At 66.6% G+C, this 459,671-nt stretch carries 413 protein-coding genes, 3 tRNA genes, 1 rRNA gene, 1 other RNA gene and 1 riboswitch (1 of these 419 running past the window's edge); of the genes, 174 read left to right on the top strand and 244 right to left on the bottom strand.

Annotation, left to right across the window (positions count from 1 at the left end; translation table 11 throughout):
• The 3 genes from CFB45_RS04640 to CFB45_RS04630 form a co-directional block, all read right to left on the bottom strand.
• On the bottom strand, positions 1-446 hold the 5' portion of the coding sequence (locus CFB45_RS04640) for an SIR2 family NAD-dependent protein deacylase (RefSeq protein WP_089424710.1). The gene continues 424 nt to the left of window position 1, outside the view; the window shows 446 of its 870 coding nt (coding positions 1-446); it begins with the start codon at positions 444-446; its stop codon lies beyond the left edge, outside the window.
• Between the two features lie 184 nt (positions 447-630).
• Positions 631-1,011: a DUF4406 domain-containing protein gene (locus CFB45_RS04635; RefSeq protein WP_089424709.1), complete on the bottom strand. Its 381-nt coding sequence runs from the start codon at positions 1,009-1,011 to the stop codon at positions 631-633.
• Positions 1,008-1,607, bottom strand: a complete 600-nt coding sequence (locus CFB45_RS04630) for an NUDIX domain-containing protein (RefSeq protein WP_089424708.1) — start codon at positions 1,605-1,607, stop codon at positions 1,008-1,010. Before CFB45_RS04630 ends, CFB45_RS04635 begins: the two co-directional genes overlap by 4 nt.
• Positions 1,608-1,688: 81 nt before the next feature.
• On the opposite strand from CFB45_RS04630, the gene CFB45_RS04625 reads away from it, so the two are divergent.
• The 3 genes from CFB45_RS04625 to CFB45_RS04615 all read left to right on the top strand — a co-directional run bounded on the left by CFB45_RS04625 (position 1,689) and on the right by CFB45_RS04615 (position 3,818).
• Positions 1,689-2,444, top strand: a complete 756-nt coding sequence (locus CFB45_RS04625; protein ID WP_089424707.1) for a DeoR/GlpR family DNA-binding transcription regulator — start codon at positions 1,689-1,691, stop codon at positions 2,442-2,444.
• A gap of 226 nt (positions 2,445-2,670) precedes the next feature.
• A complete protein-coding gene (locus tag CFB45_RS04620; RefSeq protein ID WP_089424706.1) occupies positions 2,671-3,282 on the top strand; it encodes a chromate transporter in 612 nt (203 codons plus the stop codon).
• Positions 3,279-3,818: a chromate transporter gene (locus tag CFB45_RS04615; protein ID WP_089424705.1), complete on the top strand. Its 540-nt coding sequence runs from the start codon at positions 3,279-3,281 to the stop codon at positions 3,816-3,818. The genes CFB45_RS04620 and CFB45_RS04615 overlap by 4 nt, the downstream gene beginning before the upstream one ends.
• A 119-nt stretch (positions 3,819-3,937) precedes the next feature.
• Here CFB45_RS04615 and scpB read toward each other — a convergent pair whose 3' ends face one another.
• The 3 genes from scpB to CFB45_RS04600 form a co-directional block, all read right to left on the bottom strand.
• Complete coding sequence (gene scpB, locus CFB45_RS04610) at positions 3,938-4,747, bottom strand: methylmalonyl-CoA decarboxylase (protein ID WP_089424704.1); 810 nt, start codon at positions 4,745-4,747, stop codon at positions 3,938-3,940.
• Positions 4,744-5,967 (bottom strand): CaiB/BaiF CoA transferase family protein, encoded by a 1,224-nt coding sequence (locus CFB45_RS04605; protein ID WP_089424703.1) that lies wholly within the window; start codon positions 5,965-5,967, stop codon positions 4,744-4,746. Before CFB45_RS04605 ends, scpB begins: the two co-directional genes overlap by 4 nt.
• Positions 5,968-6,028: 61 nt before the next feature.
• On the bottom strand, positions 6,029-7,351 hold the full coding sequence (locus CFB45_RS04600; RefSeq protein ID WP_089424702.1) for an MFS transporter: 1,323 nt from the start codon (positions 7,349-7,351) through the stop codon (positions 6,029-6,031).
• Positions 7,352-7,520: 169 nt separating this feature from the next.
• Between CFB45_RS04600 and CFB45_RS04595 the strand changes: the two genes are divergently transcribed.
• Entirely contained in the window at positions 7,521-8,453 is a 933-nt protein-coding gene (locus CFB45_RS04595) for a LysR substrate-binding domain-containing protein (protein WP_089425860.1), read from the top strand.
• 55 nt (positions 8,454-8,508) lie between these two features.
• Positions 8,509-9,162: a LysE/ArgO family amino acid transporter gene (locus CFB45_RS04590; protein ID WP_089424701.1), complete on the top strand. Its 654-nt coding sequence runs from the start codon at positions 8,509-8,511 to the stop codon at positions 9,160-9,162.
• Here the strand turns inward: CFB45_RS04590 and CFB45_RS04585 are convergent.
• The 3 genes from CFB45_RS04585 to CFB45_RS04575 all read right to left on the bottom strand — a co-directional run bounded on the left by CFB45_RS04585 (position 9,148) and on the right by CFB45_RS04575 (position 11,576).
• Complete coding sequence (locus tag CFB45_RS04585; protein WP_089424700.1) at positions 9,148-10,308, bottom strand: mandelate racemase/muconate lactonizing enzyme family protein; 1,161 nt, start codon at positions 10,306-10,308, stop codon at positions 9,148-9,150. The two genes, CFB45_RS04590 and CFB45_RS04585, sit on opposite strands and share 15 nt — an antisense overlap.
• Before the next feature lie 116 nt (positions 10,309-10,424).
• Positions 10,425-10,889, bottom strand: a complete 465-nt coding sequence (locus CFB45_RS04580) for a hypothetical protein (RefSeq protein WP_089424699.1) — start codon at positions 10,887-10,889, stop codon at positions 10,425-10,427.
• A 342-nt stretch (positions 10,890-11,231) separates the two neighbouring features.
• Positions 11,232-11,576: a cupin domain-containing protein gene (locus CFB45_RS04575; protein ID WP_006752094.1), complete on the bottom strand. Its 345-nt coding sequence runs from the start codon at positions 11,574-11,576 to the stop codon at positions 11,232-11,234.
• Between the two features lie 295 nt (positions 11,577-11,871).
• Here CFB45_RS04575 and CFB45_RS04570 point away from each other — a divergent pair.
• Positions 11,872-11,946, top strand: a tRNA-Gly gene (locus CFB45_RS04570).
• Between the two features lie 134 nt (positions 11,947-12,080).
• Positions 12,081-12,848 carry a tRNA (guanosine(46)-N7)-methyltransferase TrmB gene (gene trmB, locus CFB45_RS04565; RefSeq protein WP_089424698.1) on the top strand — a complete coding sequence of 256 codons (768 nt, stop codon included), beginning with the start codon at positions 12,081-12,083 and terminating at the stop codon, positions 12,846-12,848.
• Between the two features lie 111 nt (positions 12,849-12,959).
• On the opposite strand, the gene CFB45_RS04560 is transcribed toward trmB, so the two are convergent.
• The 3 genes from CFB45_RS04560 to CFB45_RS04550 all read right to left on the bottom strand — a co-directional run bounded on the left by CFB45_RS04560 (position 12,960) and on the right by CFB45_RS04550 (position 14,779).
• Entirely contained in the window at positions 12,960-13,790 is an 831-nt protein-coding gene (locus CFB45_RS04560; protein WP_039367732.1) for an undecaprenyl-diphosphate phosphatase, read from the bottom strand.
• Between the two features lie 81 nt (positions 13,791-13,871).
• On the bottom strand, positions 13,872-14,453 hold the full coding sequence (locus tag CFB45_RS04555) for a DUF1439 domain-containing protein (protein WP_071334060.1): 582 nt from the start codon (positions 14,451-14,453) through the stop codon (positions 13,872-13,874).
• Entirely contained in the window at positions 14,450-14,779 is a 330-nt protein-coding gene (locus tag CFB45_RS04550) for a YkgJ family cysteine cluster protein (RefSeq protein ID WP_254600200.1), read from the bottom strand. Before CFB45_RS04550 ends, CFB45_RS04555 begins: the two co-directional genes overlap by 4 nt.
• A gap of 161 nt (positions 14,780-14,940) precedes the next feature.
• Here CFB45_RS04550 and hemN point away from each other — a divergent pair, with 161 nt between their 5' ends.
• The 16 genes from hemN (at position 14,941) to ureG (ending at position 29,675) form a co-directional block, all read left to right on the top strand.
• Positions 14,941-16,332 carry an oxygen-independent coproporphyrinogen III oxidase gene (gene hemN, locus CFB45_RS04545; RefSeq protein ID WP_089424697.1) on the top strand — a complete coding sequence of 464 codons (1,392 nt, stop codon included), beginning with the start codon at positions 14,941-14,943 and terminating at the stop codon, positions 16,330-16,332.
• A 79-nt stretch (positions 16,333-16,411) separates the two neighbouring features.
• Positions 16,412-16,669, top strand: a complete 258-nt coding sequence (locus CFB45_RS04540; RefSeq protein WP_006488573.1) for a hypothetical protein — start codon at positions 16,412-16,414, stop codon at positions 16,667-16,669.
• 104 nt (positions 16,670-16,773) lie between these two features.
• Positions 16,774-17,430, top strand: coding sequence for a protein-L-isoaspartate O-methyltransferase family protein (locus CFB45_RS04535; RefSeq protein WP_089424696.1), 657 nt, complete (start codon positions 16,774-16,776; stop codon positions 17,428-17,430).
• Between the two features lie 14 nt (positions 17,431-17,444).
• Positions 17,445-17,768, top strand: coding sequence for a rhodanese-like domain-containing protein (locus tag CFB45_RS04530; RefSeq protein WP_089424695.1), 324 nt, complete (start codon positions 17,445-17,447; stop codon positions 17,766-17,768).
• Between the two features lie 428 nt (positions 17,769-18,196).
• On the top strand, positions 18,197-19,504 hold the full coding sequence (gene urtA, locus CFB45_RS04525; RefSeq protein WP_089424694.1) for an urea ABC transporter substrate-binding protein: 1,308 nt from the start codon (positions 18,197-18,199) through the stop codon (positions 19,502-19,504).
• 149 nt (positions 19,505-19,653) lie between these two features.
• Entirely contained in the window at positions 19,654-21,273 is a 1,620-nt protein-coding gene (urtB, locus tag CFB45_RS04520; RefSeq protein WP_089424693.1) for an urea ABC transporter permease subunit UrtB, read from the top strand.
• A 1-nt stretch (position 21,274) separates the two neighbouring features.
• Positions 21,275-22,462: an urea ABC transporter permease subunit UrtC gene (gene urtC, locus CFB45_RS04515; RefSeq protein WP_089424692.1), complete on the top strand. Its 1,188-nt coding sequence runs from the start codon at positions 21,275-21,277 to the stop codon at positions 22,460-22,462.
• Positions 22,459-23,316, top strand: a complete 858-nt coding sequence (gene urtD / locus CFB45_RS04510) for an urea ABC transporter ATP-binding protein UrtD (protein WP_089424691.1) — start codon at positions 22,459-22,461, stop codon at positions 23,314-23,316. Before urtC ends, urtD begins: the two co-directional genes overlap by 4 nt.
• 4 nt (positions 23,317-23,320) lie before the next feature.
• The gene (gene urtE / locus CFB45_RS04505) at positions 23,321-24,013 is read left to right on the top strand and encodes an urea ABC transporter ATP-binding subunit UrtE (RefSeq protein ID WP_047851116.1); all 693 of its coding nucleotides are present in this window, start codon (positions 23,321-23,323) and stop codon (positions 24,011-24,013) included.
• 208 nt (positions 24,014-24,221) lie between these two features.
• Complete coding sequence (locus CFB45_RS04500) at positions 24,222-25,097, top strand: urease accessory protein UreD (RefSeq protein WP_089424690.1); 876 nt, start codon at positions 24,222-24,224, stop codon at positions 25,095-25,097.
• Between the two features lie 236 nt (positions 25,098-25,333).
• Positions 25,334-25,636, top strand: a complete 303-nt coding sequence (gene ureA / locus CFB45_RS04495) for an urease subunit gamma (protein ID WP_006406310.1) — start codon at positions 25,334-25,336, stop codon at positions 25,634-25,636.
• Positions 25,637-25,644: 8 nt separating this feature from the next.
• Positions 25,645-25,950 carry an urease subunit beta gene (locus CFB45_RS04490; RefSeq protein ID WP_046545089.1) on the top strand — a complete coding sequence of 102 codons (306 nt, stop codon included), beginning with the start codon at positions 25,645-25,647 and terminating at the stop codon, positions 25,948-25,950.
• Between the two features lie 28 nt (positions 25,951-25,978).
• Positions 25,979-27,685, top strand: a complete 1,707-nt coding sequence (gene ureC, locus CFB45_RS04485; protein ID WP_089424689.1) for an urease subunit alpha — start codon at positions 25,979-25,981, stop codon at positions 27,683-27,685.
• A gap of 22 nt (positions 27,686-27,707) precedes the next feature.
• Positions 27,708-28,343, top strand: coding sequence for an urease accessory protein UreE (ureE, locus tag CFB45_RS04480; protein ID WP_089424688.1), 636 nt, complete (start codon positions 27,708-27,710; stop codon positions 28,341-28,343).
• On the top strand, positions 28,330-29,010 hold the full coding sequence (locus CFB45_RS04475; RefSeq protein ID WP_089424687.1) for an urease accessory protein UreF: 681 nt from the start codon (positions 28,330-28,332) through the stop codon (positions 29,008-29,010). Before ureE ends, CFB45_RS04475 begins: the two co-directional genes overlap by 14 nt.
• Positions 29,011-29,027: 17 nt before the next feature.
• A complete protein-coding gene (gene ureG / locus CFB45_RS04470; RefSeq protein ID WP_046196649.1) occupies positions 29,028-29,675 on the top strand; it encodes an urease accessory protein UreG in 648 nt (215 codons plus the stop codon).
• 66 nt (positions 29,676-29,741) lie between these two features.
• On the opposite strand, the gene waaA is transcribed toward ureG, so the two are convergent.
• The 4 genes from waaA to CFB45_RS04450 form a co-directional block, all read right to left on the bottom strand.
• On the bottom strand, positions 29,742-31,097 hold the full coding sequence (gene waaA, locus CFB45_RS04465) for a lipid IV(A) 3-deoxy-D-manno-octulosonic acid transferase (protein ID WP_089424686.1): 1,356 nt from the start codon (positions 31,095-31,097) through the stop codon (positions 29,742-29,744).
• A 37-nt stretch (positions 31,098-31,134) separates the two neighbouring features.
• Complete coding sequence (locus CFB45_RS04460) at positions 31,135-32,019, bottom strand: Kdo hydroxylase family protein (protein WP_089424685.1); 885 nt, start codon at positions 32,017-32,019, stop codon at positions 31,135-31,137.
• Positions 32,020-32,053: 34 nt separating this feature from the next.
• The gene (waaC, locus tag CFB45_RS04455) at positions 32,054-33,049 is read right to left on the bottom strand and encodes a lipopolysaccharide heptosyltransferase I (protein WP_089424684.1); all 996 of its coding nucleotides are present in this window, start codon (positions 33,047-33,049) and stop codon (positions 32,054-32,056) included.
• 174 nt (positions 33,050-33,223) lie between these two features.
• Complete coding sequence (locus CFB45_RS04450; RefSeq protein ID WP_089424683.1) at positions 33,224-34,618, bottom strand: phosphomannomutase/phosphoglucomutase; 1,395 nt, start codon at positions 34,616-34,618, stop codon at positions 33,224-33,226.
• 262 nt (positions 34,619-34,880) lie between these two features.
• On the opposite strand from CFB45_RS04450, the gene CFB45_RS04440 reads away from it, so the two are divergent.
• Genes CFB45_RS04440 through CFB45_RS04420 form a run of 5 tightly spaced genes read left to right on the top strand, consistent with a single transcriptional unit; the run spans position 34,881 to position 40,318 of the window.
• A complete protein-coding gene (locus CFB45_RS04440) occupies positions 34,881-36,137 on the top strand; it encodes a lipopolysaccharide biosynthesis protein (RefSeq protein WP_089424682.1) in 1,257 nt (418 codons plus the stop codon).
• Positions 36,134-36,958, top strand: a complete 825-nt coding sequence (locus CFB45_RS04435; protein ID WP_089424681.1) for a glycosyltransferase — start codon at positions 36,134-36,136, stop codon at positions 36,956-36,958. The genes CFB45_RS04440 and CFB45_RS04435 overlap by 4 nt, the downstream gene beginning before the upstream one ends.
• A gap of 51 nt (positions 36,959-37,009) precedes the next feature.
• Entirely contained in the window at positions 37,010-38,146 is a 1,137-nt protein-coding gene (locus tag CFB45_RS04430) for a glycosyltransferase family 4 protein (protein ID WP_089424680.1), read from the top strand.
• 15 nt (positions 38,147-38,161) lie between these two features.
• Positions 38,162-39,184, top strand: coding sequence for a UDP-glucose 4-epimerase GalE (gene galE / locus CFB45_RS04425; protein WP_089424679.1), 1,023 nt, complete (start codon positions 38,162-38,164; stop codon positions 39,182-39,184).
• A gap of 27 nt (positions 39,185-39,211) precedes the next feature.
• Positions 39,212-40,318 carry an MraY family glycosyltransferase gene (locus CFB45_RS04420; RefSeq protein ID WP_089424678.1) on the top strand — a complete coding sequence of 369 codons (1,107 nt, stop codon included), beginning with the start codon at positions 39,212-39,214 and terminating at the stop codon, positions 40,316-40,318.
• An 82-nt stretch (positions 40,319-40,400) separates the two neighbouring features.
• Here CFB45_RS04420 and CFB45_RS04415 read toward each other — a convergent pair whose 3' ends face one another.
• From CFB45_RS04415 to rfbB (CFB45_RS04335), 17 genes are all read right to left on the bottom strand, one after another.
• Entirely contained in the window at positions 40,401-42,284 is a 1,884-nt protein-coding gene (locus CFB45_RS04415; protein WP_089424677.1) for a polysaccharide biosynthesis protein, read from the bottom strand.
• Between the two features lie 12 nt (positions 42,285-42,296).
• The gene (locus tag CFB45_RS04410; protein ID WP_089424676.1) at positions 42,297-43,313 is read right to left on the bottom strand and encodes an MraY family glycosyltransferase; all 1,017 of its coding nucleotides are present in this window, start codon (positions 43,311-43,313) and stop codon (positions 42,297-42,299) included.
• Positions 43,314-43,319: 6 nt separating this feature from the next.
• The gene (locus CFB45_RS04405; protein WP_089425859.1) at positions 43,320-44,285 is read right to left on the bottom strand and encodes a UDP-glucose 4-epimerase family protein; all 966 of its coding nucleotides are present in this window, start codon (positions 44,283-44,285) and stop codon (positions 43,320-43,322) included.
• Between the two features lie 322 nt (positions 44,286-44,607).
• Positions 44,608-45,798, bottom strand: a complete 1,191-nt coding sequence (locus CFB45_RS04400; protein ID WP_089424675.1) for a glycosyltransferase — start codon at positions 45,796-45,798, stop codon at positions 44,608-44,610.
• Entirely contained in the window at positions 45,795-46,871 is a 1,077-nt protein-coding gene (locus CFB45_RS04395) for a glycosyltransferase family 4 protein (protein ID WP_089424674.1), read from the bottom strand. Before CFB45_RS04395 ends, CFB45_RS04400 begins: the two co-directional genes overlap by 4 nt.
• 25 nt (positions 46,872-46,896) lie before the next feature.
• Positions 46,897-48,048, bottom strand: a complete 1,152-nt coding sequence (locus CFB45_RS04390; RefSeq protein ID WP_089424673.1) for a glycosyltransferase family 4 protein — start codon at positions 48,046-48,048, stop codon at positions 46,897-46,899.
• Complete coding sequence (locus CFB45_RS04385) at positions 48,045-48,962, bottom strand: NAD-dependent epimerase/dehydratase family protein (protein WP_089424672.1); 918 nt, start codon at positions 48,960-48,962, stop codon at positions 48,045-48,047. Before CFB45_RS04385 ends, CFB45_RS04390 begins: the two co-directional genes overlap by 4 nt.
• A complete protein-coding gene (gene gmd, locus CFB45_RS04380; protein WP_089424671.1) occupies positions 48,940-49,974 on the bottom strand; it encodes a GDP-mannose 4,6-dehydratase in 1,035 nt (344 codons plus the stop codon). Before gmd ends, CFB45_RS04385 begins: the two co-directional genes overlap by 23 nt.
• A 15-nt stretch (positions 49,975-49,989) precedes the next feature.
• Positions 49,990-53,700 carry a glycosyltransferase gene (locus tag CFB45_RS04375; protein ID WP_089424670.1) on the bottom strand — a complete coding sequence of 1,237 codons (3,711 nt, stop codon included), beginning with the start codon at positions 53,698-53,700 and terminating at the stop codon, positions 49,990-49,992.
• Entirely contained in the window at positions 53,700-55,169 is a 1,470-nt protein-coding gene (locus CFB45_RS04370) for a methyltransferase domain-containing protein (RefSeq protein WP_254600199.1), read from the bottom strand. The genes CFB45_RS04375 and CFB45_RS04370 overlap by 1 nt, the downstream gene beginning before the upstream one ends.
• On the bottom strand, positions 55,136-56,356 hold the full coding sequence (locus CFB45_RS04365) for an ABC transporter ATP-binding protein (RefSeq protein ID WP_089424668.1): 1,221 nt from the start codon (positions 56,354-56,356) through the stop codon (positions 55,136-55,138). The genes CFB45_RS04370 and CFB45_RS04365 overlap by 34 nt, the downstream gene beginning before the upstream one ends.
• A complete protein-coding gene (locus tag CFB45_RS04360; protein WP_089424667.1) occupies positions 56,356-57,150 on the bottom strand; it encodes an ABC transporter permease in 795 nt (264 codons plus the stop codon). Before CFB45_RS04360 ends, CFB45_RS04365 begins: the two co-directional genes overlap by 1 nt.
• The gene (locus CFB45_RS04355) at positions 57,150-58,598 is read right to left on the bottom strand and encodes a mannose-1-phosphate guanylyltransferase/mannose-6-phosphate isomerase (RefSeq protein WP_089424666.1); all 1,449 of its coding nucleotides are present in this window, start codon (positions 58,596-58,598) and stop codon (positions 57,150-57,152) included. The genes CFB45_RS04360 and CFB45_RS04355 overlap by 1 nt, the downstream gene beginning before the upstream one ends.
• Before the next feature lie 402 nt (positions 58,599-59,000).
• The gene (rfbD, locus tag CFB45_RS04350; protein WP_089424665.1) at positions 59,001-59,900 is read right to left on the bottom strand and encodes a dTDP-4-dehydrorhamnose reductase; all 900 of its coding nucleotides are present in this window, start codon (positions 59,898-59,900) and stop codon (positions 59,001-59,003) included.
• Positions 59,893-60,444, bottom strand: a complete 552-nt coding sequence (rfbC, locus tag CFB45_RS04345) for a dTDP-4-dehydrorhamnose 3,5-epimerase (protein WP_089424664.1) — start codon at positions 60,442-60,444, stop codon at positions 59,893-59,895. Before rfbC (CFB45_RS04345) ends, rfbD (CFB45_RS04350) begins: the two co-directional genes overlap by 8 nt.
• Positions 60,429-61,322, bottom strand: coding sequence for a glucose-1-phosphate thymidylyltransferase RfbA (gene rfbA / locus CFB45_RS04340; protein ID WP_089424663.1), 894 nt, complete (start codon positions 61,320-61,322; stop codon positions 60,429-60,431). The genes rfbC (CFB45_RS04345) and rfbA (CFB45_RS04340) overlap by 16 nt, the downstream gene beginning before the upstream one ends.
• 11 nt (positions 61,323-61,333) lie before the next feature.
• A complete protein-coding gene (gene rfbB / locus CFB45_RS04335; RefSeq protein WP_089424662.1) occupies positions 61,334-62,395 on the bottom strand; it encodes a dTDP-glucose 4,6-dehydratase in 1,062 nt (353 codons plus the stop codon).
• 342 nt (positions 62,396-62,737) lie between these two features.
• On the opposite strand from rfbB (CFB45_RS04335), the gene CFB45_RS04330 reads away from it, so the two are divergent.
• The gene (locus tag CFB45_RS04330; RefSeq protein ID WP_089424661.1) at positions 62,738-63,577 is read left to right on the top strand and encodes a symmetrical bis(5'-nucleosyl)-tetraphosphatase; all 840 of its coding nucleotides are present in this window, start codon (positions 62,738-62,740) and stop codon (positions 63,575-63,577) included.
• A 32-nt stretch (positions 63,578-63,609) separates the two neighbouring features.
• Here CFB45_RS04330 and CFB45_RS04325 read toward each other — a convergent pair whose 3' ends face one another.
• The 8 genes from CFB45_RS04325 to CFB45_RS04290 all read right to left on the bottom strand — a co-directional run bounded on the left by CFB45_RS04325 (position 63,610) and on the right by CFB45_RS04290 (position 70,207).
• The gene (locus CFB45_RS04325; RefSeq protein WP_089424660.1) at positions 63,610-64,467 is read right to left on the bottom strand and encodes a lysophospholipid acyltransferase family protein; all 858 of its coding nucleotides are present in this window, start codon (positions 64,465-64,467) and stop codon (positions 63,610-63,612) included.
• Positions 64,468-64,486: 19 nt separating this feature from the next.
• Positions 64,487-65,767 carry a dihydroorotase gene (locus CFB45_RS04320; RefSeq protein WP_089424659.1) on the bottom strand — a complete coding sequence of 427 codons (1,281 nt, stop codon included), beginning with the start codon at positions 65,765-65,767 and terminating at the stop codon, positions 64,487-64,489.
• A 52-nt stretch (positions 65,768-65,819) separates the two neighbouring features.
• Positions 65,820-66,851: an aspartate carbamoyltransferase catalytic subunit gene (locus CFB45_RS04315; protein ID WP_006476735.1), complete on the bottom strand. Its 1,032-nt coding sequence runs from the start codon at positions 66,849-66,851 to the stop codon at positions 65,820-65,822.
• 73 nt (positions 66,852-66,924) lie between these two features.
• Positions 66,925-67,437: a bifunctional pyr operon transcriptional regulator/uracil phosphoribosyltransferase PyrR gene (gene pyrR, locus CFB45_RS04310; RefSeq protein ID WP_089424658.1), complete on the bottom strand. Its 513-nt coding sequence runs from the start codon at positions 67,435-67,437 to the stop codon at positions 66,925-66,927.
• A complete protein-coding gene (gene ruvX, locus CFB45_RS04305; protein ID WP_046545056.1) occupies positions 67,424-67,873 on the bottom strand; it encodes a Holliday junction resolvase RuvX in 450 nt (149 codons plus the stop codon). Before ruvX ends, pyrR begins: the two co-directional genes overlap by 14 nt.
• The gene (locus CFB45_RS04300) at positions 67,870-68,448 is read right to left on the bottom strand and encodes a YqgE/AlgH family protein (RefSeq protein ID WP_011351143.1); all 579 of its coding nucleotides are present in this window, start codon (positions 68,446-68,448) and stop codon (positions 67,870-67,872) included. Before CFB45_RS04300 ends, ruvX begins: the two co-directional genes overlap by 4 nt.
• A gap of 182 nt (positions 68,449-68,630) precedes the next feature.
• On the bottom strand, positions 68,631-69,932 hold the full coding sequence (locus tag CFB45_RS04295; RefSeq protein ID WP_089424657.1) for a hypothetical protein: 1,302 nt from the start codon (positions 69,930-69,932) through the stop codon (positions 68,631-68,633).
• A gap of 104 nt (positions 69,933-70,036) precedes the next feature.
• A complete protein-coding gene (locus tag CFB45_RS04290) occupies positions 70,037-70,207 on the bottom strand; it encodes a rubredoxin (RefSeq protein WP_004186709.1) in 171 nt (56 codons plus the stop codon).
• Positions 70,208-70,461: 254 nt separating this feature from the next.
• Between CFB45_RS04290 and CFB45_RS04285 the strand changes: the two genes are divergently transcribed.
• Complete coding sequence (locus tag CFB45_RS04285) at positions 70,462-71,328, top strand: hydroxymethylpyrimidine/phosphomethylpyrimidine kinase (protein WP_089424656.1); 867 nt, start codon at positions 70,462-70,464, stop codon at positions 71,326-71,328.
• 189 nt (positions 71,329-71,517) lie between these two features.
• Here CFB45_RS04285 and CFB45_RS04280 read toward each other — a convergent pair whose 3' ends face one another.
• A complete protein-coding gene (locus tag CFB45_RS04280; protein ID WP_144025162.1) occupies positions 71,518-71,844 on the bottom strand; it encodes a hypothetical protein in 327 nt (108 codons plus the stop codon).
• 227 nt (positions 71,845-72,071) lie between these two features.
• Here CFB45_RS04280 and CFB45_RS04275 point away from each other — a divergent pair, with 227 nt between their 5' ends.
• Genes CFB45_RS04275 through CFB45_RS04260 form a run of 4 tightly spaced genes read left to right on the top strand, consistent with a single transcriptional unit; the run spans position 72,072 to position 76,489 of the window.
• Entirely contained in the window at positions 72,072-73,106 is a 1,035-nt protein-coding gene (locus tag CFB45_RS04275) for a glycosyltransferase family 2 protein (protein ID WP_089424654.1), read from the top strand.
• Positions 73,103-73,747 (top strand): class I SAM-dependent methyltransferase, encoded by a 645-nt coding sequence (locus CFB45_RS04270; protein ID WP_089424653.1) that lies wholly within the window; start codon positions 73,103-73,105, stop codon positions 73,745-73,747. Before CFB45_RS04275 ends, CFB45_RS04270 begins: the two co-directional genes overlap by 4 nt.
• Complete coding sequence (locus tag CFB45_RS04265) at positions 73,705-74,625, top strand: hypothetical protein (RefSeq protein WP_179255039.1); 921 nt, start codon at positions 73,705-73,707, stop codon at positions 74,623-74,625. The genes CFB45_RS04270 and CFB45_RS04265 overlap by 43 nt, the downstream gene beginning before the upstream one ends.
• 49 nt (positions 74,626-74,674) lie before the next feature.
• Positions 74,675-76,489, top strand: a complete 1,815-nt coding sequence (locus CFB45_RS04260; protein WP_089424651.1) for a hypothetical protein — start codon at positions 74,675-74,677, stop codon at positions 76,487-76,489.
• A 155-nt stretch (positions 76,490-76,644) separates the two neighbouring features.
• On the opposite strand, the gene groL is transcribed toward CFB45_RS04260, so the two are convergent.
• A complete protein-coding gene (gene groL, locus CFB45_RS04255) occupies positions 76,645-78,285 on the bottom strand; it encodes a chaperonin GroEL (protein ID WP_039361154.1) in 1,641 nt (546 codons plus the stop codon).
• A 46-nt stretch (positions 78,286-78,331) separates the two neighbouring features.
• Positions 78,332-78,625 carry a co-chaperone GroES gene (gene groES, locus CFB45_RS04250; RefSeq protein WP_039361157.1) on the bottom strand — a complete coding sequence of 98 codons (294 nt, stop codon included), beginning with the start codon at positions 78,623-78,625 and terminating at the stop codon, positions 78,332-78,334.
• 680 nt (positions 78,626-79,305) lie between these two features.
• Here groES and CFB45_RS04245 point away from each other — a divergent pair.
• The 6 genes from CFB45_RS04245 to CFB45_RS04220 all read left to right on the top strand — a co-directional run bounded on the left by CFB45_RS04245 (position 79,306) and on the right by CFB45_RS04220 (position 87,068).
• Complete coding sequence (locus tag CFB45_RS04245) at positions 79,306-80,772, top strand: carbohydrate porin (RefSeq protein ID WP_089424650.1); 1,467 nt, start codon at positions 79,306-79,308, stop codon at positions 80,770-80,772.
• A 64-nt stretch (positions 80,773-80,836) separates the two neighbouring features.
• Complete coding sequence (locus CFB45_RS04240; RefSeq protein ID WP_089424649.1) at positions 80,837-81,970, top strand: hypothetical protein; 1,134 nt, start codon at positions 80,837-80,839, stop codon at positions 81,968-81,970.
• 11 nt (positions 81,971-81,981) lie between these two features.
• Complete coding sequence (efeB, locus tag CFB45_RS04235) at positions 81,982-83,289, top strand: iron uptake transporter deferrochelatase/peroxidase subunit (RefSeq protein ID WP_089424648.1); 1,308 nt, start codon at positions 81,982-81,984, stop codon at positions 83,287-83,289.
• A gap of 65 nt (positions 83,290-83,354) precedes the next feature.
• The gene (locus CFB45_RS04230; protein ID WP_089424647.1) at positions 83,355-84,389 is read left to right on the top strand and encodes an iron ABC transporter substrate-binding protein; all 1,035 of its coding nucleotides are present in this window, start codon (positions 83,355-83,357) and stop codon (positions 84,387-84,389) included.
• A gap of 2 nt (positions 84,390-84,391) precedes the next feature.
• Positions 84,392-85,990 (top strand): ABC transporter permease, encoded by a 1,599-nt coding sequence (locus CFB45_RS04225; RefSeq protein WP_089424646.1) that lies wholly within the window; start codon positions 84,392-84,394, stop codon positions 85,988-85,990.
• A 28-nt stretch (positions 85,991-86,018) separates the two neighbouring features.
• A complete protein-coding gene (locus tag CFB45_RS04220; RefSeq protein ID WP_089424645.1) occupies positions 86,019-87,068 on the top strand; it encodes an ABC transporter ATP-binding protein in 1,050 nt (349 codons plus the stop codon).
• A 56-nt stretch (positions 87,069-87,124) separates the two neighbouring features.
• Here the strand turns inward: CFB45_RS04220 and CFB45_RS04215 are convergent, their stop codons facing one another.
• The 9 genes from CFB45_RS04215 to CFB45_RS04170 all read right to left on the bottom strand — a co-directional run bounded on the left by CFB45_RS04215 (position 87,125) and on the right by CFB45_RS04170 (position 96,525).
• Positions 87,125-87,640 (bottom strand): SRPBCC family protein, encoded by a 516-nt coding sequence (locus CFB45_RS04215; RefSeq protein ID WP_089424644.1) that lies wholly within the window; start codon positions 87,638-87,640, stop codon positions 87,125-87,127.
• 44 nt (positions 87,641-87,684) lie between these two features.
• Entirely contained in the window at positions 87,685-88,317 is a 633-nt protein-coding gene (locus tag CFB45_RS04210) for a LolA family protein (RefSeq protein WP_089424643.1), read from the bottom strand.
• A complete protein-coding gene (locus CFB45_RS04205; protein ID WP_373452670.1) occupies positions 88,314-88,745 on the bottom strand; it encodes a quinol oxidase in 432 nt (143 codons plus the stop codon). The genes CFB45_RS04210 and CFB45_RS04205 overlap by 4 nt, the downstream gene beginning before the upstream one ends.
• A 31-nt stretch (positions 88,746-88,776) precedes the next feature.
• Positions 88,777-89,559 (bottom strand): anti-sigma factor family protein, encoded by a 783-nt coding sequence (locus CFB45_RS04200; protein WP_089424642.1) that lies wholly within the window; start codon positions 89,557-89,559, stop codon positions 88,777-88,779.
• Positions 89,556-90,071 carry a sigma-70 family RNA polymerase sigma factor gene (locus CFB45_RS04195; RefSeq protein WP_039361534.1) on the bottom strand — a complete coding sequence of 172 codons (516 nt, stop codon included), beginning with the start codon at positions 90,069-90,071 and terminating at the stop codon, positions 89,556-89,558. The genes CFB45_RS04200 and CFB45_RS04195 overlap by 4 nt, the downstream gene beginning before the upstream one ends.
• Positions 90,072-90,105: 34 nt before the next feature.
• Complete coding sequence (locus CFB45_RS04190) at positions 90,106-90,465, bottom strand: COG4315 family predicted lipoprotein (RefSeq protein ID WP_089424641.1); 360 nt, start codon at positions 90,463-90,465, stop codon at positions 90,106-90,108.
• Positions 90,466-90,760: 295 nt separating this feature from the next.
• On the bottom strand, positions 90,761-93,943 hold the full coding sequence (locus CFB45_RS04185; RefSeq protein ID WP_089424640.1) for a beta strand repeat-containing protein: 3,183 nt from the start codon (positions 93,941-93,943) through the stop codon (positions 90,761-90,763).
• 484 nt (positions 93,944-94,427) lie between these two features.
• Positions 94,428-95,672 (bottom strand): NAD(P)/FAD-dependent oxidoreductase, encoded by a 1,245-nt coding sequence (locus CFB45_RS04175; RefSeq protein ID WP_089424639.1) that lies wholly within the window; start codon positions 95,670-95,672, stop codon positions 94,428-94,430.
• 73 nt (positions 95,673-95,745) lie between these two features.
• The gene (locus CFB45_RS04170; protein ID WP_089424638.1) at positions 95,746-96,525 is read right to left on the bottom strand and encodes an ABC transporter substrate-binding protein; all 780 of its coding nucleotides are present in this window, start codon (positions 96,523-96,525) and stop codon (positions 95,746-95,748) included.
• Between the two features lie 380 nt (positions 96,526-96,905).
• Here CFB45_RS04170 and CFB45_RS04165 point away from each other — a divergent pair, with 380 nt between their 5' ends.
• From CFB45_RS04165 to CFB45_RS04145, 5 genes are all read left to right on the top strand, one after another.
• Positions 96,906-97,880, top strand: a complete 975-nt coding sequence (locus CFB45_RS04165; protein WP_089424637.1) for an ornithine cyclodeaminase family protein — start codon at positions 96,906-96,908, stop codon at positions 97,878-97,880.
• Complete coding sequence (locus CFB45_RS04160; protein ID WP_089424636.1) at positions 97,877-98,671, top strand: helix-turn-helix transcriptional regulator; 795 nt, start codon at positions 97,877-97,879, stop codon at positions 98,669-98,671. Before CFB45_RS04165 ends, CFB45_RS04160 begins: the two co-directional genes overlap by 4 nt.
• 207 nt (positions 98,672-98,878) lie before the next feature.
• Positions 98,879-99,610 (top strand): DsbA family oxidoreductase, encoded by a 732-nt coding sequence (locus tag CFB45_RS04155; protein ID WP_089424635.1) that lies wholly within the window; start codon positions 98,879-98,881, stop codon positions 99,608-99,610.
• Positions 99,611-99,746: 136 nt separating this feature from the next.
• On the top strand, positions 99,747-101,183 hold the full coding sequence (locus CFB45_RS04150; protein ID WP_089424634.1) for a DHA2 family efflux MFS transporter permease subunit: 1,437 nt from the start codon (positions 99,747-99,749) through the stop codon (positions 101,181-101,183).
• A 342-nt stretch (positions 101,184-101,525) separates the two neighbouring features.
• Positions 101,526-102,314 (top strand): sulfite exporter TauE/SafE family protein, encoded by a 789-nt coding sequence (locus CFB45_RS04145; protein ID WP_089424633.1) that lies wholly within the window; start codon positions 101,526-101,528, stop codon positions 102,312-102,314.
• 157 nt (positions 102,315-102,471) lie between these two features.
• Here the strand turns inward: CFB45_RS04145 and CFB45_RS04140 are convergent, their stop codons facing one another.
• The 3 genes from CFB45_RS04140 to CFB45_RS04125 all read right to left on the bottom strand — a co-directional run bounded on the left by CFB45_RS04140 (position 102,472) and on the right by CFB45_RS04125 (position 107,517).
• Positions 102,472-104,307, bottom strand: a complete 1,836-nt coding sequence (locus CFB45_RS04140; RefSeq protein ID WP_089424632.1) for a S10 family peptidase — start codon at positions 104,305-104,307, stop codon at positions 102,472-102,474.
• A 617-nt stretch (positions 104,308-104,924) separates the two neighbouring features.
• Positions 104,925-107,015, bottom strand: a complete 2,091-nt coding sequence (locus CFB45_RS04130) for a D-(-)-3-hydroxybutyrate oligomer hydrolase (RefSeq protein ID WP_089424631.1) — start codon at positions 107,013-107,015, stop codon at positions 104,925-104,927.
• 136 nt (positions 107,016-107,151) lie between these two features.
• Positions 107,152-107,517: a BON domain-containing protein gene (locus CFB45_RS04125; protein ID WP_089424630.1), complete on the bottom strand. Its 366-nt coding sequence runs from the start codon at positions 107,515-107,517 to the stop codon at positions 107,152-107,154.
• A gap of 438 nt (positions 107,518-107,955) precedes the next feature.
• Here CFB45_RS04125 and CFB45_RS04120 point away from each other — a divergent pair, with 438 nt between their 5' ends.
• From CFB45_RS04120 to CFB45_RS04110, 3 genes are all read left to right on the top strand, one after another.
• The gene (locus CFB45_RS04120) at positions 107,956-109,398 is read left to right on the top strand and encodes a TAXI family TRAP transporter solute-binding subunit (RefSeq protein WP_089424629.1); all 1,443 of its coding nucleotides are present in this window, start codon (positions 107,956-107,958) and stop codon (positions 109,396-109,398) included.
• A 94-nt stretch (positions 109,399-109,492) separates the two neighbouring features.
• A complete protein-coding gene (locus CFB45_RS04115; protein WP_089424628.1) occupies positions 109,493-110,131 on the top strand; it encodes a 2-hydroxychromene-2-carboxylate isomerase in 639 nt (212 codons plus the stop codon).
• A gap of 68 nt (positions 110,132-110,199) precedes the next feature.
• Positions 110,200-111,147: a LysR family transcriptional regulator gene (locus CFB45_RS04110; protein WP_089424627.1), complete on the top strand. Its 948-nt coding sequence runs from the start codon at positions 110,200-110,202 to the stop codon at positions 111,145-111,147.
• A gap of 34 nt (positions 111,148-111,181) precedes the next feature.
• Here the strand turns inward: CFB45_RS04110 and CFB45_RS04105 are convergent, their stop codons facing one another.
• The 4 genes from CFB45_RS04105 to xdhA all read right to left on the bottom strand — a co-directional run bounded on the left by CFB45_RS04105 (position 111,182) and on the right by xdhA (position 116,321).
• Positions 111,182-111,583, bottom strand: a complete 402-nt coding sequence (locus CFB45_RS04105; protein WP_089424626.1) for a polyketide cyclase — start codon at positions 111,581-111,583, stop codon at positions 111,182-111,184.
• An 88-nt stretch (positions 111,584-111,671) separates the two neighbouring features.
• Positions 111,672-112,289 carry a xanthine dehydrogenase accessory protein XdhC gene (gene xdhC, locus CFB45_RS04100; protein WP_089424625.1) on the bottom strand — a complete coding sequence of 206 codons (618 nt, stop codon included), beginning with the start codon at positions 112,287-112,289 and terminating at the stop codon, positions 111,672-111,674.
• An 84-nt stretch (positions 112,290-112,373) separates the two neighbouring features.
• Positions 112,374-114,737 (bottom strand): xanthine dehydrogenase molybdopterin binding subunit, encoded by a 2,364-nt coding sequence (gene xdhB, locus CFB45_RS04095; protein ID WP_089424624.1) that lies wholly within the window; start codon positions 114,735-114,737, stop codon positions 112,374-112,376.
• An 18-nt stretch (positions 114,738-114,755) separates the two neighbouring features.
• Entirely contained in the window at positions 114,756-116,321 is a 1,566-nt protein-coding gene (gene xdhA / locus CFB45_RS04090; RefSeq protein WP_089424623.1) for a xanthine dehydrogenase small subunit, read from the bottom strand.
• Between the two features lie 338 nt (positions 116,322-116,659).
• Between xdhA and CFB45_RS04085 the strand changes: the two genes are divergently transcribed.
• Entirely contained in the window at positions 116,660-117,874 is a 1,215-nt protein-coding gene (locus tag CFB45_RS04085; RefSeq protein ID WP_089424622.1) for an MFS transporter, read from the top strand.
• A gap of 37 nt (positions 117,875-117,911) precedes the next feature.
• On the opposite strand, the gene CFB45_RS04080 is transcribed toward CFB45_RS04085, so the two are convergent.
• The 3 genes from CFB45_RS04080 to CFB45_RS04070 all read right to left on the bottom strand — a co-directional run bounded on the left by CFB45_RS04080 (position 117,912) and on the right by CFB45_RS04070 (position 120,180).
• Complete coding sequence (locus CFB45_RS04080; protein WP_256978117.1) at positions 117,912-118,478, bottom strand: RES family NAD+ phosphorylase; 567 nt, start codon at positions 118,476-118,478, stop codon at positions 117,912-117,914.
• 36 nt (positions 118,479-118,514) lie between these two features.
• The gene (locus tag CFB45_RS04075) at positions 118,515-119,165 is read right to left on the bottom strand and encodes a hypothetical protein (RefSeq protein ID WP_089425856.1); all 651 of its coding nucleotides are present in this window, start codon (positions 119,163-119,165) and stop codon (positions 118,515-118,517) included.
• Between the two features lie 124 nt (positions 119,166-119,289).
• Complete coding sequence (locus tag CFB45_RS04070; RefSeq protein WP_089424621.1) at positions 119,290-120,180, bottom strand: DMT family transporter; 891 nt, start codon at positions 120,178-120,180, stop codon at positions 119,290-119,292.
• A gap of 135 nt (positions 120,181-120,315) precedes the next feature.
• On the opposite strand from CFB45_RS04070, the gene CFB45_RS04065 reads away from it, so the two are divergent.
• Positions 120,316-121,251, top strand: coding sequence for a helix-turn-helix domain-containing protein (locus tag CFB45_RS04065; RefSeq protein WP_069247267.1), 936 nt, complete (start codon positions 120,316-120,318; stop codon positions 121,249-121,251).
• 27 nt (positions 121,252-121,278) lie between these two features.
• On the opposite strand, the gene CFB45_RS04060 is transcribed toward CFB45_RS04065, so the two are convergent.
• Entirely contained in the window at positions 121,279-122,490 is a 1,212-nt protein-coding gene (locus CFB45_RS04060) for a pyridoxal-phosphate-dependent aminotransferase family protein (RefSeq protein ID WP_089424620.1), read from the bottom strand.
• Between the two features lie 753 nt (positions 122,491-123,243).
• On the opposite strand from CFB45_RS04060, the gene CFB45_RS04055 reads away from it, so the two are divergent.
• The 5 genes from CFB45_RS04055 (at position 123,244) to CFB45_RS04035 (ending at position 129,145) form a co-directional block, all read left to right on the top strand.
• A complete protein-coding gene (locus CFB45_RS04055) occupies positions 123,244-124,227 on the top strand; it encodes a LysR family transcriptional regulator (protein WP_089424619.1) in 984 nt (327 codons plus the stop codon).
• A gap of 30 nt (positions 124,228-124,257) precedes the next feature.
• Positions 124,258-125,256: a 2-hydroxyacid dehydrogenase gene (locus tag CFB45_RS04050; RefSeq protein ID WP_089424618.1), complete on the top strand. Its 999-nt coding sequence runs from the start codon at positions 124,258-124,260 to the stop codon at positions 125,254-125,256.
• A 180-nt stretch (positions 125,257-125,436) separates the two neighbouring features.
• On the top strand, positions 125,437-126,201 hold the full coding sequence (gene bluB / locus CFB45_RS04045) for a 5,6-dimethylbenzimidazole synthase (RefSeq protein WP_089424617.1): 765 nt from the start codon (positions 125,437-125,439) through the stop codon (positions 126,199-126,201).
• 235 nt (positions 126,202-126,436) lie between these two features.
• On the top strand, positions 126,437-127,606 hold the full coding sequence (locus tag CFB45_RS04040; protein ID WP_089424616.1) for an MFS transporter: 1,170 nt from the start codon (positions 126,437-126,439) through the stop codon (positions 127,604-127,606).
• A gap of 378 nt (positions 127,607-127,984) precedes the next feature.
• Positions 127,985-129,145, top strand: a complete 1,161-nt coding sequence (locus CFB45_RS04035; protein WP_089424615.1) for an MFS transporter — start codon at positions 127,985-127,987, stop codon at positions 129,143-129,145.
• Between the two features lie 151 nt (positions 129,146-129,296).
• Here CFB45_RS04035 and fahA read toward each other — a convergent pair whose 3' ends face one another.
• From fahA to CFB45_RS04010, 5 genes are read right to left on the bottom strand one after another with little or no spacing between them, the layout of a single operon-like run.
• Positions 129,297-130,601, bottom strand: coding sequence for a fumarylacetoacetase (gene fahA / locus CFB45_RS04030; protein WP_089424614.1), 1,305 nt, complete (start codon positions 130,599-130,601; stop codon positions 129,297-129,299).
• The gene (gene hmgA, locus CFB45_RS04025; protein ID WP_089424613.1) at positions 130,598-131,932 is read right to left on the bottom strand and encodes a homogentisate 1,2-dioxygenase; all 1,335 of its coding nucleotides are present in this window, start codon (positions 131,930-131,932) and stop codon (positions 130,598-130,600) included. Before hmgA ends, fahA begins: the two co-directional genes overlap by 4 nt.
• A 15-nt stretch (positions 131,933-131,947) precedes the next feature.
• Positions 131,948-133,309: an MFS transporter gene (locus tag CFB45_RS04020; protein ID WP_089424612.1), complete on the bottom strand. Its 1,362-nt coding sequence runs from the start codon at positions 133,307-133,309 to the stop codon at positions 131,948-131,950.
• Complete coding sequence (locus CFB45_RS04015; protein WP_069247256.1) at positions 133,306-133,536, bottom strand: DUF2783 domain-containing protein; 231 nt, start codon at positions 133,534-133,536, stop codon at positions 133,306-133,308. The genes CFB45_RS04020 and CFB45_RS04015 overlap by 4 nt, the downstream gene beginning before the upstream one ends.
• 28 nt (positions 133,537-133,564) lie before the next feature.
• Positions 133,565-135,226, bottom strand: a complete 1,662-nt coding sequence (locus CFB45_RS04010; protein WP_089424611.1) for an FAD-dependent oxidoreductase — start codon at positions 135,224-135,226, stop codon at positions 133,565-133,567.
• A 364-nt stretch (positions 135,227-135,590) separates the two neighbouring features.
• On the opposite strand from CFB45_RS04010, the gene CFB45_RS04000 reads away from it, so the two are divergent.
• Complete coding sequence (locus CFB45_RS04000) at positions 135,591-136,394, top strand: EAL domain-containing protein (RefSeq protein ID WP_089424610.1); 804 nt, start codon at positions 135,591-135,593, stop codon at positions 136,392-136,394.
• A gap of 205 nt (positions 136,395-136,599) precedes the next feature.
• Here CFB45_RS04000 and CFB45_RS03995 read toward each other — a convergent pair whose 3' ends face one another.
• Positions 136,600-137,010, bottom strand: coding sequence for a GFA family protein (locus CFB45_RS03995; protein WP_089424609.1), 411 nt, complete (start codon positions 137,008-137,010; stop codon positions 136,600-136,602).
• 131 nt (positions 137,011-137,141) lie between these two features.
• A complete protein-coding gene (locus CFB45_RS03990; protein ID WP_089424608.1) occupies positions 137,142-137,933 on the bottom strand; it encodes an IclR family transcriptional regulator in 792 nt (263 codons plus the stop codon).
• 213 nt (positions 137,934-138,146) lie between these two features.
• On the opposite strand from CFB45_RS03990, the gene CFB45_RS03985 reads away from it, so the two are divergent.
• Positions 138,147-139,334 (top strand): acyl-CoA dehydrogenase, encoded by a 1,188-nt coding sequence (locus tag CFB45_RS03985; protein ID WP_021157157.1) that lies wholly within the window; start codon positions 138,147-138,149, stop codon positions 139,332-139,334.
• A 150-nt stretch (positions 139,335-139,484) separates the two neighbouring features.
• On the opposite strand, the gene CFB45_RS03980 is transcribed toward CFB45_RS03985, so the two are convergent.
• A complete protein-coding gene (locus tag CFB45_RS03980; RefSeq protein WP_069247250.1) occupies positions 139,485-140,123 on the bottom strand; it encodes a peroxiredoxin in 639 nt (212 codons plus the stop codon).
• Positions 140,124-140,441: 318 nt separating this feature from the next.
• Here CFB45_RS03980 and CFB45_RS03975 point away from each other — a divergent pair, with 318 nt between their 5' ends.
• The 3 genes from CFB45_RS03975 (at position 140,442) to CFB45_RS03965 (ending at position 141,744) form a co-directional block, all read left to right on the top strand.
• The gene (locus CFB45_RS03975; RefSeq protein ID WP_006494044.1) at positions 140,442-140,744 is read left to right on the top strand and encodes a DUF883 family protein; all 303 of its coding nucleotides are present in this window, start codon (positions 140,442-140,444) and stop codon (positions 140,742-140,744) included.
• Positions 140,745-140,867: 123 nt separating this feature from the next.
• Positions 140,868-141,257, top strand: coding sequence for a phage holin family protein (locus tag CFB45_RS03970; RefSeq protein WP_011351086.1), 390 nt, complete (start codon positions 140,868-140,870; stop codon positions 141,255-141,257).
• A gap of 43 nt (positions 141,258-141,300) precedes the next feature.
• Positions 141,301-141,744 carry a DUF3318 domain-containing protein gene (locus CFB45_RS03965; RefSeq protein WP_089424607.1) on the top strand — a complete coding sequence of 148 codons (444 nt, stop codon included), beginning with the start codon at positions 141,301-141,303 and terminating at the stop codon, positions 141,742-141,744.
• Positions 141,745-141,801: 57 nt separating this feature from the next.
• Here the strand turns inward: CFB45_RS03965 and CFB45_RS03960 are convergent, their stop codons facing one another.
• From CFB45_RS03960 to glyA, 7 genes are all read right to left on the bottom strand, one after another.
• Positions 141,802-142,248: a type IV pilin protein gene (locus CFB45_RS03960; protein WP_089424606.1), complete on the bottom strand. Its 447-nt coding sequence runs from the start codon at positions 142,246-142,248 to the stop codon at positions 141,802-141,804.
• Entirely contained in the window at positions 142,245-142,706 is a 462-nt protein-coding gene (locus tag CFB45_RS03955) for a pilus assembly protein (RefSeq protein WP_256978216.1), read from the bottom strand. The genes CFB45_RS03960 and CFB45_RS03955 overlap by 4 nt, the downstream gene beginning before the upstream one ends.
• A 203-nt stretch (positions 142,707-142,909) precedes the next feature.
• On the bottom strand, positions 142,910-143,743 hold the full coding sequence (locus tag CFB45_RS03950; RefSeq protein ID WP_089424604.1) for a PilW family protein: 834 nt from the start codon (positions 143,741-143,743) through the stop codon (positions 142,910-142,912).
• Entirely contained in the window at positions 143,733-144,134 is a 402-nt protein-coding gene (locus CFB45_RS03945) for a type IV pilus modification PilV family protein (RefSeq protein WP_089425855.1), read from the bottom strand. The genes CFB45_RS03950 and CFB45_RS03945 overlap by 11 nt, the downstream gene beginning before the upstream one ends.
• 5 nt (positions 144,135-144,139) lie before the next feature.
• Positions 144,140-144,703 carry a GspH/FimT family pseudopilin gene (locus CFB45_RS03940; RefSeq protein WP_089424603.1) on the bottom strand — a complete coding sequence of 188 codons (564 nt, stop codon included), beginning with the start codon at positions 144,701-144,703 and terminating at the stop codon, positions 144,140-144,142.
• A gap of 153 nt (positions 144,704-144,856) precedes the next feature.
• Positions 144,857-145,336, bottom strand: coding sequence for a transcriptional regulator NrdR (gene nrdR, locus CFB45_RS03935; RefSeq protein WP_089424602.1), 480 nt, complete (start codon positions 145,334-145,336; stop codon positions 144,857-144,859).
• Positions 145,337-145,342: 6 nt separating this feature from the next.
• Complete coding sequence (gene glyA / locus CFB45_RS03930) at positions 145,343-146,590, bottom strand: serine hydroxymethyltransferase (RefSeq protein WP_021157166.1); 1,248 nt, start codon at positions 146,588-146,590, stop codon at positions 145,343-145,345.
• A gap of 137 nt (positions 146,591-146,727) precedes the next feature.
• Positions 146,728-146,828, bottom strand: a riboswitch (ZMP/ZTP riboswitch).
• Positions 146,829-147,008: 180 nt separating this feature from the next.
• Here glyA and CFB45_RS03920 point away from each other — a divergent pair.
• The 9 genes from CFB45_RS03920 (at position 147,009) to CFB45_RS03880 (ending at position 153,552) form a co-directional block, all read left to right on the top strand.
• Complete coding sequence (locus CFB45_RS03920; protein WP_089424601.1) at positions 147,009-147,755, top strand: SDR family NAD(P)-dependent oxidoreductase; 747 nt, start codon at positions 147,009-147,011, stop codon at positions 147,753-147,755.
• 102 nt (positions 147,756-147,857) lie between these two features.
• The gene (ybgC, locus tag CFB45_RS03915) at positions 147,858-148,343 is read left to right on the top strand and encodes a tol-pal system-associated acyl-CoA thioesterase (RefSeq protein WP_089424600.1); all 486 of its coding nucleotides are present in this window, start codon (positions 147,858-147,860) and stop codon (positions 148,341-148,343) included.
• A gap of 130 nt (positions 148,344-148,473) precedes the next feature.
• A complete protein-coding gene (tolQ, locus tag CFB45_RS03910; protein ID WP_021157170.1) occupies positions 148,474-149,151 on the top strand; it encodes a protein TolQ in 678 nt (225 codons plus the stop codon).
• Positions 149,152-149,161: 10 nt separating this feature from the next.
• Positions 149,162-149,611 carry a protein TolR gene (tolR, locus tag CFB45_RS03905; protein ID WP_011351075.1) on the top strand — a complete coding sequence of 150 codons (450 nt, stop codon included), beginning with the start codon at positions 149,162-149,164 and terminating at the stop codon, positions 149,609-149,611.
• Positions 149,608-150,663: a cell envelope integrity protein TolA gene (tolA, locus tag CFB45_RS03900; RefSeq protein WP_089424599.1), complete on the top strand. Its 1,056-nt coding sequence runs from the start codon at positions 149,608-149,610 to the stop codon at positions 150,661-150,663. The genes tolR and tolA overlap by 4 nt, the downstream gene beginning before the upstream one ends.
• Before the next feature lie 109 nt (positions 150,664-150,772).
• Entirely contained in the window at positions 150,773-152,068 is a 1,296-nt protein-coding gene (tolB, locus tag CFB45_RS03895) for a Tol-Pal system beta propeller repeat protein TolB (protein WP_043189432.1), read from the top strand.
• Positions 152,069-152,085: 17 nt separating this feature from the next.
• The gene (pal, locus tag CFB45_RS03890; RefSeq protein ID WP_089424598.1) at positions 152,086-152,598 is read left to right on the top strand and encodes a peptidoglycan-associated lipoprotein Pal; all 513 of its coding nucleotides are present in this window, start codon (positions 152,086-152,088) and stop codon (positions 152,596-152,598) included.
• A 19-nt stretch (positions 152,599-152,617) separates the two neighbouring features.
• Positions 152,618-153,367: a tol-pal system protein YbgF gene (ybgF, locus tag CFB45_RS03885; RefSeq protein ID WP_011351071.1), complete on the top strand. Its 750-nt coding sequence runs from the start codon at positions 152,618-152,620 to the stop codon at positions 153,365-153,367.
• Positions 153,368-153,475: 108 nt separating this feature from the next.
• A tRNA-Lys gene (locus tag CFB45_RS03880) sits at positions 153,476-153,552 on the top strand.
• Between the two features lie 569 nt (positions 153,553-154,121).
• On the opposite strand, the gene CFB45_RS03875 is transcribed toward CFB45_RS03880, so the two are convergent.
• The 10 genes from CFB45_RS03875 to CFB45_RS03830 form a co-directional block, all read right to left on the bottom strand.
• On the bottom strand, positions 154,122-155,975 hold the full coding sequence (locus CFB45_RS03875) for a hypothetical protein (protein ID WP_144025161.1): 1,854 nt from the start codon (positions 155,973-155,975) through the stop codon (positions 154,122-154,124).
• A 405-nt stretch (positions 155,976-156,380) separates the two neighbouring features.
• A complete protein-coding gene (locus CFB45_RS03870; RefSeq protein WP_179255038.1) occupies positions 156,381-156,827 on the bottom strand; it encodes a hypothetical protein in 447 nt (148 codons plus the stop codon).
• A complete protein-coding gene (locus CFB45_RS03865) occupies positions 156,817-157,764 on the bottom strand; it encodes a fatty acid desaturase family protein (RefSeq protein ID WP_089424595.1) in 948 nt (315 codons plus the stop codon). The genes CFB45_RS03870 and CFB45_RS03865 overlap by 11 nt, the downstream gene beginning before the upstream one ends.
• On the bottom strand, positions 157,761-158,399 hold the full coding sequence (locus CFB45_RS03860; RefSeq protein WP_256978113.1) for a phosphatase PAP2 family protein: 639 nt from the start codon (positions 158,397-158,399) through the stop codon (positions 157,761-157,763). The genes CFB45_RS03865 and CFB45_RS03860 overlap by 4 nt, the downstream gene beginning before the upstream one ends.
• Positions 158,375-159,532, bottom strand: coding sequence for a hypothetical protein (locus CFB45_RS03855; RefSeq protein ID WP_089424594.1), 1,158 nt, complete (start codon positions 159,530-159,532; stop codon positions 158,375-158,377). Before CFB45_RS03855 ends, CFB45_RS03860 begins: the two co-directional genes overlap by 25 nt.
• Positions 159,529-160,278 carry a hypothetical protein gene (locus CFB45_RS03850; protein WP_089425853.1) on the bottom strand — a complete coding sequence of 250 codons (750 nt, stop codon included), beginning with the start codon at positions 160,276-160,278 and terminating at the stop codon, positions 159,529-159,531. The genes CFB45_RS03855 and CFB45_RS03850 overlap by 4 nt, the downstream gene beginning before the upstream one ends.
• Positions 160,275-161,291: a hypothetical protein gene (locus tag CFB45_RS03845; RefSeq protein WP_089424593.1), complete on the bottom strand. Its 1,017-nt coding sequence runs from the start codon at positions 161,289-161,291 to the stop codon at positions 160,275-160,277. Before CFB45_RS03845 ends, CFB45_RS03850 begins: the two co-directional genes overlap by 4 nt.
• Before the next feature lie 65 nt (positions 161,292-161,356).
• On the bottom strand, positions 161,357-162,421 hold the full coding sequence (locus tag CFB45_RS03840) for a glycosyltransferase (RefSeq protein ID WP_089425852.1): 1,065 nt from the start codon (positions 162,419-162,421) through the stop codon (positions 161,357-161,359).
• A 140-nt stretch (positions 162,422-162,561) separates the two neighbouring features.
• Positions 162,562-163,005, bottom strand: a complete 444-nt coding sequence (gene yiaA / locus CFB45_RS03835; RefSeq protein ID WP_069249222.1) for an inner membrane protein YiaA — start codon at positions 163,003-163,005, stop codon at positions 162,562-162,564.
• 103 nt (positions 163,006-163,108) lie between these two features.
• Positions 163,109-164,056, bottom strand: a complete 948-nt coding sequence (locus tag CFB45_RS03830) for a cupin domain-containing protein (RefSeq protein WP_089424592.1) — start codon at positions 164,054-164,056, stop codon at positions 163,109-163,111.
• Positions 164,057-164,185: 129 nt separating this feature from the next.
• Between CFB45_RS03830 and CFB45_RS03825 the strand changes: the two genes are divergently transcribed.
• The 3 genes from CFB45_RS03825 to cysC all read left to right on the top strand — a co-directional run bounded on the left by CFB45_RS03825 (position 164,186) and on the right by cysC (position 166,987).
• Entirely contained in the window at positions 164,186-164,515 is a 330-nt protein-coding gene (locus CFB45_RS03825; RefSeq protein ID WP_011351062.1) for a carboxymuconolactone decarboxylase family protein, read from the top strand.
• A 212-nt stretch (positions 164,516-164,727) separates the two neighbouring features.
• The gene (locus CFB45_RS03820) at positions 164,728-165,561 is read left to right on the top strand and encodes a class II glutamine amidotransferase (protein ID WP_089424591.1); all 834 of its coding nucleotides are present in this window, start codon (positions 164,728-164,730) and stop codon (positions 165,559-165,561) included.
• A gap of 829 nt (positions 165,562-166,390) precedes the next feature.
• Entirely contained in the window at positions 166,391-166,987 is a 597-nt protein-coding gene (cysC, locus tag CFB45_RS03815) for an adenylyl-sulfate kinase (RefSeq protein ID WP_089424590.1), read from the top strand.
• A 144-nt stretch (positions 166,988-167,131) separates the two neighbouring features.
• On the opposite strand, the gene CFB45_RS03810 is transcribed toward cysC, so the two are convergent.
• The 7 genes from CFB45_RS03810 to CFB45_RS03780 form a co-directional block, all read right to left on the bottom strand.
• Positions 167,132-167,806, bottom strand: a complete 675-nt coding sequence (locus CFB45_RS03810; RefSeq protein ID WP_089424589.1) for a GNAT family N-acetyltransferase — start codon at positions 167,804-167,806, stop codon at positions 167,132-167,134.
• Positions 167,803-169,131, bottom strand: a complete 1,329-nt coding sequence (locus CFB45_RS03805; protein ID WP_039361294.1) for an aminotransferase class I/II-fold pyridoxal phosphate-dependent enzyme — start codon at positions 169,129-169,131, stop codon at positions 167,803-167,805. Before CFB45_RS03805 ends, CFB45_RS03810 begins: the two co-directional genes overlap by 4 nt.
• Positions 169,132-169,195: 64 nt before the next feature.
• Entirely contained in the window at positions 169,196-170,113 is a 918-nt protein-coding gene (locus tag CFB45_RS03800) for a UDP-3-O-acyl N-acetylglycosamine deacetylase (protein ID WP_089424588.1), read from the bottom strand.
• Positions 170,110-177,747, bottom strand: coding sequence for a type I polyketide synthase (locus CFB45_RS03795; protein WP_089424587.1), 7,638 nt, complete (start codon positions 177,745-177,747; stop codon positions 170,110-170,112). The genes CFB45_RS03800 and CFB45_RS03795 overlap by 4 nt, the downstream gene beginning before the upstream one ends.
• Before the next feature lie 3 nt (positions 177,748-177,750).
• Entirely contained in the window at positions 177,751-179,280 is a 1,530-nt protein-coding gene (locus CFB45_RS03790) for an LTA synthase family protein (protein ID WP_089424586.1), read from the bottom strand.
• Positions 179,277-180,068: an SDR family NAD(P)-dependent oxidoreductase gene (locus tag CFB45_RS03785; protein ID WP_089424585.1), complete on the bottom strand. Its 792-nt coding sequence runs from the start codon at positions 180,066-180,068 to the stop codon at positions 179,277-179,279. Before CFB45_RS03785 ends, CFB45_RS03790 begins: the two co-directional genes overlap by 4 nt.
• Positions 180,061-181,266: a capsule biosynthesis protein gene (locus tag CFB45_RS03780; RefSeq protein WP_089424584.1), complete on the bottom strand. Its 1,206-nt coding sequence runs from the start codon at positions 181,264-181,266 to the stop codon at positions 180,061-180,063. The genes CFB45_RS03785 and CFB45_RS03780 overlap by 8 nt, the downstream gene beginning before the upstream one ends.
• A gap of 36 nt (positions 181,267-181,302) precedes the next feature.
• Here CFB45_RS03780 and CFB45_RS38160 point away from each other — a divergent pair, with 36 nt between their 5' ends.
• On the top strand, positions 181,303-181,545 hold the full coding sequence (locus CFB45_RS38160; protein ID WP_144025159.1) for a hypothetical protein: 243 nt from the start codon (positions 181,303-181,305) through the stop codon (positions 181,543-181,545).
• 229 nt (positions 181,546-181,774) lie between these two features.
• Here the strand turns inward: CFB45_RS38160 and CFB45_RS03775 are convergent, their stop codons facing one another.
• From CFB45_RS03775 to CFB45_RS03715, 13 genes are all read right to left on the bottom strand, one after another.
• Entirely contained in the window at positions 181,775-182,731 is a 957-nt protein-coding gene (locus CFB45_RS03775) for a phytanoyl-CoA dioxygenase family protein (RefSeq protein WP_218828866.1), read from the bottom strand.
• Between the two features lie 136 nt (positions 182,732-182,867).
• Entirely contained in the window at positions 182,868-185,309 is a 2,442-nt protein-coding gene (locus tag CFB45_RS03770) for a glycosyltransferase family 2 protein (RefSeq protein ID WP_256978110.1), read from the bottom strand.
• A 102-nt stretch (positions 185,310-185,411) separates the two neighbouring features.
• Positions 185,412-187,676 carry a glycosyltransferase family 2 protein gene (locus CFB45_RS03765; protein WP_089424582.1) on the bottom strand — a complete coding sequence of 755 codons (2,265 nt, stop codon included), beginning with the start codon at positions 187,674-187,676 and terminating at the stop codon, positions 185,412-185,414.
• A gap of 20 nt (positions 187,677-187,696) precedes the next feature.
• A complete protein-coding gene (rfbC, locus tag CFB45_RS03760; protein WP_089424581.1) occupies positions 187,697-188,239 on the bottom strand; it encodes a dTDP-4-dehydrorhamnose 3,5-epimerase in 543 nt (180 codons plus the stop codon).
• Positions 188,236-189,120 (bottom strand): glucose-1-phosphate thymidylyltransferase RfbA, encoded by an 885-nt coding sequence (rfbA, locus tag CFB45_RS03755; protein ID WP_089424580.1) that lies wholly within the window; start codon positions 189,118-189,120, stop codon positions 188,236-188,238. The genes rfbC (CFB45_RS03760) and rfbA (CFB45_RS03755) overlap by 4 nt, the downstream gene beginning before the upstream one ends.
• Positions 189,121-189,138: 18 nt before the next feature.
• Complete coding sequence (gene rfbD, locus CFB45_RS03750) at positions 189,139-190,029, bottom strand: dTDP-4-dehydrorhamnose reductase (protein WP_179255037.1); 891 nt, start codon at positions 190,027-190,029, stop codon at positions 189,139-189,141.
• Between the two features lie 2 nt (positions 190,030-190,031).
• On the bottom strand, positions 190,032-191,090 hold the full coding sequence (gene rfbB, locus CFB45_RS03745; RefSeq protein WP_089424578.1) for a dTDP-glucose 4,6-dehydratase: 1,059 nt from the start codon (positions 191,088-191,090) through the stop codon (positions 190,032-190,034).
• Between the two features lie 101 nt (positions 191,091-191,191).
• Positions 191,192-194,107 carry a rhamnan synthesis F family protein gene (locus CFB45_RS03740; protein WP_089424577.1) on the bottom strand — a complete coding sequence of 972 codons (2,916 nt, stop codon included), beginning with the start codon at positions 194,105-194,107 and terminating at the stop codon, positions 191,192-191,194.
• Positions 194,094-196,016, bottom strand: coding sequence for a methyltransferase domain-containing protein (locus tag CFB45_RS03735; protein ID WP_089424576.1), 1,923 nt, complete (start codon positions 196,014-196,016; stop codon positions 194,094-194,096). Before CFB45_RS03735 ends, CFB45_RS03740 begins: the two co-directional genes overlap by 14 nt.
• Before the next feature lie 42 nt (positions 196,017-196,058).
• Positions 196,059-196,712: an ABC transporter ATP-binding protein gene (locus CFB45_RS03730; RefSeq protein WP_089424575.1), complete on the bottom strand. Its 654-nt coding sequence runs from the start codon at positions 196,710-196,712 to the stop codon at positions 196,059-196,061.
• Positions 196,713-196,725: 13 nt separating this feature from the next.
• Positions 196,726-197,520 carry an ABC transporter permease gene (locus tag CFB45_RS03725; RefSeq protein ID WP_089424574.1) on the bottom strand — a complete coding sequence of 265 codons (795 nt, stop codon included), beginning with the start codon at positions 197,518-197,520 and terminating at the stop codon, positions 196,726-196,728.
• Positions 197,510-198,622 carry a hypothetical protein gene (locus CFB45_RS03720; RefSeq protein ID WP_256978107.1) on the bottom strand — a complete coding sequence of 371 codons (1,113 nt, stop codon included), beginning with the start codon at positions 198,620-198,622 and terminating at the stop codon, positions 197,510-197,512. Before CFB45_RS03720 ends, CFB45_RS03725 begins: the two co-directional genes overlap by 11 nt.
• The gene (locus CFB45_RS03715; protein ID WP_089424573.1) at positions 198,619-199,803 is read right to left on the bottom strand and encodes a polysaccharide biosynthesis/export family protein; all 1,185 of its coding nucleotides are present in this window, start codon (positions 199,801-199,803) and stop codon (positions 198,619-198,621) included. Before CFB45_RS03715 ends, CFB45_RS03720 begins: the two co-directional genes overlap by 4 nt.
• A 438-nt stretch (positions 199,804-200,241) precedes the next feature.
• Between CFB45_RS03715 and CFB45_RS03710 the strand changes: the two genes are divergently transcribed.
• From CFB45_RS03710 to CFB45_RS03700, 3 genes are all read left to right on the top strand, one after another.
• A complete protein-coding gene (locus CFB45_RS03710; protein WP_089424572.1) occupies positions 200,242-201,393 on the top strand; it encodes a glycosyltransferase family 4 protein in 1,152 nt (383 codons plus the stop codon).
• Between the two features lie 27 nt (positions 201,394-201,420).
• Complete coding sequence (locus CFB45_RS03705; protein WP_089425849.1) at positions 201,421-203,433, top strand: capsular polysaccharide biosynthesis protein; 2,013 nt, start codon at positions 201,421-201,423, stop codon at positions 203,431-203,433.
• Between the two features lie 254 nt (positions 203,434-203,687).
• A complete protein-coding gene (locus CFB45_RS03700) occupies positions 203,688-204,500 on the top strand; it encodes a mechanosensitive ion channel family protein (protein WP_089424571.1) in 813 nt (270 codons plus the stop codon).
• Positions 204,501-204,580: 80 nt separating this feature from the next.
• Here the strand turns inward: CFB45_RS03700 and CFB45_RS03695 are convergent, their stop codons facing one another.
• Positions 204,581-205,264 carry a DedA family protein gene (locus CFB45_RS03695; protein WP_179255036.1) on the bottom strand — a complete coding sequence of 228 codons (684 nt, stop codon included), beginning with the start codon at positions 205,262-205,264 and terminating at the stop codon, positions 204,581-204,583.
• A gap of 173 nt (positions 205,265-205,437) precedes the next feature.
• Between CFB45_RS03695 and mutL the strand changes: the two genes are divergently transcribed.
• The gene (mutL, locus tag CFB45_RS03690) at positions 205,438-207,429 is read left to right on the top strand and encodes a DNA mismatch repair endonuclease MutL (RefSeq protein ID WP_089424569.1); all 1,992 of its coding nucleotides are present in this window, start codon (positions 205,438-205,440) and stop codon (positions 207,427-207,429) included.
• Entirely contained in the window at positions 207,426-208,406 is a 981-nt protein-coding gene (gene miaA, locus CFB45_RS03685) for a tRNA (adenosine(37)-N6)-dimethylallyltransferase MiaA (RefSeq protein WP_089424568.1), read from the top strand. The genes mutL and miaA overlap by 4 nt, the downstream gene beginning before the upstream one ends.
• A gap of 5 nt (positions 208,407-208,411) precedes the next feature.
• Here miaA and tetR read toward each other — a convergent pair whose 3' ends face one another.
• On the bottom strand, positions 208,412-209,044 hold the full coding sequence (gene tetR / locus CFB45_RS03680; RefSeq protein WP_089424567.1) for a tetracycline resistance transcriptional repressor TetR: 633 nt from the start codon (positions 209,042-209,044) through the stop codon (positions 208,412-208,414).
• Positions 209,045-209,107: 63 nt separating this feature from the next.
• Here tetR and tet point away from each other — a divergent pair, with 63 nt between their 5' ends.
• A complete protein-coding gene (gene tet / locus CFB45_RS03675) occupies positions 209,108-210,301 on the top strand; it encodes a Tet(A)/Tet(B)/Tet(C) family tetracycline efflux MFS transporter (RefSeq protein ID WP_089424566.1) in 1,194 nt (397 codons plus the stop codon).
• 22 nt (positions 210,302-210,323) lie between these two features.
• Here tet and CFB45_RS03670 read toward each other — a convergent pair whose 3' ends face one another.
• Entirely contained in the window at positions 210,324-210,719 is a 396-nt protein-coding gene (locus CFB45_RS03670; protein WP_089424565.1) for a YybH family protein, read from the bottom strand.
• 112 nt (positions 210,720-210,831) lie between these two features.
• Positions 210,832-211,887, bottom strand: a complete 1,056-nt coding sequence (gene purM, locus CFB45_RS03665) for a phosphoribosylformylglycinamidine cyclo-ligase (RefSeq protein ID WP_006484927.1) — start codon at positions 211,885-211,887, stop codon at positions 210,832-210,834.
• 250 nt (positions 211,888-212,137) lie between these two features.
• On the opposite strand from purM, the gene hda reads away from it, so the two are divergent.
• The 8 genes from hda (at position 212,138) to CFB45_RS38155 (ending at position 218,241) form a co-directional block, all read left to right on the top strand.
• Positions 212,138-212,872: a DnaA regulatory inactivator Hda gene (gene hda / locus CFB45_RS03660; protein ID WP_006484992.1), complete on the top strand. Its 735-nt coding sequence runs from the start codon at positions 212,138-212,140 to the stop codon at positions 212,870-212,872.
• Positions 212,873-212,883: 11 nt separating this feature from the next.
• On the top strand, positions 212,884-213,561 hold the full coding sequence (locus CFB45_RS03655; protein ID WP_089424564.1) for an HAD family hydrolase: 678 nt from the start codon (positions 212,884-212,886) through the stop codon (positions 213,559-213,561).
• Positions 213,562-213,566: 5 nt separating this feature from the next.
• Positions 213,567-215,105, top strand: a complete 1,539-nt coding sequence (pcnB, locus tag CFB45_RS03650) for a polynucleotide adenylyltransferase PcnB (RefSeq protein WP_089424563.1) — start codon at positions 213,567-213,569, stop codon at positions 215,103-215,105.
• 35 nt (positions 215,106-215,140) lie between these two features.
• Positions 215,141-215,683 carry a 2-amino-4-hydroxy-6-hydroxymethyldihydropteridine diphosphokinase gene (gene folK / locus CFB45_RS03645; RefSeq protein ID WP_089424562.1) on the top strand — a complete coding sequence of 181 codons (543 nt, stop codon included), beginning with the start codon at positions 215,141-215,143 and terminating at the stop codon, positions 215,681-215,683.
• Complete coding sequence (locus tag CFB45_RS03640; protein ID WP_089424561.1) at positions 215,680-216,366, top strand: deoxynucleoside kinase; 687 nt, start codon at positions 215,680-215,682, stop codon at positions 216,364-216,366. Before folK ends, CFB45_RS03640 begins: the two co-directional genes overlap by 4 nt.
• A gap of 45 nt (positions 216,367-216,411) precedes the next feature.
• Positions 216,412-217,227 carry a 3-methyl-2-oxobutanoate hydroxymethyltransferase gene (gene panB, locus CFB45_RS03635; protein ID WP_089424560.1) on the top strand — a complete coding sequence of 272 codons (816 nt, stop codon included), beginning with the start codon at positions 216,412-216,414 and terminating at the stop codon, positions 217,225-217,227.
• Positions 217,228-217,414: 187 nt separating this feature from the next.
• Complete coding sequence (locus CFB45_RS03630) at positions 217,415-217,795, top strand: BPSL0067 family protein (protein WP_089424559.1); 381 nt, start codon at positions 217,415-217,417, stop codon at positions 217,793-217,795.
• Positions 217,795-218,241 (top strand): STY0301 family protein, encoded by a 447-nt coding sequence (locus CFB45_RS38155; RefSeq protein WP_144025158.1) that lies wholly within the window; start codon positions 217,795-217,797, stop codon positions 218,239-218,241. The genes CFB45_RS03630 and CFB45_RS38155 overlap by 1 nt, the downstream gene beginning before the upstream one ends.
• Positions 218,242-218,248: 7 nt before the next feature.
• Here the strand turns inward: CFB45_RS38155 and CFB45_RS03625 are convergent, their stop codons facing one another.
• The 5 genes from CFB45_RS03625 to grpE form a co-directional block, all read right to left on the bottom strand.
• Positions 218,249-220,168: a chorismate-binding protein gene (locus tag CFB45_RS03625; RefSeq protein WP_089424558.1), complete on the bottom strand. Its 1,920-nt coding sequence runs from the start codon at positions 220,166-220,168 to the stop codon at positions 218,249-218,251.
• 13 nt (positions 220,169-220,181) lie between these two features.
• A complete protein-coding gene (gene dnaJ / locus CFB45_RS03620; RefSeq protein WP_089424557.1) occupies positions 220,182-221,318 on the bottom strand; it encodes a molecular chaperone DnaJ in 1,137 nt (378 codons plus the stop codon).
• 265 nt (positions 221,319-221,583) lie between these two features.
• Complete coding sequence (dnaK, locus tag CFB45_RS03615; protein WP_089424556.1) at positions 221,584-223,536, bottom strand: molecular chaperone DnaK; 1,953 nt, start codon at positions 223,534-223,536, stop codon at positions 221,584-221,586.
• 162 nt (positions 223,537-223,698) lie between these two features.
• Positions 223,699-224,124, bottom strand: coding sequence for a thioredoxin family protein (locus tag CFB45_RS03610; RefSeq protein WP_089424555.1), 426 nt, complete (start codon positions 224,122-224,124; stop codon positions 223,699-223,701).
• 10 nt (positions 224,125-224,134) lie between these two features.
• Positions 224,135-224,680 carry a nucleotide exchange factor GrpE gene (gene grpE / locus CFB45_RS03605; protein ID WP_089424554.1) on the bottom strand — a complete coding sequence of 182 codons (546 nt, stop codon included), beginning with the start codon at positions 224,678-224,680 and terminating at the stop codon, positions 224,135-224,137.
• A 355-nt stretch (positions 224,681-225,035) separates the two neighbouring features.
• Here grpE and CFB45_RS38920 point away from each other — a divergent pair, with 355 nt between their 5' ends.
• Positions 225,036-225,197 (top strand): hypothetical protein, encoded by a 162-nt coding sequence (locus tag CFB45_RS38920; protein WP_006476841.1) that lies wholly within the window; start codon positions 225,036-225,038, stop codon positions 225,195-225,197.
• Here the strand turns inward: CFB45_RS38920 and CFB45_RS03595 are convergent.
• The 3 genes from CFB45_RS03595 to hrcA form a co-directional block, all read right to left on the bottom strand.
• Positions 225,169-225,576, bottom strand: a complete 408-nt coding sequence (locus tag CFB45_RS03595) for an RNA-binding S4 domain-containing protein (RefSeq protein WP_011351021.1) — start codon at positions 225,574-225,576, stop codon at positions 225,169-225,171. The two genes, CFB45_RS38920 and CFB45_RS03595, sit on opposite strands and share 29 nt — an antisense overlap.
• 5 nt (positions 225,577-225,581) lie before the next feature.
• Positions 225,582-226,646 carry a ferrochelatase gene (hemH, locus tag CFB45_RS03590; RefSeq protein WP_089424553.1) on the bottom strand — a complete coding sequence of 355 codons (1,065 nt, stop codon included), beginning with the start codon at positions 226,644-226,646 and terminating at the stop codon, positions 225,582-225,584.
• Positions 226,647-226,793: 147 nt separating this feature from the next.
• Entirely contained in the window at positions 226,794-227,816 is a 1,023-nt protein-coding gene (gene hrcA, locus CFB45_RS03585) for a heat-inducible transcriptional repressor HrcA (RefSeq protein ID WP_089424552.1), read from the bottom strand.
• 131 nt (positions 227,817-227,947) lie between these two features.
• On the opposite strand from hrcA, the gene CFB45_RS03580 reads away from it, so the two are divergent.
• Together CFB45_RS03580 and recN are read left to right on the top strand one after the other, a co-directional pair.
• Positions 227,948-228,850 carry an NAD kinase gene (locus CFB45_RS03580; RefSeq protein WP_089424551.1) on the top strand — a complete coding sequence of 301 codons (903 nt, stop codon included), beginning with the start codon at positions 227,948-227,950 and terminating at the stop codon, positions 228,848-228,850.
• 19 nt (positions 228,851-228,869) lie between these two features.
• The gene (gene recN, locus CFB45_RS03575; protein ID WP_089424550.1) at positions 228,870-230,519 is read left to right on the top strand and encodes a DNA repair protein RecN; all 1,650 of its coding nucleotides are present in this window, start codon (positions 228,870-228,872) and stop codon (positions 230,517-230,519) included.
• Positions 230,520-230,711: 192 nt separating this feature from the next.
• Here recN and CFB45_RS03570 read toward each other — a convergent pair whose 3' ends face one another.
• Positions 230,712-232,955 carry a carbohydrate-binding protein gene (locus CFB45_RS03570; RefSeq protein WP_256978101.1) on the bottom strand — a complete coding sequence of 748 codons (2,244 nt, stop codon included), beginning with the start codon at positions 232,953-232,955 and terminating at the stop codon, positions 230,712-230,714.
• 137 nt (positions 232,956-233,092) lie between these two features.
• The gene (gene glnE, locus CFB45_RS03565; protein ID WP_089425847.1) at positions 233,093-235,882 is read right to left on the bottom strand and encodes a bifunctional [glutamate--ammonia ligase]-adenylyl-L-tyrosine phosphorylase/[glutamate--ammonia-ligase] adenylyltransferase; all 2,790 of its coding nucleotides are present in this window, start codon (positions 235,880-235,882) and stop codon (positions 233,093-233,095) included.
• Between the two features lie 226 nt (positions 235,883-236,108).
• Here glnE and CFB45_RS03560 point away from each other — a divergent pair, with 226 nt between their 5' ends.
• The 3 genes from CFB45_RS03560 (at position 236,109) to tldD (ending at position 242,751) form a co-directional block, all read left to right on the top strand.
• Positions 236,109-240,308, top strand: coding sequence for a YhdP family protein (locus tag CFB45_RS03560; RefSeq protein ID WP_089424549.1), 4,200 nt, complete (start codon positions 236,109-236,111; stop codon positions 240,306-240,308).
• Positions 240,309-240,371: 63 nt separating this feature from the next.
• Positions 240,372-241,199 carry a carbon-nitrogen hydrolase family protein gene (locus tag CFB45_RS03555; protein WP_089424548.1) on the top strand — a complete coding sequence of 276 codons (828 nt, stop codon included), beginning with the start codon at positions 240,372-240,374 and terminating at the stop codon, positions 241,197-241,199.
• Between the two features lie 85 nt (positions 241,200-241,284).
• Positions 241,285-242,751: a metalloprotease TldD gene (tldD, locus tag CFB45_RS03550; protein ID WP_039361365.1), complete on the top strand. Its 1,467-nt coding sequence runs from the start codon at positions 241,285-241,287 to the stop codon at positions 242,749-242,751.
• A 110-nt stretch (positions 242,752-242,861) separates the two neighbouring features.
• On the opposite strand, the gene CFB45_RS38915 is transcribed toward tldD, so the two are convergent.
• Entirely contained in the window at positions 242,862-243,155 is a 294-nt protein-coding gene (locus tag CFB45_RS38915) for a hypothetical protein (protein WP_174973275.1), read from the bottom strand.
• On the opposite strand from CFB45_RS38915, the gene aroG reads away from it, so the two are divergent.
• From aroG to CFB45_RS03535, 3 genes are all read left to right on the top strand, one after another.
• Positions 243,154-244,227 carry a 3-deoxy-7-phosphoheptulonate synthase AroG gene (aroG, locus tag CFB45_RS03545; RefSeq protein ID WP_089424547.1) on the top strand — a complete coding sequence of 358 codons (1,074 nt, stop codon included), beginning with the start codon at positions 243,154-243,156 and terminating at the stop codon, positions 244,225-244,227. The two genes, CFB45_RS38915 and aroG, sit on opposite strands and share 2 nt — an antisense overlap.
• 124 nt (positions 244,228-244,351) lie before the next feature.
• Positions 244,352-244,621 (top strand): type II toxin-antitoxin system Phd/YefM family antitoxin, encoded by a 270-nt coding sequence (locus tag CFB45_RS03540; RefSeq protein WP_089424546.1) that lies wholly within the window; start codon positions 244,352-244,354, stop codon positions 244,619-244,621.
• A complete protein-coding gene (locus CFB45_RS03535) occupies positions 244,618-245,007 on the top strand; it encodes a type II toxin-antitoxin system VapC family toxin (protein WP_011351011.1) in 390 nt (129 codons plus the stop codon). The genes CFB45_RS03540 and CFB45_RS03535 overlap by 4 nt, the downstream gene beginning before the upstream one ends.
• 74 nt (positions 245,008-245,081) lie before the next feature.
• Here the strand turns inward: CFB45_RS03535 and hmpA are convergent, their stop codons facing one another.
• Both hmpA and CFB45_RS03525 read right to left on the bottom strand, forming a co-directional pair.
• Complete coding sequence (gene hmpA, locus CFB45_RS03530) at positions 245,082-246,290, bottom strand: NO-inducible flavohemoprotein (protein ID WP_089424545.1); 1,209 nt, start codon at positions 246,288-246,290, stop codon at positions 245,082-245,084.
• Between the two features lie 92 nt (positions 246,291-246,382).
• The gene (locus tag CFB45_RS03525) at positions 246,383-246,934 is read right to left on the bottom strand and encodes a cob(I)yrinic acid a,c-diamide adenosyltransferase (RefSeq protein ID WP_048022312.1); all 552 of its coding nucleotides are present in this window, start codon (positions 246,932-246,934) and stop codon (positions 246,383-246,385) included.
• A 173-nt stretch (positions 246,935-247,107) separates the two neighbouring features.
• Here CFB45_RS03525 and CFB45_RS03520 point away from each other — a divergent pair, with 173 nt between their 5' ends.
• The 6 genes from CFB45_RS03520 to proC all read left to right on the top strand — a co-directional run bounded on the left by CFB45_RS03520 (position 247,108) and on the right by proC (position 254,563).
• Positions 247,108-248,517, top strand: coding sequence for an FAD-binding oxidoreductase (locus CFB45_RS03520; protein ID WP_089424544.1), 1,410 nt, complete (start codon positions 247,108-247,110; stop codon positions 248,515-248,517).
• 40 nt (positions 248,518-248,557) lie between these two features.
• Positions 248,558-250,051 carry an FAD-linked oxidase C-terminal domain-containing protein gene (locus tag CFB45_RS03515; RefSeq protein WP_089424543.1) on the top strand — a complete coding sequence of 498 codons (1,494 nt, stop codon included), beginning with the start codon at positions 248,558-248,560 and terminating at the stop codon, positions 250,049-250,051.
• Between the two features lie 185 nt (positions 250,052-250,236).
• Positions 250,237-251,325 (top strand): glycolate oxidase subunit GlcE, encoded by a 1,089-nt coding sequence (gene glcE / locus CFB45_RS03510; protein ID WP_089424542.1) that lies wholly within the window; start codon positions 250,237-250,239, stop codon positions 251,323-251,325.
• A gap of 317 nt (positions 251,326-251,642) precedes the next feature.
• Entirely contained in the window at positions 251,643-252,869 is a 1,227-nt protein-coding gene (gene glcF, locus CFB45_RS03505) for a glycolate oxidase subunit GlcF (RefSeq protein ID WP_089424541.1), read from the top strand.
• 131 nt (positions 252,870-253,000) lie between these two features.
• Positions 253,001-253,699: a YggS family pyridoxal phosphate-dependent enzyme gene (locus tag CFB45_RS03500; RefSeq protein ID WP_089425846.1), complete on the top strand. Its 699-nt coding sequence runs from the start codon at positions 253,001-253,003 to the stop codon at positions 253,697-253,699.
• A 51-nt stretch (positions 253,700-253,750) separates the two neighbouring features.
• The gene (proC, locus tag CFB45_RS03495; protein WP_089424540.1) at positions 253,751-254,563 is read left to right on the top strand and encodes a pyrroline-5-carboxylate reductase; all 813 of its coding nucleotides are present in this window, start codon (positions 253,751-253,753) and stop codon (positions 254,561-254,563) included.
• A 154-nt stretch (positions 254,564-254,717) separates the two neighbouring features.
• On the opposite strand, the gene ubiA is transcribed toward proC, so the two are convergent.
• From ubiA to recG, 7 genes are all read right to left on the bottom strand, one after another.
• Complete coding sequence (gene ubiA, locus CFB45_RS03490; RefSeq protein ID WP_089424539.1) at positions 254,718-255,581, bottom strand: 4-hydroxybenzoate octaprenyltransferase; 864 nt, start codon at positions 255,579-255,581, stop codon at positions 254,718-254,720.
• A 275-nt stretch (positions 255,582-255,856) separates the two neighbouring features.
• Complete coding sequence (gene dpsA / locus CFB45_RS03485) at positions 255,857-256,345, bottom strand: non-specific DNA-binding protein DpsA (RefSeq protein WP_089424538.1); 489 nt, start codon at positions 256,343-256,345, stop codon at positions 255,857-255,859.
• Between the two features lie 105 nt (positions 256,346-256,450).
• Entirely contained in the window at positions 256,451-256,591 is a 141-nt protein-coding gene (locus CFB45_RS38910; RefSeq protein ID WP_174973271.1) for a hypothetical protein, read from the bottom strand.
• 102 nt (positions 256,592-256,693) lie between these two features.
• Positions 256,694-258,880 carry a catalase/peroxidase HPI gene (katG, locus tag CFB45_RS03480; protein ID WP_089424537.1) on the bottom strand — a complete coding sequence of 729 codons (2,187 nt, stop codon included), beginning with the start codon at positions 258,878-258,880 and terminating at the stop codon, positions 256,694-256,696.
• A 100-nt stretch (positions 258,881-258,980) separates the two neighbouring features.
• Positions 258,981-259,109, bottom strand: a complete 129-nt coding sequence (locus CFB45_RS39335; RefSeq protein ID WP_256978099.1) for a hypothetical protein — start codon at positions 259,107-259,109, stop codon at positions 258,981-258,983.
• Positions 259,110-259,502: 393 nt separating this feature from the next.
• Entirely contained in the window at positions 259,503-260,462 is a 960-nt protein-coding gene (locus tag CFB45_RS03475) for a hydrogen peroxide-inducible genes activator (RefSeq protein ID WP_043189592.1), read from the bottom strand.
• 125 nt (positions 260,463-260,587) lie between these two features.
• Entirely contained in the window at positions 260,588-262,909 is a 2,322-nt protein-coding gene (gene recG, locus CFB45_RS03470; protein WP_089424536.1) for an ATP-dependent DNA helicase RecG, read from the bottom strand.
• A 167-nt stretch (positions 262,910-263,076) separates the two neighbouring features.
• Here recG and queA point away from each other — a divergent pair, with 167 nt between their 5' ends.
• The 6 genes from queA (at position 263,077) to CFB45_RS03435 (ending at position 271,006) form a co-directional block, all read left to right on the top strand.
• The gene (gene queA / locus CFB45_RS03465) at positions 263,077-264,144 is read left to right on the top strand and encodes a tRNA preQ1(34) S-adenosylmethionine ribosyltransferase-isomerase QueA (RefSeq protein WP_089424535.1); all 1,068 of its coding nucleotides are present in this window, start codon (positions 263,077-263,079) and stop codon (positions 264,142-264,144) included.
• A gap of 163 nt (positions 264,145-264,307) precedes the next feature.
• Complete coding sequence (gene tgt / locus CFB45_RS03460) at positions 264,308-265,507, top strand: tRNA guanosine(34) transglycosylase Tgt (protein WP_089424534.1); 1,200 nt, start codon at positions 264,308-264,310, stop codon at positions 265,505-265,507.
• A 256-nt stretch (positions 265,508-265,763) separates the two neighbouring features.
• Positions 265,764-266,087: a preprotein translocase subunit YajC gene (gene yajC / locus CFB45_RS03455; protein WP_006476868.1), complete on the top strand. Its 324-nt coding sequence runs from the start codon at positions 265,764-265,766 to the stop codon at positions 266,085-266,087.
• Between the two features lie 106 nt (positions 266,088-266,193).
• Positions 266,194-268,215: a protein translocase subunit SecD gene (gene secD, locus CFB45_RS03450; RefSeq protein ID WP_089424533.1), complete on the top strand. Its 2,022-nt coding sequence runs from the start codon at positions 266,194-266,196 to the stop codon at positions 268,213-268,215.
• 16 nt (positions 268,216-268,231) lie between these two features.
• Entirely contained in the window at positions 268,232-269,182 is a 951-nt protein-coding gene (gene secF, locus CFB45_RS03445; RefSeq protein ID WP_089424532.1) for a protein translocase subunit SecF, read from the top strand.
• A 204-nt stretch (positions 269,183-269,386) separates the two neighbouring features.
• Positions 269,387-271,006 carry a S41 family peptidase gene (locus tag CFB45_RS03435; protein ID WP_179255035.1) on the top strand — a complete coding sequence of 540 codons (1,620 nt, stop codon included), beginning with the start codon at positions 269,387-269,389 and terminating at the stop codon, positions 271,004-271,006.
• An 18-nt stretch (positions 271,007-271,024) separates the two neighbouring features.
• Here the strand turns inward: CFB45_RS03435 and CFB45_RS03430 are convergent, their stop codons facing one another.
• From CFB45_RS03430 to CFB45_RS03410, 4 genes are all read right to left on the bottom strand, one after another.
• Positions 271,025-272,302: an MFS transporter gene (locus CFB45_RS03430; protein WP_089424530.1), complete on the bottom strand. Its 1,278-nt coding sequence runs from the start codon at positions 272,300-272,302 to the stop codon at positions 271,025-271,027.
• Between the two features lie 185 nt (positions 272,303-272,487).
• A complete protein-coding gene (locus tag CFB45_RS03420; protein ID WP_089424529.1) occupies positions 272,488-273,069 on the bottom strand; it encodes a YceI family protein in 582 nt (193 codons plus the stop codon).
• A 65-nt stretch (positions 273,070-273,134) separates the two neighbouring features.
• Entirely contained in the window at positions 273,135-273,695 is a 561-nt protein-coding gene (locus CFB45_RS03415) for a YceI family protein (RefSeq protein WP_089425844.1), read from the bottom strand.
• 8 nt (positions 273,696-273,703) lie between these two features.
• Positions 273,704-274,264 (bottom strand): cytochrome b, encoded by a 561-nt coding sequence (locus CFB45_RS03410; protein ID WP_089424528.1) that lies wholly within the window; start codon positions 274,262-274,264, stop codon positions 273,704-273,706.
• 258 nt (positions 274,265-274,522) lie between these two features.
• Between CFB45_RS03410 and CFB45_RS03405 the strand changes: the two genes are divergently transcribed.
• The 6 genes from CFB45_RS03405 to CFB45_RS03375 all read left to right on the top strand — a co-directional run bounded on the left by CFB45_RS03405 (position 274,523) and on the right by CFB45_RS03375 (position 282,215).
• Positions 274,523-275,188, top strand: coding sequence for a paraquat-inducible protein A (locus CFB45_RS03405; RefSeq protein ID WP_089424527.1), 666 nt, complete (start codon positions 274,523-274,525; stop codon positions 275,186-275,188).
• On the top strand, positions 275,185-275,814 hold the full coding sequence (locus CFB45_RS03400; protein WP_089424526.1) for a paraquat-inducible protein A: 630 nt from the start codon (positions 275,185-275,187) through the stop codon (positions 275,812-275,814). Before CFB45_RS03405 ends, CFB45_RS03400 begins: the two co-directional genes overlap by 4 nt.
• Positions 275,807-277,426: a PqiB family protein gene (locus CFB45_RS03395; protein ID WP_089424525.1), complete on the top strand. Its 1,620-nt coding sequence runs from the start codon at positions 275,807-275,809 to the stop codon at positions 277,424-277,426. Before CFB45_RS03400 ends, CFB45_RS03395 begins: the two co-directional genes overlap by 8 nt.
• Positions 277,423-278,151: a PqiC family protein gene (locus CFB45_RS03390; protein ID WP_089424524.1), complete on the top strand. Its 729-nt coding sequence runs from the start codon at positions 277,423-277,425 to the stop codon at positions 278,149-278,151. The genes CFB45_RS03395 and CFB45_RS03390 overlap by 4 nt, the downstream gene beginning before the upstream one ends.
• Positions 278,152-278,624: 473 nt before the next feature.
• Positions 278,625-280,748, top strand: a complete 2,124-nt coding sequence (locus CFB45_RS03380; protein ID WP_089424522.1) for a site-specific recombinase — start codon at positions 278,625-278,627, stop codon at positions 280,746-280,748.
• A 165-nt stretch (positions 280,749-280,913) separates the two neighbouring features.
• Positions 280,914-282,215 carry a THUMP domain-containing class I SAM-dependent RNA methyltransferase gene (locus CFB45_RS03375; protein WP_089424521.1) on the top strand — a complete coding sequence of 434 codons (1,302 nt, stop codon included), beginning with the start codon at positions 280,914-280,916 and terminating at the stop codon, positions 282,213-282,215.
• 96 nt (positions 282,216-282,311) lie between these two features.
• On the opposite strand, the gene CFB45_RS03370 is transcribed toward CFB45_RS03375, so the two are convergent.
• Both CFB45_RS03370 and CFB45_RS03365 read right to left on the bottom strand, forming a co-directional pair.
• Complete coding sequence (locus CFB45_RS03370) at positions 282,312-282,776, bottom strand: SRPBCC family protein (RefSeq protein WP_089424520.1); 465 nt, start codon at positions 282,774-282,776, stop codon at positions 282,312-282,314.
• Positions 282,769-283,101, bottom strand: coding sequence for an ArsR/SmtB family transcription factor (locus CFB45_RS03365; protein ID WP_089424519.1), 333 nt, complete (start codon positions 283,099-283,101; stop codon positions 282,769-282,771). Before CFB45_RS03365 ends, CFB45_RS03370 begins: the two co-directional genes overlap by 8 nt.
• 173 nt (positions 283,102-283,274) lie before the next feature.
• Between CFB45_RS03365 and CFB45_RS03360 the strand changes: the two genes are divergently transcribed.
• Both CFB45_RS03360 and CFB45_RS03355 read left to right on the top strand, forming a co-directional pair.
• The gene (locus CFB45_RS03360) at positions 283,275-283,679 is read left to right on the top strand and encodes a VOC family protein (RefSeq protein WP_089424518.1); all 405 of its coding nucleotides are present in this window, start codon (positions 283,275-283,277) and stop codon (positions 283,677-283,679) included.
• A 73-nt stretch (positions 283,680-283,752) separates the two neighbouring features.
• Positions 283,753-284,439 (top strand): helix-turn-helix transcriptional regulator, encoded by a 687-nt coding sequence (locus CFB45_RS03355; protein WP_069746174.1) that lies wholly within the window; start codon positions 283,753-283,755, stop codon positions 284,437-284,439.
• 78 nt (positions 284,440-284,517) lie between these two features.
• Here CFB45_RS03355 and CFB45_RS03350 read toward each other — a convergent pair whose 3' ends face one another.
• Positions 284,518-285,441 (bottom strand): carbon-nitrogen hydrolase family protein, encoded by a 924-nt coding sequence (locus tag CFB45_RS03350; RefSeq protein WP_089424517.1) that lies wholly within the window; start codon positions 285,439-285,441, stop codon positions 284,518-284,520.
• Positions 285,442-285,521: 80 nt separating this feature from the next.
• Here CFB45_RS03350 and CFB45_RS03345 point away from each other — a divergent pair, with 80 nt between their 5' ends.
• Complete coding sequence (locus CFB45_RS03345; protein WP_089424516.1) at positions 285,522-286,442, top strand: LysR family transcriptional regulator; 921 nt, start codon at positions 285,522-285,524, stop codon at positions 286,440-286,442.
• An 88-nt stretch (positions 286,443-286,530) separates the two neighbouring features.
• Here the strand turns inward: CFB45_RS03345 and CFB45_RS03340 are convergent, their stop codons facing one another.
• The 3 genes from CFB45_RS03340 to CFB45_RS03330 are packed head-to-tail and all read right to left on the bottom strand — an operon-like array spanning position 286,531 to position 289,465.
• The gene (locus CFB45_RS03340; RefSeq protein ID WP_089424515.1) at positions 286,531-287,985 is read right to left on the bottom strand and encodes an NAD(P)(+) transhydrogenase (Re/Si-specific) subunit beta; all 1,455 of its coding nucleotides are present in this window, start codon (positions 287,983-287,985) and stop codon (positions 286,531-286,533) included.
• Positions 287,982-288,308 (bottom strand): NAD(P) transhydrogenase subunit alpha, encoded by a 327-nt coding sequence (locus tag CFB45_RS03335; RefSeq protein ID WP_089424514.1) that lies wholly within the window; start codon positions 288,306-288,308, stop codon positions 287,982-287,984. The genes CFB45_RS03340 and CFB45_RS03335 overlap by 4 nt, the downstream gene beginning before the upstream one ends.
• Before the next feature lie 17 nt (positions 288,309-288,325).
• Positions 288,326-289,465: a Re/Si-specific NAD(P)(+) transhydrogenase subunit alpha gene (locus CFB45_RS03330; RefSeq protein ID WP_089425843.1), complete on the bottom strand. Its 1,140-nt coding sequence runs from the start codon at positions 289,463-289,465 to the stop codon at positions 288,326-288,328.
• Positions 289,466-289,739: 274 nt separating this feature from the next.
• Here CFB45_RS03330 and CFB45_RS03325 point away from each other — a divergent pair, with 274 nt between their 5' ends.
• A complete protein-coding gene (locus CFB45_RS03325) occupies positions 289,740-290,249 on the top strand; it encodes an NUDIX hydrolase (RefSeq protein ID WP_089424513.1) in 510 nt (169 codons plus the stop codon).
• Complete coding sequence (mnmA, locus tag CFB45_RS03320; protein WP_089424512.1) at positions 290,246-291,394, top strand: tRNA 2-thiouridine(34) synthase MnmA; 1,149 nt, start codon at positions 290,246-290,248, stop codon at positions 291,392-291,394. Before CFB45_RS03325 ends, mnmA begins: the two co-directional genes overlap by 4 nt.
• Before the next feature lie 63 nt (positions 291,395-291,457).
• Here mnmA and CFB45_RS03315 read toward each other — a convergent pair whose 3' ends face one another.
• Positions 291,458-291,832, bottom strand: a complete 375-nt coding sequence (locus CFB45_RS03315; protein ID WP_089424511.1) for a winged helix-turn-helix transcriptional regulator — start codon at positions 291,830-291,832, stop codon at positions 291,458-291,460.
• 74 nt (positions 291,833-291,906) lie between these two features.
• On the opposite strand from CFB45_RS03315, the gene CFB45_RS03310 reads away from it, so the two are divergent.
• Together CFB45_RS03310 and CFB45_RS03305 are read left to right on the top strand one after the other, a co-directional pair.
• Positions 291,907-292,677: an NAD(P)H-dependent oxidoreductase gene (locus CFB45_RS03310; RefSeq protein WP_089424510.1), complete on the top strand. Its 771-nt coding sequence runs from the start codon at positions 291,907-291,909 to the stop codon at positions 292,675-292,677.
• 190 nt (positions 292,678-292,867) lie between these two features.
• A complete protein-coding gene (locus CFB45_RS03305; protein ID WP_089424509.1) occupies positions 292,868-294,487 on the top strand; it encodes an FMN-binding glutamate synthase family protein in 1,620 nt (539 codons plus the stop codon).
• 122 nt (positions 294,488-294,609) lie between these two features.
• Here the strand turns inward: CFB45_RS03305 and CFB45_RS03300 are convergent, their stop codons facing one another.
• The gene (locus tag CFB45_RS03300; protein WP_089424508.1) at positions 294,610-295,224 is read right to left on the bottom strand and encodes a glutathione S-transferase family protein; all 615 of its coding nucleotides are present in this window, start codon (positions 295,222-295,224) and stop codon (positions 294,610-294,612) included.
• 184 nt (positions 295,225-295,408) lie between these two features.
• Between CFB45_RS03300 and CFB45_RS03295 the strand changes: the two genes are divergently transcribed.
• From CFB45_RS03295 to CFB45_RS03250, 10 genes are all read left to right on the top strand, one after another.
• On the top strand, positions 295,409-296,794 hold the full coding sequence (locus CFB45_RS03295; RefSeq protein WP_089424507.1) for an aminopeptidase P N-terminal domain-containing protein: 1,386 nt from the start codon (positions 295,409-295,411) through the stop codon (positions 296,792-296,794).
• A gap of 40 nt (positions 296,795-296,834) precedes the next feature.
• Positions 296,835-298,022, top strand: a complete 1,188-nt coding sequence (locus CFB45_RS03290; RefSeq protein ID WP_089424506.1) for a UbiH/UbiF/VisC/COQ6 family ubiquinone biosynthesis hydroxylase — start codon at positions 296,835-296,837, stop codon at positions 298,020-298,022.
• Between the two features lie 124 nt (positions 298,023-298,146).
• A complete protein-coding gene (dusB, locus tag CFB45_RS03285) occupies positions 298,147-299,214 on the top strand; it encodes a tRNA dihydrouridine synthase DusB (RefSeq protein WP_006497523.1) in 1,068 nt (355 codons plus the stop codon).
• A complete protein-coding gene (locus CFB45_RS03280; protein WP_006476892.1) occupies positions 299,211-299,444 on the top strand; it encodes a Fis family transcriptional regulator in 234 nt (77 codons plus the stop codon). The genes dusB and CFB45_RS03280 overlap by 4 nt, the downstream gene beginning before the upstream one ends.
• A 44-nt stretch (positions 299,445-299,488) precedes the next feature.
• The gene (purH, locus tag CFB45_RS03275; protein ID WP_071333925.1) at positions 299,489-301,054 is read left to right on the top strand and encodes a bifunctional phosphoribosylaminoimidazolecarboxamide formyltransferase/IMP cyclohydrolase; all 1,566 of its coding nucleotides are present in this window, start codon (positions 299,489-299,491) and stop codon (positions 301,052-301,054) included.
• Between the two features lie 150 nt (positions 301,055-301,204).
• Positions 301,205-301,747, top strand: coding sequence for a crossover junction endodeoxyribonuclease RuvC (ruvC, locus tag CFB45_RS03270; protein WP_089424505.1), 543 nt, complete (start codon positions 301,205-301,207; stop codon positions 301,745-301,747).
• 192 nt (positions 301,748-301,939) lie between these two features.
• Positions 301,940-302,521 carry a Holliday junction branch migration protein RuvA gene (gene ruvA, locus CFB45_RS03265; RefSeq protein ID WP_089424504.1) on the top strand — a complete coding sequence of 194 codons (582 nt, stop codon included), beginning with the start codon at positions 301,940-301,942 and terminating at the stop codon, positions 302,519-302,521.
• 119 nt (positions 302,522-302,640) lie between these two features.
• Positions 302,641-303,711, top strand: a complete 1,071-nt coding sequence (gene ruvB, locus CFB45_RS03260) for a Holliday junction branch migration DNA helicase RuvB (protein WP_089424503.1) — start codon at positions 302,641-302,643, stop codon at positions 303,709-303,711.
• Positions 303,712-303,734: 23 nt separating this feature from the next.
• The gene (locus CFB45_RS03255; RefSeq protein WP_089424502.1) at positions 303,735-304,688 is read left to right on the top strand and encodes an oxygenase MpaB family protein; all 954 of its coding nucleotides are present in this window, start codon (positions 303,735-303,737) and stop codon (positions 304,686-304,688) included.
• A gap of 143 nt (positions 304,689-304,831) precedes the next feature.
• Positions 304,832-305,968 (top strand): ParB/Srx family N-terminal domain-containing protein, encoded by a 1,137-nt coding sequence (locus CFB45_RS03250; RefSeq protein WP_373452669.1) that lies wholly within the window; start codon positions 304,832-304,834, stop codon positions 305,966-305,968.
• Positions 305,969-306,027: 59 nt separating this feature from the next.
• Here CFB45_RS03250 and CFB45_RS03245 read toward each other — a convergent pair whose 3' ends face one another.
• From CFB45_RS03245 to tyrS, 3 genes are read right to left on the bottom strand one after another with little or no spacing between them, the layout of a single operon-like run.
• Positions 306,028-306,690, bottom strand: a complete 663-nt coding sequence (locus CFB45_RS03245; RefSeq protein WP_089424501.1) for a histidine phosphatase family protein — start codon at positions 306,688-306,690, stop codon at positions 306,028-306,030.
• 23 nt (positions 306,691-306,713) lie between these two features.
• Positions 306,714-307,172 (bottom strand): D-aminoacyl-tRNA deacylase, encoded by a 459-nt coding sequence (dtd, locus tag CFB45_RS03240; protein WP_011350959.1) that lies wholly within the window; start codon positions 307,170-307,172, stop codon positions 306,714-306,716.
• Positions 307,169-308,410 carry a tyrosine--tRNA ligase gene (tyrS, locus tag CFB45_RS03235; protein WP_089424500.1) on the bottom strand — a complete coding sequence of 414 codons (1,242 nt, stop codon included), beginning with the start codon at positions 308,408-308,410 and terminating at the stop codon, positions 307,169-307,171. Before tyrS ends, dtd begins: the two co-directional genes overlap by 4 nt.
• A 142-nt stretch (positions 308,411-308,552) precedes the next feature.
• On the opposite strand from tyrS, the gene CFB45_RS03230 reads away from it, so the two are divergent.
• Positions 308,553-309,701, top strand: a complete 1,149-nt coding sequence (locus CFB45_RS03230) for an anhydro-N-acetylmuramic acid kinase (RefSeq protein ID WP_089424499.1) — start codon at positions 308,553-308,555, stop codon at positions 309,699-309,701.
• A gap of 113 nt (positions 309,702-309,814) precedes the next feature.
• Here CFB45_RS03230 and erpA read toward each other — a convergent pair whose 3' ends face one another.
• From erpA to rplM, 3 genes are all read right to left on the bottom strand, one after another.
• Positions 309,815-310,186 (bottom strand): iron-sulfur cluster insertion protein ErpA, encoded by a 372-nt coding sequence (gene erpA / locus CFB45_RS03225; RefSeq protein WP_011350956.1) that lies wholly within the window; start codon positions 310,184-310,186, stop codon positions 309,815-309,817.
• 218 nt (positions 310,187-310,404) lie between these two features.
• A complete protein-coding gene (gene rpsI / locus CFB45_RS03220) occupies positions 310,405-310,797 on the bottom strand; it encodes a 30S ribosomal protein S9 (RefSeq protein WP_011883283.1) in 393 nt (130 codons plus the stop codon).
• An 11-nt stretch (positions 310,798-310,808) separates the two neighbouring features.
• Entirely contained in the window at positions 310,809-311,237 is a 429-nt protein-coding gene (rplM, locus tag CFB45_RS03215) for a 50S ribosomal protein L13 (protein ID WP_009687896.1), read from the bottom strand.
• 311 nt (positions 311,238-311,548) lie between these two features.
• Between rplM and CFB45_RS03210 the strand changes: the two genes are divergently transcribed.
• The gene (locus CFB45_RS03210) at positions 311,549-311,857 is read left to right on the top strand and encodes a DUF1090 family protein (RefSeq protein ID WP_089424498.1); all 309 of its coding nucleotides are present in this window, start codon (positions 311,549-311,551) and stop codon (positions 311,855-311,857) included.
• 417 nt (positions 311,858-312,274) lie between these two features.
• Positions 312,275-312,739, top strand: coding sequence for an OsmC family protein (locus CFB45_RS03205; RefSeq protein WP_172625585.1), 465 nt, complete (start codon positions 312,275-312,277; stop codon positions 312,737-312,739).
• A 70-nt stretch (positions 312,740-312,809) separates the two neighbouring features.
• Here the strand turns inward: CFB45_RS03205 and rnpB are convergent.
• An RNA gene (gene rnpB / locus CFB45_RS03200) (RNase P RNA component class A) lies at positions 312,810-313,221 on the bottom strand.
• Positions 313,222-313,289: 68 nt separating this feature from the next.
• Positions 313,290-314,354, bottom strand: a complete 1,065-nt coding sequence (gene pyrC, locus CFB45_RS03195) for a dihydroorotase (protein ID WP_011350953.1) — start codon at positions 314,352-314,354, stop codon at positions 313,290-313,292.
• A 205-nt stretch (positions 314,355-314,559) separates the two neighbouring features.
• Here pyrC and CFB45_RS03190 point away from each other — a divergent pair, with 205 nt between their 5' ends.
• A complete protein-coding gene (locus CFB45_RS03190; RefSeq protein ID WP_089424497.1) occupies positions 314,560-315,471 on the top strand; it encodes a class II glutamine amidotransferase in 912 nt (303 codons plus the stop codon).
• A gap of 635 nt (positions 315,472-316,106) precedes the next feature.
• Positions 316,107-321,365, top strand: a complete 5,259-nt coding sequence (locus CFB45_RS03185; RefSeq protein WP_089424496.1) for an autotransporter outer membrane beta-barrel domain-containing protein — start codon at positions 316,107-316,109, stop codon at positions 321,363-321,365.
• 99 nt (positions 321,366-321,464) lie between these two features.
• Here CFB45_RS03185 and CFB45_RS03180 read toward each other — a convergent pair whose 3' ends face one another.
• From CFB45_RS03180 to CFB45_RS03155, 6 genes are all read right to left on the bottom strand, one after another.
• Positions 321,465-322,190: an amino acid ABC transporter ATP-binding protein gene (locus CFB45_RS03180; RefSeq protein WP_046544940.1), complete on the bottom strand. Its 726-nt coding sequence runs from the start codon at positions 322,188-322,190 to the stop codon at positions 321,465-321,467.
• Positions 322,187-322,864, bottom strand: a complete 678-nt coding sequence (gltK, locus tag CFB45_RS03175) for a glutamate/aspartate ABC transporter permease GltK (RefSeq protein WP_089424495.1) — start codon at positions 322,862-322,864, stop codon at positions 322,187-322,189. Before gltK ends, CFB45_RS03180 begins: the two co-directional genes overlap by 4 nt.
• Positions 322,864-323,604: an amino acid ABC transporter permease gene (locus CFB45_RS03170; RefSeq protein WP_089424494.1), complete on the bottom strand. Its 741-nt coding sequence runs from the start codon at positions 323,602-323,604 to the stop codon at positions 322,864-322,866. Before CFB45_RS03170 ends, gltK begins: the two co-directional genes overlap by 1 nt.
• Before the next feature lie 84 nt (positions 323,605-323,688).
• The gene (locus CFB45_RS03165; RefSeq protein WP_174973240.1) at positions 323,689-324,582 is read right to left on the bottom strand and encodes a glutamate/aspartate ABC transporter substrate-binding protein; all 894 of its coding nucleotides are present in this window, start codon (positions 324,580-324,582) and stop codon (positions 323,689-323,691) included.
• Between the two features lie 252 nt (positions 324,583-324,834).
• Positions 324,835-326,121, bottom strand: a complete 1,287-nt coding sequence (locus CFB45_RS03160) for a Glu/Leu/Phe/Val family dehydrogenase (protein WP_011350945.1) — start codon at positions 326,119-326,121, stop codon at positions 324,835-324,837.
• A 264-nt stretch (positions 326,122-326,385) separates the two neighbouring features.
• Positions 326,386-327,339 carry a LysR substrate-binding domain-containing protein gene (locus CFB45_RS03155; protein ID WP_089424492.1) on the bottom strand — a complete coding sequence of 318 codons (954 nt, stop codon included), beginning with the start codon at positions 327,337-327,339 and terminating at the stop codon, positions 326,386-326,388.
• A 231-nt stretch (positions 327,340-327,570) separates the two neighbouring features.
• Here CFB45_RS03155 and purB point away from each other — a divergent pair, with 231 nt between their 5' ends.
• Positions 327,571-328,959, top strand: coding sequence for an adenylosuccinate lyase (gene purB, locus CFB45_RS03150; protein WP_043191242.1), 1,389 nt, complete (start codon positions 327,571-327,573; stop codon positions 328,957-328,959).
• A gap of 78 nt (positions 328,960-329,037) precedes the next feature.
• Here the strand turns inward: purB and CFB45_RS03145 are convergent, their stop codons facing one another.
• Positions 329,038-330,459 carry an NAD(P)/FAD-dependent oxidoreductase gene (locus CFB45_RS03145; RefSeq protein WP_089424491.1) on the bottom strand — a complete coding sequence of 474 codons (1,422 nt, stop codon included), beginning with the start codon at positions 330,457-330,459 and terminating at the stop codon, positions 329,038-329,040.
• A 283-nt stretch (positions 330,460-330,742) separates the two neighbouring features.
• Here CFB45_RS03145 and CFB45_RS03140 point away from each other — a divergent pair, with 283 nt between their 5' ends.
• Positions 330,743-331,390 carry a TetR/AcrR family transcriptional regulator gene (locus CFB45_RS03140; protein WP_089424490.1) on the top strand — a complete coding sequence of 216 codons (648 nt, stop codon included), beginning with the start codon at positions 330,743-330,745 and terminating at the stop codon, positions 331,388-331,390.
• 77 nt (positions 331,391-331,467) lie between these two features.
• Here CFB45_RS03140 and CFB45_RS03135 read toward each other — a convergent pair whose 3' ends face one another.
• The 4 genes from CFB45_RS03135 to edd form a co-directional block, all read right to left on the bottom strand.
• The gene (locus CFB45_RS03135; protein WP_089424489.1) at positions 331,468-331,971 is read right to left on the bottom strand and encodes a gluconokinase; all 504 of its coding nucleotides are present in this window, start codon (positions 331,969-331,971) and stop codon (positions 331,468-331,470) included.
• Positions 331,972-331,984: 13 nt separating this feature from the next.
• On the bottom strand, positions 331,985-333,346 hold the full coding sequence (locus CFB45_RS03130; RefSeq protein WP_089424488.1) for a GntP family permease: 1,362 nt from the start codon (positions 333,344-333,346) through the stop codon (positions 331,985-331,987).
• 219 nt (positions 333,347-333,565) lie between these two features.
• Positions 333,566-334,192, bottom strand: a complete 627-nt coding sequence (eda, locus tag CFB45_RS03120; RefSeq protein WP_089424487.1) for a bifunctional 4-hydroxy-2-oxoglutarate aldolase/2-dehydro-3-deoxy-phosphogluconate aldolase — start codon at positions 334,190-334,192, stop codon at positions 333,566-333,568.
• A gap of 19 nt (positions 334,193-334,211) precedes the next feature.
• Positions 334,212-336,068: a phosphogluconate dehydratase gene (gene edd / locus CFB45_RS03115; protein WP_089424486.1), complete on the bottom strand. Its 1,857-nt coding sequence runs from the start codon at positions 336,066-336,068 to the stop codon at positions 334,212-334,214.
• A 282-nt stretch (positions 336,069-336,350) separates the two neighbouring features.
• On the opposite strand from edd, the gene CFB45_RS03110 reads away from it, so the two are divergent.
• Entirely contained in the window at positions 336,351-337,199 is an 849-nt protein-coding gene (locus tag CFB45_RS03110) for a MurR/RpiR family transcriptional regulator (protein WP_089424485.1), read from the top strand.
• Positions 337,200-337,305: 106 nt separating this feature from the next.
• On the opposite strand, the gene CFB45_RS03105 is transcribed toward CFB45_RS03110, so the two are convergent.
• From CFB45_RS03105 to bamE, 9 genes are all read right to left on the bottom strand, one after another.
• The gene (locus CFB45_RS03105; RefSeq protein WP_089424484.1) at positions 337,306-337,728 is read right to left on the bottom strand and encodes a CopD family protein; all 423 of its coding nucleotides are present in this window, start codon (positions 337,726-337,728) and stop codon (positions 337,306-337,308) included.
• A 19-nt stretch (positions 337,729-337,747) separates the two neighbouring features.
• Entirely contained in the window at positions 337,748-339,019 is a 1,272-nt protein-coding gene (locus tag CFB45_RS03100; RefSeq protein WP_089424483.1) for a glutamate-5-semialdehyde dehydrogenase, read from the bottom strand.
• Positions 339,020-339,157: 138 nt separating this feature from the next.
• Entirely contained in the window at positions 339,158-340,252 is a 1,095-nt protein-coding gene (holA, locus tag CFB45_RS03095) for a DNA polymerase III subunit delta (protein WP_089424482.1), read from the bottom strand.
• Between the two features lie 18 nt (positions 340,253-340,270).
• Positions 340,271-340,825, bottom strand: a complete 555-nt coding sequence (locus tag CFB45_RS03090) for an LPS-assembly lipoprotein LptE (RefSeq protein WP_069247123.1) — start codon at positions 340,823-340,825, stop codon at positions 340,271-340,273.
• Between the two features lie 38 nt (positions 340,826-340,863).
• Complete coding sequence (leuS, locus tag CFB45_RS03085; protein ID WP_089424481.1) at positions 340,864-343,458, bottom strand: leucine--tRNA ligase; 2,595 nt, start codon at positions 343,456-343,458, stop codon at positions 340,864-340,866.
• Between the two features lie 292 nt (positions 343,459-343,750).
• Positions 343,751-344,212 (bottom strand): ExbD/TolR family protein, encoded by a 462-nt coding sequence (locus tag CFB45_RS03080; RefSeq protein WP_069247121.1) that lies wholly within the window; start codon positions 344,210-344,212, stop codon positions 343,751-343,753.
• Between the two features lie 24 nt (positions 344,213-344,236).
• Positions 344,237-344,905: a MotA/TolQ/ExbB proton channel family protein gene (locus tag CFB45_RS03075; RefSeq protein ID WP_089424480.1), complete on the bottom strand. Its 669-nt coding sequence runs from the start codon at positions 344,903-344,905 to the stop codon at positions 344,237-344,239.
• A gap of 18 nt (positions 344,906-344,923) precedes the next feature.
• On the bottom strand, positions 344,924-345,721 hold the full coding sequence (gene dapB, locus CFB45_RS03070) for a 4-hydroxy-tetrahydrodipicolinate reductase (protein WP_089424479.1): 798 nt from the start codon (positions 345,719-345,721) through the stop codon (positions 344,924-344,926).
• Between the two features lie 65 nt (positions 345,722-345,786).
• On the bottom strand, positions 345,787-346,605 hold the full coding sequence (gene bamE, locus CFB45_RS03065; RefSeq protein ID WP_089424478.1) for an outer membrane protein assembly factor BamE: 819 nt from the start codon (positions 346,603-346,605) through the stop codon (positions 345,787-345,789).
• Positions 346,606-346,746: 141 nt separating this feature from the next.
• Here bamE and fur point away from each other — a divergent pair, with 141 nt between their 5' ends.
• On the top strand, positions 346,747-347,175 hold the full coding sequence (gene fur / locus CFB45_RS03060) for a ferric iron uptake transcriptional regulator (protein WP_011350926.1): 429 nt from the start codon (positions 346,747-346,749) through the stop codon (positions 347,173-347,175).
• A gap of 178 nt (positions 347,176-347,353) precedes the next feature.
• On the opposite strand, the gene CFB45_RS03055 is transcribed toward fur, so the two are convergent.
• From CFB45_RS03055 to CFB45_RS03045, 3 genes are all read right to left on the bottom strand, one after another.
• On the bottom strand, positions 347,354-347,872 hold the full coding sequence (locus CFB45_RS03055) for an ureidoglycolate lyase (protein ID WP_069247118.1): 519 nt from the start codon (positions 347,870-347,872) through the stop codon (positions 347,354-347,356).
• Positions 347,873-347,886: 14 nt separating this feature from the next.
• Positions 347,887-348,894 (bottom strand): allantoicase, encoded by a 1,008-nt coding sequence (gene alc, locus CFB45_RS03050; RefSeq protein WP_089424477.1) that lies wholly within the window; start codon positions 348,892-348,894, stop codon positions 347,887-347,889.
• A gap of 104 nt (positions 348,895-348,998) precedes the next feature.
• Entirely contained in the window at positions 348,999-350,321 is a 1,323-nt protein-coding gene (locus tag CFB45_RS03045) for a C4-dicarboxylate transporter DctA (protein ID WP_046546282.1), read from the bottom strand.
• Between the two features lie 212 nt (positions 350,322-350,533).
• Between CFB45_RS03045 and CFB45_RS03040 the strand changes: the two genes are divergently transcribed.
• Positions 350,534-351,256, top strand: a complete 723-nt coding sequence (locus tag CFB45_RS03040; protein ID WP_089424476.1) for a FadR/GntR family transcriptional regulator — start codon at positions 350,534-350,536, stop codon at positions 351,254-351,256.
• Between the two features lie 45 nt (positions 351,257-351,301).
• Here CFB45_RS03040 and cynR read toward each other — a convergent pair whose 3' ends face one another.
• Positions 351,302-352,192, bottom strand: coding sequence for a transcriptional regulator CynR (gene cynR / locus CFB45_RS03035; protein ID WP_089425841.1), 891 nt, complete (start codon positions 352,190-352,192; stop codon positions 351,302-351,304).
• A gap of 312 nt (positions 352,193-352,504) precedes the next feature.
• Between cynR and CFB45_RS03030 the strand changes: the two genes are divergently transcribed.
• Complete coding sequence (locus tag CFB45_RS03030) at positions 352,505-353,704, top strand: MFS transporter (protein ID WP_089424475.1); 1,200 nt, start codon at positions 352,505-352,507, stop codon at positions 353,702-353,704.
• A gap of 110 nt (positions 353,705-353,814) precedes the next feature.
• On the opposite strand, the gene CFB45_RS03025 is transcribed toward CFB45_RS03030, so the two are convergent.
• The 4 genes from CFB45_RS03025 to CFB45_RS03010 all read right to left on the bottom strand — a co-directional run bounded on the left by CFB45_RS03025 (position 353,815) and on the right by CFB45_RS03010 (position 358,277).
• Positions 353,815-354,873 carry an L-idonate 5-dehydrogenase gene (locus CFB45_RS03025; RefSeq protein WP_089424474.1) on the bottom strand — a complete coding sequence of 353 codons (1,059 nt, stop codon included), beginning with the start codon at positions 354,871-354,873 and terminating at the stop codon, positions 353,815-353,817.
• Between the two features lie 10 nt (positions 354,874-354,883).
• Positions 354,884-355,840 (bottom strand): 2-hydroxyacid dehydrogenase, encoded by a 957-nt coding sequence (locus CFB45_RS03020; RefSeq protein WP_089424473.1) that lies wholly within the window; start codon positions 355,838-355,840, stop codon positions 354,884-354,886.
• A 69-nt stretch (positions 355,841-355,909) separates the two neighbouring features.
• Positions 355,910-357,358, bottom strand: coding sequence for an MFS transporter (locus CFB45_RS03015; RefSeq protein ID WP_089424472.1), 1,449 nt, complete (start codon positions 357,356-357,358; stop codon positions 355,910-355,912).
• Between the two features lie 145 nt (positions 357,359-357,503).
• Positions 357,504-358,277, bottom strand: a complete 774-nt coding sequence (locus tag CFB45_RS03010; protein ID WP_089425840.1) for an SDR family NAD(P)-dependent oxidoreductase — start codon at positions 358,275-358,277, stop codon at positions 357,504-357,506.
• Positions 358,278-358,428: 151 nt separating this feature from the next.
• On the opposite strand from CFB45_RS03010, the gene CFB45_RS03005 reads away from it, so the two are divergent.
• Entirely contained in the window at positions 358,429-359,331 is a 903-nt protein-coding gene (locus CFB45_RS03005) for a LysR substrate-binding domain-containing protein (RefSeq protein WP_089424471.1), read from the top strand.
• A 76-nt stretch (positions 359,332-359,407) separates the two neighbouring features.
• Here CFB45_RS03005 and gap read toward each other — a convergent pair whose 3' ends face one another.
• Positions 359,408-360,418 carry a type I glyceraldehyde-3-phosphate dehydrogenase gene (gene gap / locus CFB45_RS03000; protein WP_059500962.1) on the bottom strand — a complete coding sequence of 337 codons (1,011 nt, stop codon included), beginning with the start codon at positions 360,416-360,418 and terminating at the stop codon, positions 359,408-359,410.
• An 89-nt stretch (positions 360,419-360,507) separates the two neighbouring features.
• Positions 360,508-362,580 (bottom strand): transketolase, encoded by a 2,073-nt coding sequence (gene tkt / locus CFB45_RS02995; RefSeq protein WP_089424470.1) that lies wholly within the window; start codon positions 362,578-362,580, stop codon positions 360,508-360,510.
• Positions 362,581-362,796: 216 nt separating this feature from the next.
• On the opposite strand from tkt, the gene speE reads away from it, so the two are divergent.
• The 3 genes from speE (at position 362,797) to CFB45_RS02980 (ending at position 365,018) form a co-directional block, all read left to right on the top strand.
• Positions 362,797-363,654 (top strand): polyamine aminopropyltransferase, encoded by an 858-nt coding sequence (speE, locus tag CFB45_RS02990; RefSeq protein WP_089424469.1) that lies wholly within the window; start codon positions 362,797-362,799, stop codon positions 363,652-363,654.
• 162 nt (positions 363,655-363,816) lie between these two features.
• A complete protein-coding gene (locus CFB45_RS02985; RefSeq protein ID WP_089424468.1) occupies positions 363,817-364,233 on the top strand; it encodes a VOC family protein in 417 nt (138 codons plus the stop codon).
• 17 nt (positions 364,234-364,250) lie between these two features.
• Positions 364,251-365,018 (top strand): 16S rRNA (uracil(1498)-N(3))-methyltransferase, encoded by a 768-nt coding sequence (locus CFB45_RS02980; protein ID WP_089424467.1) that lies wholly within the window; start codon positions 364,251-364,253, stop codon positions 365,016-365,018.
• 6 nt (positions 365,019-365,024) lie between these two features.
• Here CFB45_RS02980 and CFB45_RS02975 read toward each other — a convergent pair whose 3' ends face one another.
• The 5 genes from CFB45_RS02975 to CFB45_RS02955 all read right to left on the bottom strand — a co-directional run bounded on the left by CFB45_RS02975 (position 365,025) and on the right by CFB45_RS02955 (position 370,603).
• Positions 365,025-365,846: a hypothetical protein gene (locus tag CFB45_RS02975; protein ID WP_089424466.1), complete on the bottom strand. Its 822-nt coding sequence runs from the start codon at positions 365,844-365,846 to the stop codon at positions 365,025-365,027.
• Positions 365,847-365,912: 66 nt separating this feature from the next.
• Positions 365,913-366,656, bottom strand: a complete 744-nt coding sequence (locus CFB45_RS02970; protein ID WP_089424465.1) for a hypothetical protein — start codon at positions 366,654-366,656, stop codon at positions 365,913-365,915.
• Positions 366,657-366,870: 214 nt separating this feature from the next.
• On the bottom strand, positions 366,871-367,434 hold the full coding sequence (locus CFB45_RS02965) for a barstar family protein (protein WP_089424464.1): 564 nt from the start codon (positions 367,432-367,434) through the stop codon (positions 366,871-366,873).
• A gap of 16 nt (positions 367,435-367,450) precedes the next feature.
• On the bottom strand, positions 367,451-367,882 hold the full coding sequence (locus CFB45_RS02960; RefSeq protein WP_031398890.1) for a ribonuclease domain-containing protein: 432 nt from the start codon (positions 367,880-367,882) through the stop codon (positions 367,451-367,453).
• 378 nt (positions 367,883-368,260) lie between these two features.
• Positions 368,261-370,603 carry an NADP-dependent malic enzyme gene (locus tag CFB45_RS02955; protein ID WP_301777649.1) on the bottom strand — a complete coding sequence of 781 codons (2,343 nt, stop codon included), beginning with the start codon at positions 370,601-370,603 and terminating at the stop codon, positions 368,261-368,263.
• A gap of 135 nt (positions 370,604-370,738) precedes the next feature.
• Between CFB45_RS02955 and thiL the strand changes: the two genes are divergently transcribed.
• Genes thiL through CFB45_RS02940 form a run of 3 tightly spaced genes read left to right on the top strand, consistent with a single transcriptional unit; the run spans position 370,739 to position 372,810 of the window.
• Positions 370,739-371,737 carry a thiamine-phosphate kinase gene (gene thiL / locus CFB45_RS02950; RefSeq protein WP_089424462.1) on the top strand — a complete coding sequence of 333 codons (999 nt, stop codon included), beginning with the start codon at positions 370,739-370,741 and terminating at the stop codon, positions 371,735-371,737.
• A complete protein-coding gene (locus CFB45_RS02945) occupies positions 371,727-372,278 on the top strand; it encodes a phosphatidylglycerophosphatase A family protein (RefSeq protein WP_089424461.1) in 552 nt (183 codons plus the stop codon). The genes thiL and CFB45_RS02945 overlap by 11 nt, the downstream gene beginning before the upstream one ends.
• A 31-nt stretch (positions 372,279-372,309) precedes the next feature.
• The gene (locus CFB45_RS02940) at positions 372,310-372,810 is read left to right on the top strand and encodes a CinA family protein (RefSeq protein ID WP_034186407.1); all 501 of its coding nucleotides are present in this window, start codon (positions 372,310-372,312) and stop codon (positions 372,808-372,810) included.
• Between the two features lie 37 nt (positions 372,811-372,847).
• Here CFB45_RS02940 and CFB45_RS02935 read toward each other — a convergent pair whose 3' ends face one another.
• The 18 genes from CFB45_RS02935 to mpl all read right to left on the bottom strand — a co-directional run bounded on the left by CFB45_RS02935 (position 372,848) and on the right by mpl (position 392,730).
• Positions 372,848-373,906 carry a phosphorylcholine phosphatase gene (locus CFB45_RS02935; protein ID WP_089424460.1) on the bottom strand — a complete coding sequence of 353 codons (1,059 nt, stop codon included), beginning with the start codon at positions 373,904-373,906 and terminating at the stop codon, positions 372,848-372,850.
• Positions 373,907-374,127: 221 nt separating this feature from the next.
• On the bottom strand, positions 374,128-374,955 hold the full coding sequence (pyrF, locus tag CFB45_RS02930; protein ID WP_050013849.1) for an orotidine-5'-phosphate decarboxylase: 828 nt from the start codon (positions 374,953-374,955) through the stop codon (positions 374,128-374,130).
• 39 nt (positions 374,956-374,994) lie between these two features.
• Complete coding sequence (locus CFB45_RS02925) at positions 374,995-376,056, bottom strand: aldose 1-epimerase (RefSeq protein ID WP_089424459.1); 1,062 nt, start codon at positions 376,054-376,056, stop codon at positions 374,995-374,997.
• Between the two features lie 49 nt (positions 376,057-376,105).
• Positions 376,106-376,912 carry an SDR family NAD(P)-dependent oxidoreductase gene (locus CFB45_RS02920; protein ID WP_089424458.1) on the bottom strand — a complete coding sequence of 269 codons (807 nt, stop codon included), beginning with the start codon at positions 376,910-376,912 and terminating at the stop codon, positions 376,106-376,108.
• Positions 376,913-376,941: 29 nt separating this feature from the next.
• The gene (gene araH / locus CFB45_RS02915) at positions 376,942-377,958 is read right to left on the bottom strand and encodes an L-arabinose ABC transporter permease AraH (protein ID WP_011350896.1); all 1,017 of its coding nucleotides are present in this window, start codon (positions 377,956-377,958) and stop codon (positions 376,942-376,944) included.
• A gap of 70 nt (positions 377,959-378,028) precedes the next feature.
• Entirely contained in the window at positions 378,029-379,540 is a 1,512-nt protein-coding gene (gene araG / locus CFB45_RS02910; protein WP_089424457.1) for an L-arabinose ABC transporter ATP-binding protein AraG, read from the bottom strand.
• A gap of 69 nt (positions 379,541-379,609) precedes the next feature.
• Positions 379,610-380,605 carry an arabinose ABC transporter substrate-binding protein gene (locus tag CFB45_RS02905; protein ID WP_069247093.1) on the bottom strand — a complete coding sequence of 332 codons (996 nt, stop codon included), beginning with the start codon at positions 380,603-380,605 and terminating at the stop codon, positions 379,610-379,612.
• A gap of 111 nt (positions 380,606-380,716) precedes the next feature.
• Positions 380,717-381,496 carry an SDR family oxidoreductase gene (locus CFB45_RS02900; protein WP_089425838.1) on the bottom strand — a complete coding sequence of 260 codons (780 nt, stop codon included), beginning with the start codon at positions 381,494-381,496 and terminating at the stop codon, positions 380,717-380,719.
• Positions 381,496-382,173 carry a 2-dehydro-3-deoxy-6-phosphogalactonate aldolase gene (locus tag CFB45_RS02895; RefSeq protein WP_089425839.1) on the bottom strand — a complete coding sequence of 226 codons (678 nt, stop codon included), beginning with the start codon at positions 382,171-382,173 and terminating at the stop codon, positions 381,496-381,498. Before CFB45_RS02895 ends, CFB45_RS02900 begins: the two co-directional genes overlap by 1 nt.
• Before the next feature lie 22 nt (positions 382,174-382,195).
• A complete protein-coding gene (locus CFB45_RS02890) occupies positions 382,196-383,221 on the bottom strand; it encodes a 2-dehydro-3-deoxygalactonokinase (RefSeq protein WP_089424456.1) in 1,026 nt (341 codons plus the stop codon).
• Entirely contained in the window at positions 383,218-384,117 is a 900-nt protein-coding gene (locus CFB45_RS02885) for an IclR family transcriptional regulator (protein WP_089424455.1), read from the bottom strand. The genes CFB45_RS02890 and CFB45_RS02885 overlap by 4 nt, the downstream gene beginning before the upstream one ends.
• A 347-nt stretch (positions 384,118-384,464) precedes the next feature.
• Positions 384,465-384,866, bottom strand: a complete 402-nt coding sequence (locus CFB45_RS02875) for an EF-hand domain-containing protein (RefSeq protein ID WP_089424454.1) — start codon at positions 384,864-384,866, stop codon at positions 384,465-384,467.
• Between the two features lie 80 nt (positions 384,867-384,946).
• A complete protein-coding gene (locus CFB45_RS02870) occupies positions 384,947-386,557 on the bottom strand; it encodes a S10 family peptidase (RefSeq protein WP_179255034.1) in 1,611 nt (536 codons plus the stop codon).
• 438 nt (positions 386,558-386,995) lie between these two features.
• Entirely contained in the window at positions 386,996-387,733 is a 738-nt protein-coding gene (gene mtgA, locus CFB45_RS02865; protein ID WP_089424453.1) for a monofunctional biosynthetic peptidoglycan transglycosylase, read from the bottom strand.
• Positions 387,734-387,747: 14 nt separating this feature from the next.
• A complete protein-coding gene (aroE, locus tag CFB45_RS02860) occupies positions 387,748-388,614 on the bottom strand; it encodes a shikimate dehydrogenase (RefSeq protein WP_089424452.1) in 867 nt (288 codons plus the stop codon).
• On the bottom strand, positions 388,611-390,698 hold the full coding sequence (locus tag CFB45_RS02855) for a ribonuclease catalytic domain-containing protein (RefSeq protein WP_089424451.1): 2,088 nt from the start codon (positions 390,696-390,698) through the stop codon (positions 388,611-388,613). The genes aroE and CFB45_RS02855 overlap by 4 nt, the downstream gene beginning before the upstream one ends.
• An 80-nt stretch (positions 390,699-390,778) precedes the next feature.
• On the bottom strand, positions 390,779-391,348 hold the full coding sequence (locus tag CFB45_RS02850) for a YqiA/YcfP family alpha/beta fold hydrolase (RefSeq protein WP_089424450.1): 570 nt from the start codon (positions 391,346-391,348) through the stop codon (positions 390,779-390,781).
• A complete protein-coding gene (gene mpl, locus CFB45_RS02845) occupies positions 391,345-392,730 on the bottom strand; it encodes a UDP-N-acetylmuramate:L-alanyl-gamma-D-glutamyl-meso-diaminopimelate ligase (protein WP_089424449.1) in 1,386 nt (461 codons plus the stop codon). Before mpl ends, CFB45_RS02850 begins: the two co-directional genes overlap by 4 nt.
• Before the next feature lie 246 nt (positions 392,731-392,976).
• Here mpl and CFB45_RS02840 point away from each other — a divergent pair, with 246 nt between their 5' ends.
• The 10 genes from CFB45_RS02840 to CFB45_RS02795 all read left to right on the top strand — a co-directional run bounded on the left by CFB45_RS02840 (position 392,977) and on the right by CFB45_RS02795 (position 401,201).
• On the top strand, positions 392,977-393,621 hold the full coding sequence (locus CFB45_RS02840; protein ID WP_039353186.1) for a hypothetical protein: 645 nt from the start codon (positions 392,977-392,979) through the stop codon (positions 393,619-393,621).
• Between the two features lie 7 nt (positions 393,622-393,628).
• Entirely contained in the window at positions 393,629-394,180 is a 552-nt protein-coding gene (locus tag CFB45_RS02835) for a TlpA family protein disulfide reductase (RefSeq protein ID WP_089424448.1), read from the top strand.
• A gap of 194 nt (positions 394,181-394,374) precedes the next feature.
• Entirely contained in the window at positions 394,375-394,827 is a 453-nt protein-coding gene (aroQ, locus tag CFB45_RS02830) for a type II 3-dehydroquinate dehydratase (protein ID WP_011350880.1), read from the top strand.
• 66 nt (positions 394,828-394,893) lie between these two features.
• Complete coding sequence (gene accB / locus CFB45_RS02825; RefSeq protein ID WP_046544894.1) at positions 394,894-395,367, top strand: acetyl-CoA carboxylase biotin carboxyl carrier protein; 474 nt, start codon at positions 394,894-394,896, stop codon at positions 395,365-395,367.
• Between the two features lie 84 nt (positions 395,368-395,451).
• Positions 395,452-396,819 carry an acetyl-CoA carboxylase biotin carboxylase subunit gene (gene accC, locus CFB45_RS02820; RefSeq protein WP_021161890.1) on the top strand — a complete coding sequence of 456 codons (1,368 nt, stop codon included), beginning with the start codon at positions 395,452-395,454 and terminating at the stop codon, positions 396,817-396,819.
• A 2-nt stretch (positions 396,820-396,821) separates the two neighbouring features.
• Positions 396,822-397,724 (top strand): 50S ribosomal protein L11 methyltransferase, encoded by a 903-nt coding sequence (prmA, locus tag CFB45_RS02815; protein WP_089424447.1) that lies wholly within the window; start codon positions 396,822-396,824, stop codon positions 397,722-397,724.
• 45 nt (positions 397,725-397,769) lie between these two features.
• Positions 397,770-399,107, top strand: coding sequence for a zinc-ribbon and DUF3426 domain-containing protein (locus tag CFB45_RS02810; protein ID WP_089424446.1), 1,338 nt, complete (start codon positions 397,770-397,772; stop codon positions 399,105-399,107).
• 73 nt (positions 399,108-399,180) lie between these two features.
• Positions 399,181-399,684 (top strand): thiol peroxidase, encoded by a 504-nt coding sequence (gene tpx / locus CFB45_RS02805; RefSeq protein WP_027783488.1) that lies wholly within the window; start codon positions 399,181-399,183, stop codon positions 399,682-399,684.
• A gap of 85 nt (positions 399,685-399,769) precedes the next feature.
• Entirely contained in the window at positions 399,770-400,708 is a 939-nt protein-coding gene (locus tag CFB45_RS02800; protein WP_069247079.1) for a carbohydrate kinase family protein, read from the top strand.
• A gap of 19 nt (positions 400,709-400,727) precedes the next feature.
• On the top strand, positions 400,728-401,201 hold the full coding sequence (locus CFB45_RS02795; protein WP_021161893.1) for a glycine zipper 2TM domain-containing protein: 474 nt from the start codon (positions 400,728-400,730) through the stop codon (positions 401,199-401,201).
• A gap of 239 nt (positions 401,202-401,440) precedes the next feature.
• Here CFB45_RS02795 and CFB45_RS02790 read toward each other — a convergent pair whose 3' ends face one another.
• The 7 genes from CFB45_RS02790 to CFB45_RS02755 form a co-directional block, all read right to left on the bottom strand.
• Entirely contained in the window at positions 401,441-402,133 is a 693-nt protein-coding gene (locus tag CFB45_RS02790; RefSeq protein ID WP_089424445.1) for a histone H1-like DNA-binding protein, read from the bottom strand.
• A gap of 28 nt (positions 402,134-402,161) precedes the next feature.
• Entirely contained in the window at positions 402,162-402,488 is a 327-nt protein-coding gene (locus CFB45_RS02785) for a hypothetical protein (RefSeq protein ID WP_076841698.1), read from the bottom strand.
• A gap of 82 nt (positions 402,489-402,570) precedes the next feature.
• Positions 402,571-403,782 carry a ribonucleotide-diphosphate reductase subunit beta gene (locus CFB45_RS02780; RefSeq protein ID WP_039353057.1) on the bottom strand — a complete coding sequence of 404 codons (1,212 nt, stop codon included), beginning with the start codon at positions 403,780-403,782 and terminating at the stop codon, positions 402,571-402,573.
• A 365-nt stretch (positions 403,783-404,147) separates the two neighbouring features.
• On the bottom strand, positions 404,148-407,141 hold the full coding sequence (locus tag CFB45_RS02770; RefSeq protein ID WP_089424443.1) for a ribonucleoside-diphosphate reductase subunit alpha: 2,994 nt from the start codon (positions 407,139-407,141) through the stop codon (positions 404,148-404,150).
• A 461-nt stretch (positions 407,142-407,602) separates the two neighbouring features.
• Entirely contained in the window at positions 407,603-408,193 is a 591-nt protein-coding gene (ampD, locus tag CFB45_RS02765; RefSeq protein ID WP_089424442.1) for a 1,6-anhydro-N-acetylmuramyl-L-alanine amidase AmpD, read from the bottom strand.
• Positions 408,190-408,513, bottom strand: coding sequence for a PP0621 family protein (locus tag CFB45_RS02760; RefSeq protein ID WP_089424441.1), 324 nt, complete (start codon positions 408,511-408,513; stop codon positions 408,190-408,192). Before CFB45_RS02760 ends, ampD begins: the two co-directional genes overlap by 4 nt.
• Positions 408,514-408,526: 13 nt before the next feature.
• Positions 408,527-409,420 carry a cytochrome C assembly family protein gene (locus tag CFB45_RS02755; protein ID WP_085042265.1) on the bottom strand — a complete coding sequence of 298 codons (894 nt, stop codon included), beginning with the start codon at positions 409,418-409,420 and terminating at the stop codon, positions 408,527-408,529.
• Positions 409,421-409,509: 89 nt separating this feature from the next.
• On the opposite strand from CFB45_RS02755, the gene ffh reads away from it, so the two are divergent.
• Entirely contained in the window at positions 409,510-410,877 is a 1,368-nt protein-coding gene (gene ffh / locus CFB45_RS02750; protein WP_089424440.1) for a signal recognition particle protein, read from the top strand.
• Positions 410,878-410,971: 94 nt separating this feature from the next.
• On the top strand, positions 410,972-411,523 hold the full coding sequence (locus CFB45_RS02745) for a hypoxanthine-guanine phosphoribosyltransferase (protein WP_089424439.1): 552 nt from the start codon (positions 410,972-410,974) through the stop codon (positions 411,521-411,523).
• A 92-nt stretch (positions 411,524-411,615) separates the two neighbouring features.
• On the opposite strand, the gene CFB45_RS02740 is transcribed toward CFB45_RS02745, so the two are convergent.
• The gene (locus CFB45_RS02740; protein WP_011350864.1) at positions 411,616-412,218 is read right to left on the bottom strand and encodes a MarC family protein; all 603 of its coding nucleotides are present in this window, start codon (positions 412,216-412,218) and stop codon (positions 411,616-411,618) included.
• Between the two features lie 21 nt (positions 412,219-412,239).
• Complete coding sequence (locus tag CFB45_RS02735; protein ID WP_089424438.1) at positions 412,240-413,976, bottom strand: proline--tRNA ligase; 1,737 nt, start codon at positions 413,974-413,976, stop codon at positions 412,240-412,242.
• Positions 413,977-414,194: 218 nt separating this feature from the next.
• On the opposite strand from CFB45_RS02735, the gene CFB45_RS02725 reads away from it, so the two are divergent.
• The gene (locus CFB45_RS02725; protein ID WP_039353086.1) at positions 414,195-414,842 is read left to right on the top strand and encodes an RNA pyrophosphohydrolase; all 648 of its coding nucleotides are present in this window, start codon (positions 414,195-414,197) and stop codon (positions 414,840-414,842) included.
• A gap of 13 nt (positions 414,843-414,855) precedes the next feature.
• On the top strand, positions 414,856-415,464 hold the full coding sequence (locus CFB45_RS02720) for a CNP1-like family protein (protein ID WP_089424437.1): 609 nt from the start codon (positions 414,856-414,858) through the stop codon (positions 415,462-415,464).
• A gap of 96 nt (positions 415,465-415,560) precedes the next feature.
• Here the strand turns inward: CFB45_RS02720 and proB are convergent, their stop codons facing one another.
• The 4 genes from proB to rplU all read right to left on the bottom strand — a co-directional run bounded on the left by proB (position 415,561) and on the right by rplU (position 418,670).
• The gene (proB, locus tag CFB45_RS02715; RefSeq protein ID WP_039353092.1) at positions 415,561-416,679 is read right to left on the bottom strand and encodes a glutamate 5-kinase; all 1,119 of its coding nucleotides are present in this window, start codon (positions 416,677-416,679) and stop codon (positions 415,561-415,563) included.
• A 90-nt stretch (positions 416,680-416,769) separates the two neighbouring features.
• Complete coding sequence (gene obgE, locus CFB45_RS02710) at positions 416,770-417,882, bottom strand: GTPase ObgE (protein WP_089424436.1); 1,113 nt, start codon at positions 417,880-417,882, stop codon at positions 416,770-416,772.
• A 188-nt stretch (positions 417,883-418,070) separates the two neighbouring features.
• Positions 418,071-418,334, bottom strand: coding sequence for a 50S ribosomal protein L27 (gene rpmA / locus CFB45_RS02705; protein WP_006476999.1), 264 nt, complete (start codon positions 418,332-418,334; stop codon positions 418,071-418,073).
• Positions 418,335-418,358: 24 nt separating this feature from the next.
• Positions 418,359-418,670 carry a 50S ribosomal protein L21 gene (gene rplU, locus CFB45_RS02700; protein ID WP_006025184.1) on the bottom strand — a complete coding sequence of 104 codons (312 nt, stop codon included), beginning with the start codon at positions 418,668-418,670 and terminating at the stop codon, positions 418,359-418,361.
• Between the two features lie 210 nt (positions 418,671-418,880).
• Here rplU and CFB45_RS02695 point away from each other — a divergent pair, with 210 nt between their 5' ends.
• The 9 genes from CFB45_RS02695 (at position 418,881) to CFB45_RS02655 (ending at position 426,759) form a co-directional block, all read left to right on the top strand.
• On the top strand, positions 418,881-419,876 hold the full coding sequence (locus tag CFB45_RS02695) for a polyprenyl synthetase family protein (RefSeq protein ID WP_089424435.1): 996 nt from the start codon (positions 418,881-418,883) through the stop codon (positions 419,874-419,876).
• 149 nt (positions 419,877-420,025) lie between these two features.
• Positions 420,026-420,102 (top strand) — tRNA-Pro (locus tag CFB45_RS02690).
• Between the two features lie 140 nt (positions 420,103-420,242).
• Positions 420,243-421,535, top strand: coding sequence for an HlyC/CorC family transporter (locus CFB45_RS02685; protein WP_089424434.1), 1,293 nt, complete (start codon positions 420,243-420,245; stop codon positions 421,533-421,535).
• An 83-nt stretch (positions 421,536-421,618) separates the two neighbouring features.
• Positions 421,619-422,893, top strand: coding sequence for a GspE/PulE family protein (locus CFB45_RS02680; RefSeq protein ID WP_089424433.1), 1,275 nt, complete (start codon positions 421,619-421,621; stop codon positions 422,891-422,893).
• Positions 422,890-424,101 carry a type II secretion system F family protein gene (locus CFB45_RS02675; RefSeq protein ID WP_089424432.1) on the top strand — a complete coding sequence of 404 codons (1,212 nt, stop codon included), beginning with the start codon at positions 422,890-422,892 and terminating at the stop codon, positions 424,099-424,101. The genes CFB45_RS02680 and CFB45_RS02675 overlap by 4 nt, the downstream gene beginning before the upstream one ends.
• A gap of 45 nt (positions 424,102-424,146) precedes the next feature.
• The gene (locus CFB45_RS02670) at positions 424,147-425,058 is read left to right on the top strand and encodes a prepilin peptidase (RefSeq protein ID WP_089424431.1); all 912 of its coding nucleotides are present in this window, start codon (positions 424,147-424,149) and stop codon (positions 425,056-425,058) included.
• A gap of 1 nt (position 425,059) precedes the next feature.
• On the top strand, positions 425,060-425,668 hold the full coding sequence (gene coaE / locus CFB45_RS02665; RefSeq protein WP_089424430.1) for a dephospho-CoA kinase: 609 nt from the start codon (positions 425,060-425,062) through the stop codon (positions 425,666-425,668).
• A 109-nt stretch (positions 425,669-425,777) separates the two neighbouring features.
• Positions 425,778-426,533 carry a cell division protein ZapD gene (zapD, locus tag CFB45_RS02660; RefSeq protein ID WP_039353119.1) on the top strand — a complete coding sequence of 252 codons (756 nt, stop codon included), beginning with the start codon at positions 425,778-425,780 and terminating at the stop codon, positions 426,531-426,533.
• A 25-nt stretch (positions 426,534-426,558) separates the two neighbouring features.
• Positions 426,559-426,759: a DNA gyrase inhibitor YacG gene (locus tag CFB45_RS02655; RefSeq protein ID WP_027788444.1), complete on the top strand. Its 201-nt coding sequence runs from the start codon at positions 426,559-426,561 to the stop codon at positions 426,757-426,759.
• 60 nt (positions 426,760-426,819) lie between these two features.
• Here the strand turns inward: CFB45_RS02655 and CFB45_RS02650 are convergent, their stop codons facing one another.
• The 4 genes from CFB45_RS02650 to secA all read right to left on the bottom strand — a co-directional run bounded on the left by CFB45_RS02650 (position 426,820) and on the right by secA (position 432,333).
• Positions 426,820-427,263 (bottom strand): NUDIX domain-containing protein, encoded by a 444-nt coding sequence (locus tag CFB45_RS02650; RefSeq protein ID WP_089424429.1) that lies wholly within the window; start codon positions 427,261-427,263, stop codon positions 426,820-426,822.
• Entirely contained in the window at positions 427,260-428,129 is an 870-nt protein-coding gene (locus tag CFB45_RS02645) for an ATP-binding protein (RefSeq protein ID WP_089424428.1), read from the bottom strand. The genes CFB45_RS02650 and CFB45_RS02645 overlap by 4 nt, the downstream gene beginning before the upstream one ends.
• Before the next feature lie 19 nt (positions 428,130-428,148).
• Positions 428,149-429,390, bottom strand: coding sequence for a bifunctional glutamate N-acetyltransferase/amino-acid acetyltransferase ArgJ (gene argJ, locus CFB45_RS02640; RefSeq protein WP_089424427.1), 1,242 nt, complete (start codon positions 429,388-429,390; stop codon positions 428,149-428,151).
• Between the two features lie 144 nt (positions 429,391-429,534).
• Complete coding sequence (secA, locus tag CFB45_RS02630; protein WP_089424426.1) at positions 429,535-432,333, bottom strand: preprotein translocase subunit SecA; 2,799 nt, start codon at positions 432,331-432,333, stop codon at positions 429,535-429,537.
• 256 nt (positions 432,334-432,589) lie between these two features.
• On the opposite strand from secA, the gene CFB45_RS02625 reads away from it, so the two are divergent.
• Entirely contained in the window at positions 432,590-433,066 is a 477-nt protein-coding gene (locus CFB45_RS02625; RefSeq protein WP_039353137.1) for a DUF721 domain-containing protein, read from the top strand.
• A 73-nt stretch (positions 433,067-433,139) separates the two neighbouring features.
• Here the strand turns inward: CFB45_RS02625 and lpxC are convergent, their stop codons facing one another.
• From lpxC to coq7, 18 genes are all read right to left on the bottom strand, one after another.
• Positions 433,140-434,057 (bottom strand): UDP-3-O-acyl-N-acetylglucosamine deacetylase, encoded by a 918-nt coding sequence (gene lpxC, locus CFB45_RS02620; RefSeq protein WP_089424425.1) that lies wholly within the window; start codon positions 434,055-434,057, stop codon positions 433,140-433,142.
• A 240-nt stretch (positions 434,058-434,297) separates the two neighbouring features.
• Positions 434,298-434,804, bottom strand: a complete 507-nt coding sequence (locus tag CFB45_RS02615) for a peroxiredoxin (RefSeq protein WP_011350844.1) — start codon at positions 434,802-434,804, stop codon at positions 434,298-434,300.
• Between the two features lie 188 nt (positions 434,805-434,992).
• Entirely contained in the window at positions 434,993-436,189 is a 1,197-nt protein-coding gene (gene ftsZ, locus CFB45_RS02610) for a cell division protein FtsZ (protein ID WP_011350843.1), read from the bottom strand.
• A gap of 117 nt (positions 436,190-436,306) precedes the next feature.
• Positions 436,307-437,539: a cell division protein FtsA gene (gene ftsA, locus CFB45_RS02605; protein WP_006487138.1), complete on the bottom strand. Its 1,233-nt coding sequence runs from the start codon at positions 437,537-437,539 to the stop codon at positions 436,307-436,309.
• Between the two features lie 26 nt (positions 437,540-437,565).
• Positions 437,566-438,318 carry a cell division protein FtsQ/DivIB gene (locus CFB45_RS02600; RefSeq protein WP_011350842.1) on the bottom strand — a complete coding sequence of 251 codons (753 nt, stop codon included), beginning with the start codon at positions 438,316-438,318 and terminating at the stop codon, positions 437,566-437,568.
• Between the two features lie 19 nt (positions 438,319-438,337).
• Positions 438,338-439,279: a D-alanine--D-alanine ligase gene (locus CFB45_RS02595; RefSeq protein ID WP_089424424.1), complete on the bottom strand. Its 942-nt coding sequence runs from the start codon at positions 439,277-439,279 to the stop codon at positions 438,338-438,340.
• Between the two features lies 1 nt (position 439,280).
• Positions 439,281-440,678 (bottom strand): UDP-N-acetylmuramate--L-alanine ligase, encoded by a 1,398-nt coding sequence (gene murC / locus CFB45_RS02590; RefSeq protein ID WP_089424423.1) that lies wholly within the window; start codon positions 440,676-440,678, stop codon positions 439,281-439,283.
• A gap of 79 nt (positions 440,679-440,757) precedes the next feature.
• Positions 440,758-441,861, bottom strand: a complete 1,104-nt coding sequence (gene murG / locus CFB45_RS02585) for an undecaprenyldiphospho-muramoylpentapeptide beta-N-acetylglucosaminyltransferase (protein ID WP_089424422.1) — start codon at positions 441,859-441,861, stop codon at positions 440,758-440,760.
• Positions 441,862-441,982: 121 nt separating this feature from the next.
• Positions 441,983-443,266: a putative lipid II flippase FtsW gene (gene ftsW / locus CFB45_RS02580; RefSeq protein ID WP_069247050.1), complete on the bottom strand. Its 1,284-nt coding sequence runs from the start codon at positions 443,264-443,266 to the stop codon at positions 441,983-441,985.
• Entirely contained in the window at positions 443,263-444,777 is a 1,515-nt protein-coding gene (gene murD / locus CFB45_RS02575) for a UDP-N-acetylmuramoyl-L-alanine--D-glutamate ligase (protein ID WP_089424421.1), read from the bottom strand. Before murD ends, ftsW begins: the two co-directional genes overlap by 4 nt.
• Positions 444,778-444,805: 28 nt before the next feature.
• The gene (mraY, locus tag CFB45_RS02570; protein ID WP_006477019.1) at positions 444,806-445,975 is read right to left on the bottom strand and encodes a phospho-N-acetylmuramoyl-pentapeptide-transferase; all 1,170 of its coding nucleotides are present in this window, start codon (positions 445,973-445,975) and stop codon (positions 444,806-444,808) included.
• A 16-nt stretch (positions 445,976-445,991) separates the two neighbouring features.
• A complete protein-coding gene (locus CFB45_RS02565; RefSeq protein ID WP_089424420.1) occupies positions 445,992-447,401 on the bottom strand; it encodes a UDP-N-acetylmuramoyl-tripeptide--D-alanyl-D-alanine ligase in 1,410 nt (469 codons plus the stop codon).
• Complete coding sequence (locus tag CFB45_RS02560; RefSeq protein WP_089424419.1) at positions 447,398-448,936, bottom strand: UDP-N-acetylmuramoyl-L-alanyl-D-glutamate--2,6-diaminopimelate ligase; 1,539 nt, start codon at positions 448,934-448,936, stop codon at positions 447,398-447,400. The genes CFB45_RS02565 and CFB45_RS02560 overlap by 4 nt, the downstream gene beginning before the upstream one ends.
• Positions 448,933-450,780 carry a peptidoglycan D,D-transpeptidase FtsI family protein gene (locus CFB45_RS02555; RefSeq protein ID WP_089424418.1) on the bottom strand — a complete coding sequence of 616 codons (1,848 nt, stop codon included), beginning with the start codon at positions 450,778-450,780 and terminating at the stop codon, positions 448,933-448,935. Before CFB45_RS02555 ends, CFB45_RS02560 begins: the two co-directional genes overlap by 4 nt.
• Positions 450,777-451,118 (bottom strand): cell division protein FtsL, encoded by a 342-nt coding sequence (gene ftsL / locus CFB45_RS02550; protein ID WP_009694564.1) that lies wholly within the window; start codon positions 451,116-451,118, stop codon positions 450,777-450,779. Before ftsL ends, CFB45_RS02555 begins: the two co-directional genes overlap by 4 nt.
• Positions 451,115-452,056, bottom strand: a complete 942-nt coding sequence (gene rsmH / locus CFB45_RS02545) for a 16S rRNA (cytosine(1402)-N(4))-methyltransferase RsmH (RefSeq protein ID WP_089424417.1) — start codon at positions 452,054-452,056, stop codon at positions 451,115-451,117. Before rsmH ends, ftsL begins: the two co-directional genes overlap by 4 nt.
• Positions 452,057-452,079: 23 nt before the next feature.
• Entirely contained in the window at positions 452,080-452,508 is a 429-nt protein-coding gene (gene mraZ / locus CFB45_RS02540) for a division/cell wall cluster transcriptional repressor MraZ (RefSeq protein WP_006487094.1), read from the bottom strand.
• Between the two features lie 386 nt (positions 452,509-452,894).
• Positions 452,895-453,521, bottom strand: a complete 627-nt coding sequence (coq7, locus tag CFB45_RS02535; protein ID WP_089424416.1) for a 2-polyprenyl-3-methyl-6-methoxy-1,4-benzoquinone monooxygenase — start codon at positions 453,519-453,521, stop codon at positions 452,895-452,897.
• A gap of 276 nt (positions 453,522-453,797) precedes the next feature.
• On the opposite strand from coq7, the gene CFB45_RS02530 reads away from it, so the two are divergent.
• Entirely contained in the window at positions 453,798-454,949 is a 1,152-nt protein-coding gene (locus tag CFB45_RS02530) for a porin (protein ID WP_089424415.1), read from the top strand.
• A gap of 279 nt (positions 454,950-455,228) precedes the next feature.
• On the opposite strand, the gene CFB45_RS02525 is transcribed toward CFB45_RS02530, so the two are convergent.
• From CFB45_RS02525 to rrf, 3 genes are all read right to left on the bottom strand, one after another.
• Positions 455,229-456,902: a long-chain fatty acid--CoA ligase gene (locus tag CFB45_RS02525; RefSeq protein ID WP_089424414.1), complete on the bottom strand. Its 1,674-nt coding sequence runs from the start codon at positions 456,900-456,902 to the stop codon at positions 455,229-455,231.
• 136 nt (positions 456,903-457,038) lie between these two features.
• Positions 457,039-459,114: a molybdopterin-containing oxidoreductase family protein gene (locus tag CFB45_RS02520; protein WP_089424413.1), complete on the bottom strand. Its 2,076-nt coding sequence runs from the start codon at positions 459,112-459,114 to the stop codon at positions 457,039-457,041.
• 440 nt (positions 459,115-459,554) lie between these two features.
• A 5S ribosomal RNA gene (gene rrf, locus CFB45_RS02515) occupies positions 459,555-459,667 on the bottom strand.
• Positions 459,668-459,671 lie beyond the last annotated feature (4 nt).

The following is a 459,671-nucleotide window of genomic DNA, read 5'->3' as shown; positions in this document are numbered from 1 at the left end:
GAACCGTGGATCTCGACGATCCGCGCCGGATCGAAGCCGGCTTTCTGGAACTGGCCGTCGACGTTGCTCGTCAGCACGAAGCCGCCGTTCGGCATCGCGTCGATCCAGCGGCGCAGGATCGCGAAGCCCGCATGCGGCTCCGTCGCGCGGTAAAGCGCCAGACGGTGCCCGTAGAAGCCCCACGCGAGCGGCGCGCGTGCCCGGAATGCATGCGGCGAGGCGATCTCGTGGAATTCGAAACGCTCGTGGCGCAGCGCCGGATACGCACGCCAGAAGCCGTCCGTGCCGCGAAAATCGGGCAGCCCGGAATCGACGCCGATACCGGCGCCGGCCGTCACGAGCAACGCGTCGGCGCGCGCGAGCGCGGCGACGGCGGCAGCGACGAGATCGGCGGGCAGTTGCGCGGCAGCAGCAGCGGTGGCGTCAGCGGAATCGGAAAGCGGCATGATGGGACGGAGGTAGCGTCGGGCGGTGCGCGGGTGGCGTCGCGATCATACGCCGGTTCGCGCGCGGCGCGGCATGCGCAATGCAAAGGCTTGACCCGGTGCTCGCCCGGCTCAGAGTGATGCAGTCAGCCGGCCGATACCGAGGGCGGCCGGCGGCGCTCCGGCTGGCCGCCTCCCCGCCTGATCAGCTGTCCGGATCGTCCTGCGCGACCGGAATGTCGTCGGCCGCGAAATAGACCGGCTTGCCGAGCTGTCTTGCAAGACCGACGTCCGTGTCCGCCCCGCGCGACGCGCCGTCGATGCGCAGCACCACATCGCAGCGGCGCAGCAGCCGGTGCGCGGCCGGATACAGGAACGTCTCGCTGATCGCGTCGCCGACCTGTCGCGACCCGGCCGCAACGGCGAGCGGCAGCGAAACCCATTCGCCGATCATCGGCACGTGTCCGCGGCGATACACGGCAAGCGCCGCCGCCTCCAGCCGGTGCAGGTTCGCGGCGATGCGAGCAGGGTCGCCGTCCGTGCCGCTGCGATAGGGGCCGGCGACCAGCACGAGCAGCGGCGTCATGCCGTGCGCGCGCCGGCGGTTTCCCGCAGCGCGACGTACTGGAGCAGCATGATCGTCTTCGCATCGACGATCTCGCCGCGCTCGATCGCGTCGAGCGCTGCCTGCAGCGGCATCTCGACGACCTCGAGATCCTCGCCCTCTTCCGCGACGCCGCCGCCGTCGCCGGTGCGCAGCGACGCATCGTATTCGCCGACGAAGAAATGCAGCTTCTCCGTCACCGAGCCGGGGCTCATGAACGCCTCGAACACCTTGCGCACGCCGCGCACGCGATAGCCGGTCTCCTCCTCGGCCTCCGCGCGGATGCGCGCTTCGGGCGTCGCGTCGTCGAGCAGGCCGGCGGCGGCCTCGAGCAGCATGCCGTCGTGCCCGCTGACGAACGCCGGCATCCGGAACTGCCGCGTCAGCAGCACGTCGCCCGTCCCGGCGTTGCGCAGCAGGATGGTCGCGCCATGGCCGCGATCGTACGTCTCGCGGCTCAGGCGCTGCCACGTTCCGTCGCGGCGCAGGAAATCGAACGTCACCTTCTTCAGCACATACCAGTCATCGGACAGCACCGTCGTCTCGACGATGCGGACACGGTCTCGCGTTGCAGCCATCCCAGCCTCCGGTTCGACAAAAGACGGCGCCCATGGTAGCGTGCATATTCGTGCAACTTCAAGAAAATTCGTGCAACCACGATGCTGACGACACAACGCAAGAAAGCGATCCTCGACGCACTCGCGCGCGACGGCCAGGTGCTGGCAGTCGAACTGAGCGCGCAATTCGGCGTGTCCGAAGATACTGTCCGCCGCGACCTGCGTGAGCTCTCGGCCGAAGGCCTGCTGCAGCGCGTGCATGGCGGTGCGCTGCCGGCGTCGCCCGCCGTTGCGCCGTTCGCGCAGCGCGAGGCGCTCGAGACGGCGGAGAAGCGGCGCGTCGCGCGGCGGGCCGCGGAGATGATCGCACCCGGCCAGGTAGCGATCGTCGACGGCGGCACAACCTCGGCGCTGCTCGTCAGCCAGTTGCCGGCCGATCTGCGCGCGACGATCGTCACGCACAGCCCGAGTGTCGCGGTGGCGCTCGCCGCGCATCCGTCGATCGACGTGATCCTGATCGGCGGGCGGCTCTACAAGCATTCGATCGTGGCCGTCGGCGCGGCGGCGATGGAGGGCATTGCGCGCATTCATGCGGACCTGTACTTCATGGGCGTCACGGGCGTGCATCCGGTCGCGGGGCTCAGCACCGGCGATTTCGAGGAAGCGGCGATCAAGCGCGCGCTCGCCGAACGCGCGGCCGAGACGGTCGTGCTCGCGTCGCAGTCGAAGCTGCGCGCGGCGTCGCAGTTCGTGATCGGCGAGCTCACGCTGGCGCATACCGTCGTGGTCGAAAAGGAAACCGACGCCGCGCTGACGAAGCCGATCGAGGCGGCCGGGGTGACGGTCGTGCGCGCGTAGCGGCGAAGGGTTGCGTTCACGCGAATGCGCGGGATGCGCTGATGCGTTGATGCTTGATGTTTGATGTGCTGATGTGCTGGGCCGATGGATGAACTGAGTGCACCGGAATGCACTTGTCGACTCGGCCGAAGGCTTTCATCACATCGCCGCCGAGCCCCTGTCAGCGTGCTGACAGGGTCCGCTTGCTAACATGGGTGACCGCCCAACCGCCACGCACCGCCCACCGATGCCGCCGCCCTCCTCCGCCGCTTCACCTGCACCGCCAGCAGGCGACGCGCAGCCGCCCGGCGTCCTCGCGCTGTTCATCGCGTTCTCGCAGATCGGCCTGACCAGCTTCGGCGGCGGGCTCAGCGGGCGGATGATGCGCGACTTCGTCTACGAGCGGCGCTGGCTCGACGAGGAGGCGTTCCTCAACGGCCTCGCGCTGTCGCAGGCGCTGCCGGGCGTCAACGTGAAGAACCTCGCGATCTGGATCGGCTACCGGCTCGCCGGATGGCGCGGCGCGGTGGCCGGCTTCACCGGCATCATCGCGCCGCCCGCCGTGCTGATCGTGCTGTTCGGCATCGCATTCTCGACCCTCACGCGCTTTCCGCTCACGCACGTCGCGCTCGCCGGCGCGGCAGCCGCGGCGATCGGGCTGTCGATCTCGATGGCGATCACCGCCGTGCGCCGATTGCCGCGCCGCACGTTGCCGTTCGCGGTAATGGCGCTCACGTTCGTGTCGGTGGCCGTGCTGCACTGGCCGCTCGTGTGGACCGTGCTGGTGGGCGGCACGCTGAGCGTCGCGCTCGAATACCGCCGCGCGGCCGCAACGCCGGCCGGGAGCGACACGCGATGACCGCAATGCAACGCTACGCCGCGCTGTTCGGCGTGTTCGCGCCGCTGTCGATCGCGACGATCGGCGGCGGACAGGCAATCATCGCCGACATCCAGCGGCAGGTCGCCGACGTGCATCACTGGATGAGCGCCACGCAATTCGTGAACGACTTCGCGATCGCACGGATGGCGCCGGGCCCCGGCTCGCTGCTGGCCACGTTGATCGGCTGGCAGGTCGCCGGCTTCTGGGGCGCGGTGATCGCGACGCTCGCGCTGTTCGGCCCGACCGCGTTCCTGATCTACGGCGTCGCGCATCTGTGGCGGCGGCACCAGGACGCACGCTGGCAGATCGCGCTCGAGGCCGGCCTGCGCCCGGTCGCGGCGGGCATGATCCTCGCGTCGGTGTGGGTGCTGCTGCAGGCGCTCGACGGCGGCTGGGCCGCACGGGCAATCGCGGTTGCGTCGACGCTGTGCGTGATTTACACGCGCATTCACGCGCTGCTGCTGATCGCGATCGGCGCGCTGTTGCTCGTCGGCGTGCACGCGCTCGGCATGTGACGCGCGGCGACGCGGCACGCGACGGCGGCCGCGCATGACGCAACCGATACCTGCGCAACGACACGCGCGCGTCCGCATGCTTTTCACCGCTCGCGCGCCCCGCTCGCACACCCTATCGCCTAGACGCCGCGAAACACCGGCGCGCGACGTTCTGAAAACGCACGCAACCCTTCGTCGAAATCCGCGCCTTTGCACGCTTGCCGGCGAAGCTCGGCAATCCGTTCGACCGCATCGGCCGGCAACGGCCGCGCGTCCTGCAGCACGCGCAACTGCTCCTTCACGGCGTACACCGCGAGCGGCGCCTTCGCGGCGATCGTGCGCGCGACGTCGAGCGCCGCATCGTCGACGCCGCGCGCGTCGGCCAGCCGGTTCACGAGCCCGTGATGCGCGGCACGCTCCGCATCGAGCGGCTGCGCGCAGAAGAACATCTCCTTCAGCACGTGGATCGGCAGGTTGTCGTAGAAGCGCAGCAGCCCGCTCATCGAATACGGCAGGCCGATGTTCGCGGGCGTCATCGCGAAACGCGCGTCGCGCGCCGCGACCACCAGGTCGCAGCTCATCACGAGATCGACCGCCCCGCCCCACGCCGAACCCGACACCGCCGCGATCACCGCGCCCGGATAGGTCCGCACGCGCCGCAGCGCCCGTTCGAGCGGCTTGCCGTAGGCGAGCGGATCGCGATCGTCGGCCAGTTCGCGCAGGTCGTGCCCCGCGCTCCACACGTCGCCGTTGCCGTCGTTCGACAGGATCACGACGGGTGGCGGACGCTGTTCGGCCAGTGCATCGAGGTGCGCCACGAGTGCATCGAGCAACGGTGCATCGAGCGCATGCCGTCGCGCCGGATTCGCGAACCGCACGCGCGCGATCCGCTCGCCGACCCTGTCGACCGTCACGTTCGACGCCCCTTCGTGTTTCGTCGTGTCGCTCATTGCACGGCCTCCGCCACCGCTTCCGCCTGGAAGATCGCGCGCTCGGCCAGCAGCGCGTCGATTGCGTCGTCGCCGTAGCCGGCTTCGCGCAGCACGTCGACCGTATGCTCGCCGAGCAGCGGCGGCGCATGACGCGTGCGCGGCGCCGGCATCTCGTCGCCCATCCCGCCGAGCGGCGTGACGACCTGGCGCAGCGTGCCGAGCGTCGGATGCGCGACCGGCTCGACCAGCCCGCAATGCGCGAGCTGCGGATCGTCGAACACTTCGTCGAGCGTGTTGATCGGCCCGGCCGGCAGTCCGGCTTCGACGAAACGCTGCGTCCATTCGCGCTTGCCGCGCGTGCGCAGCCGGCTTTCGAGCAACGCTTTCAGTGCGTCGCGGTGTGCGACGCGCGCATCGTTGGTCGCGAAGCGCGGATCGTTCGGCAGCTCGGGCAGGTCCAGCAACTGGCACAGCCGCAGCCACATGTCGGTCGTGATCGGCGCGAGGTTGAGCGGCCCGTCGGCCGTCTCGAACACGCCGTACGGCGCGATCACCGCATGCGCATTGCCGGTGCGGCGCGGCACGTCGCCGAGGCTCAGGTAGCGTTGCCCGTGCACGCTCAGCAGCGAAACGAGGCTTTCGAGCAGCGACGTGCCGACATGCTGCCCGCGCCCGGTGCGCTCACGCTCGTAGAGCGCCGCCATCACGCCGGTCGCGACCCACATCCCCGAGCTGAGATCGCCGATCGCGGTGCCCGTGCGGGTCGGCTCGCCGTCGGGAAAACCGGTGAGGCTCATCAGCCCCGCATAGCCCTGCGCAATCTGGTCGAAGCCCGGCCAGTCACGCAACGGGCCACGCGGGCCGAACGCGGTGACGCTGCCCATCACGAGCCGCGGATCGCGCGCACTCAGCGCGGCATAGCCGAGCCCCATCGCGTCCATCGTGCCCGCCTTGAAATTCTCGATCACGACATCGGCCTGCGCGATCAGCCGACGCACGACGTCGAGGCCGGCCGGCTGCCGGAAATCCACGCAGATGCCGCGCTTGTTGCGATTGCAGGACAGGTAGTACGTGCTCACGCCGCGATCGAACGGCCCCCATGCGCGGCTCATGTCGCCGTGCGGCCCCGACTCGACCTTGATCACGTCGGCGCCGAGATCGGCGAGCACCATCGAGCAGAACGGCCCCGACAGCGCGCGGCTCAGATCGACGACCTTGATTCCTTGTAATGCCTGCATTCCGGACTCCTGATATTGATGACGAGGTGTGGCGTGTTGGCGGACGATCGCGGCGTGCCGCTCATTCGGGCAATGTCTGGTGACGCGTTTCGACCGCGAACGGCAGAATCAGGATGCCGAGCCCGAACACGGCCGCGGTCCATGCGACCGGCACGCCGAGCGATCCGTAGCCGTGTATCGCGGCGCCGAGCAGGAAGTTCACGCCCGCGCCGATGAAACGGCCGACCGACGCGTTGAACGCGAACGCGGTGGCTCGTACGCGCGTCGGGTACTGCTCGGGCAGCCATAGCGAGAAGATCGCGAAATTGCCGCCGAAGAAACCGAGGAACGCCAGCGACACCATGAACGCCGCGAGCCCGTTCGGCTGGTAAAACGCCCAGCCGAACGCGAACACGATCGATGCGGCCATGCCCGCGAAATACACGCCGAGCGCCGTGCGCCGGCCGAGCCGTTCGGACAGCCACGGCGCCACCAGGCAGCCGACGATCGTCGCGCACGACAGGATCGCCGCGCCGATCGATGCGAGCCGCATCGCGCCGATGTGGTCGATGCCCGCACGCGCCGCCAGCGTGCTGACCGCGCTCGCCTCGTACACGGAGCCGGCCCACAGCCCGACGATCGCGACGCCGACGAGGCTCGCGCTCGTCACCGTGCGGCGCAGGAAGGCCGGCGCGAAGATCTCGCGCAGCGGATGGGCGCGCCGTGCGTCGGCCACGTCGCCGTCGCGTGCGTCATGCCGGCGCCACTGGCCGGGCTCCTTCACGCGCATCACGGTGAACACCGCGAGCAGCGCGGGCGCGAGGCCGCACAGGAACATCGCGCGCCACCCGTAGGTCGCACCGATCGTGTAGTTCAGGCACGCCGCGATGAAGAAGCCGAAGTAGTAGCCCGTCTGCAGGTAGCCGGCGCCCATCTTGCGGCGGTCTTCCGGCCAGCTTTCGGCGACGTAGGTACCCGCGAGCGCCCATTCGCCGCCGACGCCGATCCCGGCGATCAGCCGGCACGCGGCCAGCGCCCACACGTCGTGCACGAACGCGGCCGCGCCGGTGAACACCGAGTAGATCAGGATGCTCGCGGCGAGCGTGCGGACGCGGCCGAAGCGGTCGGCGAGCGGCCCCCAGATGAACGACAGCCCCCAGCCGATCAGGAACAGCGCGAACAGGATCGAGCCGTACATCCCGAGATTTGCGGGCGTCGCCGCGATGCCGGACGCCGGCAGCAGCTCGGTCAGCGCCGGAATCAGCACCAGCGCGTAGATCACCGAATCCACGCCGTCGAGCACCCAGCCCGCATACACGGCCCAGAAGCCCTTGACCTGCTCGCGCGTGAGCGGCGTGCGCCGCGGCTTCGCGCCGGCCGCCGGCGCGTCGATCGCCTTGAACATCTTCGTCTCCTTGCCGGCGGGGCCGGCGCTTTTGCCGCGTCCGGTCCGGGATGGCCGGGAGGCTGGCTCTTTTGTGAGACGAGTATAGAAACACCATCGATCGGGGAAAAATATGATATTCATCTCGCTCGATCAGATTCGCTTATGGCTCGAATCGGGAGGGGCGACGATGGACTTGAGGCAGTTGCGCTATTTCGTGAAGGTCGTCGAATGCGGCAACGTCACGCATGCGAGCGAGGCGCTGCATGTCGCGCAGCCGGCGGTCAGCCAGCAGATGCGCAATCTCGAACAGGATCTCGGGATGCAGCTGCTCGAACGCAGCGTGCGCGGCGTCGCGCCGACCGCCGCCGGCCGCACGCTGTACCAGCACGCGCTCGAGCTGCTGCGCCAGGCCGACGGCACGCGCGAGCTGCTGCGCCGCGACGCCGACACGCCGCAGGGCCGCGTGACGGTCGGGATGCCGTCGAGCACCGCGCGCGTGCTGGCCATCCCGCTCGCCCGCGCGGTGCGCGACCGCTTTCCCGGCATCATGCTGGAGCTGATCGAGGCGCCGAGCGCCGATCTCGACACGCTGCTCGAACGCACGCGGCTCGATCTCGCGATCGTCGTCGACGCGGTCGACACGCGCGGCATCGCGGTTCACCGGCTGCTGACGGAAACGCTGTACCTGATCACGTGGCCCGGGTTCCCGGTGCCGGACGATCCGGTGCCGCTCGACGCGATCGCGCAGATGCCGCTCGTGCTGCCGAGCGCGCCGAACACGATCCGCAATCGCGTCGACTGGGCGATGCGCGAGGCCGGGCTGTCATACGAGATCAGCTTCGAGGCGAGCTCGACCGGCCTGCTGTTCGCGGCCGTGATGGCGCAGCTCGGCGTGACGATCCTGCCGTGGACGGCCGCGCACGTCGAGATCGAGGAGCGCAAGCTCAAGCTGTCGACGGTCGCGCACCGGCTGTTCGCGCGCGACCTGTCGCTGTGCTGGCACGATACGGCGCTCGTCAGCAACGCGGTGCAGAAGGTGAAGGCGGAGATCGTCCGGCTGTTCGACACGCTCGGGCAGCGGCCCGAGTGGGCATTGACAACGCCCCCGGGCGCCCCTTAACGTTTCGTTCATCGTAACCCTCACCGGTTCAGCTTAAGAGGTTGTCGGCCCACTCGTGCTCGACACCTCTGCCTTCACCGAAGGCCTGCTGCTTGGCGCCGCGCTGTTCACGTCCGTCGGCCCCAAGGACGCTTTCGTCATCAAGCGCTCGATCTCGAGCCCCCATCTGCTTTCCATCGCCCTCGTCTGCGCAGGCAGCGACGCACTGCTGATCGTGCTCGGTGCGCAGGGATTGTCGTCGTTGCTGTCGCGACATCCCGGCGTGGTATCGGCCGCGCTTTGGGCCGGCATCGCGTATCTCGCCGGCTATGGCCTGCTTGCGCTGCGCTCGGCGATCCTGCGACGACAGCCCGAGCACGTCGACGGTCCGGGCACGGACAGCGAATCCACGCGCTCGCGCACGGTACTCGCGACCGCCGCCGTCTCGCTGCTCAATCCGTATGCGTGGATCGACACCGTGCTGCTGCTCGGCACCGTGATCGTGAGCCACGCGTCCGCCGCACGCGCGCCGTTTGCGATCGGCGCGATGACGGCTTCGCTCGCCTGGTTCCTGATGCTCGCGTATGGCGCACGCGCATGCCGCGCATGCCGCGCGTGGTTCGCCCGCACGCTCGCATGGCGCATGCTCGATTGCTTCGTCGCGGCGATGATGCTCGGCTTCGCGGTGCGTTTCGCGATCGATGCACTGCGGGCGTCAGCGGCCCGATAACGTGCGAAACACGTCGTGCGCGCCGGCATGCAGCTCGAAGCCGATGCCCGGCGCTTGCGGCACGCGTGCGTATCCGGCGTCGACGCTTGCGCCATCGGCCAGTCCGCTGAACGGATGAAACGCGAACGGACTGACTTCCGCACCGCCGAGCCCGAGCGCCGCGACGACGTGCAGCGAGAACAGGTGGCCGCCATGCGGCCAGAACGCATCGCGCCGCCAGCCGCGCGATGCGAAGTGTTCGACGATCTGCAGATAGCCCGGCAGCCCGTAGCCATGCACCGGATCGAACACGAGCACGTCGCGCTCGGGCCGCAGGCCGCCGTAGCGGTCGAGCAGCTTCGCTTCCGCGAGCGAGAACAGCGCCTCGCCGGCCGCGATCGGCGGTGCGTAGCGCGTGGCGATGTCCGCCTGGAGCGGCAGGTCGAGCGGATCGCAGATATCCTCGAACCACCAGAGATCGAACGGCGCGAGCATCGCGGCGGCCGCATCGACCGTTGTCGCGTCATACGTGTTCATCGCGTCGACCGCGAGATGCGAACTGTCCGCTAATTGCCTTGCGGCTGCTTCGATGCGCCTGCGGTCCTGATCGAGATCCGCGCCGCCGATCTTGATCTTCGCGTGCGTGTAGCCGAGATCGGCAATGCGGCGCATTTCGTCCGACAGACGCGCGAGATCGTCATGCGGATAGCGGTAGCCGCCGCCGGCGTACACACGCACGCGTGGTGCGGCCGTCCGTTCAAGTCGGTCGGCGAGAAAGCGAGCGAGCGGCACATCGGCGATCTTCGCGGCGGCATCCCAGATCGCCATGTCGAGCGTGCCGACTGCGACACACCGTTCACCGTGCCCACCCGGCTTCTCGCCGGCCATCATCGCGCGCCATGCGCGGAACGGGTCGAGGTTCGTGCCGGCCTCGTCGGCAAGTGAGTCGGCGGCGGCCAGCAGGCGCGGCGCGAACCGTTCGCGAATCAGGTCGCCCTGCGCGAAACGGCCGATCGACGCGTAGCCGTAGCCCGTCACCGGGCGGCCATCGCGCACGACGTCGGTGATGACCGCGACAACGCTCGTCGTCAGGCCGCCGGACGGGATCGCCGGGTCGGCATAGCGGGACACGGGAATCGCTTGTTCGTGGATCGCGGTGATGCGCATGGCCGGGGTTCCGAAGGTGGCAGCCGAGACGCTGGCAAACGACGTACGCGATGCGGCCGCAACAGTGGGCGGACCGCTGCATCATAGGCGCTGTCGCCGCAGGCTGCAGGCGTGCGCTACCGGGGCGGACGATCGCGCTGCAGCCGCTGCGTGATCGCCGAGAAGTCGGCCTGGATCACGGCGAAGATGAACGCGGTCGACATCCCGAACAGCAGCACGCCGCACGACGATTCGATCGCGCCGAGCATTCGCCAGTTCGCGGCGGGCACGATGCCTGACGCGCCCCGCGTCGACATCGCGTCGATCGAGAAGAACAGCGCATCGCTGAATGAACCGATCGCACCGACCTGCACGAGCGTCGCGCCCCACACGATCGCCTCCAGCGTATGCAGCAGCCCGAGCGCGATGCAGATCAGCGCGATGATGCCCGTCACCTGGCGCAATTGTTGGTGGATGTCGTCGCGGCGCACGTCGAGCGCTTCGCGGAGCCGGCGCGCGACGACCGCCAGGCCGACCATCGCCGCGGTGTGCACGAGGATCGTGGTCATGCCGAGCAGGATGCCGATCGTCCAGCTTTCCATGGGAGGCCTTTGGGGTCGGGGGCGGCAGCGGGGATGGGCGGAAGATTAACACCGGCGCCGCGCAATGGCGCGGGCGGGTGGCAATGGGTTTCCGGCGGCCGCACCGGGCGCGACGTCGGGCCATGCAATCGGCACGCTCGGCACTTCCGGCCCTTTCGGGAACGACGCTTGATATGTGCGCGTGCTCAGCCTCGCTGAAAGAAACGCGGTCATGCTCGGCGAGCTGTTTCCGAACCGGAACGCGTTCTATTGAGCCGGAATCCTCCGCTTGCCCTCCCGGCTCCAGGAACCGGGAAGGGATCGAGCGACGCAGGGACGCGTCGATCGGGTCGACCGGCCCGCTCAGGCAAAGACGAAGTACTTGCGCACCGTTTCCACCACTTCCCACGTGCCTTTCATGCCGGGTTCGATCACGAACACGTCGCCGGCCTTCAGGTGCACCGCCTCCTCGCCTTCCGGCGTGATGATGCAGTAGCCGTCGAGAAAGTGGCAGTACTCCCATTTTTCGTAGTTCACCTCGAACTTGCCCGGCGTGCAGATCCAGGTCCCCATGATCTTGCTGCCGTCCTTCGAGAGGTAGGCGTTCAGGTTCACGGTGTGCGGATCGCCGCCGATACGCTTCCACTTGGTCGCATCGAGGACCGGGGTCGGGCAGGTTTCGCGCAGAACGGTGATGAAATCGGACATGTCGGCTCCAGACTAACGATCGTGTAAGAGGCCTGTCACGTTAGTTCGAAAGCTTCGCGGGGACTTGTATGCTTCCGACGCGGACTCGTCTATTTTCGACACCGGCCTGCGAGCCGGTGCGCCGCCGTTCGTTCGGCTCCGCGTTGCACCGACGAACCGCTTCCAGCCGATCCTTTTTGACGACCATTTCCGGCAGCGCCACCGCACCTCCCTCGCGTCGTGCGGGCCTTGAAGCCACCGCCCAAAACAGCCCACTTGCCACATCTCGGCCAAACCCTGTAGAATTGCGCGTTCTGCGGGCGTCGTATAATGGCCATTACCTCAGCTTCCCAAGCTGATGACGTGGGTTCGATTCCCATCGCCCGCTCCACTTTCCGGCTGCATCGCAGCCTGCGCATGAGCCGCCTCGTCGAAGGCGGCTTTTTTGTACCATGTGCCGGTTCCCCCGGCGCACTGCTGCGCGCAACGGGCCCTCGCCCGCAACCGAGCCTTTCTCTGTCACCGATGATGCACGACGATCCGAACGAAGCCGGCCTGCCGCCGCACGACGACGCCATTCCCGATGAAGCCGCCGAAGGCGCCGACGCAGTCAATCCGCTGCACCACCGCCGCATCCGCAGCTTCGTGACGCGCGCCGGCCGCGTGTCGACCGGCCAGCGCCGCGCGATGGACGAACTCGGCCCGCGCTTCGTGGTGCCGTATGCGCCGGAACTGCCCGACTGGAACGCGGTGTTCGGCCGCAGCGCACCGCGCATCCTCGAGATCGGCTTCGGCATGGGCGCATCGACCGCGGAAATCGCCGCGAACCGCCCCGGCGACGACTTCCTCGGCGTCGAGGTGCACGAACCGGGCGTCGGCGCGCTGCTGAAGCTGATCGGCGAGCAGGATCTGTCGAACATCCGCATCATCCAGCACGACGCGGTCGAAGTGCTCGAGCACATGCTCGCGCCGGAAAGCCTCGACGGCGTGCACATCTTCTTCCCCGACCCATGGCACAAGGCGCGCCACCACAAGCGCCGGCTGATCCAGCCGCCGCTCGTCGCGCATCTCGCGTCGCGCCTGAAGCCCGGCGCGTACATTCACTGCGCGACCGACTGGCAGAACTACGCGGAACAGATGCTCGACGTGCTCGGCGCGGAGCCGACGCTCGAAAACACGGCCTCCGACTACGCGCCGCGCCCCGACTACCGCCCGGTGACGAAGTTCGAACGGCGCGGGCTGCGGCTCGGCCACGGCGTGTGGGACCTGGTGTTCCGCAAGCGCGCAGGCTGAGCCCTCCCGCCGAGGCGGCGCACGCCGCCCTGCTCCGGACAAGAAAAAGCCCGACCGGCCTACGCCGATCGGGCTTTTTTCATGGAAGGCGTGCCCGCCTCCGTGTTCGCGTCACGCCCAGTTCAGCCAGCCGCTGTACCCGACCAGCAGCACGAACAGCCCGAACGCGATCCGGTACCACGCGAACACCGTGAAATCGTGCGACGCGACATAGCGCAGCAGCCAGCGCACGCATACGAACGCGCTGACGAATGCCGCGACGGCGCCCAGCACGAACAGGCCGAGCGAATCGACGGTGAACGCCTGCCAGTCCTTGACGGTTTCATAGAGCGTCGCGCCGAAGATGATCGGGATCGCGAGGAAGAACGAGAATTCGGTGGCGACGCGCCGGTCGAGGCCGAACAGCATCCCGCCGATGATCGTCGAGCCCGAGCGCGACATGCCGGGAATCAGCGCGAAGCACTGCGCGATGCCGACCTTGAGCGCGTCGAGCGGCGTCAGTGCATCGACCGACACCACGCGCGGCGGCTCGCTGCGCTCGCGCTGCCGCGCCTCGGCCCACAGGATGATCGCGCCGCCCACGACGAGCGCGAACGCAACGGGGACCGGCGAGAACAGCACGGCCTTGATCTTCTTCTCGAACAGGAGGCCGAGCGCAATGGCGGGAATCGTCGCGATCACGACGTTCAGCGTGAAGCGCCGTGCGTCGGGCCGGCTCGGCAGCCCGGACACGATGGACGCGATCCGTTGCCGGTATTCCCAGCAGACCGCGAGGATCGCGCCGAACTGGATCACGACGTCGAACGTCTTCGCGTGTGAATCGTTGAAATTCAGGAAGCTGCCCGCGACGATCAGGTGACCGGTGCTCGACACCGGCAGGAATTCCGTCAGCCCCTCGACGACGCCGAGGATCAAAGCCTTGCAGATCAGGATCCAGTCCATCCGTGGCCCAACTCCGAAATGGTCGAATGAATGGGCCACTCTTCCGCGCGCGGCCCCCCTCCGGCCGAGCGCGGTGCGTCGTCACTTTTCGACGATTGCCACGCGTATGCCGTTTGTAAGAATCGTAATTGTACCGGGTTCGTAGTTCACCCCGGCAAATTGCAGTTGTTCGGGCTTGAACGTGTAGATCGGATAGTTGGTCAGCAACTGCGTCGCGAGCAGGCCCGCGGCCGCGCCGACCTGCTGCGCGTACATCTGCGCGTCGCCGTCGAGCGCGAGGCTGTCGACGGCCGGCGACCTCAGCACGACCGAGCGGCTCGGCGCGTCGTAGGCCAGTTGGCCCGACACGGTGAACTTGCCGCTGACGGGCGCACGCAGGAACGGGCTCACGAAATGCGCGTCGAGCTGCACGGCCACGCGGTTCTGATCGGGCAGCAGGTTGACGGCCGGGTTCGCGAGCGACACGTCGACGACCTGCGCGACCGTCTTCTGGTACGGGAACTTGCGCGCGACGGCTTTCTGCACGTCACCGCGCGAGAAGGTGTAGTGATCGGGGATGAACGGGAACGTCGACGCACACGCGGCAAGCGAAAGCGTCACGCCGATGGCGCCGACGGTTGCGGCGAGAAAACGGCGCCGGCCGGGCGCGCAAGGTGCGGTCATGCTGAACACTCTCCTGGTTGCGACGGCCGCGTCGCGGCCTCGAGACGCGTGAGCCACGCGAGCGCATCGTCGCGCGACGCGCCGCACATGTCCGCGGCCGGCTGCAGCCCGGAGCAGCACGCGGGCCGCTCGGGGCGGCCGAAGATCCGGCAGCGCAGATCGTCGCCGAGCTGCACGCAGCGCACGCCGGCCGGCTTGCCGTCGGGCATGCCCGGAATCGGGCTGGAAATCGACGGCGCGATGCAGCACGCGCCGCAGCCCTCGCGGCACGCATGCGGCGGCGGGACATCGGCGGGTGCCGGGCGGACAGGCAATTCGACGGACACTCGGCTCTCTCGAACGAACAACAAAAAACGGTGCGGCAACCGGACGCGGTGCCGGCAGCCCTACCCCGCATTGTGCCATCGCCGGCTGCGACGTTATTACACAATGCAGCCCAATCGCGCGTTTATATACTCGAAAGCATCTAAAAAAGCGCGAGACCGTCATGCATTCTGGTTCTGCCGACACCTTGTTCCGTCCCGATTTGCTCACGAAATACGGCGCGAACGGGCCGCGCTATACGTCGTATCCCACCGCGCTGCAGTTCCGCGACGATTTCGACCCGGCCGACTACGTGCGTGCGGCAACCGACCCCGGTGCATCGTCGAGCGAGCTGTCGCTGTACTTCCACATCCCGTTCTGCAACACCGCGTGCTTCTACTGCGGCTGCAACAAGATCGCGACCAACAACCATCGCCGCGCGCGCCCGTATCTCGACCAGCTCAAGCGCGAGATGGCGCTGCAGGCCGCGCTGTTCGATCCCGCGCGCCCGGTCACGCAGCTGCACTGGGGCGGCGGCACGCCCACCTTCCTGTCCGACGACGAAACGGCCGAGCTGATGGCGGCCACCCGCGAGCACTTCATGCTCGCGCCGGATGCCGACGCCGAATTCTCGATCGAGATCGACCCGCGCACGGTCACGCCCGCGACGCTCGTCCATCTGCGCAACATCGGCTTCAACCGGCTGAGCCTGGGCGTGCAGGATTTCGATCCGGTCGTGCAGCGGGCGATCAACCGCATCCAGCCGCTGGCGATGACGGCCGACCTGCTCTCCGCCGCGCGCACGACGGGCTTTCATTCGGTAAGCGTCGACCTGATCTACGGGCTGCCGCACCAGACCGTGTCCGTGTTCGCGCGCACGCTGGAAACGATCATCGAACTCGCACCCGACCGGCTGTCGGTGTTCGGCTACGCGCACATGCCGCACCTGTTCAAGATGCAGCGACAGATCGACGACGCGACGCTGCCGCCGCCGGAAACGCGCATCGCCTTGCTCGGCCTCGCGATCGACATGCTGACGTCGGCCGGCTACGTGTATATCGGGATGGACCACTTCGCGCGGCCGTCCGACGAACTCGTGCGGGCGCAGAAGAACGGCACGCTGCAGCGCAATTTCCAGGGCTACAGCACGCGCGCGGATACCGACCTCGTCGGGTTCGGCGTGTCGTCGATCGGCAAGGTCGGCGACGTCTACGCGCAGAACGCGAAGGACCTGCCCGCGTACGGCACCGCGCTCGACGCGGGCCGGCTGCCGATCGCGCGCGGCGTGCGGCTCACCCCCGACGACCGGCTGCGCCGCGACGTGATCACGCAGCTGATGTGCAACCTCGACCTGCCGTTCTCGCACGTCGAGGCCGCGCACGGCATCCGCTTCGCCGATCATTTCGCGCGCGAACTCGACGCGTTGCGCCCGTTCGAGCGCGACGGGCTGCTGACGATCGCGGCCGACCGCCTGACGATCCATCCGGCCGGCCGGATGGTCGTGCGCAACATCGCGATGGCATTCGACGCGTATCTCGGCCAGACGCCGCAGCAGCGCTACTCGCGCACGGTCTGAGCCCGACGGGCCCGGCCGGCCGCACGCGGGCGGCCGGTTTGATACAGTGTGGGGCTTACGCCCCGCCAGATTCCGCACGATGCGCACCACCAAAGCGACCCACGCGGTCGAACGCCTGAAGACCCGCTCCGGCAATCCGCAATTCGCGGCCGTCGCGATGGCGGGCGGCCTGTTTTATCTCGTCGACCGCTCCGGCGGCACCGCCGAAAAGCGCTGCGAGCCGCTGCCGCTCGACGAGTTCGTCAAGTTCGTCGACGAATTCGGCCCCAAAAAACCGCGCAAGGCGAGCAAGCTCGACCTCGCGTTCGAGGCGCAGATCAAGAAGAGCAAGGGGTAAAGGTCTGTTGCAGGCCTCCTGAAGGCTTCGCGGCCGCCCCCTTTGGTACAATCACGAAGTTTCTCTATCCCCGCTGATGGCCGACGAGGCTGCGTGACCACACCATGAATATCGAAAACGCGCGTTTCAACATGATCGAACAACAGATCCGGCCGTGGGACGTGCTGGATCTCGACGTCCTGGGCCTGCTGTCGATCGTCAAGCGTGAAAACTACGTTCAGGCCGAATACCGCGATCTCGCGTTCGCCGACCTCGAACTGCCGCTGCCCGGCGGCAACGGCAAGATGCTGTTCCCGCGCGTCGAAGCGCGCGTGCTGCAGGAGCTGACGGTCAAGAAACACGAGAACGTGCTCGTGATCGGCGCCGGCTCCGGCTACCTGGCTGCGCTGTTCGCGCACCGCGCGCAGCACGTGACGGCCGTCGAGATCGATCCGACCAACGCGAAGTTCGCGGAAGACAACCTGCGCAACGACGGCGTGACCAACGCGGAAGTCGTCCTCGGCGACGGTTCGCGCGGCTGGGCCGGCAAGGCGCCGTACGACGTGATCTGCGTGGCGGGCGGCCTGCCCGTCGTGCCGCAGGAAATGCTCGAACAGCTGAAGGTCGGCGGCCGCCTCGCGGCATTCGTCGGCGGCCGTCCGGTGATGAAGGCGCAGATCATCACGCGCATCGACGACAAGCAGTACCGCGTCGCCGACGTGTTCGAAACGTACATCGACCACCTCGTCAACGCGATCGAGCCGTCGCGCTTCAAGTTCTGAGCGGCGGAGCCACCATGCAGATCCTGACGGCCGCGATGCTCGCGGAATGGCTCGGCGACAAGGCGCGCCCCGCGCCGGTCGTGCTCGACGTGCGCGAACCGTGGGAAATCGCGACCGCGCATATCGCCGGCAGCGTATCGATTCCGATGCAGCAGATTCCCGCGCGCAGCGAAGAGCTCGACGACGAAGCGGAAATCGTCTGCGTGTGCCATCACGGGATGCGCAGCGCGCAGGTCGCGATGTTCCTCGAATCGCGCGGCTTCACGAAGCTGTACAACCTGCAAGGCGGAATCGACGCGTGGTCGCGCGACGTCGATCCGGCCGTGCCGCGCTACTGATCCTGCCCGCAGCGCATCACGCGCCGCCGCGCCGATCGGCACCCTGCCGCCGGCCGCACTGATCCCCCCAACGGGCACGCATCGCGTGCCCGTTTCTCTTTTCCGCTCCGGTTCATCACTTCAACGGCACCGTGCTGCGCCCGCGCCCTGCCTGCGCGGTGCGAAGTCATGGTGCACGACGGTGCCCGCACCGCGTGCAGGTGCGGGCACCGGAACGGGGAACCCCGACCGTGCACCATTTGCGCCCGTGAACCTGCACCGCGACGGACCGCGCATGCTGCACGACGCGTCATGCGCACCGTCCCGACGCCCCGCACCGCCCCGCGCAGGCACGCCGGACGTGCATCCGCACGACTGGCACATGCCTTGCGTTACTCGTTGGCCGACGCCTTCACGGCGCGCATATCCAACACGACAAGGGGATCCCGATGAAACGTCGCAGTCTGTTGAAGTTCGGTTCGATGGCCGGCGCACTCGCGCTCGCGGGCAAGAGCCCGTTCGCTCATGCGGCTGACGCGGGCACCGGCCCGATCAAGGTCGGCATCCTGCACTCGCTGTCGGGCACGATGGCGATCTCGGAGACGTCGCTGAAGGACACCGCGTTGATGACGATCGCCGACATCAACAAGAGCGGCGGCGTGATGGGCCGCAAGCTCGAGCCCGTGGTGGTCGATCCCGCGTCGAACTGGCCGCTGTTCGCGGAGAAGGCGCGCCAGCTGCTCACGCAGGACAAGGTTGCCTGCGTGTTCGGCTGCTGGACGTCGGTGTCGCGCAAGTCGGTGCTACCGGTGTTCGAGGAACTGAACGGCCTCCTCTACTACCCGGTGCAGTACGAAGGCGAGGAAATGTCGCGCAACGTGTTCTATACGGGCGCCGCGCCGAACCAGCAGGCGATCCCGGCCGTCGAGTACCTGATGGGCGCGGAAGGCGGCGGCGCGAAGCGCTTCTTCCTGCTCGGCACCGACTACGTTTATCCGCGCACGACCAACAAGATCCTGCGCGCGTTCCTGAAATCGAAGGGCGTGAAGGACGCGGATATTCAGGAGGTCTACACGCCGTTCGGCCATAGCGACTATCAGACCATCGTCGCGAACATCAAGAACTTCTCGCAAGGCGGCAAGACGACCGTGATCTCGACGATCAACGGCGACTCGAACGTGCCGTTCTACAAGGAGCTCGGCAACCAGGGGATCAAGGCGACCGACGTGCCGGTCGTCGCGTTCTCGGTCGGCGAGGAAGAGCTGCGCGGGATCGACACGAAGCCGCTCGTCGGCCACCTCGCCGCGTGGAACTACTTCATGTCGGTGAAGAACCCGACCAACACGAAGTTCAAGGACCAGTTCGCCGCGTGGGTGAAGGCGAACAACCTGCCGGGCGGCGCGAAGCGCGTGACCAACGACCCGATGGAAGCGACCTACGTCGGCATCCACATGTGGAAGCAGGCCGTCGAGAAGGCGAAGAGCACCGACGTCGACAAGGTGCGCGTCGCGATGATCGGCCAGACGGTGGCCGCACCGTCGGGCTTCACGCTCGCGATGGACGGCAACCATCACCTGCACAAGCCGGTGATGATCGGCGAAATTCGCGGCGACGGGCAGTTCAACGTGGTGTGGAAGACCAAGACCGCGGTGCGCGCGCAACCGTGGAGCCCGTTCATCGCAGGCAACCAGGGCAAGCCGGACATCGTCAGCTCGATTCCGGCGTTCCTGCGCCGGCAGCGCGCGGCGCTCGCCTGATGCCGGGCGGCGCGTCGCGCTTCACGCGCGACGTGCCGCTCGCACGCCGATGCCGAACCCGATGCGCCGGCCCCACTTGCCGTGACGAACCGCACGCGCCCGCGCATCGCCGCACGCATCCGCTTCCCCACGCCCGACAGGATTTCCCGATGCCTACACGCTTTCGCCGAGCCGCCGTCGCGATCGTCGCGTGCGCTGCCCTCGCGGGCGGGTTGCCGCACGCCGCGTTCGCGCTGACGGCCACCGATACCGCCGCGCTCGCCGGCGACGACTTCGACGCGAAGACAGCCGCGATCGAACGGCTCGCCGCCGACGCCGATCCGCGCGCCGTCGCGCTGCTCAACGCGCTGTCGACCGGCGACGCGCTCGCCACCGGCGACGGCCGCCTGCTGATCCAGACCGGCGACACCGCACACGACGCGCTCACGCAGGCCGCGACGCCGGCCGGCGACGCGCAGCCCGTGATGCTGAACAACCTGCTGCGCACGAAGATCACGGGCGCGCTGTCGGGGCTCGCGCTCGCGTCGCCCGACGTCGCCGCACGCCGCGACGCGATCGATGCGTTGCTGAAATCGCCCGACCCGGCGCTCAAGCCGATGATCGACCGCGCCCGTGCGAAGGAAACCGATCCCGCGCTGAAGCGCCGCCTCGACGCACTATGGGCGATCGCCGCGCTGCACGATGCCGATCCGGCGAAGCGCCTCGAAGCCGTGCAGGTGGTGGCCGCGCGCCAGGACCTCGACATGATCGAGCAGTTGCGCCCGCTCGTCGCGAAGAACGCCGACGGCACCTACGCGGAGCCCGACGCGCGCGTACGCGACGCCGCGCAGCAAGGTCTCGACACGCTGCACGGGTTGCAGCGCCGCGGCGAGATCGTCGGCACGCTGTTCGCCGGGCTGTCGCTCGGCAGCGTGCTGCTGCTCGCCGCGCTCGGCCTCGCGATCACGTACGGGCTGATCGGCGTGATCAACATGGCGCACGGCGAATTCCTGATGATCGGTGCATACGCAACCTATGTTGTGCAGACGCTGATCCAGCGCTACGCGCCCGGCGCGTTCGACTGGTATCCGCTCGTCGCGGTGCCGGTGTCGTTCGTGACGGCCGCGCTCGTCGGCATCGTGCTCGAACGGCTCGTGCTGCGACACCTGTACGGGCGCCCGCTCGAGACGCTGCTCGCCACCTTCGGCGTGAGCCTGATCCTGATCCAGGCAACGCGGATGCTGTTCGGCGCGCAGAACGTGCAGGTCGTGAACCCGTCGTGGATGAGCGGCGGCGTGACCGTGATGCAGAACCTGATCCTGCCGTACAACCGGCTCGCGATCCTCGCCTTCGCGCTCGCCGTCGTATTCGTCGCGTGGGCCGTGCTGACGAAGACGCGGCTCGGCCTGTTCGTGCGCGCGGTCACGCAGAACCGCCGGATGGCCGCGTGCGTCGGCGTGAAGACCGCGCGCGTCGACGCGTATGCGTTCGCATTCGGCGCGGGCATCGCGGGCCTCGGCGGCTGCGCGCTGTCGCAGATCGGCAACGTGGGCCCCGACCTCGGCCAGAACTACATCATCGATTCGTTCATGGCGGTCGTGCTCGGCGGCGTCGGGCAGATCGCCGGCACCGTGCTCGGCGGCTTCGGGCTCGGCCTCGCGAGCAAGGCGATCGAGCCGTTCTGGGGCGCCGTGCTCGCGAAGATCGCGGTGCTCGTGATGATCGTGCTGTTCATCCAGAAACGTCCGCAGGGCATGTTCGCCCCGAAGGGCCGCAGTGCGGAGGCTTGACGTGACTTCATTCACTCACTCGTTGTCCAACCCGGCCGCCGATGCGCCGACGCCCGCCGCCGCCGCACGCGCGGAAGAGCGCTTCGCGCTCGGCCTGCCGCCCCGCCCCGCACTGCTGTCGCGGCGCGCGTGGCTCGCGCTGATCGCGCTGTGCGTCGCGATCGGCATCGGCGTGCCGCTCGCAGCGCTCGTCGCGCCCGAGTCGAGCGCGTTCCATCTGTCCGCGTACGCGATGACGCTCACCGACAAGCTGATGTGCTACGCGATCGCCGCGCTCGCACTCGATCTCGTGTGGGGCTACTGCGGGATCCTGAGCCTCGGCCACGGGCTGTTCTTCGCGCTCGGCGGCTATGCGATCGGCATGTACCTGATGCGCGAGATCGGCCGCGACGGCAAGTACGGCAGCGACCTGCCCGACTTCATGGTGTTCCTCGACTGGCACCAGTTGCCGTGGTACTGGAGCGGCACGCAACATCTCGCATGGGCGCTCGCGCTCGTCGTGCTCGTGCCGGCCGTGCTCGCGTGGGTGTTCGGCTTCTTCACGTTCCGCTCGCGCGTGAAGGGCGTGTACCTGTCGATCATCACGCAGGCCATGACGTTCGCCGCGATGCTGCTGTTCTATCGCAACGAGACCGGCTTCGGCGGCAACAACGGCTTCACCGACTTCAAGCGCATCGCGGGCTTCGCGATCACGTCGCCCGGCACGCGCACGGTGCTGTTGCTGCTGACGTTCGCGACGCTCGTGCTCGCGTTCATCGCCGCGCGTGCGATCGTCACCAGCAAGCTCGGGCGTGTCGTCACCGCGGTGCGCGACGGCGAGACGCGGCTGATGTTCCTCGGCTACAGCCCGCTCGCGTACAAGCTGTTCGTGTGGACGGTGTCGGCCGTGCTGTGCGGGATCGCGGGCGCGCTGTACGTGCCGCAGGTCGGCATCATCAACCCCGGCGAGATGTCGCCCGGCAACTCGATCGAGATGGCGATCTGGGTCGCGGTGGGCGGGCGCGGCACGCTGATCGGGCCGATCGTCGGCGCATTCGCGGTGAACGGCGCGAAGAGCCTGTTCACCGCATACTTCGCCGAATACTGGCTGTTCTTCCTCGGCCTGATCTTCGTGCTGGTGCCGCTGCTGCTGCCGCGCGGGATCATGGGCCTCGTCGAAACCGTGCTCGCGAAGGGGAAACGCGCATGAACGGAACGGCCCTCTACCAATTCACGCCGCCGCCCGAGGACGAAGGGCGGGCCGTCAGCGGCACCGCGTCGATGGGGCGCGTGGTGCCGCTCGGCATCGACACGTCGCACGGCACGATCCTCTACCTCGAGGATATCGAGGTGAGCTTCGACGGCTTCCGCGCGCTGAAGAAGCTGTCGCTCGCGATCGACGCGGGCGAGCTGCGCTGCGTGATCGGCCCGAACGGCGCGGGCAAGACGACGATGATGGACGTGATCACCGGCAAGACGCGCCCCGATGCGGGCAAGGTGTTTCTCGGCCAGACGATCGACCTCGCGCGGATGAACGAGCCCGAGATCGCGCGCGCGGGCATCGGCCGCAAGTTCCAGAAGCCGACCGTGTTCGAACAGCATCCGGTGTGGGAGAACCTCGAACTCGCGATGCAGACCGACAAGGGCTGGCTCGCGTCGCTGCGCGCAAAGCTCGATCGCCCCGCGCAGGCGAAGATCGAGGAGACGCTCGCGCTGATCGGCCTCGAGAGCCAGGCCTTTCGCGCGGCCGGCGAGCTGTCGCACGGGCAGAAGCAGCGGCTCGAGATCGGCATGCTGCTGATGCAGCGCCCCGCGCTGCTGCTGCTCGACGAGCCGGCGGCCGGGATGACCGATCACGAGACGATGGAGCTCGCCGAGCTGCTGAACACGCTGCGCGGCACCTGCTCGATGATGGTCGTCGAGCACGACATGGAATTCGTCGCGGCGCTCGCGGGCGACACGGGCCGCGTGACGGTGATGGCCGAAGGCGCGGTGCTCGCGCAAGGCACGCTCGACCAGGTCAAGCGCGACGATGCGGTGATCGAGTCTTACCTTGGACGATGATGCGATGCTGAAGATCGATGCACTGAACCAGTACTACGGCGGCAGCCATATCCTGCGCAACGTGAGCCTCGCCGCCGACGACGGCAAGCTCACCGTGCTGCTCGGCCGCAACGGCGTCGGCAAGAGCACGCTGCTGCGCTGCCTGATGGGCGTCGTCGCCGCGAAGAGCGGCAGCGTGTCGTGGCGCGGCACGGCGCTCGGCGCGATGCCGCCGTATGCGCGCGTCGCGGCCGGGCTCGCCTACGTGCCGCAGGGCCGCGACATCTTTCCGCGGCTGACCGTCGAGGAGAACCTGCTCGTCGGCGCCGCGAGCCGCAAGGCGCCGTCCAAGGTGCCCGACCGCATCTACGACCTGTTCCCGGTGCTGAAGGACATGCGCGCGCGACGCGGCGGCGACCTGTCGGGCGGCCAGCAGCAGCAGCTCGCGATCGGCCGCGCGCTGATGAGCGAGCCGCAGCTGCTGATCCTCGACGAGCCGACCGAAGGCATCCAGCCGTCGATCATCCAGGACATCGGCCGCACGCTGCGCCAGCTCGTCGACGAATCGAAGATGACCGTGCTGCTCGTCGAACAGTATTACGATTTCGCCCAATCGATCGCCGACCGCTACTGGGTGATGAGCCGCGGCGAGATCGTCGCGGGCGGCGACGCGCACGAGATGGAAGCGAACGGCGTGCGCGAGCTGATCGCGGTGTAACGGGAAAGGCGGCTCGGAGTGGCATCGCTTCCGTCCGTCGATTCCGGCCATCGCTTCGGCATCTCGTCGAACAGCGCATGTCAGGCGCACGCCGGCGAAGCGGCTCGGCGCGAGATCGCGCGTTACCCCGCGCTGCAGCGCGGGTACCGAAGCGTATATTGTTGCGGTAGCATCCTCGTTCTCCGCGCCCGTCCCCTGCTTCCCGCCGATGTCCGCCCCCGATTCCCACGCCCCGCTGTCCCGCCCCGCCGTCGCCAAGTCGTGGCGCGGCCGCCTCGAACTCGGCTTCGAGCGGCACGGCGCGCGCACGACGCTCGCGCACCGGCTGCACGACGGCCCGCTGCGCGTGCAGCGGCCGCTGTATCCGGAAGGCGATGCGATCTGCCACGCGGTGATCGTCCACCCGCCGGGCGGCGTCGCGGGCGGCGACCGGCTCGACATCGACATCACGCTCGGCGACGGCACGCACGCGGTGCTGACCACGCCCGGCGCGACCAAGTGGTACAAGTCGAACGGGCTGGACGCGACGCAGCGCATCGGCATCACGGTGGGCGAACACGCGAAGCTCGACTGGCTGCCGCAGAACAACCTGTTCTTCGACGCGGCGCATGCGTCGCTCGATTTCACGGTCAAGCTCGGCGCGCGCGCCAGCGCGATCGGCTGGGACGCGACGCAGCTCGGCCGGCAGGCGGCCGGCGAAACCTGGTCGGCGGGCCGCATCGCGTCGACTTCGGCGCTCGTCGATGCCGACGGCCGGCCGCTGTGGACCGAGCGCGCGCTGCTCGATGCGCACGACCCGCTGCGCGGCGCGCTGCAGGGTCTCGCCGGCTTTCCCGCGTACGGCACGCTGTGGGCCGCCGGCGCCGCGTGCGACGCCGCGCTCGCCGAATCGCTCGCCGCGCGGACGCCGTTCGATGCCACGCTGCGTGCGGGCGCGACTTGCGTGACGCCGGGTGTCGTGCTGATCCGCGCGCTGTCGACGTCGATGGAAGCGCTGCAACGCCACTTCACCGACTGCTGGCTGCACCTGCGGCCGATCGTGCACGGTGTCGACGCACGGCCGCTGCGTCTCTGGCAAACCTGAGCGCGGTCATACCACGCACCGTTTCGGCGCAGCGTCGCGGCGGATGCTGCACGTTGCCCATGCATCGCGCACCACAAGCGCGCATCGCACTGCGTTCCATGCACATGGCACGCGCCTTGCTCCTTACATAACCGATACACGACGCACGCAAAACAGCGCGGTGCTACGATGAACCGCGCGTTCGCCCCGTTGCGCACGCACCGATAACAATTACGTTTTCCTGAACGTTTGCCTTCATGAAACTGACTCCCCGCGAGAAGGACAAGCTGCTGATCTTCACGGCGGCGCTGCTGGCCGAGCGCCGTCGCGCACGCGGCCTGAAGCTCAACTATCCGGAGGCGGTCGCCTTCATCACCGCCGCGCTGATGGAAGCCGCGCGCGACGGCAAGACGGTCGCCGAGGTGATGCACTACGGCACGACGCTGCTCACGCGCGACGACGTGATGGACGGCGTGCCGGAGATGATTCCCGACATCCAGGTCGAGGCGACCTTCCCCGACGGCACGAAACTCGTGACCGTCCATCACCCGATTCCGTGAGGCCCCGCATGATCCCCGGCGAAATCCTCACCGACGACGGCGAACACGAACTGAACGCGGGCCGCGCGACGCTGACGCTCGTCGTCGCGAACACCGGCGACCGCCCGGTGCAGGTCGGCTCGCACTACCACTTCTTCGAAGTCAACGACGCACTGTCGTTCGATCGCGCGGCCGCGCGCGGCTTTCGCCTGAACATCGCGGCCGGCACCGCCGTGCGCTTCGAGCCGGGCCAGACGCGCACCGTCGAGCTGGTCGCGCTCGCGGGCGATCGTGCCGTCTACGGTTTTCAGGGCAAGGTGATGGGGCCGCTCTAAGCCGCGCCCCGCTCTTCAGGAACAGCACATGACACTACGCTTGAGCCGCCGCGCGTACGCGGAAATGTTCGGGCCGACGACGGGCGACCGCGTCCGGCTCGCCGATACCGAACTGCTGATCGAGATCGAACGCGACTTCACGACCTACGGCGAGGAAGTGAAATTCGGCGGCGGGAAAGTGATCCGCGACGGGATGGGCCAGTCGCAGCGCGTGGCCGCCGACGTGCCCGACACGATCATCACGAACGCGGTGATCCTCGATCACTGGGGCATCGTGAAGGCCGACATCGCGATCAAGCACGGCCGCATCGCCGCGATCGGCAAGGCCGGCAACCCGGACATCCAGCCGGGCGTGACGATCGCGATCGGCGCCGCGACCGAGGTGATCGCCGGCGAAGGGCTGATCGTGACGGCCGGCGGCATCGACACGCACATCCACTTCATCAGCCCGCAGCAGATCGACGAGGCGCTCGCGTCGGGCGTCACGACGATGCTCGGCGGCGGCACCGGGCCGGCCACCGGCACCAACGCGACGACCTGCACGCCGGGCCCGTGGCACATGGAGCGGATGCTGCAGGCCGCCGACGGCTGGCCGATCAACCTCGGCTTTCTCGGCAAGGGCAATGCGAGCCTGCCGCAGCCGCTCGTCGAGCAGATCGCCGCCGGCGCGATCGGGCTGAAGCTGCACGAGGACTGGGGCACGACGCCCGCCGCGATCGACAACTGCCTGTCCGTCGCCGACGACACCGACACGCAGGTCGCGATCCACACCGACACGCTGAACGAAGGCGGCTTCGTCGAATCGACGGTCGCCGCGTTCAAGGGCCGCACGATCCACACGTACCACACCGAAGGCGCGGGCGGCGGTCATGCGCCCGACATCCTGAAGGTGTGCGGCGAGTCGAACGTGCTGCCGTCGTCGACCAACCCGACGCGCCCGTACACGATCAACACGCTCGACGAGCATCTCGACATGCTGATGGTGTGCCACCACCTCGATCCGTCGATCGCCGAGGATCTCGCGTTCGCCGAATCGCGGATCCGCCGCGAGACGATCGCGGCCGAGGACATCCTGCACGATCTCGGCGCGCTGTCGATGCTGTCGTCCGATTCGCAGGCGATGGGCCGCGTCGGCGAAGTGATCATCCGCACCTGGCAGACCGCGCACAAGATGAAGGTGCAGCGCGGCGCGCTGCCGGAAGACGGCACGCGCAACGACAACTTCCGCGCGAAGCGCTACGTCGCGAAGTACACGATCAACCCGGCGCTCACGCACGGCATCGCGCATGAAGTTGGCTCGATCGAGCCCGGCAAGTGGGCCGACCTCGTGCTGTGGGAGCCGGCGTTCTTCGGGATCAAGCCGACGATGATCCTGAAGGGCGGGATGATCGCGATGGCGCAGATGGGCGACCCGAACGCGTCGATTCCCACGCCGCAGCCGGTCCACTATCGCGAGATGTTCGCCACCCGCGGCGGTGCGCTCGCGCGCACGTCGCTGACCTTCGTGTCGCAGATGGCCGCCGACGCGGGCATCGCGGAACGCTACGGGCTCGCGAAGCAGATCGTGCCGGTGCGCAACTGCCGCAACGTGACGAAAGCCGACATGATCCACAACGCGTGGCGCCCGTCGATCAGCGTCGACCCCGAAACCTACGACGTGATCGCCGACGGCCAGTTGCTCACCTGCGAGCCGGCCACGGTGCTGCCGATGGCGCAGCGCTATTTCCTGTTCTGACCTGATTGCCGGCTTTCGATTCATGCGCACCCTCGACAAACGCATTGCCCCGAACGTGAAACTCGCCGCGTCGCTCGTCGCGCGCGCGCCGACGCTCACGCTCGCCTATGACGCCCGCTGCAAGAGCCGCCTCGCGGCGACGCTCGACACCGGCGAGGACGTCGCGGTCCTGCTGCCGCGCGGCACGATCCTGCGCGACGGCGACGTGCTCGTCGCCGACGACGGCGCGCTCGTGCGCGTCGCCGCGGCGCCCGAGACCGTGCTGCGCGTGCGCGCGGCCGACCCGCTCACGCTGATGCGCGCCGCGTACCACCTCGGCAACCGTCACACGCCGGTCGAGATCGGCGACGGCTACCTGAAGCTCGAAGCCGACCCAGTGCTCACGGACATGCTGCGCCGGCTCGGCACGCAGGTCGAGGAGACCCTTGCGCCGTTCCAGCCGGAAGCCGGCGCGTACGGCGGCGGCCACAAGCACGGGCACGACGCGACCTTCGCCGAGGACTACGCGCTCGCGCAGCAGGTGTTCGGCGAGCATCACGGCCACGCGCATTCCCATTCGCACGACCACGACCACGACCACGACCACGACCACGACCACGACCACGACCATCAGCATGGTCCCGGTTGCGCGCACGGCCACGGCCATGACCACCACTGAACTCGTCGCGCTGCTGCACCTTGCATCGCCGGCGTTGCCGATCGGCGCGTTCAGCTATTCGCAGGGGCTCGAAGCGGCGCTCGACGCGAACCTGATTCACGACGCCGAAAGCGCGCGCGACTGGATCGCGAGCGGCCTGACCGACGTGCTCGCGCACGGCGAGCTGCCGTTCCTCGCGCATCAACTCGCGCGCTGGCACGCACACGACGCGCCGGCGCTCGCGGCCGAGAATGCGTGGTTCATCGCGAGCCGCGAATCGGCGGAACTGCGCCGTGAAACCGAACAGATGGGCTGGTCGCTCGCGCAGCTCTGCGCGTCGCTCGAATGGGGCGATGGCGCGCGCCGCGCGACGCTCGCGGCGATTGCGCCGATCGCGCTGCCCACCGCGTTCGCGTACGCGGCCGCCGCTCACGACGCGAGTGCCGACGCGGTACTCGCCGCGTACGCATTCGGCTGGGTCGAGAACCAGACGTCCGCCGCGCTGAAGGCCGTGCCGCTCGGCCAGCTCGCCGGGCAACGCATCATCGTCGCGCTGCGCGGCGCGATCGACGCGGCCGTGCGCCGCGCGCTCGCGACGCCGCCCGACGCCGTCAACACGTTCGCGCCGCAGCTCGGCATCCTGTCCGCGCGGCACGAAACCCAGTATTCGCGGTTGTTCCGCTCCTGAACCCGACGCTACCCGCCATGAACGCACCTGCTCCCTCCTCCGCCCGCCGCACGAAGAAACTGCCGCCGCTGCGCGTCGGCATCGGCGGCCCCGTCGGCTCCGGCAAGACCACGCTGCTCGAAATGCTGTGCAAGGCGATGCGCGACAAATACGACCTCGTCGCGATCACCAATGACATCTATACGAAGGAAGACCAGCGGCTGCTGACGGTCGCGGGCGCGCTGCCCGAGGAGCGCATCATGGGCGTCGAGACGGGCGGCTGCCCGCACACGGCGATCCGCGAGGATGCGTCGATCAACCTCGAGGCCGTCGACCGGATGCTGTCGCGCTTTCCCGACGCCGACATCGTGTTCATCGAATCGGGCGGCGACAATCTCGCGGCGACCTTCAGCCCCGAGCTGTCGGACCTGACGATCTACGTGATCGACGTCGCGGGCGGCGAGAAGATTCCGCGCAAGGGCGGCCCGGGCATCACGAAGTCCGACCTGCTCGTGATCAACAAGACGGATCTCGCGCCGCTGGTCGGCGCGAACCTCGACGTGATGGCGTCCGACACGAAGAAGATGCGCGGCGAGCGGCCTTACGTGATGACGAACCTGAAGGCGCTCGAAGGCGTCGCGGACGTGATCGCGTTCATCGAGAAGAAGGGTTTGCTGACGGTCTGAGCGACGCGGCGGCATCATCATCCGGTGCCGCCACGCCTGCTCATGGCGGCATTGCGCCGCCTTCGCCTAGTCGTCGGAAGGGTCCTGCGTGTCCTGCAGCGCGCGCCCGCCGCGTTCGGCGGGCGGCAACAGTGCCGCGAGCACGTCGACCGTGCGCGCGGTCGCGCCGCGGTGCCGCGATGCGAACGCCGCGCCCGCCGCGCCCATCGCGATGCGCCGCGCCTTGTCGGCGAACAGCGCATCGAGCACGTGCGCGAGATCGAGCGGATCCTCGACCTGCAGCGCCGCACCAGCCGCGACCGCGTCGGCGGTCGCCTGCGTGAAGTTGAACACGTGCTTGCCGATCAGCACCGGCACGCCGACCGCGCATGCCTCGATCAGGTTCTGGCCGCCGAGCGGCAGCAGGCTGCCGCCGATGAACGCGATGTCGGCCGCCGCGTAATACGCGCCGAGCTCACCCATCGAATCGCCGAGCAGCACCGCCACGTCGTCCGGCAACGGCTCGGCCGCCGGCCGGCCGGACGCGAGCGCGGCCTTGTCGGCCGCCCACACCGAGCGTCGCACGCACTTGAGGCCGCTGCGCTCGACGAGCGCCTCGACCTCGGCGAAACGCTGCGGATGACGCGGCACGAGCACCAGCAGCGCGCCGGGCGTGCGCATCGCCGCGAATGCGTCGAGCACCAGCGCTTCCTCGTTCTCGCGCGTGCTCGCGGCCACCCACACGGGCCGCGTGCCGATCGCCTCGCGCCACGCATGGCCGCGCGCCGCGAGCTCCGGGGGCGTCGTCATGTCGAACTTCAGGTTGCCGAGCACGGTCACGTTGCGCGCGCCGAGCGACGTCAGCCGCTCCGCATCGGCCGGGCTCTGCGCGAGCACGCGCGAGAAGCCGCCGAACACGTCGTGCGTCGCCGCGCCGAACTTCGATGCCCGCCGGAACGAACGCGCGGACATGCGCGCATTGGTCAGCACCAGCGGCACGTCCGCACGGCGGCACTCGTCGATCAGCGTCGGCCACACCTCGGTTTCCATCACGAGGCCGAGCGTCGGCCGCCACGCGTGCAGGAAACGTCGCACCGCGCCGGGCATGTCGTACGGCAGGTAGCAGCGCAGCACGCGATCGCCGAAGATCTGTTCGCCGGTCGCGCGGCCGCTCGGCGTCATGTGCGTGAGCAGGATGCGCGCATCGGGGCGCGCGTGCATCAGCGCGTCGATCAGCGGCTGCGCCGCGCGCGTCTCGCCGACCGATACCGCGTGCACCCAGATCAGCGGCGCACGGTCGTCGCGCGAGCGGCCGGCCACGTGGCCGAAGCGTTCGCCGATGTGTTCGCGATAGCCGCGCTCCTTGCGCGAGCGCACGTATAGCCGGATGACGGCGATCGGGGCGACGAGCCACCACAGCGCGCGATAGATCACCCTCAGCATGCCGCGTCCCTTGTCTTGCTTCGACGAAAATGCGCGCTCAAACCAGCGCCCTGCCCGTCAGGCGTTCGAGGATGCCGAGCGGCGCGCATTCGCGGCGCACCATCGCGTCGACCGGCAGGAAGAAGGTCTGTTCGAGCATGAACTGGCCGGACATCACAGCGTGCGAAGTCTGATCGGAGAAACATATCCACACGCAGCCCGGCGGAAACGGCATCGTCTCCTGCGGGCTCGTCTTCTGGTAGTCGAGATCGGCCTTCATGCTGTCGTGCAGGTTCAGCATCAGGTGGTCGTACGCGCTGCGCGGCGACTTCGTCACGTGCAGCAGGTTCAGCAGCCACGCGGCGCCCGGCAACTGCGGCTTGATGTGCGGCAGGAAGCGCTTCGCGACGTCCTCGAACGGCTCGCCGACGCGCCACACGCGCGGCACGCCGGCCGGGTTCACGTTCGTGAACACGCGCAGGATGCGCTCGCCGTAATTGGGCCGCGACGGGAACGCGTCGACGTGCAGCCGGCTGTCGTCCTTGCGCCACGACGTCTGGCGCGTCTCGACCTGCAGCAGCCGCAGGCTCGTCGGCGCGACGCGCAGCTTGCCGCGGTATTCGGGAAAGAGGCCGTCGACGAGGGTGCCGGCCTGCTGCTGGAAGCGCGCGACGAGCGCGCGCACCGCCGACTGCGTGACGCTGTCGCCGAGCACGCCGGCGAGCGCGCCGCCGTTCGGCGCGAGGCTGATGTTCTTGCGTTTCGGGTCGGCGAGCGCCGGATCGAGCAGCGCTTCCTCGCCGCCTTCGATCGCGAAGCGCAGGTGCGGAAAATACAGCACCTTGCCTTCCTCGACGGCGGCCAGCAGCTGCTCGCGCGGCGCCGACAGGTTGTGTCCGCTCCAGTCGGCGGACGGGACTTCGATGATCTGGGATTCGCTCATGTTCGGTTCGCGTGGGTTCGCGCGTGTGACTGCGTTACAGGAGACCGAAGCCCGCGAGCGCCGACTTCACCTGCGCGATCGACGGGGACTGCCCCGCCGTGCCGAGATTGACGACGTTCGGCGACCAGTAGCCGCCGGTCCGCCAGGCCGTCGCGAAATTGTACAGTTCGACCGTCGGACGCTTCAGCGCGGCCGCGATGTGAACCAGACCTGTATCAACCCCGACGATCGCATCCGCGCCGTCGATCAGGCCGACCACGGCCGGCAGCGACAGCTTCGGCGGCACGATCGCCGCCGCGCCGAACGCCTGCGCCAGGCGCTCGCTGGTCGCGCGCTCCGCGTCGTTGCCCCACGGCAGCACGAGCGACGCGCCGCGCCGCACGAGCGCCTGGCCGAGCTCGATCCACGCGGCGTCCGGCCACTGCTTGTCGGCACGCGACGTCGCATGAACGAATACCACGTACGGCACCGGCAGGTTCAGCCCGAGCCCGGCCACCGCGAGCGCCGCCGCGCGCGTATCGAGGCCGAACTCGACCGGATCGGCCGGCGTCGGCGCCGGGTCGCCCAGCGCGGCCGCGACGAGTTGCCGCGAGCGCTCGACGACGTGCGTGCGCGGCGCGATCGGCACGCGCTTGCGATAGAAGAAGCGCACGGGCCACTCGTAGCCGGCGCCATCGGTGCGGTTGCCGAGCCCGACGAGCGGGCCGCGCGCCCAGCTGGCGACCCAGGCCGTCTTGATGAGGCCCTGGCAGTCGATCACGAGGTCGTACTGCTCGGCCGCGAGGCGCTGGCGGAACGCGCGGATCTCGCGCCACGTGGCGCCCGAGAACGGCTTCTTGCGCCAGCGACGCAGCGAGAACGGCAGCACGTTGCGCACGCCGTCGACGAGCTTGACCAGGTCGACGAAGCTTTCCTCGACGAGCCAGTCGATCTGCGCATCGGGGTGGCGGCGCCGGATATCGGCGATCACCGGCATGTTGTGCACGACGTCGCCCAGCGACGACACGCGCACGATCAGGATCTTTTGCACGCTGAAAAAACGCCGGCAGGCAGCCGGCGACAAGCAGAAAGGGGGGATTTTATCTCGCCCGGGGGGCCAGACAGACAAAAAGCGGCCGCACGCGTGTGGCGTGCGCCGCTTTTCGGGGATGGCGCGACGATCGGACTCATCGCCGCGCCGGTGGCGGCCCGAGGCCGCCCACGCTCAGAACGGCAGCTTGACGTCCGGCTTCGCGGCCGTCAGCACGCGGCGGAAATCCTCCTGGATGCGCTTGAGCCCCTCCTGCGTCTCCGACTCGAAACGCATCACGACGACCGGCGTCGTGTTCGACGAACGCGCGAGGCCGAAGCCGTCCGGGTACTCGACACGCAGGCCGTCGATCGTCACGACTTCCTCGGCGCCATCGAACTTCGCCTCTTTCTGCAGCTTGTCGATCAGGCGGAAGTTCTCGCCTTCGTCGAGCCACAGCTGCAGTTCGGGCGTGCTCATCGCGTCCGGCAGCCCGTTCAGCAGCGCGCTCGGATCGGCCGTCTTCGCGAGGATCTCGAGCAGGCGCGCGCCCGTGTAGAGACCGTCGTCGAAGCCGTACCAGCGATCCTTGAAGAACACGTGGCCGCTCATTTCACCGGCGAGGGGCGCACCCGTCTCGCGCAGCTTCGCCTTCACGAGCGAGTGGCCCGTCTTCCACATCAGCGGCTCGCCGCCCTTCGACTTCACCCATTGCGCGAGGTGGCGCGTGCACTTCACGTCGTAGATGATCTGCGCGCCCGGGTTGCGCGACAGCACTTCTTCCGCGAACAGCATCAGCTGGCGGTCCGGATAGATGATCTGGCCGTCCTTCGTGACGACGCCGAGGCGGTCGCCGTCGCCGTCGAACGCGAAGCCGATCTCGGCGTCGGTGTCCTTCAGCGCCTGGATCACGTCCTGCAGGTTTTCCGGATGGGCGGGATCCGGGTGGTGGTTCGGGAACGTGCCGTCGATGTCGGTGAAGCGCTCGACGAGCTCGCAGCCGAGCGCCTTGAACAGGCGCGTCGCCAGCGGGCCGGCCACGCCGTTGCCGGCGTCGACGACGAGCTTCATCGGGCGGGCCGGCTTGATGTCGCCGACGATGCGCGCGATGTATTGATCGGCCACGTCGAACTGTTCGTACGAGCCGTTGCCCGTCTCGAAACGCTCGTCGACGATGCGCTGGTACAGCGCCTGGATCTGCTCGCCGTAGATCGCGGCGCCGCGCAGCACCATCTTGAAGCCGTTGTAGTCGGGCGGGTTGTGGCTGCCCGTGACGACGATGCACGAATCGACGCGGCGCTCGCCGCCCTTCAGCGCGAGCGGGACGTTCGCCGCGAAATAGCCGACCGGCGTGGGCACCATGCCGACGTCGACGACGTCGACGCCCGCCGCACGCAGGCCGTCGGCCAGCGCGCCGACGAGGTCCGGCCCGGACAGGCGGCCGTCGCGCGCGACGACGACCGCATCGCCGCCCTGCGCACGCACTTCGCTGCCGAATGCCCGGCCGATCCCGCGCGCGGTGTCGTTGTCGAGCGTCTTGCCGACCACGCCACGAATGTCATATGCCTTGAAGATGGATTGGGAGATCATCGATTCTCTTCTCTCAGTTGCGTGCATGGAAAAATGTCTGGCTTGCCTGGCCGCCGCTCGCCGGTGCCGCGCATGATACATGCGGCCCGGCACGGCGTGAAACCGCTGGCGCGGAACGGCGGGAGCGACCCCGATCCCACTTATAATCGCGGGTTTTGATGACGCGCATACCGCCCATTTTAATGCCTAGCCGCCCCGTCGCCGCCAACCTGCAGCCCCCGGGCGCCCTGCCGGCCGCCTCGCGCGCACGCCGCTGCCGCGCATGCTGAAGCGCTTCGGCAACCCGGACGTCGCGAAGGCCGTCGCGAATCTCGTCTGGCTGGGGCTCGAACGGCTCACGCAGATCGGCGTCGCGATCGCGATCAGCGGCCTGCTGGCCCGTTATTTCGGGCCAGATGTGTTCGGCAAATGGCAGTATGCGAATACGCTCCTCCTCGTACTGGCGCCGCTCACCTGGGTGTGCGGCGCGGAAATCCTCGTCCCGACCATCGTCCAGCGCCCGCCCGCCCAGCTCGGCGCGGTGCTCGGCAGCGCATTCGCGCTGCGCATCGCCGTCTCCGTCGCCGCGCTCGTCGCGACCTGGATCGCGATCGCCGCGGGCGCCTTCGATCCGCTGGTCGGCGCGATGCTCGCGGGCCTCGCGGTCACGATGGTGTTCCGCGAGCCGCTCGTCGGCGTCATCAACGCGTGGCTGCAGAGCATGACCTACAGCAAGCCGCAGCTCGTCACCAGCATGGTCACCGCGCTGGTGAAGGCGCTGCTCGTCTGGCTGCTGGTCCGCGCGGCCGCGGGCCCCGCCCGCTTCGCGTGGCTGTGGGCGCTCGAAGCGGCCGCCATCGGCTTCGCGCTGCTGCTGTACTACCGGCATCGTAACGGCGGCGCGCTCGGCTGGACGTTCGACAAACCGCTGTTCAGGCACTTTGCAACGGCCGGCACCGTGTTCTGGCTCGGCCTCATCTGCATGTACCTGTTCCTGAAGCTCGACCGCCTGATGCTCGAGCGTCACGTCTCGTTCGCCGATCTCGGCCGCTACTCGGCCGCGCAGCAGCTCAACGAGAACTGGATCACGCTCGCGCTGATGCTCGCGCAGACGATCGCGCCCGCCTTCGTCTACCGCGTGCAGGACATCGCGCGGCTGCGCCGCAACATCGTCCGGCTGATCGCGATGACGGCCGGCCTGATGACGGCCGGCGCGCTCGTGCTCGACGCCGCCGCCCCGCTGATCGTCGGCAAGGTGTTCGGCCACGGCTACGAAGCCTCGGTCGACATCTTCCGCTGGGCGGTCTGGCTGTCGGTGCCCGCCGGCATCGAGGCGATAGGCAATCTTATCGTTCTCAAATATCAAGCAAAATTCGTGTTGCTGTCGAAATGGCTGCTCGCGCTCGCGATCGCGGCGCTCGTCAACCTGTTCGCGATCCCGCGGCTCGGCCTGTACGGCGCGCTCGTCGGGCTGGCGGCCGGCTACCTGGCCGCCGCCGCCGTCAATTTTTATTACATCCGTTTCAAGCTGCGACCATGACGTCCCCTGATTGCCCGACCCCGCTCGACGACGTGGCCGTGCTGATGCCGGCCTACAACGGGCACGACGACGTCGTTCGGACCCTCGCATCGTTTCGCGAGGACACGCCCGTGCACGTGCTGATCGTCGATGACGGCAGCGCGCCGCCGATCGTCGCGCCCGACCTGCCCGGCCTCATGATCGACGTGCTGCGCATGCCGCAGAACGGCGGCATCGAGCGTGCGCTCGCGGCCGGCATCGACGCGCTCGCCGCGCGCGGCTTCCGCTATGCCGCGCGCATCGACGCGGGCGATCTCGCCGCGCCGCAGCGCCTCGCGAAGGAGCGCGCGTATCTCGGCGCCCACCCGCGCGTGGCCTGCGTCGGCATGTGGACGCAAGTCGTGTCCCGCGCCGGCGAGCCGCGCTTCATGCTGACCCCGCCCGCGGATCCGCGCACGCTGCGCCGCACGCGCTTCCTGCGCTCGCCGCTCGTGCATCCGTCGGTGATGCTGCGCATCGACGCCGTGCGGGAAGTGGGGAACTATCGGGCGAAATACCGTGCGGCCGAGGATCTCGATCTTTTTTTACGGTTAATGCAACGCTACGATTGCGCGAACCTGCCGGAACTCGGCCTCTATTACGAATTGAACGAGGGCGGGATCAGTGCGACCAAGCGCCGGCGCCAGCTGGTGTCGACGCTCACGCTGCTGCTGAGCCACTTCAACGCGCTGAACCCGTACGACTGGGCCGGCCTCGCCAAGAACCTGCTGCATTTCGTGACGCCGTATCGCACGTTGCAGCGGATCAAGCAGACGCTGTTCGCCGCGCGGCCGTCCGCCTGACGCGCATCCGGCCCTTTCGGCAATTTCGACGCTTTATTTATTCTTTTTTTCATGTCCGTCACCTCCCCGCTGCGCATCGCGCTCGTCTGCAACACGGCCTGGGCGATCTACACGTATCGCCACGGGCTGATCCGTGCGCTCGTCGCGCGCGGCGCCGAGGTCATCGTCATTGCGCCGCACGACCGCACGGTGCCCTTGCTCGAGCAGATGGGCTGCCGCTACGTGGCGCTCGCGGTCGCCTCGAAAGGCACGAGCCCGCGCGAGGATCTCGGCACGCTCGCAGCACTGGTGCGTCACTACCGTGCGCTGAAGCCCGATCTCGTGTTCCATTACACGATCAAGCCGAACATCTACGGCTCGGTCGCCGCGTGGCTCGCGCGCGTGCCGTCGATCGCGGTGACGACCGGGCTCGGCTACGTTTTCATCCAGAAGAGCCGAGCGGCAAGCGTCGCGAAGCGCCTGTACCGGTTTGCGTTCCGCTTCCCGCGTGAAGTGTGGTTCCTGAACCGCGACGATCTCGCGACCTTCACCGACGAACAGTTGCTTGCGCATCCCGATCGCGCGCGGCTGCTGCACGGCGAAGGCGTCGATCTCGAACAGTTCGCGCCCGTGCCGCTGCCCGCCGGCGACGCGCCCGTCTTCATCCTGATCGGGCGGCTGCTGTGGGACAAGGGCGTGCGCGAATACGTGGAGGCCGCGCGCATCGTGCGCGCGCGCTTCCCGAACGCGCGCTTCCAACTGCTCGGGCCGCTCGGCGTCGACAATCCAAGCGCGATCGGCCGCGCGGATGTCGATGCGTGGGCCGGCGAAGGCGTGATCGAGTATCTCGGCGAAGCGCACGACGTGCGCCCGCATATCGCGGCGGCCGACTGCGTCGTGCTGCCGTCGTACCGCGAAGGCGTGCCGCGCACGCTGATGGAAGCGTCGGCGATGGGCCGCCCGATCGTCGCGACCGACGTGCCGGGCTGCCGCGACGTCGTCGCCGACGGCGACACGGGCTTCCTGTGCCGCGTGCGCGACAGCGCGAGCCTCGCGGAGCAACTGAATCGCATGATCGCGCTCGGACCGGAAGGCCGGGCAGCGATGGGCGCACGCGGCCGGCAAAAGGTTGCGGCGGAGTTCGACGAGCAACAGGTCGTCGAGCGCTATCGGGAGACCATCCATTCGTTGACCGGATTCACACTCTGAAGGAGCGCATCTGCAATGACCGCTAAAGGCACCATCCTCGTCACCGGCGGCGCGGGCTACATCGGCTCGCACACGGCCGTCGAGCTGCTCGACAACGGCTACGACGTCGTGATCGTCGACAACCTCGTCAACAGCAAGGCCGAATCCGTGCGCCGCATCGAGCGGATCACGGGCAAGACGCCCGCGTTCCATCAGGTCGACGTGTGCGACGAAGCCGCGCTCGCCAAGGTATTCGATGCACACCCGATCACCGGCACGATCCATTTCGCGGCGCTCAAGGCCGTCGGCGAATCGGTCGCGAAGCCGCTCGAGTACTACCAGAACAACATCGGCGGCCTGCTCGCCGTGCTCAAGGTGATGCGCGAGCGCAACGTCAGGCAGTTCGTGTTCAGCTCGTCCGCGACCGTATACGGCGTGCCCGAGCGCTCGCCGATCGACGAATCGTTCCCGCTGTCCGCGACGAACCCGTATGGCCAGTCGAAGCTGATCGCCGAGCAGATCCTGCGCGATCTCGAAGTCTCGGACCCGACGTGGCGGATCGCGACGCTGCGCTACTTCAACCCGGTCGGCGCGCACGCGAGCGGGCTGATCGGCGAGGATCCGGCCGGCATCCCGAACAACCTGATGCCGTACGTCGCACAGGTTGCGGTCGGCAAGCTGGAAAAGCTGCGCGTGTTCGGCTCCGACTACCCGACGCCGGACGGCACCGGCGTGCGCGACTACATCCACGTCGTCGATCTCGCGAAGGGGCACATCGCCGCGCTCGACGCGCTCGCGAAGCGCGACGCGAGCTTCGTCGTGAACCTCGGCACGGGCCAGGGCTACAGCGTGCTGGAAGTCGTGCGTGCGTTCGAGAAGGCATCGGGCCGCCCGGTGCCGTACGAGCTCGTCGCGCGCCGCCCGGGAGACATCGCCGAGTGCTACGCGAACCCGCAGGCCGCGGCCGACATCATCGGCTGGCGCGCAACGCTCGGCATCGAAGAAATGTGTGCCGACCACTGGCGATGGCAGGAGGGCAACCCGCGCGGTTTTGTATAATCCGCTGTCCATTTTTCGAGCGATCCCATGCTCAGCTTCGCGTCCGGCTTCATCGTCTCCCTGCTCGTCACGCTGTTCATCGTGCGCTATGCGCACCTTCACGAGAAATTCTCGATCGACAGCGACCTGGCCGGCGTGCAGAAATTCCACGTGCGGCCCGTGCCGCGGGTCGGGGGCATCGGGATCCTCGCGGGCGTCGTCATTGCCGCGCTGATCCTGTCCCGGCGCTATCCGACGATCGCCGGCAGCATTCTCGGGATCGTTGCCTGCGGAATGCCGGCGTTCCTGTCAGGCCTCGTCGAGGATCTGACCAAGCGCGTGTCGCCGCGCGCGCGGCTGCTCTGCACGATGGGTGCGGCCGCGCTGGCGTTCTGGCTGCTGGGCATCGCGGTCAAGCGCATCAGCGTGCCGCCGCTCGACTTCCTGCTCGGCTACGTGGTCATTTCGGCGTTCATCACGGTGCTGGCGGTCGCGGCGCTCGCGAACGCGATCAACATCATCGACGGCTTCAACGGGCTCGCGTCGATGGTCAGCTTCATGATGTTCGCATCGCTCGCGTATGTCGCGTTCCATGTGAACGATCCGGTCGTGATGTCCGCTTCGATCATCATGATGGGCGCCGTGCTCGGCTTCTTCCTGTGGAATTTCCCGGCCGGGCTGATCTTCCTCGGCGACGGCGGCGCGTATTTCATCGGCTTTATGCTCGCCGAACTCGCGATCATGCTCGTGATGCGCAACCGCGAGGTGTCCGCGTGGTACCCGGTGCTGCTGTTCATGTACCCGATCTTCGAGACCTGCTTTTCGATCTACCGGAAGAAGTTCATCCGCGGGATGTCGCCCGGGATTCCGGACGGCGTGCACCTGCACATGCTCGTGTACAAGCGGCTGATGCGCTGGGCCGTCGGCACGAAGCACGCGCACGACCTGACGCGCCGCAATTCGCTGACGTCGCCGTACCTGTGGCTGCTGTGCCTCGTCGCGGTGATACCCGCGACGCTGTTCTGGCGGCACACGGTGCACCTGTTCGTGTTCGTCGTGCTGTTCGCGCTGACTTACGTGTGGTTGTACCTCAGCATCGTGCGGTTCCGCGCGCCGAGGTGGATGGTGGTGCGCAAGCACCGGCCCAGTCGCTGAGCCGTTCTCGGCCCGGCATGAAAAAAGCGCCCCGCGGGGCGCTTTTTTCGTCTTGCGGCTCTGTTCACTACCCGGGACGGTATCACCCGTTCGATGCGGCACGCACCGACGGGACACTCTGCAACACGGGAGCTACGGCCGTCTGGTATTCCGGCACCCAGCGCCGCAGGTCGCGCCGCACTTCGTCATCGGGCAGCACACGATGCTGCATCAGCCACGGCAGCAGCTCGTCGAGGAAATTGTCCGGCACTTCCCGCGCACGCGCGATCCGCAGCTTCGGATGCGGCGTGCGCGTCGTCGCCTCGTCGTCCGCCAGCAACTCCTCGTAGAGCTTCTCGCCGGGCCGCAGCCCGGTGAACTCGATCCGGATCTGCTCTTCCGAGAAACCGTACAGGCGGATCAGGTCGCACGCCAGATCGACGATCTTCACCGGCTCGCCCATGTCGAGAATGAAGATCTCGCCGCCATGCCCCATGCTCGACGCCTGCAGCACCAGCTGCGACGCTTCCGGAATCGTCATGAAGAAGCGCGTGATCTCCGGGTGCGTGACCGTGACCGGGCCGCCCTTCGCGATCTGCTGCTGGAACTTCGGGATCACACTGCCCGCGCTGCCGAGCACGTTACCGAAGCGCACCGTCTCGAACTGCGTGCGCCCGCTCGTCTGCTGCAACGCCTGGCAGGCCATTTCGGCCAAGCGCTTGCTCGCGCCCATCACGTTGGTCGGATTGACGGCCTTGTCGGTCGAGATCAGCACGAAGTGACGCACATCGTGGCGGATCGCCGCGCGGGCCACGCGATAGGTGCCGAGCACATTGTTGCGCAACGCCTGCCACGCGTTGTGCTCCTCCATCAGCGGCACGTGCTTGTAGGCGGCCGCGTGGAACACGATGTGCGGCGCATGACGCGACATCACCTGGTCGAGCAGCAGCGAATCCTTCGCATCGCCGATGATCGGCACGACCGGGAGATCCGGGAAGCGCTCGTGCAACTCCTCGGTCAGCCGGTACATCGCATACTCGGACAGGTCGAACGCGACGAGTTGCGCGGGCGCGAAGCGCAGGATCTGCCGGCAGAGCTCGGAGCCGATCGACCCGCCCGCGCCGGTCACCATCACGACGCGGCCGCGCAGCAGCGCCTCGACGTGCGGCGTGTCGATCGTCACGGCATCGCGGCCGAGCAGATCCTCGAGATCGATGTTTCGCACCTGCGACAGGAAGCCCTGCCCTGGCATCAGCGCGGTCAGCGACGGCAGCACCATCGCCTTCACGCCGGCCCGCACGCACAGCGTCGCGACGCGACGCTGCGTCTCGACGGACGCCGATGGAATCGCGATGATCGCGTATTCGACCTTCATTGCGTCGGTCCAGTGCTTGAGGTCGTTGAACGAGCCCAGCACCTTGTGGCCGTAGATTTCGCGGCCCTGTTTTACGACGTCGTCGTCGAGCAGGCCGACGAGGCGCCATTCGCCGGAACGCGACAGTTCGCGCGCGAGGCTCGCGCCGGCCGTACCGGCACCGAGCACCAGCACCGGCTTGCCCTTCCCGACGAGCCCGCCGTACAGGTAATACTCCTTCGTCGCGCGATACAGCGCGCGTGCGCCGCCCATCGCGAGGAACAGCATCAGGGGCGACACGAGCAGCACCGAGCGCGGAATGATTGGCTGCGGCTGGAACATCACGGCGCCGATCATCACGATCACACCGCCGCCGACCACCGCCTTCGCGATACGCATCAGGTCGGGCAGGCTCGCGAACACCCACAGCCCGCGATACAGGCCGAACCCGCGAAACATCAGCGCGTAGACGGGCAGCACCCACGTGAGCGCCATCAGCGCACCGCTCAGGAAATCATGCGGAACGCTGCCATTGAAACGAACGAGATAAGCGAACAGCCACGCGGCGATGACCGCCGTCAGGTCGAACAGGAAAGCACTCAGCGACAGCCACGATGCTTTGGATCGCAACATCGGCAGGAAACCTCAAGAGTTGTTTTCGGCGGCTGCCTGGAACCGGCGCCAACGCATGTCGATCAACCATCCGAAGCATGCCAGGACGCCGTACCAAGCGAAGAACGACAGCCACTGCTGCAGTTCGGGGCGGCCCTTTGCCCACACGGCGAGAATTATGCCCGCGAGCATGATGAGGTACCAATATAGAGCGGTCCGACCGTGACTGACGCCCGATCGAACCATCCTTTGATAATAGTGCTCACGGTGCGCTTGCCAGAACTTTTCTCCGCGTAACAGACGTCTCAAAAGTGTTACAGATGCGTCAACGATAAAGGGAGCGAACACCATCGCGGGAAACCAGATCGGCCAGGCGTTGGTACGCCAGCCCCAGTAGCCCAGCGCGCCAGCCAGGAATCCGAGCGGAATCGAGCCGGCATCGCCGAGAAACAGCCGTGCCGGATGAAAGTTGAGCAGCAGGAAACCCAACGCCGCACCGGCAACCGCCGCGCCAGCCACGACAAGATCGGGCGACGCATGGACGCCATCGAGCGCCGCGACCGCGTATCCGCCGAAGCCGAACAGCGCCATGCCGCCCGCAAGGCCGTCGGCGCCATCCATGAAGTTGTACAGGTTCGTCAGCCAGACCATCGCGAAACCCACGCCGGCGAGCAGCCACCAAGGCGCGTCGGCCGGAAACACGACGATCAGCGCGACGACTGCCGCAAGGTGCGCCGAGAACCGCACGCGGGCCGGCAGCCCGCGCCGGTCGTCGATCTGCGACATGGCGGCCAGCCCTGCGGCGGCGGCGGCAATCAGCCACAGTCGCGGCGTGAGCGCCAGCAATGCGACAACGCACACCGGCACGATGCCCCATCCGCCGACGCGTGGGGTCGGCAGCGTATGGAGCGAACGGTCGTTCGGAATATCGGTTGCGAGGCGCCAGGCCAGGCCGGTGGCAAGCAACGTACGAAGAATCGTCGTCGAAGCGAGTGCGGCGGCCAGGGCCACCGCAGCTGCGGTGAGCCAGGTGGGGTTCGCGAGAAGCATGTGGCCTTATTTTCGTGTATCGCGCGAACGATACCATGCGGCGGTCGCTTCGAGGCCCTGGCGGGTCGTATAGGGCGGCTGCCAGTCGAGCACGCGCCTGATCCGGCCCGTGTCGAGCTGCAGGCTGCCCGTCAGGCGATCGACGGCCGCACTGCGGCCGGTCAGCTTGCCAGCCACGCGCAGCAGGGCCGGCGGCACCGCAAGCAGGCGTGCCGGCTTGCCGAGCGCATCGCCGACGAGGCGCAACAGGTCCGCGACCGACGGCGCGTCGTCGTCGGCAACATGGAAGCATTCGCCGGCCGCGCGCGGATCGATGGCGCAGTGCAGCAGCGCGTCGGCAAGGTTTTCGACGAATACGATGCTGCGCCGCGCCGACACGGCTCCGAGCGGCAACGGCATCCCACGCGCGACCGCGTCCAGCATCCTCAGGAAATTGGCACGGACGGTCGGCCCGTAGACGAGCGGCGGTCGCACGACGACAACGTCGAGCCCTGCCGACGCACCGAACTGCACGAGTTGCCGCTCCGCGCGCAGTTTCGAACGGCCGTAAGCATCCTGCGGATCGGGTTCGGTCGCTTCCGACAATGGCACACCACCGTCGCCCTCGCCGACCGCCTTGATGCTGCTCGCGAACACGACGCGGCGTACGCCGTGATTGCGTGCCGCCTGCGCGAGACGCAAGGTACCAGCGACGTTAGTGGCGTCGAACGCGGCATCGGGGTCGGGCGACTCGTCGCGCATCACGTGCACGCGGGCGGCGAGATGGATCACGCAATCGGCGGCCAGACCTTCCGGCCAGCCTTCGTCCAGGCCGTCGAAATCGGCGGTGGCGTGCACCCACTCGTGCACGCCGTCGATGCAGCCACCGGGGCGCCGTACCAGTGCGGTCACCGTATGCCCGGCTGCCAGCGCGCGGCGGCAGACTGCCCGGCCGACGAAACCATTCGCGCCGGTGATGACGAGATGAGTCATCGCCATCTCCGGCCTTGCGGGCTGACGGCTCGGCGAAGCGGTGTGCAACCTCGGATGGCGCACGCAGGCAACGCCTGCCAATGCGCACGACTAACCGCGCACGACCGGCACGGGGGAACTGCAAGGGGGACGAAAACGAACACGTCAGGATCTCGAAGACAGGGAGAAGGCCGATCGCTGGCGCCGTCATCGATCGGCGCCGCCCGGCTGGCATCCGGGGGCATATCGTGCCTGCGCGGCCATTGTAACCTTGCCGCCGCGCCACAACCAAACCGGGGCCGCCCGTCTCGCGCGGTAGCGCGCAAAGCGGACGGGCCTTCCTTCAGGCCAGCAACGCACCGATGCGGTCAACGAGCGGCGCAATCATCCGCTCCCATCCGTGCTCGCGCTCGACGAAGGCGCGCGCGTGCTCAGCCATCTCGACCGCCGCGGGCTCGTCGGCGACGAGCCGCTCGATACGACTGACGAATTCTCCCGGCGTATCGGCGATCAGCAGATCCCGGCCACTTTCCGCGCCCAAGCCCTCGTACCCGAGCGACGTGGTGACGACAGGCAACCCGAGCGCCATGTACTCGAGAATCTTGTTCTGCACGCCGGCGCCGATGCGCATCGGGCACACGCCGATCGCGCCGTCGGCCGCGGCCTGCGCGACTGACTCGACCCGGCCGGTCACGTCGACGCCGTCGTACGCGCGAAACTGCTCGGCCAGCGCGGGGGCGATGGACCCCACGATCCGGAAGCGATAGTCGGCACGCTTGCGCAGCAACGGCAGCACCGCTTCGGCGAAAAAGTGGCACATGTCCTGGTTCTGGACGGTGCGCATGTCGCCGATGAAAACCAGGATGCGGCTCGCCATGCTGCGTGCGGTATACGGCAAGTTCGACAGATCAACGCCGTTCGAGCACACCATCACCTTCCCGGCGGACGCGCCGGGAAACAGGTAATCGCGGTCGGTCCTGGAAACCAGCACCGACAGGTCGAAATCGTCGACGATCGTGCGCTCGTAGTCGAGCAGGCGCCTCGCCTCGATGCCGAACACGCGCGACTTCAACCCGCGCGCTTTCTTCAACTGCTTCACGCGGCTGTAGTTGAGCGAGATCGCATCGGTCATTTCCAGGATGCGCGGCTTGTCCGACCGGCGGACATACTCCGCGCAGCGCACGAGATGCACGAATGCGCCGTCGTGCGACGGCAGCAATCGCGATACGGCCGCCGCAAATGCGCGACTCCGGTAGTACGCCACCTGCAGCGGCGTGCGCGTGGGCAGCGCGAGCAGCGTGTTGATGTAGGATCGCCGACGGGACAGCAAGACCCGTTCGACCCGGTCGAACACGCCATCGTCGGGTAACGCGGCGTGCATCTCTTCGTCGCTCTCGCACAGACTCAGCAGCGTCAGCGAGTAATGGCGGGACAATACGCGGCAGAGGTGATAGATCCGCAGCTTGTCGCCGCCGATTACCGGATACGGAAACCGGGGCGTCAGCACCAGCAGCTTCTTCCTGTTCTGGCTCATGACAGACGCGCCCAGAAATCCTGAATCGAAGGACGAACGGCCGATGCTGAGAAGGTGCGTGCGCGGTCCATCCCGGCACCGGCCGCCACGTCGAATCGCGTGCTGTCGTCCCACACCCTGCGGATCTGTTCCGCCATGTCTTCCACCGAATAGGGATCGAACTGCAGGCCGCACTCACCAGCGATCTCGGGCATCGACGTCGTGTTGCTGCACGCGACGGGCGTACCCGAGGCCATCGCCTCCAGCAACGGAATTCCGAACCCTTCGAACAACGACGCAAAAATGAATGCGCGGGCTCGGCGGTAATGCTCGCGCAACTCCTCCCGCGACACATAGCCAAGCAGTTCGACGACGCCCGTCAGCCCGAGTGCGTCCGCCCGTGCGAGGAAATGGGTGTGATGGTCGGACTTGATCCCTGCGATCCTCAGCCGTGCATCGTCACCGAGTGCGGGGCGCGCCACGGCAAAGGCCTGTAACAGCCGATCGACGTTCTTGCTCGGCGCCTCCCCCGCGACCGTGAACAAGTAAGGCTCGCGCGCAACCTGACTCACCGGCGGCGCGAACCAGTCATCCGCAATCATGCACGGAATGACGGGGACGTCCGCCTCACGCAACCCGAACCGCTCCATCAGCTCCCGCTGCGTGAACCGAGAGATCGTCAACACGGCGTCGGCCCGACGCACGAGCCTCGGCACCACCTGGCGACGATAGATGCGCCCGGCGGTCTGATACAGCGATCGCGCCGGCGGCAGCACATTCCAGGGCTTCAGGTAGATCAGGTCATGGACGACCGCGACGATCCGCGTGTTGCCGGTGGATTGCAACGGCCCCGTGTTGTACGGACACAGCAAATAGTCGAGCTTCTGTTCACGGCACCGGCGCGGCAACTCGACCTGCTCCCACCATGGGAAGAAGCCGCGCCCTGCGCTGACGCACGGCCAGTCGTCCGCATGCACGCCGCTGGGACCGAGGCCCAGCACCGACGCGCTGACCGGCTCCACCAGTTGTCGCGCGTAGCGCCCCATGCCGCGGTAATTGCCCACCATCCAGGTGATATCCACCCCCAACTTCACGCGACGCTCCTCGAAGCGAATTGACTCATGAATAACGCGTCCCGCGCAGAACGGCTTCGTACACGGCCACCGTCTTCTCGGCGCATGCCGACCAGTTCAGTTCCCGCGCACGCGCGAGTCCGGCTCCGCGGAGCATATCGGCCTTGCCCTCCTGCTCGACGATCATTCTCATGCCGTCCGCTATCTCGTCGGTACGAGACGGATCGACCAGAATCGCCGCATCGCCCGCGACTTCGGGAACGGATGTCGTGCTGGACGCCACGACCGGCAATCCCGACGCGAAGGCTTCCACGACAGGCAGCCCGAAACCTTCGCACAGCGACGCGAACACGAGCGCGCTGGCCGACTGCATCAGCGCGCGCACGTCGTGATCGGGCAGATACTGGAGCCAGCGAACGTTGCCGTCACCGCCCGCGCCCAAACGCGCGACGAGTTGCTCGCAGCCCCACCCGGCGCGTCCGACGATGACCAGCGGTATCGCACGGCGCAGGTCCGCCGGCAAGCCCGCGTGCGCGTCGAGTACCCGCTCGAGATTCTTCCGCGGTTGCAGCGTCCCCACACACAGGAAGAATTGCGCCGGCAAGCCAAGCCGCTTCAGTACTTCGGCGCGCTCGGCCTGATCGATCCGTTCGAAGAAACGAGGATGCACGCCCAGCGGAACGACGGAAATCCGTTCCGGCGCGATGCCGAAATGCTCGACGATTTCCCGCTTCGAATAATCGGAAATCGTGATCACATGATCAGCCCAGGTTCCCGAGCGGCGCAGTAACCAGCGGCGCAGCGCCGCCAGTCGGATCGTCGTCCATTCCGGATGCGACAGCGGAATTGCGTCCATCAGCGTCGCGATGACCGGTGCCGAAGACAGTTTGGGAATCAGGTGATCCGTCGCATGGAACACGTCCACGCTTTCTGCGCGCAGCGCCCTTTCGTCGATGGACGTCCAGGGTGTCACCGCGCCCAGCACCGTCGCGACCTCATGCCGACCGAGATTGACCGGCGGCCGAGCCCCCGGAAACACATCGTTGCCGACAACCGCACCGAAGCCCGCGGGAACGAGGCCGATCCCGCCCCGCGCCAGCAGCGCCCGCCCCAATTCGCGCGTATACGAACCGATGCCGTCAACACCGCCATGCGCACTGCTCCGGGCAAGCGCAGTCGTGCCGAAACCTACCTTCACCCACGCCCTCCGCCAAACATCCAGCGCAGCGTGCTTTCCAGCGGAATATCCTCGAGCGGCCCGACTGCGGCCTGCAACCGCGTGCCGTCGCCCTGCAATCGGCGCACTTCATTCGCGCGCACGAAAGCCGGATTGACGCGCACCTCGATCGAGTAGCCGGCGATCTGCTCCATCAGTGCGATCACCGACTTCAACGACACCGCCCGGCCGGAGCAGACGTTGAACACGCCGCCGGCAGGCGCGAGTTGCAGCAGGCGCCGGTACGCGTCCACCACGCGGCGCACATCGGAAAAATCGCGCTCGACATCGATGTTGCCGAGCTCGATCACGCGCTCGCCGCGCTGGAAATGGCCGACGATCTTCGGCAGCAGGAACTGCGGCGACTGGCCGACGCCCGTGTAGTTGAACGGGCGTGCAACGACGATCGGCAGTTTGTCGTGCCAGAGGCGCGCCATGTACTCCATCGCCAGCTTGCTGACCGCGTAGTCGTTCGCCGGATTCGGCTCGACGGATTCATCGATGACCTCGACCGCCGCGTTGCCATAGATGTTGGCGCTGCTGGCGAGCAAAACCGCTTTCGGACGGCTTTCCTGGTTAGCAAGCGCCTCCAGCAGGTTGCGCGTGCCGACCACGTTCGTGCGATAGATCGCGTCGGCATCACCGTGCGCGACGAACGCGATCGCGGCGAGATGCGCGACCACGTCCGGCCGTACGTCGGCGACGACTTTCGCCAGTTCCGCGCGGTCGCACAGATCCACCCGATACATGTCGGACCCGATCGCTTCGGCACCGTGCGCGGTGCCGAATACACGATAGCCAGCCGCCCTCAGCGACTGCGCCAGATAGTCGCCGGTAAAGCCGCCGAGCCCCGTGACCAGCGCGCGCGGCACGTCAGAACGAGAAGCCGAGTTCATTGCGTCGCAGATCCGCTTCAACCATCATCGCGCACAGCTGCTCGAGCGTTGTCTTCGGCTCCCAGCCCAGCTTCTGCTTCGCCTTCTCCGGATTGCCGATCAGCAGGTCGACCTCGGCCGGGCGATGGAACTTCGGATTGACGCGAACCACCGTCTTGCCGGTTGCGACATCGACGGCGATCTCGTTCACATCGCTGCCCTTGAATTCGAGGTCGACGCCGGTCGCCTTGAATGCCATGCGCACGAAGTCGCGCACGGTTTCGGTACGGTTCGTGGCCAGCACGAACGTATCCGGTTCGTCGGCCTGCAGCATGCGCCACATACCTTCGACATATTCCTTCGCAAAGCCCCAGTCGCGCTTCGCGTCCATGTTGCCCAGTTCGAGCACGTCGAGCTGGCCGAGCTTGATCTTGGCGACGGAATCGGTGATCTTGCGCGTGACGAATTCGCGGCCGCGCAGCGGCGATTCGTGATTGAACAGGATCCCGCTGCAACCAAAGATGTCGTAGCTCTCGCGGTAGTTCACCGTGATCCAGTGCGCATACAGCTTCGCCACGCCATACGGGCTGCGCGGATAGAACGGCGTCGATTCGATCTGCGGAATCGCCTGCACCTTGCCGAACATTTCGGACGTGCTTGCCTGGTAGAAGCGAACCTTCGGATTGACGATGCGGATCGCCTCGAGCAGGTTCAGCGGACCGACGCCGGTGATCTCGGCGGTCGTGACCGGCTGGTCGAACGACACGCCGACGAAGCTCTGCGCCGCGAGGTTGTACACCTCGGTCGCGCCGGTCGTCTGCAGCAGGCGAATGCTCGCCGACAGGTCGGTCAGGTCGTATTCGACCAGGTGCAGGTTCGGATGCTTGGCGATGCCCAGCTCTTCGATACGCCAGAAATTCACCGAGCTGGTGCGACGATAGGTACCGTAAACGGTGTAGCCCTTGTCGAGCAGGAGTTCGGCGAGATAGGCGCCGTCCTGGCCGGTGATGCCGGTGATGATGACTGTCTTCATAGTGATGCTCTTTCCTTACGAAAGTGATGCGCTTTTTGTAAAAAGCTTCGCCAGGTCGCGAGAACTTTGGGCCCAGGTCAAATAAGCCATGCCTTCGGACGAAGGCGCCTGCCCCCTGCTTTCAAGTTCCAGCCAGGCGTTGATTTCAACGGCCAGATCCTGCCCGGTCTCACTGGAGAAATAATAGGCGTGATCTCCCGCGACTTCCCGAAACACGGGGATATCCCGGGCAATGATGGAAATCCCGTGTTGAGCCGCCTCGATCAGCGGAAGGCCGAAGCCCTCTCCGTATGAGCCGGCGATCAAGCACGACGATGCGGCGTAAAGCGCTTCCAGATATTCGTCGCTGATACCCTCCAGCCAGAACAGGCGCCGGCCGAGTTCCGGATGCCTCTTCAGCCGCGGGACCAGATCCCCTACCAACCAGCCTTGCTTGCCCACCAGGACAAGGTTGACCTGCCGATTTTCCTGCCACAGCCGTTCGAATGCATCCAGGATCTGCGCATGCCCCTTGCGAGGCTCCAGCGTCCCGACCATCAGGAAGGACGGTGATTTCTTCAGCGTCGCCAGCAAGTTCCCGGCATCGGCAGGAAGCCCCGTCGATGCGACGGAATTTTGAATATCCGCACCCAGGTGGAACCAGTCGATCGCGAAGCGGGCTGCGCGCTCCGGCGCATGTTGCGCCATCCATCGAGCCAGATCGCCCGCGACGGCCTCCGAAATGCAGAACGCACCGTCGCTCTCCGCGACGACGTCCAGCCACTTGGCGAAATTCTCGGCAACGCCGGGACCGAAATATTGGGGCAGGAAAATACACAGCAGGTCGTACACGACAAACTTGACCTGCACGCCCTGGTGCCGGAGCTTCTGGTAGAACGCCCGCTGCGCAGGCACGAGCTCTGGCGCGAGGTCCAGGCCGAGAAAGATGTCGCCGGGCCCGTAATCGACAGGCGCGTCATGCAGCCACGCGTCTTCGAAACCCATCAGCTCGGCGGTGAATCGGCGGGCATAAGTATACGACTGCGCCGCCGTCGCATAAACCGGCTCCACCCTGAACCCGGCGGGGGGATGCTCCAGCCATTCCTTGACAAGACTCCTCACCACCCGCTGGATGCCACTTTTCGCATCGTGTTGAGCGAGCTCGGAGATATCCACCAGCAGTTGCCGCTTCGCATTGCGCGGCACGACGTTCCGGGCCATGGCCGCCGCGGCCTGCTGCAACTGGTTGTCCTCGGCTGTGCCGGCCTCTGCGACGACTGCGCGCGCCAGTATCGCGGGATGCGCCAACCCTGCAACATGGAAGCGCTCGATTGCATCGCGATACGCTTGCGCACACAGATCCGGAGCGTGGCGGCTCACGATGAGCTCCCGCGCGGTACGACCCAGTTTCGTCCGCAACTCGGTATCGGTGCGCAAGGTTTCCAGCGCCTCGACGAGTTGCGGCTCGGTAAATGCGTCTGGCAGTTTCCATACGGCGTCGTCGTCAAGGTCGGCCATGCTGCCATTCGCGTTGACGATGACGGCCTTGCCGTAATTCATGCAATCCAGCACAGTGCCGGACGTTTCACCTCTGGACAGGGTTCGCAACTGCACACCGACGTCGGCAGCCGCGAGATACTGGCGGAAAATCGAAATATCCGCCCAGCCCGTGATCCGCACGTTGGCGGTCGAACCGAGCTCGCGGATCAGGCGCGACACGTCCTGCCCGTATTGCCCCGGATTGTTCTCGCCGACAAACACCAGATGACAGGTCGCGTCCTTTGCCAGACACGATGCAGCCCATGCCTTCAGCAATTGCAGGTTCAGCTTCATCGGCCCCAGCAATCCGAACGCACAGACCAGATAGTCGCTTTCCGCAATACCGAGTGCGGCGCGCGCGCCAGCCCGGTCGAGGTCGACATCGTTGTCTCGCATGTGGGGAATTTCGACCCAGTCGCCAAGGTCGCCGCCATACCAGCGCATGGCCTGGCGCTTCGAATTCCCGGAATGGACGATCAGGCCCAGGCTCTTCTGAATCACCTCCAGGCTGCACGGATACTTCCAGACGACATCCGCCGGATCCGCTTTTTGATGGCGCTCGGCCAGGCTGGCGTAGCCGTGGCCCTCATACAACGCCTGCGACAGGCCACCCGGCCGCCATCCCTGGCCGTCCATTTCCGCAACGATGCCCGACAGGAAAAAGTCATGCAGGACCACCACTCCGGGAATGACATCCAGAAGCGGAAACATGTAGCGATGGAAGGACGAATTGCCGAAGTGATAGACCACACGGTCATACAAGCCGGCATGGTCAAGGAACCACTGAGCAGACCTTACCATCACGCCATCGAACTGCGGATTCCCGGCGGTATCCGGATCGACGATGACATCGATATCGTAGAAATGCGCAAGCTCAGGCAGCAGTTCGGCACTGTAGTCCGCTATGCCGGTGCGAGCAGGCGGCAGCGGAGAAACATAGGCGAGCTTCGGGCGCCGCGACTCCTGTCGATGCGCGGGCTGCTTGCCCCGAACATGCCACTGCTCCATGGCTGCAATGGTGCGGCGTGCGCTTTCATCCCACGAGAAGCGGCGCGACTGCTCTTTCCCGTGCCGAATCAATGCTTCGCGGAACGGCGCATCGGTCAGACCGCGACGTATTGCGTCGGCAATCGCCGCGTCGGAATGCGGATCGAACAATGCATCATCCCAACCGATGACTTCCGGCAAGCTGGACGTGTTGGCGCCGATGACGGGCGCCCCGCAGCGCATCGCCTCCAATGCGGGCAAACCGAAACCCTCGTGCCACGACGGGAACACAAACAGCGTGCACAGGTTGTAGAAATACAGCAAATCCTCGTCCGGCACGAAGCCTGTCAGCACCACCTCACCCTGGCTCAGGCCATGCTGCTGTGCCAAGCGCTCGAGTTCCTGCCGATTCGCGGGCTGCACCGAGCACACGATCGCCAATTGGTGATCACGTCGTACCGCTTCAGGCAAAAGCGCATAGGCCCGAATCAGGCCTTCGACGTTCTTGCGGTGATCGATGCCGCCGGTGTACAGGACAAACGGTTTCGTCAGCCCGTATTGCTTGCGCAACGTCGCTTCCCGTTCCGGGGAAACGTCGATGGACTGGAATGCATCGTCTGCGTCGGTGCCGATGTTGATCGAGCAGTCTGCGGGCAGCCCCAGGTACTTGATGCCCTCTTGACGCGAGGACTCCGAAATACCCAGCCACAAATCAGCCCGGCGCAAATGGTCGACCTTCTCCAGATACCAGGACTTGATGACCGGATTGTTCAGGTACGGATCGGGGTTGATATACGGAATCAGGTCGTAAAGCGTGACCGCGACCGGAATATCGTGCTGCAGTCGATGGACGCTCGTGACCGCATCGTCGCCAAGCCCCTCGAACAAACTCGTGACATAGATGAAATCCGGCTTCAATGTACACAGGAACGACTCGAATCCCAGTTCCGCCGCATGCCGCCGCCAATCGTTCGATTTTTCAACGTGCGAAACAGGGGCTGCGGCGTGCCAGACCCGAATGTTCTCGAGCGGCAGCACATGTGAAAACGCCTCGCGAATGGGCTCAATGGTCTCGGGAAACAGGTCGCTCAGCGCCAGAAAGATCTCGTGCTCTCCGCGATTGCGCACCAGGCCTTTTGCAATCGCCTGGGTGTAACGGCCGATGCCTCGATTGCGCGAACCGGTGCTCTGCGCACCTTGCATATCGATGACGATCCGCATTACGCCCCCTCCTTCTTGCTGTAGCTCTTCGCTGCAAATGCCAATGCAGCATGAATTTGTTGCGCGCGCGGACTCAGACTCTCCGGCGGCACGTCGGGTCGTGCGGAATAGGGACGCACCGTCCCGGAAACAACGGGAATCAGCCGTTGCTTGAGACCGGGAAAACGGTTGAGCACGGAAACGGCGAACCGCCTGAACGAAGGGTGCTCGTCGCCGAATCGTGCAGTCTGCTGAATGACGCGCTTGAGTCCGGCCTTGAAAACCGTCTTCCCTTGCCCCTTCAGCACGAGCGCGACGATCCGAAGCGGGCGGGTGATTTTCCACGACGTGCTGTGATACATCGCATGCAGTTGCGCATTCGCCTGATGCATCATGGCCTCGGCCTGTTCGAGGCGTGCCTGCAATTCGAGTACCTGGCGCTCGACATGCTGGCGCTCTCCGTCCACCAGTTGGTTTCGCTCCTCGACCAGTTGGTTTCGCTCCTCGACCAGTTGGCTGCGCTCGTCGACAAGCTGGCGTCGCTCGTCAGCCAGCCGGTTTCGCTCTTCGACGCGCTGATAGCGCTCCTCTGCGAACTTCAACTGCTCGGTCACCGTCTGCAGCCGGTCGACCAGCTCGCTCCACCGCTCTGCGGAAAGCCGCAGCGCCTCCTCCGCACGCTCCACCCTCGCGTCGACATGAGAAAGATTCGAGGCCAGCCGTGTTTCGTAGCGATCCGCAAGGACATCGATCGTCAGGCCGTAATCGGCATCGAATGCCGCGTCGAACGCGCCTTGCGCCGAACTGGCCGCCTTCTGCGCAACGATCGCGTAATCGGGACTCACGCTACCGAGGATGTTCAGGAGGTGAACCTTCGTTTTCGCGTCGCGCAATACCTCGGGCTCCTGAAGACGCACGACCTTGACGCGATCGAACCCAGCGTGTTCGGCAACGAACGAGAGCAGCATCGGAGGCACCGGCTTCTGGTGCGACGGATCGATATAGAAGTTGCACGTCGCCACAGCGATGTTTTCCGGATTGGGCGTCTCGAGAATGAGCAGGCCACCGGGCTTCAACACGCGCAGCGCTTCGCTCACGAGCGTCTTCAATTGCTCGAAGCTCACGTGTTCGACGACGTGAAAAGCCGAGATCAGCGCATGGCTGTCCGAGTCAAGCGTCGCGAGATGCTCGATCGCGTCGCCCTTCGATACCGGTAGATTTCGCTCACGGCACGCTTCAAGCATTTCGTCGTCGAGATCCACACCCGACGCGACAAAACCGGCTTCGATCATCAGTTCCAGCCACTCGCCGCGACCGCACCCGACATCGAACGTCATCGCGCCGGGGTGCAACGCCGCCAGCGGCTGAAAGAACGCCGCGTACTTCGCCAGCCGGCTTTTGATCAGATCTCGCGACCCGCGATGCCGGTCCTCGAACGCACGATAAAAACTGTCCACTACGGCAAACTCCTCACCGTCGTCGGCAGCCACGCCACACCGACGAAATCATCCATCTTTATGTTCACGACGTTGAACACCAGCGCGTGATCGCGCCACTGGTAGTTATTTGCAAGATGCGCATCGCCCGTATGCAGTGCAACGGCAACCGAGTAGCTGCCCACGCCGATGTTCGCCGTGAATTCGAAAAGCAATTCCACTATCTGGCCTTCGGCAAGATCGACCAGCACCTGCTTCAGGTGATAGGTGTTCGTTCCGAACACCGTTTGCCCGAGCCTGTCCTTGATCATGTACCCGACGACCAATTCGGGAATCGCCTTGACGCATTTGACCTTGACGCGCAACGCGACTGGCTGCGCGACGCCGATGATCTCGACGGGCTGGCCTGACCGATCGAGCAGCGTAACCTCGTCGATCAGTGCCTCGCCGGTTCCGGAAACGGTCTGCACCGCACCACTGTCCAGCTTTTCCTGCCTGACCTCACTGTTCTCACGATCGGCCAGCATCGCGTTGTAGTAGTCCATGACCGCTTCGGGCGGCCCCTCCATCTCCAGCCGCCCCGCATTCAGCAGGATCGCGCGGTCGCAGATTGCCTGAATCGCGGCTTTGTCGTGCGCAACGATCAACAGCGTCGTGCCCTTCTTGCCGAACTCGCGGATGCGGTCGAAGCTCTTGTGCTGAAAATACGCATCGCCGACCGATAGCGCTTCGTCGACGATCAACACGTCGGGCCGTCGAGCCGTCGCGACGCTGAACGCGAGACGCATCTGCATGCCGCTGGAGTACACGCGCACCGGCTGATCGATGTATTCGCCGATTTCGGCAAACGCTTCGATCTCGGGCATCATCGCGGTCAGTTCGTCGACGCTGTAGCCCAGCAACTGACCGGCCATCATCACGTTCTGGCGCCCGGTGAAGTCCGGATGAAACCCCATCCCGAGCTCCAGCAGTGCAGCGACGCGCCCGGTCATCGACACGCTGCCAACAGTCGGCTGCGTGGTCCCGACGATCATTTTCAGCAGCGTGCTCTTGCCCGCGCCGTTGATGCCGATGATGCCGATCGCCTCGCCGGCGCGCACCGAAAAATTCACGTCGCGCAGCACCCAGTGCAGCTTGTGATGCTCCTTGCGACGCGGGTCCATCCACTCGACGAGACGTGACCAGCGTGTCGGGTACTGCTTGTAGGCCTTGCCCAGATTGGTAACGGTAATGGTGCCCATCAGAGTTCATCCACCATTTCGCCCGCATGCTTGCGGAACAGGCCCAGGCCAAAAAGACACAGGACGATACCCAACACGGCCGGCAGCCAGAGCGCCTGCCAGTCCGGCCATACGCGCTGCACCAGTACGACCTGGAACGACTGGATCACCGGCGCCATCGGATTGAATCGCATCGCGGACTTCACGCTATCCGGCAGAATGTTGACCGAATAGACGATCGGCGTCAGCCAGAACCAGAAATTCAGCACGATTCCGAAGAACTGCCCGACATCACGGAAAAATACATTCAGCACGCCCAGCGTGACGCCAAGGCCGATCGCGAACAGCGTCATCACCAGCAGCACCGGAAAAATCGCGAGATACGAAATGCCGGGGAAATTCCCGGTGATCACCAGGAATGCAGTGAACAGCGCGAAGACGATCACGAAACTGACCAGCGCGTTGGCGACCACGATCACCGGCAGACACAGCCGCGGAAAGCTCAGCTTTTTCAGCAGGTTGGCGTTGTCGATGAAAGCAGTCTGCCCTCGGCTGACGACTTCCACGAACATGGCCCATGGCAGAACGCCGGCGCACAGGTGAACGCTGTACGCGAAGGTGCTGTCCACGCCGGGCAACCGGGCATGCATGACACGCGAGAAGATCACCGTATAAACGACGATCATCGCAAGCGGATTGAGGACGGTCCATGCTGCGCCCAGCAGGGAATTACGGTACTTGGACTGAAATTCCCGCTTGACGCTTCCCAGGATGAAGCCGCGATAGGCCCACAGGGCTCTCAGCATGCCCAGCATCAAGCCCGCCCGTATACATCTTGGAAACGAACGATGTCGTCCTCTCCCAGATACTCGCCGCTCTGCACCTCGATCATCACCAGGTCCAGCACACCCGGATTCTCGAGGCGGTGCTTGTGCCCCGCAGGAATATAGGTGGACTCGTTGGTCCGGACGAAAATCTCCTGATCGCCGTTGACGACCTTGGCCATCCCGCTCACGACGATCCAGTGCTCGCTGCGATGGTGGTGCATCTGAAGGCTCAGGCTCGCACCCGGCTTGACTTCGATCCGCTTGATCTTGAACCGCGGCCCCTCTTCCAGCACCGTGTAGGTACCCCACGGGCGGCTCACGGTGCGGTGCAGCTTGTACGCGTCGTGATTACGTTTCTTCAGCCGGGCGACCACCTGCTTCACATCCTGCGCGCGGTCAGGATGGGCGACCAGCAATGCGTCCGGTGTATCGATGATCATCAGGTCGGCCACGCCGACCGACGCCACGACGCGATCCTGCGTCTGCACGTACATGTTGCGGCTATCGACGAAGATCGCATCGCCGACGGCCCGATTGCTGTCCTGGTCAGGCTCGACCAGGTCGCGCACCGCGCCCCACGAGCCGATGTCGCTCCAACCGAAGCTGGCGGGCACCACCGCCACGTTCGACGAGCGCTCCATCACTGCATAGTCGATCGAGATGTCGGGCATCTTCTCGAACGATTCGGCGGGAATCTCGAGCATTTGCGTCGACGTCTTGTTGGCTTCCTGCAGCGCCGCCCAGCATGCTTCGGCGGCAGCGGCGACGTCCGGCGCATGACGCGCCATCTCGTCGAGAATGACGCCGGCCTTGAAACAGAACATGCCCGAGTTCCACAGGTAGTTGCCCGCTGCCAGGTACTCCGCCGCCTTCGCTGCATCCGGCTTCTCGACGAAGCGCAGCGCCGCTCGGCCGGCTCCGACAGGCTCGCCTGCCTCGATATAGCCGAAGCCGGTATCCGGGCTCGTCGGCACGATGCCGAACGTCACCAGCCGGCCCTGCTTCGCCAGTTCGGCTGCGCTCGCGACAGCGGCCACGAAACCCTTCTGGTCCTGCACCAGGTGATCGGCCGCGAGCACCAGCATCAGTGCGTCGCGCCCGTATTTTTCAGCGACATGATGCGCTGCCATTGCCACGGCGGGCGCCGTGTTGCGACCGGCCGGCTCGAGCATGAACACGCCGGGCCGCTGTTCGCCGAGCGCCGCGCTCACGAACTCGTCCTTGCTCATGAAGTAGTAGTCGCGGTTGGTGACCGTCAGCAATTCTCCGCCCTGGGCGTCGTCACCGCCGCCGACCGCCGCGGCAGCGCGACGGTAGGTTTTCAGCAGCAGACTCTCGCCATCGGCGAGCTTCATGAACGGTTTGGGATGCCCTTCGCGAGAGACGGGCCAAAGTCGCGTACCGGCACCACCGGACAGGATGACGGGGATTAACATCACATTCACTCCACATTTAGTATTCGCTGGCGAAGCCAACGCCTTCGCCACTTACATCCATACACCGGCCGGCATGGTTGCCAGCCGGTCATGCGAGACCCGGCCGGAACGGAATTATAGCCGGCACCACTCCCACCGAAAACGGCGGTTGACCCGGGACGGCCGCCAGACAAGGCCCGAACGCGCACGCAGCGCGACCGTCGTGCCCCTGCTCGATCCTGATCGGCAGCCAAACCACCGGGTCACGTACCCGAGCGTTACCAATCGGTCACTTAAAACTCGCCGAACGCACCAGAACGGTCGCTGCGTCAAGCCTGGCAACGCCCTCCGGGCCGAGAGCCGGCCTCCGCGACCGCCATCCGGGCTTCGCCCGCCAGACGATCAGCCCGCTCCGGGACAGGATCATTCGGCTAGACACAGCGCCAGCGCATCGCGCCAGTCAGGCATCCGCAGTCCGAACGTCGCGCCCAGCTTGTCCATCGCCAGTCTCGAATTCGCAGGCCGTTTTGCCGGCGTCGGATAGTCGCTCGACGCAATAGGCACGATTTTCGGTGCATGCGATGCCATGGCGACCGCGAAGATGGCTTCGGCGAAACCGCACCACGACGTCGCGCCGGCCGAGGTCAGGTGATAGACGCCGGAGCGGCGCGCCCACCAGTCGGTCCCGATCGATGCCGTGCCCTGCGCGACGATGTGCGACGTCGCGGCGGCGATCGTCTTCGACCACGTCGGTGCACCGACCTGGTCCGCGACAATCCGCAGTTCGGGGCGCTCGGCACCCAGCTTCAGCATCGTCAGCAGGAAGTTCCTGCCGCGCCGGCCGTACACCCAGCTCGTTCGCAGAATCAGATGCGCGCACCCGGTCGCCGCAATCGCCCGTTCGCCGTCACGCTTGGTCGCGCCATAAACGTTGGCGGGATTCGTCGCATCGGTTTCCGTATACGCCTCGGTGTTCGTACCGTCGAACACGTAGTCGGTCGAATAGTGAATGAGCGCACCGCCGCTGCGCGCCATCTCCTCCGCGAATACACGCGGCAGGTCGGCATTCAGGCGGCGTGCAGCATCGACGTCGGTCTCTGCCTGATCCACCGCGGTATACGCGGCAGGGTTGACGATCAGGGACGGCTTCACGTCCCGCACGAACGTGCGCACGCGCTCGAGATCGGACAGATCGAGTGTCGACCTGTCACACGGCACCACACGCCCGAGCCCCTGCAGCGTCCGCAACAGCTCGAAGCCAACCTGCCCGTTCACGCCCGTCACGAGGATCGTCGGTGAGGCGTTCGTGTCGCCTTTACGCATAGACGTCGGATTCGCTCAAACGCTTGCCGGCCGCGTCCTTCGATGCCAGGACCGGCTCGCCGTCGATCGGCCAAGCGATTCCAATCTCCGGGTCGTTCCAGATGATGCTGCGCTCGTGCTCGGGAAACCAGTAATCGGTGGTCTTGTAAAGGAATTGCGCGGCCGCCGACAACACGACGAAACCGTGCGCGAAACCGGGCGGCACCCAAAGCTGACGATGGTTGTCCGCCGACAGAACCATGCCGACCCACTTCCCGAAATTCGGCGAGCTGCGGCGAATGTCCACCGCCACATCGAATACCTCGCCTTCGATCACGCGCACGAGCTTGCCCTGCGCATGTTCGATCTGGTAATGCAGCCCGCGCAGCACGCCCTTCGTCGATCGCGAATGGTTGTCCTGGACGAATTCGACGTCGGCCCCGACGCCTTGCGCGAACTCGCGCCCGTTGAAGCTTTCGTAGAAATAACCGCGCGTGTCGCCGAAGACCTTCGGCTCGATGAGCTTGACTTCGGGCAGTGCCGTTGTCGTTACGTGGATTGCCATGCGACCTGGTGGGTGAGTAGGTTCCGGAGATACTGTCCGTAGGCGTTCTTCGCGAGCGGCTGTGCCAGCTTCAGCACCTGCTCCGCGTCGATCCAGTTGCGGCGGTACGCGATCTCCTCGGGACACGCGACCACGAGCCCTTGACGCTTCTGCAGCGTCGCGATGAACGTCGCCGCCTCGATCAGCGAATCGTGCGTGCCTGTATCGAGCCACGCATAGCCGCGCCCCATGATCTCGACATTCAATGCACCGTCCGCGAGATACCGTGAATTGACGTCGGTGATTTCCAGTTCGCCGCGCGCCGACGGCTTGATGTCTGCCGCGATGTCGCACACGCGGTTGTCATAGAAGTACAGCCCGGTAACCGCATACTGCGAACGCGGCTGCGCGGGCTTCTCCTCGATCGACAGCGCGCGGAAGTTCCGATCGAACTCCACCACGCCGTAACGCTCGGGGTCGTGCACGTGATAGGCGAACACGGTCGCGCCTGCATCGCGCTCGTTCGCGCGCTCGAGCTGCTTCGCGAGATCGTGCCCGTAGAAAATGTTGTCGCCGAGAATGAGCGCCGAAGGATCGTTGCCGACAAAGGTCCGGCCGATGACGAACGCCTGCGCAAGTCCGTCCGGCGACGGCTGCGTCGCATACGCGATATTCATCCCCCACTGGCTGCCATCACCGAGCATCGACTCGAAGCGCGGCGTGTCCTGCGGTGTCGAGATGATCAGCACGTCTCGAATGCCCGCGATCATCAGCGTCGACAGCGGGTAGTAGATCATCGGCTTGTCGTACACCGGCAGCAACTGCTTCGATACCGCGTGTGTAATCGGATACAGCCGTGTGCCTGAACCGCCGGCGAGAATGATGCCCTTGCGTGCCATCGCCACTCCTGTCAAACGCGCTCTGCGTAGTTGGTCTCGACCCACTTGCGGTATTCGCCCGAAGCCACCTCGTCAGACCACGCCTGGTTTTCGAGATACCAGGCGACGGTCTTTGCGAGGCCGGTCGCGAACGTCTCGGCCGGCTTCCAGCCCAGCTCACGCTCCAGCTTGCGCGCGTCGATCGCATAACGGCGATCGTGCCCCGGGCGATCCTTCACGTACGTGATCTGGTCGCGATACGAGCCTTGCGCCATGGGTCGCGCGTTGTCGAGCAGATCACACAGCGTATGCACGACGTCGAGGTTCGTCATTTCGTTCCAGCCGCCGACGTTGTAGGTCTCGCCGGGTGTGCCGCGCGCGAGCACTTCGCGAATCGCGCTGCAGTGATCGCCGACGTACAACCAGTCGCGCACGTTCTGGCCATCGCCGTAGACGGGCAACGGCTTCCCGGCGAGTGCATTCGCGATCATCAGCGGAATGAGCTTTTCGGGGAACTGATACGGACCATAGTTGTTCGAGCAATTCGTCGTGAGCGTCGGCAGGCCGTACGTATGATGATAGGCACGCACCAGGTGATCGGAGCCCGCTTTCGTCGCCGAGTACGGGCTGTTGGGCGCATAGGGTGTCGTTTCGGAGAACTGCGGGTCGGTGGCGGACAGCGAACCGAACACTTCGTCGGTCGACACGTGCAGGAAACGGAAGGCCGCTCGTTCCGCATCGGGCAACGCGCTCCAGTAATGACGCGCGGCCTCGAGCAGCGTAAACGTACCGACCACGTTGGTCTGAACGAACTCGGCCGGACCATGAATGGAGCGATCGACATGGCTTTCCGCCGCGAAATGCAGAATCGCGCGCGGCCGATGCGCGGCAAGCAGCGCGTCGAGCGCCGCACGGTCGCAGATGTCGACGCGGGCAAATACGTGCTTCGAGCTTCCGTTCAGCGATTGAAGCGTACGAAGGTTGCCTGCGTAGGTCAGTTTATCGACATTGAGTACGGCCTCGTCGGATTGACGCAGCCAGTCGATTACGAAATTGGCACCGATAAAACCCGCGCCGCCCGTCACCAGGATCATGAGGCCCCCTCTAGTCATACATGGCGGGCCTCAAGCCCGAGCCGCCACGAATTCTGAACGCGGCAACGTCACCGTGCGCGCCCCTAAGGCGGGCATTCTAACTGCTGACCGTAACCGTCAAAGTCATGAAATGCTAATTTTGTTGCGAAGCGGTCGATTATAAGAAGCGACACGGCCCAAAGGCCACGTCGCTAACAACTTGATACAGTGTGCCAGACCCGCAAAATCTTAAGATTTTCGATTCAAATCAATACGTTAAAATCCCACAAACACGCCCGGGCCACATTCCGGCAACCATCCCTTTTTCCGTCTCGCGCCAAGATTTGTAACAACTTGCCTCTCATGACCCACCCCCCCATCGCCATCGGCGACATCCAAGGCTGTCATTCCGCTTTCCAGTCTTTGCTCGAAAAGCTTTCAGCCCCCGCCGACACGCCGCTGTGGATCGCCGGCGACGTCGTCAACCGCGGACCGAACTCCCTCGCCTCGCTGCGCGCACTCGTCGATCTCGGCCCGCGCGCGACCGTCGTGCTCGGCAATCACGACCTGCACCTGCTCGCGGTCTCCGCCGGCCTGCGCACCGAGCGCCCGGGCGACACCATCGGCGAGATCCTCGACGCACCCGACGCCGATGCGCTGCTCGACTGGGTCCGCCACCGCCCGTTCGTGCATGCGGAGAACGGGATGCTGCTCGTGCATGCGGGCGTGCTGCCACAGTGGGATGCCACGCTCGTGCTCGAGCTCGCCGACGAACTCCAGCGCGCGCTGCGCGCGCCCGACTGGCGCGACACGCTGCAGAAGCTGTACGGCAACGAGCCGAACCAGTGGAGTCCGAACCTGAAAAAACGCGACCGGATGCGCGTCGCGTTCAACGCGTTCACGCGCGTGCGCTTCTGCACGCCCGACGGTGCGATGGAATTCAAGGCGAACGGCGGCCCCGACAGCGCGCCGCCCGGCTACCTGCCGTGGTTCGACGTACCGGGGCGCCGCACGGAGGACGTGACGGTCGTGTTCGGCCACTGGGCCGCGCTCGGCCTGATGGTGCGCGAGAACGTCGTCGCGCTCGATTCGGGGTGCGTGTGGGGTAATCAGCTGTCGGCCGTCCGGCTGACGGCCGATCCGGCGCAGCGCACGGTCACGCAGGTGCAGTGCGAAGCGTGCCGCGCGTCGGGCGGCGAGTGATTACAGACTGATTCGCGGGACCGGGAAGCGCGTCAACCCTCGCGCCCCGGCACCGGTGCGTCGGCCGCCTCATGCCCTGCCGCGCCGGCGCCAACCTCGGTCGCAGGATAGGCATGTTTGGCCAGCTCCGCGAGCGACTCGGCCGTCGGTTTGCCGACGTTCGCCTGCAGCTTCACGAGCGCAGCCCCGATCGCATCGCGCGCCGCCGCGGACGTCGCCCGCCGGTCGCCACCCGGCGCGATCGGTTCACACACGTAAAGGTGCGCGACGAGCGGGCCGCCGCGCAGCACCATGTCGAGCGACGTGCCAAGCGCCAGTTCGCCCGTGTAGGCCGGCGCGACAGATTGCCGCCCGTGCGCGTCCTCGTACATCAGGCAGATCGGCTGCACCGCGCAGCCGGCCGATACCGCGGCCTGGAACAGGTTCGCGTGGAACGGCAGCAGTTCCTGCCCGTCGGTCGTCGTCCCTTCCGGAAACACGCACATCAGCCCGCCGTTGCGCAGGCGCTCGGCCATCTCGTGCATGACGCGCATCGCCTCGGTGCGCTTCTCGCGCTGCAGGAACACGGTGTCGAGCTTCTCGGCGAGCCAGCCGACCACCGGCCACTGCCGCACCTCGGCCTTCGACACGAACGGCGTCGGCCGCCACGCGTTGACCGTGTAGATATCGAGCCACGACACGTGATTGCCGACCACGAGCGCGCTCGCGTCGAGCCGCGCGCTGTCGTTATGGACGACGAGGCGCATCCCGCAGATCCGCAGCAGCTTGAGCGACCAGCGGCGTATCAGCTCGGCGCGGCGCGCGGGCGTGACGTGCGAAAAACGCAGCGCGACGATCGCCATGCCGCGCAACAGGTGAAAGACGAGACACAGCTTGCGAATGGCAATCATGGCGATAGTCCGGCGTGGTTCAGTGGCGCTCGAACGCGACCTGCCCGGCCACGAGCGTCGCGCGCACGGTGGCCGGCAGTTCGTAGCCGAGGAACGGCGAGTTGTGGCCCTGGCTCTTCAGCGCACGCGGCTCGACGCGCCAGTGCGCGCGCGGGTCGAACACGCACAGGTCGGCCGCGCCGCCTTCGGTGAGGCGGCCAGCCGGCAGCTTCAGCACGTCCGCCGGCGCGGACGTGATGCGGCGCAGCGCCTGCGCGAGCGGCGTACGCGTCTCGTCGGCCCACTTCAGCGTCAGCGACAGCAGCAGCTCGAGCCCGGTCGCGCCCGGCGTCGCTTCGCCGAACGGCAGCAGCTTCTCGTCGTCGTCGACCGGCGTATGGTCGGAGCAGATCGCATCGATCGTGCCGTCGGCGAGCGCCACGCGAATCGCTTCGCGATCGCGCTCGCTGCGCAGCGGTGGATCGAGCCGGAACTGCGAATCGAAGTAGCCGATGTCGACGTCGATCAGGTGCAGGTGATTCACGCCGACGTCGCAGGTCACGGGCAGCCCCTCGGCCTTCGCCTCGCGCACGAGCGCGAGGCCGGCCGCCGACGACAGCCGCGCGAGGTGCACGCGTGCGCCCGTCACGCGCATCAGTTCGAAGATCGTGTGCAGCGCGATCGTCTCGGCCGCGACCGGCACGCCGGACAGCCCGAGCCGCGACGCCAGCGCACCGCTCGCGGCGACACCACCGCGGCCGATGAAGGCGTCTTGCGGGCGCAGCCACGTGGTGTAGCCGTAGGTGCTCGCGTACTGCAACGCACGCAGCAGCACCTGCGTGTCGCGCACCGGCACGTTGGCGTGCGTGAAGCCGACGCAGCCGGACTCGGTCAGCGCGACCATCTCGGTGATCACCTCACCCTTGAGGCCGACCGTCAGCGCGCCGAGCGGATGCACGTTCGCCTGGTGCAGGTTGCGCGCGCGGAACTTGAGCATCTCGACGAGGCCCGGCTCGTCGAGCACGGGGTCGGTATCCGGCGGGCACACGAGGGTCGTGACGCCCCCCGCGACGGCCGCGGCCATCTCGGACGCGAGCGTCGCCTTGTGCTCGTAGCCGGGCTCGCGCAGCCGCGCGCACAGGTCGACGAGGCCGGGCGCGACGATCAGGCCCGCCGCGTCGATCGTGTTGTCCGCGTTGAAACCGGCCGGCGCCGCCGTGCCGAGCGCGGCGATCTTGCCGTCCGCGACGAATACGTCGGCCTGCTGCTCGGTGCCGGCGACCGGGTCGATCAGCGTGCCGCCTTTGATATGAATCTTCATGCGCTGTCTGTGAATGCGTTGATTGCGTGAATAAGGAGGCGCGAAAGCGGGCTCAGTCGCTATTGCCGGCGACGATGCCCATCACCGCCATCCGCACGGCGATGCCGAACGTGACCTGGTTGAGGATCACCGACTGCGGGCCATCGGCGACCTGCGAATCGATCTCGACGCCGCGGTTCATCGGGCCGGGGTGCATCACGATCGCGTCGGGCGCGGCGAGCGCGAGGCGCTCGGGCGTCAGGCCCCAGGTCTTGAAGTATTCCTGCGCGGACGGCAGCAGCGCGCCGCTCATCCGCTCGTTCTGCAGGCGCAACATGATGATCACGTCGACGCCCTTCAGCCCTTCGTCGAGGTTGTGGAACACCTTCACGCCCATCTGTTCGAGCCCGCCCGGCAGCAGCGTGCGCGGGCCGATCGCGCGCACTTCCGGCACGCCGAGCGTGGTGAGCGCGTGGATGTCGGAGCGCGCGACGCGCGAATGCAGGATGTCGCCAACGATCGCCACGCGCAGCTTCGTGAAGTCGCGCTTGTAGTGACGGATCGTGTACATGTCGAGCAGGCCCTGCGTCGGGTGCGCATGGCGGCCGTCGCCGGCGTTGATCACGTGCACGTGCGGTGCGCAGTGCTCGGCGATCAGGTACGGTGCACCGCTCGACGCATGGCGCACGACGAACAGGTCGGCATGCATCGCCGACAGGTTGTTGATCGTGTCGAGCAGCGATTCGCCCTTGCTCGTCGACGACGCATTGATGTTCAGGTTCAGCACGTCGGCCGACAGGCGCGTCGCGGCAATCTCGAAGGTCGTGCGCGTACGCGTCGAGTTCTCGAAGAACAGGTTGAACACGGACTTGCCGCGCAGCAGCGGCACCTTCTTCACTTCACGGTCCGTCACGCTGACGAACTGCTCGGCCGTATCGAGGATGTGGTTGACGATCGAGCGCGGCAGGCCCTCGATCGACAGCAGGTGCTTCAGCTCGCCGTTTTTCGTGAGCTGCGGGTTGCCCTTCAGGAAGCCGTAGCGGAACCGGTCGGGGCTCGCGGCCGCAGCGGGATTGCCGGTGCGGCCAGTGGTGTCGGTGGTCATGGTGTGCGTGATTCCAACTATGCAAACGGGCCGCGGTGCAAACCAGCGGCCCGGGATACGGTTCGCGTGTCGTTCAGGCGCCGTGCGCCTCGACGCGCAGCGTGAACTGCGCATCGTCGCGTGCGAGCACGAGCGTCGCGCCGGCCGGCACGTCGAGCGCGCCGCCCGCGAAGCGCGCGGCGACCGGCAGCTCGCGGCCGCCGCGATCGGCGAGCACCGCGAGCTCGACCGCGGCCGGACGGCCGTAGTCGAACAGCTCGTTGAGTGCAGCGCGCACGGTGCGCCCGGTAAACAGCACGTCGTCGACGAGCACGATGCGCGCGCCGTCGACCTCGAACGGCAGCGACGTCGGGCTGGCCTGGCTGTGCAGCCCCTTCTTCGCGTAATCGTCGCGGTGCAGCGCGACGTTCACGACGCCGAACGCCGGCGCGCCGAGATCGCGCGCGAGGCGCTCGGCAAGCCATGCGCCACCGCTGTGAATGCCGGCGAGCCGCGGGCCGCCCGGTACGGCGAAAGCCGTGCCGTACGCGGCGCGGATCTGGTCGAGCAGGACGCGGTAAAGCGCCTCGGCGTCAATGGTGCTCATGGTCGGACAATTGATCGAGATACTGTTGAAGGATGACGCGCGCGGCCTCGGCATCGAGCATGTCGGCCCGTGCGCGGCCGCGCACGTTGCGCTCGCGCAGCCCGGCCTCGGCCTCGACCGACGAATAGCGCTCGTCGACCCACGTGACGGGCAGCCCGAAGCGGCCGTTCAGCTGGTTGCCGAAGCGCTTCGCCTGCTGCGTCATGTCGTGCGGCGTGCCGTCCGGATGCATCGGCAGGCCGACGACGAGCGCGTCCGGCCGCCATTCGGCCAGCAGGTCGCCGACCGCCTTGAAGCGGTGTTCGCGGTTCAGGTTCTGGATCACGACGAGCGCACGGGCCGAGCGCGTCAGCGCATTGCCGACCGCGACGCCGATACGTTTTTCGCCGTAGTCGAACGCGAGGAGCGTCGCATCGCGCGCGCTCGCGCCACTCATGCGTGCCCTGCTTCGCCGGACAGCATCGACGAGCTGACGCCGAGCAGGCCGAGTGCGGCTTCGAAGCGCTCTTCGGCCGGCGTGTCGAACACGATGCGCGGATCGGCGGCCACGGTCAGCCAGCCGTTGCGGGAAATTTCTTCCTCGAGCTGCCCTGCGCCCCAGCCCGCATGGCCGAGCGTCAGCAGGAAGCGTTTCGGGCCGGTGCCCGTCGCGACCGCCTCGAGCACGTCCTTCGACGTGGTCATCTCCAGCCCGCCCTCGACGGACATCGACGAGTTGTAGCTCGCGCCCTCCACCGGCTCGTGCAGCACGAAACCGCGCTCGGTCTGGACCGGGCCGCCGAAGTACACCGGGATGTGCAGCAACGGCTCGATGTCGAGCTTCAGGTCGATGCGGTTGAACAGCGATTCGAGGTCGATGTCGGTAGGACGATTGATGACGAGGCCGAGCGCACCGCGCTCGCTGTGATCGCAAAGATAGACCACCGTTCCCGAGAACGTCGGATCGGCCATGTTCGGCATGGCGATCAGGAACTGGTTGGTGAGATTGATGCGATCGGAAGGCTTTGACATGGTTTGAATTTTAGCAAAGACGCCGCGGCCTGACCGGGCCGCGATCAACAAGCAACGCCGCACCGCGCTGGCAACGGCGCGCACGGATCACACGGCACTCTAACACGCGCGCGGGCGCTGTCGGCAGCGTGTTGCGGGCCCGCGCGGCAAGGGCCGCCGGCGCGTGTTCGTCCCCTTCTTCGTCACGCCCGGCCGAGCGCCGCGCCGAGCGCGCCGGACGCCGCCGTGAGGTCCGGCGGCGCAACGCCGGCCGCAATCTTCAGCAGCGCCGCGCGCAGCATGTCGGACGCGTGGCCGTGCGCATCGAGGCCGCCGTCGGCGAGCGGCACGCCGTGCGCCGCACGCCGCCACGCGAGACCAAGCGTGTCGGCCAGGAGCGCCGCGTGGCCGAGCCCGAGCGCGCACGCGGCCGTGCCGACCCGGTAAGCGGCGCCGGACGCATGCCATGCGGCACCCGCGTCGGCTCTCGCCGGATCGGCCGCGAGGTCGACCATCGACGCATCGGCCGTCTGCAGGAAATCCTCATAGGCATGCGCATTGACCGTCACGACGCCGAGTGCGCGAGTCGGCGCGGCGGCAACCGCGTCGTGCTCGGCCCGGGCGGCGTCGGCCTCCCACAGCGCTTCGGACGCGGGCGTGCCGGCGACGTGCCAGTCGACCGTCAATCCGTAGTCGTGCAGCACGTCGACGAGCGCGACATCCTCGGCCGCGGCGCCGAATAGCGCGAAATCGCGCCACAGCAGCGCCACCGTCTCCCGCACGAGTTCGGGCGGCGCACTGGGCCGGCCCTGCGCGTGCTCGCCGAGCAGCAGGTTCGTGCGCGCGAGAAAGCGCTTCAGCTCGGGCGCGCCGCTGGCGCGCAGTGCGCGCACGCACGCGGCCGCGAGCCGCCAGAAATCGTAGGGATCGTCGCCGGCGAGCGCGGCCAGCATCGCGTCGAGTTCGTCGAGTGACGCATCGGGCGCGCCGTGTTCCGCACGCAGCACACCGAGCAGCGCCTGCTCGTAGCGGGCACGAATCCGGGTCGCGAACGCGTCGGGCAGCGCGCGCAACGTGGCGGGCGGCACCGCGCGGCCGACGAGCGCGAGCGCGTCGAGCGGCGCCTGCGCGCGCAGGTCGGCGGCGCTTTGCGCACGCAAGGCACGGAAATGTTCGAAGAGAACCGGCGAGCAGGCGAGCTCGCGCAGGTTGTGGCGTGCGACGGCCGCGCGGAAATCGCGCAGCGCGGCACGCCAGCCGGCCGAGGTCGGCTCGGCGGCGACGAGCGGCACGGCGGCCGACAGCTGCCCCGCGAAACGCGCGGCCGGCAGCCAGCCGGCTTCCGCCAGCACGGCCGCCGCTGCGGACAGCGGTGCGGCTGCGTCGTCGCGACGCTCGAAAGCGTCGGCGGCCGCCGCAAGCCATGCGTCGGCCGCGCGCACGGCCCCGCCGCGCGGGTTGGGCAGTGCGTCAGGGTGGGGAACGTTCGCCGGTTCTGGCCTCATGGACACGCGCGCCTGTCATCGTCAAGTCGCTCGCGCGAGCCTCGACGCATGAGCGCCGGGTCGATGCGAGGCCTGAGCGGTGTGTCCGTGGGCCAAGGGTCCGGTCAGATCTGGACCATCTCGAAGTCTTCCTTGCGGGCGCCGCATTCCGGACACGTCCAGTTGATCGGGACGTCTTCCCAGCGCGTGCCCGGAGCGATGCCCTCTTCCGGCAGCCCGGCTTCTTCGTCGTAAATCCAGCCACAAATCAGGCACATCCAGCTCTTGTATTCCATCTTAAGCCGCGTCGGGAAAGTCGGTAAATTCGGGAGCCATGATGGTACCGTGTCGGGGCCGGACTGCCTAGCAATCGCGCTGGAGTAACGCGACTACGTTGCGCTGCGCTAAAAAATCCGTCGTGCGGGCCGGATTCCGCCGCATAATGGCTGAAAAGTGCGGCCTGCCGGGCAACACAGGGCCGAAAACGCCCATTTCGCCTCGCCGTCCGCATGCCCGTCGCTTTCCCGTTTTTCTCTTGCCCCATTTTTACATGTCCAGCAACGCCCCTCCGATCGTCCTCACCTTTGGCCTGTCCGACCCCACCGGCGGCTCTGGCATTCAAGCCGATCTGTTGACCCTGGCGAGCATGGGCTGTCACGGCGTGTCCGTCCTGACGGGCTACACCGTGCGCGACTCGGCCGCCTGCGACGAAGTGACCGGCCTCGATCCCGACGTGGTCGCCGCCCAGGCGCGCATGCTGCTCGAAGACATGCCGGTTGCCGCGTTCAAGATCGGCGCGGCGACGCGCGCGGAGGTCGTGAGCGCGATCGCCGAGGTCGTCGCCGACTACGACGGCGTGCCGCTCGTGCTCGCGCCCGACTTCACGCTCGACGACGAGCACGTGCTCGCAGCCGACGACCTGCGCGAATCGATCGCCGACCTGCTGGCGCCGCAAACCACGCTGCTGGTCGCCGATTACGCGACGCTGATCGCGCTCGCGCAGCCGGACGGCGACGCCGAGGCGCCGAATCTCGACGCGGCCGTCTCGCACCTGCTGTCGCAGGGCTGCGAGTACATCCTGTCGTCCGAGACGGGCTCGCACCGGCTCGTCAACACGCTGTACGGCGAGGAAGGCCAGCTCCGCGAGGACATGTGGGATCGCTCGCCGCACCGGCTGATGGGCATCACCGACACGCTGGGCGCGGCCATCGCGGCGTTACTCGCGAACGGCCAGGAGCCGCCCGAAGCGGTTCGCGAAGCGCAGGAATACCTGTACCAGGCCGTGCGTGACGCGTTCCGGCCCGGCATGGGCGCGTACCTGCCCGACCGGTTCTTCTGGGCGCGCAGCAACGAGGACTCGGATACACCGCCGGCCGTGAAAGCCGATCCGGTGCCGCGGACGTCGCACCGGCATTGAGGCGGACGCGGCGGGGCACCCCGCCGTCGCACCTGCTGTGCCGGCTTGGGCGCAACCTCTCCAGCCACCCCGCTGACACGCCCAAATCCGCGCGCACATAAAAAAGACCCGCGTCGCTGAGCGCTCCAGATACCATCGACCGACGCCCATGTCCATGCGCCCGGCATCGATGCCTCTTCCTTCGGCAGTTCAGCAACGGCTGCGTCCGACGACGGAAAGCAGCAAAAGCGCGCCAAGAATTGCCCGACACTGAGCCAACGGCCGGATCTTCGTGCGTCGGCGCCCCTGCTCCGACACCGGAAGATCCGCCGGCCGCGCCTGCGCGCTCGCATCAACGCCCCTCCAATCCGCGACGCCCTTCGTCATCAGGTGCAGCGCAGCATCCAACGTGTCGCCTGCTTCCTTCCCTCTCTGCCCGGCGCTGCCGACTACGCGACGCCCGCCGCTCGGCCGCAGTTTTTGAAACATTTGATTACGATAGAAAAGACATACCGTATGCACCGCCACATCGACCAACGGGTCGATCCGCCCGTCGGCACTGACAATACCGCGAAGAACCGGCGTGCTTCCGATCCCGTCGGCACGGCGTTTAGCCGCCCACGATCGATCATGGAAAGTAATTTGTCGTAATTTTTTGCCATTTCATTTTGATTTATATTTCATCGACGTTCGCCAAACACGATATCGTTTTTTTCAAGATTTGAAATCCGGCGGCGTGGGGGCGAATTTATCTCTCACAGGCGATGAAATTAATTATTCAAATCCCCTGCTTCAACGAGGCCGCGACGTTGCCGATTGCGCTGGCGGCACTGCCTCGCCGAGTGCCGGGTTTTGATAGGGTCGAATGGTTGATCGTCGACGACGGTAGCACCGACTCGACAGTCGATGTAGCGCGCGCCGCCGGTGTCGACCACATTGTCCGACATCCACGCAACCAGGGCCTCGCGCGCGCGTTCACGACCGGACTCGAAGCCTGCCTGAAACGCGGCGCCGATGTCATCGTCAATACCGACGCCGACAACCAATACAATGCAGCCGATATTCCAGCGCTCATTCGGCCTATTTATGCGGGTGAAGCCGATATCGTCGTCGGGTCACGGCCGATCGACGAAATCGATCATTTCTCGCCGATCAAAAAATCGCTGCAGAAAATCGGTAGCTGGGTAGTTCGTGCAGTCAGCCGCACCGAGATTCCCGATACGACGAGCGGTTTCCGCGCCTACAGCCGCCATGCCGCCCAACGCCTGACAGTATTCAGCGATTACACCTACACCCTGGAGACGATCATCCAGGCAGGCCAGCGCAACATGTCGATCGTCTCGGTGCCCATCCGCGTCAACGGGTTCCTGCGGCCGTCGCGCCTAGTCAAAAGCATCCGCTCGTACGTGATGCAATCGGCCCAGACAATCTTCAGGATCTTCGTCATCTATCGGCCCGCCGCGTTTTTCGGCACGCTCGGCGCGATCCTGTTCGGCACGGGTGTACTGACCGGACTGCGCTTCGTCTACTTCTGGGCGACCGGCAACGGCACCGGGCACGTCCAGTCCCTCATCCTTGCATCGATCCTCGTCGGCGCCGGATTCCAGACGCTGTTGATCGCCATCGTTGCAGACCTCCTGTCCACCAACCGCAAGCTGCTCGAGGACGTACGTTTCGCGGTCAAGCAGATGCAAACGGACCGGGATCCTGCTGTCCCGGCCAAACAGACACAAGCGGACCGCAGCCAGGTCGCCACAGTCGAGAAGGAAACCACGCGCGCCTTCGGGGTCGTTCGATGAAGATGTCGGGCGGCATGGCCGAACAGGGCATCGTCGTTGGCAACAACTACGACAAGTACGGCTCGACGAATCCGATCGTGCGGCGCCTCATGCGAGGATTCGACGACGCGTTGACCGATTTCGTGACGCAGGCAGCGCCGTCGTCGATCCATGAAATCGGCTGTGGCGAGGGCTACTGGGTCCTGCGGTGGCGACAACAGGGCCTTCAGGCCACGGGAAGCGATTTTTCTGCTCGCGTGATCGAGCTGGCACAGGAGAACGCCGTGACGCAGTGCGTCGACCCGGCGCATTTCTCCCGTCAGGACGTCTATCGGGTCGGTGCTCAGGACATACAAGCGGATCTCGTCGTCTGTTGCGAAGTCCTGGAACATCTCGAGCAGCCGGAAGTCGCGCTGCGCAACATCGCGACGCTCGGCGCTCGCCACGTGATTTTCAGCGTTCCGCGCGAACCGGTCTGGAGCGCGATGAATCTCGCGCGAGGCAAATATATCTCCGCACTCGGGAACACGCCCGGCCACATACAGCGCTGGTCGAAACGGGCATTCATCGAATTCGTTTCCACGCGCTTCGACATCTTGTGCGTGCGCACCCCGTTGCCGTGGACGATGTTGCTTTGCCGCCCTCACAGCGCCGCACGGTAGTGAAGTTAGGCAAGCAGCAACGGCGCTGGATACACCTCGCCGGTAGCGCGCTGGGCGCACTCGGCACGATCTTCGTCGGAACGAAGCTTGTCGAGTACAGCCACCAGCTTTCGCTCGACACTTTCTCGGCCGTTACCTGGGGGGCCGTAGCGACACTCAGTGCCGGTTACGGGGCTTGCGGCCTGCTGCTTGCACTCGCCTGGCGGCAGTTGCTCACCCACCAAGGGGTCACGCCGTCGCGCCTCTGGGCGATCAGGACGTACGGCGTCTCGCAGCTTGCCAAATATACGCCGGGCAACATTTTCCATCTCGCTGGCCGACAAGCGATCTGCGTCGCTGCAGGCCTGCCTGCATGGCCCGTTGCCAAATCGATCGGATGGGAACTCGCGGTCATCGCGTCGACCGCCCTTCCGTTTGCACTGATGGCGGCACCGCTCAAATGGACGGCGATCGGTACGGCAACCGCCATCGCTGCGTTCGCGGGCGTGCTTGCCATTGCCGTGTCGGGCATCCGTGCCCGCTGGTCCCTTTGCGTTGCCCGGGCGGTATCGCTGTATGCAGTGTTTCTGCTCGTGTCCGGGCTGATCTTCAGCGCCCTGCTGGCGATCACGATGCAGCACGCGAAGATCGACACGCACGGTGCCGCATTCTGGTTGCCCGTATGCGGTGCCTACGTCATTGCCTGGCTCGCCGGGCTTGTCACGCCCGGCGCACCCGCGGGCGTGGGCGTTCGCGAAGCCGTCCTGTACTGGCTGATGCATGGTGTCGTCGGACAAGCGGACCTCATCACCGCTATCGTCCTCGGCCGCTTGGTGACGGTAGCCGGCGACTTGATGTTCTTTGTCGGCGCCGCCCTGGCGCCCAGGCCCCCGCACTGACCCGGATATGCGTACCACTCCAACAAGCCAGCGTCCGTTTGGATCAACCGTGCGCGAGTCGCTGCCGTTCGCAGTCGCACTATCGATTGTCGCCGTCATCTACGGGGCCGTGCCATTCATCGCCCTTCCGACACTCGGTCAGGCATTGTGGATTTCGTCGTTCGCCCAATCCTTCGTGAACAGCGGCTGGCCATCGATCTTCGCCCACAATTTCGGCCTCCCCGCCCCCGCGCCGATTGCGTTCGGCCTATCAGGCGCGCTGGTGGAAAGCGCCGTGCTTGCGGCCACGCCGCTGAACCCCGCCGACGCCTACAGCACGACCACGTTGCTGTTCTTGGCGCTCGCGATGTGGGGCTCGAAACGCTATGCATCGGCTCTGGGCGCCCCTGCGCGATATGCGCTGGCGTTGGCCGTGGTGTGGGCGACCATGCCGGTCATTTGGGCGCACTCCGGCTATTCGATGCTGTCGATCGGGATCGCGCTGTTGCCGCTTTATCTGTGGACGACGCACCGGCTTTGCGAAGCGATCGACGCACAACGCACACGGACGATCGCGATATCGGCGCTCGCCCTTGTGGCAGTCGCATGCCTAGCTGTCTTTACCGACGGTTATACGTTCGTCATGTTCGCCTTCGGCGCACTCGTCCAGTATGCGGGCGGCCTCAAGCGCTCGAGTGGCCGCAGGGTACGCCTGCTTGGCGTCGGCATGCCGATTTATGCTGCGGGCTTCGGACTCGCGTTCGTGCTTTACCGTCAATTCGTCGGCACGCAGAGCTTCACCGCAGATCCGCTGTCCGTATTCCGCGGCTTCGGCGTCGACATCACCATGCTCGTACGGCCAACCCAAGGACTGCTGGGGATATGGGATGTACTCCGCGTCAGCACCCCGAGAAGCGATTCGGCCTACTTCGGCGACGCCTCCGTGTGGGTCACGACGTTCATCGCCCCCATCGCCATGGCAGGCTTGGCCGGATTCGCGCTGTCGAACAACAAGACCCATGGCGTTCCGCTGCTGGTGCTTGGCATGCTTGCAACGTACCTCGCGCTCGGGCCGTCATTGAAAGTCCATTCCGTGCGGCCCGATGCCGACCGGGCTGCAGGCAACTTCCAGGCCACGATGCCGCCCGAGTATGCAGTCGCGCCCACCGGAACGGCCTATCTGTCCACGCACGTACCGGGCTTCAGGAACATGCGCGCGTCGTATCGATGGTCCGCCCTGACCGTTCTGGCATTCTGGGCATTGTTCGTCTTGCTGATCGCGGAGTTGTCGCGTCGCGACAGAAACAAGGCCGCGTGGTGGCTGTTGGGCCTGGTGATGGCGTCCAACCTCCCGAATCCGGAATCAGGGCTCGCGTATTCCGAAGTCCGCCATTACGAACATCAGGTGCTGCTGCATGCGCCGCTGCGCTTCCGCGATCAGTTCGCGCAGCTCGACCAGTCGATCGTCGCCGACTTCCGGCAGGATGCCCCGAAGGATGGCATCACCGCGTTTTTCCCCCAGGGCAACGACTTTCTCGCCGCCTATCTGGCCGCTGCATCCAATACACGCACCTACAACATCGGCGGCGACAAGAACGTTGCGCTGGCCCAGGCGCACTGGCCCGCATCCATCTCGACACTGTTCGTGTCCGACACGACGACGCTCGCCGGCAACATCGAACGCACCCTCGCGGATCGCAGCGCCCGCGCCGTGGTCATCAGCTACGTCGACCTGCTATGGAATGCACATCAATGGCCACCGTCATCGGCAGAGCTGGCCCAAGCTCGCGCACGCTACGCCCCGGCAGTGAATACGCTCTCCGCCAATCCCCGTTTCGTCGTGAAGGAGCGACCCTACTACGCGTTGGTCATCGCGCGCGAATAGCACAGGGGACGGGCTCACATCGAGTATCAGCCGCCCGCTTTCAGCCTGCATCGAAATCCACGCGCCCATAAAAAAAGACCCGCATCGCTGCGGGTCTTTTTCTTTGGCTGGAACGCGCATCGCTGCGCGCTCCGGACACCATCGACCGAAGTCGATTACATGTCCATGCCCATGCCGCCCATGCCGCCCGGCATGCCGCCCGGCATCGGTGCATCTTCCTTCGGCAGTTCAGCAACAGCTGCGTCCGTCGTCAGCAGCAGGCCTGCAACCGACGCTGCGTTCTGCAGTGCGGTACGCGTGACCTTGGTCGGGTCGACAACACCGGCTTCGACCATGTCGACGTACTCGCCCGTCGCTGCGTTGTAGCCGTAGTTGCCCTGGCCTGCAGCAACTGCCGCCACCACGACGCTGGCTTCTTCGCCGCCGTTCGTGACGATCTGGCGCAGCGGCTCTTCCATTGCGCGCAGCACGATCTTGATGCCGGCGTTTTGATCGGCGTTAGCGCCGGTCAGGCCTGCGATCGCGGTGCGAGCGCGGATCAGCGCAACGCCGCCACCTGCCACGATGCCTTCTTCCACAGCTGCGCGCGTTGCGTGCAGTGCGTCTTCGACACGTGCCTTCTTTTCCTTCATTTCGACTTCGGTCGCGGCACCAACCTTGATCACTGCAACACCGCCAGCCAGCTTGGCCACGCGCTCTTGCAGCTTTTCACGGTCGTAGTCCGACGTCGCTTCTTCGATTTGCGCGCGCACTTGCTTCACGCGTGCTTCGATGTTCACGGCTTCGCCTGCGCCGTCGATGATCGTCGTGTTTTCCTTGCCCACTTCGATGCGCTTCGCCTGGCCCAGTTCTGCCAGCGTTGCCTTCTCGAGCGTCAGGCCGGTTTCTTCCGCGATCACCTGGCCGCCGGTCAGGATCGCGATGTCTTCCAGCATCGCCTTGCGACGGTCGCCGAAGCCCGGCGCCTTGACCGCAACGGTCTTCAGGATGCCGCGGATGTTGTTGACGACCAGCGTTGCGAGCGCTTCGCCTTCGATGTCTTCAGCGATGATCAGCAGCGGACGGCCAGCCTTCGCGACTTGCTCGAGCACCGGCAGCAGATCACGGATGTTCGACACCTTCTTGTCGTGCAGCAGCACGAACGGGTTGTCGAGGACGGCGACTTGCTTTTCCGGGTTGTTGATGAAGTACGGCGACAGGTAGCCGCGGTCGAATTGCATGCCTTCGACGACGTCGAGTTCGTCAGCCAGCGACTTGCCGTCTTCGACGGTGATGACGCCTTCCTTGCCGACCTTGTCCATCGCTTCAGCGATGCGATCGCCGATCGACGTGTCGCTGTTCGCCGAGATCGAGCCGACCTGTGCGATTTCCTTGTTGGTCGTGCACGGCTTGCTGATCTTCTTCAGCTCTTCGACAGCCGCTGCGACTGCCTTGTCGATGCCGCGCTTCAGGTCCATCGGGTTCATGCCCGATGCGACGTACTTCATGCCTTCGCGAACGATCGATTGCGCGAGGACGGTTGCCGTCGTCGTGCCGTCGCCTGCGTTGTCGCTGGTCTTGGAAGCGACTTCCTTGACCATTTGCGCGCCCATGTTCTGGAGCTTGTCCTTCAGCTCGATTTCCTTCGCGACCGACACACCGTCCTTGGTGACCGTCGGGCCGCCGAAGCTGCGCTCGAGCACCACGTTGCGGCCCTTCGGACCCAGCGTGACCTTGACTGCGTTGGCGAGAATGTTCACGCCTTCGACCATCTTCGAACGGGCGGAATCGCCGAATACGACGTCTTTAGCTGCCATCTTCTAACTCCTTGAATTCTTGGGAATATGTACCGTCGGTGGACGCTTACTTGGCGTTGACCACGGCCATGATGTCTTCTTCGCGCATGACCAGCAGTTCGCTGCCGTCGACCTTCACGGTCTGGCCTGCGTACTTGCCGAACAGGACGCGATCGCCGACCTTCACGTCGAGCGCGATCGGGGCGCCCTTGTCGTCGCGCTTGCCCGGGCCGACGGCCAGGACTTCGCCCTGGTCCGGCTTTTCAGCAGCGGCGTCGGGGATCACGATGCCCGAGGCGGTCTTGGTTTCCTGATCCAGGCGCTTGACGATCACGCGATCGTGCAAAGGACGAAGGTTCATATTCACTCCTCTCTTGACTGAGATTGAAGAACGCTTAGGGAATCTGCCCGGCTTATCGCCCGGCAGAGAATTGTTAGCACTCTCGTGCAGCGAGTGCTAATTATATGGACGGGTTTTGACAAATTCAAGAAGGGAAACCGGACGAATTTTCGGGGCGGGGACGAGGCGCAAAAAGCACGTGGATCCGACAAAAAACCCTTTGAAAACAAACCCCGACAAGCGCCACCCGGCCTTGCCGGCGGGGCCGCGCGGCCCCGGAATCCCATCCAGCCCCGTTTGGACACCGGGAAAGCACGGAGTTCCTGCGATCGGCGGCATCACTCGATAAATTCCGTAGCGGCGTCGATTCCGTCCGCCGGCACACGCCATCCGGCGCCCGCCGGTTGCCGCCTGCGCCCCGCCCCGAGGATTCATCGATTCGCATCGAAGCATTCATTTTCATTACAGCGATATTTACGGTTTACCTCGGCACTAAACACGTGTCAGGCCCCATCCGTAAGGAGGTGGATTACATTCAGTAATATAGATGCGAATCATTCTCGTTTGCATTGACATTCCCATTCGACACTCCTACGATGCGCCGCGTTGCGTTCATCTTCATGCCCTGGCCGATCGGTGCCGAGCGTCCGGACAGCGACCGACAAGCAGGACTCCACACTAATTAGAACCAGGGATTTGATATGAAGTTTGCATCGTTCCAGGGAGACAGCGCCCGTGCCCGGATGCGCCCCGCCGCCTGCGCGGCCATCCTCGCGTGCGCATCGCTCGCGAGCGGCGCGGCGTTCGCCGACGTGCCGGTCGACGCACAACCGGAAGCCCCTGAGGCCGACCTGGCGATCCAGGCGAAGCCGACCAACATGTGGACCGGCATCTGGACGCGCCAGAGCCTGCTCGGCGACATGGGCGGCATCCGCCCGTGGCTCGGCAAGTACGGTGCGACGCTGCAGATCACCGAAACCAGCGAGTACCTCGCGAACCTGCGCGGCGGCCTGAACCGCGGCGGCGCCTACGACGGGCTGACGACGGCCACCCTGACGGTCGACACGCAGAAGGCGATCGGCCTGCCGGGCGGCACGTTCAACGTCAGCGCGCTGCAGATCCACGGCACCAACCTCAGCACGAGAAACCTCGGCACGCTCAACACCGCGAGCGGCATCGAGGCGCAGGGCACGACGCGCCTGTGGGAGCTGTGGTACCAGCAGTCGTTCCTCGACAAGCGCGTCGACGTGAAGATCGGCCAGCAGAGCCTGGACCAGGAATTCATGGTCAGCACGTATGCGAACACGTTCGTCAACACGATGTTCGGCTGGCCCGCGCTGCCGTCCTACGACCTGCCGAACGGCGGCCCCGCGTATCCGCTCGCGGGCCTCGGCGTGCGCGTACGCGCGCAGATCACGCCGAAACTCACCGCGCTCGCGGGCGTGTTCGACGGCGATCCGCTCGGCAACAACCCGAGCAACCTGAGCGGCACCAACTTCAACCTGCACAACGGCGCGCTCTATATCGGCGAGTTGCAGTACGCGCTGAATCAGCCGTCCGACGGCGAAATGGACACCGGCCGCTCGAACGGGCTGCCGGGTACCTACAAGATCGGCGTCTGGTATCACAACGGCCGCTTCGCGGACCAGAACGTCGGCACCGACGGGCTGTCGCTCGCGGATCCCGCGTCGAACGGTGACGCGCAGCAGCGTCACGGCAACTACAGCTTCTACGCGGTGGCCGACCAGATGATCTGGCGCCCCGACCCGACCGGCCCGCGCAGCCTCGGCGTGTTTGCGCGCGTGATGGGCGCGCCGGGCGACCGCAACCTGGTGAGCTTCTCCGCCAACGCGGGGATCGTGCTGAAGGCGCCGTTCGCAGGCCGCGACAACGACAGCGTCGGCCTCGGCGTCACGTACATCCAGGTCGGCAACCACGTGACCGACCTCGACCAGAGCGCGCGGACGTTCGCGACCGGCCCGTACGGCGTGCGCACGCGCGAGACGACGCTCGAGGCGACCTACCAGTACCAGGTCAACCCGTGGTGGATCGTCCAGGCCGATGCGCAGTACACGTTCAATGCCGGCGCCGGCCAGAACCCGAGCGACGCGACCCAGCCGCTGCGCAACACGTTCGTGCTCGGCGCGCGGACGACGATCACGTTCTGAGCGACGCGCCCACGCCGACCATTTTCGCGCGCCGCCCGGACGGCGCGCTCCCCAGGAGCCCCACATGAATCCATCCGCCCCGCTTCGCCGTCTCGCGACGGGCGCACTGGCCGCAGCCGCGCTGACGGCCGCCGCCGGCGCACTCGCCGAGCCGCAAGGTTTCCTCGAGACCGTGCATCGCCACACCACGCTCGTCAACACGGTGCCGGACAACGGCGACCAGAACCCGTACGCGATCGCGGTCGCGCCGGTGTCGGCCGGCACGATCCAGGCGGGCGACGTGCTCGTCGACAACTTCAACAACGCGGCGAACCTGCAGGGCACCGGCAGCACGATCGTCGACTACCGCCCGTCGACGAAGCAGCTGAGCCTGTTCGCGTCGATTCCGCGCGATCTGAAGGCCTGCCCGGGCGGCGTCGGCCTGTCGACGGCGATGACGATGCTGAAATCCGGCTGGGTGATCGTCGGCAGCACGCCGAGCAACGACGGCACGACCAACACCAAGGGCGCCGGCTGCCTGATCGTGCTCGATCCGCAAGGCAAGATCGCGTCGACGTGGTCGACCCCGAACATCAACGACCCGTGGGGCAACATGGCCGTGGTCGACCGCGGCGACAGCGCGACGCTGTTCGTCAGCATGGCCGGCTTCGGCGTCGGCGGCGCGGACGGCACTCCGCCCGTCTACAAGCAGGCGACGGTACTGCGTCTCGACCTCGACGTGCCGGCCGGCAAGCCGCCCGTGATCAAGCAGGAAACGGTCGTCGCGAGCGGCCTCGGCGCGCAGGCCGACAAGGGCGTGTTCCTGGTCGGCCCGACCGGCCTCGCGCTGTCGGGCGACCAGAAGAAGCTGTACGTGTCGGACGCGATCGGCAACCGCATCGTCGAGATCGACGACCCGCTCACGCGCGACACCAGCGCGGGCGTCGGCCGTCAAGTCACCGCCGACGGCTTCCTGCGCCGCCCGCTCGCACTCGCGACGGCGCCGAACGGCCACCTGCTCGCGACCAACGCGCAGAACGGCCAGGTCGTCGAGATCGATCCGGTCGCCGGCAAGCAGATCTACGCGCGCTGGATCAATACCGACAAGGCGCAATCGCCCCCCGGAAACGGCAACCTGTTCGGCATCGCCATGACGCCTGAAGGCGACGGCTTCTACTACGTCGCGGACGACGTCAACACGCTGCTGCTCGCGAAGTAAGGGAGCCCATCATGGCAGACGATTCCAACCAGCCACCACGCCCCGCGCGGCGCGGCTTCCTGAAGGCGGGCAGCGCCGCGGTGGCCGCCGGCCTCGCCGCGGCGTCGATCCCGGCCGCGCAGGCCGCGGGTGCGCCCGCCGCCGAACCCGCGCCCGCTTCCACGCATGACGGCGTCGAGCCGTTCTACGGCAAGCACCAGAGCGGCATCACGACGCCGCAGCAACGCCACGCGTATTTCGCGGCGCTCGACCTGACGACGGCCCAGCGCGCGGATGTCATCGCGCTGCTGAAGACCTGGACCGACGCCGCCGCGCGGATGGCGCGCGGTGATACCGCACAGCCGCTCGCCGCGACGGACAGCGACGACGAGGTCGCGCCGGCGGACGGGGGCGACGCGCTCGGCCTCGGCCCCGCGCGCCTGACGATCACGTTCGGCTTCGGCCCCGGCATGTTCGCGCTGGCGGGCAAGGACCGCTACGGCCTCGCGAAGCATCGGCCCGCCGCGCTCGTCGACCTGCCGCGCTTCAACGGCGACCAGTTGCTGCCGGAAAAGACCGGCGGCGACCTGTTCATCCAGGCGTGTGCGGACGACGCGCAGGTCGCGTTCCACGCGGTGCGCCAGCTCGTGCGCCTCGGCGCGAAAGCCGCGCAGATGCGCTGGGGCCAGGCCGGCTTCACGTCGGGCAAGCCCGGCGAGACGCCGCGCAACCTGATGGGCTTCAAGGACGGCACGATGAATCCGCCGATGTCCGACCCCGCCGCGATGGATGAATTCGTATGGGCCGGCAGCGAAGGCCCGGCATGGATGAACGGCGGCACCTACACGGTCGTGCGCCGGATCCGCATCACGCTCGAGCACTGGGACAACACGGAGCTCGGCTTCCAGGAGCAGGTGGTCGGACGTCACAAGTACAGCGGCGCGCCGCTCGGCCAGAAGCACGAGTTCGAGGCGCTCGATCTCGACGCGGCCGACAAGGACGGCAACCCGGTGATCCCCGACAACGCGCACGCGCGTCTCGCGTCGCCGCAGTTGAACAACGGCGCGCAGATCCTGCGCCGCGCGTACTCGTACAACGACAGCACGAACTTCTACATCGAGCGCTGGCCGCCGTGGCGCCAGCAGACCGAGTACGACGCGGGGCTGATGTTCGTCGCGCACCAGCGCGACCCGCGCAAGGGCTTCATTCCGATCAACGAGAAGCTCGCGAAGCTGGACATCATGAACCAGTTCACCACGCACGTCGGCAGCGCGATCTTCGCGTGCCCGCCGGGCGCGCAACCGGGTTCGTACATCGGCGCCGCGCTGTTCGAGGCATGACGACACGCCACGCAAGCCAACGCACACCTTCCCGGCCCGGCCGGATGCAACCTGCTGAAAACCACATGAACACTTCACCCGTTAGCCGCCCGCTGCGGCACCTGATTTCCGCGGCGGCCGCCGCGCTGATGCTGACCGGCGCGCTGCACGCCGCGCGTGCACATGCCGCGACGCTCACGCTGTACAACGCGCAGCACGAGCAGGTCGTCAACCAGCTCGTCAAGGACTTCGAAGCGCAGAGCGGCATCACCGTGAAGGTGCGCTCGGGCGAAGGCCCGGCGCTCGCCGCGCAGCTCGTCGCGGAAGGCGACCGCACGCCGGCCGACGTGTACTTCACCGAGAACTCGCCGGAGCTCGTGCTGCTCGATCGCAAGAGCCTGTTCGCGAAGACCGACGCCGCCACGCTGCAGTCGGTGCCCGCGCGCTTCAACCCGGCCGACGGCAACTGGGTCGGCGTGCTCGCGCGCGAGAACGTGCTCGTCTACAACACCGCGAAAATCCAGCCGCAGCAGCTGCCCGCTTCGCTGCTCGATCTCGCGAAGCCGGAATGGAAGGGCAAGGTCGGCGTCGCGCCGAGCGACGCGGACTTCCTGCCGCTCGTGAGCGCGGTGCTCGCGCTGCACGGCGAAGCCGCGACGCTGCAATGGCTGAAGGGCCTGAAGGCCAACGCGCAGATCTTCGACGACGACGAAGGCGTGACGGCGGCCGTCAACCGCGGCGGCGTGCTGACCGGCATCGTCAACAACTACTACTGGGACCGCCTGCACGCCGAGCTCGGCGACAAGTCTACCCGCAGCGCGATCCATCACTTCGGCAAGGGCGACGTCGGCGGGGCCGTCAACGTGTCGGGCGCCGCGGTGCTGAAGGCCTCGAAGCACCCGCCGGAAGCGCAGAAGTTCGTCGCGTATCTCGTCAGCGAGCGCGCGCAGAAACTGATGGCCGGCGGCCATATCAGCTTCGAGTATCCGCTGCATCCGGGCGTCGCGCCCGATCCGATCCTGAAGCCGTTCAACGAATTGAGCCCACCGGCACTGTCGTTCGAACAGCTCGGCGACGACAGCCAGGCCGGCAAGCTGCTGCGCCAGGCAGGCCTGCTCTGACCATGAGCGACGCCGTGTCGCGCACGGCGAGCACCGCACGCGACAGCGAGCCCACCGCGACACGGCGCCCCCCGTCACGCGCGCTCGTCGCCGCGGCCGCGTGCGGGCCGCTCGCGATCCTGCTGCCGCTCGGCTTCACGCTGTACCGCGCGGCCACCTTCGGCGTCGACGATGCGATCGCGCTGCTGTGGCGCCCGCTCGTCGGCGAACTGCTGGTCAACACGTTGTCGATCACGCTCGCCGCGACCCTCGCGTGCACGCTGCTCGGCACGGCGCTCGCGTGGTTCATCGAGCGCACCGACCTGCCCGCCCGGCCGCTGTGGACCGCGCTCGCGGCCGCGCCGCTCGCGGTGCCGCCGTTCATCACGGGCTATGCGTGGGTGTCGCTGAGCCTCGACCTGCAGGATTTCCTCGGCGCGCTGATCGTGCTGAGCTCCGCGTACTTCCCGCTCGTCTACCTGCCGGTGGCCGCCGCGCTGCGCGAACTCGACCCCGCGCTGGAGGAAAGCGCACGCACGCTCGGCTGCTCGCCGTGGCATACCTTCTTCCGCGTCGTGCTGCCGCAGCTGCGCCCCGCGCTGTGCGGCGGGATGCTGCTCGTCGCGCTCGGCGTGCTGTCCGAGTTCGGCGCATTCCAGTTGCTGCGCTTTCGCACCTTCACGACCGAGATCTATGCGGAATACCGCACCGCGTTCGACGGCGGCGGCGCATCGCTGCTCGGCTGCGTGCTGATCGCGCTGTGCCTGCTGTGCCTCGCGATCGAGGCTCGCGCTCGCGGCCATGCGCGCTACGGTCATACGCACCGCGCCGCGCGCCGCGTCGCGATGCGTTATCCGCTCGGCCGTCTGCGCGGCCCCGTCACGGTCGCGTTCGCCGCGCTCGCGGCGGCGACGCTCGGCGTGCCGCTCGCGATGATCGGCTACTGGCTCACGCAACAGGGCGCGGCCGCCGTCACGCCGGCCGACGTGTCGCCCGAACTGCTGTGGCAGGCCACGCTCGCGTCGTCCGGCTACGGCCTGATGGCGGCAGCCGTCACGTCGCTGCTCGCGCTGCCGCTCGCGTTCCTGCTGGTTCGCTATCCGGGCCGCGTCGCGACGCTCCTCGAGCGCACCGCGATGACCGTGCAGGGCGTGCCGGGCATCGTCGTCGCGCTGGCGATCGTGTCGATCACCGTGCGGCTGCTGCAGCCGCTCTACCAGAGCGCACCGGCGCTCGTCGCCGCGTACGCGATCCTGTTCCTGCCGCTCGCGGTCGTCAGCGTGCGCGCCGCGCTGTCGCACGTGCAGGTCCGGCTCGAGGAAACCTCCCGCTCGCTTGGGCTCGGCTGGCGCGCGACGCTCACGCGCGTGGTGCTGCCGCTCGCGGCGCCCGGCCTCGGCGCGGCCGCGACGATGGTGTTCATCTCGGTCGTGACGGAACTCAACGCGACGCTGCTGCTGTCGCCGATCGGCACCCGCACGCTCGCGACGCAGGTGTGGAGCGATACGGCGACGCTTGCGTTCGCCGCCGCGGCGCCCTACGCGGCACTGCTCGTCGCGCTGTCGCTCGGCGCGTCGGGACTGCTGTTCCTGCTGCTCGGCCGCGCGTCGGTGCGCGACTGAGCGCCGCCCTTTTTCCCCGGAACCGCCCATGAGCGAACTACGCATCCACGGCCTGTCGAAATCGTTCGGATCGCATACCGTCCTGCACGACGTCGATCTCACGGTGCGGCGTGGCTCGCGCCTCGCGCTGCTCGGCCCGTCCGGCAGCGGCAAGACCACCCTGCTGCGCGTGCTGTGCGGCTTCGAGCGCGCCGAGCGCGGCACCGTCGAAATCGATGGCCGCCGCGTGGCCGCGCCCGACGTGCACCTGCCGCCCGAACAGCGCCGGATCGGCTACGTGCCGCAGGAAGGCGCGCTGTTTCCGCATCTGTCGGTGGCCGACAACATCGCGTTCGGGCTGCCGCGCGCGGCGCGGCGGCGCCATCATCGCGTCGACGAACTGCTCGAGATGGTCGGGCTGCCCGCGTCGTATGCGAGCCGTGCGCCGCAGCAACTGTCCGGCGGACAGCAGCAGCGCGTCGCGCTCGCTCGTGCGCTCGCGCCCGAGCCGTCGCTCGTGATCCTCGACGAACCGTTCTCCGCGCTCGACACGTCGCTGCGCCACGAAACGCGTAGCGCGGTCGCCGATGCGCTCGCCGCGGCAGGCGCGACTTCGGTGCTCGTCACGCACGACCAGCCCGAGGCGATGACACTCGGCGACGAAGTGGCGGTGATGTGGCACGGCCGGCTCGTGCAGACGGCCGCGCCGCAGACGCTGTACCGGCAGCCGGTCACGCGCGACGTCGCGTCGTTCGTCGGGCAGGCGGTGCTGCTCGCCGGCCGCGTGAGCAACCTGCGCATCGCCTGCGCACTCGGCGACCTGCCGCTCGTCGCGCCGCTGCCCGACGGGCCGGCCGACGCAATGCTGCGTCCCGAGCAGATCGGCATCGTGCCGGTCACGCACGGCGACGCGGCGCGCGGCCATACGGCGCGTGTCGAAGCCGCGCAGTTCGCGGGCCAGGACGCCGACGTGCTCGTGCGCCTCGATGCCGATGGCGACGTACGCGTGCGCGCACGCGTGCCGGGACACCGGTGTCCGGCCGTCGGCGAACGTGTCGCGCTGGTGGTGGATGGCGCGGTGATGGCGTATGCGCGCTGAGCGGCGCGGGCCGTCGCTACGCGCGCTTACTCGCGTTCAGTCGCGTTCACCCACGTTCAGGCATCGGCGCAGCCCGCCTCCGACAACGGCCGGAAGATCCGGCCCTCCGTCTCGACCGTCGCGCCCAGCAGCCGCGCGAGCCCCTTCGCGCCTTCGCGCATCACGACGTCGTGGTTCCAGCGGAACAGCGGGCGACCGAGCGGCTCCAGCCGGTTCATCCAACGCACGTGCGTGCGGATGTGCCAGTCGTAGCGCACGATCGTCCGTGCGCCGTCGGCGACGAACGACCAGCATCCGTCGCCTTCGATCGCGCCGCTCGCACGGCCTTCGAGCACATGCGGCGGCTCGACGCGCCGCACGCGCATGTCGAAGGTCAACCGGTACGGCAGCGCCCCCTTCCATGTATAACGGTGCAGCGCGCCGACGCCACGCGCGTCGCCCGGTTCGATCTCGACGGTGCTCACGGCACCCTTCCACCAGGCGGGCCAGCGGTCGACCTGGTAGATCGCGTCCCACACCGCCGCGAGCGGCGCGTCCACGCGCCAGGTCGTCGAGAACCGGTATTCCGCCATGCAGCCTCCGGCATGCCCGTCACGGGCACGAGTCAGCACACCACTCAGGGCGCGAAGAAGCGTTCGGGAAACGCGACATCGATTTCGATATCGTCGAGCGTCACGGTTTCGAGCGGCACGTCGTCATCGTCCGCGAAGCTGACGACCTTCAGCGGAAAGCCGTCCTCGGTATCGAGCCACAGCCGGTAGCGATGCACGCCGTCGACCGCGTGCGCGGGCGCGCCCGTGACCGACACGCGCAGCGCGGTTCGGCCGCCGACGGCCTCCTCGCCTTCGGTCACCGTCGCGCCGCCTTCCTGCAGCGCATGAACGTTGCGCAGCAGCTCGCCGACGTCCGACCGGTCGACCCGGTGGCCGCTGCGGTCGCGCACGAGCGGATTGGACGGCGACAGCGTCAGCGCGGGCGGCGCATGCACGCCGAACGGGCGCAACCGCACCTTGCCGTCGCCGGGATCGTAGGCGAGCACCGCGCCGTGATGCGGCGACACGAAATCCATCCGGACGAAGCCCGGTTTCAGGTACGCGTAACGGATCTCGGTATGCTCGCCGCCGCGCGCGGACGAGCGGATCGTCGCGCGGTACGAGCGGACGTGGTCGAAATGCGCCTGCGCAACGGTCACGGGATCGGCGGTCATGCTCGCTCCTATCAGGCTCGCGGCCAGCAACGCGGCGATCACGGCGCCGCCTCGACATCGAGCACGCCTGCCATCCCGCGCTCGCGATGGCTGCTGAAAAACAGCAGCCGATGCGTGCAATAGTAGGCGAACCGGCCCGGCTGCGCCGGCGTGAACCGAAACGTCTTCGGCGTCGTGCCGAGTTCGGTGCGCACCGCGATGCCGGCCTGCGGCGCATCGATTTCGAAACTGTGCGGCACCAGGCCGGGCTCGGCCGACACGGTCAGCTCGACCGGCACGTGTGCCCGCACGATCACGTGGTTCGGTCGGAAGAAATAGCTGCCGCCGACGATCGCCACCCGTTGCACGCCGTCGGCGTCGACCGGCACGCGCAGCGGCGCATCGCCGTCCGCCTGAGCAAGCGCGGTGCCCGCGGCGAGCGCCGCCAGCACCAGCATCGGCACGCGCCGCTTCGTCATCGTCGTCTTCATCACCTGCTCCCTGCCGGCGGCGGCGCGCGCGTCACCCCTTCCACGCGTCGGTCGGGCCGCCGAGTTCGCCGCATGCGTCGATCGCGAGTTCGCGCAGGCGCCGTTCGTCGCCCTGGCCGGACAATGCGTAACCCATCCCGCGATCCGACCAGAAATACGTGTAGCGGTCGCCGGCCGACATCGCCTGCGGCGCGAGACGTCGTGTGTCGTAGGCCGTCATGTACAGCGTCACGCGCGCGCCGTCCGCGCGCTGGTACATGAGTTGCGCGGCCGGCCCCGCTTCGCCGGGAAGCAGCCGGCCGCCGAGCAACTGGTAACCGTATTCGTCGAGCGACGGCGCATGCACGGGCCGCCCGAGACGCGCGGACAGCCACGCGACGAGATGGTCAGGATCACCCGCACCGACCTCGACCGGATGGTCGCGGTCGGCCACGTACGTCGCATAGGCGACATCCGCGCGTGCGGCGAACGCCGGTTCACCGCCGAACGCCACCCAGCCCGCATGCAGTGCAACACCGATCAGCAGCCCGGCCGCGAGCCCCGCGAACGCATAGGCGATCCCGCGCCGGCGCGGCGCACGGCGTTGCACGAACAGCGCGGGCGCGGCGGCCGGCAGCGGGAACAGCGCCTGCAGCGCGTCGCGCTGCGCCCGATAGTGCGCGAATCGTTCGGCCTCCTCCGGATCGGCCAGCACGCGCTCGAGCACCTCGCGACGCTCGTGCCCGGACAGCTCGCCGTCCAGCAACGCGGACAGCAGCTGCGCCGACGCATCGTCGTCCCGCTCGTTCGAAGGCTTGTGCGGATCGTCCATCATGTCTTCCCGATCACCCGTAATGCAGCCGTGCCGTGCGCCGGCGGCTCGTCGGACAGCAGCGCGCGCATCTGCCCGCGCGCCCGTGCAAGCCGCGACATCACCGTTCCCACCGGGACGCCGAGCACCTCCGCGGCATCGCGATAGCTCAATTCCTCGAGCGCGACCAGCAACAGCACCTCGCGCTGTTCGACCGGCAGCCGGTACAGCGCGCGCTGCACGTCGCGCAGCACCAGCCCGCCGATTTCGCCGGCCGGTGCGGCCATCGTCTGCCACGGCGCCGTCGCATCGTCGACCGCGATCTCGTGCCGTGCGCGCAACTGGTCGATGAAGCGGTGCCGCAGCAGCGTCAGCAGCCATGCGCGCAGGTTGCCGCCGTCGCGCGGCGGGCGGTTCAGCGCACGCTCGAGTGTGTCTTGCACGAGATCGTCTGCCCAGGCCCGGTCACCCGTCAGCGCACGCGCATAACGCGTGAGATGCGGCAACCACACCAGCAGATCCGATTCGTAGCTCATCAGGATGCCTCGCGCACCACCCCACCGCCCGTCGTCACGGACGCGCGACGTGCCACATGCCGCCGACCCCGTCGCCACCCGCGTCGCCGGGCTTGTGATCCAGCTTCCAGCGATACAGCGGGCGCCCGCGGTATGCCCATTGCTTGCTGCCGTCGTCACGCGCGACGAGGCTCAGCGCGCCGGTTGCCTTGTCGTACGCGTCGGCAAGCGCAGGCGGCCAGTTCGCCGCGCACCCGCTGTCGCACGCGCTCTTGCCGGGCGCATCGCGATCGAACACGTACAGCGTCATGTGATCTTCGTCGACCAGCTTTCCGTCGCCGGCGCGCGGGGGTTCCGCGGCGGCCGGCCGCACGATTGACGCCGTCAGCGCGGCGGCGACGAGTATCCGTTTCATGCCCTTTCTCCTTGACACGGCATCGCGACACGGCGGCACCGGCCGGGATGATCGGCTTCGTCTCGACCATTATCCCGCCGGCCGGCGCTGCCGGGATTCGGTATGTAAACGGATGGAGGCGACCGGTTATTCCACGCCGGCCGGCGAGCGTCGTCTTCGGCGGCGGAAGCCATTCGTGCGACGAAAGAAAAAAGGGACGCCAAAAGACAACGCGGCATGACATCGCTGTCATGCCGCGTTGTGCGGCCCGTTGCGCACGGCGGCCGATCCGGCTCCGCCGTGCGTGCGCGGCCGGTTACTTCGGCAGTGCGCCCGTCAGCGACTGGAGCAGCGATGACACCGGCGCGAGCGGGTTGCCCGGCGCGCTGCTGCCCGAGTGCGGCGTGACCGACAGGCCCGGCGCGGAGCCGAGCGTCGTGCCCACCGTCGTGCCGACCGCGTTGACGACCGTCGCCGTCGCGTTGGCGCCCGTCGTCAGCAGCGAGCCGACTGCGCCCGCCGTGCCGCCGGCCGCGTTCGCGCCCGAGCCGAGCAGGCTGCCGCCCGCCGCTGCCGTCGAACCGGCCGCGCCCGACAGCGCGCCGGCCGCCTGCCCGAGGGCCGCCGGACCGCTCGCGAGTGCGCCCGTCACCGAACCGAGCGCACCGGTCAGTGCGCCGGCCGGGTTGCTGCCGCCCGTCAGGCCGCTCACGAGGTTCGTGATCGGTGCGATCGGGTTGCTGCCCGCCGCGCCCGACAGCGTGCCGATGACCTGGTTCACGACGCCTTGCACCGGCGCCAGCGGGTTCGAGCCGCCGAGGTTGCCGAGCGTACCGACCACCTGGTTCACGACGCCCTGTACCGGCGCCAGCGGGCTCGAGCCACCGAGGTTGCCGAGCGCGCCCACGACGGAGCCGACCGCGTTGCCCAGGGCATTCGTGGCCGTGCCGACCGCGTTGCTGTTGCCGAGCGTGCCGACGACCTGGTTCACGACGCCCTGCACCGGCGCCAGCGGGTTCGAGCCGCCGAGGTTGCCGAGTGCGCCCGTCACCGAGCCCAGTGCGCCGGTCAGCGCGCCGGCTGCGTTGCCGCCCGTCGGCAGCGCGTTCTGCAGGCCGTTGACGAGGTTCGTGATCGGCGTGATCGGGCTACCGCCACCGGCGCCGGACAGCGTGCCGACGACCTGGTTCACGACGCCTTGCACCGGCGCCAGCGGGCTTCCCGCGCCGCCGAGCGTGCCGGCGAGCTGCGTGACGACGCCCTGCACCGGAGCCAGCGGACTTCCCGCGCCGCCGACGTTGCCGAGCGTGCCCGTGATCGTGTTGACCGCGTTGCTCAGTGCGCCGGCCGGGTTGCCGCTGCCGAGCGTACCCGTGACCTGGTCGACGACGCTCTGGATCGGCGCCAGCGGGTTCGAGCCGCCGCCGATGCCGCCCAGTGCGCCAGTGACCGTGCCGAGTGCACCGGTCAGTGCGCCGGCCGGGTTGCCGCTACCGAGCGTGCCCGTGACCTGGTTCACGACGCCTTGTACCGGTGCCAGCGGGTTCGAGCCGCCGCCGATGCCGCCCAATGCGCCCGTCACCGTGCCGAGGGCGCCGGTCAGTGCGCCGGCCGGGTTGCCGCTACCGAGCGTGCCCGTGACCTGGTTCACGACACCTTGAACCGGCGCCAGCGGGTTCGAGCCGCCGCCGATACCGCCCAATGCACCCGTGACCGTACCGAGAGCGCCGGTCAATGCACCTGCCGGGTTGCCGCTACCGAGCGCACCCGTTGCCGTACCGAGTGCGTTGCTCAGTGCCCCGGTCGCCGTGTTCAGCGCACCGGTCAACGCACCTGCCGGGTTGCCGCCACTCAGCGCACCCGTCACTTGATTCACGACGCCCTGAACCGGCGCCAGCGGATTCGTGCCACCGCCGATGGAGCCCAGAGCACCCAGTGCCCCCGTCACGTTGCCGAGCGCACCGGTCAACGTGCCTGCCGGATTGCCGGCACCCAGTTCACCGGCTACCGTACCGAGTGCACCCGTCAACGCACCGGCCGGGTTGCCGTTATTGAGCGCCGTCGTCACTTGATTGACGACACCTTGAACCGCCCCCAGCGGGTACGAACCGCCGCCGACATTACCCAGCGCGCCGGTCACTGTGCCGAGTGCGCCGGTCAGTGCGCCTGCCGGGTTGCCGCTGCCAAGTGCGCCCGTCACTTGATTGACGACGCCTTGAACCGGCGCCAGCGGGTTCGAACCACCGCCGATACCGCCCAGTGCACCCGTCACCGTGCCGACGGCGCCGGTCAGTGCGCCTGCCGGGTTGCCGCCACCGAGCGCCCCCGTTACCTGATTGACGACGCCTTGAACCGGCGCCAGCGGATTCGAGCCGCCGCCGATACCGCCCAGTGCACCCGTCACCGTGCCGACGGCGCCGGTCAGTGCGCCTGCCGGGTTACCGCCACCGAGCGCGCCCGTTACCTGATTGACGACACCTTGAACCGGCGCCAGCGGGTTCGCACCACCGCCGATACCGCCCAGCGCACCCGTCACCGTGCCGAGAGCGCCGGTCAGTGCGCCTGCCGGGTTGCCGCCACCGAGCGCGCCCGTCACTTGATTGACGACACCTTGAACCGGCGCCAGCGGATTCGTGCCGCCGCCGATACCGCCCAGTGCGCCCGTCACCGTGCCAAGGGCACCGGTCAACGCGCCAGCCGGGTTGCCGCTACCCAGCGCGCCCGTCACTTGATTGACAACACCTTGTACCGGCGCCAGCGGATTCGAGCCGCCGCCGATACCGCCCAGTGCACCCGTCACCGTGCCGACGGCGCCGGTCAGTGCACCAGCCGGGTTGCCGCCACCGAGCGCACCCGTCACTTGATTGACAACACCTTGTACCGGCGCCAGCGGATTCGAGCCGCCGCCGATACCGCCCAGTGCCCCGGTCACCGTGCCAAGGGCACCGGTCAGTGCACCAGCCGGGTTGCCGCCACCCAGCGCACCTGTCACTTGATTCACGACGCCTTGAACCGGCGCCAGCGGGTTCGCCCCACCGCCGACATTACCCAGTGCCCCCGTTACCGTGCCAACCGCGTTGCTCAGCGTCCCCGTCGCCGTATTCAGCGCACCGGTCAACGCACCTGCCGGGTTGCCGCCGCTCAGCGCACCCGTCACCTGATTCAGCACACCCTGGACCGGCGCGAGCGGCTGCACCGTGCCGCCGCCACCGCCGAGTGCGCCCGTCACCGCCCCCACGGCGCCCGACAGCACCTGGCCGGGATCGCCCAGCGACGTCTGGATCGCGCCTGCCCCGCCTGCCGCCACCGTGACCGAGCCCAGCGGCGACGTCCCCGTCGCGACCAACCCGACCGACACGCTGTTCGTCGGCGGGTTGACGATCACTTGCGGAATCGGCAGCGCATCAAGGGCCCCCGCCATCGCCGAACCCGAAGCCAGTACCCCGAACACCGTCGCGACCGACAGCGCCACACCCGTCAATTTCAAATTGTGTCCCATCTTTATTTTCCCCATCTCGGTTGGCACAACGTTGATAAAGCATGGGGACGGATTGCACGAAGTGTGCCAATTCGAAAAACGGGATTGATTCGTCTGCCTATTGAAGGGCAATAACGCTTTTTTAATCGATTTCAGACGAAATTCACGGCCTTGGCGCCGCAATCATCCGACGAAAAAGGCCGACTGAACGCGGATGTAACGTAACGTTTGCGAGCCCCGTGGTAACGTGTTCCGGTACATTCCGCGTAACGCCGGAACATCCGCTGCAACGATGCGCCACACCGTCACGAGCGGCTGCCCATTACGCATTTCATCAATATGAAAATGCATTGATAAATCGCCGATTTGCTGATTTTCTTTATTTCGCGATTATCTTTCTTGCCGATTACGCAGATCATTTCCGATTGCGTGATTTCCGATAATTCGGATAGCAGATTGAAACATTGTGAAGGCCGGAGCGCGCGACGCAGCGCGCGCCGCCGGATCAGCCGAAGCGTGCGGGCCGGTACGGATGGGGATCGATATAGGTCGGCGCGCCCGTCATCATTTCGGCGAGCAGGCGGCCGCTTGCGGGGCCGAGCGTGAGCCCGTGATGGCAATGACCGAACGCGAACCACAGGTGGCGATGGCGCGGCGCGGGCCCGATCACCGGGCGCATGTCGGGCGTGCACGGCCGCATCCCGAGCCACGGCTCGGGATCGAGCCGCTCGCCGATGCCGAACGCGTCGCGCGCCAGCGGCTCGGCGCGCGCGAGCTGCACGCCGGTCGGCGGTGCGCCGCGCAGCGCGATCTCGACGCCGGTCGTGAGCCGCAGGCGGCCGCCTTCCATCGGCGCGACGACGAAACCTGCCTCGGTATCGCACACGGGCACGTTCAACGGCGCGCGCGTCGGCCGGTAATGCATGTGATAGCCGCGCTTCGCGCGCAGCGGAATCCGGTAGCCGAGCGGCTCGAAGACGTGATCGGACCACGGCCCGAGCGCCACCACGGCCGAGCGTGCCGAAATCGGCCCGTGCTCGGTACCGACCTGCCAGCCGTCATCCACCTGCACGAGCGTCCTGGCATCGCCGAGCGCGAACGTGCCGCCGTCGCGCTCGAACAGCCGCGCGTAGGCCTTGGTCAGCCCGCCCGGGCTCGACACGGTCTTCGGGTCCTGCCAGTGGAATGCGCCGCAGAACGCGTCGCCGATACCGGGCTCGCGCGCCCGCAACGCACGCGCATCGAGCACGGTCATCCGCAGCCCGTGCGCGTCGGCCACGCGCTGCTGCGCACGGGTTTCCGCATCGAACAGCGCGGGCGAACGGAACGCCTCGATCCACCCGCCGTCGTGCACGAGCGGCTGCGCATCGGTGCGCGCGAGCAGCGCGTCGTGCTCGACCACGCTCGCCGCGACGAGCGGCAACAGGTCGCGCGCGGCGGCCGCGAGCCGCTGCGGCGACGATTCGCGCCAGAAGCGCGCGAGCCAGCCCGCATACGCGGGCAGCGCGCGGTAGTCCCAGTAGAGATCGACCGAGCGGTTGCGCGCATAGCGCAGCAGCGTGCCGAGCCGGCGCGGAAACGCGTACGGCACGACCGACGAGCGCTCGATCAGCCCCGCATTGCCGTGGCTCGTTTCCTCGCCGGGCGCGCGCCGGTCGACGAGCGCGACGCGCAGCCCGCGATCCTGCAGATGCAGCGCCGACGACACGCCGACGATGCCGGCCCCCAGAACGATGACGTCGAAATCCATGGTTCCCCGTACTGCGTCGAGATTCGATGCGACACGCGCCGGCGCGGCGGCCGGCGCGCGGCGGTCATGACGATTACTTCGAGACGATGTCGCGCTTGAAGTACTTCTGCGACAGCGCGCTGAGCGTGCCGTCCTTCTTCAGCGCGTCGAGCGCGCCGACGATCTTCGCCTGCAGCGCCTTGTCGTTCTTGCGCATCCCGAAGCCCGTGCCTTCACCGAGCGTCGCCGGATCCTTCAGCGGCTCGCCGACGATCTGGTAGTCGCGGCCGGCCGGCTTGTCGAGGAACCCGTCCTGCGCGGTCTGCGCCTCCTGCACGGCCGCGTCGAGGCGACCCGCGACGAGATCCGCATAGATCTGGTCCTGATCCTGGTACGACACGACGGCCACGCCCGCGTTGGCCCAGTGCGCTTTCAGGAAATCCTCCTGCGACGAGCCCTGCAGCACGCCGACGTGCTTGCCGCGCAGGCTCGCGACGTCGGGCCGCAGCGGCGAGCCGTGCTTGGCGATCATCACGATCGGCACCACGTAGATCGCCGGCGTGAAGTCGATGCTCTGCCGGCGCTTCGACGTGATGTTCATCGCCGAGTTGATCGCGTCGAACTTGCGTGCCTGCAGCGCCGGGATCAGGCCGTCGAACGCGTTCTCGACCCACACGCATTTCATGTTCAGCTTCGCGCACACCGCGTTACCGATGTCGACGTCGAAGCCCTGCAGCTGGCCGGCCGGCGTCTTGCTCTCGAACGGCGGATAGGCGGCTTCGATCCCGAAGCGCAACGTGGTCTGTTCCGCATGGGCCGTGACGGCCGCGCAGGCAAGCGCCGCAGCGGCGCAAAGGGAGAGCTTCCAGTTCATGACGGTCCTTCCGTTCCGGATTGAGGCGATGAAGATCGGTGCACGACGCCCCCGGGCCGGGCGCCGGGTCGGCATTCGAAGCAGGCAGCCGCCACGCGGCGATGCGTCGAGTCCTGCACGCGAAATATAGACTCAAAGTCTACTATAGACTATAGGGGATACGAGAATCGTGCCCTGATACGCGACGTTGAAAATTCGCCACCCATCCTTAACCCCCTTGATTTACCTGCGATTTTTCCTAATCACGCGACGGCACGACATCTCGAAAAGAAAAATTCTCCCGATTTAGTTTGTCTATATTAGACTTTTCGTCCATAACGAACACTGCCGGACACCGTCGATCGAGACTGTCCTGTCCGGCCCCGACCGGAGATGTCCCCATGACGCAAACCGCCCCGACCCTGCCGCTGACCGTCGACGAAGCCGCGGTGCGCGCGGCCCTGCCGTCGCTCGACGTGCTCGGCACGCTGCGCAGCATGTTCGCGTCGCTCGCCGCGGCGCGCGCGGTGCAGCCGCCGCAAACGCTCACGCTGTTTCCCGACCAGGCCGGCGACTTCATCACGTATCTCGGCGCGCTCGCCGACGCGCAGGTATTCGGCGCGAAGCTGTCGCCGTATGTCGTGACGGGCGGCAAGCCCGACGGGAGACCAATCGTCACCGCCTGGACCGCGCTGATGTCGATGCACACGGGCCAGCCGCTGATGTGGTGCGACGCCGGCCTGCTGACCGTCGAGCGCACGGCCGGCACGACCGCGCTCGCGGTCGACTGCCTCGCGCCGCGCACCGCGCGCCATCTCGCGATCGTCGGCGCGGGCGCGGTCGGCCTCGCGCACCTGCGGCACACGGCGGGCTTGCGCGACTGGGAGACGATCCGCGTGTACTCGCCGTCGCTTGCCGGCGACGCGGCGCAGCAGGCGGCGCTCGCGCAGCTCGATCCGCGTGCGCGCGCCGCGGCGAGCGTCGAAGCCTGCGTGCGCGACGCGGACGTCGTGATGCTGTGCACGTCGTCCGGCACGCCCGTGCTCGGCGACGGGATGCTCACGCGCCCCGCGCTCGTCACGTCGATCAGCACAAACGTCGCGCGCGCCCACGAGATCCCGCCCGCCTGGCTGCCCGACATGGACGTGTACTGCGACTACCGGCATACAACGCCCGCGAGCGCCGGCGAGATGCAGATCGCGGCGGCCGAACACGGCTGGGACGCCGCGCGGATCGCCGGCGACCTGCCCGCGCTCGTCGCCGGCACCTGCCCGTCACCGTCGTATGCCCGTCACGCGTTCTTCCGCTCGATCGGCCTCGGGCTCGAGGACATCGCGATCGCGCACGCGCTGTACACGCACCTGGCACGCGCATGAGCGGCACGCGCGCGCGGGGCCGATACAATGGCGCAACCGCCGCGGCGGCCGCGCGCGGGCGCACGGGCATGCCGGTCAACGGTACGCCGGCACGCCGGCCCGATGCGCTGCCCGGCCCCCGCCCACCCGAGATGGCGAACCCGATGCGCAAGAAGAAATCCCCCGTCAAAGACCTGCTGCTCACCCGCTATGCGCCGATCGCCGACGGTATCGCCGCACTGTTCTTCCCGTACGCGGAAGTCGTGATCCACGACCTGCACGACCAGACCGTGCTGTATCTCGCGAACAACCTGTCGAAGCGCGAGGTCGGCGACGATTCCGCGCTCGAGGAAATCGATCATTCCGCGCGCGAGCGCGTGATCGGCCCGTACGAGAAGCTGAACTGGGACGGCCGGCGGATGCGCTGCGTGAGCAACGTGCTGTTCGACGACGAAGGCCGCCCGGCCGGGATGATGTGCATCAACTTCAACATCGCGGTGTTCGACGAGGTGCGCGCGACGCTCGACCTGTTCATCAAGGGCGCGGGCGTCGTCGCGCAGCCGGACGAGCTGTTCCGCGACGACTGGCAGGAGCGCATCAACACGTTCCTGCACGGCTGGCTGCGCGAGCGGCAGGTCGGGCTGAACGGGCTCACGCGCGAGCACCGGCGCGAGCTCGTCGAAGCGCTTTACGCGGAAGGCGCGTTCCGCGGCAAGAGCGCGGCGAACTATGTCGCGAACGTGCTCGGAATGGGCCGCGCGACGGTCTACAAGCACCTCAAGCACCTGAAGGAAACGCAGGGCGACGCGTAAGCGAACCACCCTTCGGGCAGATTCGCCGCCGCATGCGGCGACGGCCGGGCATCGGCATTCGCTATCGGGACGCCGCTTCCGTGTCTATGCTTCGTGATACGCCGGGCGCCCGTTTCATATGACCGCATGGCCGCCCGGCCAGGACGAAACGTCGAAGTACAAAATGATATAGTCCCGGTTACATTTTTTTGCTGCCCGGAATTGCCCATGACGACCGCTCCCGCCCCGACTGCCCGCCCGACCCTGACCGTCGAAATCTGGTCCGACCTGATCTGCCCGTGGTGCTGGATCGGCAAGCGCCGCTTCGACGAGGCGCTCGCCGCGTTCGCGCACGCCGACCGCGTCGACGTCGCGCTGCGCGCGTACCGGCTGTTGCCCGGCCAGCCCGTCGAGCCGGTCGAGGCGATGCTCGGCGGCAAGTACCGGATGTCGCCCGCGCAGGTCGACCAGATGCTGCGCCAGGTGACCGATGCGGCCGCGAGCGTCGGGCTGCGCTACGACCTGCCCGGCACGCTCGTCGGCGATACGCTCGACGGCCACCGGCTCGTGAAGCTCGCGGAAGCGACGGGCCGCGCGCACGCGCTGACCGAGCGGCTGTACCGCGCGTATTTCTGCGAGCACGGCTCGCTGTTCGATCACGCCGAGCTGACCGAATTCGCGGTCGAAGCGGGGCTCGAGCGCTCGGCCGTCGAAGCCGTGCTGCGCAGCGACCTGTACCGCGCCGAAGTCGAGGCCGATGCCGCCCGCGCCGCGCAGATCGGCGGCCGGGGCGTGCCGCTGTTCGTGTTCGGCGGCCGCTATGCGGTGTCGGGCGCGCAACCGGCCGACGCGTTCGCGCAGGCGCTCGACCAGGCATGGCGCGACGGCATCGTCGAACTCGACGGCGGCGACGCAGCCGCGTGCGGCCCCGATGGCTGCGAACTGCCGGCGCGCTCGTAACGCCCGTCGCCTCCATCGCGCGCGTCCCGCCCGGACGCGCGACTACGCATCGCTGCTGCCACAAACCGGCAGGAAGCCCGCGCCGAGGGGGTCTACAATGCAGCCTTTCAAATAACTATCAGAAGGCGGCAAGCCCATGACCCACGGGATTCACGGCGAGAAGCGCTGGTACGCGCTGATCGTCCTCTGCCTCGGCGTGCTGATGATCGTGCTCGACAGCACGATCGTGAACGTTGCACTGCCGTCGATCAGCACCGACCTCCATTTCACCGAGACGGCCCTCGTGTGGGTCGTCAACGCGTACCTGCTGACGTTCGGCGGCTGCCTGCTGCTCGGCGGACGGCTCGGCGACCTGTACGGCCAGCGGCGCATGTTCCTCGCCGGCCTCGTCGTCTTCACGCTCGCATCGCTCGCGTGCGGCCTCGCGCAATCGCAGGCGATGCTGATCGCCGCGCGCGCGGTGCAGGGAATCGGCGGCGCGGTCGTATCGGCGGTCGCGCTGTCGCTGATCATGAATCTCTTCACCGAGCCCGGCGAACGCGCCCGCGCGATGGGCGTGTACGGCTTCGTCTGCGCGGGCGGCGGCAGCATCGGCGTGCTGCTCGGCGGGCTGCTGACGAGCTCGCTGTCGTGGCACTGGATCTTCCTCGTCAACCTGCCGATCGGCATCGCGGTCTATGCGATGTGCGCCGCGCTGCTGCCGCGCCTGCGCGCGCCGGCCGGCAACGCGCGGCTCGACGTCGCGGGCGCGATCACCGTCACTGCTTCGTTGATGCTGGCCGTCTACGGGATCGTCGGCGGCAACGAAGCCGGCTGGCTGTCGACGCAGACCGTCGCGCTGATCGGCGCGGCCGCCGCGCTGCTCGCGCTGTTCATCGCGATCGAGGCGCGCGCCGCGCATCCGCTGATGCCGCTCTCGCTGTTCGCCTCGCGCAACGTCGCGCTCGCGAACGTGATCGCCGTGCTGTGGGCGGCCGCGATGTTCGCATGGTTCTTCCTGTCCGCGCTGTACATGCAGCGCGTGCTCGGCTACGGGCCGCTGCAGGTCGGCCTCGCGTTCCTGCCGGCGAACCTGATCATGGCCGCGTTCTCGCTCGGGCTGTCCGCGCGGATCGTGATGCGCTTCGGCATCCGCGGCCCGATCGCGGCCGGCCTGCTGATCGCGGCGTGCGGCCTCGCGTTGTTCTCGCGCGCACCGGTGGACGGCGGCTTCGTCTGGCACGTGCTGCCCGGCATGACGCTGCTCGGCATCGGCGCGGGCGTCGCGTTCAATCCGGTGCTGCTCGCCGCGATGAGCGACGTCGATCCGGCCGATTCCGGGCTCGCGTCGGGGATCGTCAACACCGCGTTCATGATGGGCGGCGCGCTCGGCCTCGCCGTGCTCGCCAGCCTCGCGGCCGCCCGCACCAACGCGCTCGCGGCGGCGAATGCCCCGCTCGACGCGCTGAACGGCGGCTACCATGCGGCCTTCGCGTTCGGCGCGGCATTCGCTGCCGTCGCCGCGCTGATCGGCCTCGCGCTGCGCATCCGGCAGCAGGGTGCGATCGAAGGCGTCGGCTCCGCGATGCACTGACCGGTGGCCGGCGGCGGGTGGCATCGACCGCCGCCCTCGAACCAGGGCGCGCACTGTCGCGCCCTTTTTTATGCGTGCCGGGCCTGGCACCCGCTCTCGCTTCACCGGGCGCTTCGGGCGGATCAGTCGCGAGGAGAACAGCCATCACGTCCCTCGCTCCGCTCAAACGCCTGTTTTACTTCGGGCCAGATGCCCGCCCCACGGGCTTCCCCCGCCGATTTTTAACGCAGTCGACCATCGACGCGCCACTTTTGCGACAATGGCGGACTTTGATGCGCGCGCCGCGGCCACGCGCCGCCGCCGAACATCGCATAACCGTCGCCGCATAACCGCCTGCTTCCGATGTCGCTTCCCCATATCGATCTGCTGTACTCGTTGTCCGGCCTGTTCGTCGGTATCCTCGTCGGCCTGACGGGCGTTGGCGGTGGTTCGTTGATGACGCCGATCCTCGTGCTGCTGTTCGGCGTCCACCCGGCAACGGCGGTCGGCACCGACCTGCTGTACGCGGCCGCGACCAAGGCCACCGGCACGCTCGTCCACGGCCTGAAAGGCTCGATCGACTGGCGCATCACGGGCCGGCTCGCGGTGGGCAGCGTCCCGGCCGCGGCCGTCACGCTGTGGTGGCTGCATACGCACGGGATGAACACGCCGGGCACCGCGCGGATGATCCAGCTCGTACTCGGCATCGCGCTGCTGCTCACGTCGCTCGCGCTGATCTTCCGGCCGCAGCTCACCGCGTTCGCCGCGCGCAACCCGCTCGCGCCGAGCCCCGCGCGCACGCTGTGGTCGACCGTGCTGACAGGCGCCGTGCTCGGCGTGCTCGTGTCGATGACGTCGGTCGGCGCCGGCGCGATCGGCGTGACCGTGCTCCTGCTGCTGTATCCGATGCTCGCGACCACCCGCATCGTCGGCTCCGACATCGCGCACGCGGTGCCGCTCACGCTCGTCGCGGGCATGGGCCACTGGCTGCTCGGCTCGGTCGACTGGTCGATGCTGCTGTCGCTGCTGCTCGGCTCACTGCCCGGCATCGTGATCGGCAGCCTGCTGTCGGCGCGCGCGCCCGAACGGCTGCTGCGCAACCTGCTCGCCTCGACGCTCGTCGCGGTCGGCGTGCGGCTCGTGCTGGCGTAACACGCGGCGCAACCGACCTGTCCTCGATGGTTTGATGCCGTTTCGCGGCCGGCGAACGACGCGCCGCCCCATCGCCCGTCGCACATAAAAACAGCCCGACCGGCCTGCGCCGATCGGGCTGTCGTCCATCCGGGGCGTCGCACGCCGCCCGCGGCGCTTACTGCCCTTGCTGCTGCAACTTCTGCTGCTTGAGCTGCTGCGTGCGCATCTGCAGCTTCAGCACGCGCTGCAGCGCAGTGCGGTTGGCGAGAATGCCGTCGTAGAAGTTGGCGAGATCGCCCTTCAGCGCGGTCCGCGACGCGTCGTTCAGGTAGATCATGTGGCCCGACGGGTAGTTCTTGATCGTCAGGTTCTGCGCCTTGAGCGTCGGGGCGAGCGGCATCTGCGCGAGCGTCAGCTCCGTCTGGTGGAACGGCGTGACGGCGTCGAAATAGCCGTTGGCCGACAGCACCTTCAGGTCCGGGTTCACGCTCATCGTCGACGCCAGGTCGCCGGCCGTGTACAGCGTATTGCCGCCGCCCTTGTTCGCGCCGGTCGGATCGGTGTGGCTGAAGTCCCAGTTGTTGAAGACCTGGTCGTTCAGGTCCACGAACGACGACGTCGACGTGTACTTGAGGTCGGTGTTGATGTAGCTGTTCCACAGCACCGTGTACGCGCCGCCCACGTTCGTGATCGACGGATCGTTGCTGCCCGAGTTCGGCAGGATGTACGGCGCGATGCCCTTGCCCGTGAAGTTCGCGCGACCGTCGTACTGGCCGATCTGCGTGCCCGGCACGAGCGTCAGGAAGAACGTGTACGGCGGGTTGTCGTTCGACGACGGCACGTTGCCGAGCGCGGCCGGGTTGCCGAACGTCTGGATCAGCGACGTCGGATCCGTGCCGATGTACGCGCCCATCTGCTGCGCGGTCTGCAGGTTCAGGTTCAGGCGCACGTTCACGAAGCCGCCGTCCTGCGGGTTCGGCTTCTGCGCGAGCGGCGCGAGCGTGTTGTCCGCGTAGTTGCGGGCCTGGACCATGTACGCGTCGAGGTCGGTCGGCGTCGGGTTGAGCGTCGTCTTCTTCCAGTAGAACGCATCGGCCGCGAGCGTCGGGAACGTGCCCGGCGCGGACAGCGCGTTCGCGTAGTCGAGGATCGACGACTGCAGCGTGATCCCGTTCAGGTCGATGCCGTCCTCATGCAGCACCCACGAAACGACCGCGCTGCGCGCGGTGCCGTACGACTCGCCGTACAGGAACTTCGGCGAATTCCAGCGCGAGTACTTGGTCAGGTAGCGCTGGATGAAGCGGTCGATCGAGCGGGCGTCCTGGTCGGTGCCCCAGAAGTCCTTGTTCTTCGCCGGGGCGATCGCCGCCGAGTAACCGGTGCCGACCGGGTTGATGAACACGAGGTCGGTACGGTCGAGCAGGCTGTCCGGGTTGTCGAGCAGCTTGTACGGCGCGGGCGGCGTGAAGTTCGGGAACGACGACTGCAGGCGCTTCGGCCCGTACGAGCCGAGCAGCAGGTAGACCGACGACGAGCCGGGGCCGCCGTTGTAGAAGAACGTGACCGGGCGCGGCTTCGACGGGTCCGGATTGTCCTGCGTGTACGCGACGTAGAACATCTTCGCGTTCGGCGCCGACGTGACCGGATCGATCGTCGTCAGGTGGCCCGTGGTGGCCGTGTACTTGATGGTCTTGCCGCCGATCGTGACCGTGCGGTGCACGACGGCCGCCCCTTCCGTGGAATCCGTGACCGCGTCGTTCGGCCCGGTGCCGTACACGTCGTTGTCGACGTACGGCTGGTCGGCCGCGGCGGCCGTTGCGGTGGTGTTGGCCGACGTGCTGGCGCCGGCCGACGTCGCGGCGGCGGCGGCGGCCGAAGCGGCCGGGCTCGACCCGTCGTCGCCGCCGCACCCCGTGACGAGCAGCGCAGCGGCCGCGGCCGCTGCGAGCGGCACGCTCAGTGTCGTTCCGAATAGCGCGAAACCGTCTTTCAAGGACTTCCGTGTCGTCATTATTGCCTCTCGAACAGAACGATAAATACCGCCGGTCGCAAAGGATCATTTGCGCCGGCGCTCCGCACCGGGAATGCATTCGTTATGCGACGCACTCCGAGTTTTTTACCGGCTCGGCGAATACCGACCGGCATGATTTACCCCACCCATATTTTTTTGCGACCGCACAATGAAATCAATTCCATTGCGAACGACAATTCGATAATCCGCAGCAATACATATTCATTCAGCGCATTTGCACACGCACAAAATCGACGGCAAAAACACGCCCTTGCCAGGCCAGCCACGGCAAGGGCACCTCGCTTCGAACAGACGAACAATCCCCCTCGGCGAGATGCCGATTAATCGCAAAATGACGATCAATCGCGACTCGAGCCGATTTAATAAAATCGAAAGGATCGATTAACCAAATGGAAAGGAATATCCTCGTATCTGGAATTTATTAAATTAAGTGAAAATACCGGCGCATATTAGGGTTCCGATTTATCGCCGTAAAGTAATAATTTGTTACGGCGCTCGCCATTCCGATAAAAGGCAGTTCGGGACCGATTCCAGAGCACCCAAAAGAAAAAGCCGGACGAGTGTCCGGCTTCGTGAGCGCGGCGCGGCGCGCGCCGTCAGAGCGGCACGTCGATCGCGCCGGCGCCGGTCGTGATCGCATTCGCGCCCGGCGCGGCCGAGATCGGCGGCAGGTTCGCGCTCGTCAGCGCGGGCGCGGCGCCCGGCGTGCCGCCGCGCGGCACCGTGCGGATCACCTGCGACGGCGGCAACGGCGCGCCGCTCTTCAGGTGCTTCCACATCAGGTTCAGCGCCTGCAGGTTGTAGTAATGAACCGGCACGAAGCGCGTGTCGAAGCCCGGCACCGGCAGGAACGCGTCGAAGTGCTGGCCGTTCGTCACCTCGTAGAACACGAGCTGGCTGCGCCCGCCTTCGCTGATGCCGTTCTGCGCGACGTACGCGCGCGACGCGTGGTTCACGGGCACGAGCGCGTCGCTGCGGCCCTGCACGATGATCGCCGGCTTGCCCTGCAGGTTCGCGTTCACGCGCACCGCGTCGACGTTCGCGGGCATCCCGAGCATCCCGTTCGTCCAGAGCTGGCGCAGGCACAGCGCGCCCGCGAAGCTCCCGTCGGGCGTCGCGAGCCGGTGGTCGACGCCCGCGCCCGTGTTGAACACGAGGTTGATGCCGGCCGTCGGCGGCACGCCATTGCCGACGCCGAACACGGCCGGCATCGGCGACGTGGCGGGCGCGGCGACGGCGCCCGTCGCCGGGTTCGTCGTCGCGAAGCTGAAATTGCACAGGTTGTCGGTGACGCGCGAGTGCGTGTACGCGTTCGCATACGTGACCGCGATCGCCGGAATCGCCTGCGAATCCCACATCGGCGCCTGCAGCAGGTCGGAATCGGCGAGGTAGCCGGCCGCGTGGAGCTGCGCGAGCGCGTCGGCGGCCTGACTTTGCGTATCGGCGCCCGACACGAGCCCGGCCGCGGCGAGCGTCGCGCAGCGCTGGGTGCGGATCGACTGCGTGGTCGCCGCCGGCAGCGCGCTCAGGGACGGCGCGTCGGCAAGCGACGCCGACGCGGCCGCGCACGGCTCCAGCAGGTTCGCGAGCGTCGCGTAGTCGGCCAGCGGCCGGCCGAACGACGGCACGGGCTGGCCGCCCGAGCGCACGACCGCGTTCGGCGCCACCCGCACGTTGATCTGCGGCTCGCCGACCACGACCGCGGTGATCCAGCCGCGGTTGTCCTGTTCGGCCGCCGCGAGCGACGCGCCGCCGCCGTTGCTGACCGACGCGGCGATCGTCGTGATGTCACCCGCGCGATAGCGCACGCCGTGATGCGAGCCGTCGACCAGCGGTCCGAACTGCTCGTTGAGCGCCCAGTACGCGAACTCGACCGACTGCAGCGTCACGCGCCCCCAGTCCTGCTCGGGATTCTGCTGCGAATGCGCGTGCTTGAACGCATAGCGGTTCGGGAAGCGGGAATTGAACGTGGCGAGATCGCCGCTGGTGACGTTCGCGGTGAACAGGCTCGCGGTGCCGGCCAGCACCGCGTTGGCGAGCGTGCCGTCGATCAGCGTGATGGTGTCCGACATCAGCTCGTGCGCGCCATTGCCGCCGCCCTTGTCGTTGTAGGCGACCGCGCAGCCGCGCTTGAGCGCCCATTCGCCGGCCGCGGAAATCGCGCCGTACACGCCGCGCGAGCCCGACGACGTCGCGGTGACGATGCACGGCTGCGCGGGATTGAAGCTGGCGGGCACCTGCACGAGCAGCGTGACGTTCTTGCTGCCGCTGCCGTCGTCGGCGTAGGCGAGATATTCGGTGCCGGGAATCTTGCCTTCGCCGAGCGTGTCGTTGCCGTCGAGGTCGACGTTCGGCCCCCAGAAGCGGCCGTAGCCGCCGTTGGCGCTCATGTCGACCAGCGCGCGGTAGTTCGACCAGATCGCGAGACGGCGCAGCTCGGCGCCCGTCGGCCGGGCGGCATTCGCAAAGCCGGGGGCGCTCGCCGAGCCGAGGCCCGTCTTGCCGAGGCCGGCCGTCAGCAGGTCGTCGCTCGCGCCGTCATAGGCCGTCGTGCGCACGCTGCCGGACACGAAACCGGGCAACCGGTTGCGCTCGGCCGACTCGTCGCCGTTACAGGCGCCGAGCATCGCGACCGCGGCCAGCGCCGCGCCGAAAACCATCCGCCTGCCCCACCCGAGTCTCGTCATCGCCGCCCTCTCGATATCGTTATCGGTCCGCCGCCGCTTCGTGCGGCTTGCGGCCTCTCAAGCGCAAACGGGCCCCGGCATGCCGGGGCCCGCCTGAAAACGGGCGCATGCGGCGCTCACGCGCCGTCGCCCGGCGTTACTGCTGCTGAACCGTCAGCTTGTTCGACACCGACGTCACGCCGCTCACGCCCTTCGCCGCCTCTTCCGCCTTGTCGATCTGGGCCTGGTCGGGCACCGTGCCCTCCAGCGTGATCGCGCCGCCCTTCGAGCGCACGACGATGTTCGCCACGTCGATGCCGCCCGCCTTCGTAATGGCCTTGCGCACCGCATAGCCAAGCTTGCGGTTCGCCTTCTTCGCGGTCTTCGCGGCGGCCTTCGGCGCGCTGGTCGCGGCCGCGGGCGCTTCCGTTGCCGCGGCATCGCTCGACTGCGCATACACGCTGCCCGACAGACAGGCCGCCACGGCGGCAACGCCCAACGCTCTCAACACGATCGACTTCATGCTATCTCCTTATCACTCCGGAACGGCCGTGCACAGTACGGCCGATTACCCCCAAAAACAGCCGGCCCGCGCGCGAACGGGCGGGACAGCCGGTGTTTTCCACGGCGATACGAGAGAGGCGAGACGGGCTGGCGGCCGGCGCACGCGAAAGCGGGCCGGCCGGGCCGGACAGCCGCCGGCCGAACGCGCCCGGTCTCATTGCGTGCCGGGTCGCGCGCAAATCGGGCGCGGCTGCGTCGCACAATGTAATCCAGCGCCCGCGGAAGCGCAAAGCTTTTGACGCGGGGCCGCCCGCCACTGTCGCCGCGGGGCCGCGCCAGGCCGCCCCACTCGCGCACGCCCGGTGAAACCGGGTACCATCGCCGCGAGCATCGGCGTCGTCCATGACAACCGTCCGATCGTCACCGATACGTCACGCCAGCGTCATCCGCCGCCCCCATGAAGCCAGCCCGCCCTCGCCCGCCTCGCCGCATCCTCGCCCGCTTCGTCGCGGTATCGTGGCGCGACCTCGCGCTGTCGATCGGCCCGACCGTGCTGCTCGCCGGCGCGGCCGTCTGGCTCGCGGTCAAGCTGATCCAGCCGGCCCCGCCGTCCACGCTCGTGATCTCGTCCGGGCCGCCCGGCAGCACGTACTGGAACGCCGCGCAGAAATACAAGACGATCCTCGCGAAGAACGGCGTCACGCTCGACGTCCAGTCGTCCGAAGGGTCTGCCCAGAACCTCGCGCGGCTGTCGAACCCGAACGCGCCGGTCGACGTCGGCTTCGTGCAGAGCGGCATCGGCCCGAAGGAGCGCGACGAACACCTCGTGTCGCTCGGCAGCATCGGCTACGTGCCGCTCGCGATCATGTATCGCGGCCCGGTCGTCGCGCGCCTGTCCGACTTCAAGGGCAAGCGGCTCGCGCTCGGCGCGGAGGGCAGCGGCGCGCGCGAGCTGAGCCTCGCGCTGCTGAAGATGAACGGCATCGTGCCGGGCGGCTCGACCGAGCTGCTGCCGACCGCCGGCGAGGACGCGGCCACCGCGCTGCTCGACGGCAAGATCGACGCGGCGTTCCTGTCCGGCGACTCGACGCAGATCCCGGTGATGGCGAAACTGTTCCGCGCGCCGGGCGTGCACGTGTATTCGTTCACGCAGGCCGAGGCGTACGCGCGGCGCTTTCCGTACCTGACCGCGATCACGCTGCCGATGGGGGTCTACGATCTCGGCCGGAACCTGCCGCCCGCCGACATCCACACGGTCGCGCCGACCATCGAACTCGTCGCGCGCGACTCGCTGCACCCCGCGTTGTCCGACCTGCTGATCGAGGCCGCGCGCGAGGTGCACGGCCACGCGACGATCCTGCAGCACGCGGGTGAATTCCCGTCGCCCGTCACGCGTGGCTTCCAGCTCTCCGACGACGCCGCGCGCTACTACAAATCAGGCAAGACCTTCCTGTACCGGCGGCTGCCGTTCTGGGTCGCGAGCCTCGTCGACCGGCTGCTCGTCGTGGTCGTGCCGCTGATCGTCGTGCTGATCCCCGGGCTGCGGCTCGTGCCGTCGCTGTACGGCTGGCGCGTGCGCTCGCGCATCTACCGCTGGTACGGCGCGCTGATCGCGCTCGAGCGCAGCGCGCTCGGCGAGCACACGGCCGAGGAGCGCGTGCAGTTGCTCGACGAGCTCGACGACATCGAGGAAGCCGTGAACCGGATGAAGATGCCGCTGGCCTATGCCGGGCAGTTCTACGTGCTGCGCGAGCACATCGGTTTCGTGCGCGAACGGCTCACCGCGCACGATCAGGACACGCCGGCCAGCCCGCCGGGCGCCGGCGGCCCGCCGCAGGCACGTGCCGAAGCCGCGCCGCCGGCCGGCACGCCCCCCCGGGCGACTCCCGGTTCCGCGTGAGCGGACGATCCGCGATCATTGCTGCATGCGCGCGCCGCCGCGTAACATGGAGGCCGCCGCCAGGCGCCGCACGCCCCACCTTCTGGAGATCGCCATGACAACCGGCCTCGACACCGCCCAACCCGCCTGGTTCTACGACTTCGTGTCGCCGTTCTCCTACCTGCTCCTCGAACAGCTCGACAAATGGCCGGACGTGCCGTTCGAGCCCGTCGCGGTGTCGCTGCCCGACCTGCAGCGCCACTGGGGGCAACGCTCGAGCGCGGACGTGCCCGCCAAGCGCGTGTTCACGTACCGTCACGCCCTGTTTCGCGCGGAGCAGCTCGGCATCCGCTTCAAGATGCCGCCCGCCCATCCGTTCGATTCCGACAAGGTGTTGCGCCTCGCGATCGCGCTGCGCGCCGACATCGCGACCGTGCTGGAAATGTTCCGCTTCATCTGGCACGACGGCAACGACCCGTCGACGCCGGAAGGCTTCGCGGCACTGTGCGAGCGCGTCGGCGTCGGCCACGGCGACGAGCTGATCGAATTCGAGGAGACGAGCGCGCAGTTGCGCCGCAACACCGACGACGCGATCGCGCTCGGCGTGTTCGGCGTGCCGACGTTCTGGATGAACCAGCAGCTGTTCTGGGGCGAGGACGCGCTGCCGATGGTGCTGTACTGCGCGCGCACGCCGAACTGGCTCGAATCGCGCGAGGTCAAGCGGATCAGCGCGCTGCCGAAGGGCCGTGTGTGATGGCCGGTATCACGCACGCCAATGCGCGGCTGCGGTAAGGTTACGCTTCCCCGCAATCCCCGCCTACGATGGAAGAAGACGACCGTACCGCCTCGCTCGATATCTGGCTCGTGCGCGTGTTGCGCACGCTGCTGCTCGAGCGCAGCGTCACGCAGGCCGCGCTGCGGCTGAACCAGACCCAGCCGGCGATCAGCACCGCGCTGCGCAAGCTGCGCGAGACGCTGAACGACCCGATCCTCGTGCGCGGCAAATCCGGCATGGTGCCGACCGAATACGGCGCGTCGCTGCTCGAGGCCGCGCAGCGCGCGCTGCGCGAGGTCGACTTCATCGCGACGCCGCACGGCGACTTCGATCCGTCGTCCGCACGGCGCACGTTCCGCGTCGCCGCACCCGATTACCTGAACGATTTCTTCATGCCGACGCTGATCGAGCGCTTTCGCGACGCGGCGCCGCATGCCCATCTGGAAATCGATTCGCTGAATCCCGCGCTCGACCACGCGGGCGCGCTCGAATCGGGCGCGCTCGATCTCGTGATCGGCAACTGGCCGAAGCCCGACCCGCAGTTCGCGCGCCAGGACCTGTTCTCCGACACGATCGTGTGCCTGATGCGCGATGCGCACCCGCTCGCACGCGTGCCGCTCACGCGTGAAGCGTACGCATCGGCCGCGCACGTCGCGCCGACGCCCTACACCGGCGACAAGCGCAACGCGATCGAGATCGGCCTGACACGCGCGCGCCTCACGCGGCGCATCGTGACGACGCTGCCCTACTTCGGCATCGTGCCGCAGGTGCTGCTGCAGTCGGACCTGATCTTCACGACGACGCGCCGCTTCGCGACGCACTATGCGCAGTTGCTGCCGCTCGTGGTCGTCACGCCGCCCGTGCCGTTCCCGCGCATCAAGAGCTACCTGCTCACGCATCCGCAGCCCGACCGCCCGACCGACATCGCGTGGCTGTGCGCGCTGATGCAGAGCGTGTCCGACGAGCTGACGGTTCCCCGCAGCCGCAAGCGCTGAGCCGCGGCACAAAGCGCGGCGCGGCCGCTCGAGTTCAGGCCGTGCAGAAGGTTTCCTGCAGATGGGTCCAGCGCACGACACCCGCCGCGTCGCGCTCGAACACGGCGGTTGAACGGCGCGCGGGCAGCTCGCCCGATGCTGCGTGCTGCGCTTCGAGATAGGTCACGGTCGCATGCGACGCATCGGCCGCGAGCACGCGGGTGTCCGACAGCGTAATGCGCAGCCCCGGTTTCGCGCCGGCGAGCTTTTCGAACAGCGCGCGCGTACCGTCGTGATCGACGACGCGGCCGTCGGTCAGGATCATCGTGAATTCGGCGGAAAACGCGGCGAGCAGCGCATCGAGCGCCTCGGGCGCGGCATCGACGCCGGACAGCCAGCGCTCGATGGCGACGAGGCTCGCATCGAGCGCGTCGAGATAAACCTGATGATCGGACATGGCACGTGCACGGTAAGGCGCGGCCGGATGCCGCGCGTCGTCGTGCAGTGTATGCAAAATCGCGCGGCCCCGCGCTGGCCGCGCGGCGCTACCGCGCGCAGGACACGTCGTCGCGCACACGCCCCGAAGCGGCGGCCTTCGCGTCGGCCACCGGCATGCCCGAGCGCGCCTGCAGCAGCTCCGCGCACACGGCCACCGCGATCGCGCCCGGCGCCTTGTCGACGATGCCCGCGACACCGATCGGGCACACCATCTCCACGAGCCGCGCCGGATCGACGCCGCGCGCGGCAAGCCGGCGCTCGAACTTCACGCGCTTGGTGCGCGAACCGATCATCCCGAAGTACGCGTAGTCGCGCCGCCGCATGATCTGCGCGGCGAGCGAGAAGTCGAGCGCGTGGTTGTGCGTCATCACGAGGAAGTACGCGCCGGGCGGCGCGGCGTCGACGACCGCCTCCGGCGTGTCGGTCGGCTCCGGCTGCACGTTCGGCGGACATTCGTCCGGGAACAGCTCGTCGCGCGTGTCGACCCACTGCACGACGCACGGCAGCGCGCCGAGCAGCGTGACGAGCGCGTGACCGACGTGCCCGGCGCCGAACAGCACGATGTGCATCGGCGCGGGCGTGCCGGTCGCGCGGTTGCGCTGGCCGGTGCCCGGCGCGAACGCCGGAGTCGACGCGGTGCGGAGCGAGCGGGCGGGGCCGTTCATGTCGGCCTCCGCCGGGCCGCACCAAGGAGGCTGACCACCCCCTCGGGGGACAGTGAACGAAGTGAGCGTGGGAGGCGTTTCATCTCAGCCTGCCTGACCGGCGCGTGCCGCACGCACCGCGCTGACCGCACGCAGGATCGACTCGCCGGTCGCCGGCGCATCGAGCGGCGGGTTCACCTTGTAATCGCCGACCGCGGCCACCGCATCGCGCACCGCGAAGAACACCGAGAACGGCAGCAGCAGCGGCGGCTCGCCGACGGCCTTCGACCGGTGGATGCTGTCCTCGACGTTGCGGTTCTTGAACAGCTTCACGTTGAATTCCGGCGGCGTGTCGTTCACCGTCGGGATCTTGTACGTGGACGGCGCATGCGTCATCAGCTTGCCGCCCTTGTTCCACCACAGCTCCTCGGTCGTGAGCCAGCCCATCCCCTGGATGAACGCGCCTTCGACCTGGCCGATGTCGAGCGCCGGGTTCAGCGACGCCCCCACGTCGTGCAGCGCATCGACGCGCAGCGTGCGCATCTCGCCCGTCAGCGTGTCGATCACGACTTCCGACACGGCCGCGCCGTACGAGTAGTAGTAGAACGGCCGGCCCTGCAGCTTCGACTGATCCCAGTACAGCTTCGGCGTCGCGTAGAAACCGTCGGACCACAGCTGCACGCGCGCGAGGTACGCCTTCGCGATCACTTCGCCGAACGGCACGCCGTTGCCGCCCACCCACACGAAGTCGTTGGCGAACTTCACGTCGGCCGCATCGACCTTGCCGTCGCCGAACTGCTTCGCCGCGAACACCGCGAGCCGCTCGCGCAACTGGCGCGCCGCATCCTGCGCGGCCTTGCCGTTCAGGTCCGAGCCCGTCGACGCAGCGGTCGCGGAGGTGTTCGCAACCTTGCTGGTGTCGGTCGCCGTCACGCGGATCCGGCCGAAGCGGATGCCGAGCTCGTGCGCGACGACCTGCGCGACCTTCGTGTTGAGCCCCTGCCCCATCTCCGTGCCGCCGTGGTTCACGAGCACCGAGCCGTCGGTGTAGATGTGCACCAGCGCGCCGGCCTGGTTGAAGTGCGTGACGTTGAACGCAATGCCGAACTTCACCGGCGTGATCGCGATGCCCTTCTTCAGCACCGTGTTGCGAGCGTTGAATTCGCGCACGCCCGCACGCCGCGCACGGTAGTCGCTCGTCGCTTCGAGTTCGCCGAGCAGCTCCTGCAGCACGTTGTCCTCGACCGTCTGCCCGTACGGCGTGACGTTGCGTTCGGTCTTGCCGTACAGGTTCGCATAGCGGACGTCGAGCGGATCGCGATCGAGCGCGCGCGCGACGTCGTCGAGGATGTACTCGATCGCGAACGCCCCCTGCGGGCCGCCGAATCCGCGGAACGCGGTGTTCGACTGCGTGTTGGTCTTGCCGCAGTAGCCGGCGATGTTCACGTCGCCCAGCCAGTACGCGTTGTCGAAGTGGCACACCGCGCGCGTCATCACCGGGCCCGACAGGTCGGCCGAGAAACCGCAGCGCGACGTCATGTCGAGCGCGACGCCGTCGATGCGGCCATCGTCGTCGTAGCCGACGTCGAAGCGGTAATGGAAGTCGTGCCGCTTGCCGGTGATCATCATGTCGTCGTCACGGTCCGGACGCAGCTTCACCGGGCACAGCAGCTTCCACGCGGCGAGCGCCGCACAGCACGCGAACAGGCCCGACTGCGATTCCTTGCCGCCGAACCCGCCGCCCATGCGGCGGCATTCGACGAGCACGTTGTGCGACGCGACGCCGAGTACGTGCGCGACGAGATGCTGCATCTCGCTCGGGTGCTGCGTCGAGCAGTACACGTGCATCCCGTCGTCGTCCTTCGGCACGGCGTACGCGATCTGCCCTTCGAGGTAGAACTGCTCCTGGCCGCCGAGCAGCATTTCGCCCGACTCGCGGTGCGGCGCGACGGCGAGCCGCGCGGCCGCGTCGCCGCGTGCGAGCTTCAGCGGCGGGATCACGTAGGTTTCGGCCGCGCGCGCTTCCTGCGCGGTGAGGATCGCCGGCAGCTCCTCGTAGTCGACCTGGGCGCGGCGCGCAGCGAGCCGCGCGGTTTCATGCGACGTCGCGACGACGATGAACATCGGCTGGCCGACGAACTGCACGATGCCCTTCGCGAGCACCGGGTCGTCGTGGATGATCGGGCCGCAATCGTTGACGCCCGGGATGTCGTCGGCCGTGAACACGGCGACCACGCCCGGCGTCGCGCGCACCGCATCGAAGTTCATCGACACGATCTTCGCGTGCGGCTTCGCCGACAGGCCGAGCGCCGCGTGCAGCGTGCCCGCGACGACCGGGATGTCGTCGGTGTAGGTGGCACGCCCGCTGACGTGCAGGTGCGCCGATTCGTGCGCGCGCGATACGTGGACCTGCGCGGCGTCGGCTTGCGGGTCGAGGGTGCTCAGGAACGGTTCTGCTTGCTGGTTCATGTTCGGTGTTCTCCGTCTTCAGACGCGCGCCGCGTCGGTGCCGAGTTCGGCGGCCACTTCACGCACATTCAGGGCTTGCGGCGGCAGCGGGTCGTGCGGGCGCGTCTCCAGCCAGAAGCGATACATCAGGTTCTTCGCGGTATCGAGGCGGTACGTACTCGTCGCGCGCATGTCGGACAGCGGCTGGTAGTCGCGCTCGAGCGCCTGCATCGCGGCCTGCGCGGTGGCTTCGTGCCACTGCGCGCCGTCGAGCACGGCTTCCGTCTGGGTCGCGCGCTTCGGCGTCGCGGCCATCCCGCCGAACGCGATGCGCGGCTCGCGGATCGTGTCGCCGTCCGCAATGAACGCGAACGCCGCGCACACGGCCGAGATGTCGGAGTCGAACCGCTTCGACAGCTTGTACGTGCGGAACTGCAGCTTCTCGCGTGCGCCGGTGCGGGTCGGCACCTTCAGGCCGACGACGAATTCGTGCGGCGCCATGTCCTTCTGCTGATAGCCCGTGTACAGCGCCTCGAGCGGCAGCTCGCGCACCGTGTCGCCGCCGCGCAGCACCACGCGCGCGCCGAGCGCGATCAGGCCCGGCATCGAATCGCCGATCGGCGAGCCGTTCGCGACGTTGCCGCCGATCGTGCCCGCGTTGCGGATCGGCAGCGACGCGAAGCGCTTCCACATCTCGGTCAGTTCCGGATACGGGCCGGCCAGCGCCGCATACCCTTTCTCGACCGTCACGCCAGCACCGATTTCGATCCAGTCGTCGCCGTGCACGATGTTCTGCAGTTCGGCGATCTGGCCGACGTAGATCAGGTCGTCGAGCCGGCGCATCTGCTTGGTGACCCACAGGCCGATGTCGGTGCTGCCCGCGAGAATGCGCGCGTCGGGCCGCTCGGCCTTCAGCGCGGCCAGCGCGTCGAGCGTGCGCGGCGCCGCGAAGCGCGCGCCGTTGATCGTCGTGTAGTCGAACGTATCGTCGCGCTTGAGCGACGCGAGCGTACGGGCCAGCGCGGCGGTGTCGACCGGCGCCGACGGTGCCGGTGCACCTTCGCCGGCCGCGTCGAACATCTGCACGGCCGCATCGACGATCGGGCGATAGCCGGTGCAGCGGCACAGGTTGCCCGTCAGCGCATCGGCGATCTCGGTGCGCGTCGGCACGTCCTTCGCCTTCGCGCACGTGCCGGCACGGCCGCAGCCTTCGTGGCCGTGCTTCTCGTACAGCGCCCACATCGACATCACGAAGCCGGGCGTGCAGAACCCGCATTGCGAACCATGGCAGTCGACCATCGCCTGCTGCACCGGATGCAGCGCACCGTCCGGCTGACGCAGGTCCTCGACCGTCAGCAGCGCCTTGCCGTCCAGCGTCGGCAGGAACTGGATGCATGCGTTGACGGCCTTGAACTCGACCGCGCCGGCGTCGGTCAGCTCGCCGACGACGACCGTGCACGCGCCGCAGTCGCCTTCCGCGCAGCCTTCCTTGGTGCCGGTGCAATGCGCGTCCTCGCGCAGGTATTGCAGCACGGTGCGGGTAACGTCCGCGCCGCTGACTTCGCGGATCGCGTGACGATGGTAGAAGCGGATCGGCTCACTCATGTCTCGATGGTTCTTCAAATGGGGGGCAAGGCGGCCCGCGCTGTGCGCTCGACCGACGTTTTTCTGACAGTTTGCACGCTATCACCATCAAATTTCGCAACCCATAGCCCATCACGCATGGGGCCCATATAACTGCCGCGATATGAGCGCCGGGCCGGCCCGACGGCCTTTCCACACGGTGCTCCCAGCCCCTTCCCTGCTTCCCCGCGACCGCCCGGGATCCTCGAAATCAGGTCGCGATTAACTAAATGGTACCTGCGTGAAAACCGGTTCCATGGGAAAATCCCGATTCCCTTTTTCGCCGTCCTCTGCCCGTTTCGTTCATTCGTTCCGACCCCATGTCAACCGATTCCGCCACACCGCCGCGCAGCGGGTTCGCGGTCACGCTGCAAATCGTGTCCGTCGTCTGCTTCACGTTCATCTGCTACCTGACTATCGGCCTGCCGCTCGCGGTGCTGCCGGGCTTCGTCCATGACGACCTCGGCTTTTCCGCGATCGTCGCGGGCGGCGCGATCAGCGTCCAGTATTTCGCGACGCTCGCGTCGCGGCCGCTGGCCGGGCGCCTGGCCGATACGCTCGGCCCGAAGCAGACGGTGTTGCGCGGGCTGGTCGGTTGCGGCGTGTCGGGCGTGCTGCTGCTCGTCGCGCTGCTGCTCGCGCACTGGCCGGTCGCGAGCCTCGTGCTGCTGGTCGCGAGCCGGCTCGTACTCGGCGTCGGCGAGAGCCTGTGCGGCACCGGCGCGATCCTGTGGGGCATCGGCCGGGTCGGCGTCACGCACAACGCGAAGGTGATCTCGTGGAACGGCATCGCGACCTACGGCGCGCTCGCGCTCGGCGCGCCGGTCGGCGTCGCGATCGCGAATACGCTGAATCCGGCGCTGATCGGCGTGCTCGTGATCGCGCTGGCCGCGATCGGCTTCTACCTCGCGCGCCTGATCGCTTCGGTGCCGCTCGTGCACGGCGAACGGATGTCGTATGCGAGCGTGTTTACGCGGGTACTGCCGCACGGCCTCGGCCTCGCGCTCGGCTCGGCCGGCTTCGGCTCGATCGCGACCTTCGTCACGCTGTACTACGCGGCGCGCCACTGGCCGAACGCCGCCCTGTCGCTGACCGTGTTCGGCACGCTGTTCATCGGCGCGCGCCTGCTGTTCGCGAACACGATCAAGACCTACGGCGGCTTCCGCGTCGCGATCGTGTCGTTTGCATTCGAATGTTCGGGCCTGCTGCTGCTGTGGCTCGCGCCGGTGCCGCACATCGCCCTCGTCGGCGCCGCGCTGACCGGCTTCGGCTTCGCGCTGATCTTCCCGGCGCTCGGCGTCGAGGCCGTCGCGCTCGTGCCGCCCGCGAGCCGCGGCGCGGCGCTGTCCGCGTACTCGGTGTTCCTCGACTTGTCGCTCGGCATCACGGGCCCGCTCGCCGGCTATGTCGCGGGCGCGTTCGGCTATCCGCAGGTGTTCCTGTTCGCGGCGGTGGCGGCTGCCGCGGGCGTCGCGCTGTCGATGGTGCTGTACCAGCGGCAGGCACGGGTCGAGGGAAGCGGCGCGGCGGCATGAGAAGCGGGAGGCGCGTTGCCGCCCGCGCCACGCGGTGTCAACGCAGAAGTACGTTGAAGTCCCGCAATACGCGGACCGCATCGGGATGACGCCTGAATGGAACGGCGCGCCCGAGCGAGAGCTTCGGTTTGGCACGATCGAACAGCACGAGCGCTTCCGACGTGCTGAGATGGCGCGACATATACAAAAACCCGTCGACGCGACGGGGATGCCGGTGGACGGTAAGCGACCACAATTGCGGAACGTCGTACGGTGCGATGGTCGACAACGCACCGTCACCACCGAGATTTTTCAGCGGCAAGCCGTGCAGGACGGCGACGGTCAGCGGCGCGCCGTCAAATGAAAGGACGTAGCGATCGAGTTCGGTCGTCACGAGCGGAAAACCGCCCAGCACCAGATCGGCGACTTCGTCGTGCAGCACCGTCTCGGCGAATGCGCAATGCAGATCGAAGCCGAAATAGCTCGTGCCGTACCGCCGCCGCTTGCGCGGATCGTCGAAGCGATTGCCGCCCGATTGTCCGAAGTAAGGCTCGCCGGTCGCATATCGCGAGATACGCACCAGCGCCGTCGGCGCAACTTCGCGAGTCACCAGCGTTGCGCTCACGAAATGTTCCCCCGGCGCCGTCAGCAAACCGACCACCTAGCGCTCGGCGAACGCCGTGGCGGCACGCTCGACTTCATCCACCTTCCCGCGCGACAGCGCGACGAGCGGCGTAACGTTGCCCAGGGACGCCTTCGGCGTCGTGAAGAACTGCCATTTGCTCCATCCCGGCAAACCGCCCAGACATTGGGTCACCTTGCCCAACGTCTTGCGATCGATGTCCCCCGCCAGGTAGAAGGCCGGGTAGTACTGTGCGGCGCCGACATCGACCGTGAAGATCCGGCCGGACGCTACGGCCTTGCTGAGCGCCTGCCGCGTCATGCCGAGGCCGACCCATGTCTGCGCGGCAGGCAGCAGCTTGCCGTCGGCGACCAGCATGCGCCGTTCCGCCTGCACCTGCCGCTCCGGATCGGCGACGACGCCCGCCGCCCGCTTCTTCCCGGCGGTCGGCTTCCTGTCGCGCGTCGCGGCCGCAGCGATGCCGAACGTGATCGTGCCGGCCAGATCGATGACCTGCGCGATGCCGACCTTGAACAGGTGTCCCAATTGCTCGTCAGACAGGCTGAGCAGCGCCCGCGCGCGATCCGGGCCGAGCATGGTCGCCGCGCCGACAGCGCTGCGCAGCGCTTCCTCCGTCTCGACGTCCAGAACGACGGCCGTCCCTTCCAGCGTATGAGCCCGCGCAATCATCATCACCTCCCGTCACGACCGGAATGATCAAGCGTAGCCCCGAATCGAAACCAAGTCAACCGTGTCAACCGTATTGCCCGTTCGTCCCTTTCCTCGATCGTGCGTTCGCGCAGCCCCGTACTTCTCAGGCCGTCCGCAGAAACAACCGCCGCGTCAGGTCGAACGCGACCAGGTTGCCGGCCACCACCAGCAGCAGCCCGACCACCGCGAGCGGCGACCACTGGTAGCCCTCGAACACCGTCGACACGGCCAGCGCGACGATCGGGAACAGCACCGTGCAGTACGCGGCGCGCTCCGGCCCGATCCGGCCGACGAGGGTCAGATAGGCGGTAAAGCCGATCACCGAGCCTGGCACGGCCAGGTAGACGAGCGCGCCGAGATAACGCGGGCTCGTGTCGAGCGTGAACGGCATCCCGGCCACCACGCTGCCGACGGTCAGGATTGCCGCGCCGATCAGCATCGCCCAGCCGTTGGTCGCGAGCGGGTGCAGCCCCATCGACTGCATCCGGCTCGACAGCAGGTTGCCGATCGAGAAACACATCGTGCCCGCGAACGCGATCGCGAGCCCCGTCCACGTCGCGTGGTCGTCGAGATGGCCGGCCATCTGCTGCCAGAACAGGCACGCGATGCCGGCCAGCCCGAGCAGCGCACCGGCGATCGCCGACGGCCGCAGCGGACGGCCCATGAACAGCCGGCCGTTGATCGAGTTCAGCAGCGGCGCGGTCGAGAAGATCACCGCGACGAGGCCGCTCGGCACGACCTGCTCCGCATAGTAGAAGCACAGGAAATTCAGGCAGAACAGCGCGAAGCCCTGCGCGAGGAGAAAGCGCCACGCTTCGCGCGGCGGGCGCACCGGCCGGCGCATCACGCGCAGCAACGCGAACAGCACGGCGGCCGCGAGCCAGAAGCGCCATGCGATCGACACGGGCGGCGGCACGGCGCCGAGCTGCCATTTGATCGCGATCCAGGTGGTGCCCCAGATCAGCACGGTGACGAAATAAAGCGACAGGTTCATGGCGGCAACGATCCCAAAAGCAGGTGAAACGGATCCCGACTATGCCGCCGCCCGGCGCGCGCCGATTGTCCGGAATTGCGGTCTTTTTCGGGCCGCCGCACGCGGCGCCGCGCGCCCGCTTATACTCGGCCCATCATGAGCCTCTCCCTTTCCGCGCCCCCCGTCGACCACCCCGCCGCCCTGGCTGGCGGCGATCTGCCGTTCGGCCTGCAGTCGGTCTGCCGCACGCTCGCGGACGCGAACGCGACGCTCGAGCGCTTCGCGTGGCTCGGCGACCATCTGGCGATCGCCGAATGGACGCGGATCACCGACGAAAGCGAGACGGTCTACGAGCAGCCGGGCCACCACACGCTGTCGTGCTACCTCGACGGCGGTTACCGGACCGAACGCCAGCGCGTGCCGCGCTACGGCGCGCCGAGCCTGCTGTGCGCGCTGCCGGGCGACCATGAATCGCGCTGGTGGGTGCGCGGCGAGATGCACTTCATCCACCTGTATTTCCTGCCCGAACACTTCACGCAGCGCGCGATCCGCGAACTCGACCGCGAGCCGCGCGAGCTGAAGCTCGCCGACCGCACTTACTTCGAGGATGCGCGCGTCGCCGCGCTGCTGCGCTCGCTCGCGCTGGACGGCTGGGACGATGCCGACGAACGGCTGCGCGTGAACGAGACCGCGCACGAGGTGCTGAGCCTGCTGCTGCGCGGACAGAGCACGACCCGCACCGACACGTCGTTCCGCGGCGGGCTCGCACCGGCCGTGCGCCGCCGCGTGCGCGACTACATCGACACGTACCTGACGCAACCGCTGACGCTCGGCGAACTCGCCGACGTCGCCGCGCTGTCCGAGTACCACTTCTCGCGGATGTTCCGGCTGTCGTTCGGCCGCGCGCCGCACGCGTGGGTGGCCGAACAGCGCCTCGCGCGGGCACGCGAGCTGCTGCGCACGACGGCGCTGCCGCTCGCGCAGATCGCGGCCGACTGCGGCTATGCGAACGCCGGCCACTTCAGCCATCGCTTTCGCGACGCACATGGCACGACGCCGAACACGTACCGGCGCGCGATGCAGGGCCGCTGAGCGCGGCCCCTTTCGTCGTTTCCCCGCTTACGCGCCGCGCCGCGACAGCTCCTGTTCGAGCGCCGCGACGCCGGCCGGCAGGTCGACCGGCACCTTCAGGTCGACCATCGTGCGGCCGAACGCATGCAGCGTGCGGAACAGGTTGTGTTCGCGGCACTGCTCGCCCATCTGCCCGATCCGTACGATCGGCAAGCCGAACGAGCCCGAGATCTCGACCTGATACTGCTTCGAGATATGGCCGCAGACCATTCCCGGCGTGAGCCCTTCCGGCGTCTCGATCCCGACCACTGAATTGAGCCGGCAGTCCTTCGGCGCGTAGAGCTTGAGCCCCATCGACTCGACGCCCGCCTGCAGCGCGAGCGAGCAGCGCAGGTGGCGCGCGAAGCGGCTTTCGAGCGTCTCCGCGCAGACGAGCCGCAGCGCTTCGTGCAGCGCGAGCACGCCGGACACGGGCGCCGTGTAGTGATAGCCCGCGTTGTGCCAGAAGTTTTCCGCGAGCGCCATGTCGAGGCACCAGTGCGCATTCGGTTCGGGGCGCTGCTTCATGCGGTCCCATGCGGCGTCGGAGAACGCGATCAGCGACACGCCCGGGATCGACGACAGCCCCTTCTGGCCGCCGGTGATCACCGCGTCGATGCCCCACGCGTCCATCTCGAGCGGCATCGTCGACAGCGTGCACACCGCGTCGACCACGACCAGCGCGCCGGCCGCCTTCGCGAGCGCCGCGATGTCGCGCAGGTCGCGGTTCCACACGGTGTTCGACGTCTCGCCCTGCACGATCGTGACGATCTCGGGCCGCTCGCGCGCGATGGCGTCCGCGATCTCGTCGAGGCTGGCGACCGCGCGGTCGGCCACTTCGAGCGTCGCGACGTCGGCGCCGACGCGCGTGGCCATCTCGGCCATCCGCGCGCTGAAGAAACCGTTGCGGATCGACAGCACGCGCGTGCCGCGCCACGCGAGGTTCGAGATCGCCATTTCCATCGCGGCCGAACCGGGGCCCGCGACGCCGAGCACCCACTTCGTGCGGGTCTGGAACACGTAGCGCGCCATCTCCTTCACCTGCTCGATGATCTTCGCCATCGTCGCGCCGAGGTGGTTGATCACGACCGTGTTCGCCTTCGCGACGGCGGCCGGGATCGGGACCGGGCCGGCCCCCATCATCAGCAGCGGTTCTTCGGGCAGGATCGCGTCGAGCGGCACGACGACGGGACAGGGAATCGGCGAGTAATCGATGGACATGGCTGGTAAAAGGTGAGGAAAGGAAGTGCACGGGCGCCCGCCGCGCTGCATGGCGAACTGATCGATCATTCCGCGTTCCGCCGCCTCGCGCAAGAGGCACGCGCGGCCGGACAGCGCGACGGTGGCCCGGTCGCCGAACCGGGCCAGCCGGCCGTGCGCGGGTCGCACGCCGGTCATCCGGATTGAAAACGGATTGCCGGCCAGGGTGTGAAACGGTTCCACTCGTGCGTCAAGCGCACGATTTTCTCCGTCAATAACATCGCGCTCCGTCGGCATCGACGCTTCAGCGCGACTTCCGTATCGATTGAAATAGACCCGATCCGTGATGAAAATCATCACCCAGAATCCGATACGCAAAACTCTCGCACAACCCAAAACACCCATTATTGCGGCATGAAATGGGGCGCGCTTCCTGGCAATACCTGAAAAAAACCACACAAATAGCCAACAACCCATTGAATTAAATAGACATTATTCGCACAAAAGATACCTATCCAATATCGTTCCACCTTTGAACGGCAGGCATGCCTGACAGCACTACGTTTAACGCGTTACTCCCGATTTCGATTTTCCGCAACCCGCCGCTTTTCTCAGGTTGACGGATATCGCTCTGTATTGAACAATCGTCAGCGGAATCGAAGAAAACGATTTTTCGATACGACGAAAAACTGAGGGCCGCGCGATGCGCTTTCGAGGTCGCGCGGCGTAAAGCCACAACCATAATCAATCAACCGGGCCAGAAATACGCAAGCCATGAACCAGATTCAGACCATGCGTGTATTCGTCTGCGTCGCCGAGCAACAGAGCTTCCGGCGCGCGGCGCACCATCTCGGCGTGTCCAATGCACTCGTCACGCGTTCGATCGCGATGCTCGAGGGCCACCTGAACACCCGGCTGATCCACCGCACCACGCGGAACCTGTCGCTCACCGAGGCCGGCGTGCGCTACCTCGACGGGTGCCGGGCGCTGCTCGAGGAATTCGATCACCTCGAATCGTCCGTCGCGCATGCCGTGCGCGAACCGGCCGGCACGCTGCGCGTCGTCGCGTCGGGCCTGCTGTCGCCGCTTGCGCTGACGCCGCTCGTCAGCAGCTTCCGGCGCCGCTACCCCGAGTTGCGCGTGCAGCTGACCGTCGCCGAGGGGCCGCTCGACGTGCTCGATTCCGGGTACGACGTCGGCATCGTCACGGGCAACCGGTTCGACGGCAACCCGACGCTGGTCGGCCATGCCCTTTCACCGAACCCGTTCGTTGCGGTAGCGGCACCGGCCTATCTCGAGCGACGCGGCGAGCCGCGCCTGCCCGACGACCTGCCGGGCCACGACTGGGTCACGCTCGCACCGCACCAGCATGCGCCCGCGTGGCAACTGGTCGGCCACGACGGCGTCGCGCATTCCGTCACGGTGCGCCCGACCTGCACGGTCAACCAGCTCGCGCTCGTCCACGCGGCCGCCGTGGCCGGTGCGGGCATCGCGGTGCTGCCCGAGCCGTGCGTCGCCAGCGCGCTCGCCAGCGGCGCGCTCGTGCGGCTCATGGCCGGCTACCGGATCGACGATCCCGACACGCAGTTGTCGCTCGTCTATCCGAACCGCCAGTACGTGCCGGCCCGCACGCGCAGCTTCGTCGAGCACGCGCTCGATCACTTCAGCGCGCAGCCCGCCCGCGAACGCACCGATTACGGCTTCCTGCGGCCGTCGCGCGGGCCCGACCGCTCCGACATCGTCACGGGGCTGCAGTAAACTGCGCGCGTCAGCCTTCGGAGGTGCAGCGTGCGCGTGATCCTGTTCAGCAGCCGGCAGTACGACGACGATTCGTTTGCTGCCGCCAACCGGCGGTTCGGCTATCGGCTGCACTTCCAGCCGTCGCACCTCGACGCGGAAACCGCGATCCTCGCGCATGGCTATGACGTCGTCTGCCCGTTCGTCAACGACACCGTCGACGCGGCCGTCCTCGAACGGCTGGCGGACGGCGGCACGCGCCTGATCGCGCTGCGCTCGGCGGGCTTCAACCACGTCGACCTGGCCGCCGCCGAGCGGCTAGGCATCACGGTCGTGCGCGTGCCCGCCTATTCACCGCACGCGGTTGCCGAGCACGCGGTCGCGCTGATCCTCGCCCTCAACCGCCGCCTGCCGCGCGCCGTCGCGCGCACCCGCGAGGGCGACTTCTCGCTGAACGGCCTGCTCGGCTTCGACCTGCACGGCAAGACCGTCGGCATGATCGGCACCGGCATCATCGGCAGCGTGTTCGCGAAGATCATGATGGGCTTCGGAATGCATGTGCTCGCGCACTCGGTGCCGCCGTACAACGACGAGCTGATCGCGTTCGGCGCGCGCTATGTCGCGCTCGACGAATTGCTGCACCACGCCGACATCGTCAGCCTGCACTGCCCGCTGCTGCCGGCGACGCACCATCTGATCAACGAACGGACGCTCGCGCGGATGAAGCACGGCGCGATGCTGATCAATACCGGGCGCGGCGGCCTCGTCGATGCGCAGGCGCTGGTCGACGCGCTCAAGAGCGGCCAGCTCGGCCATCTCGGGCTCGACGTGTACGAAGAGGAAAGCGGGCTCTTCTTCGAGGATCACTCCGACCTGCCGCTGCAGGACGACGTGCTCGCGCGGCTGCTGACGTTCCCGAACGTGATCGTCACGTCGCACCAGGCATTCTTCACGCGCGAGGCGCTCGCCGAGATCGCGCACACCACGCTGTTGAACATCGAGGCGTGGCATGCCGGCACGCCGCAGAACGTCGTAACCGCGAATCGCTGAGAAATCGACGAAACCGGCTCATTTCATGGCTGCAAGCGATACCGCAATCGTTTGCTTTTGATCGCCGCTGAAAACACGACCTTTTGCATCAACAATTTCGCGCTTTGTTTCAAATGATGTAACGCGGCGCGTGTGCCGTCTGCTATCGTTGCGCCGACGTTATCCCGCCCCCACCCGTCCATGCGTTTCGACGATTCCGACCTCGCCGCCGTCTACCGCGCCATTTTCGAACGGCGCGACATGCGCCACTTCACGCCGGCGCCCGTCGATCCCGCCGTGCTCGCGCGCCTGCTGCGCGCGGCGCATCACGCACCGAGCGTCGGCTTCATGCAGCCGTGGCGCTTCATCCGCATCACCGATCCGGCGCTGCGCACCGCGATCCACGCGCTGGTCGAGGCCGAGCGCCGTGCGACCGCCGACGCGCTCGGCGAGCGCCAGGACGAATTCATGCGGCTGAAGGTCGAAGGCGTGCGCGAATGCGGCGAACTGCTGGTCGTCGCGCTCGCCGACGGCCGCGAGCGCCACGTGTTCGGGCGTCGCACGCTGCCGGAGATGGATCTCGCGTCCGCGGCGTGCGCGATCCAGAACATGTGGCTCGCGGCCCGCGCCGAAGGGCTCGGGATGGGCTGGGTATCGCTGTTCGACGTCGATGCGCTGCGCGCGCTGCTGCGGATGCCCGACGGCGCGAAGCCGATCGCGGTGCTGTGTGTCGGGCACGTCGACGCGTTCTATGCGAAGCCGATGCTCGAGCAGGAACGTTGGGCCGCGCGGATGCCGATCGAAGCGTGCCTGTTCGAAAACGGCTGGGACGATCCGGCCGCGATCAATACCGCCGGCTCGCCTTCGTCCCCCGCCGACGCGGCGGACGCGGCCATGGAAACCGGGGCCGGCTCGGCAAGCGCTTCGACCACGAGCGTTGGCGGGTCCCCCGAACGCATCGCCTGACGAGCCCCCCGCCGTCATCGTTCCGGCCCCCGCAATTTCACCGCCGCAAAGCCCGCCGAATCCCACACTGTGAGCGCCACGCGGGCATTCCCGTCGCACGCCGGCAACAACCGTTTTGGCCCCAAGCATAGGGGTTTTCACTGAAGTAGAATCGCGGCTGTCGTTCGCCTTACCGCCCGCCCGTCCCGCGCATCCTGCGCCCGCCCGAGCGGCGGCTTTTCCCGAGCCCACCGCGATGCCCTTACCTCTTTTCGCCCTCGCCGTCGCCGCATTTGGAATCGGTACCACCGAGTTCGTGATCATGGGGCTGCTGCCCAATGTCGCGCGCGATCTTGGCGTGTCGATCCCGGCCGCCGGCATGCTCGTGTCGGGCTATGCGCTCGGCGTGACGATTGGTGCGCCGATCCTCGCGATCGTCACCGCGAAGATGCCGCGCAAGCGCGCGCTGATGGGCCTGATCGGCCTGTTCATCGCGGGCAACCTGTTCTGCGCGATCGCACCGGGCTATGCGGTGCTGATGGCCGCGCGCGTCGTCACGGCGTTCTGCCACGGCGCGTTCTTCGGGATCGGCTCGGTGGTCGCGAGCAACCTCGTCGCGCCGAACCGTCGCGCGCAGGCGATCGCACTGATGTTCATCGGCTTGACCCTCGCGAACGTGCTCGGCGTGCCGCTCGGCACCGCGCTCGGCCAGGCATACGGCTGGCGCGCGACGTTCTGGGCCGTCACCGGCATCGGCATCGCCGCGGCCGCCGCGCTCGCCGTCTGCCTGCCCAAGAATCTCGCGATGCCCGACACCAGCATCACGCGCGAATTCAGCGTGCTGAAACATCCGCAGGTGCTGATGGTGCTCGGCATCAGCGTGCTCGCCTCGGCCAGCCTGTTCAGCGTGTTCACGTACATCACGCCGATCCTCGAGGACGTGACGGGCTTCTCGCCGCGCCAGGTCACCTACGTGCTGCTGCTGTTCGGCCTCGGGCTGACGGTCGGCGGCACGCTCGGCGGCAAGCTCGCCGACTGGCGCCGGATGCCGTCGCTGATCGCAACGCTCGCGCTGATCGGCGTGGTCCTCGCGCTGTTCGCGGGCACGATGCACCTGCCGTTCGCCGCGCTCGCGACGATCTTCGTGTGGGGCATCCTCGCGTTCGCGATCGTGCCGCCGCTGCAGATCCTGATCGTCGACCGCGCCAGCGACGCGCCGAACCTCGCGTCGACGCTGAACCAGGGCGCGTTCAACCTCGGCAACGCGACGGGCGCTTGGCTCGGCGGGATGGCGATCGGCTCCGGCGTGTCGCTCGTGAACCTGCCGTGGGTCGGCGTCGCGATGGCCGTCGCGGCGCTCGCGCTCACGCTGTGGTCGGCGTCGCTCGAACGTCGACCGGTGGCCGTGCCGACCGAGTACGTCTGAAGCAACCCTGCTGAAATCGTTGCGAGCACAACTCCTATAGGGCCTGTTCCCGCTAATAACGGGCTTGCGCTGGCCGCCAGAAGGGCCGAGCGCAAGGATTGCGACGAAGCGAATACTCGACGTATTCGTGAGGAGCATGACGCCGCGATCGGCCCTTCTGGCGGCCAGCCCCACGAGTGATTTTTCCAAACAGGGGAACGTGCCTTGCCGGCCGTATTGCGGCGGCGATCGTCGCTTGTTTGGCTCGGCCAAACGGCGCTCCTCCTTTTGCGTTACGACCGGCAAGGCACGTTCGCAAGCCCGTTATTAGCGGGAACAGGCCCTATACCTGATGGCCTTCATGGACCTTTCAAGGTCCGCGGTGTAGCATCCCCGCCGATGAAAGCCATTCTTAATCGCGATTTCCTCGCACTCATTCTGAGCGTCGCGGTCGTCGGTCTCGGCACCGGCGCCACGCTGCCGCTCACCGCACTCGCGCTGACCGAAGCCGGACACGGCACCAACGTCGTCGGCATGCTGACGGCCGCGCAGGCCCTCGGCGGCCTCGCGATCGTCCCGTTCGTCACCGCGCTCGCGCGGCACATCGGCTCGCGCCGCGCGATTGTCGTGTCGGTCGTGCTGCTCGCGGCGGCCACCGCGCTGATGCAGTTCACGTCGAACCTGATCCTGTGGGGCGCGCTGCGCGTGCTGTGCGGTGCCGCGCTGATGCTGCTGTTCACGATCGGCGAGGCGTGGGTCAACCAGCTCGCCGACGATTCGACGCGCGGCCGCGTCGTCGCGATCTACGCGACCAATTTCACGCTGTTCCAGATGGCGGGCCCCGTGCTCGTGAGCCAGATCGCCGGGGCGACGAGCATCCGCTTCGCGCTGTGCGGCGCGCTGTTCCTGCTCGCGCTGCCGACGCTTGCGACGATCCGGCGCGCGCCGCTCGCCGGCGACGACGCGCATCACGAAGCGCACGGCCGCTGGCTCGACATCCTGCCGCGCATGCCCGCGCTGATCATCGGCACCGGCTTCTTCGCGCTGTTCGACACGCTCGCGCTGTCGCTGCTGCCGCTCTACGCGATGGATCACGGCGTCGCGAGCGCCACCGCCGTGCTGCTCGCGTCGATCATGCTGTTCGGCGATACCGCGATGCAGTTCCCGATCGGCTGGCTCGCGGACAAGCTCGGCCGCGAACGCGTGCACCTCGGCGCAGGCTGGATCGTGCTCGCCGGCCTGCCGCTGCTGCCGTTCGTGATCGCCAATCCGTGGCTGTGCTGGCCGTTGCTGTTCGTGCTCGGCGCGGCGGCCGGCAGCATCTACACGCTGTCGCTCGTCGCGTGCGGTGAACGCTTTCGCGGCGCGGCGCTCGTCACCGCGAGCTCGCTCGTGTCGGCGTCGTGGAGCGCCGCGAGCTTCGGCGGCCCGCTGGTCGCCGGCGCGTTGATGGAACAACTGGGCAGCCACGCGCTGGTCGGCGTGCTGGTCGTCTGTGTCGCGGCGTTCGTCGCGGCCGCGCTGTGGGAGCGCCGCGTCGCGCCGCAACGCGCGGTCTGACACCGGGGCGCGAGCACTCCGCTGCGCGCCGCCCAAACGACGACGGCACGAACACGCGCCGCCCGTCCACCGATACACCGGTCACACTGCGAAAACGACGACGGCCCGCGCAATGCGGGCCGTCATGCTCACGTGTGCGCCACGTTGCGCGTTACGCCTTCAACGCCGGCAGGATCTTGCCGACGCACGCGCCGAAGCCGACCCGATAACCGTCGCCCTGGCACCATCCGGCGAGCGTGAGCTCGTCGCCGTCCTCGATGAACGCGCGGCTGCCGCCACCGTTCAGCGCGACCGGCTCCTTGCCGTTCCACGTCAGTTCGAGCAGGCTGCCGAACGAATCCTTCGTCGGCCCGCTGATCGTGCCCGAACCCATCAGATCGCCCACGCGCGTGTTGCAGCCCGCGACCGTGTGATGCGCGAGCTGCTGCGCCATCGTCCAGTACATGTGCTTGAAGTTCGTGCGGCTGATCGACGTGGCTTCGGCCGCCCCTTCCTCACGTAGCGTCACTTCCAGCGCGATGTCGAACGCATGCTTGCCCGCGTGCTGCAGATACGCGAGCGGCTGCGGCGACTGCTCCGGCTGCGCGACGCGGAACGGTTCGAGCGCGTCGAGCGTGACGATCCACGGCGAGATCGTCGTCGCGAAGCCCTTCGAATTGAACGGCCCGAGCGGCACGTATTCCCACTGCTGGATGTCGCGCGCGCTCCAGTCGTTCAGCAGCACCATGCCGAAGATATGCGCTTCCGCGTCCTCGCACGCGATCGGCTCGCCAAGCGCGTTGCCCTTCCCGACGATGAAACCCGTCTCCAGTTCGATGTCGAGCTTGCGGCAGGCACCGAACACCGGGCGCTCCTGGTCGGGCAGCTTCAGTTGCCCGTTCGGGCGCCGCACCGGCGTGCCGCTCACGACCACCGACGACGCGCGGCCGTTGTAGCCGATCGGCATCTCCGACCAGTTCGGCAGCAGCGCATTCTTCGGATCACGGAACATCGAGCCGACGTTGGTCGCGTGCTCCTTCGACGAATAGAAATCGGTGTAGCCGGGAATCTCGACCGGCAGATGCAGCGTCGCGTCGCGCTGCGCGACGAGCACCTGTGCGCGCAGCGCCGTATCGTCACGCAGCCGTGCGTTGTCGCGCGAGAACAGGTCGGACAGCTGCACGCGCACGCTGCGCCATGCGTCGCGGCCGAGCGCGATGAATGCATTGAGCGTCGGCGCGGCGAACACGTCGGCGCCGGCCGGCAGCGTCACGAGGCCCGCACGCGCGAGCGCAGCGAGATCGACGATCTGGTCGCCGAGCGCCACGCCCGCACGGCGCGACGCTTGCTTCGCATCGCTGAAGATCCCGAACGGCAGGTTCTGGATCGGGAAATCGCAGGCGGGATCGTTCGCCGTCTCGACCCAGCTCTTGCGGGCCGGGTCGAGCGTCGCGCGCCAGTCTTGGGTATCGCTCATTTTTGCTCCGGATTGAAATGTTTCTTGATGCCTTGCCAGCATTCGAAGTAGTCGGCCTGCAGCTGCGCGGTGTCGAGCGCGTAGCGCGTCGGCCGGATCAGCGTGCGGGTTTCGAACATGAACGCCATCGTCGCGTCGACCTTGTGCGGCTTCGTCGTGTCGCTCGCGGACGCCTTCTCGAACGTGTCCGCGTCGGGCCCGTGGCCCGACATGCAGTTGTGCAGGCTCGCGCCGCCCGGCACGAAGCCTTCGGCCTTCGCGTCATAAGCGCCGTGCACGAGCCCCATGAATTCGCTCGCGACGTTGCGGTGGAACCAGGGCGGGCGAAACGTATCCTCGGCCGCGAGCCAGCGCGGCGGGAAGATCACGAAGTCGATCGTGTCGACGCCCGGCGTGTCGCTCTGCGACTGCAACACCAGGAAGATCGACGGATCGGGATGGTCGTAGCTGATCGAGCCGATCGTATTGAACAGGCGCAGGTCGTATTTGTACGGCGCGTAGTTGCCGTGCCACGCGACGACGTCGAGCGGCGAATGGCCGATGTCTGCGCGCCACAGGCGGCCGTTCAGCTTCGCGATCAGTTCGAACGCGCCTTCGCGGTCTTCGTACGCGGCTTGCGGCGTCAGGAAGTCGCGCGGATTCGCGAGACCGTTCGAGCCGATCGGGCCGAGGTCCGGCAGGCGCAGTTGCGCGCCGAAGTTCTCGCAGATATAGCCGCGCGCGTCGCCGTCCGGCAGCGTGACGGCAAAACGCACGCCGCGCGGGATCACCGCGATCTCGAACGGCTCGATGTCGACCCGGCCGAATTCGGTCGCGATGAACAGCCGCCCGTGCTGCGGCACGATCAGCAGTTCGCCGTCCGCGCTGTAGAAGAAGCGGTCCTGCATCGAGCGGTTCGCCGCGTACAGGTGGATCGCGCAGCCGTTCATCGCAGCGGCCGAGCCGTTGCCGGCCATCGTCACGAGCCCGTCGACGAAGTCGGTCGGCTCGACCGGCATCGGCAGCGGATCCCAGCGCAGCTGGTTCGGCGGTGTCGGCGGCACGTCGGCCGAATCAGCGAATTCCGACACGAGCCGCTGCGGGCCCGCATACGGCTCGAACGGCCGGTGCACGGCCGCCGGGCGGATACGGTACAGCCACGAGCGGCGGTTGTGGCCGCGCGGCGCGGTGAACGCCGTGCCCGACAGCTGCTCCGCGTACAGCCCGTACGGCGCGCGCTGCGGCGAGTTGCGGCCGTGCGGCAGCGCGCCGGGCAGTGCCTCGGTCGCGAATTCGTTCGCGAAACCGCTCTGGTAGCCGGCGGTTGCCGGTTTCGACAGGTCAAGCGTCATCGTTTCCTTTCTCCCTCAATTCATCGCGGCGTTCGGCGCCTGCGCGTCGTTGCGCCGCGTCACACCGGCCAGCCCGAGGACGAACAGCGCCGAGCACAGCACGGGCACCGCGGCCGCGTGGAACAGCGCACCGTTCGACCAGTTGAGCGCAATCAGTTGTCCGCCGACGAGCGGCCCAAGCACCGAGCCGATCCGGCCGATGCCGAGGCTCCAGCCGATGCCCGTCGAGCGCAGCGACGTCGGGTAATACTGGCCCGCGAGCGCGTTCACGGCCGGCTGCCCGCCGATCACGCAGAACCCGCCCGCGAACACCACCACCAGCAGCCACGGCAGCGCATGCGCGACCGAGCCGATCAGCCCCACCGACACGGCCGCGCACGCGAAGCAGGCGAACAGCACGCGCACGAAGCCGTAGCGTTCGATGAACCAGCCGAGCGACAGCGTGCCGATCACGCCGCCCGTCTGCAGCACCGTGCCGACGATCACCGCCGTGCCCTGCGCATAGCCCGCGTCGCGCATCACGGTCGGCAACCAGTTCGACAGGAAGTACAGATCGATCAGGTTCATGAAGCTGATCGCCCACAGCAGCAGCGTGACCGGCAGGCGGCCGTGGCTGAACAGCTCGGCGACCGGCGCGCCGGTCGCGGCGCGCTCGCGCACGACGATCCGCGTGTTCGCGTCGATGCCGGCCTGCGGCGCGAAATGCGCGAGCCACGCGCGTGCCTGCGCGACGCGCCCTTTCAGCACCAGGAACTGCAGCGACTCGGGCAGCCGCGCGACCATCGCGATCGTCAGCACGAGCGGCACCGCGCCGCCGACGAAGAACACCGACCGCCAGCCGAGCGCCGGAATCAGCGCGGCGCTGATGAAGCCGCCGAGCGCCGCGCCGAGCGTGAAGCCGCACGACACGATCATCATCCGCTTCACGCGATGCGCGGCCGGGCTGAACTCGCCGACCAGCGCCATCGCGTTCGGCATGATGCAGCCGAGGCCGAGGCCCGTGACGAAGCGCAGCGCCATCAGCACCGGGATCGAACCCGCGAACGGCGTCGCGAGCATCGTCACCGCGAAGAACAGCGTCGAGCCGATCAGCACCGGGCGCCGCCCGATCCGGTCGGCCAGCACCGACAGCCCGAGCGCGCCGAGCAGCATCCCGAACAGGCTCGCGCTGAACACGGGCCCCAGCGCCTGCTTCGGCACGCCCCATTCGGCGATCACGCTCGGTGCGACGTAGCCCATCGCCTGCGCATCGAACCCGTCGATCACGAGGCACAGCCCGCACAACACGAGCAGCATCCAGTGGAAGCCCGGGCGATGGGTCTCGTCGATCACGCGCTCGACTTCGAGCACGCGCGCGTCGGCCGGCGCCGCGCTCATTGCGTCACCTCGGCGGCCGGATGCACGGGCGGCGTCACGCCCTGGCGCGCGAGCGCCATCGCTTCGCGCAGCACGTCGGCGTCGCCGATCTGGTTCGCGAGCAGCAGGATCAGCTTCGCGTTGACGAGCTGGCTGTCGGCGTCGGACAGGTCGCGATGCATGTCGATCAGCGCTTCGTAGAACGCGTCCGGATCAGCCAGGCGCGGGCGGGTGTCGAGTGGGGGCATGACGGAGTCTCCGGTGTCTTTATCGTTTTCAGCGTGCGCAGGTCGCGCGCGCCAGTGCGTCGGCCAGCGCCTGACGGTCGAGCGTGCGCGTGCGCGCGCACACGTGCTGGTCGGGACGCAGCAGGTAGAACGTGCCGGGCTTCGCGTCGTAGCGTTGCGCGGCGAAGCCGTCGACATCCTCCACGACGACGACACCCGCGACCGCTTGCGCGTGACCGGCCGGCACGACGAGCACGGGCCGCACCGGCAGCGCGAGGCCGTCGAGCGCCTGCGCGAGCGCGGCCGCATCGCCCGGCAACCCGAACAGCACGCCGGTGAAGCCGCTGCCCAGATGCTGCAGCAGCCAGCCCGACGCGCCCTGCGCACGCACCGGCGCATCGGCCGCCGCCGCGCCCGGCCGCATCGCGCCCGCGAAGGCGTCGCCGTTGCGGTCCGGTGTGTTCAGCGGCGAATCGGCGAGCACCGCCGGCACCGACAGGCGGCCGCTGTTCACGAGCTTGCGCGCGAACTCGCAGTCGCGCGCAAGCTTCAGCGTCGCGTCGCGGAACACGCGCGATACCGGGCTCTTCGGCGTGATGAAGTCGGTCGAGCGCGTCGAGTTGCGGATGTTCTCGTCGGCCGCGAACTCGCGCTCGCTCGCATACGTGTCGAGCAGGCTGTCGGCCGAGCGGCCGTCGAGCACGAGTTTCAGTTTCCACGCGAGGTTGTCGGCGTCCTGCACGCCGCTGTTCGCGCCGCGCGCGCCGAACGGCGACACGCCGTGCGCGGAATCGCCCGCGAACAGCACGCGGCCGTGCCGGAACGATTCCATCCGCTGGCAGCGGAACGTATAGACACTCACCCATTCGAGCTCGAACTCGACGTCCGGCCCGAGCAGCGCACGCACGCGCGGGATCACGCGCTCCGGCTGCTTCTCGGCGACGGGATCGGCATCCCAGCCGAGCTGGAAGTCGATGCGCCATACGTTGTCGGGCTGGCGATGCAGCAGCACCGACTGATTCGGGTGAAACGGCGGGTCGAACCAGAACCAGCGCTCGGTCGGAAACTCCGCCTTCATCTTCACGTCGGCGATCAGGAAACGGTCCTTGAACGTGCGGCCGTGGCTTTCGAGACCCATCATCGTGCGCATCGGGCTGCGCGAGCCGTCGGCCGCGATCACGTACTGCGCGCGCAGCGTCGCGACGCCCTCCGGCGTTTCGATCGTCAGCACCGCGTGTTCGGCCGACTGGTCGATGCCCGTGACCTTGTGCTTCCAGCGGATGTCGATGTTCGGCAGCTCGAACGCGCGGTCGGCCAGGTAGCCTTCGACGTAGTACTGCTGCAGGTTGATGAACGCGGGGCGCGCATGCCCTTCCTCGGGCAGCAGGTCGAACGCGTACAGCTGCTCGTCCTGCAGGAACACCTTGCCGACGTGCCAGCTCACGCCCTTGTCGACGAAGCGCTCGCCGCAGCCGAGCCGGTCGAAGATCTCGAGCGTGCGCTTCGCGAAGCAGATCGCGCGCGAGCCGGTCGACAGCGTGTCGTCGTCGTCGAGCAGCACGACGCTCACGCCCTGCTGCGCGAGGTCGATCGCGGCCGCGAGGCCCACCGGGCCCGCGCCGACGACGATCACCGGGTGAACGGTCGTGTCCTGTGCACGCGGGCGGTATTCGAACTTCAGCGTCTGGTAATCGATGCTCATGGTCGCCATCCGCTCCTCAACCCTGCCGGGCGCGGGCCGGCACGCCCGTCTTCCCGTCCGTCGCCTGCCGGCGCGCCGCGCCGCTCTCCCGCGTGCCATTCCTGTCAACCGCCACGTCTCGCTCCTTGCTTCCTGTTGATTCGTGAACGGCGCCGTTTCGCGGCGCCCGCATGCCGCATTTCTTGATCGGCGACAAATCCTGGATTTACGAATAGTAAAACCAATTACGAATAGTGAAATCAACGTAAACCCTAGGCGAAGCGTCGACGACGGGATAACCATATGAACGAAACGCCGAGCCGAGCTTGGCCGGCACTGCTAATATCAAGCTACGAGGCGGCCCGTTCGGCCGCCGTTTTTCCTTCTTACGCCGATGATTCCGCCCACCATTCCCGAGCTGGTCGCCCGTGCCGGGCAACTGCCGTATCTGCGGGATCACCTCGCGCTCGCCGATGGCGGCACCGCAAGCGCGAACCTGCCCGAGCGCACGCTCGGCAGCGCCTACGAACCGATCTACGACGTGACGATGCCGGGCGCACCGCAATCGACGTCGTTCGCCGACGCGATCGAGCGCTACGGCGACGAGCTCGGCTTCCAGGCCGTGACGGTCGTCACGGGCGCACCGCACGATCCGGTCGACTCGGCCGTCGACGACCAGACGCTCGTCGCGATCGACCGCCTGTCGCGTGCGCTGCACGCGATCAATTTCTTTGGCGCGCAGCGCCATGGGCTGCTGTTCCTGCGCGTGCACGAACGGCTGCTGAAGAGCGTGAAGTACGACCACGGCAAGCATTTCTCATCGGTGCTGCAGCGCTTCGGGCTGCCGGCCGAGCGGATCGTGATCGAGCTGCCGGCGGTCGCGGTCGCGCACAAGACCTTCCTCGGCTACCTGACGCGCAGCTATCAGCATCACGGCTTCAAGGTCGCCGACAAGCTGCCGGACCCGGGCCGCATCCTCGCGGTCGAATCGGAGATGGCGCGCCCGGACTACATCAAGATGGATGCGGGCATCGCGTTGCGTGACGGGATGGTCAAGGCGCTCGTCGCGTATGCGCAGCGCGTGCGGATTCCGCTGATCTTCGACGGCGTCGTCGACGAAACGCAGTGCGAGCTGCTGCGCCAGTACGACGTCCGGTTCATGCAGGGGCCCGTGTTTGCGAAGGTCGTGACGGCCTGAGCCTCGGTGCATGAGGGGGTTCGCACACGCGCGGCGTCGCGTGCCGACAGTGGAATGCAGGTGATGTGACGTGGGGATCGGGCCGCCTGGCTCGCCCCGTCGTCCCAGGTCCGGCCGGCGGTTGCCGGCCTCGTGGAAAGACCGGCTTAGCGGGAACGCGCGCGCCTCGCTTCCGGCACGGTCGATGTCGGCGGTGACCTACCGCTTACGCCCTTCCACCGTCATCGTACTTGGGCAGATCGTCGTCGATCTCGATGCCCGGGAAGCGATCCCCATACCAGACATGCCAGGCCGGACGTAGCCGCAACGGCTCGTCGAGCGTCGCGTAATTGATCTCGACCGTCCTGGGCGCATCACTGAGCCGGTATTCGAGCTGCGCGCCGCAACGGCCGCAGAAGCGCCGCTCGCCCCACGCGCTCGACGCATACACCGTCGGCTCACCTTGCAGGTATTCGAACGCGTCGATCGGCACCGATGCCGACGCGACGACCGCCGCGCCGGTCGTGCGCTGACAGAGCCGGCAGTGGCAAAAACCGGCGTCGGCCGGAACATGGGTGATCCGGTACCGGATCGCGCCACATGCGCATCCGCCTTCCATCGATTCTGCGTGAGACATGGCAAGCCTCTTCGTCGGTGAGCTGGCGAACGATCATGCGCGCGGTTCGTCCGTGACACAACCGGCGGCGGTGTCACGCTCGGGCGCTGCCGACCGTACCGGCGACGCCCCCTACCGCGCGCGCCCGTCGCTCAGGCCGTCTGCCCGAGCCGCTGCGCGAGCGCCTTCAGCTTCGGCCCGACCTGCGTACGGAACACGTCCTCGTCCATCGACGATGCAGGGCCGCTGCAGCTCAGGATCAGCCAGCGCCCCTCGCGCGGCTCGCGAAACGGGGCGGCCGCCGCGTTGACGTCCATGTGCCACGCCCTGAACGAATAGCAGCAGCCACCCGCCGAGAACTCGGCCACCGCCTGCTGCGCGGCGGCGACGAGCGCATCGGCGTCGGCCGCGCCGCCGGCCGCACGATGCAGCTCCGCATAAAGCGCGCGGCGCACGTCTTCCGGCTGCACGGCCAGGTACGCGCGCCCCATCGAGCTCGTCAGCATCGACAGCCGCGAACCGGGCGCGAGCCCGAGCGTCAGCGCGGTCTCGCTGCGGATCGTCTCCAGGTAGATCATGTCGAGCCCGTCGCGGCAGCCGAGCGACACGGCCGCGCCGATGTCGCGCGCGAGCGCCTGCATGTGCGGCCGCGCGAGGTCGATCGTGCCCGAGCCCGACAGCAGCGCGTAGCCGAGCGACAGCACGCCGGCGTCGAGCGCATACTTTCCGAGCGTCTCGTCGTAACGCAGGTAGCCGAGCACGGTCAGCGTGTAGGCGAGCCGGTTCACCGTCGCCTTCGGCAGCCCCGTGCGCTCCGCGAAGTCGCGGTTGCCGAGCATCGTCTCCCCGGGCCGGAATGCGCGCAGCAGGTCGAGACCGCGCGCGAGCGCGACGACGAACTTGCGTTCGTCGATCGTGGTTTCGTCGATGGTTGAAAGTGTCATCTGGTGCTACACTGGGTTCGATTTGCAAAACATTGTTCCGCACAGCGGAACTTCCGTCAAGCAAACTCTCAGGCAACAAACCCGACTGAATCAGGGACTGACCGCAAAGCATGGGATCCGAGTACGCGCTAAAGCGCTAACTCGGGTCGACCGCGAAGCATGGGACCCGAGTTAGCGCTTTAGCGCTAACTCGGGTCGACAGGAGATGAGACGATGAGTGCTGCAACTTTTCATTGGGACGATCCGCTGCTGCTCGACCAGCAACTGACCGAAGAAGAGCGGATGGTGCGTGATGCCGCGCAGGCGTACGCGCAGGACAAGCTCGCACCGCGCGTCACCGAAGCGTTCCGCCACGAACGCACCGACGCCGAAATCTTCCGCGAGATGGGCGAAGTCGGCCTGCTCGGCCCGACGATTCCCGAGGAATACGGCGGCCCCGGCCTCAACTACGTGAGCTACGGCCTGATCGCCCGCGAAGTCGAGCGCGTCGATTCGGGCTACCGGTCGATGATGTCCGTGCAGTCGTCGCTCGTGATGGTCCCGATCTACGAATTCGGCTCCGACGCGCAGAAGCAGAAGTACCTGCCGAAACTCGCCACCGGCGAATGGATCGGCTGCTTCGGGCTGACCGAGCCGAACCACGGCTCCGATCCGGGCAGCATGGTCACCCGCGCGAAAAAAGTGCCCGGCGGCTACTCGCTGTCCGGCGCGAAGATGTGGATCACCAACTCGCCGATCGCCGACGTGTTCGTCGTGTGGGCGAAGCTCGAAGAGAACGGCAAGGACGCGATCCGCGGCTTCATCCTCGAGAAAGGCTGGAAAGGCCTGTCGGCGCCCGCGATCCACGGCAAGGTCGGGCTGCGCGCGTCGATCACCGGTGAGATCGTCCTCGACGAGGTGTTCGTACCGGAAGAGAACCTGATGCCGAACGTGAGCGGCCTGCGCGGCCCGTTCACGTGCCTGAACTCGGCGCGCTACGGGATCGCATGGGGCGCGCTCGGCGCCGCCGAGTCCTGCTGGCACACCGCGCGCCAGTACGTGCTCGACCGCCAGCAGTTCGGCCGGCCGCTCGCCGCGAACCAGCTGATCCAGAAGAAGCTCGCCGACATGCAGACCGAAATCACCCTCGGCCTGCAAGGCGTGCTGCGCCTCGGCCGGATGAAGGACGAAGGCACGGCGGCCGTCGAGATCACGTCGATCATGAAGCGCAACTCGTGCGGCAAGGCGCTCGACATCGCACGACTCGCGCGCGACATGCTCGGCGGCAACGGTATCTCCGACGAATTCGGCGTCGCGCGCCACCTCGTGAACCTCGAAGTGGTCAACACGTACGAAGGCACGCACGACATCCACGCACTGATCCTCGGCCGCGCGCAGACGGGCATCCAGGCATTCTTCTGATCGTCCGGATGCGGCGAGCGCGGCAAGCACGCCGCGCCATGCTCGCGCAAAAGACACGGCCCGCCCGGCAGTCATGCCGGGCGGGCCGTTTTTCATCGGATCCGCGCACCAGGCCGCCGGCCCGGTAGCGCGTTCCTCTGCAGCCGATGCTTACTTGTTCGGCTGCGGCGTGAGGCGCAGATACGGACGCACCGCGTTGAAGCCCTTCGGGAAGCGTTTCTTCAGCTCTTCCGGATCCTGCAGCGACGGGACGATCACGACGTCGTCGCCATCCTTCCAGTTGCCGGGCGTCGCGACCTTGTAGTTGTCGGTCAGTTGCAGCGAGTCGATCACGCGCAGCACTTCGTCGAAGTTGCGGCCCGTGCTGGCCGGATACGTGATGGTGAGCCGCACCTTCTTGTTCGGGTCGATCACGAACAGCGAACGCACCGTCAGCGTTTCGTTCGCGTTCGGATGGATCATGTCGTACAGCTGCGAAACCTTGCGGTCCGCATCGGCGATGATCGGGAAGCCGACGACCGTCGACTGCGTATCGTTGATGTCGTTGATCCAGCCCTTGTGCGACTCGACACCGTCGACCGACAGCGCGATCACTTTTACATTGCGTTTCTCGAATTCGCCCTTCAGCTTCGAGGTCAGCCCGAGTTCGGTCGTGCACACCGGCGTGTAGTCGGCCGGATGGGAGAACAGGACGCCCCAGCTGTTGCCGAGCCATTCGTGAAACTTGATCGGGCCCAGGCTCGATTCCTGCTCGAAATCCGGTGCGATGTCGCCAAGACGCAGACTCATGATGTTCCCTCCTCGAACGATGCTGGTTGAAACCGCGCCCGGATCGGCGCGGGAAAGTCTGTCAGCTTACGGGAAGCAATGGGGCATGCGAACGATTATTCCGTTTGATATTCATACTTTTTTGTCATTTTTGCCTGGTGTCGGGGCGGGACAACCGGCCAAAAGGGAAACTTTTCAACCCGTTTGTCGCTCTGTTCATGATTGCGAGTCGTTTACCATGCAGTCTTGCACCGCCACCGTGTGTCTTCCCGGCTCGCCAGCAGGCAGGCGTTTCGCTAGGATATGAACCTGCAGCATGACAGCACGAAGGGAGTTGCAATGTCGGAAATCAACAAGGAGAAACTGATGTCGGATATCAAAACCGTTCTCTCGGACGCCGAAGACCTGCTCAAGCAAGCTGCGAGCAGCACGGGCGACCGTGCGGCCGAGCTGCGCGAGAAAGCCATGTCGCGCCTCAAGCAGGCCAAGGAAAAGGCGGCCGACGTCCAGGTCGTGGTGGTCGAGAAAGGCAAGAAGGCCGCACGCGCGACCGACGACTACGTGCACGAGCATCCGTGGACGTCGATCGGCGTTGCCGCCGGCGTGGGCGTGCTGATCGGCCTGCTGATCAACCGCAAGTAACGCGCTCTGCGCCGTTTCGTGCCGTTGGCCGCGTCGCGCGGCCTGCGGGCGTCGAAGCCAGCCGGCGGTTTCCGCCGGCCGGCTTTGTCCTAGCTGCACACTGCACGCGCACGCACCTCACCCATGACGACAGACACCACCTCGCAGCCGTCCGGCCAAGGACCGCTGCGCCGCCTCGTCGGCTCCGCGATCGGCCTTCTGCAAACGCGCCTCGAACTGGTGGGCATCGAGCTCGCCGAGGAGAAGGAGCGCCTGATGGGCGTGCTGTTCCTCGGGCTCGCCGCGATGATGCTCGCCACGATGGCGCTCATCAGCCTGACCGTACTCATCGCGATCGCGTTCTGGGATACCTACCGCTGGCAGTCGCTCGCGGCGATCACCGCGCTGTATGCCGCGGGCGGGATCGCATGCGCACTGAAGGCCCGCTCGGGCCTGCGCGACGCGCCGACCGTATTCGAGGCGACGCTCGCCGAACTCGAGAAAGACCGCGAACTGTTCCGCGGCAAGCCGTGAACGCAGTCGCGCTCACCCCTCCCACCTACTTCGCCGACGCGCCATGAGCCAGAACGTCACGGGCAATTCACCCCGCTCCCATTCGTCGCGATCGAACTGGAGCGCGTCGCAGCATCGCGCGCTCCGCAAGGAACTGCTGATCCTGCGATCCGAAGTCGAGCGGCTCGAACTCGCGGAAGCCGCCGGCGACATGCGCCGCGCGGTGACGCGCTTCAGCTGGCTCAAGGTGTTCATTCCCGGCCTGTCCAGCAGCAAGTTCAGCCAGTCCGCCAAGAACCTGAACGCGAACCTCGGACAGCTCGTCAACCAGTATCCGATGCTGAGCTCGCTCGCATCGCTCGTCCTCGCCAAACCCGTTCGCTCGCTGCTGCGCGCGAGTGCGGGCCCCGCGCTGAAGTGGGGCACCCTCGGTTTCGCGGCATGGGAGGTCTACCGGATCTGGAAGCAGTCCCGCGACGAGCGCGGACTCGACACGCACGACGACTGACCGTCGTCGGCATCCCGCGCGCACGGCCAAGCGCCGTGGCGCGCCCTCCCGCCGCATTCAACGCACGCCCCAGCACGCCGCGACCTGTCCGTCGGCGCCGTCACTTCGCACATTGCCTTTCGTCCCGTCCGAACGCAGCGTGAATGCACCGCACGCGTCGTCGTGCATCGGGCCCGTGTCGAGCGGGATGGCCTCCAGGTCATAACTCGCCGGCGAATCGTCGCGGTCCGGCCGCCTGAGCGCCAGTCGATAGACCGCGCGCCCGTCCGGCGGCGCTTGTGTGAGCGCCGTCGGCAATGCCGAAGGCGGCACACCGTCCAGTGTTTCAAGATATTGGGCCGCACGGTACAACGCGGCGACCGCCGACGCGCGATGAACGCGCACGACATGCTCGCGATACGACGGGATGCCCCATCCGGCCAGCACCGCAACGATCGCGAGCACGATCATCAGTTCGATCAGCGTGAATCCCGCCGAGCGGTATACGGACGCGCGACCGTTCATCGAAGCACCGTCGCGACGCGACGCCAGTGCAGGGCGACGATGTGTCCATCGCGGATCGCGACCTGGTGCTGCAGCCAGACTGCGCTCGATGCATGCGCACCGACGCCACGGGCGGTGACGACGTATGCGCGGCCGCCGGCCGGCCCCGCCCCGCGCCACGCTTCGATCAGGCATCGCGGCGGTTGAACGGCCATCGGCCATCCGGCGAACGGCGCGAACGCTTCGGCGGCCACCAGCGCCGGCATGCGCCGCCACGCGTCGGGCTCCGCGCGCGACTCGCCTTCGCTCACGTACGGCGCCGCGCCCCGGCGCAATCGCGCGGTGCACGCTGCCAGCGCGGCATCGGCCGCGTGGAATGCAACCAGCCGATCGGATAACGCGCGCGTGCGGCGCGACTCCGTCAGTGCGGCTTCGAACCACGTGCCGGTCAGCGCCGCCACCACTGCGCCAACCGCGATCACCGCAGGCAATGCGAGGCCCGCGTCGCGACGCCAATCGCGGCTGGCTGACCGCAAGCGTATGTGCGGCGCTCGCTGGCTCGCTGTTTGGACTTTCGCATCTGCAGCCTGCCGCGGACCGTCACTGCGTGTTTCGATTCGCTCATGCGTGTTGCGTGTCGCAACACACCGCGACCTCTTGCGCGCATACTGCCTCGCTCCGTTCATCGCGGCACCTCGGGTTCATCCGTGACATCACGCGACGTATCGTCGAATGTGCGCGCGGCATTGCGCAACGCGACGATGCGATCGAGCGTCAGACGCACGCGGCCGTCTTGCGCAACGACAATGCGGCCGTCGCAGTCGACGTGCCGCACCGGCTCGCCCGTCGGTTCGCCGCGCGCCCGCACGCAGACATGCACGGCCACGACATCGCGCCAGTCGTCGCCGCGCAATGCGTCGGCCTCGACGAACTGCGTGCCGCCGCGGCGAAGATAGCGCACCCGCAACTGATCGATTCCCGACACGACCGGCTGCGGCGTGCCCGGACGGCCGCTTCCTTCGCAATACAGTTCAGGCTCGCCCGTCGACGGACTGGTGTGCACATCGAAGCGGTTCTCCACCGGCGCACGTTCGCCGGACACGCCGACACCCTGCCCGAGGCAATCCGACACCTGGCCGCTAACGGTGAGCCACGTCGACACGGCATCGCCAACATACCGGATCAGCAAAGCGTCCGACGCACCGCGCACCGGCTCGCACCGTACCTGCGCGCCCTCGCCCCTCACGCGCGCCATCGAACAGCCGAATACGGATGGCAACGACGAGACACCTTCCAAATCGAGCGGCCGAAATCCGGCCATCTGGATCTGCTGGCCGATCAGCATCAGTGCGGTGCCAGCCGCATCGCGCATCCGGAACCCGTCGTCCGCGCGCCGCTGTGCGACGCGCTGCGCGTGGTACAGCGCACCGGCCGCCGCGAGCACGAGCAGACCGACGGTCATCGCAATCAGCACTTCAAGCAACGTATGCGCACGCATGCGGCGATCAGCGTTCATCGGCTTCAGCCTCCCGATACGGAATCCGGACGCACGACGGCGGCTGCGCCGAGCTTCCCTCCGCTTCGCATCGCGGCCCGGTGGCCGCATTGGCGCCGCGCCAGCCGACAACCATGTAGCGAACGCCATCCGGCCCGTCACCGCGCGTCATCGTGCCGCCGGGCAGCGACGCTGCGGCTCGCGCCGCGAGGCCATCGTCGGCCACCGCAGCGACGTGCAAGCGCTCGATACGCGCATCGGCCAGCCACAGCGCGCGTTCACGCCAGATCGTCGCGCGCTGCGCACGCGCCATCGCAAGCTGGCTGCCCGCGACCGCCAGCATGACGGTCGCGAGCAGCGCGATGGCCAGCATCGCTTCGATCAGCGACGTGCCGCGCATGGCGTTGCGCATGACGCTCACGCCGCGTCGCAACGGCCGGCGACAACCCGCGCCCGGCCGCCTGCCGCGATCCGCACGCAACGCGATGCATGCGCGTCGTCCGCCCCCGGCACGTCGCGTCGCGGACGCAATTCGAAGCGCCGGATGCCACCGATTGCCTGTCCGACCGGCGGTGCGAACGCGAGATCGTGCGCGGCACCCGCGACGGCCACTTCGGCATCGCGCGGATAGCGCCGCAGCACGCGCGACTGCCCGTCGACCTGCCCGCTGACGATCCAGTCACACGACCATTCAGCCGGATCGCACCGCTCACCCGCTCGCAGACAGGTACCGGCGCTACCCGCCCGGCACAGCGTGACGCGCACGCCGAGACGCGTCGCCTCGTTACGTGCAAACGACAGCGCACCGAGCAACGCGCGCGAGCGTGCATCCACGCGTTCGCGCATGCGCCACTGGTCGAACGCAGGCGCAGCATAAAGCGCGAGCCCGGCCGCCAGCGAGATGGCGACCATCAATTCGACGAGCGTGAATCCGCCCGCGCGTCGCAATACATTTTTCAGGGGTTGAGCGTGCAGTCCCATCGCAGTCGTCCGTCGCCAAGGTGATGCGACGACTGTAGCGACACGTGCGGACACGCACCATTTGCCGAATGGCTGACTGGCGGCATGCGATCGCGCCCGACACAATCGGCGCGAACTGACCCAACGGAGAAGACGATGAACGAACGCAGCGCGTCAGCGCTTACGTGGAGTCTTGGCGGGAGAGGCGCGACGGAACTCTTCGATCACGTCGGCAAATTCGGAAACGTCCTCGAACCGGCGATACACCGATGCGAAGCGGACATAAGCGATCGTATCGAGCCCGCGCAACTCGTTCATCACGAGTTCGCCGAGTTTCTCGCTACGCACTTCGCGCTCGCCTGTCGCGAGCAGTTGATATTCGATGCGGGCGACCGCCGCGTCGATCGCGTCGGCAGCGACCGGCCGCTTGCGCAGCGCGAGTTGCATGCTGGCGACGAGCTTGCGACGGTCGAATTCCGTGCGGCTGCCGTCCTTCTTCACGACGAACGGCAGGGACAGCTCGACCCGCTCGTACGTCGTGAAGCGCTTGTCGCAAGCCGAGCAGCGACGGCGCCGCCGGATCGCGGCGCCATCTTCGGACACGCGGGAATCCACGACCTGCGTGTCGTCATGCCGGCAGAACGGGCAGCGCATCGTCGATCAGCGATAGACCGGGAAACGCTTGGTCAGCTCGGCGACCTGCGCGCGCACGCGCTCGATCGTCGCTGCATCTTCCGGATTGTCCAGCACGTCCGCAATCAGGTTGCCCACCTGCTCCGCTTCCGCCGGACCGAAGCCGCGCGTCGTCATCGCCGGCGAACCCAGGCGCACGCCGCTCGTCACGAACGGCTTTTCCGGGTCGTTCGGGATCGCGTTCTTGTTCACCGTGATGTGCGCCGCGCCCAGTGCCGCTTCCGCTGCCTTGCCCGTGATGTTCTTTGCGCGCAGGTCCACCAGCATCACGTGGCTTTCCGTGCGGCCCGACACGATCCGCAGGCCGCGCTTCACCAGCGTTTCAGCCAGCACGCGGGCGTTCTCGACCACCTTTTCCTGGTACGCCTTGAACTCCGGCGACAGCGCTTCCTTGAACGCCACCGCCTTGCCCGCGATCACGTGCATCAGCGGGCCGCCCTGGATCCCCGGGAAAATCGCCGAGTTGATCGGCTTCTCGTACTCGGCCTTCATCAGGATCACGCCGCCGCGCGGGCCGCGCAGGCTCTTGTGCGTCGTCGTCGTCACGAAGTCCGCGTGCGGCACCGGGTTCGGGTACACGCCCGCTGCGATCAGGCCCGCGTAGTGGGCCATGTCGACCATCAGGTACGCACCGACCGACTTCGCGATCTTCGCCAGACGTTCGAAATCGATCTTCAGCGAGAACGCCGACGCGCCCGCGACGATCAGCTTCGGCTTGTGCTCCTGAGCCAGCTTCTCGGCCGCTTCATAGTCGATGTCTTCGTTCTCGTTCAGGCCGTAGCTCACCACGTTGAACCACTTGCCCGACATGTTCACCGGCGAACCGTGCGTCAGGTGGCCGCCGTGCGCGAGGCTCATGCCCATGATCGTGTCGCCCGGCTTGAGCATCGCGAAGAACACGCCCTGGTTCGCCTGCGAGCCCGAGTTCGGCTGCACGTTCGCGGCTTCCGCGCCGAACAGCTGCTTCACGCGGTCGATCGCCAGCTGCTCGACCACATCGACGTATTCGCAACCGCCGTAGTAGCGCTTGCCCGGATAGCCTTCCGCGTACTTGTTCGTGAGTTGCGAACCCTGTGCGGCCATCACCGCCGGGCTCGTGTAGTTTTCCGACGCGATCAGCTCGATGTGATCTTCCTGGCGGCGGTTTTCCTGCTCGATCGCGGCAAAGATTTCGGGATCGACGTTCGCAATGGTGCTTTGGGCTCTGTCAAACATACGGTTTCCGTTAAGTGTGTACAGGTTGACCGGAGCGGCCGAGTACGGTGCGCTGCTGGCGGGACCAGCTCGACGTGGCGGAAGAATCCGTATGACGCGAGGCAGGACAGCCACCGGCGATGCACGCGACGGCGCACAACGGCTGCCCAGGCGAACGGCAAAAACGGCGCCCCGCGCTTCACGGTGGGATGCTCCACCTTGAACCCGAAGGGTTCTATCGCCAGTCACGCAGGGGTGATGAGCGCGTTAGTGTATTGGATGCGTCATGAATAGGCAACCGCACGGCGGTGCGCCGGAAGCAATTGGGGCCAGACTCTACGCGCCCGTGCGGGAACGCTGTGCCGCCTTGCCGCGGTGCGGCAATCTCAGTAGGCTTGCGGGATATCACTCGCTATTTTGTCATCCACCAGGAGCAGCAATGATCGTGTTCGTCACAGGCGCGTCCGCCGGCTTCGGCGCCGCCATCGCCCGTGCCTTCGTCAAGGGAGGCCACCGCGTCGTCGCGACCGCGCGCCGCAAGGATCGTCTCGATGCGCTCGCCGCCGAACTCGGCGATTCCCTTCTGCCGCTCGAGCTCGACGTACGCGATCGCGCGGCCGTCGAGGCCGTGCCGGCCGCCCTTCCCGCCGAATTCGCGGCGCTCGACGTGCTCGTCAACAACGCCGGCCTCGCGCTCGGCGTCGAGCCGGCCCAAAAGGCCAGTCTCGACGAATGGCACACGATGATCGACACGAACTGCACGGGCCTCGTCACGGTCACGCACGCGCTGCTGCCCGGCATGATCGACCGCGGCCGCGGCCACATCTTCAATATCGGCTCGGTCGCGGGCTCGTACCCTTATGCGGGCGGCAACGTCTACGGCGCGACCAAGGCTTTCGTCAGACAATTCAGCCTGAACCTGCGCACCGACCTGCTCGGCACGCCGCTGCGCGTCACCGACATCGAGCCTGGCCTGTGCGGCGGCACCGAATTCTCGAACATCCGCTATCGCGGCGACGACGCCAAGGCGGCGAACGTCTACAACAATGTCCAGCCGCTGATGCCCGAGGACATCGCCGACACGATCTACTGGATCGCGACGCGCCCGGCGCATGTCAACGTCAACACGATCGAGCTGATGCCGATCGCGCAAGCCCCCGGCGGCCCGACCGTCCACCGCGGCTGAAGCCACGCGGGCCCGGCCCCTCCGGGCCGGCCCGCGGTGTGCTACGGCATACTACATTCCGTTACGAATCGGTTACGAATCAGGCTCTTGCCTTCCGGTAGAATGCGCGCCATGACCCAGCCTACCCGCTCCCCGGAAGCGCCGTCCGGCTTCATCTGGCCGGTGCGCGTGTACTACGAGGATACCGACGCAGGCGGCATCGTCTTCTATGCCAACTACCTGAAGTTCTTCGAACGCGCCCGCACCGAGTGGCTGCGCGCATGCGGCATCGACCAGCGCCAGCTCGCCGACGACACCGACGCGATCTTCGTCGTCCGCAGCACGTCGCTCGACTACCGCGCCCCGGCGCGACTCGACGACACGCTGGCGATCACGAGCCGGCCCGGACGCATCGGCCGCGCGTCGGTGGAATTCGCGCAGGAAGCCTGGTGCGGAGACACGCTGCTCGTATCCGGGCACATCCGTCTCGGCTGCGTCGACCGTACCGGCATCCGGCCCGCGGCCATCCCGCCGGCCGTGCTCGACGCGCTGCAGCGCGGGCCCGTCATCGACGACGGGCAGACTGCACTGTCAACGAAGCTCGCATGAGCGCCGTTTAGACAAAGCCTATGAACTTGCCTTTCTGATTCGATACTAAGCAAGGTTCGGCGCCAGGCATGGCCGGCGCGCCGCGCCACACGCATACCGGGCGCCCCGAAGGGACGTTACTCAAACCTCTATGAACACTTCTCAAGACCTGTCGATCATTTCCCTCGTCCTCAACGCGAGCGTGCTGGCCCAGGCCGTGATGGGGCTGCTGCTGCTGCTGTCGCTGATGTCGTGGACCTTCATCTTCCGCAAGTGGTTTGCGATCCGCCGTGCGCGCGCGCAGACCGAACGCTTCGAGAAGGATTTCTGGTCGGGCGGCGACCTGCAGGCGCTGTACCAGAGCGCAGCCAACAACCGCCACACGATCGGCGCGCTCGAGCGAATCTTCGAGTCGGGCATGCGCGAATTCCTGAAGGCGAAGGAAAAGCGCATCAGCGATCCGGGCCTCGTGCTCGACGGTGCGCGCCGCGCGATGCGCGCGTCGTTCCAGCGTGAAATGGACGTGCTCGAAGCGAACCTCGCGTTCCTCGCATCGGTCGGCTCGGTCAGCCCGTACATCGGTCTGTTCGGCACGGTCTGGGGGATCATGAACTCGTTCCGCGGCCTCGCGAACGTGCAGCAGGCCACGCTCGCCAACGTCGCACCGGGCATCGCCGAGGCGCTCGTCGCCACCGCGATCGGCCTGTTCGCCGCGATTCCGGCGGTGGTCGCGTACAACCGCTACGCGCACGACATCGACCGCCTCGCGATCCGCTTCGAGACCTTCATCGAAGAGTTCTCGAACATCCTGCAGCGTCAGGCCCAGTAAGGAGCGCGCCATGGCAGGAAGCCCCATCCGATCCAGCATGCGCGGCGGCCGCTCGCGCCGCGCAATGGCCGACATCAACGTCGTGCCGTACATCGACGTGATGCTGGTGCTGCTCGTGATCTTCATGGTCACCGCACCGCTCGTCGCCCCGTCGATCATCAACCTGCCGACCGTCGGCAACGCCGCGCCGCAGGAGCAGACACCGCCCGTCGTCGTCAACATCAAGGCCGATCGCACGATGAGCGTCAAGTACAAGGGCGACTCGGGCGCGACCCAGGAAGACACGATGACGAAGGCCGAGCTCGACAGCTTCATCGTGGCCCGGCAGGCTGACCATCCCGACCAGCCGGTCGTGATCGCGGCCGACAAGACGGTGCAGTACGATGCCGTCATGACCGTGATGTCCGATCTGAAGGCGCGCGGCGTCAAGCGCGTCGGCCTCCTCGTCAAATCGCAATGAACCGGCAGCAATCCACGCGCAGCTCCGCCTACCCGCCTCAGCCTCCCCGCGAGCGCGGCACCTGGCGCGCATTCGCGCTCGCCGCGCTGATGCACGTGCTGCTCGCGCTGTTCCTGTATCACGGCGTGCAGTGGCAGAACAGCACGCCGGCCGGCGCCGAAGCCGAGCTGTGGACCGAGGTGCCCGATGTCCCCGCGCCGCGGCCCGTTGTCACACCCGCACCGCCCGTGAAGGTCGCGCCGCCCCCTCCCCCGGTGCGCGACGAGCAGGCCGACATCGCGCTGCAGCAGAAGAAGCGGCAGCAGGAAGCGGCCGCGCGTGAAGCACTGCTCGAGCAACAGCGTCGCGCGCAGCAATTGAAGGCCCAGCAGGAAGAGCAAGCCCGGCGCGCGCAGCTCGCGGCGCAGCAGGCAGCCGCACTCGCCGCGCAAAAGGCCGCGGAACGCGACAAGCAGAAGCAGGCCGACAAGCTCAAGCAACAGCAGCTCGCCGAGCAGCAGAAGCTCGAACAGCAGAAACTCCAGCAGCAAAAGCAGGCGCAGCTCGAAGCGCAGCAGGCGGCGAAGGCGAAGGCCGACGCGGCCGCGAAGGCAAAGGCGGAAGCCCAGGCCAAGGCGAAGGCCGAAGCCACGGCGCGCGCGAAGGCCAATGCGGCAGCGAACGCGAAGCTCGACCGCGAGCGCAGCGCACGCCTGGCACAGATGCAGGGCCTGTCCGGCGCCGGTGAAGGCGGCGGCGAAGGCCTCGCGAAAAGCGGCACGGGCACGGGCTCAGGCGGCAATGCCGCGACGCCCGGCTATGCCGACAAGGTGCGCCGCCGCGTCAAGCCGAACATCGTTTGGGGCGGCGAGCGAGCAGGCCTGACCACCGTCGTCAAGATTCGGTGCACGCCGTCCGGTGACGTCTTGAGCGCATCGGTTTCCCGCTCCAGCGGGAATTCGGGGTGGGATCAAGCCGTGGTGAGTGCAATCCACGCGTCGGTCCCGTTGCCGCCCGATTCTAACGGTCGTACCCCGTCTGACATTACGATTACCTTCAAGGCGGCGGAGTGAAAAGAATTGCGCTTACACTCCGGGCGTCGCTGTCGGACGGGAACGAATCGGGTATTTTTACTGTCTCTGCCGTTGCGCAGCGATCCAAGCCATACGGGAAGCAAGAAGCATGAGTTTGATGACAAAGCTAGGTTTCAGGGCACTCGTGGCCTCGTGTCTGATTACGGCGGGCAGCGCCGCTAACGCCCAGGTCAACGTGCTGATCACCGGTGTCGGGTCGACCCAGTTCCCCATCGCCACGGCGAATTTCGCGAATGAGGCGAACCTGCCGCAGCAGGTCACGTCGATCGTCCGCGCCGACCTCGCCCGCAGCGGCAAATTCACCAACATCGACGCCGGCAGCACGCCCGTGCCGGAGAGCGCATCGGTCGATCTCGGCGCATGGAAGGCCAAGGGCGCGAATGCGTTCGTCGCCGGCAGCGTGAACCGCGAGGCGAACGGCCAGTACAAGGTCAACTTCATCCTGTACGACACCGTGAAGCAGCAAAGCCTCGGCGGCCTGTCCCTGACGGCCACCGACACCACGCTGCGCACGGCCGGCCACAAAATCGCCGACTACATCTACCAGAAGCTGCTCGGCGTGCGCGGCGTGTTCGCCACGCGCCTGTCGTACGTGATCAAGACCGGCAACCGCTACCAGTTGCAGATCTCGGATTCGGACGGCCAGAACGCGCGCATCGCGCTGTCGAGCACCGAACCGATCATCTCGCCGTCCTGGTCGCCGAGCGGCACGAAGGTCGCGTATGTCTCGTTCGAGCGCAAGAAGCCGATCGTCTACATCCACGACCTGCCGACCGGCCGTCGCTACATCGTCTCCGACCAGAAGGGCAACAACAGCGCACCGGCCTGGTCGCCGGACAGCAACACGCTGGCCGTCGCGCTGTCGCTGACGGGCAATACGCAAATCTATACGGTCAACTCGACGGGCGGCGGCCTGCGCCGCCTCACGCAGAGCAGCTCGATCGACACCGAGCCGTTCTACTCGCCGGACGGCCGCTGGATCTACTTCACGAGCGACCGCGGCGGCGCGCCGCAGATCTACCGGATGCCGGCACAGGGTGAAAGCGCCGGTGCCGCGCAGCGCGTGACTTTCACCGGCAGCTACAACACGAGTCCGCGTATCAGCCCGGACGGCAAGCTGCTCGCTTACATCTCCCGCACGGGTGGGGGCTTCAAGCTGTACGTTCAGGATCTGCAGTCCGGCGCGGCGAACGCCATCACGAATACGAATCGCGACGAATCGCCGAGCTTCGCGGCAAACGGCCAGTACCTTCTGTACGCTACCCAGTCGGGTGGTCGCAATGTTCTGGCAGCAGTGCCCTCGGACGGCAGCGCGCCGCCGCAAATCCTGTCCGTCCAGGGCGGCTCCGTACGTGAGCCGTCGTGGGGGCCCTTCATGCAATGACCACAAGGAGAGTAAACATGATGTCGAATAAAGCTCGTCTGGCCCTGGCCGTGATGATGATCAGCGCGCTCGCAGCGTGCAAGTCGGGCGTGAAGCTCGACGACAAGGCGAATGCCGGCGGTGCGGTCAGCACGCAACCGAGCGCCGACAACGTCGCGCAAGTGAACGTCGATCCGCTGAACGACCCGAACAGCCCGCTCGCGAAGCGCAGCATCTACTTCGACTTCGACAGCTATTCGGTGAAGGACGAGTACCAGCCGCTGATGCAGCAGCACGCTCAGTACCTGAAGAGCCACCCGCAGCGCCACGTGCTGATCCAGGGCAACACCGACGAACGCGGCACGAGCGAGTACAACCTCGCGCTGGGCCAGAAGCGTGCGGAAGCCGTTCGTCGCGCGATGGCACTGCTCGGCGTGAACGATTCGCAAATGGAAGCCGTGAGCCTCGGCAAGGAAAAGCCGCAGGCAGCGGGTCACGACGAAGCATCGTGGGCGCAGAACCGTCGCGCCGACCTCGTCTACCAACAGTAAGTAACGGAAGAATCGCCGTATGACGCACCGTGTATCCCTGCTGCGCGTTGCCGCAGCATTCTGCGTCGCCGGCGCGGCGTGGTCGGCCGCGCCGGCGCACGCCGGCGTGTTCGACGACAACGAAGCGCGCCGCGCCGTGCTCGATCTGCGCAGCAAAACCGACAACCTGGCGAGCCAGTTGTCCGCCGCCCAGCGTACGATCCTCGATCAATCCGGCCGTCTCGACCAGCTGAACCAGCAGGTCGCGACGCTGCGCGGCGAGAACGAGGACCTGACGAACCGGCTGACGACGCTCGAGCGGCAGCAGAAGGAGTACTACCAGGATCTCGACACGCGGCTCAAGAAGTTCGAGCCGCAGCAGGCGACGATCGATGGTGTCGAAGGCACCGTGCAGCCGGGTGAAACGGATGCGCTCAGCGCGGCGCAGCAGCAGTTCCGCAACGGCAACTTCAAGGCGGCCGCGGCTTCGTTCCGCGCGTTCATCGCGAAGTATCCGCAGAGCCCCTACCAGCCGACCGCGCAGTACTGGTACGGCAATGCGCAATACGCGCTGCGCGACTACCGCGGTTCGACTGCAACGTGGCAAGGAATCGTCAGCAAGTTCCCTCAACATCCGCGCGCAGCCGACGCCCTGGTGGCAATCGGCACGAACCAGCTCGAACAAGGCCAGAAGGCGGCCGCGAAGAAGACGTTCGAGCAGGTCGTGTCGCAGTACGCCGGGTCGAACGCAGCGCAGACCGCGCAGGGCAAGCTCGAGACGATCAAATAATTATCGCGGCGGGTTGTTGACAGCCTGACAACCCGTCGCTATAATCTTTTGCTCTTTGGGTCGTTGCCCAAGTTGTTGAAGCAACGAACCAACAGGTTTCAAGAACGTGGGGTGGTAACTCAGTTGGTTAGAGTATCTGACTTTTAATCAGAGAGTCGAGGGTTCGAGTCCCTCCCACCCTACCAACTATCTTTGATAGTGCAAATTAAAGCCTCCCAAGCGGAGGCTTTTTTGCGTCTGTCGCATCCGTATCGAGTCCGAAAGTATGGCGTGTTCGAGGCACGCACGGCCCGTGAAGATATGAGAAGGGGCTTGGCAACCACGTCAGGCTCCTTCTCTATTTTTGAGCCGGCCAACGATGTGTCAACCGGTCGTTGCATTACGATTCGCGACTTGAGCATCGCGCCGCGCTTGGCGTGGCGAGCGTCTTGATCGAGCCGGACGCATCCTCCCTTCTACGCCAGCTTGCAACCCCTCAACACGGCTTTTCAGCCCGTCAAAGCAGGAACATCGACATCTCTCGATACGGTTCTACGCTTTTCGTCCAAGGCTATCGAGGTGCGGTCGGCCGCTTCGTCCTCGTGCAGCAACGACGAAGCGTTATAGCAGCGGCAATGCAGGAGCCACCCGGCCACGGCGTCGGAAGGGGTACGCCGCAGCAACCTGCGTTTGTCGAATAACTATCTGCCAGCGTCCTCCTCCCAGGTAGCATTATCGCCTCGATAGCAGGCCCGCAAGCCGCCTTGAGGCGCCGTCAACTACTCACACCAGGTAATGGGCCAGCACTCAATACCTCCGTCAATTCGCGGGCCGTTCGGCGCTCAAGTTCCGCGGTTCGACGTCGCAGCGACTCGATCTCACCACGCGATACTTCGAGTTGATTTCGCAGAGTTGAAAGCTCATTTTCAAGCAAGTTGGTCCGCATTGCAAACTCGTTCGTCGACGCCAGCTGCCCGTTGGCGGCGGCATCGACTAATGCGACGCGTTTCTCGTCCATACCTAAGCGCAACTGCGTCATTTGCTCTGCATGGGCGTGCGAGCGCTCCAGTTGCTGACGCAACAGCAATTCAATTTCCCGACGGGAATTATCCAACTGCCCCTGCGTGTCCATCAGGCGCTTCTCCAGCACACCAGCGTGCCTCGCATGTTCTTCAATCAGAGGCGCAAATTTTTTCTCGGCGACATCAATTGACGCAAGACGTTCCCGATCGATCCTCTTGTATGTATTGGCGATCTCCTCCGCATACTCTCGCTCCCTTTCCGCCTGTCGTCGCAACAATGACTCCACCTCACTGCGGGCATTCAATCTAGCGTTCGCGCTGTCTGCATCCAACTTGACGCGCTCGAGAGTCAGTTCTTCCTCGAGCTCATGCAATTCCCGCGTCTTCTCACGGAATTCCTCTTTCGCCCTCGCCCATCCGGCGTTCGATCCGGCCGTCCAGATCCGCCCCACCTCATATTGCCCATGGGAAATGAAGTGGGCATAGGGAGAAATGCCCGCCGTAATCAGATCGACATTGTTCAACAGATAGGCAATCGGATCAAAATCTTCCGGAATCGATGGATCATTTGCCAAATGCCAGTCGATATTCAGCAGGGCGTTTGCCACATTGACGGCGCCGGATTGCTGAGTCAGTGCAATTTTTTCCAACGCCCAATCTAGCACAAGATCTTGCACGCGCGCCTTATGACCAACCATGTTGCCAACTGCTTCCTGGGATGCGTGGATGGCATGCGCCTGGTGATCGACTTTTTTCGCTCCTCCGGAAAGAGAAACAACACCAGCCCCGCCAAAAAACTCTTTATTGATCCAGTCCAGATCGGCGCCGTAGCGCCGTTCAAGCTCGCTTTCGATCTCTGCACTTACCTCAACGGATTCTGATTTTGCATACGGGTCTGCATAAATCATGCGGTCCGAAACTTCTTCGGAAAAAGCGCCACCAAACTCCCGATTGATCCTGCGAAGAAAATCACGCTCGACACCAGTCAGTGAGCGATTAACGATTAAATCGCGATATTCGAGATCCTCAATTCCAATCAGATCAACAAAAGAATCAACCACCCTCTTGTTGATCGCTTCATAGCTGATTACGGTAATTTCCTCTCGCGATAGCGCATCGGCGATCGACTTGAGTGTAGAGGCATGAAGCCACTCTGCAGTGCTGATCCACACCTCAAAATCCTCACACATTCCATGACGCTTTATAAGCTGATCATAGACGGATTTCATGAACGGGATCACATTTCGCACATAGAAAACCACGCGCAACTCGATACCTTCCGCCCGGCAGACTTTTGCAAGAAATCGCCAATTTTCCGGCGAAAACTCACTAAAAAGTTCAGACGAACAAATCGCAGTCGAACTATTACCAAAGTAGGATTTTATGACTACTGCGACCGACGCGGCGTCTTCCTCACACGCGCAAACGGCTTCACGCAACATTTCACCGTTTCCGCTCGAAATCTGATGTTCAAATGATATTCCAGCCTTATTTAGGTATCCTACGCCGTACACACCAAGCTTATCGGAGTTAAACTCAAGAAAATTTTGCAGTGCGGATGACCCAGTTTTAGGACCGCCCGCATGTAAGAATAAAGTAGATTTCATGTTTTTTTGCAATCAACCCAGACTGACTTGAACCCTGCATTTTAAGTTAACTTCCAGAAAGAAGAAAACATCAATAATTTGACGATCATTTATTGAAATTTACGCATTGAACCATCCCCTCGGGGCAGACTGACGCACCCTTGCTGATATCGGCTTGCAGCAACCGGAAACTTCAAATGCTTGATTCAAATATTCGCACACTGGAGCCGCGACGTTAACTTACCGGAATATTACTGCTTTTCAATACAATTCACCACGGAATTCAATATTTCGACAGTCCCGATATAAGCTGACGAAAGCTTCATGCATCGCGGAAGAGGTAACTCCAGGAAATCGGACAAGGCGCAAGGTAGAACAGATCCGGGGCTGAATCGCTCGGGACGACCGACACGGACAGCCCACAGGTTAGGGCTGCGACTGAGCCGAACCCGCCATCACGTGGGTTTCCGGTTTCGCGGCCGTGACAGGCACCTGCACCGCCGCAGTTCCCGACGCGCAACCGCGTGCTGGACGATTCAGCGCCCCCCCGGGCAACGCGCCTAAACGATTGCCGCACGCCCCGAGCTGCCCGGCAATCACCGCCGCATCGCTCTTGATGTGGATCCGCAACACGGTATGGTTCCCGCAGTCGCTCACGTACACGTCGCCGCCCGCATCGGCCGAGATCCGGTCAGGTAGGCACCACGCCCAGTCGCAGCTGATCAGGCTGTTCGTCAGCCAGTCTTCTTCGTCATGTAACTTCGCGCTCGCTAGCGCGTCGTAGTACGCGTGCTCCGCGGCCGGCCACGGCCCGAGAAAGAGATTGATCCGGTGTGCGCCAGTCCCGGCGTCAAAAGATTCATTAGCGCACACTGACGTCCCGTAGCACCGCACCATATCCCGCGTACAGATTGCCATCAGGCAGCAACCGCCGCTCGGCAAGCTGCCGATGCACGACCGGCAGGTGATGGAACGGCATCCGCGCGAACAGGTGATGTTCGATATGAAAATGAATCGCGTGCGGGCCGAACAGGAACGTCTGCCACGAACGCCGGACGATCGTGCGCGCGTTGCGGCTCTGGTCGGCACCGGCCGGCAGCCCCGCATGCTCGAAGATCGCGCGCACCTGCCCGGCCAGCGGCAGCAGCGTGACGGACGGCACGATCCACAACGTGACGTACAGCAGCGGATGCCCGGCCCATGCGAGCGCGCCGAACAGCACACCGTTGCCGGCCAGCATCGACGCGACTTCCCACGCGGCGTACGCGCGCGACTTCCCGACCTTCGGCAACGCATGCGCGAACTCGCCGCGGGCGAGCTTCACGACACTCGTCACGTAGCCGATCCCGCATGCGTACGCGAGCAGGCGGCCGATCAGCCGCCGGCGCGTCACCGGATAGTCGTGCACGCCGAACAGCAGCGCGACGGGATCGTCCGCCGCCATCGGTGCGCGATGGTGCTTCAGATGGCCGGCACGATACGTCCGCAGCGACAGCCATAGCGGGCCGGCCGCGAACAGTTGGCCCAGCGCATCGTTGACGCGCCGGTTCCGCGCCAGCAGACCATGCGCGCCTTCGTGCATCATGACCGCGAGCGCAAGCTGGCTGCGCGCGATCACGATCGCGGCCAACGCGTACCCGAGCGGATGCGCAAACGCGATTGCAACCGCGAACGCGACGGCAATCATCAGCCAGTCGCCTGCCAACGCTGCGCCCACACGCAACGCGCTCACGCGAAACAGCGCGGGATCGGGCACGAACCGCGCAAGCTCGGCATCCGGCCCGGCATGATGAACATGGGCATCCGTCACGCGAGCCTCCCGCGCAGCGATCGCCGCTCGACCCAGAGCGCACTGACCATCGCGAGCGCCACGCCACCCAGCACGTCGACAACCGTATGCTGCTTGAGCGTCAGCGTCGACGCGCAGATCAGCAGGCCGACCGCCACGGTCACGAGCCGTCGCCGATCCACCAGCATCCGGCAGGCAAGGCACGTTACAGCGACATGCAGGCTCGGAAAGCCATTGGCCGCGAGATCGAGCTGCCACATGCGCGCGAGACGGTGGCGTACGAACGTATTGCCGATCTCCGCGACGTCGGGCCGCGGCACAGCTTCCGGAAACAGCAGGAAGCACACGACACCGAGCACGAACGCGATCAACACGGCCTCCTTGAACGCGGCGAACGCAAGCGGCCGCGCATACGCGGCAAGCGCAATCACGAACGGAAAGAAGCCGACATAGACGAACCACGACCATGCGATGAACGGAATCCGCGCATCGATCGACGTGGCAAACACGTAGCGCGGCGTGACGCTACGCTCCAGCAGAAAGAAGATCGCGAGGCCGGCTGCCATGCCGAACGTCGCGGCCAGCATCTGCCGGATATCGGGCCGGCGATCGTCACGAAACGACAGCGAACTCATCGTGGTGCCGGCGCCTCGCATCGCGTCTCCGCATCGGCCACCTTCGCATGCGGACGCAACGCGAGGAGGCGCGACGTCCATGCGTCGACGCGCGCACGCGCATGCTCGCGGCCGGCGATCGTTCCTGCCTGCGTACCGGGATGGCGCATCAATTCGGCTGCGGCCTGCCCGACTTCCTGCCGGAACGCGCCCGCATCGCCGCGCCAAGTGACGACGCGATGCACGAGCTGCAGCCGTGCAGCGCGAGCGGCGTTGCTCGCCTGCTCGGGCTGGTCGGACTGCACAAGCAGGATCGGGCGGTGATACACGCGTGCGATCGACAGCGCAGCCATGCCGGGTGCCGACACGATCAGCGGTGCATGGGCGGCGCGCGTCACCCAGTCGGCGTCGACACCGGTCCAGCCGTCGTGTCCGGCGTAGCCCTCGCCCACGCGATGGGTGGCGAGCCCCGCGTCGCGCATGCCAGCCGACAACGCATCGGCGAGCGCGATATCGCGGAAGTGCGGGTTCAGATAAATGGCGGCTACAGCCGGTTCCGAAGCGGGTTGCCCGGCGACGATCGGCACTGGCGTCGGCAGACGGTAATGCGCGCACGATCGCCGGACGTCATCGGCGGCATCGTACGCGAAGTCGTGTTCGATGCAGCACCGCGCCGAATCGATCTGCCAGTCGACGATCCGTGCAAATGCACGCGCCAGTGCGCGCGGCAGCCGTGCATCGAAATTCTCGGTCAACGCGCGGCGCAGGCTGCCGCCATACACGTGGACGATGCGGCGCCGCCAGCCCGGCATCGCCCCCATGAACAGCAGCGCCGGATGAAACGAGTCGTTGACCACGAGATCGGCATCGCGGACGATCGCACGCAGCCGCGCGATGTCTCGCAGCATGCGCGTCGGCCTGAACACGTAGTGCGCGACATTGCGATCGGTCGCGTCGCGCAGCATGTTCTGGCGTTCGTCGAACTGCACCGCGTAGTGACGGGACAGCACGGCCGCGTCGATGTCGAACGCAGCCAGGAACGCCTGCCCCGCATCGGACGTCGTCAGCACGTCGACCTGGGCGCCGGCCGCACGCAGCGCATGCACGAGCAGTTGCGCGCGCATCAGGTGGCCGCGTGCGTCGGCCGTCGCGAGATAGACGATGCGCGGCATCATGCGCGCGGACGAAGCGACTGGAACCAGCCGGCCGCGACCATCGCCAGCGCGCCCGTCACGCCGAAACCGGCCTCGATCGCGCGGATCTCGTTCAGCAACGCGGCGAGATGCGCTGCCTCGGACGGCGCAACCAGACGGCGCAGCGTGTCCGAGCAGAGCCGGACATGCCGCGTCTCGTCGGCGAGCACGCGCGAGAGCAGCGGGTACAACGGATGGGCATCGCCGATCGTCGCGCAGTGACGCGCGAGCACGCGCATCGCCATCTGTTCCGCGCACAGGCCCGTCGCATAGGCCGGCACGAGCACGCCTTGCGAGAAATGCGGCGCATGGCGCTGCGCAAGCCGGCGCCATCGCATGATCTTGCGCCGGCTCAACCAGTCGGGCTCATGCGGTGCAGTCGACGGCGCGACACCGCGCTCGCGCAGTGCATCGGCGAACGCGGCGGCGTGACGACGCTCGTCCGCGAGGTGCTGCTCGATCCGCGGTGCAAGCCAGTCCGGCGGCTGTCCGGTCCAGTCCTCGTGCAACGCGCACTCGGTCGCTTCCTCGCCGATCAGGTACATGCGCAACACCCAGCGCTCGCCATGCACGCTGCGATGCAACTGCCGGATCGCCGCCCGCTTGAGGCGATCGACGAGGTACGCGCGCACCCGCGCCGCCCCGCGCGGCACGGGCGCCTCGAGACAATCGAAGCGTGCATCGTGCGCTGCCTGCGGCGACGCCGGCAGTTCGCCTGCCGCGCTCATGCCGGCTCGCCTCGTGCAGACGCGGATTTCGTCGCAGCCGCCGCGGCGCCAGCCGGATCGCGACGCCATCCGAGGATCAGGCCGATGAAGCTTTCCTGCATGAACGCGTGCGCGGATGCGGCTGCACCCGCAAATGCTTCCTCGCGGCCGTTGACGCGCAGATAGCCATTACCGTCACGCGCACCGAACTCGATCCGGTCGTTCTTCCTGAAGCCGCGCGTAAGCATGTCCTTCACCAGCGCGCTGCCGTCCAGGCCGAACAGGAACAGCTCGCGCCGGGCGACCCACACCGGAATGTGATTGCTCAGTGCATCGAAGCGAATCGTCCACGTGCCGGATGCGAGTGCGCGATCGACGTCGGCATCGTGCGGCGCGTTCGATGTAAAGCTCGCACGCGCGACCGACTTCGTCAGGCCGCCGACGCCAAGCCCAATCGTGATGTCGTCCGCGAACGGCTGCTTCGGATCGGTCGCGCTCACCTTCACGAGATGCCGCGCGAGACGCGATGCCAGCGACGGATGCGCGAACAGTGCCAGCGTTTCGTCCGGCGTGAGCACGTCGCGCTCGCCCTCACCCTCCTTCACCCGCACGCGATACGGATCGATCCGGACCTCCGTGAACGTGCCGTGCACGGGGGCATGGACGTACACGTCGCGGTCCCATTTCGCGCCGTCGCGACGCAGCAGCACGTGCACGCTCAGCGGCACGCGCCGGCCTTCGCCGTCGACGCCCGTGCCCTGCAGCAGCACGTCGCCGAGCACGTCCTTCGTGCGGCGCGTCGCATCGCTCGAGAAGACGATCGCGTGCGCATCGGTATCGATGCTCGCGTGAACGTCCGGCGCATCGAGCGCGACGCGATTGCAGTCCGCGGCTGCCGCGTTCATGAACGGGCAGCCGCTTTGCGATGCGAAGTGGTAGATCCCGCGTCCCGCATGGTCGACCGGCGCGGCATGGGCGCCAACGCTGGCGGCAAACAGGGCGAGGCAGGCAACACGGGTGGCGAGCGTGGACATGGTCGTTGTCAGGATGGATGCTGGGTGTCGGCGTGTCGTGGCCGCGCGTGATGCGCGGCGCCGGTTCAATGACGGTGATAGGACAGCGCGTCGAGATCGCGCCGGGCCGATGCACGCCCGGCGAGACCGAAACCGCGTGCGAGTGCGCCGAGCGTATCGACGGCGGACGCCGCGATCGTGACGCCGACGGCCGCGAGATAGCGGGCGACGCCAAGCTGCGGCAACTGCTGATGATTCAGCGCGCGCAGGCTGTAGCCGAGCCGCATCGCCATCACGCAGAACGGGCCGAGCGGGCCGCTGCGACCGAGCCACTGCCAGCCGCGCGGCAGGTACGCGTTCACGAGATACGGCGTCAGCCCGACGCTGTCCTCGCCGCGCATCCAGCGCAGCTTCAGCGATTCGCGTTGCGTGTCCGGCAGCCGATGTTCGGTGTGCGCGGCCGGTGCGAACTCGACGGCCACGCCGGCTGCCTGCATCCGCAGCCCCATCACCTGGCAATGCGCGCGATAGACGCCGTCGAGCGGCTCGTAGCGGAATTGCGCGAACACGTCGCGCCGGAACGCGACGTTGTTCGCGTAGAAATTGCGTGTCGCACCGTCACGCAGCGGGCTCGGGAAATACATGAAATCGATCGACGTCAGCGCGATGCCGAGCACGTTCGGCGCATAGCTGGTGCGCCCCGCCACCGCGACGGGCGCATCGTCGGCTTCGCGCGCGAACGGTGCGAGCAGGTGCTCGAGCCAGTCGTCGGCCGGCCTGCAATCGGCATCGCCGAACACGACGATGTCGCAACGGGCCGCGTCGACGCGGTCGAACCCGTCGTTCTTCGCATCGTAGTAGCCGGTGCTTGCGCCGATCTCGAAGAAGTCGATCGGGCGGCCGGCCAGCGCGGCGATCTCCTGGCACGCATCGGCCGGCAGCCCGTCATGCGTGATGATCCATTGCGCGAGTGCCGCGGGTGGCACGGTCTGCTTCGACAGCGCCGAGACGAGGCGCTTCAGGCTGTCGACGGCCTGCACGAGCCCCGCGCCGCCGCGCAGGTTGTTCGTCTCCAGCACGAGCGCGGCCCGCGCCGCCACGGCACGGGCAGCCGCGCGGGCATGCCGCGTGGTTTCTGTGAAGTCTGGCATCCGGAATATCTCCATCGTCATGCGCACCGGCATGGATGAAACGAATGGGCGGGGAGCCCGCCGCGCATCGGCGAATGCGGGTTCGCCCATGACCGTCGTCGCAAAACGGGCGGCCTGGACGGCGCCCGCTTCGCGTGCCGTCACTCCTGGACGGACGGCGCCGATTCGGCGTCGGGATAGCGCGGCTTCGCGTTCTGCAAGTCACGCGTGTTCTTCTGCACGGCGACCGAGCCGAACAGCGCGAGCACGAACGACATCGCGTAGAAGCCCTTCTCGCTCAACTGCAGCGTCGCGTTGAAGAGGCCGACGACCAGCAGCGCGATCGACAGCAGCAGCGCGATCCAGCTGAGGCCGTAGTAGATGCCGGTGACGGGAATGCCTTCCGCGCGGTCGCGGACGCTCTTCTGCAGCGAGATGGCCGCATAGAGACCGAACACCAGCACGGTGAAGTAGTAGCCCTTCTCGTTGAGCTGCATGCCGGCGTTCCAGAGACCGATCAGGAATGCCGCGAAACCGGCGAGCAGCGCGGCCCACGATGCGGCCACGAACGCGAACGACGGCTGCTGGATGGTGGTCTGGTTCATTGCTTTGCCCTCTCTTTCTTTTTGTTCGAAATCGTTTTCGTTGAACTGCGTTTCGCGCATGGTAGCAGCTTTGGCGCGTGCCACGACAGCGTCGCTTGCAGTCTTACATGCCGCGCTGCGCCCGCCGCCAGCGTCCCGGCGTCGTGCCGAGCACAGCGCGAAACGCCTTGCCGAACGCAGCCTCGGACTGGTAGCCGACCGCCTGACCGATTTCCGCCTGCCCGCGCTGCGTATCCTGCAGCAGCGCGCACGCGTGCATCATCCGGATCTGCGCGACGAACGCGCCGACGCTCATCCCGGCCCGCTCGCGGAAATGGCGTGCGTACGTCGCGCGCGACATCGCGGAGGCGTCGCCGAGCGACTCGACCGTCCACGGTTTTTCCGGCGCCTGCAGCACGGCCTGGACCGACGGGCCGAGCCGCGCGTCGGCCGCCAGTGCCAGCCAGCCGGACGACACGCGCGCACCCCGCCCGTATGCGCGCAACGCGTACGCGAGCAGCGCCTGGCCGAGCGCGTTCACGATCGCGCCGGCGCCCGGCTGCCCGTTCGACGCCTCGGTGCGCAGCACGCTCGTCAGCAGTTGCAGCGGCGCGAACCCCGACGCCTCGCGCAACCCGACATGCAGCACGTGCGGCAGCGTGCGCATCAGCAATTCGCCCGCGCCGCGCGCATAGACGAACCGCCCGCACAGCAGGTCCACGCTCGCGCCGCCCGGTTCGGCCGGATCGAGATTCGACTTGACCGGCAGCACCGCGCCGCCGCCGGCGCCCTGTTCACGCAGCGCCGCAGCCGGCCGCGACCGGCCGGCCCCTGCATCGAGCAGGTCGTGCGCGCCCCCCGCGGGCAGCAGCACGAAATCGCCGTCGGCGAGCTGCAGCGTGCGCCCGTCCGCGGTACGCAGCCGGCAGGTTCCGGCCAGCACCAGGTGAAACGCCGCCTCGCCGGACGGCAGCGGGTCGTGCGGCATCGCGAACGGCCCGTCGAGCAGGCAGCGCACGTCGAGCTCGACATGGCTGCGGCCCAGAGACAGGAGTTGACTCAACGCATCCATGAGACGATCGCGCTAAAAATTGACACTCTAGCGTATCGAAACCCTCAGCGCGAGCGATCAGAATAGCCCTGCATCGCCCGAGATCGCGGCCCCCGCCGCCCTCCCCACCCCTACTCGAAAGGACGCATCATGCTGAACTGGAACGAATACCGGAAGGAACTCTCGACGCGCATCGGCGAGATCGCCAAGCTGTCGCCCGATACGCTGGCCGGCTACAAGGCGCTGTCGGGCGCCGGCGCCAAGACGGGCCATCTCGACGCGAAGACGCGCGAACTGATCGCGCTCGCGGTCGCCGTCACGACGCGCTGCGACGGCTGTATCGCCGTGCACACCGCGGAAGCGGCCAAGCATGGCGCGACCAAGGAGGAAGTGGCGGAAGCGCTCGGCGTCGCGATTGCGCTGAACGCGGGTGCGGCGCTCGTCTATTCGGCGCGGGTGATGGACGCGCTCGGCGAGTGAACCTGACGGCCGCGGCGTCGCCGTCAGGCGGTGGCGCCCGGCCGCATTGGCTGCATGGCCGCGCGGTTGCGCATCCCGCATCCGGAGAGGCACCCGATGTATGAAGATTGGCCAGCCTACCTGCCCGAATGACCGGCCGCGTGCGCCCAGGCACGGATGCGCCGCGAAGTCGGCTACCATGCTGCGAACGATCCATCGTGAAGGAGCGCTCCATGTGCCGCTGGCTCGCCTATACGGGTAATCCGCTTCATCTCGAGACCGTCCTGTTCCGCGCGAAGCACTCGCTGATCGACCAGAGCCTGCATTCGGAGCTGGGGGCGACGACCACCAACGGCGACGGCTTCGGCATCGGCTGGTACGGGCGCCCCGACGAACTCCCGTTCCGCTACCGCTCCGTGCATCCCGCGTGGAACGACCGCAACCTGCGCGAAGCCGCGCGCGCGATCCGCTCGCGGATGTTCATCGCGCACATCCGCGCGGCCACCGACACCCCCGTGCAGGAAACCAACTGCCACCCGTTCCGCCACGGCCGCTGGCTGTTCGCGCACAACGGGCTGATCCGCGATTTCCACAAGCTGCGCCGCGACCTGACGATGAAGGTCGATCCCGCGCTGTTCCCGACGCTCGAAGGCTCGACCGACTCCGAACTGATGTTCCGCCTCGCGCTGACCTACGGCCTCGAGCAGACGCCGCTGCCGGCGCTCGAGCGGATGGTCGGCGTGGTCGAGGAAAGCGCCGCGCGGCATCGCGTGGCCGACCCGCTCAACATGACGATCTGCGCGACCGACGGCGAACGGATCATCGCGGTGCGCTATTCGAGCGAACGGCAGTCGCGCTCGCTGTTCCACAGTACGTCGTTCAAGCACCTGCACGAGCTGTATCCGCATAACCCGCGCATCGCCGAAGCCGGCGACGACGCGTTCATGGTCGTGTCCGAGCCGCTCGTCGACTTGCGGGGCGCGTGGGAGGAAGTACCGGAGAGCACAGCGATCGTTGCGCAGGGGGCCGATGTGCAGCAGCGGCCGTTCGGGCCGCGGCACAAGTAGCCGGAAAGATTGTTGCCACCGCAACGCACATTTCGGGTGAATCGCGTTCGATGGACAAGTCGGCTGCGCCAGGCACCCGCCAGTACAGCGACACACCTCCGTTATACCGACCGGGGAAGATGAACAAGCCCATACACAGCCGAAACCTGCGCCACGCCACGTGCAGGTCACAACAATGATCGTCGCCCCTCCCCTAAAACACCAGGCATCGATCCGGCAGCAATCTCGACGCGAGCATGTATTCAAAACCAAGTCTTGGAATTACCGACGAATCGCATCCGGACTCCACTTCAACTACGACGGAATACTAATTTAATAATCTTTCGATTCGGATTCCGTTGCACTTGCGCGGACTAATGCCGTCACGATATTCGCCCCCATCCGACCGGGTTCGCGCCGCGCTCCTGAAACGTCAGATGAATATCATCTACTTTTCAGTGAATTCATGGCGAGTTCTTTAAATTGCACCTGATTCATTGTTCGCCCGCTCCGCTGGCGGCACTGCCTTCGAGTTCAGTCGGCGCTCTCGTGGCGCCGATATTTTCATCTAACCCTGAATAACGACTCCCGCTTCGTCGCCCCAGCTGGCCGGCACTCGGGCACGGCCATGCCCCGCCCTCCATTAATACATAGCGTCCCGGATGCCCGCCCGCGACTGCGACAGAGCAAAAATTTCCGATTGATAGTTGCGACTCCGCCCATGAAAAATTTCGTAACCCGACGCCTCGCAGGAATTTGGTTACAAATTCTAAAAAGTAAGTTACAATTTCCCGACATGCATATAAAGTTATAAAAAATACTCCACGATGTTCGGCACATTAAATCCGAGATGATTCAAGATTATAATAATGACCTGCCCGCTATATCATCTGGCAGTCAATCCATACTTCCTCGTGTGCAACAGAATCAAGCCTTCGTGGTGTGGTTGACTGGCGTCTCCGGCGCAGGCAAATCCACGCTGGCGAATCTGTTGAAGGAACAACTTGACGCCCGTGGTCTTCGTACGTATTTGCTCGACGGCGACGTCCTGCGCGAAGGGCTGAACCAAGATCTCGGATTCAGCGATGCTGATCGACACGAAAATATCCGACGCACAGCCGAAGTCGCTCGGCTGATGATGGACGCCGGACTCATCGTCATTGCTGCACTGATCTCGCCATTTCACGAGGCGCGCGCTAAAGCCCGTGAACGCTTTACTGCGGGCACGTTTATCGAGGTCTTCGTCGACGTGTCATTGGAAGTGGCAGAGGCTCGTGATCCGAAGGGCCTGTATGTATTGGCAAGGCAGGGAGCGATTCGGCAGTTCACGGGGATAGAGTCGAGCTACGAGAAGCCATTGTCCCCCGACGTACACGTCAGGACAGCCGAGACAGGTCCCCTGGAGTGCGTGGCCGCAATCATCAGAAAGCTCCCGCTGAACGGCTAAGGCCACTGCAACCGACTGATTTTCATTCCCCCCGGGGCGCATGAGTAGATGTGCCGGAAGGTCCAGCATTCGCCGTGCACTGCTCGCATGTCCAGCAACGGCCTTCGAACCGCAGCGCAAGTAGCCAGCACGGCCGGGTACTCGTCATGCATCGCGCGACAACCGCATCCGGATCGAATCGAGTTCGGCGGGCAGCCGACGCGACCGTGCACGCGGCCGCGGCAGCGCGGTGAACCCGAGCCGTTCATATAACGCGCGGGCCCGCACGTTGCGCGTCAGCACGTCGAGCACGACCTCGCGGCTGCCGTTGGCGGGCAATGCGCCGGTGTCCAGCGCATCGCGAAACAGTGCGCTGAAGATCCCCGTGCCGCGCTGACGCTCCTCGGTCGCGCAATGCGCGACGAGGATCTGCGAACGCTTCGGCGCCGGAATTTCCGTTTCGAGGATCAGCCCGCGCAGCAACTGGCCGATGGTGCGGCGCACGCCGAAAAAGCGCGAGAGTGCCCACACGACATGCAAATCGTCGAACATCGTCTGCTGTCCGTCGTGGATCGCCATCACGGCGAGCACGGTGCCGTCGTCGGCGACTGCGACGCGATGCCGGCGCCACGAGAAGCGCCCGTAACGCGACCGAAACGCCTGCTGCAAAAACGCAACGCCGCGTGCATCGCTTTCGCCGAGAAAGAACCCGAATTCGGCCACGCCGGACGCAAACACGAGCGGCCCGCACGCAGCCGCATCATCCGCATCCGCCGCGCGAAACCGCACGCGCTCACCGGCGCGCGGCACCGCGTGCGCGAACGCACCGGCCAGCGTCACGCGCTGCGCCCCGCGAGACGCGACAACACGGCGACCGTCCGGCTGATCTGCTCCGGCTCATGCGTCGAGCAGATGAAGAAGCGCAGGCGCGCGGCCTTTTCCTCGACGGCCGGATAGAAGATCGGCTGCACGTTGATCCCTTCGTCGAACATCGCATTGGCCCATTGCGCGGCCTTCAGCGAGCTCCCCGTGATCACCGGCACGACCGCGAACCCGGCGCTCGTGCCCGTGTTCAGCCCGGCGGCGCGCGCCTCGGTCAGGAACTGCCGTCCGCGCGCCTGCAGTTGCGCGACGCGCTCCGGCTCGGCCTGCAGGCGCTCGAGCGCGGCCAGCGACGCTTCGGCGAGCGTCGGCGCGAGCCCGACGCTGTACAGGAAGCCCGGCGCCAGGTGCCGCAGCATGTCGACCAGCGGCTGGCAGCCGGCGATGAAACCGCCGCAGCCGGCCAGCGTCTTGCTCATCGTGCCCATCCACATGTCGACCTGGTCGGGCGCGACACCGCAGTGCTCGCGGATGCCCTTGCCGGTCGCGCCGAGCACACCGAGCGAATGCGCCTCGTCGACCAGCAGGAATGCACCGTGGCGCGTCTTCACGTCGACGAAACGCTGCAGGTCGGGAAAATCGCCGTCCATGCTGTACAGCCCTTCGATCGCGATCAGCACGTGCCGGTATTCGCGGCGCACGCGCGACAGCAGTTCGTCGAGCGCCTGCCAGTCGTTGTGCGCGAAGCTCAGCCGCTTCGCGCCGCTCAGCTGCGCGCCCTGCACGATGCTGTTGTGCGCGAGCGAATCGTGGACGACCAGATCGCCGGGACCGAACAGCGCACCGATCACGGTCACGTTCGTTGCATGGCCGCTTACGAACGCGACACAGTCGTCGGTCTCGTAGAACGCGGCCAGCGCGCGCTCGAGATCGCGCTGCACCGGACGCTCGCCCGCGACCATCCGGCTCGCGGAGGCCGACGTGCCGTAACGGTCGATCGCGGCTTTCGCGCGCGACGACACGGCCGGATCGCCGGCCAGGCCGAGGTAGTTGTAGTTCGCGAAGTTCAGGTACTCGCGGCCGCCGATCTGCGTCGTCGCACCGGCCACGCCTTCATGCACGCGGAAAAACGGCGAGTCGACGCGCAGCTTCTCGCCCATCTCGCGCATGATCCGGACCTGCTGATACTGCGGCATCGATTCGAAGCGGCTGCGCGCCGATGCGGTCTGCGCGGCCAGCGTGCCCGGCACGCCCGGTGCCGCAGCCGCATCCGTTGCGCGCTCCAGTTGTCGCTTCAGCGCTTTCGCAGCCAGTTGCTGGCGAAGATGCTCTCCCAGTGCCATTGCTTCCTTCGCTATATCTCGAAAAGGCGCTATGTTACGCCGCGCATCATGAAAAAGCGTGGTGTCACGCGTCGGGAAACTCGGCCCACTGCCATGCGTCGGGTTGGGCCAGCAGCGCATCGACCAGCCGGAAATTCATCTCGTGGCTCGGTCGCAATGCGCTCACGCGCGCCAGCAGCGGCGCGCCGGCCAGCGCGAGATCGCCGACCAGGTCGAGCACGCGATGCCGGACGAACTCCTCCGGCAGCCGCATCCCGCCCAGCACGCGATTGCCGACGATGGACGCCGTGCACGACGGCCGCGCGCCGCGCAGGATCGGCACGCCGCGCAAATAACCGGCGACGATCGCGGGCACGGCCCACTTCACGCGGCCATACGAGCGCGACGGCGCAATTTCGGTCGCGAACGCGGCCGGTGTCAGCGCCCCGTCCCAGTGCATGTCGCCGAAGCCGCGCAGGTCGTTGCGCACGCTCAGTTCGTAACGCGGCGCCGGTTCGATCCGCATTTCGCGCCGCTGGTCACCGTCGCCATCCGTGACGACGACGGGCCGCAGCACGCGGATGAAGCGTTTCGGCGCATCGAGCGCGACACGGCCGCACGCGCGGATGGCGTCCACCCACGGCGCGGCGCTGCCATCGAGAATCGGCACTTCTTCCGCATCGATCTCGACGATCGCGTGATCGATCTCGCATGCAAGCAGCGACGCGAGCAGATGCTCGATCGTGCGAACGCCGACGCCGTCGGCGTTGCGCAGCATCGTGCACAGCGGCTGCGCGCGGCGCAGCGCGGGATCGACCGGCAGCGTCGCGAGCGTGCGCCCCTGCGCGACGCGACGGAACGCGATGCCCGTCACGCCCTCTTCCGGACGCCCGGGCAGGATCCGCACACCCACCCGGCGCCCCGTGTGCAGCCCGTGACCGTCGATCGCCAGCGGCCGTGCCAGCGTGCCCTGACGCGTCGCCCACCCGGACGGCGCGCTCATCGCGCGACCTCCAGCGTCGGCGACGCCTGGCCCGCCACGGGCGCCTGCCGCGCATCGAGCATCGCGCGCGCTTCGCCGTCGATCGCATGCTTCGCCGCGAGCGCCGCGACGGCCTCCTGCGCGGCATCCGTCGCGGAACCGGCATCCGCATCGGTCGACGCGCCGATCGAATCGACGATACGTCCGGCCAGCGTCGTCACCGACGCGCCTTCGGCAATCGCCATCACCGACAGCTTGACCTCGAACGCTTCCTCGACCGCGAGGCCGAGTTCCATCCCCATCAGCGAATCCATGCCCATGTCGAGCACTGACTTGTCGAGCGCGATGCGGTCCGGCGTCATGTGCAAAATCCGCGCGATCTGCGCCTGCAGCGTCCGCGCCACCAGCGCGATCGCTTCGTCGCGCGGCAACGCCAGCACTTCTTCCCGCAACTGCGTGCCGCCATCGCGCGCATCGCCGCCGCTCGCGTGCGATTGCAGCAGCGAATACCGGCGCGCCTTCGCGGCCGGCATCCCGCGCGCTACCGCGTGCCAGTCGAGCCGGACCACGGCCTCGCCGGCCGCGCCCGCGACCAGCGTGCGTTCAAGCGCGACCATCGCCTCGTCGGACGTGATCGACGCGCCGCCGATCCGCGACTGCAGCGCCTCGCGCGTATCCGCGTGGCGCGCGAGGAAGCCGACGTCCTCGAGCGGCCCCCAGGCCATGAACGTGCCCGGCAATCCCGCCGCGCGACGATGTTCGACGAGCGCCTCGAGGAAGGTGTTGGCCGCGACGTAGTTCGACTGCCCCGGATTGCCGAGATAGGTCGTCGCCGACGAATAGACCACGAACAGGTCGAGCGACAACGCGCGCGTCGCGCGATGCAGGTTCCACGCGCCGGCCACCTTCGGTGCGAGCACCGCGGCCATGCGCGCATCGTCGAGATTGCGCACGAGGCCGTCATCGATCGACATCGCGGAATGCAGCACGCCCTTGAGCGGACTGCCGCGCCGGACGATCGCATCGATCATCGCGTCGACCGCCGCGGCGTCGGTCACATCGCACGACACGGCATCGACCGTGACGCCGAGCGTCGTGCGCCAGCGCTCGACTTCCTCGCGTGCGGCCGCAGCGAGCTCGCCGGAACGGCTCGCCAGCGTCAGCCGGCGTGCGCCGCGCTCGACCATCCAGCGCGCGCTCGCGAAACCTAGCCCGCCCGTGCCGCCAACCACCAGGTACGTGCCAAGCGGATCGAGCGCGAGCGAACCCGCGCGCGTGACGCCGCGCGTCGGGGCCGGCGTGCCGGACGGATAGGTCACGAGCACCTTGCCGATCTGGCGCGCCTGCTGCATGTAGCGGAACGCATCTTCCGCCCGTTCGGCCGGAAACGCGCGATACGGCAGCGGATGCAGCACGCCTGCCTCGAACAGCGCCATCACTTCGCCGAACAGGCGCGCGGTCAGCTCCGGGAGCGCCCCCATCAGCTGGTCGGCGTCGATGCCGAAATAGCTGATGTTGTTGCGGAACGGCCGCAGCCCGATATGGCTGTTTTCGTAGAAATCGCGCTTGCCGAGCTCGAGGAAACGACCGAACGGCCGCAGCGTATCGATGCTGCGCACCATTGCTTCACCGGCGAGCGAATTCAGCACGATGTCGATGCCCTGGCCGCCCGTCAGCGCGCGAATCTCGTCCGCGAACGCGAGGCTGCGCGAATCGAGCACGTGGTCCGCGCCGAGCAGACGCACGAACTCGCGCTTCTCGTCGCTGCCGGCCGTCGCGAACACTTCCGCGCCGAAGTGGCGCGCGAGCTGGATCGCGGCGATCCCGACTCCACCCGCGCCGCCGTGCACGAGCATGCGCTCGCCGCGGCGCAGACGCGCGAGTTCGACGAGTGCGTAGTACGCGGTGAAGAACGTGGTCGGCACGGTCGCCGCTTCCTCGAACGACAGCCGTTCGGGTTTCAGTGCGATCGCTTGCGCGCGCGTCCTGACGCGCGTCGCGAACGAAGCCGGCGCGAAGCCGAGCATCGCATCGCCCGGCGCGAATGCCGTCACGGCGTTGCCCACCCGCACGACGCGGCCGGACAGTTCCATCCCGATCGTCGCGCCCGCGAAGCCGGTCTCGACTGCTTCATCGGACAAGAGCCCCATCGCATACATCACGTCGCGGAAATTGAGGCCGGTGGCAACGGGCTCGATCTCCACCTCGTCATCGCCCAGCGGGCTTTCCGGCAACGCGAACCATTCGAGATTGCGCAACGAACCCGGCGCGTCGAACGCGAGCACGGCCGCACGCGCGATCGCGCCATCGTTGCGGGCCGCGGCCTGCGCGGCCGTCAACATACGCGGCACCTGCCGCCCGTGTGCACCCAGGACGACTTCTTCCTCGACCGCCGCGCCGGTCAGCTCGCGAATCAGCGCGTCAGGGATCCGGTCCGCCGCTCGATCGACGTCGATCAGGCGGCACGCGAGTTCGGGATGCTCGTTCGCCAGCACGCGACCGAGACCCCACAGCGTGGCCTGTTCCGGATGCGCATTCGCGGTCCCGGCGAACGGCGCGCCGCCACGCGTGACGACGGTCAGCCGCGTGGCCGCGTTCGGCTGCGCACCGAGCGTGCGAACGAGTTCCGCAAGAGCGATCACGCCGTTACGCTGCGCGGCCATCAGGCCATCGCCCGTCGCCGATTCGGCGAGCGGCGTTTCCGGCGCGCAGAACACGACATGCGCCGGCCGCCCGGCCGGCAACGACGCGATCGCATCGGCCGCGTGCGTGACGTCGACGATATCGGCCGGATAGCCCGCGCGCGCCAGTGCATCGGCTAGCCGCCCGCCGAAACTGCCGGCGGCATCCGGTGCGTGCACGACGAGCCATTGCTCGCTGCGTGCAAGCGTATCGAGATCGCTCGGTTCCTCGCCGCGTTGCGCGACAACGGCGCTCGCGGGGTTGCGCGCGATGACGAACGTCGGCGTGCCGTCCAGATCGAGCGATTGCTCGACGTGCCGCACGACGTCGACGAAGCCCGCGCGTTCGAGTGCCGCATCGAGATCCGCCGGCGCCAGCGGCACGGGCGCATCGGCTTCCGTCGACGAAGCCTGCGCGCCGAATACGATGTCGGAGAAACGGCCGCGACGCGACTCGGCCAGCAGCAGCAATCCGCCCGGCGCCAGCCATGACCGCATTGCATTCAGCGCGTCGGCCACATCGTGCCGGCCGCTCAACGCGCGGTTCGCGACGATCAGGTCGTAGGGGCCGGCTTCGTCGGCCGCCAGCGACAACCGCTCGCCCGACTGCAACGCAACCGTGCGCACCGCCGCTTCCGCATCGGCGTCGAACCCGGCGAGTTGACCGGCAGTCGCCGCAATTGTGTGATCGCAGCGCGCGGCCGCGAGATGCATGCCGAGCGTCTGCAGCACGTCACCGTCCGTCGCGCCCAGCTCGAGCACACGCAACCGGCGTGCCGGTTGCCATGCGCCGACTGCCTGCTCGACGCTTGCGGTCAGCAACGCGTGCACGTGCTGCCACGTCGGCGATGCGGCAAGGAGTTGTTCGACCAGGCTGTGGCCGGTCGGCGACAGCAGGCGGGCGCCGTCCTTCGCGCCATTCAGCACGTCCGGCAACGCCGCGCCGCAATGCGCGAGCAGCGTCAGCTCGGCCACGTGACCCGGCGATTCGGCCAGCAGCCCGCGCCACAGCTCGTCGAGCGGCGGCAACGCCGCGCACGCCGCGTCGTCGCGCACGAGCAGCGCGCCATCGCGATGAGCGAGACCGTCTTCGACCAGCATATCGGCAAGACGTGCGGCCAATGCCTCACGCCCGGCCGCCGGCTGCCATGCCCCGCCGAACGCGCCGAGCGCATCGAACGCGCGGAGCGCGTAGAGGCTCGCCAGCACGTCGAGCAGCGGCAGGATTTCGGTCAGATGCTGCGTCCGGCGGCCGTCGTGCCCGGCTGCATCGAGCCGTGCGGCAGCAAGCGCGAGCAACGCGTCGGGGGCCGGCAAACCGGCTGCATTGACGTCACCCGGCAGCGGCACTTCTTCAAGGCGGTAGACGAAGCGCGCGGGCAGGTTCTGACGGCGGCCGACGAGGTCGACACGCCGGAACCGGCATGCGCCGAGCCGCGCGACGATCGCGCCGCGCGCGTCGAGGAATTCGAAATGCGCGACGATCGAATGCGGGCTGTGGCGGTCGATCCGCACCAGTACCCGCTCGACCGTGTCGCCGCGCAGATAGTCGACCCGGCCGATCTGCACCGGCACGTAAGCCGGATGCTCGCCTTCGCGCGCGTGCGCGGCAAGCAGTGCGAACAGCGGATGAAACCCGCTGTCCATCAGCGCCGGATGCAGCAGATAGGCAGACAATGCCCGCGCGTCGCCGCATGCTGCCGGCACCGCAACGTCGGCCAGCGCCGCGCCGTCATCCGCAGCGACCCGCACGGTGCGGACCCAGCGGAATGCCGGCCCGTAGCTGAGGCCGATGGCCGCCGTGTTTGCATACAGCGTGTCGCCGTCGGCCGCGGGCAACGCGAGCAGACGATCGAGCGCGTCGGACGGCACGACGCTCGCATCGCCGAGCGTGTTGCCGCTTTCCAGCATCCGCCCCGTCACGTTCAGCGTCCATGCACCATCGGACATCCGGTCGCGCGTCTCGATCGTGAAGGTCGCGGTACGCGGCTCGATCACGAGCCGGAACAGCTTCGCCTGCTGCGGCTGGAATACCACCGGCGTGCGGATCTCGACGTTTTCGAGCGCCGCATCCGGCGTATCAAAGAAGGTGCGTGCCGCGGCGAGCGCCATCTCCACGTACCCGGCCCCCGGGAACGCCACGCCGCCGTCGACGACGTGATCGGCCAGCATCGGCAGCTTCGCCGGATCGAGCTGGTTTTCCCACGCGAATGCGTGCTCGTGCAGGCGATAGCCGAGCAGCGGATGCTCGCGGCGACGATTGACGAGGCCGTAGCCTTCGACGGTCGGCGTCAGCCAGAAATGGTCGCGCTGCCACGGATAGGACGGCAATGCAGCACGCGCTTCGCCCGGCGCGAAGCGGTCGGGATCGACGCTCGCACCGTGCGCGATCGCCGCGAGAATCGCTTGCCGCAGCGTCGCCGCGCTGCCGTGATCGCGCTTGAGCGTCGGCAGCGCCACGCCGGTCGCGCCGGCGGCCGCGAATGCCTGCTTCACGTACGTGCGCAGGATCGAATGCGGCGAGACCTCGATGAACAGCCGGACGCCCTGCTCGATCAGATGCGCGATGCCGTCGCCGAAGCGCACCGGCTCGCGAATGTTGCGCCACCAGTAACGAGCATCGAGCTCGGTGCCGGCCAGCGCGCCACCGGTCACGGTCGACACGAACGTGCCGTTGCCCGGCTGCGGCCGCAGGCTCGCCAGCTCGGCCAGCACGACCGGCTCGATGCGGTCCATGTGGCTGCTGTGGAACGCGTAGTCGAGATCCAGCATCTGGAAGAACTTGCCGCTGCCGCGCAACGCGGCCTCCAATGCCTGCAGGCCCTGCAGCTCGCCCGCGAGCGTCACCGCGTCGGGGCTGTTGATGCCCGCGATCTCGACGCGCCGCGCCAGCCCGTGGCGCGCGATCAGTTCGCGCGCCGCCGCGTCGCCGATGCCGACCGCCGCCATCCGGCCGCTGCCGCGCGTCATCGCCTGCGCGCGGCTGCGGATCTTGATCACGCGAACCGCGTCGGCGAGCGACAGCGCGCCCGTCACCCACGCCGCGGCAATCTCGCCGACGCTATGGCCGATCGCCGCGTCGTAACGCATCCCGCGCGCGTCGATCACGCGAATCATGCCGACCTGGATCGCGAACAGCAGCGGCTGCGCGTTCTCCGTCGCGGCGAGCCATTCGGCGCCCGCGCCGGCCAGCCATTCCGCGCCCGGGCCGCCGCGCATCACGTCGACGAGCGACGGGCTGCCATCGGCGCACCACAGCGCGTCGACGTCGTCGAGCGCCGCGCGGAACACGGCGTTCTCCGCATAGAGTTCGTTGCCCATCCCGACCCACTGGCAGCCGTTGCCCGAGAGGACGAGCGCGGTGCGGACCGCGTCGGCCGGGGCCTGGCCGGTTGCCACGCAGGCCGGCAGGCCTTCCGCTGCCGGCTGGGCCAGTGCCGCAAGCGCCACGCGGCCTTCGGCCACGTCGGCCGGCGCAACGATTGCTCGATGTTCCAGCCACTGGCGACGACGTGCGGCCGCGGCGGCCAGTGCCTGCCAGTCGCCGCCGTTGTCGAGCATCGTCAGATAGCGGGCCGCAAGCGCGCCGAGCGCATTCGCGCTGCGCGCGGTCAGGACGAGCGGAGACAGTTTCGCTTGTGTCGGCTCGGGCTCACGCGCGGCCGCCGACGCCTCGTTTGCAGCCGGCGCCTCCGTCAGCACGACGTGTGCGTTCGTTCCGCCGAAGCCGAACGAGTTGACGCCGACCGTCAGCGGCGCGTCGCCCGCGTCGAGCGGCATGTAGCGATCGACGACGCGCAGACGCCCGCCGTCGAAATCGATCCCAGGATTGGGCGTGACGAAATGCAGCGAGCGCGGTACCGCGCGATGCTTCAGGCACAGCACGGCCTTCAGCAGCCCGGCCATGCCGGATGCGGTCTCGAGATGGCCGATGTTGGTCTTGACCGAACCGATGAGCAGCGGACGGTCCGCCGGGCGCTCGCCCGACACGACGTCGATCAGCGCACGCGCTTCGATCGGATCGCCGACCGCCGTGCCGGTGCCGTGCGCTTCGAGATACGCCAGCGACTGCGGATCGATGCCCGCGCGCGCGTACACGCTGCGCAGCAGCGACGCCTGCGCGGCCGCGCCCGGCACGCTGATGCCGCCCGGCGAGTGGCCGACCGAATTCACGCCGGAGCCGGCGATCACCGCGTGAATCGTGTCGCCGTCGGCGAGCGCGCGATCGAGCGGCTTGAGCAGCACGAACGCGCCGCCTTCCGAGCGGACATAGCCGTCGCCGGTTGCATCGAACGTGCGGCAACGGCCGCGCGGCGACAGCATCGACGCCTTGGAGAAGCTGACGAAGCCGAACGGGTGCAGCAGCAGGTTGACGCCGCCCGCGAGCGCCACGTCGGCTTCGCCGGACTGCAGCGCCTTGACGGCCTGGTGGAGCGCGACGAGCGACGACGAGCAGGCCGTGTCGACGGACATGCTCGGGCCGCGCAGGTCGAACAGGTAGGACACGCGGTTCGACGCGATGCTCAGGGTGTTGCCGGTCGCCGAATATGGATCGATCACGTTGAGATCGTCCATGTTGCGGTTGCCGTAATCCATGCTGGCGGCGCCGACGAAGACGCCGCAGTTGCTGCCGCGCATGTCGGCCGGGCGCACGCCCGCGTCCTCGAACGCTTCCCATGCGAGTTCGAGCAGCAGGCGCTGCTGGGGATCCATCTGGGCCGCTTCGCGCGGGGAAATGCCGAAGAACGCGGCATCGAAGCCGGCGATGTTGTCGACGACGCCGGCGGCGAACGTGTAGCTCTTGCCCGGCTCGCGCTTGGACGGGTGCTGGTAGAAATCGGTGCCGAAGCGGTCGGCGGGGATTTCGGTGACTGCGTCGCGTTCGTCGCGCAGCAGTTGCCAGAAGTCGCCGAGATTGTTAGCGCTCCCGGGAAACCGACAAGCCACCCCAATTATTGCAATCTTACTGTTCATCTTTTATGTCGCTTTCTCGGATGCGTGCGGCTGTTCCGCGCGATTTCCGTCATCTTGTACCACATGCAGCAGCGCCGCCCCAAGCTCTTCGGCCGCCAAATTCCGGCATTCGGGAACATCTGTGCCGTAATTTCGCCAAATGAAGTAGTCGCTGGTTTGTGGAGAAACGCCCAGCTTTTCGAATACGTGAGGTAACGCGGGAACATGGTCGCCGTAAAAGCAAACGACTGTTTCACGATCGCTGGCGCGCAAATGATCGAGCAAACGCCCGATCATAGCGTCGGCGTTTTCAATATGGCGAAGGTATGCAGTCAGGTCGCGCCAGGAAGTGCCCTCGCCCAGAGTATGCCTTGAAGACGATTCCCCAGGCAAAACCTGCTCCAGGTGCAGCGGGCCGTGATTTTCCATCGTCATCGCGAACACGAATTGCGGCTTGTCGCGTGCGGCTTCCAGCTCGGCAAGCACGGCGTCCAGCACAGCGGCGTCGGAGATATACGGGCCCGCTCGCGGCGCATCGGCGAAGTGTTCTATATCGAGAAACTTGTCGAATCCGAGTAACGGGAATACGCGGTTACGCCCGAAGAAATCAGCGTAGTACGGATGAATCGCAACCGTGTTGTAACCAGCCTGTCCGAACCACCGTGCAATCGATGCGCACGCGCGACGCACAAAAGCATAGGGATAAAAGCGCGCGTAGCCCAGCTGCTCATACGCCAGGCCGGTCAGCATCGCGAATTCGGTGCGCATTGTGTTTGCGCCCCACGCCGGCACCGAAAGCTCGCCGTAACAGACAGCCTCGTTCCTTGCCCGATCGAAATGAGAAAGCACGGTGGGGGTGATCGCTGGTGAAATACGTCGTACATCGAACAGCGATTCACTCTGGATCACGATGACGTCAGGGCGCAGCGCCGGCGTGCCGGTCGCGAACGGTCCCGCTTCGACCACGCGCCGGAACGCTTCGAACGTCGCGGGCCGCATGCCGTTCAGCAAGTATGCAATGAATACTGCGAAAAAACCGTGACGGCGCTGATCTTCCTCTGCGTCGAGCACCAATGGCAGGCGAGCTGCAATGTATCGCGCCAGTAAGAATGTGAACGCAACCACGACCGCCAGCGCGAGCACCGGACGCGGCGCGACGGGCGCCTCGGCGAGATAGCCGGCGACGACCAACACGATCCCTACGCCGATCGCAACTATCTTGCCGGCGCTCAGGAACGGCAGATAGAGCCGCGGATGCGAGAACAACTGGCTGAAGAGGCTGAGGTCGGTAAAAACGAACGGTTCGCGCAGGGATTCATATTTTGCGTTGCTCACGACCGCAACGAGCCCGACCAGCGCAACCGCGACGGACGACGAGAAGATTGGACGCGCAGTGACGAGCAATATCAGCGACGCAAGGAACACGACCGAAAGCACATGCAAAAGCAGCGCATCGGCGCGACGCCGCAATGACGCGCGCGGAACTGCGATCCGGTCCGGCAGAAACGACGCGCCGGCCGCAACGGCGAACGCGAGCCAGATCGCGCCCGTCAATTTACGTCTTCCTTGCCGGGCAGATACGAAAGCTTGTCGAGGATCGCATCGGCCAGCGTGATGGGCAGCACGGCCAGGATGCGCATGCCGAATGCAAGCAGGCTGGGGAACGCGATTTCCGCACGTCCGATATCGAGCTTTCTGCGAATATATGCGGCAGCCTGATCAGCAGTCCACATGAAAGGCTTGTCACCCGGAAACACGTCGCTCATCGACGTTTTGACGAAGCCGGGAAGAATAACCGAGACACCGACACCATCGCGCTTCAGAAGCGGGCGGACGGAATCGGCGTAGGCCTTGATCGCCGATTTGCTCGCGCAGTATGCGGGCGAGATAGCCATGCCGCGAAGGGCTGCCAGAGAGCTGACTGCGGCGATGCGGCCATGCTTGCGGATGCGCATGCGTTCGACAATCGGGAGGACGGTGTGCATCGCACCGTAGAAATTCGTGTCGACGACACTGGCAATACGGTCGAGATCTTCCCAGTCAGATGCGGAGGACAGCGTACTCGCGACGCCGGCGTTGGCGATGAGCAGGTCGATCGGATACTGATCGTCGAAGCGATGCAGCCAGGCGCGAATCGGGCCGGACTCCCGGACGTCGACGATACCGACGATCACGGTCGCACCGCGCGCCCTGCAAGCCGCGGCAGTCGATTCGAGCAGCGCCTCGTTCCGGCCAACGATGCCGAGTACGGCACCAGGCTGCGCGTATGCGAGCGCAAGAGCGCGACCGATACCCGCGCTCGCGCCGGTGACAACGACGTGCCGAACCGACGCCTTAGCCATCCGCACGCTCTAGCCGGGCGACCGCGCCGGCAATGGCCATCGCAATACCGGTTCGGGTGTAGAAATCGCCGTTGATCTGGGTGTGATGCATCACGTAGTCGAGGAACGCGTGATAGAGATCCATATCTGGCGGCACGCCTTCAAGCCAAAAATCATCGAGATCACCCTGCCAGGTCAGGCCGCTGAAATTGTAGATAGCCGAGCCAAGTGCAACCAGCGGCCGCTTGTGATGCAGCGCGGACAAGCCGACCGTGCTGTTGATCACCACGACCCCGCGCGCATGTTCAAGCAATGTCGGAAGATGCCCGGCATCGATGAAACGAAGCCGATTCTCCATGCCTGCGGCACGCGCAATTTTAAGCGAAAAATTCCGATACTCGATCAGCCCGGTATCCAGTGGGTGATTTTTGATCACCAACAACGCATCTTGCGGCGCGTATCGCGCGAAAGACTCCACAACATGGCTGATCGCTGCTCGAATTCCATCGAAAGACGAATGCACGACGATTTGCGCGTCTGAATTCAATTGCAGCGGAAACAGGTAGTAAGTCCGTCCGCTGTCGAGCAACTCGCGCGTAACGATCTCTGCTTCGCGTCGATGTTTGCGCTGCAGAAGCATCCGAACGGCCAGCCCTGAGTATTCGAAGAAGCCGTTTTTCGGTCGGTGGCTGCGATACTTCGGAAACCGGGGCCAGCATACCGTGTTCGCAAAACGATACGTAATGTCGTGGAAGGCACGCTCGTACAGGTTGTAGCCCGTGGCCTCCCACTGCTTGGCGGGGGGCGTTACGCCGCGTTGCTGCAGATACCATGCGGGGTCGCGCGGCAGCAACGAGCGCCCGTTAACACCGTGACTCTCCAACGTGATCCAGTGCGGTCGAACGTAGCCTTCCTCGAACACATGGACACGCAGGCCGTGCGCGGTCGAGACGGCCAGCATCTCGCGATGGATGTCGCGGCAGTCGCCGAACATGATGACGTCGGTGATTCCTTCTCGCCGCACAGTATCGTCATACCATTGCGGTAAATTCTCAACCCCGTCGCTATAATTCAAAACGGCCCCTACCCCACCATATAGCAAGTCGCCACCGCAGAAATTTACTCGATAGACGGCAAACCCCCTGTCTCGGAGCGCGCGCGCGAGTCGATAGAAAAAAAGCGAAGCAGTGCCTTGTAGCACGAGAAACGAGCGCGGCATCTAGGTTATTGAATGGAAGCCCGAAGAAGCACGAATATGTCCGCAACACCCAAGAAAGGCAAATGTAACGAACGCAAAATTTCGAGCCAGACTCAGTGGCTGAATGGGGCGGCGATGACCGCAGGAGGTGTGGAGGATACCGCATTGCAATACAAATGCGAAATGTATGTCGCTGTAAAAAAAACGACATATGTCGACCGCCAAAAACTGAATTCATCCGAGCGTCGCATTCGTGCCGGCGGCCCTGCTCGGCATCGCGGCACCTCTTCGTTGCGATAACCGGGCGTGTGCCGGGCATCCCGCCATCACAACGCACGCCGAACCACTCGAACCACTGCGCCACAAGCCCGCTACGTGGAGAGGTACGTGCTGGCGCTTCCGCCAGCGCATTAGCCGACGCGTGGACGCCGCTTCATGCGTCCATCGGGCGTCGTGACTTTCTCGTAAAGTCCACGGTCTTTCGCCAGCCGTGAGCCCCATCGCCACCATGGCAATCAAATAGGCAAGTTCAAGAGGAACCCATCCACTTGCGCAATCTTCCTGTCAGGGTTCGCGACTTGCGCGCACCCGCGGCAGACGGTACGACCTCTTCACCGAGATAGGAATTACGCTTTTGTGCACCGTCAACGATGCTGACCAGATTACGGAGTTGCAGGCGACCCAGGTATTCGTCGGAAAATGCAGGTGTGTAGTAGACACAATGGTCGAAGAAATAGTGCGTCACCTGTGACCAGCGGGACATAGCTGGATCGATTTGATGACTCCCGCCGTGCAGCAGATTCGCACACCAGATCAGCGCTTGTCCCTTACGCGCCTGGAATGTCTTAATGTCCGCCCCCTTCGCTTCCACCATGGCATCCCAGATTTTCTGATACGGTAATTGCGCCGATTCGCTGGGTACCCCGAATCCTCGCCGACCAACCATTGCATTATCGATCATCGGCCAATTGTGCGATCCGGGGACGAGCTGCAGCGGCCCCGCTTCCGCCGCGATATCTTCCAGTGCGACCCACACCCCGCACATGAATCGCTGCGGAATCGACGAGAAGTGTACCGCATCGGTATGCAGCTTTTGTTGCGTACCAACCCGAAAATTGAGCGTCTGGAATGGAAATGCAACTCGGCCATACAGGCGCCCGAGTAAATCCCGTATCTGAGGGTTGGTGGCAATCGCTTTCACATCCGGATCGCTTATCCACGCGTCCTGAATGCGACCAGCCTCGTGGAACACCCCATCCTCGCTCAATCCCGTGTCAGCAAACAACGGGGTCAGGCGCTCCCGAATACGCGCAATCCGTGCATCAAGGTCCGGATCCGGGAAATCGATCACCGCATAGCCGTTACGGTTCAGCGCAACGGCGATCTCACGCTCACCAGGCATCAACTCAGCTTGGACAATCTCGGTATCGAAAAGCGGCGACTCGATTATTGGAATGCCTGGAAGCAAGCGCTTTTTAACGTCCATGAATATTCCTTCTGTGTTACTTGATTCTCATAGGGACACCCGGAAGGATCACACAACAGCCAGATTCACCACAATTCTGAAACGCCGCATGCTTCTAGGCGGACACACTCAACCGGCATCAAATAATTCATGCCGCTCAAGCGCACCAAGGCTCATACAGCCTCGGGAAATCGGCAATAGTAAAATCCTCTCGATCGAGAGTCAAATTTTGATTGTAGTACGGATCATTTAACTGATCAGTACGCCACCGGGAAATCATAAACTTCTTTTCCCGATTAAATCTTGCGCGCTTCTCGGGAGACATTTGATCATCTCCTCGACTGTAGGATTCGTAATGGTACAATATTGCATAAGGCGTCCATACTATTCGGTAACCCGCCTCTCGTACACGAAGACACAGGTCCACATCATTAAACGCAACCGGCAGATTTTCTTCATCAAATTCACCAACAGCATGAAATACATCCCGGCGCATAACCAAGCACGCTGCCGTGACCGCCGAGAAGTTCTGGACGAGAACCGCTCTTCCTGCGTAGCCCGGGTGCATAGAAGGATATAGCCGGTGCCCATGGCTGGCGAACCCCCCGATCCCCATCACGACCCCCGCATGCTGAATGAATCCATCGGCATAGAGAAGCTTCGCCCCCACGGCGCCAATGTCTGGCCGCAACGAATGCGAGACCATCTCGTTGAGCCAATCCGACCGGATCGCTTCCACATCGTCATTCAGAAAGCACAGTACGTCTCCGGTAGCATGTTTCGCAGCAAAGTTGTTTATCGAAGAATAATTGAAAGGAAAATCATACCTTAGTACTGTCACATTGCTTCGTAGCGATAGCGATTGCAGATAATCGATCGTCTCCCGATTCTTACTTTGATTGTCGACGACAATTATTTCCAAATTCGCGTAGGCAGTCCCATGAATTACACTGTGGACGCACTTCTTTAGTACCTGGCCGCCATCCCGGGTCGGTATGATTACAGTGACCTTAGGCATGGGTTCAGGAACCGGATATTGCACCCGGCAGGTTCCAGTCAGATTTCCTCGGGAAACACGCACCCCGGGCTGATCCTTGAAAAAATCCATAAGCGCCCGTTCCTTCGCAGCATCGTCATGCTGCTCGGCATTCGAATCGACCGATTCTGAATTGTTACATCGACGGGAATGATAGAGCACACGTGGAATGTGACAAATTTGGGACGACGTGCTTTTCTTCACGCATCTGAGCGCGAGATCGTAGTCCTGTCCGCCCTCAAATTCGGCTCGAAGTCCACCTATCTTACGTACGAGAGAAGCTCTATAGGCGGCCAGATGAGAAATTATGTCATGGGAAAAAAATAAATCCGGATTCCATGAGCTCTTGAAGCACACATTTCCCCGGACGTTACTTTCGTCGATCTCATCCTTATCGGAGTACACAATATTCAGACCATCAATTTCATTGACTTTCAGGGCAACGAAATACAATGCATGAGGAGAAATAGCATCATTTTCACCGAGAATCGCAATAAATTCCCCGCTCGCCAATTCCAGAGCACCATTCGTTACGCTCGAAACACGTCCGGCCGCCGCCAGGAAAACGATATTTATCCGCTCGTCTTTTTCAGAAACCGCGTTCAAATACGAAGTGACTTTCGAATCAACACCTTCGTCAACGGCGACGCACAACTCCCAGTTTTCATAAATTTGCCCGAAAACCGACTCGATAGCGAATTCAAGAAATTCGACCGAAGCCCCACAAACCGGAATCAGAATTGAAATCAGTGGCTGCTTCGCGAACGAGCCGATATGCTGCCGGATGGAAGCAACATCGGATGGGAGCAGCGTATCGAATTTCCTCACGTACGAGTCGTAGCCCAACGGCACCGAATGAAATCGTAATCTCGCGCAATCCTCATACACCTTGCGCAGATCGGTCAGCAAGCGCCCCCAGGTGATATTGTGCTTTCTTGCCCGGCCGGTATTCCTGAATTTCAGCAAATCGCCAATGACCCACTCGGCCATCCTGGCGACTCTTTCTACACTAGATATTTCAGTTATCTGCAAGAACTCCAGTCGAACGACACCTTCGCCTCGCATGGGAACCAGACGCAAACGTCGCGCCTCAGACGGAATCTTGATGATGTGCTTGATATTCCCCGATCGAGTCGCGGGGATGAAAAAGGACTCCGTATCCGAAAAGCCCGCCCCTGCATCCACTTGGAGCCGAGCCACCAGATTCGCTCCACGCCGGATCATTCTGGACTCGACATATACCCAGCCTGTTGGAACAACTGCGTTCCTGCACTCCGATTCCAGATCAAAAGCGGGATTATCTCCCGTCGACGTCCAATCGAAGGACGTCGTCCCCGACAAGGCCAGATCCCGGACCGGATTGACCTTGAATCGAACGGTGCGACGAACTATCGACAGGGGGAAATCTTTCATATTGCTCGAAAAATGGATGAATCTGGATCGGTGGCGTGACAAGTTGTGGCAAGAGGCGGTTCCGGCCCCGCCGATATGATTGCCGGCCGAAAAGCGAGCGCGCTCACGGGCTGTCAGCGAGGTCTGAATCTCGCACGGCTCGCTCGACATACGGAAGCACTACTCGCCCGCCCACCCGGTACGAGAACGGTCGAACACGATGCGAACCAGCCCGAAGCAAGCTTCGACAAATCTCTGGCCAGCGATCCGCAGTCAGGATGACGTTGCGCCGGGCGCATGGAGCGCGAGACGCCGGAGCGAGATCACACGTGGCGGCCACGCCAGTTGACAATCGAATCGATCAAGAGACAAGTTCGGGTTATATGCCGGGTCGTTCACGATCACGTCGTGCCAATGATGCCGCATGTAATCAATCTCCCGAGCGGCCCGGGCGATCTTCTCGGCGGTATCGTCCCGGCCTCGCGTTGCGGATTCGTGGTGATACAGCACGGCGTGCGGCGTCCACAGCACCTTATACCCCGCCTGCCGAACGCGCAGGCAAAAATCGACGTCGTTGAATGCAACCGCGAGATCGCGCTCGTTCAATCCACCCAGTTGCCGATACAGGGATCGCCGGACGACGAGACATGCACCAGTTACCGCGGACAGGGACTGTGTCGTAACTGCGCGTGCCTGATATCCCGGCTCGTCGCGCCCCACCCCCCGAAGCAGATGATCGGCACAGCCGCTGAGCCCGACGATGACACCCGCATGCTGGACAGTTCCGTTCGAATAGAGCAGCTTGACGCCGACGGTACCGACCTCCGGACGCAGCGCGTGCCCCATTACTTCGTCGAGCCAGTCGTCATCGATGATTTCGACATCGTTGTTGACAAGCGCAACGAACTCCCCTCGCGCGATATCGACCGCGCGATTGTTGAGTGCGGAGTAATTGAACGGACGATCGTCCCGGAGGATGCGAACACGATGATCGATTGAAAGCCGCACCATATAGTCGAGCGTGTCCGGGTCATCCGACCCGTTGTCGACGATGATGATTTCAAAGGCAGGGTACTGTGTTTTCGCGAGAATCGAATCGACGCAACGGCTCAGCAGCGAGAATCCGTTACGGGTGGGAATGATGAGCGTGACGAGCGGCGCCTGTTCCGGAACGGGATACCGCACGTGATGGCCGTATTCCGTCGATGAGACCGTTGCCCGAACACCGGCCCGCTCGAGGTGACGTACGACCGCCAGCCTGCTCGCATCGCGTGCATCGCGTTCGGCGCCCGGATCCTGAATCGATTCGGGTTCGACACGAGCGTGATAAAGCACGCGCGGAATGTGCAGGATCTTGTCCCGACTGGTACGGGCAACGCAGCGCAGCGTCATGTCGTAACGCGACGCGGCCCCGTGGCGATGATCCCGCCCGCCGGAAGACGCAAATATGTCGGCCCGGTAAACGCCAAGACCGGTAAACAGATCCGATGAGAGCATCCAATCCTCGTCCCAGTCGCTCTTGAAGCACGGACTGTGTCGAACGCCTTCGACGTCGATGCAGTCTTCGTCCGAATAGAGCAGGTCGACATCGGGACGTCGCTTGATCGCATCGGCCACGACATAAAGACCGTGGAGCGGAAGTACGTCATGCTCCCCCAGGAACATGACCCAACTCCCGCTCTCCGCAAGCGCCCGATCAAGCGTCGAGTGAGCTTCGGTTGGAGAATGATTTCCAATTACCCGGATGCGCGTGTCGGCACGAAGATCCCGCGGAATTAATTCAGCGCGATCCGAGCCAGAGCGGCAATCGAGAATCAGGAGTTGCCAATGCGGGTAGATCTGCGTAACGACAGAACGGACGGCTATTTCCCAGTGCGACAATTGCGCGTCGGATACCTCCACGCCAATCGCGAATCTCGGGCCACCGGCAAAGTGGCGCAGATTGTCCTGCATGGCCTGGCATGTGTCGGCACTCGGCGTGTCGAAGTGACGAACCCAGTCCGGGTATCCGACCAGTAGGTCCGATTCGTCGAACAGTCGACAGTAATCGCGCCAAGCCTGCGCGATTTCGATTCGACTGCCGCGAACCTCAGTCAAATCGTAGTCGTCACCGCAAGGCTTGTACCTTGGGTGCAGCGCTTCGAGCTTGGTCATGAGGCGCGAACGCGCAAACCGCGTTGTGACCCTGGCAAGGCGAAACATCTCGATTCCGTCGACGGTTCTATCGTCGAGATCGATTTCGATTTCGATCTTTCCGCGCGCCGGGAGGTATACGAGCCGCTTGCTCACCTCCCGAGCGCCGAGCGCCATCGCGAGTGTTGCGGACGACGGTCCGGCGTGCAGCCTTAACCGGGCTGGCACCTGCGCGGCCTGGCCATTCGGACGGAGTTCGATCATATACCAACCTGGCAGCAACTCGACGTTGACTAGGTAAGCCCGGGATCTCGACCGATCGTCCGACGATCGCATTTCGGCATCGGGCTGATCAACCAGGAATGGCATCCCCCATGTCAGGCGCAGGGCATTGAGATCAAACATGGACTGGCGCGGGAAGCGACTCAAAAGTACTCAGCATCGCTGAAAGCAGGCGCCGCCCCGTCCTTGCCGGACACCAACGCTTCACCGGAGATGGGCCATTCGATCGCGAGCGTCGGATCGTCCCAGCGGATCGCTCGTTCGGCATCCGGATACCAGTAATCTGTGGTCTTGTACAAGAACTCTGCTGCGTCGGACATGACAACAAAGCCGTGCGCAAAACCTTCCGGAATCCACAACTGACGCTTGTTCTCCGCAGACAACACCACGCCGACCCATTGCCCGAACGTCGGCGATGCGCGACGAATATCGACTGCGACGTCGAACACTGCCCCTGCCACCACCCGAACCAGCTTACCCTGCGCGTGACTGATCTGATAGTGCAGGCCTCGAACGACGTTCTTCGCGGATTTTGAATGATTGTCCTGCACAAACTCGACGGAATACCCAATCGCCTCCTCGAATACGCGCTGGTTGAAGCTTTCGAAGAAGAAACCACGCGCATCACCGAATACTTTCGGTTCGAAGATCTTTACGTCGGGAATGGCAGTTACTGTTACGTTCACTGGATCTTTCCTTCTTTCAGAATGGTCTGTAGGTAGCGGCCATAGCCATTTTTGCTGAGCGGCTGCGCGAGACGTTCGAGCTGTTCGGCGTCAATATAGTCGAACCGATACGCAATCTCTTCGATGCACGCAATCTTCAGCCCTTGCCGGTGCTCCATCGTTGCGATGAAGTGCGACGCCTCGAGCATCGAATCGTGCGTACCGGTATCGAGCCACGCAAAACCGCGCCCCATAGTCTGTACGTTGAGCAAACCATCCTTCAGGTACAGGGCGTTCAGGTCGGTGATCTCCAGCTCCCCGCGCCGCGACGGCTTCAACGATTTCGCAAATTCCACCACCTTCTCGTCGTAGAAGTAGAGTCCGGTCACCGCGTAATGCGATTTCGGAACCTCGGGCTTTTCTTCGATGCTGATTGCTATGCCCGTCGAATCGAACTCGACAACGCCGTACCTTTCGGGATCCTGCACATGATAGGCGAAGACCTGAGCGCCCGAGGTCTTATCGGCCGCCCCTTTCAACAAGCCGCCGAGATCATGGCCATAGAAGATGTTGTCACCGAGAATCAGCGCCGATGGGTCGCCATCGATGAAGGATTCACCCAACAAGAACGCCTGGGCAAGCCCGTCCGGGCTGGGCTGCACCTTGTACTGCAGACGTATCCCCCATTGCGATCCGTCACCCAGCAACTGCTCGAAGCGCGGCGTATCTTGGGGTGTCGAGATGATAAGAATATCCTGGATCCCCGCCAGCATCAGTGTGCTTAACGGGTAATAGATCATCGGCTTGTCGTAAATGGGCAGCAGTTGCTTGCTGACCGCCTGTGTCGCCGGATAAAGACGGGTACCCGACCCTCCGGCAAGAATAATGCCTTTGCGCTTCATGCTTGTTCTTCTTTCGTGTCAGTCGTGCAGTTGCTCGAAAACGTAATCAACACCATTACGCCAATTAGGGAGCGATATTCCGAACGTCGACATCAATTTGCTGCAATCGAGTCGCGAGTTCATCGGTCGCTTTGCCGGAAGTGGATACTCGTGTGTCGCAATCGGTACGATATTGGTCGAGCGCAATTTCAGATCGAGGCCTTGCGCTTCCGCAAGCGCCACGATGTAACGCGCGTACTCGCACCAGTTCGTCTCGCCAGATGCTGTGAGATTGTATGTCCCGAACGCAAAGCGTTCGCGGTCCGTGAAGTAACGGGCAACGAGGTGCGCGGTTACATCGGCGATCAGCGCAGCCGAAGTGGGCGCGCCCGTCTGATCGGCCACGATGCGAAGCTCGGCGCGTTCCCGAGCAAGGCGCAGGATCGTCTTGAGGAAATTACCACCGTGCGCACCCACGACCCAGCTCGTTCGAAGAATCAGGTGCCGCGCAAAGGCTTGCCGTACCGCATCTTCGCCTTCGCATTTGGTCGCCCCATAGACCGATTGAGGATTGACGGGTGCGTCCTCCCGATACGGCGCTACACTAGCGCCTTCGAACACATAGTCAGTCGAGTAGTGGACGAGCGGTACATTTCGTTCGCCCCCCCAACGGGCCATCACGCCGGGCGCCGCTGCATTGACCGCTCGCGCCTGCTCCGGCTCACTCTCGGCCTTGTCCACTGCCGTGTAGGCGGCAGGATTGACGATCAGGTCAGGTTGATGGCGATCCAGCGCTGCGACGACACTGGCGGCATCGCCCAGATCCACATCGCGGCGAGTCAACGCAATCACCTGTCCGAGCGGCGCAAGCGCGCGCCGCAACTCGAAGCCGACCTGCCCGTTCGAACCCGTAATCAGGATGCGCGGCATTGTCACTCTCCGTATTGGCGTTCGATCCATGTACGATACTGGCCGCTTGTGACGTTCTTCACCCAGGCCTGATTCGTCAAGTACCACTCGACGGTCTTTCGGATACCGGAATCGAATGTTTCGGCGGGCTTCCAGCCGAGCTCGCGTTCGAGCTTGCGAGCATCGATTGCATAACGGCGATCGTGCCCCGGTCGGTCCTGAACGAAACTGATCTGCGCCGCATACGACTTGCCGTCACCGCGCGGCTGCAGTTCATCAAGGATCGAGCAGATCGTACGCACGACCTCGATGTTGGGTTTTTCGTTCCAGCCACCGACGTTATAGGTCTCGCCAAGCGCGCCATTCGTCAGCACCGTACGGATCGCCGAACAGTGATCCTTGACATAAAGCCAGTCACGGATCTGCTGACCATCACCATAGATCGGCAGCGGCTTGCCTGCGAGCGCGTTCAGGATGATCAGCGGGATCAGCTTCTCGGGGAAGTGATACGGACCATAGTTGTTCGAGCAATTGGTGGTCACCACCGGCAGCCCGTACGTATGGTGCCACGCGCGCACTAGGTGATCCGATGCGGCCTTGCTCGCCGAATAGGGGCTGTTCGGCTCGTACGCGTTGGTTTCAGCGAACGGCGGATCATTCTCCGCAAGTGTACCGAACACTTCGTCAGTGGAAACGTGCAGGAATCGAAATGCGCGACGCTCATCTTCCGCGAGATCCGACCAGTATGCGCGCACCGACTCGAGAAGATTGAAGGTGCCGACGATGTTCGTCTGGATGAAATCGCCCGGGCCATGAATCGACCGATCGACATGCGACTCGGCCGCGAAATTGATCACCGCACGCGGCCGGTGTTCGGCAAGCAGTTTTGCAACAAGCTGACGATCACCGATGTCGCCTCGGGCAAAATGGTATCTCGCATCGCCTTCCAGCGATTTCAGCGTGTCCAGGTTCCCTGCATAAGTCAACTTGTCGAGATTGACGATCGATTCATCTGAACCGGCAAGCCAATCGAGAACAAAGTTTCCGCCGATGAACCCGGCCCCCCCCGTAATAAGCAACATGCTAGCCACCTTTATTCATTTCAATTAATTGATGTTCCCTGCGTGATTGCGATGTATTCGTCAAAATCGAACCCTGTCTTCCTTGCAATCACATATCCAACCTACTCGGCCACAATGCCTCGGCCACAGTAAAAATCATCGAGGGCAAGTGCTGAAAAGACCCGCTTTTCGTTGCCGGACAATCTTGCAACAAACCGCGAAAACAATTCCTCGCAACGCGTCTTGCTGATTTGCAGTGACCCCGACATCTCGTCACGGAAACGGACGGCTTCCTTGACAAAATCCATGGCGCCCTGCTGCAGTTCGTGCCGGCATTCCCGCCCTTGATCGATGTAGTCGCCCGGTTCGCGATACTCGACGGAATCGGAAGATGCATAGCGGATCACCTGCTCGTCATCCGCACTCAGCATCTTTTCCAGCAAGAAGCTGTTAAGGAACATAAGCGGCGCAGTAGGCGCCCGCTCCACCCCTTCCGCGAAACATCCCGCCACCGTGACACCGGTGCTGGTCTGCAGTGCCAGCCCCTTCGTATCGGTCATCAGATAGAGACCGTGCACTTGCTGGTCGAGCAGCTTGACCAGATGCCGCTGGATGGTTGCGCCATAACCGACATCGACCACGGCCCCCTTGCCATCTGCATCGATCCCCTTGTCGCGCAGATAATCCAGCGCGTTTTCACGCTCCATGCTCGCCTGTTTGAGAATGTGAGGCGTGATGAAGTGCAGGAACGGACGAATATGATCGATATCGTGATCCATGATCGTCAAGGGTTCGTTTCGCGACCATACCTTTGCCCGCTCGCATTCTGCCCATTGCCGATCATCCAGCACGGTACCAAATCGCTCATCCAGGAACATCGCCATGGATGCGCCATAGAAATTGTTTGCCGCCGCGATGTCGAAAATATCTTCGACCGTGCGAATGCACGGCACGGTAACCGCTCGTCGAGAAATCAGCAGATATTCGCTGCGGACTGCGTTCTCTTGACCGTCTTGCCAGCAATCGAAGACCTGCTTGAGGAACTTGCCTTCGCGCGCCAGAAAGTACAGGCGGTCCAGCTCTTTATCTCGCACCTGGGCACGCAGCCATTCCGAAAAGGCAACCACGATCGGACCGAGCAGGCTGTAGCCGACCGACCGCGCGCTCGAGCCGAACATATCGTCGGCCGAAAAATCGGGATAGCTGATCGGCCCGAAGTTTTCCGACGCAAGCGTGCCGAACAAGAACTGGTCAGCCGCCGGCGCCGTTTCCGCGTTCGGAACCAGATCGTTGAGTTGCGGCATGGCTCGCATCATGTTGATCGGCTTGACGACGTGCATCGCCCTGATACCCATGTCCGCAGGGATCTGGAAATCCGAGCGCTCGTTGTCGCCGATCATCACCATCTGGTTCGGTGCAATCTTCTCTTGAGCCAGAATGTGCTCGTACAGCTTGCCACTGTCCTTGCGCACACCGACTTCAGATGACAAATAGAGGTGATCCCAGCCGTCGATGCCGCAGCGCTTCAGCATGTCTTCAATGACCACCCGCGTCAGGAACATATCGCTGGCCAGGATGACCCGCTTGCCCTTCTGTGCGGCAAATTTCAGCAGAGCCGCAACTTCACGCCTCGGCCGAACCGAATTGATCTCGAGTTCAATTTCCCGTTCAGGCGTCAGGAATTTCCGCTCCCCACGCTGATCGACGGCAAGCTGGGCGTAGATATCATGAATATCGACATCAATCCCCTTGACCTCTCTCGCCCGGCCTTCGGCCTGCACGCGAAGCTCGCGGAACCTAGCGATCCCGTTCCGGGCGTATTCGGCATCCAACAGACACTTGACGTAGTCGGCATCGAGAAATGGTCGGGTCAACAGTGTGTCGAAAATGTCGAACGCAACGACCTTCACATCGTCGTTGGCGATCGCTGAGTGCAGATGATCAAGGGGCCGATCAATATACTGATTAAGCCGCCAGCGCGACCAGCTCGGTGTGCGCGCATCACGAACGACGCCAAGCTGGAAGTTACGTGATGTCGGTATGACGCCGAGCATGCGTTCGATGCCATGAGCCAATGTACCGTCGGTCTGCCCCTGTTCCGACGGGAAATTGCTCCATTCCAGCCCCGCTTCCAACAAGGGTCTCACCGCTTCGGTGCAAGCCCAGAACATCGACCCGGCCGGAAAATCGAAATAACCGTCCGGGAGTTTCTCCACGCCGAAGCGTGGTGCCCATGCTCGCGCCACGCCAGAATTGGCCAGCCACGTATTGGCCATATAAGGCAGATTGTAGAAACATTGTGGATAGATCATGCCGTAGCGACCACTCTTGAGCGCTCGCAAAAACAAGGCGATCCTTTCAGGCTGCTCGAAAAGCGAATTCAGCAAATACTCGCGCCAGCCGTCCGTTTTCCCGTTGTTATATAACGACTTCTTGGTCTGGATATGCGAAATGACATCGTATTTCGCCATTTCTTTGCCGAATTCAACAACAAATGGAGCGATATCACGACCGATATTAGGCACCACACGGACATCGACCCGTGCGGCATTCGGGATGGTCGCAAAAACCTTCGCAACAGACTCGCGAGCGGCCTCATTTGCAGTCGAGGCGTAAAGGTCGAACGAACAGGGAATCCGGCTTAGGTACTGAGCAAACTCGTCTGCCAGATCCGCATAGTACATATGCGCATGAACCGCAACAGAAATGCCCTGGACTGCCGACACATCGATGCCGCCCGGACCGACGAACTCCGCCGGCTGCGCACGCACATGTTCGATATCGGGTCGGTCTGAAAAATCGCCGCCTTCGATTCTTTTAATCAGATCATTTATCCCGGAATAATTTTCCGCGAAATAAGTAAAATTGGCTGACGGCTTTCTTCCGATCTGCGCGCCGATCCACAGATAGTGGTAAGCCGGCTCGAGACCGATCCAGCTGACGTCCGGGTATTCTCTCAGATACCATTCGGCATCAAAATGCTTCCACCCGCGAATAGCGGCTACCTTACTCTCATTGATAGCTTCAATCACAGCCATGCCCCTTTTTTACAATACGTCCTTCTTTAATGCCATGATTGATATAGTGCCGCAGAGGATCCGCCCTACCTTCCAGAACATCGGGATAAGTGGCAACATAATCATCTGAATCGAACAACCCTTGCTTCTTCAGCGAGACTTTCTGCCACTTGTGGCTGAAATAGGCCGGAAGCCAAGCGAGCGCTCGCGCCTTGCTGGAGGTCGAAAAACCTTTAGTCAAAACGGAAATGACCCGGCACAACCATTCAATCTGCATGGCCATGCTCGAAATATGTTGGTCGCGCTCCTGAATGAGTCGTGTCAGCCCGCCGATCTCGCGAAAACGCTCGTGCAAACGGTCTTCGCTCACCGCTTTCTGAGCGGCAAGCTCGGAGAGCCGAGCCTCGAAAACGTGCTGCATCTCGTCGCTCTTTGCTTTCTGGGCACCTAGTTCCGCCAGTCGGCCCTCAAAAGCATGCTGCATCTCTGCAGAATCCGCGTGCCCCTTTGCAATTTCCGAGGTCAGGGCTTGCAACTGCCTGCCCAATTCCTCGATATGCAGATCGCGCTCCTGAATAATCCGTGTCAGTCCACCGATTTCACGAAAACGCTCGTGCAAACGGCCGTCGCTCGCTGCCTTTTGAACAGCAAGCTCCGCAAGCGCGGCCTCGAAAGTGCCTTGTCGGACAGCCGTACCGGCACGCTCCTTCGCCAACTCCGTCGTCAGCGCCTGCAACTGCTTGTCCTGTTCGTCGCGCTGCCGATCGTGCTCCCGAACCCGTTGGACCAGATCGTTAATTTGCTTGCGCAAACGCTCCTCATTCGTTGCCCTCTGAGTATCGAGCTCCACACGCTGAGACTCGAGAGACCGCTGCAACGCGGCGAAATCCGCACGCTCCCTGGCGATTTCGGCAGTCAGTGCCTGCAACTGGCTATCCTGTTCCGCAAGTCGCTCGTCACGTTCACTGACAAGCTTCATCAGCCCCTCGATTCGCTCCTGCAGATTCTCTTCACTTGAAGCGCTCCGAGCAGTGAAGTCTGCAAGCTGGACTTCAATGGATCGCAGCGACGCGGCGGAGTCGACCCGCTCCTTCTCAAGCTCCTCGTTCAGTACCCGCAACTGTGCGCCTTGCTCCTCGATACGATGATCACGCTCCTGAACAAACTGCGTCAGACCGCCGATCTGCACGTGCAAGTGCGCTTCGCTCGCCGCTTTCTGGGCAGCGAGTTCCGCAAGGCGAACCTCAAAAGAACGCTGGAGCTCTGCCGCATGCGCCACTTCGTTACGCGCCTGGCGCAAAAGACGCATGTCCTCGTTTTCTTCCGCCGCGTTGACGATCAGCGACGACCGCCAGTTGAGTGCATTGGTACAACGCACCTTGTTGTGGACAAAATCCAGATTGAGCTCGAGGTCACAAGGCCCGCGACGGAACACAGCGCAGAAATCGTTCCATGAATCGGCTTCCCGCTCCGCGATAAAGCTTTCCACGAGGATCAAATCGAACCCTTCGCTGCGCGCCAAATCCTCCAATGCAAGCCCCGAATCCGGATAGAAACGCCAATAATCCTTCGGATAACGATGCACCGAGCCGTTAGAAGGTGCGCTGACATAGATATGACCGCCCGGCTTTACCTTCCGGCACATTTCGATGAAGGTGCGCCAGAAGGCATTGTCGTGTTCAAAGACCGACGAAGCTATGACTAGGTCGAAATGCGCATCCGGCACCTGCCAATCGTTGGTGCCGGTGATGACGATATCCACCCCGACACCTGCCTCAAAATCCAGCCCGACGTACTCGGCGTTGCGCGGAGAATGATCTCGCAGCGTGCCATTGATATTCTGCGCACCGATCTCAAGTATTTTCGACGAGATCGAAGGCAGATAAGTACCCATGACCAGCCCACCAATCTTATATGCAGTGTCATGCATATACCGATTCCTTATATATAGAGTTCATTCTCGCTTTATATTTTAAAGCGACTCATAAATTCGAATCGCATCCTCAACAGTTTCACAGACCTTGAGGGTGCCATTATCCAGGACAGCCGCATGAGTGCAGACATTGCGAATCAGGTCTGTCTGGTGAGCAACAATGATCATCGCTCGATCACCGCGCTTCTCGAACAGCTCGACATTGCATTTTTGATGAAAGCGGTGATCGCCAACCGACATACCTTCGTCGATGAGGAAGCAGTCGAATTCGATCGACATCGAGATGGCAAACGCCAACCGCGACGCCATGCCGGAAGAGTAGGATTTGACCGGCTCGTCGAGATACGAACCAAGTTCGGCAAAATCCTCGACCAGATCCAGCGTCTTGCGATAGTCGACGTTGTATATGCGGGCAATCAAGCGTACGTTGTCCTTACCCGTCAGGCTGCCCTGGAACGTGCCGCCAAATGCCAGCGGCCATGACACCGACATCGTCTTGACGACCTCGCCGGAATGCGGCTTGTCCGACCCGCTGATAATACGAATCAGCGTCGACTTCCCTGCACCGTTGCGACCCAGGATCCCCCACCGCTCACCCGCCCGAACACGGAGGTTGACGCCCTTGAGCACTTCCCGATGCGACCGCCCGTGATGGATCGAATACCGCTTGGTGACATTGCGCAGTTCAATCATACCCGACTCCGGCTCAGTTCAACTGCACACGTCGGATAGCGATATGCGCAATCGACAGAGCAAAGAGAGTAAAAAACGACAACACGGTCACGGTATAGCCAAGGTAATACAGTGTCGGCATCCGATCGCCGTAATAACCGTGGTGGAAATATTCGACCGCATCAACCAGCGGAAAATACGTCAACAATTCGGCGATTCTCGAAGGCAAAACGTACGTTGGAATAAAGACCCCCGAAAAAGGGATCATTAGATAAAGAATGACGTGCGAAATCCGCTCGATCGCCTCGCTCATCTCAGACAACGCAGCCATGGTCATGACGAAGTTGAACGAGAACCAGACGACCAAAAAGTATCCAAGAATCATGCTGAGCAGATCGGCCGGAAGCTGACAAATGCCGATCACCACCAATACCGCGTACAGCACGAGAAACGCAGCTGTCGCACCCGCAAATTCGAGAATGATGCGCGAATACAGTATGTCGATCGGGCGAATCGGCTTGTGATGCAGCAATGATCGATTGTATTCGATGGCCTTGATTAACCGGCCCGTCGTGTTTCGCCAGAACAGCAGAGTAGGATAGCTGACCGCCAAATACTCAGCCACCGAATACTTTGCCTTTGTTTCGGTATGACTGAAAATGATCATCACGCCGACAACGAACATCGCCGGCTCGGCCATCATCCACAATACGCCAAGCCCTTCACGGCCGAAGCGAGTGATCATCTCGCGCATGACCAGCGCCCAGACAACCCTGATCTGGATGCGCGCCTGTTCCCAGAATGTTGGCGGACGATAGTCAGCGGTCATAGTGCTCTTTCACTCCACCGATAACGATGGTCAACACGCCCCACAGAATGAGGCCGAGCAGGAAGGTGGCAAGAATGGCACGCCCACGGCGCGGCGTCATCGCGTAGTCCGGCAGGCTGGGTTCGGAAATGCGCTCGAGGTAGAGTTGCTTACGCTCGGCCTCGACCCGCGCCTGGTCCAGCAACGTGATGGCGCCAGCCAGGATCTTGTCGGCCACTTCCTTCTCCAGCGTCAGACGCTGAAATTCGGCGGCCTTGCTGGCGAGCGATGCCCCTTGTCCGCCGGCCACGCGCTGGCTCACCTGGTCGATCGCCTGCTGCAGCAGCTTGGCGCGATCCCGCAGCGTCGGCAGCCCCGGATTGTTTGGCGACAGTCGCTCCATTTGGGCGATCTGCACGCGAGTTGCAATCAAATCGTCCTGAAGCTTGCCGACCTGCTGCAGCGGAATCGTCGACTGACGCTCAGGGTCGATCACACCCGCAGAATTCCGGTAATGCGCGAGCGCCAGCGTGGCAACCCGGTCATTTTCCTTGGCCACATCGACGTCGTGCTGAGCTGAATTGATCAGATCCGACCGGGCACGGGTGTTCATCTGATTGACGATCCGCTCGCCCAGTTCCAGCAGGCGCTTGTTCATGCTCCATGCGAGACGAGGGTCGTATGCGTTCGTGCTCAAGGTCACAATCGGGGAATCGGTCTCGACCTTTGCATCAACGATATTCTTGCCGTAGTAAAGGTAGAATTCTTCCAGACTGCCATTCAAGCCGAAGAGAGAAAAGCGATTAATAAAATCAATCGATCCACTTTGAAAGGCCAACTTGATATTCTGCTCCTTGTCCAACACCATCATCGCATCGCGAGACAGGATGTATTTTTGAACAGTATACGAATCGCCCTCCGACTGGGAAAATCCCCCAACACCTTTCAGCAGCCCGCTCAGCCCCGAAGCATTGGATTGCTGTGGGCTACGAATCAGAAAACTGCTGACCGACGTATATTGATCGCTAGCGATAAAACCAAAATAAATAATTGAAATAACAGTAGGAATAACGACTGTTATCAAAAACAAACGGTTAGCTCGCTTCAGAAATTTCATAATCATTTGAATGTCTGGACGCCAGACACGATCGGATAAGCGACGGAGAACACCAGATTTAGCACTTTCTGGAGTTCTGCGACCGGCGCATTGGAAACGTAAAGAACGTCCTTGTTGTCCATCATGAAGCTTTGCGCCACAAAGAACGAATCCGGATCTTTCAGGTTGATGTGATAGATGACCGGGACTTTGCCGTTTGCCGTCGTGCGCACCGGCTGATTGGGCCACTTGAGCGCCTGCTGATCCTCCAGCCGGAAGACGAACACGCCCTGCGCGTCCGAGCGCGAGTCTTGCAGACCGCCTGCCCGCGCCAATGCCTGCGCGAGCGTAATGCCCTGCGCCTCGAAATTGACTTCCTCATTCTTGCCTGTCGCGCCAAACGCGGTAAAGCTATAAGGTTGGAACAATGCCGTGACGACGTCACCTGCCTTGAGCGGCACATTCTGGCGCGGATCGCGAATCACCGACTCCAGCGGCTCCAGCGCGACGGTTTCGCCACGCGTCACCTGAATCATGATCTTGTTGATCGGCTGCTTCACGCCGCCTGCTGCAGCGACTGCGTCGAGCACGCGCTCGCCGCGCGCGCTCAACTGCATGCGCGTGCTGCTCGACACATCTCCCACCACGGTGACATACGAGGTCTCGTTACGCGCCAGTTGCACCAAAACCTGCGGATCATGCGCGATGGTCTTGAGACGCGCAGCAATATAGGATTGCAATTGGCTTGGCGTACGTCCCAATGCCTTTATCGCGCCGACGAACGGCACATGGATGTTGCCGTTTCCGTCGATCACTTGCGTCGGCAGCTTGGTCAACCGTGCGCCAGTCGGTACACTGCTGGGAGCCGGTAAGTCGCTCGTACCACCGCCAAACAGCGTGGCAGGCGGAGCTTCCCAGATTGATACCTCCACTACATCACCTACACCCAACTGTTGCTGAAACGCAGAGTTGTCACCCAGGGTCGCCGCGAAATCCGTACTTTTTCGTCCCGCATAGAGTTGCCGCGCAATCTGGTCGGTCACGTCAACGACTTGGATTCCTTGCAGACTGACCTGATTCGTGCCAGTACTGCTGGCATTAATCTCGGAACGACTCGGCCCAGACGTGGGAATGGCCCCGCACGCAGCCAACCCAATGGCACCACCGATGGCGGCAGCCAACCACACACTGCGATTTAAACTCTGCATTTAACAATCCAGTCATTCAAAGGCCGCCGGATTTTACCGCACAATGTAAGATGTACCGGTGAATTTACCGGCATGGCGCATCCGAAACACCGAGGGTACCCTTGAGGTTCCTCGAGTTTTCGCCGTCCAGCAGCCCTGGCTTACGCGCAGCCGAACCCTTTGCCCGCTAAGACGCGAGCCGGTCTGGCACAAACACGGGCGGTTCCAAAAGTCCATTGCTGCTGCGCGCAAGGGCACGAGCAGATCGGTAAATCTGACCTCAAGCTTCAGTTGTGTTTGCATACTCGGCGCTTGTGCTGATCAATCGACGTACACGCGCGAATTGTCCCGCCATCCGAGATGCCATAGAATTACCCGGCGGAATTGTTGCATGAGCCATCGGGCTTCGGCAAACGGAAACATTTTTCGTTTCCGCACGCACAACCAAATTTCACCTGCGTGACAAAAATACTTCTAGACGTCACTCGTCTCGCCACCCGATTTTATGATGGCCTGATCCCCACCGGGGTAGACAGAGTAGGACTGGCTTACATTCGCAAATATGGCGACCGCGCACGCGCAGTCCTGAGTGAACGCGGTTTTTCCACCGTTTTGACGGAAAAAGACTCGCAGAAGATGTTTTCGCTGCTGCTCGCGTCTGATCGCGACCGATGGGCACTGCGCAGAATAATTGCTTCTGCGTTACTAAACCGGCTTCGATCGGTGAAATTCGATCGCGCAATTTTGTTGCATACAAGTCACAACGGGATGGAGTTCACCCGTTACTACCGGGCGATGGCGCAACGCAACGCGCGCTCGGTCTTCATGGTCCACGATCTCATTCCGCTAACCCACGCGGAGTATTGCCGCCCTGGCGTGGACGCATCGCATCGTGCCCGCATCCATACAGCACTCCGACATGCGAGTGGCCTGATCAGCAATTCACAGGCGACCTACGACGAATTGGCGAACGAGGCCCGGCAAGCGTCGCTGCCGCTCCCGCCAGTCGTCGTCGCTCCACTCGCACCTGCCGTGGAACCTCATCCACCGAGCCCGGCTCCGATCGATGGCCCGTACTTCGTGATGCTCAGTACGATCGAGCCGCGCAAGAACCACTGGTTCATCTTGCATGTCTGGCGGCGCCTGGTCGAACAGATGGGGGAAACCGCACCCAAGCTCGTGGTCATCGGCCGGCGCGGCTGGGAATGCGAGAACGTCGTCGATATGCTGGAGCGCTGCGCAACGATTCGCGGTGCGGTTATCGAAGAATCGGATTGCAGCGACGAACGACTGCATGCGTGGTTGCAACATGCACGAGCGCTCATCTTCCCATCGTTCGCCGAAGGCTACGGGATGCCGCTCGTCGAGGCACTGATGTTGGGCGTGCCGGTGCTCGCCAGCGACTTGCCGGTCTTTCACGAGATTGCATCGGACATTCCCGATTATCTCGACCCGCTCGACGGGCCGGGATGGCTTGCACGGATTCGCGAGTACGCTCGCTCGGACGGCAGCGAGCGGGCGAATCAGCTCACGCGGATCGAGCGCTTTCGAGCACCGACCTGGGCTGAGCACTTCGATCGCATCGATGGCTTCCTCGATTCGCTCCGGTAAATGATTCCGGCACCCACTGAGCACTCGATGACGTCCGAATCCCGGTCATTCGACGCAAGTGCAACCGCACGCGGCAAACGCATGATCGGCTGGCTGACCGGAAAGTCGCCGTTCGTGTGGATCGATTCGTGGCTTGGCGTCGCGCTTGCCCGAACGTCCGCGTCGATCGGACGTACCGTGTACCCTGCATGCCCCGGTCCGATCTTCGCCCGGCACGCAACTCACGCTCCGCCTCTTTCGTGGTTCTGCGTTCCGTCGGATCTGGTTGCGCGCGGTGGACTGGTCGCCGCACTCGAAGGCCTGCTGGCGGCCACGCCTGTCACCGACACAGACAGGCGATGTCGCGACCTGATGCGCCGCGTGCTCGACAGCGACGCGTTGCACGTTCGCCATCAGCTAGCCGAATTGCCGGATGCATGGCACGAATCCGGTGGTGGCAAACGCATTGTGCTGATCGATGAACGCGAAACGTCGCATACCGATATCTGCACGCCGGCAACACTCCGCCGAAAGAATTTTGCTGCAATGGCGGATGCAGCGCGTGCGGTGCACCGCGATGCAGACCTTTGGATCTTGCGTTCCGCCGATGCAGGTGCTGGCAACTGGCTTTCGACGAAAACGCAACTGCACGGGAATGCAAGGATTCTCGACGTCGCGCATTCCTTGCGGGACGTGCTGCGGCGCGCCGACGCCGTCCATGTCGTGGGTGCATCTGAGGGGATGGCGGCGCTTCTGGCCGGCGTCCCTGTTCATGTGTTCGGCACGCCCTACTACGCAGGCTGGGGACTGACGCATGACCACACCGCCATGCCAGAGCGCCGTGCGCGGCCCTCGGCATCAGCGTTATTCGATGCCGCGTTCCTTCAGCTCGCGCGCTACCTTGACCCGGCACACGGCACACAAGGCACGCTCGATACTGCACTCGACTGCGTCGAGCTGCAGCACGCCGTAGCCGACCGATACAGGGATCTCAGCCAAGTGGCCGGCGTGCGCTTCCAGTGGTGGAAGCGGCCTTACGCCACGCCCTACCTGTCGGCGGGAGGCGGAACGTTGCGCTGGATCGCAGATCCGCGCGACGCCCACACCGACGAACACGCGGCGATATGGGGGGGGCGGTCAGCCGAAGGCCTGCCCGCCGGCGTCGCCCATGTCCGGATCGAAGACGGCTTTATCCATTCGACAGGACTCGGCTCCGACATGTCGCCACCGTGCAGCCAGGTCATCGACCGCCGCGGCCTGTATTTCGACGCGAGTCGTCCGAGCGACCTGACCGTCATCCTTAACCAGACCACGTTCGACGAAGCGGAATTGCGGCGCGCGGCAGCACTCAGGCAGGACATCGTGCGGCTCGGCCTCACGAAATACAATCTCGGCCGCCAGGCGCCGACATGGCACATCCCTCATGACAAGCGTGTAGTACTCGTCGCCGGCCAGGTTGCGGACGACGCGTCGATCCGACTGGGAACCGGCACGATAGCCACATCGGAAGCCTTGTTAAAGGAAGTGCGTGCTCGCCGACCGGACGCATTCATCATTTACAAACCGCATCCGGACGTACTGTCCGGCAATCGCGCCGGGCTCGTCGATGCAGAACACCTTGCGGACATCGTCGATGCGGACGCGGATCTCATTTCGCTGATCGACGTGACGGACGAGTTGCATACGCTCTCGTCGCTCGCCGGCTTCGATGCATTGATGCGTGGGAAGGAAGTCCATACCTATGGTCTGCCCTTTTATGCTGGCTGGGGGCTGACGCACGATGCGCTGGAACAGCCGTGGCGCGAACGCCGACTATCGCTCGACATGCTGACGGCGGGAGTGCTGCTCCGTTACGCCATTTATTGGGACTGGCAGCTCTCGTTGTTCACAACGCCTGAAGCAATCGCCCGGCAACTCGCACCGGATGCAGCTCGGCCGCTTGAGAAAATACGCGGAAACCGCGCCCGCCCGCTCGTCAAGGCAATACGCTGGACGCGCAACGCGATACGTTATGCCGGGTGGCAGGGGCGGCAATATTTTCGCGATCGAACGATACGCTAACGACGATCGGTACGTCCGCTGCCTGACGACATAAGCACTCACGGAATCGTCAAGCATCTTCTACTCGACCCGGTTCAGATGTCATTTTGCATGGGACCGGCGCCCGCCGCTGCCAGCACGCACACGCGTCCTGCCCGTTTTTCATTACGTCAACCAATGTCAGCCCGGTTGCCCGCCCCTCCCAGGTCAGGTTATAAAAGCGCCACCCATCCGGTGCATGCGCCGGCCTTTCTACCCCTGACTTCGGAGAACGCATGATCGATCTCGCCACAGCCCAGCAATTCCTGATGACCCGCGGTCTCGACTTCGGCCTCAACCTCCTCGCCGCGATCGTGTTGTGGTTCATCGGCCGCTGGGCGATCCGCATCGGCACGCGCCTGCTCGGCAAGGTCGTGCGCCGCAGCGGCAAGGTCGACCCGACACTGACCGACTACCTGACGTCCGTCGTCGGCGTGCTGCTGACGATCCTGCTGATCCTCGCGATCCTGCAGATCTTCGGCGTTCAGACGACCTCGTTCGCCGCGTTGCTCGCCGGCCTCGGCCTCGCGATCGGCACCGCCTGGGGCGGCCTGCTCGCGCATTTCGCCGCAGGCGTGTTCATGCAGGTGCTGCGCCCGTTCAAGATCGGCGACGTGATCAGCGCAGGCGGCGTCACGGGTACGGTGAAGGAGCTCGGCCTGTTCGGCACGACGATCGTCACCGCCGACAACATCGTGACGATCGTCGGCAACAACAAGATCTTCTCGGACAACATCGCGAACTACAGTGCCACGCCGCACCGCCGCGTCGACCTGACCGCGAAGATCGCGAACAGCGTCGATGCGGTCGACGCGATCAACCGCCTGAAGACGTCGATCCAGCAGATCCCGAACGTGCTGACCACCCCGGCGCCGGACGTCGGCGTGCTGCAGTTCACGCCGGAAGGCCCGCTGCTGTTCGTGCGCCCGTCCACGGCACCCGAGAACTACTGGCAGGTGTATTGCGACACCAACCGCGTGATCATCGAGACGTTCCGCGACGCGCAATACCCGACGCCCGAAACCCCGATCTCGCATCGCAACGCGTAACGGCGGCACCGGACGAAAAAAAAGCGTGGCAGCCGCCACGCTTTTTTTACTGCACCGAGACGAGAACGAAACGCTCCTGCTCAACGCCCGCCCGCCTTCGGCGCATTATCCGACTGCTTCCCCCGCACCAGCTTCCACACCGCACCCAGCGCAACCGGCACAACCGCCGCCCCGATCCCGACCAGCACGATCACGTTCAGGTACTGGCGGATGAACGGGATGTTGCCGAAGAAATAGCCGAGCAGCACGAGCAGCAGCACCCACACCAGCGCACCGATCACGTTGAAGAGCTGGAAGCGCGTGGCGCTCATCGACGACGCACCCGCGACGAACGGCGCGAACGTCCGCACGACCGGAATGAAGCGTGCGAGCACGATCGTCTTGCCGCCGTGCTTGTCGTAGAACGAGTGGGTCTTCTGCAGCGCGGCGCGATCGAGGAAGCGCTCGAGCACCGGGATATGCGTATTGAACACCTTCGGGCCGATCCAGCGGCCGATCATGTAGTTCACCGTGTTGCCGGAAATCGCCGCGACGAGCAGCAGCACGATCAGCAGGCCGACATTCATCTCGCCGGTCGCCGCGAACGCGCCGCCGATGAACAGCAGCGAATCGCCGGGCAGGAACGGAAACACGACTAGCCCCGTCTCGCAGAACACGATCAGGAACAGCACGAGATAGACCCACGCGCCGTACTGCCGGATGAAATCGCCGAGGAAAGCGTCGATATGCAGGACAAGGTTGACGAAATGAAGCAGCGTATCCAAATGCGATTCCTCGAAGGCGATAGGGCCGGAACGGCCGAAAAAGGCTGAAGCGCCCACCGGTCAAGGCCGGGCGTGTTACGGACCCATGATACCGAAACTACCTTAAGGCTCCGTGAAAAAACGTAACCGCCGGTCGCCCCGGCACGCATTCGCCGCCTCGTTATAATTCGGCCATGTCCGATATCACCGAAACGGCCGCGGGCGCCGCGCCCGCCCCTGCTCCGCGCCCGCTGCGCGCGATCCAGCCCCTGCCCGACCAGCTGATCAGCCAGATCGCCGCCGGCGAGGTCGTCGAACGCCCGGCGTCGGTCGTCAAGGAGCTGCTCGAAAACGCGATGGACGCCGGCGCCAGCACGCTGCGCATCGTGCTGGAAGAAGGCGGCGTCAAGCGCATCTCGATAACCGACGATGGTTGCGGGATTCCGCCGGACGAGCTGGCGCTCGCACTGATGCGCCATGCCACCAGCAAGATCCGCTCGCTCGAGGAGCTCGAGGCGGTCGCGACGCTCGGGTTCCGCGGCGAAGCGCTCGCGTCGATCGCGTCGGTCGCCGAGATGTCGATCACGAGCCGGACGGCCGAGGCCGCGCATGCGATGAAGATCGACGCGCAGACGGGCGTGCTGTCGCCGGCCGCCGGCGCGACCGGCACGACGATCGAGGTGCGCGAGCTGTACTTCAACACGCCCGCGCGGCGCAAGTTCCTGAAGAGCGAGCAGACCGAGTTCGGCCACTGCCTGGAAATGATTCGCCGCGCGGCGCTCGCGCGGCCGGACGTCGCGATCTCGGTGCTGCACAACGGCAAGGCGGTCGAGCACTGGAATGCGACCGAGCCGGCGCAGCGCGTCGCGAAGATCCTCGGCGACAGCTTCGCGACCGCGCACCTGCCGCTCGACGAGCAGGCCGGCCCGCTCGCGGTCTACGGCTGCGCCGGCCTGCCGACCGCGAGCCGCGGTCGCGCCGACCAGCAATACTTCTTCGTCAACGGCCGCTTCGTGCGCGACAAGCTGCTGACGCACGCAGTGCGCGCGGCCTACGAGGACGTGCTGCACGGCGACCGCTACCCGTCGTATGTGCTGTTTCTTGACCTTCCTCCCGAAGCCGTCGACGTGAACGTGCACCCGTCGAAGATCGAGGTGCGCTTCCGCGATTCGCGCTCGATCCACCAATATGTTTTCCATGCGGTTCAGCGCGCGTTGGCGCGCCACGCGGGCGCGTCGCCGGAAACCACGGGGGGCGGCCATGCCGCGCAACTCTCACCGGCACCGCGCGGGCCCGCTTCGTTCCTGGACACACCGCTCGGGCAGAGCCAGGGCCACGCAACCGGCAGCGGCGGTAGCGGCTTCTCGTCGCCGTCGTCGTCCTCGTCGTCGGGCAACACGTGGATGCGCCAGGCGCGGATGACCCAGGGTACGCTGCCCGTTGCGCAGCCGCTCGCGCTCTATGACGCGCTGTTCGGCCGCAAGGACACGGGCGCGGGCACGCCGGACGGCACGACGACCCTCGCACGCGATTCGGCCGACGCGCCGATCGCACCGCTGTCGGGCTTCACCGCGTCGCCGATCGCTGCGACCACGCACGACGAGCAGCCGCTCGGCTTCGCGCTGGGCCAGATCCACGGCATTTACGTGCTCGCACAAAATGCGCACGGCCTCGTGATCGTCGACATGCACGCGGCGCACGAGCGGATCCTGTACGAACAGTTCAAGAACGCGCTTGCCGACCGCTCGGTCGCCGTGCAGGCGCTGCTGCTGCCGATCTCGATGACGGCCACGCCGGTCGAGATCGGTACGGTCGAGGAAGAGCGCGACACGCTCGAATCGCTCGGCTTCGACCTGGCGGTGCTGTCGCCGACGACGCTCGCGATCCGCGCGGTCCCGGCGCTGCTGAAGGATGCCGACCTGCAATCGCTCGCGCGCGCGGTGCTCGCCGACCTGCACGCGTTCGGCGGCTCGCGCGTGCTCACCGAGCGTCAGCACGAACTGCTCGGCACGCTCGCGTGTCACCATGCGGTGCGCGCGAACCGGCGCCTGACGCTCGACGAGATGAACGGGCTGCTGCGGCAGATGGAAGCGACCGAACGCGCGGACCAGTGCAATCACGGCCGGCCGACGTGGTATCAGCTCACGCTGAACGATCTCGACCGCCTCTTCATGCGCGGACAATGAGCGCAGCACAGCACGCCAACCCCAGCCCGACGACGATCGCCTGCCTGCTCGGCCCCACCGCATCGGGCAAGACGGCCGCGGCGCTGGCGCTCACCGCGCGCCGCCCGATCGAGATCGTCAGCGTCGATTCGGCGCTCGTCTACCGCGACATGGATATCGGCACCGCGAAACCGTCGCGCGACGAGCGCGCGAGCGTGCCGCATCACCTGATCGACATCATCGATCCGGCCGACGCGTATTCGGCCGCGAGTTTCCGCGCGGACACGTTGCGCCTGATCGGCGAGATCGCCGCGCGCGGCCGCACGCCGCTGCTCGCGGGCGGCACGATGCTGTACTACAAGGCGCTGACGCAGGGGCTCAACGACCTGCCGGGCGCTGATCCGGACGTGCGCGCAATGCTCGATGCCGAAGCCGAGCGCGATGGCTGGCCCGCGCTGCACGCGCGGCTCGCGCAGGTCGATCCCGACACGGCCGCGCGACTCGCGCCAAACGATTCGCAGCGGATCCAGCGTGCGCTCGAAGTGTTCATGCTGAGCGGGCAGCCGATGTCGGTGCTGCTTGCCGCGCCGCGCCGCACCGACGATGCGGCCGCCGCTTACCGCTTCGTGCCGGTCGCGCTCGAACCGTCGGATCGCGCAGTACTGCACAAACGGATCGAACAGCGCTTCGATGCGATGCTCGACGCGGGCTTCATCGACGAAGTCGAACGGCTGCGTCGTCGCGAGGACCTCCATCCCGATCTGCCGTCGATGCGCTGCGTCGGCTACCGGCAAGCGTGGGAATTCCTCGACGGCGATACCGACTACCGGACGATGCGCGACAAGGGCATCTTCGCAACGCGCCAGCTCTGCAAGCGCCAGATCACCTGGCTGCGCGCGATGCCGGAGCGGATTGTCGTCGACTGCATCGCGCCGGACTCGACGGCCCGCGCACTCGACGCGCTCGAACGCGTGCTCGACGGCCGCACGCCGGGCTGACCGCGTCAGCCGCGCTTGCGCGCTGCCAGGCGCGCACGGGCGCCGTCGACGATCAACGCAACGCCACGCTCGAACGCCTCGTCGCCGCTGCGCGCGCGCAGCGCGGCCCAACCCTTCGCGAGCAGCGGATACTCGGCCGCGTCCGGCAGCGGTGCATCGGCGTCGCCGTCCGGTTCCGCCTGCTCTTCCAGCACCCATCCGACCACGAAGCGGCCCAGCGCATACATCACGTCGACCGCCTCGTCCGGCGCGAAACCCGCGTCGCCGAGCAGCGCGACCTTGCGTTCGATCGAGCCGAAATGCAGTGCGCGCGGCCGCGTCCCGGCATGCAGGCGCGCGCCGTCGCGATAGGCCAGCAGCGCACGACGAAAACTGCGCGCGTTGTCCAAAAGCCACGCATCCCACGCTTCGCCCGGCCGCGGCAGCGACGCATCGTGACGCTCGAGCATGATCGCCTCGGCCATCGCGTCGAGCAGTTCGCCCTTGTTCTTGAAATGCCAGTAAAGCGTCGGCGACTGCACGCCGAGCCGCTCGGCGAGTTTCCGCGTCGACAACCCGTCGATACCGACTTCGTCGAGCAGGTCAAGCGCCGCGCGCAATACCGTGTCGCGCGTCAGCCGCGCCCCTGTGTCCTTCATCTCTATCACCGATAGGGAAAGCTGTGGAATAATCGCTACTCTATCACCGATAGAGTCACGCTCTTGAATCCATCCCTGATTGCCATCCTGGCCACGGTCCTGCTCGACGCGATCGGCGTCGGGATCGTGATGCCGATCCTGCCCGGGCTGCTGCGCTCGCTCGCCGACGCAGGCAGCACCGACACCCATTACGGGATCCTGCTCGCGCTGTACGCGTTCGCGCAGTTCCTGTGCGCCCCGCTGCTCGGCGCGCTGAGCGACCGCTTCGGCCGCCGGCCCGTCCTGCTCGCGTCGCTCGCGGGCGCCGCGCTCGACTACTTGCTGATGGCGCTCGCGCCGACGCTCGCCTGGCTTTATGTGGGGCGGTTGATCGCGGGCATCACCGGCGCGAACGTCGCGGTCGCGACTGCCTACGTCACCGACGTCACCGCCGAACCCGATCGCGCACGACGCTTCGGCCAGCTCGGCGCGATGATGGGCATCGGCTTCATCGCCGGCCCGCTGATCGGCGGCCTGCTCGGCGCGCTGCACCTGCGCGCACCGTTCGTCGCGGCCGCCGTGCTCAACGCACTCAATCTCGTGCTGGTCTGGCGCGCGCTGCCGGAATCACGGCCGCGTTCGGCCCGCGAAGGCCATGCGGTTGGCGCGCTCAATCCGTTCGCGAGCCTGCGACAGCTGACCGGCACGCCCGCGCTCGCACCGCTGATCGGCATTTACGTGATCGTGGCGCTGGTGTCGCAGGCACCGGCAACACTGTGGATCCTGTACGGCCAGGAGCATTTCGGCTGGTCGACGCCGATCGCGGGGCTGTCGCTGGCGGGGTACGGCGCGTGTCACGCGCTCGCGCAGGCCTTCGCGATCGGGCCGCTGATCGCGCGGCTCGGCGAGCGCCGTGCGCTGGCTCTGGGCCTCGCGGGCGACGCGCTCGGGCTCGCGGCGATCGCGTTCGCGACCGCCGCGTGGGTACCGTTCGCGCTGCTGCCGCTGTTCGCGGCGGGCGGCATGACGCTGCCGGCCCTGCAGGCGATGCTCGCGCGGCAGGTCGACGATGCGCGCCAGGGTGAACTGCAAGGCGCGCTCGCGAGCGTGGCGAGCCTGATCGGCGTCGCGGGGCCGCTGGTCGTCACCGCGACCTATGCGGCGACACGCGCGACGTGGCCGGGGCTCGTCTGGGCCGCGGCCGCGCTGCTTTATCTGCTCGTCCCGCCGTTGCTGGCCGGTGCGCGGCCGGCGGGCGCGACACGGCCGTCCGCATGAGCGTCGGCGCGCACCGCCGCGCTCACTGCGCGAGCGTCACCAGATTCGCGTCGCGCACGAGCTGCCAGCGGCCGTCGGCCTTGCGGAAGATCGTCAGCGTATGGCCCGAACGGCGGATCGTCTCGCCGCCCGGCGGGGTCGCCTCGATCTCGATGAAATTGCGCATGTACGCCCAGTCGCCCAGCACGCGCAGTTCGTCGATCCGGTAACGGCCGTCGATCGTCGCCGCGTTGCCGCCCCCGGCGTTCGCGTCGCGCGACGCGGCCGCAAACGCCGCCTTGTCGAACGGCGGCTTGCCGGCCACCATGAAGATCGCGTCGTCGGCGATCAGGTCGAGCACCGTCGCCAGGTCGCCACGCCGGCTCGACACGAACCAGTTGTCCACGAGCTCGCGGATCGCGCGTTCGTCTTCGGTCATCGTCGTCCCTCCTTCATCGGCGCGCGCCCGTACGCCACGCAACGCCCGAAAAAAAAACCGCCCGGATCGACTCCGGGCGGCTTTCCTTGCTGCATCTGCTGCGGGCAGTGCGTCAGACCACGACCGTCTGCGCCTCGCCTTCGCGGGTCGCACGCACGGTGCCGATCTTCCACACCTGTTCGCCGGCGGCGGTCAGGTCGGCGATCGCTGCGTCGGCATCGGCCGCCGACACGATCACGGCCATGCCGATGCCGCAGTTGAACACGCGGTGCATTTCGGCATCGGCGACACCGCCGTGCTCCTGCAGCCACTTGAACAGCGGCGGCAGCGGCCATGCGTTCTGGTCGAGCTCGGCGGTGAGGCCTTCGCGCAGCACGCGCGGAATGTTCTCGACGAGACCGCCGCCCGTGATGTGCGCCATGCCCTTCACCGACAGCTTCTGCATCAGTGCGAGCAGCGGCTTCACGTAGATGCGCGTGGGGGCCATCAGCGCGTCGGCCAGCGAGCGGCCGTGGAAATCGGCCGACAGGTCGGGGTTCGCGCGCTCGATGATCTTGCGCACGAGCGAGAAGCCGTTCGAGTGGATGCCGCTCGATGCGAGGCCCAGCACCACGTCGCCTTCGGCGATCGTGCTGCCGTCGATGATCTTGCTCTTCTCGACCGCGCCGACCGCGAAGCCGGCCAGGTCGTATTCGCCGTCCGGGTACATGCCCGGCATTTCGGCCGTCTCACCGCCGATCAGCGCGCAGCCCGACAGTTCGCAACCCTGCGCGATGCCCTTGACGACCGTTGCGGCGGTGTCGACGTCGAGCTTGCCGCACGCGAAGTAGTCGAGGAAGAACAGCGGCTCGGCGCCCTGCACGAGGATGTCGTTCACGCTCATCGCGACGAGATCCTGGCCGACGGTGTCGTGTTTGTTCAGATGAAACGCCAGCTTGAGCTTGGTGCCCACGCCGTCGGTGCCCGATACGAGCACGGGCTCCTTGTACTTCTTCGGCACTTCGAACAGCGCGCCGAACCCGCCGATGCCGCCGAGCACGCCGTCGCGCAGGGTTTTCTTCGCAAAAGGCTTGATCTTGTCGATGAGTGCGTCGCCCGCGTCGATGTCGACACCTGCGTCGCGATAGGACAGACCCTGAGCGTCGGGAGCGGATTTCGGAGGATTCATGGGGGAATGCGAGAAGGTCGGTAAAATGCGATTTTACCCGAAGCCGGCCCGTTGGCCGGAATTCCCAGCACCGAATCGTCAGGGATTGCATCTTGGTCAACACGTCCCCGTTTTCATCGCCGAGCGAACCGCGCCGAAACCGGCGTGGCGCCGTGCGTGCGGCCGCGCGTGAAGCCCGTGAAGACGCAAGCCCCGGCGCGTGCCCGGCGTACGGCGCGCGTATTTTCAACCGACCCGCATTGTGACTGTTGTGTCTCGTCAACTGACGCTCGATCTCGGCACGCCGCCGCCCGCCACGTTCGACAACTTCATCATGAACGAGGAGAACGACGAGCTCATCTCGCGCCTGCAGAAGCTCGACCTCGCGCTCGCGGCGGGCCCCGTGCCGGACCGGTCGTTCTACATCTGGGGCGAGCCCGGCTGCGGCCGCACCCATCTGCTGCAGGCGCTCGTGAGCGACGCGTCGTACGGCTATGCGCGCTACCTGACGCCGCAGAGCCCGCTCGGCGCGTTCACGTTCGACCCGCGCATCGGCATCTACGCGATCGACGACTGCGACCGGATGAGCGACACGCAGCAGGTCGCGCTGTTCAACCTGTTCAACGAAGTGCGCGCGCACCCGTCGAGCGCGTTCGTCGCGGCGGGCCCCGCGGCGCCGCTCGCGCTCGACGTGCGCGAGGATCTCCGCACGCGCCTCGGCTGGGGGCTCGTGTTCCACCTGTCGCCGCCGTCCGACGCCGGCAAGATCGCCGTGCTCAAGCTCGCGGCGAAGGAGCGCGGAATCGCGCTCACCGACGACATCGCCGCCTACCTGCTGACCCATTTCCGCCGCGACATGCCGAGCCTGATGGCGCTGCTCGACGCGCTCGACCGCTTCTCGCTCGAGCAGAAACGCGCCGTCACGCTGCCGTTGCTGCGCCGCATGCTGGCGCGTCCCGGCGACGACATCACACCACCGGGCACGGGCCCGAACCGCTTCGAGTAAAATGCGCTTCCATGACTAATCTGGCACTCTTTGACCTCGATCACACGCTGATCCCGACCGATAGCGACCACGAATGGGGCCGCTTCATGGTGAAGCTCGGCATCGTCGACGCGGAAAGCTTCTCGCGTCAGAACGATCAGTTCTTCGCCGACTACAAGGCCGGCAAGCTCGACATCCACGCGTACCTCACGGCGATGATCACGCCGCTCGCGAAGTATTCGCGCGCGCAGCTGGCCGAATGGCACGATCAGTACATGCACGAGGTGATCCGGCCCGCCATGACACCCGCCGCGCTCGAGCTCGTGCGCAAGCACCTCGATGCGGGCGACCTGTGCTGCGTCGTGACGGCGACCAACGAATTCATCACGCGCCCGATCGCGTCCGCGTTCGGCGTCGACACGCTGATCGCCTGCGAGGTCGAAACGACCGACGGGCATCCCGATTCGCCGTACACGGGCCGGCCGACCGGCACGCCGAGCTATCGCGAAGGCAAGATCGTGCGGACCGAAGCGTGGCTCGCGTCGCTCGGCAAGCAATGGAGCGACTTCCCGCACACCTATTTCTACAGCGACTCGCACAACGACATCCCGTTGCTCGAGAAAGTCACCGACCCGATCGCGACCAACCCTGACGACACGCTGCGCGCGCATGCAAGCAACCGCGGCTGGCGCATCCTCGATCTCTTCTGAACGTCGTGATCAAAAAATTCATCCGCAAGCTGCTCGGCCAGGACGAAACCGAGCAAACGTCTCCCGCAACGGCCCCGGCCGACGAAGCGGCCCCTGCTACCCCGCGCGCCCCGAAGGGCGCCCGCGGCGGCGGCGCGAAGAAACCGCGCAGCAACCATGAACCGACCGTCGTGCCGGCCAGCGTGCACGGCATCAACCCGGCGCTGATCTCGAAGAATGCCGTGCGCGTGACCGACACGCTGCAGCAGGCGGGCTTCCGTGCCTTCATCGTCGGCGGTGCGGTACGCGACCTGCTGCTCGGCATCGCGCCGAAGGACTTCGACGTCGCGACCGACGCCACGCCGACCGAGGTGCAGCGCCTGTTCCGCCGCGCACGCCTGATCGGCCGCCGCTTCCAGATCGTCCACGTGCAGTTCGGCCAGGAGCTGATCGAGGTCTCGACGTTCCGCGCGCTGGTCGATGCGCCGCCCGAGGCGGCCGCTGCCGAGCCGCCGAAGCGCCTGAAGCGCGACGAACTCGATCGCCGCACGCATGCGGTGGACGCGAGCGGCCGCGTGCTGCGCGACAACGTGTGGGGCGAGCAGCACGAAGACGCCGCGCGCCGCGACTTCACGATCAACGCGATGTACTACGACCCGTCGACGCAGACGGTGCTCGACTACCACGACGGGATGGCCGACGTGCGCGCCCGCCTGTTGCGGATGATCGGCGATCCGGCCACGCGCTTCCGCGAGGATCCGGTGCGGATGCTGCGCGTCGTGCGCTTCGCGGCCAAGCTCGGTTTCGAGATCGAGCCGCATACGCGCGAACCGATCAACGCGCTCGCCGACCTAATCAACAACGTGCCGGCCGCGCGCCTGTTCGACGAAATGCTGAAGCTGCTGCTGTCGGGCCACGCGCTCGCGTGCCTGCAGCGGCTGCGCAAGGAGGGCCTGCACCACGGGCTGCTGCCGCTGCTCGACGTCGTGCTCGAACAGCCGCAGGGCGAGAAGTTCATCACGCTCGCGCTGAACAACACCGATGCACGCGTGCGCGCCGGCAAGCCGGTCTCGCCGGGCTTCCTGTTCGCGACGCTGCTGTGGCACGACATGCGCCAGCGCTTCGAGCAATACACGGCCGAAGGCGAAATCCCGGTGCCGGCGCTCCATCGCGCGATGGACGACGTGCTCGACATGCAGACCGAGAAACTCGCGATCCACAAGCGTTACTCGGCCGACATGCGCGAGATCTGGGGCCTGCAGCTGCGTCTCGAGAAACGCTCGGGCCGCAGCGCGATGCGGCTGCTGGAACACCAAAGGTTTAGAGCGGGGTATGATTTCCTCCTGTTACGCTGCGAATCCGGCGAGCTCGATATGGAAGTCGGACAGTGGTGGACGGATTTCATCGAAGGCGACGCGGCCGCTCGCGAGGCATTGCTCACGCAGGGCGGCACGAAGGAAAAATCGCCCCGCAAGCGGCGCCGCCGCGGCGGCGTGCGAAACCGCAAGCCGGGTGAAGGTGCCGCCGAGCCGGCACCGGACGCCTCGGGCGGTTCCGACGACTGACGCGCTCGCCGGCGAACGACGTAGGAAGTGATGCCATGACGGTTGCATATATCGGACTGGGGGCGAATCTCGGCGATGCGCGCCAGACCCTGAAGGACGCGGTGGTGTGCCTTGCGCAGCAGCGCACCATCTCGATCCTCGGCAAATCGAGCCTGTATCGCACGGCGCCCTTCGAAGCGGGCGGCGACGACTACTACAACTGCGTCGTCAAGCTCGACACGACGCTGTCGGCCCGCGAGCTGCTCGCGCTGTGCCAGAAGATCGAACATCACTTCGGCCGCGAGCGCCCGTATCGCAATGCGCCGCGCACGCTCGATCTCGACATCCTGCTGTTCGGCGACGATTCGATCGACGAGCCTGACCTGATCGTCCCGCATCCGCGCCTCACCGACCGTGCGTTCGCGCTCGTGCCGCTCGTCGAGATCGAGCCGGCACTCGACATCCCCGCGCGCGGCCGGGCCGACACCTTCCTCGCCGCCGTCGCGGACCAGCGCGTCGAGAAGGTGCAGACCTGCCAGTGCCTGATGCAGAAGGCGCTCGCTGCCAGCGAAGACGCCGACAAGAACCGCTGCCGATGACCCCGACTCCCCTCACCGTCACCGCGCCCGACCTGCGCGCCCCGCACCGCTATCTCGTGATCGAAGGCCCGATCGGCGTCGGCAAGACGACGCTCGCGCGCCTGCTCGGCGAACGCTGGTCGATGCAGACGCTGCTCGAGCGCCCGCAGGACAACCCGTTCCTCGAACGCTTCTATCGCGATACCGCGCGCTACGCGCTGCCCGTGCAGCTGTCGTTCGCGCTGCAGCGCGCGCAGCAGGCACGCGAGCTGATCGGTGCGCTCGACACGGGCCGCCCGGTCATCGCCGATTTCATGCCGCAGAAGAACGACATCTTCGCGCGGCTGAACCTGCCGGAAGACGAGTGGCAGCTCTACCGCTCGGTCGCGACGCACGTGGACGTGCCGCAGGCGCCGTCGCCCGATCTCGTCGTCTACCTGCAGGCGAGCCCCGAAGTGCTGTTCTCGCGCATCCAGAAGCGCGGGCTGCCGATGGAGCTGCAGATCAGCGATGCGTACCTGCGCTCGCTCGTCGACGCGTACAACGAATTCTTCTACCACTACGACCGCACGCCGGTGCTGACGGTCGCCGCGGAACACCTGAATCCGCTGGATTCCCCCGAAGATCTCGCCCTGCTGGTCGAGCGCATCGAGACGATGCGCGGCCGCAAGGAATTCTTCGTCAAGGGCGAGACGACGCGCTGACGCGTCCTCGCCTGTCGTTCCTCACCTATTCGAACCGGATTTCCCATGACCTATCTCCAGGAATCGAGCCGGCCTGCCGTCACGGTGCCCAAGCTGCAGGCAATGCGCGACGCCGGCGAGAAGATCGCGATGCTCACCTGCTACGACGCGAGCTTTGCCGCACTGCTCGACCGTTCGGGCGTCGACGTGCTGCTGATCGGCGATTCGCTCGGCAACGTGCTGCAGGGCCACACGACCACGCTGCCCGTGTCGCTCGACGACATCGCGTATCACACCGCCTGCGTCGCCCGCGCGCAGCCGCGCGCGCTGATCATGGCCGACCTGCCGTTCGGCACGTACGGCACGCCGGCCGAGGCATTCGCAAGCAGCGTCAAGCTGATGCGCGCTGGTGCGCAGATGGTCAAGCTCGAAGGCGGCGAATGGCTCGCCGAGACGGTCCGCTTCCTCGTCGAGCGCGCGGTGCCCGTGTGTGCGCACGTGGGCCTCACGCCGCAGTCGGTGCACGCGTTCGGCGGCTTCAAGGTGCAAGGCAAGACCGAAGCCGGCGCCGCGCAACTGCTGCGCGACGCGCGTGCGGTCGAAGCGGCCGGGGCGCAGGTCGTCCTGCTCGAAGCCGTGCCGACGCTGATCGGGTCCGAGGTCACGCAGATGCTGCGCGTGCCGACGATCGGCATCGGTGCAGGCGCCGACTGCTCGGGCCAGGTGCTCGTGCTGCACGACATGCTCGGCGTGTTCCCCGGCAAGCGGCCGCGCTTCGTGAAGGATTTCATGCAGGGCGAGCCGAACATCCAGGCGGCCGTCGAAGCATACGTGCGCGCGGTGAAGGATGGTTCGTTCCCGGGCCCGGAACACTCGTTCTGATCGGGCCGGCAGCGCCGTGGGGCGCTGCCGACGACCGCATAACACACTCGCTGACGCGGCCAGCAATACGGTATGCCGTTTCTCGTACAGCATCGCCGGACAACGCGTACTTTCTAACTCGTCCTATTTCCGCTCATCTTCGCCGCTGCGACCATCAAACCTTCGTCAACCGAAGGAGTGGTAAAAGATGGCTCATGTGTATGAGAAGGCGGCCGAACTCGTCGGGCAAAAGCTGGCGGGCGACGGCGAATGCGTCGCGCTGGTCAAAATTTATACTTCCGTCGGCCCCACCGCCATCTGGCGCCCGGAAAAAAAAGCAAGCGGCGACTGGAGTATTCGCGCCGGAACCGTGATTGCAACTTTCGAGAATGATCGCTACCCAAGCCGATCGCATGGCAATCATGCGGCGTTCTATCTGTGCCAGGATGTGCGCGGTATCCACGTCGTTGAACAATGGCGCTCACTCAAGGCAATTCAGAGGAGATGCATTCCGTTCAAAGGCAAAGACAAAAATGGCCGTTACATCGACCCGAGCAATAACGCCGATGCATTTTCTGTCGTGAAATGATGATGCTCATCCGCCAAAATCCGTATCGATTGCTCGCCGTCGCTGCGCTCGCATACGTTTCGCTCGTCGCATCACCCGCGTCCGCCGCGACAACGGATTGTCCTACGCGACTCGCCGTTACCCAGCAGCTCGACGGTCAACCGCCCGATGGTTGGAAAAGCTTCGACACGCAAAGCTCCTATCCGCTTGCCAGCGTCACCTTCTGGTCAGGGCCGCCGGATCGGAGGGCGTCGTTGTTGCCGAACCGCTCGCGCTCCGAGTCCAAAGGCGACATTTATATCTGGTCGCTCGCCGAAAGCCGTGAAGACTACTGGATTTCGTGCGACTACGGCAATACGAGCGTTGTAATCGCACGGCCACTGGGCAAGCAGGCACAGACTTGCGTCGCGCGCTACAGACGTGGGCACGCCATCGTACAAAGCTGGCAATGTACACCGCAGAAGTAATCTGCGTTCAGGCCGATGTGCAGCCGTGAATCAGCCGCGCCGCCACCGGCCCGCGCAGCGCATTGCAAATCATCAACTCATCCGCGTTCAGCACATCGTCGAGCGTCAGCGCACGCTCTTTTGCGCCGAGTACCGGATCGTCGAGCAGCACGCCGCGCATCACGCCCGGCAGCACGCCCGATTCGAGCGGCGGCGTCACCCACTGGCCGTCGAGCTTCACGAACAGGTTCGAGCGCCCGCCTTCCGTTACCTCGCCGCGCTCGTTGACGAACAGCATGTCGAACCCGCCAAGTGCCTCCGCGGCCTGCCACGCGCGGTCGTATTCCGCACGGCGCGTGGTCTTGTGCAGCAGCAGCGCGTCGCTCGCACGGGTCGGCGCGAAGCCGTGCGCGGGCGCCAGCAGCACGCCGACCGGCCCCGCCGGCAGCGGCTTGAGCGGCGCCGTGATGATCTCGATCGTGCCGTCCTTCGCGAGCGCGAGCTTCATCCGGTAAGCGCCGTCGCCGTCGAACGCCGCGCAGCGCGCGTCGATCTCGCGCCGTAACGCATCGGCATCGAAGCGGAAGCCGAACGCATCCGCGCTGCGCTGCAGCCGCGCGAGATGGCGATCGAGATGCCGGATGCCGTCCGCACGCGTGGCGGCCGTCGTTTCGAACAGCTGGAAGCCGGGATCGGCGTCCGTCAGGAATCGTGCTTTCAATTCGCACTCCGCATATTCGTCGGCTGCGACGCTGTCGAGCACGATGCCCGCGCCGACGCCCATCGTGCCGCGGCGCCGTCCGGCTGAGGCAGTGACCGTGCCGTCCGCGTCGTTGCCAACGCCGGCCGCATCGAGCGTCAGCGTCCGGATCGCCACCGACAGGCAGAAATCGCCGCCGCCGGCCGTGCCGCCGTGCGACGCATCGCCCGCGACTTCATTCGGCGCATCGAGCCAGCCGATCGCGCCCGTATAGAGCCCGCGCGGCGTCGACTCGATCGCGTCGATCAGTTCCATCGTCTTGTGCTTCGGCGCGCCCGTGATCGATCCGCACGGAAACAGCGCACGCAGCATCTGCGCGAACGTCGTCCCGTCGCGCCAGCCGGCCTCGACCGTCGACGTCATCTGCCACACCGACGCATACGGCTCGACGGAGAACAGCGCCGGCACGCGAACCGTCCCGGTGCGCGCGATCCGCGACACGTCGTTGCGCAGCAGGTCGACGATCATCACGTTTTCCGCGCGGTTCTTCGGATCGTTCGCGAGGAACGTGGCTGCCGCCGCATCGTCGCGAGGGTCGGCCGAACGCGGTGCCGTGCCCTTCATCGGCCGTGCGCGGAGCACGTCGCCGTGCTTCTCGACGAACAGCTCGGGCGAGCACGACACGACCCACGGTCCGTCGGGCAACGCGATCAGCGCGCCGTAGCGCACGGGCTGGCGCGCGCGCAGCCGCCGGTACAGCGCGAGCGGCGTGCCGAACACGTCGAAGTTCAGCCGGTACGTGTAGTTGACCTGATACGAATCGCCCGCGCGCAGCGCGTCGTGCACCGCGGCGATCGCTGCATCGAACGCATCGCGCGACACGCTCTTTTCGACATGCGCGACGCCCGCGATCGACGGCGCGCCGCCGCCATCCTGCTGCGCGAGCCACGCGTCGACTTCGTCGCGCGACAGGCGCTCGCAGCGCGCAAACAGCAAAAAGCGCAGCGGGGCATGGCCCGGCTGCGCTCGTTGCAAATCTCGTCCGAATTCGTAATCGCCGACGACGACCGCATGCAGCCCGTCGCGCAGATCCTGCGCCACCGCCGCGTCGACCTCGTCGAGCCGAGCCGGATCCGTGCACACGCGTTCGCGCACGAACCCCGAATACAAACGACTCGACCGCGCGAACGCGGTCGAGTCGCAATCGTCCAAGAGCGCGAACGACGCGCTCTCGTTGCCTTCAGTCATGCTGTTACTCGAGTTACTCGAAGAAGCTCTTCACACGATCGAACCAGCTCTTGCTCTGCGGGCTGTGACGCGCGCCGCCCTCGGCCAGCGATTTCTCGAACTGCTTGAGCAGGTCGCGCTGGTTGTCGGTCAGCTTCACCGGCGTCTCGACCTGAACGTGGACGTACAGATCGCCCGCGATGCTCGAACGCAGCCCCTTGATGCCCTTGCCGCGCAGGCGGAACGTCTTGCCCGACTGCGTGCCTTCCGGCACCGGGAACGACGCACGGCCGGCCAGCGTCGGCACCTCGATCTCGCCGCCGAGCGCGGCGGTCGTGAACGGGATCGGCATCTGGCAGTGGAGATCGTCGCCGTCGCGCTCGAACACCGAATGCGGCTTGATGTGGATCTCGACGTACAGGTCGCCCGGCGGCCCGCCGTTGATGCCCGGCTCGCCGTTGCCGGCCGAGCGGATCCGCATCCCGTCGTCGATCCCGGCCGGGATCTTCACTTCGAGCGTCTTGGTTTCCTTCACCTTGCCCGACCCGTGGCAATGCACGCACGGCTCGGGGATGTAGGTGCCCGTGCCATGGCACTTCGGGCAGGTCTGCTGGATGCTGAAGAAGCCCTGCGACATGCGCACCGTGCCCTGGCCGTGACAGGTCGGGCAGGTTTCCGGCTTCGTGCCGGGCTTCGCACCCGACCCGTGGCAGACCTCGCACGACGCCCAGCTCGGCACGCGGATCTGCGTGTCGTAGCCGTGTGCGGCCTGCTCGAGCGTGATTTCCATGCTGTAGCGCAGGTCGGCGCCGCGATACACCTGCGGGCCGCCACGGCCGCCGCGCGCGGCGCCGCCCGCCGCCTGGCCGAAGATGTCGCCGAAGATGTCGCCGAACGCGTCCGCGAAGCCGCCGAAGCCCTGTGCGCCCGCACCGCCCATGTTCGGATCGACGCCCGCGTGGCCGTACTGGTCGTACGCTGCCCGCTTCTGGCCGTCCGACAGCATTTCATAGGCTTCCTTCACCTCCTTGAAATGCTCTTCCGCATCCTTGCTGTCCGGATTGCGGTCAGGGTGATACTTCATCGCAAGCTTGCGATACGCCTTCTTGATTTCGTCGTCGCTCGCATTCTTCGCGACGCCCAGAACCTCGTAGTAATCCCGTTTCGCCATATCGATTCACTGTGCCGCCACGCATCGCGCACGCGGCGGCTCCTTTCGCCTGCAGTAAAGTCTCTCGACTCGTCTGGCGCTGCGCCCGCCGCGGACGGCGCGTGCAGCACCCGCCAAAAAACAAATGTGCCCGGAGGGCCGCGAAGCCCGCCAGGCGTGGAGTCGATCCGGCCATCCGGAAGGAAAGACAGACCGCTTGTCAGCCAACCCGTCAGCCGCGCCGCGCGCGGGTGGCGCGCGGCGTGCGGCACCGGGGCAACCCGGCTTAGTCCTTCTTCACTTCCTTGAACTCGGCGTCGACGACATCGTCGGCAGCCTGTTGCGCACCGCCCGCGTGGGCCGCGCCTTCCGCTGCGCCCGCTGCACCGGCCGCACCTGCTTGCTGGGCCTGCATGTCGGCGTACATCTTTTCGCCGAGCTTCTGCGACACCTTGCCGAGCTCCTCGACCTTCGCGTCGATCGCAGCCTTGTCGGCCGACGAGTCCTTCAGCACTTCCTCAAGCGACTTCAGCGACGCTTCGATGGCTTCCTTCTCGCCCGCGTCCAGCTTGTCGCCGTACTCGGTCAGCGCCTTCTTCGTGCTGTGGACCAGCGCGTCGCCCTGGTTGCGCGAATCAGCCAGCTCGCGCAGCTTGTGATCTTCCGCTGCGTTCGCTTCCGCGTCCTTGATCATCTGGTCGATTTCAGCCTCGGACAGACCCGAGTTCGCCTTGATCGTGATCTTGTTTTCCTTGCCGGTCGCCTTGTCCTTCGCGCCGACGTGCAGGATGCCGTTCGCGTCGATGTCGAAGGTCACCTCGATCTGCGGCACGCCGCGCGGTGCCGGCGGGATGCCTTCGAGGTTGAACTCGCCGAGCAGCTTGTTGCCGGCTGCCATTTCGCGTTCGCCCTGGAACACCTTGATCGTCACGGCGCCCTGGTTGTCGTCCGCCGTCGAGTACACCTGGGCGTGCTTCGTCGGGATCGTCGTGTTCTTGCTGATCATCTTCGTCATCACGCCGCCGAGCGTCTCGATGCCGAGCGACAGCGGGGTCACGTCGAGCAGCAGCACGTCCTTGCGGTCGCCCGACAGGACCTGGCCCTGGATCGCCGCGCCGACTGCAACGGCTTCGTCCGGGTTCACGTCACGGCGCGGATCCTTGCCGAAGAATTCCTTCACCTTCTCCAGCACCTTCGGCATGCGCGTCTGGCCGCCGACCAGGATCACGTCGTCGATGTCCGACACCTTGACGCCTGCGTCCTTGATCGCGATGCGGCACGGTTCGATCGTGCGCTCGACGAGGTCTTCCACCAGCGCTTCCAGCTTCGCGCGGGTGATCTTCAGGTTCAAGTGCTTCGGGCCCGACGCGTCAGCCGTGATGTACGGCAGGTTGATTTCGGTCTGCTGGCTCGACGACAGCTCGATCTTCGCCTTTTCAGCGGCTTCCTTCAGGCGCTGCAGCGCGAGCACGTCCTTCGACAGGTCGACGCCCTGCTCCTTCTTGAACTCGCCGATGATGTAATCGATGATGCGCTGGTCGAAGTCTTCGCCGCCGAGGAACGTGTCGCCGTTGGTCGACAGCACTTCGAACTGCATTTCGCCGTCGACGTCCGCGATTTCGATGATCGACACGTCGAACGTACCGCCGCCGAGGTCATACACGGCGATCTTGCGGTCGCCCTTCTCGGCCTTGTCGAGGCCGAACGCGAGCGCAGCCGCGGTCGGCTCGTTGATGATCCGCTTGACTTCGAGGCCCGCGATGCGGCCGGCGTCCTTGGTTGCCTGGCGCTGGCTGTCGTTGAAGTACGCCGGCACCGTGATCACGGCTTCCGTGACCGGCTCGCCGAGGTAGTCTTCGGCCGTCTTCTTCATCTTGCGCAGCACTTCCGCCGACACTTGCGGCGGCGCGAGCTTCTCGCCGTGTGCCTCGACCCATGCATCGCCGTTGTCGGCCTTGATGATGGCGTACGGCATCAGGCCGATGTCCTTCTGGACTTCCTTCTCTTCGAAGCGGCGGCCGATCAGGCGCTTCACGGCGAACAGCGTGTTCTTCGGGTTGGTCACCGACTGGCGCTTGGCCGGCGCGCCGACCAGCACTTCGTTGTCGTCCATGTAGGCGATGATCGACGGCGTGGTGCGCGTGCCTTCCGAGTTCTCGATGACCTTGACCTGGTTGCCTTCCATGATGGCGACGCACGAGTTCGTGGTGCCGAGGTCAATACCGATGATCTTTCCCATTTTTTCCTAATCTCCAGAAATGCTTGTTTGCTGCGCAAAATCCCGCGTTTTGGGGCGGTTTCGCGCGCCAGAATTCAACTCTGTTCCCGAAATGCGTCCGTCCGGTTCGTTTTCAAGACCCGACGTGCGATGCGGATATTAAATTTTTTCAATCGCTGCCGGCTAGCGGATCGCCCCCGACGGATTGCCGCCCAGCGGATTGCCGCCCGCCGCGGCGATTTTCGCGCGTGCCGCCGACACCGCTGCCTGGAACTGCGCGAGGCCATGCCAGCCCGTCGCGCGGCCGAGCCGCTTGCCGCGGTGGAAGAAGAACCACGTCGGCACGCCGTGCAGCCCGAAGCGGCGCCCCAGCTGGTGGTGTTCGTACACGTTGCAATGGAACCACTTCAGGTCCAGCGCGCGGATCGCGTCGGGCTGGGCGAGCATCGCCTTCTTCGCGATCTCGCAGTTGAAGCAGTCGACGCCCCAGAAGAACACCACCGCGAGCGCATCGCCCGCGCCGTCGATCGCCGCGTCGAACGTGCCGGCGTCCAGCGCCTGCATGTCGAACGCGTCGAACGCGGCCGGATCGACGCCGGCTGGCAGCATCGCGACGGCCTTACTTCGGCTGCGCGACGGTGACGAGCGCCGGACGCAGCACGCGGTCGGCGATCATGTAGCCCTTTTGCAGCACGGTGACGACGGTGTTCGGCTCCTGGTCGGCCGGCACCATCGAAATGGCCTGGTGCTGGTGCGGATCGAACTTCTCGCCAACCGGGTTCAGCGCGACGACGCGGCCCTTCTCGAGCGCGCTCGTCAGCTGGCGCAGCGTCAGCTCGACGCCTTCGCGCACCTTCGCGATGTCGCCGGACGTATCGTTGACGGCCGCTTCCAGGCTGTCCAGCACGGGCAGCAGGTGCTCCGCAAAGCTCTCGATCGCGAACTTGTGCGCCTTCGAGACGTCGTCCTGCGCGCGGCGGCGGACGTTCTCGGTTTCGGCCTTCGCCCGCAGGAAGCTCTCCTGCAGCTCGGCGACCTTGGCTTGAGCCTCCGCGAGCGCCGCGTCGGCTGCTTCGGCGGCGGGAGCAGCGCCTTGCGCCGCCTGCTTCTCGCTGCCGATCTCTTCGGCCGATTGGGATGCCGGGTTCTCTTGCGTGTTTTCCATGTCGCTGAAAGTCGATTAGAGGTTGAAGCCAAATCGGCAACCGCCGGACCGTATATCCGGTGGCACCGCACATTGCTGGTGCAAATAAGGGTGAAAACGACGATTTCAAGAGGGTTATTCGCCGGCATTCTCCAATACCGCGAAACAACCGCGCGTCACGCCGGGGCATCGGCCGCATAGTCCGCCAGATCGGGCGAAACGGCCGGTAACAACGCTTACCTGGCAAGTACTAGCTTGGCACAGGCCCGCTGCACTACACTCCACTCAAGCGTCGGAAAAGCGTGTTTACCCCTAGCTGACTGACGCCTGACATCCACCTGGCGCCGTTTTCACCCTTCTTCTCGAGGGGAGTACCATGAAACTGACGTTTGCGATCTCGGTGGTCGCGCTGGTACTCATTGCCGGCACCACCACCATCTGCCTGTCGGGAGCCGTCACCGACCGCACGACCGAATACGGAAGCGCACGGGCGACGTTCGACCAGATGTTCAGCTCCCACCAGAAAATCTGTCGATGATGCGCCGGTCGCGCTTCGTCGGCCGGCCGTGCAATTCGGCTGCCGGCTCGCGATACGTGCGGCGCCGCTCCAGTTCGGCGAGCCGCGCGGCCCGCCCCGCTTCCGTCTCCGCGTAAAGCGTCTGCGCGACGCTCGCCGGCCCGCGCACGTCGCACACGCCGAGCACGGCAATGTGCCAGACGATGCCGTCGATCGCAATCTCGACCTCGTCGCCCACCCGCACTTCCTTCGCCGGCTTGACCGCCGCGCCGCCAATCTTCACGTGCCCCTTGTCCACCGCATCGGTCGCGAGCGAGCGCGTCTTGAAGAACCGGGCCGCCCACAGCCATTTATCGATGCGCAGCTTCGCGCCCGGTTCGGTCGAAATCTTGTAATTCATCGCGCTCAACTCACCATTTCGGGCTGCGCGGCCTTGACCGGCCAGCCCTGCAGATTCTCGGCGACGATCTCGCCGAGCGCGCCGATCCACGCGGACGCGCCATTCAGGCACGGAATCCGGTGGAACGCCTTGCCGCCGCCGGCGAGGAACTCGTCGCGCACTTCCATGCCGATCTCCTCGATGGTCTCCAGGCAGTCGGCCGTGAAACCGGGACAGAACACGTCGGCCCGCCGCACGCCGGCCTCGCCGAACTCGCGCAGCGTCGGCGCGGTGTAAGGCTGCAGCCATTCGGCCTTGCCGAAACGCGACTGGAACGTGACGCGGCATTCGGTCGTCGACAGCCCGAGCGCGGCCATCAGCAGCGCACCCGTCTGCTGGCACTGGTCGTGATAGGGATCGCCGAGGTCGAGCGTGCGCTTCGGCACGCCGTGAAAGCTCAGCACGAGCTTGTCGCCGGCCGCGAAATCGGGCCGGCCGTGCTGCGCCCAATACTGGCGCACCTGCTCGGCCAGCGCATGGATATAGGCCGGATGGTCGGCGTAGTGCCGCACCGTGCGCACCTCGGGCTGATTGCGCATGCGCGCGAGCGCGTCGAAGGCGGCGTCGAACGCCGTGGCGGTGGTCGACGCCGAGTATTGCGGATACATCGGCATCAGCAGCACGCGCTCGACGCCCGCCCGCTTGAACTGCGCGAGCGCGTGCGAAATGTTCGGGCTGCCGTAGCGCATCGCGTAGTCGACCATCACGTGATAGCCGTTCGACGTGAGCAGGTGCCGCACGCTGTCGGTCTGGTGCTCCGTGTACACGCGCAGCGGCGAGCCCTCGGGCATCCAGACCGCCGCGTATTTCTTCGCGGACGCACGGCCGCGCAGCGGCAGGATGAGCGTGCGCAGCAGCACCTGCCAGACGGCCTGCGGAATCTCGACGACCCGCGGATCCGACAGGAATTCGGCCAGGTAGCGCCGCACCGCGCGCGGTGTCGGGGCGTCGGGCGTGCCGAGATTGATCAGCAGCACACCGATGCGATGGGCAGCCGCGGTGCTCGAAGGCGGCTCAAGATCGAAACGCATGGGCAATTACGTGCTCGGGGCACGGGACCGGACGGCTCTCAATTATAGCGGGCCGCTCCGCGCCGGTCGGCTGGCCGTTCGGCCGACTGCCGGCACACGCGGTGCCGCGGCACGATGACGGGGCAGGATCGGGCCGGCGACCGCAGGCTACTGCTGGCTCAGCGTGAGCGACAGCAGGCGCGCGGTGATGTCGACGATCGGTATCACGCGGTTGTACGCCATGCGGGTCGGGCCGATCACGCCGAGCGTGCCGACGATCTGCCCGTTCACCTCGTAAGGCGCGGTAACGACGCTCATTTCCTCGATCGGCACGAGCGTCGATTCGCCGCCAATGAAGATCTGCACGCCGTGGGCGTGGCTCGACACGTCGAGCAGTTGCAGGAGGCCCGTCTTTTGGTCGAATACGTCGAACAGCTTGCGCAGTCGCGCCATGTCGGACGAGAGATCCGCCACTTCGAGCAGGTTGCGCTCGCCGGAAATCAGCACGGTGTCCTCCGTGTCAGGCACCTCGGTGCTGGCCGTCACGGCGGCGTGCATCAGCGCGGTCATGTCGCCGCGCAACTGGTCGATCTCGTCGCGCAGGCGGCGGCGCACCTCGTCGAACGACAGGCCGGCGAAATGCGCGTTGATGTAGTTGGACGCCTCCGTCAGTTGCGACGGCGAGTAATCGCGCGGCGTCGCGAGCATCCGGTTCTGCACGTCGCCTTCGGGCGTGACGATGATCAGCAGGATGCGCTTGTCCGACAGGCGCATGAACTCGATCTGCTTGAACACGTGGCTGCGGCGCGGCGTCAGCACCACGCCCGCGAACTGCGACAGGTTCGACAGCACGCTCGCGGCGGCCGCCACGACCCGCTGCTGCGGCTCGCCCGCCTGCAGCGTGTTCTGCACCTGCCGCGCGACGGCTTCGGCGTCGATCGGCGCCTCGACCGTCAGCATCGTGTCGACGAACAGCCGGTAGCCGCGCGGCGTCGGCACGCGGCCGGCCGACGTGTGCGGGCTCGACACGAGGCCGAGCTCCTCCAGGTCGGACATCACGTTGCGGATCGTTGCCGGGCTCAGCTCGAGCCCGGAGTAACGGGACAACGTGCGCGATCCGACTGGCTGACCGTCGGCGATATACCGTTCGATCAGGGTTTTCAGGAGGGTTCGTGCGCGAGGATCTAGCATGGTGGAAAATTTTAGCGCAACCGCGCGACCGCGGCGAGTGGCGTCGGCTACCGTTGCGCGGGCCGGCCCGATCCGGCCCCGACCGCGCACAGCCGGTTCTTTTCGTCAACGAGCTATGGTGTAATGCCGGCATGAAAACCGGTAATCAGTTCAACACTGTCGCGCTCGTCGGCCGGAGCAACACGCCGAACATCGCCGAGCCGCTCGCCACGCTGGCCGCCTGCGTCGCCAAGCGGGGCTTCGAGGTCGTCTTCGAAGCCGAGACCGCGCGCGAGATCGGCATCACCGGCTACCCGGCGCTGACCCCGGCCGAAATCGGGGCGCGTGCCGATGTGGCGGTCGTGCTGGGCGGCGACGGGACGATGCTCGGCATCGGCCGTCAGCTCGCGCCGTACAAGACACCGCTGATCGGGATCAACCACGGGCGGCTCGGCTTCATCACCGATATCGCGGCGGCCGACATGCAGGCGCTCGTCCCGGTGATCCTGTCGGGCAAGTTCGAGCGCGAGGAGCGCGCGCTGCTCGAGGCCCGGATCATGCGCGACGGCGAACCGATCTACCACGCGCTCGCCTTCAACGACGTCGTCGTAAACCGCAGCGGCTTCTCCGGGATGGTCGAGCTGCGCGCATCGGTCGACGGCCGGTACATGTACAACCAGCGTTCGGACGGCCTGATCGTCGCCACGCCGACCGGCTCGACCGCTTACGCGCTGTCGTCGGCCGGCCCGATCCTCCATCCGCAGCTGGCGGGCATCGTGCTCGTGCCGATCGCGCCGCACGCGCTGTCGAACCGGCCGATCGTGCTGCCCGACGATTCGAAAATCGCGATCCAGATCGTCGGCGGGCGCGACGTCAACGTGAACTTCGACATGCAGTCGTTCACCGCGCTCGAACTGAACGACACGATCGAGGTGCGCCGCTCGAAGCACACGGTGCCGTTCCTGCACCCGATCGGCTACAGCTACTACGCGACGCTGCGCAAGAAGCTGCACTGGAACGAACACGCCTCGAACGAAGACGACAAGGCGTCCTGACGCCGCTCTGCCCGACACCATGCTCCGCCACCTCTCGATCCGCGACTTCGTCATCGTCGCCGCGCTCGATCTCGAATTCGACAGCGGCTTTTCCGTGTTTTCCGGTGAAACCGGTGCCGGGAAATCGATCCTGATCGACGCCCTTGCCCTCGCGCTCGGCGAACGTGCCGACGCGAGCGTCGTGCGCACCGGCTGCAGCCGCGCCGACATCACCGCCGAATTCACGCCGCACGACCGCGTCGCGCGCTGGCTCGACGAACACGCGTTCGACACCGAGGACACCGTGATGCTGCGCCGCGTGATCGATGCGAACGGCCGGTCGCGCGCGTTCATCAACGGCACCAGCGCGACGCTCGCGCAGCTGCGCGAGCTCGGCGAGATGCTCGTGGACATCCACGGCCAGCATGCGCACCAGTTGCTGATGCGGCCCGACGCGCAGCGCGAGCTGTTCGATACGCACGCGGGGCTCGTCGCCGATGCCGCGAACGTCGCGCGCGCATGGCGCGTGTGGCGCGACGCGACGCAGGCGATCGACGCTGCAAAAGCGCACGAGCGCGAGCTGCAGCTCGAGCGCGAAAAGCTCGCCTGGCAGCTCGCCGAACTCGACAAGCTCGCGCCGCAGCCCGGCGAATGGGACGAAGTCAGCAACGAGCACAAGCGCCTGTCGCATTCGGCGAACCTGATCGAAGGCGTGCGCGGTGCGCTCAACGCGCTGTCCGAGTCCGACGACGCGATGCTCGCGCAGCTCGGCGCGATCGTGTCGAAGCTGCGCAGCCTCGCCGACTACGACACCTCGCTCGGCGACGCGCTCGCGTCGCTCGAACCGGCCGAGATCCAGTTGCAGGAGGCCGTCTATTCGCTGCAGCACTATGCGCAGCGCGTCGATCTCGATCCCGAACGGCTCGCGCAGGTCGAAACGCGTCTCGATGCGCTGCACTCGACCGCCCGCAAGTTCCGCTTGCCGCCCGACACGCTGCACGAAGAACACGCGGCACGCCGCGCACAGCTCGCCGCACTCGATGCGGCGGCCGATCTCGGCGCGCTCGTGGCGGCGCAGGCCAAGGCGCGGGAAGCCTATCTCGCCGACGCCAAACACCTGTCCAAGGCACGCGCGCAGGCCGCCAAGGCGCTCGGCACGGCCGTCACGGCCGGCATGCAGGAACTGTCGATGGCGGGCGGGAGCTTCGAAGTCGCGCTCGTGCCGCTCGCCGACGGCGGCCCGCACGGGCTCGAGCAGGTCGAATTCCGGGTCGCCGGGCACCCCGGCGTGCCGCTGCGGCCGCTCGCGAAGGTGGCGTCGGGCGGCGAGCTCGCGCGGATCAGCCTCGCGCTCGCGGTGATCGCCAGCGCGGCAAGCCCGACGCCGACGCTGATCTTCGACGAAGTCGATACGGGGATCGGCGGCGGCGTCGCCGAAGTGGTCGGCCGCCTGCTGCACCAGCTCGGGCGCGATCGCCAGGTGCTGTGCGTGACGCACTTGCCGCAGGTCGCCGCGCGCGGTGATCACCACTACCAGGTCGCAAAAGGCGCCGACGACCGTGGCGGCACGGTGTCGACCGTCGTCGCGCTCGACCGCGCCAACCGCATCGAGGAAGTCGCGCGGATGCTCGGCGGGCTCGAGATCACGGCGACCACGCGCAAGCACGCGAAGGAAATGCTCGCCGCATAAGGCACGGATACGCGGGAATGCACGCTCAGCCAACGTGAAAACGTAAAAAAGGCCGTTCCGGGTAATACCGGAGCGGCCTTTTGATGGGTTCCGACGTATCCGACGCGCTTCGCGGCACGACGAACTCACCGGGTGGCACCAGATCGAACGGCACGCGCCAGCGCGGTCGCCCGCGCCGGCGCCTCGCCGTGCCTACTTGCCCTTGCACGTCGCATGCATGTTCGCGACACCCTTCTCGCGCCACGCGCCCCACTCACCACCCGTCCCCGGCACATCGCCGAGCACCCACCAGCCGTTGAGCCAGGTCTTGCCGGCGTGGCTGACCTCGTGGCACGGCGTCGCGTAGGTCTTCTTCTTGTCCCAGGCAGGCGCGCCCGTGGCCACGTCGGCACGCACCATGACGCCATGCGTCGCCACCGCACTGCGGTTCTGCGCATCGGTCACGGTCAGCTTCACGTCGTAGCGCTGCGCCTGCGTCGCCTTCGGCGCAACGAACGATGCATTCGCACCCTGCTGGTCGATCGCAAGTCCTGCCGGCGCGGTCCACGCATACTTCAGCCCCTTGCCGGTCGACGCCGCGCCGGACAACGCGACGGTCGCGCCACCGTCGACCGTCGCCGGCCCGCTGATCGCGGCCCGCGGCGGCGGGACGATTTCCTGCGCCTTCACCTTGACGACATGCGACGCCTGCGCCGTGTAGCCCTTGTCGTTGGTCACGGTCAGATCGAAGGCGTAATCGCGGTCCCGTTCGAACGCGGGCGCAACGAACTTCAGTTCCGCGCCGTTCGGTTTCGCATCGATGCCGGCCGGGGCCGTCCACGCATGGCGCAACTGCTCGCCGACCGACGATGCGCCCGACAACACAACCGTCGCGCCCGCGTTCGCCTGTTGCGGGCCGATGACGGCCGCCTGCGGCAGCAGCACCCCGTCGTTCTTCACCTCGACCACCGCGCCGTTCGGCCCGACCGACTTGACGGTGACGATCTTGCCCGACAGCGTGTCGTGCAACGCATGACCCGGCATCAGCGGCGCGTCCTTCATGCCCTGCGCGCTGCCCGGCGTCGCATCGACCAGCGTATTGGTCAGCACATTGCCGGCGTGTGCGACGGTTCGCACGATCACGCCATTGACGAACGGGTCATCGGACTTCCAGTTGTCGAAGCCGGGCTGCGGCTGGCGAAACTCGAGCCACAGCGTCGAGCCGTCGGCGCGCGCCAGACGGTACGCCTTCGCACCCGACGCTTTGCCCCACAGCGGCGCGAGTTGGTACGTGCCCTCGCCCTTGATCTCGGGTACGTCGGCTTCGGTCAGCCAGCCTCTGAGCAACTGGTAGCTCGCCGGATACAAACGCCGGCCACCGCCGCCCATCGTGTCGGACGGATCGTCGACCCCGCCCGCGCGACACGCGCTGCCCACCTCGACCGTGCCGCCCGGCGTCGGGCAGTTGACGAGCGAGCCCGGATGCCGCGCGCCGAGGCTGTGACCGAATTCGTGGGACCACATCCAGTAACCCTGGCCGCTCGCGTTCGACAGGATCCAGTTGCCGGGCATCGCCGCCAGGCCGGCCCAGTTGCAGCTGCTCATTTTCGGCAGTTCGACGAACAGGTAGTCGAACTTGTCCGGGTTCACACCGCGGGCGAACGCCGCGCTGCGCGCCGCCGCGCGAATCGCGCCGGAATCGCAACTGGCCGGACGGTCGCCAAGGTTGACGCTGTCGAGCGTCTGACCGTGCAACGTCAGCTTGCCGTGCGACGCGACCTCGACATAACGCCGCAGCGACGAATAGTCGTCGCCGTCGCCGAACACCGCCTTGCGCACCACTTCGCTATCGGCCGGTTGGGAGTCGTTGAAGTGCGTGATCATCAGCAACGCCGACTTGTCGCCGAGCAGCGGGCGCTGCGACGGCGAGATCGATGCGGACGACCGCCAGACCGACGCCGGCTGGCCGCGCAGGTTCTGCATCGCGACGCCGGCGCTCCCTTCCCGCGGCGCCAGCACTTCGTTGGATCGGCCGGTGTTGACCCGGTACCGGTTGCCGAACGACACGCGGCCGTCGATGCCGATGTCCGCTCGCCAGTCGCGCATCGTCTGGTCGCCCTCGCTGCAGACGCCGACCGACACGCGCCCCATGCCGTTGTCGCCGGTGGCCGAATGCAGGCACATCTTCGTGCCGCGCGCCGCGCTCGCGCCGGCGTTGATGATGCGCTGGAAGCCGTCGCGCGGCTCGAAGGTCCAGTCCTGCGCGGCGCTGCCGTCGCATGCCGCGAACACGGCCGCGTTGTCGGCCGGCTGCCAGGCCAGGCACTGGCCATCGCCACGCGACAGGTTCTTCAGCGGGGTGGAAGCCGTTTCCGCTGCGCCAGCGGAAACGGAGAACAGTCCAGCGACGGCCGCGGACAGCGCCGTCGTGGCAAGAGAGTAGCGGATAGGTTTCAAGATGAGTTGAGATCGCTGGTGGCGCACACGGCACCGGTTGAACGGAAAGCCGGATTCTTCCGATACCCGCCCTTCCACTCAAACAATCTCAAACGAATCTCAATGCCGGCCGCTGCCGCGCGCCCGGCGTGCCGCGGTCAGATTCCGCCGAACACGCGCTCCCACAGCGCCGTCACGGCCGCCCGCTCGTCGGCCACCACGGCCGGATCGACCCGCGCCTTCTCCATCCCGTCGAGCCGCAGCTTGTGCTGCAGCTTCCGGTATTTGCGGTACGCCGCGCCGACGCGCTCGGCCTCGTCCTCGCCCATCAGCCCGAAGCGCGCGACCTCGCGCAGCAGCGCGATGTTGCCCGTGTTGCGGATCAGCTCGGCATCGCTCGACGCGTGCAGCAGCACCCAGTACTGGACGATGAACTCGATGTCGACCATCCCGCCGCGATCGTGCTTCAGGTCGAACAGCTCGGTCTGGTTCGGGTGGCCGGCGAACACCTTGCCGCGCATGTCGACGATTTCCTTCGCGAGCACGCCGCCGTCGCGCGGCGTCGTCAGCACCTGCTGGCGAATCGCCTCGAAGTCCGCGCCGATCTGCGCGTCGCCCGCGCTGTAGCGGGCTCGCGTCAGCGCCTGATGCTCCCAGACCCACGCGGTATTCGCGGCGTCGCCCTCGCGCAGCTGGTAGCGGCGGAACGCGTCGAGATCGGTGACGAGCAGCCCGGCCTCGCCGTTCGGCCGCAGCCGCAGGTCGATGTCGAACAGCGCGCCCGCCCCGGTCGCCGTGGTGAGCCACGTGATCAGGCGCCGCGTGAAGGTCGTGTAGACGTCCGCCGAACGCTCGTCGGCGTCGTCGTACAGGAAGATCAGGTCGAGATCCGATGCGTAGCCGAGCTCCTTGCCGCCCAGCTTGCCGTACGCGATCACCGCGAACTTCGGCACGTCGCGATGGCGCTTCGCGAGCTGCGACCAGACGACTTCGATCGTCACGTCGAGCACCGCGTCGGCCAGCTCGGACAGCCGGTCGCTCACGTGCTCGACCGACAGTTGCCCGGCCAGGTCGATCAGCAGGATCCGGAACACCTCCGCGTGCTGCGCGTGCCGCAGCAGGTCCATCTGTTGCTCGGGGCCGTCGGCCGCGGCGAGGCGCGCGCGCAGCGCGTCCTTGAACGCGGGCCAGTCGAACGGGCTCGCGATCGCCTCGTCGTCGAGCAGTTCGTCGAGCAGTTGCGGATGGCGGATCAGGTAGCCGCCGCCCCAGCGCGTCGCACCGAGCACCGACAGCACGCGGTCGAGCGCGGCCGGATATTCGGTCAGCAGCGCGAGATAGACACCGCGCCGGCTGACCGTCTCGAGCAGGTCGAACAGGCGCACGATCGTGTCGTCGCGGCGCGCGGCGTCGATGTTCGGCGCGGCGTCGAGCGCCCGCTGCGCGACGCTGTCGAAGCGCTGCCGGCTCTTTTCCGGTAGGCCCGTGTAGCGCGACGACTGCCAGATCGCGCGCAGCCGGGCGAGCACGGTGGCCGGATCCGTAAAACCGAGGCCGTCGAGACGCGCGACCAGCGCGTCGTCCTCGCCGTCGTCGGCCAGCGCGCCGCTCCAGATCCACGCGGCGGCCGTGTCGTCGCCGGCCCCGCAGGGCGCGCCGCTCGCCTTGTCGGCAAAAATCTGGTCGAACTGCGCTTCGACGAACGTGCGGTGGCCGTCCAGCACCGTCATCAGCGCCGCATAGTCGGCGAAGCCCAGCGACGCGGCCAGCGCCGCGCGCTCGTCCGGCTCGACCGGCATCGCGTGCGTCTGCGCGTCGTTGCGGTACTGCAGACGGTGCTCGAGCGTGCGCAGGAAGTTGTAGGCCTCGGTCAGGCGCGCACGCACATCCTCGCCGATCAGCCCGCGCGCCTGCGCATGGCGCAGCACCGCAAGCGTCGGCCGCACGCGGAATTCCGCATCCTGGCCGCCGCGGATCAGCTGGAACACCTGGGCACTGAATTCGATCTCGCGGATCCCGCCGCGCCCGAGCTTGATGTCGTCGGCCTTGTCGGGCCGCATCGACGCGCGGCGCGCGGCTTCCTGCCGGATCTGCTGGTGCAGCGAGCGGATCGCGCCGATCACGCCGAAGTCGAGGTAGCGGCGGTACACGAACGGCTTGACGAGCGACTCGAGTTGCGACGCCAGCCGTTGCGCCGCGTCGCTGTCGCCTTCCGACACGAGCCGCCCCTTGATCCACGCATAGCGCTCCCACTCGCGCCCCTGTACGTAGAAATACTCCTCGAGCATGCCGAGGCTGCAGACGAGCGGCCCCGAATCGCCGTTCGGACGCAGCCGCATGTCGACGCGAAACACGTAGCCGTCGGCCGTGACTTCCGACAACACGCCGATCAGCCGCCGGCCGAGCCGCGTGAAGTATTCCTGCGTGGACAGCGGCGAACGCGCGCCGCCGGTCGTCTCGCCGTCGTCCTCGTAGACGAAGATCAGGTCGATGTCCGACGACACGTTCAGCTCGCGGCCGCCGAGCTTGCCCATCCCGACCACGCCGAGCACGACGCGCTGGCCGTCGGCGCCGCGCGGCTCGCCGTACAGCGCCTCGAGCTCGGCCGACAGCAGCGCGAGCGAGCGCTGCACGGCCACTTCCGCGAGATCGGTCATCGCGCCCGTCACCTCGGCGACGTCCGCCAGCCCGCGCAGGTCGCGCTCCGCCACCGCGCCGAATGCCTCGGCGCGCAGTTGCCGCAGCGCGCGCTTCAGGTGCTCCTCGGTCGGCGCGGCGGCGCCGGCCGGCGTTGCCAGCAGTTCGGTGAGGCGCGCGTCGAGCTGCGCGCGACCGAGCGGCGCGGCCGCCCACGCGGCGACCTGGTCGACGAGCGCGGGTCGCGCGGCGGCCGCGCGGGCCAGGTAACGGGAATAGGACGTGCTGATCAGGGCGGAAGCGTCGGTCATCGAGAAGCGGGCCTGGCGGAACGGCCGGCCGGCACGGGAACGCATGCGCGCCCCACTCCCGACCGGCTCCATGGACTCGGCGCGGCATCGCGGGGCGGGTACGCCCGTCGCGAAACCGCGCGCCGGAAAGCCCGTGCCGCGCTGCCGCATCGGCCGCCGGCACGAACCCGTGTGATACATTTCAACGTCAGTCTGCAAAACTACCATATCGCCGCCCGTCCGCCGCATGTCCGACCGTCAGGAATCCGCCGTAGCTGCGCCCGAAGCGGGACCTCCGAAGCACGATCATCCGGTCTTGCGTCGCGTGTTCAGGGTGACGCTGGCAGTCGGGATCGGCACCTACTTCATCGCGTCCGGCACCTTCCTCGGGCTGCGCTACGTCCTGCTGCCCCGCATCGACGAATTCCGTCCGCGCATCGAACGCGCGGTGTCCGACAAGCTCCACGCGCAGCTTTCAATCGGCAAGCTTTCCCCGAACTGGTCCGGCATGCAGCCGGGCGTCGAACTCACGAACCTGACGATCCGCGGCCATGACGGCAAGGTCGCGCTGTCGGTGCCGCATGCGACGGCCGCGCTGTCGTGGATGTCGCTGCTGAGGCTGTCGCCCGCGCTGTCGAGCCTGATCGTCGACCAGCCCGACCTGGTCGTCGCGCGGGCGGCCGACGGCTCGCTGAGCATCGCGGGCGTCGGCGTGGCGACCACCCACGGCGGCAACGACACGTTCGGCACGTGGCTGCTGAAACAGGAGGCGATCGTGCTGCGCGGTGGCACGCTGCGCTGGCGCGACGCGCAGCATGACGCGCCGGAGCTCGTGCTGTCGGGCATCCGGCTCGCGGTGCTCAATGCCGGCCGCGTGCACAAGGCCGCGCTGCAGGCGCCCGCGAACGGCACGCTGCTGCTCGGCCCGCTCGACTTCCGTGCGCGCTTCAGGCACAAGCCGCTCGCGCCGGTCGGCAAGCCAGCGAACTGGACGGGCGACGCGTACCTGTCGACGGGCCCGGTCGACCTGCAGACGCTGGCGCGCTACCTCGACATGCCGCTCACGATCCACGCGGGCCGGATCGACAACGCGATCTGGGCCACCTTCGGCGACGGCCACCTGCATTCGGCGGGCGGCGACCTGCAAGGCGCGGACGTCGCGCTGCGCGTGCGCCCGACGCAGCCGCGGCTCGACGTGCCGACGGTCGGCTTCGGCTGGGACATGCAGCTCGACGCCGGCCACGACTACACGCTGCACCTGACGCGCTTCAACGCGGAGCTCGGCCAGCCGCCGCTGCCGGACGGCACGCCGCTCGCCCGCTCGCTCGCGCTGTCGACGCTGACGGCCCGCTACCGCGTGCCGACCGCGAACCAGGGGCAGTTGTTGAGCGTCGTCGGCGACCGCGTCGATCTCGGCATCCTCAGCGAATTCATCCGCGGGCTGCCGCTGCCGGCACGCCTGCGCAACGAGCTGATCAAGCTTGACCCGCGCGGGATGGTGTCGAACTATCACATCGAGGTCGAGCGCGCGAAACCCGCGCATGCCGACCTCGCCGACGAGGAGCGGCGCACGGGCGCCGCGCCGATCGTGCGCTACCGCTTCCTCGGCGATCTCCAGGGCATCAGCTTCGCCGCGCAGGAGCCGCCGCCCGGGCTCTCGCCGCGCGGCCACCCGCGCGCCGGCTGGCCGGGTGTCGAGAACCTGTGGGGCCGCGTCGACGCGAACGAGACGGGCGGCTCCGCGCATTTCGACACGGTCAACGCGGCCGTCACGGTGCCCGGCGAATTCGACGAGCCGCGCCTGACGTTCGACCGGCTGCGCGGCAATGCGAAATGGACGATCACGCCCGCGCCCGGCGAGAAGCACGCGCGCGTCGACGTATCGCTGCCCGACCTGCTCGTCTCGAACCCCGATGCCGAAATCGCGGTGTCGGGCTCGTACGCGAACCCCGGCCACGGCCGCGGCACGCTCGACCTGCGCGCCGATTTCGCCCGGGCGTCGGTGGCGCGCATCCCGCGCTACCTGCCGACCGGGATGTCCGAACACCTGCGCGACTATCTCGGCCACGCGCTGCAGGACGGCCAGGTGACCAAGGGCGCGTCGATCGTCGCCCGTGGGCCGCTCGAGAAATTCCCGTTCGAACACGAGCCGGACGCCGGCGTGTTCCACATCGTCGCGCCGTTCACCGGCGGCCGCTTCGAACCGACGCCGTACCCGCCGCGCAAGCTCGCGAACGGCACGCCGAGCGTCTGGCCGGCGCTCGACGGGATCGACGGCGTATTCGAACTCGCGCAGAACAAGCTGCGCTTCGACATCCACCGCGCACACTACAAGCGCGTCGCGCTGACGAAGGTCGCCGGCCGCATCGACGATCTCGGCAATCCGACCCACTCGCCGCTCATCATCGACGGCCATGCGCAGGGCCCGCTCGCCGACCTGATCGACTACGCGGACAACAGCTCACTCGGCACGATGAGCGGACATATCGGCCAGCGGATCGATGCGCAGGGCCCCGCGTCGCTCGGGCTCAAGATCACGATTCCGCAGCACGTCGCGCATCCGCACACGCACGTCGAAGGCGCGCTCGCATTCGGCGGCAACACGCTGACGACCAGCGGCGTGCCGCCGCTGTCCGCACTGCGCGGCAGTGTCCGGTTCACCGAGGCCGGCGCGTCGCTGCACGAACTGTCGGGACGCTTCCTCGGCGGCCCGGTGCGCGCGAACGGCAACTTCCAGTCGCACGGGCCGTACACGGTGGACGTCGACGGCCGGCTCGCACTCGACGCCGCGCGCGGCCTGAACCTGCACGGCCCGGCCGCCGCGCTGCTCGAGCACGTGGTCGGCGACGCGCCGTACAAGGTCGCCGTGCGCGGCGCGCCGGGCCGCCTGCCCGACATCAGCGCGCGTTCCGACCTGACCGGCGTCGCGCTGAATTTCCCCGCGCCGTTCGCGAAGGCGGCCGGCACGCCGATGCCGTTCAGCTTCACGCTGCAGCCGGCGCCGCAGGCGGACGGCAAGCGTCTCGAGCACGCCGACCTGACGCTCGGCCCCGTATCCGCGACCTACCTGCTCGACGCGACGCGCGGCCAGCCGCTGCGCGCGGTGCGCGGCGCGATGGGCATTCACCGGATGCCCGACATGCCGCAGGACGGCGTGAGCGCGGCCGTCGACGTCAACGAACTGGACGCCGACGCGTGGCTTGCGCTGGCCCATACGCTGAAGTCCGACACGCCGCGCGCGCCGGAGCCGCAGGCCGCGCCGCGCGTCGATTTCGCAAGCTTCGCGCCGAAGCGTTTCGCGCTCCACTTCGGCACGCTGAAGCTGCTCAAGCGCAACTGGGAAAACGTGATCATCGGCGCGTCTCACGTCGACGAGCTGTGGCAGGCGAACATCGCGTCGAACCAGGTGTCGGGCTACCTGTCGTGGGCGCCGGGCGGCGGCCACAACGGCGCGGGCGTGTTGAATGCGCGGCTCGCGAAGCTCGTGATCCCGGACAGCGCACAGCACGATCTCGTCGGCCGCGCGATGAACCTGCCGACGCCGACCGACCGCCCGATGCCGTCCATCGACCTGATCGTCGACCAGGTCGTCGCGCGCAACCACGACATCGGCCGCCTCGTCGTCAACGCGCGCAACATCGACGAAGCCGGCACACCGGTCTGGCAGCTCGACAAGCTGGAGCTGTCGAACCCGGACGCGAAGCTGACGGCGACCGGCAACTGGCGCACGTCGCGTCGCGCGCTCGCCCGCGGCGCCGACGAGAGCGACGCACCGCGCCGCACCGTGTTCGACTTCAAGCTCGACATCGGCAACGCGGGCGCGCTGCTCGACCGCGTCGGCCTGCCGCGCACGCTCGCGGACGGCCATGGCTCGGTGACCGGCAAGGTCGGCTGGCGCGGCGGCCCGACCGCGCTCGACTTCCCGTCGCTCGGCGGCCAGATCGCGATCGATCTCGAACACGGCCAGATCCTGAAGGTCGACCCGGGCGCCGCGAAGCTGCTCGGCGTGCTGAGCCTGCAGAGCCTCGCGCGCTTCCTGACGCTGAATTTCCGCGACGTGATCGGCAAGGGGCTGCCGTTCGACAAGATCACCGGCACCGGCCAGATCTCGAACGGGATCGCCCGCACCGACGACTTCTCGATGATGACGGGGCCCGCGAACGTCTCCGTGCGCGGCGCGGTCGATCTCGGCGCCGAGACGCAGGACCTGCACGCGCACGTCGCACCGAAGATCAGCGCGGGCGCCGCCGCGATCGGCGCGGCCATCATCAACCCGCTGCTCGGCGTCGGCGTGCTGGCCGCGAACTACGCGCTGTCGGAAACGCTGTCGCGCGCGTTCGCGCTCGACTACGCGATCACCGGCTCGTGGGCGCACCCGCACATCGAGCGGGTGCGGGGCGATCAGGGTAAGATGAATCACGGTCCGGCCGATGCGGCGAATCATTGAGCCGCGCGTCGAATCGCGCACGGTGCCGGGCCGCACCCCATTTATGACGCAACCGATCCTGCGATGACCGACCACACCCGTTCCGCCACGCCCTTCCAGGTCGCCGCGCTGCAGATGGTGAGCACGCCGGACGTCGCGCGCAATCTCGCCGAAGCCCGCCGCCTCATCGCGGAAGCCGCCGGCGAAGGCGCGCAGCTCGTGCTGCTGCCCGAGTATTTCTGCTTCATGGGCCACCGCGACACCGACAAGCTCGCGCTCGCCGAACCCTACCAGGACGGCCCGATCCAGCGCTTCCTCGCGGACGCCGCGCGTCGCCACGGCGTCTGGGTGATCGGCGGCACGCTGCCGCTGAAGGCGCCGGAACCCGATCGCGTGCTCAACACGACGCTCGTGTTCGATCCGTCCGGCAACGAAGCCGCGCGCTACGACAAGATCCACCTGTTCAACTTCGAGAAAGGCGACGAGTCGTTCGACGAGGCGCGCACGATCCGCGCGGGCGATACGGTCGTCGCGTTCGACGCGCCGTTCGGGCGGGTCGGCCTGTCGGTCTGTTACGATCTCCGCTTTCCGGAGCTGTATCGCAGGATGGGCGACTGCACGCTGATCGTCGTCCCGTCGGCGTTTACGTATACGACGGGCCGCGCGCACTGGGAAACGCTGCTGCGCGCACGGGCCGTCGAGAACCAGTGCTACGTGCTCGCGGCCGCGCAAGGCGGCAAGCACGAGAACGGCCGGCGCACCTGGGGCCACAGCATGCTGATCGACCCGTGGGGCGAGATCGTAGCGGTCCGCGACGTGGGCGCCAGCGTCGTGCTCGGCGCGATCGATCCGCAACGCATCGCCGACGTGCGCCAGAGCCTGCCCGCGTGGCGGCACCGCGTGCTGACCTGAATCCGCCGCGCCGCTTGAAACGCCGCGCGGCCAACCCATCTGCCCAGAAGCACCCGACAACTTTTTGAGAAACCCCGATATCCGCATGAACATCATCGAACCCGGCATCCGCAACCTCGCGCTGGCGAAGGACATCCTGCTCACGCCGTACGGCCTCGACGAAAGCCTGCTCACGCGCACGATCGCCGACATCTTCACGCATCGCGTCGACTACGCGGACCTGTACTTCCAGGCCACCCGCAGCGAAGCGTGGAGCCTCGAGGAAGGCATCGTCAAATCGGGCAGCTTCAGCATCGACCAGGGCGTCGGCGTGCGCGCGGTCGCGGGCGATCGCACCGCGTTCGCGTATTCCGACGACCTGTCGCCGGAAGCGATCGCGCAAGCCGCGGCGGCCACCAAGGCAATCGCGGCGGCCGGCGGCGGCCGCCAGAAGATCAAGGCGGCATCGTCGCTGAAGGGCATCTCGGGTCGCGACCTGTACCTGCCGTCCGATCCGCTCGCGTCGCTCGACGCGACGGCCAAGGTCAAGCTGCTCGAGCGCATCGAGCAGATGGCACGCGGCCGCGACCCGCGCATCACGCAGGTGATGGCGGGCCTCGCCGGCGAATACGACGTCGTGCTGGTCGCCCGCAGCGACGGCGCGCTCGCGGCCGACATCCGCCCGCTCGTGCGCGTGTCGGTCACGGTGATCGCCGAGCAGAACGGCCGCCGCGAGATCGGCTCCGGCGGCGGCGGCGGCCGCTTCGACTACGGCTACTTCACCGACGACGTGCTGTCGCGCTACGTCGACGACGCCGTGCATGCGGCGCTCGTGAACCTCGACGCCCGTCCTGCACCGGCCGGCGCGATGACGGTCGTGCTCGGGCCGGGCTGGCCGGGCGTGCTGCTGCACGAGGCGATCGGCCACGGCCTCGAGGGCGACTTCAACCGCAAGGGCTCGTCGGCATTCGCGGGCCGGATCGGCGAGCGCGTCGCCGCGAAGGGCGTGACCGTCGTCGACGACGGCACGCTGCCGAACCGCCGCGGCTCGCTGAACATCGACGACGAAGGCAACCCGACGCAGTGCACGACGCTGATCGAGGACGGCATCCTGAAGGGCTACATCCAGGACACGCTGAACGCGCGCCTGATGAAGATGCCGGTTACCGGCAACGCGCGCCGCGAGTCGTACGCGGCGCTGCCGATGCCGCGCATGACCAACACGTACATGCTGAACGGCGACAAGGATCCGCAGGAAATCATCGCATCGGTGAAGAACGGCCTGTACGCGGTGAACTTCGGCGGCGGCCAGGTCGACATCACGAACGGCAAGTTCGTGTTCTCGGCGTCCGAGGCGTACATGATCGAGAACGGCAAGATCACCTACCCGGTGAAGGGTGCGACGCTGATCGGCAGCGGCCCGGAATCGCTGAAGGACGTGAGCATGATCGGCAACGACATGTCGCTCGACTCGGGTGTGGGCGTGTGCGGCAAGGAAGGCCAGAGCGTGCCGGTCGGCGTCGGCCAGCCGACCCTGCGGATCGACAGGATGACGGTCGGCGGTACGGCATAACCGCATCGCGGCGCAGACATTCCGCGCATTTTGAAGAAAACGCGCGGAATGTCCGCATTTTTGACGTTTCCCGGTTGCCAGCCGCCCGGCGACGGGGTATAAATTCCGAATCAACTTTTTTGACGAACCGAATCTCCGTCATGTCCGCCAAGTTTTACTTTTACTTTTTTTGGTATCTCAGACCGCTGGCGGATCGAGAGGGTTGATGGCGCGTAAAGCGCAACCGAAATTCCCGAAAAAACCGCCGGCGAACCCGGCGGTTTTTTTTCGCCCTTCGCCACCCGGTCGCCGCCGCTGCGGTCCCGCGGCCCCGACCGACACCACTGAATCGCTTGAATTGATGAATCTGCCGCACGCGCACTCGCACTGACCGAACCGCGCCCGGAACCAAGGAGAAACAGCATGCCCCCGCACAACACCGACGACGTCCGCATTCGCGAACTCAAGGAACTGACGCCGCCCGCCCACCTGATCCGCGAATTCGCGTGCTCCGAAGCCGCGTCCGAGCTGATCTACAACTCGCGCCAGTCGATGCACCGCATCCTGCACGGGATGGACGACCGGCTGATCGTCGTCATCGGGCCGTGCTCGATCCATGACACGAAGGCGGCGATCGAATACGCGGGCCGGCTGGTGAAAGAGCGCGAGCGCTTCAAGGGCGAACTGGAAATCGTGATGCGCGTGTACTTCGAGAAGCCGCGCACGACGGTCGGCTGGAAGGGCCTCATCAACGATCCGCACCTCGACAACAGCTTCAAGATCAACGAAGGGCTGCGCACCGCGCGCGAGCTGCTGCTGCAGATCAACGAGATGGGGCTGCCGGCCGCGACCGAATACCTCGACATGATCAGCCCGCAGTACATCGCCGACCTGATCTCGTGGGGTGCGATCGGCGCGCGCACGACGGAATCGCAGGTGCACCGCGAGCTCGCGTCGGGGCTGTCGTGCCCGGTCGGCTTCAAGAACGGCACCGACGGCAACGTGAAGATCGCGGTCGACGCGATCAAGGCCGCCTCGCAGCCGCACCATTTCCTGTCGGTGACGAAGGGCGGCCATTCGGCGATCGTGTCGACGGCGGGCAACGAGGACTGCCACGTGATCCTGCGCGGCGGCAAGGCGCCGAACTACGACGCGGACAGCGTGAACGCCGCGTGCGCGGACATCGGCAAGGCCGGCCTCGCCGCGCGCCTGATGATCGACGCGAGCCACGCGAACAGCTCGAAGAAGCACGAGAACCAGATCCCCGTCTGTGCCGACATCGGCCGCCAGATCGCGGCCGGCGACGCCCGCATCGTCGGCGTGATGATCGAGTCGCATCTCGTCGAGGGGCGCCAGGACCTGAAGGAAGGCTGCGAGCTGACCTACGGCCAGAGCATCACCGATGCGTGCATCGCATGGGACGACAGCGTGAAGGTGCTCGAAGGTCTCGCGGAATCGGTGAAGGCGCGTCGCGTCACGCGCGGCAGCGGGAACTGACGGACGCAAACAGGCTGGCCGCATGACCCCGCCTGCCGGCGGGCTGGCCATGCGGCCAGCGTGCGGTCGTCATTTCACTCTGCTAGACTAGCTAACGCTATCTAGCTAACCAGGGGGGGCGACGATGCCGACCGTCAACATGCACGATGCCAAGTCGCGGCTCTCAAGCCTCGTCGAAGCGCTTGAATTGGGGCGCGAGTCCGAAGTCGTGATCGCCCGCAATGGTCATCCGGTTGCGCGGATCGTTCCTTACGCGGCGCCGAAGCGAATCGGCGCCGCTCGTCAATTGCTTGCCGGGCTGAACATCCCGACAACCGTCGAGGCATTCAATGCCGGTGACGCATCGATCGCGGCTGACTTCGATGCCAGCTTGGAACAAGGGCTCGCGCCGTGAAGCTGCTGCTCGATACGCACATCGCACTATGGGCGGCTGAAGGCGCACCTCAACTTTCGGCGACCGCAGCCGCGTTGATCGAGCATCCCGAGAACACGCTGTACGTCAGCGCTGCGTCCATCTGGGAAATCGCGATCAAATACCGCAAAGGCAATCTGCCCGTTCACCCACGTGATGCACGCTCGGCATTTCGGCTCGCCGGTTTTGCGGAGTTACCGATCAGCAGCGATCACGTCGAAGGTGTCGCCGCGTTGCCCGATTTTCCAGATCACGCCGATCCGTTTGACCGCGTGATGGTCGCGCAGGCGCTCCATGAAGGCATGCCGCTCGTCAGTGCTGATCCGAAAGTGTGGCGTTATCACGCGACGCTGATGCTGCGCGCCTGACGCCCTATGCGCGCGACAAAAATGCCCGGCTCCCGCCGGGCATTTTCATTGGCGGGAGGCGATCCGCCCGCGCATCACTCGAGCGCGCCCGAACCGAAGATCTCGGTGTTCACGCGTTCCGGCGCGACGCCCAGCGCGACGAGCGCGTCACGCTGCGCCTTCATGAACCCGATCGGGCCGCAGATGTAGTAGTCGGCGTCCGGCACCCGCGCGTACTGCTGCACGCGTTCCGGCGTGAGGCGCCCTTCCAGGTCGTGGTCGATGCCGGCGCGATCGTTCGGGCCGACCAGCTCGTACACCACCGTGCGCTTGACGTTCGCATGGTCGCGCACCGTATCGTTCAGCCAGTCGCGGAACGCGTGCACCGCGCCCGACCGGCAAGCGTGGACGAACCGCACTTCGCGCCGGCTGCCCTCGGCGATCAGCGTCGACGCCATCGACATCATCGGCGTGATGCCGACGCCGCCGGAGATCAGCACCACCGGCGTCTCGACGCCACGCTTCAGCGAGAATTCGCCCATCGGCGCGGTCCCTTCGACGATCGCGCCCTCTTCCACGCCGTCGTGCATCAGCGTCGACACCTTGCCGGCCGGAATGACTTCCGGCTTGCCGGCTTCACGCTTCACCGAAATGCGCAGCCACTTGCCGTGCGGCGCGTCGGACAGGCTGTACTGGCGCGGCTGGTCGACGCCGAGGTCGCCGACGAAGCGCTTCACGGTGATGTACTGGCCCGGCTCGAACGTCGGCGCCGCGCCGCCGTCGGCCGGCGTCAGGTAGAACGACGTGATCTCGTCGCTTTCGCGCACCTTGCGCTCGACCTTGAACGGGCGGAACCCGCTCCACGCGGCGCCCGCGTACAGGTCGGCCTCGACGCCGATCAGGATCTGCGCGAGCTGGCCGTACGCGACGCGCCATGCCTCGAGCGTCTCGGCATCGACCGCGTCGCCCAGCACTTCGACGATCGACGCGAGCAGGTTCTCGCCGACGATCGGGTAATGCTCGGGGCGGATGTTCAGGCTCGCGTGCTTGTGCGCAATCTTGGTCACGGCGCCGCCCAGCGCGCCGAGGTTGTCGATGTTCGCCGCATACGCGTAGACGGCCTTCGCGAGCGTTTCCGGCTGGCTGCCCGTCTTCTGGTGCGTCTGGTTGAACAGGTTCTTCAGTTCCGGATGGCGCGCGAACATGCGCTGGTAGAAGTGCTTCGTGATCGTCGCGCCGTGCACGGCGAGGACAGGGGCAGTGGCCTTCACGCGAGCCATCTGGTCAGCGGTGATGTGGGTCATGTTCGTTCTCCGTTAAACATGTACACACAATACATCTTTAAAAATGGACGCCCCTCGGGCAAATTGTCGCAGTGCGTCAAAGGGGCAAACGGTCAGCGGACGCGACCGCGCTCCCACAGCACGTCCGATCCGCCGTCGGTGCGGTTCAGCACGCGCGCCAGCACGAACAGCAGGTCCGACAGCCGGTTCACGTAGCGCCGCGGCGCATCATTGAGCGTCTCGGTGCGCCCGAGCGCGACGATCGAGCGCTCCGCGCGGCGGCATACGGTTCGGCACACGTGCGCGAGCGACGCCGCGCGCGAGCCGGCCGGTAGGATGAATTCCTTCAGCGGCGGCAGCGTCGCGTTGTAGTCGGCGAGCCAGCGGTCGAGACGCGCGAGATGCGTGTCGTCGAGCACGGTATGGCCGGGTATGCACAGTTCGCCGCCGAGATCGAACAGGTCGTGCTGGATCGTCACGAGCGCCGTGCGGATGTCGTCCGGCAGCGTTTCGGCGAGCAGCACGCCGAGGTTCGAGTTCAGTTCGTCGACGTCGCCGATCGCGGCGATCCGCGTGTCGTCCTTGCCGATGCGCCGGCCGTCGCCGAGCCCGGTGGTGCCATCGTCGCCCGTGCGCGTGGCGATCTTGCTCAAGCGGTTGCCCATGCGAATGTCCTCTCGTGCGTGGCCGCGACGCGGCCCGGTTGCGTTCGAACGCGATTATCGCAGCCCGCGGAGGCGGGCGCAGCGGGCGTTACAGCGTAGAATGGGCCGAAACCCTGCAGCACGGGAGCCGGGCCGGTGCCAACGCGCTCACCCGGATCGACAAGGAGACGTACGTGAATCACCCTGCCCAGCCGGCCGCCACGCGCCGCCCCCTTCCCCCTGCCATGCTCGATGCGCTGCGCGCCGCCTTCGGCGAGCGCGTGTCGACCGCCGACGCCGTCCGCGCCCACCACGGCCGCGACGAATCACCGTTCGACCCGCAGCTACCCGACGCCGTCGTGTTCGCGCACAGCGCGGACGACGTGCGCGAAGTCGTGTCGCTGTGCTCGCTGTACAGCGTCCCGCTGATCCCGTACGGCGCCGGCTCGTCGCTCGAGGGCCATCTGCTCGCGGTGCGCGGCGGCGTCTCGCTCGACCTGTCGGAAATGAACCGCGTGCTGTCGATCAACGCCGAAGACCTGACCGTGACGGTCGAGCCGGGCATCACGCGCAAGGCGCTCAACGAAGCGCTGCGCGACACCGGCCTGTTCTTCCCGATCGACCCGGGCGCCGACGCGAGCATCGGCGGGATGACCGCCACACGCGCGTCGGGCACCAACGCCGTGCGCTACGGCACGATGCGCGAGAACGTGCTCGGCCTGACCGCCGTGCTCGCCGACGGCCGCGTGGTGAAAACCGGCTCGCGCGCCCGCAAGTCGTCGGCCGGCTACGACCTCACGCGCCTGTTCGTCGGCTCCGAAGGCACGCTCGGCGTGATCATCGAGATCACGCTGCGCCTGCATCCGCTGCCCGAAGCCGTATCCGCCGCGATCTGCACGTTCCCGTCGATGGGCGACGCGGTGCGCACCGTGATCGAGACGATCCAGATCGGCGTGCCGATCGCGCGCGTCGAATTCGTCGATGCGCTCGCCGTGCGCTCGATCAACCGCCATTCGAACCTGACGCTCGCCGAAGCGCCGACGCTGTTCTTCGAATTCCACGGCACCGAGGCCGGCGTGAAGGAACAGGCCGAGCTCGTGCAGGCGCTCGCCGGCCAGAACAACGGCCAGGGCTTCGAATGGGCCACCCGCCCCGAGGACCGCAGCCGGCTCTGGGCCGCCCGCCACAACGCGTATTTCGCGATGCTGCAGTTGAAACCCGGCTGCCGCGCGGTGACGACCGACGTGTGCGTGCCGATCTCGCAGCTCGCCGCGTGCGTCGAGGAAACCGAGGTCGACCTGCGCGCGTCGTCGCTGCCCTGCCCGATCGTCGGCCACGTCGGCGACGGCAATTTCCACGTCGCGATCCTGATCGACCCCGACAAGCCCGAGGAAATCGCCGAAGCCGAGCACATCAACGACCGGATCGTCGAACGCGCGCTGCGCCTCGGCGGCACCTGCACGGGCGAGCACGGCGTCGGGCTGCACAAGATGCGCTTCCTGCCGAAGGAGCACGGCGACAACGCGATCGACACGATGCGGGCGATCAAGCTCGCGCTCGATCCGCGCAACCTGATGAATCCGGGCAAGATTTTCACGTGCTGACACGGTGCGCGACACCGCGCCGCCTGCTGCAGGAGACCCCATGAACGCTCCCGTCGAACTGTCGAGCGCGGCACGCGCGCAGCGCCAGCGTGAAGTCGTGCAGGCGCTGATGGCCGTGCTGCCGACACACTGCCTGCTGTACCGCGACGAAGACACGGCGCCGTACGAATGCGACGGCCTGTCCGCGTACCGCCGCCTGCCGCTCGCGGTCGCGCTGCCCGAAACGGAATCGCAGGTACAGCGGATCGTGCAGATCTGCCGCCGCATGGAGGTGCCGATCGTGCCGCGCGGCGCGGGCACGAGCCTGTCGGGCGGCGCGCTGCCGATGGCGCTCGGCGTCGTGCTGTCGCTGGCGCGCTTCACGCGCATCGTCGAAGTCGATCCTTACGCCCGCACGGCAACCGTGCAGCCCGGCGTGCGCAACCTTGCGATCTCGGAAGCCGCCGCGCCGTACGGCCTGTATTACGCGCCCGATCCGTCGTCGCAGATCGCGTGCACGATCGGCGGCAACGTCGCGGAGAATTCCGGCGGCGTCCACTGCCTGAAATACGGGCTGACGGTGCACAACGTGATGCGCGTGCGTGCGGTGACGATCGACGGCGAGATCGTCGAATTCGGCTCGCTCGCGCTCGACATGCCGGGCCTCGACCTGCTCGCCGTGATGATCGGCAGCGAAGGGATGTTCGCGATCGTCACCGAGGTCACGGTGAAACTGATCCCGAAGCCGCAAACGGCCCAGCTCGTGATGGCGAGCTTCGACGACGTCGTCAAGGGCGGCGAGGCCGTCGCGGCGATCATCGCGTCGGGGATCATCCCGGCCGGGCTCGAAATGATGGACAAGCCGGCCACGCAGGCCGTCGAGTCCTTCACGCATGCCGGCTACGACCTCGACGCGAAGGCGATCCTGCTGTGCGAATCGGACGGCACGCCGGAGGAAGTCGCGGAAGAGATCGTGCGGATGACGGCCGTGCTGCGCGAGCATGGCGCGACACGCATCCAGGTATCGCGCAACGAGAGCGAGCGGCTGCGCTACTGGTCGGGCCGCAAGAATGCATTCCCGGCCGCCGGCCGTATTTCGCCCGACTATTACTGCATGGACGGCACCGTGCCGCGCCGCGCGATCGGCCCGCTGCTCGCGCGCATCGAGCAGCTCGAAACGCGCTACGGGCTGCGCTGCATCAACGTGTTCCATGCGGGCGACGGCAACATGCATCCGCTGATCCTGTACAACGCGAACGATCCGGACGAACTGCACCGTGCCGAGCAGTTCGGCGCGGAAATCCTCGAATGCTGCGTGGAATTCGGCGGGAGCGTGACGGGCGAGCACGGCGTCGGCATCGAGAAGCTCAATTCGATGTGCGTACAGTTCTCGCCGCAGGAGCGCGATGCGTTCTTCGCGGTCAAGCGCGCGTTCGATCCGGCGGGGCTGCTGAACCCGGACAAGGGCATCCCGACCCGCGCGCGCTGCGCCGAGTACGGTCGCCAGCACGTGCGCGGCGGGCTGCTGCCGCACCCCGACCTGCCGCGCTTCTGAGCCTCACCCCCGGTACGCGGCCCGTGCCGGCGGGCGGGTCGCGGCGGCGCGCCGCGCCCGCGCGGCCCGTTCGAGCGACGGCGCAAGCATGCGGCCTGCAATACGGGGCTTAGGGATAGTCGCGATGTGGATTCGCGCCACCCCGGTACAATCGACCGAACAACAAGTCGAGGCAGCAACAGAACATGGAAGAGGACGACATCGTCGCCGGATGGGCCGAGCGTATCCGCGCCGCCAGTGCCGACGGCCGGCCGCTGCGGATTCGCGGCGGCGGCACCAAGGACTGGTACGGCCAGGCGCTCGAGGGCGAGATACTCGACACGCGCGCGTTTCAGGGCGTCGTGTCGTACGACCCGGCCGAACTCGTCGTCACGGTCCGCGCGGGCACGCCGCTCGCGCAGCTTGAAACCGTCCTCGCCGAGTGCGGCCAGATGCTGCCGTTCGAGCCGCCGCACTTCGGCCGCTCGGCCACCGTCGGCGGCTGCGTCGCGGCCGGCCTGGCGGGCCCGCGGCGCGCCACCTGCGGCGCGCCGCGCGATTTCGTGCTCGGCGTCACGCTGATGAACGGCCGCGGCGAAATGCTGCGTTTCGGCGGTCAGGTCGTGAAGAACGTCGCCGGCTACGACGTGTCGCGGCTGATGGCCGGCGCGCTAGGCACGCTCGGGCTGATGCTCGACCTGTCGCTCAAGGTGCTGCCGATGCCCGTCGCCGAAGTCACGCTGAAGTTCGAGATGACCGCGACCGACGCGGTGCGCAAGCTCAACGAATGGGGCGGCCATCCGCTGCCCGTCAGCGCGAGCGGCTGGCGCAACGGCACGCTCGTGCTGCGCCTGTCGGGCGCCGAAGCGGCCGTGAAATCCGCGAAGACGCTGCTCGGCGGCGAAGTCGTCGACGCGGTCGAGGCCGAACGCTTCTGGGCCGGCCTGCGCGAGCATACCGACCCGTTCTTCAACGGCATCCCGCCCGGCTATGCGCTGTGGCGCCTCGCGCTGCCGTCGATCACCGAACCGATGCACCTGCCCGGCACCCAGCTGATGGAATGGGGCGGCGCGCAGCGCTGGTGGATCACCGACGCCGACGCGCAGACCGTGCGAATGAGCGCGAAGCAGGCCGGCGGCCACGCGACGCTGTTCCGTGCGGGCGACGCGTACGACCGCAGCGCGGGCGTGTTCACGCCGCTCCCCGCCCCGATGATGAAAATCCACCGCGGGCTGAAGGCCGCGTTCGACCCCGCGCGCATCTTCAACCGCGGCCGGCTCTACCCCGATCTTTAGGGTCTGTTTACCGATGGAACGCACATGCGAATGCCCGAAATCGCCCGTAGGGCAAGAAGTGAGGAGCGCCGTTCGGCCTTGCCAAACGCCCCGAAGGAAGTCCCCTTGGGGGACAAGCGACGAGCGACGCCGCCATACGGGCGATTTCGGGCATTCCCGTGACATGTTTTTTTTAATTTGGGGTTGCCCCGAGAACGGCCGCTCGCCGCGTTGCGCTCCTTGGCGATACGTCAGTATTCGCGGCGTCGCGCGCCTCGCGAGCGGCCGTTCTCGGGGCAACGCATGTGCGTTCCATCGGTAAACAGACCCTAAGCTCGATGCAAACGAACCTCGCCGATTTCATCCGCAATACGCCCGACGGCGACGAAGCCGACGCGATATTGCGCAAGTGCGTGCATTGCGGGTTCTGCACCGCGACCTGCCCGACCTACCAGTTGCTCGGCGACGAACTCGACGGCCCGCGCGGCCGGATCTACCTGATCAAGCAGATGGTCGAAGGCGCACCTGTCACGCGCAGCACTCAGCAGCACCTCGACCGCTGCCTCACCTGCCGCAGCTGCGAGACGACCTGCCCGTCCGGCGTCCAGTACGGCCGGCTCGTCGAGATCGGCCGCAAGCACGTCGAGGCGCAGGTGCAACGCCCGGCGCAGCAGCGTCTCGTGCGCCGCCTGCTCGCGAGCCTGGTGCCGAACGAGGCGCTGTTCTCGCCGGTGATGCGGCTCGGCCAGCACGTGCGGCCGCTGCTGCCGAAGCGGCTGCGCGACAAGGTGCCGCCGCGCACGCGGCTGCTCGAATGGCCGCACCTCACGCATACGCGCAAGATGCTGATGCTCGGCGGCTGCGTGCAGCCGTCGATGCTGCCGAACATCAACATCGCGACCGCGCGCGTGCTGGACGCGCTCGGCATCGAGACGGTCGTCTCGCCCGACGCAGGCTGCTGCGGCGCGATCCGCCTGCACCTGAACTATCACGACGAAGCGCTCGACGACGCGCGCCGCAACATCGACGCGTGGTGGCCCCATGTCGAACAGGGTGTCGAGGCGATCGTGATGAATGCGTCGGGCTGCGGCGCGACGGTGCTCGAATACGCGCACCTGCTGCGCGACGACCCGGCCTATGCGGAGAAAGCGCAGCGCATCGTGTCGCTCACGCGCGACATCTCCGACGTGCTGCTCGCGTTCGAGGCCGAGCTCGCGACGCTCGCGCGGCGCCGCGCGATCCATACGGTCGCGTACCACCCGCCGTGCACGCTGCAGCACGGCCAGCAGTCGCGCGGCAAGGTCGAACGCCTGCTCGAGACGCTCGGCATCGATGTGCGGCTGCCGGCCGACAGCCATCTGTGCTGCGGGTCGGCCGGCACCTATTCGCTGACGCAGCCGTCGCTGTCGTACCGGTTGCGCAAGCAGAAGCTGCTGAAGCTGCAGGCGCTCGAACCGCAGATGATCGTCTCCGGCAACATCGGCTGCATCGCGCACCTGCAAAGCGGCACGCAGATTCCGGTCACCCACTGGATCCAGCTCGTCGAGCATCTGCTGTACGGCTAGCGCGTGCTCATCCGAATGACGGGTGGACGCTGGGCCTCGCGCACGGCGTCCGTATAATGGGCGAATCGATGCGTCGCGTGCCGCGGCGCATCCGCACCATGCCCGCTTCCGTGCCTGCTTTCGTGCCCGTCATGTCCGATCTCGCCGCCCGTCTCGCCTCCGTTCATCGCCGCATCGCCGACGCCGCCCGCGCGGCCGGCCGCGATCCCGCCACCGTGTCGCTGCTCGCCGTGTCCAAAACCTTTCCCGCCGACGACGTGCGCGCCGCGCATGCGGCCGGGCAGCGTGCCTTCGGCGAAAACTACGTGCAGGAGTCGATCGACAAGATCGACGCGCTCGCCGACCTGCGTGCGGACCTCGAATGGCATTTCATCGGGCCGCTGCAATCGAACAAGACGCGCCCGGTTGCCGAACGCTTCGACTGGGTCCATTCGGTCGACCGGCTGAAGATCGCGCAGCGCCTGTCGGAACAGCGCCCCGCGCACCTGCCGCCGCTCAACATCTGCGTGCAGGTGAACATCAGCGGCGAGGCGTCGAAGAGCGGCGTTGCGCCGGCCGACGTGGCCGAGGTTGCGCGCGCGGTCGCCGCGCTGCCGTCGCTGCGGCTGCGCGGGCTGATGGCGATTCCCGAACCGGCCGGCGACACCGACGCGCAACGCGCGCCGCATCGTGCGCTGCGCGCGCTGTTCGACACGTTGCGTGCCGACGGCCTGCCGCTCGACACGTTGTCGATGGGCATGTCCGCCGATCTCGATGCGGCCGTGCTCGAAGGCGCGACGATCGTGCGCGTCGGCACCGCGATCTTCGGCGCGCGCGATTACTCGCACTGAGCGCCACGCCCTTTCTGCCCTACCGTTCACTCACTTGCTCAATCGGACATCATGAAAATCGCATTCATCGGCGGCGGCAACATGGCCGCGGCCCTGATCGGCGGCCTGATCAAGCGCGGCGTTGCCGCTGACGGCCTGTATGCCATCGACGTCAACGAAGAAGTACGCGCGCGCGCCGCCCAGCAGTTCGGCGTGCGCACCGGCGCGGCCATCGACGCGACGCTCGCCGACTACGACGCGGTCGTGCTCGCGGTGAAGCCGCAGGTGCTGAAGGACGTCGCGCAGGCGCTCGCACCGCACCTGACGTCGCAGCTCGTGATCAGCATCGCGGCCGGGATCCGCGGCAGCGATCTCGCACGCTGGCTCGGAGATTACGCACGCGTCGTGCGCACGATGCCGAACACGCCCGCACTCGTCGGCATGGGCGTGACGGGCCTCGCCGCACTGCCGGGCGTCGACGCGGCGGGCCGCGAACTCGCGTCGAACGTGCTGGGTGCAGTCGGTGAAATCGTCTGGTTCGACGACGAGTCGAAGCTCGACGCCGTCACGGCCATTTCGGGCAGCGGCCCCGCGTACGTGTTCTATTTCATCGAAGCGCTGCAGGAAGCCGCGCGCCAGCTCGGCATGAACGACGAACAAGGCCGTGCGCTCGCGGTCGCGACGTTCACGGGTGCCGCGCAACTGGCCGCGCAATCCGGTGAGCCCGCGAGCGTGCTGCGCGAGCGCGTGACGTCGAAGGGCGGCACGACGGCCGCCGCGCTCGCGTCGTTCGACGCGCAAGGCGTGAAGGATGCGATCGTGCGCGGTGCGCTCGCGGCCGAAGCGCGTGCGAAGGAAATGGGCGACGAGCTCGGCCGCGCGTGAGCGCGCTGGCGGTAGCAGCCCGGCGCTCGCTGTACGCGTTGGGCGCCCCGCCCCGTTATGCTGATTTGCACGAACAGCAAAAAAGCGGCCCAGGCCGCTTTTTTGTTGGTACCGCGTCTGGCATCGCATACCGCCTGCGGTGCGATCGCGAAATTCAGCTGCCCGCCAGCAGGTAATGCACGGCGATCCCGGCGAACAGCACGCCGCCGAGCCAGTTGTTGTGCCGGAACGCCGCGAAGCACGGCATCCGCTCGCGGTCCTTGATCAGCGTGTAGTGATACAACGCGCAGCCGACCGCCGCCGCCCAGCCGGCCCAGTATGCGAGGCCGAAGCCGAGCGTCACGCCGATCCACACGTAGATGCCGAGCGTCACCGCGTAGCACAGCATCACGGCCGCGACGTCGAAGCGGCCGAACGTCAGCGCGGACGTGCGGATGCCGATCTTGATGTCGTCGTCGCGATCGACCATCGCGTATTCGGTGTCGTACGCGACCGACCAGAAGATGTTCGCGACCAGCATCACCCACGCGATCGTCGGCACCGTGTCCTGCACGGCCGCGAACGCCATCGGGATGCCGAAGCCGAACGCGATGCCCAGATAGGCCTGCGGAATCGCAAAGAAGCGCTTCATGAACGGATACGAGCCCGCGACGAACAGCGCGACGACGGACAACTGCTTCGTCAGCGTGTTGAGCGGCAGGATCAGCAGGAACGAGATGAACGCGAGCCCGACCGCGATCGCGATGGCTTCCCATGCGCGGATCTTGCCCGACGTCAGCGGCCGGTCGGCCGTGCGCTTTACATGGCGGTCGAAGTCGCGGTCGGCGTAATCGTTCATCGCGCAGCCGGCCGAGCGCATCAGCAGCGTGCCGAGCGAGAAGATCACGAGCAGCGGCCAGCGCGGATGGCCGTCGGACGCGATCCACAGCGCGTTGAGCGTCGGCCACAGCAGCAGCAGGCTGCCGATCGGCTTGTCCATCCGGACGAGCCGCAGATACAGGGGAAAGCGGGCAAGCATGGCGAAGCACCGGGAAGATAACCCCGGCATTTTAGAGCCGAGCGGCGCTTCGCGTCATGTCGGCAAGGCCCGCGGGCGCTCGCGGCCGGACGCCTGCGCGCTGCCCGCGCCCGCTGCACATGGCCGAGCGGCGACGCGCATCAATCAAGGGACAGAGCCATCGCACGCACGGATCCGCGCAGCGCGCCGGACTGGGTTCGGCCCGACGACGGTGAATCAATCAGGGCCGGAGTCACGATGCGCAGGCTTGGGCCAGCCTGCCGCGCGTTGCACGCCTACGCGAGCAACGACCGCAGCATCCACGCGGTTTTTTCATGAATTTGCAGGCGCTGCGTCAGCAGGTCGGCGGTCGGCTCGTCGCTCGCCGCATCGGCAAGCGGAAAGATCGCACGCGCGGTACGCACGACGGCCTCGTGCCCTTCGACGAGCTGGCGAATCATGTCTTCGGCAGCGGGCACACCGTTCGCTTCCGGCACCGACGACAGTTTCGCGAAATCACCGAAGGTGCCCGGCGCGACGACGCCGAGCGTGCGAATGCGTTCGGCGACTGAATCGACCGCGAGCCACAGTTCGTTGTACTGCTCCTCGAACATCAGGTGCAGCGTGTTGAACATCGGGCCCGTGACGTTCCAGTGGAAATTGTGGGTCTTCAGGTACAGCGTGAACGTATCGGCAAGCAGGCGCGACAGGCCTTCCGCGATCTTCTTGCGGTCCTTGTCGCTGATGCCGATGTTGATCTGGGCAGCTTGAGTTTTCCTGGCCATGTTCCGTACTCCTTATTCAATGAAACAGAGCAATGAAAGTGAATCGGACTACCTGCCTATAGATACCACACCTGCCGCACGCGCGTGGCGAGCGAAACGCCTCGCTCAGGCGGCCGCGATCGCGTGCAGCGCCTGCGACACCAGTTCGGCCGCCCCGCCGATGACGATGGCGGATCCGACGACGTATCGCGCGACCTCTGCCGGCGACGCCAGTACAGCGCGCGTTTTCAACATCATTTGCGTCATGATCGTCACTCCTTCAACAACACTCAGGGTCAGGAAGAAACGGCCGGCCGGACGACCGGCCGTTTCCCGTTACTGCCTCACCGCACTACCGCGCGGCGACGCTTACGCGAGGTCGAAGCGGTCCAGGTTCATCACCTTGTTCCAGGCCGCGACGAAGTCGTGCGCGAACTTCTCCTTCGCATCCGCGCTGCCGTACACCTCGGCAAGCGCACGCAGTTGCGCATGCGAGCCGAAGATCAGGTCGACGCGCGAGCCCGTCCACTTGACCTGCCCCGTCGCCCGATCGCGCCCTTCGAACACGTCGTTCGCGGCCGACACCGGCTTCCATTCCGTGCCCATGTCGAGCAGGTTCACGAAGAAGTCGTTCGTCAGCGCTTCCGGACGATCGGTGAACACGCCCAGCTTCGCATCGCCGGCGTTCGCACCCAGCACGCGCAGGCCACCGACGAGCACCGTCATCTCGGGCGCGGTCAGCGTCAGCAGTTGCGCCTTGTCGACCAGCAGCGCCTCGGCCGGCGTCTTGTATGCGCTCTTCAAGTAGTTGCGGAAACCGTCCGCGACCGGCTCGAGCACGGCCATCGCTTCGATATCGGTCTCTTCCTGCGACGCATCCGCACGGCCCGGTGCGAACGGCACCGTCACCGCGACGCCCGCGTTCTTCGCAGCCTGCTCGACACCGGCCGCACCGGCCAGCACGATCAGGTCGGCGAGCGACACCTTCTTGCCGCCCGTCTGCGCATCGTTGAACGCCTTCTGCACGCCTTCGAGCGTCTCGAGCACCGTCGCGAGTTCAGCCGGACGGTTCACTTCCCAGTCCTTCTGCGGCGCCAGGCGGATACGCGCACCGTTCGCGCCGCCGCGCTTGTCCGACCCGCGGAACGTCGCAGCCGACGCCCATGCGGTCGACACGAGCTGCGACACCGACAGGCCCGTGGCCAGCACCTTCGCCTTCAGCTCGGCGACGTCGGCGGCGTCGATCAGCGGGTGATCGACCGCCGGGATCGGGTCCTGCCACAGCAGATGTTCCGCCGGCACGTCCGGGCCGAGATAGCGGGAACGCGGGCCCATGTCGCGGTGCGTGAGCTTGAACCAGGCGCGCGCGAACGCGTCGGCGAACTCGGCCGGGTTCTCGTAGAAGCGGCGCGAAATCTTCTCGTAGGCCGGATCGAACCGCAGCGACAGGTCGGTCGTCAGCATCGTCGGGCGATGCTTCTTCGACGCGTCGAATGCATCCGGAATCACCTCGCCTGCATCCTTCGCGACCCACTGGTGCGCGCCGGCCGGGCTCTTCGTGAGCTCCCACTCGTAGCTGAACAGGTGCTTGAAGAAGTCGTTGCTCCACTGCGTCGGCGTCGACGTCCACGTGACTTCGAGGCCGCTCGTGATGGCATCCTTGCCCTTGCCCGTGCCGAACGTGCTCTTCCAGCCGAGCCCCTGCTGCTCGAGGCCCGCGGCTTCCGGCTCGGGGCCGACGTTCGACGCCGGACCGGCGCCGTGCGTCTTGCCGAACGTATGGCCGCCCGCGATCAGCGCGACCGTCTCTTCGTCGTTCATCGCCATGCGCGCGAACGTCTCGCGGATGTCATGCGCGGCGGCGACCGGGTCGGGGTTGCCGTCCGGACCTTCCGGGTTCACGTAGATCAGGCCCATCTGCACCGCGGCGAGCGGGCTTTCGAGCTCGCGCTTGCCCGAGTAGCGGCTGTTCGGGCCGCCGCTCAGTTCCAGCCAGATCTTTTCCGAACCCCAGTACACGTCGTCCGGTTCCCACGTATCGACGCGGCCGCCGGCGTAGCCGAAAGTCTTGAAGCCCATCGATTCGAGCGCGACGTTGCCGGTCAGGATCAGCAGGTCGGCCCACGAGATGTTGCGGCCGTACTTCTGCTTGATCGGCCACAGCAGGCGGCGCGCCTTGTCGAGGCTGACGTTGTCCGGCCAGCTGTTGAGCGGCGCGAAGCGCTGCTGCCCGCCGCCCGCGCCGCCGCGGCCGTCGGCCGTGCGGTACGTGCCGGCGCTGTGCCAGGCCATGCGGACGAACAGGCCGCCATAGTGGCCGAAGTCGGCCGGCCACCAGTCCTGCGACGCCGTCATCAGTGCGTGCAGGTCCTGCTTCACCGCCTCGAGGTCCAGCTTCTTGAACGCTTCGGCGTAGTCGAAATCCTTGTCCATCGGATCGGACAGCGCCGAATGCCGATGCAGGATGTTCAGGTTCAGCTGATTCGGCCACCAGTCCTTGTTCGTCGTGCCGCCACCAGCGGTGTGGTTGAACGGGCACTTCGTTTCGTTCGACATGCTTTTTCTCCTTGTCTTGCTCGTAGGCCCCCACGTGCCAGGCGCGGTTCGTGGAGCATTGCGGGGGGATGAAACGGAACAGGCGGTTCCTCCTGTCGTACTACGGGACGTCGTGCGCGGCCTGCGACCCGCTTTCCCGCTGCGACGCGCCGCAGGCGGGGCGCTCGGGAAAGCGGCTGCCGGCAGTCGTCGTGCCGGCGAGGCGGTCGGCTTTTCGGGTATCGGACATGCAATGCTCCCTCATGGCTCGGCGGCAGTTAGTCGGGGGAACACAGGACCGGTGTGCGGCGGCACTCATCCGCCATACACACGATCCGCCAGGTACGCGAACGCAATCGGACGCAGGCTGCGAACCGCCGCCCTGGCGCGATGTACGACCGCGTCGCGCGACGGGATGTTCCGCTGCGCGTGCTGCAATACCGACCGCATCATGACATCCTCCTTTGACGCTTGCATCCAACGTGCTGATCGGTCGTCGACATCACGCCGATCCATGGAGAAGATTCTATCTACATCTATCAATTAATTGAATTTGATAAATTTCATCTATTCGATAGAGAAAAATAAACGGGGTCGCAAGACCCCGTTCATCGTGCTGCCACACGCGCATGCAGGAGCGTGCTCAGTTCATCGTCGCCGGCATGTCGAGCTTCGCGACACCCGGCAGCTCACACGCGGAAATCGCGTCGCTGATCGCGTCGATCGCGGGCATCCGCGTGAAGCTCTTGCGCCACACGAGCACCACGCGGCGGTCGGGCACCGGCTCGTTGAACGGCACGTATGACAGCAGTTCGGCATCGGGGCCATTCGCGCGCGGGCCGACCTCGGCGACCGACATCCGCGGCAGCACGGTGATGCCGACACCGCTTGCGACCATGTGGCGGATCGTCTCGAGCGACGAGCCCTCGAAGGTCTTCTGGATGCCGTCGGCCGTCTGCGAGAAGCGCATCAGTTCCGGGCACACGCCGAGCACGTGATCGCGGAAGCAGTGGCCGTTGCCGAGCAGCAGCATGGTTTCCTGCTTGAGATCCTCGGCGTCGATTTCCTCGCGCTTTTCCCACGGATGGCCGGCGGGCAGCGCGACGACGAACGGTTCGTCGTACAGCGGGCGCACCATCAGGCCGGTTTCCGGGAACGGCAGCGCCATGATCGCGGCGTCGATCTCGCCCTGCTTGAGCAGTTCGAGCAGCTTCAGCGTGTAGTTTTCCTGCAGCATCAGCGGCATCTGCGGGACACGCTGGATCATCTGCTTGACGAGCGTCGGCAGCAGATAGGGCCCGATCGTGTAGATCACACCGAGGCGGAACGGGCCGACCAGCGGATCCTTGCCCTGCTTCGCGATCTCCTTGATCGCGAAAGTCTGCTCGAGCACGCGCTGCGCCTGCGTGACGATCTGGTCACCGATCGGCGTGACGCTCACTTCGCTCGCGCCGCGTTCGAAAATCTGCACGTTGAGCTCGTCTTCGAGCTTCTTGATCGCCACCGACAGCGTCGGCTGGCTCACGAAGCATGCTTCGGCCGCGCGGCCGAAGTGCCGTTCGCGCGCGACCGCGACGATGTATTTCAATTCAGTCAGCGTCATTGTGGGTCAATCAGAGATATACAAGCTATAGGTTTAATTTATACACCCTGTGACACCGGTTCGCCAAGTTTCTCAGCATCGGAATGCTTCAAACGGCGGTTTTAAATCCGGCCCGGACCCGCGGATCAGGCCTTCAGATACTGCTCCCGCGCACCGAGCCAGCGCGCGAGATGCTGCGTGACGACCTCCGGATACGCGGCAATCAGCCGCGACGCGGCTTCGCGGGCCGGCTCGATCAACCAGCCGTCGGTCTCGAGGTTCGCGAAGCGCAGCATCGCCGCGCCCGACTGGCGTGCGCCGAGGAATTCGCCGGGGCCGCGGATCTCGAGGTCGCGCCGCGCGATCTCGAAGCCGTCGGTCGTCTCGCGCATCGTCTTCAGCCGCTCGCGGCCTGTGAGCGACAGCGGCCCCGTGTACAGCAGCACGCACACCGACGCCGCGGTGCCGCGCCCGACCCGGCCGCGCAGCTGGTGCAGCTGCGCAAGGCCGAAACGCTCGGCGTGCTCGATCACCATCAGCGACGCGTTCGGCACGTCGACACCGACCTCGATCACGGTCGTCGCGACGAGCAGTTGCACGTCGTTGCGCGTGAACGCTTCCATCACGGCCGCCTTGTCGGCCGGCGACAGCCGGCCGTGCACGAGCCCGACCTTCAGCTCCGGGAGCGCGGCGGCCAGCGTCTCGTATGTCTCGACGGCCGTCTGCAGTTGCAGCGTCTCGCTCTCCTCGATCAGCGGGCACACCCAGTACACCTGGCGCCCGGTCAGCGCGGCCTCGCGCACGCGGGCGATCACCTCCTCGCGCCGCGCATCGCCGACGAGGCGCGTCAGCACCGGCGTGCGGCCCGGCGGCAGCTCGTCGATCGTCGAGACTTCGAGATCGGCGTAATACGTCATCGCGAGCGTGCGCGGAATCGGCGTGGCCGACATCATCAGCTGGTGCGGCTGGAAGTCGCGCGCGCCGTTGGCCGCGTTCGCGGCCTTCGCACGCAGCGCGAGCCGCTGCTCGACGCCGAAGCGGTGCTGTTCGTCGACGATCACGAGGCCGAGCCGCGCGAATTCGACCGTGTCCTGGATGATCGCGTGCGTGCCGATCACGAGCTGCGCGGTGCCGAGCGCGGCCGCCTCGATCGCCGCGCGCTTCTCCTTCGCCTTCAGGCTGCCCGCGAGCCACGCGACCGTGACGCCCAGCGGCTCGAGCCACGCGCGCAGCTTGCGCGCGTGCTGCTCCGCGAGGATTTCGGTGGGCGCCATCAGCGCGGCCTGGTAGCCGGCGTCGATCGCCTGCGTGGCGGCCAGCGCCGCGACGACCGTCTTGCCGCTGCCGACGTCGCCTTGCAGCAGGCGCTGCATCGGGTGCGCAAGGGTAAGATCGTTCGCGATTTCGTCGACGACGCGCGCCTGCGCGCCCGTCAGCGTGAACGGCAGCGCGGCGTAGAGCCGGGTCGTCAGTGCCTCGGCATCGCTCGCGGCGCGGCGCGGCATCGCGGGCGCCGCACGCGTGCGGCGCTCCTCGTGCGCCCGCTTGAGCGACAACTGCTGCGCGAGCAGCTCCTCGAACTTGATGCGCGTCCACGCCGGATGCGAGCCGTCCATCAGCGCGGCTTCGTCGGAATCGACGCGCGGGTGGTGCAGGATGCGCACCGCCTGCTCGAGCGTCGGCACGTCGAGCGGCTTCAGATAGTCGCGCTGGATCTCGGGCGGCAGCAGCTCGGGCAGCGGCGTGCGCTCGACCGCGTTCTCGATCGCCTTGCGCAGATAGGCCTGCGACACGCCGGCCGTGCTCGGATAGACGGGCGTGAGCACCTGCGGCAGCGGTGCATCCGCTTCGACCACGCGCACCGCCGGATGCACCATCTCCATCCCGAAGAAACCGCCGCGCACGTCGCCGCGCACGCGCAGCCGCTGGCCGACGGCCATCTGCTTGACCTGCGAGCCGTAGAAATTCAGGAAGCGCAGCACGAGATGCTCGCCGTCGTCGTCCTGGATCTTCACGACCAGCTGGCGGCGCGGCCGGTATGCGACCTCGTTGTCGAACACGACGCCTTCGGTCTGCGCGATGCCGCCCGGCAGCAGCTCGCCGATCGGCGTGAGCGTGGTTTCGTCCTCGTAGCGCATCGGCAGATGCAGCACGAGATCGATCGAGCGCGTGAGGCCGAGCTTCGCGAGCTTGTCGACCGTCTTCACGGGTTTATCGGCGGCGGGCTTCTTCTTGCGCTTCGCGCCGGCCGCGTCGCTTTCAGCCGCGCCATTGGCATCGGGCGCGGCGGCGGCCGGCTGCGCGAGCCTGCCGTCGGCGCCGCGCTTCGGGCCGGCGCGGCGCGGGGCGGCGCGCTCCGCGGAATCACGCTCGCCCGCGCGTTGCGCGGGCGGCGCGACATCGTCCGCGTCGAACGGATCGGCGGAATCGGCAACGGCAGCGGGGGAACGGCGTGGTGACACAGGCATCGGATCGTCTGGGTGCTTCGCAAGGCAAGTACAATAGCGGCTTTCACGTCGTCCGAACGAACGACGCCGGCCAGGCCGCGCATCCCGCCATCATAGCGGCTCGCGCGCCCGATTTACGCGTTTCCGCCCCGCCGGCGACGCCCGCCGGCCGCTTCGAACCAGCCCGCATGTTCACGCTTTCCGATTTCGATTTCAATCTGCCTCCCGAGCTGATTGCACAAACCGCGCTGCCCGATCGCACCGCGAGCCGCCTGCTCGAGGTCGACGGCACCGTCGCGCCCGCACGCCTGGTCGACCGCCATTTCACCGCGCTGCCGTCGTGCATCGCGGCCGGCGACCTGCTCGTCTTCAACGATACCAAGGTGCTGAAGGCGCGCTTCTTCGGCCAGAAGGCCAGCGGCGGCAAGATCGAGGTGCTGATCGAGCGCGTGACCGGCACGCACACGGCGCTCGCGCAGATCCGCGCGAGCAAGTCGCCGGGCGCCGGCACGACGCTGCGGCTCGCCGATGCGTTCGACGTGACGGTGGGCGAGCGCGTCGACCCGTTCTTCACGCTGAACTTCCCTGCGCCGTGCCTCGACCTGATCGAGCAGTACGGCCGCCTGCCGCTGCCGCCCTATATCGAACACGATCCGGACGCGACCGACGAGACGCGCTACCAGACCGTCTACGCGAGCAACCCGGGCGCGGTCGCAGCGCCTACGGCCGGGCTGCACTTCGACCAGCCGATGCTCGACCGGCTCGACGCGATGGGCGTCGAGCGCGCGACGCTGACGCTGCACGTCGGCGCCGGCACGTTCCAGCCGGTGCGCGTCGACAACATCGCCGAGCACAAGATGCACAGCGAGTGGTACGACCTGCCGCAGTCGCTCGTCGACAAGATCGCCGCGACCCGTGCGCGCGGCGGCAACGTGATCGCGGTCGGCACGACGTCGATGCGCGCGCTCGAAGCCGCGGCGCGCGCGGCCGACGAAGCGGGCCGCCCGCTCGCGGCCACGCAGGCCGAAACCGACATCTTCATCACGCCCGGCTATCGTTTCCGCGTGGTCGACCGGCTCGTCACGAACTTCCACCTGCCGAAGTCGACGCTGCTGATGCTGGTGTCCGCGTTCGCGGGCGTCGAGACGATCCGCGCCGCGTACCGGCACGCGATCGACGAGCGCTACCGCTTCTTCAGCTACGGCGACGCGATGCTGCTCACGCGGCGCGACACGCCGGAGGCGCCGAGCGCGTAAGCACGGCATGCGCGACGGCCCTCGCACCGCGCGGCCGTCGCGCCCCCGTTTTCCCGCCGCGCGCGCTACGATGGCGCGCACCTGTTTTCTTCCCCGCCGCCGGCTTTCGGCGGCGTTTCCAACATGCGCCGGACTGTTTTCCGGTAGCAAGGAGCACCCTACGATGACCGAAGGTTCATCCCACGATACGCACGCTGATACGCACGCCCCCGTGCAGGACCGCCCGGCGAACGGGCTCGAATTCGAACTGCTGACGACCGACGGCCATGCGCGCCGCGGCCGCGTGAAGCTCAACCACGGCGTGGTCGAGACGCCGATCTTCATGCCGGTCGGCACGTACGGCACCGTGAAGGCGATCCAGCCGCGCGAGCTGCACGAGATCAAGGCCCAGATCATCCTCGGCAACACGTTCCACCTGTGGCTGCGCCCGGGCCTCGACACGATCGACGCGCACGGCGGCCTGCACGCCTTCATGGGCTGGAACAAGCCGATCCTGACCGACTCGGGCGGCTTCCAGGTGTTCTCGCTCGGCGACCTGCGCAAGATCACCGAGGACGGCGTGACTTTCGCGTCGCCGATCAACGGCGACAAGCTGTTCCTGTCGCCGGAAGTGTCGATGCAGATCCAGAAGGTGCTGAACTCCGACGTCGTGATGCAGTTCGACGAGTGCACGCCGTATGCGACCAACGGCGTGCCGACCACGCACAAGGAAGCGGCCGACTCGATGCGCATGTCGCTGCGCTGGGCGAAGCGCTCGCTCGACGAGTTCAACCGGCTCGGCAACCCGAACGCGCTGTTCGGGATCGTCCAGGGCGGGATGTTCGAGGACCTGCGCGACGAATCGCTCGCGGGCCTCGCGGAACTCGGCTTCCACGGCCTCGCGATCGGCGGGCTGTCGGTCGGCGAGCCGAAGGAAGACATGATGCGCGTGCTGCGCCACGTCGGCCCGAAGCTGCCGGCCAACAAGCCGCACTACCTGATGGGCGTGGGCACGCCGGAGGACCTGGTCGAGGGCGTCGCCAACGGCGTCGACATGTTCGACTGCGTGATGCCGACCCGCAACGCGCGCAACGGCTGGCTGTTCACGCGCTTCGGCGACGTGAAGATCCGCAACGCGACGCACAAGAACTCGCTGAAGCCGCTCGACGCGAGCTGCACGTGCTACACGTGCCAGAACTTCTCGCGCGGCTACCTGCATCACCTGCACCGCGTGGGCGAGATCCTCGGCGCCCAGCTCAACACGATCCACAACCTGCACTACTACCTGCAGCTGATGAGCGAGATCCGCGAAGCGATCGAGACCCACACGTTCGACGCGTTCCGCCAGCGCTTCGCGGAGGATCGCGCCAGAGGGGTCGACTGACGGACGGTCGCGCCGCCCTTGATAAGACAAGCACTAAACGGATCGAAAATCTTTTGGGACTCGTCCTAAACAAGCGCGTCCCAACTGCCGCTCGGAACCGACAAACATTACAATTGCCTTTCCATACAAGTCGCAACGGTACCGGTTCACGCTTTAACAGCTTGATCCGAAAGCGCATTTGCCGATCCGTTTGCGCATGGGGCCGGTGGTAGAATAACCGGCTTATTTTTCGATCTTCCCCTACGGAGAGACCAACGTGCCGTTCATTTCCAACGCGTTCGCCCAAGGTGCCGGTGGCGCCGAATCGAGCCTGATGAGCTTCCTGCCGCTCATCCTGATGTTTGCCGTGCTCTACTTCATCATGATCCGTCCGCAGATGAAGCGTCAGAAGGAGCACCGCAACATGCTCGCGGCCATGGCCAAGGGCGACGAAGTCGTCACGAGCGGCGGCCTCGTGGGCAAGGTGACGAAGGTCACCGAAGGCTACATCGGCGTCGAAATCGCCGAAGGCACCGAAATCACCGTGCAGAAGGCCGCGGTCACGACCATTCTGCCGAAGGGCACGATCAAGTCGCTGTAAGCCCTTCACCGAGCGTCCGGCTCCCCGCGCCGTGCCCGCCTGAGAGAGCGGGCCGCCGCGGCGCCGGACGCGACGCTTTCACGCCAACCACCCGTTCGGCCCCCTCATGAATCGTTATCCACTCTGGAAATATGTCGTGATGGTCGTGGCGCTCGCCATCGGCCTTCTGTACACATTGCCCAACTTCTTCGGCGAATCGCCGGCGGTGCAGGTGTCGAGCGGCAAGGCCACGGTCAAGCTCGACTCGACCACGCTGACCCAGGTCGAATCGGCGCTCGCCTCCGCGCAGATCACGCCGGACGACGTCACCTTCGAGAACACGGCGACCAACGCGAACATCCGCGTGCGCCTGAAGGACACCGATACGCAGCTGCGCGTCAAGGACCTGCTGCAGAAGTCGCTGAACACCGACCCGAACGATCCGCAGTACGTCGTCGCCCTGAACCTGCAGAGCGCGTCGCCGCGCTGGCTGACCTCCCTGCACGCGCTGCCGATGTATCTCGGCCTCGACCTGCGTGGCGGCGTCCACTTCCTGCTCCAGGTCGACATGACGGGCGCGCTCACGAAGAAGCTCGATTCCGACGCGTCCGACGCGCGCACGCTGCTGCGCGACAAGAACATCCGCGACGGCGGCGTGAGCCGCGTCGACCAGTCCGTGGTCGTCAACTTCAGCGATGCGCAGACGGCGGAAGACGCCCGCAAGCTGCTCGCGCTGTCGATCACCGAACTGCAATGGGCGACCCAGCCCGGCGGCGGCGGCACGCAGGTCGTCGGCACGTTCACGCCGGCCGTGCAGAAGTCCGTCGAGGACGCCGCGCTCAAGCAGAACCTGACGACGCTCCACAACCGCGTGAACGAACTCGGCGTGTCCGAGCCGATCCTGCAGCAGCAAGGTAGCGACCGCATCGTCGTCGAGCTGCCGGGCGTGCAGGACACCGCGAAGGCGAAGGACATCATCGGCCGCACCGCGACGCTCGAGGCGCGCCTCGCCGATCCGATCAACACGCACCCGAACCCGAACGACCCGGTGCCGCCGGGTGAAGAGCTGTTCACGCAGGGCAACCAGGCGCCGGTGCTGCTGAAGAAGGACGTGATCTTCACGGGCGACCGCATCATCGATGCATCGGCCGGCTTCGACGATCACCAGCGTCCGTCGGTCAACATCCGCCTCGATTCGGCGGGTGGCCGCTCGGTGCGCGCGGTCTCGCGCGAGAACATCGGCAAGCCGATGGCGATGGTGCTGTTCGAGAAGGGCAAGGGCGAAGTGCTGACGGTCGCGACGATCCAGTCGGAACTCGGCGACCGCTTCCAGATCACCGGCCAGCCGACGCCGCAAGCCGCGGCCGACCTCGCGCTGCTGCTGCGCGCCGGTTCGCTCGCCGCGCCGATGGACATCATCGAGGAACGCACGATCGGCCCGAGCCTCGGCGCCGACAACATCAAGATGGGCATCCACTCGGTGATCTGGGGCTTCTGCGCGATCGCCGTGTTCATGATCGCGTACTACATGCTGTTCGGCGTGATCTCGGTGATCGGCCTGTCGGTGAACCTGCTGCTGCTCGTCGCCGTGCTGTCGCTGATGCAGGCGACGCTGACGCTGCCCGGTATCGCCGCCATCGCGCTCGCGCTCGGTATGGCGATCGACGCGAACGTGCTGATCAACGAGCGCGTGCGTGAAGAACTGCGCGCCGGCCAGCCGCCGCAGACCGCGATCCAGGCCGGCTACGCGCATGCGTGGGCGACGATTCTCGACTCGAACGTCACGACGCTGATCGCCGGCCTCGCGCTGCTCGCGTTCGGCTCGGGTCCGGTTCGCGCGTTCGCGATCGTGCACTGCCTGGGTATCCTGACGTCGATGTTCTCCGCGGTGTTCTTCTCGCGCGGGATCGTCAACCTCTGGTACGGCGGCCGCAAGAAGCTGAAGTCGCTCGCGATCGGCCAGGTGTGGAAGCCGGAAGGCGCCGCTGCCGCCGCGTCGTTCACCGACGCCGACGAATCGACCGACACCGCACGCGCCGCGAAGCTCGCCGCCCCCGCGAAGGGCAACGCGCCGCGCGCCGGCAAGCCGCAGCTGCGCAACCGCGCGCAGCAGGGCGTGTCGCCGAAGAAACCGGGCTCGACCCAATAAGGCCCCGGAGAAGACCATGGAATTTTTCCGCATCCGTAAAGACATTCCGTTCATGCGGCACGCGCTGGTGTTCAACGTGATCTCGCTGGTCACGTTCCTCGCCGCCGTGTTCTTCCTGTTCCACCGCGGGCTGCACCTGTCCGTCGAATTCACCGGCGGGACGGTGATCGAGGTGCAGTACCAGCAGGCCGCTGAACTCGAGCCGGTGCGCGCGACGCTCGGCAAGCTCGGCTACGCCGACGCGCAGGTGCAGAACTTCGGCACGTCGCGCAACGTGCTGATCCGCCTGCAGCTGAAGGAAGGCCTCACGTCCGCGCAGCAGAGCGACCAGGTGATGGGCGCGCTGAAGGCGCAGAACCCGGACGTCACGCTGCAGCGCGTCGAGTTCGTCGGCCCGCAGGTCGGCCGGGAGCTCGCGACCGACGGCCTGCTCGCGCTCGCGTGCGTCGTGATCGGCATCGTGATCTACCTGTCGTTCCGCTTCGAGTGGAAGTACGCGGTGGCCGGCATCATCGCCAACCTGCACGACATCGTGATCATTCTCGGCTTCTTCGCGTTCTTCCAGTGGGAGTTCTCGCTGGCGGTGCTCGCGGCGATCCTCGCGGTGCTCGGCTACTCGGTCAACGAGTCGGTCGTCATCTTCGACCGGATCCGCGAAACGTTCCGCCGCGAACGCAAGATGAGCGTGCAGGAAGTGATCAACCACGCGATCACGACCACGATGTCGCGTACGATCATCACGCACACGTCGACCGAAATGATGGTGCTGTCGATGTTCTTCTTCGGCGGCCCGACGCTGCACTACTTCGCACTCGCGCTGACGGTCGGCATCATGTTCGGCATCTACTCGTCGGTGTTCGTCGCGGGCTCGCTCGCGATGTGGCTCGGCATCAAGCGCGAAGACCTGATCAAGGAAAAGAAGTCCGCGCACGATCCGGACGATCCGAACGCAGGCGCGCAGGTTTAAGCGCCACGCTGCTTCGGCACAGACGAAAAGCCGGCCCGGTTGGGCCGGCTTTTTCATGCCCGCGCCACCGCCGCGCATCGCGCCGCCCGCTCGCCCTGCCCCGTCACGCACGTCGGCTACAATCGTGACCGTCCCGCCGCGCCACCCGCCGGCCGTGCGTCAACGGGACAGCGCCTTCGCCCTCCGTTCAAACGTGCGGTCCCGATGATGCCTCCCACGCGTGTCGTGCTTCGCCTTGCCGTTTGCGCCGCCGTCACGGCCGCGCTCCTGCCGTGCGCGTCATCCGTCGGTGCGCAACAGCCGGTGTCCGCCCCGCCCGCTTCTGCCGCTTCTACCGCTTCTACCGCTTCTGCCGCTTCTGCCGCTTCTGCCGCTTCTGCCGCTTCTGCCGCTTCGGCGCCCGCAGCCGCTTCGCCCGCCCCCACCCAGCCGCCCTCGCCCTGCCCGCCCGACTGGGAGCCGCAGATCTGCGAGCTCAAGGCGGCGGTGGAAGTCCTGAAGCGGCAGCACCTGACCGACGTCGACATCGGCGCACTGCTCGACGCAACGACCCACGCGGGGATCAAGACGCTGCCGTACGCGCGTTTCTTCGACGCGAAGGAGGAGCAGGAGCGGCGCGACGACGAACGGCGCGCGCGCGACGGCACGCCCGGCATCGGCATCGTGTTCGAGACGCGGCCCGACGGGCTGCACATCGTCGACGTGATTCCCGACGCGCCGGCGGAAAAGGCCGGCGTGCGCCCCGACGATCTCGTCGTCGCGATGAACGATACGAGCGTCGTCGGCATCGACCCCGCCGACCTGACCAGACTCGCCAAGGGCGACGCGGGCGTGCCGCTGAAGCTCACGGTCCAGCGCGGCCCGTCGCACCCGGTGCTGAGCGTCGCGCCCGTGCGGACGATCCTCAAGCCCCATCCGGCGACCGCGAAGCGGCTCGACGGCGACATCCTGTACACGCGGCTGTCGAGCTTCCCCGAACCGGCAGTCGGCGACTACGTCGACGCGGTGCAGGCGGCGCGCCGCACGGGGCCGCCGGTGAAAGGCGTGATCCTCGACCTGCGCATCAACGGCGGCGGCGCGCTCAATGCGGCGATCGGCATCACCGCGCTGTTCGCCGGCCGCGACCGCACCGCGATGGTGACGGTCGAGCGCGGCGACGCCAACCGCCGCCGCTACACGACCAACTGGCCCGACTATGCATTGCCGGTCATGCACGGCCAGGATCCGCTCGCGCCGCTGCAGGCGGACGACTGGTGGCGCACCGTGCCGCTCGTCGTGCTCGTCGACGGACAGAGCGCGTCGGCGGCCGAAGCGACCGCGGCGGCGCTGAAGGATCTCGGCCGCGCGAAGCTGCTCGGCATGCCGACCTACGGGAAGGGGCTTGCGCAGACGGGCGTCGACCTGATCGACGGCACGCGCCTGAATTTCACGTACGCGCGCAACCTGCGGCCGAACGGCTGCCCGATGGACGGCTACGGCGTCGTGCCGGACTGGCTCGTGCCGCCGCGCCGCGACTCGGACGTCGACGGCGTGCTGCTGTGGTACCGGGAAGCCGATCTCGCCCGCGCGCCGTATGCGGACCGGCTGGCGCCCGATCCGTTCGCGAAGGTGCGCAAGGAACGGCAGAAGCGGCGCGAGCAGCGAGCGCTCGCGAAGATCGATACCGCGAAGAGCGCGGCGCTGCCGCAGCGCGAGTTCGGCACGGCCACCGACTGGCAGCTCGGTCAGGCGCTGGCGGCGCTCGCCGGGCGCCCGGTGCGAACCGTCGAAGCCAGGCCGCAGTTGATGCCCGCCCAACCCGTGTGCGAGCGCGCCGGCAACTGACGCGCGCCGCCCGTCCCGTTACCGGAACCCGAACCGCTTGCGCAGCACGACCAGCGCCACGAGGCTCAGCACGGCCGCGAACATCAGGTAGAAGCTCGGCGCGGTCTTCATTCCGGTCGCCTTGATCAGCCACGCGATGATGAACGGCCCGAAGCCGCCGAAGATCGTCACCGCGACGTTATACGCGAGCGACATCCCGGTCGTGCGCGTCTGCACCGGAAACACTTCCGACAGCAAACCCGGCAGCGCCGCGAAGTAGCCCGTCATCAGGAACGCGAGCAGCACCTGCAGCGCGATCAGCGTGCCGAAGCCCGGATGCGCGACCAGGTACGCGAACGCCGGATAGATCAGCACGAGGATGCCGATGGCCGGCGCGATCATCACGCGCACGCGGCCGTAGGTGTCTGACCAGTGGCCGACGAGCGGCGCGAACGCCATCTGGATCACGCCGACCACCAGGATCGCCGCGAACGCGGCCGACGGCGCGAGGCCGAGCTGCTTCACGCCGTAGGTCGGCATGAACAGCACGAGATAAGTCGCGACCGTGCCGAGCACGACCACGCCCATCGCGGCGACGAGGCGCGCCTTGTGCGAAGCGAACGTGTCGCGCAGCGGGTTCGCGGTGCCTTCCGCCGCGAGGAATTCGGGGGTCTCGTCGACCTTCGTGCGGATGTAGTACGCGACCGGCCCGAGCAGCAGGCCGAAGAAGAACGGCACGCGCCAGCCCCACGACGCCATCTGCGCGGCCGTGAGCTGCGCGTTCAGCACGGTGCCGAAGCCGGCGGCGAGCAGCGTCGTGAGCCCCTGGCTCGCGACCTGCCAGCTCGCGAAGAAGCCGCGCCGGCCCGGCACGTGCTCGGCGAGGAACGCGGTCGCGCTGCCGAACTCGCCGCCGGCCGAGAAACCCTGCATCAGCCGCGCGGCGACGAGGATCACCGGCGCCGCGACGCCGATCGTCTCGTAGGTCGGCAGCACCGCGATGATCAGCGTGCCGCCCATCATCAGCAGGATGGACAGCGTGAGCGCGGCCTTGCGGCCGGCGCGGTCGGCATACGCGCCGAGCACGATCGCGCCGAGCGGGCGCATGAAGAACGACACGCCGAACGTGCCGAGCGTGAGCAGCAGCGACACGGTGTCGTTGCCGGCCGGGAAGAACAGCTTCGAGATCGTCACCGCGAAGAAGCCGTAGACGACGAGATCGAACCACTCGAGCGCATTGCCGATCGACGCGGCGACCACCGCGCGCCACACGCGCGGCGACGAGGCAATGGAACGGGACTGCGTGACGGCATGCATCGGCGATCTCCTTGTCGTTGTACGTTCTGTTCGAGGCGGCCGCTCGCGCGCCGTCGGCCTGCCCGGCGCCGGGTACGGCGCTCGGGCGATTATAGGCGCGCAAATAAAAACCGCCGCGCCCCCTGACGGGAACGCGGCGGCGGGCTCGCGACGGGCCGGCGCGAAGGCCGGCCCGACCGGCGGGCTTACTGCTGCTTGAGCGCTTCGGCCGTGATCAGCAGCTTCGTCTTCATCTTGAAGCCGTACTGCTTGCCGTAGTCGAGGCCGAAATCGCTGCGGTCGAATTCGCCGACTGCGTCGACGCCGCACACTTCACGCTTGAGCATCGGGTGCGGCATGCACTTGAACGAGTCGATCTTCAGCGTCACCGGCTTCGTGACGCCATGCAGCGTCAGGTTGCCGACCACCGATACCGGCTTGTCGCCGTCGAACTTGATCGCGCCCTTGTAGTTCGCCTGCGGGAACTTGGCGACGTCGAAGAACTCGGCCGTCTGCAGATGCTCGTCGAGCTTCGTGCTGCCGGTGTGGATCGACGCGATGTCGGTCGTCACGTCGACCGTACCGGTCTTCGCCGCGCGGTCGAGCGTCACGGAGCCGCTCGACTTGTCGAACTTGCCGCGCCAGACCGACAGGCCGCCCATGTGGTCAGCCTCGAAGCTCGGGTACGTGTGGCTCGGGTCGAACTGGTACGTGACGCTTTCGGCGAATGCCGAGAACGACAGCGACGCTGCCAGCGCGCCTGCGGCGATGATCAGTTGCTTTTTCAAACCTTTTCTCCTTGGAACAGCGCCGCGCCCTCGCGCGGCATTCGGGTGAGGCGACAGTGCGCCGCTTACTTGGTGGCGACGAGATGGAACTTGATCTGCACTTCGTCCGCGACGACCGACGTGTCCTTCCACTCGCCGGTGCCGACGTTGAACGCCGAGCGCTTGATCGGCAGCACGCCGTCGAAGGTCTGCGTCGCGCCGCTCTGCGTGACCGTGACGGGCACCGTGACGTTCTCGGACTTGCCCTTGATCGTCAGCTTGCCGGTCACGTTGTACTTGTTGCCGCCCGCCGGCGCGATCGCCGACGACACGAACGTGGCCTGCGGATACGCCTTCGCGTCGAACCAGTCCTTGCCGGCGACCTGGTCGTTGTACATCTTGTCGCCGAGGTCATAGCTGGCGACGTCGATCGTCATCTGGGCGCTGCCCTGCGCGGCTTTCGCCGGGTCGAACTTCACCTGCGCGGAAAACTTCTTGAACGCGCCTTCGGTCGGCACGTTCATCTGCTTCGACACGGCGGACACCTTGCTCTTCGCGAGATCGACATCGGCGAGCGCCGCGCCCGACGCGACAAGTGACGCCGCGGCGAACGCGGTCAGCATGGAGCGGGAGAAAGACACTTTCATGGAATCCTTCATTTGGCAAAGGGAAGCATCCGCGACAGCAGGCCGTCGCGGTCCAACAACTGGTGCTTGAGCGCCGCGACCACGTGCAGCGAAACGAGCGCAAGCAGAATGTAATTCAATGACACGTGAAGCGTCTTGAAGGTTTCCTTCAGCACCGGATCGGGGTCGATCAGCCGCGGCAGCGGCACGATGCCGAGGTAGACGACCGGGATGTTCGACGCCGAGCTGTACAGGTAGCCCGTCACCGGAATCACGATCATCAGCAGGTACAGCAGGATGTGCACGCCGTGCGACGCCGCACGCTGCCACGCGGGCGTGCCGCCCGGCAGCGCCGGCGGCACGTGGGTCGCACGCCACAGCACGCGCGCGACGGCCAGCGCGAATACCGTCACGCCGATCCACTTGTGCCACGAGAAGTACTTCAGCTTGGTCGGCGTGAAGCCGGGGATGTCGGTCATCACCCAGCCCAGCGCGAACGCGCAGACGATCAGCAGCGCGATCAGCCAGTGCAGCGCGATCGCCGTCTGCGTATAGCGTACCGGCCTGGCCGGCAGCGATTTCGATGCCATCTTGGATTCCTCAGTTCAGCGAACGGCCGCGCCGGCCATACGTCCGACGCTTGTCAAGGGCGCCATGCTACCGCAACCTTTTGACGCGCGCGGACTCTGAAGACAGGCCCGCCAGCCGGCTGACAGCTTCCCGTCATGTTACCGATCAGTCACAGAACTGGCGATCGTTGACACACCGAAAAAGGCCTTTTGGTAAGATTGGCGCGGGTTCCGGCCCCGTCGACGCGTCTCCCCAGCCGTCGCACCACTGCCTTTTCCATGCAACGATACGACCTGATTGCCTGCCACGAATGCGACGCACTGTTGCATAAACCGCGCCTGAGCGGCCGCGAGATCGCGCGCTGTCCGCGCTGCGACGCGCTGCTCTATCGCAACAGCACCACGCAGATCGAGCGCATCACCGCGCTCGCGGTCGCGGCGCTCGTCACGTTCATCATCGCGCAGACGTTCCCGATCCTCGAAATGGACCTGAACGGCACGCGCGTGCAGACGACGCTGATCGGCGCGATCGACACGCTGTGGCATCAGGACATGGCGGTCGTCGGCGTGATGGTGTTCTGCTCGACCGTGCTGTTCCCGCTCGTCGAGATGGCCGCGCTGCTTTACGTGCTGCTGCCGATCCGCCGCGGCGTCGTGCCGCCGGGCCTGAACCTCGTGCTGCGCACGATCCAGCTCGTGCGGCCGTGGGGGATGATCGAGGTGTTCATGCTCGGCATCGTGGTCACGATCGTGAAGATGGTGAGCCTCGCGCGCGTCGTGCCCGACGCGGCGCTGTTCGCGTTCGGCGCGCTCACGCTGATGATCGCCGTCGTGCTGATGTTCGACCCGCGCACGGTGTGGGACATCGCCGACGACCTGCGCGCCGGCCGCTCGCCCGCGGGGCCCGACACCGCGGCGGCGCTGCCGGAAGCGCCCCGCCGATGACGACGCCGACCGCCGCCCGCGAGGGCTACGTCAGCTGCCACGCGTGCGGGCTCGTGCAGACGCTCGACCAACCGCACGCGCATTGCGCGCGCTGCGGCAGCGCGCTGCACGTGCGCACGCCGAACAGCATCATGCGCACGTGGGCGCTGCTGCTCGCGGCCGCGATCCTGTATATCCCGGCGAACCTGCTGCCGATCATGCGCACGTCGTCGATCGTCGGCTCCCAGGAAGACACGATCATGAGCGGCGTCATCTATTTCTGGACGTCCGGCGACTGGCCGCTCGCCGTCGTCGTGTTCGTCGCCAGCATCCTCGTGCCGATGCTCAAGCTCGGCGTGCTGCTGATCCTCGTGATCAGCGCGCAGCGCCGCGCCGCCTGGCGGCCGCTGCAGCGCACGCGCCTCTACCGGATCGTCGAACGCATCGGCCGCTGGTCGATGCTCGACATCTTCGTCGTGACGCTGACCGTCGCGCTCGTCCATTTTCGTTCGCTCGCCGTCATCACGGCCGGCCCCGGCGCGCTCGCGTTCGGTTCCGTCGTGATCCTGACGATGCTCGCATCGATGCAGTTCGATCCCCGCCTGATCTGGGATCCAGTCGAAACCTCAGGGAATCACCATGAATAGTCCACAAGGCCCGCAGCACGACGCGCCCCGGCCGCCCGATCCGACGATCTCGACGAAAAGCGGCTGGCTGCCGTCGCTCGTCTGGCTCGTGCCGCTGATCGCCGCGCTGATCGGCATCGGCCTCGTGATCAAGTCCGTACGCGAGCGCGGCCCGGAAATCACGATCAGCTTCCACAGCGCCGAAGGGCTCGAGCCGGGCAAGACCCAGGTCAAGTACAAGGACGTCGAGATCGGCATGGTCAAGACGATCAAGCTGTCGAAAGACCTGTCGCGCGTGCTCGTCCAGGTGCAGCTCAAGAAGGAAGCGGAGGATTTCGCGGTCAAGGGCTCGCGCTTCTGGATCGTGCGGCCGCGCGTCGGCGCGACCGGCGTGTCGGGGCTCGGCACGCTGCTGTCGGGCGCGTACATCGGCGTCGACGCCGGGCGCTCGGAGGATACGCTGACCGACTTCACGGGACTCGAGTCACCGCCCGCCGTCACGGGCGACCAGAAAGGCACGCAGTACGTGCTGCGCGGCGATTCGCTCGGCTCGGTCGACATCGGCTCGCCGGTCTACTACCGCCGCGTGCAGGTCGGCCAGGTAGTCGGCTTCTCGCTCGACAAGGACGGCACCGGCGTCACGTTCAACGTGTTCGTCAATGCGCCGTACAACCAGTACGTCGGCGTGAATTCGCGCTGGTGGCAGGCAAGCGGCGTGGACCTGCGGCTCGACTCGAGCGGCCTGAAGCTGAACACGCAGTCGCTCGCGACGGTGATCCTCGGCGGCATCGCGTTCCAGACGCCACCGAACCAGGGCTCCGGCGCGACCGCGCCGAACAACACGACGTTCCGCCTCGCGTCCGACGAGGGCGACGCGATGCGCGACCCGGACGGCCAGCCACTGCAGGTCGTGATGAACTTCAACCAGTCGCTGCGCGGGCTCGCGGTCGGCGCGACGGTCGACTTCCGCGGCATCGTGCTCGGCGAAGTGACGAACATCGGCATCGACTTCGATCCGAAGACGAAGAACTTCCTGATGCCGGTGACGATGAACGTGTATCCGGAACGCCTCGGCCGCCGCTTCCGCGAAACGATCGAGAGCAAGGGCGAACCGGCCCGCCGCGAGATCGTCGAGCGGCTCGTCCAGCACGGGCTGCGCGGCCAGCTGCGCACCGGCAACCTGCTGACGAGCCAGCTGTACGTCGCGCTCGACTTCTTCCCGAAGGCGCCGGCCGTGAAGATCGACACGGCGCGCCAGCCGCTCGAGCTGCCGACCGTGCCGAACACGCTCGACGAGCTGCAGCTGCAGGTCGCCGACATCGCGAAGAAGCTCGACAAGGTGCCGTTCGACCAGATCGGCGCGAACCTGAACAGCGCGCTGTCGAACGCCGACAAGCTGTTCAAGCAGCTCGACACGCAGGTCGCGCCGGAAGCGCGCGACACGCTGTCGGCCGCGAAGCAGACCTTCTCGACCGCCGAAGCGACGCTGCAGCAGGATTCGCCGCTGCAGTCCGACGTGCGCGGTGCGCTGAAGGAGCTCACGCGCACGCTGCAATCGCTGAACGCGCTCGCCGACTATCTGGAGCGCCACCCCGAATCGCTGCTCAAGGGCAAGCCAGGAGATAAACAATGACGACGACACGCGTGAACGGTTTCGCGAGCGGCGCGGCGGCAGCTGTCGCCGCCCTCGCGCTCGCCGCGTGCAGCTCGCCGCCCGCGCGGTTCTACACGCTCAGCCCGGCCGATGCCGCGGCACCGCTGCGCACCGCGCCGGCCAACCCGGCGTTCCTGATCGAGGTGCCGTCCGTCGGCGTGCCCGAGCAGGTCGCGAAGAACCAGCTGGTCGTGCAGAAGAACGCCGCGCAGGTCGACGTGCTCGAGCAGGAACGCTGGGCGTCGCCGCCCGCCGACGAGATCCGTCGCGCGCTGTCGGACGATCTCGCCGCGCAGCTCGGCACGATCGACGTCGCGAACTCCGCGACCCCGCCCGGCGTGCCGGTGTACCGGATCAGCGTGAACGTGCAGCGCTTCGAGTCGTGGCCCGGCAAACGCGCGGCGGTCGACGCCGTGTGGAGCGTGCGCTCGCTCGCCACGCAGGCCGTGATGACCTGCCGCACGAGCGTCGCGGAACCGGTCGCCGACGGCTACGACGCGCTCGTCGCCGGCCACCGGCGCGCGCTCGACGTGATTGCCACGCAAGCCGCGGCCGGCGTGCGCGCGATGGCCGCGCGCCGCGGCACGGCGACTGCCACGGCGCCCGCTGCCGGCAGCAAGACGGCCGCCGCGCCGGTCGTGCCGTGCCCGGCCAACCCGACCTCCGGCGGCGACGCCGGCGCGACGGGCAAGTCCGGCGCGTAAGCGGGCGGCGCGCAGGCGAGCGCTCGACGGCGTGCTCGCCCGCGCGGTTTCGGGCGGCGTGACCGGGATCGTCGACGACGCGCTGGCCGCCGTCGGCGTTGCGGCGCCGCCCGCCTCCCGTCACGCTCATCGGCCAAACGGCCTCTTTGCATTGTTTGTCAAAGTCGGCCGGAACCGGCGCCATGCGACACGGTCGGCTTGCGTTTTCCGGCCCGATTGACGATCCTACGCACTTTCCGGCTCGCGCCGTTCGTCGTGCGCGCCAGCCAGCGGCGCCGGGCCGCGTTCGGCCCGACCGCCGTGCCTCCCGGCGCCTGCACGCGATCGGCGTGCACCGCAGCGGGGCAGCCGCATCGCGGGTCGCCGCGCATCGTCCGGCAACCGGCCCCGTCTCACCCGTTCTCCCCGGCGCCGCGCCGTTTCCCCGGCCGGCAATCCGAACCCGCCCGCCGAGGGCTTTCGTTATTCCGTTTATGTTTCGTTCCCTGACGACCCTGATCAAGAAGTGGCGCGCGTCGCGCAATGCCGGTCACCAGCTCGATGCGCTGCTCGCGCACGCCGACGCCGATGCGTCGTACGCCGAGCGCAGCGAATGGCTGATCGAGCTCGCGCACTGGCTGCGCCGCACCGGCACGATGCAGGCCGCACCCGACGCGCCGGCCGATCGCGACGCCGATGCGCGCGCGTATCCGGCCCATGCGCGGTTGCGCTACCTGTTCCACGTGCTCGATCGCAATCCCGCGTGGAAAACCCACGCCGCGCGCATCCTGCGCGGCATCCTGCGCGAGTGCGACGGCATCTCGCTCCTGTGCGACGCCGGCATGCCCGTGCACTCGGGCTTCTTCGGCGCGCTGTTCGAGCGGATCGACGCGTCGCTGATCCCGCCCGCGCCGAACCGCCGCGAGCTGTCCGCGCTGTTCACGCTGATATTCCCGACGCCGGAAGACGCGCAATGGATCGACGCGCTGCCCGACGATCTCCTCACGCGCCTCGCCGAGCTGATCTCGTTCGACGTCACCGACGAAGAGCGCCACGAGCCGGGCTCGTTCTCGCGCGACCTGCTGGCCGCGCTGCACAACCTGACCTGCCAGATCAGCTCGACCGGCCTGTCGCAGACGGTGCGCAGCCGGCTCTCCGACGACGACGCACGCAAGCCGCTCGAAACCCAGCCGTTCTACCGCCTCACGCGCGCGATGCTCGCGGTCGAGACCGCGCATGCGGCCGTCGAGGACGGCGGCGACCCGAGCAAGCTGCTGCACGAGGTGAACTACCTGCGCGTGCTGCTCGACGAGTGCCGGATCGCCGTCGACGACGTGTTCTCGCACCTGTACCGCAACGGCGTGTCGGTCGACATCGTGTTCCAGGTCGAACGGATGCGCATGCGCATCGTGCGCGCCGAGATGCTGCTGAACGCGTGGATGGCGCGCGACGACCTGCACGGCATGGCGCACCTGACGGCCGAGCTCATCGACGCGAACCACAACAGCCAGAGCGTGTCGCACCTCGTGCGCAGCAACTTCTCGCTGTTCGCGCGCAAGCTCGTCGAGACCAACGCGGACACCGGCGAGCACTACATCTCGCGCGGCCGCGCCGAGTACCTGAAGATGCTGCGGATGGCCGCGGGCGGCGGCCTCGTCACGGTCGTGACCGTGTGCGTGAAGTTCGCGATCACGGGCGCGCACCTGCAGTCGATGCTCGAAGGGCTGCTCGCGGGCGTCAACTACGCGGCCAGCTTCATGCTGATGCACTTCCTGCACTTCACGCTCGCGACCAAGCAGCCCGCGATGACCGCGCCGACCCTCGCGCGCGAGCTCGACGACACCGGCCACGAGGAAGGCGTGAAGGCGTTCGTCGCGTCGGTGATCGCGCTGATCCGCACGCAGGCCGCTGCCATTTCCGGCAACGTACTCGTCGTGCTGCCCGTGTGCCTGCTGGTGCAGCTGTTCGCGGGCAACGTGATGCACGCGAACCTGATCTCGCCGGAGAAGGCGCACGCGACCCTGCACTCGTTCTCGCTGCTCGGCCCGACGCCGCTCTACGCGGCGCTGACCGGCGTGCTGCTGTGGGCGTCGAGCCTGCTCGCGGGCTGGGCCGACAACTGGTTCGTGCTGCACCGGGTCGGCGACGCGCTCACGTACAACCGCCGGCTGCGCCTCACGCTCGGTCAGGCCGGTGCCGCGAAGCTCGCGCACTTCTGCCGGTCGAACGTGGCCGGCGTGGTCGCGAACGTCGGGCTCGGCCTGATGCTCGGCCTCGTTCCGGCGATCGTCACCGTGTTCATGTTCCCGTTCGAGGTGCGGCACGTGACGCTGTCGGCCGGCTCGATCGGCATCGCGCTCGGCGTGCTGGGCAAGGATACGCTCGGCACGCCCGAGCTGTGGTGGGCCGGCGCCGGCGTGCTCAGCATGGCGATCCTCAACGTGCTCGTGAGCTTCGCGCTCGCGTTCACGATGGCCGTGCGCTCGCGCAGCCTGCGCCGGACCAAGGTGCGCGCGCTCGTCGCCGCGATCGTCCGCACGGTGCTGTCCAATCCGCTCGCGCTGTTCTGGCCGGGCAGCAGCCCAGCCGCGCGCGCCGGCCAGCCGGGCTCGCACTGAGCCCGCGGCGGCATGGCGGTGCCCGCCCGGGCGCAGCCGCACGGCCTGCCGGCACGCGTGTGGGACGCCCCGGCCCGCGCCGCGGCACCGAAAGGCGACGCAACGCCGGCCCCGGCCGCCCGCGCCGCGTACAATAGTGGACTTTTGCACGTCCTCACCCGCCTTATGTCCTCGCCCACCCTGTACGAATTCTTTGCCCCCTGCCCGCGCGGCCTCGAAGCGGCGCTTGCCGCCGAGCTGGCCGAAATCGCCGGCCGCCACCTGAACGGCGCGCCGTTCACCGCGGGCGCGCAGGTGCCGGGCGGCGTCCACTTCAGCGGCGGCTGGGCCGCCGGCATGGCCGCGAACCTCCATTCGCGGATCGCGAGCCGGGTCCTGCTGAAGATCGCGCACCGCGCGTACCGCAACGAGCAGGACGTCTACGCGCTCGCGCTCGAGCAGCCGTGGGAGCGCTGGTTCGCGGCGACGCAGACGCTGCGCGTCGACATCACCGCGATCAAGTCCCCGCTGAAGAGCCTCGAATTCGCGACGCTGCGCGTGAAGGATGCGATCTGCGACCGGATGCGCGAGAAAACCGGCTCGCGCCCGAGCATCGACACCGGTGCGCCGGACGTGCGCGTATTCGCGTTCCTGACCGTCAACGAGTGCACGCTGTACCTCGACACGTCGGGCGAGCCGCTGTTCAAGCGCGGCTGGCGTCTCGACAAGGGCGCGGCGCCGCTGCGCGAAAACCTCGCGGCCGGCATCCTGCGCCTGACGGGCTGGACGCCCGGCACGGCGCTGTACGACCCGATGTGCGGCAGCGGCACGTTCCTCGCGGAAGCCGCGCAGATCGCGCTCGGCGTGGCGCCGGGCGTCGAGCGCCGGTTCGGCTTCGAGAAGCTCAAGCAGTACGACATCACCGCGTGGCAGGGGCTGAAGGTCCCCGCGCTGGACGCGAAGCGCGCGGCGCGCGGCAAACGCGGCGAAGCGCTCGGCGTGTACGGCAGCGACATCTCCGGCGACATGCTCGAGAAGGCGCGCGCGAACCTCGAGCGTGCGGGCGTGCCGTCGGTATGGCTCAAGCAGGTCGACGCGCGCGGGATGACGCCGCCGTGCGACGGCCCGGGCATCATCCTCGCGAACCCGCCGTACGGCGAGCGGATCGAGGTGCGCGGCCGCAGCGCGCGCGGCGAGGTGCGCGAGACGGGCCGCAACCGCGGCAACGACGACGCCTTCCGCCGCACCCACACCGACGCACCCGACAGCGAGTTCTTCAACGCGCTCGGCGATGCGCTGAAGCAGCGCTTCACCGGCTGGCAGGCGTTCCTGCTGACGTCCGACCGTTCGCTGCCGGGCCAGCTGCGGCTGCGCGAATCGGCGAAGACGCCGCTGTTCAACGGCGCGCTCGAATGCCGGCTGTTCCGCTTCGACCTGATCGCCGGCAGCGTGAAGGCGCGCCCGGCCACGCCGGAAGGCGACGCGTAACCGGCATCATGATCGCCACGGGGCCGCCGCTGCGGCTCCGCTACGACAACCGGAACGCCGCCGTTACCGCACCCGCGGCAACGGCGGCGTTGCGTTTCAGTGCTTCGAGCACGCCCAGCGCCCCATCGTGAACGGCAGCGCCTGCCCCGTCTCGAGCAGCGTCTTCAGGCTCGACAGCACGACCGGCCAGCCGCCGCGAATCCCGCGATCCATCTCCGAACCCGGCACCAGCCCGTCGTGCGTGACCGTCAGCTTCACGACGCCCTCGTGCGGCTCGACGAGATAGGTCACGCGCGACGCCTCCCCCTCCCCTGACGGCGTACGCCACGTGACGACCAGCCGGTGCGGCGGATCGTTCTCGACCACTTCGCCGACGATGTCGACCCGCGACGGATCGTCGTAGTCCTGATGTTCCCAGCGCGAGCCCGGTCGCCAGTCGGGCGATGCGTTGCGGTGCCGCACCCAGTAGTCCTTCGTCAGCTCGGCGTTGGTGAGCGCATCGAACACACGCTCGGGCGTCGATGCAATGAACGTCACGTACACAAAGGCGGCATTACTCATCGTTGTCTCCCGATTCGCCGGCCGCTTCCAGCCCGCGCTTGAGATCCGCCAGCGCCTGCAGCCGCTGACGCTCGAACTTGCCGATCCAGCGTTCCGCGATGTCGTGGATCGGCACCGGATTCAGGTAATGCAGCTTCTCCCGGCCGCGCCACGTCGTCGCGACGAGATTCGCGGCCTCGAGCAGCGCGAGATGCTTGCTCACCGCCTGCCGGCTCATCGCGAGCCCGTCGCACAGCTCGGACAGGGTCTGCCCGCTTTTCGCGTGCAGCAAATCAAGCAACTGGCGGCGCGTGGCGTCGGCCAGCGCCTTGAAAACGAGATCCATGCCACTCCCGGGTCAATGGCCTTATTATGCAACCAATCAGTTGCATGTCAAGGGTGACAACTCTACTGACAATACGGTGTCAGCAGGCCGCGATCACACTGCAATCCCGGCGCAATGCAAGACCGGTTTCCGCACCGAACCCGAACAACAAACAACGCAACAAGGAGCTCGTCATGACGTCCGCAACTGCCACCGCCACCGTGGAACGCGCGATTGCGTGGTTCGACATTCCGTCCCTCGATTTCGACCGGGCGATCCGCTTTTACGAAACCGTGCTGCAGACGACGCTGCAGCGCGCAGTCATCGGCGGCGTGCCGATGGCCACGTTCGACCGCGACGCATCGAGCACGGGCGGCAGCATCGTGTTCGATCCGCAGCAGCTGAAGCCGAGCGCGAACGGCGTGCTCGTCTACCTGAACGCCGGCGAATCGGTCGTCGCGGCGCTCGAACGCGCGAAGCGCGCGGGCGGCGTCGTGCAGGGCTCGGTCGTCGAGCTGCCGAACAACTACGGCTACGTCGGCTACCTGATCGACACGGAAGGCAACCGCGTCGGCCTGCACGCGCCGAAATGCCACTGAGCGCAGCGGCCGTCGGGCCCGCGCGGCGCTATCATCGCGAAGTCCCCACTGCCGTTGGAATCGAGGTGCCGTCATGACGCGCCGTGCCGACCGCCTGTTCCAGATCGCCGAGCTGCTGCGCGGCCGTCGTCTCACGACCGCGCAGCAACTGGCCGACTGGCTGTCGGTGTCGCCGCGCACCGTCTACCGCGACGTGCGCGACCTGCAACTGTCAGGGGTGCCGATCGAAGGCGAAGCCGGCATCGGCTACCGGCTGAACCGCAACGCGAGCCTGCCGCCGCTCACGTTCACGGCCGAGGAGCTGGCGGCGCTCGCCACCGGCGCACGCATGCTCGAAACCTGGGGCGGTGCGCGCTTCGCGAGCGGCGCGCGCTCGGCGCTCGCGAAGATCGCGTCGGCGATGCCGGCCGACAAGCGCACGGCGCTCGACCGCCTGCCCGTGTTCGCGCCGTCGTTCCACATCGACGAGACGTTTTGCGCGAAAGTCGACGCGATCCACCAGGCCATCGACACGCGCCACGTCGTCAGCTTCGGCTACCGCGACCGGCTCGGCGCGCATTCGCAACGCCGCGTGTGGCCGCTCGGGCTCGTCTACTGGGGCGGGCGCTGGACGATCGGCGCGTGGTGCGAGCTGCGCGACGATTTCCGGACCTTCGACATCGCGCGGATGGGCGACATCACCGTGCACGAGCAGTTTCCGGACATGGAAGGGCGGCGGATCGCCGACTACATGCGGATTGCGGAAGCGCCGATGCGCTGACGCGGCACGACGGCGGGTGCGATGCGCGCCGCCGCCGTTCATCTTCCGGGCCGCCGTGCGGCGCCTAGCCGCCCCGCCCTACCCGCCGAACACCACCGTCCGCTTCGGCCGCTCGTCGACGTGCAGCGAGAACACGTCGGGCCGCGCGTAATGCCCGACCACGTCGAAGTCGTAGCGCGCCCGCACGAGTTCATCGGTATCGATGCGCGCGGTCACGAGCCCGGCTTCGCCGATCAGCGGCTCCGTCAGCAGGTCGCCGAGCGGCCCGACGATCACGCTACCGCCACGGATCAGCGGCCGCTCCGGATCCCAGCCCGGCACGTCGATGCCGAGCGCACGCGGCGACGGCTGCACCTGGCACGCGCTGACGACGAAGCAGCGCCCTTCGTGCGCGATGTGCCGCATCGAGCTCTGCCAGACGTCGCGCTCGTCGACGGTCGGCGCGCACCAGATCTGCACGCCCTTCGCGTACATCGCGCAGCGCAGCAGCGGCATGTGGTTCTCCCAGCAGATCGCGGCGCCCGCGCGGCCCGCGGCCGTGTCGACCACGGGCAGCGTCGAGCCGTCGCCCTGCCCCCAGATCAGCCGCTCGGTGCCGGTCGGCATCAGCTTGCGGTGCTTCGCGACTAGCCCGTCGCGCGGATCGAAGAACAGCGCCGTGCAGTACAGCGTGCTGCCGCCGCGCTCGATCACGCCGACCACGAGGCTCGCGCCCGTGCGCTGCGACAGCGCGGCCAGTTCGTCGGTTTCCGGCCCCGGCACGTCGATTGCCTGCGCGGCATAGCGCGCATACGCGTCGCGGCCTTCGGGCAGCCGGTAGCCGAGCCGCGTGCCGAAGATCTCGCCTTTCGGATAGCCGCCGAGCACGGCCTCGGGCAGCACGACGAGCGACGCGCCGCTGTCGCGGATCGCGGTTTCGTAGCCGAGGATCGCGTCGAGCGTGGCACGCGTGCCGGCGGGCGATGCGCCGATCTGCAGCGCGGCGATGACTGACGTGGACATGAAGGCGTCTCCGGTAAATGGGGTAACGCCATCTTTATCGATAAGATGTCATCGATCAAATCGATAGAACGATAAGTGTCATGAATGCTGATGATATCGCCGGCCTCGACCTGAACCTGCTGAAAGTGTTCGAGGCGCTGTACGAGGAAGGCGGCGCGAGCCGCGCGGCGCTGCGGCTCGGCCTCACGCAGTCGGCGGTGAGCGCGGCGCTCGCGCGGCTGCGCGTGATCTATGCCGATCCGCTGTTCGTGCGCACCGGCCGCGGGCTCGCGCCGACGCCGCGCGCGGACGAGCTGAAGCCGATCCTGTCCGACGCGCTCGACCGCTGTCGCGAAAGCCTCGCGATCGCGGCCGACGGCGGCGAGCGCATCGGCCGCACGATCTCGATCGGGCTGTCGGACGACTTCGAGATCGCGCTCGGCCGCGCACTGATCGACGCCGTCGCGCGGGAAGCCGCCGGGATCCGGCTGATCTTCCGCCAGACGCACAGCGGCATCGCCGGCGACGCGCTGCTGCGACACGGCGTCGACCTCGCGATCGCGTCGGGCGGCTTCTCGGCGAACGGGCTCAGCCGGCGCGCGGTCGCGACGGGCGGCTATGCGTGCCTGATCGACCCGGACGCCAGCCCGAAGCCGCCGCGCACACTCACGCTCGCCGATTTCCTGCGGCGCGACCACCTGCTCGTGTCGTCGGGCGGCGTGATCGGGATCGTCGACGAGGCGCTGGCCACGCTCGGCCACAAGCGGCGCGTCGCGGCGTCGACCACGCATTTCGCCGCGCTGCCGTACCTGCTCGCCGGCTCCGACGCGGTCGCGACGATTCCCGCGCACGCGGCGCGCGCGATCGCGCAATCCACCCCGCTGCGTGCGCTCGCGTGCCCGGTCGACTTGCCGCACTACCCGGTCGAAATCGGCTGGCGCACGAGCACGCAGCGCGACCCGGCGATCGTGCGCGTACGCGACTGGATCGCCGCGTGCGTCGCCCATCTCGTCGCACCATGAAAAAGGCCCGACTGACTGGTGCCAGTCGGGCCTGCCCGGTCACGCTGCCCATGAATCGAAGCACGCAGCCACGTCACTCGCGCGTGCGTCATTCGACCGATTTCACCATGTCCTCGATGACCTTCTTCGCATCGCCGAACACCATCATCGTCTTGTCCATGTAGAACAGGTCGTTGTCGAGGCCCGCATAGCCGGCCGCCATCGAGCGCTTGTTGACGATCACCGTGCGCGCCTTGTACGCCTCGATGATCGGCATCCCCGCGATCGGCGACGCCGGATCGTTCTTCGCGGCCGGGTTCACGACGTCGTTCGCGCCGAGCACCAGCACGACGTCGACCTGGCCGAATTCGCCGTTGATGTCCTCCATCTCGTGCACGATCTCGTACGGCACTTCCGCTTCCGCGAGCAGCACGTTCATGTGCCCGGGCATCCGCCCCGCGACCGGATGGATCGCGTACTTCACGTCGATGCCCTTGTCGACCAGCTTGTCGGTCAGCTCCTTCAGCGCGTGCTGCGCACGGGCCACGGCCAGCCCGTAGCCCGGCACGATCACGACCGTCTCCGCGTTGCCGAGCATGAACGACGCGTCCTCGGCCGAACCGGACTTCACCGGCCGCTGCTCCTTCGCGCCCGCTGCGCCACCCGCCGCCGCGTCGCCGCCGAAGCCGCCGAGGAGCACGTTGAAGAACGAGCGGTTCATCGCGTGGCACATGATGTACGACAGGATCGCGCCCGACGAGCCGACGAGGGAGCCTGCGATGATCAGCATCGCGTTGTTCAGCGAGAAGCCGATGCCGGCCGCGGCCCACCCCGAATACGAGTTCAGCATCGACACGACCACCGGCATGTCCGCGCCGCCGATCGGGATGATGATCAGCACGCCGAGCGCGAACGCGATCGCCGTCATGATGATGAACGGCAGCCACGACTGCGTGATGAAGAACAGGATGCCGAAGCCGAGCATCGCGAGCGCGAGCATCAGGTTGAGCAGGTGCTGGCCCGCATACACGACCGGCGCGCCCTGGAACAGCCGGAACCTGTATTTGCCCGACAGCTTGCCGAACGCGATCACCGAACCGGAGAACGTGATCGCGCCGACGACCGTGCCGATGAACAGCTCGACGCGGTTGCCGTACGGGATGAAGTTCGACGACACCGCGTCCTGCGGCACCAGCCCGAACGCTTCCGGCTCCGACACCACCGCATACGCGATGCACACGGCCGCGAGACCGATCAGCGAGTGCATCGCCGCGACGAGCTCCGGCATCTTCGTCATCTCGACGCGCGCGGCGACGAACGCCCCCACGCCGCCGCCGACGATCAGCGCGCCGAGCACCAGCGCGATGCCGAGCGGCAGGTTCGCGCCGAGCCACTCGGCCTGCTTGACGATCAGCGCGACCGTCGTGAGGATCGCGATGGCCATCCCGGCCATCCCGAACAGGTTGCCGCGCCGCGCGCTCTTCGGGTTCGACAGGCCCTTCAGCGCCTGGATGAAGCACACCGACGCGACGAGATACAGCAGCGTGACGACGTTCATGCTCATCGCGCGCCCTCCTTGCCGCCGTCGGCCGGCTTCGGCGCCTTCTTGCGGAACATCTCGAGCATGCGCCTCGTCACGAGGAAACCGCCGAACACGTTGACGGCCGCGAGCGCGACCGCGAGCGTGCCGAACACCTTGCCGGTCGTGCCGACGGTCAGCGCCGCCGCCAGCATCGCGCCGACGATCACGATCGCCGAGATCGCGTTGGTCACGGCCATCAGCGGCGTATGCAGCGCCGGCGTGACGTTCCACACCACGTGGTAGCCGACATACACGGCCAGCACGAAGATGATCACGTTGATCACCGTGTGATTGATGACTTCCATGGTCGCCTTCTCCCCGGTTACTTGCGCGCGACTTCGCTGTCGCGGCACAGGAGCGTCGCGGCGACGATGTCGTCGGTCAGGTCGATGTTCAGCGTGCCGTCCTTCGTGACGATCAGCTTCATGAAGTCGAGCAGGTTGCGCGCATACAGCGCCGACGCGTCCGCCGCGACCATCGACGCGAGATTCGTGTAGCCCGCGATCGTCACGCCGTCGTGCACGATCACCTGGTCGGCGACCGTCAGCGGACAGTTGCCGCTCTTGCGGCCGTCGAATTCCGGGCCGCGGCCGGCCGCGAGATCGACGAGCACCGAGCCCGGCTTCATCGACTGCACGGTTTCGACGGAGATCAAGGTCGGCGCCGGGCGCCCGGGAATCAGCGCGGTGGTGATTACGATGTCGGCCTGCTTCGCCCGCTCGTGCACCAGCGCGGCCTGGCGGCCGAGCCACGACGGCGGCATCGGGCGCGCGTAGCCGCCCACGCCCTGCGCCGCGTCGCGCTCTTCGTCGGTGTCGTACGGGACGTCGAGGAATTTCGCGCCGAGCGACTCGATCTGCTCCTTCACGGCCGGCCGCACGTCGGACGCCTCGATCACCGCGCCGAGGCGCTTCGCGGTCGCGATCGCCTGCAGGCCCGCGACGCCCGCGCCGAGAATCAGCACGCGCGCGGCCTTCACGGTGCCCGCGGCCGTCATCAGCATCGGAAAGAAGCGCGGATACAGCGCCGCGGCCACCAGCACGGCCTTGTAGCCCGCGATGTTCGCCTGCGACGACAGCACGTCGAGGCTCTGCGCGCGCGTCGTGCGCGGCGCGGCTTCGAGCGCGAAGGCCGTCACGCCGGCCGCGGCCAGCTTCGCCGCCTGCTCGCGGTCGAACGGCTCGAGCATGCCGACCAGCACCGAGCCGCGCTTGAGCAACGGCAGTTCGGCGTCGGTGGGCGCCTGGACCTTCAGCACGATGTCGACGTCGAACGCGGCCGACTGGCCGGTCAGTTCGGCACCGGCGGCCGCATAGGCGCCGTCGGGATAACTCGCGGCGACGCCGGCCCCTCTCGCGATGCTGACCCGATGCCCGGCCGCCGCGTATTTCTTCACGGTTTCCGGCGTCGCAGCCACCCGCGCCTCGTTCGCCCGCGTTTCGGCAGGCACGCCAATATGCATCGTCGGTCCCTCCGTCATCGTCAGTGTTTCGTTTCCTGCGTTTTCTACTGCGCAACGAGCCGGCAGGCTGACTACCGGCTCACGAGCGACGACACTCACCTTCCACTTTAGGCGAAAGCGAGGGCCGTACCAGCAGCTCCGCACGGGCGCGCCTGATGGCGCGCCAGCCCGGCCGGCGTCGCCGCGCATCGGCAGGACAGACGAATTGCGAGGGTCGGATTCGTTTAGCGAGGTGACCGGCAGCGTTCGGGCGCAACCGGTAAAATGCCGAACCATGAAACCCGAAATCTGGACCCCGCATGTGACGGTCGCCGCGCTCGTCGAGCACGCCGGCCGCTTTCTCATGATCGAGGAAGAAACCTCGTCGGGCCTGCGCATCAACCAGCCGGCAGGCCATCTCGAAGCCGGCGAAACGCTGGCCGACGCCGTGATCCGAGAAACGCTCGAGGAAACCGCGCACCCGTTCACGCCCGACGCGCTCGTCGGCGTCTATCTCGCGCACTACGACCGCCCCGGCACCGCCGGCGCGACCTACCTGCGCTTCACGTTCTGCGGCACGGCCAGCGAGCCGATCGCGGGCCACGCGCTCGACGACGGCATCGTCCGCACGCTGTGGATGACCGCCGACGAGCTGCGCGCGTGCGGCGAGCGCCATCGCTCGCCCGCGGTGATGCGCTGCGTCGACGATTACCTCGCCGGGCGGCGCATTCCGCTCGATTTCGTGCACACGCATTCGGTCGCGCCGCGCCCCGAAGCATTCGAACGTCAGGCGGTCAACAAATGAGCAAGCGCCGTGTAGTGGTGGGCATGTCGGGCGGCGTCGATTCGTCGGTGACCGCTTGGCTGCTGAAGGAGCAGGGTTACGACGTGGTCGGCCTGTTCATGAAGAACTGGGAAGACGACGACGACGGCGAATACTGCTCGACGCGCCAGGACTGGATCGACGTCGTGTCGGTGGCCGATCTGATCGGCATCGACGTGGAAGCCGTCAACTTCGCGGCCGAATACAAGGACCGCGTGTTCGCCGAATTCCTGCGCGAATATTCGGCCGGCCGCACGCCGAACCCCGACGTGCTGTGCAACGCCGAGATCAAGTTCAAGGCGTTCCTCGATCACGCGATGTCGCTCGACGCGGAAATGATCGCGACCGGCCACTATGCGCGCGTGCGCGAGCGTGACGGGCGTTTCGAACTGCTGAAGGCCTTCGATCATACGAAAGACCAGTCGTACTTCCTGCACCGGCTGAACCAGGCGCAGTTGTCGAAGACGATGTTCCCGCTCGGTGAGATCCCGAAGACGAAGGTGCGCGAGATCGCCGCGCAGATCGGGCTGCCGAACGCGAAGAAGAAGGATTCGACCGGCATCTGCTTCATCGGCGAACGGCCGTTCCGCGATTTCCTGAACCGCTATCTGCCGACCCAACCCGGCCCGATGAAGACGCCGGACGGCAAGGTCGTCGGCGAGCACATCGGTCTCGCGTTCTACACGTTCGGCCAGCGCAAGGGCATCGGCCTCGGCGGCAGCAAGACCGGCAACGGCGATCCGTGGTTCGTCGCCGCGAAGGACATCGCGTCGAACACGCTGTACGTCGTGCAGGGCCACGATCATCCGTGGCTGCTGGCGCGCGAGCTGGTCGCGGGCAACGTGAGCTGGGTCGCCGGCGAACCGCCGGCCGAAGGTTTCGCGTGCGGGGCGAAGACGCGCTACCGGCAGGCCGACGCGGCGTGCGCATTCGGCGCCGCCACGCCCGGCCCGGCAGGCGAGGCGCGCTTCTCGCTCGCGTTCGACGACGCGCAGTGGGCCGTCACGCCCGGGCAGTCGGCCGTGCTGTACGACGGCGAGATCTGCCTCGGCGGCGGGATCATCGAATCCGCGCTGTCCGGCAACACGCAGGCGAACGCAGCACCGGCCCTCGCGCTCGCCCGCTGACGCGCCGCCGGCGCCGGCGCCGGCGCCGCGCAAGCGGCAGCAGGCCGGAAGCGGCCGCGCCACTCACCGCATGTTCCGCACCGACGCGTCGTAGCGCTCGCGCGCCGCGTCCAGCTCGGGAAAATGGCGCTCGGCCCAGCGGTCGAGCGCCACGAGCGTCTCCACGAGCGACCCCGCCACCGCCGTCAACCGGTATTCGACGTGTGCGCGCCGCGCGGCCACCGCGATGCGTTCGATCAGCCCGTTGCGCTCCAGCTCGCGCAGCGTCTGCGTCAACACCTTCTGGGAAATCCCGCCGATACGCTTGAGCAGCTCGCCATTGCGCAGCGGCCGCTCGGCCAGCGCCGGCAGGATCAGCAGCGACCACTTGCCGGCGACCAGCGCGAGCGCATCGCGCGCTGAGCAGTCCGCCGCGTAGACGTCGCCGGGAAATGCCATGGTTACCTCCGGGTGCGTGATTGCGCGGCCCCACCGCCGCCGGCCATCATCGTCGCACACTCACGGAGCCCGCCATGCATGCGCTGATCGTCGTTGCCCATCCCGAACCGCAGTCGTTCAACGCCACCCTCGCCGGCACGGCGGCCGACGCCTGGCGCGCGGGCGGCCATGCCGTGACGGTCGCGAACCTGTATGGCGAGACGTTCGACCCGTGCGAGGCACCGCGCCATTACGCGGATCGGCTCGACCCCACCTGCTTCGACGCGCAGCGCGAGCAGCGCCATCACTGGGAACGCGGCACGCTCGCGCCCGAGATCGCGCATCATGTCGGCCTGCTGAAGCAAGCCGATGCGCTGATCCTGCAGTTCCCGCTGTGGTGGTTCGGCGCGCCCGCGATCCTGAAGGGCTGGATGGATCGCGTGTTCGTCTACGGCGGCCTTTACAGCAGCCGGCAGCGCCACGATCGCGGCGTGCTGCAAGGGCGGCGCGCGTTGCTGAGCGTCACGACCGGCTCGTCGGCCGCCGCCTGCGCGTCCGATGGCCGTGAAGGCGATACCCGCCTGCTGCTGTGGCCGATCATGTACGCGCTGCGCTACGTCGGCTTCGACGTGCTCGAACCGCACCTGGTCCACGACGTCCGCGGCGGCCTGGCAGGCGACGCCGCGCGACGACAGGACGCGCGCCTCGCACGCTGCCTCGTCGACTACCGCGCGCGGCTGCGCGACTGGCCCGCATGGCCGCGCGTGCCGTTCAACCGCGACGAGGACTTCGACGACGACGCCAGGCTGAAACCCGGCACCCTGGCGTACAGCCCGTTCATCCGCCCGACCGAGGCCGGCCGGTAGCCGCCGGCTCGGCAACGCGAGCTTCACGACACCCGTAGTAGACTCTCGACCATCGTGGGCGCCGGCGGCGGCGGGTACGGCACGGGCACCATGCCCGCCGGGCCTGCGCGATGCCTCGGGCGCCGACCTGCCGGCCGCCGCGCGATCCTGGCGACGTGACGGCCATCCAGACAATTACGATGGAGTCCCCATGTTTTCCCGACGCTATATCGCGATGTGGTGCGCGGTCCTGCTGTTCGTGGCCGTCGCGGCGCTCGCCGCCCGGCACACGATCGCGTGGCTGTGGCTCGTGATCCCGGCCGCGCTCGTCGCGCTCGGCCTGTACGACCTGAAGCAGGACCGCCACGCGATCCTGCGCAACTACCCGCTCTGGGGCCACTTCCGCTTCCTGTTCGAATTCATCCGACCTGAAATCCGCCAGTATTTCGTCGAGGACGACACCGACGAAAAGCCGTTCTCGCGTGCGCAGCGCAGCCTCGTCTACCAGCGCGCGAAGAACGTCGCCGACAATCGTCCGTACGGCACCGAGCTGAACGTGAAGGCCGTCGCGCACGAATGGATCAGCCATTCGCTCGCGCCGACGAAGCTGCCGAACCACGATTTCCGCATCCGCGTCGGCGCGAACCGCGCGCAACCGTATGACATTTCGATCTTCAACATCTCGGCGATGAGCTTCGGCTCGCTGTCCGCGAACGCGATCCGCTCGCTGAACCTCGGTGCGAAGAAAGGCGGTTTCGCGCACGACACGGGCGAAGGCTCGCTGTCGAAGTACCACCGCGAAAACGGCGGCGACATCATCTGGGAAATCGCGTCCGGCTACTTCGGCTGCCGCAACGACGACGGCACCTTCAACCCCGACAAGTTCGCGAAGCAGGCCGCCGATCCGCAGGTCAAGATGATCGAGGTGAAGCTGTCGCAGGGTGCGAAGCCCGGCCACGGCGGCGTGCTGCCGGCCGCGAAGATCACGCCGGAAATCGCCGAGACGCGCGGCGTGCCGATGGGCAAGGACTGCATCTCGCCGGCGACGCACTCGGAGTTCTCGACGCCGCGCGGGCTGCTCGAATTCGTCGACCGGCTGCGCACGCTGTCGGGCGGCAAGCCGACCGGCTTCAAGCTGTGCATCGGCCATCCGTGGGAATTCTTCGGGATCGCGAAGGCGATGCTCGAGACCGGCATCGTGCCGGACTTCATCGTCGTCGACGGCGCGGAAGGCGGCACGGGCGCGGCGCCGCTCGAATTCACCGACCACGTCGGCGTGCCGCTGCAGGAAGGGCTGCTGCTCGTGCACAACACGCTCGTCGGGATCGGCGTGCGCGATCGCGTGAAGCTCGGCGCGAGCGGCAAGATCATCACCGCGTTCGACATCGCGCGTACGCTCGCGATCGGCGCGGACTGGGTGAACTCGGCGCGCGGCTTCATGTTCGCGGTCGGCTGTATCCAGGCGCAGCACTGCCACACCGATCGCTGCCCGACCGGCGTCGCGACCCAGGACCCGGTGCGCCAGCGCGCGCTCGTCGTGCCCGACAAGGCCGAGCGCGTGTACAACTTCCACCGCAATACGCTGCATGCGTTGCAGGAACTCGTGCAGGCGGCCGGCCTCGCGCACCCGTCCGAGCTGCGCGCACATCACATCGTGCAGCGGGTCGCGCCGCATGAAGTGCGGCTGATGTCGCAGTTGCTGAAGTACCTGAAACCCGGTGCGCTGCTCGACGGCAACACCTGCGGCTTTACGCTGTACGACAAGTGGTGGCCGATTGCGCGCAGCGATTCGTTCACGCTCGGCGAAGCCGTGTACGCATCGATCGAATGACGCGGGCGACCGCCCCCGCCGCGGGGCGGCCCGGCAAAAAGAAAAGCGCCCCGCGGGGCGCTTTTCTTTTGTCTGCCGAATGGCGTGAAACGCGTGAAGCGCGTGAATGCGTCGCGTGCGGCTCAGCTCTGCGGCAGCGTGTCGGCGAACGACGGCCGCTGCAGCAGCTTCGCGAAGTGCTTGTCGAGGTTCGGGTGGCGATCGCGCCAGTTGAGCTCGGGCATCCGGAAGTCGAGATAGCCGAGCGCGCAGCCGAGTGCGATGTCGGCGAGCGTGTAATGATTACCGACACACCACGTCTTGCCGCCGAGGCCCTGCGACATCGCGACGAGGCCGTCGTCGATCTTGCGTTGCTGGCGCGCGATCCAGCTCGCGCTGCGCTGCACCTCGTCGCGCATCGTATGTTCGACGCGAATCGCGACCGCCGCGTCGATCACGCCGTCGCCCAACGCTTCCCAGCACCGCACCTCGAGGCGCTCGCGGCCCGACGGCGGAATCAGCTTGCCGACCGGCGACAACGTATCGACGTATTCGCAGATCACGCGGGAATCAAACACCGCGGCACCATCCTCCATCACGAGGCACGGGACCTTGCCGAGCGGATTCGAGGCATGAATATCCGTCTCCGGCGCCCACACGTTCTCGAGCTCCAGCTTGTAGTCGATCTTCTTTTCAGCCAGCACGATCCGCGCCTTGCGGACGTACGGGCTGCTGAGCGAACCGATTAATTTCATCATCTGCCTTTTTAAGGGAACCGCCGAGAGTATACGTTGTCGCCGATCATAACCGGCCAGCGTCGCGCGACAGAAAATCGCCCGGACGGCCTGTGGATGGTTTGCAACAACCGCCGCGCGGGCCTTCCAGGGCGGCTTCCCGCCCCCTCTCTCACGCACGGCGTCCCGCGGCGCTACAATCGCACGAATGAACGCGCCCCTCGATACCGCCATCGCCGTCGACGTCTACCGCCAGCGCCGTGAACGCGTGCTTGCCGCACTGCGTGCCGCCGGCGGCGGCGTCGCCATCGTCCCCACCGCGCCCGAAGTGCCGCGCAATCGCGATACGGACTATCCGTACCGGTTCGACAGCTACTTCCACTACCTGACAGGCTTCAGCGAGCCGGATGCCGTGCTCGTGCTGAACGCGGCCGCGCCGCACGGCGCGCCGGAGTCGATCCTGTTCTGCCGCGCCAAGAACGCCGACCGCGAAATCTGGGAAGGCTTCCATTACGGGCCCGAAGCCGCGCGCGATGCGTTCGGCTTCGACGCGGCGTTCGCGGTCGACGTGATCGATACCGAGATGCCGCGCCTGCTCGCCGACGCGGGCACCGTGCACTACCGGTTCGGTGCATCGGCCGACTTCGAGCGCCGGCTCGCGGGCTGGGTCGACGCGGTGCGCGCGCTGGCGCGCACGGGTGTCGCCGCGCCGGACGCGATGCTCGACCTCACGCCGCTGCTCGACGACATGCGGCTCGTGAAGGACGAGCACGAACTCGCGATCATGATGCGCGCCGCGCACATCTCCGCCCTTGCGCACCGCCGCGCGATGCAGGCGTGCCGCCCCGGCATCCGCGAATACGAACTCGAGGCCGAGCTGCTGTATGTGTTCCGCAAGCACGGCGCGCAGTCGCCCGCGTACGGCTCGATCGTCGCGGCCGGCGCGAACGCGTGCGTGCTGCACTACCCGGCCGGCAACGCAACCGCACAAGATGGCGACCTGATCCTGATCGACGCCGCGTGCGAACTCGACGGCTACGCGTCGGACATCACGCGCACGTTCCCGGCCAACGGGCGCTTCTCGCCCGCGCAACGCACGCTGTACGACATCGTGCTCGCCGCGCAGCAGGCCGCGATCGACGCGACGCGCGCCGGCGTGCCGTTCGAGGCGCCGCACGACGCCGCCGTGCGCGTGCTCGCGCAGGGGCTGCTCGACACCGGCATCATCCCGAAATCGCGCTTCTCGAACGTCGACGACGTGATCGCCGAGCGCGCCTACGCACGCTTCTACATGCATCGCACCGGCCACTGGATCGGCATGGACGTGCACGATTGCGGCGACTACCGCGAGCGGCTCGCCGAGCGTGACGGCAACGGCGCGCTGCCGTGGCGCACGCTGAAAGCCGGCATGACGCTGACGATCGAGCCCGGCCTGTACGTGCGCGCCGCCGACGACGTGCCGCCCGAGTACTGGAACATCGGCATCCGCATCGAGGACGACGCGATCGTGCGCGAGCACGGCTGCGAGCTGATCACGCGCGGCGTGCCCGTCGCGGCGGACGAGATCGAAGCGCTGATGCGCGCGGGCGCATGACCGGCCGCCGCCGACCGTTACCTCCGTTTCACGAATCAAGATGACGACCGCCTCCTCCCCGGCCACGCCGGACTACGATCTCGCCATCGTCGGCGCGGGCCCCGTCGGGCTCGCGCTCGCCGGCTGGCTCGCGCGCCGCAGCGCCACGCAGCACGCATCGATCGCACTGATCGATGCACGCGAACCGGCCGCCAGCGCGAACGATCCGCGCGCGATCGCCGTGTCGCACGGCAGCCGCGTGCTGCTCGACACGCTCGCGTGGCCCGCCGACGCGACGCCGATCGAACATATCCACGTGTCGCAGCGCGGCCATTTCGGCCGCACGCTGATCGACCGCGACGAGCACGACGTCGCCGCGCTCGGCTACGTCGTGCGCTACGGCTCGCTCGTGCAGGCGCTCGCGGGCGCCGTGCGCGGCACGCGCGTCGACTGGCTCACGTCGACCACCGCGCGCGCGCCGCAGCAGGATGCCGACGACGTCACGCTGACGCTCGACGGCCCGCAGGGCGAGCGCACGCTGCGCGCACGCGTCGTCATCAATGCCGAAGGCGGGCTGTTCCACGAACAGCAGGCCGACGCCGGCAAACATCGCCGCGACTACGGGCAGACCGCGATCGTCGGCACGGTCACGGTATCTGCGCCGCGCCCGAACGTCGCGTGGGAACGCTTCACGCACGAAGGCCCGCTCGCGCTGCTGCCGCTCGGCGGGCCGCGCCAGGCCGAGTACGCGCTCGTCTGGTGCTGCACGCCCGACGAAGCAGCGCGGCGCGCCGCGCTGCCCGACGATGCGTTCCTGCGCGAGCTCGGCCGCGCATTCGGCGAACGCATGGGCGACTTCGTCGCGATCGCGGGGCGCGCATCGTTCCCGCTCGGCCTGACCGCCGCGCAGACGCTCGTCAACGGCCGCGTCGCGATCGTCGGCAATGCCGCGCAGACCCTGCACCCCGTCGCGGGCCAGGGGCTCAACCTCGGGCTGCGCGATGCGCATACGCTCGTCGATACGCTGTCCGCGCAAGGCTTCGAGGCCACCGCGCTCGCCACCTTCAACGCGCGCCGCGCACTCGACCGGCGCTTCACGATCGGCGCGACCGACACGCTGGCACGCCTGTTCACGATCGACTCGGGCCCGCTCCCGCTGCTGCGCGGCGCGGCACTCACCGCGCTCGAGTTCGTGCCGCCGCTCAAGAAGGTGATCGCGCGACAGATGATGTTCGGCCAGCGCAACTGACCCGCGGCGCGCACAGTCGCGCCGCTCAAACCGGGTCAAATCGGCGGGGCATGGGAATACGGTAAAATGCGCGTTTCCGTCTGCCCTTTCCCTGCCCGCGCCCGCCGCGGGCGGTGCCATTGCGATGCCCGTTATCGGCCCTCACGTATTGCGTAACAACCTGTTCGTCGCCCCGATGGCCGGCGTGACGGATCGTCCGTTCCGCCAGCTCTGCAAGCGGCTGGGAGCCGGTTACGCCGTGTCCGAGATGGTCGCGTCCAACGCGCAGCTGTGGAAAAGCGCGAAGACGATGCGGCGCGCGAACCACGAAGGCGAGGTGGAACCGATTGCGGTCCAGATCGCCGGCGCCGATCCGGCGATGATGGCCGAAGCGGCCCGCTACAACGTCGACAACGGCGCGCAGATCATCGATATCAACATGGGCTGCCCGGCGAAGAAGGTCTGCAACGTCGCGGCCGGCTCCGCGCTGCTGCAGAACGAGCCGCTCGTGCAGCGCATCGTCGAGGCCGTCGTCGCGGCGGTCGGCACGGGGCCCGATGCGGTGCCCGTCACGCTGAAGATCCGCACCGGCTGGGATCGCGAGCACAAGAACGCGATCACGGTTGCGCGCCTGGCCGAAGCCGCCGGCATCTCGATGCTCACCGTGCACGGCCGCACGCGCGCCGACCTGTACCGCGGCGACGCCGAATACGACACCATCGCCGCCGTGAAGGCGGCCGTGCGGATTCCGGTGGTCGCGAACGGCGACATCACGTCGCCCGCGAAGGCGAAGGCCGTGCTCGACGCCACCGGCGCCGACGCCCTGATGATCGGTCGTGCCGCGCAAGGTCGGCCGTGGCTGTTCCGCGAAATCGATCATTTCCTGCAAACCGGCGAGCTGCTGCCCCCGCCGCGGATCGACGAGATCCAGCACGTGATGAACGAACACCTGGAAGACCACTACGCTTTCTATGGTGAATTCACGGGAGTCCGTACTGCGCGCAAGCACATCGGCTGGTACACTCGCGGCCTTTCCGGTGCCAACGGGTTCCGGCACAGGATGAACACGCTCGATTCCACCCGCGAGCAGCTCGCCGCCGTCAATGCATTCTTCGAGGCGCAAAAGGCGCTGTCGGACCACCTCGTCTACGTCGATGACGAAGAGGAAAACGGCCAGGGCGAGTCGGACGACCATAACCAGTTAGCAGCATGAGCAAGCACAACATCGAACAATGTGTCCGCGAGAGCCTGGACGTGTATTTCCGGGATCTAGACGGCTCCAATCCGCACGACGTCTATGAAATGGTGATGTCCTGCGTCGAAAAGCCGATGCTCGAGGTCGTGCTCGTACAGGCCGGCGGCAACCAGTCGCTCGCCGCGGAGTACCTCGGCATCAATCGCAATACGCTGCGCAAGAAGCTGCAGCAGCACGGCCTGCTGTAGGCGGCCGTCCCGTCCCCGTTTCCCTGGCTATTGGTGGTTCCATCATGATCAAGCAAGCGCTCATTTCCGTTTCCGACAAGACCGGCATCGTCGACTTCGCGAAGTCGCTGTCCGACCTCGGCGTCAAGCTGCTGTCGACGGGCGGCACCGCGAAACTCCTCGCCGACGCCGGCCTGCCCGTGACCGAAGTGGCTGATTACACGGGCTTCCCGGAAATGCTCGATGGGCGCGTGAAGACGCTCCACCCGAAGGTGCACGGCGGCATCCTCGCCCGCCGCGACCTGCCCGAGCACATGCAGGCGCTGGAACAGCACGGCATCCCGACGATCGACCTGCTCGTCGTGAACCTGTACCCGTTCGTCGCGACGATCGCGAAGGACGACTGCACGCTCGCCGACGCGATCGAGAACATCGACATCGGCGGCCCGACGATGCTGCGCTCGGCCGCGAAGAACCACCGCGACGTGACGGTCGTCGTCGATCCGGCCGACTACGCGGTCGTGCTCGATGAAATGAAGGCGAACGGCAACGCGGTCGGCTACGCGACCAACTTCCGCCTTGCGACGAAGGTGTTCGCGCACACCGCGCAATACGACGGCGCGATCACGAACTACCTGACGAGCCTGACCGACGAGCTGAAGCACGCGTCGCGCAGCGCGTACCCGGCCACGCTGAACCTGGCGTTCGACAAGGTGCAGGACCTGCGCTACGGCGAGAACCCGCACCAGAGCGCCGCGTTCTACCGCGACCTCGCGACGCCGGCCGGCGCGCTGGCGAACTACCGCCAGCTGCAGGGCAAGGAACTGTCGTACAACAACATCGCCGACTCCGACGCGGCGTGGGAATGCGTGAAGACGTTCGACGCGCCGGCCTGCGTGATCATCAAGCACGCGAACCCGTGCGGCGTCGCAGTCGGCAACGATTCGGCCGACGCATATGCGAAGGCATTCCAGACCGACCCGACGTCGGCATTCGGCGGCATCATCGCGTTCAACCGCGAAGTCGACGAAGCGGCTGCCCAGGCCGTCGCGAAGCAGTTCGTCGAAGTGCTGATCGCACCGTCGTTCTCCGACGCCGCGAAGCAGGTGTTCGCCGCTAAGCAGAACGTGCGCCTGCTCGAGATCGCACTCGGCGACGGCCATAACGCATTCGACCTGAAGCGCGTGGGCGGCGGCCTGCTCGTGCAGTCGCTCGATTCGCGCAACGTGCAACCGAGCGAGCTGCGCGTCGTCACGAAGCGCCAGCCCACCGCGAAGGAAATGGACGACCTGCTGTTCGCATGGCGCGTCGCGAAGTACGTGAAGTCGAACGCGATCGTGTTCTGCGGCAACGGCATGACGCTCGGCGTCGGCGCAGGCCAGATGAGCCGCGTCGATTCCGCGCGCATCGCGAGCATCAAGGCGCAGAACGCCGGCCTGACGCTGGCCGGTTCGGCAGTCGCATCGGATGCGTTCTTCCCGTTCCGCGACGGCCTCGACGTCGTCGTGGCAGCCGGCGCGACCTGCGTGATCCAGCCGGGCGGCTCGATGCGCGACGACGAAGTGATCGCGGCGGCCGACGAGCACGGCATCGCGATGGTCCTGACGGGCGTGCGCCACTTCCGTCACTGATCGCATGCGGCCCGCGCGGCCGCCGCACGACGACCCGGCGGCATCACACCCGCCGGGTTTTTTATTGCGCGGCACCTTCGCGCACGACCGGCGACCGGCTTGCCGCACCAATCGTTGTAGTATCGCTGCATCACGCCATTCTCCTCACTCATGCGAATTCTCGGCATCGACCCCGGCCTGCGCGTCACCGGCTTCGGCGTCATCGACGTCAGCGGCCACCGGCTCGCGTATGTCACGAGCGGCGTAATCCGCACGCCGACGGCCGACCTGGCCACCCGGCTCGGCACGATCTTCCAGGGCGTCTCGACCATCGTGCGCGAGCACGCCCCCGACCAGGCCGCGATCGAAAAGGTGTTCGTCAACGTGAACCCGCAGTCGACGCTGCTGCTCGGCCAGGCGCGCGGCGCCGCGATCTGCGGCCTCGTCGCGGGCGGCCTGCCCGTCGCCGAATACACGGCGCTGCAGCTCAAGCAGGCCGTGGTCGGCTACGGCCGCGCGACCAAGACGCAGATGCAGGAAATGGTCACGCGGCTGCTCAACCTCTCCGGCCAACCGGGTTCCGACGCGGCCGACGCGCTCGGCATGGCGATCTGCCACGCGCACGGCGGCGATACGCTCAACACGCTCGGCGGCCTCGCGCCGGCGCTCGCGAAGAAAGGGCTGCGCGTGCGGCGCGGGCGGCTGGTCGGCTGACGGCGGCGCGCATCGCGACCCGGCACGTCGGCTCGACTGCGTTGCCCCCTTTGGCTGCGCCGGCCACCTTGACCGTTTTACCCGCACGCGGCACGCCCGCGACATGCGCCGCTTCGGCCTGACGGCCGCGCCCATCGGCATCGCGCCGCACGTGCGCTACACTCGCGCTTTCTTCCTCGCATCAAGCCATCCATGATCGGTCGCATCGCCGGCATCCTGGTCGAAAAGAACCCGCCCCACCTGCTCGTCGACTGCAACGGCGTCGGCTACGAGATCGACGTGCCGATGAGCACCTTCTACAACCTGCCGCAAACCGGCGAGCGCGTCGTGCTGCTCACGCAGCAGATCGTCCGCGAGGACGCGCACCTGCTGTACGGCTTCCTGACGCCGCAGGAGCGCACGACCTTCCGCGAGCTGCTGAAGATCACCGGCATCGGCGCGCGCATGGCGCTCGCCGTGCTGTCCGGCATGAGCGTGCAGGAACTCGCGCAGGCCGTGACGATGCAGGACGCCGCGCGCCTCACGCGCCTGCCCGGCATCGGCAAGAAGACGGCCGAACGCCTGCTGCTCGAACTGAAGGGCAAGCTCGGCGCCGATCTCGGCGCGCTCGCCGGCGCCGCCTCGCCGTCCGACCACGCGACCGACATCCTCAACGCGCTGCTCGCGCTCGGCTATTCCGAAAAGGAAGGCCTCGCCGCGATCAAGAACGTGCCGGCCGGCACCGGCGTATCCGAAGGCATCAAGCTCGCGTTGAAGGCGCTGTCGAAGGTCTAACGCCCGCGTGACGCGCTGCCGAGCGGTGCGTTGAAGCCAGTGTCGCGCAGCCGCGCAACGCTCGCCAGTCGGCCGTTCGGTCAGGTGGGCGGGACTGCGGCGCGCGGTACAATGGCCGCATGATTGAAACCGACAAACTCGCCACCGAGCAGCGGATCATCGCCGCCACGCCCGCCTCGTCGCACGAGGAGGTGTTCGAACGTGCGCTGCGGCCGCGCCAGCTCGACGACTACGTCGGCCAGGAAAAGGTGCGCGGCCAGCTCGAGATCTTCATCGAAGCCGCCAAGCGCCGCTCCGAGCCGCTCGACCACGTGCTGCTGTTCGGGCCGCCGGGCCTCGGCAAGACGACGCTCGCACACATCATCGCGCGGGAGATGGGCGTGAACCTGCGCCAGACGTCGGGCCCCGTGCTCGAGCGCGCGGGCGATCTCGCCGCGCTGCTGACGAACCTCGAAGCGAACGACGTGCTGTTCATCGACGAGATCCACCGGCTGTCGCCGGTCGTCGAGGAAATCCTGTATCCGGCACTCGAGGATTACCAGATCGACATCATGATCGGCGAAGGCCCGGCCGCGCGCAGCGTGAAGCTCGACCTGCAGCCGTTCACGCTGGTCGGTGCCACCACCCGCGCCGGGATGCTGACCAACCCGCTGCGCGATCGTTTCGGGATCGTCGCACGCCTCGAGTTCTACGATGCCGATCAACTGTCGCGCATCGTGCGGCGCTCGGCGTCGCTGCTGAACGCGCAGATCGATCCGAATGGCGCGCTCGAAATCGCGAAGCGTTCGCGCGGCACGCCGCGGATCGCGAACCGGCTGCTGCGCCGCGTGCGCGACTTCGCGGAAGTGAAGGCCGACGGCCAGATCACCGCGGCCGTCGCCGATGCCGCGCTCGCGATGCTCGACGTCGATCCGGTCGGCTTCGACCTGATGGACCGCAAGCTGCTCGAGGCGATCCTGTACAAGTTCGACGGCGGCCCGGTCGGCATCGACAACCTCGCGGCGGCGATCGGCGAAGAGCGCGACACGATCGAGGACGTACTCGAGCCGTACCTGATCCAGCAGGGCTTCCTGCAGCGCACGCCGCGCGGGCGCGTCGCGACGCTGCTCACGTATCGCCACTTCGGGCTTTCCGTGCCCGACACCGGCCGCGCCGAACGCGGCGAGTGGGATACCCCCGACGGGAAGTAACCCGTCGCCCGAGCCGCCCCACCATGACGACGCCACCCAGCTCCCGCCCCGCCGCACCCGCACCGGGCCCGCGCTGGGCCGAGCCGATCCGCAAGCGGCTCGTGGCCGGCGTCACGCACCTGACCGTGGGTGGCGGCGGCCCGTCACTCGACCTCTCTTCACCGCTGGGAGACCCGGGGCTGTTCGGTCCCGAGGCCGTCTGCTGGCGTGTGCATGCCGACTTCACGTCGATGATGACGGGCGGCATCGCGGCGCTGCTGCTGCAGGCGCTCCACCCGCTCGCGCTCGCGGGCGTCTGGGATCACTCGTCGTTCCGCACCGACATCCTCGGCCGCTTGCGACGCACCGCCACGTTCATCACCGGTACGACGTTCGGCAGTCGCGCGGACGCCCTCGCGCTGATCGAGCGCGTGAAATCGATCCACGCGCACATCTCGGGCACCGCGCCGGACGGCCGCCCGTACCGCGCCGACGATCCGGCGTTGCTGACCTGGGTGCATGTCGCGGAAGTGTCGAGTTTCCTCGCCGCGCACCTGCGCTATGTGAATCCCGCGCTGCCGGGCGAGTTGCAGGACCGCTACTACGCTGAAACGGCATTGGTCGCCGAGCTGCTCGGCGCACACGAGGTGCCCCGTTCGCGTGCCGAGGTGGCCGCCTATCTCGCGCGCATGCAGCCCGAGCTCGAGGCCGGGCCGCGCACGTTCGACGTGATGTCCATCCTGCTGAACGTGCCGGTCGCGAAGCCCGCGCTGCGGCCGGCCGCGTCGCTGGTGATGCATGCGGGCATCGACCTGCTGCCGCCGTGGGCGCAGCGCATGCTCGGCGTGTCGGCGTTCGCGCCGCTGCGCCGCGCGGTGGTCCGGCCGGGCATCCGGGTCGTCGCACCCGTGCTGCGCTGGGCGCTCGTGAACGGCGCGTCAAAACGTGCGCGCCGCCGCGCCACAGCGACGCCGCCCGACGGCACCCCGCCTGCCTGACGATTCGCTTCTTCTTATCATTTCAATTCACTGTCAAATACCTGTGACAAGCTGACGGGCTTGCACCCGCGCACGGTCGCACGTGCCGCACGTCCCGCCTGTCCGTGACCCGCGCGGTGTCCCGCCCACCCGACCGACACCCGATGCCCGCGATGCCACGCCTGCCGATCCGTTTCGCCCTTGCCGCCAGCCTGTCCACCGTCTTCGCCCTCACCGCCTGCGGGGGCGACGATGTCACTGCCGTCGCGCGTTCGGACGCGCAAACGCCGTCCGGCGGCACCCCGACCACGCCTGCCCCTACGCCGCCCGCCACCGTCACGCCGCAACCGGGCAAGTGGAAGACCGCGCGCGCGGGCGACCTGATCGACGTGACGCTCGGCGACCTCCATCCGACGCAAGGCGCGATCGGCTACGACCAGATCTATTACAAGCTCGGCCGCTACGAACTGCAGCCCGACAAGAAATTCGACGACTTCTGCGCGGACGAGGGCCTCGGCGGCGTCGCGTCGAGCGGCTACACAGCCAGGTCGACGCTGCGCGAGCCCGCGAGCTACACGTGCACGACGACCGACGCGAACGCCCGCGACCGCTCGGTGCTGAACCCGGTCGTGATCGGCCCGAACGGCGATGCGCTGTACCTGACCGACGGCCACCACGGCCTGTCGACCTACTTCGAGACGCCCGACGGCGGCCCGGCGCTGCACGTGCACGTCGTCGTCAAGGACAACCTCAGCGACTACTCGGGCGACGCGTTCTGGCAGCAGATGCAGAGCCGCGGCTATCTGCGCCTCAAGAATGGCGACGGCAAGGCGATCACGACCGCGCAACTGCCGACCGGGCTCGGCCTGAAACTCGGGATGACGAATGACCGCTACCGCTCGCTCGTCTATTTCACGCGCGACATCGGCTACAGCAAGCCCGCACAAGCCACCGACTATCTCGAGTTCTACTGGGCCGACTGGCTGCGCGCGCAACCGGGCACGTTCTCGCTCGCCGGCTATGACCTGACGCGCGCCGGCACAACTGACCCGGATCCGGCAAAGGCCGACACCGGCTACCTGAACGCGGTCTGGAATGCGTCGACGCGCATGGTCGCGGCCACGGACCCGGTGATCGACGGCAAGACGGGCGCCGACCTCGGGCGCGCGGACACGATCAACGGCGGCAAGAAATACAACAAGGGGGAATTCGACAAGCTGCGCCAGCCGATCACGGCGGACAAGCCCGGCAAGATCGCGTACGCGCTCGACTACAAGACGCGCCACGCGCTGCCGCAGTAAGCAGCCGGCACCACGCAGGAAGGAAGTCCCGGCCGGCGATGCCGGACGGGCCTGCAGGCTCAGAGCACCTTGCGGTACCCGTCGTCGTCGCTCGCGGCGTCCAGGTGCGACACGTCGGCCCACTGCACGACCTGCGCGCGGCCGTCGACGTAATCGACGACGTTGATGCTCGTGTTGAGCAGCTGATAATTGCGCGGCGCCGACAGCTCGATGCCGTTCGCGAAACGATAGACGCAGTCGAGCACGCCGCCATGCGCGACGCACGCGATCCGGCCTCCCGGATGCTCGGCGACGATCGGTTCGAGCGCATGCAGCACGCGGTGGTAGAACTCGCGCTGCGACTCGCCGCCCTCCGGCGCGAAGCCGGGGTCGCGCGTCTGCCAGGCCGCGTACGCGTCGGGGAACAGCGTCTCGATCTCGGCGCTGTCGTGCCCCTGAAACTGGCCGTACGAGCGTTCGCGCAGCCCTTCCCGCAGCCGCGGCGCAAGCCCGAGCGCGTCGGCGAACGGCTGCGCGGTCTGCTGCGCACGCATCAGGTCGCTCGAATAGATCGCGTCGAGCCGTGCACCGTCACGCGCGTCGCGCGCGAGCCGTGCGGCCAGCTTTTGTGCCTGCTCGAGGCCCGTTTCGGCCAGCGGGATGTCGATATGACCCTGGATGCGCTTGATGCGATTCCAGGCCGTCTCGCCATGGCGGATGAAAAGAATCTGCGTGGTGGCCATCGCGGCGCGTCTCCGGGGAAGAATCAGGGCCGCACTTGCAGCCAGAAGGTCACGGGGCCGTCGTTGACAAGCGACACCTGCATGTCGGCGCCGAACTCGCCCGTCTCGACGACCGGATGGCGCGCCCGCGCGGCCGCCACGAAATAGTCGAACAGCCGCGCGCCTTCGTCGGGCGGCGCGGCCGGCGTGAAGCTCGGACGCAGCCCGCTGTTGGTATCGGCCGCCAGCGTGAACTGCGACACGAGCAGCAGGCCACCTGCGCGGCCCTCGCCGTCGATATTCGACACCGGCAGGTTCATCTTGCCGGCGGCGTCGCTGAACACGCGGTAGCCGAGCATCTTCGCGAGCAGCTTGTCGGCCGCTGCGTCGGTGTCGCCGCGCTCCGCGCAGACCAGCGCGAGCAGGCCCGCGCCGATCTCGCCCGTCGTGCGATCGCCGACGCGCACGTCGGCGCGCTTCACGCGCTGGATCAGCGCGATCATGCGGTCAGCGTGACGCGTGCGAAGCGGCGCTTGCCGACCTGCACGACGAACTCGCCGGCGTCGACCTTCAGGCCCTTGTCCGACACGGTCGCGCCATCGATCTTCACGCCGCCCTGCTCGATGTTGCGCAGTGCCTCGCTCGTCGACGGCACGAGGCCGGCCTGCTTCAGCAGCTGGCCGATCGCGAGCGGCGCGCCCGCGAGCGTGACCGACGGAATGTCGTCCGGCACGCCGCCCTTCGCGCGGTGGTTGAAGTCCTCGAGCGCACGCTCGGCGTCGGCCTGCGAGTGGAAGCGCGCGACGATTTCCTGCGCGAGCAGCACCTTGAAGTCGCGCGGGTTGCGGCCGCCTTCGATCTCGCGCTTGAAGCCGTCGATCTCGTCCATCGGACGGAACGACAGCAGCTCGAAGTAACGCCACATCAGCGTGTCCGAGATGCTCATCAGCTTGCCGAACATGTCGTTCGGCTGCTCGCTGATGCCGACGTAGTTGCCCTTCGACTTCGACATCTTCTCGACGCCGTCGAGGCCTTCGAGCAGCGGCATCGTGAGAATGCACTGCTGTTCCTGGCCATACTGCTTCTGCAGTTCGCGGCCGACCAGCAGGTTGAATTTCTGGTCGGTGCCGCCGAGCTCGAGGTCGGCGTTCAGCGCGACCGAGTCGTAGCCCTGCATCAGCGGGTACAGGAATTCGTGGATCGAGATCGGCACGCCGCCCTGGAAGCGCTTCGTGAAATCCTCGCGCTCGAGGATCCGCGCGACCGTGTAGCGCGACGCGAGCTTGATCATCCCGTCCGCGCCGAGCGGCATCGACCATTCGCTGTTGTAGCGGATTTCGGTCTTGTCGCGGTCGAGCACGAGCGCGGCCTGCTCGAAGTAGGTCTTCGCGTTCGATTCGATCTGTTCGCGCGTGAGCGGCGGGCGCGTCGCGTTGCGGCCCGACGGGTCGCCGATCAGCGACGTGAAATCGCCGATCAGGAAGATGACCGTGTGGCCGAGGTCCTGCAGCTGACGCATCTTGTTCAGCACGACCGTGTGGCCGATGTGGATGTCAGGCGCGGTCGGGTCGAGGCCGAGCTTGATGCGAAGCGGCGTGCCCGTCGCCGCGCTGCGCGCGAGCTTCTGCGCGAACTCTTCCTCGACCAGCAGCTCGTCGACGCCGCGCTTCGTGACGGCGAGCGCATGCCGGACTTCGTCGGTGATCGGGAAAACAGGCTTGGAACTGGGTTCGGTGCTCATCGGTGCCAGGAAGAATGTCGCAAAAACAGGGATTTTCCCATAACTTGCGCGCCCATCGCTTAACGGCGCGTCACGTTGCGCGGATAATCGGGCGCAAGGCGCGTGGCACCGGCCCGCGTCGCACGATCCAGGAGAACCCAACGTGCCGCAACGACAGCCGCAACATGCCCATCCGGCCGACGGCATCTACTTCGGGCTGATGTCGGGAACCAGCATGGACGGCGTCGATGGCGTCGCCGTGCGTTTCGAGGCCGGCAAGGCACCGGTCGTGCTCGCGGAAGCGTTCGTCGGCTTCGCGCAATCGCTGCGCGACGCGCTGTTCGCGCTGCAGCAGCCCGGCGACGATGAAATCGACCGCGAATCGCTCGCGGCGAACGCGCTGGTCGCGCGCTATGCGGTGTGCTGCCACGAATTGCAGCGCACCGCCGGGCTGTCGCGCGACGAAATCCGCGCGATCGGCGTGCACGGCCAGACCGTGCGCCATCGCCCCGAGCGCGGCTATACGCGGCAGATCAACAACCCGGCGCTGCTCGCCGAGCTGACCCAGCTCGACGTGATCGCCGATTTCCGCAGCCGCGACGTCGCCGCGGGCGGCCATGGCGCGCCGCTCGCGCCGGCCTTCCATGCGACGGTGTTCGGCGCGCCGGGCGAAACGCGCGTCGTCTGCAATCTCGGCGGGATCAGCAACATCACGATCCTGCCCGGCGAAGGCGGCGACGTGCGCGGCTTCGACTGCGGCCCCGCGAACGCGCTGCTCGACGAATGGGCGACCCGCCATCTCGGCAAGCCGTACGACGACGGCGGCAAGTTCGCCGCGCGCGGCACCGTCCACGCGCCGCTGCTCGACGCGCTGCTCGACGAGCCGTATTTCGCCGCACCGCCGCCGAAAAGCACCGGGCGCGACCTGTTCAATCCCGCATGGCTCGACGCGAAGCTCACCGCGTTCGCGCAGATCACGCCGGAGGACGTGCAGGCGACCCTTACCGCGCTCACGGCCGTGTCGGTCGCACGCGAGATCGCGCAGCACGCAGCGGGCTGCAAGGCCGTGTTCGTCTGCGGCGGCGGCGCACGCAATCCGGTGCTGCTCGACGCGCTCCGGAACGCACTGCGCGAGGCCGGCGTGCCGGCCACGGTCGATACGACGGCCGCGCTCGGCGTGCCGCCGCAGCAGGTCGAGGCGCTCGCCTTCGCGTGGCTCGCGTACCGCTTCACCGCGCGCCAGCCCGGCAATCTCGCGACGGTCACGGGCGCAGCCGGCAATCGCGTGCTGGGCGCGCTCTATCCGCGCTGACGCGGCGCCTGCCGCACGGCGGGCGCCGCATCGCCAAAGCGAACGGGCATAAAAAAACGGGGCATGAAGCCCCGTTTTTCATTCCGGCGAACCGGATCGGATCTGCCGTGTGCTCAGACCGAGAACGACGAGCCGCACCCGCAGGTGGTGCTCGCGTTCGGGTTCTTGATCACGAACTGGGCGCCGTTGAGGTCGTCCTTGTAGTCGATCTCAGCGCCGACCAGGTACTGGTAGCTCATCGAGTCGATCAGGAGCTGGACGCCGTTCTTGTTCATCACGGTGTCGTCCTCGTTGACTTCCTCGTCGAACGTGAAGCCATACTGGAAGCCGGAGCAGCCGCCGCCCTGCACGAACACGCGCAGCTTCAGGTCGGGATTGCCCTCTTCGTCGATCAGTTGCTTGACCTTGTCGGCTGCGGCGTCGGTGAAGACGAACGGAACCGGCATTTCGGCCGTCGTTGCTGCGGATTCGGTAACAGCGTTCATTGCGAACTCTCCAAAAAGCTTTAGCCGCTATTGTAGGGCCGATCAGAAGATCGTGCTGAAGTCCATGAAATCAATAGGTTCTTGTCGATTTCGTCAAACTCGCCCGCGCGGGCCGCGACGGCACGCGCCTGGAAGCGGACATAAAAAAACCGCCAGCGCGAACGCTGGCGGTTTTTCCGGCGGACGCCGCCCGGGAGCGGCGAGGCCATGAAGCGGAATTAACGCTTCGAGAACTGCTTTGCGCGACGTGCCTTGCGCAGACCAACCTTCTTACGCTCGACTTCACGTGCATCGCGCGTGACGAAGCCTGCGTTCGACAGCGACGGCTTCAGCGTCGCATCGTAGTCGATCAGTGCACGGGTGATGCCGTGGCGCACTGCACCTGCCTGACCCGTTTCGCCGCCGCCGTTGACGTTGACCTTGATGTCGAACGTCTGGCCGTGGTTCGTGAGTTCCAGCGGTTGACGCACGATCATCAGCGACGTTTCGCGCGAGAAGTAGTCAGCGATGGGCTTGCCGTTGACGATGATGTCGCCCTTGCCAGCCTTGATGAAGACACGTGCGACTGCGCTCTTGCGGCGGCCCGTACCGTAGTTCCAGTTACCGATCATGTGGGCTCCCCTTAGATCTCGAGCGCCTTCGGCTGTTGCGCCGAATGCGGATGCGTAGCTTCAGCGTAGACCTTCAGCTTCTTGATCATCGCGTAGCCGAGCGGGCCCTTCGGCAGCATGCCCTTGACCGCTTTCTCGAGCGCGCGGCCCGGGAAGCGTTCTTGCATCTTGCCGAACGTCGTTTCATAGATACCGCCCGGGTAGCCCGAGTGACGGTAGTACTTCTTGTCCAGAGTCTTGTTGCCCGTGACCTTCAACTTGCTTGCGTTGATGATGATGATGAAATCACCAGTGTCGACGTGCGGGGTGAACTCAGGCTTGTGCTTGCCGCGCAGACGGCGTGCCACTTCGCTGGCAACACGGCCGAGAACCTTATCCGTCGCGTCAATCACGTACCATTCGCGCGTCACCTCATGGGCTTTTGCGGAAAACGTCTTCATGATCGATCCAAAAAAATTGCTTAGCCCGGTGTGTTCTTCCTGCTTGTCTGTGTGCGCTTCGAGGCGCGGTGCAGGCTCTCCCTGTTCTTTTTCCGTGGGCATGAATGCGGAAAAGCCCTGAATTATAAAGGAAATACGGCAACGCGGTCAAAGGGAATCCACTTCCCGTGTCCACGGCGGCCGAAATGGGCCAAAATCCGTTCGTGCCCCGACAAGCCAGGCGAACCGAGCGCCCGGGGAGGCACCCATCGACGCGCGGCACATGACCATCCCGCGCCAGACCGGCCGAATCTGGAAAACAACAAACAAGCATGATGAATCAACGACTTACGCCCTTCCTTGCGGCCGCGCTGCTGGCCGCCGCGGCGCCTGCCGTCGCCGCCCGCACCGACTGCGAAGCCAAGCTCGACGCACTCGATACCCGCATTACCGAAGCCCGCGCCGCCCATGCCGAGGATCGCGTCGCCCGCCTGCGCGCGGTGCGCGAGCGCGTCCGGCACTTCTGCGCGCGCGGCCATGGTCATGCGTCGGCCGTCCACGTTCCTGCACCTGACACACGCACGCCCGGCACGGCGCCCGGCGGCGCGACGTCACAGTCGGACGCAAAGCAACCGGCATAACGATGCCGGGATGCGAGGCGCGCAAGCCGCGCGCTGATGTTTGCATGGGACGAAAAAAAGCCCGAACGGCTGGTTCGGGCTCAATCCACCATAGGAGGAGGGTGGAGGAGACATTCGGAGGTTGCCGCAGCGCGACAACCAATGAGGCTCATTATACGAATGCGTCGCCGACTTCACAAGAAAATTTGCATTGCGAAATCAAACACCATAATGCGGAATATTTCGCATCTCGTTTGAAAAAATCATTTTTCCTTTGAAATCAATCACCTGATCCCGTCTGGCAGTCTCGAAAACGCCCCGCTTCTAGAGCAAAACCCCTAAATCCGAGGGGGAAATGGCTGTCCGGCGCGTCGCTCGTGCGGCGCCGGCATTGCGCGTCGTGCAGCGCATCAGCCGTCCGTTGCGCAGCGGGCTACAATGCCGGATCGAATCCGAATCAGGCAACGCTGGAGTGCAAGCATGGAATGCAAAGTAAGCTGGATGGGCCAGGACGGCATGGCGTTTTCCGCCGAGACCGGCAGCGGCCACCTCGTCACGATGGATGGCGCGCCCGAAGGCGGCGGCCACAACCTCGCGCCGCGCCCGATGGAAATGGTGCTGCTCGGCACCGGCGGCTGCACGGCCTATGACGTCGTGCTGATCCTGAAGAAGAGCCGCCAGGAAGTCAGCGGCTGCTCGGTCACGCTGAAGGCCGAGCGCGCGAGCGAAGATCCGAAGGTGTTCACGAAGGTGCACTTCCACTTCACCGTCACCGGGCGCAACCTGAACCCGTCCACGGTCGAACGCGCGATCAACCTGTCGCACGACAAGTATTGCTCCGCGTCGATCATGATCGCGAAGACGGCCGAACTCACGCATTCGTTCGACATCGTCGCCGGCTGAACGCACGGCGAGCGCGCATGAAAAAAGGGCCGGCGCTCCGCGGGGAGACGCCGGCCCTTTCGCATTCGAACCGCAAAGCAGGCCGATAAGCCGGATTCTGTGCACGCTGCGCGCCGAAGCACGCAACGCGTGGCAGCCATTCCTCTAGGCGCGCCATTGCTGACGCGCTCAAGCTTCCTACCCGCAGACGAGACGGGGGCCCCGTCCTGCATCCGAAAATGCGCGCCTGCCTACTTGGAATTGCTCCGGGTGGAGGTTACCGTGCCGGCGAACGTCGCCGTCGCCGCGGTGCGCTCTTACCGCACCGTTTCACCCTTACCTGATCCCGGCTTGCGCCGGGCCATCGGCGGTTTGCTTTCTGTTGCCCTGTTCCGCGTGTCGCCACGGATGGCCGTTAGCCATCACCCTGCCCTGTGGAGTCCGGACTTTCCTCGCCCCCGCGCGCCCGAAGGCGGCGAGGCCGCGACTGCCTAGCCTGCTTTGCGACGCGCATTCTAGCACTGCGCGCCGCAGGCCGCATGGGGCCGGGTTCGCGCGACGGCGCGGTGGCTTACGCCAGCTTCCAGCCGATCGTCTCGCCGCCGCGCAGCGGCACGACGGGTGTATCGCCCGCGAAGATCTCGCGCGGCAGTTCCCATGCCTCGCGACGCAGCGTGACGGTCTCGGCGCTGCGCGGCAGCCCGTAGAAATCGGCGCCGAAGAAGCTCGCGAAGCCTTCCAGCTTGTCGAGCGCGCCGGCGGTGTCGAACGCTTCCGCATACAGTTCGAGCGCGTGCAGCGCCGTGTAGCAGCCCGCGCAGCCGCACGCGGTTTCCTTCGCGTCGCGCGCATGCGGCGCGCTGTCGGTGCCGAGGAAGAAGCGCGGGTTGCCCGACGTCGCGGCCTCGACCAGCGCGACGCGATGCGTCTCGCGCTTCAGCACCGGCAGGCAGTAGTAATGCGGGCGAATCCCGCCGACGAACAACGCGTTGCGGTTGTACAGCAGGTGATGCGCGGTGATCGTCGCGCCGAGCAGGCCGGGCGCCGCGTCGGCGTCGCGCACGTAGTCGGCCGCGTCCTTCGTCGTGATGTGCTCGAACACGACCTTCAGGCCCGGGAAATCGCGGCGCAGCGGCGTCATCACGCGGTCGATGAAGACCTTCTCGCGGTCGAACAGGTCGATCGACGCATCGGTCACCTCGCCGTGCACGAGCAGCGGCATGCCGGTTTCCTGCATCGCCTCGAGCGTCTTCGCGCATTTCGCGAGATCGGTGACCCCGTGGTCGGAATTCGTCGTCGCGCCCGCCGGATACAGCTTCACGCCGTGCACGAAGCCGCTTTCGCGCGCGCGGCGGATCTCGTCGGGCGGCGTGTTGTCGGTCAGGTACAGCGTCATCAGCGGTTCGAACGTCATTCCGGCCGGCAGCGCGGCCAGGATGCGCTCGCGATAGGCCTGCGCCTGCGCGGTGGTCGTCACCGGCGGCTTCAGGTTCGGCATGACGATCGCGCGGCCGAACTGGCGCGCGGTGTGCGGCAGCACGGCGGCCAGCATGTCGCCGTCGCGCAGGTGAAGGTGCCAGTCGTCGGGACGGGCGAGCGAGAGCGTCGCCGGGGAGGAAGCGTTCGAGGCAGTCATAGGAGGCGTCGTGAGGAACGGGCTGGCCATCGGCGGGGCCGGAACGCGCGTGCGCGGGCCGACTGACGGCAAACCGCAACACGGGGCCTTCGGCCGGCGGAATCCGCTTTTTACCGCTCAGGGCTCGGTGATATGCTAGAAGCCGCATTGTACCGGGGTTCGCCCGGTTCGTTACCCCCCGCCTCAGCCTGCTGCCCCAAGTAAAATGTGCCAACTCTTAGGAATGAACTGCGCCGCGCCGACGGACGTCACATTCTCCTTCACAGGTTTCGCGGCCCGGGGCGGGCTCACCGATCACCATGCCGACGGCTGGGGCATCGCGTTCTTCGAAGATAAGGCCTGCCGCCTGTTCATCGATCACCAGGCCTCGGCCACGTCGCCGATCGCCGAAATGGTGAAGCGCTACCCGATCAAGTCCAAGAACACGATCGCGCACATCCGCAAGGCGACGCAAGGCCACATCCTGCTGGAGAACAGCCATCCGTTCATGCGCGAGCTGTGGGGCCGGCACTGGATCTTCGCGCACAACGGCGACCTGCAGGACTACGCCCCGGACATGGACGGCAGCGTCTACCATCCGGTCGGCACGACCGACAGCGAACAGGCGTTCTGCGTGCTGATGCAGGGGCTGCGTGAAGCGTTCCCCGGCGCGCAGCCGCCGTTGCCCGAACTGTTCGAGCGCGTCGGCGAGCTGACGCGCGGCATCACCGATCACGGCGTGTTCAACTTCCTGATGTCGAACGGCCAGGCGCTGTTCGCGCATTGCTCGACGCGGCTGCACTACCTCGTGCGGCGCTGGCCGTTCTCGACCGCGCACCTCGTCGACGAAGACCTGTCGATCGACTTCGCGAAATACACGACGCCCGAGGATCGCGTCGCGGTGATCGCGACGCAGCCGCTCACCGACAACGAAGTCTGGACCGCGTTCGAGCCGGGCGAGCTGATCATGTTCCAGTGCGGCGACGTCGCCGCGCGGATGCGGATCCCGGTGCCGGAACGCGTGCTCGAGAAGCTGCGCAATCCGGCGCTCGACGCGTCGGCATCGGCGCCGCGCGATACGCGCGAGGTGCTCGCCACCGCCGCCGAAGTCGATTCCGACGACGCGATCGACTTCTGAGCGTCCGGCGCGCAAGCGCCCTCCTCCTTTCACCTCGGCACGTCGACGGCCCGCCGTGCCCGATCGCGGCGGCGGCTTCACGCGCCCACGATTCAGTTGATGTTGTTCACCGTCGGAACAGATCGCCCACGCCAGCGCCGACTGCGTTTCATCCGGATCACAATCCGGCATTTCGAAGCGACGCCGCGCAACACTTCATTCAGATTTAATTTATTTTCAATAAAATCAATTCAGATATAAAAAAATAAAATATGGCACCGGACTTCAGATAATCCGGCAACCGCATTTTAACGCACCAATCCGGCGCACACCGTGCGCCACCTCACCGAGCCGGCAATCGCCGATTCGCATCGCTCAAATCCACCAAAGCCTTGTGCAACAAGGCCTTCAGTTCGATTCATCACACAATACAAAAATAGCGGATGCAATCGACAAGATTGCCGCATTTGTTAGCTTCCCGACAATCGATCACGCGCCCGATCAATAGACTCCGCCCATCCTCGGTGTAACGAATTGCGATTCGCGGAGAAACGGCCACGGCCGCCGCACACCCATTCACGCCATTCTCCACCGCGGATTGCGATTTCACTGCGCCGCGGTGAAAACCACATCAAAAGAAGAGAGAGGGGCTTGTCGTGAATCATTCATTTCGATCGATATGGAGCGAGACCACCGGCTGCTGGGTCGCGGTTGCGGAAACGACACGGGCGCGCGGCAAGCGTTCGCGCAGCGCTTCCTGCGCGAGCCGCCGCGCCGCACACGCGGCAACATGCCGGACCTCGCTTCGCATCGCGGTAGCCGGCGTTGCGCTGGCCGCGCTGTCGGCCGGCGCCGCGCATGCCTCGACCTGCGGCGGCACGGCCGTCGCGAACGGCGGCACCTGCGCACCCGGCAGTTTCAGCCCGACCGTCAACGACAACCTGGCAGGCTCCGCCACCGTCTCGGGCGGCGACACCATCGGCGTGTCGGGCGCGTGGGCCGGCGCCGGCGGCGACCCGGGCTACACGCTCACGCCGATCGGCAGCACGACCATCGTGTCGGGCAACCCGAACCAGCCGCTGCTGTCGCTCGGCGGCAAGACGCACAGCGTCAGCACACCCGACTCGATCACCGGCACCCGCACGTCGGTCGCGACCTACGATTCGTCCGCGTTCTCCGCGTCGACGGCCGGCACGACCCCGGTACCCGTCTACCACGACGTGAACGGCGATCAGTACGTGAACACGCGCATCGGCACCGTCGCCGCCACCGGCGGCACGCTCAACGTGTCGATCGGCAATGCGGCGAACGCGCCCGATGCGGCCGGCAACGCGATCGAGATGGCGGCGAAGCAGACCGACCTGACCTTCGCGGACGGCACGGGCGCCGCGAAAAGCACCGTCACCTGGAACTCGCGCAACCAGGTCCGGTTCACCACCGGCGACTATCTTGCGGACGGCGGCGCCGTCGGCAGCCGCCAGCTCGACGTGCCGGCCTACGCGGGCACCTTCACCGCATTCGACGGCAGCACGTGGAAGGTCACCGACGCCGCATCGCTCGCCGCGTACAACGACTTTCTCGTGCGCTCGGTGCAAAGCGGCGCGCTCGGCTCGCAGGCCGCCTACGACAGCGCGCTCGGCCAGGCCGTCACGTTCTCGCAGCAATCCTTCCAGTATCAGAACAACGTGTCCCCGGGCGACAAGAACACGCTGCCGATCGGTTTCCTGTCGGCGATGCACGGCACGGGCGCGAACGCGACACTGCAGATCGGCAAGGACGGCCAGATCGACTTCCGCGGCGTCAACACGATCGACTCGAGCTCGGCCGTCCTCGCGGAAAACGGCGCGCACTTCATCAACGACGGGCGCCTGTCGGGCGACTTCACGCTGGTGCGCCTGCTGAGCGGCGCAAGCGGCGTCAACAACGGCGTGATCTCGTCCGGGTACGCGTCCGGCGACGACTTCGACACGAGCGGCAGCGCGCCGCCGAACAACTTCGGCTACCACGCGTACACCGAAGGCAACGGCGTGTTTGCGAATGGCGCGGGCACGTCGTTCGTCAACCACGGCGTGATGAACGTCGGCGCGTGGACGCTCGACGGCAACCAGCCGGACCTGCAGAACTACGCGGTCGCCGTGACAGGCGGCGCGACCGCGTCGAACGCCGGCACGATCAATGTCGGCGTCAATGCGACGACGCTCGACAGCCAGGTGATCGGCGGCCTCGTCGATGGCGGCAGCTTCACGAACGAAGCGGGCGGCACGATCACCCTCGGCCGCTCGGCGCAGTACGCGCCCGGCGGAACGGCAAGCGACGTCGCACTCGCCGCGCACGCATACGGCATCCTGCTCGGCAATTCCGGCACCGCGAGCAACCTCGGCACGATCGTGATCGGCTCGCAGACGCAGAACGGCGCCGCGCTGGCGAGCATCGGCTCGGCGTCCGGCACGCTGACCAACGCGGGCGCGATCGTCGTCAACGGCGCGGCGTCCGGCACGCCGCTCGCCAACGTCGGCATGCTCGCGGCCAACACGGCCGCGACCGTGACCAACACCGGCACCATCACGCTGAATGGCGTCAACGGCATCGGCATCATGGTCGTCGGCACCGGTGCGCAGGCAACGTCCGCGCTGTCGAGCGGCACGATCAACGTCGCCGGCGGCCTCGATCCGGCCTCGAGCACGCGTAACTACGGCGTGTGGGCCGAAGGGCCGCGCGCCACGGCCACGCTCGACGGCGCGCTCAACCTGACGGGCACCGGCGCGATCGGCGTGCATGCACGCTCGGGCGCGACGATCAACGTCGGCGCCAATGCCGTGCCGGCCTTCATGTCGGGCGCCAACCAGATCGGCTTCTACGCGTATGGCGCGGGCTCGAAGATCAACGTCGCCGCGCAGCACCTGAGCGTCGACACCGACGATTCGACGCTGTTCCGCGTCGCGGGCGGCGCGGCCTACACGGGCACGTCGACGGCCGGCGCGCTGACGACCGACGTCAACGGCCAGCGCGCGCACGGCGTGCTCGCGACCGACGCCGGCACCGTGCTGTCGACCGGCAACGCGACCTACAACGTCAACGGCGCGAACGGCATCGCGATCGCGATCGAAGGCGGCGCACAAGGCACGATCGACGCGGGCGCGACGATCAACCTGAACGCGGCCGGTGCGATCGCCGGCGTCGTCGACGGCCAGGCGCACGACCTCGCCGGCGCCAATGCCGGCGCACCGGTCGCCACGACGCTCACCAACCACGCCGCGGTCACGTCATCGACGGCCGGTGTCACCGGCTTCGTCGCGCAGAACCTCGGCACGCTCGAGAACCGCGACACGGTGCTGCTGACGGGCGCCGGCTCGACCGGCGTCGTGATCGGCACGCTCGGCACGGTGAACAACGCGTCGACGATCCGCGTATCCGACGGCACCGGCGCGCTCGTCCAGGGGGCGTCGGCAACGCTCGCCAACGCCGGTTCGATCGAAGCCGACGACGGCATCGCGGGCGTCCACCTGACGGGCGCCGGCGCATCGGTCGCGCTGTCGGGCGCCGGCACCGTGATCGCGAACGGCAGCGCCGACGGCGTGCTGATCGACTCGACCGTGACGGGCGGCGGGCTGGCAGCCGGCGCGACATCGATCGCGGTCGGCGGCTCGGGCAAGGGGATCGACAACCAGGGGACGAACGCGACGATCGCGCTGGCCGGCACGCAGATCGGCACGACCGGCCGTGGCGCCGACGGCCTGTCGTCGACGGGAGCCGGCGCGCGCATCGCGACCGATGCAGCGACCGTCGTCCGCACCAGCGGCGACAACGCACACGGCTTCTTCGTGTCGGGGGCGGATTCGACGCTGGCGGCCAACGGTACGACCGTCGCGACGACCGGCGCGGGTTCGGCCGCGATCGTGACGACCGGCGGCGCGACCGCGCTGCTGTCGGGCGCGAAGATCACCACGTCGGGCGCGACGTCCGACGGCCTCGTCGCGCAAAACGGCGGCCGCATCGGCGATACGGGCTCGACGATCGCCAGCGCCGCCGGCAACGGCGCCACCGCCGACAGCGGCGGCGTGCTCGCGCTGACCGGCACGGCGCTCAAGGGTGCGACGGCCGGCGTGCTGACGTCCGATACGCTCGCAAACGGCGCAACGAACTCCGTGCTCGTCGACGGCGGCAGCGTCACGTCCGTCACCGGGCCGGCTTTCGCCGTGCGCGGCGGCACGGCCGACATCGCCGTGCGCAACGGCACGGTCGTGACGGCTGGCAACGGCACGCTGCTCGACCTGTCGAACGGCAACCGCGCCACCTTCACCGCATCGGCCGTGAACCTGGCCGGCGACATCGTCTCCGACGCGTCGAGCACCGGCAACGTGTTCCTCGCGAACGGCACGACGCTGACCGGCAAGATCGACCCGGTCGCACTGTCCGTCGACAACACCAGCACGTGGCGCATGACGGGCAGCTCGGTCCTGAGCAGCCTGAACAACGCGGGCCTCGTCGCATTCGCCGCACCGACCGGTTCGCCGACGCTCGCGGGCAGCTACAAGACGCTGACCACCGGCAGCTACGTCGGCAACGGCGGCACGATCGCGCTCAACACGTTCCTCGGCGCCGATGCCTCGCCGACCGATCGGGTGATCGTGAACGGCGGCACCGCGAGCGGCACGACGGGCCTGAAGATCGCCAACACGGCCGGCACCGGCGCGCAGACGAGGGGCGACGGGATTCCGGTGGTCGTCACGGCCAACGGCGGTACGACCACCGCGTCGGCATTCCAGCTCGCGGGCCCCGTGCAGGCAGGCGCATACGAATACCGGCTCTATCGCGGCGGACAAGGTGACGCGAACGGCTGGTACCTGCGGTCGCAACTCGATCCGTCGGACCCCGGCGACCCGATCCACCCGTCCGGCGGCGGTGACCGCGGCAACAACGGGAATGGCAACGGCGGCACGCTCGCGTATCGCCCCGGGGTCTCGGGCTATGCCCTCACGCCGCTGCTCAACGCCGACTACGGCTTCTCCACACTCGGCAAGCTGCACGAGCGCGTCGGCGACATCTACAACCTCGAAAAGCAGCAGCCGGGCAATCGCGACGGCGTGTGGGGGCGCATCGGCGGCCAGAGCCTCGACGCAAACGCGGGGCGCTTCTCGGCAGACGAGCGCACGTTCTTCGCGCAATTCGGCAAGGACTGGACGCTCGACCAGGCACCGAACGGCGGCGGCAGCACGCATGCGGGCGTGACGGCCAGCATCGGCGTGTCGAACGCGAGCTTCAGCGACATGGCGCGCGCCGAGACGGCCAACCTGTCGACGTCGACGGGCTCGGTCGAGATGCACGCACAGAGCATCGGCGGCTACTGGACGAAGTACCTGTCCGACGGCACGTACTTCGACAGCGTCGGTCAGGTCACGCACTACGGCAACCGCTATCGCGACAGCTATGGCAACGAGGCGTCGCAGAACGGCTTCGGCATCGCACTGTCGCAGGAAGTCGGCAAGCCGTTCGCGATCGGCGCGCTGCCGGTCGCGGTCGAGCCGCAGGCGCAGCTCATGTACCAGTACTTGAAGCTGAACGGGTTCAACGACAACGTCTCGGCGGTATCGGGTACGACGACGAACGCGCTGCGCGGACGCGTCGGCGTGCGCATCTTCCGGCCGAACCTCCAGTCGGATTCGGGCGGCGGCGCCGCCACGCCGTACTTCACGGCCGACGTGCTGCACGACTTCGTATCGCCGGGCCAGACCGTCGTCGGCGGCACGCCGTTCGCGACGCATCTCGGCCGCACGTGGTACGAACTCGGCGTCGGCGTGACCGCGGGCTTCGGCAAGTCGGGCGAGCTGTACGCGAACGCGAAGATCGCGCGCAACATCGGCGGCGACTACCGGCGCGGCATCGTCGGGCAGGTCGGCTACCGCTACAGCTGGTAACGGCGCGCACTCGCGTAACGGCGGACGAAAAAAACCGCCCGGCGCTCGGCCGGGCGGTTTTCGTATCGGCGCATCGGCAGCGCCGACGCGCGCGAACGCTCAGTGCAGGATCTTCGCGAGGAAGTCCTTCGCGCGTTCCGATTTCGGATTCGAGAAGAAATCGTCCTTGCGGTCGTCCTCGACGATCGCGCCCTTGTCCATGAAGATCACGCGGTGCGCGACCTTCTTCGCGAAGCCCATCTCGTGCGTGACGACCATCATCGTCATCCCTTCCTGCGCGAGTTCGACCATCACGTCGAGCACTTCGTTGATCATCTCGGGGTCGAGCGCGGACGTCGGCTCGTCGAACAGCATCGCGATCGGATCCATCGACAGCGCGCGCGCGATCGCGACACGCTGCTGCTGGCCGCCCGACAGCTGGCCCGGGAACTTGTGCGCATGCGCCTTCAGGCCGACTCGGTCGAGCAGCTTCATGCCCTTCTCGTTCGCCTCGTCCTTGCCGCGGCCGAGCACCTTGATCTGCGCGAGCGTCAGGTTCTCGGTAATCGACAGGTGCGGGAACAGCTCGAAATGCTGGAACACCATCCCGACCTTCGAGCGCAGCTTCGACAGGTTCGTCTTCTTGTCGCCGACCGACTGGCCGTTCACGAGGATCTCGCCCTGCTGGAACGGCTCGAGGCCGTTCACGGTCTTGATCAGCGTGGATTTACCCGAGCCCGACGGGCCGCACACGACGACCACTTCGCCTTTCTTGACCTCGGTCGTGCAGTCGGTGAGAACCTGAAACTGGCCGTACCACTTCGAAACGTTCTTGATGGAAATCATCTTGTGACCTTTTTCTGGAGACCCTTGACGAGTGCAGACGCCAACGAGCAAATCACGAAATAGCATGCGCCGGCGAACAGGACCATCTCGACGGTCGTGCCGTCGCGATCGCCGATGTTGGCCGCCGTGCGGAAGAAGTCCGCGAGACTGATCACGTACACGAGCGACGTATCCTGGAACAGGACGATCGCCTGCGTGAGCAGCAGCGGCACCATCGCGCGGAACGCCTGCGGCAGGATCACGAGGCGCATCGCCTGCGCGTAGTTCATGCCGAGCGCGAACGCGGCATTCACCTGCCCGCGCGGCACCGCCTGGATGCCGGCGCGGATGATCTCGGAATAATACGCGGCTTCGAACAGCGAGAACGCGACCATCGCCGAGGCGAGACGGATGTCGATCGTCGGCGACAACCCGAGCACGCCCTGCAGCAGCTGCGGCACGATCAGGAAGAACCACAGCAGCACCATCACGAGCGGGATCGAACGGAACACCGTCACGTACGCTTTCGCGAACCATGCGAGCGGCGTCACGCCGGACAGCCGCAGCAGCGCGAGCAGCGTGCCCCAGACGATCCCGACCACGATCGCGATCAGCGTGATCTGGAACGTGACGACCGCCCCCGTCCACAGCGTCGGCAGCGCGCCGGGAATACTACTCCAGTCGAACTGATGCATCACTTGCCTCCGATATAGCCGGGCAGCCGCGTACGGCCTTCGATCCAGCGCATGAACGCCATCACGACGAGGTTGATGATCACGTAGGCGAGCGTCACCGCGATGAACGATTCATACGTCTGCGCGGTGTAGTCGACGAGCTGGCGCGCCTGCGCGGACAGGTCGAGCAGGCCGATCGTCGACGCGACGGCGGAGTTCTTGAAGATGTTCAGGAATTCCGACGTGAGCGGCGGCACGATGATCCGGTACGCAACGGGCAGCAGCACGTAGCGGTACGTCTGCCATTGCGTGAAGCCCATCGCGAGACCGGCGGCGCGCTGGCCCTTCGGCAGCGCGTTGATCCCCGAGCGCACCTGTTCGCACACGCGCGCGCCCGTGAACAGGCCGAGACAGATGATCGACGCGGTAAAGAACTGCGTGGCGGGCGGCAACTGCTTGATCCAGGTGCCGATCGACGCGGGCAGCAGCTCCGGTATCACGAGATACCAGATGAAGAACTGCACGATCAGCGGAATGTTCCGGAAGATCGACACGTACAGGGTGCCGATCGCGGACAGCCATTTGTTCGGCACGGTGCGCAGCACGCCGAACAGCGAACCGACGATCAGCGCGATGACCCAGGCGACGAGCGACACTTCGATGGTCACCCAGAAGCCGGACATCAGCCATCCGAAATAAGTCGTCGGCTCGCCGGTCGATACGGGGCTCAGGAAGATGCCCCAGTTCCAGTGGTAAGACATGGGCAAGACTCCAGCAAAAAGAGACGGAAGAAGCGGGGCCTCTTCCGTCTCATTAGCGTCATTTCTGCATCAACGGCCGTGCGGTCAGTCGAGCGCCTTGTCGTTCGGGTTCGCGTACAGCTTCTTCATCGAATCGGACAGCGGGAAGTTGAGGTTCAGCCCCTTCGGCGGGATCGGGTTCTCGAACCACTTCGCGTAGATCTTCGCGGCTTCGCCCGACTTCTCGACTTGCGAGATCGCGTCGTCGACGACCTTCTTGAAGTCCGCATCGCCCTTGCGCATCATGCAGCCGTACGCCTCTTCCGATTGCGGCGTGCCGACGATCACCCACTCGCCCGGCTGCTTCGCCTTCGCGCGTTCGCCCGCGAGCAGCGCGTCATCCATCATGAACGCGACCGCGCGGCCCGATTCCAGCGTATTGAACGAATCGCCGTGATCCTTCGCGCTGATGATGTTCATGCCGAGCTGCTTGTCGTTGTTCATCTTGCGCAGCAGGCGCTCCGACGTCGTGCCGGCGGTGGTCACGACCGTCTTGCCCTTCAGGTCGGCGAAATCCTTGACGCCCGAATCCTTCTTCGTCATCAGGCGCGTGCCGATCACGAAGATCGTGTCGGAGAACGAGGCCTGCTGCTGGCGTTCCGCGTTGTTGGTGGTCGAGCCGCACTCGATGTCGACCGTGCCGTTCTGCACGAGCGGGATGCGGTTCTGCGACGTGACCGGAATGTTCTTCACCTGCAGGTTCGGCAGGTTCAGCTTCTTCTTCACCGCGTCGACCACCTTCAGCTGGAATTCGCGCGAATAGCCGACTACCTGCTGGTTCTGGTCGTAGTAGGAGAACGGAATCGACGATTCGCGGTGCCCCAGCGCGATCACGCCCGTGTCCTTGATCTTCTTCAGCGTGCCCGTCTCCTGAGCATGCGCGCCGCTTGCGAACGCGCAAAGCGCCGCGAACATCAGGACTGCCTTTTGGTATTTCATTTTGGTCATCTCCTTGGCTAAAACCCGCGCCAGTGTATCAAAGTAATATTTTTGAAAGTACTGGTTGTTTACCGCACTACGAATCGCGCTGCGCGAAGCCTTCCTCCCGGCTTCGGGCGCCCCTTCCGGCGCCTGAATGCGCGCGCGGGCGATGCCGAATTCGGCACCGCCCGCGAGGGTTCATGCACGCAACCGGATGGATTGCGTCATGGATTGATCGTAGTCAACCGATCTGAAATCGGCAACTGCCGATCAGGGGTACAGGCCGCGCATTTCGCGCGCCATCAGGATGCGCTTGCACGCAACGATGAACGCTGCGGTACGCACCGACACCTTGTGCTCTTCCGCGACCGCCCACACGCCGGAGAACGCTTCGCGCATCACGCGTTCGAGACGGTGGTTGATCTCGTCTTCCGTCCAGAAGAAGCTCGAGAAATCCTGCACCCATTCGAAGTACGACACGGTCACGCCACCCGCGTTCGCGATCACGTCCGGAATCACCAGCACGCCGTTCGCGGTCAGGATGTCGTCCGCCGCCGTCGTCGTCGGGCCGTTCGCGCCTTCGACGATGATCTTCGTGCGGATCTTCCCTGCGTTCTTCTCGGTGATCTGGTTTTCCAGTGCCGCCGGGATCAGGATGTCGGTTTCGACCGTCCAGAACTCGTCATTCGGCATCGGCTCCGCGCCTTCGAAGCCCGCGACGCCGCCCGTGCGTGCGACGTGGTCGAGCAGCTTGTTCGAATCCAGACCGGCCGGCTGGTAGATCGTGCCCGTGTGATCCTGCACCGCGATCACCTTCGCACCCGCTTCCTGGAACAGCTTCGCCGCGATGCCGCCGACGTTGCCGAAGCCCTGCACCGCGATGCGTGCGCCTTCGATCTCGAGGCCCTTCTTCTTCGCCGCTTCGCTGCCGACGACGAACACGCCGCGGCCCGTTGCTTCCTTGCGGCCGAGCGAACCGCCGAGCGCGATCGGCTTGCCGGTCACGACGCCGGTCGACGTCTGGCCCTGGTTCATCGAGTACGTGTCCATCATCCACGCCATCACCTGTTCGTTGGTGTTGACGTCCGGCGCCGGAATGTCGGTGTTCGGGCCGATGATGATGCCGATTTCGCTGGTGTAGCGGCGCGTCACGCGCTCGAGCTCACCACGCGACAGCTTGCGCGGGTCGACGCGGATACCGCCCTTCGCGCCGCCGTACGGCACGTTCACGGCCGCGTTCTTGACCGACATCCATGCGGACAGTGCCATCACTTCCGACAGCGTCACGTCCTGGTGGTAGCGCACGCCGCCCTTGCCCGGGCCGCGCGACACGTTGTGCTGCACGCGATAGCCTTCGAAGTGCGCGACGGTCCCGTTATCGAGCTCGATGGGGCAGTCGACGATCAGGATGCGCTTCGGGCGCTTCAGCGTTTCGAGCCAGCGCGACAGCGAGCCGAGATACGGCGCGACGCGATCGACTTGCTGAAGGTAGTTGCCCCACGGGCCGAGATCGTCGGCGTGCAGGTAGGACGGGATGGACTGCAATTGCGAAGACATGGATGCTCCAACGGTCAACAGGTGCGCACATTGTCGAAAAACCCGTTTTTTTTATCCAATGCCGTTTGCTTATTCGATTATGCGTTTCTTGCATGATCGCGATTTTTCGCAAATCCGCGGTCGATTTGCGCAAGAACGCCCGCGATCGATCGTGCATCGCGTACGTGAAAAATCGTGTTTCCTGGCGGCGGGACGGCCGCCGGACAGCCGTCCGACAGGCTTCGCAAGCTCGACGACAGCAGGCCGGCGGTTAACCGCCCGCGGTTAACCCGCGGTTTCGCGCAATTCGTCGCGCACGACGTCCCACAGCGCACGCACGAGCTTCTGGCGGGGATCGTCGCCCTGCAGCGCGAGCTTGTCGCAGTACAGCCGGATCTCCATCGTCAGCGTGAACGGGTGCGCGCCGCCGCGCACCGACCGGTCGAGCCGGATCAGGCGGCCGCCCGCGACCGCATCCTCGACCGCGCTGTGCGGCAGGAACGCGACCCCGTGGCCCGCGAGCGCCATCGCCTTCAGCCCTTCGGCCATGTCGGTCTCGTAGACGCGATCGAGGAACAGCGGTGTCGTCGCATTCGCGACGATGACTTCCGTCATCCGGCCGAGATACGCGTTCGGCGTATAGGACAGGTACGGCACGCGCGCGTCGGCCGTGCCGGGCAGCGTATAGCGCGGCCGCCCCGCGCGGCCCGGCGCCGAGAACGGGCTGATCGGCTCGCTGCCGAGAATCAGCATGTCGTAGCGCGCCGGGTCGAGCGCGACCGGATGGCTCGGGTGGTGGTAGCCCATCACGAGATCGCAGCCCCCCTCGACGAGCGACAGCACCGCATCGTGCACGTTCAGCGCGCGCAGCCGCGTGTGGACCTGACCCATCTTCGCCTCGATCCGCTGCAGCCAGCGCGGGAAATACGTGAGCGACAGCGTGTGCGGCACCGCGAACTCGATCGTCGGCACCGGCGCGCCGACGTGGCCGCGCAGCAGCGTGCGCGCCTCGTGCGCCTGCGACAGCATCGTCAGCGCCTGTTCGTAGAAGATCTGCCCGGCCTGCGTGAGCCGCGTCGGATAGACCGAACGATCGATCAGTTCGGTCGCGAGCCATGCCTCGAGCGCCTGGATGCGCCGCGAAAACGCCGGCTGCGACACGTGCCGCAGCTCGGCGGACCGGCTAAAGCTGCGCGTTTCCGCGAGCGAAACGAAGTCTTCGAGCCATTTCAGTTCCATGCAGGCGGGCGCGGCGGGCGGCAGTCGGGAAGAAGCCTGCATTCTACCGGCGGGCGGGCCCCGCCGGCGGCGCGGCGAGCGGCCCGGCGCCCTGCCGCGCACGCGCGCCGGCGCGGTATCCGCGCGCGGCGGCGCCCGCCGGCCGCGCGCGGCCGGGATCGTCCCGCGCCAATGGTAAAATGCCGGATTCTCCCTCCCCTCGCTCGACCCGGCCCCAAGGCCCGCCCGATCATGTCCGACACTCGTCCCGATACGCTTTTCGCCCTCACCGCGCTTTCGCCCATCGACGGCCGCTACGCCAGCAAGACCGAAGCGCTGCGCGACTGGCTCTCCGAAGCCGCCTTCATGCGCCACCGCGTCACCGTCGAGGTGCACTGGCTGATCGCGCTGTCGCGCGCCGGCTTCGCGGAAGTCCCGCGCTTCTCCGATGCGTCCGAACAGTTCCTGCTGCAGCTCGCCGAGCGCTTCACCGCGCACGACGCCGCCCGCATCAAGGACATCGAGCGCGTGACGAACCACGACGTGAAGGCCGTCGAATACTGGCTGAAGGAATCGGTGAAGGGCCAGGAAGAACTCGAAAAGGCCAGCGAATTCATCCACTTCGCGTGCACGTCGGAAGACATCAACAACACGTCGCACGGCATGATGCTCGCCGGTGCGCGCGAGCACGTGATCCTGCCGGCCCTGCGCACGGTCTACCAGCGCCTCGTCGCACTCGCGCACGCGCACGCCGAGCAGCCGATGCTGTCGCGCACGCACGGCCAGCCGGCCAGCCCGACGACGCTCGGCAAGGAACTCGCGAACGTCGCGGCCCGCCTCGCCCGTGCGATCACGCGCATCGAGAAGGTCGAGATCCTCGGCAAGATGAACGGCGCGGTCGGCAACTTCAACGCGCATCTGTCGGCGTATCCGGAATTCGACTGGGAAGCGTTCTCGCGCGACGTGATCGAGAACCGCCTGAAGCTCACGTTCAACCCGTACACGATCCAGATCGAGCCGCACGACTACATGGCCGAGCTGTTCGACGCCGTGGCGCGCGCGAACACGATCCTGCTCGACCTCGACCGCGACGTGTGGGGCTACATCTCGGTCGGCTACTTCAAGCAGAAGACGAAGGCCGGTGAAATCGGCTCGTCGACGATGCCGCACAAGGTCAACCCGATCGACTTCGAGAACTCGGAAGGCAACCTCGGCCTCGCGAACGCGACGCTGCGCCACCTCGCCGACAAGCTGCCGGTGTCGCGCTGGCAGCGCGACCTGACCGACTCGACGGTGCTGCGCAACATGGGCGTCGCGCTCGGCTACTCGCTGCTCGCGTACGACTCGCTGATCCGCGGCCTCGACAAGCTCGAAGTGAATCCGCAGCGCCTGAACGAAGACCTCGACAACTGCTGGGAAGTGCTCGCCGAGCCGGTGCAGACGGTGATGCGCCGCTACGGCATCGAGAACCCGTACGAGCAGCTGAAGGAACTGACGCGCGGCAAGGGCATCACGCGCGAAGCGCTGCAGGAATTCGTCGGCACGCTCGCGATCCCGCAAGACGCGAAGGATCTCCTGCTCGCGATGACGCCCGCGTCGTACATCGGCAAGGCCGTCGAACTCGCGAAGCGGATCGCGTAAGCGCCGCCGTCTGCGCACGTAAAAAAGCCCGATGCGATTGCTCGCATCGGGCTTTTTTCGTTGCCTGCCGCGGCAGCATCAGAACGAGATCATCCGCCCCGGGTTGAGCGCGCTCATCACACTCATCGCGGCCTTCGCGGCGGGAATCGCGATCGGCGACAACTGGCGGCCGAGCGGAATCGCGCGATGGTCGATGCCGGTCAGCATCGAGAAATCGTCGTTACGGCCGACGAAATCGTCGCAGATCGCCTTGCCGATCCGCACCGTCTGCGCGACGCCGTGGCCGCTCCAGCCCTGCACCATGTACATCGGCACACGGCCGTCGGTCTTGCGGCTGTCGGTCGCGCCGTTCAGCGTGAAGTCGCTGACGCCGCTCCAGCAGTAGTCGAGCGCGAAACGGCCGTCGTGCTGCGGGAACACCGTGTTCAGCCGCGTCAGCAGGTACGCGTTCACGTCGGGCTGCGCCCAGCACGTGCCGGTGCCCTGCCCGCCGAACAGCAGGCGGTTGCCGCGGACCGGCCGGTAATAGTCGATCTGGAACTGCGTGTCGTACACGGGCATGCCGGCCGGCATCAGCGTCGCGACGTCGACGTCGAGCGGCGCCGTCACGCTCACGTAGGTAAAGAACGGCACCGTGGTCGCCGCGCCGTCGTCGAGCAGCCGGAACGTCGTGTTGTGCAGCGCGAGCACGACGCCGCGGCGCGCGGTGATCGTGCCGCCCGGCGTCGTCGCGACGACGCCCTCCGGCGTCTCGTCGAGCTCGAGCACCTCGGTGCCCTCGAACAGCGCGCCGCCGTTCAGCCGGAAGCCGTGCACGAGGCCGCGCACCAGCGCGAGCGGATGAATCTGTCCGCCGATCGCGTCGATCGCCGCACCGTGGTACAGCCCCGAGCGCACGTAGTCGTCATGCAGCTGATGGCGGCCGACGAGCGTCACGCCCGCGTCGCCGAGATGACGGCGCGCATCCGCGCCGTCCAGCAGCGCGCTCATGTGGCCCGGGTGAACCGCCGCGGTGATGTGGCCGCGCTTGCGGTCGAGCTCGAGCGCGTAACGTGCGCCGATCGCATCGATCAGGTCCATCGATTCGGCCGACGCGAAGCGCCACAGCCGCTTCGCGTCGTCGTGGGACAGGTAGTCGATCATGTCGGCGGCTTCCCAGCGCGCGAGGCCGGGCGTGAGCTGCCCGCCGTTGCGGCCCGATGCGGCCGAGCCGACGTGGTGCTTGTCGACGAGGATCGTGTCGACACCCGCTTCCGCGAGATGCAGGGCGGCCGATGCGCCGAGCAGGCCCGCGCCGATCACGAGCACGTCGCAGACGGCGTCGTGCGCGAGCGGCGCGCTGTTCGCGTGGCGTGACAGCGACGCTTCATACCAGTTCGCCGGGCGCTCGCCGTCGTAGCGGGCCGGGTCGCACCAGTTCCAGTTGTCTTTTTCGATGTTCAGTTGCGTTTGTTCGAAACGCGATTCGCCCTGGATCAGGGATGGATTGTTGAAAGTCATGATTGCACTTGCATGGTCTTGGGCCGCCTGTCGAAGGGCCTCGTTGCGTCGAGGCTTCGCGGGTGGGGCAGCCGGTTCCACATGGGTGTCAACGAGAAAAGGGGCGTGATGGCCCGTGTTGACGGCGGCACGCTCGTGCCGCCTGGATCCCGGACTGTGCGAAAGCACGTATTGAAAGGTGCCGGGACACCCAATTTCTACACCGCAGAAATAATTCTACAGTGTAGAATAAGCTTTCGTCAAGTTTACAGCCGGTGCCGCACCGGCTCGCCAGCCCGCATCGATGAAAGACAAACCCGCCCAGGGCCCGCGCGGCCTCGACAAGGATGCGATCGTCGCGGCCGCGCTCGCGCTGCTCGAAGACGTCGGCGAAGCCGCGTTCAGCGTGCGCAAGCTCGCGCAGTCGGTCGGCTGCGACCCGATGAGCGTGCTGTACCACTTCAAGTCGAAGGAAGGCCTGAGCCGTGCGATCGCGAACGCGCTGTCGCGCTCGCTCGTGCCGGTCGACGCCGCGCTGCCGTGGCGCGAACGGCTGCGCGACCTCGCTCGCCAGTACCGCGCGCTCGCGCTGCGCTACCCGGCGGCGTTCGCGCTGCTGCAGCGGCACATGAGCACCGGGCCGGCCGATCTCGCGCACATCGAGGCCGTGCATCGCGCGCTGGCCGACGCCGGCATCCCGCGCGCGGCGCTGCCGTCGGTGTGCGTCGGCTGGTATGCGAGCGTGATCGGGCTGGCCGCGGCCGAAGCCGGCGGCCTCACGCGCGCCGCGAACGACGTCGAGCTCGCGGAAATGGCAGCGCTGTCCGACGCCGCGCATCCGCTCGTCAAGGCGGCCGCCCCGCTCTATGCGCAGCTCGATCCGGCCGCCGTGCACGACACGATGCTCGACGTGCTGCTCGACGGCATCGCGAAGCAGGCGCCCGCGGCCTGACCGGCCCGCGAAGACGAGCCGCCAACGAAAAAGGCGCCCGAAGGCGCCTTTTCCATGACGATTGCCGCGAACCGCGCTCAGTGCTGCTGCGCGATGCCGATCTTCAGCATGACCTGATCGACGATCTGCTCGGGCGTCAGCTCGATGCTGACCTCGATCGCTTCGTCCGGGCCCGGCTCCTCGAGCGTGTCCAGCTGGCTCTTCAGCAGCGACGGATCGAAGAAATGGCCGGTGCGGCTCTTCAGGCGCTCGTGCAACACCTCGAACGAACCCTTCAGATACACGAACCGCACGTCGGTGTCGGTGCCGCGCAGCACGTCGCGGTACGACCGCTTCAGCGACGAGCACGTGAACACGGCCGTCTCACCGGCACGCTGCTTTTCCTCGATGGCCGCGCGGATCGTGCGCAGCCACGGCCAGCGGTCGTCGTCGGTCAGCGGAATGCCGTGGTGCATCTTTTCCTTGTTCGCCGCGCTGTGAAACGCGTCGCCATCGGTATAGCTGCACGACAGGCGTTCCGCCAGCATTTCGCCGATCAGCGACTTGCCGGCGCCCGACACGCCCATTGCGATCAGAATCATTGACTACCCCTTGTTACAGAACCATGCTCAGCAGCAGTGTAAAGCCGAGGCCGAGCACCGAGATGATCGTTTCGAGCAACGACCAGGTCTTGAACGTCTGACCGACCGTCATCCCGAAGTATTCCTTGATCAGCCAGAAGCCGCCGTCGTTCACGTGCGAGAAGATCAGCGAGCCCGAGCCGGTGGCGAGCACCAGCAGTTCCGGGCTGACCGCCGCGCCGGACGCCGCCGCGATCGGCGCGACGATGCCGCAGGCCGTCGTCATCGCGACCGTCGCCGAACCCGTCGCGAGACGCATCAGCGCGGCGACGAACCAGCCGAGCAGCAGCGGCGACAGGTGCGCGTGCTTCGCGGTCTCGACGATCTGCTGCGAAATCCCGCTGTCGCGCAGGACGCCGCCGAAGCCGCCGCCCGCGCCGACGATCAGCGTGATGCCCGCGATCGGTGCCAGGCATTCGCCGCAGAACTTCTGGATCTGGTCGCGGTTGAAGCCCTGCAGCTTGCCGAACGTGAAGAAGCTCACGAGCACGGCGATCAGCAGCGCGACGTCCGAGTTGCCGGCAAAGCGCAGCAGGTTGTTCGGCAGCGACTTCGGCGTGAACACCAGGTCGGCCCAGCTGCCGACGAGCATCAGCACGACGGGCAGCAGGATCGTGAACAGCGTGATGCCGAAGCTCGGCAGTTCGCGCTTTTCACCGTTCGCGCGCGAGTCGACGAACTGCGCGGCGAGCGGGTTGTTCTCCGGCAGCTTCACGAACTTCGAGATCGTCAGCGCGAACAGCGGGCCCGCGATGATCGCGGTCGGCACGCCGACGATCAGGCCGAACGCGATCGTCTTGCCGATATCGGCGCCGTATTGCTGAACGGCCAGCAGCGCGGCCGGGTGCGGCGGGATCAGGCCGTGCACGACGGACAGGCCGGCCACCATCGGCAGGCCGACGACGAGCAGCGACTTGCCGGTGCGCTTCGCGACGTTGAACGCGATCGGGATCAGCAGCACGAAGCCGACTTCGAAGAACACCGGCAGGCCGACGATGATCGCGACGAACATCATCGCCCAGTGGATGTTCTTTTCACCGAACCAGTCGATCAGCGTGGTCGCGATCCGTTCGGCGCCGCCCGATTCGGCCATCATCTTGCCGAGCATCGTGCCGAGGCCGACGACGATCGCGATGTGGCCGAGCGTACCGCCGGTGCCCGTCTCGAACGACTTGACGATCTTGTCCATCGGCATGCCGACGGCCAGGCCGAGGCCGAGCGACACGATGATCAGCACCAGGAACGGGTAGATCTTGTAGCGCGCGATCATCAGGATCAGCGCGGCAATCGCGATCAGCGTGAATACGAGCAGCATGCTGCCTTGGACAGCCCCCATGTGGCACTCCTCCTAGAATTGTTCGAACCGGGCGAGCTGTTGCGAGTATGCCCGGCTATGCAGGTCTCCGAAACACGGGGGGTACCCACCCCGTCAGGACGCTGAATTTTACTTATCTTTACGGTCCACGGATAGAACCGGTTCCATCAGCAAAAACCCTCGGTAAAACAAGCACTAAGGCTCGCTTTCCGAGGGTCAAACCGTCATCTCGTACAAGTCTTATCGGGAAAGCTGGCTCGCGGCTTGCGCGAGGCGCGTGACTTCGGCCCAGTCCTGCGCGGCGAGCGCGGCTTTCGGCGTGAGCCACGAGCCGCCGACGCACACGACGTTCGGCAGTTTCAGGAAATTCGGCGCGGTTTCGACGGTGATGCCGCCGGTCGGGCAGAACTTCAGCGCCGGGAACGGGCCGTGGAACGCCTGCAGCATCGGCACGCCGCCCGCTTGCTGCGCGGGGAAGAACTTCACGATCTCGTAGCCGAATTCGAGCGCCTGGATGATGTCGCTCGGCGTCATCACGCCCGGCAGCAGCGGCAGGCCCGCGTCGAGCGACGCGAGGTGCAGCTCCTTCGTCAGGCCCGGCGACACGCCGAACTTCGCGCCCGCGCGCTTGGCCTGCTCGCAATGCTCGGGCTTCGTGATCGTGCCGACGCCGACGACGATGTCGTCCGCGAGCTGGCTGGCGCGCTGGATCGCTTCCAGGCCGGCCGGCGTGCGCAGCGTGATCTCGAGCACCTTCACGCCGCCTGCGTGCAGCGCACGCGACACGTGTTCGCCCTGCTCGACCGAGTCGAATGCGAGCACCGGGATGACCGGGCCCAGCTTCACGATTTCAGCAATCGTCTTCATTGAATTGGCTCCTTGAAATTCATGCGGCGACGTGGGCGGCCGTTTCGCCGACCAGCGCGCCGAAAACCGATGCGCCCTGCTCGGCCGGCGCGGCGGCCGCGCGGAACACGCCGAACAGTTCACGCCCGAAACCGACCTCGTTCTCGGCCTGGTGCAGCGGCTGCGCGACCGGGCGCGCCTGCCACTCGGCGGCGTCGACCTCGATGTCGAGCACGCCGGCTTCCGCGTCGATCACGAGCGTATCGCCCGTCTTCACCTTGCCGAGCGGGCCGGCCAGCAGCGCTTCCGGCGATACGTGGATCACGGCCGGCACCTTGCCCGACGCGCCCGACATGCGGCCGTCGGTAACCAGCGCGACGTGGAAGCCCTGATCCTGCAGCACGCCGAGCAGCGGCGTCAAACGGTGCAGCTCGGGCATCCCGTTCGCGCGCGCGCCCTGGAAGCGCACCACCGCGACGAAATCGCGCTTCAGCTCGCCGCGATCGAATGCTTCCTGCACGGCCTCCTGCGAATCGAACACGATCGCGGGCGCCGTCACCTTGCGGTGCTCGGGCGCGACCGCCGAAATCTTGATCACGCCGCGGCCGAGGCGGCCCTGCATCAGGCGCAGGCCACCGTCCGGCTGGAACGGGTCGCGGATGCCGCGCAGCACCTTCGTGTCGTGGCTCTCGGCCGCGCCGTCGACCCACGTCAGCTTGCCGTCGATCAGCTTCGGCTCCTTCGTGTAGTGCGCGAGACCCTTGCCGGCGACCGTCGTCACGTCCTCGTGCAGCAGCCCGCCTTCGAGCAGGTTGCGTACCAGGAAGGCCACGCCGCCCGCCGCGTGGAAATGGTTCACGTCGGCCTTGCCGTTCGGGTAGATCTTCGCGAGCAGCGGCACGACGGCCGACAGTTCGTCGAAATCGTTCCAGTCGATCAGGATGCCGGCCGCGCGCGCGATCGCGACGAGGTGCAGCGTGTGGTTGGTCGAGCCGCCCGTCGCGAGCAGCGCGACGATCCCGTTGACGATCGCCTTCTCGTCGATCACGTGGCCGATCGGCGTGTAGTGGCCGCGCTCGACGGTCAGGTCGAGCACGCGGCGCGCAGCCTCGGCGGTGAGCGCGGTGCGCAGCGGCGTGTGCGGGTGGACGAATGCCGAGCCCGGCAGATGCAGCCCCATCAGCTCCATCAGCATCTGGTTGCTGTTCGCGGTGCCGTAGAACGTGCAGGTGCCGTGGCCGTGATAGGCGGCGGATTCGGCTTCGAGCAGCGCGTCGCGGCCGACCTGGCCGGTCGCGAACTGCTGGCGGATCTTCGCCTTGTCGTCGTTCGACAGGCCGCTCGTCATCGGGCCGGCCGGCACGAAGATCGTCGGCAGGTGGCCGAACTGCAGCGCGCCGATCAGCAAACCCGGCACGATCTTGTCGCAGATGCCGAGGCAGAGCGCCGCGTCGAACATGTTGTGCGTGAGCGCGATCGCCGTGCCCATCGCGATCGCCTCGCGCGAGAACAGCGACAGCTCCATCCCCGGGTTGCCCTGCGTGACGCCGTCGCACATCGCCGGCACGCCGCCCGCGAACTGCGCGACCCCGCCGTTCTCGCGCGCGGCCGCCTTGATGATCTCGGGGAACTCCTTGTACGGCGCATGCGCGGACAGCATCTCGTTGTACGAGGACACGATGCCGATGTTCGGCTCGCGGATCGCCTTGATCGAGAACTTGTCGTTACCCTCGAGGCCGGCGAAGCCGTGCGCGAGGTTCGCGCACGATAGCGCGCCGCGTGCCGGGAACTTGCCCTGCGCGCCGTCGATGCGCTGCAGATAGGCGGAACGGGTCGATTGGCTGCGGGCGATCACGCGTTCGGTGACCTTCGCCAGAGTGGGGTGCAGCGACGTCATGCTGGGCGCTCCTGTATGCCGGCCGACACCGGCGGTTGGAATCGTGGGGACGGTCGAATGCGTCGACAGAACGAAGCCAGTCTAGTAGAAAAACTACAAGCATGCAATGCGGATTCGTCGACCCGCAACCCCCATTCCCGCTACCAGTAAGGCGCAACCTAGTGAAAACCCTAACCCACCTCACTGAAAGTACTGCGCCCACGCTAGTATTTTCTTGTAGATTTTCTACAATTCGATTGCGATACACTCGCTCATCCGAACCCGATTTCTGCCTGCCGTCCCATGCTGCCCCGCATTGAAGCGATCCGCGCCGAGTTGCGCCCGTCCGAGCGCAAGCTCGCCGACTACATCCTCGCCGCGCCGCGCGAGGTGCTCGACCTCGCGATGACCGAGCTGTCGACGCGCGCGGGCGTCAGCCAGCCGACGATCGCCCGCTTCTGCCAGGCGCTCGGCTGTAGCGGCTTTCGCGAATTCAAGATCCGGCTCGCGCAGAGCGTCGCGCCGGGCGTGTCGTCGGTCTATCGCGACGTCGAGCCCGACGAACCGGCGCCCGGCATCATCGGCAAGGTGTTCGACCGCACGATCGGTGCACTGATCGAGGTGCGCAACAGCCTGTCCGCCGGCAGCGTCGCCGAGGCGATCGGGCTGCTGTCGAACGCGTCGCGGATCGAGTTCTACGGCGCCGGCGGCTCGGGCATCGCCGCGCAGGACATCCAGCACAAGTTCTTCCGGCTCGGCGTGCCGAGCGTCGCGTATTCGGATCCGCACACGTTCTCGATGTCGTCGGCGCTGCTCGGCCCGCACGACGTCGTCGTCGCGATCTCGAACACCGGCCGCACGCGTGACATCGTCGACGCCGCGCGCTCCGCGCTCGCATGCGGCGCGAAGGTCGTCGCGATCACGCAGAGCCATTCGCCGCTCGCGAAGCTCGCGACGGTGAGTCTCGCGTCGAACGTCGCGGAGGAAACGGACGTGTTCTCGCCGATGACGTCGCGGATGTCGCATCTCGCGATCGGCGACATCCTCGCGGTCGGCGTCGCGCTGTCACGCGGCCCCGCGCTGATGGAACGGGTCGGCCGCGCGAAGGAGGCGATCACGCGCCGCCGGATCGACGACGGCACGAAGGATTGAGCAGACGCTGCGCCGACTGCGCACAGAAACCGTAAACGACAAACGGCGCCCCGCAGGGCGCCGTTTGCCTATCAGGCATCGCCGGCAACCTCGCCGGCGATGCCGCTCAGAACGGCTTGATCACGACCAGCGCGACCGCCGCGAGCATGCCGAGCACCGGCAGCTCGTTGAACACGCGATACCACTTGTCGGTGCGGCGGTTCTCGCCGCGCTCGAACACCCGCAGCAGATACCCGCAATACGCGTGATAGACGATCAGCAGCAGCACGACCGTCACCTTCGCATGAATCCAGCCCTGCCCCTGCCCGATGCCGATCGACAGCCAGAGCCACAGCCCGCAGGCCAGCGCCGGCACTGCGATCATCGTCATGAAGCGGAACAGCTTGCGCGCCATCAGCAGCAGGCGACGCACGGCGGCCGGATCGGTTTCCATGGCCAGGTTCACGTAGATGCGCGGCAGGTAGAACAACCCTGCAAACCACGCGGCGATCAGAACGATATGGAACGTCTTGACCCAGAGCATCGCCATCGATTGTGCGCCTCGCTGTTTATTGGCGGCCTTCGCCGTGTCCGAGCACGACGTACTTCAGCGACGTCAAGCCTTCCAGGCCGACGGGGCCGCGTGCGTGCAGCTTGTCGTTCGAGATGCCGATTTCCGCGCCGAGGCCGAATTCGAAGCCGTCCGCGAAGCGCGTCGATGCGTTGACCATCACGCTCGCCGAATCGACCTCGCGCAGGAACCGCATCGCGCGGTCGTGATCCTCGGTGACGATCGCGTCCGTGTGGTGCGAGCCGTAATGGTTGATGTGCTCGATCGCGGCGTCGAGGCCGTCGACGACCTTGATCGCGAGCACCGGCGCGAGATACTCGGTGTGCCAGTCTTCCACGGTGGCATCGACGAGCGGGCCGACGCCCGCATCGGCGAGCACCGCGCGTGCGGCCGCGTCGACGCGCAGTTCGACCTGCTTGTCGCGATACAGCTTGCCGAGCGGCGGCAGCAGCGTCGCCGCGACGCCGCTCGCGACGAGCAGCGTCTCCATCGTGTTGCAGGTGCCGTAGCGGTGCGTCTTCGCGTTGTCGCAGACGGTCAGCGCCTTGGCGAGATCGGCGCGATCGTCGACGTACACGTGGCAGATGCCGTCGAGGTGCTTGATCATCGGCACGCGCGCCTCGTTGATCAGGCGCTCGATCAGGCTCTTGCCGCCGCGCGGCACGATCACGTCGACGTACTCGGTCATCGTGATCAGCTTGCCGACCGCCGCGCGATCGGCCGTCGCGACGACCTGCACCGCGTCCTGCGGCAGGCCGGCTGCCTCGAGCCCTTCGCCGATCAGCTTCGCGAGCGCCGCGTTCGATTCGAGCGCCTCGGAGCCGCCGCGCAGGATCGTCGCGTTGCCCGACTTCAGGCACAGCGCCGCCGCGTCGATCGTCACGTTCGGGCGCGATTCGTAGATGATGCCGATCACGCCGAGCGGCACGCGCATCTGGCCGACCTGGATGCCGCTCGGGCGGTACTTGAGGTTGCTGATCTCGCCGATCGGATCGGCCAGCGACGCCACCTGGCGCAAGCCCTCGACCATCGTCTTCAGCGCCTTGTCCGACAGCGTCAGGCGATCGACGAACGCGGCATCCATCCCCTTTTCACGGGCACGGGCGACATCGCGCGCATTCGCGTCCTTCAGCACCTGTGCGTCGCGTTCGATCGCGCGCGCCACGGCGTCGAGCGCCGCGTTCTTCGCCGCCGTGCTGGCGCGCGCCATCGCGCGGGAAGCGTGCCGGGCGCGACGGCCCAGGTCGGTCATGTACTGATCGATATCCATCGTGTGACTCGAGAAGCGCGCCGCGCGGGGCGGCATGAATTCGTGGGGAAGCGTGAGCGGCGGCGGCCGGAAGGCCGCGCCAGCCATCGAAACATTGTAAGCGGGTTGCGCAGCGCGCGCTGAAGGCCCGAACGGGACTTAGCGTCGCACGCGCCCCGCGGTCGGCGGTCGCTCGCCGCGGGCACCGGCCACCGTCATCGCGAGCTGGAACAGCCCGTCCCACGGATCGGGCGGCGGTTCGTCCTGCGTACGGCGGCCCGGCGCGACGGCCGTGAGCCCCTTGACCTGACGGTCGAGCTTCGCGGCAAATGCGAGCGCCTTCTCGAGCACGGCTTCGGACACGCGATTCAGCGCGGGACCGATCAGCCGCTCGCGCGGCCCCCACACGCGGTTCTCGCGCAGCAGCGTTGCCAGCGGCTTGCCGGCCGTCGTGCCGCGCTTGATCCGCAGCAGCGTGCGCAATTCCTCGACGACGGCCCACATCACGAGCACGATCGCCTCGCCCTCGCCCTTCAGCCCGTCGATCATCCGCGCGAGCCGCGCGGCGTCGCCGGCGAGCATGGCTTCGTTCAGCTTGAAGACGTCGTAACGCGCAACGTTCAGCACCGCGTCGTGCACCTGCTCGAACGACAGCGCACCCTGCGGATACAGCAGCCCGAGCTTCTGGATTTCCTGGTGTGCGGCGAGCAGGTTGCCTTCGACGCGCTCGGCGATGAACTGCAGCGCGCGCCGCCCGTCCTCGCCGGGCGCGGCGCGCTGGCCCTGCAGCGCGAGGCGCTGGCCGATCCAGTTCGGCAGCTGCGCGCGGTCGACCGGATCGATCTTCAGCGCGACGCCGCCGTTCTGCAGCGCGGTGAACCACGCGGATTTCTGCGTGGCCGCGTCGAGACGCGGCAGCGTGACGAGCATCAGCGCGTCGGGGTTCGGCGTGGCCGCGAGCGTCTTCAGCGCATCGGCGCCTTCCTTGCCGGGCTTGCCCGACGGAATGCGCAGCTCGATCAGCTGGCGCTCGCCGAACAGCGACATCGCCTGGGTCGCGCCGAGCAGCACGCTCCAGTCGAAGCCGCGCTCGACCGTATGCACCGAACGCTCGGTGAAGCCGCCCGCGCGCGCGGCCGCACGAATGCGGTCGCACGCTTCCTGCGCGAGCAGCGGCTCGTCGCCGTAGACGGTATAGAGCCCGGCCAACCCCTTCGCGAGGTGCGGCTCCAGCGCATCAAGTCGCAGTTGCATCGATACGTGCGCCGTCGATCAGAGCGGCGGCGGCGGCAGCGGCGCGCGCGGTGCGACGCCCGGCACCACGTCTTCCGGCGCCGGCGTCAGCGAATGGACGATCGCGAGACGCCGCATCAGCTGGTCGACCGCGTCGCTCTGCATGTCGGCGTACAGGAGGTCCGCTTCCTGCGCCTTCGCGTTCGTGTACTGATCGCTGTACGTCATCGCGCGGTTCAGCGCGATCGCGCTCGGCGGGATCAGCACGGTGCCGTCCTTGCTCGTCAACTGATAACGCAACGTATAGAAGAGCGCGTATTCCTGCGCCGAACCGTACTTGTTGAGCGTCAGCGTGTTCTGGCCACGCGATTCCCACATGGTCAGCACGGCGTCGGCGTCGTCCGCCGACTTGACGATCTTCGTGTCGCTGCCGGCCTCGACGAGGCGCACGAGACGCGCCTCGACCGGCGCCGGCGCGCCGGCGATCAGCAGGTGCTTGAACGCGTAGTCCTGCTGGCCGCGCAACTGGAAGCCGCATGCCGACAGCGCAACCGCGCTGCCGACAGCGAGCATCAAAAACGATCTGCGGATCACCTTCGCTCCTTCTGGGTACGTCCGATGGCCAGCGGCCGTCAGACGACGATGTTCACGAGGCGGCCCGGCACGACGACGATCTTCTTCGCCGGCTTGCCGTCGCTGAACTTCGCGAACGCGTCGTCGGCCACTGCCGCGGCTTCGATCGCCTCGCGGCTCGCGTCCTTCGCCACCTTCAGCGCGCCGCGCACCTTGCCGTTCACCTGCAGCACGAGTTCGATCTCGGCCTGCTCGAGCGCGGCCTCGTCGACCTTCGGCCACGGTGCGTCGAGCAGCGGGCCGAATTCGTCCGCATAGCCCAGCGCCTTCCACAGCTCGAACGTGACGTGCGGCACGACCGGGTACAGCACGCGCAGCAGCACGCCGTACGTTTCACGCAGCACGCCGGGCGTCGCGCCCTTCGCACCGTCGATCGCGTTCAGCATCTTCATCGCGGCCGACACGACCGTGTTGTACTGCAGGCGCTGGTAGTCGAAATCGGCCTGCTTCAGCACGCTGTAGATCTCGCGGCGCAGCGCCTTGTCGGCGTCACCGAGCGCGGCCGCATCGAAGCCCGCGCGCGCGGCGAGCGCTTCGCGGTTCGTCGCGCCGAAGCTCCACACGCGGCGCAGGAAGCGGCTCGCGCCCTCGACGCCCGCACCCGACCACTCGAGCTGCTGCTCGGGCGGCGCGGCGAACATCGTGAACAGGCGCGCGGTATCCGCGCCGTACTGGTCGATCAACAGCTGCGGATCGACACCGTTGTTCTTCGACTTCGACATCTTCTCGATGCCGCCGAGCACGACCGGCTGGCCGTCCGCGTTCAGCGTCGCGCCGACCGGGCGGCCCTTGTCGTCGTGCGTGACCGTCACGTCGAGCGGGTTGTACCAGGTCTTCTTGCCCGATGCGTCCTCGCGGTAGTACGTCTCGTTCAGCACCATGCCCTGCGTGAGCAGGTTCTTCGCCGGCTCGCCGAACTTCACGAGGCCGAGGTCGCGCATCACCTTGGTCCAGAAGCGCGAATACAGCAGGTGCAGGATCGCGTGCTCGATGCCGCCGATGTACTGGTCCATCGGCATCCAGTAGTCGGTGCGCGCGTCGACCATCGTCTCGGCGTCCGGCGCCGTGTAGCGCGAGAAGTACCACGACGAATCGACGAAGGTGTCCATCGTGTCGGTTTCGCGCTTGGCCGCCGCGCCGCACTTCGGGCACGTGCAGTTCAGGAACGCTTCCGACTTCGCGAGCGGGTTGCCCGAGCCGTCCGGCACGAGGTCTTCCGGCAGCACGACGGGCAGATCCTGCTCGGGCACCGGCACGTCGCCGCACGACGGGCAGTGGATGATCGGGATCGGCGTGCCCCAGTAGCGCTGGCGCGACACGCCCCAGTCGCGCAGGCGCCACGTGACCTGCTTGTCGCCGAAGCCGCCGGCGTTCAGGTCGGCCGCGACCGCGTCGACGGCTTCCGCATAGTGCAGGCCGTCGTACTTGCCGCTGTTCACGCAGACCGCGGTTTCCTTGTCGCCGTACCACTCCTGCCAGGCGTCGAGCGAGTACTGCTGGCCTTCGGCCGAGATCACCTGCTTGATCGGCAGGTCGTATTTCTTCGCGAACGCGAAATCGCGCTCGTCGTGGCCCGGCACGCCCATCACCGCGCCTTCGCCATAGCTCATCAGCACGTAGTTGCCGATCCACACCTCGACCGGCTCGCCGGTCAGCGGATGCGTGACCGAGAAGCCCGTCGCGACGCCCTTCTTCTCCATCGTCGCGACGTCAGCCTCGGCGACGCCGCCGCGCTTGCATTCGTCGATGAACGCGAGCAGCTCGGGCTTGTCCTGCGCGAGGCGCGTGGCGAGCGGATGCTCGGCCGCGATCGCGCAGAACGTGACGCCCATGATCGTGTCGGCACGCGTCGTGAACACGCGCAGCAGCTTCTTCTCGCCGTCGAGTTCGTACGGGAAGCCGAAGTTCACGCCGAAGCTCTTGCCGATCCAGTTCTGCTGCATGATCTTCACGCGCTCGGGCCAGCCGAGGCCGTCGAGGTCGTTCAGCAGCTCATCCGCGTACTGCGTGATGCGCAGGTAGTACATCGGGATCTCGCGCTTCTCGACGAGCGCGCCCGACCGCCAGCCGCGGCCGTCGATCACCTGCTCGTTCGCGAGCACGGTCTGGTCGACCGGGTCCCAGTTCACGGTGCCCGTCTTCTTGTACGCGATGCCCTTTTCGAGCATCTTCAGGAACAGCCACTGGTTCCACTTGTAGTAGTCGGGCTTGCACGTCGCGATTTCGCGCGACCAGTCGATCGCGAGGCCCATCGACTGCATCTGGCCCTTCATGTAGTCGATGTTGTCGTAGGTCCACTTCGCGGGCGGCACGCCGTTCGCCATCGCGGCGTTCTCGGCCGGCATCCCGAACGCGTCCCAGCCCATCGGCATCAGCGTGTTGTAGCCGTTCATCCGCAGATAGCGGTACATCACGTCGTTGATCGTGTAGTTGCGCACGTGACCCATGTGCAGCTTGCCGGACGGGTACGGCAGCATCGACACGCAGTAGAACTTCGGCTTCTGCGAATCTTCCTTCGTCTTGTAGGCGTCGGCTGCGCGCCAGTCGCCCTGGGCGGCGGCTTCGACGTCGGCGGGTACGTATCTCTCGTGCATGGTGTGGTTCGGACTAGGCTTTAAGCGACGCGACGGCGCGCGCGCAGGAGTGGATCGAAAATCGTGCTTGCCCGGCGGACCTGCAGGTTCGCTGTAGCCGGACCTGTTCGCGGTTGCCGGGCATTTTCCGGGTAACCCGCAGCATGCCCGGGTAGCCTGGAAAATTCCGGGTTACCTGAAAAAAGCCTGCCAACCGGGAAAAACGTTGATTATACCGTCCGCGCCGGCCCATTCGACCGGTCTTGCGGCGTGCGGCCCGATCCCGTGGCCGGGACAGGCCCGCCGGCTCCGCTCAGCGGTTGGCCGGCACGGCGGGCGCCGCCGCGGAACCGCCCGCCTGCGGCGGCACGTCGGTCACGAAGCCGATCCGCGTGAGGCCGGCGGCCTGCGCGGCGCCCATCACCTGCGCGATCACGTCGTAGCGGGTCGCACGCGACGCGCGCAGCCGCAACTCGGGCGGCGCGCCGCCCGCGGCGGCGGCCCGGAAGCGCGCGGGCAGCGCATCGAGCGCGACCGGTGAGTCGTCCCAGTACAGCTTGCCCGCGTCGTCGATCGACAAGGTGACGGATTGCGGCGTGTCGCGCGCGACGCTGGCCGCGACTTTCGGCAGGTCGAGCCGGATCGCGTGCGTCATCAGCGGCGCGGTGATGATGAAGATGACGAGCAGCACCAGCATCACGTCGATCAGCGGAGTCATGTTGATCTCCGCCATCGGCGCGGACGTCTTGTGGTGCTCGAGTCCGCCGAATGCCATGGTCGCTCCTCCGGAATGGACGCGTCAGGCTTCCTGCGCGCACACGAACACGTGCAGGTCGCGCGCGAAGCCGTCGAGTTCCTCGGCGAGCTGCCGCACGAGCCGCCCGAGGATGTTGTAGGCCAGCACCGCGGGAATCGCGACGACGAGCCCGAACGCGGTCATGATCAGCGCCTCGCCGACCGGCCCCGCGACGTTCTCGATCTGCGCCTGCCCGCTCGCGGCGATGCTGCCGAGCGCGTGGTAGATGCCCCACACGGTGCCGAGCAGCCCGACGAACGGTGCGGTGCTGCCGATCGACGCGAGCAGCACCTGGCCGAATTCGAGGCGCCGCTGCGAGCGCAGCATCGCGTGCCGCAACGCGCGCAGCACGCGTTCGCCGCGCTCGACGCGCGCGGCCAGGGCAGCCGGGTCGTGGTCGTCAGCCGCATCGCGCGCGGCTTCGGCGAGCGGCACGAACACGCGCTCGCGATCGGCGCCGGCGAGCGCGGCGATGCCCGCGTCGAGCGACGGCGCGCGCCAGAACGCGGCAAGCGCGCGCGGCCCCTGCCGCTTCGCGCGGACCAGGAGCCAGGCTTTCATGAGGAGGAAGCACCAGCTGGCGACGGACATCGCCAGCAGCACATAGGCGACGGCATGCGTGATCGCATCGCCGCTTTCGAGGTAGTGGACAACGCCGGTGGGTATCGCCATCGGAGTTTCCCCGTGGTGTCAGCGCAGGCCGAGCACGTCCTGCATGTCGAACAGGCCGGCGCCGCGCGCCGACAGGAAGTGGACCGCGCGCAGCGCGCCCTGCGCGTACGACACGCGGCTCGACGACTTGTGCGTGATCTCGATGCGCTCGCCGATCCCGGCGAACAGCACGGTGTGATCGCCGACGATGTCGCCGCCGCGCACCGCGGCAAAGCCGATCGACGACGGATCGCGCTCGCCCGTCACGCCGTGGCGGCCGTACACCGCGCAATCGTCGAGCGAGCGCCCGAGCGCGCCGGCGACGGCCTCGCCCATCATCAGCGCGGTGCCCGACGGCGCGTCGACCTTGTGGCGGTGATGCGCCTCGATGATCTCGATGTCGTAGCCATGCGAGAAATGCTTCGCCGCGAATTCGAGCAGCTTCAGCGTGACGTTCACGCCGACGCTCATGTTCGCCGCGAACACGATGCCGATCTTGCCCGCCGCCGCTTGCAACTCGGCCTTCTGCTCGGCGGTGAAGCCGGTCGTGCCGATCACGAGCTTCACGTCGTGGCGCAGCGCGGCCTCGATATGGGCCATCGTGCCTTCCGGACGCGTGAAATCGATCAGGGTGTCGGCCTGCGCGAACACGGCGTCGAGGTCGGCGGTCAGCTTGACCCCGGTTTCCTTGCCGAGGAACGCGCCGGCGTCCTGGCCGAGGAACGGCGAATCGGCGCGGTCGAGCGCGCCGACGAGCTGCGCGTCGGCATCGTTGAGAACGGCTTCGATCAGCATCCGGCCCATTCGGCCCGATGCCCCGGCAATCGCAATCTTCATGGCTTTCTACACGACAGGTATAAAAGCGGGCGGCGCATGCCGCCCTGTTTCCGCACGCCGGCTGCTTACTGGGCCGGCGCGGTGAGCGGCTGGTTCTGCAGGTTGTCCGAGCCTTGCGGGCCGACCGGCGGTGCAGCCTCGTTCGACGCGTTCGGCTGCGGCGGCCGATGGAACTGGAACTGCGGCTGGATCGCCGGCGCGGCGCCCGGCGGCTGGCCGCCCGGCACCGGCGCGCCGGCCGAGGCTTTCGCGGCCGGCGTGAACCGGCGCGAACCCGAACCCTGCCCCGACACCTGGTTGGTCGCGCGGTTCGCCGCGCGGGCGGCCTGCGCGTTCGCATCCTGGTCGACCACCGCAGCGGACGCCGGCACGGTGGACGGGCTGGCGACAGCGTCCGGCGCCGGCGCGCTCGCGGCCGCTTGCGCGGCGCTCGCGGCGGCGGCAGCCTCGGCGGCCTTCTTCGCCGCTGCGGCCGCCTTCGCCTTCTTGCCGCCGCGGTCGCCGTCGATATCGGCCAGCAGGTCGAGTTCCGAAGGCAGGTTGTCCGCCCCCGTCCAGCTCGCCAGGCGATCGCCCGAGAACGTCACGACGAGATCGCGCTGCTGGACGACTGCCGTCGAGCCGCGCTTGAAGTAAAAGAGGTAGTCCCAACGGTCGGCGTGGAACATGTCGGCCAGCAACGGGGTGCCGAGCAACGCGCGCACCTGCTCGCGCGACATGCCGACCTGCAGCTGCGCGGCCTTCTCCTGCGACACGAAGTTGCCTTGCACGACGGTGATCCGGTAGGGGGTGATGCTCTGCGCGATGCGCTGCGTCACGCTGTCGTACGACGAACAACCAGCCAGCGCGGCAACGGCGGCGGCAGCGATGATGACACTCCGCATGCGGCTCCTCTGAAAGTGCGAAAGAGATTCTGGAATCATTTCCCTCACCGTGCAGGCCCGTGTGCAGGCCGCGCGTGTTTCTGGAACGGCGAAAAGCCGGTAACATTGAAGCCCTGCATTGTACTCTAGGGATGCCTAGCCATGACCAATCCGACGGATCTCAAGAATATCGGGCTAAAGGCCACCCTACCGCGCCTCAAGATTCTCGAGATCTTCCAGCAAAGCCCGGTGCGCCACCTGACGGCAGAAGACGTCTACCGGAACCTGCTCAACGAGCAGCTCGACATCGGGCTGGCCACCGTCTATCGCGTGCTGACGCAGTTCGAGCAGGCCGGCCTGCTCACGCGCAGCAACTTCGAATCCGGCAAGGCCGTGTTCGAACTGAACGAAGGCTCGCACCACGATCACCTCGTGTGCCTCGATTGCGGCCGTGTCGAGGAATTCTTCGACGCCGAGATCGAAGGCCGCCAGCAGGCGATCGCGAAGGAGCGCGGCTTCCGGCTCCAGGAGCACTCGCTCGCGATGTACGGTTCGTGCACGACCGAGAACTGCCCGCACCGCAAGCACTGATTCGCGCGCCTCGCGCACGCAGCACGGCCCGGCCGGCATCTTGCCGCCCGGGCCGTGTTCTTTTCGGGATAACGGCGACGCGCCGCCGCGTGGGTCGTGTGCCCCAGGCTTTCGGAAACCCTTCGACACGCCCGCCCGGGCGGCCGTCAGGCAGCCGGAGCCGGGCGTTGCCCTTGCGTCAGGCCGCGCAGGCCGGCTCGAACTCGAGCGCCCACGCACGCTCGAGCGGGATTTCGTCGCAGTTCGGCTGCGGCCCGCCGCGATCGACGATCACGAAATCGCTGACCGCGTCGAGCGCGAGCAGCGGATGGTGCCAGACGCCCTTCGCATAATTCACGCCCTGCCAGCCTTCCGCGAGGAACGCGCGCATCGCGTCCGGCCGGAATTCGCCCGCGGGCGCGACGACGATCGCGTAGCGCGACACGGCCGCAAGCGGGATGAATGCCTGGCTGCCGTGCGGATGGCGCTCCATCAGCGTGACCGCGACCGGCAGCGCGCGCGGCTGCGCGCGGAACACGCTGACGAGCGGGCGGCCGCCGTCCGCGCACACGTCGATCGTCGCGAGATCGTGGAAGCGCTCGGTCGTGCCGCCGTTGATCGGAAAATGCCGCGCGCCTTCGAGCGCGATCACGTCGCCGAACGGCGCGAACGCTTCGCGCGTCAGGCGCTCGACGCGCAGGATCCGGGATTCGCTCATGCCGTTGCCCTCCTTCAAGCCGACTCGCCCCACAGACGCAGGCGCGACACGCCGCCGTCCGGGAAGATGTTGAAACGCACGTGCGTGACGGGGCCGAGCGCGGCAAGCTGGTCGAACGTGTGGACGTGGTCCATCTGCAGCTTCTGCTCGCCGAGCAGTTCGGCCCAGAACATCGCCTGCGTGACGAGCGAATCGTCGGTGCCGCCCGCGACCCGCGCGGCCTGCAGCGAGCAGCGGTCGGGGAAATTGCCCTTGAAGAACGCGGTATCGACCTCGACGCGCCGGATGATGCCCGGCCGCGCGAGCGCGACGATCGCCCAGTCGTTGCCGGGCTCGCGGCGCCGCCGCGTTTCCCAGCCGTCGCCCATGTTCACGCCGCGCCCCGGCATCAGCATCTGCGACGCCGGGCCGAAGTGCTGGTTGTTCGCGGCCACCAGGTAGCCGCCGTTCTCGATCGCCGCGAGATCGACGAGCTCGCCGGCCGGCACCTGGCGCCAGTCGCGCTGCGGCTGGCCGTACACGCGCAGCCGCGCGAGGCCGCCGTCCGGGTACAGGTTCACGCGCAGGTGCGTATAGGGCTGCGCATCGTCGACACTCACGTAGTGATGCGAATTGCCCTGCAGCGTCGTCGCCGGGACGATCGGGTGCCATTCGGCGTCATCAGGCGGCGTGTCGCCTTCGGCGACGCACGCGTCGATCGACGCGGCCGGCGGGAAGTTGCCGGTGAAGTGGCTCGTATCGAGGTCGACGCCGTGGATCACGCCCGGCCGCGCGAGCCGCACCACGCAGAAGTCGTGGCCGGTCGTGCGCTTGCGGCGCGTTTCCCAGCCGTCCATCCACTTGCCGTGGTCGTCGTACTTGCCGGGGATGAACACGGCCGGCTCGGGATTCAGCATGCGCTCCTTCGGCGCGAAGAATTCGTCGCTGGCAAAGAGCGCCTGCGCCCCGAGACGCGGGTCGGCGAGGTTCATGTAACGCCGCGTGAAGGCCGGCGCATTCGGATCGAGGATGGGGGCTGCCATGTCGTCTCCTGATGTTGGATGGCGTGCCGGCGCATCGAGGCACCGGCCGCATGAATTCGGGTGCGCGGGACGACCAGGGGAAGCCGCCCCGCGCGGGGGTGCGCTCAGAGCGCGTGAGCCTGGTCGCCGGCGACCGGCGCCGCGCGGCCTTCCTCTTCGGCCGGCACGTAGCGCAGCTCGCGATTCAGCACGCGGGTCGCGCGGGCACGATCGATGTCGTTCTCCCACACCGCGACGACCACCGTCGCGACGCAGTTGCCGATCAGGTTGGTCAGCGCGCGGGCGATGCCGACGAACCAGTCGACCGGCAGGATCAGCACGAGGCCGAGCACCGGAATCGCCGGGATCGCCGACAGCGTCGCCGCGAGGATCACGATCGCCGAGCCCGGGATCCCGTGCGCGCCCTTCGACGTGACGAGCGACACGAGCAGCACGACGATCAGGTCATGCGTCGACAGCGGCGTGTTGGTGGCCTGCGCGATGAACAGCACCGCGAGCGTCAGGTAGATCGAGAAGCCGTCGAGGTTGAACGAATAGCCGGTCGGGATCACGAGGCCGACCGTCGAATCCTTCACGCCCATGTATTCGAGCTTGCGCATCACCTGCGGCAGCACCGCGTCCGACGACGCCGTGCCGAGCACGATCGACAGTTCCTCGCGCAGGTAGCGGATCAGCTTGAACACCGAGAAGCCCGCGAGCCGCATCACCGCGCCGAGCACGACCGTGACGAACACGAAGCAGCTCAGGTAGAACACCGCGACCAGGTAGCCGAGCTGCTTGAGCGACGCGACGCCGTACTTGCCGGTCGTGAACGCGATCGCGCCGAGCACGCCGAGCGGCGCGAGCTTGATGATGAAGCCGATGATCCGGAAGAACACGTGCGACAGTTCCTCGATCAGCGAGTTGACGCGCTGCGCCTTGTCGCCGAGCAGCGACAGCGCGGAGCCGAACAGCACCGCGAACACGAGAATCTGCAGGATGTCGCCCTTCGCGAACGCGTCGATCGCGGTCTCGGGGATGATCTTCATCAGGTAGCCGGCCGTGTCCTTCAGGCTTTCGGCGTTCTTCGCGTACGACGCGAGCGACGACGCGTCGAGCGAGCGCAGGTCGATGTTCATCCCGACACCCGGGCGCGTGAGCCACGCGAGCACGAGGCCGATGCCGAGCGCGAGCGTCGTCATGATCTCGAAGTAGATGACGGCCTTCAGGCCGACCCGGCCGACCTTCTTCAGGTCGCCCGCATTGGCCATCCCGCTGACCACGACGCAGAACACGATCGGCCCGATCACCATCTTGATGAGCTTCAGGAAGCCGTCGCCGAGCGGTCGCAGCGACTCGGCGAAATGCGGGAAGAACGCGCCGAGCGCGATCCCTAGAATCAATGCGACGACTACTCGGCCAAACAGCGAATTGAGGAATTTCGACACGGCGCTCTCCCGATCCAACGGTTGCAGTTTCGTCTGTTCATACTGGTAAGACCAGTGATGTTATGGTGGATAGTAGGAAGCCGATATAGTCACGTCAAGGACGGACAAAATAGGGATTTCCCGCCCCTGCCTGCCCTGGTTTCGATGCACCGTAAGGGGCGGATCGTGGCTTTCCCGTAGGCCGGCCATGCACCGCCTGCGTGCGGATTACAATGCCGGTCAGACCGGCCCAAGTTCACATCATGAAAAACGTTCCGCATACCGTGACCGACGCCGCCATCGCGACGATCCGCGACCGGATCGAGGCAGGCGTTTATCCGGTCGGCAGCCTGCTGCCGGCCCAGCGCCAGCTCTCCGAGGAGCTGGAGATCAGCCGCGCGTCGCTGCGCGAGGCGCTGTCGACGCTCGAGGCGCTCGGGATGCTGCGCATTCGCGCCGGCAAGGGCGTGTACGTCGAAAGCGCGCAGGCCACGGCCGCGCATGCATGGCGCTTCGCCGAGCAGTCGTCGCCGCCCGACACGTACCAGATGCGCTATGCGCTCGAAGGGTTCGCCGCGCGGATGGCCGCGCACGTCGTCAGTGACGACGACATCGCGTGGTTCGAGGACAACCTCGCCGACCTGCACGTCGCGCTCACCGAAAACGCGCTCGACGACGCGTCGCAACTCGACTTCGATTTCCACATGCGGATCATCCATCTCGCCGGCAACGCGGCGATCGAATCGGTGCTGCGCAGCAGCGCGGACATCATGAAGGAAAGCCAGCGCATGCCGTTCTACCGGCGCGAGCTGCTGCTGTCGACGTGGCAGGAGCACCGCGCGATCGTCGACGCGCTGATCGCGCGCGATGCGGGCACCGCCGGCATTGCGATCGAAACGCACATCGCGAACGCCGCGCAGCGCGCGGGCATCTTCTTCCCGACACCCCGCACGTGACGGCCCGGGCGGCCGCCCGTCGCGCGCGCCGCCCGGTCTTGCCGGTCAACCTCCCGACGGATCCCGATACGCGAGCGCACGCTCGATGAACGCACGCGCCGCAACGCTGCGGTACGCGCCCTTGCGCGTGAGCAGCGCGGCCGTGCGCGCGGGCAGCGGCGGATCGATCTCCAGCGCGCACAGGTCGGCGCTCTCGCGCGCGACCGCGTCGGGCAGCACCGTCGCGAGCCGGCCGCACCGCACGAGCTCCAGCACCGCGCTGACCGTATTCGTCTCGATCGCGATCTTCGGCTGCGCGCCGTGTTCGATGAAATACCGGTCGATGCGCTCGCGCGTCGCGAACGCGCGGCTCAGCAGCACCAGTGGCTCGCCGCCGAGCTCGGCCGGCGTCAGCGCGCGACGGCGCCGTGCAAGACGATGCGTGCGGCCCGTCACGAGCGCGAGCGGCTCGTCCCACAGCGGCAGCGCGTCGATGTCCGGCGCACGCGGCGGCATGAACGCGAAGCCCGCGTCGAGCCGGTCGTCGGCGAGCAGCGCCTCGATGCGCGCCTGCGGCATCGCATCGATCGTCAGCGCGACGTTCGGATAGTCGGCATGGAACGCGTCGATCAGCGAGCCGCTCAGGTAGGCCGCGAAGGTCGGCATCATCGCGAGCCGCAGCGACCCGCTGCCGAGATCGGCGACGTCGTGCAGCGCGCGCTGACCCGCATCGAGCTCGTGCAGCGCGGCGCGCGCATGGCGCGCATAGACTTCGCCGAACTCGGTGAGCTGCACCGTGCGGCCCGAGCGGTCGAACAACGGCACGCCGAGCGTGTCCTCGAGCTGGCGCACCTGCTGCGACAGCGTCGGCTGCGACACGTGCAGCGCGTCGGCCGCGCGCGTGAAACTGCGCTGCTCGGCGACGGCCAGGAAATAGCGGATGTGGCGGAGGAGCATGGCGGCCGAGGTATTGGTTTTGCCAATGATGCGCATAACGATCCAGTCTTGGACGCTATGGCTCGATTCCCGCATCATACGCACATCCGTTCCCGTGCATGACCGCTGCCAGCGCACCGGAACGGCTCGCCCGGGCCCGCCCTGCCTCCGCCCGCCGCACGACGAACCGCCGCCCGCCCGATCCGGGCCCGGCCGCGATCCGCCCGGCGCGCATCGGCTCACCGCCGATCCGTCGACGCCGGCCCCGATTTCCGTCACCCCGCGCATCCGACGGCTCCGTGCCGCCGGCCGGCGCCGCTGTTTTTCGCGACCATGGAACCGCATCACGACACCCATCCTCCCCTGACCCGCGCCATGACGCTGCTGTTCGCCTGCGCGTGCGGCATCGTCATCGGCAACATCTATTACGCGCAGCCGCTGCTCGCCGCGATCGCGCGCAGCTTCGGGCGCGCGCCGACCGAGCTCGGCTATCTCGTCACGCTGACCCAGCTCGGCTATGCGGCGAGCCTGCTGCTGATCGTCCCGCTCGGCGACGCAGTCAACCGTCATACGCTGATCGTGCGGCTGCTGATGCTCAACGTCGTCGCGCTGGTCGCGGTCACGTTCAGCACGAACTTCACGATGTTCGTCGTCGCGAACGTCGCGGTCGGCTTCGTCACCTGTTCGACGCAGCTGCTCGTGCCGTTCGCCGCATCGCTTGCCGATGCGCGCTCGCGCGGCCGCGCGGTCGGCACCGTGATGAGCGGGCTGCTGCTCGGCATCCTGCTCGCGCGCGTCGCGGCCGGAGCGATCGCCGACGGGTTCGGCTGGCGTGCGGTGTACGGCATCGCGACGGTGATGGTGGCGGCACTGACCGTCGTGCTCGCCGTGAAGCTGCCGAAGGATCGCCGCAATGCGCGCCTCGACTATGCGGCGCTGATGAAGTCGCTCGTCGCGCTCGTGCGCGCACAACCGCTGATCGCGCTGCGCTCGACCTACGGCGCGCTCGTGTTCGCGTGCTTCAGCCTGCTGTGGACAGGCCTCACGTTCCTGCTCAGCCAGCCGCCGTACAGCTATTCCGAAGGGCAGATCGGCCTGTTCGGCATCGTCGGCGCGGTGGGCGCGCTCGCGGCGACGTCAGCCGGCCGGCTCGTCGATCGCGGGCACGGCAATGCGGCGACGGGGCTGTTCGCGGCGGCCGTGCTCGCGTCGTTCGCGTTGATCGCCGCCGGCGCGCACTCGCTCGCGGCGCTGATCGCGGGCATCCTGCTGCTCGACGTCGGCGTGCAGGGCATGCACATCTCGAACCAGAGCGTGATCTATGCGCTGGCCGGCAACGCGCGCAGCCGCGTGACGACGATCTACCTGACGAGCTACTTCATCGGCGGCGCATTCGGGTCGTTCGCGGCGAGCGTCGCGTACGGCATCGACGGCTGGCGCGGCGTGTGCATCGCGGGCGCGGCGCTTGCCGGCGTGCTGATCGCGCTGTGGCTCGCATCGCAGCGCGTCGGCGTGCGGCAGGTCACGCAGTAATGCAGTAGCGCGTTTTCGCAGCACGATGAAAAAAGGCACGCCGCGCAAATCGCGGGCGTGCCTTCTTTTGACGACGTCGATAGCGTCCGTCGCGCACTAGCGCGTGATCGTCACGCGGCCTCGTCCGCGAAGTCGATCAGCACCTTCATCGCGCGCTGCCGGTCGCCGGCCAGTTCGAACGCGAGGTTCGCGTCGCGCATCGGGAACACGCGCGTGACGGCCGGCCGCAGGTCGACGCGCCCCGCGTTGATCAACTGCACCGCGAGCGCGAATTCCGCATGAAAACGGAACGACCCGCAGATCGACAGCTCCTTCGCGACCACGACGTTCTGCGGCAGGCTGACATCGCCGCCGAGCCCGAGCTGCACGACGACCCCACGTGGACGCATCACGTCCAGCCCGTCACGCAGCGCGCGTGCATTGCCCGAACACTCGATCATCACGTCGAACGTGCCCTTGTCGGCGCCGTAGCGCTCGACCCAGCCGGCATCGACCACCGCATTGATCGTGCGGTCGGCGCCGAGCGCGCTCGCCACGGCCAGCGGCGCCTCGACGACGTCGGTCGCGACGATCTCCGCCGCGCCGTGCACGCGCGCCGCCGCCACCGCCAGCACGCCGATCGGCCCGCAGCCCGACACCAGCACGCGCTTGCCGATCAGCGGGCCCGCGCGCGACACCGCATGCAGCCCGACCGCGAACGGTTCGGCGAGCGCCGCGAGCGACAGCGGCACGTGATCGGCGACCTTCACGCACTGCACCGCGTCGCACACGAGCGCATTGCGGAACGCGCCCTGCACGTGCGGCATCCGCATCGCGCTGCCGTAGAAGCGCATGTCGAGACACTGGTTCGGCAGCCCTTCGAGGCAATAGCGGCACGCGCCGCACGGCCGGCTCGGATTGACCGCGACGCGATCGCCGACCTTCACCGACGTCACGTCCGGCGCGACTTCCGCGACCGTGCCGGCCACCTCGTGGCCAAGCACCATCGGCTGCTGCAGCCGAATCGCGCCGAAGCCGCCGTGCCGGAAATAATGGAGATCGGAGCCGCAGATGCCGCCCATCGCGACATCGACGCGCACCTGGCCCGGGCCGATCTCGCCCGCGTCCTGCTCTTCGACCCGCAGGTCGTTCGGCCCGTGGATCACGACACACATGCAACGCATACGCATGACAGCCTCCTCAGACGACCGGCGTGACCAGCGGCTCGCCGGCGAAGTGCGCGGCAAGGTTGTCGCGCACGAGCCAGCCCATCGCCTGGCGCGTCTCGATCGTGCCGCTCGCATGGTGCGGCTGCAGCAGCACGTTCGGCAACGCGAGGAAACGCGGGTCGATGCGCGGCTCGTTCCAGAACACGTCGAGCGCCGCGCCGGCGATCGCGTTGCGCTCGAGCGCGTCGAGCAGCGCCGGTTCGTCGACGGTCGTGCCGCGCGACACGTTCACCAGATAGCCGTGCGGCCCGAGCGCTTCGAGCACGGCCGCATCGACGAGGTGGCGCGTCGTCGGTCCGCCCGCGAGCGTGACGATCAGCAGGTCGCACCAGCCGGCCAGCTCGGCGAGGTCGCCGAAGAAGCGGTGCGGACTGTCCGCGCGCGGCGCGACGTCGAAGTAGCCGAGCTCGACGTCGAAGCCCGACAGCCGGCGCGCAATCGTCGTGCCGATCCGGCCGAAGCCGACCACGCCGACGCGCTTGCCATACAGCCGCGTGACGAGCGGCATGTCGCCGTCGCGCCACGCGCCGGAACGCACATACGCGTCGCCCGCGCCGATGCGGCGCATCATCGCGAGCGCGAGCCCGACGCCGAGATCGGCCACGTCGCCGGTCAGCACGTCGGGCGTGTTGGTCACGCGAATGCCGCGCTCACGCGCGGCGGCGAGATCGATCGCATCGGTGCCGACGCCGTAGCAGGAGATGATCTCGAGCTTCGGCAACGCGGCGATCAGTGCGGCATTCGCACCGAGATCGCCGCGCGTCGCGATCGCGCGCACGCCGGCGCCGTGTTCGGCGAGGAACGCCGTGCGATCGGCGGCCTCCCACAGCCGGTGGACGTCATAGCCTGCCGACAGCCATGCGTCGTCCCACGGCTGGTAAGGGCCCGTCATCAGCAGTGCGGGCCGCTGGGTCGATTCGTGCGCCATCTGCGCTTGCTCCTGTCGAGATAAGTGGAATGCGAAAGCGAGCCGGGCCGCGTCAGCCGCCCGGCCCGTTCATGCGTGCCGCGCGAGCGGATCGGCGTCCGGTGCCGGCGCCGCCTGCGCCGCGTCGAGCGGATCGTCGAGATCGCGGTTCAAGGTTTCCGGCATCCGCGACGTCGTGAACAGCGTGATCAGCGTCAGCAGCGCCAGGTACGCGGCGATCGGCACCCACGCGCGCACGCCGGCCGCATGGTCGCCGCCGTGCAGCGCGATCACGGTCGCGATGATCGTCGCGCCGACGAGCGGCGCGATCCCGCCCGCGAGCACCGCCGACACTTCACGCGAGAACGACACGCCCATGTAGCGATGGCGCGCGCCGAACAGTTCGGGCAGCAGCGCGGCCTGCGCGCCGAGCATCCCCCAGTTCGCGAAGCCCTGCGCGACCGAGATCGCGATCACGCTCGCGACCACGTTGCCGTGGCTGAAGATCCACCACACCGGGAATGCGAGCGCGAGCTGCAGCCACGCGAACGTGCGATACACGCGCACGCGGCCGAAACGGTCGCTCAGCCAGCCGGCCAGCGGCACCGTGCATGCGCCGACGGTCGCCGCGCACACCAGCGCGAGCGCACCGATCGGCCCCTTCATCCCGATCACGCCGGCGAGATAGCTGACCGCGAGCGCCTGGTAGATCGACGAGCCGCCGTTCTCGGCCACCCGCAGGCCGATGCCGATCAGCAGCGAGCGCTTCGAATGCTGCACGGCGCTCTTCAGCGGATTCGCCAGGACCTGCGCACGCTTCTCGAGCCGCACGAAGGTCGGCGACTCGTGCAGCCGCACACGCATGTAGATCCCGACTGCGACGATCACCGCGCTGAACAGGAACGGCACGCGCCAGCCCCAGCCGTCGGTCACGCGGTCGAGGTTCGCGAGCAGCAGGAAATAGACGGCCGCCGCCAGCACCGTGCCGAGCTGGATGCCGAGAAACGGCAGCGACGCATAGAAGCCGCGCTTGCCCGGCGGCGCATACTCGGTCATCAGCACCGCGGCGCCGGCCTGCTCCGCGCCCGCACCGAGGCCCTGCAGGATGCGCAGCAGGATCAGCAGCGCGGGCGCCCAGTAACCGGCCGTCGCGAAAGTCGGCAGCACGCCGATCAGCGTGCTCGCGACACCCATCAGCAGCACCGTCGCGGTCAGCACGAACTTGCGGCCGATCCGGTCGCCGAGCACACCGAACACGACGCCGCCGAGCGGGCGCACCGCGAAGCCGACGAAGTAGGTGCCGAAGCTCGCGATCAGCCGCATCTCGGCGGTCTGCGCGGGGAAGAACAGCGGCCCGAACACGAGGGCCGATGCGAGCGTGTACAACGCGAAATCGTAGTATTCGAGCGCGCTGCCGAGCGAGCAGGTCCATGCCGCGCGGTTGAGCTGCTTCGTGTCGACGCCGCGGCGCTCGACGGTCTCGCCCGGCGCAGCGGACCCTGCATCGTGCCGCGCGGGCGGCGGGGAAATGCGATCCATCGTTGTCTCCTGTCTCCTGCCTTCCGTTCCGGAACCCGGCCGCGTATCGCGCGGCCGGACATCGGCCCGCTCGTGCGGCGGGCTCTTCTGGGAATTCGGATGCCGGCGCAGCCGGCGCAACGGCACGCCGCGGGCGCGCCGCCGCTCAGACGGCGCTGGTCAAGCCGCCGTCGACGAACAGCGTCTGGCCGTTCACGAAATCGGATGCGGCCGACGCGAGGAAGATCGCCGCGCCGCACAGCTCGTCGACGCGCCCCCAGCGGCCGGCCGGCGTGCGCTTGCACAGCCAGTCCGAGAACGCTGCGTCGTCGACCAGCGCGCGGTTGAGTTCGGTTTCGAAATAGCCGGGCGCGAGGCCGTTCGCCTGGATGCCGTGGCGCGCCCAGTCGGCGCACATCCCCTTCGTCAGCATCCGCACCGCGCCCTTGGTCGCCGCGTACGGCGCGATCGTCGGCCGTGCGAGCTCGCTCTGCACCGAGCAGATGTTGATGATCTTGCCGCGGCCGCGCGCGATCATGTGCCGCGCGACGGCCTGCGCGACGTTGAACACGCCGTCGAGGTTCACGCGCATCAGCGCATGCCAGTCGTCGGGTTCGAACGCGTCGAGCGGTGCGCGGCGCTGGATGCCCGCGTTGTTCACGAGGATGTCGATCGCGCCGACGCGCGCCTCGAAATCGTCGATCGCCGCGCGCACCTGCGCGTGCTCGGCGACGTCGAATACCGCGTAGTCGGCCGTGAAGCCTTCCTCGCGCAGATGCCGCACGAGCGCTGCGGCCTTCTCCTCATTGCGATCGTTGATGACGATCGCCGCCCCCGCTTCGGCCAGCCCGCGGGCGAGCGTCAGCCCGATTCCGCGTCCGGAACCGGTAATCAGTGCGCGGCGGCCGTCGAGGCGGAACCGTTCAAGCGCTCGGGTCATGCGTGTCTCCTCGTGCCAGTCGAGCCGGCGGCCCATCGCGGCCGGTCTCGCGTTGACGGTATCTTCGGCTGTCGGCCGGGCGCCGCGCCAATGGTCTTTTTTGATCCGGTTATCATGAAACTTGATCACCGCCCTCGCCTGCCCGCCGCCCATGGAACTCAAGCAATTGCGCGCCTTCGTCACGCTCGCGGAAGAGCTGCATTTCGGGCGCGCCGCGCAGCGCCTGTTCATCGTGCAGCCCGCGCTGAGCATGCAGATCAAGGCGCTCGAGGAAGAACTCGGCGCGCGCCTGTTCGAGCGCGACCGGCACAAGGTCGAACTGAGCAATACGGGGCGCGTGTTTCTTCCCGAGGCGCGCGCCACGCTGCAGCAGGCCGCGCGCGCGGAACAGATGGCGCGGCTGTCGAGCCGCGGCGAGATCGGCACGCTGCGGATCGCGTTCGTGTCGTCGGTGCTGCCCGCGCTGCTGCCGGCCGTGCTGCGCACGATGCGCGAGCGCTATCCGCTGATCACGCTCGAACTGAAGGACCTGCCGACCCCCGACCAGATCGCCGCGCTGCGCGACCGGCGGATCGATTTCGGGATGATCCGGCTGCCGGCCGCGTATGCGGGCATCGACACGCGCGTGGTGCTGGAGGAAGGTTTCGTCGTCGCGCTGCCGCTCGACCATCCGCTCGCCGCGCACGATGCGATCGCGCCGGCCGCGCTGCGCGGCCAGCCCGCGTTCGTGCTCGCGCGCCGCTACGCGCCGGGCTTTCACGACGACATGCTGCTCGCGCTGAGCCGCGCGGGCACGACGCTCGAGATCGCGCAGGAGTTCGGGGAATTCACGACGATGCTCGCGCTCGTCGCGGCGGGGATGGGGATCGGGCTGATTCCGGCGGAGGCCGCCAGCGCGTTGCCGCCGAACGTGCTCGCGCGGCCGCTCGACCTGGCCGGGCATCGCACCGGCATCGGCCTTGCGTGGACCGACCTCGACAGCCCGCTGAAGCGCGCGTTCGTCGCGGCGCTCGAGCAGGTGACGGCAATATCGAGCCATAGCGGCGGGCAATAAAAAGCCCGGCCGGAAAAACCGGGCCGGGCTCGTTCGCTACGCAGGCCGCCTCGCAGCGGCCGCGCAACGTGCGGGATTACTTCGCGTTCGCAAACGCGACAGCCGTATCCAGCATGCGGTTCGAGAAACCCCACTCGTTGTCGTACCAGCTCGACACCTTCACGAGGCGGCCCGACACCTTGGTCAGCGTCGCGTCGAACGTCGACGAAGCCGGGTTGTGGTTGAAGTCGATCGACACCAGCGGTGCGTCGTTGTAGCCGAGGATGCCCTTCAGCGCGCCTTCCGAAGCTTCCTTCATGATCGCGTTGACTTCCTCGACCGTCGTGTCGCGCTTCGCGATGAACGACAGGTCGACGATCGACACGTTGATCGTCGGGACGCGGATCGCGTAACCGTCGAGCTTGCCGTTCAGTTCCGGCAGCACGAGGCCGACGGCCGAAGCAGCGCCCGTCTTCGTCGGGATCTGGCTGTGCGTGGCCGAACGCGCGCGGCGCAGGTCTTCGTGATAGACGTCCGTCAGCACCTGGTCGTTCGTGTACGCGTGGATCGTCGTCATCAGGCCGGTTTCGAGGCCGATCTTGTCGTTCAGCGGCTTGACGAGCGGCGCGAGGCAGTTCGTCGTGCACGATGCGTTCGAGATGACGGTGTGCTCGGCCTTCAGCACGTCATGGTTCACGCCGTAGACGATCGTCGCGTCGACATCCTTGCCGCCCGGTGCCGAGATGATCACCTTCTTCGCGCCGCCCTTCAGGTGCGCGCTCGCCTTTTCCTTCGTCGTGAAGAAGCCCGTGCATTCCATCACGACGTCGACGCCCAGCTCGCCCCACGGCAGTTCGGCCGGGTTGCGGTTCGCCAGCACGCGGATCTTGTCGCCGTTCACGACGAGGTAGTCGCCGTCGACCGACACTTCACCCGGGAACTTGCCGTGCGCGGTGTCGTACTGGGTCAGGTGTGCGTTGGTCTTCGCATCGCCCAGATCGTTGATCGCGACGATCTCGATGTCGTGCTTCTTGCCGTTCTCGTAGAACGCGCGCAGCGTGTTGCGGCCGATGCGGCCGTAGCCGTTGATTGCGACGCGAATCGTCATGGTCTATCTCCTGATGGCTGAAAAAATTCGTTTCGTGCAGCTTCACGGTGCGACGCGCGCGAGGGGTGGCGCGCGTCGCGTCTGTCTCTTTAGGCCAGCACGGCCTTGGCGGTCTCGACGACGTGCTCGACGGTGAAGCCGAAGTACTTGAACAGCACGCCGGCCGGCGCCGATTCGCCGAACGTGTCGATCCCGACGACGCCGCCTTCGAGGCCGACGTACTTGTGCCAGAAGCTCGTCACGCCCGCTTCGATCGCGACGCGGCGCACGCCGTGCGGCAGCACGCGCTCACGGTATTCGGCGTCCTGGCGGTCGAACACGTTGGTCGACGGCATCGACACGACGCGTGCCGCGATGCCTTGCTGCGCGAGCGGCTCGACGGCCTTCATCGCGAGTTCGACTTCCGAGCCCGTCGCGATCAGGATGATCTTGCGCGCGACGATCTCTTCGTCCCAGTCCTTCAGCACGTAGCCGCCCTTCTCGATGTTCGCGATCTGCGCATCGGTACGCGGGTTGAACGCCAGGTTCTGGCGGCTGAAGATCAGGCTCGACGGACGGTCGGCGGCAACCGCGTGGGTCCATGCGACGGCCGTCTCGACCGTGTCGGCCGGACGCCATACGTCGTGGTTCGGGATCAGGCGCAGGCTCGACACGTGCTCGATCGACTGGTGCGTCGGGCCGTCTTCGCCGAGGCCGATCGAGTCGTGCGTAAACACGAAGATCGACGGCACCTTCATCAGCGCGGCCACGCGCAGCGCGTTGCGGCTGTAGTCGGAGAACGTCAGGAACGTGCCGCCGAACGGCTTGTGGCCACCGTGCAGCGCGAGGCCGTTGATCGCGGCGCTCATGCCGAATTCGCGCACGCCGTAGTTGATGTGGTTGCCCAGCTTGACGCCCGGGCCTTCCGGATTCGCACGGACGGCCTTCGATGCCTTCCAGTTGGTCAGGTTCGAGCCGGTCAGGTCGGCCGAGCCGCCGAGCAGTTCGGGCAGCGCGGCAGCCAGGCCTTCGATCGCCTGCTGCGACGCCTTGCGGGTCGCCACCGTCTCGCCGCGCTCGTTCGCGCCGGCGATGATCGCCGCAGCCTTTTCGGCCCAGTCGGCCGGCAGCTGGTTGGCCATCCGGCGCTCGAATTCGGCGGCTTCTGCCGGGAATTTCGCGCGATAGGCCGCGAACGTCGCGTCCCATTCGGACTCGGCGCGCTTGCCGGCTTCCTTCGCGTCCCATGCCGCATAGACTTCCTGCGGAATCACGAACGGCTCCCAGGTCCAGCCGAGTGCCGCGCGCGTCTTCGCGATTTCTTCCGCGCCGAGCGCCGCGCCGTGCACGTCGTGGCCGCCGGCCTTGGTCGCCGCGCCCTGGCCGATCACCGTCTTGCAGCAGATCAGCGTCGGCTTGTCCGACAGCTTTGCCTTCGCGATGGCTGCGTCGACCGCGTCGACGTCATGGCCGTTCACGTTCGGGATCACGTTCCAGCCGTAGGCTTCGAAACGCTTCGGGGTGTCGTCGTGGAACCAGTTCACGACGTCGCCGTCGATCGAGATGCCGTTGTCGTCGTACAGCGCGATCAGCTTGTTCAGCTTCAGCGTGCCGGCGAGCGAGCAGGCTTCGTGCGAGATGCCTTCCATCAGGCAGCCGTCGCCGAGGAACACGTACGTGTGGTGATCGACGATCTTCGCGCCGTCACGGTTGAACTCGTCGGCCATCAGCGCTTCGCCGAGCGCCATGCCGACCGCGTTCGCGAGACCCTGGCCGAGCGGGCCGGTCGTCGTCTCGACGCCCGGCGTGATGCCGTATTCCGGGTGGCCCGGCGTCTTCGAGTGCAGCTGGCGGAAGTTCTTCAGCTCTTCGATCGGCAGGTCGTAGCCGGTCAGGTGCAGCAGCGAGTACAGCAGCATCGAGCCATGGCCGTTCGACAGCACGAAGCGGTCGCGGTCTGCCCAGTGCGGGTTCGTCGGGTTGTGCTTCAGATGGCGCGACCAGAGCGCGACGCCGATTTCGGCCATGCCCATCGGCATGCCGGGGTGGCCGGAGTTCGCTTGCTGGACGGCGTCCATTGCGAGCGCACGGATCGCGTTGGCCATCAGGGTGGTGGAGGCGGGAGACGAAGTCGTCATGTCGAGTCCGGAGAACGAGTCGAGGAAACGGGGGCACGGCGGCATCCGGAAGCTCGAGCGTCAATCGTTCCCGGCGCGCGGTGCGGCGCCTGACGGACGCGAAGCGGACGGAGCCTACGGACGGGGCTGCAAAGCTCGTCATTTTAACAGATGGGCTGACATTTCCCTTGTCGGCGAGTAGTGTTCCGGCACGGTTTTCCGTCAAACCGCCCGCCTCCTATAATTCAGACGTCGGAACTGCCAGCCCCGAGTGGCCCGCCCGTGAGCACGACTCTACTTTTCCACCCTACGCCCGACTCCGCCTACGGCTTCCCGAACGCCCGGCGGCTCGCGCACGTCGCGTCGCCGCACCAGCAGATCGAGGTCTGGGAAACCCCGCAGCTCGGCCGCCTGTTCACGCTGGACGGCCGACCGATGACGTCGGTCGGCGACGAGTACGTCTATCACGAGTGCATGACGCACCCGGCCGCGCTCGCGCATCCTTCGCCGCGCAAGGCGCTCGTGCTCGGCGGCGGCGACGGCGGTGCGGCGCGCCAGTTGCTCAAGCACGCGTGCATCGCGCGGATCGTGATCGCGGAACTCGACGACGAGGTGGTCGGGATGGCGCGCCGGTATCTCGACGACGTGCACCAGGGTGCGCTCGACGACCCGCGCGTCGAGGTCGTGATCGGCGACGCCGCGCATTTCGTCGAGTCGACCGTCGAGCATTTCGATCTCGTCGTGTTCGACCTCACGCCGCCCGATTCGCCGGCGGCCGGCCTCTATACCCGCGCGTTCTACGCGCGGCTCAAGCGGATCCTGACGCCGTGCGGCGCGATCTCGATGCACCTCGGCTCGCCGGTGTTCCACGCGGCGCGCATCGCCGCGCTGCTCGACGACCTGCGCGCGAGCTTCGCGGTCGTCGACCCGCTGTCCGCGCACGTGCCGCTGTATGGCTCGCAGTGGCTGATGGCGATCGCGAGCGACACGCTCGACGCGGCCGCGCTGTTCGCACACGACGTCGACGAACGGCTCGCGGCCCGCCGCGTCCAGGGCTTGCGCTACTACGACGCGCGGCTGCATGCGTCCCTCTTTGCCCTGCCGCGCGCGCTGCGCGATACACTGGGCGTTCGCCGCTGAACGTCCGCGCGGCCGCCTCGCTTCCGTTTTTCCATCGCGTCCCTGCAGGATTCGCGATGCATGGCACCGGGGCGGAACGTCCTGGACGCCGTGCCGCCCCCTGAACGAACGCCCGGGCATGGAATCAGAACACGTGCCCAAGCGCCCCCACAGGAGATTTTCATGACCGATCCACGTCCGGCCAACGTGCCTTGGTTGACACCCTACCTGGTCGTACGCAACGCGCGCGCGGCCATCGAGTTCTTCAAGGCCGCATTCGGCTTCACGGTACGCGACGTGCACGACGAAGACGGCGCGATCATGCACGTCGAGATGGCCTATCGCGGCCAGCTGATCGTGATGTTCGCGCCCGAAGGCGCGTTCGGCTCGCCCGCGCGTACGCCGAAAAGTGCGAACGCCACCGCGCCGCAATCGTTCTACCTGTATGTCGACGACGTCGACGCCACCTGGCAGCGCGCGCTCGACGCGGGCGCGAAATCGCTGAGCGCGCCGCAGGATCAGTTCTGGGGCGACCGGTTCGCGCAGATCGAGGACCTCGACGGCTACCGATGGGCGCTCGGGCGCCGTCTCGACGCATGACCCCACCCGTTACACGCATGAACGAAGCCACCACCACCGCGGCCGTGCCGCGCTTTTTCGTCGACGCGGCCCTGCGCGCCGACGCCACGCTCGCATTGCCGGCCGAGGTCGCGCGCCACGCACAGGTGCTGCGCCTGCAGCCCGGCGACGTGCTCGCGTTGTTCGACGGCACCGGCGGCCAGTACCGCGCGCGGCTCGTCGAGATCGACAAGCGCAGCGCGCTCGCGCAGATCGACACGTTCGAACCGGCCGAGGCCGAGCCGCCCTATCGCGTGACGCTCGCGCAAGGCATCGCCGGCGGCGACAAGATGGACTGGGTGATCGAGAAGGCCGTCGAACTCGGCGTAACGGCAGTCGTGCCGCTGTCGACCGCGCGCGGCGTCGTGAAGCTCGCCGGCGAGCGCGCGGACAAGCGCGTCGCGCATTGGCGTGGCGTCGTGCGCGCGTCGTGCGAGCAATGCGGGCGCAACCGCGTGCCCGACGTCGCGCCGGTCGCCGGCTTCAACACCTGGCTCGATACGCTGCCGGCGGCACCGGTCGACGGCGAACTGCGGCTGCTGCTGTCGCCGCGCGCGAGCATCCCGTTCGCGTCGCTGCCCGACACGCCGCCCGCTGCAACCGTCACGCTGCTGATCGGGCCGGAAGGCGGGCTGTCGCCCGACGAGGAAAATGCGGCCCGCGCACGCGGGTTCACCGCGCTGTCGCTCGGGCCCCGCGTACTGCGTACCGAGACGGCCGGCGCGGCCGTGCTTGCGGCGCTTGCGGCGCGCTGGGGCGGGTGGTGACGCGCGTCAGCGCGCGGCGCTCAACGGCTCGATGTCGATGACGCTGGAACCCTTGAGCGCCAATGCCAGCGCGTCGAGGCTCGCATCATCGAACGGGAAGGTCGTCGCGGTGACGCGCAACGGCGGCGTCGCCTGGATCGCCTTGATCAACGGACCGCGATAGCGCAGGTTCATCAGCATCGGCACGATCTGCGTGATTCCCACCGGCCGGCCGTCGTGCTGCACTGCGGCGGCATCGACCGTGTCATTCCAGCCCTGGATGAAGCCGCCGGCATCGATCCGCGTGTTCAGCTCGATCCAGCGCCGCTTTTTCTCGTCCGCGCTGTCGTCCGATGCGCGCAACGCGGCGGCCTCGCGGCTCACGTCGGCATCGTGCTTCGCACGCCACGCCATGTAGCCCAGCGCGAAGACCATGTTGTCCGGCAGGATGTCGCCGTCATGCACGACGTGGGACAGGCGTCGCGGCGCCTGGCTCTCGACGAAGGCGGGCGTCAGGATCCAGACGCTGCCGTTGCGCAACGCACCGGACGTCCGGCCGAGCGCGGGTTCGCCGCTGTCGACCGCGATGCGCGTCAGCAACCCGGCATCGACCAGTTCGTTCAGTTGGCCGGCCAGTGCCGGCGACGCGTGAATCGCACGGGCCACCGCCGCATACTGGTCCGGTGTCGAGCGCGTGCGCAACTCGCCAAGCAGCCGCTCGACCGCCGGATACGCGGCCTGCGCCGCCGGCGTCAGTGCCGGTTCGACCGCGGCGGCATCCGCTGTCGACGCGCCCCCGATCGAAGCGACGGCTGCGGCCACCAGCAGCCCCCGTGTGAAAAGGTTCATTGCCGACTCCCCTCGTTCGAATGTCCGGCACGCCGGCAACATGCACGGCGGCCCGAATGCTGCCGGTTAATTGGCGGCGTCGCCGTTCGCGTCACGCATCTGGCTCATCAGCGCGTTGACGACGGGCCGCAGCACCTGGGCGGGGGAATCCGCGATCCAGCCCTTGTCGTCCGTGCCATGCAGGTCGATCCGGCCCGTGATCGGCCGGCTCGTCGGCGCGTGGTCGAACACGGGTACCACGCCGTTCAGGAACGCCGCGAGATATGCCGCGCGCGCGTTGTCGTCTTCCGAGCGCGGCTCGTCGACCGTCTCCCGCAGCGCCCTCAAGCCAGGTTCCACCTCGGCGACGCGGCACGCGAATTCGACCGTCGCGATCGATTCGCCTTTCACGGATTCGTTCGGCTTCCGGGTCGAACCGGTGGCCTTGCACTCGGAACGCGCGAGCGCATGCTGAAATGACCCGATCGCCGCGGTGACCGGCCCGTTCACCGTTGTGCGTACCGTCGCCGGCACCTTGTTCAGGATGGAGGCGACGATCGTCCCGCTCAATTTGTCCGCGAGCTTCGCAACGGCCGCCACGTCGAGCACACCCTCGCCGTCGAAGTGCGTGCGCGTTGCGTCGTTGAACTGCTCGGCCTTCGACGCGTCGCCATTGACGAACGCGCCGAGATACAGATCGGTCGTCTGCTCCGGGGTCAGCACCGCGGCCTGGGCGGCTGGCGGGAGGCCAAGCGACAGTGCACACGCGGTCAGCGCGCACACGAGCGGATGGCACGCACGGGTGCGCGCCGCTGATCGGGTAGCGGTCATGGGGAAACGGCCCTCTCTCGAATGTTGGTCTGGTGTGATGCGCCCGGCGCGGCGGCGGCGCCCGGGCTGAGCGATTGTCGCGAAAAAAAGTGGGCGATGAAAGGTCCGTGTCGGATCGGGCCAAGCGCATGCAACCCGCGCAGGCGCAAAAAAGCCCGCTCGAAGCGGGCTTCCGAAGGATGATTCGCCGAATCGGCCGCTGGCCGACGTGCGCTTACGCGAACGAGTAGAACACGCGGAACGCGACCTTGCGCTCGGCCCAGAATTCGGCCGCCTCGCGGAACACGTCGAGCAGCGTCTCGCGCCCTTCCTTGTCGAACTTCTGCGCGATCGGCAGCCCTTCGAGGACGATCACGAAACCGGGCTGCGCGCCGGCCTTCGCGACGAGGTCGGTCAGGGAGTCGTACAGCGCGTCGTAGTTCTTCCCGAAATGCTTCGGGAACAGGAACGACGTCGCGATCGTTTCCATCACTTCCTGCTTCGACTGCGCGGCGCCGCAAAACGCATACAGGAAATGCTGGCCGAGCCGGCCGGCTTCGTCGGCAAGATCCTGCACGCGGAACGCGCGGATCGACTGCACGAGATTGGGTCGCACGGTCGTGAAAAGGCTCATAGGCTCCTCGTTCGATGAAAGCCCGGGCTCGGCTTCCTGTTGCTCCGGCGTGCTGCCAGCCTGCGCCGCCGCGTGCAGTTGAATCACGCGCTGAAACAGATTGCCGTCGCCGGCCGCGAACAGTTCCGCCGCCGCCGTTTCGTGCGCGTAGATGGAGTCGCTCATGCCATTCGTCCCGAAGTCATTCAACAATACGTTTAAAACTGTTGTAGTGGTCGCCCGTGTAATAACAGTTGTCGATCCGGCGCAATGGCCCGCCACAGACGATCCGGCGCGCCCCGCGATTGCGGGCACGCGGCGTCGGCACCGTGTATTCATGGTAGTAGCCGCGCTTCGCTTTTGGCAGGATCCGCTCGCGGTTGCCAAACACGACGCCGTCTTTCTCGTACGGATACGGACCGCCGGCGCCGATCAGGCCCAGCGTGGTCACGGCCTCGCGCGGAAGACGGGCGGTCGGAATCGTATCGAGCCCGCTCGCCGCCACGTCGGCCGGAACGGCCTCCCGTGCGTAAGCGGCGGAAACCAGACTGCCCGTCGGCGTGCCGACGATACCCATCGCGAACATCGCGAAGACGGACGCGAGCGCGCCGTTGCGGAGCCACTTGCGTGCCATGAACCAGGGTTCCCGCTGTTAAATCAAGTAGTTGACGACCAACAAAGGCGTTAGCGTAGCGTTATTGGCCGCGCGAATCAATGTCCGTTTGGGAATCGAAAGGCCAGTGATACCCGGAATTGCGCATTTTTTACCTAAATCACACTACATTTATCTTACATAGGATAAAATGCGGGCGGCATCTCTGGCATGGCAAGACTCTGCCTCCTTGCCACGCCGGCTACGCTGAGTGGAGAGAGATGCTGATGTTGCTTGAGGGAAGCGCGTTTGCGCCCTGCCCGCGGCGTGCCCATTGCGGGCACGCCTCTTTTTGCTTTTGTTTACAATTTCGCCCGACGCGCCACGCCGGTTCGACCGGCCTGGCGCGTTCGTTTTGGCTCAGCGCGTGGCGTTCACGTCGGCGACCAGCAGCGCCGCCATGTTGACGATGCGGCGAACGGTCGCCGATTCGGTCAGCACGTGCACCGGCTGCGCGGCGCCCAGCAGGATCGGCCCGATCGCGATGTTGTTGCCCGCGGCCGTCTTCAGCAGGTTGTACGCGATGTTCGCGGAGTCGATGTTCGGCAGGATCAGCAGGTTCGCTTCGCCTTCCAGCGTCGATTCCGGCAGGATTTCCTTGCGCAGCGCCGCGTCGAGCGCGACGTCGCCGTGCATCTCGCCGTCCACCTTCAGCTCCGGCGCACGTTCCTGCAGGATCGCGAGCGTATCGCGCATCTTCTTCGCAGAAGGGGCATTGCTCGTGCCGAAATTCGAGTGCGACAGCAGCGCGACCTTCGGCTCGATGCCGAAGCGGCGCACTTCTTCCGCCGCCATGATGGTGATCTCGGCCAGCTCTTCCGGGGTCGGATCGACGTTCACGTGCGTGTCGACGAGGAAAATCTGGCGGCCCGGCAGCACGAGGCCGTTCATTGCCGCGTACACGCTGCAGCCCGGGCGCTTGCCGATCACCTGGTCGATGAAGTGCAGGTGGCGGTGCGTGGTGCTGATCGTGCCGCAGATCATCCCGTCCGCTTCGCCCTTCTTCACCAGCATCGAGCCGATCAGTGTCGTGCGGCGGCGCATCTCGACGCGCGCGAGCTGCTCGCTGATGCCCTTGCGCGCCATCATCTTGTAGTACGTCTGCCAGAAATCGCGGTAGCGCTCGTCGTGCTCGGTGTTGACGACCGTGAAGTCGGTACCCGGCGTCAGGCGCAGGCCGTAGCGCTGGATACGGTGCTCGATCACCGACGGGCGGCCGATCAGGATCGGCTTCGCGAGTTTTTCGTCGACGATGATCTGAACGGCGCGCAACACGCGCTCTTCTTCGCCTTCCGCGAACACGACGCGCTTCTTCTCTTCCGGCGCGGCGCGCGCGATCTGGAAGATCGGCTTCATCGTCGTGCCGCTGTGATACACGAACTGTTGCAGGTGCTGCTTGTACGCGTCCATGTCCTCGATCGGGCGCGTCGCGACGCCGCCGTCCATCGCGGCCTGCGCGACGGCCGGCGCGATCTTCACGATCAGGCGCGGATCGAACGGCTTCGGAATCAGGTATTCGGGCCCGAACGACAGGTCCTGGATGCCGTACGCGGTCGCGACGATGTCGCTCTGCTCGTGCTGCGCAAGCTCGGCGATCGCGTTGACGGCCGCGATCTCCATTTCACGCGTGATCGTCGTCGCGCCGACGTCGAGCGCGCCGCGGAAGATGAACGGGAAGCACAGGACGTTGTTGACCTGGTTCGGGTAATCGGTGCGGCCCGTGGCCAGCACCGCGTCCGGCCGCACTTCGAGTGCGAGTTCCGGCAGGATTTCCGGCGTCGGGTTCGCGAGCGCGAGGATCAGCGGGCGCTCGGCCATGCCCTTCACCATCTCCTGCTTGAGCACGCCGGCAGCCGACAGGCCGAGGAAGATGTCCGCGCCGTCGATCACTTCGGCCAGCGTCCGGGCTTCCGTTTCGCGGGCGAAACGCTCCTTGTCCGGATCCATCAGCTCGGTACGGCCCTTGTAGACCACGCCCGCCAGGTCGGTCACGATGATGTTCTCGAGCGGCAGGCCGATGTCGACCAGCAGGTCGAGACACGCGAGCGCAGCCGCACCCGCGCCGGACGCGACGAGCTTGACCTTCTTGATGTCCTTGTTGACGACCTTCAGCCCGTTCGTGACGGCCGCGGCCACCACGATCGCGGTGCCGTGCTGGTCGTCGTGGAACACCGGGATCTTCATCCGCTTGCGCGCTTCGCGCTCGACGATGAAGCAGTCCGGCGCCTTGATGTCTTCCAGGTTGATCCCGCCGAAGGTCGGCTCCAGCGCGGCGATCACGTCCACCAGCTTGTGCGGATCCGACTCGTTCAGCTCGATGTCGAACACGTCGATGCCCGCGAACTTCTTGAACAGCACCGCCTTGCCTTCCATCACCGGCTTCGACGCGAGCGGGCCGATGTTGCCGAGACCGAGCACCGCCGTCCCGTTCGTGACGACGCCCACCAGGTTGCTGCGCGCGGTGAAGCGCGCCGCGTTGAGCGGATTCTCGACGATCTCCTCGCACGCGTACGCCACACCCGGCGAGTACGCGAGCGCGAGATCGCGCTGGTTGATCATCTGCTTGGTCGGGGCGATCGCGATTTTCCCGGGGGTCGGGAATTCGTGATAGTCGAGCGCGGCTTCGCGGAGTTTGGCTTTGGAGGAGGCTTGGGTAGACATGTGTCTCTTGGCGGGCGGATTAGAATGACTCTTCGACGGCATTGTAGCGCCAATCATCGGCCGCCAGACCGGCGATTCGGGTGCAACAGCCGCGACAAAATTGTACTGAACGGTGCAGGAACGGCGCCGCTCGCCTCGTACAATGCCGTTCCTTCCATCGTTTCGGATCCATCCGCCGTGCCAGCCGCCCTCTCCGAGTTTTCGCTGATCGAACGCTTCTTCACGCGCCGCGCCGCGCAGGGCGCCCGTGCGTCGACGCTCGGCATCGGCGACGACTGCGCGTTGATCACGCCCCGATCCGGGAAATTGCTGGCCATTTCGACGGACATGCTGGTGGAAGGCCGCCACTTCTTCCCCGACGTCGCGCCCGACGCGCTCGGCCACAAGACGCTCGCGGTCAACCTGTCCGACCTCGCGGCGATGGGCGCCGAGCCGCGCGCGTTCACGCTCGCGTGCGCGCTGCCGCGTGCCGACGCCGCGTGGCTGGAAGCGTTCAGCAACGGGCTGTTCGCGCTCGCCGAGCGCTACCGCTGCGAGCTGATCGGCGGCGACACGACGAGCGGCCCGCTGAACCTGTGCGTGACCGTGTTCGGCGAAGTCGCGCCCGACGCGGTGCTGCGGCGTGACGCCGCGCGCGACGGCGACGATGTCTGGGTGTCCGGCACGCTAGGCGATGCGCGCGCCGGCCTCGGCGTCGCGCGCGGCGAATGGACGGCCGGCGCGAACGAAGCGGCCGCGTTCCGGCGCGCGCTCGAGTACCCCGAACCGCGCATCGCGCTCGGCCTCGCGCTCGCGGGCGTCGCGCACGCGGCGCTCGATCTCTCGGACGGCCTCGCCGGCGACCTGCAGCACATCCTGGCCCGCTCGAACGTGCGCGCCGAGATCGATGCCGACGCGGTGCCGCGCTCGGCCGCGCTCGCGACGCTGCCGCCCGACGTGCAGCGCCGCTGCACGCTGGCCGGCGGCGACGACTACGAACTGTGCTTCACCGCGCCGGCGGCAGCCCGCGCGGCGGTCGAGGCGGCCGGCGTAACGGCCGGCGTGGCGGTCACCCGAATCGGTACAATACGCGCGTTGTTCGCACCGTCGGAGCCGCCCGCGATCGCGTGGCGCGACGCCGCCGGCGCGCCTCTCGCTCTCACGTTGCACGGCTTCGACCACTTCCATGCAGACTGACCCGACGCCCGCGCACACCGCGGCCGAGCCCGGCGCCGCATCCGGCGGCAACGCGCCGCGCCGCGCGACCGCGCGCTTCATGCTGTCGCACCCGGTGCACATCGTGTCGCTCGGCTTCGGCAGCGGGCTCGCGCCGATCATGCCCGGCACGTTCGGCTCGCTGTTCGGCTGGCTGACGTTCGTCGTGCTCAACCGCTACCTGACGGTGCCCGAATGGTGGGCGCTGATCGCGGCCGGCTTCGTGGCCGGCACATGGCTCACCGGTTTCACCGCGACGAAGATGGGTTCGGCCGATCCGGGCGCCGTCGTCTGGGACGAGATCGTCGCGATCTGGCTCGTGATGCTGTTCGTCACGCCCGCGACCTTCGTCGGCCAGCTGTGGGCGTTCGTCGCGTTCCGCTTCTTCGACATGCTCAAGCCGCCGCCGATCCGCTATGTCGAGCGCCGCCTGAAAGGCGGGCTCGGCATCATGGTCGACGACCTGGTCGCCGCGTTCATGACGCTGCTCGTGATCGCCCTGTGGCGCTCCGTCGTCGGCTGACCGACTTTCCGACTCCCGTTTCCCGACGCGCATGCCAACCGATTCCGTCGTCCATCAGCTTGCGATCCGCGCAGGCAACAAGCTGCGTGACGAGCACCTGACGCTCGCCACCGCCGAATCCTGCACCGGCGGCATGATCGCCGCGGCGATCACCGATATCTCCGGCAGCAGCCAGTGGTTCGAGCGCGGCTTCGTCACGTACTCGAACCAGGCCAAGATCGAGATGATCGGCGTGCCGCCCGACCTGATCGACAAGCACGGCGCCGTCAGCGAGCCCGTCGCGCGCGCGATGGCCGAAGGCGCGCTGCGCAACAGCCGCGCGCAGGTCGCGCTGTCCGTCACCGGCATCGCGGGCCCCGCCGGCGGCAGCGAGAAGAAGCCGGTCGGCACCGTGTCGTTCGGCTGGAGCAACCGGCTGCATACCGACGTCGAGACGCTCGTGTTCAAGGGCGACCGCGAACAGATCCGCACGCAGGCGGCCGCGCATGCGCTGCGCGGGCTGCTGAAGCTGCTCGACGAGCGCGAGGGCTGATCGCCGGGGGGCGCGCGCCGCGCCCCCGACTGCCCGCTTACTGGATCGCGTCGGGCTTCACGACGATCCAGTTCTTGTCCGCCGTCACCGGCAGGCCGAGCGACTTCTGCCGCGCGGCCGATTCATCCGACCACGCGCGGATCTGCGCCATCTGCTTGTCCTTCTTGTTCACCCACACGCGCACGCCGCCGCGCGCGACGTCGGTCGCGTTCAGCAGCATGTAGCCGTCGGACGTCGGCGTGTCGCCCGCGACGAGCACCGGCTTCTTCCACTGGTCGATCCAGCCGACGATCGAGCCGAGCTTGCCTTCGTACCACGTCATCGGGTTCATCAGGAACGGCGTGATCACCAGGCTGCGGTTCGCGGCCTCGTCGTACTTGCCGGCCTTGATCTGCAGCCGCGAGGTGGTCAGCGCGCCGGTCGCCGGGTTGCGCAGCAGCGTCGTCACGCCGATCACGTTCTGCGGCTTCACGTTGTAGCCGTACTTCGGGTCGGACAGCACGAGCCGCGCGAGCTCCTCATGGGCGGCCGTCATCACGTAGACCTCGATCCCGTTCTCGCGCAGCGCGTTGTACAGCTCCTGCATCCCGCGGAAGAAACGCGGCGGGTTCACCGTGCCGTCGACCACCTTGTCGCCCTGCCAGTAGCGGATCGGGATCGGCTTGCCGTCGGCGAGCATCGCGTCGACGTGGCGCTTCAGGTCGGCCAGCGACAGCCCGGCGAACGCCTGCGCGATCCACGGGTAGCAGACCAGGTCGTCGATCTCGCACAGCCGGTAGTAATAGCTCGTCAGCGATTCCCGGTAGTCGGCGGAATCCTTGAACGGGATCAGCTTCAGCGACGGGTCGAGCGTGTCGCGCGTCAGCACGCCGCGGTTCTCGAGGTACGGCAGCAGCGACTCCTCGAGGTCGTAGCGGTAGGTCGTGTTGTCGGCGTCGAACACCGCGTAGTCGCCGCGGTGCGCGTGCGCGGCGATCATCGCGTTCAGCGCCTTCGCGCTGTCGGCCGGCCAGTGCGAGAGATCCGCCGCATGGGCGAAGCTCATGCACAACGACGCGGCAAGCGCGCTCAGAAGACGTCGGGACAGCTTGGGCATGGCGTCGCTCCTTTCTTGACATTTTCGTGACGGATCGATGACAAGCGGGAGCATCGCGCGATTGGCGCGCGGGGATGCGGTGCGGAAGCGACGGGAAGTTGTCCGCGTGCGCCAGCGCGGGCCGGACGGGCGGAGGAGCGGAAAAACGGGAGAAGAGCGCCGGGCTCGCGCGTGGGAGCCCGCCGGAACCGGCTGCCCGGACAGGCAACCGGTGCAACCGATCAACGATGCGCGTTGATCGTGTCGCGCGTCTTCTGCGCGGCGAGCGCCGCGGCTTCGGCGAAATCCTCGCCCTTGCTCGCGTACAGGATCGCGCGCGACGAGTTGATCATCATGCCGGTGCCGTCGGCCGTGCGGCCCGCGTTGACGGTCGCCTGCACGTCGCCGCCCTGCGCGCCGATGCCGGGAATCAGCAGCGGCATGTCGCCGACGATCCCGCGCACGATCTCGATTTCCTTCGGGAACGTCGCGCCGACCACGAGGCCGAGCTGGCCGTTCCTCGCGTTCCACTTGTTCGCCGCGAGGTCGGCGACGACCTGGTACAGCGGCCGGCCGTTGGTGTCGAGGAACTGCAGGTCGGAGCCGCCCGGGTTCGACGTGCGGCACAGCACGATCACGCCCTTGCCTTCGTGCTCGAAGTACGGCTCGACCGAGTCGTAGCCCATGTACGGGTTCACCGTGACGGCGTCCGCGCGGTAGCGCTCGAACGCTTCGCGCGCGTACTGCTCGGCCGTGCTGCCGATGTCGCCGCGCTTCGCGTCGAGGATCACCGGCAGGCCCGGATGCTGGAGGTGGATGTGCGCGATCAGCCGCTCGAGCTGGTCTTCCGCGCGATGCGCGGCGAAGTAGGCGATCTGCGGCTTGAACGCGCTCGCGTATTGCGCGGTTGCGTCGACGATCTGCCGGCAGAATTCGAAGATCGCATCGGGCTGGCCGTCGAACTGCACGGGAAAGCGCGACGGCTCGGGATCGAGGCCGACGCACAGCAGCGAATTGGTGCGCTGCCACGCGGCGCGCAGCGATTCGATGAAAGTAAGCGGGGAAGACATGGCGGGTACTCGCGGCAAACCGTTGGTAGACCGCGTATTTTACCCGCGTCGCCGGCGCGCCTCGCGCGAAGCCGCATTGCCGCGCGCATCGGCGCGCTCGACGGTGAACGCGAAACGCCGCGTGAGCCGCTCGCCGGGCGCGAGCAGCGTCATCCCGTGCGCGGTCGCGCCGCCCGGCAGGTTCACCGCATTGATCGGATGATCGACCGGCTCGAAGCAGAAGAAATCCTCGCCGGGCGGCGTATAGAGCACGTACGCGTCGGCGTCGGCCGCCACCGTCAGCGACAGCCCGCGGCGCGGCCAGCTCACCGTCGCGTGGCCGCCCCAGCCGGTGAACGCATGATTGACGAGCGCGGCCGGCAGCGGATACGCGACGCCGAACTGCCAGGCCGGCGGCACGCTCACGTGCCGCACCGGCAGGAAATCCGCGCCCGACAGCCACAGCCCGCCGGCAGCCGCGGCCAGTTCGGTCGCGGTATCGCGCACGAGGAACGGATGCACGCCGAGCCCGAACGGCAGCCGCGCACGCCCCGCGTTCTCGATCGTCAGCGCGATCGACAGCGTCGCGTCATCGAGCTCGAACGACTGGATCGCGCGGAACGCATACGGCGCGCCGGCGGTGCGATCGAGCGACAGTTGCAGCGACGTGCCGGTCGCATCGTCCACCTGCCACCGCGCGAGCCAGCCGTCGCCGTGAATCGGCAGCGGCTCGTCGCGGCGATTGCGCGGCACCGCGACCTTGCGCCCGTCGCACTCGAACCGCCCGTCGCCGATCCGGTTCGAGTAAGGCAGCAGCGGATAGCACGCGAGCTCGTTCGGGTCCGTCGCCGTCTCCGGGTGCTCGCAGCGGCGGAACACCGGCATCAGCGCGCCGTTGTCGCCACGCCAGTCGAAGCGCGCGATGCCGCCGCCGAGATGCGGCAGCACGTCGAGCCGCAGCAACGCATTCGACAGCGTGACGGCCGCCGCATGCGCGGCGCCGACGCCCTGCGCGAAGGCTGCTGTCTGCGGGCCGGGGCTGACCGGCTGCGCGGCGGCGGCCAGGCGCGCGCGGCGCGACTGGCTGGTGGACGACGATGCGCTCGAGGACGTGGCGGTCATGGTGAACTCCTTTCCTTCGTCGAAGAATCGATGCGGGTCGTGCGAACGGTCAGGCCCAGCCGCCGTCGACGATCACGTCCTGCGCGGTGATCATCCGGCTGTCGTCGGCCGCGAGGAACAGCGCCATCCGCGCGAGATCGGCGGGCAGCAGTTCGGCATCGAGGCACTGGCCGGCCTTGATCGCCGCGCGGCCCGCGTCGTCGAGCCACAGCCGGCGCTGCTTGTCGGTCATCACCCAGCCGGGCACCAGCGAATTCACGCGGATGCCGAACGGGCCGAGGTCGCGCGCGAGGCCGCGCGTCAGCCCCTGCACGGCCGCCTTCGCCATCACGTAGACGGGATAGCCGCCGTTCTTCAGCATCCAGCTGATCGAGCCGAGATTGACGATCGCGCCGCCGCCCTGCCGCTTCATGTCGTCGATCACCGCCTGCGCGGCGAAGAACTGGTGACGCAGGTTCACCGCGATGCCCGCGTCGAACGATTCGGGCGTCACGTCGCCGATCGCGTGGCGCGTGTCGTTCGCCGCGTTGTTCACGAGCACCGCGATCGCACCGATACGCGCGCGGATCGCGTCGATCGCATGGCGCAGCGCGTCGATGTCGGTCAGGTCGCACTGGAGGAACAGCGGCGCATGGCGTACGTGCGCGAGGCGTTCCGCGAGCGCGGCACCGGCCGCCGCGTCGAGGTCGACGAACGCGACGCGCGCGCCCTGCTCGGCGAAGTGTTCGACGAACGCCGCGCCGATGCCGGTCGCGCCGCCCGTGATCAGCACCGCGCGATCCTCGAGGCTCGGGTAGCGTGCATAGCGCGCGTGGCTCGCGGTGTGCGGGTCGTGCGCGGAAGTGTCGATGGTCATGCGGTTCGTCTCCGTAAAAGCGGATCGGGTCAGTCGCGGACGCCGCGGTTCTTCAACTGGTCGAGCAGCACGGCCGCGAGCAGGATCGCGCCGCGCACGAGGTACTGGTAGAACGCATCGATGTTCAGCAGGTTCATCACGTTCTCGACGGTGCCCATGATCAGCACGCCGATCACGACGCCCGAGATCGTCGCGCGGCCGCCCATCAGCGACACGCCGCCGAGCACGCACGCGGAGATCACGTTCAGCTCGAAACCCTGCGCGGCGTTCGGCTGGCCCGACGTGATGCGCGATGCGAGGATCACGCCCGCGAGCGCCGTCACCGCACCCTGGATCAGGAAGATGTACACGCGCGTGCGTTCGACGTTGATCCCCGCGAGCCGCGAGGCTTCCGGGTTGCCGCCGATCGCGAGCGTGTTGCGGCCGTAGACCGTCTGGTTCAGCAGCACGCCGAACGCGATGAAGCACAGCAGCGTGACCCAGATCGGCAGCGACACGCCGAAGAGCGACAGCCCGCCGAGCGCGATGAACGTATCCGACGACACACCGACCGCCTGCCCCTTCGACACGATGAAGCCGAGCCCGCGCACGATCTCCATCGTCGCGAGCGTCGTGATCAACGCGTTGATGCGCAGGTACGCGATCACCGCGCCGTTCACGAAGCCGATCGCGGCGCCGGCCGCGACCGCCGCGATGATCGCGACGAACGTGTTGTCGGTCGCGTTCAGCACCATCGCGCACAGCACGCCGGAGAACGCGACGGTCGAGCCGATCGACAGGTCGAAGTCGCGCGACGCGAGGCAGAACATCATCGTGCACGCGACCATGCCGATCTGCGAGATCGACAGCGCGAGGCCGAGCATGTTGTCGATCGAGAAGAAGTGATCGACGGTCAGCGACATCGTGATGAACATCACCGCGAAAATCGCGATCAGGCTGTATTCGGTCAGATGCTGCCACCACTTCTGGCGGTCGCTCTGCTGCGGCACCAGCGCGTCGGCCGACGGCTTCACGGCGGCGCTGCCAAGGTTTTCGTTGACTTGCATGATTGAGTCTCCTGCTCCTGCATCGCACGGCCCGCGCCGTGCCTGTCCGATTCGATTGTCGTGTGCTGCGTCAGGCCGCCTCGACGGCGCTCGTCTGCGGCAGCGCCAGGCTCAGCACCGCATGCTCGTTCGCCTGTTCGCGCGGCAGCTCGCCCGCGATCCGGCCCTCGCGCATCACGACGATGCGGTCGGACACGCCGAGCACTTCCGGCAGCTCCGACGACACCATCACGATCGCGCAGCCGCGTTCCGCGAGCCGGTAGATCACGTCGTAGATCTCGTGCTTCGCGCCGACGTCGATCCCGCGCGTCGGCTCGTCGAGGATCACGACCTTCAGGTCGGGCTCCGCGAGCCAGCGCGACAGGATCGCCTTCTGCTGGTTGCCGCCCGACAGGAAGCGGATCTTCTGGCGCCGGCTCGGCGTCTTGATCTTGAGCCGCTGGATGAAGCGGTCGGCCGTTTCGCTTTCGGCCTTGCGGTTGATGAAGAGCCCCGCGCGCAGCGAATGGCGGCGGCAGCTGATGTTGATGTTCTCCGCGACCGACGCGATCGCGATGATCCCCTCTTCCTTGCGGTCCTCGGGGCACAGCACGATGCCGTGGCGGATCGCGTCGCCGGTGCGCTTCACGTCGATGCGCGCGCCGTCGAGCGTCAGCACGCCCGCGCGCCGGTGATCCGCGCCGTACACGAGCCGCATCAGCTCGCTGCGGCCCGCGCCGACGAGCCCGAAGAAACCGACGATCTCGCCCGCGCGCACCGAGAAGCTCGCGGGTTCGCGCAGTGCCGGGCCGTCGATGCCTTCGGCCGCGAAGCGCACGTCGCCGAGCGCACGCGGCGCGTAATGATAGATATCCGAAATCTCGCGCCCGACCATCTCGGCGACGAGCCGTTCGCGCGGCACGTCGCCGAGCGATTCGTGCGACGCGATCTTGCGCCCGTCGCGGAAGATCGTGCAGGCGTCGCACAGCCGGTAGATCTCGTCCATCCGGTGCGAGATGTAGATCAGCGCGCGGCCCTGCGCACGCAGGTCGGCGACGAGCTTGAACAGCACTTCGGTCTCGCGATGCGACAGCGAGCTGGTCGGTTCGTCGAGCGCGATCACGCGCGCATTGCGCATCAGCGCCTTGCAGATCTCGACCATCTGCCGCTGCGCGATCGACAGCCGCCCGAGCCGCGCATCGGGATCGAGATCGACGCCCATCGCGGCGAGCCGCTCGCGCACGAAGCGCTTCGCCTCGCGCTTCCTCACCCAGCCGAACGCATTCGGCAGGCGGCCGAGCAGCAGGTTTTCCGCGACCGTCAGGTCGGGCACGTACTGCAGCTCCTGGTGAATCACCGCGATGCCGGCCGCGATCGACGCGGCCGCACTCGCGAACTGCACGGGCTGGCCGTCGACCAGCACGCTGCCCGCATCGGGCTGGTATTCGCCGCCGAGAATCTTCAGCAGCGTCGACTTGCCCGCGCCGTTCTCGCCCATCAGGCCATGCACCTCGCCCGCATGCACGTCGAACGAGATGCCGTCGAGTGCGCGCACGCCGGGAAAGACCTTGCCGATATTGTCAAAACGCAGTGCCGCTGACACGTCGTCTCCCTACTCTTGCAGATCCATCGATCGCCGGCTGCCGCGTGGCCGCCGCAGCCGGCAAGCCGCTTACTTCGACGCGAGCCCCATCTCGTCGCGCACCTTCGACACGTTGTCGCGCGTCGCGAGCATGCCGGTCGTCAGCGTCAGCGCCGGCGGCGCCTTGCCCTGCGTGATCCACGTGTACATCAGGTCCGAGGTTTCCTCGCCGTGGCGCTTCGGGCTGATGATCACGGTGCCGTAGAAGCCCGTCGGCTGCGGCTTCTTGAACTCGTTCAGCGCCGAATCGGAGCCGCCGATGCCGATGCCGATCATGTTGTCCGCCTTGAAGCCGCGCCCTTCCGCCGCGCGCACCGCACCGAGCACCGCTTCGTCGTTCAGGCCGTACGCCACCCAGTGCTTGAACTGCGGATTCTTCGTGAGTGCGATGTTCGCCGCGTTGAAGGCGTTCTCGGTGTCGGTCTTCGCCTGCGGCGCCGCGATCACGTTCGCCTTCGGGAAGCCGGCGGCCACCAGCGCGTCGGTCGCGCCGCTGGTGCGGTCATGCGCGGTCGGCAGCTGCTCGTAGGTGATGTCGATCGCGCCGACGTCCTTCATGTCCCAGCCGCGCTTCTTGATCTCGGCCGCGATGCCGTCGCCGACCTGCTTGCCGATGTTGTACGCGGAGATCCCCATGTGCGGGACCGCCTCGATCGGCTTGCCCGCGCCGTCGACGAGGCGGTCGTCCACCGTCATCATCTTCAGGTTGTGCGACTTCGCCTTCGCGACGATGCCCGGCCCGAGCTTCACGTCGGGCGTGCAGATGATGAAGCCCTGCGCCTTCTGCGCGGACAGGTTGTCGATCGCGCTCATCACCTTTTCACCGGACGGCGCGCCGATCTTCACGAGCGTGAAGCCCTTCTGCTTCGCCGCGATTTCGGCGAACTTCCACTCGTCCTGGAACCACGGCTCTTCCGGCTGCTTCACGAGGAAGCCGATCTTGACCGGATCGGCCGCGTGCACGACGGGGCTCCCGATCACCACCGCGGCCGCGGCCGCCAGCGTTACGAACGTTCTGCGTTTCATCTCCAGTGTCTCCTTGTCTTCATCGAACAGGATGCAGCCGCTTGTTGGTTTCGACGCAGCGTGCGCGCGGCCGTCGCACGTGCGGTCTTTCGAATCGTTACGTCAATCGTGTCAGTCGTGATACAGCGCCGCGCGCCCGCCATCGACGGTGATGCACGCGGCATTGATGAACGGCGCCTCGTCGGACGCGAGGAACACGGCCGTCATCGCGACCTCCTCCGGCCGGCCGATCCGCTTCATCGGCTGCAGCGCGAGCGTTTCGGCGCGCGCGGCAGCAGGGTCGGGCTGTGCGTCCCACCAGTCGCGCGTGAGCTGCGTCTCGATGTAGCCCGGCGCGATCGCGTTCACGCGCACGTTGCGCGCCGCGTATTCGATGCCGAGCGCGCGTGTGAGGCCCAGCACGCCATGCTTCGCGACCGGGTACGGAAAGCAGCCCGGGATGATCCTGAACGCGTGCGTCGACGCGATGTTCACGATGCTGCCGCGGCCGCGTTCGACCATCCCCTCCAGCGCCGCTCGGCAGCCGTGCCACACGCCGTCGAGGTCGACCGCGAAGCAGCGGCGCCAGTCGTCTTCGGTCATCGTCAGCGGATCGGCGAACACGTTGATGCCCGCGTTGTTCACCAGCACGTCGAGCGGGCCGAACGCCGCCTCGGTCTGCGCCAGTGCGTCGCGCACCGCGTCCTGCCGCGCGACATCCGCCTGCAGCGGCAACACGCGCGCATCGGCGATCTCGTGCGCAATCGCGGCGGCCGTGCGCTGCGCCTGCGGGAAGTCGAGATCGACGAGCGCGACCGCCGCGCCCTCGCGAACGAACGCGCGGGCGATCGCGGCGCCGATGCCCCGGCCCGCGCCCGTCACCATCGCGACCTTGTCCGCGAGGCGGCCCATCATGCGACTCCGCCGCGCGCCGCGCGCAAGCCGGCCTGGAACGCACGCGCATTCGCCGCGGTCGCGTCGGCCGACTGGCCGGGGCGGTACAGCGCCGAGCCGAGCCCGAAACCGTTCGCGCCGGCGCTGAGGAACGGCGCCATGTTGTCGGGCGAGATGCCGCCGACCGGGATCAGCGGCACCGCGCGGTCGATCACCGCGCGCCACGCCTTCACGACCGGCACGCCGAGCTGCTCGGCCGGGAACATCTTCAGCACGTCGGCGCCGTTCGCGAGTGCCGCAAAGGCTTCGGTCGGCGTCGCCACGCCCGGTGCGCTCGCGAGGCCGCGCTCGCGCGCGCGGCGGATCACGGCCGCGTCGCTGTGCGGCATCACGATCAGCGCGCCGCCCGCGTCCTGCACGCGGTCGACATACTCGGCGCGCAGCACGGTCCCCGCGCCGACAATCGTGTCGTCGGGCAGCGCACGCCGCAGCGCGGCGATGCTGTCGAACGGATCGGGCGAATTGAGCGGCACCTCGATGATCCGGAAGCCGGCTTCATGGAGCGCACGGCCGTGGTCGGCCGCTTCGGCAGGCGTGATCCCGCGCATGATCGCGATCAGCGGGCACGCGTCGAACGCACGCATCAGCGCGGCGTGGGGCGCGTAGGGTGCGGGCAAGGTCAGGTCGGACGGCATCGAAAAATCCTCGGCAAACAGTTCATTGGTCGGCGCAGACGGGCTCGCCATCCGCACGCACGAGCCCGGCGCGCGACGCGATCCGCCACAGGCCGCGGTCGGTCGCATGCGCGACGACGCGAGCGTGCGGGTGGCCGAATTCCTGGAGCGCGTCGACGTAGCGCGCACACAGGCCGTCATCACCAATCAGCAGCAGCGGCTGGTCCGCAAGCGCGATGCCGCGCTCCGCGAGCATCGCGTCGAGCGCATTGAGCTCATGGCCGATCAGCAGCCCGGACAGGTAGTCGCCCTGCGCATCGGGCGCGAGCCGGTCGGTCAGGCCGAGCGTGCGCGTGCTGAAGATCGTCGCGAGCAGCCCCGTGTGCTGCGCGCCGCGCGCGACCGAGACGCCGCGCACGAACGCCGCGCGATCGGGCGACGCGCCCGCGCGCATCGTGCGGCCGAGGATCGTGTGGTCGCGCAGCACCGCGAACAGCTCGCCCGTCATGAAGGTCTGGAAGCGCTCGATCAGCCCGTCCCTCACCCACGCCCATTTCGCATGGGTGCCCGGCAGGCCGATCAGTACCCCTGAACGATCGGTGCCAAGCGTGGGATCGCTCGCGAGTGCACCGAATATCTGCGTTTCTTCACCGCGCATCACGTCGGGCAGTTCGCCCGTGGCGATCACGCCCGGCACGATCGAGATCGTCGTGCCGCGCGCGGTCGTCACCGTGATCAGGCCCGCGACGAGCGCGTCGGCCCCGGCCGGCACCGCGACGTACGGCGCCTCGCGCCAGCCCTGCGCGCTGCCGACCATCCCGGCGGCGAGCACCGGCAGGCCCGGCGTGCGGTCGAGCCAGTCGCCGCACGCGTCCTCGAACACCGCGTCGAACGCGCGCGCGCCGCCGCCCGGCACATGCATCACGCCCGCCGCACGGCTGCGCGTGTCGATGAGCGCGCCGTGCGCGTCGTACAGGTAAGCGCGCAGCGACGTCGTGCCCCAGTCGAGCGCGATCAGCGACGGGGTGGCGGAGCTGGCATCCGGAACGGGCCGGGTCGAAGTCGTCATCGTTTGATCCTGCGGGTACCCTGCGGCGGGCTCCAGCCCAGTTCCGCGGAAATGGCTCGCGCTTCGCGCTGCACGAGCGGAATCAGTTCGTCCATCCGGTCGTGCGGCATGTACGGAATCGTGCTCGCGACCGACACGGCCGCGACGATCGCGCCCGATGCGTCGCGGATCGGCGCGGCCACGCAGCGGATCGACGCCTCGTTCTCCTCGAGATCGAACGTATAGCCGCCGGCCGCGTAATGCGCCATGCGCTGCAGGAACGCGCTCGTCTCGGGCCGGTTGTCCGGCTTGAAATTGACGCCGGCAAGCGCCCGCCGGGCGGCCTCGAACAGCGAGCGCCACGTGTCGGGATCGGTGTCGAGCATCATCGCCTTGCCGATGCCGGTCGACGCGAGCGGCATCCGGTGGCCGACGCGCGAGCGCATCTCGAGGCCGCGCGTGCCGGGAATCTTGTCGATGTACAGCACGTCGTCGCCGTCGCGCACGCCGAGATGGATCGTGTCGAGCGTCGCTTCCGCGAGCGCTTCGAGGTGCGGGCGCGCCACCGCGGTGAGCGGCATCTGCTCGAGCGCGATCGTGCCGAGCTCGATCAGCTTCGGGCCGAGCAGGTAGCCGCCCTGCACTTGGCGCAGGTAGCGCGCCTGCACGAGGCTGCTGACGAGGCGATGCGTGGTGCTGCGCGTCGTGCCGAGCGCCGCGCCGATCGCGCGCATGTCGCGCGCGCCGTTCGCGATCGCCTCGAGGATCGCAAGGCCGCGCAGCAGCGTCTGCGTACCGGCCTGCTGCGCGGCGAGATCGAGCGGCGTGCTGGTCGCGCCGATGCTGTCGGTCAGCGACGCATCGTCCGGCGTCGCACGCCGGGCGTCGAGGGCAAGGGTGTCGGGCATCTTGTTCATGGGGCGGGCTTCTTCAACGGAACCGGTGAAGCCGTTCGCACGATGCCGGCATGGCGTCCGGCGTCGCGACGAAGCGGCGGTCGATGCACCGAATAAAGCGCCCGGCGAACTTCATGGAAGGTGTCTCCGTGTGCGTCGGGCGCCGCGCGATGCGTGGGTCCGAAGCTGTGATGTGCTTCGGATTGTAGGAGCGCACGCCCCCGTCTCCAATATTTGAGTGCGTTGCCCAGATAATGAGAATTCGACGTGAATCCGGTCGTCTTCGACGTAACGGCGGCTTCATGTGCACGGGGGCGGAACCCGCCTTGCAGCAGGTTCCGCCCCCGTTTGTTCACCGCGCGCCGCGCTTACTGCTGGCTGCTCGTGCTGCGTGCCTGCATGTAGCGCTGGACGTCCGCGAACGACACGCGGCCGTTGCCGGACGAGTCGATCTGCCGGAAGTGGTTCGCGACATAGCCGAGGCCGGCCGCGCGTGCCTGCGACTCGGTGATCGAACCCGTGTTCTGCGCGTCGGCCGCGCTGAACTGCCGCGCGAGCTTGCGCACCACCTGCGCATGCAGCGCGGCGCCCGTCGTCTGCGTGCCGGCGGTCGGCTTGCGCGCGGCCGGCGGTACATACGGATCGCCGAGTTGCGCCTGGCGCGCACGCACCGGGGCGGCGGCGTCGCTCGCCTGCGCGAACGCGGATACGGATGCTGCGGCGCCGACACAGGCGAGCGCCGCGGCAACGACGATGAAACGATTCTTCATATCAGGCTCCAGTCTGGAATGAGGTCGTCGACGGCAGGCGTGGCGCCACCGCGGGCGCGCGTCGCCTGCCTGGCGCAGCATCAGTGCGCGGCCGCGTTGTAGAAGGTCACGAGGTCGGCTTTCTCCTGCGGACGCGACGTATCGTCGAGATAGACCATGTGTCCGCCCTGATAGTCCTTGATCGTCAGGTTCGGTTGCGTCCCGAGCCGCGCGAGGTCGAGCTCGGTCTGGTAGAACGGCGTCGCGATGTCGTGATACCCGTTCAGCGACAGCACCTTCAGTTGCGGATTCAGCGACAGCGCCGCGGCAAGATCGGGGATCGTGTCCGGCATCGCGAGGCCGTCGTGCGTCCAGTCCCACGTGTTGATCGCATTGCTGCTCACCGAGTAGGCCGACTGCGCGGTGTACTTCAGCTCGTTCGGCAGGTACTTGCCGATCGTGTCGGTAAACGGCTTCGTGATGAACGAGCTCGACGGATCGCCGTCGGCCGCCAGCGGGCTCGACACCGGCACGTTCACGCGCGCGTCGTAGCGGCCGATCAGCGTGCCCGGGATCAGCGACAGCTGGAAGCTGTTGTCGAAGAAAGTCGGGACCACGTTGAAGTTCGCATTCCACAGCGACTGCTTCACGCCGGTCGAATTCACCATCGTCGTGACGAGGGTCGGCGGCGGCGGCGTATGGCTCGCCAGGTACGCGTTCACGGCCGGTGCGTAGCTGCCGGCCGTCAGCAGGCGCATCTGGTCCGCATACTGCGGCAGGCTCGACGGGTTCGGGTTGTCGAGCTGGTAGTACGCGCCGACCGTGCCATACGACGGCACGAAACCCGCGCAACTCACCGGGCTCGACCCGTTGTTCGAGTTGCCGACGTAGTCGCTCGCCATGTCGCAGTTCACGTTGTAGTTCAGGATCGACGACTGCAGCACGATGCCGTCGAGCTTCACGCCGGCCGTCTCGAGCAGGTTCGCGAGCACGTCGGTGCGCGGCGTGCCGTACGACTCGCCGAACAGGTATTTCGGCGAATCGTTGCGCTGGTTCACGGTGAGGTAGCGCGTCACGAAATCGCGGAACGCGCCGCCATCCTGGTCGACGCCCCAGAACGTCTGGTTCGTGTTCGGCGCGACCGCTTCGGAGAAGCCGGTGCCGATTGCGTCGACGAACACGAGGTCGGTCGTGTCGAGCAGGCTTTCCTGGTTGTCGACGAACGGGAACGTCGACGTGTTCGCGTTCGGGTCGCCCGTCTGGATCCGGCGCGGGCCGAACGAGCCGAGGTGCAGCCACACCGATGCCGAGCCGGGGCCGCCGTTGTACAGGAACGTGACGGGCCGCTTTGCCGCGGGCTGGTTGTCGGCCGTATACGCGACATAGAAGAACGATGCTTCGGGCGCGCCGGTCTGCGGATTGCGCGCGACGAGGTGGCCGGCCGTGGCCGTGTAGCGGATCGTCTTGCCGTTGAGGGTGATCTGGTGATGCGTGACGGCGGCCTTTTCGACCGCGGCGGAGGCGTCGAGCGACGCGTTCGCGCTCGACGAATAACTGTTCGGATCGTTGTACGCCCTGTCCACCTGACTGGCGGGATCGGCTGAATTGTCGGCGCTGGCAGCAGAAGACGATGTCACGTCGTCGTTGCAGGCCGTCAGGATCAGCGAAGAAAACACCACTCCCAACAACAGCTTCGCTTTGCTTGCTGGCATCGTTGCTTTCCTTCTCTCGGATGTTTTTTGTGTCGAGCAGCCGGATAAGCCACCCCCCGCCTCGATTGCGGCCGATAAGCCGAGGCGCTGGCCAATATACGCGAGGCCGTCAGCTTTGAAAAATTTTGAAATATTTGGCTGGCGGCCGGTGCGGCGCACACCTTTCAGGAATGCTTCGGTTTGCGAAACGTTGCATTTCACATACCTTTCACGGACTTTCGTGTTTATCCGGGGAGACTAAAAAATCCCCGAATTTCGTGCCATATCGGCCAACAAAAGCACACGGCGCCCGGTATTGCTCAGCAAAACGAAATAGACGGATTCGTCTAAAGGATGTGGCCCGAAATGATCGCGACATGAATGCGCTGCAGCGCACAAACGGCCCGTGACGGGCGCACGGGCGACGAAACGGTCAATGCGACGGCGCGAGCGCGCCGTTCACTCCGATTGCGGCAGCGCGGCCGCACCCATCCTGCGAGCGATGACCGCCGCGCGCTGCGCCTGGTACGCCGAGCCGCGATGCGCGTCGAACCAGCGCGGCTTCGGCAGCATCACCGCGAGACGCGCCGATTGCCACGCGCCGAGCCGGCTCGCGGGAATCCTGTAGTAATAGCGGGCGGCCGCTTCGGCGCCGTACACGCCGCGCCCCCACTCGACGGAATTCAGGTAGATCTCGAAGATCCGCTCCTTGTCGAGCACCGTTTCGAGCATCCACGTGATGATGAGCTCCTGCCCCTTGCGGATGTAGCTCTTCTCGCGCGACAGGAACAGGTTGCGCGCGAGCTGCTGCGTGATCGTCGAGCCGCCCGCGACGATCTTGCCGCGCGCCTTGTTCTTCTCCCACGCCTGCAGGATCGCGTCGACGTCGTAGCCGTTGTTGGTCGCGAAAGTCGCATCTTCCGACGCGATCAGCGCGCGCTTCAGGTTGCGCGAGATCTGGTCGTACGGCACCCATTGATGCTGGATCTGCGCGGGCGGCTTGTCGCGCGACAGCCACCACGCGTCGGTGCGCATGAACGCGGTCGAGCCCGGGTTCACGAACGACCACAGTGCGATCTGCGCGAGATAGAACAGTTGCGTCGCGAGCCACGCACCCGCGAACACCGATCCCGCATAGACGATCCAGCGGGTCGGGCTCACCGTCCGCGTGGGCTGCGTGCCGCTCACCGCCACCACGTGCCGCGCTCCGCTCAGCTCGCCGCGAGCGCCTGGCGCAGCGCGGCCAGCACCGGTGCGCCGTCCGGCCGCACACCGCGCCAGATGAAGAACGATTCGGCCGCCTGCTCGACGAGCATGCCGAGCCCGTCGGCCGTGCGCGCGCCGAGCGACGCCGCATGCTGCATGAACACCGTCGGCTGTGCGCCGTACATCATGTCGTACGCAAGCGTGCCCGCGCCGAACGCGGCCGCATCACACTCCGGCAACGCGGCATCGAGGCTGCCGGCCGTCGCGTTGATCACCACGTCGTACGGCTCCGCGCGCACGACGTCGGGGCCACCGCCCGCGAGCGTGCAGCCCGCATCGTGCGCGGCCTGCATGAACTGGCCGACGAGCGCTTCGGCCTTGCTCGCGGTGCGGTTCACGATTCCGATCGACAGCGGCGCGCGGTCGAGCAGCGGCAACACGACCCCGCGCGCCGCGCCGCCCGCGCCGAGCAGCAGGATGCGTGCGCCCGCCAGCGACACGCCGAGATTCGCTTCGATATCGCGCACGAGGCCGACACCGTCGGTGTTGTCGCCATGGATGCGGCCGTCGGCGTCGATGCGCAGCGTGTTCACGGCACCCGCCGCCGCCGCGCGCGGCGACAACGTGTCGGCGAGCGCATGCGCTTCGAGCTTGAACGGCACCGTCACGTTCGCACCGCGACCGCCTTCGGCGACGAACGCGCGCACGGCCGCGTCGAACCCGTCGACCGGCGCGAGCCGGTGCGTGTATTCGATCGGCTCCCCCGTTTGCGCGGCGAATTGCGCGTGGATGAACGGCGACTTGCTGTGCGCCACCGGGTTGCCGAATACGACATAGCGGTCGGCGCCGCGCATCGACGCAATCGCGGTCATGATGCGTGCCCCTCTTCGCCGGCGTCGCCGTTCGCGGCTTCGCCGCCTTCACCGGCCGCCGCGCCATCCGCTTCCGCCAGTGCTTCGGCTTCGGTTTCGGCCGTGGCGTCTTCGGTGTCGATCAGCGTGTCGTCGCCGCCGTCGGCGTCATCCTCTTCCTCCGCCGCGTCGCCGCTCGTCACGGTCGGCGCATCGAGCACGTTCAGCAACCGCACCGACGCCTCGATCGTCAGCTCGTCGAGCGCCATCACGTCGAGCAACACGCGCGTGCCGCGCGCATGCACACCGAGCCCCGGCACGTGCAGCAGCAGCGGAATTTCCTCGAGGCGCACGAGGTCGCCCTTCACGACGCTCGCGACGACCTGCTTCTTCTGCTCCTGCGCGAGCCAGCGCAGGCACCAGAAATACTCCATCCGGCGCTGGTAGTCGGCGTAGGCCGTGTAGGTGTCGTCGAAGCCCTGCACGACCGCGTACAGATCGGCGTCCTTCGGCTTGAACGGCGCGGCGAGCTTCGCGGTGACGCCATGCTGCACGCACGCGAGCAGCTGCCACTGGTTCACGAGGTCGACGTAGCGGCGCAGCGGCGACGTGCTCCACGCGTACTGCGCGACGCCGAGGCCTTCGTGCGGCGCGGCCGTCGTCTGCATCCGCGTGCGCTTCGGGCCCGGCGCGCCGAAGCCGCGCTGCGAGCGGTAGATGCCCGGCACCGTGTGGTCGTGCAGGAAGGCGCCCCAGGTCGAGTTCGCGAGGATCGCAAGCTCCGACACGATCAGGTCGAGCGGCGACCCGCGGCGGCGCGGCGTGATCGACACGTGCTCGCCGTCGACGTAGAAGTTGTAATCGGTGTTGCGCTGCACCTCGCGCTTCAGGCCGTAGCCCGCGCGCGCGACCTGGCGCTTCTCGAACAGCGCCTGCGCGAGCGGCCACAGCACGGCAATGTCGTCCTTGTGCGGATAGTCGCCGGTGCCGGCCGCGAGCGTCTCTTCGTTGACGAGCTCGTCGAGGTGGTTGTGCCGCAGGTTGTTCTTCACGAACACGAGCTCGGCGCGCGTCTCGTTCGCGACGATCTCCTGGGTTTCGCGATTGACGATGATGTACAGCGACAGTGCCGGACGGTAATCGCCTTCCTTCAGCGTGAACACGTCGACGACGTCGTCCGGCAGCATCGTGATCTTGTCGCCCGGCATGTAGACGGTCGACAGGCGCGTGCGCGCGATCGCGTCGACCGGGTCGCCGCGCACGATGCCGAGCGCCGGCGCCGCGATGTGCACGCCGATCCGCACGCGGCCGTCGGCCAGGTGCTCGACCGAGAACGCATCGTCGATTTCGGTCGTCGTGATGTCGTCGATCGAGAACGCCTGGACGTCCGCACGCGGCAGGTCGTCCGGCAGCGGGCCGACCGTGACGGCCGGGAAGCCCGTGCCGTGCGGGAAGAATTCCGCGAGGAAGCGCGCCTCGTGCAGTGCACGCGGCGACGCGATGCCGCCGCAGTCGAGCATCAGCCGCGCCGGCGACACGCCGCGCGCACCGGCCGCCGCTTCCATCGCCTTGTATTCGATCGAGTTCTTGTCCGGCCGCGTCAGCAGCCCGAGCACCTTGCCCGCGAACGCCTCCGGCAGCTTGCCGGCCTTCAGTTCCTCTTCATACTGCACCTGGACGAGCGCTTGCTGGCGCTTGCGCTCGAGCGACGCGAGCGCCATCTTGAGCTGCTCTTCCGGCGCGCGCTGGTACTGGCCGCGCCCCTTGCGGCGGAAGTAGACGGGCGAGCCGTGCAGGCGCAACACGAGCGCCGCGCGCTCGACCGGGCCGTACGACGCGCCGAAGTATTCCGCGGCCAGCGCCGTATAGGCAAACTCGTCGGCCGGCGCGCATTCCCACAGGAAATCCAGATCGATCTGCTGCGCGGCCGTGTCGGCTTCCTGCATCAGTTCGCTTGCGGCCGGCTTGTCGAATTCGATCAGCACGTCTTTCGCGCGCACCTTCGCCCGCCGCCCGCCGGGCAACTCGACCTGAAACGCGTCGCCCTGGCGCGACAGCACGCTGCCCGCCTTGAAACTGCCCGATTCCTCGAAGAAAACGTTCACTCAGTACTCTCGTTCAGACTGCCGGGCGCCGCGTCGGCGGCGCCGCATGATGATGGGAATTCGATCGGCACATGGCCGGTTTAAGACGTCTTTCCGTCGCAAAAGGCGAGAACGTCGTCGACGTAGTCGGCAAATTCGCTGATCCCGTGATCGCTGCCTTCGATCACGCGCGTCTTCGCGCCCGGGTAATGCGCGAGCATCTCGCGGTAATCGAGCACTTCGTCGCCGGTCGCCGCGAACAGATAGTAGCGTTCGGCACGCGTGATCGCCGGCACGCGCAGCGCATCGAGCTCATGCAGGTGACGGCGCTCGACGACGATCGTGCCGCCGCCGTGATACAGCGGCTGCTCGCCGAGATGCTGCTCGAGATCGCGCTGCGGCACGATGGCCGGATTCAGCAGCACGGCCTTCCAGCCGTGCTTTTCGGCGAGCCACGTCGCGTAATAGCCGCCGAGCGAGCTGCCGATGACGGTCACGTCGCGCGCACCGGCCACCTCGGCTTCCGCGACGGCGATCGCTTCGAGCGGCGACACCGACAGCGACGGGCACCGCCACTCGTCAATCCGGCCGAGTTCGGCCATGCGCGCGGCGAGTTGCCGTGACTTCTGCGATTCCGGCGACGACCGGAAGCCGTGCAGGTACAGGATCACGTGCGGCTCCCGAGCGCATCGAGCAGCTTCTGGTGCACGCCGCCGAAGCCGCCGTTGCTCATCACGAGCACGTGGTCGCCCGGACGGGCCGCGGCGACGACGGACTTCACCAGCAGGTGCAGATCGTCGAATGCGTGGGCCTTCTCGCCGAGCGGCGCCAGCGCTTCGGCCAGATTCCAGCCGAGCGCGTCCCGCCCGGTCGGCGCGCCGTAACCGAACACGAGATCGGCGTCGGCCAGGCTCGCCGGCAATTGCGACTTCATCACGCCGAGCTTCATCGTGTTCGAGCGCGGCTCGAGCACCGCGAGGATGCGGGCATTCTGACGGCCGATGCGGGCACGAAGGCCGGCGATCGTGGTGTCGATCGCGGTCGGATGGTGCGCGAAGTCGTCGTAGACGGTCACGCCGTCCACGCTGCCGCGCACTTCCATCCGGCGCTTCACGTTGCGGAACGACGTGAGGGACGCGGCCGCCTGCGCAGGCGGCACGCCGACGTGGCGCGCGGCCGCGATCGCTGCGAGCGCGTTCATCCGGTTGTGATCGCCCTGCACCTGCCAGGCGACTTCGCCGACGCGTTCCGCGTGCGAATACACCGCGAAGCGCTCGTCGACCGGCACGCCGTCCTCGGCCGGCAACGCCTGCCAACCGCCGTCGACGCCGAAGCGCTCGACCTCGCTCCAGCAGCCGCGCGCCAGCACGCGCTCGAGCGCGTCCGAGCGGCCGTTCGTGACGATCCGGCCGACACCGGGCACGGTCCGCACGAGATGGTGGAATTGCGTCTCGATCGCGGCGAGATCCGGGAAGATGTCGGCGTGATCGAATTCGAGGTTGTTCAGCACCGCGGTGCGCGGCCGGTAGTGGACGAACTTCGAGCGCTTGTCGAAGAACGCCGTGTCGTATTCGTCGGCCTCGATCACGAAGAAGCTCGAATCGGTGAGCCGCGCCGACACGCCGAAGTTCAGCGGCACGCCGCCGATCAGGAAGCCCGGGTTCAGGCCCGCGTCTTCCAGCAGCCACGCGAGCATCGACGACGTGGTCGTCTTGCCGTGCGTGCCCGCTACCGCGAGCACCCATTTGCCGGCCAGCACGTGCTCGCCGAGCCACTGCGGGCCCGACACGTACGGCAGGCCGCGATCCAGGATCGCCTCCATCAGCGGATTGCCGCGCGTGACGACGTTGCCGATCACGAACAGGTCCGGTTTCAGGTCGATCTGCTCGGCGCCGTAGCCCTCGATCAGCGTGATGCCCTGCGCCTCGAGCTGCGTGCTCATCGGCGGATAGACGCCCGCGTCGCAACCCGTCACCGTGTGGCCCGCCTCGCGCGCGAGTACGGCGAGACCGCCCATGAAGGTGCCGCAGATGCCAAGAATGTGGATGTGCATAGATGAATGCTTTCGCGCCGCCGGGCGCCGTCGATTCGGAAAGGATGCGTGTGCGGCGCGGCGGACAGGCCGTGCGGTCGACGCCCGGCCAACGGCTGTTGCCGCGACACAAAGAACAGTATTGTAACTGACGGCCTGCCGTGCCCGGCGGCCCGAACGCTGCGCGCGAACGGCGCCGGCGCGCCGGGCGGCAGGCCGCCGCACCCGCGCTCGGGCCCTGCGGCGATCGAGTATGATTGCCGGATCATGTCTCGTAAAACCCTTCTCGACCCGCGGCGCGTCCGCGAGGAAATCGCCCAGTCCGCCGCGCGCCTGATCGCGGAAGACGGCCTGGACTATGCCGGCGCAAAGCGCAAGGCCGCGCGCCAGTTGCTGGGTGATACGCGCGTTGCCGGCGAATGGCTGCCGGATAATGACCAGATCGAGGAAGAACTGCGCGAGTACCTCGCCCTGTTCCAGAGCGACACGCAGCCGGACGAACTGCGCCGCCTGCGCGAAATCGCGCTCGACTGGATGCGCCGGCTCGCCGAGTTCCATCCTTATGTGACGGGCGCCGTGCTGAACGGCACCGCGAACGCGCATTCGGATATTCATTTGCAGGCATTCACCGACAACCCGAAGGACGTCGCGATCTACCTGCTGAACCAGAACGTCCAGTACGACGTCTCCGAGACGCGGCACTTCGCGGGCCGCGCCGACGTCGAGACGCTCAGTTTCCTGTGGCGCCCGCGACGCGACGTCGACGCAATCGGCATCCACCTCGCGCTCTATGCGAGCGACGACCTGCGCGGCGCGGTCAAGGCCGACGCGCGCGGCCGGGTCGCCCGTGCGGATGCCGCCGCGCTGCGCGCGCTCGTCGAAGCAGGCAAGACCCCTTCCGAACCGGAATGATTCAACGATGATGATGAAACGCATGTTGGCGCTCGCGGTGGTCGCGGCCGCCGCCGTTGCCGGCGGACTCACCGCCGGCCATTGGTTCCGCGGGCCGACCGACGACGGTGTCGCCGTCGCCGCGCCCGCTGCGCAGGGCAGCCCGGTCGAACAGTTATGGGCGGCGTCGCTGACGGGCACCGACGGCAAGCCGGCCACGTTGTCCGCGTTCAAGGGCCAGAAGGTCGTCGTCAATTTCTGGGCGTCATGGTGCGGCCCCTGCGTCGAGGAGATGCCGGAGCTCGTCGCGCTATCGCACCAATATAAGCAGAAGGGCATCCGTTTCATCGGGATCGGCGTCGATTCCGAACAGAACGTGAAGAACTTTCTGCAGAAGGTGAAGGTCGATTACCCGGTATTCGTCAGCGGGTATGCGGGCGCCGATCTGGCCCGTAATTTCGGAAATACGGCCGGCGCGCTGCCGTTTACGGTCGTCATCGACGAAACCGGCAAGATCCGCGAGACAAAATTGGGGCAAATCCAGCCGGCCGAGCTGAAAAAGACGCTCGACGCGCTGTAACCTGCCCGAACGGCGGCCCGCACGTTGGCGGCAATTTGCCCGTCGATCACCGCAATTTCGCGTGAATTCGCCGACACTTTGGATGCGCACCGGTAATTCTTGCAGATCGCGTGCGCCCGGCCGTTCGGCAAAACTAGACAAATTTCTCTAAATAGCGCTAAAGTTCGCGCAATTCCGCAGAAATAGAAGCGACCATGACACGATTGCTGGTGCTGCACGGCCCCAACCTGAACCTTCTCGGCACCCGGGAACCGGAGGTGTACGGCCGCGTCACGCTCGCCCAGATCGATCAGGCGCTTGCCGCGCGTGCCCGGGAAGCCGGCGCCGAACTGTCGTCGTTCCAGAGCAACCATGAAGGTGCGCTGGTCGACCGCATCCAGGCCGCGCGGGAGGAACAGACCGATTTCATCCTGATCAATCCGGCCGCGTACACGCACACGAGTGTCGCGATCCGGGACGCGATCGCCGGCGTTGGCATCCCGTTCGTCGAGGTTCACTTGTCGAACGTGCATCGCCGCGAAGCGTTCAGGCACCACTCCTACTTTTCCGACCAGGCCGAAGGCGTGATCTGCGGGCTCGGCTGGAAAGGTTATCTGTACGCGCTCGAGTACGCGCTGGACAAGCTGCAAGGCACGTCGCGCGGCTGATTTCGCGATCTAGATTCAGCGCCGGCCCCTAACCGGCGCTTTCACGTATTGAAAGGGGAATTCCCGATGGATCTTCGTAAGCTGAAAACTCTGATCGACCTCGTTTCCGAATCCGGCATCTCCGAGCTGGAAGTGACGGAAGGCGAAGGCAAGGTGCGCATCGTCAAGAACGCGCCGCCGGTCTACGTGCAGCCGACGGCTGGGTATGCCCCGCAAGTCAGCGCGCCCGCCCCGTCGGCCGCGCTGCCGACCGAAGGCGCTGCCGCGCCGGCCGCAGGCGGCGCAGCCGCTCCGGCGGTCCCGCAGGGCCACGTCGTGACGTCGCCGATGGTCGGCACGTTCTATCGCGCACCGTCGCCGGGCGCGGACCCGTTCGTCCAGGTGGGCGATACGGTCAAGGAAGGCCAGACCATCTGCATCATCGAAGCGATGAAGCTGCTCAACGAGATCGAGTCGGACAAGGCCGGCGTGATCAAGGAAATCCTCGTCGAGAACGGCCAGGCCGTCGAATACGGCCAGCCGCTTTTCGTGATCGGCTAAGTCCGCCGCGCGGCCTGCGGGCCGCGCGCCGCCGATGCCCGCCAGGCGCCGTTCGCGCGCCCCTCGAAGAGACGAATACTCGCTATGTTTGAAAAAATCCTCATTGCCAACCGCGGTGAAATCGCGCTGCGCATCCAGCGTGCGTGCCGTGAGCTCGGCGTCAAGACGGTGGTCGTCTACTCGGAAGCCGACAAGGAAGCCAAGTACGTGCGCCTCGCGGACGAAGCCGTCTGTATCGGCCCGGCCCCGTCGAACCTGAGCTACCTGAACATGCCGGCGCTGATCAGCGCCGCGGAAGTCACCGATGCCGAGGCGATCCACCCCGGCTACGGCTTCCTGTCGGAGAACGCCGATTTCGCGGAACGCGTCGAGCAGTCGGGCTTCACGTTCATCGGCCCGCGCCCGGAAACGATCCGCATGATGGGTGACAAGGTCACCGCGAAGCAGACGATGATCAAGACCGGCGTGCCGTGCGTGCCGGGCTCGGAAGGCGCGTTGCCGGACGATCCGAAGGAGATCGTCAAGATTGCGCGCGCGATCGGCTATCCGGTCATCATCAAGGCGGCAGGCGGCGGTGGCGGACGCGGGATGCGCGTCGTGCACACCGAGGCCGCGCTCGTCAACGCGGTCAACATGACCCGCGAGGAAGCCGGCCGTGCGTTCGGCAACCCGCAGGTGTACATGGAGAAGTTCCTCGAGAACCCGCGCCACATCGAAATCCAGGTGCTGTCCGACGCGTACAAGAACGCGATCTGGCTCGGCGAGCGCGATTGCTCGATGCAGCGCCGCCACCAGAAGGTGATCGAGGAAGCGCCGGCACCCGGCATTCCGCGCCGCCTGATCGACCGCATCGGCGACCGCTGCGCGGACGCCTGCAAGAAGATGGGCTATCTCGGCGCGGGCACGTTCGAATTCCTGTACGAAAACGGCGAGTTCTACTTCATCGAGATGAACACGCGCGTGCAGGTCGAGCACCCGGTATCGGAGCTGATCACGGGCGTCGACATCGTGCAGGAACAGATCCGCATCGCGGCCGGCGAGAAGCTCACGCTGCGCCAGCGCGACATCCAGTTCCGCGGACATGCGATCGAATGCCGGATCAACGCGGAAGATCCGTTCAAGTTCACGCCGTCGCCGGGCCGGATCACGTCGTGGCATACGCCGGGCGGCCCCGGCGTGCGCGTCGATTCGCACGCCTACAATGGCTATTTCGTGCCGCCGAACTATGATTCGATGATCGGCAAGCTGATCACCTACGGCGCGACGCGCGAGCAGGCGATCAGCCGGATGCGCATCGCGCTGTCGGAAATGGTCGTCGAAGGCATCCAGACCAACATCCCGCTGCACCGCGAGCTGATGATCGATTCGAAGTTCGTCGAAGGCGGCACCAGCATCCACTACCTCGAAAACCGGCTCGCCCAGAAGCAGCAGGTCGCACCGGAAGAAGCGTAAGCATGAGCTATCGCGAACTCGTCGTCGAACTGGCCCGTGAGCATGCGGAGGCGCTGTCCGACGCGCTGCTCGAACTCGGCGCGCTGTCGGTGTCCGTCGAGGATGCCGACGCCGACACGCCCGACGAACAGCCGCTCTTCGGCGAGCCGGGTCTCGTGCCCGACCGCACCGCGTGGCAGCACTCGCGCGTGGTCGCGCTGCTCGCGGCCGACCATGAGCCGGCCGTGCTGCTCGCGGCGGCCGCGAACGAGATCGGCGTCGCCGAGACGCCGGCGTTCACCGTCCGCGAAGTCGAAGAGCAGGACTGGGTGCGTCTCACGCAATCGCAGTTCGAGCCGATCCCGATCGGCGAGCGGATCTGGGTCGTGCCGTCGTGGCACGATGCGCCCGACCCCGACGCGCTCATCCTCGAACTCGATCCGGGCCTCGCCTTCGGCACCGGCAGCCACCCGACCACGCGCCTGTGCATGGAATGGCTCGAGCAGTCGGTGACGCCCGGCCAGTCGGTGCTCGACTACGGCTGCGGCTCGGGCATTCTCGCGATCCTCGCGAAGAAATGCGGGGCGAACCCCGTCATCGGCATCGACATCGATCCGCAGGCGGTCGAATCGGCGCGGCAGAACAGCGAACGCAACCGTGCGGAAGTCACGTACGGGCTGCCCGATGCATGCCCGGACGGTGAATTCGACATCGTCGTCGCGAACATCCTGTCGAATCCGCTGAAGCTGATGGCGTCGATGCTCGCCTCGAAGGTCAAGCCGGGCGGGCGCATCGCGCTGTCGGGCGTGCTCGCGCGCCAGGCGGACGAAGTGGCGGCCGTCTACGCACGCTACGTCGACATCTCGGTCTGGCGTGAGCACGAAGGTTGGGTATGCCTCGCCGGAACCCGACGCGAAAGCCATTAGAATAGCGCTGTCCTTCACTCTGGCCAGCAGGCCGCCCGGCTCGACATGCTTCTTGCGACGCGCTGCCCTCATTGCGAAACCGTCTTCCGGCTGCAGCAGGAACAGCTCTCGCTGCATCAAGGGCTCGTGCGCTGCGGGCATTGCCACGAAGTCTTCAACGCATCCGAGTCGCTCGTTCCCGAGCACGCGCAGCAGCCCGAGCCGGTCCTGACCGAACCGGCTGCCTCGCAGGATGACGGTGATGCGCATCATCCGGCCCCGCCTCGGCTGTTCGCTGCCGAAGCGCCGGCCGGGTCACCTTCCGACACCGATTACAAGCCCGAAGGCTGGGACATGTGGGCGCCGTGGCTCGATGCCGGCGTCGACCCGTCGCTGCAGCACAGCGTGCAGACCTTGCGCACCGAGCCGCTGATCCCGCTTGCCCTTCCGTCCATCGAAGCCGGCGTCGTTCACCTGTCGGGTACGCCCGCACCGTTCGCGCCCTCGCCGGCCGAGCTGCCCCCGTCCGCTGCCGTCGAACAGCCGGCCGAATCGCTGCAGACGCAAACGCCGCAGGATACCGAACCATCGGCCGCGCCCGTCGAACACGACCTGCGTGAGCCCCGCTTCGTCGCGCACCGTCCGTCGGACGCAGAGACCGCTCGCGACGCCGCCGAACCCGTCGGTACCGCGCACTTCGCCGTGCCGGACGACGAACGCGCGCCGCGCGAACCGCGCTTTGCGTTCACGCCGGCGCCAGCCGTCACCGAAGCCGGGCCCGAGCCTGACTCCGGCACCACCCGGCACGACGAGACGCCCGCCGCAACGACCCACGCGCCGGCCGCCCCCTTCCCCGCTGCGCTGACCGACGACGATCGTCCGCATTTCACCGTCACGCGCGAAACGCGCGCGCCGCAGCGGCGCGGCATGCTCGGCGGCTTTTTCGGCGGCCTCGTCGCTGTCGTGCTCGCCGTGCTGCTCGTCGGGCAACTCGCATGGTGGCAGCGCGAAACGCTGATGATCTACTGGCCCGTCACGCAGGGCTGGTTCCGGCAGGCCTGCGCGCCGCTCGGCTGCACGGTTGCGCCGCCGCGCGCGATCGACGGCCTGCGGCTCGACGCGACCGACCTGCGCCAGCTCGACGGCCCGCGCGAGCTCGAGCTGAAGGTGCCGCTGACGAACCGCTACCGCGTCGCACTCGCCTACCCGTCGCTCGAGCTGACGCTGCTCGACGACACCAACCACGTGACCGTGCGCCGCGTACTCGCGCCGCGCGACTACGTGCGCCCGGGCACGCCGATCGACGCCGGGCTGCCGCCCGGCACGACGCAGACGATGGTCGTCCGCGTCGACACGAACGGTGCGCCCGCCTCGAATTTCCGCGTCCAGATTTTCTATCCGTGACGCGCCGCGGCGCGCGCCTGCGCGCCCGTCTCAACCCGCGCGCCCGAGCGGCGCGCTATTTCGGAGCACGAACATGAGCAAAGTTACGCTGGGTGGCAACCCGATCGATCTCGCCGGCACGTTCCCGGCCGTCGGCGCACAAGCCGCCGATTTCAAGCTGGTCGGCAAGGACCTCGCCGACCTGTCGCTCGCCAGCTTCGCCGGCAAGCGCAAGGTGCTGAACATCGTCCCGAGCCTCGACACGCCGACCTGCGCGACGTCGACCCGCAAGTTCAACGAAGCCGCATCGTCGCTCGACAACACGGTTGTCGTCGTCGTGTCCGCCGACCTGCCGTTCGCTGCGACGCGCTTTTGCACGACCGAAGGCCTCGAGAATGTCGTGACGGCTTCGACGTTCCGCACCGGCCGCGCATTCGCGAACGCGTACGGTGTCGACGTGACGAGCGGCCCGCTGAACGGCCTGACCGCGCGTGCGGTCGTCGTGCTCGACGCGCAGGACAAGGTGATCCACGCGGAACTCGTCGGCGAAATCAAGGACGAGCCGAACTACGATGCAGCGCTCGCCGCGCTGAAGTAAGCTTTCTTTCGCTTTCCCCTGCCGCGCCGCGCCTTTCGCGCGGCGTTGTCGCGCAGGGTCCCTCATTTCTACAGGAACGCACACCTTGGCTACGTTGATTTGCGGTTCGATCGCCTACGATTCCATCATGACCTTCGAAGGGCGGTTCCGCGAGCACATCCTGCCCGACCAGGTGCACCTCATCAACCTGAGCTTCCTGGTGCCGACGATGCGCCGCGAATTCGGCGGCTGCGCGGGCAACATCGCGTACGCGCTGCACCTGCTCGGCGGCGATGCGCGCATCATGGGGACGATCGGCGCACTCGACGCGCAGCCGTATCTCGACCGGCTCGACCAGCTCGGCCTGCGCCGCGACCACGTTCGCGTGCTGCCCGACACGTATACCGCGCAGGCGATGATCACGACCGATCTCGACAACAACCAGATCACGGCGTTCCACCCGGGCGCGATGATGCAGTCGCACCTGAACCATGCGGGCGACGCGCCGGGCATCAAGCTCGCGATCGTCGGCCCCGACGGCTTCGACGGGATGGTGCAGCACGTGGAAGAGCTCGCCAAGGCCGGCGTGCCGTTCGTGTTCGATCCGGGCCAGGGCCTGCCGCTGTTCGACGGTGCGACGCTGCGCCGCAGCATTGAACTTGCGACCTATGTAGCGGTCAACGACTACGAGGCCAAGCTGGTGAGCGACAAGACGGGATGGTCCGAAGATGAAATCGCCAGCCGGGTCGACGCCCTCGTCATCACGCGTGGCGAGCACGGCGCGACCATCCGCCACAAGCAGGGCACGGAGCAGATTCCTGTCGTGCCGGCCGAGCGGATCTCCGATCCGACCGGCTGCGGCGATGCCTTCCGGGGTGGCTTGCTGTACGGCATCGAGCATGGCCTCGACTGGGCAACCACGGGCCGCCTCGCGAGCCTGATGGGCTCGATCAAGATCGCCCACCAGGGGCCCCAGACTTACGTACTGACGCGCGCCGAAATCGACGCGCGCTTCGAGACTGCATTCGGTTACAGTCTCAAATGAATTTTGTGGGAGAGCAAAGATGTTGACGAAAAAGACCCTCACGCTCGCGGCCATGCTGACGGCCTCGCTGACGCTCACCGGCTGCTTCACCGCACCCGGTTCGGCGGATGTCTATAGCGTCGGCCAGGCGCAGCGCGAACAGACGGTCCGCATGGGCACGGTCGAAAGCGTCCGCGCGGTGCGCATCCAGTCCGACGGCGGCGGCAGCGCGATCGGCACGCTCGGCGGCGGCGCGCTCGGCGCGGTGGCAGGCAGCGCGATCGGCGGCGGCAAGGGGTCGATCCTGACCGCGATCGCCGGCGGCCTCGTCGGCGCGGTCGCGGGCAACGCGGTCGGCGAAAACCTCAGCACGGCGAACGGTGTCGAAATCACCGTGCGCCTCGACAACGGCGATCTGCGCTCGATCACGCAGGCTGCAAGCGGCGAAGCGTTCCGCGCCGGCGAACGCGTGCGACTGCTGTCGAGCGGCGGCGTCACGCGCGTCACGCACTAACAGGTACCTCAGCACGCGGCGCAAGCCGCGGTCGAACGCATGTGCGAAGCTGCACATGCGTTTTTTTTCGTCCGTACTCGCCGCCGTCGGCGTACGGGCGTCCGGTATGCGGGCACATCCATCGGCAAGGACGGACGAAAAAAATCCCGCCACCTGAGCCAGATGGCGGGACTGATTGAGTAGCGCTACTCAACCCACGGACACCACGTGAGTGTCCGGGTGGTGCAGGTCAGCCTCGATTACGGACGGCTGCCGGTCGGGAACGGCCATGCCGCTGCCGGGTTGAGCGCGGTCTTCACGCCCGATGCCGGCGCAACCGATGCGGTCGACGCGGTCGTTGCCGGCGCAGCCTTCTTCACGACGGCCTTCTTCGGAGCAGCAGCCTTCTTCGGAGCGGCAGCCTTCTTCGCCGGAGCCGCAGCCGGGGCAGCAGCGGCAGCCTTCTTCGCCGGAGCAGCGGCCTTCTTCGCAGGGGCAGCCTTCTTGGCAGGCGCAGCCTTCTTCGCGGCAGCCTTCTTCGCAGGCGCAGCCTTCTTCGCAGCAGCCTTCTTCGCCGGCGCGGCCTTCTTCGCAGCAGCCTTCTTAGCCGGTGCGGCCTTCTTCGCAGCAACCTTCTTCACTGCGACTTTCTTGGCGGCAACCTTCTTCGCTGCGGCCTTCTTCGCCGGTGCTGCCTTCTTCGCGGCAACCTTCTTCACTGCGACCTTCTTGGCGGCAACCTTCTTCGTTGCGACCTTCTTCGCAGCAACCTTCTTCACTGCGGCCTTCTTCGCCGGTGCTGCCTTCTTCGCGGCAACCTTCTTCACCGCGACCTTCTTCGCAGCAACCTTCTTCACTGCAACGGCCTTCTTCGCCGGAGCAGCAGCCTTCTTCGCAGCGACCTTCTTCACTGCGGCCTTCTTTGCAGCCGGTTTCTTCTTGGCAAGTGCCATGTTGTTCTCCTTCAGGTTCAGATGAGAGTCAGTTCAAACTACACCCTTCGTCAAAACCCGCTTCCCGCGGACGCTGTTCAGGACGTGCGCTTCGAAGCGGGCTATTCATCGGCGTACGCGGATACCACGCGCTTACGCTAATGAATACGGTATGGCGCGCGTGACCACCCGGCCTCGCGCGCCAAATCAAGTCGGTAGCCGGCGCACCTCGCGCCGCTACCCCTAATCGCTTGATCAAGCGGACCGCCACACGGCCGTCCGCTTTTTCCGGAGGGAAGTTTGCCCATCCCACTGAAGGGTTCGCAAAGTGCCTGTCGTGTCGTCGTGCCGTTAAGGCACCGGGCATGCTTTGCATCAGGCGTTCTTGCTCCTAAACCTTGAGCCGGGGCCGAGAGGCCGCCGGCTGTTCCATCATGTGACGGGTTCGCTGCTGCGGGTTATTCCCAGGACAGCGCGCCGCCCGTCTGATACTCGATCACACGCGTCTCGAAGAAGTTGCGTTCCTTCTTCAGGTCGATCATCTCGCTCATCCACGGGAACGGATTTTCCTCGTTCGGGTACAGCGGATCGAGGCCGATCTGCTGGCAACGACGGTTGCTGATGAAGCGCAGATAGCTCTTGAACATCGACGCGTTCAAACCCAGCACGCCGCGCGGCATCGTGTCCTCGGCGTAGCGGTATTCGAGTTCGACAGCCTGCTTGAACAGCTCGCGGATCTCGGCGCGGAATTCGGCGGTCCAGAGATGCGGATTCTCGAGCTTGATCTGGTTGATCAGGTCGATGCCGAAGTTGCAGTGCATCGACTCATCGCGCAGGATGTACTGATATTGCTCTGCAGCACCCGTCATCTTGTTCTGGCGGCCGAGCGCGAGGATCTGCGTAAACCCGACATAGAAGAACAGGCCTTCCATGATGCAGGCGAACACGATCAGCGACTTCAGCAGCTTCTGATCCGCTTCGAGCGTGCCGGTCTTGAAGGCCGGATCCGTCAGCGTGTGGATGAACGGGATCAGGAATTCGTCCTTCGCGCGGATCGACGTGACCTCGTGGTACGCGTTGAAGATCTCGCCTTCGTCGAGACCGAGCGATTCGACAATGTATTGGTACGCGTGCGTGTGGATCGCCTCTTCGAACGCCTGGCGCAGCAGGAACTGCCGGCACTCGGGCGCCGTGATGTGGCGGTACGTGCCGAGCACGATGTTGTTCGCCGCGAGCGAATCGGCCGTCACGAAGAAGCCGAGGTTGCGCTTCACGATGCGGCGCTCGTCCTCGGTCAGACCGTTCGGGTCCTTCCACAGAGCGATGTCGCGGGACATGTTGATTTCCTGCGGCATCCAGTGGTTCGCGCAACCGGCCAGATACTTTTCCCACGCCCACTTGTACTTGAACGGCACCAGCTGATTGACGTCAGTCTGGCCGTTGATGATGCGCTTGTCGGCGACATTGACCCGCGCTTCCGAACCGCCGGCGGGAACAGCCGATGCTTGCGGGGGCACCGCAAGATCGCCTTCGAAAATGTCGCGGACCTGATGGGCGGCAGGCGTTGCAGCCTGCAGTCCGACAGCCGTTCCTGCGGAGGTGCGCATCGCGTTTTGCTGCGCTCCGCTCGCGGGAGTTACGGCAGTCTTCTCTTCATCCCAGTTGAGCATAAATTCTCACCATCAATTTAGAACGGTTTGTACCATCTTTTCCTGAGCGATAAAAGGGTTCGCTCACGAAAAATCCTTTTTTCGATTCGCGTTGCGACCTCGATACAACACTTTGAGCAACGCATCGTCGTTCATGCAGCGCGCGATGTGCGTCGCGCGTGTATCGCAAGGTGCGCTCGACGCATCGAACGCTGATCGAAACGCGACGTCGTCGGGGATGTTTCGATCGCTTGTCACTGCCTGCAACGCAGGTGCCGCGTTACAGATTCCTTATCATTTTTTTAGTTGAGAGCGGCGCACACTTCAACCTCGATCGGTCGTCGTGTGCGCCGCGCTGACCTGCTTCTCAGGTCAGGCGCACTGCGTTACTGGCACGCTTCGCATTCGTCGAAGCCAGGATCGCCCGGACGCATCGTGCACACCGGACCATCTGCCTCGACCGGTGCGAGTGCCGGTGCCGCGTTGACCGCGCCCGACGACGCATCGCCGCCTGCCGCACCGAAGCCGCCAGCCGCGCCTTGCGCGCCGCCGCTGCTCGAACCGCCGCCCGTCGGCACGGCGTTCAGCGCGCCGTGTGCGACCGTCGACTTCTCGACGTGCGTCGCCGCCATCGTGCGGAGGTAGTAGGTCGTCTTCAGGCCACGCAGCCATGCGAGCTTGTAGACCTCGTCGAGCTTCTTGCCCGACGCGCCGCCCATGTAGATGTTCAGCGACTGCGCCTGGTCGATCCACTTCTGGCGACGCGATGCCGCTTCGACCAGCCACGTCGGGTCGACTTCGAAGGCGGTCGCGTAGATCGCGCGGAGGTCGGCCGGGATGCGGTCGATGCGCGACAGCATGCCGTCGAAGTACTTCAGGTCGGCGACCATCACTTCGTCCCACAGGCCGCGTTCCTTCAGGTCGCGCACCAGGTACTCGTTCACCACCGTGAATTCGCCCGACAGGTTCGACTTCACGTACAGGTTCTGGAAGGTCGGCTCGATACAGGCCGACACGCCGATGATGTTCGAGATCGTCGCCGTCGGCGCGATCGCGACGCAGTTCGAGTTGCGCATGCCGTGCGAGGCGATCCGCGAACGCAGCGACGTCCAGTCGAGCGATTCGGAGGTATCGACTTCGACGTAGCCGCCGCGTGCTTCCGTCAGCAGCTTCAGCGTGTCCTGCGGGAGGATGCCGCGATCCCACAGCGAGCCGCGGTAGCTCGAGTAGCGGCCGCGCTCTTCGGCCAGCTCGGTCGACGCGTAGTACGCGTAGTAGCAGACCGCTTCCATCGAACGATCGGCGAACTCGACCGCCGCTTCCGACGCGTACGGCGTGCGCAGCAGGTGCAGGCAGTCCTGGAAGCCCATGATGCCCATGCCGACCGGACGGTGCTTCAGGTTCGAGTTACGCGCCTTCGGCACCGCGTAGTAGTTGATGTCGATCACGTTGTCGAGCATGCGCATCGCGACGCTGATCGTGCGCTTCAGCTTGTCGTGGTCGAGCGCGTAGCTGCCGTCGGCCTGCTTCACCAGGTGGGCGACGAGGTTCACCGAGCCGAGGTTGCACACCGCGATTTCGGTGTCGCTCGTGTTCAGCGTGATTTCCGTGCACAGGTTCGACGAGTGGACGACGCCGACGTGCTGCTGCGGCGAGCGCACGTTGCACGGATCCTTGAACGTGATCCACGGGTGGCCCGTCTCGAACAGCATGCCGAGCATCTTGCGCCAGAGTTGCTGCGCCGGGATCTTCTTGAACAGCTTGATCTCGCCGCGCGCGACCTTGTCTTCGTAAGCCGTGTAAGCCTTCTCGAATTCCGCGCCGAACTTGTCGTGCAGGTCCGGGCAGGTCGACGGCGAGAACAGCGTCCAGTCCGCACCTTCCATCACGCGCTTCATGAACAGGTCGGGAATCCAGTTCGCCGTGTTCATGTCGTGCGTCCGGCGGCGATCGTCGCCCGTGTTCTTGCGCAGCTCGAGGAACTCCTCGATGTCGAGGTGCCACGATTCGAGGTACGCGCAGACCGCGCCCTTGCGCTTGCCGCCCTGGTTGACCGCGACGGCCGTGTCGTTGACGACCTTCAGGAACGGGACCACGCCTTGCGACTTGCCGTTCGTGCCCTTGATATGCGAGCCGAGTGCGCGCACGCGCGTCCAGTCGTTGCCCAGGCCGCCGGCGAACTTCGACAGCAGCGCGTTTTCCTTCAGCGCTTCATAGATGCCGTCGAGATCGTCCGCGACGGTCGTCAGGTAGCACGACGACAGCTGCGAGCGGTGCGTGCCCGAGTTGAACAGCGTCGGCGTCGAGCTCATGAAGTCGAAGCTGGACAGCACGTTGTAGAACTCGATCGCGCGCGTTTCGCGGTCGATCTCGTTCAGCGACAGGCCCATCGCGACGCGCATGAAGAATGCCTGCGGCATTTCGATGCGGGTGCCTTCGACGTGCAGGAAGTAGCGGTCGTACAGCGTCTGCAGGCCGAGGTAGCCGAACTGCAGGTCGCGGTTCGCGTCGAGTGCTTCGCCGAGGCGCTTCAGGTCGAACTGCAGCAGCTTGTCGTCGAGCAGGCCGGCGTCGACGCCGCGCTTCAGGAACTGCGGGAAGTATTCCGCGTAACGGGTCGACATCTCGGCCTGCACCACTTCCTCACCGAGGATCTCGCGGCGGATCGTGTGCAGCAGGATGCGCGACGTAACCTGGCTGTATGCCGGATCCTTCTCGATCATCGTGCGCGCAGCCAGGATCGCCGAGTCGTAGACCTGGCTCATCGGCACGCCGTCGTACAGGTTCTTCACCGTCTCGGCGACGATCGGGTCAGGGTTAACCGCAGCGCCGAGGCCGTCGCATGCCGACACGATCAGCGCGCGCAGCGCGTTCAGGTCGAGCGGGCGCGTGACGCCGTTGTCGACGACGTTGATGCCGGTGCTCGCCTCGCCGCCGGCGGCCGCTGCTTCCTCGCCCGCATGCTGGCGCTCGAGGTGACGCTTCTCGCGATACAGCACGTACGCACGCGCGACGTTGTGCTCGCCGCCGCGCATCAGCGCGAGTTCGACCTGGTCCTGGATGTCTTCGATATGGAACGTACCGCCGTTCGGGCGGCTGCGCACGAGCGCGCGCACGACGTTGTGCGTCAGTTGCTCGACCTGCTCGCGTACGCGCGCCGATGCCGCACCCTGCCCGCCATTGACGGCCAGGAAAGCCTTGGTCACCGCAATCGCGATCTTCGAAGGTTCGAACGAGACGACGCTGCCGTTGCGGCGGATCACCTTGTAGTCGGCGAACGTGGCCTGCGGCGCGAGCGCCTTCGCGCCCTGTTCGGTCCCGCCGAGCGGACGGCTCGAGGCGCTCTCGTACTGGGACGTCGCGTTGTCGGTGGTTTGCATGTGCAAAGCTCCTGGTGTTGGATGGTGCGGAGAGAACCGCGGATTAAAACGAACGCTGCGCAACGCGGTGCGCGAGCGGTAAGAGGCGAGCGATGCGCCGGGGAAGCCGGTTCGGTCGATGCGCGACAACCGATCCGGTCGTGTGCTTCGTCATGTGTACCCGCCCCGTCGATGTTCGCTGCGCTGATCGCGACGCCCGGACCGCCCGGCCTGACGCGCCGCCCTGAGAACCCTGTCCGCCGGCGTTGCCCGCCGGCCGGTGCCGCTCGGGTTTCCCCTGCGACACACACTATATCTAGTGCAGAACTGCTCAACTGGCACCAAGTATAGTGGACATTCGGAGGACGTCAAAATGGATAATTTGCGATGGAGGTATTGACATCACCCTCACCCCGCACAGGCTCAGACGCGACAAGGCATTGGTCGGAAAAAAAAATTTCGCGCCCTCAAAAACCCTGCGATCAGTGCTGACGGAAAGGAAAGTATTCGGCGGAAAAACCGGCATCGCTCGCAAAGCGTTGCCAATCGAAATGTGGGCCCGGGTCGGTCTTGCGGCCCGGCGCGACGTCCGAGTGCCCCGCGAATGCGTCGACCGGGTAGCGTGCCGCGAGCGCGCGGGAGAGCGCGGCGAGCATCGCATACTGCGCGTCGTCGAACGGCACGTCGTCCGCGCCCTCGAGCTCGATGCCGATCGAGAAGTCATTGCAGCGCGCCCGGCCGAAGAACTCGGACGAGCCCGCATGCCACGCACGCTCGTCGCACGACACGAACTGCACGAGTTCGCCGTTGCGGCGGATCAGGAAGTGCGCGGACACGCGCACGTCGCGCAGGTGGCTCTGGTAATAGGGGTGCGCATCGCAGTCGAGACGATTCAGGAACAGCGCCTCGATCGCGTCACCGCCGAATTCGCCGGGCGGCAGGCTGATGTTGTGGACGACCACGAGCGTCGGCACCGCGCCCGCGGGCCGCACCTCGAAGTTCGGCGACGGCGCATGGCGCGCTTCGCGCACCCAGCCGTGCGCGTCGACCGACAGCAACCGCGTGTCGCTCATCGTGCGTCGCGACCGCTCGACCGCGCGGCGTGGCGCTGCGCGTGCTCGGCGCTGCAGAAGTATTCACCGCCCGCGGCGACGGCGTCGCCCTTCGGCGCATGCACGCCGCATTCGGCGCAGCGCACCATCGGCTCGGGCAGCGCCCGCGCATCGCCGTTCGGGCGCCCCGAACCCGCGCCGCCGGCGCCGGCGCCGGGCATGCCGTCGTGACCGGCGCCGCGGCCGGTGCGCGCCTGCGCGTGCTCCTGGGCCTGGCGCAGCTTGCGCGCGATCCACGAACCCGCGAAGAAGAGAAGAATCAGGAGAAGAATCTGTCGCATCGGAAACCTGCGTTCAAACCACGGAACGGTGCAGCAGCACCTCGAAAACGAACCGGCTGCCGACATACGCGAGCAGCAGCGCGGCGAACGACACGAGCACCCAGCGCGCGGCACCACGGCCACGCCAGCCCGACGTCTTGCGGGCGACCAGCAGGCCGCCGAACATCAGCCACGACAGGATCGCGAATACCGTCTTGTGGTCGAGCCGCAGCGCGCGCGCGTCGACCTGCTCGCTGAACAGGATGCCCGACGCGAGCGTCAGCGTGAGCAGCACGAAGCCGGCGCCGATCAGGCGGAACAGCAGCTTCTCGAGCGTGAGCAGCGGCGGCAGCGTCTCGAGCCAGCTCGCGATCCAGCCCGTCGAGCCGTCGCGCCCGCCGCTCCGCAGCGACTGCAGGCGCCGCTCGACCATCAGCATCAGGATCGCGTGCAGCGCCGCGATCGCGAACAGGCCGTATGCGATGTTCGCGATCAGGAAATGCAGCTTGAACAACGGCGCTGCGGCATAAGGAAGCACCCGCACGCCACCGAACACGAGCGGCAGCAGCGACGCGCCACACGCGAGCGGCAGTACCAGCAGGCGCAGGCTGTCGAGCGGGAAGAAGAAGCTCTCGATCCAGTAGATGCCGGCGCCGAGCCAGAACATCGCGGACAGCGCGAACGCGAAGCCGAACACCATTGCGTCGTTCGGAAAGATCGTCATATGGAGCAGCACGCCGTGCGCGACCAGCGCGGCGAACAGCAGCGCGCGGCCGGCCCCGCTCATCCCGGACGCAGCGGACGCGGGAACCGGCACGGCCGGCACGCTCGCGACGAGCGGCGTCGCGCCCTGGCGGTGCGTGCGCCAGCCTGCGACGGCGAGGCCGCCGTACAGGAATGCGGTGAGGGCATACAGTACAATATCCATGTTCGAAGTTTACACTAGGCCCCCTTCCCGCGACGGCTCCCTTTGTTCGGTTCCGCCGCGCCTTCGGGCCCCACTGTCCATCGCTCCCCATGCTCGACAATCTCACTCAACGGATGGCGCGCGTCGTCAAGACGCTGCGCGGCGAGGCCCGGCTTACCGAGGCGAACACGCAGGAGATGCTCCGCGAGGTGCGTCTCGCCCTGCTGGAGGCCGACGTTTCGTTGCCGGTCGTCCGCGAATTCATCGCCAAGGTCAAGGAAAAGGCGCTCGGCGAAGAAGTGATCAGCAGCCTGTCGCCGGGTCAGGCGCTGGTCGGCGTGGTCCAGAAGGAACTGACCGCCGTGATCGGCGGCGACTACGAAGGCAAGGCCGCCGAGCTGAACCTCGCGGTCACGCCGCCCGCCGTGATCCTGATGGCCGGCCTGCAAGGCGCGGGCAAGACCACGACCGCCGGCAAGCTCGCGAAGCTGCTGCGCGAGAAGTACAAGAAGAAGGTGCTGACCGTGTCGTGCGACGTGTATCGCCCGGCCGCAATCATGCAGCTGAAAACGGTGAGCGAACAGGTCGGCGCCGACTTCTTCCCGTCCACGCCGGACCAGAAGCCCGTCGACATCGCGATTGCGGCCGTCGATTGGGCAAAGCGCCACTACCATGACGTGCTGATCGTCGACACGGCCGGCCGCCTCGGCATCGACGAGGCGATGATGCAGGAAATCGCCGCGCTGCACGGCACGCTGAAGCCGGCCGAAACACTGTTCGTCGTCGACGCGATGCTCGGCCAGGACGCGGTCAACACCGCGAAGGCGTTCAACGACACGCTGCCGCTCACCGGCGTCGTGCTGACCAAGCTCGACGGCGACTCGCGCGGCGGCGCCGCGCTGTCGGTGCGTCACGTCACGGGCAAGCCGATCAAGTTCGTCGGTGTCGCGGAGAAGCTCGACGGCCTCGAGGTGTTCCACCCCGACCGGATGGCGAACCGGATCCTCGGCATGGGCGACATCCTCGCGCTCGTCGAGGAGGCGCAGCGCGGCGTCGACGTGCAGGCCGCGCAGAAGCTCGCCGACAAGGTCAAGAAAGGCGGCGACTTCGACCTGAACGATTTCCGCGCGCAGATCTCGCAGATGAAGAACATGGGCGGCCTGTCGTCGCTGATGGATAAACTCCCTGCGCAGTTCCAGCAGGCGGCCGCCGGCGCCGACATGGGCCAGGCCGAGAAGTCGATCCGCCGGATGGAAGGCATCATCAGCTCGATGACGCCGGCCGAGCGCGCGAAACCCGAGATCATCAAGGCGACGCGCAAGCGCCGCATTGCAGCCGGCGCGGGCGTGCCGGTGCAGGAAGTCAACCGGATGCTGAACCAGTACGACCAGATGCGTACGATGATGAAGAAGCTGAAGGGCGGCAACATGCAGAAGATGATGCGCGGCCTGAAGGGCATGATGCCCGGCATGCGCTGATTCCGCCCATCGGCCGGCGCGCGGGTTTTTGCTGTAGCGCGCGGCGGCCGTTCTGCTTCATTCTTATTTGTATACCGACTGCCCGCCAGAACACATGAACCGCGAAGAAGCCCTCCACATTTTCAACCACTCCGAAGAGATCGTCTCGGCGGACGCCGTCAACGCGTCGATCTCCAAGATGGCCGACGCGATCCGCGCCGAGATCGGCGACGCGTTCCCGCTCGTTCTCTCGGTGATGGGCGGCGCCGCGGTGTTTACCGGGATGCTGCTGCCGCATCTCGATTTCCCGCTGGAATTCGACTACATCCACCTGACCCGCTACCGCAACACGACGCAGGGCAGCCCGGAAATGCACTGGCGCGTCGCGCCGCGCGAATCGGTGAAAGACCGGATCGTGCTCGTGCTCGATGACATCCTCGACGAAGGCGAGACGATGGCCGCGATCCGCGACCGCATTCTCGACATGGGCGCCAAGCGCTTCATGTCGGCCGTGCTGTGCGAGAAGACGCTCGCGAAGGCGAAGCCGCTGCACCCCGACTTCTGCGGCTTCGCGGTACCGGACCGCTACGTGTTCGGCTGCGGGATGGATGCGAAGGGCTACTGGCGCAACCTGCCGACGATCCGTGCGCTGACCACGAACGTCTGAGCGCCCCGCTCCGCACTATATAAATAGAAAGCGGCGCTCCGGTTTCCCGGCGCGCCGCTTTTTTTGGCGTCTTGGGTGTGCGCCGCCCCGCCCTACAGCTGGTGCACGAACGCGCGGACGCCGCCCAGCATCATCTCGACCGAAATCGCGACGAGCACGAGGCCCATCAGGCGCTCGAACGCCGCGACGGTCCGCTCGCCGATCCATTGCTGGATCCGCTCGGCCAGCACCAGCGTCACCGCGCAGACGATCATCGTGACCGTCAGCGCGCCGACCCACTCGAGCATCTTGCCGGGTCCCTGCGACGTCAGCAGCATCACCGTCGCGAGCGCGGACGGCCCGGCGAGCGCCGGAATCGCGAGCGGCACGATGAACGGCTCGCCGCCCGCACGCGGATCGTTGCCGAGCGCGCCGTCCGGATGCGGGAAGATCATCCGCAGCGCGATCAGGAACAGCACGATCCCGCCGCCGAGCCGCAGCGACAGGTCGGTGAGGCTCATCATCCGCAGGAAACGATCACCGACCAGCATGAAGAACAGCAGGATCACGAACGCGATCCCCACTTCACGCAGGATCAGCTTCACGCGCCGCTCGCGCGGCACATCCCGCATCGCCGAAATGAACAGCGGGATGTTGCCGAGCGGATCGGTGATCAGCACCAGGAGCACGGTGGCCGACAGGAAGGTGTATTCCACCGCGTTCCCCGGTCGGTGCGCTTAGCGCGCGAGCGCGGCGCGGATCTTCTCCGCGACCGTCGCCGCAGCCGCGTCGGCCGGCAGCAGCGTCGCTTCGGCGTCGCGGCGGCCCTGATACTCGATCTTGCCTTCCTTCAGGCCGCGCTCGCCGATCACGAGGCGATGCGGCACGCCGACCAGCTCCCAGTCGGCGAACATCACGCCCGGGCGCTCGCCGCGATCGTCGAGGATCACGTCGATGCCGGCTGCGACGAGTTCCGCGTACAGCTTGTCGGCGGTCTCGCGCACCATGTCGCTGCGGTCATAGCCCATCGGGCACAGCACGACTTCGAACGGTGCAATCGACTCGGGCCAGATGATGCCGCGGTCGTCGAAGTTCTGTTCGATCGCCGCGCCGAGAATGCGCGTGACGCCGACGCCGTAGCAGCCCATCAGCATCGGCTGCGGCTTGCCCGACTCGTCGAGGAACGTCGCACCCATCGCTTCCGAATACTTGGTGCCGAGCTGGAATACGTGGCCGACCTCGATGCCGCGGCAGATGTCGATCACACCCTTGCCGTCCGGCGACGGGTCGCCCTTCTTCACGTTGCGCACGTCGGCGACGTCCGGCTCGGGCAGGTCGCGGCCCCAGTTCACGCCCGCGATGTGGTAGTCGACCTCGTTCGCGCCGACGACGAAGTCGCTCATGTTCGCGACCGTGCGGTCCGCGATCACCTTCACGGGTTTCTTCGTGCCGACCGGGCCGAGATAGCCCGGCGGCGTGCCGAACCACTCGACGATTTCCTGCTCGGTCGCGAAGCGGTGGTTCTTCAGGCCCGGCAGCTTCGACACCTTGATCTCGTTCAGGTCGTGATCGCCGCGCAGCATCACGAGCCAGATGGTCGGCTCGGCGCCTTCGTTGTCGGTCGCGAGCACGATCGACTTGATCGTGCGCTCGAGCGGGATGGCCAGCAGCTCGGCGACGGCTTCGCACTTCGCCTTGCCGGGCGTCGCGACCTTCTCCATCGCTTCGGCCGGCGCCGCGCGTTCGGCGATCAGCGGCAACGCTTCGGCCGCCTCGATGTTCGCCGCGAACTCGGACGTCGGGCAGTACGCGATCGCGTCTTCACCGGTGTCGGCGATCACGTGGAATTCGTGCGAGAAGTTACCGCCGATCGAGCCGCTGTCGGCCGCGACCGCACGGAACTCGAGGCCGAGGCGCGTGAAGATGCGCACGTACGCGTCGTACATCTTGCGATACGACTCGTTCAGGCCGGCCGCGTCCTTGTCGAACGAGTATGCGTCCTTCATGATGAATTCGCGGCCGCGCATCACGCCGAAGCGCGGACGGATCTCGTCGCGGAACTTCGTCTGGATCTGGTAGAAGTTCACCGGCATCTGCCGGTAGCTCTTGATCTGGTTGCGCGCGATGTCGGTGATGACTTCCTCGTGCGTCGGCCCGATCACGAAGTCGTTGTCCTTGCGGTCCTTGAAGCGCAGCAGCTCGGGACCGTACTGCTCCCAGCGGCCCGATTCCTGCCACAGTTCGGCGGGTTGCACGGCCGGCATCAGCAGCTCGATGGCGCCCGCCCGGTTCATTTCCTCGCGCACGATTGCCTCGACCTTGCGAATCGAACGCAAGCCGACCGGCAGGTAGTTATAGATGCCGCCGGCGACGCGACGGATCATGCCGGCGCGCACCATCAGCTTGTGGCTGACGATCTCTGCGTCGGCGGGTGCTTCTTTCAGGGTGCCGATAAAGAAACGGGAAGCTTTCATGCGGACGGTTCCAAAAACGGCGCCCCCAGGCGGGGCGCCCGAAAAAGTTTCAAGGTGAAAAAGCTGCGCGCGACGAACGGCGATGGCGCAGATGACGTAGCAGACTAATCAGGGACAATTCAGCCGGTGTGCCCCGCGCGGATTCGCTCCGTCACGGTGCGCAGCGCCCGTTATCTGTTTATAATCAAAGCAATTTTAAAGGATTCGAAGGTGGTTGTATGCTGGATCGTGAAGGCTTTCGCCCGAACGTCGGCATCATCCTCTTGAACGCGCGCAACGAGGTGTTTTGGGGTAAGCGGCTCCGCGAGCATTCCTGGCAGTTTCCTCAAGGTGGGATCAAGTACGGCGAGACCCCCATGCAGGCGATGTACCGGGAACTGCACGAGGAAACGGGCCTGCACCCGGAACACGTCAAGATAATCGGCCGCACACGCGACTGGTTGCGTTATGAGGTGCCTGACAAGTTCATTAAACGCGAAGTACGCGGTCATTACCGCGGCCAGAAGCAGATCTGGTTCCTGCTGCGGATGGTTGGACGCGATTGCGACATTTGCTTGCGCGCGACCGACCACCCGGAGTTCGATGCGTGGCGCTGGAACGAGTACTGGGTGCCGCTCGATGCGGTGATCGAGTTCAAGCGGGATGTCTATCAGTTGGCGCTGACGGAACTGTCGCGCTTCCTGCGCCGCCCGGCGCAGCGAGCCGAGAAGCCGCGTGGGCCGCGTCTGTCGCGCTATCCGCGCGTCATTGGCGTAGAGGCCCAGCAGACGCTGACGATTGTCGACACATCGGTAGTCTGTTCGGAGATCGAAGTGGAAGCGGGCACGCTCGACGAGATGCCGCCCCACGTGATCGTCGGCAAATGACGAATCGAACTGCATGACCGGGCGCGACCTTGGTGTCGCGCCCTTTTTTTACGAGGAATGCATATTGAAAGCGATTGCTCTCGCGCTCGCATCGATTGCCGCGGTGGCCACGCTGGCAGGTTGCGCGAATTCGAAGACGCCCACCAACAAGGATGACAGCGAGTTCGTGTATCTGCTGGACCGCCAGGGCACGTGGAAGGAAAACACGGTCGACTCGCTGCCGCCGCTGCCGCAGACGGGCGACCTGCTGCCGTTCAACGTATCGCAGAACACGCCGCTCAAGTTCTTCGTCGATGCGAAGTCGCTGGCGGTCGGCACCGATGGCGTCGTGCGCTACGCGGTCGTCATCACGAGCCCGGCCGGCGCGCGCAACGTGAACTACGAAGGCATCCGCTGCGACACCTACGAATGGCGCCAGTATGCCGGCCTGAATTCGGAACACGACGGCTGGGATCGCACCGTCGAAAACGACTGGCGGCGCATCGAGAACGGCGAACTGAATGCCTACCACTCGGCGCTCTATCAGGACTACTTCTGCGCGAACAAGATGCCGCAGGGCTCGACCCAGCAGATCCTGGAGAACATCCGGTTTCACCGCACCGCGATGAGCCAGTTGCGCTGACGGCGCGCGGCGCCCACCGCCGCCCCTGTTCGCCGCAAGAAAAAAGCCCGCATCACGCGGGCTTTTTCGTTTGGCAGCCGGAGCCTGCTCGAATGGTCACACCAGCACCAGGTTGTCGCGATGGATCAATTCGGGCTCCAGCATGTAGCCGAGCACGGATTCGATCTCGCCGCTCGGCTTGCGGTGAATCAGTTTCGTCTCCGCACTGCTGTAGTTCGTGAGCCCACGCGCCACCTCGCGCCCGTCGGGGCCGACACACGCGATGACTTCACCGCGCGCGAACGCGCCCTGCACGTCGATCACGCCGATCGGCAGCAGGCTCTTGCCGCCGGCCGTCAGCTTCTCGACCGCGCCTGCGTCGATCACGACATGGCCGCGCACCTGAAGGTGGTCGGCCATCCACTGCTTGCGCGCCGCCATCCGCGCGGTACGTGCGATCAGTTGCGTGCCGATCGCCTCACCGGCCGCCAGACGCACGAGCACGTCGGCCTCCCGGCCGCTCGCGATCACGGTGTTCGCGCCGCTGTGCGCCGCGCGCTTCGCCGCGAGGATCTTCGTCAGCATCCCGCCGCGGCCAAGGCTGGAGCCCGCGCCGCCGGCCATCGCCTCGAGTTCCGGCGCGCCTGCATTGGCTTCCGCAACGAGCGTCGCGTTCGGGTCCTTGCGCGGATCGGCCGTGAACAGCCCCGACTGGTCGGTCAGGATGATCAGGGCATCGCCTTCGATCAGGTTTGCAACGAGCGCGCCGAGCGTATCGTTGTCGCCGAACTTGATTTCGTCGGTGACGACCGTGTCGTTCTCGTTGATGATCGGCACGACGCCAAGCCGCAGCAGCGTCAGCATCGTCGAACGCGCATTCAGGTAACGCTCGCGATCCGCCAGGTCGGCATGCGTCAGCAGGATCTGCGCGGTGCGGATGTCGTGCTCGGTGAAGCGGCTTTCATAGACCTGCGCGAGCCCCATCTGGCCGACGGCGGCGGCAGCCTGCAACTCGTCGATTTCCCGTGGTCGCTTGCTCCAGCCGAGCCGCTGCATCCCTTCGGCAATCGCGCCCGAACTGACGAGCACGACTTCCTTGCCCTGCGCGCGCAGTGCGGCGATCTGGGCCGCCCAACGGCCGATTGCCGCATGATCGAGCCCCTTGCCGTCGTTGGTCACGAGGCTGGAGCCCACCTTCACCACCAATCGCTTCGAATCCGCGATGATCGAACGCATCCTGCACTGTCTCCTGTATCTGCTGCCTTTCCGACCGGGCGCAATTGAACGCCGGCGCCGGGCGGCACGCCCGGCGCGTTCCGGAATCGCTCAGGCGTCGTCGCCCGGCGCTGCATCGCCCTTGGCAGGCGGTGCGTCGCGGAAACGCACGTCTGCCGCGAGATCTTCCGCCTCCGCGGCGCGATGCGCGTCCGAATGTTCGGAGAGGTAGTCGTAGATCGCGTAGCACAGCGCTTCACAACCCTGACCGGTCAGTGCCGAGATCTCGAACACGGGGCCGTCCCACTCGAAGCGCTCGAGGAAATCCGCGACCCGTGCCTTGCGCTCGTCTTCCGGCACCATGTCGAGCTTGTTGAGCACGAGCCAGCGCGGCTTCTCGTAGAGCGCCTCATCGTACTTGCGCAGCTCGCCGACGATCGCCGTCGCTTCCGCCACCGGATCGACGCTTTCGTCGAACGGCGCGAGATCGACCAGATGCAGCAGCACGCCGGTGCGCTGCAGGTGGCGCAGGAACTGATGGCCGAGGCCCGCGCCTTCGGCGGCGCCCTCGATCAGCCCCGGGATGTCGGCGATCACGAAGCTCTTGCTCGGGCCGACGCGCACCACGCCGAGATTCGGCGCAAGCGTCGTGAACGGGTAGTCGGCAATCTTCGGCCGCGCGTTCGACACCGACGAGATGAACGTCGACTTGCCTGCGTTCGGCATGCCGAGCAGGCCGACATCGGCGAGCACCTTCAGCTCGAGCTTCAGCATACGACGCTCGCCGGGCTTGCCGTCCGTCTTCTGGCGCGGCGCGCGGTTCGTGCTCGACTTGAAATGCAGGTTGCCGAGCCCGCCGGCGCCGCCCTGCGCAAGCATGACCTGCTGGTCGTGCTCGGTCAGGTCGGCGATCAGCTCGCCGGTATCCATGTCGCTGATGATCGTGCCGACCGGCATGCGCAGCGTGACATCGTCGCCGCCCTTGCCGTAGCAATCCGATCCACGCCCGTTTTCGCCGTTGCGCGCCAGGTGCTTCTTCGCGTAACGGTAGTCGATCAGCGTGTTGATGTTGCGGTCGGCGATCGCGTATACGCTACCGCCCCGGCCGCCGTCGCCGCCGTCCGGCCCGCCGAACGGGACGAATTTCTCGCGGCGCATCGACGCACTGCCATCGCCTCCGTCTCCGGCGATGACTTCGATTCGTGCTTCGTCAATGAACTTCATTCGTCACTCCGCCCAGTATTTCCGCTATTGTGCCGCGCGCCGGCGCGCTTGAACAATCTGCCGTTCGGCCGATCGTACGCCGGTTGCGCGATGGCCGCCCGAACGCACACGCGCCCGGCGGCCAAATAAAAAAAGGCCCCGCGAAGACTGCGGGGCCTTTCGGCTACGAAGCCCGTGGGTGCCTGAACTTAGGCAGCCGCCGGGACAACGATGACCAGATGCTTCTTGTCCGCGCCCTTCGTCGCGAACTTGACGTGACCGTCGACCAGCGCGAACAGGGTGTGATCCTTGCCCATGCCGACGTTCTCGCCTGCGTGCATGCGCGTACCGCGCTGACGCACGATGATGCCGCCGGCATTGATTGCCTGGCCGCCGTACACTTTCACGCCGAGACGTTTCGACTCGGAGTCGCGGCCGTTCCGGGAAGAGCCGCCTGCCTTTTTGTGTGCCATCTGATTGCTCCTTTACCGAGGCGCTTACGCGTTGATCGCGTCGATGCGCAGCTCAGTGTAGTTCTGGCGGTGGCCGCCGTGCTTTTGGTAGTGCTTCCGGCGACGCATCTTGAAGATGGTGACCTTGGCATGACGACCGTGCGACACAACGGTGGCCTTGACGGAAGCCCCACTGACCAGCGGCGTACCGAACTTAATCGATTCGCCTTCGCCCACTGCGAGAACCTGGTCGAGCGTGATTTCAGCGTCAATGTCAGCCGGTATCTGTTCTACTTTGAGTTTTTCGCCAACGGCAACCTTGTACTGCTTGCCGCCGGTTTTTATGACCGCGTACATTGAGAACCTCACTCTGGATCCAATTTTTCCGCACACCACGCGCGGAAAACACGTGATTATACATGGGGTTAGCACCCAAGTCAAAGCCGATTGACGATTGCCGCGCGCGGGCCTCTACCGGACGGCCAAAATCACGCCGCTGGTACGTCTGACAGACCGGCATATCGCGGATTCGACTTATAATCCGCGGCATCACCCAATTCCATCATCATGTCGTCGTCCACCGCCTCCCCCACCCTCAGCGCCGCCCATCTGCTCGCTCCGATCACCACTGACATGGAGCAGGTGAATCGCGTTATCCGGCAAAGCCTCGCGTCCGATGTGCTGCTGATCAACCAGATCGCCGAGTACATCATCGGCGCGGGCGGCAAGCGGCTGCGCCCGGCATTGCTGCTGCTCGTCGCCGGCGCGCTCGGCGAGACGTCGCACCAGCGGCACGTGCTGGCCGCCGTCGTCGAGTTCATCCACACGGCCACGCTGCTGCATGACGACGTCGTCGACGAATCCGAGCTGCGCCGCGGCCGCCAGACCGCCAATGCGCTGTTCGGCAACGCGGCGAGCGTGCTGGTAGGCGACTACCTCTATTCGCGCTCGTTCGAGATGATGGTCGGCGTCGGCAAGATGCGCGTGATGGAGATCCTGTCGGAAGCGACGACGATCATTTCCGAAGGCGAGGTGCTGCAGCTCCTCAACATGCACGACGCGGACGTCGACGAAACGCGCTACATGCAGGTGATCCGTTACAAGACGGCCAAGCTGTTCGAGGCCTCGGCACGTCTGGGCGCGGTGCTCGCCGGCGCCGATGCGCCGACCGAGGCCGCCGCCGCCGAATACGGCCGCCGGATCGGCACCGCGTTCCAGATCATGGACGACTGGCTCGACTATGCGGGCACGGCCGAGGCGATGGGCAAGAATGCCGGCGACGACCTGCGCGAAGGCAAGCCGACGCTGCCGCTCATCTATCTGATCGAACGCGGCACGCCCGAACAGTCGGCACTCGCACGCGAGGCGATCGAACAGGGCGGCACCGATCGCTTCGACACGATCTTCGAAGCAATCACGCGCTCGGGCGCACTGGATCACACGCTCGAATGCGCACGCCAGGAAGCGCAGGCGGCAGCAGCAGCGATCGCCGCGTTCCCGGACTCGATCTATAAGGAAAGCCTGCTCGGGTTGTGCTCATACTCGACGTCGCGGCAATCGTAAACACGCCGCGAACGCGAAGCGATGCCTTGTCTCGAAAATTTTCTTCATCAAAGTATTCCCTTTTAGAAAAAACATCGTTATAGTTACGTTCTTGCTTGTGACGACGCAGCGATTCTTAACGAAGAGGGCGAAGTCGGAAAAGCAAAAATCGGGGTGTAGCTTAGCCTGGTAGAGCGCTACGTTCGGGACGTAGAGGCCGGAGGTTCGAATCCTCTCACCCCGACCAGATTTGTAAAAAACCGTGCACCTCGTGCACGGTTTTTTTTTACCCGGCCGCCGCAGGCCCCTTGTGTCGCGCACGACACATCGCGGTCGCCGGCCTCTGCTATATTCCTTCCATCCCAGTCCTTCACTGCCTTCCAACGCGTGGACCAAATTCCCTTATGGGCGCAAATCGGCGCCGTCTTCCTGCTTCTCCTCTGTTCCAGCTTCTTTTCGATTTCCGAGACCGCGATGATGGCGCTCAACCGCCATCGGCTGAAGCATCTCGCCAGCCAGGGCGCACTCGGCGCGAAAACCACGCAAGGCCTGCTCACGCGCACTGACCTGCTGCTCAGCGTGATCCTGATCGGCAACAACCTGTTCAACACGATCATCCCGGTCCTGACGACGTCGCTCGCGCTGCATACGTTCGGCCGCAACAACCTTGCGCTGTCGATCGCGACCGGCATCGTCGCGTTCCTGATCATCGTGTTCGCCGAAATCGCGCCGAAGATCGTCGGTGCGACGTTCCCCGAACGCATCGCGCTGCCCGCGAGCCTCGTGATCGCGCCGCTGATGCGCGTGTTCAAGCCCGTCGTCTGGTTCGTCAACGCCCTCGCGAACGGCGTGCTGTGGGTGCTGCGCATCAACACGAAGAAGGGTCGCGACCAGAGAATGTCGGCCGACGAGCTGCGGGCCATCGTGCTCGAGTCGAGCAGTTTCATGCCGACCAAGCACCGCAGCATCCTGCTCAACCTGTTCGACCTCGAGAACATCACGGTCGACGACGTGATGGTGCCGCGCCGCCAGATCGAGTCGCTCAATTTCTACGCGCCGCTCGACGACGTCCTGCACCAGCTCGAAACCTGCTATCACAACCGGCTCGTCGCCTACGAAGGCGACATCGACAAGGTGCTCGGCGTGTTGCACGTCCGCAAGACGCTGACCGCGCTGCACAACCAGGAATTCGACCGCGAGACGCTGCGCGCGCTGCTCGCCGAGCCGTACTACGTGCCGTCCGGCACACCGGTGGTCCAGCAGCTCCAGTTTTTCCAGGAGACCCGGCAGCGGACCGCGCTCGTCGTCAACGAGTACGGCGAGCTCGAAGGGCTCGTCACGCCCGAAGACATCATCGAGGAGCTGATCGGCGAATTCACGACGTCGATGCCGCGCAGCGAACGCAAGGGCGGCTGGGACGAGAACGGCGAATGCATCGTCTCGGCGAGCATGCCGCTGCGCGAACTGAATCGCTGGCTGCACCTGAAGCTGCCGACTGACGGGCCGAAGACGCTGAACGGCCTGGTGCTCGAAATCCTCGAGGAAATTCCGGAAGACGACGTGTGCCTGAAAATCGGTGACGTCATGCTCGAGGTGATGCGCAGCGACGATCAGGCCGTGCGCACCGTCAAGCTCTTCAAGCCGCGCGGCTCGCGCACCGCACGCGCCACCACGCGCTAGCCGAACGGCTGACTGCCGGCGCCGCCCGCGACGCGCGACCATCTGCTGGTCACGGTCAACAGGCGGCCAGCGTGCCGGCTCACATGCACTTCCCTCCTCCCGGGGCGCCGCTGCGCACGCAGCCACCCGCCCACGCCGATGCGTCGCCCGCCACCGCACCGCGCGCGCTCGACGCGGCCCAGCTCGACGATGCGCCGGCCGTGCGGCTGCTGACGGACACGCTTCATGCAGCGCGCGTGCGCGACGCATCCGACATCCACGTCGAACCATTCGAAGCCGGCTGGCGCATCCGCCTGCGCATCGACGGCGTGCTGCACGAACATGCACGGCCGCCCCTTCATCTGCGCGACGCGCTCGTCACCCGGATCAAGGTGCTCGCGCGCATGGACATCGCCGAGCGGCGGCTCCCGCAGGACGGCAGGCTGCGCATCGTGATCGATGGCGGTACGCGCGGCGACTACCGGGTCAGCTCGCTGCCCACGTTGTTCGGTGAAAAGCTGGTGCTGCGGCGGCTCGAAACCATGCCGACCGACCTCACACTCGCCCGCCTCGGCTTCGACGCGCAGCAGGCGGCCGCGATGGAGGCCGCGATACGCGCCCCGCATGGCCTCGTACTCGTCACGGGTCCGACCGGCAGCGGCAAGACGCTGTCGCTCTATTGCGCGCTGCAGATGCTCGATCGCGACGCGCACAACGTCTGCACGGTCGAGGATCCCGCCGAGATCCAGCTCGACGGCATCAGCCAGGTCGGCGTCGCCGAAAAGGCCGGGCTCACGTTCGCGACAGCCCTGCGCGCGCTGTTGCGGCAGGATCCGGACATCATCATGGTCGGCGAGATTCGCGATGCGGAGACGGCCGACGTCGCGATCAAGGCCGCGCAGACCGGCCATCTCGTGCTGTCGACGCTGCACACGAACGACGCACCGGCCGCCGTCGCGCGGCTGCTCGACATCGGTGTCGCGCCGTACAACCTCGCGGCCGCGCTGCACCTCGTCACCGCGCAACGCCTCGTCAGGCGGCTGTGCACCGCCTGCCGCGTGCACTCGGACGCACCGGTGCCCGTCCTGCGCGAAGCCGGCTGCGACCCGGCCGCCCTCGCAACCGGATGGCGGCCGTTCGTCGCGCGAGGCTGTCCGGCCTGTCACGGCATCGGCTATCGCGGCCGCGTCGGCCTGCATCAGACGATGCCGGTGTCGTCCGGGCTGGCGGAACGCATCGTCGCACGGGCGAGTGTTGGCGAGCTCGCGCGATGCGTGGCGGCCGAAGGCGTGCGCAGTCTGCGCGACGCGGCGCTCGCGCGCGTCCGTGACGGCACGACGAGCATCGCGGAAGCCCTCGCCGCGACACCTGCCGCATGAGCATGCACACGCCGCCGCGCGAAACCCGCTTCGCATGGCGTGGCCGCCGTCGCGACGGCACATCGCGCCGCGGGACCGTCATTGCATTCGACGCCGCGAGCGCACGTGCCACGCTCGCACGCGACGCCGTCGCCGTGCTGTCGCTCGATGTCCGCGGGCCGGCCCGGCCGCCCACGGCCAGCGCGCGGGACGTCACACGCTTCACGCGCCAGCTCGCGAGCCTGCTGCAGGCCGGGTTGCCGCTCGCGCCGTCGCTCGAGATGCTCGCGCGTACGCGGCCACACGACGGCCTGCCGCGCATCGCCGCAGGTCTCGCCCGCGAGATCGTCGGCGGCCGGCGCTTCGCCGACGCGCTCGCACGCTATCCATCCCAGTTCGGCACGCTGTATCGCCAACTGATCGAGGTCGGCGAAGCGTCCGGCTCGCTTGGGATCGTACTGACGCGGGTCGCGGAACACCGCGAGCGCACCGAAGCGCAGTGGCGCAAGCTGCGGGCCGCGCTCGCGTACCCGGCGGCCGTCATCCTGTTCGGGCTCGCGATCTCGGCCGCGTTGATGGTGTGGGTGGTACCGACGTTCCGCCAGATCTTCGACGGTTTCGGCGCCGCACTGCCGGCGCCAACCCGCGCGCTGCTCGCGCTGTCCTCCGCGCTGTCGGCATGGGGCGGTGGGCTCCTTGCCATTGCCGCGGCAGCCGTGCTGGCCGCACATCACGCGCTGCGGCGGTCGGCACCGCTGCGCCACGCTGTCGCGCGGCAACTGCTGCACGCGCCGCTCGCGGGTAGCGCGCTCAGCCGGTACGCGGCCGCACGCTGGTGCCGCTCGCTGGCGACACTGCTCGGCGCCGGTGTGCCGCTCGCCGACGCCTTCGCCACGCTCGAGCGCACCGCCGGCCATCCGGTGTTCGAGCACGCCACTGCGCACATCGCAGCCCGCGTGCTGCGCGGCGCACGCCTCGCGGACGCCATGCAGTCGGCCGGCTGCTTTCCGGACGACGTCGTGCAGCCGATCGCCGTCGCCGAGGAGACGGGTGCGCTCGACACGATGCTCGCCGACATCGCGGCGCTGTGCGAACGCCAGCTCGACGCGCGTCTCGATGCACTCGCCGCGCTCGGCGAACCGCTGATCGTGATCGTACTGGGTGCACTCGTCGGCGGCCTCGTGATCGCGATGTACCTCCCCATCCTTCAGCTCGGCAACGTGGTGTAGCATCGCAACCGATTCTGTCGCCTTTTAGTCCGAACCTTGAGCCTCATGACGCCAGCGCCCCTGTACTCCGTTACCGATTCGCCCGAGAGCACGCTGCTCGCGCTGGCGATGCTGCCGCCCGCGCTGCAGTATGCATTCGCGGTCGTCGTCGGCCTTTGCGTCGGCAGCTTCCTGAACGTGGTCGTCCACCGGCTGCCCGTGATGATGCAGCGTGCGTGGCAGGCCGAGATCGATGAAGCGACCGGCAACGCGAGCGCTCCGCCCGACGACGGCTACCCGCCGCGCTACGATTTGTGGCGCCCGCGCAGCGCCTGCCCGCATTGCGGCCACGTGCTGCGCGCATGGGAAAACATCCCGCTCGTCAGCTTTCTGATGCTGCGCGGGCGCTGCCGGCGCTGCGGCCATTCGATCGGCATCGTATATCCGCTCGTCGAGCTCGCGTGCGCGCTGCTCGCCGCCGGCTCGCTCGCGGTATTCGGCCCGACCGTCGCCGCCCTTGCCGCATTCGCGCTGTGCGCCGCGCTGCTCGCGATGAGCGCGATCGATATCCGGACGGGCTACCTGCCCGACTCGATGACGCTGCCGCTCCTCTGGGCCGGGCTCGCGCTGAACCTCGGCGGCACGTTCACGTCGCTGCGCTCGGCGGTGATCGGGGCCATGGCCGGCTACCTGTTCCTGTGGGCGATCTACTGGCTGTTCAAATGGCTGCGCGGCATCGAGGGCATCGGTTTTGGTGACCTGAAGCTGCTCGCCGCGCTCGGCGCATGGATGGGCTGGGCCGCATTGCCGCAGGTCGTGCTGTTCGCCGCCGTGACGGGCGCGATCGTCGGGCTCATCGCGACCTGGCGCGGCCGCATGCGCTTCGAGGAGCCGATTCCGTTCGGCCCGTTCCTCGCGGCAGGCGGCGCCGCGACGCTGTTTTTCGGCACCCCGTTCTATTCGGCGCTCGGAGGCTGACATGTTCGCAATTGGACTCACCGGCGGCATCGGCAGCGGCAAGACGACCGTCGCCGACCTGTTCGGCGCCCGCGGCGCGTCACTGGTCGATACCGATCTGATCGCCCATCGCATCACCGCACCGAGCGGTCTCGCGATGCCGGCGATCGAACAGGCATTCGGCCCCGGCTTCGTTGCCGCCGACGGCTCGCTCGATCGTGCGAAGATGCGCGCACTGATCTTCAGCGACGACGCCGCGCTCCGGCGCCTTGAAGTGATCACGCATCCGCTGATCCGCGCGGAAACCGATCGCGAGGCCCGCGAAGCGCAGGGCCCGTACGTGATGTTCGTCGTGCCGCTGCTCGTCGAGTCAGGCAACTGGAAGGCGCGCAGCGATCGCGTGCTCGTCGTCGATTGCGCGGTCGAAACGCAGATCGCACGCGTGATGCGGCGCAACGGCTTCACGCGCGAGCAGGTCGAAGCGATCATCGCGAAACAGGCGACGCGCGAAGCCCGTCTCGCGGCGGCCGACGACGTGATCGTCAACGACGCGACGACACCCGACACGCTCGCCGCACAGGTCGATGCACTGCACCAACGCTATCTCGCGTTTGCGGCCGCCGCGCGCTGAACCGCGAGCCCAATCGTGATGGTGTACGAAATTGGCGCGTTGCTAGGGTAGAGAGTGAGCATTAGAATGTCCTGCATTGTTTCAATCCCTACCCAAGAGGCGAGCGCGCTTGATTCTTTACGAGTATCCGTTCAACGAGCGAATTCGCACGTTGTTGCGCCTCGAAGATCTCTTCGAGCGCTTCGCGTTCTTTTTGGCTCAGGAGGACCCGCGTGAACACCACGTCGCGCTGACGACGCTGTTCGAAATCGCCGAGGTAACGGGCCGCGCGGACCTGAAATCGGATCTGATGAAGGAGCTCGAACGTCAGCGCCAGACGCTCGCCCCCTTTCGCGGCAATCCGGGCATCGAGCAGAACGCGCTCGAAGCCGTGCTCGGCGAAATCGAGCAGACGCTCGCGAACCTCGCGCAGATGCAGGGCAAGACCGGGCAGCACCTCGTCGACAACGAGTGGCTCGCCAGCATCCGCAGCCGCGCGGTGATTCCCGGCGGTACGTGCAAGTTCGACCTGCCGTCGTACTACGCATGGCAGCAGTGGCCCGCCGAGCAGCGGCGCCAGGACATCGCGAAGTGGATCCTGCCGATGCTGCCGCTGCGCGACGCGGTGACGATCGTGCTGCGGCTCGCGCGCGAATCGGGCCAGGCGTCGAAGGTCATGGCGATGCAGGGCAGCTACCAGCAGATGCTGTCCGGCCGCACCTACCAGTTGATGCAGGTGCGCGTGCCGCCGGAGTTGCGCGTCATTCCCGAAGCGAGCGCGAACAAATACATGCTGTGGGTACGGTTCACCATGCAGGATGGCGATGTGCGTCCGCGCGCGGTGGATATCGACGTGCCGTTCCATCTGACACTGTGCAATCTGTAACGGCCGCGGGCCGGATCGCTTTCGTATGACTACCGTTGTGAAATGCCCGTCGTGCGGCGCCGAAGTGCGCTGGACGCCCGAAAATCAGTTCCGCCCGTTCTGCTCGGCCCGCTGCAAGCAGCTCGACCTCGGCGCATGGGCCGCGGAAAAGTACCGGATCGGAGGATCCTCCGACGAGGGCCCCTCGTCGGAAGAAGACGGCACGGACGGCCGCCGCGACAGCTGAGCGGCGCGCAGCACCGCCTGCTAGTGATATGGCCCGCCTTTCCGGCAGGCCATCATGGCGTCAGTTCGACGCGGCTTCCTTCTCGAGCAGTTCGAGCACCGGCAGCGCGGCCGGCAACAGCGGCGCGACGGCGACCGGCAGTTGCTGCCACACGAACGCCTGCCCTTCCTTGCTGTGCGGCTCACCCGTCCAGCCCGTCACCTTGCAGAAATACAGCCGCACGTACGCATGCGGATAATCGTGCTCGAGCGTGTGCCAGCGGTGGCTGGCCGTGACTTCGATGCCGAGCTCCTCGTGCAGTTCGCGCGCAAGCGCGTCCTCGACGCTTTCACCGGCCTCCAGCTTGCCGCCAGGAAACTCCCAGTAGCCTTCATACGGCTTGCCTTGCAGCCGCTGCGCGAGCAGGTAGCTTCCGTCCGGCTGCACCATCACGCCGACCGCGACTTCCGTCACCCTGCGGCCATCGGGCGCGCGCACCGCGCCTTGTGCGAGATCCGCGCTCATGCCCGCTCCTTGCGGCCCGACCAGTCACGCGCAAACTGCCACGCGACGCGCCCCGAGCGCGAACCGCGCTCGAGCGCCCACACGAGCGCGTCGCCGCGTGCGGATTCGATCTCCGCATCCGGGCAGCCGAAATGACGCAGCCAGTGCCCGACGATGTCGAGGTAGTCGTCCTGCTTGAACGGATAGAAGCTGACCCACAGGCCGAAGCGCTCCGACAGCGAGATCTTTTCCTCGACGACTTCGCCGGGGTGAATCTCGCCATCCGGAAGATGCTTGTACGACTCGTTGTCGCTCATGTACTCGGGCAGCAGATGGCGGCGGTTCGACGTCGCGTAAATCAGCACGTTGTCCGACTGCGCGGCGATCGAGCCGTCGAGCGCGACCTTCAGCGCCTTGTAGCCCGACTCGCCTTCCTCGAACGACAGGTCGTCGCAGAACACGATGAAGCGCTCGGGACGCTGCGAGATCAGGTCGACGATGTCGCCGAGATCGTGCAGGTCGTCCTTGTCGACTTCGATCAGGCGCAGGCCCTCGTTCGCATACGCGTTCAGGCACGCCTTGATCAGCGACGATTTGCCGGTACCGCGCGCGCCGGTCAGCAGCACGTTGTTGGCCGGCTTCTGCTGTACGAACTGCCGCGTGTTCTGTTCGATCAGCCCTTTCTGGCGATCGATGTTGTGCAGATCGTCGAGCGTGATCGACGACACGGCCGGCACCGGCTGCAGATAGCCGCGCCCCTGGCGCTTGCGCCAGCGGAAAGCGTGCGCGGCATTCCAGTCGACCGCGGCCGGCGCGGGCGGCAGCATCCCCTCGAGACGGCCGAGCAGCGCTTCGGCGCGCGTCAGAAACTGTTCAAGCTTGTCCATGTCGTTCGAACGCTCCCGATCAGGAGCGGTAATCCGCGTTGATGCTCACGTAGTCGTGCGACAGGTCGCACGTCCAGATGGTGGCCTGCGCGTCGCCGCGGCCGAGCAGCACGCGGATCGTGATTTCGCTCTGCTTCATCACGCGCTGGCCGTCTTCTTCCTGGTAAGCCGGGTTGCGGCCGCCCGCCTTCGCGACGAGCACGTCGTCGAGATAGAGGTCGATCTTGTCGACGTCCAGATCCGCGACGCCCGCATAGCCGATTGCCGCGAGAATCCGGCCGAGGTTGGGGTCGGATGCGTAGAACGCCGTCTTCACGAGCGGCGAATGGCCGATCGCGTAAGCGATCTGGCGGCATTCCGCGACATTCTTGCCACCTTCGACCTGCACCGTCATGAATTTCGTCGCGCCTTCGCCATCGCGCACGATCAGTTGCGACAGCACTTGAGCGACTTCCGTCACCGCATCGCGCAGCGCCGCATAGGCCGGCGAATCGGTCGACGTGATCGCCGGCAGCGTGCTCTTGCCCGACGCGATCAGGATGAACGAGTCATTCGTCGACGTGTCGCCGTCGATCGTGATGCAGTTGAACGAGCGATCCGCGACTTCCTTCACGAGCGTGTCGAGCACCGGCTGCGCGACGTTCGCGTCGAACGCAAGGAAGCCGAGCATCGTCGCCATGTTCGGCTTGATCATGCCCGCGCCCTTGCTGATGCCCGTCAGCGTGACCGTATGGCCGTCGATCGTCACCTGGCGCGACGTGGCCTTCGGCAGCGTGTCCGTCGTCATGATCGCTTGCGCGGCGTCGAACCAGTTCGCGGCCTTGCGGTTCGCGAGCGCGGCCGGCAAGCCGGCCTTCAGGCGCTCGATCGGCAGCGGCTCGAGGATCACGCCGGTCGAGAACGGCAGCACCTGTGCCGGCTCGATGCCCGCGAGGCGCGCAAGTTCCGTGCAGGTTTCGCGTGCGTTCACGAGGCCCGGCTCGCCGGTGCCCGCGTTCGCATTGCCCGTATTCACGACGAGCGCGCGAATGCCCGCGCCGCCCGCGCGCACCTTCGCCAGGTGCTCGCGGCAGACGGTGACCGGCGCTGCGCAGAAACGGTTTTCGGTGAACACGCCCGCGACCGTCGCGCCTTCGTCGACGGAGATGACCAGCACGTCCTTGCGATTCGGCTTGCGGATGTTCGCTTCCGCCCAGCCGAGCGTGACGCCGGCGACGGGATGCAGTTGGGCGGGATCGATCGACGGAAAATTGACAGCCATGGGGCACACCTGCCGGATGGAAAATGCCGGCATGCGCCGGCATCGATTGGAAGAACCAGCGGCCGCACGCGCGGGCCGCCGCAACTCACCTCACTCACTCGAAACTGCGAACGAAGCGGCACGCGTGATGCGCGCCGCCGTCGATCATGACAGCTTCCCGTGACATTGCTTGTACTTCTTGCCGCTGCCGCACGGGCACGGGTCGTTGCGGCCGACCTTCGGCATTTCGCCGCCGGGGCCGCTGTGCGTCATCGCGCTGCCGACCATGTCGGCAGTCGCCGTAGCCGCCGCGGCAGCCGTGACGTTGGCCACCGGCGCACCGGCTTCCGCGTAATCGGCGTGCTGGTACTCGACGTTCTCGAGATGACCGCCACGCTCCTCGATCTGCTCGGCGGCCTGCTCGAGCTGTTCCGGCGACTGGATCTGCACGTTCATCACGACGCGCGTGACTTCCTGCTTGATCGCCTCGAGCATCGCGGCGAACAGTTCGAACGCTTCGCGCTTGTATTCCTGCTTCGGATTCTTCTGCGCATAGCCGCGCAGGTGGATGCCCTGGCGCAGGTGGTCGAGCGCCGCGAGGTGCTCGCGCCACAGACGGTCGACCGTCTGCAGCATCACCGAGCGCTCGAACGCGCTGAACGATTCGCGGCCGACCATCGCGACCTTCGCCTCGTACTGCTCGTCGGCGGCCGTCGTCACCGCGTCGAGGATTTCCTCGGCCGTGATCGACGAGGACTCGTTCACCATTTCCTGGATCGCGAGGTCGAGCTGCCAGTCGTTGCGCAGCGCTTCCTCGAGTTCGGGCACGTCCCACTGCTCTTCGATGCTGCCTTCCGGCACGAACTGGCGGACGACTTCGGTAATCACGCCGTGACGCATCGCGGTGATCGTCTCGGTGATGTCGTGCGCTTCGAGCAGCTCGTTACGCTGCTGGTAGATCACCTTGCGCTGGTCGTTCGACACGTCGTCGTATTCGAGCAGCTGCTTGCGGATGTCGAAGTTGCGCGCTTCGACCTTGCGCTGCGCGGACTCGATCGAGCGCGTGACGATGCCGGCCTCGATCGCCTCGCCTTCCGGCATCTTCAGGCGGTCCATGATCGAACGCACGCGGTCGCCCGCGAAGATGCGCAGCAGCGGATCGTCGAGCGACAGGTAGAAGCGCGACGAACCCGGATCGCCCTGGCGGCCTGCACGGCCGCGCAGCTGGTTGTCGATCCGGCGCGATTCGTGGCGCTCGGTGCCGATGATGTGCAGGCCGCCCGCGGCCTTCACCTCCTCGTGCAGCGTTTCCCACTCGTCGTGCAGCTTCTGGATGCGGCGCGCCTTTTCGTCGGCCGGGATCGCTTCGTCGGCCTCGATGAACGCCGCCTGCTTCTCGGCATTGCCGCCGAGCACGATGTCGGTACCGCGGCCGGCCATGTTGGTCGCGATCGTGATGCGCTTCGGCCGGCCGGCTTCCGCGACGATCGCGGCTTCACGCTCGTGCTGCTTCGCGTTCAGCACTTCGTGCGGCAGCCCGGCCTGCTTCAGCAGGTGCGACAGCAGCTCCGAGTTCTCGATCGACGTCGTGCCGACCAGCACCGGCTGGCCGCGTTCGTAGCAGTCGCGGATGTCGCGGATCACCGCGTCATAGCGCTCCTTGGCCGTCTTGTAGATCTGGTCCTGCTTGTCGATCCGCTTCGGCGGACGGTTGGTCGGGATCACGACCGTCTCGAGGCCGTAGATCTCGTTGAATTCGTACGCTTCGGTGTCGGCGGTACCGGTCATGCCGGCCAGCTTCGCGTACATCCGGAAGTAGTTCTGGAACGTGATCGACGCGAGCGTCTGGTTCTCGCTCTGGATCTTCACGTGTTCCTTCGCCTCGACCGCCTGGTGCAGGCCGTCGGACCAGCGACGGCCGGCCATCAGGCGGCCCGTGAATTCGTCGACGATGACCACTTCGCCGTTCTGCACGACGTAGTGCTGATCCTTGTGGAACAGCGTGTGCGCGCGCAGCGCCGCGTACACGTGGTGCATCAGCGTGATGTTCTGCGGTGCGTACAGGCTTTCGCCCTCGCCGATCAGGCCCCATTCGGCGAGCAGGCGCTCGGCCTTCTCGTGGCCCGATTCCGTCAGGAACACCTGGCGCGCCTTCTCGTCGAGCGTGTAGTCGCCCGGCTTCTCGACGCCCGTGCCGTCGGCCTTCTCTTCGCCGATCTGGCGCTCGAGCAGCGGCGGCAGTGCGTTCATCCGCACGTACAGCTCGGTGTGATCCTCGGCCTGGCCCGAAATGATCAGCGGCGTACGCGCCTCGTCGATCAGGATCGAGTCCACTTCGTCGACGACCGCAAAATTCAGGGCCCGCTGCACGCGCGCGTCGGTCTCGTAGACCATGTTGTCGCGCAGGTAGTCGAAGCCGAACTCGTTGTTCGTGCCGTACGTGATGTCCGCCGCGTAGGCCTGCTGCTTCTGGTCGTGCTCCATGCCGGACAGGTTGATGCCGACCGACAGACCGAGGAAGTTGTAGAGGCGCGCCATCCATTCGGCGTCGCGCTGTGCGAGGTAATCGTTGACGGTCACCACGTGCACGCCGCGGCCTGCCAGCGCGTTCAGGTACACGGGCAGCGTCGCGACGAGCGTCTTGCCCTCGCCGGTGCGCATTTCCGCGATCTTGCCGTAGTGGAGCACCATGCCGCCGATCATCTGCACGTCGAAGTGCCGCATCTTCAGCACGCGACGGCTGGCCTCTCGGCAGACCGCGAAGGCCTCGGGCAGCAGCTTGTCGAGCGACTCGCCGGCCGCGACCCGCTGGCGGAATTCGTCCGTCTTGCCGCGCAACTGGTCGTCCGTCAGCTTCTCGATCTGCGTTTCGAGCGCATTGATCGTCGTGACGGTCTTTTGGTATTGCTTGACGAGCCGCTGGTTGCGGCTGCCAAAAATTTTCTGGAGAAAACCGGTTGTCATCGGATCGGATCCTGCGTCGCAGCACCGGCGCCCGGCGCGTGTTGCGCGCCCCGGCGCCCGAGCCTCGGCGGCTTAGCGAATTAGTGGACTCAAACGATGAATTTTAGCACGCGGGGAAGCGTGCGCCCGTGTCTCGGCCGGACGGACACTGCGCGCCGACCGCCGGGCCATCGGGGCGAAAGCCGCCCGCGCACGGGCCCGCACGGGTACAATCGGCGTCAACGTCCGCGCGCGTGCGCGCCCGAAGAATGTCTCGATGAACCGATTTTCCAAGCGTTTCGGCCCGCTCGCCCCGTATCGCCCGCAACCCGTGTCCGAAGTGCTGGGCCGCACCGACGCGTTCGCGGCGTTGCGCGCCGGCGTCGAACAGATCGCGTCGCTGCAGCGCGATCTTGCCGCGCTCCTGCCCGACTACCTGGCGAATCATGTCGAACCGGGCTTCATCAAGGACGGCACCCTGACCCTCTTTGCTGCGCACAACGCGTTGGCCGCTCGTCTGCGACAGGTCGAACCGCGGTTGCTCGGCGATCTGCAAAAACGCGGCTGGCCGGTCTCGACGCTACGCGTACGCGTGCGCCCGAAGGATGCGCCGGAGCCGCCCCACGTGAAGCAGGCGCGGATGACGTCGGTCGGCGCGGCCGCGTTGCGCGACCTGGCAGATCATCTCGAACCGTCACCGCTGCAGGACGCGCTCGCGCGGATGGCGGCCCGGCATGGCGCTAAACCACGCTGACGGCACGCCCCGCAGCCGGCCAATAAAAAAGCAGCCCGAAGGCTGCTTTTTTATTGCTTGCACGGAACGCAGATCAGGCGAAGGCCGTCTGCATGTCGAACGCGAAGCCCTTCGGCGCTGCCTGCGGATCGTCGAACGTGACGATCTCGTACGCATCCTCGTTCGCGAGCAGTTCGCGCAGCAGCGCGTTGTTCAGCCCGTGGCCCGACTTGTACGCCGTGTACGACGCCAGCAGCGGATGGCCGATCACGTACAGGTCGCCGATCGCGTCGAGCATCTTGTGCTTCACGAACTCGTCGTCGTAGCGCAACCCGTCGTTGTTCAGGATGCGGTACTCGTCGAGCACGATCGCGTTTTCCATGCTGCCGCCACGGGCGAGACCCATCTCGCGCAGCATCTCGGCTTCATGTGCGAAGCCGAACGTGCGTGCACGGGCAATCTCGCGCACGTACGACGTATTGGCGAAATCGACCTCGAGCTCCTGGCCGGTCTTGTCGACGGCCGGGTGACGGAAGTCGATCGAGAATTTCAGCTTGAAACCGAAGTACGGATCGAGACGCGCGAACTTGTCGCCATCACGGATTTCGACCGTCTTCTTCACCTTGACGAAGCGCTTCGGCGCGTTCTGCTCCTCGATCCCGGCGGACTGGATCAGGAACACGAAGGTCGCCGCGCTGCCGTCCATGATCGGGATTTCCTCGGCCGTCACGTCGACATAGAGGTTGTCGATACCGAGGCCGGCACATGCCGACATCAGGTGCTCGACGGTCGACACGCGCACGCCATCCTTCTGCAACACCGACGCGAGCCGCGTATCGCCGATCGACGTCGCCACGGCGGGAATGTCGACGGGCGTGGGAAGGTCGACGCGCGAGAAGACGATGCCCGTGCCGGGTGCGGCAGGACGGAGCGTCAGCTCGATCTTGCGGCCCGAGTGGACACCGATACCCACGGTCTTCACGATGGATTTGATGGTGCGCTGCTTCAGCATGATGTTCTTCGTCGTGATTGAAGATATCAATCAGGAGTTATATTCGATAGGGGAGATTATAGCGTAATTCCCTATTCAGCGTAGTTTGAAACTGCGTATCAATCTGTTTCGACTGTTTACCCGCGCCGATACGGGACGGGCCGATGCCCGGAACGGAGGCGTTTCCGGTCATCGGCCCGTGTTACAACTGCCCTGAGGCCGGTGAGCAGCGTTGCCGGAAGGCAACGGCGCACCGCACGATCAGGACGTCAACGTCGCGAGAACACTCGCCGCATCGCTCACTTCGAATTTGCCCGGCGCCTCGACGGCCAGCGTCTTGACCACACCGCCGTCAATCACCATCGCGTAGCGCAGGGAACGAATTCCCATGCCACGCGCGGACAAATCCTGCGTCAGCCCCAGCGCATGAGTGAAAGCCGCGCTGCCGTCCGCCATCATGCGCACCTTGCCCGCGGTGTGCAGATCACGTCCCCATGCGCCCATCACGAATGCGTCGTTGACGGACACGCACCAGATCTCGTCGATGCCCGCCGCGCGCAATTGCTCGGCGTGTTCGACATAGCCCGGTACATGCTGCGCCGAGCAGGTCGGCGTGAAAGCGCCCGGCAATCCGAAGATCACCACCCGCTTTCCCGCAACCTGGTCGCGCACGCTGTAGGCGTTCGGCCCCAGCGTGCACCCTTCGCGCGCGTCGTCGATGTACTCGAACAATTGCGCGTCGGGCAGCGCGTCGCCCACTTGAATCATGGCTGGTCCCTCATAGCGATACGGTTTTTCAGCGTGTCGCGGACAGCACGGTCCATCCCGCCCCGCTTGAGCGGAGAGGGCACGTTTCCCGGCCCGGCGTCGCAGCCGACGCGGCCTGTCGTGGTCCGTAGCATCCGTCACGCCGGCGATACCGCGGCAGATTCGCCGCGGCTTCGCCTGTGTTTGCGTCAGTCAGCCTGCTTGCGCAGGAAAGCCGGGATGTCGTACGTGTCGACACCCTTCTCCTGCAGCGCCTGCACGTGCGATGCCGCGGTTTCGCGCGAATTGCGCCACACCGCCGGCGTGTCGAGCGCGCCGTAGTCTGCCGTGCTGACGTGATGCGTCGGTGCATAGCCGTGCGACACCGCGCTGACCGGCTGGTTGTCCGTACCCGTGCGCAGCAGCGTCATCGGTGCCGATTGCTGCTTCTTCGCCGCACGGCCCAGACCCGTCGCCACGACCGTCACGCGCAGCGCATCGCCCATTGCGTCGTCGTACACCGCACCGAAGATCACCGTCGCATCTTCCGCCGCGTAGCTCTTGATCGTGTTCATCACTTCGCGCGTTTCCGACAGACGCAGCGAACGGCTCGACGTGATGTTGACCAGCACGCCGCGCGCGCCCGACAGATCGACGCCTTCGAGCAGCGGGCTCGCCACGGCCTGTTCCGCCGCGAGGCGTGCGCGATCGACGCCGGCGACCGTCGCCGTGCCCATCATCGCCTTGCCTTGCTCGCCCATCACCGTCTTCACGTCTTCGAAGTCGACGTTCACGAGGCCATCGACATTGATGATTTCAGCGATGCCTGCGACCGCGTTGTTCAACACGTCGTCGGCGCACTGGAAGCACTTGTCCATCTCGGCGTCGTCGCCCATCACGTCGAACAGCTTGTCGTTCAGCACGACGATCAGCGAGTCGACGTGATCCTCCAGTTGCTGCGAACCGGCTTCAGCGACGCGCATGCGCTTGCCGCCTTCGAACTCGAACGGCTTGCTGACGACACCGACCGTCAGGATGCCCATCTCCTTCGCGATCTGCGCGACCACCGGCGCCGCGCCCGTGCCCGTGCCACCACCCATGCCGGCCGTGATGAACACCATGTGCGCGCCGCGCAGTGCGTCGGCGATGCGCTCACGCGCTTCTTCCGCTGCCGCACGGCCCATTTCCGGCTTCGCGCCAGCGCCCAGGCCCGTGTTGCCGAGCTGGATCACCGACGATGCGCGCGAACGCGACAGCGCCTGCGCATCCGTGTTCATCACGATGAAGTCGACGCCCTGCACGCCGCGGTTGATCATGTGCTGGACGGCATTGCCGCCAGCGCCGCCAACGCCGACCACCTTGATGATGGTGCCGTTGGTCTCGGTTTCCAGCATTTCGAATTCCATTGTTGCCTCCGTCAAGAGAATGACTGCTACTCGGCCGTTATTCGGCAGGAGATCGGGCAACCCCCTGTCGCGCGCCAGCCGCCGGCACCAGCGCGAATTTCGATTCGGTTCGATTCGTCAGAAGTTGCTCAGGAACCATTCCTTCATCCGCGAGAACACTTGTCCCGCGTTGCCGGACTGCACGGCGACCTTGCGGCCGCGCATGCGCTGGGCACTGCCTTCGACGAGCAGCCCCATCGCCGTCGAGTAGCGCGGATTGCGCACGACGTCGGAGAGGCCGCCTGCATATTCCGGCGCGCCGATGCGCACCGGTTTCAGGAAAATGTCTTCGCCGAGCTCGACCATGCCGGGCATCATCGATGCCCCGCCGGTAATGACCACGCCGGAGCTCAGCAGTTCTTCGTAACCGGATTCGCGCACGACCTGCTGCACGAGCGAGAACAGCTCCTCGACGCGCGGCTCGATCACCGCTGCCAGCGCCTGGCGCGACAGCGTGCGCGGGCCGCGTTCGCCGAGGCCCGGCACTTCGACCATTTCGTCCGGATCGGCGAGCGCCTGCTTCGCGATCCCGTAGCCGACCTTGATGTCTTCCGCGTCCGGCGTCGGCGTGCGCAGCGCCATCGCGATGTCGCTCGTGATCTGGTCGCCGGCGATCGGAATCACCGCGGTGTGGCGGATCGCGCCTTCGGCGAAGATCGCGATGTCCGTCGTGCCGCCGCCGATGTCGACCAGCACCACGCCGAGATCCTTCTCGTCTTCCGTCAGCACGGCCAGCGACGACGCGAGCGGCTGCAGGATCAGGTCGTTCACTTCGAGCCCGCAGCGGCGCACGCACTTGACGATGTTCTGCGCGGCGCTCACCGCGCCCGTCACGATGTGCACCTTCACTTCCAGCCGGATGCCGCTCATGCCGATCGGCTCGCGCACGTCTTCCTGGCCGTCGATGATGAATTCCTGCGTGAGGATGTGCAGCACCTGCTGGTCGGTCGGGATGTTGATCGCCTTCGCGGTCTCGATCACGCGCGCGACGTCGGTCTGCGTGACTTCCTTGTCCTTGATCGCGACCATCCCGCTCGAGTTGAAGCTGCGGATGTGGCTGCCCGCGATCCCCGTGAACACGTTGGTGATCTTGCAGTCGGCCATCAGCTCGGCTTCCTCGAGCGCGCGCTGGATCGACTGCACGGTGGCCTCGATGTTGACCACCACACCTTTCTTCAGACCCTTCGACTCGCTCTGGCCGAGACCGATCACCTCGTAGTGGCCTTCGCCCTTCAGCTCGGCGACGATGGCCACCACCTTCGACGTGCCGATGTCGAGGGAAACCAGCAGATCCTTGTAGTCTTTGCTCATAAAGTGCTCTTGCGTGTGATCTCTCGTTACTTCTTGCGCTTGTCGGTATCGGTCAGGAACCGCATGCCTGCCGCGCGAATCGCGAATCCGTTCGGATAGCGCAGGTCCGCGTACTCGATGTCGTTGCCCCAGCGTTCCGTGACGGCCGGCCATGCAGCGACCAGACGCTGGCTCCGGTCATGCAGCGACTCGCTGTTGCGTTCCTTGCCCAGCTCGACCTGCATGCCGTTCGACAGCTTCACCGTCCACGCGTACCGCGCCGACAGCGTCACTTCTTCCGGCGCCGCCTTCAGCGGCGCAAACCATTTCCCGAAGTCGCGATACCGCGTGACGACTTCCTTCGCACTGCCCTCCGGGCCGTCGAACGCCGGCAGCTCCTGCTCCAGCTCGCCCTGGTTCGCGGTGAACAGCTCGCCATCGACGCTCACGAGCTGGTCACTGCCCCAGGTCCCGAGCGGTTTGTACTCCTCGAGCGTGACAGCCAGCGCATTCGGCCACACCCGGCGCACGCTCGCATGGCGCACCCAGGGCATCTGCTCGAACGCGGCGCGCGCGGCGTCGAGATCGACCGTGAAGAAATTGCCCTTCAGCCGGCCGACCACGCCCGCGCGCACCGTCGGTGAATTGATGTGCTCGGTGTCGCCGTCGATCCGGATTTCCCGCAGCGCGAACGTCGGGCGCTGGATCAGCCAGTAGCAGCCGGCCGCCGCCAACACGAGCAGCAGCAGCGCGTACAGCGCGCTGGCGGCAAGGTTGAGTTGGCGAACGTTGTTCCACATACGTCGTTCCGTTCCTGCGTCAGTCGTTGAGCGTGAGCGACAGCACCTTCACGACCAGCTCCGAATAGCTGATGCCGACCGCGCGCGCGGCCTTCGGCGGCAGCGAGTGGTCGGTCATGCCCGGCGCGGTGTTCACTTCCAGGAAGTACGCGTTCCCGTCGGCGTCGAGCATGAAGTCCGCGCGGCCCCAGTCGGTGCAGCCGAGCACGTCGAACGCCCGGCGCGCGACGCGCTTGAGCTCCGCTTCCTTGTCGGCGGGCAGCCCGCACGGAATCAGGTATTGCGTGTCGTCGGCGACGTACTTCGCGTGATAGTCGTAGAACTCGCCGGCCGGCACGATCTTGATCACCGGCAGGTCGAGATCGCCGGCGATGCAGGCGGTGTACTCGCCGCCGCCTTCGATGCTCTTTTCGACGATCACGATCGGGTCATGCTTGGCGGCTTCCGCGAGCGCGGCCGGCAGCGCGTCGGCCGTCTTCACCTTCAGCACCGCCACGCTCGAGCCCTCGCTCGCCGGCTTCACGAACAGCGGCAGGCCGAGCTTCGCGACGATGTCCGTCGCGCGCGCCGCGAGGTCGTCGCCGCGCAGCACCGTCTCGAACGGCGGCGTCGGCACGCCCGTCTGCTGCCACACGAGCTTCGTGCGGAACTTGTCGAGGCCGAGCGCCGACCCGAGCACACCGCTGCCCGTGTAGCGAATGCCGTAGAAATCGAGCGCGCCCTGGATCTGGCCGTTCTCGCCGTAACCGCCATGCAGTGCGTTGAACGCGCGCACGAACCCTTCATCCTTCAGCGCCGCCAGCGGGCGCTCGGCCGGGTCGAACGGGTGCGCGTCGATGCCCGCGTCGCGCAGGCCCTGCAGCACGAGCTTGCCCGACGTGAGCGACACCTCGCGCTCCGAGGACTCGCCGCCGAACAACACCGCCACCTTGCCGAAACGTTTCGGATCAATCCCGCTCATGTCATGCCTTCTGTTGAGTGTGCTGCGCAACCTTCGCCGGCACGCCGCCGATCGAACCCGCGCCCATCGTGATCACCACGTCGCCGTTCTGCGCGACCTTCGCCAATGCGTCCGGCACGTCGTCGACCGTCGCGACGAACACCGGGTCAACCTTCCCCACCGCGCGCAACGCACGCGACAGCGCGTCGCCGTTGGCGGTCGAGATCGCCGCCTCGCCCGCCGCATAGACTTCGGTCAGCACCAGCGCGTCGACCGTCGACAGCACGTTGACGAAATCGTCGAAGCAGTCGCGGGTACGCGTGTAGCGGTGCGGCTGGAACGCCAGCACGAGGCGGCGGCCCGGGAACGCGCCGCGCGCGGCCGCGATCGTCGCGGCCATCTCGACCGGGTGATGGCCGTAGTCGTCGATCAGCGTGTACTGGCCGCCGTCCGCGGTCGGCACGTCGCCATAGCGCTGGAAGCGCCGGCCGACGCCGTTGAATTCCGCGAGCGCCAGCTGGATCGCGTCGTCCGACACGCCGAGATCGGTCGCGATCGCGATCGCCGCGAGCGCGTTCTGCACGTTGTGCAGGCCCGGCATGTTCAGCACGACCGCGAGCGGCGCGCGCCCTTCGCGGATCACCGTGAAATGCATGCGGCCGTCGCGTGCATCGATGTCTTCGGCGCGCACCTGCGCGTCCGGCGACAGCCCGTAGCGCACGACCGGCTTCGAAATGAACGGGATGATCTGCCGCACGTTCGGATCGTCGACGCACACGACCGCGCTGCCGTAGAACGGCAGGCGCTGCGTGAATTCGATGAACGCCTGCTTGAGCCGCGCGAAATCGTGGCCGTAGGTGTCCATGTGGTCGGCGTCGATGTTCGTGATGACTTCGATCACCGGATACAGGTTCAGGAACGATGCGTCCGACTCGTCGGCCTCGGCGACGATGAAGTCGCCCGTGCCAAGCCGCGCGTTCGCGCCGGCGCTGATCAGGCGCCCGCCGATCACGAAGGTCGGATCGAGCCCGCCCGCCGCGAGCACGCTCGCGACGAGGCTCGTCGTCGTGGTCTTGCCGTGGGTGCCGGCGATCGCGATGCCCTGCTTCAGGCGCATCAGCTCCGCCAGCATCACCGCACGCTGCACGATCGGCACGCGCTGCGCGCGCGCGGCCAGCACTTCCGGGTTGTCCGAACGCACGGCCGTCGACACGACGACCGCGTTCGCGCCCTCGATGTTCGCCGCGTCGTGGCCGATCGCGATCCGCGCGCCGAGCGCCTGGAGGCGATCGGTCACCGCGTTGCGCGACAGGTCCGAGCCGCTGACCTCGTAACCGAGGTTGACAAGCACTTCGGCGATGCCGCTCATGCCCGCGCCGCCGATCCCGACGAAATGAATGTGTTTGACGATGTGTTTCATGTCAGCCTCCGCCGGGCCGCCCCAAGGAGGCTGACCGCCCCCTCGGGGGGCAGCGAACGAAGTGAGCGTGGGGGTTGTTTCATTTAAGTTGTTCCAGGTTCGCGCCGGCCGCCTTCGCGCACACGCGCGCGACTTCGTCGGTGGCCTCGGGCTTCGCCAGCGAGCGCGAACGTTCCGCCATGTCCGCGAGCGATGCCCGCGACTGGCCGCGCAGCCAGTCGGCAAGCAGTTCCGCCGACAGGTCGCGTTGTTGCACCAGCACGGCCGCGCCCGCATCGGCGAGGAACGCGGCGTTGCTCGTCTGGTGATCGTCGACCGCGTACGGGAACGGCACGAACAGCGCCGCCACGCCCACCGCCGCGATCTCCGACACCGTCATCGCGCCCGACCGGCAGATCACGAGATCCGCCGCCGCATACGCGGCCGCCATGTCGTCGATGAACGGCACGAGCCGCACGTCTTCGCCGGCCGCGAAACCGGCCGCTTCGTAATTCGCCTTCAATGCTTCGATGTGCTTCGCGCCGGCCTGGTGCACGATGCGCGGGCGTTCGCCCGGCGCCAGCATCGCCAGCGCGCGCGGCACGACTTCATTCAGCGCGGCCGCCCCGAGGCTGCCGCCGACGACCAGCACGTTCAGCGGGCCGCTGCGCGATGCATAGCGTGCTTTGGGCGCTTGCGTGCCGGCAAGTTCCGCGCGAATCGGGTTACCTGTCCATTCCGCGTGCGGCAGCGCGCCGGGGAACGCGACGAGCACGCGTTTCGCGAATTTCGCGAGCACCTTGTTCGTCAGGCCCGCGATCGAATTCTGTTCATGCAGCACGAGCGGACGGCCCGACAGCGCGGTCATCACGCCCGCCGGGAACGTGATGTAGCCGCCCATCCCGAGCACGACGTCGGGCCGCACGCGGCGCAGCGCGGCGAGGCTCTGCCCGCATGCGCGCAGCAGGTTGAACGGCAGCGTCAGCTTCGTCTTCAAACCCTTGCCGCGCAGCCCGCCGAACCGCACGTATTCCATCGGAATGCCGTGCTTCGGCACGAGCGTCGCTTCCATCCCGGCCGGATTGCCGAGCCACACGACGCGCCAGCCCGCCGCTTCCATCCGGTGCGCGACCGCGAGCCCCGGGAACACGTGGCCCCCGGTGCCGCCTGCCATCACCATCAGCGTGCGTTGCGACGCGGTCATACCTTCCCTCCCCGCATCGGCAAGACTGAACGAATGTTTTGGCTACGGCCGCTTCGCTTAACTTCGCGCGCTTCGCGCACGAAGTTAGCCTTCACCGAAATCGCGTACTGACGCGGGGAGGTCATACCTTCCCTCCCCGCATCAGTACGCGATTTTCGTAGTCGACCCGCAGCAGCACCGCGAGCGCGACGCAGTTCAGCAGAATGCCCGAGCCGCCGTAGCTCACGAGCGGCAGCGTCAGGCCCTTGGTCGGCAGCAGCCCGAGGTTCACGCCCATGTTGATGAAGGTCTGCGCGCCGAACCAGATGCCGATACCCTTCGCCATCAGGCCCGCGAACGTGCGATCGAGTGCGAGCGCCTGGCGGCCGATCTCGAACGCGCGGCGCACGATCCAGTAGAACAGCAGGATCACGACCAGCACGCCGACGAAACCGAGCTCCTCGCCGATCACCGCGAGGATGAAGTCGGTATGCGCTTCCGGCAGGTAGTTCAGCTTCTCGACGCTGCCGCCGAGGCCGACACCGAACCACTCGCCGCGGCCGAATGCGATCAGCGAGTGCGTGAGCTGGTACGCCTTGCCCTGCGCGTAGCGCTCGTCCCACGGATCGAGGTACGCGAAGATCCGCTCGCGACGCCACGGCGACAGCCACACCAGCATCGTGAAGGTGCCGATCGCGGTCGCGACGAGGCCGCCGAACAGCTTGCCGTTCACGCCGCCGAGGAACAGCACGCCCATCGCGATCGCTGCGACCACCATGAACGCGCCCATGTCCGGCTCGAGCAGCAGCAGCGCACCGACCAGGCCGACCGCGAACGCCATCGGCAGGAAGCCCTTGGCGAAGCTCTGCATGTATTCCTGCTTGCGCACCGTGTAGTTCGCCGCGTAGATCGTCACCGCGAGCTTCATGATTTCCGACGGCTGCATGTTCGTGATGCCGAGCGGAATCCAGCGGCGCGCACCGTTCACGCCCTTGCCGACGTGCGGGATCAGCACGATCACGAGGCCGACGAGCGCGATCAGGAAGAGTTGCGGCGCGTATTTGTCCCACGTCGACACCGGCACGCGGAACGCGATCACCGCCGCGATGAACGCGACGGCGAGCGAGATGCAGTGGCGCATCAGGAATGCGTAATCGTGATACGACGCATATTTCGGCGAATCGGGCATCGCGATCGACGCCGAATACACCATCACGACGCCGAGCCCGAGCAGCGCGATCGCGACCCACAGCAGCGAGTAGTCGAAGTCGAGCATCCGCGAACGGCTCGGGCGCACGCCGTTGACGACGCTCGCGAGGCCGCCCGTCGCGGCGCGCGTGGCCGACGCGACGCGGCCGCCCGCGGCATTCCCGCCGGTGTCGCGACGATCGTTGAAACGGGAGACGAGGCGATCGGACCAGCTCATGGCGTCGCTCCTTTGTCGATGGCGATTTCGTCGACCGCCGCGCGGAACACATCCGCGCGATGGGCGTAGTTCCTGAACATGTCGAGGCTCGCGCATGCAGGCGACAGCAGCACCGCGTCGCCCGGCTCCGCGAGGTCGGCCGCCGCGTGCACGGCCCCTTCGAGCGTCGTGTGGTCGGCGAGCGGCACGCCCGTTTCGGCGAGCGTGTCGCGGATCGCCGGTGCGTCGCGGCCGATCAGCATCACCGCGCGGCACCAGCGCGCGACCGGCGCGACCAGCGGTGCGAAATCCTGCCCCTTGCCGTCGCCGCCCGCGATCAGCACGATCTTCTGCGCCAGCCCGTCGAGCGCGGCAACCGTCGCGCCGACGTTCGTGCCCTTGCTGTCGTCGACGTAGTCCACGTCATCGATCGTCGCGATCACTTCGACGCGATGCGCTTCGCCGCGGTACTCGCGCAGCGCGTGCAGCAGCGGCGCGGCCGGCAGGTCGATCGCGCGTGCGAGCGCGAATGCGGCCAGCGCGTTCGCCGCGTTGTGCAACCCGCGGATGCGCAGCGCGTCGGCCGGCATCAGGCGCTTCTGCGCGATGTCGGGCGTATGCGCGGCATCGCGCTTGCGCCGACGGGTCGTCGTCGCGGTTTCATCCGGGGCGTCGCGATCGACCGCTTCGACCAGCCACGCGATACCGTTATCGCGCGACAGGCCGTAGTCGCCGTCCTGCACCGGTTCGTTCAGGCCGAACGTGACCGTGCGCGGCGCGTCGGCCGCGCCGGCTGCCGGGGCGAACTTCATCACCGCCGCATCGTCGCGGTTCAGCACGCGCGTGGTCGTCGCGCCAAAGATCCGGCCCTTTGCCTGCGCATACGCGTCGAAGCTGCCGTGCCAGTCGAGGTGGTCCTGCGTGATGTTGAGGATCGCGGCCGCATCGGGCGCGAACGTGCGCGCGGTCTCGAGCTGGAAGCTCGACAGTTCGAGCACCCACACGTCGGGCAGCGCGGTTTCGTCGATCGCACTGGCGAGCCGGTCGAGCATCGCAGGGCTGATATTGCCCGCGACCGCGACCTTCTTCCCCGAGCGCTGGCACAGCAGGCCGGTGAGGCTCGTCGTCGTGGTCTTGCCGTTGGTGCCGGTGATCGCGAGCACCTTCGGCTGGTAGCCGCTCGTGCCGAGCGCGCGCAGCGCCTGCGCAAAGAATTCCAGCTCGCCCCACACCGCGACGCCCTGCTCGTTGGCGGCCGCGACCAGCGCCGCGAGTGCCGGTTCGAGCGGCGACAGCCCCGGGCTCAGCCCGACGAGCTCGATACCGCCGTCGAGCAATGCAGGCGTGAACGCCCCGCCGACGAATTCCGCATCGATGCCTTCGGCCTGCAGCGCGGCAAGGTTCGGCGGCGCCTCGCGGGTATCGGCAATACGCAGCCGGCACCCGTGCCTCGCGCACCATCGCGCGATCGCGAGACCCGATTCCCCGAGCCCCAGTACGAGCACCATCGGCCGTTGCCGATCTCCAAACATCTCGCCAGACATCCTTGTTACCTTTCCTTTACCGCAGCTTGAGGGTGGTCAGACCGAACAGGCACAGCATCAGCGTGATGATCCAGAAACGCACGACCACCTGCGTTTCCTTCCAGCCGGACAATTCGAAATGGTGATGCAGCGGCGCCATCTTCAGCAGGCGCCGCCCTTCGCCGTAACGCTTCTTCGTGTACTTGAACCACGAAACCTGCAGCATCACCGACAGCGTTTCCGCGACGAAGATGCCGCCCATGATGAACAGCACGATTTCCTGGCGCACGATCACCGCGACCGTGCCGAGCGCGCCGCCGAGCGCCAGCGCGCCGACGTCACCCATGAACACCTGCGCGGGGTGCGTGTTGTACCAGAGGAACGCGAGCCCTGCCCCACCCATCGCGGAACAGAAGATCAGCAATTCGCCCGCGCCCGGAATGTGCGGGAACAGCAGGTATTTTGAATAGACCGCGCTGCCCATCACGTACGCGAACACACCCAGCGACGCACCGACCAGCACGACCGGCATGATCACGAGGCCGTCGAGGCCGTCGGTCAGGTTCACCGCGTTGCTCGCGCCGACGATCACGAAGTACGTCAGCACGATGAAACCCCATACGCCGAGCGGGTAGCTGATCGACTTCAGGAACGGCAGCATCAGGTCGGCGCGTGCCGGCAGCCCCATCGACAGGCCGCTCCTCACCCATGCCATGAACAGGTCGAACACGCGCACGTTGTTCGCCTCGGACACGCTGAAGGCGAGGTAGACGGCCGCGAACAGCCCGATCACCGATTGCCAGAAATACTTCTCGCGCGACGACATCCCGCGCGGGTCCTTGTGGACGACCTTGCGGTAATCGTCGACCCAGCCGATCACGCCGAAACCGAACGTGACGAGCATCACGATCCAGATGAAACGGTTCGTCAGGTCGCCCCACAGCAGCGTCGCGACCGCGATGCCGATCAGGATCAGCACGCCGCCCATCGTCGGCGTGCCGGACTTGACCAGGTGCGTCTGCGGACCGTCCTTGCGCACGGCCTGACCGACCTTCATTTGCGTCAGCTTGCGGATCACCCACGGTCCGCACACGAGCCCGATCCCGAGCGCGGTGATGGTGGCCATCACCGCACGGAACGTGAGGTACGTGAACAAGCGCAAAAAGCTTGCGTCTCCTTGCAGCCATTGCGCCAGCGCCAGCAGCATGCTTCCTTCCTTCTACTCAGTGTGCAGCGGGCGTCGTGCCCGCCGCGGGTTGGTTCGTCAGCGCGTCGACCACGCGCTCCATCTTCATGTACCGCGAGCCCTTCACGAGCAGCGTCGCCTGCGCGCCGTAACCCGCCGCGAGCAATGCGCCGACCAGCGCGCCGACGTCGCCGAAATGGCGGGCCGTGTCGCCGTACGCGGTGCAGGCATCGCGCGACGCGTCGCCGAGCGCGAACAGCGCGTCGATTCCGCGCTCGCGCGCGTAGGCACCGACCTCGCGATGGAAGGCCGGGCCTTCGTCGCCGACCTCGCCCATGTCGCCGATCACCAGCACGCGCGGCGCCGGTTGCGCGGCGAGCACGTCGATCGCGGCACGCATCGAATCGGGATTCGCGTTGTACGTATCGTCGACGACCGTTGCCCCCGCGAGGCTGCCTGCGATCGCCTGTTTTACCTGCAGCCGGCCCTTGACCGGTTCGAACGATTCGAGACCCTGCTTGATCGCCGACAGCGCGACGCCGGCGCCCAGCGCCGCCGCCGTGGCGGCCAGCGCGTTGCGCGCGTTGTGCTCGCCGAGCGCACGCAGCCGCACCGTGACGGCGCCCGCGGGCGTGTCGATCGCGAGTTCGCCGCCGTGCAGGCGGCCCGTAACCTGCGCGTCGCTTTGCCGTTCGGCATCGTGCAGCGCGAAATCGAGGATCCGGTTGCCGGTTGCCGCAACGCGCCAGATGCCCGCGTATGCGTCGTCGGCCGGGAACACCGCGACGCCGTCCGGCGGCAGCGCGTGAATCACGGCCGCGTGCTCGAGCGCGACGGCTTCGACCGTCGCCATGAACTCCTGGTGCTCGCGCTGCGCGTTGTTGACGAGCGCGACCGTCGGCGCCGTGAGGCGCGCAAGGACTTCCGTCTCGCCCGGGTGATTCATCCCGATCTCGATCACCGCGAGACGATGCGCGGCCGACAGGCGCAGCAGCGTCAGCGGCAGGCCGACATCGTTGTTCAGGTTGCCGGCCGTCGCGAGCCGCGCGTCGGCGCCGACCGCCGCCGCGAAGATCGACGCGATCATTTCCTTGACGGTCGTCTTGCCGTTGCTCCCCGTCACCGCGACGAGCGGCAGCGCGAATCGTTGGCGCCAGCCATGCGCAAGCGCGCCGAGCGCGGCACGCGTTTCACCGCCTTCGATCACCGGCATCGTGACGCCCCCCGCCGGCACGTGCGCGACCAGCGCCGCGGCAGCACCGCGCGCGGCGACATCGCCGAGGAAGTCGTGCGCATCGAAGCGCTCGCCTTTCAATGCGACGAACAGGTCGCCGGGGCCGGCCGTGCGGCTGTCCGTCGACACGCGGTCGAACGTGACGCCCGCGTCGCCGTGAACAGTTGCGCCGGGGATCAGGCGAGCGGCTTCGCCGAGACTGAGCATCGTCATTCGGCGCCTCCCTTGCCGTGCGTCGCGCGCGCTGCCAGCGCGAGCCGCGCGTGATCCTGGTCGGAGAACGTGCGCTTCTTGCCCATGATTTCCTGCGTGGCCTCGTGGCCCTTGCCGGCCAGCACGACGACATCCTCGCGTGCCGCGCCGCGCACGGCCTGCAGGATCGCGCTCGCGCGATCCTCGATACGGCGTGCGTGATCGGGCGCGGTCATGCCTGCGACGATCTGGTCGATGATGCGCTGCGGATCCTCGCTGCGCGGGTTGTCGCTCGTGACGACGGTTTCATCGGCGAGCCGCTCCGCGATCGCGCCCATCAGCGGGCGCTTCGTCGTATCGCGGTCGCCGCCGCAGCCGAACATGCAGACGAGCCGCCCGCCGCGTGCCGTAGCGATCGGGCGCAGCGCGTCGAGCGTCTTTTCGAGCGCGTCGGGCGTGTGTGCGTAGTCGATCACGACGAGCGGTTCGTCGTTCTGCAGCCGGCCGCCGAGCCGCTGCATCCGGCCGTTGACGGACTCGAGCCGTGCGATCTCGGCGAGCGCCGCGTCGAACGGCACATCGGCCGCGAGCAGCGAGCCGAGCACGGCAAGCAGGTTGCTGACGTTGAACGTGCCGAGCGTGCCGACCTCGACGTCCGCGTCGCCCCACGGCGAACGCAGGCGGAACGCCGTGCCGGTCGCGGTGGCGCGCACGTCGAACGCGACCAGTTCGCGATCGGCGTCCGGCGCCGGCGCGTCACCGATCCCGTACGCGATCGTACGCACGCGACCGGCCAGTTTCTCGAGCAGGCGCCGACCTGCTACGTCGTCGCGATTGACGACCGCCGCGCGCAGGCCGCGCCATGCGAACAGCTTCGCCTTCGCGGCTTCGTACGCGTCGAACGTGCCGTGATAGTCCAGGTGATCCTGCGTGAGGTTCGTAAACACCGCGATGTCGAAAGCCGTACCGTTTACGCGCCCCTGGTGCAGCGCGTGTGACGACACCTCCATCGCCACGGCCTTCGCGCCCGCGTCGCGCAATTGCGCGAGGCTGCGCTGCAGTTGCGGTGCATCGGGGGTCGTGAAACCGGTCGGCACGAGGTGGCCGGGCATCCCGGTGCCAAGCGTGCCGATCACCGCGCACGGCTGGTGCAGCGCCGTCAGCGCGGTGGCGATCCACTGCGTGCACGAGGTCTTGCCGTTCGTGCCGGTCACCCCCACCGCGAGCAGGTTGTCGCTCGGATCGCCATACCAGCCGCTGGCGATCTCGCCGGCGAGCTGGTCGAGCGCCGGCACGGCAAGCGCGACAGGAACGGCCGGCGCAGCCGCCAGCCCTTCCGGCTGATACAGCACGGCGGCCGCACCGCGCGCGACGGCTTCGGCAATGAATGCGCGGTTGTCGGCCCCGTCGACCGCATACGCAAAGAACACGTCGCCCGCCTCGAGGCTGCGCGTGTCGGCATGCAGTTGCGCTGCGGCGGCCACATGCTGACGCAGCCACGCAAGCGCGGCTGCAATCTGCTGATGCGCCGGATGGGAACTGCGAGCGGCGCTCATCGAACAACTCCTGGTGAATTACGCGTCGTGCTGGACACGATCATATGCTTCGCACCGCCACCCGCGGGCAGCTTTTGCGGCCCCGTCGCGGAAGGTGCTGTCGGCGAATCGTCAGACACGACGAGCTGCTTGATCGGCATGTTCGGCGGCACGTTCAGCGCACGCATCGTGTCGCCGGCGATCGCCGAGAATACGGGGCCGGACACCTGGCCGCCGAAGTGGCTGCCGGCGGTCGGCTCGTCGACCGACACCGCGACGACGATGCGCGGATTCGGCATCGGCGCCATTCCGACGAACGACGCGCGGTACTTGCGCGTGTAGCCGTGGCCTTCATGCTTGTACGCGGTACCGCTCTTGCCGCCGACGCGATAGCCCGGCACGGCCGCATCCGGCGACGTGCCGCCCGGCGCCACCACCGTCTCGAGCATCGCGCGCACTTCGCGCGCGGTGGTCGGGTTGAACACCTGCGTGCCCGCGACCGGCTGGTTGGGGTCGGTCTTGAAAATGGTCACGGGCATCAGCTCGCCGTCATGCGCGATCGCCGTGTAGGCGCGCGCGAGCTGGAACAGCGACACCGACAGGCCGTAGCCGTACGACATCGTCGCCTGCTCGATGCGGCGCCAGCTCTTCCACGGACGCAGGCGGCCGGCCACCGCGCCCGGGAACCCGACCTTCGGCGCCTGGCCGAGGCCGATGCTCGTATACATATTCCACATTTCCTCGGGCCGCATCGTCATCGCGATCTTGGTCGCGCCGATGTTGCTCGACTTCTGGATCACGCCGCCGACCGTCAGCGTGCCGAAACCCGCGTCGTCGGTGATCGGCGCGCCGTCGAGCACGAAATGCCCGTTGCCCGTCTCGACGAGCGTGTTCGGCGTCACGCGGTGCAGGTCGAGCGCGAGCGACACCGTAAACGGCTTCATGATCGAGCCCGGCTCGAACACGTCGGTCATGATCCGGTTGCGCAACTGCTCGCCCGTCATGCGCGAGCGGTCGTTCGGGTTGTACGTCGGGTAGTTGACGAGCGCGAGCACCTCGCCGGTGCGCACGTCGACGACCATCGCCGCGCCGGCCTTCGCCTTGAACTTCTCGACGGCGGCCTTCAGGTTCGCGTACGCGATGTACTGGATCTTGCTGTCGATCGACAGGTCGACGTCGGTGCCGTTGTGCGGCGGGATCTGCTCGGCGACGTCCTCGACGATGTGCCCCATCCGGTCCTTGATCACGCGACGCATGCCCGACGTGCCGGACAGCATCTTCTGGTCGCCCAGTTCGACGCCCTCCTGCCCTTCGTCCTCGACGTTCGTGAAGCCGATCAGGTGAGCGGTGATCTCGCCTTCCGGATAGAAGCGCTTGTATTCGTTGCGCTGATAGATGCCGGGAATGTCGAGCGCGGCGACCTTGTCCGCGACGTCGATCGGCACCTGGCGCTTGACGTAGACGAAACCCTTGTCTTCCGACAGCTTCACGCGCAGTTCCTTCGACGTCATGCCGAGGAGCTTGCCGAGCTGGTTGACCTTGTCGGCATCGAGATCGTCCGGCACCGCGTCGGGAATCGCCCAGATCGCGCGCACGGGCAGGCTCGTCGCGAGCACGAGCCCGTTACGGTCGAGAATCTTGCCGCGCGTCGCCGGCAGATCGATCGTGCGCTGGTAGCGGCTTTCGCCCTGCTTCCGATAGAACGCGTTGCCGGGCCCCTGGATCCAGAACGCGCGCGCGGCCAGCGCGACGAACGCCATGAACAGCAGGAACACGACGAGCTTCGAGCGCCACATCGGCAGATGCACGCCCAGCACGGGGCTCGACGAGAACTTCACGTTCTGGCGCTTGTGGGACGGCTTCATCGCGCGCCTCCCTTGCCCTTGCCGGCCGTGTCCGCCGAAGCCGGGATCGGCGCATCGATCGCCTTCGCCGCGCCCGGCGGCAGCGTCAGGTATTGCGTGCGGCCGGTCGTGATCGGCTGCATCTTCAGTGAATCGTTCGCGAGCTGCTCGATGCGCGACGTCTTCGACAGCGCGCTCTGCTGATATTGAAGCTGCGCGTAGTCCTGCTGGAGCTGACGCTCCTGCGACTGCGCACGCTGCAGCTGGATGAAGATCTGACGCTGCTGGTTCGTCGAATTGACGACCGACAGCGCGCAACCCATCACGATGATCAGCAGGAAGATGTTGAAGCGGCTCATGGCGTGACGCGCTCCGCAATGCGCATCACGGCGGAGCGGGCGCGCGGATTCGCAGCGACTTCCGCTTCACTCGGAAACTGGCGGCTGATGATCTTGAGCGGCGGGCTCGGGAGGTCGACGGCGCGGATCGGCAGGCGACGATCGACCGCAGGCGCACTCGCGTGCGCCTGCATGAATCGCTTGACGATCCGGTCCTCGAGTGAATGAAAGCTGATGACCACCAGCCGCCCCCCTTGCTCCAGCAACGACAGTGCCGCGTCTAGTACGACTTGCAGGTCCGCAAGCTCTTGATTGACGTGAATCCGTATAGCCTGAAAGGTGCGGGTTGCCGGATCCTTGCCCTTCTCACGGGTTTTGACGACGTGACCCACGATTTGGGCAAGCTCGCCCGTGGTGTCGAGAGGCCCAAGACGGTCGGACTCTGCCCGGCGAGCAACAAGCGCCTTTGCAATCTGAAAAGCAAACCGTTCTTCCCCATAATCCCGTATCACCTCCGTCAATTCCTGCACCGAAGCCCGTGCGAGCCATTCCGCCGCCGACTCGCCGCGCGTCGGATCCATCCGCATGTCCAGCGGACCATCGGCGCGGAAGCTGAAGCCGCGCGCCGGATCGTCCACCTGCGGCGAGGACACGCCCAGGTCGAGCAACACCCCCGACACCTTCTCGACGCCGCGCGCCGCAAGCGCGTCGCGCATCGATGCAAAGCTGTTATGCACGATCGAGAAGCGCGCATCCTCGATGCCCTGCGCCGTCTCGATCGCCCTCGGATCCTTGTCGAACGCGATCAGCCGCCCGCCCGGCGCCAGCCGCGCGAGCACCGCACGGCTATGGCCGCCGCGCCCGAACGTACCGTCGACATAAATGCCGTCCGGTCGCGTCACGAGCGATTCGACCGCTTCGTCCAACAACACGGTCCGATGCTGCAATTCGTTTCCCATCGCGGGCGTCTCCGTCACCGCAATCAGAACGTGAAATTCTTCAGCGCGTCGGGCATGCCCTGCGCCATCGCTGCCTGCTCCTTCGCGTTGTAGGTCTGCGAATCCCACAGCTCGAAGTGACTACCCATTCCCAACAACATGACTTCCTTTTCCAGTCCGGCTGCCATGCGCAGCTCGGGCGATACGAGAATCCGGCCCGCGCTGTCGAGATCGACATCCATCGCATTGCCGAGAAAAATGCGCCGCCACCAGTGCGCGTCCATCGGCAGCGCGGCGATCTTGGCGCGGAATACCTCCCATTCCGGGCGCGGAAACAGCAACAGGCAGCCGTCCGGGTGCTTGGTCACAGTCACCCGTCCTTCTGCCTGTCCTTGCAGCGCTTCGCGATAGCGAGCCGGCACCGACATCCGCCCTTTCGCATCGAGCGTCAGCGCCGACGCCCCTTGGAACACTTTCCGCTCTCCCGTTCAGGGCACCGAAGCACCCGCTCAATGCTGAGAATTTAGCCGGAATAGCCCGCCAAATCACACAAAAATACACTTTCTCACACTGTCTCCCACTTTAGAGGAAGGGTGTGGCACGGTCAAGGGAGCGGCCCGCTTTTTTGACGAATTTTGTTAGTTAGAACAAGGACTTACGCGCACATGCTCATGCGGCCCCTCATTCTAAAAACCGTTATAAATGAATGAGCTAGTGCAACTTGTGAAGGTGATACGTGAGAAAGGCGGGCCAGACGGGTGTGCGGACGGGGCTTTCGGGGGCGGGAAAACGAGGAATAAACGGGCGGTATCAGCGGTGGGGAACCGGGGCGACGTCACGCATCGCCCCGGTGGGAATCTCACAGATAGTACGCAGTGCTCGTCATGACTTTCGACGCGGCGCGCATCAGCATCCGCGCGGGCAGCGGCAGCTCGATCCCGCCTGCGTCGGCCGCGGCCTTGCCGTGCTTCACCTCGTCGATCCGCATCTGGTCGACGATCGCGCGCGACGCGGTATCAGCCGCCGGCAACTCGGACATGTGGCCTTCGAGATGGCTCTCGACCTGCCGCTCGGTCTCGGCCATGAAGCCGAGGCTGACCTTGTCGCCGAGCGCGCCGGCCGCCACGCCGATTGCGAGCGAACCCGCATACCAGAGCGGGTTCAGCAGGCTCGGGCGCGAGTCGAGCTCTTTCAGGCGATGCGCGGTCCACGCGAGGTGATCCTCCTCCTCGCGTGCGGCCTCCTCGAACATCGCCTTCGCCGACGCCGTGCGCGCGGTGAGTTTCTGCGCCTGGTACAGCGCCTGCGCGCAGACCTCGCCGACGTGGTTCACGCGCATCAGCCCGGCGGCATGCGTACGCTCCGCAGGCGTCAGCTCGACGGCCGGCGCCTCCGCCGGCGCGGGCACCGGCCGGCTCATCCGGCTAATGCCGGTCAGCGATCGCAGGCCGCGATCGAATTCGCTGATCAGTTCATCCAACACCATCCTGTTCTCCTGGCTGCAGGTGCTGCCGCGAGCGGCAAGGGCACGAGTCCGCTGCGTAACCGACTTGATTATTCAGCGGAAATTGCGGTTAACCCGTGATTTTAACCATTGTTGCATAAAGGAAACATGGCGACCTTGAGCTTCGGCATTTCGCTTTGTGGCAAAAAACGGTTTTGCTACATTACGTGCGACTTCTTGCGAAGTTGATGGGGCCCGTCAACAGAACATAACTATCCGCCCCGCCAGAAAAATTCAGTGAATTTTGGAGATCCGTTAATGAAAAAGTCGCTTCTCGCGCTCGTCGCGCTGGGCGCGTTCGCTGGCGCTGCCCATGCGCAAAGCAGCGTGACGCTTTACGGCATCATCGATGAAGGCCTGCTCTTCAACAACAACGCGGGCGGCAAGCATCTGTACAGCATGGCCAGCGGCGTGATGCAAGGCAGCCGCTTCGGCCTGCGCGGCACCGAAGACCTCGGTGGCGGCCTGAAGGCGATCTTCACCCTCGAAAACGGTTTCGACGTGAACAGCGGCAAGCTCGGTCAGGGCGGCCTGATGTTCGGTCGTCAGGCTTACGTCGGCCTGTCGAGCCAGTACGGTACGGTCACGCTGGGTCGTCAATACGACTCCGTCGTCGACTTCGTCGGCCCGCTCGAGGCAGGCGACCAGTGGGGCGGCTACATCGCCGCTCACCCGGGCGACCTCGACAACTTCAACAACGCGTATCGCGTGAACAACGCAGTCAAGTTCACGAGCCCGACCTACGGCGGCTTCTCGTTCGGCGGCCTGTACAGCTTCGGCGGTCAGGCAGGCCAGTTCTCGAAGAACCAGGTCTGGTCGCTCGGCGCAGGCTACAACAACGGCCCGCTGGTCTTGGGCGTCGGCTACTTGAACGCACGTACGCCGAACCAGTTCGGCGGCATGTTCAACAACGGCTCGGCGTCTTCGTCGGTCTCGTCGCCGATCTACGGCGGGTACGCGAACAACGCGAACACGTACCAGGTCATCGGTGCAGGCGGCGCCTACACGTTCGGCGCAGCGACGATCGGCGCGACGTACTCGAACACGAAGTTCAAGGGCTTCTCGGCAGGCCCGTTCGTGAACCAGACCGCGACGTTCAACAACGGCGAAATCAACTTCAAGTATCAGCTGACCCCGGCGCTGATTCTCGGCGCTGCGTACGACTACACGCAAGGCAGCAAGATCGACGGCAACTCGGCAGCCAAGTACCACCAAGGCTCGCTGGGCGTCGACTACTTCCTGTCGAAGCGTACCGACGTGTACGCAATCGGCGTGTACCAGCACGCATCGGGCAACGTGCTCGACTCGAACGGCAACGTCCTGAAGGCGACGGCAGCGATCAACGGTCTCGCAGGTTCGAGCTCGGCCAACCAGGTCGCAGCACGCGTCGGCATCCGTCACAAGTTCTAATCAGCTTGCCTGGCAAGCCGCAGCATATTGAAGGCGCCTTCGGGCGCCTTTTTCTTTTCCGGTCGGTGCAGCCGCGAAGCCGGAGCGTGGCGAACCGTATCGACTCCGATGCGCTCATCGAGAAGGCACCGTCCTGTCCTTGCTGCGTCGTAACGCATTGCTGCCGCATCGAGCCACGCCAGAAGCCGCCTCGCGCGGAAACAGCCTCATCCGGGTCAAGCCGCAAACGAAAAAGCCCGGCACAAGCCGGGCTTTTTCGTTCCGATCGATCGACCGCCGTTATGCGCGTCCGTCGCGCAGTTCGCGCCGCAGGATCTTGCCGACGTTCGTTTTCGGCAGCTCCGTACGGAACTCGACCAGCTTCGGCCGCTTGTAGCCTGTGAGACGCTCCTTGCAGTAGGCAAGGATGTCCTTGTCGGTGAGCGCCGGGTCCTTCTTCACGACGAACAGCTTCACGGCTTCGCCGGAATGCTCGTCGGGCACGCCGACCGCTGCCACCTCGAACACGCCCGGATGCGACGCCACCACGTCCTCGACTTCGTTCGGGTACACGTTGAAGCCCGACACGAGGATCATGTCCTTCTTCCGGTCGACGATCTTCACGTAACCTCGCGCATCCATCACGCCGACGTCGCCCGTCTTGAAGAAGCCGTCCGCGAACATGACCTTCGCGGTTTCGTCCGGCCGGTTCCAGTAGCCGGCCATCACCTGCGGCCCGCGGATGCAGATCTCGCCGGGTTCGCCGAGCGCGACGTCGTTGCCCGCGTCGTCGCGAATCGCCACTTCGGTCGACGGCAGCGGCAAGCCGATCGTCCCGCTGTACTCGGTGGCCGTCACGGGGTTGCAGGTCGCCACCGGCGACGTTTCAGACAGCCCATAACCCTCGATAATCGCCGTATGGGTCTTTTCATACCAGCGTTTCGCGACGCCTTCCTGGATCGCCATGCCGCCGCCGTTGGCGATCACGAGCTTCGACAGGTCGAGCTGACTGAATTCCGGATGGTTCAGCAGTGCGTTGTACAGCGTGTTGACCGCCGGGATCGTCGAGATCTGGTAGCCCTTCAGCTCCTTGATCATGCCGGCGATGTCGCGCGGATTCGGGATCAGGATGCCCATGCCACCGGTACGCATCGTCAGGAAGCCGCAGACGGTCAGCGCGAACACGTGATACAGCGGCAGCGCGACAACGGTCACGAACTGTTTCACGTCCGGAAACTTCTCGTGAGCCGGATGATGCCAGGCGCCCGCCTGCAGCACGTTCGACACGATGTTCCGGTGCAGCAGCGTCGCCCCCTTCGCCACGCCGGTCGTACCGCCCGTGTATTGCAGGAACGCGACGTCATCGGGGCCGATCTTCTGCGCCTTGAATGCCTGGCGCGCACCTTCCGACAGTGCGGCCTTGAAGCGCGTGAACGACGGCAGCTGCCAGGCAGGCACCATCTTCTTGACGTTGCGCACGACGTAGTTGACGAGCCATCCCTTGATGCCCAGCAGATCGCCCATCGATGCAACGACGACGTGCTTGACGCCCGTATTCGCGATGACGGCCTGCAGCGTCGACGCGAAATTCTCGAGGATGACGATCGCCTCCGCACCGCTGTCCTTCAGCTGATGCTCGAGCTCGCGCGGCGTATAGAGCGGGTTGACGTTGACGACGGTGTAGCCCGCGCGCAGTACCGCGGCGATCGCCACGGGGTACTGCAGCACGTTCGGCATCATGATCGCGACGCGCGCCCCGCGCGCAAGCCCGCGCGATTGCAGCCACGCGCCGAACTGGCGCGACAGCGTGTCGAGTTCGCCGTACGTGATGCCCTTGCCCATGCAGACGAATGCCGTGCGGTCGCGATACTGCCGGAAGCTTTCGTCGAGCAGGTCGGGAACGGAGGGATAAGGAGACGCGTCAATTTCGGCTGGAACGCCGGGTGGGTACGATTTCAGCCAAATTTTGTCCATACCGCGCGTCTCCTCACAGATTTTCGAATGGTCGTGCTAAAACGCATCGTAACGGCTCGCTCGTTCCGAGACAACAGGGTTAGATGTCCACTTCGAACTTCAGTGGAAATTCGTCTGATGATACGGTGATATCCGATCAAATGCGCTCAACTTCCACGAGGCAGTCGTAGAACGTCGCCGAATTGCCGAGATCGGTGAGTGCCTGGCTCGTCACTTCGTTCGCGTTTCTGCCGTCCGGCGACAGCTTCTTCCACCAGATCGACAGCCCGACGACGAGCCCTGCGCGCGCGCGATCGGTAATTCTCGCGAGCGCCTGCATCGATCCGCGGTCGTTGAAGATGCGAACGACGTCACCTTCCGCGATACCGCGCGCATCGGCGTCAGACGGGTGGATGTCGAGATGCGGCTCGCCTTCGGTATGACGCAGGCTGTCGACGTTCACGAACGTACTGTTCAGGAAGTGGCGAGCCGGCGGCGAGATCATCGCGAGCGGATAGCGTGCGGCGAGATCGGGCGCGGCCTCGGCCGACTCGAATGGCGGCAGGTAGTCGGGCACGGGATCCGCGCCCATCTGCTCGAGTCGGGGGCTGTAGAACTCACACTTGCCGGACGGCGTGCGGAAACCGCCGTTCGCGAACGGCGCCTCCGGCAGCTTGAGCTTCAACCAGCCATCGCGCTTGAGCGTGTCCCAATCGCTGTCGAGCACCGGATCGTCCCAGCGGAGCGCCGCGCGCGCGACCTCTTCGTCGCTGTGATAAAGCGCGGGTTCGTCGAGCCCCATGCTGCGCGCGATGCCGCGGAAGATCTCCGTATTCGGCCGAGCCTCTCCCACCGGAGGAATCGACGGCAGGTTCGCCATCACATAGGTGTGACCGTACGATTTGTGGATGTCCAGATGCTCGAGCTGGGTAGTGGCCGGCAACACAATATCGGCGAAATCGACGGTATCTGTCTTGAAATGCTCGAGAACGACCGTGAACAGATCGTCACGTGCGAACCCTGCCGCGACCTTCGATGAATCCGGCGCGACAGCCACCGGGTTCGAGTTGTATACGATCACCGCTTCGACCTTCGGCCCGAAGGTGGCATCGCCCGGGTGCAGCAGCGCGTCGCCGATCGCGTTCATGTTGATGATGCGCGGCAGTTTGTGCGGCCAGCCCGGCATCAAATCCGGGCGAAGCAGCGCAGCCTGATTGACCGGCGCGGATTCCGACGACGAGAGCAACAGCCCGCCGGCCCGGTCCCGCCAGGCGCCCGTCAGCGCAGGCAGGCTTGCGATCGCGCGCACGGCGTTGCCGCCACCGCGAACACGCTGCATGCCGTAGTTGAGACGGATCGATGCCTTGCGGGTGGCACCGTAACGACGTGCAAGGTCGATCAGCTCCGACGCGTCGATCCCGCAGATCTGCGCAACGCGTTCCGGGGGATAGGACATCGCCCGCTCCTTGAGCGCGTCGAAGCCGAGCGTATGGCTGGCGATGTAATCGTGATCGAGCAGGTCTTCGGTCATCAGCACATGCATCATGCCGAGTGCGAACGCGCCGTCGGTACCGGGTTTCAACGCGATGTGCTGATGACACTTCTCCGCTGTCAGCGAACGATACGGATCGATGGCGACAAGACGTGCGCCTCGGCGCTTCGCTTCCTGCGCACGCGTCCAGAAGTGCAGGCTCGACGCGATCGGGTTTGCTCCCCAAATCAGAATCAGCTCGCTTTCCTCGAAATGCTCGAGGTGCATGCCGAGACTACCGCCATAGGTGTAACGCAACCCCGCTGCACCGGCCGCCGCGCAAATCGTGCGTTCGAGTCGCGAGGCACCGAGCTTGTGGAAGAATCGCTGGGCGATCCCCTCCCCCTGCACGAGCCCCATCGTCCCCGCATAGCTGTACGGCACGATTGCTTCCGGTGTGCGCGCCGCGATTTCACCGAGACGACGGCCGATCTCATCGAACGCCTCATCCCAGCTGATGGGTACGAAATGCCCTTCCCCTTTGGCACCGATACGTTTGAGCGGGACGGTGAGGCGGTCGGGGTGATGAACGCGATCGGCGTATCGGCTGACTTTCGTACACAACACGCCTTGTGTCGGCGGATGGTCCGGATCGCCCGTGACCTTGATCGCCTTGCCGTTTTCGACAGTCACACGCATTGCGCACGTGTCCGGACAATCATGCGGGCAAACGGCCCGAGCTACCTGAATGGCGGCGTTCATCGTTTTGTGTGCAGAGATGGGGATTCGCAAATTTTACGTGGACACGCCGAATAAAACGTTCATTTCGTACGGTTTCTGAGGTATTTGGCCGAAACGCGATGGGGGGAATCGGCTCGGTTTCGGTGGTTTGGTGCGTCGTCCGCGGGGGATTTGCATGGTGACCCGACACTCGTTGTCGACGATGGCAAGCTAATCACGTCCGAGTGTGCCAACCGAGGCGCGGGAGAGAGAAATTGCAGCTTTGATCGGAGATAGCAGCAATAGGCCAAGGGATCGCGGATGATACTGGCCGATTGGCGTGCCGGGAGCTGCGAGCGCTTCTAATTGGGAGTAGGCGATGAGGAAACTCCAGCCAGGCCGTCCACTCCGCGCGCCCATGCATTTCCGCCGCCCAAATGCAAAAACCCCCGCCTTTCGGGCGGGGGTTCTTGGCTTAGGGAGCCTGACGATTACCTACTTTCACACGGGAATCCGCACTATCATCGGCGTAGAGTCGTTTCACGGTCCTGTTCGGGATGGGAAGGGGTGGGACCGACTCGCTATGGTCATCAGGCAAA

The sequence above is a fragment of the Burkholderia sp. HI2500 genome (genome assembly GCF_002223055.1).
Taxonomy (GTDB): domain Bacteria; phylum Pseudomonadota; class Gammaproteobacteria; order Burkholderiales; family Burkholderiaceae; genus Burkholderia.
Note: the sequence above shows the minus strand (reverse complement) of the source record. Positions and strands in the feature narration are given on the sequence as shown.

Bases quoted from the DNA above. Each gene is read 5' to 3' on its own strand.
- ftsL (WP_009694564.1), bottom strand. From the start codon at position 451,118: ATGAGCCGCTTCAACATCTTCCTGCTGATCATCGTGATGGGTTGCGCG.
- glnE (WP_089425847.1), bottom strand. From the start codon at position 235,882: ATGACCGACGCTTCCGCCCTGATCAGCACGTCCTATTCCCGTTACCTG.
- CFB45_RS03145 (WP_089424491.1), bottom strand. From the start codon at position 330,459: ATGACTTTCAACAATCCATCCCTGATCCAGGGCGAATCGCGTTTCGAA.
- fur (WP_011350926.1), top strand. From the start codon at position 346,747: ATGACCAATCCGACGGATCTCAAGAATATCGGGCTAAAGGCCACCCTA.
- CFB45_RS03310 (WP_089424510.1), top strand. From the start codon at position 291,907: ATGCATGCGCTGATCGTCGTTGCCCATCCCGAACCGCAGTCGTTCAAC.
- CFB45_RS03875 (WP_144025161.1), bottom strand. From the start codon at position 155,975: ATGAAATCTACTTTATTCTTACATGCGGGCGGTCCTAAAACTGGGTCA.
- CFB45_RS03640 (WP_089424561.1), top strand. From the start codon at position 215,680: ATGACCCCGACTCCCCTCACCGTCACCGCGCCCGACCTGCGCGCCCCG.
- gltK (WP_089424495.1), bottom strand. From the start codon at position 322,864: ATGCATCAGTTCGACTGGAGTAGTATTCCCGGCGCGCTGCCGACGCTG.
- CFB45_RS02720 (WP_089424437.1), top strand. From the start codon at position 414,856: ATGACCGGGCGCGACCTTGGTGTCGCGCCCTTTTTTTACGAGGAATGC.
- CFB45_RS02890 (WP_089424456.1), bottom strand. From the start codon at position 383,221: ATGACGACTTCGACCCGGCCCGTTCCGGATGCCAGCTCCGCCACCCCG.
- CFB45_RS03775 (WP_218828866.1), bottom strand. From the start codon at position 182,731: ATGGACGTTAAAAAGCGCTTGCTTCCAGGCATTCCAATAATCGAGTCG.
- CFB45_RS03020 (WP_089424473.1), bottom strand. From the start codon at position 355,840: ATGGCGCACGAATCGACCCAGCGGCCCGCACTGCTGATGACGGGCCCT.
- hemN (WP_089424697.1), top strand. From the start codon at position 14,941: ATGCATTCTGGTTCTGCCGACACCTTGTTCCGTCCCGATTTGCTCACG.
- aroE (WP_089424452.1), bottom strand. From the start codon at position 388,614: ATGACCGCGATTGCGTCGATGCGCGGCGCCGACCGCTATGTCGTATTC.
- tkt (WP_089424470.1), bottom strand. From the start codon at position 362,580: ATGCCGCCGTGCCCCCGTTTCCTCGACTCGTTCTCCGGACTCGACATG.
- galE (WP_089424679.1), top strand. From the start codon at position 38,162: ATGACCGCTAAAGGCACCATCCTCGTCACCGGCGGCGCGGGCTACATC.
- CFB45_RS38155 (WP_144025158.1), top strand. From the start codon at position 217,795: ATGATGCTCATCCGCCAAAATCCGTATCGATTGCTCGCCGTCGCTGCG.
- CFB45_RS03515 (WP_089424543.1), top strand. From the start codon at position 248,558: ATGAACGCTCCCGTCGAACTGTCGAGCGCGGCACGCGCGCAGCGCCAG.
- CFB45_RS03630 (WP_089424559.1), top strand. From the start codon at position 217,415: ATGGCTCATGTGTATGAGAAGGCGGCCGAACTCGTCGGGCAAAAGCTG.
- CFB45_RS02895 (WP_089425839.1), bottom strand. From the start codon at position 382,173: ATGCCGTCCGACCTGACCTTGCCCGCACCCTACGCGCCCCACGCCGCG.
- tpx (WP_027783488.1), top strand. From the start codon at position 399,181: ATGAGCAAAGTTACGCTGGGTGGCAACCCGATCGATCTCGCCGGCACG.
- panB (WP_089424560.1), top strand. From the start codon at position 216,412: ATGACCTATCTCCAGGAATCGAGCCGGCCTGCCGTCACGGTGCCCAAG.
- ureE (WP_089424688.1), top strand. From the start codon at position 27,708: ATGCGCACCCTCGACAAACGCATTGCCCCGAACGTGAAACTCGCCGCG.
- CFB45_RS04290 (WP_004186709.1), bottom strand. From the start codon at position 70,207: ATGGAATACAAGAGCTGGATGTGCCTGATTTGTGGCTGGATTTACGAC.
- CFB45_RS03330 (WP_089425843.1), bottom strand. From the start codon at position 289,465: ATGCATATTGGCGTGCCTGCCGAAACGCGGGCGAACGAGGCGCGGGTG.
- CFB45_RS38160 (WP_144025159.1), top strand. From the start codon at position 181,303: ATGTCCGCAACACCCAAGAAAGGCAAATGTAACGAACGCAAAATTTCG.
- CFB45_RS04190 (WP_089424641.1), bottom strand. From the start codon at position 90,465: ATGAAACGGATACTCGTCGCCGCCGCGCTGACGGCGTCAATCGTGCGG.
- CFB45_RS03730 (WP_089424575.1), bottom strand. From the start codon at position 196,712: ATGATTGAACTGCGCAATGTCACCAAGCGGTATTCGATCCATCACGGG.
- CFB45_RS03335 (WP_089424514.1), bottom strand. From the start codon at position 288,308: ATGGAAGTCATCAATCACACGGTGATCAACGTGATCATCTTCGTGCTG.
- coaE (WP_089424430.1), top strand. From the start codon at position 425,060: ATGTTCGCAATTGGACTCACCGGCGGCATCGGCAGCGGCAAGACGACC.
- dnaJ (WP_089424557.1), bottom strand. From the start codon at position 221,318: ATGGCGAAACGGGATTACTACGAGGTTCTGGGCGTCGCGAAGAATGCG.
- CFB45_RS03290 (WP_089424506.1), top strand. From the start codon at position 296,835: ATGACGACCGCCTCCTCCCCGGCCACGCCGGACTACGATCTCGCCATC.
- CFB45_RS04560 (WP_039367732.1), bottom strand. From the start codon at position 13,790: ATGGACTGGATCCTGATCTGCAAGGCTTTGATCCTCGGCGTCGTCGAG.
- pyrC (WP_011350953.1), bottom strand. From the start codon at position 314,354: ATGACTGCCTCGAACGCTTCCTCCCCGGCGACGCTCTCGCTCGCCCGT.
- CFB45_RS04245 (WP_089424650.1), top strand. From the start codon at position 79,306: ATGAAGTTTGCATCGTTCCAGGGAGACAGCGCCCGTGCCCGGATGCGC.
- CFB45_RS04170 (WP_089424638.1), bottom strand. From the start codon at position 96,525: ATGAACTGGAAGCTCTCCCTTTGCGCCGCTGCGGCGCTTGCCTGCGCG.
- araH (WP_011350896.1), bottom strand. From the start codon at position 377,958: ATGCAAGTCAACGAAAACCTTGGCAGCGCCGCCGTGAAGCCGTCGGCC.
- CFB45_RS03255 (WP_089424502.1), top strand. From the start codon at position 303,735: ATGACGACGCCACCCAGCTCCCGCCCCGCCGCACCCGCACCGGGCCCG.
- CFB45_RS03100 (WP_089424483.1), bottom strand. From the start codon at position 339,019: ATGGATATCGATCAGTACATGACCGACCTGGGCCGTCGCGCCCGGCAC.
- recG (WP_089424536.1), bottom strand. From the start codon at position 262,909: ATGCCTGTGTCACCACGCCGTTCCCCCGCTGCCGTTGCCGATTCCGCC.
- CFB45_RS02980 (WP_089424467.1), top strand. From the start codon at position 364,251: ATGAACGAAGCCACCACCACCGCGGCCGTGCCGCGCTTTTTCGTCGAC.
- CFB45_RS03190 (WP_089424497.1), top strand. From the start codon at position 314,560: ATGTGCCAACTCTTAGGAATGAACTGCGCCGCGCCGACGGACGTCACA.
- mpl (WP_089424449.1), bottom strand. From the start codon at position 392,730: ATGCACATCCACATTCTTGGCATCTGCGGCACCTTCATGGGCGGTCTC.
- CFB45_RS04435 (WP_089424681.1), top strand. From the start codon at position 36,134: ATGACGTCCCCTGATTGCCCGACCCCGCTCGACGACGTGGCCGTGCTG.
- CFB45_RS02885 (WP_089424455.1), bottom strand. From the start codon at position 384,117: ATGAACAAGATGCCCGACACCCTTGCCCTCGACGCCCGGCGTGCGACG.
- CFB45_RS02875 (WP_089424454.1), bottom strand. From the start codon at position 384,866: ATGAAGAATCGTTTCATCGTCGTTGCCGCGGCGCTCGCCTGTGTCGGC.
- CFB45_RS04035 (WP_089424615.1), top strand. From the start codon at position 127,985: ATGAAAGCCATTCTTAATCGCGATTTCCTCGCACTCATTCTGAGCGTC.
- CFB45_RS03415 (WP_089425844.1), bottom strand. From the start codon at position 273,695: ATGAAAGTGTCTTTCTCCCGCTCCATGCTGACCGCGTTCGCCGCGGCG.
- CFB45_RS03155 (WP_089424492.1), bottom strand. From the start codon at position 327,339: ATGGAACTGAAATGGCTCGAAGACTTCGTTTCGCTCGCGGAAACGCGC.
- tyrS (WP_089424500.1), bottom strand. From the start codon at position 308,410: ATGAGCACCGAACCCAGTTCCAAGCCTGTTTTCCCGATCACCGACGAA.
- CFB45_RS04215 (WP_089424644.1), bottom strand. From the start codon at position 87,640: ATGGCGGAATACCGGTTCTCGACGACCTGGCGCGTGGACGCGCCGCTC.
- CFB45_RS03395 (WP_089424525.1), top strand. From the start codon at position 275,807: ATGAATAGTCCACAAGGCCCGCAGCACGACGCGCCCCGGCCGCCCGAT.
- CFB45_RS03670 (WP_089424565.1), bottom strand. From the start codon at position 210,719: ATGACCGAAGACGAACGCGCGATCCGCGAGCTCGTGGACAACTGGTTC.
- CFB45_RS04575 (WP_006752094.1), bottom strand. From the start codon at position 11,576: ATGTCCGATTTCATCACCGTTCTGCGCGAAACCTGCCCGACCCCGGTC.
- CFB45_RS04185 (WP_089424640.1), bottom strand. From the start codon at position 93,943: ATGGGACACAATTTGAAATTGACGGGTGTGGCGCTGTCGGTCGCGACG.
- CFB45_RS03205 (WP_172625585.1), top strand. From the start codon at position 312,275: ATGCCGGATCGAATCCGAATCAGGCAACGCTGGAGTGCAAGCATGGAA.
- CFB45_RS02675 (WP_089424432.1), top strand. From the start codon at position 422,890: ATGAGCATGCACACGCCGCCGCGCGAAACCCGCTTCGCATGGCGTGGC.
- CFB45_RS03860 (WP_256978113.1), bottom strand. From the start codon at position 158,399: ATGCGAGGCGCCGGCACCACGATGAGTTCGCTGTCGTTTCGTGACGAT.
- xdhC (WP_089424625.1), bottom strand. From the start codon at position 112,289: ATGAACGGCCCCGCCCGCTCGCTCCGCACCGCGTCGACTCCGGCGTTC.
- CFB45_RS02655 (WP_027788444.1), top strand. From the start codon at position 426,559: ATGACTACCGTTGTGAAATGCCCGTCGTGCGGCGCCGAAGTGCGCTGG.
- tolQ (WP_021157170.1), top strand. From the start codon at position 148,474: ATGAACACTTCTCAAGACCTGTCGATCATTTCCCTCGTCCTCAACGCG.
- CFB45_RS39335 (WP_256978099.1), bottom strand. From the start codon at position 259,109: ATGTCCGATACCCGAAAAGCCGACCGCCTCGCCGGCACGACGACTGCC.
- prmA (WP_089424447.1), top strand. From the start codon at position 396,822: ATGAGCTATCGCGAACTCGTCGTCGAACTGGCCCGTGAGCATGCGGAG.
- CFB45_RS04475 (WP_089424687.1), top strand. From the start codon at position 28,330: ATGACCACCACTGAACTCGTCGCGCTGCTGCACCTTGCATCGCCGGCG.
- CFB45_RS04225 (WP_089424646.1), top strand. From the start codon at position 84,392: ATGAGCGACGCCGTGTCGCGCACGGCGAGCACCGCACGCGACAGCGAG.
- CFB45_RS04605 (WP_089424703.1), bottom strand. From the start codon at position 5,967: ATGCAGGCATTACAAGGAATCAAGGTCGTCGATCTGAGCCGCGCGCTG.
- CFB45_RS03365 (WP_089424519.1), bottom strand. From the start codon at position 283,101: ATGGATCTCGTTTTCAAGGCGCTGGCCGACGCCACGCGCCGCCAGTTG.
- mnmA (WP_089424512.1), top strand. From the start codon at position 290,246: ATGAGCAAGCGCCGTGTAGTGGTGGGCATGTCGGGCGGCGTCGATTCG.
- dusB (WP_006497523.1), top strand. From the start codon at position 298,147: ATGCCCGTTATCGGCCCTCACGTATTGCGTAACAACCTGTTCGTCGCC.
- fahA (WP_089424614.1), bottom strand. From the start codon at position 130,601: ATGAGCGATACCCAAGACTGGCGCGCGACGCTCGACCCGGCCCGCAAG.
- CFB45_RS03845 (WP_089424593.1), bottom strand. From the start codon at position 161,291: ATGTCCACGCTCGCCACCCGTGTTGCCTGCCTCGCCCTGTTTGCCGCC.
- CFB45_RS04585 (WP_089424700.1), bottom strand. From the start codon at position 10,308: ATGCGCATCACCGCGATCCACGAACAAGCGATTCCCGTGTCCCGCTAT.
- murG (WP_089424422.1), bottom strand. From the start codon at position 441,861: ATGACCGCGTCGCAACGCACGCTGATGGTGATGGCAGGCGGCACCGGG.
- accC (WP_021161890.1), top strand. From the start codon at position 395,452: ATGTTTGAAAAAATCCTCATTGCCAACCGCGGTGAAATCGCGCTGCGC.
- CFB45_RS03405 (WP_089424527.1), top strand. From the start codon at position 274,523: ATGCAACGATACGACCTGATTGCCTGCCACGAATGCGACGCACTGTTG.
- rfbD (WP_179255037.1), bottom strand. From the start codon at position 190,029: ATGCCGCGCATCCTGATTACGGGTTCGAACGGGCAGGTCGGCTTCGAG.
- secA (WP_089424426.1), bottom strand. From the start codon at position 432,333: ATGACAACCGGTTTTCTCCAGAAAATTTTTGGCAGCCGCAACCAGCGG.
- CFB45_RS03250 (WP_373452669.1), top strand. From the start codon at position 304,832: ATGCCCGCGATGCCACGCCTGCCGATCCGTTTCGCCCTTGCCGCCAGC.
- ffh (WP_089424440.1), top strand. From the start codon at position 409,510: ATGCTCGACAATCTCACTCAACGGATGGCGCGCGTCGTCAAGACGCTG.
- CFB45_RS04115 (WP_089424628.1), top strand. From the start codon at position 109,493: ATGACAACCGGCCTCGACACCGCCCAACCCGCCTGGTTCTACGACTTC.
- CFB45_RS02525 (WP_089424414.1), bottom strand. From the start codon at position 456,902: ATGGACAAAATTTGGCTGAAATCGTACCCACCCGGCGTTCCAGCCGAA.
- CFB45_RS04600 (WP_089424702.1), bottom strand. From the start codon at position 7,351: ATGTTCAAGGCGATCGACGCGCCGGCGGCCGGCGCGAAGCCGCGGCGC.
- CFB45_RS04285 (WP_089424656.1), top strand. From the start codon at position 70,462: ATGTCCAGCAACGCCCCTCCGATCGTCCTCACCTTTGGCCTGTCCGAC.
- CFB45_RS03130 (WP_089424488.1), bottom strand. From the start codon at position 333,346: ATGGGGGCTGTCCAAGGCAGCATGCTGCTCGTATTCACGCTGATCGCG.
- CFB45_RS02965 (WP_089424464.1), bottom strand. From the start codon at position 367,434: ATGAGCGACTCCATCTACGCGCACGAAACGGCGGCGGCGGAACTGTTC.
- CFB45_RS04440 (WP_089424682.1), top strand. From the start codon at position 34,881: ATGCTGAAGCGCTTCGGCAACCCGGACGTCGCGAAGGCCGTCGCGAAT.
- CFB45_RS04105 (WP_089424626.1), bottom strand. From the start codon at position 111,583: ATGTCCGATCATCAGGTTTATCTCGACGCGCTCGATGCGAGCCTCGTC.
- CFB45_RS04580 (WP_089424699.1), bottom strand. From the start codon at position 10,889: ATGGAAAGCTGGACGATCGGCATCCTGCTCGGCATGACCACGATCCTC.
- CFB45_RS04010 (WP_089424611.1), bottom strand. From the start codon at position 135,226: ATGGCGACCATGAGCATCGATTACCAGACGCTGAAGTTCGAATACCGC.
- CFB45_RS04075 (WP_089425856.1), bottom strand. From the start codon at position 119,165: ATGATTGCGCGGGCTCATACGCTGGAAGGGACGGCCGTCGTTCTGGAC.
- rfbB (WP_089424578.1), bottom strand. From the start codon at position 191,090: ATGTTGCTTATTACGGGGGGGGCCGGGTTCATCGGCGGAAACTTTGTT.
- CFB45_RS02530 (WP_089424415.1), top strand. From the start codon at position 453,798: ATGAAAAAGTCGCTTCTCGCGCTCGTCGCGCTGGGCGCGTTCGCTGGC.
- gap (WP_059500962.1), bottom strand. From the start codon at position 360,418: ATGACGATTCGCGTCGCAATCAACGGCTACGGCCGCATCGGCCGCAAC.
- katG (WP_089424537.1), bottom strand. From the start codon at position 258,880: ATGTCGAACGAAACGAAGTGCCCGTTCAACCACACCGCTGGTGGCGGC.
- queA (WP_089424535.1), top strand. From the start codon at position 263,077: ATGTTCACGCTTTCCGATTTCGATTTCAATCTGCCTCCCGAGCTGATT.
- secF (WP_089424532.1), top strand. From the start codon at position 268,232: ATGGAATTTTTCCGCATCCGTAAAGACATTCCGTTCATGCGGCACGCG.
- CFB45_RS03500 (WP_089425846.1), top strand. From the start codon at position 253,001: ATGTCCGATCTCGCCGCCCGTCTCGCCTCCGTTCATCGCCGCATCGCC.
- CFB45_RS02810 (WP_089424446.1), top strand. From the start codon at position 397,770: ATGCTTCTTGCGACGCGCTGCCCTCATTGCGAAACCGTCTTCCGGCTG.
- CFB45_RS04155 (WP_089424635.1), top strand. From the start codon at position 98,879: ATGACGACCGCTCCCGCCCCGACTGCCCGCCCGACCCTGACCGTCGAA.
- CFB45_RS04165 (WP_089424637.1), top strand. From the start codon at position 96,906: ATGACGCAAACCGCCCCGACCCTGCCGCTGACCGTCGACGAAGCCGCG.
- rpmA (WP_006476999.1), bottom strand. From the start codon at position 418,334: ATGGCACACAAAAAGGCAGGCGGCTCTTCCCGGAACGGCCGCGACTCC.
- CFB45_RS03300 (WP_089424508.1), bottom strand. From the start codon at position 295,224: ATGATGAAATTAATCGGTTCGCTCAGCAGCCCGTACGTCCGCAAGGCG.
- CFB45_RS02925 (WP_089424459.1), bottom strand. From the start codon at position 376,056: ATGACCGCCACGTCCTCGAGCGCATCGTCGTCCACCAGCCAGTCGCGC.
- CFB45_RS04420 (WP_089424678.1), top strand. From the start codon at position 39,212: ATGCTCAGCTTCGCGTCCGGCTTCATCGTCTCCCTGCTCGTCACGCTG.
- eda (WP_089424487.1), bottom strand. From the start codon at position 334,192: ATGAAGACGATTGCTGAAATCGTGAAGCTGGGCCCGGTCATCCCGGTG.
- CFB45_RS04145 (WP_089424633.1), top strand. From the start codon at position 101,526: ATGTCGCTTCCCCATATCGATCTGCTGTACTCGTTGTCCGGCCTGTTC.
- CFB45_RS03940 (WP_089424603.1), bottom strand. From the start codon at position 144,703: ATGGGACTGCACGCTCAACCCCTGAAAAATGTATTGCGACGCGCGGGC.
- CFB45_RS03325 (WP_089424513.1), top strand. From the start codon at position 289,740: ATGAAACCCGAAATCTGGACCCCGCATGTGACGGTCGCCGCGCTCGTC.
- CFB45_RS03555 (WP_089424548.1), top strand. From the start codon at position 240,372: ATGACCGACCACACCCGTTCCGCCACGCCCTTCCAGGTCGCCGCGCTG.
- CFB45_RS03040 (WP_089424476.1), top strand. From the start codon at position 350,534: ATGCCGGTCAGACCGGCCCAAGTTCACATCATGAAAAACGTTCCGCAT.
- ruvB (WP_089424503.1), top strand. From the start codon at position 302,641: ATGATTGAAACCGACAAACTCGCCACCGAGCAGCGGATCATCGCCGCC.
- proC (WP_089424540.1), top strand. From the start codon at position 253,751: ATGAAAATCGCATTCATCGGCGGCGGCAACATGGCCGCGGCCCTGATC.
- CFB45_RS04060 (WP_089424620.1), bottom strand. From the start codon at position 122,490: ATGTCCATCGATTACTCGCCGATTCCCTGTCCCGTCGTCGTGCCGCTC.
- CFB45_RS03350 (WP_089424517.1), bottom strand. From the start codon at position 285,441: ATGTCCACGTCAGTCATCGCCGCGCTGCAGATCGGCGCATCGCCCGCC.
- CFB45_RS03135 (WP_089424489.1), bottom strand. From the start codon at position 331,971: ATGATTCTGATCGCAATGGGCGTGTCGGGCGCCGGCAAGTCGCTGATC.
- hmpA (WP_089424545.1), bottom strand. From the start codon at position 246,290: ATGACCCACATCACCGCTGACCAGATGGCTCGCGTGAAGGCCACTGCC.
- gmd (WP_089424671.1), bottom strand. From the start codon at position 49,974: ATGAAGACAGTCATCATCACCGGCATCACCGGCCAGGACGGCGCCTAT.
- urtA (WP_089424694.1), top strand. From the start codon at position 18,197: ATGAAACGTCGCAGTCTGTTGAAGTTCGGTTCGATGGCCGGCGCACTC.
- CFB45_RS04625 (WP_089424707.1), top strand. From the start codon at position 1,689: ATGCTGACGACACAACGCAAGAAAGCGATCCTCGACGCACTCGCGCGC.
- rsmH (WP_089424417.1), bottom strand. From the start codon at position 452,056: ATGGGAAACGAATTGCAGCATCGGACCGTGTTGTTGGACGAAGCGGTC.
- edd (WP_089424486.1), bottom strand. From the start codon at position 336,068: ATGACGTCGCTGCACCCCACTCTGGCGAAGGTCACCGAACGCGTGATC.
- CFB45_RS03700 (WP_089424571.1), top strand. From the start codon at position 203,688: ATGATCGATCTCGCCACAGCCCAGCAATTCCTGATGACCCGCGGTCTC.
- scpB (WP_089424704.1), bottom strand. From the start codon at position 4,747: ATGAGCGACACGACGAAACACGAAGGGGCGTCGAACGTGACGGTCGAC.
- CFB45_RS03965 (WP_089424607.1), top strand. From the start codon at position 141,301: ATGAGCCAGAACGTCACGGGCAATTCACCCCGCTCCCATTCGTCGCGA.
- CFB45_RS03950 (WP_089424604.1), bottom strand. From the start codon at position 143,743: ATGAACGCTGATCGCCGCATGCGTGCGCATACGTTGCTTGAAGTGCTG.
- ruvX (WP_046545056.1), bottom strand. From the start codon at position 67,873: ATGAGTGGCGCGAGCGCGCGCGATGCGACGCTCCTCGCGTTCGACTAC.
- CFB45_RS03025 (WP_089424474.1), bottom strand. From the start codon at position 354,873: ATGCGTATGCGTTGCATGTGTGTCGTGATCCACGGGCCGAACGACCTG.
- pyrF (WP_050013849.1), bottom strand. From the start codon at position 374,955: ATGTCTTCCCCGCTTACTTTCATCGAATCGCTGCGCGCCGCGTGGCAG.
- xdhA (WP_089424623.1), bottom strand. From the start codon at position 116,321: ATGAGTGAGCCGATCCGCTTCTACCATCGTCACGCGATCCGCGAAGTC.
- CFB45_RS02780 (WP_039353057.1), bottom strand. From the start codon at position 403,782: ATGCTCAACTGGGATGAAGAGAAGACTGCCGTAACTCCCGCGAGCGGA.
- CFB45_RS03980 (WP_069247250.1), bottom strand. From the start codon at position 140,123: ATGAGTCTGCGTCTTGGCGACATCGCACCGGATTTCGAGCAGGAATCG.
- ampD (WP_089424442.1), bottom strand. From the start codon at position 408,193: ATGAGCGACACGCGGTTGCTGTCGGTCGACGCGCACGGCTGGGTGCGC.
- CFB45_RS04015 (WP_069247256.1), bottom strand. From the start codon at position 133,536: ATGCCCCCACTCGACACCCGCCCGCGCCTGGCTGATCCGGACGCGTTC.
- CFB45_RS03305 (WP_089424509.1), top strand. From the start codon at position 292,868: ATGTTTTCCCGACGCTATATCGCGATGTGGTGCGCGGTCCTGCTGTTC.
- CFB45_RS04460 (WP_089424685.1), bottom strand. From the start codon at position 32,019: ATGAGCGAATCCCAGATCATCGAAGTCCCGTCCGCCGACTGGAGCGGA.
- CFB45_RS02755 (WP_085042265.1), bottom strand. From the start codon at position 409,420: ATGGATATTGTACTGTATGCCCTCACCGCATTCCTGTACGGCGGCCTC.
- dnaK (WP_089424556.1), bottom strand. From the start codon at position 223,536: ATGGGAAAGATCATCGGTATTGACCTCGGCACCACGAACTCGTGCGTC.
- CFB45_RS04530 (WP_089424695.1), top strand. From the start codon at position 17,445: ATGCAGATCCTGACGGCCGCGATGCTCGCGGAATGGCTCGGCGACAAG.
- glyA (WP_021157166.1), bottom strand. From the start codon at position 146,590: ATGTTTGACAGAGCCCAAAGCACCATTGCGAACGTCGATCCCGAAATC.
- CFB45_RS03595 (WP_011351021.1), bottom strand. From the start codon at position 225,576: ATGAATTACAAGATTTCGACCGAACCGGGCGCGAAGCTGCGCATCGAT.
- CFB45_RS03770 (WP_256978110.1), bottom strand. From the start codon at position 185,309: ATGTCGAGCGAGCCGTGCGAGATTCAGACCTCGCTGACAGCCCGTGAG.
- mutL (WP_089424569.1), top strand. From the start codon at position 205,438: ATGTCCGATATCACCGAAACGGCCGCGGGCGCCGCGCCCGCCCCTGCT.
- ureG (WP_046196649.1), top strand. From the start codon at position 29,028: ATGAACGCACCTGCTCCCTCCTCCGCCCGCCGCACGAAGAAACTGCCG.
- CFB45_RS03540 (WP_089424546.1), top strand. From the start codon at position 244,352: ATGCCGACCGTCAACATGCACGATGCCAAGTCGCGGCTCTCAAGCCTC.
- glcE (WP_089424542.1), top strand. From the start codon at position 250,237: ATGGAAGAGGACGACATCGTCGCCGGATGGGCCGAGCGTATCCGCGCC.
- CFB45_RS04540 (WP_006488573.1), top strand. From the start codon at position 16,412: ATGCGCACCACCAAAGCGACCCACGCGGTCGAACGCCTGAAGACCCGC.
- CFB45_RS04070 (WP_089424621.1), bottom strand. From the start codon at position 120,180: ATGAACCTGTCGCTTTATTTCGTCACCGTGCTGATCTGGGGCACCACC.
- CFB45_RS03785 (WP_089424585.1), bottom strand. From the start codon at position 180,068: ATGGCTAAGGCGTCGGTTCGGCACGTCGTTGTCACCGGCGCGAGCGCG.
- CFB45_RS03435 (WP_179255035.1), top strand. From the start codon at position 269,387: ATGATGCCTCCCACGCGTGTCGTGCTTCGCCTTGCCGTTTGCGCCGCC.
- CFB45_RS03995 (WP_089424609.1), bottom strand. From the start codon at position 137,010: ATGTCTCACGCAGAATCGATGGAAGGCGGATGCGCATGTGGCGCGATC.
- CFB45_RS03840 (WP_089425852.1), bottom strand. From the start codon at position 162,421: ATGCCAGACTTCACAGAAACCACGCGGCATGCCCGCGCGGCTGCCCGT.
- purH (WP_071333925.1), top strand. From the start codon at position 299,489: ATGATCAAGCAAGCGCTCATTTCCGTTTCCGACAAGACCGGCATCGTC.
- urtE (WP_047851116.1), top strand. From the start codon at position 23,321: ATGCTGAAGATCGATGCACTGAACCAGTACTACGGCGGCAGCCATATC.
- CFB45_RS04205 (WP_373452670.1), bottom strand. From the start codon at position 88,745: ATGAAGACGACGATGACGAAGCGGCGCGTGCCGATGCTGGTGCTGGCG.
- groES (WP_039361157.1), bottom strand. From the start codon at position 78,625: ATGAACCTTCGTCCTTTGCACGATCGCGTGATCGTCAAGCGCCTGGAT.
- CFB45_RS03655 (WP_089424564.1), top strand. From the start codon at position 212,884: ATGACTAATCTGGCACTCTTTGACCTCGATCACACGCTGATCCCGACC.
- CFB45_RS03165 (WP_174973240.1), bottom strand. From the start codon at position 324,582: ATGAAATACCAAAAGGCAGTCCTGATGTTCGCGGCGCTTTGCGCGTTC.
- CFB45_RS03800 (WP_089424588.1), bottom strand. From the start codon at position 170,113: ATGAGCGCGCCGTCCGGGTGGGCGACGCGTCAGGGCACGCTGGCACGG.
- hmgA (WP_089424613.1), bottom strand. From the start codon at position 131,932: ATGACGCTTGACCTGTCGAAACCGGCAACCGCCGGCTACCAGAGCGGT.
- rfbD (WP_089424665.1), bottom strand. From the start codon at position 59,900: ATGCGTAAAGGCGACACGAACGCCTCACCGACGATCCTCGTGACGGGC.
- CFB45_RS04415 (WP_089424677.1), bottom strand. From the start codon at position 42,284: ATGTTGCGATCCAAAGCATCGTGGCTGTCGCTGAGTGCTTTCCTGTTC.
- CFB45_RS03295 (WP_089424507.1), top strand. From the start codon at position 295,409: ATGAACGCGCCCCTCGATACCGCCATCGCCGTCGACGTCTACCGCCAG.
- bluB (WP_089424617.1), top strand. From the start codon at position 125,437: ATGCGTTTCGACGATTCCGACCTCGCCGCCGTCTACCGCGCCATTTTC.
- ybgC (WP_089424600.1), top strand. From the start codon at position 147,858: ATGCGCGCCATGACCCAGCCTACCCGCTCCCCGGAAGCGCCGTCCGGC.
- CFB45_RS03525 (WP_048022312.1), bottom strand. From the start codon at position 246,934: ATGGGCAACCGCTTGAGCAAGATCGCCACGCGCACGGGCGACGATGGC.
- CFB45_RS03970 (WP_011351086.1), top strand. From the start codon at position 140,868: ATGACGACAGACACCACCTCGCAGCCGTCCGGCCAAGGACCGCTGCGC.
- proB (WP_039353092.1), bottom strand. From the start codon at position 416,679: ATGCGTTCGATCATCGCGGATTCGAAGCGATTGGTGGTGAAGGTGGGC.
- CFB45_RS04175 (WP_089424639.1), bottom strand. From the start codon at position 95,672: ATGGATTTCGACGTCATCGTTCTGGGGGCCGGCATCGTCGGCGTGTCG.
- CFB45_RS04430 (WP_089424680.1), top strand. From the start codon at position 37,010: ATGTCCGTCACCTCCCCGCTGCGCATCGCGCTCGTCTGCAACACGGCC.
- CFB45_RS04630 (WP_089424708.1), bottom strand. From the start codon at position 1,607: ATGGCTGCAACGCGAGACCGTGTCCGCATCGTCGAGACGACGGTGCTG.
- CFB45_RS04065 (WP_069247267.1), top strand. From the start codon at position 120,316: ATGAGCCTCTCCCTTTCCGCGCCCCCCGTCGACCACCCCGCCGCCCTG.
- CFB45_RS03355 (WP_069746174.1), top strand. From the start codon at position 283,753: ATGACGCGCCGTGCCGACCGCCTGTTCCAGATCGCCGAGCTGCTGCGC.
- CFB45_RS03945 (WP_089425855.1), bottom strand. From the start codon at position 144,134: ATGCGCAACGCCATGCGCGGCACGTCGCTGATCGAAGCGATGCTGGCC.
- murD (WP_089424421.1), bottom strand. From the start codon at position 444,777: ATGTTTGGAGATCGGCAACGGCCGATGGTGCTCGTACTGGGGCTCGGG.
- CFB45_RS04620 (WP_089424706.1), top strand. From the start codon at position 2,671: ATGCCGCCGCCCTCCTCCGCCGCTTCACCTGCACCGCCAGCAGGCGAC.
- CFB45_RS02595 (WP_089424424.1), bottom strand. From the start codon at position 439,279: ATGAGCGGGATTGATCCGAAACGTTTCGGCAAGGTGGCGGTGTTGTTC.
- CFB45_RS04365 (WP_089424668.1), bottom strand. From the start codon at position 56,356: ATGGGCACCATTACCGTTACCAATCTGGGCAAGGCCTACAAGCAGTAC.
- tetR (WP_089424567.1), bottom strand. From the start codon at position 209,044: ATGAAGGACACAGGGGCGCGGCTGACGCGCGACACGGTATTGCGCGCG.
- CFB45_RS02920 (WP_089424458.1), bottom strand. From the start codon at position 376,912: ATGACCATCGACACTTCCGCGCACGACCCGCACACCGCGAGCCACGCG.
- CFB45_RS02835 (WP_089424448.1), top strand. From the start codon at position 393,629: ATGATGATGAAACGCATGTTGGCGCTCGCGGTGGTCGCGGCCGCCGCC.
- CFB45_RS38920 (WP_006476841.1), top strand. From the start codon at position 225,036: ATGAAACTGACGTTTGCGATCTCGGTGGTCGCGCTGGTACTCATTGCC.
- CFB45_RS04270 (WP_089424653.1), top strand. From the start codon at position 73,103: ATGAAGATGTCGGGCGGCATGGCCGAACAGGGCATCGTCGTTGGCAAC.
- CFB45_RS03375 (WP_089424521.1), top strand. From the start codon at position 280,914: ATGTCCTCGCCCACCCTGTACGAATTCTTTGCCCCCTGCCCGCGCGGC.
- obgE (WP_089424436.1), bottom strand. From the start codon at position 417,882: ATGAAGTTCATTGACGAAGCACGAATCGAAGTCATCGCCGGAGACGGA.
- CFB45_RS03370 (WP_089424520.1), bottom strand. From the start codon at position 282,776: ATGAGTAATGCCGCCTTTGTGTACGTGACGTTCATTGCATCGACGCCC.
- CFB45_RS02670 (WP_089424431.1), top strand. From the start codon at position 424,147: ATGACGCCAGCGCCCCTGTACTCCGTTACCGATTCGCCCGAGAGCACG.
- CFB45_RS03170 (WP_089424494.1), bottom strand. From the start codon at position 323,604: ATGTCTTACCACTGGAACTGGGGCATCTTCCTGAGCCCCGTATCGACC.
- argJ (WP_089424427.1), bottom strand. From the start codon at position 429,390: ATGGCTGTCAATTTTCCGTCGATCGATCCCGCCCAACTGCATCCCGTC.
- CFB45_RS04195 (WP_039361534.1), bottom strand. From the start codon at position 90,071: ATGAGCTACGAATCGGATCTGCTGGTGTGGTTGCCGCATCTCACGCGT.
- CFB45_RS02600 (WP_011350842.1), bottom strand. From the start codon at position 438,318: ATGTGGAACAACGTTCGCCAACTCAACCTTGCCGCCAGCGCGCTGTAC.
- lpxC (WP_089424425.1), bottom strand. From the start codon at position 434,057: ATGCTGAAGCAGCGCACCATCAAATCCATCGTGAAGACCGTGGGTATC.
- miaA (WP_089424568.1), top strand. From the start codon at position 207,426: ATGAGCGCAGCACAGCACGCCAACCCCAGCCCGACGACGATCGCCTGC.
- CFB45_RS02935 (WP_089424460.1), bottom strand. From the start codon at position 373,906: ATGCCCAAGCTGTCCCGACGTCTTCTGAGCGCGCTTGCCGCGTCGTTG.
- CFB45_RS02985 (WP_089424468.1), top strand. From the start codon at position 363,817: ATGACCGATCCACGTCCGGCCAACGTGCCTTGGTTGACACCCTACCTG.
- pal (WP_089424598.1), top strand. From the start codon at position 152,086: ATGATGTCGAATAAAGCTCGTCTGGCCCTGGCCGTGATGATGATCAGC.
- CFB45_RS03105 (WP_089424484.1), bottom strand. From the start codon at position 337,728: ATGGCGATGCTCTGGGTCAAGACGTTCCATATCGTTCTGATCGCCGCG.
- dapB (WP_089424479.1), bottom strand. From the start codon at position 345,721: ATGAAGATTGCGATTGCCGGGGCATCGGGCCGAATGGGCCGGATGCTG.
- CFB45_RS04200 (WP_089424642.1), bottom strand. From the start codon at position 89,559: ATGATGGACGATCCGCACAAGCCTTCGAACGAGCGGGACGACGATGCG.
- CFB45_RS03410 (WP_089424528.1), bottom strand. From the start codon at position 274,264: ATGGCATCGAAATCGCTGCCGGCCAGGCCGGTACGCTATACGCAGACG.
- CFB45_RS04125 (WP_089424630.1), bottom strand. From the start codon at position 107,517: ATGAAGTCGATCGTGTTGAGAGCGTTGGGCGTTGCCGCCGTGGCGGCC.
- CFB45_RS02840 (WP_039353186.1), top strand. From the start codon at position 392,977: ATGTCTCGTAAAACCCTTCTCGACCCGCGGCGCGTCCGCGAGGAAATC.
- CFB45_RS03960 (WP_089424606.1), bottom strand. From the start codon at position 142,248: ATGAACGGTCGCGCGTCCGTATACCGCTCGGCGGGATTCACGCTGATC.
- CFB45_RS02900 (WP_089425838.1), bottom strand. From the start codon at position 381,496: ATGGGCCGCCTCGCGGACAAGGTCGCGATGGTGACGGGCGCGGGCCGG.
- CFB45_RS04230 (WP_089424647.1), top strand. From the start codon at position 83,355: ATGAACACTTCACCCGTTAGCCGCCCGCTGCGGCACCTGATTTCCGCG.
- CFB45_RS03245 (WP_089424501.1), bottom strand. From the start codon at position 306,690: ATGGCCACCACGCAGATTCTTTTCATCCGCCATGGCGAGACGGCCTGG.
- trmB (WP_089424698.1), top strand. From the start codon at position 12,081: ATGATGCACGACGATCCGAACGAAGCCGGCCTGCCGCCGCACGACGAC.
- CFB45_RS03280 (WP_006476892.1), top strand. From the start codon at position 299,211: ATGAGCAAGCACAACATCGAACAATGTGTCCGCGAGAGCCTGGACGTG.
- CFB45_RS02735 (WP_089424438.1), bottom strand. From the start codon at position 413,976: ATGAAAGCTTCCCGTTTCTTTATCGGCACCCTGAAAGAAGCACCCGCC.
- hemH (WP_089424553.1), bottom strand. From the start codon at position 226,646: ATGCGTTTCGATCTTGAGCCGCCTTCGAGCACCGCGGCTGCCCATCGC.
- CFB45_RS03735 (WP_089424576.1), bottom strand. From the start codon at position 196,016: ATGCATGACACTGCATATAAGATTGGTGGGCTGGTCATGGGTACTTAT.
- CFB45_RS04130 (WP_089424631.1), bottom strand. From the start codon at position 107,015: ATGACGAGACTCGGGTGGGGCAGGCGGATGGTTTTCGGCGCGGCGCTG.
- ureC (WP_089424689.1), top strand. From the start codon at position 25,979: ATGACACTACGCTTGAGCCGCCGCGCGTACGCGGAAATGTTCGGGCCG.
- CFB45_RS03380 (WP_089424522.1), top strand. From the start codon at position 278,625: ATGTTTCGTTCCCTGACGACCCTGATCAAGAAGTGGCGCGCGTCGCGC.
- CFB45_RS03725 (WP_089424574.1), bottom strand. From the start codon at position 197,520: ATGACCGCTGACTATCGTCCGCCAACATTCTGGGAACAGGCGCGCATC.
- CFB45_RS04120 (WP_089424629.1), top strand. From the start codon at position 107,956: ATGAAGCCAGCCCGCCCTCGCCCGCCTCGCCGCATCCTCGCCCGCTTC.
- CFB45_RS02940 (WP_034186407.1), top strand. From the start codon at position 372,310: ATGCCAACCGATTCCGTCGTCCATCAGCTTGCGATCCGCGCAGGCAAC.
- CFB45_RS02695 (WP_089424435.1), top strand. From the start codon at position 418,881: ATGTCGTCGTCCACCGCCTCCCCCACCCTCAGCGCCGCCCATCTGCTC.
- tolA (WP_089424599.1), top strand. From the start codon at position 149,608: ATGAACCGGCAGCAATCCACGCGCAGCTCCGCCTACCCGCCTCAGCCT.
- CFB45_RS03400 (WP_089424526.1), top strand. From the start codon at position 275,185: ATGACGACGCCGACCGCCGCCCGCGAGGGCTACGTCAGCTGCCACGCG.
- ruvC (WP_089424505.1), top strand. From the start codon at position 301,205: ATGCGAATTCTCGGCATCGACCCCGGCCTGCGCGTCACCGGCTTCGGC.
- urtD (WP_089424691.1), top strand. From the start codon at position 22,459: ATGAACGGAACGGCCCTCTACCAATTCACGCCGCCGCCCGAGGACGAA.
- nrdR (WP_089424602.1), bottom strand. From the start codon at position 145,336: ATGCGCTGCCCGTTCTGCCGGCATGACGACACGCAGGTCGTGGATTCC.
- CFB45_RS03010 (WP_089425840.1), bottom strand. From the start codon at position 358,277: ATGACCCGAGCGCTTGAACGGTTCCGCCTCGACGGCCGCCGCGCACTG.
- CFB45_RS02770 (WP_089424443.1), bottom strand. From the start codon at position 407,141: ATGCAAACCACCGACAACGCGACGTCCCAGTACGAGAGCGCCTCGAGC.
- hrcA (WP_089424552.1), bottom strand. From the start codon at position 227,816: ATGCTAGATCCTCGCGCACGAACCCTCCTGAAAACCCTGATCGAACGG.
- CFB45_RS02680 (WP_089424433.1), top strand. From the start codon at position 421,619: ATGCACTTCCCTCCTCCCGGGGCGCCGCTGCGCACGCAGCCACCCGCC.
- CFB45_RS03180 (WP_046544940.1), bottom strand. From the start codon at position 322,190: ATGATTTCCATCAAGAACGTTTCGAAGTGGTACGGCCAGTTTCAGGTT.
- rfbA (WP_089424663.1), bottom strand. From the start codon at position 61,322: ATGGCACGCAAGGGCATCATTCTCGCCGGCGGTTCAGGCACACGGCTG.
- aroQ (WP_011350880.1), top strand. From the start codon at position 394,375: ATGACACGATTGCTGGTGCTGCACGGCCCCAACCTGAACCTTCTCGGC.
- CFB45_RS04360 (WP_089424667.1), bottom strand. From the start codon at position 57,150: ATGCTGGGCATGCTGAGAGCCCTGTGGGCCTATCGCGGCTTCATCCTG.
- CFB45_RS03985 (WP_021157157.1), top strand. From the start codon at position 138,147: ATGAGTGCTGCAACTTTTCATTGGGACGATCCGCTGCTGCTCGACCAG.
- CFB45_RS04500 (WP_089424690.1), top strand. From the start codon at position 24,222: ATGTCCGCCCCCGATTCCCACGCCCCGCTGTCCCGCCCCGCCGTCGCC.
- ureA (WP_006406310.1), top strand. From the start codon at position 25,334: ATGAAACTGACTCCCCGCGAGAAGGACAAGCTGCTGATCTTCACGGCG.
- CFB45_RS04450 (WP_089424683.1), bottom strand. From the start codon at position 34,618: ATGATCTCCCAATCCATCTTCAAGGCATATGACATTCGTGGCGTGGTC.
- ftsZ (WP_011350843.1), bottom strand. From the start codon at position 436,189: ATGGAATTCGAAATGCTGGAAACCGAGACCAACGGCACCATCATCAAG.
- CFB45_RS04595 (WP_089425860.1), top strand. From the start codon at position 7,521: ATGGACTTGAGGCAGTTGCGCTATTTCGTGAAGGTCGTCGAATGCGGC.
- CFB45_RS03160 (WP_011350945.1), bottom strand. From the start codon at position 326,121: ATGTCTTCGCAATTGCAGTCCATCCCGTCCTACCTGCACGCCGACGAT.
- CFB45_RS03080 (WP_069247121.1), bottom strand. From the start codon at position 344,212: ATGGCATTCGGCGGACTCGAGCACCACAAGACGTCCGCGCCGATGGCG.
- erpA (WP_011350956.1), bottom strand. From the start codon at position 310,186: ATGAACGCTGTTACCGAATCCGCAGCAACGACGGCCGAAATGCCGGTT.
- secD (WP_089424533.1), top strand. From the start codon at position 266,194: ATGAATCGTTATCCACTCTGGAAATATGTCGTGATGGTCGTGGCGCTC.
- CFB45_RS03715 (WP_089424573.1), bottom strand. From the start codon at position 199,803: ATGCAGAGTTTAAATCGCAGTGTGTGGTTGGCTGCCGCCATCGGTGGT.
- CFB45_RS02725 (WP_039353086.1), top strand. From the start codon at position 414,195: ATGCTGGATCGTGAAGGCTTTCGCCCGAACGTCGGCATCATCCTCTTG.
- ybgF (WP_011351071.1), top strand. From the start codon at position 152,618: ATGACGCACCGTGTATCCCTGCTGCGCGTTGCCGCAGCATTCTGCGTC.
- CFB45_RS02970 (WP_089424465.1), bottom strand. From the start codon at position 366,656: ATGACCGCTACCCGATCAGCGGCGCGCACCCGTGCGTGCCATCCGCTC.
- CFB45_RS03075 (WP_089424480.1), bottom strand. From the start codon at position 344,905: ATGGCGATACCCACCGGCGTTGTCCACTACCTCGAAAGCGGCGATGCG.
- holA (WP_089424482.1), bottom strand. From the start codon at position 340,252: ATGCAACTGCGACTTGATGCGCTGGAGCCGCACCTCGCGAAGGGGTTG.
- CFB45_RS04040 (WP_089424616.1), top strand. From the start codon at position 126,437: ATGCCCTTACCTCTTTTCGCCCTCGCCGTCGCCGCATTTGGAATCGGT.
- CFB45_RS03805 (WP_039361294.1), bottom strand. From the start codon at position 169,131: ATGGCACTGGGAGAGCATCTTCGCCAGCAACTGGCTGCGAAAGCGCTG.
- CFB45_RS04020 (WP_089424612.1), bottom strand. From the start codon at position 133,309: ATGAGCGCGGCGCCGGCCGACGCGCGCGTGCTCGAAGTCGAGCGCGTG.
- CFB45_RS03705 (WP_089425849.1), top strand. From the start codon at position 201,421: ATGACGTCCGAATCCCGGTCATTCGACGCAAGTGCAACCGCACGCGGC.
- CFB45_RS03920 (WP_089424601.1), top strand. From the start codon at position 147,009: ATGATCGTGTTCGTCACAGGCGCGTCCGCCGGCTTCGGCGCCGCCATC.
- ftsA (WP_006487138.1), bottom strand. From the start codon at position 437,539: ATGAGCAAAGACTACAAGGATCTGCTGGTTTCCCTCGACATCGGCACG.
- CFB45_RS04275 (WP_089424654.1), top strand. From the start codon at position 72,072: ATGAAATTAATTATTCAAATCCCCTGCTTCAACGAGGCCGCGACGTTG.
- purM (WP_006484927.1), bottom strand. From the start codon at position 211,887: ATGAATCCTCCGAAATCCGCTCCCGACGCTCAGGGTCTGTCCTATCGC.
- CFB45_RS04325 (WP_089424660.1), bottom strand. From the start codon at position 64,467: ATGATTGCCATTCGCAAGCTGTGTCTCGTCTTTCACCTGTTGCGCGGC.
- CFB45_RS03030 (WP_089424475.1), top strand. From the start codon at position 352,505: ATGGAACCGCATCACGACACCCATCCTCCCCTGACCCGCGCCATGACG.
- cysC (WP_089424590.1), top strand. From the start codon at position 166,391: ATGATTCAAGATTATAATAATGACCTGCCCGCTATATCATCTGGCAGT.
- CFB45_RS03340 (WP_089424515.1), bottom strand. From the start codon at position 287,985: ATGAGCATGAACGTCGTCACGCTGCTGTATCTCGTCGCGTCGGTGTGC.
- urtB (WP_089424693.1), top strand. From the start codon at position 19,654: ATGCCTACACGCTTTCGCCGAGCCGCCGTCGCGATCGTCGCGTGCGCT.
- CFB45_RS04110 (WP_089424627.1), top strand. From the start codon at position 110,200: ATGGAAGAAGACGACCGTACCGCCTCGCTCGATATCTGGCTCGTGCGC.
- folK (WP_089424562.1), top strand. From the start codon at position 215,141: ATGACGGTTGCATATATCGGACTGGGGGCGAATCTCGGCGATGCGCGC.
- accB (WP_046544894.1), top strand. From the start codon at position 394,894: ATGGATCTTCGTAAGCTGAAAACTCTGATCGACCTCGTTTCCGAATCC.
- CFB45_RS04355 (WP_089424666.1), bottom strand. From the start codon at position 58,598: ATGTTAATCCCCGTCATCCTGTCCGGTGGTGCCGGTACGCGACTTTGG.
- CFB45_RS38910 (WP_174973271.1), bottom strand. From the start codon at position 256,591: ATGACGCAAATGATGTTGAAAACGCGCGCTGTACTGGCGTCGCCGGCA.
- CFB45_RS02625 (WP_039353137.1), top strand. From the start codon at position 432,590: ATGAACCGATTTTCCAAGCGTTTCGGCCCGCTCGCCCCGTATCGCCCG.
- CFB45_RS02520 (WP_089424413.1), bottom strand. From the start codon at position 459,114: ATGAACGCCGCCATTCAGGTAGCTCGGGCCGTTTGCCCGCATGATTGT.
- CFB45_RS03110 (WP_089424485.1), top strand. From the start codon at position 336,351: ATGCTGCCCCGCATTGAAGCGATCCGCGCCGAGTTGCGCCCGTCCGAG.
- CFB45_RS02790 (WP_089424445.1), bottom strand. From the start codon at position 402,133: ATGGCACTTGCCAAGAAGAAACCGGCTGCAAAGAAGGCCGCAGTGAAG.
- CFB45_RS03140 (WP_089424490.1), top strand. From the start codon at position 330,743: ATGAAAGACAAACCCGCCCAGGGCCCGCGCGGCCTCGACAAGGATGCG.
- murC (WP_089424423.1), bottom strand. From the start codon at position 440,678: ATGAAACACATCGTCAAACACATTCATTTCGTCGGGATCGGCGGCGCG.
- CFB45_RS03475 (WP_043189592.1), bottom strand. From the start codon at position 260,462: ATGACGCTGACTGAATTGAAATACATCGTCGCGGTCGCGCGCGAACGG.
- CFB45_RS03360 (WP_089424518.1), top strand. From the start codon at position 283,275: ATGACGTCCGCAACTGCCACCGCCACCGTGGAACGCGCGATTGCGTGG.
- CFB45_RS03430 (WP_089424530.1), bottom strand. From the start codon at position 272,302: ATGCATGCCGTCACGCAGTCCCGTTCCATTGCCTCGTCGCCGCGCGTG.
- CFB45_RS03830 (WP_089424592.1), bottom strand. From the start codon at position 164,056: ATGGATGCGTTGAGTCAACTCCTGTCTCTGGGCCGCAGCCATGTCGAG.
- rpsI (WP_011883283.1), bottom strand. From the start codon at position 310,797: ATGATCGGTAACTGGAACTACGGTACGGGCCGCCGCAAGAGCGCAGTC.
- recN (WP_089424550.1), top strand. From the start codon at position 228,870: ATGCTCCGCCACCTCTCGATCCGCGACTTCGTCATCGTCGCCGCGCTC.
- CFB45_RS04615 (WP_089424705.1), top strand. From the start codon at position 3,279: ATGACCGCAATGCAACGCTACGCCGCGCTGTTCGGCGTGTTCGCGCCG.
- CFB45_RS03560 (WP_089424549.1), top strand. From the start codon at position 236,109: ATGTCCGACCGTCAGGAATCCGCCGTAGCTGCGCCCGAAGCGGGACCT.
- CFB45_RS04385 (WP_089424672.1), bottom strand. From the start codon at position 48,962: ATGAACTCGGCTTCTCGTTCTGACGTGCCGCGCGCGCTGGTCACGGGG.
- CFB45_RS03740 (WP_089424577.1), bottom strand. From the start codon at position 194,107: ATGGCTGTGATTGAAGCTATCAATGAGAGTAAGGTAGCCGCTATTCGC.
- CFB45_RS04240 (WP_089424649.1), top strand. From the start codon at position 80,837: ATGAATCCATCCGCCCCGCTTCGCCGTCTCGCGACGGGCGCACTGGCC.
- CFB45_RS03765 (WP_089424582.1), bottom strand. From the start codon at position 187,676: ATGTTTGATCTCAATGCCCTGCGCCTGACATGGGGGATGCCATTCCTG.
- rplM (WP_009687896.1), bottom strand. From the start codon at position 311,237: ATGAAGACGTTTTCCGCAAAAGCCCATGAGGTGACGCGCGAATGGTAC.
- xdhB (WP_089424624.1), bottom strand. From the start codon at position 114,737: ATGAACCAGCAAGCAGAACCGTTCCTGAGCACCCTCGACCCGCAAGCC.
- alc (WP_089424477.1), bottom strand. From the start codon at position 348,894: ATGGCAGCCCCCATCCTCGATCCGAATGCGCCGGCCTTCACGCGGCGT.
- aroG (WP_089424547.1), top strand. From the start codon at position 243,154: ATGCCCCCGCACAACACCGACGACGTCCGCATTCGCGAACTCAAGGAA.
- CFB45_RS02870 (WP_179255034.1), bottom strand. From the start codon at position 386,557: ATGCCAGCAAGCAAAGCGAAGCTGTTGTTGGGAGTGGTGTTTTCTTCG.
- CFB45_RS03345 (WP_089424516.1), top strand. From the start codon at position 285,522: ATGAATGCTGATGATATCGCCGGCCTCGACCTGAACCTGCTGAAAGTG.
- rfbC (WP_089424664.1), bottom strand. From the start codon at position 60,444: ATGGCAATCCACGTAACGACAACGGCACTGCCCGAAGTCAAGCTCATC.
- CFB45_RS03015 (WP_089424472.1), bottom strand. From the start codon at position 357,358: ATGGATCGCATTTCCCCGCCGCCCGCGCGGCACGATGCAGGGTCCGCT.
- CFB45_RS03820 (WP_089424591.1), top strand. From the start codon at position 164,728: ATGTGCCGCTGGCTCGCCTATACGGGTAATCCGCTTCATCTCGAGACC.
- ftsW (WP_069247050.1), bottom strand. From the start codon at position 443,266: ATGAGCTGGTCCGATCGCCTCGTCTCCCGTTTCAACGATCGTCGCGAC.
- CFB45_RS02955 (WP_301777649.1), bottom strand. From the start codon at position 370,603: ATGCCGTCGAAGAGTCATTCTAATCCGCCCGCCAAGAGACACATGTCT.
- rplU (WP_006025184.1), bottom strand. From the start codon at position 418,670: ATGTACGCGGTCATAAAAACCGGCGGCAAGCAGTACAAGGTTGCCGTT.
- CFB45_RS03990 (WP_089424608.1), bottom strand. From the start codon at position 137,933: ATGACACTTTCAACCATCGACGAAACCACGATCGACGAACGCAAGTTC.
- CFB45_RS04085 (WP_089424622.1), top strand. From the start codon at position 116,660: ATGTCAACCGATTCCGCCACACCGCCGCGCAGCGGGTTCGCGGTCACG.
- tolB (WP_043189432.1), top strand. From the start codon at position 150,773: ATGAGTTTGATGACAAAGCTAGGTTTCAGGGCACTCGTGGCCTCGTGT.
- yiaA (WP_069249222.1), bottom strand. From the start codon at position 163,005: ATGAACCAGACCACCATCCAGCAGCCGTCGTTCGCGTTCGTGGCCGCA.
- pyrR (WP_089424658.1), bottom strand. From the start codon at position 67,437: ATGAGCACCATTGACGCCGAGGCGCTTTACCGCGTCCTGCTCGACCAG.
- purB (WP_043191242.1), top strand. From the start codon at position 327,571: ATGTCCGACACTCGTCCCGATACGCTTTTCGCCCTCACCGCGCTTTCG.
- leuS (WP_089424481.1), bottom strand. From the start codon at position 343,458: ATGCACGAGAGATACGTACCCGCCGACGTCGAAGCCGCCGCCCAGGGC.
- CFB45_RS03580 (WP_089424551.1), top strand. From the start codon at position 227,948: ATGAAAACCGGTAATCAGTTCAACACTGTCGCGCTCGTCGGCCGGAGC.
- CFB45_RS03855 (WP_089424594.1), bottom strand. From the start codon at position 159,532: ATGATGCCGCGCATCGTCTATCTCGCGACGGCCGACGCACGCGGCCAC.
- CFB45_RS04315 (WP_006476735.1), bottom strand. From the start codon at position 66,851: ATGACCACCGACACCACTGGCCGCACCGGCAATCCCGCTGCGGCCGCG.
- CFB45_RS03720 (WP_256978107.1), bottom strand. From the start codon at position 198,622: ATGATTATGAAATTTCTGAAGCGAGCTAACCGTTTGTTTTTGATAACA.
- CFB45_RS04555 (WP_071334060.1), bottom strand. From the start codon at position 14,453: ATGACCGCACCTTGCGCGCCCGGCCGGCGCCGTTTTCTCGCCGCAACC.
- CFB45_RS03390 (WP_089424524.1), top strand. From the start codon at position 277,423: ATGACGACGACACGCGTGAACGGTTTCGCGAGCGGCGCGGCGGCAGCT.
- efeB (WP_089424648.1), top strand. From the start codon at position 81,982: ATGGCAGACGATTCCAACCAGCCACCACGCCCCGCGCGGCGCGGCTTC.
- CFB45_RS04160 (WP_089424636.1), top strand. From the start codon at position 97,877: ATGAGCGGCACGCGCGCGCGGGGCCGATACAATGGCGCAACCGCCGCG.
- CFB45_RS03825 (WP_011351062.1), top strand. From the start codon at position 164,186: ATGCTGAACTGGAACGAATACCGGAAGGAACTCTCGACGCGCATCGGC.
- CFB45_RS04490 (WP_046545089.1), top strand. From the start codon at position 25,645: ATGATCCCCGGCGAAATCCTCACCGACGACGGCGAACACGAACTGAAC.
- CFB45_RS02785 (WP_076841698.1), bottom strand. From the start codon at position 402,488: ATGCAAAGCATGCCCGGTGCCTTAACGGCACGACGACACGACAGGCAC.
- CFB45_RS04330 (WP_089424661.1), top strand. From the start codon at position 62,738: ATGACCCACCCCCCCATCGCCATCGGCGACATCCAAGGCTGTCATTCC.
- CFB45_RS04055 (WP_089424619.1), top strand. From the start codon at position 123,244: ATGAACCAGATTCAGACCATGCGTGTATTCGTCTGCGTCGCCGAGCAA.
- CFB45_RS04405 (WP_089425859.1), bottom strand. From the start codon at position 44,285: ATGACTCATCTCGTCATCACCGGCGCGAATGGTTTCGTCGGCCGGGCA.
- CFB45_RS04000 (WP_089424610.1), top strand. From the start codon at position 135,591: ATGATTCCGCCCACCATTCCCGAGCTGGTCGCCCGTGCCGGGCAACTG.
- CFB45_RS02905 (WP_069247093.1), bottom strand. From the start codon at position 380,605: ATGAAACGCAGAACGTTCGTAACGCTGGCGGCCGCGGCCGCGGTGGTG.
- waaA (WP_089424686.1), bottom strand. From the start codon at position 31,097: ATGCTGAGGGTGATCTATCGCGCGCTGTGGTGGCTCGTCGCCCCGATC.
- tldD (WP_039361365.1), top strand. From the start codon at position 241,285: ATGAACATCATCGAACCCGGCATCCGCAACCTCGCGCTGGCGAAGGAC.
- tolR (WP_011351075.1), top strand. From the start codon at position 149,162: ATGGCAGGAAGCCCCATCCGATCCAGCATGCGCGGCGGCCGCTCGCGC.
- groL (WP_039361154.1), bottom strand. From the start codon at position 78,285: ATGGCAGCTAAAGACGTCGTATTCGGCGATTCCGCCCGTTCGAAGATG.
- CFB45_RS03975 (WP_006494044.1), top strand. From the start codon at position 140,442: ATGTCGGAAATCAACAAGGAGAAACTGATGTCGGATATCAAAACCGTT.
- tgt (WP_089424534.1), top strand. From the start codon at position 264,308: ATGACCGAAGGTTCATCCCACGATACGCACGCTGATACGCACGCCCCC.
- cynR (WP_089425841.1), bottom strand. From the start codon at position 352,192: ATGCTCCTCCGCCACATCCGCTATTTCCTGGCCGTCGCCGAGCAGCGC.
- CFB45_RS03315 (WP_089424511.1), bottom strand. From the start codon at position 291,832: ATGGCATTTCCCGGCGACGTCTACGCGGCGGACTGCTCAGCGCGCGAT.
- CFB45_RS04375 (WP_089424670.1), bottom strand. From the start codon at position 53,700: ATGCGGATCGTCATCGATATGCAAGGTGCGCAGAGCACCGGTTCGCGC.
- CFB45_RS02745 (WP_089424439.1), top strand. From the start codon at position 410,972: ATGAACCGCGAAGAAGCCCTCCACATTTTCAACCACTCCGAAGAGATC.
- bamE (WP_089424478.1), bottom strand. From the start codon at position 346,605: ATGCGGAGTGTCATCATCGCTGCCGCCGCCGTTGCCGCGCTGGCTGGT.
- CFB45_RS02760 (WP_089424441.1), bottom strand. From the start codon at position 408,513: ATGCGACAGATTCTTCTCCTGATTCTTCTCTTCTTCGCGGGTTCGTGG.
- CFB45_RS02555 (WP_089424418.1), bottom strand. From the start codon at position 450,780: ATGAAGCCGTCCCACAAGCGCCAGAACGTGAAGTTCTCGTCGAGCCCC.
- CFB45_RS02795 (WP_021161893.1), top strand. From the start codon at position 400,728: ATGTTGACGAAAAAGACCCTCACGCTCGCGGCCATGCTGACGGCCTCG.
- glcF (WP_089424541.1), top strand. From the start codon at position 251,643: ATGCAAACGAACCTCGCCGATTTCATCCGCAATACGCCCGACGGCGAC.
- CFB45_RS03610 (WP_089424555.1), bottom strand. From the start codon at position 224,124: ATGCTGCCAGCCGGCGTCGATCCGGCCGCGTTCGACGCGTTCGACATG.
- rfbB (WP_089424662.1), bottom strand. From the start codon at position 62,395: ATGATCCTGGTGACGGGCGGCGCGGGTTTTATCGGTGCCAATTTCGTA.
- CFB45_RS04295 (WP_089424657.1), bottom strand. From the start codon at position 69,932: ATGAGGCCAGAACCGGCGAACGTTCCCCACCCTGACGCACTGCCCAAC.
- CFB45_RS02975 (WP_089424466.1), bottom strand. From the start codon at position 365,846: ATGAACCTTTTCACACGGGGGCTGCTGGTGGCCGCAGCCGTCGCTTCG.
- ubiA (WP_089424539.1), bottom strand. From the start codon at position 255,581: ATGCTTGCCCGCTTTCCCCTGTATCTGCGGCTCGTCCGGATGGACAAG.
- coq7 (WP_089424416.1), bottom strand. From the start codon at position 453,521: ATGGTGTTGGATGAACTGATCAGCGAATTCGATCGCGGCCTGCGATCG.
- grpE (WP_089424554.1), bottom strand. From the start codon at position 224,680: ATGGAAAACACGCAAGAGAACCCGGCATCCCAATCGGCCGAAGAGATC.
- CFB45_RS03780 (WP_089424584.1), bottom strand. From the start codon at position 181,266: ATGCCGCGCTCGTTTCTCGTGCTACAAGGCACTGCTTCGCTTTTTTTC.
- dpsA (WP_089424538.1), bottom strand. From the start codon at position 256,345: ATGGCCAGGAAAACTCAAGCTGCCCAGATCAACATCGGCATCAGCGAC.
- ruvA (WP_089424504.1), top strand. From the start codon at position 301,940: ATGATCGGTCGCATCGCCGGCATCCTGGTCGAAAAGAACCCGCCCCAC.
- CFB45_RS03795 (WP_089424587.1), bottom strand. From the start codon at position 177,747: ATGAACAGTAAGATTGCAATAATTGGGGTGGCTTGTCGGTTTCCCGGG.
- CFB45_RS04535 (WP_089424696.1), top strand. From the start codon at position 16,774: ATGAATATCGAAAACGCGCGTTTCAACATGATCGAACAACAGATCCGG.
- CFB45_RS03625 (WP_089424558.1), bottom strand. From the start codon at position 220,168: ATGACTGAAGGCAACGAGAGCGCGTCGTTCGCGCTCTTGGACGATTGC.
- CFB45_RS02645 (WP_089424428.1), bottom strand. From the start codon at position 428,129: ATGGACAAGCTTGAACAGTTTCTGACGCGCGCCGAAGCGCTGCTCGGC.
- CFB45_RS04140 (WP_089424632.1), bottom strand. From the start codon at position 104,307: ATGACGACACGGAAGTCCTTGAAAGACGGTTTCGCGCTATTCGGAACG.
- CFB45_RS04400 (WP_089424675.1), bottom strand. From the start codon at position 45,798: ATGAGCCAGAACAGGAAGAAGCTGCTGGTGCTGACGCCCCGGTTTCCG.
- CFB45_RS02565 (WP_089424420.1), bottom strand. From the start codon at position 447,401: ATGACGATGCTCAGTCTCGGCGAAGCCGCTCGCCTGATCCCCGGCGCA.
- dtd (WP_011350959.1), bottom strand. From the start codon at position 307,172: ATGATCGCGCTGATCCAGCGCGTGAAGCGCGCCGACGTGCGCGTCGGC.
- CFB45_RS04410 (WP_089424676.1), bottom strand. From the start codon at position 43,313: ATGCTTCTCGCGAACCCCACCTGGCTCACCGCAGCTGCGGTGGCCCTG.
- CFB45_RS38915 (WP_174973275.1), bottom strand. From the start codon at position 243,155: ATGCTGTTTCTCCTTGGTTCCGGGCGCGGTTCGGTCAGTGCGAGTGCG.
- CFB45_RS02560 (WP_089424419.1), bottom strand. From the start codon at position 448,936: ATGAGCGCCGCTCGCAGTTCCCATCCGGCGCATCAGCAGATTGCAGCC.
- CFB45_RS03850 (WP_089425853.1), bottom strand. From the start codon at position 160,278: ATGAGCGCGGCAGGCGAACTGCCGGCGTCGCCGCAGGCAGCGCACGAT.
- mraY (WP_006477019.1), bottom strand. From the start codon at position 445,975: ATGCTGCTGGCGCTGGCGCAATGGCTGCAAGGAGACGCAAGCTTTTTG.
- CFB45_RS04220 (WP_089424645.1), top strand. From the start codon at position 86,019: ATGAGCGAACTACGCATCCACGGCCTGTCGAAATCGTTCGGATCGCAT.
- rfbA (WP_089424580.1), bottom strand. From the start codon at position 189,120: ATGAAGCGCAAAGGCATTATTCTTGCCGGAGGGTCGGGTACCCGTCTT.
- CFB45_RS03055 (WP_069247118.1), bottom strand. From the start codon at position 347,872: ATGAGCGAATCCCGGATCCTGCGCGTCGAGCGCCTGACGCGCGAAGCG.
- CFB45_RS02615 (WP_011350844.1), bottom strand. From the start codon at position 434,804: ATGATTCAAGTGGGCGACGCGCTGCCCGACGCGCAATTGTTCGAGTAC.
- CFB45_RS04320 (WP_089424659.1), bottom strand. From the start codon at position 65,767: ATGAAGATTCATATCAAAGGCGGCACGCTGATCGACCCGGTCGCCGGC.
- CFB45_RS03005 (WP_089424471.1), top strand. From the start codon at position 358,429: ATGGAACTCAAGCAATTGCGCGCCTTCGTCACGCTCGCGGAAGAGCTG.
- CFB45_RS02960 (WP_031398890.1), bottom strand. From the start codon at position 367,882: ATGGCACGCAAGTGGCTCCGCAACGGCGCGCTCGCGTCCGTCTTCGCG.
- CFB45_RS04150 (WP_089424634.1), top strand. From the start codon at position 99,747: ATGACCCACGGGATTCACGGCGAGAAGCGCTGGTACGCGCTGATCGTC.
- CFB45_RS02945 (WP_089424461.1), top strand. From the start codon at position 371,727: ATGCAGACTGACCCGACGCCCGCGCACACCGCGGCCGAGCCCGGCGCC.
- CFB45_RS02650 (WP_089424429.1), bottom strand. From the start codon at position 427,263: ATGAGCGCGGATCTCGCACAAGGCGCGGTGCGCGCGCCCGATGGCCGC.
- CFB45_RS03210 (WP_089424498.1), top strand. From the start codon at position 311,549: ATGATGAATCAACGACTTACGCCCTTCCTTGCGGCCGCGCTGCTGGCC.
- CFB45_RS04300 (WP_011351143.1), bottom strand. From the start codon at position 68,448: ATGTCAAAGCCTTCCGATCGCATCAATCTCACCAACCAGTTCCTGATC.
- CFB45_RS04635 (WP_089424709.1), bottom strand. From the start codon at position 1,011: ATGACGCCGCTGCTCGTGCTGGTCGCCGGCCCCTATCGCAGCGGCACG.